The 449,589-nt window shown below is 65.9% G+C and carries 426 protein-coding genes, 4 tRNA genes, 5 pseudogenes and 1 riboswitch (2 of these 436 cut by a window edge); of the genes and pseudogenes, 198 read left to right on the top strand and 237 right to left on the bottom strand.

Annotated elements, in window-relative coordinates:
• The 4 genes from FCE95_RS16585 to FCE95_RS16570 all read right to left on the bottom strand — a co-directional run.
• Positions 1-659, bottom strand: partial view of a reprolysin-like metallopeptidase gene (locus FCE95_RS16585; RefSeq protein WP_189644814.1) — the 5' end (the start) only. 808 nt of this gene lie to the left of the window's left edge; only the first 659 of its 1,467 coding nucleotides appear in the window; the start codon lies at positions 657-659; the stop codon falls past the left edge of the window.
• A 119-nt stretch (positions 660-778) separates the two neighbouring features.
• Positions 779-1,753, bottom strand: a complete 975-nt coding sequence (gene galE / locus FCE95_RS16580; RefSeq protein ID WP_137268140.1) for a UDP-glucose 4-epimerase GalE — start codon at positions 1,751-1,753, stop codon at positions 779-781.
• 25 nt (positions 1,754-1,778) lie between these two features.
• The gene (locus FCE95_RS16575) at positions 1,779-2,408 is read right to left on the bottom strand and encodes a CoA transferase subunit B (RefSeq protein ID WP_137268139.1); all 630 of its coding nucleotides are present in this window, start codon (positions 2,406-2,408) and stop codon (positions 1,779-1,781) included.
• A gap of 16 nt (positions 2,409-2,424) precedes the next feature.
• Positions 2,425-3,150 (bottom strand): CoA transferase subunit A, encoded by a 726-nt coding sequence (locus tag FCE95_RS16570; protein WP_137268138.1) that lies wholly within the window; start codon positions 3,148-3,150, stop codon positions 2,425-2,427.
• A gap of 114 nt (positions 3,151-3,264) precedes the next feature.
• Between FCE95_RS16570 and FCE95_RS16565 the strand changes: the two genes are divergently transcribed.
• Entirely contained in the window at positions 3,265-4,197 is a 933-nt protein-coding gene (locus FCE95_RS16565; RefSeq protein WP_137268137.1) for an ATP-grasp domain-containing protein, read from the top strand.
• 170 nt (positions 4,198-4,367) lie between these two features.
• Here FCE95_RS16565 and FCE95_RS16560 read toward each other — a convergent pair whose 3' ends face one another.
• From FCE95_RS16560 to cysD, 3 genes are all read right to left on the bottom strand, one after another.
• Complete coding sequence (locus FCE95_RS16560) at positions 4,368-5,780, bottom strand: mannose-1-phosphate guanylyltransferase/mannose-6-phosphate isomerase (protein ID WP_137268136.1); 1,413 nt, start codon at positions 5,778-5,780, stop codon at positions 4,368-4,370.
• A gap of 108 nt (positions 5,781-5,888) precedes the next feature.
• Entirely contained in the window at positions 5,889-7,778 is a 1,890-nt protein-coding gene (gene cysN, locus FCE95_RS16555) for a sulfate adenylyltransferase subunit CysN (RefSeq protein ID WP_137268135.1), read from the bottom strand.
• Positions 7,778-8,686: a sulfate adenylyltransferase subunit CysD gene (gene cysD, locus FCE95_RS16550; protein WP_137268134.1), complete on the bottom strand. Its 909-nt coding sequence runs from the start codon at positions 8,684-8,686 to the stop codon at positions 7,778-7,780. Before cysD ends, cysN begins: the two co-directional genes overlap by 1 nt.
• A 217-nt stretch (positions 8,687-8,903) precedes the next feature.
• On the opposite strand from cysD, the gene FCE95_RS16545 reads away from it, so the two are divergent.
• Together FCE95_RS16545 and FCE95_RS16540 are read left to right on the top strand one after the other, a co-directional pair.
• Complete coding sequence (locus tag FCE95_RS16545) at positions 8,904-9,650, top strand: electron transfer flavoprotein subunit beta/FixA family protein (protein ID WP_137268133.1); 747 nt, start codon at positions 8,904-8,906, stop codon at positions 9,648-9,650.
• Positions 9,650-10,591 carry an electron transfer flavoprotein subunit alpha/FixB family protein gene (locus tag FCE95_RS16540; RefSeq protein ID WP_137268132.1) on the top strand — a complete coding sequence of 314 codons (942 nt, stop codon included), beginning with the start codon at positions 9,650-9,652 and terminating at the stop codon, positions 10,589-10,591. Before FCE95_RS16545 ends, FCE95_RS16540 begins: the two co-directional genes overlap by 1 nt.
• Positions 10,592-10,597: 6 nt before the next feature.
• On the opposite strand, the gene FCE95_RS16535 is transcribed toward FCE95_RS16540, so the two are convergent.
• Positions 10,598-12,994, bottom strand: coding sequence for a reprolysin-like metallopeptidase (locus tag FCE95_RS16535; RefSeq protein WP_137268131.1), 2,397 nt, complete (start codon positions 12,992-12,994; stop codon positions 10,598-10,600).
• A gap of 234 nt (positions 12,995-13,228) precedes the next feature.
• On the opposite strand from FCE95_RS16535, the gene FCE95_RS16530 reads away from it, so the two are divergent.
• From FCE95_RS16530 to FCE95_RS16500, 7 genes are all read left to right on the top strand, one after another.
• Positions 13,229-13,930, top strand: coding sequence for a class I SAM-dependent methyltransferase (locus FCE95_RS16530; RefSeq protein ID WP_137268130.1), 702 nt, complete (start codon positions 13,229-13,231; stop codon positions 13,928-13,930).
• A gap of 52 nt (positions 13,931-13,982) precedes the next feature.
• A complete protein-coding gene (locus FCE95_RS16525) occupies positions 13,983-14,666 on the top strand; it encodes an NAD-dependent epimerase/dehydratase family protein (RefSeq protein ID WP_137268129.1) in 684 nt (227 codons plus the stop codon).
• Between the two features lie 73 nt (positions 14,667-14,739).
• Positions 14,740-15,702 carry a glycosyltransferase family 2 protein gene (locus FCE95_RS16520; protein WP_137268128.1) on the top strand — a complete coding sequence of 321 codons (963 nt, stop codon included), beginning with the start codon at positions 14,740-14,742 and terminating at the stop codon, positions 15,700-15,702.
• Positions 15,699-16,157, top strand: a complete 459-nt coding sequence (locus FCE95_RS16515; protein WP_137268127.1) for a GtrA family protein — start codon at positions 15,699-15,701, stop codon at positions 16,155-16,157. The genes FCE95_RS16520 and FCE95_RS16515 overlap by 4 nt, the downstream gene beginning before the upstream one ends.
• 39 nt (positions 16,158-16,196) lie before the next feature.
• Positions 16,197-16,823, top strand: a complete 627-nt coding sequence (locus FCE95_RS16510) for a class I SAM-dependent methyltransferase (protein WP_137268126.1) — start codon at positions 16,197-16,199, stop codon at positions 16,821-16,823.
• Positions 16,824-16,880: 57 nt separating this feature from the next.
• Positions 16,881-19,256, top strand: a complete 2,376-nt coding sequence (locus FCE95_RS16505) for a hypothetical protein (RefSeq protein ID WP_137268125.1) — start codon at positions 16,881-16,883, stop codon at positions 19,254-19,256.
• Positions 19,257-19,320: 64 nt separating this feature from the next.
• On the top strand, positions 19,321-21,318 hold the full coding sequence (locus FCE95_RS16500) for a hypothetical protein (RefSeq protein ID WP_137268124.1): 1,998 nt from the start codon (positions 19,321-19,323) through the stop codon (positions 21,316-21,318).
• A gap of 3 nt (positions 21,319-21,321) precedes the next feature.
• On the opposite strand, the gene FCE95_RS16495 is transcribed toward FCE95_RS16500, so the two are convergent.
• The 15 genes from FCE95_RS16495 to FCE95_RS16425 all read right to left on the bottom strand — a co-directional run bounded on the left by FCE95_RS16495 (position 21,322) and on the right by FCE95_RS16425 (position 36,887).
• The gene (locus FCE95_RS16495; protein ID WP_137268123.1) at positions 21,322-22,068 is read right to left on the bottom strand and encodes a class I SAM-dependent methyltransferase; all 747 of its coding nucleotides are present in this window, start codon (positions 22,066-22,068) and stop codon (positions 21,322-21,324) included.
• A 36-nt stretch (positions 22,069-22,104) separates the two neighbouring features.
• Positions 22,105-24,117: a glycosyltransferase gene (locus tag FCE95_RS16490; RefSeq protein ID WP_137268122.1), complete on the bottom strand. Its 2,013-nt coding sequence runs from the start codon at positions 24,115-24,117 to the stop codon at positions 22,105-22,107.
• 46 nt (positions 24,118-24,163) lie between these two features.
• Positions 24,164-25,186: a glycosyltransferase family 4 protein gene (locus FCE95_RS16485; protein ID WP_137268121.1), complete on the bottom strand. Its 1,023-nt coding sequence runs from the start codon at positions 25,184-25,186 to the stop codon at positions 24,164-24,166.
• Positions 25,187-25,190: 4 nt separating this feature from the next.
• Positions 25,191-26,162: a GDP-mannose 4,6-dehydratase gene (gene gmd / locus FCE95_RS16480; RefSeq protein ID WP_137268120.1), complete on the bottom strand. Its 972-nt coding sequence runs from the start codon at positions 26,160-26,162 to the stop codon at positions 25,191-25,193.
• Positions 26,159-27,079 (bottom strand): GDP-mannose 4,6-dehydratase, encoded by a 921-nt coding sequence (locus FCE95_RS16475; RefSeq protein ID WP_137268119.1) that lies wholly within the window; start codon positions 27,077-27,079, stop codon positions 26,159-26,161. The genes gmd and FCE95_RS16475 overlap by 4 nt, the downstream gene beginning before the upstream one ends.
• An 11-nt stretch (positions 27,080-27,090) precedes the next feature.
• A complete protein-coding gene (locus FCE95_RS16470; RefSeq protein WP_137268118.1) occupies positions 27,091-28,602 on the bottom strand; it encodes a methyltransferase domain-containing protein in 1,512 nt (503 codons plus the stop codon).
• The gene (locus tag FCE95_RS16465; protein WP_223266954.1) at positions 28,599-30,053 is read right to left on the bottom strand and encodes a glycosyltransferase family 4 protein; all 1,455 of its coding nucleotides are present in this window, start codon (positions 30,051-30,053) and stop codon (positions 28,599-28,601) included. Before FCE95_RS16465 ends, FCE95_RS16470 begins: the two co-directional genes overlap by 4 nt.
• Positions 30,054-30,065: 12 nt before the next feature.
• On the bottom strand, positions 30,066-31,310 hold the full coding sequence (locus FCE95_RS16460) for an ABC transporter ATP-binding protein (protein ID WP_137268116.1): 1,245 nt from the start codon (positions 31,308-31,310) through the stop codon (positions 30,066-30,068).
• A complete protein-coding gene (locus FCE95_RS16455; RefSeq protein WP_137268115.1) occupies positions 31,307-32,098 on the bottom strand; it encodes an ABC transporter permease in 792 nt (263 codons plus the stop codon). Before FCE95_RS16455 ends, FCE95_RS16460 begins: the two co-directional genes overlap by 4 nt.
• A gap of 9 nt (positions 32,099-32,107) precedes the next feature.
• Positions 32,108-33,316, bottom strand: coding sequence for a cystathionine gamma-synthase (locus FCE95_RS16450; RefSeq protein WP_223266941.1), 1,209 nt, complete (start codon positions 33,314-33,316; stop codon positions 32,108-32,110).
• Between the two features lie 60 nt (positions 33,317-33,376).
• The gene (locus tag FCE95_RS16445) at positions 33,377-34,747 is read right to left on the bottom strand and encodes a pyridoxal-phosphate dependent enzyme (RefSeq protein WP_137268113.1); all 1,371 of its coding nucleotides are present in this window, start codon (positions 34,745-34,747) and stop codon (positions 33,377-33,379) included.
• Between the two features lie 227 nt (positions 34,748-34,974).
• On the bottom strand, positions 34,975-35,193 hold the full coding sequence (locus tag FCE95_RS16440; protein WP_137268112.1) for an HP1242/YdcH family protein: 219 nt from the start codon (positions 35,191-35,193) through the stop codon (positions 34,975-34,977).
• Between the two features lie 16 nt (positions 35,194-35,209).
• The gene (locus tag FCE95_RS16435; RefSeq protein WP_137268111.1) at positions 35,210-35,428 is read right to left on the bottom strand and encodes a hypothetical protein; all 219 of its coding nucleotides are present in this window, start codon (positions 35,426-35,428) and stop codon (positions 35,210-35,212) included.
• 407 nt (positions 35,429-35,835) lie between these two features.
• Positions 35,836-36,501: a S46 family peptidase gene (locus tag FCE95_RS16430; protein ID WP_137268110.1), complete on the bottom strand. Its 666-nt coding sequence runs from the start codon at positions 36,499-36,501 to the stop codon at positions 35,836-35,838.
• Positions 36,501-36,887: a DUF4398 domain-containing protein gene (locus tag FCE95_RS16425; RefSeq protein ID WP_137268109.1), complete on the bottom strand. Its 387-nt coding sequence runs from the start codon at positions 36,885-36,887 to the stop codon at positions 36,501-36,503. Before FCE95_RS16425 ends, FCE95_RS16430 begins: the two co-directional genes overlap by 1 nt.
• A gap of 108 nt (positions 36,888-36,995) precedes the next feature.
• Between FCE95_RS16425 and FCE95_RS16420 the strand changes: the two genes are divergently transcribed.
• Positions 36,996-38,123: a PilT/PilU family type 4a pilus ATPase gene (locus FCE95_RS16420; protein WP_137268108.1), complete on the top strand. Its 1,128-nt coding sequence runs from the start codon at positions 36,996-36,998 to the stop codon at positions 38,121-38,123.
• 102 nt (positions 38,124-38,225) lie between these two features.
• On the opposite strand, the gene maiA is transcribed toward FCE95_RS16420, so the two are convergent.
• The 4 genes and pseudogenes from maiA to FCE95_RS16405 form a co-directional block, all read right to left on the bottom strand.
• The gene (gene maiA, locus FCE95_RS16415; protein WP_137268107.1) at positions 38,226-38,891 is read right to left on the bottom strand and encodes a maleylacetoacetate isomerase; all 666 of its coding nucleotides are present in this window, start codon (positions 38,889-38,891) and stop codon (positions 38,226-38,228) included.
• A 111-nt stretch (positions 38,892-39,002) separates the two neighbouring features.
• Positions 39,003-39,992 carry a fumarylacetoacetate hydrolase family protein gene (locus FCE95_RS16410; protein WP_137268106.1) on the bottom strand — a complete coding sequence of 330 codons (990 nt, stop codon included), beginning with the start codon at positions 39,990-39,992 and terminating at the stop codon, positions 39,003-39,005.
• 76 nt (positions 39,993-40,068) lie between these two features.
• Positions 40,069-40,239 (bottom strand): putative hemolysin, encoded by a 171-nt coding sequence (locus tag FCE95_RS17365; protein WP_223266953.1) that lies wholly within the window; start codon positions 40,237-40,239, stop codon positions 40,069-40,071.
• Between the two features lie 15 nt (positions 40,240-40,254).
• Positions 40,255-40,701, bottom strand: a pseudogene (locus FCE95_RS16405) (DUF6491 family protein); the annotation flags it as partial.
• A gap of 260 nt (positions 40,702-40,961) precedes the next feature.
• Here FCE95_RS16405 and FCE95_RS16400 point away from each other — a divergent pair.
• The 3 genes from FCE95_RS16400 to FCE95_RS16390 all read left to right on the top strand — a co-directional run bounded on the left by FCE95_RS16400 (position 40,962) and on the right by FCE95_RS16390 (position 44,631).
• Positions 40,962-42,200 carry a YadA-like family protein gene (locus FCE95_RS16400; RefSeq protein ID WP_223266940.1) on the top strand — a complete coding sequence of 413 codons (1,239 nt, stop codon included), beginning with the start codon at positions 40,962-40,964 and terminating at the stop codon, positions 42,198-42,200.
• A 377-nt stretch (positions 42,201-42,577) separates the two neighbouring features.
• Positions 42,578-44,233 (top strand): YadA-like family protein, encoded by a 1,656-nt coding sequence (locus FCE95_RS16395; RefSeq protein WP_189644812.1) that lies wholly within the window; start codon positions 42,578-42,580, stop codon positions 44,231-44,233.
• Between the two features lie 26 nt (positions 44,234-44,259).
• A complete protein-coding gene (locus FCE95_RS16390) occupies positions 44,260-44,631 on the top strand; it encodes a hypothetical protein (RefSeq protein ID WP_137268104.1) in 372 nt (123 codons plus the stop codon).
• A gap of 76 nt (positions 44,632-44,707) precedes the next feature.
• Here FCE95_RS16390 and FCE95_RS16385 read toward each other — a convergent pair whose 3' ends face one another.
• From FCE95_RS16385 to thiC, 4 genes are all read right to left on the bottom strand, one after another.
• The gene (locus FCE95_RS16385; protein ID WP_137268103.1) at positions 44,708-45,259 is read right to left on the bottom strand and encodes an ECF-type sigma factor; all 552 of its coding nucleotides are present in this window, start codon (positions 45,257-45,259) and stop codon (positions 44,708-44,710) included.
• A gap of 105 nt (positions 45,260-45,364) precedes the next feature.
• Positions 45,365-46,075 carry an ion channel gene (locus FCE95_RS16380; RefSeq protein WP_137268102.1) on the bottom strand — a complete coding sequence of 237 codons (711 nt, stop codon included), beginning with the start codon at positions 46,073-46,075 and terminating at the stop codon, positions 45,365-45,367.
• A complete protein-coding gene (locus tag FCE95_RS16375; protein WP_137268101.1) occupies positions 46,076-46,699 on the bottom strand; it encodes a DUF4136 domain-containing protein in 624 nt (207 codons plus the stop codon).
• 99 nt (positions 46,700-46,798) lie between these two features.
• Positions 46,799-48,676 (bottom strand): phosphomethylpyrimidine synthase ThiC, encoded by a 1,878-nt coding sequence (gene thiC, locus FCE95_RS16370; protein ID WP_137268100.1) that lies wholly within the window; start codon positions 48,674-48,676, stop codon positions 46,799-46,801.
• A gap of 95 nt (positions 48,677-48,771) precedes the next feature.
• A riboswitch (TPP riboswitch) is annotated at positions 48,772-48,871 on the bottom strand.
• Positions 48,872-49,264: 393 nt separating this feature from the next.
• Between thiC and thrA the strand changes: the two genes are divergently transcribed.
• From thrA to leuB, 13 genes and pseudogenes are all read left to right on the top strand, one after another.
• Entirely contained in the window at positions 49,265-51,757 is a 2,493-nt protein-coding gene (gene thrA / locus FCE95_RS16365; protein ID WP_137268099.1) for a bifunctional aspartate kinase/homoserine dehydrogenase I, read from the top strand.
• Entirely contained in the window at positions 51,754-52,701 is a 948-nt protein-coding gene (locus FCE95_RS16360; protein ID WP_137268098.1) for a homoserine kinase, read from the top strand. Before thrA ends, FCE95_RS16360 begins: the two co-directional genes overlap by 4 nt.
• A 310-nt stretch (positions 52,702-53,011) precedes the next feature.
• Positions 53,012-54,292: pseudogene (gene thrC / locus FCE95_RS16355) on the top strand (threonine synthase); the annotation flags it as partial.
• A gap of 464 nt (positions 54,293-54,756) precedes the next feature.
• Positions 54,757-56,499, top strand: a complete 1,743-nt coding sequence (gene ilvD, locus FCE95_RS16350) for a dihydroxy-acid dehydratase (RefSeq protein ID WP_137268096.1) — start codon at positions 54,757-54,759, stop codon at positions 56,497-56,499.
• Positions 56,496-57,566 carry a ketol-acid reductoisomerase gene (gene ilvC / locus FCE95_RS16345; protein ID WP_262982813.1) on the top strand — a complete coding sequence of 357 codons (1,071 nt, stop codon included), beginning with the start codon at positions 56,496-56,498 and terminating at the stop codon, positions 57,564-57,566. Before ilvD ends, ilvC begins: the two co-directional genes overlap by 4 nt.
• A gap of 1 nt (position 57,567) precedes the next feature.
• Complete coding sequence (gene ilvG, locus FCE95_RS16340) at positions 57,568-59,328, top strand: acetolactate synthase 2 catalytic subunit (RefSeq protein ID WP_137268095.1); 1,761 nt, start codon at positions 57,568-57,570, stop codon at positions 59,326-59,328.
• Positions 59,312-59,545 carry an ACT domain-containing protein gene (locus tag FCE95_RS16335; protein ID WP_137268094.1) on the top strand — a complete coding sequence of 78 codons (234 nt, stop codon included), beginning with the start codon at positions 59,312-59,314 and terminating at the stop codon, positions 59,543-59,545. Before ilvG ends, FCE95_RS16335 begins: the two co-directional genes overlap by 17 nt.
• Positions 59,539-60,468, top strand: coding sequence for an aminotransferase class IV (locus FCE95_RS16330; protein WP_137268093.1), 930 nt, complete (start codon positions 59,539-59,541; stop codon positions 60,466-60,468). Before FCE95_RS16335 ends, FCE95_RS16330 begins: the two co-directional genes overlap by 7 nt.
• Positions 60,469-60,471: 3 nt before the next feature.
• A pseudogene (locus tag FCE95_RS16325) lies at positions 60,472-61,482 on the top strand (threonine dehydratase); the annotation flags it as partial.
• A 233-nt stretch (positions 61,483-61,715) separates the two neighbouring features.
• Positions 61,716-63,257: a 2-isopropylmalate synthase gene (locus FCE95_RS16320; RefSeq protein ID WP_223266952.1), complete on the top strand. Its 1,542-nt coding sequence runs from the start codon at positions 61,716-61,718 to the stop codon at positions 63,255-63,257.
• 13 nt (positions 63,258-63,270) lie between these two features.
• On the top strand, positions 63,271-64,710 hold the full coding sequence (gene leuC, locus FCE95_RS16315) for a 3-isopropylmalate dehydratase large subunit (RefSeq protein ID WP_137268091.1): 1,440 nt from the start codon (positions 63,271-63,273) through the stop codon (positions 64,708-64,710).
• Positions 64,710-65,321 (top strand): 3-isopropylmalate dehydratase small subunit, encoded by a 612-nt coding sequence (gene leuD / locus FCE95_RS16310; RefSeq protein ID WP_137268090.1) that lies wholly within the window; start codon positions 64,710-64,712, stop codon positions 65,319-65,321. The genes leuC and leuD overlap by 1 nt, the downstream gene beginning before the upstream one ends.
• A complete protein-coding gene (gene leuB, locus FCE95_RS16305; protein ID WP_137268089.1) occupies positions 65,311-66,396 on the top strand; it encodes a 3-isopropylmalate dehydrogenase in 1,086 nt (361 codons plus the stop codon). Before leuD ends, leuB begins: the two co-directional genes overlap by 11 nt.
• 140 nt (positions 66,397-66,536) lie before the next feature.
• On the opposite strand, the gene FCE95_RS16300 is transcribed toward leuB, so the two are convergent.
• The 6 genes from FCE95_RS16300 to FCE95_RS16275 form a co-directional block, all read right to left on the bottom strand.
• Positions 66,537-67,592 carry a 2-oxoacid:ferredoxin oxidoreductase subunit beta gene (locus tag FCE95_RS16300; RefSeq protein WP_137268088.1) on the bottom strand — a complete coding sequence of 352 codons (1,056 nt, stop codon included), beginning with the start codon at positions 67,590-67,592 and terminating at the stop codon, positions 66,537-66,539.
• Positions 67,589-67,993 carry a hypothetical protein gene (locus tag FCE95_RS16295; RefSeq protein ID WP_137268087.1) on the bottom strand — a complete coding sequence of 135 codons (405 nt, stop codon included), beginning with the start codon at positions 67,991-67,993 and terminating at the stop codon, positions 67,589-67,591. Before FCE95_RS16295 ends, FCE95_RS16300 begins: the two co-directional genes overlap by 4 nt.
• 11 nt (positions 67,994-68,004) lie before the next feature.
• Positions 68,005-69,843, bottom strand: a complete 1,839-nt coding sequence (locus tag FCE95_RS16290) for a 2-oxoacid:acceptor oxidoreductase subunit alpha (protein ID WP_137268086.1) — start codon at positions 69,841-69,843, stop codon at positions 68,005-68,007.
• 112 nt (positions 69,844-69,955) lie between these two features.
• Positions 69,956-71,779 (bottom strand): FAD-dependent oxidoreductase, encoded by a 1,824-nt coding sequence (locus FCE95_RS16285; protein WP_137268085.1) that lies wholly within the window; start codon positions 71,777-71,779, stop codon positions 69,956-69,958.
• 330 nt (positions 71,780-72,109) lie between these two features.
• The gene (locus tag FCE95_RS16280) at positions 72,110-75,265 is read right to left on the bottom strand and encodes an efflux RND transporter permease subunit (RefSeq protein WP_137268084.1); all 3,156 of its coding nucleotides are present in this window, start codon (positions 75,263-75,265) and stop codon (positions 72,110-72,112) included.
• 179 nt (positions 75,266-75,444) lie between these two features.
• Positions 75,445-76,584: an efflux RND transporter periplasmic adaptor subunit gene (locus FCE95_RS16275; protein ID WP_223266939.1), complete on the bottom strand. Its 1,140-nt coding sequence runs from the start codon at positions 76,582-76,584 to the stop codon at positions 75,445-75,447.
• Between the two features lie 73 nt (positions 76,585-76,657).
• Between FCE95_RS16275 and FCE95_RS16270 the strand changes: the two genes are divergently transcribed.
• From FCE95_RS16270 to FCE95_RS16260, 3 genes are all read left to right on the top strand, one after another.
• Entirely contained in the window at positions 76,658-77,320 is a 663-nt protein-coding gene (locus FCE95_RS16270; protein WP_137268083.1) for a TetR/AcrR family transcriptional regulator, read from the top strand.
• A gap of 252 nt (positions 77,321-77,572) precedes the next feature.
• Positions 77,573-78,229, top strand: coding sequence for a protein-L-isoaspartate O-methyltransferase family protein (locus FCE95_RS16265; RefSeq protein WP_137268082.1), 657 nt, complete (start codon positions 77,573-77,575; stop codon positions 78,227-78,229).
• A gap of 68 nt (positions 78,230-78,297) precedes the next feature.
• Positions 78,298-79,707 (top strand): TolC family outer membrane protein, encoded by a 1,410-nt coding sequence (locus FCE95_RS16260; protein ID WP_137268081.1) that lies wholly within the window; start codon positions 78,298-78,300, stop codon positions 79,705-79,707.
• A gap of 695 nt (positions 79,708-80,402) precedes the next feature.
• On the opposite strand, the gene waaA is transcribed toward FCE95_RS16260, so the two are convergent.
• Positions 80,403-81,713 carry a lipid IV(A) 3-deoxy-D-manno-octulosonic acid transferase gene (gene waaA / locus FCE95_RS16255; RefSeq protein ID WP_137268080.1) on the bottom strand — a complete coding sequence of 437 codons (1,311 nt, stop codon included), beginning with the start codon at positions 81,711-81,713 and terminating at the stop codon, positions 80,403-80,405.
• A gap of 50 nt (positions 81,714-81,763) precedes the next feature.
• Between waaA and lpxL the strand changes: the two genes are divergently transcribed.
• Entirely contained in the window at positions 81,764-82,678 is a 915-nt protein-coding gene (gene lpxL / locus FCE95_RS16250; protein WP_137268079.1) for an LpxL/LpxP family Kdo(2)-lipid IV(A) lauroyl/palmitoleoyl acyltransferase, read from the top strand.
• 74 nt (positions 82,679-82,752) lie between these two features.
• Here the strand turns inward: lpxL and FCE95_RS16245 are convergent, their stop codons facing one another.
• The 5 genes from FCE95_RS16245 to rplM all read right to left on the bottom strand — a co-directional run bounded on the left by FCE95_RS16245 (position 82,753) and on the right by rplM (position 85,092).
• Complete coding sequence (locus FCE95_RS16245) at positions 82,753-83,490, bottom strand: 2OG-Fe dioxygenase family protein (protein WP_223266938.1); 738 nt, start codon at positions 83,488-83,490, stop codon at positions 82,753-82,755.
• 154 nt (positions 83,491-83,644) lie between these two features.
• Positions 83,645-83,875, bottom strand: coding sequence for a hypothetical protein (locus FCE95_RS16240; protein WP_137268077.1), 231 nt, complete (start codon positions 83,873-83,875; stop codon positions 83,645-83,647).
• 272 nt (positions 83,876-84,147) lie between these two features.
• Positions 84,148-84,222 (bottom strand) — tRNA-Gln (locus tag FCE95_RS16235).
• Between the two features lie 45 nt (positions 84,223-84,267).
• Positions 84,268-84,660 carry a 30S ribosomal protein S9 gene (rpsI, locus tag FCE95_RS16230; protein ID WP_137268076.1) on the bottom strand — a complete coding sequence of 131 codons (393 nt, stop codon included), beginning with the start codon at positions 84,658-84,660 and terminating at the stop codon, positions 84,268-84,270.
• 3 nt (positions 84,661-84,663) lie between these two features.
• On the bottom strand, positions 84,664-85,092 hold the full coding sequence (gene rplM / locus FCE95_RS16225; protein ID WP_137268075.1) for a 50S ribosomal protein L13: 429 nt from the start codon (positions 85,090-85,092) through the stop codon (positions 84,664-84,666).
• A gap of 331 nt (positions 85,093-85,423) precedes the next feature.
• Here rplM and coq7 point away from each other — a divergent pair, with 331 nt between their 5' ends.
• Entirely contained in the window at positions 85,424-86,068 is a 645-nt protein-coding gene (gene coq7 / locus FCE95_RS16220) for a 2-polyprenyl-3-methyl-6-methoxy-1,4-benzoquinone monooxygenase (protein ID WP_137268074.1), read from the top strand.
• An 82-nt stretch (positions 86,069-86,150) separates the two neighbouring features.
• On the opposite strand, the gene speD is transcribed toward coq7, so the two are convergent.
• Positions 86,151-86,942, bottom strand: coding sequence for an adenosylmethionine decarboxylase (speD, locus tag FCE95_RS16215; protein ID WP_137268073.1), 792 nt, complete (start codon positions 86,940-86,942; stop codon positions 86,151-86,153).
• A 143-nt stretch (positions 86,943-87,085) separates the two neighbouring features.
• Here speD and crp point away from each other — a divergent pair, with 143 nt between their 5' ends.
• Together crp and FCE95_RS16205 are read left to right on the top strand one after the other, a co-directional pair.
• Positions 87,086-87,772: a cAMP-activated global transcriptional regulator CRP gene (gene crp / locus FCE95_RS16210; protein ID WP_137268072.1), complete on the top strand. Its 687-nt coding sequence runs from the start codon at positions 87,086-87,088 to the stop codon at positions 87,770-87,772.
• Between the two features lie 4 nt (positions 87,773-87,776).
• Positions 87,777-88,244: a GNAT family N-acetyltransferase gene (locus tag FCE95_RS16205; RefSeq protein ID WP_137268071.1), complete on the top strand. Its 468-nt coding sequence runs from the start codon at positions 87,777-87,779 to the stop codon at positions 88,242-88,244.
• A 133-nt stretch (positions 88,245-88,377) separates the two neighbouring features.
• On the opposite strand, the gene FCE95_RS16200 is transcribed toward FCE95_RS16205, so the two are convergent.
• The 14 genes from FCE95_RS16200 to FCE95_RS16135 form a co-directional block, all read right to left on the bottom strand.
• Positions 88,378-89,106 (bottom strand): haloacid dehalogenase-like hydrolase, encoded by a 729-nt coding sequence (locus FCE95_RS16200; RefSeq protein ID WP_137268070.1) that lies wholly within the window; start codon positions 89,104-89,106, stop codon positions 88,378-88,380.
• Positions 89,103-89,912 (bottom strand): indole-3-glycerol phosphate synthase TrpC, encoded by an 810-nt coding sequence (gene trpC, locus FCE95_RS16195; protein ID WP_137268069.1) that lies wholly within the window; start codon positions 89,910-89,912, stop codon positions 89,103-89,105. Before trpC ends, FCE95_RS16200 begins: the two co-directional genes overlap by 4 nt.
• The gene (locus FCE95_RS16190; RefSeq protein ID WP_137268068.1) at positions 89,909-90,289 is read right to left on the bottom strand and encodes an antibiotic biosynthesis monooxygenase family protein; all 381 of its coding nucleotides are present in this window, start codon (positions 90,287-90,289) and stop codon (positions 89,909-89,911) included. Before FCE95_RS16190 ends, trpC begins: the two co-directional genes overlap by 4 nt.
• Positions 90,290-90,398: 109 nt before the next feature.
• Positions 90,399-91,424: an anthranilate phosphoribosyltransferase gene (trpD, locus tag FCE95_RS16185; protein WP_137268067.1), complete on the bottom strand. Its 1,026-nt coding sequence runs from the start codon at positions 91,422-91,424 to the stop codon at positions 90,399-90,401.
• Between the two features lie 33 nt (positions 91,425-91,457).
• A complete protein-coding gene (locus FCE95_RS16180) occupies positions 91,458-91,808 on the bottom strand; it encodes a CPCC family cysteine-rich protein (protein WP_137268066.1) in 351 nt (116 codons plus the stop codon).
• A 58-nt stretch (positions 91,809-91,866) separates the two neighbouring features.
• The gene (locus FCE95_RS16175) at positions 91,867-92,445 is read right to left on the bottom strand and encodes an anthranilate synthase component II (protein ID WP_137268065.1); all 579 of its coding nucleotides are present in this window, start codon (positions 92,443-92,445) and stop codon (positions 91,867-91,869) included.
• A gap of 83 nt (positions 92,446-92,528) precedes the next feature.
• Positions 92,529-92,894: a hypothetical protein gene (locus FCE95_RS16170; RefSeq protein WP_137268064.1), complete on the bottom strand. Its 366-nt coding sequence runs from the start codon at positions 92,892-92,894 to the stop codon at positions 92,529-92,531.
• A gap of 62 nt (positions 92,895-92,956) precedes the next feature.
• A complete protein-coding gene (locus tag FCE95_RS16165; protein WP_137268063.1) occupies positions 92,957-94,303 on the bottom strand; it encodes a sensor histidine kinase in 1,347 nt (448 codons plus the stop codon).
• Complete coding sequence (locus tag FCE95_RS16160) at positions 94,300-94,974, bottom strand: winged helix-turn-helix domain-containing protein (RefSeq protein ID WP_137268062.1); 675 nt, start codon at positions 94,972-94,974, stop codon at positions 94,300-94,302. Before FCE95_RS16160 ends, FCE95_RS16165 begins: the two co-directional genes overlap by 4 nt.
• Before the next feature lie 135 nt (positions 94,975-95,109).
• Positions 95,110-95,310 (bottom strand): hypothetical protein, encoded by a 201-nt coding sequence (locus FCE95_RS16155; RefSeq protein ID WP_137268061.1) that lies wholly within the window; start codon positions 95,308-95,310, stop codon positions 95,110-95,112.
• A gap of 229 nt (positions 95,311-95,539) precedes the next feature.
• Positions 95,540-97,015: an anthranilate synthase component I gene (gene trpE, locus FCE95_RS16150; protein ID WP_137268060.1), complete on the bottom strand. Its 1,476-nt coding sequence runs from the start codon at positions 97,013-97,015 to the stop codon at positions 95,540-95,542.
• Positions 97,016-97,306: 291 nt separating this feature from the next.
• Entirely contained in the window at positions 97,307-98,248 is a 942-nt protein-coding gene (gene yegS, locus FCE95_RS16145; RefSeq protein ID WP_137268059.1) for a lipid kinase YegS, read from the bottom strand.
• Positions 98,249-98,429: 181 nt separating this feature from the next.
• On the bottom strand, positions 98,430-99,101 hold the full coding sequence (gene rpe, locus FCE95_RS16140; protein ID WP_137268058.1) for a ribulose-phosphate 3-epimerase: 672 nt from the start codon (positions 99,099-99,101) through the stop codon (positions 98,430-98,432).
• Between the two features lie 25 nt (positions 99,102-99,126).
• On the bottom strand, positions 99,127-99,453 hold the full coding sequence (locus FCE95_RS16135; protein ID WP_137268057.1) for a J domain-containing protein: 327 nt from the start codon (positions 99,451-99,453) through the stop codon (positions 99,127-99,129).
• 60 nt (positions 99,454-99,513) lie between these two features.
• Between FCE95_RS16135 and FCE95_RS16130 the strand changes: the two genes are divergently transcribed.
• From FCE95_RS16130 to FCE95_RS16120, 3 genes are all read left to right on the top strand, one after another.
• Positions 99,514-100,410, top strand: coding sequence for a phosphoribosylaminoimidazolesuccinocarboxamide synthase (locus FCE95_RS16130; protein WP_137268056.1), 897 nt, complete (start codon positions 99,514-99,516; stop codon positions 100,408-100,410).
• A 182-nt stretch (positions 100,411-100,592) separates the two neighbouring features.
• Positions 100,593-101,081 carry an Mpo1 family 2-hydroxy fatty acid dioxygenase gene (locus FCE95_RS16125; RefSeq protein ID WP_137268055.1) on the top strand — a complete coding sequence of 163 codons (489 nt, stop codon included), beginning with the start codon at positions 100,593-100,595 and terminating at the stop codon, positions 101,079-101,081.
• A gap of 98 nt (positions 101,082-101,179) precedes the next feature.
• The gene (locus FCE95_RS16120; RefSeq protein ID WP_137268054.1) at positions 101,180-102,067 is read left to right on the top strand and encodes a DMT family transporter; all 888 of its coding nucleotides are present in this window, start codon (positions 101,180-101,182) and stop codon (positions 102,065-102,067) included.
• On the opposite strand, the gene FCE95_RS16115 is transcribed toward FCE95_RS16120, so the two are convergent.
• The 4 genes from FCE95_RS16115 to FCE95_RS16100 form a co-directional block, all read right to left on the bottom strand.
• Positions 102,064-102,930 carry an SDR family oxidoreductase gene (locus tag FCE95_RS16115; protein WP_137268053.1) on the bottom strand — a complete coding sequence of 289 codons (867 nt, stop codon included), beginning with the start codon at positions 102,928-102,930 and terminating at the stop codon, positions 102,064-102,066. The genes FCE95_RS16120 and FCE95_RS16115 overlap by 4 nt on opposite strands.
• Positions 102,930-104,168 (bottom strand): Na+/H+ antiporter NhaA, encoded by a 1,239-nt coding sequence (gene nhaA, locus FCE95_RS16110; protein WP_137268052.1) that lies wholly within the window; start codon positions 104,166-104,168, stop codon positions 102,930-102,932. The genes FCE95_RS16115 and nhaA overlap by 1 nt, the downstream gene beginning before the upstream one ends.
• 30 nt (positions 104,169-104,198) lie before the next feature.
• Positions 104,199-105,164 carry a sodium:calcium antiporter gene (locus FCE95_RS16105; protein ID WP_137268051.1) on the bottom strand — a complete coding sequence of 322 codons (966 nt, stop codon included), beginning with the start codon at positions 105,162-105,164 and terminating at the stop codon, positions 104,199-104,201.
• 161 nt (positions 105,165-105,325) lie between these two features.
• Entirely contained in the window at positions 105,326-105,943 is a 618-nt protein-coding gene (locus tag FCE95_RS16100; RefSeq protein ID WP_137268050.1) for a lectin, read from the bottom strand.
• Between the two features lie 133 nt (positions 105,944-106,076).
• Here FCE95_RS16100 and FCE95_RS16095 point away from each other — a divergent pair, with 133 nt between their 5' ends.
• Positions 106,077-106,640: a hypothetical protein gene (locus FCE95_RS16095; RefSeq protein WP_137268049.1), complete on the top strand. Its 564-nt coding sequence runs from the start codon at positions 106,077-106,079 to the stop codon at positions 106,638-106,640.
• A gap of 130 nt (positions 106,641-106,770) precedes the next feature.
• Here FCE95_RS16095 and hmgA read toward each other — a convergent pair whose 3' ends face one another.
• From hmgA to hppD, 3 genes are all read right to left on the bottom strand, one after another.
• Positions 106,771-108,048: a homogentisate 1,2-dioxygenase gene (hmgA, locus tag FCE95_RS16090; RefSeq protein WP_137268248.1), complete on the bottom strand. Its 1,278-nt coding sequence runs from the start codon at positions 108,046-108,048 to the stop codon at positions 106,771-106,773.
• A 71-nt stretch (positions 108,049-108,119) separates the two neighbouring features.
• Complete coding sequence (locus FCE95_RS16085) at positions 108,120-108,530, bottom strand: endonuclease domain-containing protein (protein WP_137268048.1); 411 nt, start codon at positions 108,528-108,530, stop codon at positions 108,120-108,122.
• Between the two features lie 118 nt (positions 108,531-108,648).
• Positions 108,649-109,758 (bottom strand): 4-hydroxyphenylpyruvate dioxygenase, encoded by a 1,110-nt coding sequence (gene hppD / locus FCE95_RS16080; RefSeq protein WP_137268047.1) that lies wholly within the window; start codon positions 109,756-109,758, stop codon positions 108,649-108,651.
• A gap of 85 nt (positions 109,759-109,843) precedes the next feature.
• On the opposite strand from hppD, the gene FCE95_RS16075 reads away from it, so the two are divergent.
• Positions 109,844-110,374: a MarR family winged helix-turn-helix transcriptional regulator gene (locus FCE95_RS16075; RefSeq protein ID WP_137268046.1), complete on the top strand. Its 531-nt coding sequence runs from the start codon at positions 109,844-109,846 to the stop codon at positions 110,372-110,374.
• Positions 110,375-110,626: 252 nt separating this feature from the next.
• On the opposite strand, the gene FCE95_RS16070 is transcribed toward FCE95_RS16075, so the two are convergent.
• From FCE95_RS16070 to FCE95_RS16040, 7 genes are all read right to left on the bottom strand, one after another.
• Positions 110,627-112,432 (bottom strand): S8 family peptidase, encoded by a 1,806-nt coding sequence (locus tag FCE95_RS16070; RefSeq protein WP_189644811.1) that lies wholly within the window; start codon positions 112,430-112,432, stop codon positions 110,627-110,629.
• Between the two features lie 77 nt (positions 112,433-112,509).
• Positions 112,510-114,717, bottom strand: coding sequence for a hypothetical protein (locus FCE95_RS16065; RefSeq protein ID WP_189644810.1), 2,208 nt, complete (start codon positions 114,715-114,717; stop codon positions 112,510-112,512).
• A 186-nt stretch (positions 114,718-114,903) separates the two neighbouring features.
• A complete protein-coding gene (locus tag FCE95_RS16060) occupies positions 114,904-117,171 on the bottom strand; it encodes a winged helix-turn-helix domain-containing protein (protein ID WP_137268043.1) in 2,268 nt (755 codons plus the stop codon).
• Positions 117,172-117,290: 119 nt separating this feature from the next.
• Entirely contained in the window at positions 117,291-117,833 is a 543-nt protein-coding gene (locus tag FCE95_RS16055) for a thioredoxin family protein (RefSeq protein WP_137268042.1), read from the bottom strand.
• A gap of 18 nt (positions 117,834-117,851) precedes the next feature.
• Positions 117,852-119,438: a peptide MFS transporter gene (locus FCE95_RS16050; protein WP_137268041.1), complete on the bottom strand. Its 1,587-nt coding sequence runs from the start codon at positions 119,436-119,438 to the stop codon at positions 117,852-117,854.
• A 209-nt stretch (positions 119,439-119,647) separates the two neighbouring features.
• Complete coding sequence (locus tag FCE95_RS16045) at positions 119,648-120,046, bottom strand: NUDIX domain-containing protein (RefSeq protein ID WP_189644809.1); 399 nt, start codon at positions 120,044-120,046, stop codon at positions 119,648-119,650.
• 2 nt (positions 120,047-120,048) lie between these two features.
• Positions 120,049-120,930 carry a tryptophan 2,3-dioxygenase gene (locus tag FCE95_RS16040; RefSeq protein WP_137268039.1) on the bottom strand — a complete coding sequence of 294 codons (882 nt, stop codon included), beginning with the start codon at positions 120,928-120,930 and terminating at the stop codon, positions 120,049-120,051.
• 132 nt (positions 120,931-121,062) lie between these two features.
• On the opposite strand from FCE95_RS16040, the gene FCE95_RS16035 reads away from it, so the two are divergent.
• The 7 genes from FCE95_RS16035 (at position 121,063) to FCE95_RS16005 (ending at position 129,987) form a co-directional block, all read left to right on the top strand.
• Positions 121,063-124,731: a Calx-beta domain-containing protein gene (locus FCE95_RS16035; protein ID WP_137268038.1), complete on the top strand. Its 3,669-nt coding sequence runs from the start codon at positions 121,063-121,065 to the stop codon at positions 124,729-124,731.
• A gap of 315 nt (positions 124,732-125,046) precedes the next feature.
• Positions 125,047-126,120: a pyruvate dehydrogenase (acetyl-transferring) E1 component subunit alpha gene (gene pdhA / locus FCE95_RS16030; protein ID WP_137268037.1), complete on the top strand. Its 1,074-nt coding sequence runs from the start codon at positions 125,047-125,049 to the stop codon at positions 126,118-126,120.
• Positions 126,117-127,181 carry an alpha-ketoacid dehydrogenase subunit beta gene (locus FCE95_RS16025; RefSeq protein WP_137268036.1) on the top strand — a complete coding sequence of 355 codons (1,065 nt, stop codon included), beginning with the start codon at positions 126,117-126,119 and terminating at the stop codon, positions 127,179-127,181. The genes pdhA and FCE95_RS16025 overlap by 4 nt, the downstream gene beginning before the upstream one ends.
• A gap of 13 nt (positions 127,182-127,194) precedes the next feature.
• Positions 127,195-127,536, top strand: a complete 342-nt coding sequence (locus tag FCE95_RS16020) for an SH3 domain-containing protein (protein WP_137268035.1) — start codon at positions 127,195-127,197, stop codon at positions 127,534-127,536.
• A 17-nt stretch (positions 127,537-127,553) separates the two neighbouring features.
• The gene (locus tag FCE95_RS16015) at positions 127,554-128,960 is read left to right on the top strand and encodes a dihydrolipoamide acetyltransferase family protein (RefSeq protein WP_137268034.1); all 1,407 of its coding nucleotides are present in this window, start codon (positions 127,554-127,556) and stop codon (positions 128,958-128,960) included.
• Positions 128,961-129,107: 147 nt separating this feature from the next.
• The gene (locus FCE95_RS16010) at positions 129,108-129,491 is read left to right on the top strand and encodes a VOC family protein (protein WP_137268033.1); all 384 of its coding nucleotides are present in this window, start codon (positions 129,108-129,110) and stop codon (positions 129,489-129,491) included.
• A 112-nt stretch (positions 129,492-129,603) separates the two neighbouring features.
• A complete protein-coding gene (locus FCE95_RS16005) occupies positions 129,604-129,987 on the top strand; it encodes a VOC family protein (RefSeq protein WP_137268032.1) in 384 nt (127 codons plus the stop codon).
• Positions 129,988-130,091: 104 nt separating this feature from the next.
• Here the strand turns inward: FCE95_RS16005 and FCE95_RS16000 are convergent, their stop codons facing one another.
• The 3 genes from FCE95_RS16000 to FCE95_RS15990 form a co-directional block, all read right to left on the bottom strand.
• The gene (locus FCE95_RS16000) at positions 130,092-131,189 is read right to left on the bottom strand and encodes a sensor domain-containing diguanylate cyclase (protein WP_137268031.1); all 1,098 of its coding nucleotides are present in this window, start codon (positions 131,187-131,189) and stop codon (positions 130,092-130,094) included.
• 92 nt (positions 131,190-131,281) lie between these two features.
• On the bottom strand, positions 131,282-131,602 hold the full coding sequence (locus FCE95_RS15995) for a hypothetical protein (protein ID WP_137268030.1): 321 nt from the start codon (positions 131,600-131,602) through the stop codon (positions 131,282-131,284).
• Positions 131,602-132,960, bottom strand: a complete 1,359-nt coding sequence (locus FCE95_RS15990) for a tryptophan--tRNA ligase (RefSeq protein WP_137268029.1) — start codon at positions 132,958-132,960, stop codon at positions 131,602-131,604. The genes FCE95_RS15995 and FCE95_RS15990 overlap by 1 nt, the downstream gene beginning before the upstream one ends.
• A gap of 150 nt (positions 132,961-133,110) precedes the next feature.
• Here FCE95_RS15990 and FCE95_RS15985 point away from each other — a divergent pair, with 150 nt between their 5' ends.
• Complete coding sequence (locus tag FCE95_RS15985; RefSeq protein ID WP_137268028.1) at positions 133,111-133,947, top strand: hypothetical protein; 837 nt, start codon at positions 133,111-133,113, stop codon at positions 133,945-133,947.
• 80 nt (positions 133,948-134,027) lie between these two features.
• Here the strand turns inward: FCE95_RS15985 and FCE95_RS15980 are convergent, their stop codons facing one another.
• The 6 genes from FCE95_RS15980 to FCE95_RS15960 all read right to left on the bottom strand — a co-directional run bounded on the left by FCE95_RS15980 (position 134,028) and on the right by FCE95_RS15960 (position 138,061).
• Positions 134,028-134,228, bottom strand: a complete 201-nt coding sequence (locus FCE95_RS15980) for a CsbD family protein (protein WP_137268027.1) — start codon at positions 134,226-134,228, stop codon at positions 134,028-134,030.
• A gap of 255 nt (positions 134,229-134,483) precedes the next feature.
• Positions 134,484-134,630, bottom strand: a complete 147-nt coding sequence (locus FCE95_RS15975) for an entericidin A/B family lipoprotein (RefSeq protein WP_137268026.1) — start codon at positions 134,628-134,630, stop codon at positions 134,484-134,486.
• A gap of 144 nt (positions 134,631-134,774) precedes the next feature.
• Entirely contained in the window at positions 134,775-135,698 is a 924-nt protein-coding gene (gene rocF, locus FCE95_RS15970; RefSeq protein ID WP_137268025.1) for an arginase, read from the bottom strand.
• Positions 135,699-135,952: 254 nt separating this feature from the next.
• Positions 135,953-136,081: a hypothetical protein gene (locus FCE95_RS17400; protein WP_262982811.1), complete on the bottom strand. Its 129-nt coding sequence runs from the start codon at positions 136,079-136,081 to the stop codon at positions 135,953-135,955.
• 73 nt (positions 136,082-136,154) lie between these two features.
• Positions 136,155-137,396, bottom strand: a complete 1,242-nt coding sequence (locus FCE95_RS15965; RefSeq protein WP_137268024.1) for a histidine kinase dimerization/phospho-acceptor domain-containing protein — start codon at positions 137,394-137,396, stop codon at positions 136,155-136,157.
• Positions 137,393-138,061: a response regulator transcription factor gene (locus FCE95_RS15960; RefSeq protein ID WP_189644826.1), complete on the bottom strand. Its 669-nt coding sequence runs from the start codon at positions 138,059-138,061 to the stop codon at positions 137,393-137,395. Before FCE95_RS15960 ends, FCE95_RS15965 begins: the two co-directional genes overlap by 4 nt.
• Before the next feature lie 132 nt (positions 138,062-138,193).
• Between FCE95_RS15960 and FCE95_RS15955 the strand changes: the two genes are divergently transcribed.
• The 4 genes from FCE95_RS15955 (at position 138,194) to arsN2 (ending at position 141,606) form a co-directional block, all read left to right on the top strand.
• Positions 138,194-140,227, top strand: a complete 2,034-nt coding sequence (locus FCE95_RS15955) for an LTA synthase family protein (RefSeq protein ID WP_137268022.1) — start codon at positions 138,194-138,196, stop codon at positions 140,225-140,227.
• Positions 140,228-140,346: 119 nt separating this feature from the next.
• Positions 140,347-140,676 (top strand): ArsR/SmtB family transcription factor, encoded by a 330-nt coding sequence (locus FCE95_RS15950; RefSeq protein WP_137268021.1) that lies wholly within the window; start codon positions 140,347-140,349, stop codon positions 140,674-140,676.
• A gap of 13 nt (positions 140,677-140,689) precedes the next feature.
• On the top strand, positions 140,690-141,166 hold the full coding sequence (locus tag FCE95_RS15945) for an ArsI/CadI family heavy metal resistance metalloenzyme (protein ID WP_137268020.1): 477 nt from the start codon (positions 140,690-140,692) through the stop codon (positions 141,164-141,166).
• On the top strand, positions 141,166-141,606 hold the full coding sequence (arsN2, locus tag FCE95_RS15940; RefSeq protein WP_223266951.1) for an arsenic resistance N-acetyltransferase ArsN2: 441 nt from the start codon (positions 141,166-141,168) through the stop codon (positions 141,604-141,606). Before FCE95_RS15945 ends, arsN2 begins: the two co-directional genes overlap by 1 nt.
• A gap of 65 nt (positions 141,607-141,671) precedes the next feature.
• On the opposite strand, the gene FCE95_RS15935 is transcribed toward arsN2, so the two are convergent.
• The 4 genes from FCE95_RS15935 to birA form a co-directional block, all read right to left on the bottom strand.
• Positions 141,672-141,747, bottom strand: a tRNA-Thr gene (locus tag FCE95_RS15935).
• 45 nt (positions 141,748-141,792) lie between these two features.
• On the bottom strand, positions 141,793-142,479 hold the full coding sequence (locus tag FCE95_RS15930) for an SPOR domain-containing protein (protein WP_137268018.1): 687 nt from the start codon (positions 142,477-142,479) through the stop codon (positions 141,793-141,795).
• Positions 142,480-142,510: 31 nt separating this feature from the next.
• Positions 142,511-143,248: a type III pantothenate kinase gene (locus FCE95_RS15925; RefSeq protein WP_137268017.1), complete on the bottom strand. Its 738-nt coding sequence runs from the start codon at positions 143,246-143,248 to the stop codon at positions 142,511-142,513.
• Positions 143,245-144,231, bottom strand: a complete 987-nt coding sequence (gene birA / locus FCE95_RS15920) for a bifunctional biotin--[acetyl-CoA-carboxylase] ligase/biotin operon repressor BirA (protein WP_137268016.1) — start codon at positions 144,229-144,231, stop codon at positions 143,245-143,247. Before birA ends, FCE95_RS15925 begins: the two co-directional genes overlap by 4 nt.
• A gap of 275 nt (positions 144,232-144,506) precedes the next feature.
• Between birA and FCE95_RS15915 the strand changes: the two genes are divergently transcribed.
• Positions 144,507-144,791: a hypothetical protein gene (locus FCE95_RS15915; RefSeq protein WP_137268015.1), complete on the top strand. Its 285-nt coding sequence runs from the start codon at positions 144,507-144,509 to the stop codon at positions 144,789-144,791.
• A 22-nt stretch (positions 144,792-144,813) separates the two neighbouring features.
• Positions 144,814-145,572, top strand: coding sequence for a M90 family metallopeptidase (locus FCE95_RS15910; RefSeq protein WP_189644808.1), 759 nt, complete (start codon positions 144,814-144,816; stop codon positions 145,570-145,572).
• A 185-nt stretch (positions 145,573-145,757) separates the two neighbouring features.
• On the opposite strand, the gene FCE95_RS15905 is transcribed toward FCE95_RS15910, so the two are convergent.
• From FCE95_RS15905 to dusA, 5 genes are all read right to left on the bottom strand, one after another.
• Entirely contained in the window at positions 145,758-147,158 is a 1,401-nt protein-coding gene (locus FCE95_RS15905) for an ATP-binding protein (protein WP_223266937.1), read from the bottom strand.
• 108 nt (positions 147,159-147,266) lie between these two features.
• The gene (locus tag FCE95_RS15900) at positions 147,267-147,953 is read right to left on the bottom strand and encodes a response regulator transcription factor (RefSeq protein ID WP_137268014.1); all 687 of its coding nucleotides are present in this window, start codon (positions 147,951-147,953) and stop codon (positions 147,267-147,269) included.
• Between the two features lie 57 nt (positions 147,954-148,010).
• On the bottom strand, positions 148,011-148,382 hold the full coding sequence (locus FCE95_RS15895) for a hypothetical protein (protein WP_223266936.1): 372 nt from the start codon (positions 148,380-148,382) through the stop codon (positions 148,011-148,013).
• A 142-nt stretch (positions 148,383-148,524) separates the two neighbouring features.
• Complete coding sequence (locus tag FCE95_RS15890) at positions 148,525-149,433, bottom strand: arginine deiminase-related protein (protein ID WP_137268013.1); 909 nt, start codon at positions 149,431-149,433, stop codon at positions 148,525-148,527.
• A gap of 3 nt (positions 149,434-149,436) precedes the next feature.
• Positions 149,437-150,432, bottom strand: coding sequence for a tRNA dihydrouridine(20/20a) synthase DusA (gene dusA / locus FCE95_RS15885; RefSeq protein ID WP_262982810.1), 996 nt, complete (start codon positions 150,430-150,432; stop codon positions 149,437-149,439).
• Positions 150,433-150,849: 417 nt separating this feature from the next.
• On the opposite strand from dusA, the gene FCE95_RS15880 reads away from it, so the two are divergent.
• Entirely contained in the window at positions 150,850-153,966 is a 3,117-nt protein-coding gene (locus FCE95_RS15880; RefSeq protein ID WP_137268011.1) for a hypothetical protein, read from the top strand.
• A gap of 11 nt (positions 153,967-153,977) precedes the next feature.
• Positions 153,978-155,825 carry a pre-toxin TG domain-containing protein gene (locus tag FCE95_RS15875; protein ID WP_189644807.1) on the top strand — a complete coding sequence of 616 codons (1,848 nt, stop codon included), beginning with the start codon at positions 153,978-153,980 and terminating at the stop codon, positions 155,823-155,825.
• Between the two features lie 118 nt (positions 155,826-155,943).
• On the opposite strand, the gene bamE is transcribed toward FCE95_RS15875, so the two are convergent.
• The 3 genes and pseudogenes from bamE to FCE95_RS17505 form a co-directional block, all read right to left on the bottom strand.
• A complete protein-coding gene (bamE, locus tag FCE95_RS15870) occupies positions 155,944-156,831 on the bottom strand; it encodes an outer membrane protein assembly factor BamE domain-containing protein (RefSeq protein WP_223266934.1) in 888 nt (295 codons plus the stop codon).
• Positions 156,828-162,953 carry a YadA-like family protein gene (locus FCE95_RS15865; protein ID WP_223266950.1) on the bottom strand — a complete coding sequence of 2,042 codons (6,126 nt, stop codon included), beginning with the start codon at positions 162,951-162,953 and terminating at the stop codon, positions 156,828-156,830. The genes bamE and FCE95_RS15865 overlap by 4 nt, the downstream gene beginning before the upstream one ends.
• Positions 162,954-163,241: 288 nt before the next feature.
• A pseudogene (locus FCE95_RS17505) lies at positions 163,242-163,982 on the bottom strand (ESPR-type extended signal peptide-containing protein); the annotation flags it as partial.
• A gap of 516 nt (positions 163,983-164,498) precedes the next feature.
• Here FCE95_RS17505 and FCE95_RS15860 point away from each other — a divergent pair.
• Together FCE95_RS15860 and FCE95_RS15855 are read left to right on the top strand one after the other, a co-directional pair.
• Complete coding sequence (locus tag FCE95_RS15860) at positions 164,499-165,458, top strand: response regulator transcription factor (protein WP_137268008.1); 960 nt, start codon at positions 164,499-164,501, stop codon at positions 165,456-165,458.
• A 181-nt stretch (positions 165,459-165,639) separates the two neighbouring features.
• Positions 165,640-167,052 carry a sensor histidine kinase gene (locus FCE95_RS15855; RefSeq protein WP_137268007.1) on the top strand — a complete coding sequence of 471 codons (1,413 nt, stop codon included), beginning with the start codon at positions 165,640-165,642 and terminating at the stop codon, positions 167,050-167,052.
• Positions 167,053-167,070: 18 nt separating this feature from the next.
• Here FCE95_RS15855 and FCE95_RS15850 read toward each other — a convergent pair whose 3' ends face one another.
• Together FCE95_RS15850 and FCE95_RS15845 are read right to left on the bottom strand one after the other, a co-directional pair.
• A complete protein-coding gene (locus tag FCE95_RS15850) occupies positions 167,071-169,362 on the bottom strand; it encodes a ligand-binding sensor domain-containing protein (RefSeq protein ID WP_189644806.1) in 2,292 nt (763 codons plus the stop codon).
• A 210-nt stretch (positions 169,363-169,572) separates the two neighbouring features.
• A complete protein-coding gene (locus FCE95_RS15845) occupies positions 169,573-170,307 on the bottom strand; it encodes a response regulator transcription factor (protein WP_137268005.1) in 735 nt (244 codons plus the stop codon).
• 220 nt (positions 170,308-170,527) lie between these two features.
• Between FCE95_RS15845 and FCE95_RS15840 the strand changes: the two genes are divergently transcribed.
• From FCE95_RS15840 to FCE95_RS15785, 12 genes are all read left to right on the top strand, one after another.
• On the top strand, positions 170,528-171,397 hold the full coding sequence (locus FCE95_RS15840) for an alpha/beta fold hydrolase (protein WP_137268004.1): 870 nt from the start codon (positions 170,528-170,530) through the stop codon (positions 171,395-171,397).
• Between the two features lie 63 nt (positions 171,398-171,460).
• Positions 171,461-172,147, top strand: a complete 687-nt coding sequence (locus FCE95_RS15835; RefSeq protein ID WP_223266933.1) for an SDR family oxidoreductase — start codon at positions 171,461-171,463, stop codon at positions 172,145-172,147.
• Positions 172,148-172,190: 43 nt separating this feature from the next.
• On the top strand, positions 172,191-173,156 hold the full coding sequence (locus FCE95_RS15830; protein WP_137268003.1) for a restriction endonuclease: 966 nt from the start codon (positions 172,191-172,193) through the stop codon (positions 173,154-173,156).
• A gap of 48 nt (positions 173,157-173,204) precedes the next feature.
• A complete protein-coding gene (locus tag FCE95_RS15825; protein ID WP_137268002.1) occupies positions 173,205-173,606 on the top strand; it encodes an OsmC family protein in 402 nt (133 codons plus the stop codon).
• A gap of 777 nt (positions 173,607-174,383) precedes the next feature.
• Positions 174,384-174,665 carry a hypothetical protein gene (locus tag FCE95_RS15820; RefSeq protein WP_137268001.1) on the top strand — a complete coding sequence of 94 codons (282 nt, stop codon included), beginning with the start codon at positions 174,384-174,386 and terminating at the stop codon, positions 174,663-174,665.
• Positions 174,666-174,748: 83 nt separating this feature from the next.
• The gene (locus tag FCE95_RS15815) at positions 174,749-175,381 is read left to right on the top strand and encodes a hypothetical protein (protein WP_137268000.1); all 633 of its coding nucleotides are present in this window, start codon (positions 174,749-174,751) and stop codon (positions 175,379-175,381) included.
• A 68-nt stretch (positions 175,382-175,449) separates the two neighbouring features.
• On the top strand, positions 175,450-176,106 hold the full coding sequence (locus tag FCE95_RS15810) for a DUF4145 domain-containing protein (protein WP_137267999.1): 657 nt from the start codon (positions 175,450-175,452) through the stop codon (positions 176,104-176,106).
• An 87-nt stretch (positions 176,107-176,193) separates the two neighbouring features.
• A complete protein-coding gene (locus FCE95_RS15805; protein ID WP_137267998.1) occupies positions 176,194-176,982 on the top strand; it encodes a hypothetical protein in 789 nt (262 codons plus the stop codon).
• A 350-nt stretch (positions 176,983-177,332) separates the two neighbouring features.
• Positions 177,333-177,911 (top strand): VOC family protein, encoded by a 579-nt coding sequence (locus tag FCE95_RS15800; RefSeq protein WP_223266932.1) that lies wholly within the window; start codon positions 177,333-177,335, stop codon positions 177,909-177,911.
• 199 nt (positions 177,912-178,110) lie between these two features.
• Complete coding sequence (locus FCE95_RS15795; RefSeq protein ID WP_189644805.1) at positions 178,111-179,922, top strand: assimilatory sulfite reductase (NADPH) flavoprotein subunit; 1,812 nt, start codon at positions 178,111-178,113, stop codon at positions 179,920-179,922.
• Entirely contained in the window at positions 179,922-181,646 is a 1,725-nt protein-coding gene (cysI, locus tag FCE95_RS15790) for an assimilatory sulfite reductase (NADPH) hemoprotein subunit (protein WP_137267996.1), read from the top strand. Before FCE95_RS15795 ends, cysI begins: the two co-directional genes overlap by 1 nt.
• Positions 181,643-182,380 carry a phosphoadenylyl-sulfate reductase gene (locus tag FCE95_RS15785; protein ID WP_137267995.1) on the top strand — a complete coding sequence of 246 codons (738 nt, stop codon included), beginning with the start codon at positions 181,643-181,645 and terminating at the stop codon, positions 182,378-182,380. The genes cysI and FCE95_RS15785 overlap by 4 nt, the downstream gene beginning before the upstream one ends.
• A 161-nt stretch (positions 182,381-182,541) precedes the next feature.
• Here FCE95_RS15785 and FCE95_RS15780 read toward each other — a convergent pair whose 3' ends face one another.
• The gene (locus FCE95_RS15780) at positions 182,542-183,528 is read right to left on the bottom strand and encodes a LysR family transcriptional regulator (RefSeq protein ID WP_137267994.1); all 987 of its coding nucleotides are present in this window, start codon (positions 183,526-183,528) and stop codon (positions 182,542-182,544) included.
• 246 nt (positions 183,529-183,774) lie between these two features.
• Between FCE95_RS15780 and cysG the strand changes: the two genes are divergently transcribed.
• The 7 genes from cysG to FCE95_RS15745 all read left to right on the top strand — a co-directional run bounded on the left by cysG (position 183,775) and on the right by FCE95_RS15745 (position 191,931).
• Positions 183,775-185,226, top strand: a complete 1,452-nt coding sequence (gene cysG, locus FCE95_RS15775; protein ID WP_137267993.1) for a siroheme synthase CysG — start codon at positions 183,775-183,777, stop codon at positions 185,224-185,226.
• Positions 185,227-185,430: 204 nt separating this feature from the next.
• A complete protein-coding gene (cysK, locus tag FCE95_RS15770; protein ID WP_137267992.1) occupies positions 185,431-186,408 on the top strand; it encodes a cysteine synthase A in 978 nt (325 codons plus the stop codon).
• Between the two features lie 170 nt (positions 186,409-186,578).
• Positions 186,579-188,012 carry an OprO/OprP family phosphate-selective porin gene (locus tag FCE95_RS15765; protein ID WP_137267991.1) on the top strand — a complete coding sequence of 478 codons (1,434 nt, stop codon included), beginning with the start codon at positions 186,579-186,581 and terminating at the stop codon, positions 188,010-188,012.
• Between the two features lie 16 nt (positions 188,013-188,028).
• Complete coding sequence (locus tag FCE95_RS15760; RefSeq protein WP_137267990.1) at positions 188,029-189,027, top strand: sulfate ABC transporter substrate-binding protein; 999 nt, start codon at positions 188,029-188,031, stop codon at positions 189,025-189,027.
• 31 nt (positions 189,028-189,058) lie between these two features.
• Entirely contained in the window at positions 189,059-189,922 is an 864-nt protein-coding gene (gene cysT / locus FCE95_RS15755; RefSeq protein WP_137267989.1) for a sulfate ABC transporter permease subunit CysT, read from the top strand.
• The gene (gene cysW / locus FCE95_RS15750) at positions 189,870-190,763 is read left to right on the top strand and encodes a sulfate ABC transporter permease subunit CysW (protein WP_137267988.1); all 894 of its coding nucleotides are present in this window, start codon (positions 189,870-189,872) and stop codon (positions 190,761-190,763) included. Before cysT ends, cysW begins: the two co-directional genes overlap by 53 nt.
• 115 nt (positions 190,764-190,878) lie before the next feature.
• Positions 190,879-191,931: a sulfate/molybdate ABC transporter ATP-binding protein gene (locus tag FCE95_RS15745; protein WP_137267987.1), complete on the top strand. Its 1,053-nt coding sequence runs from the start codon at positions 190,879-190,881 to the stop codon at positions 191,929-191,931.
• Positions 191,932-191,997: 66 nt separating this feature from the next.
• On the opposite strand, the gene FCE95_RS15740 is transcribed toward FCE95_RS15745, so the two are convergent.
• The 15 genes from FCE95_RS15740 to FCE95_RS15670 all read right to left on the bottom strand — a co-directional run bounded on the left by FCE95_RS15740 (position 191,998) and on the right by FCE95_RS15670 (position 209,329).
• A complete protein-coding gene (locus FCE95_RS15740) occupies positions 191,998-195,171 on the bottom strand; it encodes an efflux RND transporter permease subunit (RefSeq protein ID WP_137267986.1) in 3,174 nt (1,057 codons plus the stop codon).
• A 10-nt stretch (positions 195,172-195,181) separates the two neighbouring features.
• On the bottom strand, positions 195,182-196,153 hold the full coding sequence (locus FCE95_RS15735; RefSeq protein ID WP_137267985.1) for an efflux RND transporter periplasmic adaptor subunit: 972 nt from the start codon (positions 196,151-196,153) through the stop codon (positions 195,182-195,184).
• On the bottom strand, positions 196,150-197,418 hold the full coding sequence (locus FCE95_RS15730) for a TolC family protein (protein WP_137267984.1): 1,269 nt from the start codon (positions 197,416-197,418) through the stop codon (positions 196,150-196,152). Before FCE95_RS15730 ends, FCE95_RS15735 begins: the two co-directional genes overlap by 4 nt.
• Before the next feature lie 55 nt (positions 197,419-197,473).
• Positions 197,474-197,818, bottom strand: coding sequence for a hypothetical protein (locus FCE95_RS15725; protein ID WP_223266930.1), 345 nt, complete (start codon positions 197,816-197,818; stop codon positions 197,474-197,476).
• 276 nt (positions 197,819-198,094) lie between these two features.
• Positions 198,095-198,850 (bottom strand): response regulator, encoded by a 756-nt coding sequence (locus tag FCE95_RS15720; RefSeq protein ID WP_189644804.1) that lies wholly within the window; start codon positions 198,848-198,850, stop codon positions 198,095-198,097.
• Entirely contained in the window at positions 198,843-201,506 is a 2,664-nt protein-coding gene (locus FCE95_RS15715) for a sensor histidine kinase (protein WP_137268241.1), read from the bottom strand. Before FCE95_RS15715 ends, FCE95_RS15720 begins: the two co-directional genes overlap by 8 nt.
• A gap of 175 nt (positions 201,507-201,681) precedes the next feature.
• A complete protein-coding gene (gene kdpC / locus FCE95_RS15710; RefSeq protein WP_137267981.1) occupies positions 201,682-202,275 on the bottom strand; it encodes a potassium-transporting ATPase subunit KdpC in 594 nt (197 codons plus the stop codon).
• 168 nt (positions 202,276-202,443) lie between these two features.
• Positions 202,444-204,486 (bottom strand): potassium-transporting ATPase subunit KdpB, encoded by a 2,043-nt coding sequence (gene kdpB, locus FCE95_RS15705; RefSeq protein WP_137267980.1) that lies wholly within the window; start codon positions 204,484-204,486, stop codon positions 202,444-202,446.
• Between the two features lie 13 nt (positions 204,487-204,499).
• Positions 204,500-206,218 (bottom strand): potassium-transporting ATPase subunit KdpA, encoded by a 1,719-nt coding sequence (gene kdpA, locus FCE95_RS15700; protein WP_137267979.1) that lies wholly within the window; start codon positions 206,216-206,218, stop codon positions 204,500-204,502.
• A gap of 12 nt (positions 206,219-206,230) precedes the next feature.
• Entirely contained in the window at positions 206,231-206,323 is a 93-nt protein-coding gene (locus FCE95_RS15695; protein WP_137267978.1) for a potassium-transporting ATPase subunit F, read from the bottom strand.
• Between the two features lie 12 nt (positions 206,324-206,335).
• Entirely contained in the window at positions 206,336-207,067 is a 732-nt protein-coding gene (locus tag FCE95_RS15690) for a TorF family putative porin (protein WP_137267977.1), read from the bottom strand.
• A 366-nt stretch (positions 207,068-207,433) separates the two neighbouring features.
• Positions 207,434-207,913 carry a GNAT family N-acetyltransferase gene (locus FCE95_RS15685; RefSeq protein ID WP_137267976.1) on the bottom strand — a complete coding sequence of 160 codons (480 nt, stop codon included), beginning with the start codon at positions 207,911-207,913 and terminating at the stop codon, positions 207,434-207,436.
• Between the two features lie 12 nt (positions 207,914-207,925).
• A complete protein-coding gene (locus FCE95_RS15680) occupies positions 207,926-208,333 on the bottom strand; it encodes a GFA family protein (RefSeq protein ID WP_137267975.1) in 408 nt (135 codons plus the stop codon).
• Complete coding sequence (locus FCE95_RS15675; RefSeq protein ID WP_137267974.1) at positions 208,330-208,878, bottom strand: hypothetical protein; 549 nt, start codon at positions 208,876-208,878, stop codon at positions 208,330-208,332. Before FCE95_RS15675 ends, FCE95_RS15680 begins: the two co-directional genes overlap by 4 nt.
• A 7-nt stretch (positions 208,879-208,885) precedes the next feature.
• Positions 208,886-209,329 (bottom strand): copper resistance protein NlpE N-terminal domain-containing protein, encoded by a 444-nt coding sequence (locus tag FCE95_RS15670; protein ID WP_189644803.1) that lies wholly within the window; start codon positions 209,327-209,329, stop codon positions 208,886-208,888.
• A gap of 98 nt (positions 209,330-209,427) precedes the next feature.
• On the opposite strand from FCE95_RS15670, the gene FCE95_RS15665 reads away from it, so the two are divergent.
• Positions 209,428-209,628, top strand: a complete 201-nt coding sequence (locus FCE95_RS15665) for a hypothetical protein (protein ID WP_137267972.1) — start codon at positions 209,428-209,430, stop codon at positions 209,626-209,628.
• Positions 209,629-209,633: 5 nt separating this feature from the next.
• Here the strand turns inward: FCE95_RS15665 and FCE95_RS15660 are convergent, their stop codons facing one another.
• The 6 genes from FCE95_RS15660 to FCE95_RS15635 all read right to left on the bottom strand — a co-directional run bounded on the left by FCE95_RS15660 (position 209,634) and on the right by FCE95_RS15635 (position 212,808).
• Positions 209,634-210,071 (bottom strand): hypothetical protein, encoded by a 438-nt coding sequence (locus FCE95_RS15660; RefSeq protein ID WP_137267971.1) that lies wholly within the window; start codon positions 210,069-210,071, stop codon positions 209,634-209,636.
• A gap of 105 nt (positions 210,072-210,176) precedes the next feature.
• Positions 210,177-210,671: a hypothetical protein gene (locus FCE95_RS15655; protein WP_137267970.1), complete on the bottom strand. Its 495-nt coding sequence runs from the start codon at positions 210,669-210,671 to the stop codon at positions 210,177-210,179.
• 130 nt (positions 210,672-210,801) lie between these two features.
• The gene (locus FCE95_RS15650; protein WP_137267969.1) at positions 210,802-211,167 is read right to left on the bottom strand and encodes a hypothetical protein; all 366 of its coding nucleotides are present in this window, start codon (positions 211,165-211,167) and stop codon (positions 210,802-210,804) included.
• Positions 211,168-211,265: 98 nt separating this feature from the next.
• On the bottom strand, positions 211,266-212,018 hold the full coding sequence (locus FCE95_RS15645) for an HAD family hydrolase (RefSeq protein WP_137267968.1): 753 nt from the start codon (positions 212,016-212,018) through the stop codon (positions 211,266-211,268).
• Between the two features lie 83 nt (positions 212,019-212,101).
• Complete coding sequence (locus tag FCE95_RS15640) at positions 212,102-212,320, bottom strand: hypothetical protein (protein WP_189644802.1); 219 nt, start codon at positions 212,318-212,320, stop codon at positions 212,102-212,104.
• Positions 212,321-212,439: 119 nt separating this feature from the next.
• Positions 212,440-212,808: an EF-hand domain-containing protein gene (locus FCE95_RS15635; RefSeq protein ID WP_137267967.1), complete on the bottom strand. Its 369-nt coding sequence runs from the start codon at positions 212,806-212,808 to the stop codon at positions 212,440-212,442.
• Positions 212,809-213,292: 484 nt separating this feature from the next.
• Between FCE95_RS15635 and FCE95_RS15630 the strand changes: the two genes are divergently transcribed.
• Together FCE95_RS15630 and FCE95_RS15625 are read left to right on the top strand one after the other, a co-directional pair.
• Positions 213,293-214,399: a PQQ-dependent sugar dehydrogenase gene (locus tag FCE95_RS15630; protein ID WP_137268239.1), complete on the top strand. Its 1,107-nt coding sequence runs from the start codon at positions 213,293-213,295 to the stop codon at positions 214,397-214,399.
• A 174-nt stretch (positions 214,400-214,573) separates the two neighbouring features.
• Entirely contained in the window at positions 214,574-215,743 is a 1,170-nt protein-coding gene (locus FCE95_RS15625; protein ID WP_425481314.1) for a PQQ-dependent sugar dehydrogenase, read from the top strand.
• 125 nt (positions 215,744-215,868) lie between these two features.
• Here the strand turns inward: FCE95_RS15625 and FCE95_RS15620 are convergent, their stop codons facing one another.
• Both FCE95_RS15620 and FCE95_RS15615 read right to left on the bottom strand, forming a co-directional pair.
• Entirely contained in the window at positions 215,869-216,645 is a 777-nt protein-coding gene (locus tag FCE95_RS15620; protein WP_137267965.1) for a lytic transglycosylase domain-containing protein, read from the bottom strand.
• Positions 216,646-216,737: 92 nt separating this feature from the next.
• Entirely contained in the window at positions 216,738-217,781 is a 1,044-nt protein-coding gene (locus FCE95_RS15615; protein WP_137267964.1) for a lipid A deacylase LpxR family protein, read from the bottom strand.
• Positions 217,782-218,033: 252 nt separating this feature from the next.
• On the opposite strand from FCE95_RS15615, the gene FCE95_RS15610 reads away from it, so the two are divergent.
• Positions 218,034-218,816: an SDR family oxidoreductase gene (locus FCE95_RS15610; protein WP_223266928.1), complete on the top strand. Its 783-nt coding sequence runs from the start codon at positions 218,034-218,036 to the stop codon at positions 218,814-218,816.
• Positions 218,817-218,819: 3 nt separating this feature from the next.
• Here the strand turns inward: FCE95_RS15610 and FCE95_RS15605 are convergent, their stop codons facing one another.
• The 4 genes from FCE95_RS15605 to FCE95_RS15590 all read right to left on the bottom strand — a co-directional run bounded on the left by FCE95_RS15605 (position 218,820) and on the right by FCE95_RS15590 (position 221,034).
• Positions 218,820-219,347 (bottom strand): CcdC protein domain-containing protein, encoded by a 528-nt coding sequence (locus FCE95_RS15605; protein WP_137267963.1) that lies wholly within the window; start codon positions 219,345-219,347, stop codon positions 218,820-218,822.
• An 87-nt stretch (positions 219,348-219,434) separates the two neighbouring features.
• Positions 219,435-219,941 carry a hypothetical protein gene (locus FCE95_RS15600; protein WP_137267962.1) on the bottom strand — a complete coding sequence of 169 codons (507 nt, stop codon included), beginning with the start codon at positions 219,939-219,941 and terminating at the stop codon, positions 219,435-219,437.
• Positions 219,938-220,555, bottom strand: a complete 618-nt coding sequence (locus FCE95_RS15595; RefSeq protein ID WP_137267961.1) for a hypothetical protein — start codon at positions 220,553-220,555, stop codon at positions 219,938-219,940. Before FCE95_RS15595 ends, FCE95_RS15600 begins: the two co-directional genes overlap by 4 nt.
• 32 nt (positions 220,556-220,587) lie before the next feature.
• Positions 220,588-221,034, bottom strand: coding sequence for a DUF4920 domain-containing protein (locus FCE95_RS15590; RefSeq protein ID WP_189644801.1), 447 nt, complete (start codon positions 221,032-221,034; stop codon positions 220,588-220,590).
• Positions 221,035-221,197: 163 nt separating this feature from the next.
• Between FCE95_RS15590 and FCE95_RS17195 the strand changes: the two genes are divergently transcribed.
• Positions 221,198-221,356 (top strand): hypothetical protein, encoded by a 159-nt coding sequence (locus FCE95_RS17195; protein WP_189644800.1) that lies wholly within the window; start codon positions 221,198-221,200, stop codon positions 221,354-221,356.
• 141 nt (positions 221,357-221,497) lie between these two features.
• Positions 221,498-222,502, top strand: coding sequence for an SDR family oxidoreductase (locus FCE95_RS15585; protein ID WP_137267959.1), 1,005 nt, complete (start codon positions 221,498-221,500; stop codon positions 222,500-222,502).
• Between the two features lie 38 nt (positions 222,503-222,540).
• On the opposite strand, the gene FCE95_RS15580 is transcribed toward FCE95_RS15585, so the two are convergent.
• Positions 222,541-223,341, bottom strand: coding sequence for an alpha/beta hydrolase family protein (locus FCE95_RS15580; RefSeq protein WP_137267958.1), 801 nt, complete (start codon positions 223,339-223,341; stop codon positions 222,541-222,543).
• A complete protein-coding gene (locus tag FCE95_RS15575) occupies positions 223,325-224,446 on the bottom strand; it encodes a DUF3182 family protein (protein ID WP_137267957.1) in 1,122 nt (373 codons plus the stop codon). The genes FCE95_RS15580 and FCE95_RS15575 overlap by 17 nt, the downstream gene beginning before the upstream one ends.
• A gap of 99 nt (positions 224,447-224,545) precedes the next feature.
• Between FCE95_RS15575 and FCE95_RS15570 the strand changes: the two genes are divergently transcribed.
• Positions 224,546-225,091 carry a cysteine hydrolase family protein gene (locus FCE95_RS15570; protein WP_223266927.1) on the top strand — a complete coding sequence of 182 codons (546 nt, stop codon included), beginning with the start codon at positions 224,546-224,548 and terminating at the stop codon, positions 225,089-225,091.
• 6 nt (positions 225,092-225,097) lie between these two features.
• Here FCE95_RS15570 and FCE95_RS15565 read toward each other — a convergent pair whose 3' ends face one another.
• The 3 genes from FCE95_RS15565 to FCE95_RS15555 all read right to left on the bottom strand — a co-directional run bounded on the left by FCE95_RS15565 (position 225,098) and on the right by FCE95_RS15555 (position 227,107).
• A complete protein-coding gene (locus tag FCE95_RS15565) occupies positions 225,098-225,688 on the bottom strand; it encodes an alpha-ketoglutarate-dependent dioxygenase AlkB (RefSeq protein WP_137267955.1) in 591 nt (196 codons plus the stop codon).
• A 38-nt stretch (positions 225,689-225,726) separates the two neighbouring features.
• On the bottom strand, positions 225,727-226,338 hold the full coding sequence (locus FCE95_RS15560) for a ferritin-like domain-containing protein (RefSeq protein WP_137267954.1): 612 nt from the start codon (positions 226,336-226,338) through the stop codon (positions 225,727-225,729).
• 124 nt (positions 226,339-226,462) lie between these two features.
• Positions 226,463-227,107 carry a DUF6766 family protein gene (locus FCE95_RS15555; RefSeq protein ID WP_137267953.1) on the bottom strand — a complete coding sequence of 215 codons (645 nt, stop codon included), beginning with the start codon at positions 227,105-227,107 and terminating at the stop codon, positions 226,463-226,465.
• 118 nt (positions 227,108-227,225) lie between these two features.
• Between FCE95_RS15555 and FCE95_RS15550 the strand changes: the two genes are divergently transcribed.
• From FCE95_RS15550 to FCE95_RS15540, 3 genes are all read left to right on the top strand, one after another.
• On the top strand, positions 227,226-227,414 hold the full coding sequence (locus tag FCE95_RS15550; RefSeq protein ID WP_137267952.1) for a hypothetical protein: 189 nt from the start codon (positions 227,226-227,228) through the stop codon (positions 227,412-227,414).
• A 398-nt stretch (positions 227,415-227,812) separates the two neighbouring features.
• On the top strand, positions 227,813-228,349 hold the full coding sequence (locus FCE95_RS15545; RefSeq protein WP_137267951.1) for an outer membrane beta-barrel protein: 537 nt from the start codon (positions 227,813-227,815) through the stop codon (positions 228,347-228,349).
• Positions 228,350-228,522: 173 nt separating this feature from the next.
• Positions 228,523-228,912, top strand: a complete 390-nt coding sequence (locus FCE95_RS15540; protein ID WP_137267950.1) for a putative quinol monooxygenase — start codon at positions 228,523-228,525, stop codon at positions 228,910-228,912.
• A gap of 61 nt (positions 228,913-228,973) precedes the next feature.
• On the opposite strand, the gene FCE95_RS15535 is transcribed toward FCE95_RS15540, so the two are convergent.
• The 3 genes from FCE95_RS15535 to FCE95_RS15525 form a co-directional block, all read right to left on the bottom strand.
• A complete protein-coding gene (locus FCE95_RS15535; protein WP_137267949.1) occupies positions 228,974-229,564 on the bottom strand; it encodes a dihydrofolate reductase family protein in 591 nt (196 codons plus the stop codon).
• Between the two features lie 231 nt (positions 229,565-229,795).
• Positions 229,796-230,413: a trimeric intracellular cation channel family protein gene (locus FCE95_RS15530; protein ID WP_137267948.1), complete on the bottom strand. Its 618-nt coding sequence runs from the start codon at positions 230,411-230,413 to the stop codon at positions 229,796-229,798.
• A 128-nt stretch (positions 230,414-230,541) separates the two neighbouring features.
• Positions 230,542-231,483: an alpha/beta fold hydrolase gene (locus tag FCE95_RS15525; protein ID WP_137267947.1), complete on the bottom strand. Its 942-nt coding sequence runs from the start codon at positions 231,481-231,483 to the stop codon at positions 230,542-230,544.
• A 200-nt stretch (positions 231,484-231,683) separates the two neighbouring features.
• On the opposite strand from FCE95_RS15525, the gene FCE95_RS15520 reads away from it, so the two are divergent.
• On the top strand, positions 231,684-232,583 hold the full coding sequence (locus FCE95_RS15520) for a dienelactone hydrolase family protein (RefSeq protein ID WP_137267946.1): 900 nt from the start codon (positions 231,684-231,686) through the stop codon (positions 232,581-232,583).
• A gap of 122 nt (positions 232,584-232,705) precedes the next feature.
• On the opposite strand, the gene FCE95_RS15515 is transcribed toward FCE95_RS15520, so the two are convergent.
• From FCE95_RS15515 to FCE95_RS15495, 6 genes are all read right to left on the bottom strand, one after another.
• On the bottom strand, positions 232,706-233,089 hold the full coding sequence (locus FCE95_RS15515; protein ID WP_137267945.1) for a Rid family hydrolase: 384 nt from the start codon (positions 233,087-233,089) through the stop codon (positions 232,706-232,708).
• A gap of 22 nt (positions 233,090-233,111) precedes the next feature.
• Positions 233,112-234,209, bottom strand: coding sequence for a serine hydrolase domain-containing protein (locus FCE95_RS15510; protein ID WP_189644799.1), 1,098 nt, complete (start codon positions 234,207-234,209; stop codon positions 233,112-233,114).
• A 52-nt stretch (positions 234,210-234,261) separates the two neighbouring features.
• Entirely contained in the window at positions 234,262-234,657 is a 396-nt protein-coding gene (locus FCE95_RS15505) for a DUF2242 domain-containing protein (protein WP_425481312.1), read from the bottom strand.
• Positions 234,658-234,668: 11 nt separating this feature from the next.
• On the bottom strand, positions 234,669-234,857 hold the full coding sequence (locus FCE95_RS17500) for a hypothetical protein (RefSeq protein ID WP_425481311.1): 189 nt from the start codon (positions 234,855-234,857) through the stop codon (positions 234,669-234,671).
• 113 nt (positions 234,858-234,970) lie between these two features.
• On the bottom strand, positions 234,971-235,633 hold the full coding sequence (locus tag FCE95_RS15500; RefSeq protein ID WP_137267943.1) for a hypothetical protein: 663 nt from the start codon (positions 235,631-235,633) through the stop codon (positions 234,971-234,973).
• 114 nt (positions 235,634-235,747) lie between these two features.
• Positions 235,748-236,167 carry an MmcQ/YjbR family DNA-binding protein gene (locus FCE95_RS15495; RefSeq protein WP_137267942.1) on the bottom strand — a complete coding sequence of 140 codons (420 nt, stop codon included), beginning with the start codon at positions 236,165-236,167 and terminating at the stop codon, positions 235,748-235,750.
• A gap of 220 nt (positions 236,168-236,387) precedes the next feature.
• Between FCE95_RS15495 and FCE95_RS15490 the strand changes: the two genes are divergently transcribed.
• The 3 genes from FCE95_RS15490 (at position 236,388) to FCE95_RS15480 (ending at position 238,520) form a co-directional block, all read left to right on the top strand.
• Positions 236,388-237,290 (top strand): arginase family protein, encoded by a 903-nt coding sequence (locus tag FCE95_RS15490; RefSeq protein WP_137267941.1) that lies wholly within the window; start codon positions 236,388-236,390, stop codon positions 237,288-237,290.
• A gap of 126 nt (positions 237,291-237,416) precedes the next feature.
• Complete coding sequence (locus FCE95_RS15485) at positions 237,417-238,121, top strand: DUF4329 domain-containing protein (RefSeq protein ID WP_137267940.1); 705 nt, start codon at positions 237,417-237,419, stop codon at positions 238,119-238,121.
• A 72-nt stretch (positions 238,122-238,193) separates the two neighbouring features.
• Positions 238,194-238,520, top strand: a complete 327-nt coding sequence (locus FCE95_RS15480; protein ID WP_137267939.1) for a hypothetical protein — start codon at positions 238,194-238,196, stop codon at positions 238,518-238,520.
• A gap of 108 nt (positions 238,521-238,628) precedes the next feature.
• Here FCE95_RS15480 and FCE95_RS15475 read toward each other — a convergent pair whose 3' ends face one another.
• The 3 genes from FCE95_RS15475 to FCE95_RS15465 all read right to left on the bottom strand — a co-directional run bounded on the left by FCE95_RS15475 (position 238,629) and on the right by FCE95_RS15465 (position 241,362).
• Positions 238,629-239,690 (bottom strand): NAD(P)-dependent alcohol dehydrogenase, encoded by a 1,062-nt coding sequence (locus FCE95_RS15475; RefSeq protein WP_137267938.1) that lies wholly within the window; start codon positions 239,688-239,690, stop codon positions 238,629-238,631.
• A gap of 129 nt (positions 239,691-239,819) precedes the next feature.
• The gene (locus tag FCE95_RS15470) at positions 239,820-240,638 is read right to left on the bottom strand and encodes an arginase family protein (protein WP_137267937.1); all 819 of its coding nucleotides are present in this window, start codon (positions 240,636-240,638) and stop codon (positions 239,820-239,822) included.
• A 445-nt stretch (positions 240,639-241,083) separates the two neighbouring features.
• On the bottom strand, positions 241,084-241,362 hold the full coding sequence (locus FCE95_RS15465; protein WP_137267936.1) for a hypothetical protein: 279 nt from the start codon (positions 241,360-241,362) through the stop codon (positions 241,084-241,086).
• 276 nt (positions 241,363-241,638) lie between these two features.
• Here FCE95_RS15465 and FCE95_RS15460 point away from each other — a divergent pair, with 276 nt between their 5' ends.
• From FCE95_RS15460 to FCE95_RS15450, 3 genes are all read left to right on the top strand, one after another.
• Positions 241,639-242,040, top strand: coding sequence for a VOC family protein (locus FCE95_RS15460; RefSeq protein ID WP_137267935.1), 402 nt, complete (start codon positions 241,639-241,641; stop codon positions 242,038-242,040).
• A gap of 150 nt (positions 242,041-242,190) precedes the next feature.
• The gene (locus tag FCE95_RS15455; protein WP_137267934.1) at positions 242,191-242,466 is read left to right on the top strand and encodes a helix-turn-helix domain-containing protein; all 276 of its coding nucleotides are present in this window, start codon (positions 242,191-242,193) and stop codon (positions 242,464-242,466) included.
• 60 nt (positions 242,467-242,526) lie between these two features.
• Positions 242,527-242,907: a VOC family protein gene (locus FCE95_RS15450; RefSeq protein ID WP_137267933.1), complete on the top strand. Its 381-nt coding sequence runs from the start codon at positions 242,527-242,529 to the stop codon at positions 242,905-242,907.
• A gap of 39 nt (positions 242,908-242,946) precedes the next feature.
• Here the strand turns inward: FCE95_RS15450 and FCE95_RS15445 are convergent, their stop codons facing one another.
• Positions 242,947-244,191: an MFS transporter gene (locus FCE95_RS15445; protein ID WP_137267932.1), complete on the bottom strand. Its 1,245-nt coding sequence runs from the start codon at positions 244,189-244,191 to the stop codon at positions 242,947-242,949.
• A 308-nt stretch (positions 244,192-244,499) separates the two neighbouring features.
• Here FCE95_RS15445 and FCE95_RS15440 point away from each other — a divergent pair, with 308 nt between their 5' ends.
• The gene (locus FCE95_RS15440; RefSeq protein WP_137267931.1) at positions 244,500-245,024 is read left to right on the top strand and encodes an SRPBCC family protein; all 525 of its coding nucleotides are present in this window, start codon (positions 244,500-244,502) and stop codon (positions 245,022-245,024) included.
• Positions 245,025-245,063: 39 nt separating this feature from the next.
• Complete coding sequence (locus FCE95_RS15435) at positions 245,064-245,507, top strand: SRPBCC family protein (protein ID WP_137267930.1); 444 nt, start codon at positions 245,064-245,066, stop codon at positions 245,505-245,507.
• Positions 245,508-245,542: 35 nt separating this feature from the next.
• On the opposite strand, the gene FCE95_RS15430 is transcribed toward FCE95_RS15435, so the two are convergent.
• From FCE95_RS15430 to FCE95_RS15415, 4 genes are all read right to left on the bottom strand, one after another.
• Positions 245,543-245,980 carry a hypothetical protein gene (locus tag FCE95_RS15430; protein ID WP_137267929.1) on the bottom strand — a complete coding sequence of 146 codons (438 nt, stop codon included), beginning with the start codon at positions 245,978-245,980 and terminating at the stop codon, positions 245,543-245,545.
• 60 nt (positions 245,981-246,040) lie between these two features.
• A complete protein-coding gene (locus FCE95_RS15425; RefSeq protein WP_137267928.1) occupies positions 246,041-246,574 on the bottom strand; it encodes an SMI1/KNR4 family protein in 534 nt (177 codons plus the stop codon).
• The gene (locus tag FCE95_RS15420) at positions 246,571-247,179 is read right to left on the bottom strand and encodes a hypothetical protein (RefSeq protein ID WP_137267927.1); all 609 of its coding nucleotides are present in this window, start codon (positions 247,177-247,179) and stop codon (positions 246,571-246,573) included. The genes FCE95_RS15425 and FCE95_RS15420 overlap by 4 nt, the downstream gene beginning before the upstream one ends.
• An 88-nt stretch (positions 247,180-247,267) precedes the next feature.
• On the bottom strand, positions 247,268-248,137 hold the full coding sequence (locus tag FCE95_RS15415) for a class I SAM-dependent RNA methyltransferase (protein WP_137267926.1): 870 nt from the start codon (positions 248,135-248,137) through the stop codon (positions 247,268-247,270).
• A gap of 176 nt (positions 248,138-248,313) precedes the next feature.
• Here FCE95_RS15415 and FCE95_RS15410 point away from each other — a divergent pair, with 176 nt between their 5' ends.
• The gene (locus FCE95_RS15410) at positions 248,314-249,381 is read left to right on the top strand and encodes a DUF5694 domain-containing protein (RefSeq protein WP_137267925.1); all 1,068 of its coding nucleotides are present in this window, start codon (positions 248,314-248,316) and stop codon (positions 249,379-249,381) included.
• A 119-nt stretch (positions 249,382-249,500) separates the two neighbouring features.
• Here the strand turns inward: FCE95_RS15410 and FCE95_RS15405 are convergent, their stop codons facing one another.
• On the bottom strand, positions 249,501-250,070 hold the full coding sequence (locus tag FCE95_RS15405) for a hypothetical protein (protein ID WP_223266926.1): 570 nt from the start codon (positions 250,068-250,070) through the stop codon (positions 249,501-249,503).
• A gap of 166 nt (positions 250,071-250,236) precedes the next feature.
• Here FCE95_RS15405 and FCE95_RS15400 point away from each other — a divergent pair, with 166 nt between their 5' ends.
• From FCE95_RS15400 to FCE95_RS15390, 3 genes are all read left to right on the top strand, one after another.
• A complete protein-coding gene (locus tag FCE95_RS15400; RefSeq protein WP_137267924.1) occupies positions 250,237-250,587 on the top strand; it encodes an NIPSNAP family protein in 351 nt (116 codons plus the stop codon).
• Between the two features lie 86 nt (positions 250,588-250,673).
• Positions 250,674-251,207, top strand: a complete 534-nt coding sequence (locus FCE95_RS15395; protein ID WP_137267923.1) for a tetratricopeptide repeat protein — start codon at positions 250,674-250,676, stop codon at positions 251,205-251,207.
• Positions 251,208-251,390: 183 nt separating this feature from the next.
• Positions 251,391-252,512 (top strand): acetyltransferase domain-containing protein, encoded by a 1,122-nt coding sequence (locus FCE95_RS15390; RefSeq protein ID WP_189644798.1) that lies wholly within the window; start codon positions 251,391-251,393, stop codon positions 252,510-252,512.
• Between the two features lie 44 nt (positions 252,513-252,556).
• Here FCE95_RS15390 and FCE95_RS15385 read toward each other — a convergent pair whose 3' ends face one another.
• From FCE95_RS15385 to FCE95_RS15375, 3 genes are all read right to left on the bottom strand, one after another.
• Positions 252,557-253,501, bottom strand: a complete 945-nt coding sequence (locus FCE95_RS15385) for a lipase family protein (RefSeq protein WP_137267921.1) — start codon at positions 253,499-253,501, stop codon at positions 252,557-252,559.
• A 164-nt stretch (positions 253,502-253,665) separates the two neighbouring features.
• Positions 253,666-255,015, bottom strand: a complete 1,350-nt coding sequence (locus FCE95_RS15380) for a Gfo/Idh/MocA family protein (RefSeq protein WP_137267920.1) — start codon at positions 255,013-255,015, stop codon at positions 253,666-253,668.
• A 94-nt stretch (positions 255,016-255,109) separates the two neighbouring features.
• Positions 255,110-258,112, bottom strand: a complete 3,003-nt coding sequence (locus FCE95_RS15375; protein WP_223266925.1) for a TonB-dependent receptor plug domain-containing protein — start codon at positions 258,110-258,112, stop codon at positions 255,110-255,112.
• Positions 258,113-258,428: 316 nt separating this feature from the next.
• On the opposite strand from FCE95_RS15375, the gene FCE95_RS15370 reads away from it, so the two are divergent.
• From FCE95_RS15370 to FCE95_RS15340, 8 genes are all read left to right on the top strand, one after another.
• On the top strand, positions 258,429-259,586 hold the full coding sequence (locus tag FCE95_RS15370; RefSeq protein ID WP_137267919.1) for an SIS domain-containing protein: 1,158 nt from the start codon (positions 258,429-258,431) through the stop codon (positions 259,584-259,586).
• A complete protein-coding gene (locus tag FCE95_RS15365) occupies positions 259,579-260,535 on the top strand; it encodes an ROK family protein (protein WP_137267918.1) in 957 nt (318 codons plus the stop codon). The genes FCE95_RS15370 and FCE95_RS15365 overlap by 8 nt, the downstream gene beginning before the upstream one ends.
• 16 nt (positions 260,536-260,551) lie before the next feature.
• Complete coding sequence (locus FCE95_RS15360; protein ID WP_137267917.1) at positions 260,552-261,883, top strand: D-tagatose-bisphosphate aldolase, class II, non-catalytic subunit; 1,332 nt, start codon at positions 260,552-260,554, stop codon at positions 261,881-261,883.
• Positions 261,884-261,915: 32 nt separating this feature from the next.
• Positions 261,916-262,692, top strand: coding sequence for a DeoR family transcriptional regulator (locus tag FCE95_RS15355; protein WP_137267916.1), 777 nt, complete (start codon positions 261,916-261,918; stop codon positions 262,690-262,692).
• Positions 262,689-263,798 (top strand): N-acetylglucosamine-6-phosphate deacetylase, encoded by a 1,110-nt coding sequence (gene nagA / locus FCE95_RS15350; RefSeq protein ID WP_137267915.1) that lies wholly within the window; start codon positions 262,689-262,691, stop codon positions 263,796-263,798. Before FCE95_RS15355 ends, nagA (FCE95_RS15350) begins: the two co-directional genes overlap by 4 nt.
• A gap of 143 nt (positions 263,799-263,941) precedes the next feature.
• Positions 263,942-264,892, top strand: coding sequence for a hypothetical protein (locus tag FCE95_RS15345; protein ID WP_137267914.1), 951 nt, complete (start codon positions 263,942-263,944; stop codon positions 264,890-264,892).
• Positions 264,893-264,913: 21 nt separating this feature from the next.
• A complete protein-coding gene (locus tag FCE95_RS17495; protein ID WP_223266924.1) occupies positions 264,914-265,030 on the top strand; it encodes a DUF6053 domain-containing protein in 117 nt (38 codons plus the stop codon).
• Positions 265,031-265,249: a hypothetical protein gene (locus tag FCE95_RS15340; RefSeq protein WP_137267913.1), complete on the top strand. Its 219-nt coding sequence runs from the start codon at positions 265,031-265,033 to the stop codon at positions 265,247-265,249.
• Positions 265,250-265,355: 106 nt separating this feature from the next.
• Here FCE95_RS15340 and FCE95_RS15335 read toward each other — a convergent pair whose 3' ends face one another.
• The 3 genes from FCE95_RS15335 to FCE95_RS17190 form a co-directional block, all read right to left on the bottom strand.
• Entirely contained in the window at positions 265,356-266,915 is a 1,560-nt protein-coding gene (locus FCE95_RS15335; protein ID WP_137267912.1) for an asparagine synthase-related protein, read from the bottom strand.
• A 79-nt stretch (positions 266,916-266,994) separates the two neighbouring features.
• A complete protein-coding gene (locus FCE95_RS15330; RefSeq protein ID WP_137267911.1) occupies positions 266,995-267,174 on the bottom strand; it encodes a hypothetical protein in 180 nt (59 codons plus the stop codon).
• Between the two features lie 208 nt (positions 267,175-267,382).
• Positions 267,383-267,559: a hypothetical protein gene (locus FCE95_RS17190; protein ID WP_189644797.1), complete on the bottom strand. Its 177-nt coding sequence runs from the start codon at positions 267,557-267,559 to the stop codon at positions 267,383-267,385.
• A gap of 349 nt (positions 267,560-267,908) precedes the next feature.
• Between FCE95_RS17190 and FCE95_RS15325 the strand changes: the two genes are divergently transcribed.
• Positions 267,909-268,964 (top strand): aldo/keto reductase, encoded by a 1,056-nt coding sequence (locus FCE95_RS15325; protein ID WP_223266923.1) that lies wholly within the window; start codon positions 267,909-267,911, stop codon positions 268,962-268,964.
• 53 nt (positions 268,965-269,017) lie between these two features.
• Positions 269,018-269,701 (top strand): class I SAM-dependent methyltransferase, encoded by a 684-nt coding sequence (locus FCE95_RS15320; RefSeq protein WP_137267910.1) that lies wholly within the window; start codon positions 269,018-269,020, stop codon positions 269,699-269,701.
• Here the strand turns inward: FCE95_RS15320 and FCE95_RS15315 are convergent, their stop codons facing one another.
• From FCE95_RS15315 to FCE95_RS15300, 4 genes are all read right to left on the bottom strand, one after another.
• Complete coding sequence (locus FCE95_RS15315) at positions 269,702-270,712, bottom strand: alpha/beta hydrolase (RefSeq protein WP_223266922.1); 1,011 nt, start codon at positions 270,710-270,712, stop codon at positions 269,702-269,704.
• A gap of 45 nt (positions 270,713-270,757) precedes the next feature.
• Entirely contained in the window at positions 270,758-271,162 is a 405-nt protein-coding gene (locus FCE95_RS15310; RefSeq protein WP_137267909.1) for a VOC family protein, read from the bottom strand.
• A 211-nt stretch (positions 271,163-271,373) separates the two neighbouring features.
• On the bottom strand, positions 271,374-272,150 hold the full coding sequence (locus FCE95_RS15305; RefSeq protein WP_137267908.1) for a phytanoyl-CoA dioxygenase family protein: 777 nt from the start codon (positions 272,148-272,150) through the stop codon (positions 271,374-271,376).
• 171 nt (positions 272,151-272,321) lie between these two features.
• Entirely contained in the window at positions 272,322-272,858 is a 537-nt protein-coding gene (locus FCE95_RS15300) for an Lrp/AsnC family transcriptional regulator (RefSeq protein ID WP_137267907.1), read from the bottom strand.
• A 48-nt stretch (positions 272,859-272,906) separates the two neighbouring features.
• On the opposite strand from FCE95_RS15300, the gene FCE95_RS15295 reads away from it, so the two are divergent.
• Genes FCE95_RS15295 through FCE95_RS15285 form a run of 3 tightly spaced genes read left to right on the top strand, consistent with a single transcriptional unit; the run spans position 272,907 to position 275,430 of the window.
• Complete coding sequence (locus FCE95_RS15295) at positions 272,907-274,079, top strand: MFS transporter (protein ID WP_137267906.1); 1,173 nt, start codon at positions 272,907-272,909, stop codon at positions 274,077-274,079.
• Positions 274,076-274,873, top strand: coding sequence for a class I SAM-dependent methyltransferase (locus tag FCE95_RS15290; protein ID WP_137267905.1), 798 nt, complete (start codon positions 274,076-274,078; stop codon positions 274,871-274,873). The genes FCE95_RS15295 and FCE95_RS15290 overlap by 4 nt, the downstream gene beginning before the upstream one ends.
• Complete coding sequence (locus FCE95_RS15285) at positions 274,870-275,430, top strand: alpha/beta fold hydrolase (RefSeq protein WP_137267904.1); 561 nt, start codon at positions 274,870-274,872, stop codon at positions 275,428-275,430. The genes FCE95_RS15290 and FCE95_RS15285 overlap by 4 nt, the downstream gene beginning before the upstream one ends.
• A 10-nt stretch (positions 275,431-275,440) precedes the next feature.
• On the opposite strand, the gene FCE95_RS15280 is transcribed toward FCE95_RS15285, so the two are convergent.
• Positions 275,441-276,106, bottom strand: a complete 666-nt coding sequence (locus FCE95_RS15280; RefSeq protein WP_137267903.1) for an O-methyltransferase — start codon at positions 276,104-276,106, stop codon at positions 275,441-275,443.
• A 92-nt stretch (positions 276,107-276,198) separates the two neighbouring features.
• Between FCE95_RS15280 and FCE95_RS15275 the strand changes: the two genes are divergently transcribed.
• Entirely contained in the window at positions 276,199-276,867 is a 669-nt protein-coding gene (locus tag FCE95_RS15275; protein ID WP_137267902.1) for a TetR/AcrR family transcriptional regulator, read from the top strand.
• Positions 276,868-276,922: 55 nt separating this feature from the next.
• Here the strand turns inward: FCE95_RS15275 and FCE95_RS15270 are convergent, their stop codons facing one another.
• On the bottom strand, positions 276,923-277,579 hold the full coding sequence (locus FCE95_RS15270; protein ID WP_137267901.1) for a glutathione S-transferase family protein: 657 nt from the start codon (positions 277,577-277,579) through the stop codon (positions 276,923-276,925).
• A 231-nt stretch (positions 277,580-277,810) separates the two neighbouring features.
• Between FCE95_RS15270 and FCE95_RS15265 the strand changes: the two genes are divergently transcribed.
• On the top strand, positions 277,811-278,227 hold the full coding sequence (locus tag FCE95_RS15265; protein WP_137267900.1) for a VOC family protein: 417 nt from the start codon (positions 277,811-277,813) through the stop codon (positions 278,225-278,227).
• A 181-nt stretch (positions 278,228-278,408) separates the two neighbouring features.
• Positions 278,409-278,888, top strand: coding sequence for a hypothetical protein (locus FCE95_RS15260; protein WP_137267899.1), 480 nt, complete (start codon positions 278,409-278,411; stop codon positions 278,886-278,888).
• Between the two features lie 76 nt (positions 278,889-278,964).
• Here the strand turns inward: FCE95_RS15260 and FCE95_RS15255 are convergent, their stop codons facing one another.
• A complete protein-coding gene (locus tag FCE95_RS15255) occupies positions 278,965-279,402 on the bottom strand; it encodes a VOC family protein (protein WP_137267898.1) in 438 nt (145 codons plus the stop codon).
• Between the two features lie 168 nt (positions 279,403-279,570).
• Between FCE95_RS15255 and FCE95_RS15250 the strand changes: the two genes are divergently transcribed.
• Entirely contained in the window at positions 279,571-280,329 is a 759-nt protein-coding gene (locus FCE95_RS15250) for a hypothetical protein (protein WP_137267897.1), read from the top strand.
• 88 nt (positions 280,330-280,417) lie between these two features.
• Here the strand turns inward: FCE95_RS15250 and FCE95_RS15245 are convergent, their stop codons facing one another.
• Positions 280,418-281,857, bottom strand: a complete 1,440-nt coding sequence (locus tag FCE95_RS15245) for a serine hydrolase domain-containing protein (RefSeq protein ID WP_223266921.1) — start codon at positions 281,855-281,857, stop codon at positions 280,418-280,420.
• Between the two features lie 192 nt (positions 281,858-282,049).
• Positions 282,050-282,661, bottom strand: a complete 612-nt coding sequence (locus FCE95_RS15240) for an RDD family protein (RefSeq protein WP_137267896.1) — start codon at positions 282,659-282,661, stop codon at positions 282,050-282,052.
• 161 nt (positions 282,662-282,822) lie between these two features.
• On the opposite strand from FCE95_RS15240, the gene FCE95_RS15235 reads away from it, so the two are divergent.
• Entirely contained in the window at positions 282,823-283,239 is a 417-nt protein-coding gene (locus FCE95_RS15235) for a hypothetical protein (protein ID WP_137267895.1), read from the top strand.
• Positions 283,240-283,283: 44 nt separating this feature from the next.
• Here FCE95_RS15235 and FCE95_RS15230 read toward each other — a convergent pair whose 3' ends face one another.
• Positions 283,284-284,537: a serine hydrolase domain-containing protein gene (locus FCE95_RS15230; protein WP_223266920.1), complete on the bottom strand. Its 1,254-nt coding sequence runs from the start codon at positions 284,535-284,537 to the stop codon at positions 283,284-283,286.
• Between the two features lie 50 nt (positions 284,538-284,587).
• The gene (locus tag FCE95_RS15225) at positions 284,588-286,009 is read right to left on the bottom strand and encodes a S41 family peptidase (protein WP_137267894.1); all 1,422 of its coding nucleotides are present in this window, start codon (positions 286,007-286,009) and stop codon (positions 284,588-284,590) included.
• Positions 286,010-286,556: 547 nt separating this feature from the next.
• Here FCE95_RS15225 and FCE95_RS15220 point away from each other — a divergent pair.
• On the top strand, positions 286,557-286,763 hold the full coding sequence (locus tag FCE95_RS15220; protein WP_137267893.1) for a helix-turn-helix domain-containing protein: 207 nt from the start codon (positions 286,557-286,559) through the stop codon (positions 286,761-286,763).
• Positions 286,764-287,078: 315 nt separating this feature from the next.
• On the opposite strand, the gene FCE95_RS15210 is transcribed toward FCE95_RS15220, so the two are convergent.
• The 7 genes from FCE95_RS15210 to FCE95_RS15180 all read right to left on the bottom strand — a co-directional run bounded on the left by FCE95_RS15210 (position 287,079) and on the right by FCE95_RS15180 (position 296,900).
• On the bottom strand, positions 287,079-287,678 hold the full coding sequence (locus tag FCE95_RS15210; RefSeq protein WP_223266919.1) for an REP-associated tyrosine transposase: 600 nt from the start codon (positions 287,676-287,678) through the stop codon (positions 287,079-287,081).
• A 243-nt stretch (positions 287,679-287,921) separates the two neighbouring features.
• On the bottom strand, positions 287,922-288,899 hold the full coding sequence (locus FCE95_RS15205; RefSeq protein ID WP_189644796.1) for a DUF4238 domain-containing protein: 978 nt from the start codon (positions 288,897-288,899) through the stop codon (positions 287,922-287,924).
• 17 nt (positions 288,900-288,916) lie between these two features.
• Entirely contained in the window at positions 288,917-289,714 is a 798-nt protein-coding gene (locus FCE95_RS15200) for a TSCPD domain-containing protein (protein WP_137267891.1), read from the bottom strand.
• Positions 289,715-289,848: 134 nt separating this feature from the next.
• Complete coding sequence (locus FCE95_RS17185) at positions 289,849-290,346, bottom strand: histidine biosynthesis protein HisIE (protein ID WP_189644795.1); 498 nt, start codon at positions 290,344-290,346, stop codon at positions 289,849-289,851.
• A 217-nt stretch (positions 290,347-290,563) separates the two neighbouring features.
• Positions 290,564-292,717 (bottom strand): adenosylcobalamin-dependent ribonucleoside-diphosphate reductase, encoded by a 2,154-nt coding sequence (locus tag FCE95_RS15190; RefSeq protein ID WP_137267890.1) that lies wholly within the window; start codon positions 292,715-292,717, stop codon positions 290,564-290,566.
• A gap of 584 nt (positions 292,718-293,301) precedes the next feature.
• Positions 293,302-295,017 carry a YadA-like family protein gene (locus tag FCE95_RS15185; protein ID WP_137267889.1) on the bottom strand — a complete coding sequence of 572 codons (1,716 nt, stop codon included), beginning with the start codon at positions 295,015-295,017 and terminating at the stop codon, positions 293,302-293,304.
• Positions 295,018-295,103: 86 nt separating this feature from the next.
• On the bottom strand, positions 295,104-296,900 hold the full coding sequence (locus FCE95_RS15180) for a YadA-like family protein (protein WP_137267888.1): 1,797 nt from the start codon (positions 296,898-296,900) through the stop codon (positions 295,104-295,106).
• A gap of 303 nt (positions 296,901-297,203) precedes the next feature.
• Here FCE95_RS15180 and FCE95_RS15175 point away from each other — a divergent pair, with 303 nt between their 5' ends.
• The 9 genes from FCE95_RS15175 (at position 297,204) to FCE95_RS15135 (ending at position 307,275) form a co-directional block, all read left to right on the top strand.
• Positions 297,204-297,773: an ECF-type sigma factor gene (locus tag FCE95_RS15175; protein WP_137267887.1), complete on the top strand. Its 570-nt coding sequence runs from the start codon at positions 297,204-297,206 to the stop codon at positions 297,771-297,773.
• Positions 297,770-300,484 (top strand): serine/threonine-protein kinase, encoded by a 2,715-nt coding sequence (locus tag FCE95_RS15170; protein WP_137267886.1) that lies wholly within the window; start codon positions 297,770-297,772, stop codon positions 300,482-300,484. The genes FCE95_RS15175 and FCE95_RS15170 overlap by 4 nt, the downstream gene beginning before the upstream one ends.
• Positions 300,485-300,630: 146 nt before the next feature.
• Entirely contained in the window at positions 300,631-302,067 is a 1,437-nt protein-coding gene (locus FCE95_RS15165) for a Do family serine endopeptidase (protein ID WP_137267885.1), read from the top strand.
• Between the two features lie 87 nt (positions 302,068-302,154).
• Positions 302,155-302,517 (top strand): hypothetical protein, encoded by a 363-nt coding sequence (locus tag FCE95_RS15160; protein ID WP_137268230.1) that lies wholly within the window; start codon positions 302,155-302,157, stop codon positions 302,515-302,517.
• Between the two features lie 223 nt (positions 302,518-302,740).
• Positions 302,741-303,247: a phage holin family protein gene (locus FCE95_RS15155; RefSeq protein ID WP_189644794.1), complete on the top strand. Its 507-nt coding sequence runs from the start codon at positions 302,741-302,743 to the stop codon at positions 303,245-303,247.
• Complete coding sequence (locus FCE95_RS15150) at positions 303,244-303,705, top strand: hypothetical protein (RefSeq protein WP_137267884.1); 462 nt, start codon at positions 303,244-303,246, stop codon at positions 303,703-303,705. The genes FCE95_RS15155 and FCE95_RS15150 overlap by 4 nt, the downstream gene beginning before the upstream one ends.
• Before the next feature lie 318 nt (positions 303,706-304,023).
• Positions 304,024-305,139, top strand: coding sequence for an AI-2E family transporter (locus FCE95_RS15145; protein ID WP_137267883.1), 1,116 nt, complete (start codon positions 304,024-304,026; stop codon positions 305,137-305,139).
• Positions 305,140-305,185: 46 nt separating this feature from the next.
• The gene (locus FCE95_RS15140) at positions 305,186-305,911 is read left to right on the top strand and encodes an HAD family hydrolase (protein ID WP_137267882.1); all 726 of its coding nucleotides are present in this window, start codon (positions 305,186-305,188) and stop codon (positions 305,909-305,911) included.
• A complete protein-coding gene (locus FCE95_RS15135; protein ID WP_137267881.1) occupies positions 305,908-307,275 on the top strand; it encodes a leucyl aminopeptidase family protein in 1,368 nt (455 codons plus the stop codon). Before FCE95_RS15140 ends, FCE95_RS15135 begins: the two co-directional genes overlap by 4 nt.
• A gap of 4 nt (positions 307,276-307,279) precedes the next feature.
• Here the strand turns inward: FCE95_RS15135 and FCE95_RS15130 are convergent, their stop codons facing one another.
• A complete protein-coding gene (locus FCE95_RS15130) occupies positions 307,280-308,623 on the bottom strand; it encodes a PQQ-dependent sugar dehydrogenase (protein ID WP_137267880.1) in 1,344 nt (447 codons plus the stop codon).
• Positions 308,624-308,755: 132 nt separating this feature from the next.
• Here FCE95_RS15130 and FCE95_RS15125 point away from each other — a divergent pair, with 132 nt between their 5' ends.
• Entirely contained in the window at positions 308,756-309,493 is a 738-nt protein-coding gene (locus FCE95_RS15125; protein ID WP_137267879.1) for a DNA-formamidopyrimidine glycosylase family protein, read from the top strand.
• Between the two features lie 15 nt (positions 309,494-309,508).
• Here the strand turns inward: FCE95_RS15125 and FCE95_RS15120 are convergent, their stop codons facing one another.
• The 4 genes from FCE95_RS15120 to FCE95_RS15105 form a co-directional block, all read right to left on the bottom strand.
• Entirely contained in the window at positions 309,509-309,706 is a 198-nt protein-coding gene (locus FCE95_RS15120; protein WP_137267878.1) for a hypothetical protein, read from the bottom strand.
• Between the two features lie 87 nt (positions 309,707-309,793).
• On the bottom strand, positions 309,794-310,471 hold the full coding sequence (locus FCE95_RS15115; protein ID WP_137267877.1) for a DsbA family oxidoreductase: 678 nt from the start codon (positions 310,469-310,471) through the stop codon (positions 309,794-309,796).
• Between the two features lie 61 nt (positions 310,472-310,532).
• Positions 310,533-311,591 carry a DUF1176 domain-containing protein gene (locus FCE95_RS15110; protein ID WP_189644793.1) on the bottom strand — a complete coding sequence of 353 codons (1,059 nt, stop codon included), beginning with the start codon at positions 311,589-311,591 and terminating at the stop codon, positions 310,533-310,535.
• A 308-nt stretch (positions 311,592-311,899) separates the two neighbouring features.
• Positions 311,900-312,349: an EF-hand domain-containing protein gene (locus FCE95_RS15105; protein ID WP_137267875.1), complete on the bottom strand. Its 450-nt coding sequence runs from the start codon at positions 312,347-312,349 to the stop codon at positions 311,900-311,902.
• An 881-nt stretch (positions 312,350-313,230) separates the two neighbouring features.
• On the opposite strand from FCE95_RS15105, the gene FCE95_RS15100 reads away from it, so the two are divergent.
• From FCE95_RS15100 to FCE95_RS15080, 5 genes are all read left to right on the top strand, one after another.
• Positions 313,231-313,302 (top strand) — tRNA-OTHER (locus tag FCE95_RS15100).
• Positions 313,303-313,306: 4 nt separating this feature from the next.
• Positions 313,307-313,372, top strand: a tRNA-Ile gene (locus FCE95_RS15095).
• Positions 313,373-313,762: 390 nt separating this feature from the next.
• Positions 313,763-314,887, top strand: a complete 1,125-nt coding sequence (locus FCE95_RS15090) for a slipin family protein (protein WP_137267874.1) — start codon at positions 313,763-313,765, stop codon at positions 314,885-314,887.
• Between the two features lie 50 nt (positions 314,888-314,937).
• The gene (locus FCE95_RS15085; protein WP_137267873.1) at positions 314,938-316,155 is read left to right on the top strand and encodes an RtcB family protein; all 1,218 of its coding nucleotides are present in this window, start codon (positions 314,938-314,940) and stop codon (positions 316,153-316,155) included.
• A 146-nt stretch (positions 316,156-316,301) separates the two neighbouring features.
• On the top strand, positions 316,302-316,865 hold the full coding sequence (locus FCE95_RS15080; RefSeq protein ID WP_189644823.1) for a DUF3016 domain-containing protein: 564 nt from the start codon (positions 316,302-316,304) through the stop codon (positions 316,863-316,865).
• A gap of 302 nt (positions 316,866-317,167) precedes the next feature.
• Here the strand turns inward: FCE95_RS15080 and FCE95_RS15075 are convergent, their stop codons facing one another.
• The 3 genes from FCE95_RS15075 to FCE95_RS15065 all read right to left on the bottom strand — a co-directional run bounded on the left by FCE95_RS15075 (position 317,168) and on the right by FCE95_RS15065 (position 320,296).
• On the bottom strand, positions 317,168-317,740 hold the full coding sequence (locus FCE95_RS15075) for a TetR/AcrR family transcriptional regulator (RefSeq protein WP_189644792.1): 573 nt from the start codon (positions 317,738-317,740) through the stop codon (positions 317,168-317,170).
• A 145-nt stretch (positions 317,741-317,885) separates the two neighbouring features.
• Positions 317,886-319,757: an ABCB family ABC transporter ATP-binding protein/permease gene (locus FCE95_RS15070; RefSeq protein ID WP_137267870.1), complete on the bottom strand. Its 1,872-nt coding sequence runs from the start codon at positions 319,755-319,757 to the stop codon at positions 317,886-317,888.
• Positions 319,758-319,876: 119 nt separating this feature from the next.
• Positions 319,877-320,296: a PepSY domain-containing protein gene (locus FCE95_RS15065; protein ID WP_137267869.1), complete on the bottom strand. Its 420-nt coding sequence runs from the start codon at positions 320,294-320,296 to the stop codon at positions 319,877-319,879.
• Between the two features lie 196 nt (positions 320,297-320,492).
• On the opposite strand from FCE95_RS15065, the gene FCE95_RS15060 reads away from it, so the two are divergent.
• A complete protein-coding gene (locus FCE95_RS15060) occupies positions 320,493-320,777 on the top strand; it encodes a DUF4031 domain-containing protein (protein WP_137267868.1) in 285 nt (94 codons plus the stop codon).
• A gap of 12 nt (positions 320,778-320,789) precedes the next feature.
• On the opposite strand, the gene FCE95_RS15055 is transcribed toward FCE95_RS15060, so the two are convergent.
• Positions 320,790-321,698 (bottom strand): DMT family transporter, encoded by a 909-nt coding sequence (locus tag FCE95_RS15055; protein ID WP_137267867.1) that lies wholly within the window; start codon positions 321,696-321,698, stop codon positions 320,790-320,792.
• A 93-nt stretch (positions 321,699-321,791) separates the two neighbouring features.
• Here FCE95_RS15055 and FCE95_RS15050 point away from each other — a divergent pair, with 93 nt between their 5' ends.
• From FCE95_RS15050 to FCE95_RS15030, 5 genes are all read left to right on the top strand, one after another.
• Positions 321,792-323,210, top strand: coding sequence for an aminotransferase-like domain-containing protein (locus FCE95_RS15050; protein ID WP_137267866.1), 1,419 nt, complete (start codon positions 321,792-321,794; stop codon positions 323,208-323,210).
• Positions 323,211-323,370: 160 nt separating this feature from the next.
• The gene (locus tag FCE95_RS15045; protein WP_137267865.1) at positions 323,371-324,144 is read left to right on the top strand and encodes a HipA family kinase; all 774 of its coding nucleotides are present in this window, start codon (positions 323,371-323,373) and stop codon (positions 324,142-324,144) included.
• Positions 324,131-324,529, top strand: a complete 399-nt coding sequence (locus tag FCE95_RS15040; RefSeq protein WP_137267864.1) for a DUF3037 domain-containing protein — start codon at positions 324,131-324,133, stop codon at positions 324,527-324,529. Before FCE95_RS15045 ends, FCE95_RS15040 begins: the two co-directional genes overlap by 14 nt.
• A 49-nt stretch (positions 324,530-324,578) precedes the next feature.
• On the top strand, positions 324,579-325,043 hold the full coding sequence (gene msrB, locus FCE95_RS15035) for a peptide-methionine (R)-S-oxide reductase MsrB (RefSeq protein WP_137267863.1): 465 nt from the start codon (positions 324,579-324,581) through the stop codon (positions 325,041-325,043).
• Positions 325,044-325,203: 160 nt separating this feature from the next.
• Entirely contained in the window at positions 325,204-325,446 is a 243-nt protein-coding gene (locus tag FCE95_RS15030) for a DUF3297 family protein (RefSeq protein ID WP_137267862.1), read from the top strand.
• 92 nt (positions 325,447-325,538) lie between these two features.
• Here the strand turns inward: FCE95_RS15030 and FCE95_RS15025 are convergent, their stop codons facing one another.
• Both FCE95_RS15025 and FCE95_RS15020 read right to left on the bottom strand, forming a co-directional pair.
• Positions 325,539-325,973, bottom strand: coding sequence for a carboxypeptidase-like regulatory domain-containing protein (locus FCE95_RS15025; RefSeq protein ID WP_189644791.1), 435 nt, complete (start codon positions 325,971-325,973; stop codon positions 325,539-325,541).
• Positions 325,974-326,012: 39 nt separating this feature from the next.
• Positions 326,013-326,447 (bottom strand): Lrp/AsnC family transcriptional regulator, encoded by a 435-nt coding sequence (locus FCE95_RS15020; RefSeq protein WP_189644790.1) that lies wholly within the window; start codon positions 326,445-326,447, stop codon positions 326,013-326,015.
• A 108-nt stretch (positions 326,448-326,555) separates the two neighbouring features.
• On the opposite strand from FCE95_RS15020, the gene FCE95_RS15015 reads away from it, so the two are divergent.
• From FCE95_RS15015 to FCE95_RS15000, 4 genes are all read left to right on the top strand, one after another.
• Entirely contained in the window at positions 326,556-326,924 is a 369-nt protein-coding gene (locus FCE95_RS15015; protein ID WP_137267859.1) for an antibiotic biosynthesis monooxygenase family protein, read from the top strand.
• Positions 326,921-327,487 carry a cysteine hydrolase family protein gene (locus FCE95_RS15010; RefSeq protein WP_137267858.1) on the top strand — a complete coding sequence of 189 codons (567 nt, stop codon included), beginning with the start codon at positions 326,921-326,923 and terminating at the stop codon, positions 327,485-327,487. Before FCE95_RS15015 ends, FCE95_RS15010 begins: the two co-directional genes overlap by 4 nt.
• 132 nt (positions 327,488-327,619) lie before the next feature.
• The gene (locus FCE95_RS15005) at positions 327,620-327,997 is read left to right on the top strand and encodes a YciI family protein (protein WP_137267857.1); all 378 of its coding nucleotides are present in this window, start codon (positions 327,620-327,622) and stop codon (positions 327,995-327,997) included.
• A 244-nt stretch (positions 327,998-328,241) separates the two neighbouring features.
• Positions 328,242-329,609, top strand: a complete 1,368-nt coding sequence (locus FCE95_RS15000) for an acetamidase/formamidase family protein (protein WP_137267856.1) — start codon at positions 328,242-328,244, stop codon at positions 329,607-329,609.
• Between the two features lie 108 nt (positions 329,610-329,717).
• On the opposite strand, the gene FCE95_RS14995 is transcribed toward FCE95_RS15000, so the two are convergent.
• A complete protein-coding gene (locus FCE95_RS14995; protein WP_137267855.1) occupies positions 329,718-329,930 on the bottom strand; it encodes a hypothetical protein in 213 nt (70 codons plus the stop codon).
• Positions 329,931-330,214: 284 nt separating this feature from the next.
• Here FCE95_RS14995 and FCE95_RS14990 point away from each other — a divergent pair, with 284 nt between their 5' ends.
• Positions 330,215-331,156: a tetratricopeptide repeat protein gene (locus FCE95_RS14990; RefSeq protein WP_189644789.1), complete on the top strand. Its 942-nt coding sequence runs from the start codon at positions 330,215-330,217 to the stop codon at positions 331,154-331,156.
• Positions 331,123-332,085: a hypothetical protein gene (locus tag FCE95_RS14985; protein WP_137267853.1), complete on the top strand. Its 963-nt coding sequence runs from the start codon at positions 331,123-331,125 to the stop codon at positions 332,083-332,085. The genes FCE95_RS14990 and FCE95_RS14985 overlap by 34 nt, the downstream gene beginning before the upstream one ends.
• 394 nt (positions 332,086-332,479) lie before the next feature.
• Here the strand turns inward: FCE95_RS14985 and FCE95_RS14980 are convergent, their stop codons facing one another.
• Entirely contained in the window at positions 332,480-332,677 is a 198-nt protein-coding gene (locus FCE95_RS14980) for a hypothetical protein (protein WP_137267852.1), read from the bottom strand.
• A 139-nt stretch (positions 332,678-332,816) separates the two neighbouring features.
• Here FCE95_RS14980 and FCE95_RS14975 point away from each other — a divergent pair, with 139 nt between their 5' ends.
• The 3 genes from FCE95_RS14975 to FCE95_RS14965 all read left to right on the top strand — a co-directional run bounded on the left by FCE95_RS14975 (position 332,817) and on the right by FCE95_RS14965 (position 334,685).
• Positions 332,817-333,011: a hypothetical protein gene (locus FCE95_RS14975; protein WP_137267851.1), complete on the top strand. Its 195-nt coding sequence runs from the start codon at positions 332,817-332,819 to the stop codon at positions 333,009-333,011.
• A gap of 97 nt (positions 333,012-333,108) precedes the next feature.
• The gene (locus FCE95_RS14970; protein ID WP_137267850.1) at positions 333,109-333,900 is read left to right on the top strand and encodes a DUF3108 domain-containing protein; all 792 of its coding nucleotides are present in this window, start codon (positions 333,109-333,111) and stop codon (positions 333,898-333,900) included.
• A 167-nt stretch (positions 333,901-334,067) separates the two neighbouring features.
• Complete coding sequence (locus FCE95_RS14965) at positions 334,068-334,685, top strand: DUF2306 domain-containing protein (protein ID WP_137267849.1); 618 nt, start codon at positions 334,068-334,070, stop codon at positions 334,683-334,685.
• On the opposite strand, the gene FCE95_RS14960 is transcribed toward FCE95_RS14965, so the two are convergent.
• On the bottom strand, positions 334,665-335,777 hold the full coding sequence (locus tag FCE95_RS14960) for a helix-turn-helix domain-containing protein (RefSeq protein WP_137267848.1): 1,113 nt from the start codon (positions 335,775-335,777) through the stop codon (positions 334,665-334,667). The genes FCE95_RS14965 and FCE95_RS14960 overlap by 21 nt on opposite strands.
• Before the next feature lie 310 nt (positions 335,778-336,087).
• On the opposite strand from FCE95_RS14960, the gene FCE95_RS14955 reads away from it, so the two are divergent.
• Entirely contained in the window at positions 336,088-336,540 is a 453-nt protein-coding gene (locus FCE95_RS14955; protein WP_137267847.1) for a VOC family protein, read from the top strand.
• Here FCE95_RS14955 and FCE95_RS14950 read toward each other — a convergent pair.
• The gene (locus FCE95_RS14950; protein WP_137267846.1) at positions 336,504-337,082 is read right to left on the bottom strand and encodes a hypothetical protein; all 579 of its coding nucleotides are present in this window, start codon (positions 337,080-337,082) and stop codon (positions 336,504-336,506) included. The genes FCE95_RS14955 and FCE95_RS14950 overlap by 37 nt on opposite strands.
• A gap of 170 nt (positions 337,083-337,252) precedes the next feature.
• Here FCE95_RS14950 and FCE95_RS14945 point away from each other — a divergent pair, with 170 nt between their 5' ends.
• The 4 genes from FCE95_RS14945 (at position 337,253) to FCE95_RS14935 (ending at position 341,599) form a co-directional block, all read left to right on the top strand.
• Positions 337,253-339,262 (top strand): SGNH/GDSL hydrolase family protein, encoded by a 2,010-nt coding sequence (locus FCE95_RS14945; protein ID WP_137267845.1) that lies wholly within the window; start codon positions 337,253-337,255, stop codon positions 339,260-339,262.
• 102 nt (positions 339,263-339,364) lie between these two features.
• A complete protein-coding gene (locus FCE95_RS17435; protein WP_317616491.1) occupies positions 339,365-339,610 on the top strand; it encodes a hypothetical protein in 246 nt (81 codons plus the stop codon).
• Positions 339,610-340,290, top strand: a complete 681-nt coding sequence (locus tag FCE95_RS14940) for a diguanylate cyclase domain-containing protein (protein WP_317616489.1) — start codon at positions 339,610-339,612, stop codon at positions 340,288-340,290. Before FCE95_RS17435 ends, FCE95_RS14940 begins: the two co-directional genes overlap by 1 nt.
• A 67-nt stretch (positions 340,291-340,357) precedes the next feature.
• A complete protein-coding gene (locus tag FCE95_RS14935; RefSeq protein WP_137267844.1) occupies positions 340,358-341,599 on the top strand; it encodes a serine hydrolase domain-containing protein in 1,242 nt (413 codons plus the stop codon).
• A 311-nt stretch (positions 341,600-341,910) separates the two neighbouring features.
• Here FCE95_RS14935 and FCE95_RS14930 read toward each other — a convergent pair.
• Both FCE95_RS14930 and FCE95_RS14925 read right to left on the bottom strand, forming a co-directional pair.
• Positions 341,911-342,405: pseudogene (locus FCE95_RS14930) on the bottom strand (pyridoxamine 5'-phosphate oxidase family protein); the annotation flags it as partial.
• 219 nt (positions 342,406-342,624) lie between these two features.
• Positions 342,625-343,839 (bottom strand): MFS transporter, encoded by a 1,215-nt coding sequence (locus tag FCE95_RS14925; protein ID WP_137267843.1) that lies wholly within the window; start codon positions 343,837-343,839, stop codon positions 342,625-342,627.
• A gap of 166 nt (positions 343,840-344,005) precedes the next feature.
• Here FCE95_RS14925 and FCE95_RS14920 point away from each other — a divergent pair, with 166 nt between their 5' ends.
• Positions 344,006-344,446, top strand: a complete 441-nt coding sequence (locus FCE95_RS14920) for a VOC family protein (RefSeq protein WP_223266918.1) — start codon at positions 344,006-344,008, stop codon at positions 344,444-344,446.
• Positions 344,447-344,470: 24 nt separating this feature from the next.
• Here the strand turns inward: FCE95_RS14920 and FCE95_RS14915 are convergent, their stop codons facing one another.
• Positions 344,471-345,340 (bottom strand): NAD(P)-dependent oxidoreductase, encoded by an 870-nt coding sequence (locus FCE95_RS14915; RefSeq protein WP_223266917.1) that lies wholly within the window; start codon positions 345,338-345,340, stop codon positions 344,471-344,473.
• Positions 345,340-345,483 carry a hypothetical protein gene (locus tag FCE95_RS17180; protein ID WP_189644788.1) on the bottom strand — a complete coding sequence of 48 codons (144 nt, stop codon included), beginning with the start codon at positions 345,481-345,483 and terminating at the stop codon, positions 345,340-345,342. Before FCE95_RS17180 ends, FCE95_RS14915 begins: the two co-directional genes overlap by 1 nt.
• 18 nt (positions 345,484-345,501) lie before the next feature.
• Between FCE95_RS17180 and FCE95_RS14910 the strand changes: the two genes are divergently transcribed.
• Both FCE95_RS14910 and ltaE read left to right on the top strand, forming a co-directional pair.
• Entirely contained in the window at positions 345,502-346,305 is an 804-nt protein-coding gene (locus FCE95_RS14910) for a helix-turn-helix domain-containing protein (protein ID WP_137267841.1), read from the top strand.
• 140 nt (positions 346,306-346,445) lie between these two features.
• Positions 346,446-347,459 (top strand): low-specificity L-threonine aldolase, encoded by a 1,014-nt coding sequence (gene ltaE, locus FCE95_RS14905; protein WP_137267840.1) that lies wholly within the window; start codon positions 346,446-346,448, stop codon positions 347,457-347,459.
• A gap of 96 nt (positions 347,460-347,555) precedes the next feature.
• Here ltaE and FCE95_RS14900 read toward each other — a convergent pair whose 3' ends face one another.
• Positions 347,556-348,098: a hypothetical protein gene (locus tag FCE95_RS14900; RefSeq protein WP_137267839.1), complete on the bottom strand. Its 543-nt coding sequence runs from the start codon at positions 348,096-348,098 to the stop codon at positions 347,556-347,558.
• A 148-nt stretch (positions 348,099-348,246) separates the two neighbouring features.
• On the opposite strand from FCE95_RS14900, the gene FCE95_RS14895 reads away from it, so the two are divergent.
• From FCE95_RS14895 to FCE95_RS14885, 3 genes are read left to right on the top strand one after another with little or no spacing between them, the layout of a single operon-like run.
• On the top strand, positions 348,247-348,594 hold the full coding sequence (locus tag FCE95_RS14895) for an excalibur calcium-binding domain-containing protein (RefSeq protein ID WP_137267838.1): 348 nt from the start codon (positions 348,247-348,249) through the stop codon (positions 348,592-348,594).
• The gene (locus FCE95_RS14890; protein WP_137267837.1) at positions 348,591-349,535 is read left to right on the top strand and encodes a DUF1570 domain-containing protein; all 945 of its coding nucleotides are present in this window, start codon (positions 348,591-348,593) and stop codon (positions 349,533-349,535) included. Before FCE95_RS14895 ends, FCE95_RS14890 begins: the two co-directional genes overlap by 4 nt.
• Positions 349,532-349,726, top strand: a complete 195-nt coding sequence (locus tag FCE95_RS14885) for a hypothetical protein (RefSeq protein ID WP_137267836.1) — start codon at positions 349,532-349,534, stop codon at positions 349,724-349,726. The genes FCE95_RS14890 and FCE95_RS14885 overlap by 4 nt, the downstream gene beginning before the upstream one ends.
• A 188-nt stretch (positions 349,727-349,914) precedes the next feature.
• On the opposite strand, the gene FCE95_RS14880 is transcribed toward FCE95_RS14885, so the two are convergent.
• Both FCE95_RS14880 and FCE95_RS14875 read right to left on the bottom strand, forming a co-directional pair.
• Complete coding sequence (locus FCE95_RS14880; RefSeq protein WP_137267835.1) at positions 349,915-350,337, bottom strand: hypothetical protein; 423 nt, start codon at positions 350,335-350,337, stop codon at positions 349,915-349,917.
• On the bottom strand, positions 350,334-350,816 hold the full coding sequence (locus tag FCE95_RS14875; protein WP_223266916.1) for a DUF5671 domain-containing protein: 483 nt from the start codon (positions 350,814-350,816) through the stop codon (positions 350,334-350,336). Before FCE95_RS14875 ends, FCE95_RS14880 begins: the two co-directional genes overlap by 4 nt.
• 307 nt (positions 350,817-351,123) lie before the next feature.
• On the opposite strand from FCE95_RS14875, the gene FCE95_RS14870 reads away from it, so the two are divergent.
• The gene (locus tag FCE95_RS14870; RefSeq protein ID WP_137267833.1) at positions 351,124-351,870 is read left to right on the top strand and encodes a hypothetical protein; all 747 of its coding nucleotides are present in this window, start codon (positions 351,124-351,126) and stop codon (positions 351,868-351,870) included.
• Positions 351,871-351,955: 85 nt separating this feature from the next.
• Here the strand turns inward: FCE95_RS14870 and FCE95_RS14865 are convergent, their stop codons facing one another.
• From FCE95_RS14865 to FCE95_RS14850, 4 genes are all read right to left on the bottom strand, one after another.
• On the bottom strand, positions 351,956-353,767 hold the full coding sequence (locus tag FCE95_RS14865) for a tetratricopeptide repeat protein (protein WP_137267832.1): 1,812 nt from the start codon (positions 353,765-353,767) through the stop codon (positions 351,956-351,958).
• On the bottom strand, positions 353,767-354,921 hold the full coding sequence (locus FCE95_RS14860; RefSeq protein ID WP_189644787.1) for a protein kinase family protein: 1,155 nt from the start codon (positions 354,919-354,921) through the stop codon (positions 353,767-353,769). Before FCE95_RS14860 ends, FCE95_RS14865 begins: the two co-directional genes overlap by 1 nt.
• Positions 354,922-355,148: 227 nt before the next feature.
• Positions 355,149-357,839, bottom strand: coding sequence for a pyruvate dehydrogenase (acetyl-transferring), homodimeric type (gene aceE, locus FCE95_RS14855; RefSeq protein ID WP_137267830.1), 2,691 nt, complete (start codon positions 357,837-357,839; stop codon positions 355,149-355,151).
• Between the two features lie 264 nt (positions 357,840-358,103).
• Positions 358,104-359,018, bottom strand: coding sequence for a glycosyltransferase family 2 protein (locus FCE95_RS14850; protein ID WP_137267829.1), 915 nt, complete (start codon positions 359,016-359,018; stop codon positions 358,104-358,106).
• Positions 359,019-359,208: 190 nt separating this feature from the next.
• On the opposite strand from FCE95_RS14850, the gene FCE95_RS14845 reads away from it, so the two are divergent.
• Together FCE95_RS14845 and FCE95_RS14840 are read left to right on the top strand one after the other, a co-directional pair.
• Complete coding sequence (locus FCE95_RS14845; RefSeq protein ID WP_223266915.1) at positions 359,209-360,036, top strand: glycosyltransferase family 2 protein; 828 nt, start codon at positions 359,209-359,211, stop codon at positions 360,034-360,036.
• Between the two features lies 1 nt (position 360,037).
• Complete coding sequence (locus FCE95_RS14840) at positions 360,038-360,952, top strand: glycosyltransferase family 2 protein (protein ID WP_137267828.1); 915 nt, start codon at positions 360,038-360,040, stop codon at positions 360,950-360,952.
• 119 nt (positions 360,953-361,071) lie between these two features.
• Here FCE95_RS14840 and FCE95_RS14835 read toward each other — a convergent pair whose 3' ends face one another.
• Both FCE95_RS14835 and FCE95_RS14830 read right to left on the bottom strand, forming a co-directional pair.
• A complete protein-coding gene (locus FCE95_RS14835) occupies positions 361,072-362,067 on the bottom strand; it encodes a glycosyltransferase family protein (RefSeq protein WP_137267827.1) in 996 nt (331 codons plus the stop codon).
• A gap of 106 nt (positions 362,068-362,173) precedes the next feature.
• Positions 362,174-364,525, bottom strand: coding sequence for an NADP-dependent malic enzyme (locus FCE95_RS14830; protein ID WP_137267826.1), 2,352 nt, complete (start codon positions 364,523-364,525; stop codon positions 362,174-362,176).
• A 102-nt stretch (positions 364,526-364,627) separates the two neighbouring features.
• Between FCE95_RS14830 and FCE95_RS14825 the strand changes: the two genes are divergently transcribed.
• Positions 364,628-365,986 (top strand): hypothetical protein, encoded by a 1,359-nt coding sequence (locus tag FCE95_RS14825; RefSeq protein WP_137267825.1) that lies wholly within the window; start codon positions 364,628-364,630, stop codon positions 365,984-365,986.
• 18 nt (positions 365,987-366,004) lie between these two features.
• Here the strand turns inward: FCE95_RS14825 and FCE95_RS14820 are convergent, their stop codons facing one another.
• Positions 366,005-367,267, bottom strand: a complete 1,263-nt coding sequence (locus FCE95_RS14820; protein ID WP_137267824.1) for a flavohemoglobin expression-modulating QEGLA motif protein — start codon at positions 367,265-367,267, stop codon at positions 366,005-366,007.
• 123 nt (positions 367,268-367,390) lie between these two features.
• On the bottom strand, positions 367,391-368,482 hold the full coding sequence (gene rsgA / locus FCE95_RS14815; protein WP_137267823.1) for a ribosome small subunit-dependent GTPase A: 1,092 nt from the start codon (positions 368,480-368,482) through the stop codon (positions 367,391-367,393).
• A 95-nt stretch (positions 368,483-368,577) separates the two neighbouring features.
• Here rsgA and FCE95_RS14810 point away from each other — a divergent pair, with 95 nt between their 5' ends.
• The 3 genes from FCE95_RS14810 to FCE95_RS14800 all read left to right on the top strand — a co-directional run bounded on the left by FCE95_RS14810 (position 368,578) and on the right by FCE95_RS14800 (position 371,263).
• Positions 368,578-369,828 carry an aminotransferase class I/II-fold pyridoxal phosphate-dependent enzyme gene (locus FCE95_RS14810; protein WP_137267822.1) on the top strand — a complete coding sequence of 417 codons (1,251 nt, stop codon included), beginning with the start codon at positions 368,578-368,580 and terminating at the stop codon, positions 369,826-369,828.
• Between the two features lie 119 nt (positions 369,829-369,947).
• A complete protein-coding gene (locus FCE95_RS14805; protein ID WP_137267821.1) occupies positions 369,948-370,574 on the top strand; it encodes an SGNH/GDSL hydrolase family protein in 627 nt (208 codons plus the stop codon).
• Positions 370,571-371,263 carry a class I SAM-dependent methyltransferase gene (locus tag FCE95_RS14800; protein WP_137267820.1) on the top strand — a complete coding sequence of 231 codons (693 nt, stop codon included), beginning with the start codon at positions 370,571-370,573 and terminating at the stop codon, positions 371,261-371,263. The genes FCE95_RS14805 and FCE95_RS14800 overlap by 4 nt, the downstream gene beginning before the upstream one ends.
• Before the next feature lie 136 nt (positions 371,264-371,399).
• Here FCE95_RS14800 and FCE95_RS14795 read toward each other — a convergent pair whose 3' ends face one another.
• The 8 genes from FCE95_RS14795 to FCE95_RS14760 form a co-directional block, all read right to left on the bottom strand.
• On the bottom strand, positions 371,400-372,371 hold the full coding sequence (locus FCE95_RS14795; protein WP_137267819.1) for a hypothetical protein: 972 nt from the start codon (positions 372,369-372,371) through the stop codon (positions 371,400-371,402).
• A 32-nt stretch (positions 372,372-372,403) separates the two neighbouring features.
• Positions 372,404-373,387, bottom strand: a complete 984-nt coding sequence (locus tag FCE95_RS14790; RefSeq protein WP_137267818.1) for a hypothetical protein — start codon at positions 373,385-373,387, stop codon at positions 372,404-372,406.
• A 65-nt stretch (positions 373,388-373,452) separates the two neighbouring features.
• Complete coding sequence (locus FCE95_RS17350) at positions 373,453-374,379, bottom strand: hypothetical protein (protein ID WP_223266914.1); 927 nt, start codon at positions 374,377-374,379, stop codon at positions 373,453-373,455.
• 196 nt (positions 374,380-374,575) lie between these two features.
• The gene (locus FCE95_RS14780) at positions 374,576-375,130 is read right to left on the bottom strand and encodes a hypothetical protein (protein ID WP_137267817.1); all 555 of its coding nucleotides are present in this window, start codon (positions 375,128-375,130) and stop codon (positions 374,576-374,578) included.
• A 116-nt stretch (positions 375,131-375,246) separates the two neighbouring features.
• A complete protein-coding gene (locus FCE95_RS14775) occupies positions 375,247-378,627 on the bottom strand; it encodes a TonB-dependent receptor (RefSeq protein ID WP_223266913.1) in 3,381 nt (1,126 codons plus the stop codon).
• 180 nt (positions 378,628-378,807) lie between these two features.
• Positions 378,808-379,878 (bottom strand): FecR family protein, encoded by a 1,071-nt coding sequence (locus tag FCE95_RS14770; RefSeq protein WP_137267815.1) that lies wholly within the window; start codon positions 379,876-379,878, stop codon positions 378,808-378,810.
• Positions 379,879-379,955: 77 nt separating this feature from the next.
• Complete coding sequence (locus tag FCE95_RS14765) at positions 379,956-380,525, bottom strand: RNA polymerase sigma factor (protein WP_189644786.1); 570 nt, start codon at positions 380,523-380,525, stop codon at positions 379,956-379,958.
• A gap of 125 nt (positions 380,526-380,650) precedes the next feature.
• Positions 380,651-381,436 (bottom strand): polysaccharide deacetylase family protein, encoded by a 786-nt coding sequence (locus FCE95_RS14760; protein WP_137267813.1) that lies wholly within the window; start codon positions 381,434-381,436, stop codon positions 380,651-380,653.
• Positions 381,437-381,611: 175 nt separating this feature from the next.
• Here FCE95_RS14760 and grxD point away from each other — a divergent pair, with 175 nt between their 5' ends.
• Positions 381,612-382,541 (top strand): Grx4 family monothiol glutaredoxin, encoded by a 930-nt coding sequence (gene grxD, locus FCE95_RS14755; protein WP_137267812.1) that lies wholly within the window; start codon positions 381,612-381,614, stop codon positions 382,539-382,541.
• A 173-nt stretch (positions 382,542-382,714) separates the two neighbouring features.
• On the opposite strand, the gene FCE95_RS14750 is transcribed toward grxD, so the two are convergent.
• From FCE95_RS14750 to FCE95_RS14735, 4 genes are all read right to left on the bottom strand, one after another.
• Positions 382,715-383,257, bottom strand: a complete 543-nt coding sequence (locus FCE95_RS14750) for a DUF924 family protein (protein ID WP_137267811.1) — start codon at positions 383,255-383,257, stop codon at positions 382,715-382,717.
• A 139-nt stretch (positions 383,258-383,396) separates the two neighbouring features.
• Positions 383,397-383,807: a GFA family protein gene (locus FCE95_RS14745; RefSeq protein WP_137267810.1), complete on the bottom strand. Its 411-nt coding sequence runs from the start codon at positions 383,805-383,807 to the stop codon at positions 383,397-383,399.
• A 116-nt stretch (positions 383,808-383,923) separates the two neighbouring features.
• On the bottom strand, positions 383,924-384,463 hold the full coding sequence (locus tag FCE95_RS14740) for a GNAT family N-acetyltransferase (protein WP_137267809.1): 540 nt from the start codon (positions 384,461-384,463) through the stop codon (positions 383,924-383,926).
• A complete protein-coding gene (locus tag FCE95_RS14735) occupies positions 384,460-385,236 on the bottom strand; it encodes an AMP nucleosidase (protein WP_137267808.1) in 777 nt (258 codons plus the stop codon). Before FCE95_RS14735 ends, FCE95_RS14740 begins: the two co-directional genes overlap by 4 nt.
• A 107-nt stretch (positions 385,237-385,343) precedes the next feature.
• Between FCE95_RS14735 and FCE95_RS14730 the strand changes: the two genes are divergently transcribed.
• The 8 genes from FCE95_RS14730 to FCE95_RS14695 all read left to right on the top strand — a co-directional run bounded on the left by FCE95_RS14730 (position 385,344) and on the right by FCE95_RS14695 (position 392,400).
• The gene (locus FCE95_RS14730; protein ID WP_137267807.1) at positions 385,344-386,750 is read left to right on the top strand and encodes an amidohydrolase; all 1,407 of its coding nucleotides are present in this window, start codon (positions 385,344-385,346) and stop codon (positions 386,748-386,750) included.
• A 140-nt stretch (positions 386,751-386,890) separates the two neighbouring features.
• Entirely contained in the window at positions 386,891-388,180 is a 1,290-nt protein-coding gene (locus FCE95_RS14725) for an amidohydrolase family protein (protein ID WP_137267806.1), read from the top strand.
• 70 nt (positions 388,181-388,250) lie between these two features.
• Entirely contained in the window at positions 388,251-388,643 is a 393-nt protein-coding gene (locus FCE95_RS14720) for a DUF1761 domain-containing protein (protein WP_137267805.1), read from the top strand.
• 8 nt (positions 388,644-388,651) lie between these two features.
• Complete coding sequence (locus tag FCE95_RS14715; protein WP_137267804.1) at positions 388,652-389,272, top strand: 2-hydroxychromene-2-carboxylate isomerase; 621 nt, start codon at positions 388,652-388,654, stop codon at positions 389,270-389,272.
• Between the two features lie 72 nt (positions 389,273-389,344).
• On the top strand, positions 389,345-390,289 hold the full coding sequence (locus tag FCE95_RS14710; protein ID WP_137267803.1) for a DegV family protein: 945 nt from the start codon (positions 389,345-389,347) through the stop codon (positions 390,287-390,289).
• A 63-nt stretch (positions 390,290-390,352) separates the two neighbouring features.
• Positions 390,353-390,694 (top strand): hypothetical protein, encoded by a 342-nt coding sequence (locus FCE95_RS14705; RefSeq protein ID WP_137267802.1) that lies wholly within the window; start codon positions 390,353-390,355, stop codon positions 390,692-390,694.
• An 81-nt stretch (positions 390,695-390,775) separates the two neighbouring features.
• Positions 390,776-391,468, top strand: a complete 693-nt coding sequence (locus tag FCE95_RS14700; protein WP_137267801.1) for a Dph6-related ATP pyrophosphatase — start codon at positions 390,776-390,778, stop codon at positions 391,466-391,468.
• Between the two features lie 167 nt (positions 391,469-391,635).
• Positions 391,636-392,400: a tetratricopeptide repeat protein gene (locus tag FCE95_RS14695; RefSeq protein WP_137267800.1), complete on the top strand. Its 765-nt coding sequence runs from the start codon at positions 391,636-391,638 to the stop codon at positions 392,398-392,400.
• Between the two features lie 122 nt (positions 392,401-392,522).
• On the opposite strand, the gene fghA is transcribed toward FCE95_RS14695, so the two are convergent.
• The 3 genes from fghA to frmR form a co-directional block, all read right to left on the bottom strand.
• Positions 392,523-393,353 carry an S-formylglutathione hydrolase gene (gene fghA / locus FCE95_RS14690; protein WP_137267799.1) on the bottom strand — a complete coding sequence of 277 codons (831 nt, stop codon included), beginning with the start codon at positions 393,351-393,353 and terminating at the stop codon, positions 392,523-392,525.
• A 99-nt stretch (positions 393,354-393,452) separates the two neighbouring features.
• Positions 393,453-394,562: an S-(hydroxymethyl)glutathione dehydrogenase/class III alcohol dehydrogenase gene (locus FCE95_RS14685; protein ID WP_137267798.1), complete on the bottom strand. Its 1,110-nt coding sequence runs from the start codon at positions 394,560-394,562 to the stop codon at positions 393,453-393,455.
• A gap of 19 nt (positions 394,563-394,581) precedes the next feature.
• Positions 394,582-394,857, bottom strand: coding sequence for a formaldehyde-responsive transcriptional repressor FrmR (gene frmR / locus FCE95_RS14680; protein WP_137267797.1), 276 nt, complete (start codon positions 394,855-394,857; stop codon positions 394,582-394,584).
• 238 nt (positions 394,858-395,095) lie between these two features.
• Here frmR and FCE95_RS14675 point away from each other — a divergent pair, with 238 nt between their 5' ends.
• Positions 395,096-396,739 carry a tetratricopeptide repeat protein gene (locus tag FCE95_RS14675; RefSeq protein ID WP_137267796.1) on the top strand — a complete coding sequence of 548 codons (1,644 nt, stop codon included), beginning with the start codon at positions 395,096-395,098 and terminating at the stop codon, positions 396,737-396,739.
• A gap of 462 nt (positions 396,740-397,201) precedes the next feature.
• On the opposite strand, the gene ppc is transcribed toward FCE95_RS14675, so the two are convergent.
• Together ppc and FCE95_RS14665 are read right to left on the bottom strand one after the other, a co-directional pair.
• Positions 397,202-399,925, bottom strand: a complete 2,724-nt coding sequence (gene ppc / locus FCE95_RS14670) for a phosphoenolpyruvate carboxylase (protein ID WP_137267795.1) — start codon at positions 399,923-399,925, stop codon at positions 397,202-397,204.
• Between the two features lie 128 nt (positions 399,926-400,053).
• Positions 400,054-401,418, bottom strand: a complete 1,365-nt coding sequence (locus FCE95_RS14665) for a glutamate--cysteine ligase (protein WP_137267794.1) — start codon at positions 401,416-401,418, stop codon at positions 400,054-400,056.
• Positions 401,419-401,606: 188 nt separating this feature from the next.
• On the opposite strand from FCE95_RS14665, the gene FCE95_RS14660 reads away from it, so the two are divergent.
• Positions 401,607-402,419, top strand: coding sequence for a putative signal transducing protein (locus FCE95_RS14660; protein WP_137267793.1), 813 nt, complete (start codon positions 401,607-401,609; stop codon positions 402,417-402,419).
• A gap of 172 nt (positions 402,420-402,591) precedes the next feature.
• Here FCE95_RS14660 and yihA read toward each other — a convergent pair whose 3' ends face one another.
• On the bottom strand, positions 402,592-403,203 hold the full coding sequence (yihA, locus tag FCE95_RS14655; RefSeq protein WP_137267792.1) for a ribosome biogenesis GTP-binding protein YihA/YsxC: 612 nt from the start codon (positions 403,201-403,203) through the stop codon (positions 402,592-402,594).
• A 271-nt stretch (positions 403,204-403,474) separates the two neighbouring features.
• Here yihA and FCE95_RS14650 point away from each other — a divergent pair, with 271 nt between their 5' ends.
• The 5 genes from FCE95_RS14650 (at position 403,475) to FCE95_RS14630 (ending at position 407,581) form a co-directional block, all read left to right on the top strand.
• Positions 403,475-404,362 carry a c-type cytochrome gene (locus tag FCE95_RS14650; protein ID WP_137267791.1) on the top strand — a complete coding sequence of 296 codons (888 nt, stop codon included), beginning with the start codon at positions 403,475-403,477 and terminating at the stop codon, positions 404,360-404,362.
• Between the two features lie 117 nt (positions 404,363-404,479).
• Complete coding sequence (locus FCE95_RS14645) at positions 404,480-405,181, top strand: thiol:disulfide interchange protein DsbA/DsbL (RefSeq protein ID WP_137267790.1); 702 nt, start codon at positions 404,480-404,482, stop codon at positions 405,179-405,181.
• 93 nt (positions 405,182-405,274) lie between these two features.
• Complete coding sequence (locus FCE95_RS14640) at positions 405,275-406,108, top strand: thiol:disulfide interchange protein DsbA/DsbL (RefSeq protein WP_137267789.1); 834 nt, start codon at positions 405,275-405,277, stop codon at positions 406,106-406,108.
• A 52-nt stretch (positions 406,109-406,160) separates the two neighbouring features.
• Complete coding sequence (locus FCE95_RS14635; protein WP_137267788.1) at positions 406,161-406,793, top strand: thiol:disulfide interchange protein DsbA/DsbL; 633 nt, start codon at positions 406,161-406,163, stop codon at positions 406,791-406,793.
• Positions 406,790-407,581, top strand: coding sequence for an endonuclease/exonuclease/phosphatase family protein (locus tag FCE95_RS14630; protein WP_137267787.1), 792 nt, complete (start codon positions 406,790-406,792; stop codon positions 407,579-407,581). The genes FCE95_RS14635 and FCE95_RS14630 overlap by 4 nt, the downstream gene beginning before the upstream one ends.
• 108 nt (positions 407,582-407,689) lie before the next feature.
• On the opposite strand, the gene FCE95_RS14625 is transcribed toward FCE95_RS14630, so the two are convergent.
• Positions 407,690-408,550: a sulfite exporter TauE/SafE family protein gene (locus FCE95_RS14625; protein WP_223266912.1), complete on the bottom strand. Its 861-nt coding sequence runs from the start codon at positions 408,548-408,550 to the stop codon at positions 407,690-407,692.
• A gap of 37 nt (positions 408,551-408,587) precedes the next feature.
• On the opposite strand from FCE95_RS14625, the gene FCE95_RS14620 reads away from it, so the two are divergent.
• On the top strand, positions 408,588-410,528 hold the full coding sequence (locus FCE95_RS14620) for a lytic transglycosylase domain-containing protein (RefSeq protein ID WP_137267786.1): 1,941 nt from the start codon (positions 408,588-408,590) through the stop codon (positions 410,526-410,528).
• 7 nt (positions 410,529-410,535) lie between these two features.
• Positions 410,536-411,753 (top strand): multifunctional CCA addition/repair protein, encoded by a 1,218-nt coding sequence (locus tag FCE95_RS14615; RefSeq protein ID WP_137267785.1) that lies wholly within the window; start codon positions 410,536-410,538, stop codon positions 411,751-411,753.
• Between the two features lie 88 nt (positions 411,754-411,841).
• On the opposite strand, the gene FCE95_RS14610 is transcribed toward FCE95_RS14615, so the two are convergent.
• Positions 411,842-412,642 (bottom strand): hypothetical protein, encoded by an 801-nt coding sequence (locus FCE95_RS14610; RefSeq protein WP_137267784.1) that lies wholly within the window; start codon positions 412,640-412,642, stop codon positions 411,842-411,844.
• A gap of 413 nt (positions 412,643-413,055) precedes the next feature.
• Here FCE95_RS14610 and FCE95_RS14605 point away from each other — a divergent pair, with 413 nt between their 5' ends.
• The 4 genes from FCE95_RS14605 (at position 413,056) to FCE95_RS14590 (ending at position 417,451) form a co-directional block, all read left to right on the top strand.
• A complete protein-coding gene (locus FCE95_RS14605) occupies positions 413,056-414,735 on the top strand; it encodes a type IV secretory system conjugative DNA transfer family protein (protein WP_137267783.1) in 1,680 nt (559 codons plus the stop codon).
• A 52-nt stretch (positions 414,736-414,787) separates the two neighbouring features.
• A complete protein-coding gene (locus FCE95_RS14600) occupies positions 414,788-415,204 on the top strand; it encodes a hypothetical protein (RefSeq protein WP_137267782.1) in 417 nt (138 codons plus the stop codon).
• 452 nt (positions 415,205-415,656) lie between these two features.
• On the top strand, positions 415,657-417,033 hold the full coding sequence (locus tag FCE95_RS17345; protein ID WP_223266911.1) for a peptidoglycan-binding domain-containing protein: 1,377 nt from the start codon (positions 415,657-415,659) through the stop codon (positions 417,031-417,033).
• A gap of 64 nt (positions 417,034-417,097) precedes the next feature.
• On the top strand, positions 417,098-417,451 hold the full coding sequence (locus FCE95_RS14590; protein ID WP_137267781.1) for a hypothetical protein: 354 nt from the start codon (positions 417,098-417,100) through the stop codon (positions 417,449-417,451).
• Here FCE95_RS14590 and FCE95_RS14585 read toward each other — a convergent pair.
• The 5 genes from FCE95_RS14585 to FCE95_RS14565 all read right to left on the bottom strand — a co-directional run bounded on the left by FCE95_RS14585 (position 417,441) and on the right by FCE95_RS14565 (position 423,298).
• Positions 417,441-418,508: an acyltransferase family protein gene (locus tag FCE95_RS14585; RefSeq protein ID WP_137267780.1), complete on the bottom strand. Its 1,068-nt coding sequence runs from the start codon at positions 418,506-418,508 to the stop codon at positions 417,441-417,443. The genes FCE95_RS14590 and FCE95_RS14585 overlap by 11 nt on opposite strands.
• Positions 418,509-418,761: 253 nt before the next feature.
• Positions 418,762-419,901, bottom strand: a complete 1,140-nt coding sequence (nagA, locus tag FCE95_RS14580; protein ID WP_137267779.1) for an N-acetylglucosamine-6-phosphate deacetylase — start codon at positions 419,899-419,901, stop codon at positions 418,762-418,764.
• Entirely contained in the window at positions 419,901-420,935 is a 1,035-nt protein-coding gene (locus FCE95_RS14575) for an SIS domain-containing protein (protein WP_137267778.1), read from the bottom strand. The genes nagA (FCE95_RS14580) and FCE95_RS14575 overlap by 1 nt, the downstream gene beginning before the upstream one ends.
• Before the next feature lies 1 nt (position 420,936).
• Positions 420,937-421,995 (bottom strand): LacI family DNA-binding transcriptional regulator, encoded by a 1,059-nt coding sequence (locus tag FCE95_RS14570; RefSeq protein ID WP_137267777.1) that lies wholly within the window; start codon positions 421,993-421,995, stop codon positions 420,937-420,939.
• Between the two features lie 28 nt (positions 421,996-422,023).
• Positions 422,024-423,298, bottom strand: a complete 1,275-nt coding sequence (locus FCE95_RS14565) for a sugar MFS transporter (protein WP_137267776.1) — start codon at positions 423,296-423,298, stop codon at positions 422,024-422,026.
• 360 nt (positions 423,299-423,658) lie between these two features.
• On the opposite strand from FCE95_RS14565, the gene FCE95_RS14560 reads away from it, so the two are divergent.
• From FCE95_RS14560 to FCE95_RS14550, 3 genes are all read left to right on the top strand, one after another.
• Positions 423,659-424,693 carry a glucokinase family protein gene (locus FCE95_RS14560; RefSeq protein ID WP_137267775.1) on the top strand — a complete coding sequence of 345 codons (1,035 nt, stop codon included), beginning with the start codon at positions 423,659-423,661 and terminating at the stop codon, positions 424,691-424,693.
• Between the two features lie 112 nt (positions 424,694-424,805).
• A complete protein-coding gene (locus FCE95_RS14555) occupies positions 424,806-427,532 on the top strand; it encodes a TonB-dependent receptor (protein WP_137267774.1) in 2,727 nt (908 codons plus the stop codon).
• Between the two features lie 107 nt (positions 427,533-427,639).
• Entirely contained in the window at positions 427,640-429,913 is a 2,274-nt protein-coding gene (locus FCE95_RS14550) for a family 20 glycosylhydrolase (protein WP_137267773.1), read from the top strand.
• 56 nt (positions 429,914-429,969) lie between these two features.
• Here FCE95_RS14550 and FCE95_RS14545 read toward each other — a convergent pair whose 3' ends face one another.
• Positions 429,970-430,371 carry a VanZ family protein gene (locus tag FCE95_RS14545; RefSeq protein WP_425481310.1) on the bottom strand — a complete coding sequence of 134 codons (402 nt, stop codon included), beginning with the start codon at positions 430,369-430,371 and terminating at the stop codon, positions 429,970-429,972.
• Positions 430,368-431,552 (bottom strand): class I SAM-dependent methyltransferase, encoded by a 1,185-nt coding sequence (locus FCE95_RS14540; protein WP_137267772.1) that lies wholly within the window; start codon positions 431,550-431,552, stop codon positions 430,368-430,370. The genes FCE95_RS14545 and FCE95_RS14540 overlap by 4 nt, the downstream gene beginning before the upstream one ends.
• A gap of 304 nt (positions 431,553-431,856) precedes the next feature.
• On the opposite strand from FCE95_RS14540, the gene FCE95_RS14535 reads away from it, so the two are divergent.
• A complete protein-coding gene (locus FCE95_RS14535; protein ID WP_137267771.1) occupies positions 431,857-432,594 on the top strand; it encodes a pteridine reductase in 738 nt (245 codons plus the stop codon).
• Between the two features lie 93 nt (positions 432,595-432,687).
• Here FCE95_RS14535 and FCE95_RS14530 read toward each other — a convergent pair whose 3' ends face one another.
• From FCE95_RS14530 to tsaD, 4 genes are all read right to left on the bottom strand, one after another.
• Entirely contained in the window at positions 432,688-433,524 is an 837-nt protein-coding gene (locus tag FCE95_RS14530; RefSeq protein ID WP_137267770.1) for a DUF6159 family protein, read from the bottom strand.
• Between the two features lie 42 nt (positions 433,525-433,566).
• Positions 433,567-434,079, bottom strand: a complete 513-nt coding sequence (gene folK / locus FCE95_RS14525) for a 2-amino-4-hydroxy-6-hydroxymethyldihydropteridine diphosphokinase (protein WP_137267769.1) — start codon at positions 434,077-434,079, stop codon at positions 433,567-433,569.
• A gap of 16 nt (positions 434,080-434,095) precedes the next feature.
• Complete coding sequence (gene folB, locus FCE95_RS14520; RefSeq protein ID WP_137267768.1) at positions 434,096-434,455, bottom strand: dihydroneopterin aldolase; 360 nt, start codon at positions 434,453-434,455, stop codon at positions 434,096-434,098.
• A gap of 198 nt (positions 434,456-434,653) precedes the next feature.
• A complete protein-coding gene (gene tsaD / locus FCE95_RS14515) occupies positions 434,654-435,682 on the bottom strand; it encodes a tRNA (adenosine(37)-N6)-threonylcarbamoyltransferase complex transferase subunit TsaD (protein WP_137267767.1) in 1,029 nt (342 codons plus the stop codon).
• Between the two features lie 124 nt (positions 435,683-435,806).
• Here tsaD and rpsU point away from each other — a divergent pair, with 124 nt between their 5' ends.
• The 3 genes from rpsU (at position 435,807) to FCE95_RS14500 (ending at position 437,767) form a co-directional block, all read left to right on the top strand.
• Positions 435,807-436,022 carry a 30S ribosomal protein S21 gene (gene rpsU, locus FCE95_RS14510; RefSeq protein WP_056134345.1) on the top strand — a complete coding sequence of 72 codons (216 nt, stop codon included), beginning with the start codon at positions 435,807-435,809 and terminating at the stop codon, positions 436,020-436,022.
• A gap of 204 nt (positions 436,023-436,226) precedes the next feature.
• Positions 436,227-436,673 carry a GatB/YqeY domain-containing protein gene (locus FCE95_RS14505; RefSeq protein WP_137267766.1) on the top strand — a complete coding sequence of 149 codons (447 nt, stop codon included), beginning with the start codon at positions 436,227-436,229 and terminating at the stop codon, positions 436,671-436,673.
• Positions 436,674-436,888: 215 nt separating this feature from the next.
• Complete coding sequence (locus FCE95_RS14500) at positions 436,889-437,767, top strand: YihY/virulence factor BrkB family protein (protein ID WP_137267765.1); 879 nt, start codon at positions 436,889-436,891, stop codon at positions 437,765-437,767.
• Positions 437,768-438,009: 242 nt separating this feature from the next.
• Here FCE95_RS14500 and FCE95_RS14495 read toward each other — a convergent pair whose 3' ends face one another.
• Positions 438,010-438,903 carry a Vps62-related protein gene (locus tag FCE95_RS14495; protein ID WP_189644785.1) on the bottom strand — a complete coding sequence of 298 codons (894 nt, stop codon included), beginning with the start codon at positions 438,901-438,903 and terminating at the stop codon, positions 438,010-438,012.
• Between the two features lie 152 nt (positions 438,904-439,055).
• On the opposite strand from FCE95_RS14495, the gene dnaG reads away from it, so the two are divergent.
• Positions 439,056-440,813 (top strand): DNA primase, encoded by a 1,758-nt coding sequence (gene dnaG, locus FCE95_RS14490; RefSeq protein ID WP_137267763.1) that lies wholly within the window; start codon positions 439,056-439,058, stop codon positions 440,811-440,813.
• 204 nt (positions 440,814-441,017) lie between these two features.
• Entirely contained in the window at positions 441,018-443,006 is a 1,989-nt protein-coding gene (locus FCE95_RS14485) for an alpha/beta hydrolase family protein (RefSeq protein ID WP_137267762.1), read from the top strand.
• Between the two features lie 68 nt (positions 443,007-443,074).
• Here the strand turns inward: FCE95_RS14485 and FCE95_RS14480 are convergent, their stop codons facing one another.
• From FCE95_RS14480 to FCE95_RS14460, 5 genes are all read right to left on the bottom strand, one after another.
• Complete coding sequence (locus FCE95_RS14480; RefSeq protein ID WP_137267761.1) at positions 443,075-445,984, bottom strand: NHL domain-containing protein; 2,910 nt, start codon at positions 445,982-445,984, stop codon at positions 443,075-443,077.
• A gap of 145 nt (positions 445,985-446,129) precedes the next feature.
• Positions 446,130-447,050: a heme o synthase gene (cyoE, locus tag FCE95_RS14475; protein ID WP_137267760.1), complete on the bottom strand. Its 921-nt coding sequence runs from the start codon at positions 447,048-447,050 to the stop codon at positions 446,130-446,132.
• Positions 447,051-447,060: 10 nt separating this feature from the next.
• Positions 447,061-448,206, bottom strand: coding sequence for a COX15/CtaA family protein (locus FCE95_RS14470; RefSeq protein WP_137267759.1), 1,146 nt, complete (start codon positions 448,204-448,206; stop codon positions 447,061-447,063).
• A gap of 1 nt (position 448,207) precedes the next feature.
• Positions 448,208-448,777: a hypothetical protein gene (locus FCE95_RS14465; protein WP_137267758.1), complete on the bottom strand. Its 570-nt coding sequence runs from the start codon at positions 448,775-448,777 to the stop codon at positions 448,208-448,210.
• Positions 448,774-449,496: an SURF1 family protein gene (locus FCE95_RS14460; protein ID WP_425481309.1), complete on the bottom strand. Its 723-nt coding sequence runs from the start codon at positions 449,494-449,496 to the stop codon at positions 448,774-448,776. Before FCE95_RS14460 ends, FCE95_RS14465 begins: the two co-directional genes overlap by 4 nt.
• Positions 449,497-449,552: 56 nt before the next feature.
• Here FCE95_RS14460 and FCE95_RS14455 point away from each other — a divergent pair, with 56 nt between their 5' ends.
• Positions 449,553-449,589 carry the 5' end (the start) of a twin transmembrane helix small protein gene (locus tag FCE95_RS14455; protein ID WP_137267757.1) on the top strand. Its footprint extends 191 nt past the window's final position, so the window shows 37 of its 228 coding nt (coding positions 1-37); its start codon is at positions 449,553-449,555; its stop codon lies off the right edge, out of view.

The raw sequence follows: 449,589 nt of genomic DNA, 5'->3' as shown, positions 1-449,589 counted from the left end.
TAGCCGAGCAGCACGTCCACCGTTGCCGCGGGCCCGTCGCCCGCCACCATGGTGATCGCGCTGTGCGCGCCGGGCGATTCCGATTGCGAACGGCCGGCTTCCGCGGCTTCGTCCTGAGGCGTCAAGGCGTCGCTGCGCCCGTTGCGGCGGGGGCCCATCGCGCCGATCCGATCGCCGCGCATCAGCCAGGCGCGCCCGGCGAGGGTGGTCAGGCGCAGGATTTCGCCGTCGCTTTGCCGCAGCGTGCCGAAGACGGCCTTCTCGCCGAAAGTGATCACCGCGTCGGCGCCGCCGGCGTCGCGTCCGATCCAGGTCCAATTGCCGTCCGCATGCTCGATGTGGCGGCGATAGGTGAACACCATGGTCCCGCCATCGGGACCTGGCACGACGATCCTGCCGCCTTCGCGCGCCGCCTTGAACGCATGCGCTTCGCTCAGCCGCACCTCGTACGCGCGCCGGTCGGCACGCATCGCGGAGTCGGGCGCGTAAGCCAACAGCTCGCCGCGGTCCGGAAGCGTGGCGAAGTTCGCCGAACGCGGATCCGTATTGTTGGCCTTGGCCGACGCGATGACTTTTCCCGCCGTCTCCGCGGAATTCCAGTCGGCGCTGCAGCCTGCAAGCAGGCCCAGCAACACCGCACCAGCGGCGTAGTTGCGCATGGCGATTCCCCGCGCCAATCGAGCGTCACAGCATAAGGCCAAACCCGACGGCCGATCACGCCGCGACGCAGGGAAATTCATGAACGGGCGCCATTCGCGCCCGCCGCCCGCCGCGCTGTTCAATACTGCGGCGAACGGTGCCAACGCCAGGCGCTGTCGACGATGCCGGCGATATCGGGATGCCGCGGCCGCCACCCCAATTCGCGCCGCGCCTTGCCGCTGTCGGCCACCAATCGGGAAGGATCTCCGGGCCGGCGCCCCGCCACCTCGTACGGGATCGCCCGTCCGGCCGCCGCCGCCGCGGCCGCGACGACTTCGAAAACGCTGAATCCGCGGTCGCTGCCCAGGTTGAAGACGTGGCTTCCGGCGCGACTCCGCAAATGTTCGAGCGCCAGCAAATGGGCGTCGGCGATGTCGTCCACATGCACGTAGTCGCGCACGCAGCTGCCGTCGGGCGTGGCATAGTCGTCGCCGAACACTTTCAGCCCCGGTCCCGAACCCGCGGCCGCACGCAGCGCGTTCGGGATCAGATGGGTCTCGGGCTCGTGCGATTCGCCGAGGGATGCGTCCGCGGAGGCGCCGGCCGCGTTGAAATAGCGCAAGGCCACCGAGCGCAGCCCATAAGCGTTCGCAGCGTCGGCCAGGATCGTTTCGGCCATCAGCTTGCTTCTGCCGTAGGGATTGATCGGCGCCGTCGGGTGGTTTTCGTCGATCGAATCCGAGTGCGGCTGCCCGTATACCGCGGCCGTCGAAGAAAATACGATCCTATCGACGCCGGACTCGCGCATCGCCGCCAGCAATTGCAGCGTGCCGGCCACGTTGTTCGAGTAGTAGGCGTAAGGGTCGGCGACGGATTCGGCGACCAGCGAACGCGCGCAGAAATGCATGACCGCATCGAACGCGTTCGCCGCGAAAACCTGCCGCAACGCGCTCGCGTCGAGCACATCGGCATGGACGAAGGCCGCATCGCCGATCGCTTCTGCGTGTCCCGTCGAAAGGTTGTCGTAGACCACGGGCTCATGGCCGGCCGCGATCAGGCGCCGCACCATATGCGAACCGATGTAGCCGGCCCCGCCGCAGACCAGGATTTTCATGGCGGCCGCCGGGTCCGTGCGCGCTTCAGGCGGCGAACGGCACGCCGGTCTTCTCGCGCAGTTCCTGTTCGCTCACGCCCGGCGCGGTTTCGACCAGCTTCAAGCCGCGCTCGGTCACGTCCATCACCGCCAGCTCGGTGATGATGCGGTCGACCACGCCCACGCCGGTCAACGGCAGCGTGCATTCGGGCAGGATCTTGTGCTCGCCGCTCTTGGCGGTGTGCTCCATCAGCACGACCACGCGCTTGACGCCGGCGACCAGGTCCATCGCGCCGCCCATGCCTTTGACCATCTTGCCGGGGACCATCCAATTGGCCAGATCGCCTTGGTCGGTGACCTGCATCGCGCCGAGGATGGCCAGGTCGATGTGGCCGCCGCGGATCATCGCGAACGAATCGTGGCTGCCGAAATAGCTGGCGCCCTTGCGCGCGGTGACGGTCTGCTTGCCGGCGTTGATCAGGTCCGGATCGACTTCGGCTTCGGTCGGGAACGGGCCGATGCCGAGCAGCCCGTTTTCGGACTGCAGCCACACGTCGATCCCGTCGGGGATGAAATTGGCCACCAGCGTCGGCAGGCCGATGCCCAGGTTGACGTAGGCGCCGTCGGTGAGTTCCTGCGCGGCGCGTTGCGCCATTTGATCGCGGGTCCAGGGCATGTCGGTTCCTTCGTGGTTAGGCGGCGCGGACGGTGCGCTGTTCGATCCGCTTTTCCGGATTCGGGTTATGGACGATGCGGTCGACGTAGATGCCGGGCAGGTGGACGTGGTCGGGATCGATCGCGCCCACTTCCACCACTTCCTCGACTTCGGCGATGCAGATCTTGCCGGCCATGGCGCAGGCCGGATTGAAGTTGCGCGCGGTCTTGCGGAACACCAGGTTGCCGGACTTGTCGGCCTTCCACGCCTTCACCAGCGAAACGTCGGCGCGCAGCGCGGTTTCCATCACGTAATGGTGGCCGTCGAACTCGCGCGTTTCCTTGCCCTCGGCCACGACGGTGCCGTAGCCGGTGCGGGTGAAGAATGCCGGAATACCGGCGCCGCCGGCGCGCAAGCGTTCGGCCAACGTGCCTTGCGGATTGAATTCCAACTCGAGCTCGCCGGACAGGAATTGGCGTTCGAACTCTTTGTTCTCGCCGACGTAGGAGGAAATCATCTTCTTGATCTGCCGCGTCTCCAGCAGCAAGCCCAGGCCGAAACCGTCGACGCCGGCATTATTGGAGATCACGGTGAGGGCCTTGACGCCGCTGTCGCGCAAGGCGGCGATCAAGGCTTCGGGAATGCCGCACAGGCCAAAGCCGCCCACCGCCAGGGTCTGGCCGTCGGCGACCAGGCCGCGCAGGGCTTCGTCGGCGCTCGCTTGGAGCTTGGTCTTGCTTCCGGTCTTTGCGGCATCGGCCATGAGGCGGCTCCCGTGCGTGATGGCGGCATTTTAGCCGGTCGGGATGCGGCGCGGCATCGGACTTCCGGACAACGGCGCACAGTCGCGGCCAAGCGATGCCGCTAGACTTGGCCGATGACCCGAATCGCCCTCGCCACCGCCGTCGCCGCCACCGGTCATGACGAAGACATGCCCGCCCTGCTCCATGCCTGCGCCCGCGCCGGGCTGCAGGCGCAAGCGTTGGCCTGGGACGATCCGACGGTGAGCTGGCAGCGCTTCGACGCCGTCCTGCTGCGTTCGACCTGGGACTACACCGAGCGCCTGCCCGAATTCTTGGATTGGTGCGCCCGGGTGGACCGCGAGACGATTCTGCTCAATCCGCTTCCGGTGCTGCGCTGGAACACCGACAAGCATTATCTGGCCGAGTTGGCCGCGCGCGGCGTGGCGACGATCCCGGGCAGCTTCGTCGAGCCGGACATGGAACCGCTGCCGTCGCTGCAAGCGTTCCTGGCGTCGCATGCGGAAGCGGCGGAATTCGTGGTCAAGCCTGCGGTGGGCGCCGGCTCCAAGGATACGCAACGTTATCGGCGGGGCCAGGAATTCGCCGCCGCCAACCACGTCGCGCGGCTGATCGACGCGGGCCGCAGCGCGCTGCTGCAGCCTTATCTGCCCTCGGTGGACCGCGACGGCGAAACCGCCCTGCTGTTTTTCGACGGCGTTTTCAGCCACGCCATCCGCAAAGGCCCCCTGCTGCGCCCCGACGAAGGCGCGACCGACGCGCTGTTCGCGGCGGAATCCATAACGCCGCGCACCGCGGGCGAGGACGAAAAAAAGCTGGCGGCGGAAGTACTGGCGGCGATGGCCGCGCATCTGCGCCTCGACGCGCCGCTGCCTTACGCGCGCGTCGACCTGATCCGCGACCAGGACGGCTCGCCGCGCCTGCTCGAATTGGAATTGTGCGAGCCCTCGCTGTTCTTCGAACATGCGCCGGGCAGCGCGGAGGGGTTCGTCGCGTTGCTCGCCAAGCGGCTGGCGCCGTCCCGGGCGAAACGCGCCTCCGCTTTGTAGTGCGCAGCTCTCTCCGCTGCTGTCGTTTCGGCTCTTCGTAGGAGCGGCTTTAGCCGCGAGCTCTTTCCTTCAAAATCGCGACATCGCGGCGATTTGGGGGAGAAAGCTCGCGGCTAAAGCCGCTCCTACGAAAAACAAGGGAAGCCGGGCAAGCCGCCCTACAAAGCAAGTCAGGAACGGCCGTACACGTCCTCGAGCCGGACGATGTCGTCCTCGCCCAGATAGCTGCCCGACTGCACTTCGATCAGCTCGACCGGCTCGGTGCCGCGATTGCGCAACCGATGCACGCTGCCCAGCGGGATGTAGGTGCTTTCGTTCTCGTGCAGGTCGAACACCTTGTCGTCGCAAGTCACCTCGGCGACGCCCGACACCACGATCCAGTGCTCCGCGCGCTTGTGGTGCTTCTGCAGGCTGAGCGCGGCGCCGGGCTTGACCACGATGCGCTTGACCTGGAAACGCTCGCCCATGTCGATCGAATCGTAGCTGCCCCAAGGACGATAGACCTTGCGGTGGAACAAGTGTTCCTGGCGGCCGGCGGCCTTGAGCTTGTCGACGATGGTCTTGACGTCTTGCACGCGGTCCTTGCGCGCCACCAACGTCGCGTCCGGCGTGTCGACGATGACCAGATCCTCGACCCCGATCGTGGCGATCATGCGCCGCTCGGAAGCGCGCACCAGGCTGTCGCGCGTATCCACCGAGATCACGTCGCCTTCGTAGCGGTTGCCGTCGGCGTCGCGTTCGGCCACCGCCCATAGCGACGACCAGGAACCGATATCGCTCCAGCCGCAACTCACCGGAACTACGGCCGCGCGGTCGGTCTTCTCCATCACGGCGTAATCGATCGAATCGGACGGACCGACGGCGAATGCGTCCTTGCCGACGCGCACGAAATCCAGGTCGGTTTGCGCCTGCGCATAGGCCTCGCGTGCGGCGGCGAGGATCGCGGGCGCATGCCGGGACAGCTCGTCCAAATATCGCTGCGCTTGGAACAGGAACATGCCCGAATTCCAGGCATACGTACCTTCGGCCAGATAGCGTTCCGCGGTGGCCAGTTCGGGTTTCTCGACGAATTTCTCGATGCGGAATCCATCGTCGCTCAATGCCTGGCCACGCAGGATGTAACCGTAGCCGGTCTCCGCGTAGTCGGGGCGGATGCCGAACGCCACCAGCCAGCCTTCCGTTGCGAGGGAAGCGGCATGAGCGACCGCGTCGCGGAAAGCCGCTTCGTTTTCGATCAAGTGATCGGCCGGCATCACCAGCATCGTGGCCTGCGGATCCTTCGCGACCAAATGCAACGCGGCTAGAGCGATGGCGGGCGCGGTGTTGCGCGCGACAGGCTCGAGCAGGATCCCTCCATTGCCGACGCCGATGGCCTGCAACTGCTCGCCCACCATGAAGCGGTGTTCTTCGCTGCAAACCGTCACCGGGGGCTGCGCTCCCGGCAGGGCTTCGGCACGCCGCACCGTCTCCTGGAAAAGCGACAGCTCACCGATCAGGGCGAGGAATTGCTTGGGCAGGTTCTGGCGCGAGAGCGGCCACAGGCGCGAACCGCTGCCGCCGCTGAGGATCACGGGATGGAGCATGGAGGGGGACGTCCTTGAGAAGTCGCCGCATTTTATACGCTTCGGGCAAGCCCGCTTCCCGGGACGGACGGCATGGTCAGGCCCAGTTAGGCTACGTTCCTGCGCGGGTCAACGCGTCGCCAGCAATCTCTCGACCAGGCGTTCGGCCAGCGTTTCCGCATCGTAGGCCACGGTGTCCAACGAAATCTCCGGGCGCTCGGGCGCCTCGTACGGCGAATCGATGCCGGTGAAATTCTTGATCAAGCCGGCGCGCGCCTTGGCGTACAGGCCTTTGACATCGCGCCGTTCGGCCACGGCCAATGGCGTGTCGACGAAAACTTCGACGAATTCGCCTTCGCCGAACAGCCCGCGCGCCATCCGCCGCTCGGCGCGGAACGGCGAGATGAAGCTGACCAGCACGATCAAGCCCGCATCCACCATCAGCTTCGCCACTTCGGCGACGCGGCGGATGTTTTCGACGCGGTCCTCGTCGGTGAAGCCCAGATCCTTGTTCAGGCCGTGGCGGACGTTGTCGCCGTCGAGCAGATAGGTGTGATGGCCCATCGCCAGCAGGCGTTTCTCGACCAGATTCGCGATGGTCGATTTGCCCGATCCCGACAAGCCGGTGAACCACAAGCAATAAGGATGCTGGCCCTTGATCCGCGACCGTGCGGCCTTGTCGACATCGACGTGCTGCCAGTGGATGTTGCCGGCGCGGCGCAAAGCGAAGTCGATGGTGCCGGCGGCGACGGTGGCGTCGGTCTGCCGGTCGATCAGCACGAAAGCGCCGAGCTCGCGGTTGTCGGCGTAGGCCTCGAACGGGATCGGCTGGTCGAGATACAGATTGCAATACGCGACTTCGTTCAAATCCAGATGCTTGGCGGCCAAGCGCTCTTGCGTGTTGACGTCGACCTTGTGCTTGATCTCTGTGACCTGGGCGCTGACCGTGCGCGCGCCCGACTTCAACCAATACGAACGTCCGGGCAACAAGGGGCTGTCGCCCATCCACAACAGGTGCGCGGCGAACTGATCGGCGACTTCGGGCGCGTCGGAGGCGGCGGCGATCACGTCGCCCCGGCTGACGTCGATTTCGTCGGCAAGGGTCAGCGTCACCGCGCGGCCGCGGCCGGCGCGCGCGAGATCGCCGTCGGCGGCGACGATGCGCTCGATCGTCGACGCGCGTCCGGAAGGCAGCACGATCACCCGCGCGCCCGGCACCGCTTCGCCGGCCGCCACGGTGCCGGCGAAACCGCGGAAATCCTGGTTAGGCCTCGCCACCCATTGCACCGGCAGACGCAATCCCAGATCGCGCCCGGCGGGCGATATCTGCGCGTTTTCCAGGGTTTCGAGCAAAGTCGCGCCGCGATGCCAAGGCATCGCCGCGGAACGCGCCTGCACGTTGTCGCCTTTCAGCGCGGACAGCGGAATGGCGTCGACTTGCGTTATTCCGAGCCGCTCCGCGAGCTCGCGATAACCGGCGACGATGCCTTCGAATACGGCCTGGTCGTAATCGACCAGATCCATTTTGTTCACCGCCAATACGACATGGCGGATGCCGAACAGCGAGACGATGTAGCTGTGCCGCCGCGTCTGCGTGAGCAGGCCTTTGCGCGCGTCGACCAGCACCACCGCCAAATCGGCGGTGGAAGCGCCGGTGGCCATGTTGCGCGTGTACTGCTCGTGGCCGGGGCAGTCGGCGACGATGAAATCGCGCTTGTCGGTGCCGAAGAAACGATAAGCGACGTCGATGGTGATGCCCTGCTCGCGCTCCGCCGCCAGGCCGTCGACCAGCAGGGCGAAATCGATCTCGCCGTTCTGGGTGCCGTGGCGCAAGCTGTCGGATTGCAAGGCCGCGAGCTGGTCGCCGAGCAGCAGCTTGCTGTCGTGCAGCAGTCGGCCGATCAGCGTGCTCTTGCCGTCGTCGACGCTGCCGCAGGTGATGAAGCGCAGCAGGCTCTTGGTTTCGTGCTTGCGCAGGTAGGCCGCGACTTCGGCGGCCGCATCTTCGGTGCGCGCCATCAGAAGTAGCCCTCCTGCTTTTTCTTTTCCATCGAGGCGCTCGGGTCGTGGTCGATCACCCGCCCCTGCCGCTCCGAGGTGGTGGCGACGAGCATTTCGGCGACGATCTTCTCCAAGGTGTCCGCTTCGGATTCGATGGCGCCGGTCAGCGGATAGCAGCCGAGCGTGCGGAAGCGCACTTTCTTCAGCGCGGGACGCTCGCCTTCGCGCAAGGGCAAGCGTTCGTCGTCGACCAGGATCAGCGCGCCGTCGCGCTCGACCACCGGCCGCTCGGCGGCGAAATACAGCGACGGCACCGGGATCTTTTCCCGGTAGATGTACAGCCACACGTCCAGCTCGGTCCAATTCGACAGCGGGAACACGCGCACCGATTCGCCGGGTTGGATGCGAGTGTTGTACAGATTCCACAGCTCGGGCCGCTGGCGCTTGGGATCCCAGCGGTGCTGGGCGTTGCGGAACGAGAAGATGCGCTCCTTGGCCCGCGATTTCTCTTCGTCGCGGCGCGCGCCGCCGATCGCGGCGTCGAAGCGGCCCTTGTCCAAGGCCTGCTTCAAGGCCTGGGTCTTCATCACGTCGGTATGCACGGTCGCGCCGTGGCTGAACGGCCCCACGCCCTGGGCCAGGCCTTCGGGATTGGTGTGGGTGCGCAGCTCCAGCCCGGTTTCGGCCGCGCGTCGGTCGCGGAAAGCGATCATCTCGCGGAATTTCCAGCCGGTATCCACATGCAGCAGCGGAATCGGCGGCCGGGCCGGATAGAAAGCCTTTAGCAGCAGATGCAGCAGCACCGAGCTGTCCTTGCCGACCGAGTACAGCAGTACCGGGTTGCGGAAGCCGGCGGCCACCTCGCGCAGGATATGCAGGCTTTCGGCTTCCAGCCGGTCGAGGTGGGAAAGCGGAGTCGAAGTCACCGGGCGGTCGGGTCTGCGGAACGATCCGGCATCTTAGCCCCGCCCATCGGCGGCCAGGCCCTTCCCGGCGCGCCGAGCGGCGGACGGCTCGTCATGAGCTTATGCCGCTCGGGTCGCCCGCCGGCAGCCGAACCGCTAAAATCCCGGTTCTGCCTTCAGGCTCGGCATCGCTACTTGGCGCGGCCGGGCCCGCCGCCCCCACAAGGAACCCTCCCCGATGAAGATCCTCGTCGGCTACAAGCGCGTGGTGGACTTCAACGTCCGCATCCAGGTCAAGCCGGACGGCTCCGGCGTGGTCACCGACGGCGTCAAGCTGTCCGCCAACCCCTTCGACGAAATCGCCTTGGAAGAAGCCCTACGGCTGCGCGACAAGAGCATCGCGACCGAAGTCGTGGTCGCCACCATCGCCCCGGCCGACGCCCAGGCCCATCTGCGCAACGGCCTGGCCATGGGCGCCAACCGCGCCATCCACGTGGTCGCCGACCAGCCGATCCAACCGCTGACCGCCGCCCGTACCCTGCTCAAGCTGATTGAGAAGGAACAACCGGACCTGGTGATCCTGGGCAAGCAGGCGATCGACGACGACGCCAACCAGACCGGCCAGATGCTGGCCACGCTGTGGGGCCGGCCGCAGGCCACTTTCGCTTCCAAGTTGGACGTGGCCGACGGCAAGGCGACCGTGGTGCGCGAAGTCGACGCAGGGCTGGAAACGCTCGAAGTCGACTTGCCGGCCGTCGTCACCACCGACTTGCGCTTGAACGAACCGCGCTTCATCAAGTTGCCGGACATCATGAAGGCCAAGAGCAAGCCGCTGGAGACGATCCCGTTCGCCGACCTCGGCGTCGACGCCGGCGACACGCTCAAGACCACGCATTACGCCGCGCCGGCCAAGCGCAGCAAGGGCGTGATGGTGAAGGACGCGGCCGAGCTGGTCGCCGCACTGAAGCAGAAGGGGTTGCTGTAATGAGCAAAGTACTCATCGTCGCCGAACATCTGGACGGCAAGCTCAACGCCGCCACCGCCAAATGCGTGTCCGCCGCGCAGGCGCTGAAGCCGGAAACCATCGACATCGTCGTGCTGGCCGCCGATCCGGGCGCCGTCGCCGCGCAAGCCGCGCAGATCGCCGGCGTGGCCAAGGTGCTGACGGTCGCGAACGCGGCCAATGCCAATGCGATCGCGCAGGTACTGGCGCCGCAAGTCGCCGCGCTGGCCAAACAGGGCTACAGCCACGTGTTCGGCCCCAGCACCACCTTCGGCAAGGATCTGATGCCTTGCGTCGCCGCGCTGCTCGGCGTGGCCCAGGTGTCCGACGTGATGGCGGTGGAAGCCAGCCATACCTTCAAGCGCCCGATCTATGCGGGCAATGCGATCGTCACGGTCGAAGCGCCGGCCGACCACGCCGTCGTCGCCACCGTACGCACCGCATCGTGGCCGGAAGCCGCGCAAGGCGGCAGCGCCGCGGTCGAAGCCGCGTCCATCGATGCGGCCCTGCCCACGCACACCCGCTACGTCGGCCTGGCGGCCGGCAAATCCGACCGCCCCGACCTGCAGAGCGCCAAGCGCGTCGTCTCCGGCGGCCGCGGCGTCGGTTCGGCGGAGAACTTCAAGATCATCTACGACTTCGCCGACAAGCTCGGCGCCGCGGTCGGCGCCTCCCGCGCCGCAGTCGACGCCGGCTACGTGCCCAACGAACTGCAGGTCGGCCAGACCGGCAAGATCATCGCGCCCGAGCTGTACGTCGCCATCGGCATCAGCGGCGCGATCCAGCACCTGACCGGCATCAAGGACGCCGGCACCATCGTCGCGATCAACAAGGATGCGGATGCGCCGATTTTCGAGATCGCGGATATCGGCCTAGTCGGCGATCTGTTCAAACTGCTGCCAGAGCTTCAAACGGCGCTCTAGGCGTGACTAGGGGAGCGCTTCCCAGCTGACCGGATAATCGGAAACGTGCGGTCCGCCGAAGGTGCTCCCATTGCCGTTCCACATATGCAGATCGCCGTACGGCCCTCTCAACAACACGTCGGCGCGACCATCGCCGTAGTAATCGCCGATGGCCACAACGGTATAGCCCGAGGGAAGCGGCTGACCATAGGCCCGCACCACGTTGGCGCCGCTCATGATCCAGTAAGCGAGCGTGCGCGAACTGGGTTGATACCACAGCACATCGCTCTTGCCGTCGCCATCCACATCAGGACTGCCGATGATCAGCCAGCTGGCCGGATAGTCCGAAACGTGCGGTCCGCCGAAATTGGAGCCGTTGCCGTTCCACATGTGTAAATCGCCGTACGGCCCCTGCAGCAGCACGTCGGCGCGACCGTCCCCGTAATAATCGCCGTTCGCCACCACGGCGTATCCAGCGGGCAAAGGTTGACCGGACGAACGCACCACATTGCTTGCATTCATGATCCAGTACGCCAATGTGCGCGAAGTGGCTTGGTACCACAGAAGGTCGCTTTTTCCATCCCCGTCCACGTCGGGGCTGCCCAATATGTTCCAACTATTCGGATAACCCGAGCTGATCGTGCTCGCGGAAAAGGCGTTGCCGTCGCCTCGCCATAGAGTCATCTCGCCGTTCTGGCCTTTGATGACGACATCGGCATGGCCGTCCGCGTCGTAGTCGCCGTTGGCGATCAACGTATAGCCGGCGGGAAGATTTTGACCATAAGAACGGCCGACGCTAGCGCCGTTCATGATCCAATACGCCAGGATCCGCGAGGTCGGCTGGTACCAAAGGACGTCGCTTTTGCCGTCGCCGTCCACGTCCTTGCTCGCCTTCGAGACCGGACCGACGCTGGCGCGAAATGCCGCGATGATCGGCATGGTTTGATTCATGCTCAATGCGTTGTCGGCCGAACCGGCGACGCCGGTTGGGCGCCCGCTGAACTGGATGGACGGATTGGCGAAATAACGTATCGCCGTTTGGCTGCTGTTGCCCAGGCGGTAGGCCATGACGGTATAGAAACCATTTGTGGTCGACTCGCGATAACCGTAGGAATACGGATGCGCGCCGGCACTCGTACTGTCTTCGCGGTTATGCGCCTGGCCCATGTTGTGGCCCATCTCATGGGCTAGCGATTCGTCTCTGCAGAAGTACGTGCTGCCGTCGCCTTCGTCGACATCCGAGCCGTCGCTGACGACCGAGTAGCCGAACGGCGCGTCTTCTTGAGTTACGGGTTCGCCGCCACTGCCGATCAGCCATGCGATGCCGCAGCCGTTGTTCTGCGGCGTCCTGAAATCGCGCACGAGCGCGACCAAATCCGCGCCGTACGCTTCCCTGGCCGCGCGCAAGCCTGCGAACGCAGGATCGGGCGTGGTAGGACCGTTATTGGTGTACCCGCTCAGTTTCTCCAGCGCATTCCCGTTGTCGGTATCGTCCTGGAAATTCACCGCAACGGTCGTCACAAGCTTGACCTGCGCGTTGATCCCGCTGTTCGCGTACGCCTGGTTGGTGACTTCGATGAGATTGTTCAGCCGGGTAATGGCTTGCGACGTGCCGCCCAAGGCGGCGGCGTATCCGTTCGTGTAGCCGATCGCCACGTCGATCGTCGTCGCCGCTGCGGCAGCTGCTGCGGCGGAGACAGGAGCCGCGGCGGCGGTTAGATGCCGGACCGGCGGCGCCAGAGAAGCGCTCAGCGCATTGGACGCCGCCATCTTCGGAGGAACGAAATAATCGCTCTCTCCGCCTCGACGCACGCCAGGATCGCGTTTGGGGAGCCGGTTACGATCGCCCGCCACCAACCATGCTCCGCCCATCGAAGTGGTCAGGCGAAGCGGCTCGTCGCCGGGTATCGATACCGAACCGAACACCGCCTTCTCGCCGAACGTGAGCACGGCGCTCGTGCCGTCCGCATTCCGGCCGATCCAGGTCCAGTTCCCGTCGGGATGTTCGACATGACGCTCATAAGCGAGCCTGATCGTCCCGCCATCGGGAGAGGGAATGCTCAATTGGCCGCCGGCGTGAGCCGCCTTCAATGCATGCTCTTCGCTCAACAGCACCGGATACGCCTTATAAGCGCCGCTGCTGCGAGGCTTGCGCCCTTGTTCGTAAGCGATGAGGCTTCCGCGATCCGGCAAGGATGCGAAAGCACGCGGCGCCGCCATGCCCGCAGAAGATGCGCCGAGCGCGGATGCTCGCTCCGCCGCATTCGGCCGGCCGCTGGCCGCTATGCTTGTGGCTCTGGTCGAATCCCAATCGGATGTGCAACCCGTCAGAATCAACAATATTGCTGCCAGCGAATGTGCGCGCATGATCGGGTCCGCCTCATCGACGAGGGTAGGATACGTCCAGACTAGGGCAGAGTTCATGCCCGCCTTTAGCAAGGGCACCCTCACATCGTGACGCCGGTCACACGCCTATTCAGCAGAAATTCACGAAGCGTGCACAGCCCCGCACTCCGTACGCAGTAGGCGTGGCCGCCGGTTAGGACGGGCACGGCGCGGCAAGGCGCAACCGGCGAACTTGACGCTCCCCAATGCGGTGCCCACACTTTCTGCACGTAGGTCGCCGGCGATGCTTGTCTCCGGGTCGAGGATGAAAGAGTGAACACGCCTGTGGAGCCGCAGTTTGACCGTTACGCGCGAAGCTATCGCGACCTGCACAAGGACAGCATCCGCGCCAGCGGCGAAGAGCCCGATTATTTCGCCGCCTACAAGATCGCCTATCTCGCCGATGAATTGCGCAAGGGACCCGGGCCGGTCGAACCGCAAGACATCCTCGACTTCGGCTGCGGCATCGGCAACTCGATTCCGCATTTGGCCAAGGCTTTTCCCGACGCGCGAGTGCATGGCCTGGACGTGTCGAGCGAAAGCATCGAGATGGCACGTACGGGAAACCCGCAAGCCTCGTTCGGAGTGATAGGCGAACAGCTCCCTTTGCCGGATAGCTCCATGGACGTGGCGATGGCCGCTTGCGTCTATCACCACATCCCGCCCGCAGAAAGAGCGCACTGGACGCGCGAGCTCCACAGGGTGCTCAAACCTGGGGGCAGGATGTTCATTTTCGAACACAATCCGCTCAACCCCATGACGCAGAAGGTCGTCCGCGATTGTCCCTTCGACGACGATGCGATCCTGCTTCCGAGGAAAGAGTCGCTTTCGCTGTTGTCCGAAGCAGGTTTCAGCGAGCCTAGGGTCGACTACATCGTCTTTTTCCCGAAGTTCCTCGCATTGCTCCGCCCGACCGAAAAGTACCTCTCCCGCCTGCCGCTGGGCGCCCAGTACGTCGCATGCGCGCGCGCTTAGCGCGGGGAAACGGCGATCGCAGGCGCCGGACCGGCCTTAGAGGAATAACGGAATGATCATCGGAAACGGGTTGCTCGCGCGCAGCTTCGCGCTGGAGTTCTCGACCGATCCCGATATCGTCGTATTCGCCTCCGGCGTCTCCAATTCCTCGGAATCACGCGCCTCGGAATTCGCGCGGGAGCGAGCCTTGCTCGACCGCGCGCTCGACCAACGCCGCTTGCTGGTCTATTTCGGGAGCTGCGGCGTGGCAACGGCCGAACAGGATCCGAGTCCGTACATGCAGCACAAACAGGAAATGGAAGCCAGGGTGCTCGATTCCGGCCACGGCCTCGTGCTGCGGCTGCCGCAGGTGGTGGGAAGCACCAGCAATCCCCATACGCTGATCAATTTCATGCGCGACCGGATCCTTTCCGGGCAATCGTTCACGGTCTGGTCGAAGGCTCAGCGCAACCTGATCGACGTCGACGATATCGCGGCGATCGGCGGCCGGTTGATTCGCGGACACCGCATCGCGCCCAAGCCGATCTCGGTAGCCGCACCGCAGTCCCTGACCGTGATCGAGATCGTGGGGCTCATGGAGCGTATCCTGGGACGCAAGGCGCATTACGTGGTTGAGGACCGGGGGGCTCCGCTGCGGATAGACGCCGACGAAGCCTGCGCCGCGGCCGCGGACCTCGGAATCGACATGGGGCCCGGCTATGCGGAGCGCATCTTGCGCAAGTACTACGCCCCCTGAGGTCGCGCCGCGGCCGATCATGGGCCGACGACCGGCCCGGCTATAATTGGCCGGCCCCCCAGCGCTGAACTGCATGACGCCCACCGGCCCATCTCCCGACATCGACGTTTCCGTGGTCGTGCCCGTCTATGGCGGCAGCGCCGCGCTTCCCGAACTATGTCTGCGTCTGAAGCGAACCATGCAGTCGGCCGGACTCTCGCACGAAGTCATCCTGGTGGACGATCGCGGGCAAAAGGAAGCATGGCCGATAATCGCCGGTCTGGCCGCGCAGCATCCCGAAGTCGCCGGCTTGCGCCTGGGCCGTAATTTCGGCCAGCACGCCGCCACCATGTGCGGAATCGCGGAAGCGCGGGGGCATTGGGTCGTCACCATGGACGACGATCTGGAACACCCGCCGGAAGCCATTCCGGAACTGCTTGCCGCGGGCGACGCGGACCATCCTCTGGTCTACGGCGTATTCGGGCAGCGCACCCACGCGCGTTACCGGAACATCACCTCCGAACTGATGCGGTGGACGTTGAAGCGCGCGTTCCCGGATCTCAACGAAGACTACACATCGTTCCGCGCCATCCGTTCTTCGGTCGCCAGGGAACTGGCGTCGTTCGGGCTCAGCAGGCCGTACATCGACGGCATGCTCTCCTGGATCACTTCCGGAGTGAAAACGGTGCAGGTCGCGCACGGAGAACGCCAGCATGGCCGCAGCGCGTACACGTTGCGGAAATTGCTGTCGCACGCGGTGAACATCTTCGTCACCTTCTCGCATCTGCCGCTGCGCTTGGCGAGCTATTGCGGCGGAGGCTTGGCGGCGCTGAGCTTCCTGTGGCTGATCTGGATCCTGTACGGGAAGCTGACGGGCAGCATCACTAGCCCCGGATACGCTTCATTGATGTCGGTCGTGCTCTTCGCCTGCGGCATCCAACTTGTGATTTTGGGCGTGCTGGGCGAATACGTCGGCCGGCTGATGGGCGCCGCTTACAGGAAGCCCGTCTACGTCGTGGTCAACCGGACGTCCGTACCGGCGCCGGTGTCCGCATGAGCGGCGGCTTTTCGACGAGACGCACAGCAGAAAGCAAGCCGGCCGACCGCACGAAGCACGGCCGCCTCGGACTTTCGGGCGGACAGCGGATCATTGCGGTCGAATTCGTCCGCTTCGTGGTCCTGCGCGCGGTATGCGCGGTGTTCAGTTACGGGCTCTATCTCTTGCTCCTGCTATGGCTGCGCTACGAAGCGGCTTATGTGATCGCTTTCCTGGCGGGGATCGGCCTGGCTTACGTGGTGAGCGCCGTATTCGTATTCCAGGAACCCATGCGCAAACGTTCCGCATTCCGGTTTCCATTCGTTTATTTGCTCCAGTTCGTGCTTTGCCTGGTGCTGCTGAGGGCGGGCGTCGAGCTGATCGGCATACCCGAAGCGCTCGCGCTTGCGTTCGCGGTGGGCATCACGCTGCCGCTGACCTTCCTCCTTTCCAGATGGATCGTCCGCGCCGGCTGAAGCCGAGCGCCCAACCGCACTACCTACGAGGTCGAATCAATGGATCAGGTCACCACGGGCATAAGGCGGGTACTCTCCGCACCGATCGTCTACGACACATTCCAATCCATACTCGGTGGATCGTCGGCGCGCCGCCGCATCTGCCAGGAGCATATTCGGGCCCGCGACGGCGACACGATCGTCGACGTGGGTTGCGGCACCGCGGAACTGCTCAACTTCTTGCCCAAGAGCGTCCATTACTACGGTTTCGATCTTTCGCCCGATTACATCGAGGCGGCGAAGTCGCGTTTCGACGGACGCGGGGACTATCACTTCCGCTGCGCGGATTTGAACACGCTCGGGCCCGACGAGATCCCGCCGTGCGACCTGGCCATAGCATTCGGCGTCCTGCACCACATCGGCGACGATACGGCACGCACCCTGATCGGCAGCCTTCGCGACCGCCTGACCCCCGGCGGTCGTCTGGTCACGATCGACAACGCCTTCGTCGAGGGCCAGTCCTTCATCGCGCGGGAATTGATCAGGCGCGACCGCGGCCAGCATGTCCGCCGGGCCGAGGAATACCTGGAACTCGTCCCGGACGGATACCGCGAAAAGAAGATCACGATCCATCACGACCTGTTGCGAGTGCCCTATACGCACCTGATCATGGAATGCGTCAAGTAACTGCAGGGCGACGCCGTCCGGAAGCTTCGCCGAACGCTCAACTGGCCACGGACTGATATGGGCACCCCCGCACAAAGACGATCCGCGGCCACCGGCATCTGGGTCTACTGGCTGCTGCTGGCATGCACCGTCGCCGTCGTGTCGCTGACGCTGTTCGGCAACTACCGGTTCGTCTTCCACAGCGACGGGGCGATCAAGTCCGTGCTCGCGCAGATGGCGTGGGCAGAAGGCCGATTCGTGCCAACCGAATGGGTATATGCGAACGGCGATCTCATGTTCGTCGGCCCGCAGTTCTTCTCGATCCTGCTGCACCCGTTCACAGGAATCGGCTACGGCTCGAATGCGGCGGCGGATCTGCTCGTGTATCTGTGCATCGTCGCTTCGGCGTTTTTCTGCTGCCGCGTATTGGAAAGGCCGCTCCGCTTGGCCGCGGTTCTCGGTTGCACGCTCATCGCCGGAGGCGTCTCGGCTTCCAGCTTCGAATTCGTGATCGGCCAAGGCATCTATGGCTTGTTCGCCGCTTTCGCCTTGCTCTTGTTTTCGCTGCCCGCCTCGGAAGCCGACGGCAGACCGATCGGCCGTTTCGGCGTATTCTGCGCCGCGGCGCTGGCCGCGGCGGTTTGTTCGTCCAATCCGATCAGGGGCTGGGTCACGATCGTGCTTCCGATCGTATTCGGCTGGATCGCAGCAAGCCTTCTGGGGCCCGCGCCGTCTTGGGAAACGCGCCTGCGCCGCTTGCACAGCCCTACGATCTACAGCTCGGTCGCCGGGGCTCTGCTCGGCAGCGCCGCTTACCAGTGGTTGCTTCGCCCATCCATCGTCAATTTCGACGCCGCCGCACGGCTAGGCCTGGCCGATCTGCCGGTATTGGCCGAACATGTGCGCAAATTGCCGTCCGCGTGGTTCGAATACTTCTGGGTGGCGGGCCCATGGGATTCGTTGACGCCCGCTGCGCGCATCGTGCAGTACTTCGCGTGGCTGCTCGCGGTTCTGGCCATCGCCGCGCCGGTTTGGGTCGTCCTGACGCCGCGCCGGCACGGCCGGGGATTGCTCGTTTTCGCTTGGATCGTCTTGGCCGCATACGGCACCAGCCTCGGAGCCTTGATGGCGGCTTCGGAGTTGTTCACCGCAGCCATCGAAATCCGCTACGCCACATTCGCGATCTTCGGTTCGCTTTGCGTACTGGCCGCGCTTGTCGCTCGCTGGGCGAATCGGATCGCACCGGCACGCTGGGCGTCTTTCGCACTCGCCGTCGGCGCGCTATCGACCTGCCTCGTTTGGCGCGCCGCCCATCCCTCCGACTATCGCGATCACGACGTCGTCTACGCCGATCGCGAAGCCTTGATCGACGCGCTGGAACGTTCCGGGGTGGGGGCGATCCTTACCACCTACTGGCACTCGCACGTCACCACCGTTTTGTCGGAAGGCCGCGTCGTCGCCTATCCGGTCGGCATAGGCAATCAACTGTCAGCCTTTCCTCATCACATGCCGAGGGCGGCGGTCGCGGGCCGCGGCGGCGCCAAGCAGGCCGTTGTGCTCACCCGCAACGAAAGCACCGCAGCTGCGTGGGGCGCCGTCGAATACCAGCTCGGCGCGCCGCGACGCAAACTCGATCTGGGCAACTATCAGGTCTGGATCTACGACCGGAATATCGTCGCCGCCGTTTTAGGGTTCGGATACGAACATGACGCCCAGGTACGGCCGGACCGTTTGCGCGTCCGTCTCTCGCAAGCCACGCTTCCGCCTTGTCGCGCGCAAGAAGCATGCGAAACCTGGTTAGAGGTCACCAATACCGGCCAGCTGCCGTTGGCGACCGCCGGATCGCGTCCCTTGCGGCTCGGCTTGCAGGGCTTGGACGCTAACGACAATTTAGTGGTTCAAGACCTCGGTCGGGCCGATTTTCCCCACCCCTTGCCGGTCGGCGCCACAGAACGAGTCAGAGTGCCGTTGCCGGCCTCGCGTCAGGCCGAAGTCGCTTCGTACCGGGTATGCCTGCTGCAAGAGAACATCGCTTGGTTATGCGATCGCACCCAGGCTCCTTCTCTCTCTGCGCGCATCGATGCCGCGGTGGATCCGGCGCAGGCGTCGATAGGCTTGGAAAGCGCGTCTTTGCCCGCTTGCGCAGGCTCGGGCCAGGCTTCCTGCTTGCACCGGATGACGGTTCAAAATCAAGGGAATACCGCTCTCGTTACGGCCGGTTCGTTGCCGATGCGTGTCGGCATACAGGGCCTGGATGCGGCGGGACGCGTCGTCGAATGGGATTTGGGTCGCGCCGATTTCCCGCGGCCTCTCGCGCCCGGCGCGCGAGCCAGTATCCTGATTTCGGTGCCTCGCTCTCCGAATAAACCGATAAGCCGCGTGCGTTTGTGCCTCCTGCAGGAAAACGTGGCTTGGCTTTGCGATCGAACGGCGGTTTTGGCGCCGCCGCAATAGCATGCCGGCCGAGCGCAGCCCGAGCATGGATGATCCGCCGAGCCGTCCTGCGCGCGCGCGTTCCTTGAACGCCGTACTGTGCCTTTTATTGCTGTGCACCGCCGCAACCGTGGGCTGGATATTGTTCGGCCCGTACCAAGCCGTTTTTCACAGCGACGGCGCGATCAAGTCGGTTCTTGCACAACTCGCCTGGCAAGAGGGCCGACCGATTCCCGCAGCCTGGGTATACGCCAACGGCGATCTGATGTTCGCAGGCCCGCAGGCGCTCACGCTGCTGTTCTACCCGTGGATGGGCGCCGGCTACCAAGCCAATGCCCTGGCGGACTGGATCGTCTACCTGCTGCTGCTGACGGTATGCGTTTGGACCTGCCGCTCGCTCGACCGCAACAGAAGCGACGCTGCGCTGGCGGCTGCAGCATGCGCGGCCGGCGGCCTGTCGTATCTGAACTTCGAGTTCGTGATCGGACAAGGCACCTATGCCGGCCTCACCGCACTCGCGCTGGTATTGTTCGTGTTGGCAGCTCGCTGCGACGGGGCGGCGCGCATGCGTCCGAGCCAGATTCTGGCGACGGCGGCCGTTTTGGCGGGCATCGCCTGCGCTTCCAACCCGAGACGCGCGTGGATCACCATCCTGGTGCCGATTTTCGCAGGATGGGCCGCATCACGATACCTCCACAGCCATGGCCCTTGGCGCGAACGCGTTCGCTCCTTGTTCGGCAGGACGATCGTCGCCATCGCCATCGGCGCGGCCATCGGTACGATCGTCTATCGATGGATGCTGCAACCGTCCATGCTCAACATCGACGCTGCCGCGCGGCTGCAGCTCGCGGCACCGGGCGCCTTGGCCGAACATCTCCTGAGATTGCCCGGAGCATGGTTCGGCTATTTCCGGATCGCCGGCGATTGGGGTTCGCTCGGGCGGGCCATGCGCTTTCTGCAATGCCTCCTGTGGTCGCTTTCTGTCCTGTTGATTTTGGCGCCCATCCGGGTCGCGGCCAGCCCGTCGCGCTACGGCCGCGGAATGCACGCGTTCGCTTGCATCCTATTGGCGGCCTACGCTTGCAGCTTCTTCGCGTTGGTAGTCATGGCGGGGTTATTTAACGACGCCACCGAGATCCGATATGCGACGTTCGCGATCTACGGATCGCTATGCTTGACCGCCGTCGTGATCGCCGACGCTGCAGGCTCTCGCCCGGCCTTCGCGCGCGGCTTATTGCTAGCCCTCGGCGCGAGCGGATTGGCCTTCGCGCTCGCGTGGCGCGCATCGAACCCGATCGCGATGCCGCGTAATGGCGTCACCTTGGCGGAACGCCGGGCGCTTATCGAAGGCCTATCGGCCCGCAGCGTCGGCGTCGCTCTGGGTAGCTACTGGCAATCGCATGTGACGACGGTTCTGTCCGAAGGACGGCTCGTCGTCTACCCGGCCGCCTTCGATACTCAGATCTCCCCTTTCCCCCACCATGCTCCGCGCATTGAAATAGGCTCGAGCACGCGCCGGCAGGCAGTCGTGCTCACGCGCGATGAACTGGCCTCCGGCATGGGGCAGGCGATTCAGGAAGAACTGGGCGCTCCCGTGGAAAGGGCCGACATAGGCCCCTTTCAGGCTTGGATCTACGACCGCAATATCGTGCGGGAAGCGATGGCCTTCGGTCACGAATACGACCGCCCCCTGCCGGCGGATGGATTGCGAGTCCTGTTGTCGAAGACCACCGTCGATGCCTGTTTTTCGGCGACGCCCTGCACAGATCGGCTGTGGGCCAAGAATGCCGGGCATCTATCGTTGGCGAGCGCGGGCATTCGGCCGCTGCGTCTCGGATTCCAAGGACTGGACATTAGCGGACGCCTGGTGGCCCACGATCTCGGGCGCGCCGATTTCCCGCATCCCTTGCCTCCGGGCGCCTCCGGTCGAATGAGGCTGGCGCTGCCCGTCGCATCGGATCCGCGCATTCGCACTTACCGGATCTGCCTGGTTCAGGAAACCGTCGCCTGGCTTTGCGAACGCACGGCCGCGTCGGCCGATGCCGGACGCGCGGCGCCGGAGCCTATCGATCCGGCGCCGTAGGTTTCAGACGGTAGAGGGCGCCGGCGGCGTGACGTGATACGTCTCGTAGTCGCAGAACGCGACCTTCTTGTACGCCGCGCAAGTCGGGAGGAATTCGGTGGTGAGCCAAGCATTGGCGCTCTGCCATCCTTCGCGCTTGCACATCAGCAATTTGTTGTCTCCGTAGCATAGCGGCGCAAGGCCATGCGCGGGATCGGTCAAGTAACGCACTACGCCTTCATTCACGCCGGGCCAATCGGCATTGTAGAAATCGTCGACGAAGACGATGCCATCGGCATGTAGCCAGGCGCTCGCAAGCGCCAAGTCGTTGAGCACATGCTCTCGCGTGTGACCGCCGTCCACCGAGAGCAACCTCACCTTCTGCCCGGACAGATGCTCGTCGAGACTGTTCGGTCCGAGATCGAGACTATTGGCGCGAATGGCGATCACCCGTTCGCGGTCGCCCAGATAAGTGTCGATGTTCTTCCATAGCGCCGCGCGATCGCCGCGACCCGACCAATCGATGTTCAAGTGCTGATCCTCGAACAGGTCCAGCGCCAAAGCCTTCTCGTCCGAGCGCGCCAGCATCGCGAAAAGCAGGAACAATCGCCCGTGGTGCACTCCGATCTCCAGCACGGGCCCGCGGACCCCTGCGGCCTTCTGCCTCCTGTCCGCGGCCAAGATCAGCGAAATCGCGCCATCGCCGAGCCAACCCTCCACGAGACGATGCTGTTCGCCTTCGACATAGTTACTCAAAGCCTGTTTATGCACGAACTGTCTCCTGTAGGTATGCGGCCTTGTCGGCCATCAAGATGCTTTGTATTCGTCGAGCCAGGCCGGCAGACTGACGCGGTATTTCTCGGCGCCACGCGCCAAATGATCCCAGAATCCGGCGGTATTCAGGAAATGGGCTTCGGCCAGGAAAAGCTGCCGGTACCGCTCCGGATGCTTGCTCAGGAGCAATGCGTCCTTTTCGAAGAATCGGTTGCGCTCGGCCTGCGACTCCCTTTCGATGTCGCGCCGGTGCGCGGGGTGAAAGACCTCCACGTCGGCCGCATACGGAACACCCCCTTCCGTTTGCATGCGCCAGCCGAAATCGGTGTCTTCCCTGAAATGCGGATTGTCGAAGGACAAGTCAAATCCATCCAAGCGCTGGAAGACATCGTTCTTGACGAACAAGTTGGCCGTCATGAAACCAACCCCCTCAAATCCCACGTTGGTCACTGCTCGCCACTCCGGGTCGCCGACATGCTCCGATCGGACGAGCCCTTCCACGCCGACAACGGTGGGATCGGCAAGCCATTTGCCGGCATTAGCCAGCCACTGCGGGGTTGGTTCGCAGTCGTCATCGGTATAGGCGATACAGGCGCCGGTCGCCAATCGCCCACCCGTATTACGCGCATGCACGGCCCCCTTGACCTCGCTTTTCACGTAATGGAGATCGAACCCATAAGCCGCGTCCGCTCCCGGCCATCGCTCGCGCGACTGGTCGACGACGATGACCTCGAAGTCCTTCTCTTCCTGCGCCTCCAGGCAAGCCGCGAGCGCGTCGAGCAGATGGTGGCGTTCATAAGTCGGCACGACCACCGAAAAGCGCGGCTTCTCGCGTTGGCGCTGGGAAAGGAACTTCTGCAGCAAACGGCCTAGGTCGGGCGAAATGCGTTCCCAGGAATAGAAATCCTCGACGACCTTCCGCGCTTTTTCGCCGATCGACGCGCGCCGCCCCGCATCGTCCAGCAGTCCGTTCAGCGTACGCGGAATATCCGCCATGGCGCACGCGACGAAGGGCGGCTCTCCAGGCGAAACGATGCCGCGAGCTCCGATCGGCGTAGTGACGACCGGCAAGCTGGCGCTCATGAAGTCGAACATCTTGATGCTCGTTCCGGAGCCTGCGTCCAATGGGTTCACCGCGACATCCGCGGCTCGCATCCATCGCCGCTTGTCTTCTTCTCCCAGCACGCCCAGCAAACGCACATTGCTGCGCGAACGGCCGTCCAAGGCCTGGCAGCAGCTCCCGATGAGCGCATAGTCGGCGCGAGGCACCGCCGCCGCCAGCTCGTCGGCGATGTATGCGGCCGCAGCGTTGTTGGGGCCGTAGTCGGAACCGAGGAAAACCACGACGGGCCTGTCGCCCAGCCCCAGTTCCTCCCTGGCGCGTCGCTTCTCGTCGGGGCCGGTCGCGCCGACCGCGAAGCTGAAGATGCCGTTTACCGCGATCCGCAGCTTAGACCACGGCACCTCATAGATCCGCGCGAAGGTTTCTCGGTCTTCGTGAGAGCAAGCCACGATCAGATCGGCGTCGCGGCATAGCTGCAGCTCGCATTCGACGGCGCGGCGCAGGAGTTGCGCCGCCTGCGGCAGGTCTTCGTGCAAGGACAACCTAAGCACCGATTCCACGTTGTGCGAGTCGTAGACCAGCAATTGGCGTCTGTCGACCGCTTCGCGCAAGGCGGGATACGCCCATGGATGCGAAAAGACCACGATGTCGGCTTCTTCGATGTGTCGGCGCGCGACGTCCAGGAAAGCGGGCGACAGATGCACCTGGTCGGCGAAGGCGATATCGATCATCACCCTGCCCTCCATCCGGTCCGCCAAGGCTTCCGCGCTTGCGTGATGGGCTTCGGACAAGGGAACCAACACTTCGCGCAGATTCGGCGTGAGCATCTGGTCGCGCGGCGCTTCGCCGCGCCAATCGTAGGTGCCGACGTAAGTAGCGTGCATATCCGGGCCCAAGGCATGGTATAGGCCCAACAACCTCTGGCGCCCTCCCCCGACGGCGGGCGTTATCGGCTGCATATCGATAATGGTGACTTTGCTCATCCTTTCCCTTTTTGTCGTCAGGGCGCGGTTCCCTGTATGCGCGCCCTCAACCGTCAATCGCCGCCTCAATCAACCTGCGCGCTACGCGTTCCCACGAAAGCCCATTGACCCAGGCCTTGCCGCACAGGCCCATGCGCACGGCCAGTTCGCGGTCGGCGGCCAGCGCGTCGATCGCCCTGCCGATGGCCTGCGCGTCGGCTTCGCAAACGAAGCCGTTCTCGCCGTTGCGGACGATCGCGGCCGCCTCTCCCGAATCCGAACAGGTAATCACCGGCTTCCCGCTGGCGAAGGCTTCCAAAGTGACGTAACCGTAGTCTTCCCGCATCGGCGTGAACGGGACCGCCAACGCATTGGCATAGAGGTCGAGAAGCGCGGCATCCGTCACGCGCCCGAGGAATTCGATCCGCTCGTCTCGTGCCGCCAGCGCTCGCAGCTCTTCGTCCGCCTCCCCTACTCCCGCTATCTTCAGCCGCACGTCCGCCGAAACATGGCGCATCGCTCTGATCGCCAGGTCGACGCGCTTCCAAGGATGCAGACGGCCGGGAAGGAACAAATAGTCTCCGGACCGACCTTCGCGGAAATGATTGTTCCATAACGGCGGATGCAGGACCTCCGCATCCAGCCCGTTGCTTTCGCGCAAGCGCCGCGAAACCTCCTCGCCGATCGAGAATACGGCTTTGCAACGCGGAGGAGACATGCCGCCGGTGTCGAGGCGGTGGATCAGGTCGCGTTGCGCCCTCTGTTCTTCGTTCGGCGCCGGGAACGACCAGTCGAACATGTCGTAGAAAACACGGATGGTGTGGACCAGATAGCAGACATGGTTCGGATGCCTCACCATCCAGGTCGGAGCCTTGGTCGAAACGACCATGTCGTAGCTGGAAACGTCAAGGTCGTAACACGCCAAATAATTGCGCTTGATCTGTTCGAAGTCGGGTTCATCGGCCCGCAAGCGGATTTCCTCCGCATCGTGCCCGATATCCCCGAAAGCCTTGACCAACGCGGAGAAGAAGCGTTCCGCGCCGCCGGATTGGTCGCCCGCAATGCCGGTCGTTATCACCGCGATCCGCACCCGCTCAGCCCCCCAGCCTGCGCAGATCGGCGTCCACCATCATCCCTATCAGCTCCTTCAAGGAGGTTTGCGGCGACCATCCCAACCTATCCCGCGCCTTGGAGGCGTCGCCAAGCAGCACGTCCACTTCCGCAGGCCTGAACAGGCTCGGGTCTACGACGACATGGTCCTCGGCTCTCAGGCCGACATGATCGAATGCGATTTGGCACATGTCGCGCACCGTCGTGGTCTTGCCGGTGGCGACCACATAGTCGTCCGCCTCCGGTTGCTGAAGCATCAGCCACATCGCCTGCACGTAATCTCCTGCATATCCCCAATCGCGCTTGGCGTCGATATTGCCCAGGCGAAGCTCGCTTTGCAGACCCAGCTTGATCCGGGCCACGCCGTGGCTGACCTTCCTGGTCACGAACTCGATCCCGCGCAGCGGCGATTCGTGGTTGAAAAGTATGCCGCTCGAAGCGTGGAGCCCGAAGCTTTCCCGATAGTTCACCGTCGACCAGTGCGCCATCACTTTCGCGACTCCGTAAGGGCTGCGCGGATAAAACGGCGTCTTCTCGTTTTGCTTCTCCGCCTGTATCAGCCCGAACATCTCGCTCGTGGAAGCCTGGTAGAACCGGCATTTCGGATTGACGATGCGAACCGCTTCGAGCACGTTGAGCGCACCGACGCCGTCCACCTGTGCGGTGACCAAAGGCTGCCGCCAAGAGCTGCCGACGAAACTCTGCGCACCCAAGTTGTAGAGCTCGGATGGCGCGGACGCCTCCATGGCGTGGATGAGCGACGCCAGGTCGGTGAGATCTCCGTCCACGAGCCGCACATCGTTTTCGATCCCCAGTTCGCGCAACCGCCAGAGCGTATCGCTGCTGCGGCGCGCAAGCAGACCGTTCACCGCATACCCTTTCTCGAGAAGCAGTTTGGAAAGATAGGCGCCGTCCTGGCCGGTAATGCCCGTGATCAAAGCGCTTTTGTTGCTCATGGGTGGTTCCTTGCGTACGTAAGGATGTCGTTGAGAGTGGTTTCGAAAGCGATGCGGGGCCGCCAGCCCGTGTCGGCGCTCAGGAGCGCAGGGTCGGCGACCATCCGCCGCTGCTCGACCGGGCGGAGCTTGGCGGGGTCTTGGCGCACTTCGGGGTTGATGCCGGCGATCTCGCACATCGCACGCAGTATGTCCCGCACGCGGCGTTCGACCCCCGACCCGATTACGTAGGTGGCCCCCGCCGCGCCTGCGGCGAACATCGCCGCGTAAGCTGCGACGATATCGCGTACGTCCGTGAAATCCCGGGTCGTATCGAGATCGCCCGCTTCGACGATGGGACCTCGCTCTCCCTTCTCTATTGCCGCGATCTGGCGCGCTAGGGCCGGCAGCACGAATCTATCGTCCTGGCCGGGTCCCACATGGTTGAACGGCCGGGCGATGACGATGTCCAAGCCCGTCGTCCGTCGCCATTGCAGGCACAGCTGTTCGGCCGCGACTTTGCTGGCCGCATAGGGATTGCGAGGTTCCGGGATCCGGCCCTCGTTCACAGGCAATTGAGACTCCGGCACCAGCCCATACACGTCCCCGGAACTGACGTAGATCATCCGTCCGGAAAAACCGGTCTGGTCGAGCGCCTGAAGCAAATTCAGCGTACCGATTAGGTTGATCTCGAAGGTTTCGCGCGGATCGGCGAACGATTGCGGGACGAAACTCTGCGCCGCGAGATGCAATACCGATTCCGGCCCGACGCGATCGATCAGATCGCGAAGCGCCTGCGCATCGCGCATGTCCAGCCCTTCCGGCGTCCCGTGGAATTGGGCCTCGCCGAACAAGCCGGACTCGACCGCCATACGGACGTGCCGACCGACGAATCCGCTCGCCCCGGTCACGAGCAATCGTCCGACCTTGCGGTGCATCGGCCTCAAGCTCACGGCCGCCATGCTAGAACCGCATAGTCGGGCGCCGCGTTCAATGCGGCGAGCAAGACGTTGACGGAAGCCGAACCCGGCACCTCGTCGGCAAGGAGCGGAGGCGCAGCGATCTCGCGCATTGCGGTCAAGCGCTCGACCGTCGCGCCGTCGAAGCCGCGCGCGCCCACCACCCACCTCAGCGTTTCCGGCGGAATGGGATTGCGGTGCGTGGGATCCAGGTAGAACGACAGCGTGGCCACCGAACTGTTCTCCGGATTCGGCGTTTCAAGCAGGATCAGACCGCCCGGCCGAAGCACTCTCCTCGCCTCATCCAGAAGGCGGATGACGTCCTCGAACGCCAAATGCTCGACCAAATGCATGGACGTGATCGCGCCTATCGATTCGGACGGCATCGCCCTCATGCAATCGATGGCGTCCCCTTCTACGACGTCCAGACCCTGCCGCTTGCAGATATCGATGAAAACGCGGTTCAGATCGATGCCGCGTCCGACCAAGCCGTGATCGCGCAGGAGCTCCAACCATTCGCCGCGTCCGCAGCCGATGTCCAGGACCGGTGCGTCCTGCGATCCGGCGCCGACCGCCCGCACGAACTCCAGGTAAGGTTCGCATCGCCCGCGCACGAGCGCGCGGTCGCCGCGGAAGGCGTCCTCGAAGGCCGCGTACAACGGCGCCAGGCGTTTCGAAGCCGCTTGCTGACTGCGCCGCCTGTCCTCCATGTCTTCGACGACGGGCGCGATGCGTGACAAACGCTGCTTCGTCTCCTGCAGCGAGGAAGCGGTCCGCTGTAGATCTTCTTTCAGGCTCTGCGCCGAGGCTCGATCTTTTACGGCCGAAGTCTCGATCGCGGACAATCGGGCCGAAAGCTTCGCCAGCCGTTGTTCGAATTCGCCGACCGCCGTATTGAGCGCGCGGCCGACGTGATGGGTTTCGTGGTCCTGCGCCGCTTCCAGCGCGAGCTGGCGATTCGCGGCGGTTCCGAGCATGGCGAAACCGCGCAACCACGAAATGACGGGGCCGATTACCGGCTTGCGCCGCCAGGTATGCAGCAGATATGGGGCGAGCAGTCCGTCGATGTGCACTTCGCGGGACCGTCCTTCGGCCGACCAGCGCAACTTGCCGAGTATCTCGACCTTGCTCAAGGCCCCGCTTCGCAACATGGCCACGAAATGCTCGAAACCGCCTTCGTCCGGCGAGCGGCGCAAAACCGTGCGGTACGCGGTGTCCACGAAATCCGCGTCCGAGTAATGCAGCAATTCCGATAGGGTGTATTGGCGCTTCGAAGGCAGACGAGGCACGGCCGGCCGCCAAGCGGGTGCCGCTTCCGGCCCGATAGGAACCGATTCGGCTTCCACCCCGTCTTTTCTCCTTTTTATTTCGGCGCGCACGCGATCCATCACCTCGTCCAACGACGGCTCCTGCTCCGAGACAGGCGGCGTCCGCGCGAGATCTCGCCTAATTTGCTCCATCATCTCGTCGAGGTCGCCCGCGCCTTGCTTGTTGTCGCTCATGCTGTCTCCATGCCGTTTCGAGCGGAGCCGCTATCCGGACGTCGGCTCGCCGCAACGATCGATTTCAATGCCTCGGCGCTCTGCGCCCAAGTAGCCCAATGACGCGCCCCCGTATTTGCCTCGGCGCGTCGATCGAGCCACGCGCTGATCGCGTCGGCGATGGCTTCTGCGGAGCTACCTTCGAAATACGTCGCCGCATCGCCCGCCACTTCGCGGAAAACGGGAATATCCCGCACGAGCAGGTCCAAATTCAGCTTCCCGGCCTCGACGATTGGCAGGCCGAAACCTTCGCCTTGCGAAGGGGCCAGCAGCAGATCGCAACGGCGATATAGCGATGCCAGCACGCGATCGTCCGGCCCTTCGACCCAGCGCAGACGCCGTCCGGCCTCGGGATGCGAACGCAAAGCCTCGGCCAGTCGCGCGACCCGCCAGCCTTCGCGGCCTGCGATGATCCACTCGACATCGCACCCCCGGCTCCAAAGCAGTTCGAACGCCGCCAGAGCTTGGGCATGCCCTTTGCGCGGCTCAAGCGTGCCAACGGTCAGCACCCTCGCCGCCTGCGAACCGGCGGGCAGCACTTCGGCATCGGGAGCCGGCGGCATGTCCGCGCCGAGCGGAAATACGGCCAGGCCGCAAGCGGGTTCGGCCAAACCGCGTTCAGCCAAAGCGTCGCGCAGCCGCATAGCCGTGTCGGAGGAGACGCACAACGCACGGTCGCCGCAAGCCGAAAGCACCGCAAGCCACGATTCGTAATCGCGCACGACCTCGTCGGGAAACCACTGCGGATCGGAAAGCGGAAGAACATCATGGACGACGAGACTCGCTTCCGTTCCTGCGGCGCGCAGCGCTTCGAGCGCGGACCGCAGCTCGGTCGCCCGGCCTCGGCAAAAATCCAATCCGAGCAGACGATCGTGCGCGCGAGGCTGTACGGCGTCGTCCGGTCCCAAGAGCGCGGCGGGCACGCCCAGGAATCGAGCGAGGAATCTTCGCGCGTGATGATAGCGGCCCTGCACGAGACGCACCGGCTCTATCCTGCAGCGCTCTGGCGGGCTGAATAGCATTTCGGCCAGCAACCTTCTCGTCACGCGCTGCACTCCCGCGCCGAGATCTTCGCTGTCCAGCATGGTGACATCCACCAACCATCTTGGACTGACGCCGTCGTCCGCGGCCAGAACCTTCGACACCCAAGGTGCCGCAAGCAGTGCGCGGTCGGGTGCGATTCCGTCGGCACCGAACGCGCACCGTTTGGCGCCGCTTGCGCCAACGGGCCGCAGCAGCCGCATCGCCGCGCGCAGCGGAGCCGTCAAACGCCAGCTCCTGCTCGATTTCAATGAAGCCAATTCGGCCTCGAGTTCTGAGCTACGCGCAGCCTGCTCCGTCAATGCGATCCACAAACGCCAAGCGTCGTCCGCGTCTTCGCTCGGAATGGGTTGGGCATCGATGCTCTTCATGAAGTCCACGGATCAAGCCGTCGGTTCGCGATCGAGCGCAGACACTTCTATCGCCGCCGGGATCCATGCCGAACCGACGAACGGCGGCAGACCGATGTTGGCGACCGTGAACACGAGCGCGAGATCGCGCCATTGGTAGTTGTTGACCAAATGAGTCTCGGCGCTGGTCAGGGCGACCGACACCGAATAAGTGCCCGGGCCGAGATTCATCGGGAACCGGACGACGAACTCGACCCTATCCCCGGATTTCAAATGCTGGCAAGGCTGATCCGTGTAGTGCGTATTAGTGCCGAACATCGGGCGGCCCAGATGATCCCGAATCGTATATCCGAACACGAGCCTTTCGATCCCCTGCACGACCCTTGCGCGCACGCGCAGCGCCGCGGCCTGCCCGACACCGATGTACTCCACCGGAAGACCACCGCCATCGGTCAACGCCACATCCTCTATCACCGCCTCGCCCGTGCCCGACTGCGTGACGATGCGTCCGCTGGACGAGCGCTCCGTGCGAACGGTGCGGTTCTCCTTCTCCGCCACGAGGGCGTTGTAATAGTCGAAGACTTGCTGAGGTTCGCCGTCCAACACCATCCGCCCGTCGTCCAGGAGGATCGCCCTATCGCACAAACTTTGGATCGCCGTCGGGTCGTGAGAGACGATCAAAAGCGTCGTGCCCGCCTCTCGGAATTCGCGGATGCGCTGGAAGCACTTATGCACGAAGTACGCGTCGCCGACCGACAACGCCTCGTCCACGATTAGGATGTCGGGCCGCACGGCCGTGGCGACGCTGAAGGCCACCCTCATTTGCATCCCGCTGGAATAGGTGCGCATCGGCTGATCGAAATATTCGCCGATCTCGGCGAACTCCTCGATCGAAGGCATCAACGTTTGTATGCGCGACTGGGGCAGGCCCATCAATCCCGCCGAATAGATGGCGTTTTCGCGCCCGGTCAATTCCGGGTTGAATCCCAGTCCCAGCTCAAGGAGGGCGGAAACGCGCCCGCGCAGCGCCACCTTGCCTTCGCTCGGCTGGGTCGTGCCGCTGATCATCTTCAGGACGGTGCTTTTACCGGCGCCGTTCTGCCCTATCAATCCGACCGATTCTCCGGTCGCGATCCGGAACGTCAGGTGCCTTAACACCCAGTGCTCGGCCTTCGGCTTGACGGGGAAACCGAACCAGCGCGCGAAGCGCTGCAACTCGCTGGCATATTCCACGTATGCCTTGCCTATGTTGTCGACGCTCAGGACCACGCCGCTCATAGAACATCCACCATTTCCGATGACGCGCGCCGGAAAAGGAACAGCCCTGCCGTCAACAACACGACTGCCAGCACAGCGACCCAAGCGATCTGCGGCGATGGAGGCTGCCCATAGAGCAGGATGTTCTGATAGCTGACTACCAGCGGCACCGCCGGATTGAAATTCAGCGTCGCGCGGAAACCCTCCGGAACGATCGACATAGGGTAGACGATCGGCGTCACCCAAAACCAGAATTGCAGCGCTACCGCCACCACCTGACCGACGTCCCGGGCGAAGACGTTCAAGGTGCCGAGCAACAAGCCTATTCCGGCGGCCAATGCGACGGTAAGGCCCATAAGCAACGGTAGCCACAGGAAGTGCCAATCGGGAAGAATGCCGAGCACCGGCAGGATCACGAGGCTGACCGCCAGCAGCGCGACGTTGTTGACGGAAGCCGAACCGATCGCGATCGCGGGCAGCGCAATCCGCGGAAAATGCACTTTTTTGAGCAGCGATCCGTTGTCGATGAAAACCGTCGTGCAGCGCATGATGATTTCCGAGAACAGCGACCAGCACAACGTTCCGGCGATCAGATAGATCGCATAAGCGTACTTGCTGTCTATGCCCGCCAGCCGCGCCGCTAGGACGTTGGAAAGGATGGTGGCGAAAATCAGCACCTGCGCCAACGGCTGCAGCACTATCCATGCCGTGCCGAAGCGGCTGCGGCCGAGCCTCGACTTGAACTCGTTGGCGACCGAGGAAGTGATGAAGCCCCGATAACGCCATGCCGCCTTGACCAGCGATGACATCGACGCTCCTTACCGTGCCTGGCCGTGGCGATCGTCTGAGAGTGCGCGCGCAAGATCGTCGCGCAGATCGTCCATTCCTTCGATGCCCACGCTCAGCCGCACCAGGTTGTCCGTGATGCCCAGTCGCGCCCGGTTCTCCGGCGGGATCGACGCGTGCGTCATCACCGCTGGATGGTTGATCAGGCTTTCGACGCCGCCTAGCGATTCGGCCAGGGTGAACAGTTGCGTGCGCTCGCACAACCGCTTGGCCGCTTCGAAGCCGCCCTTGAGCGCGATCGAGATGATGCCGCCGAAGCCGTCCATCTGGCGCTTGGCCAGGGCGTGCTGCGGATGCGAAGCCAGGCCGGGATAGATCACTTTCTCGATCTGCGGCCGCGACTGCAGCCACTCGGCCAGCGCCATCGCGTTCTCGCAATGCGCCTTCATGCGCAGATGCAGGGTCTTCAGGCCGCGCAAGGCGAGGAAACTGTCGAACGGGCCTTGCACGGCGCCGATCGAGTTCTGCAGGAAAGCCATTTTCTCGGCGAGCTCGGCATCGTCGCCGACCACCGCGATGCCGCCGACCATGTCCGAATGGCCGTTGAGGTATTTGGTGGCCGAGTGCACGACGATGTCGGCGCCGTATTCGATCGGGCGTTGCAGGATCGGCGAAGCGAAGGTGTTGTCGACCACCATCCGCAAGCCGCGCTTCTTGGCGATCGCCGAGATCGCGGCCAGGTCGACCACCTTCAGCATCGGATTGGTCGGCGTCTCCACCCACACCATCTTCGTTTCGGGACGGATCGCGGCTTCGAACGCGGCCAAGTCGGTCAGGTCGACGAAGCTGAAATCCAAACCGGCCGAACGCCGGCGCACGCGTTCGAACAGGCGGAAGCTGCCGCCGTACAGGTCGTCCATCGCCACCACGTGCGAACCGCTGTCCAGCAGCTCCAGCACGGTCGAAGTGGCCGCCATGCCCGAAGCGAAGGCGAAGCCGCGGCTGCCGCCTTCCAGCGCCGCCGCGCACCGCTCGTAGGCGAAGCGGGTGGGGTTATGGGTGCGGGAATATTCGAAGCCCTGATGCACGCCCGGGCTGGCCTGGGCATAGGTGCTGGTGGCGTAGATCGGCGGCATGACCGCGCCGGTGCTGGGGTCCGGAGCCTGGCCGCCGTGGATGGCCAGGGTGCCCAGGGCGGGCCGGCCGGCGCCCGGGGAAGCGTCGCCGCTGTGTTCGTTCACGGGGGTTTTCCTGAAAATCGTCGGCCCGGATTCTACCATCCGGCCCCCTTAAGCCCCGATTTACTGGACCCGCCGGCGCAGGTAGTTCAGCAGGTCGATCCGTGTGATCAGTCCCAAAAAAGCGCCTCCGTCGGTGACGATCGCCACCTGCCCGGCGTCGAACACCGGCAGCAGCGATTCGATCGGCGATTTGACGTCCAATTTGTTCAGCTTGGACACCATCGCGGTCGAGACCGGATCGCGGAACCGGGCCTCGTCGCCGTACACGTGCAGCAGCACGTCGCTTTCGTCGACGATGCCGACCAGGTGGTCGCCTTCCATCACCGGCAATTGCGAAACGTCGTACAGCTTCATCCGCTGGTAGGCGGTGACCAGCAGATCGTTCGGCCCCACCACCACGGTATCGCGGCGCGAATACGGACGCAGGATCAAGTCGCGCAGGTCGCCGGTCTGCTCGCGTTCCAGGAAGCCGTTGTCGAGCATCCAGTAGTCGTTGTACATCTTCGACAGGTACTTGTTGCCGGTGTCGCAGACGAACACGAGCACGCGCTTCTTCTCGGTCTGCTCGCGGCAGTACTTCAGCGCCGCGGCCAGCAGGGTGCCGGTGGACGAGCCGCCGAGGATGCCTTCCTTCTCCAGCAGCTCGCGCGCGGTCAGGAAGCTTTCCTTGTCGGTGATCGCGTAGGCTTTCTTGACCCGCGTGAAATCGGAAATGCTCGGCAGGAAATCCTCGCCGATGCCTTCCACCATCCAGCTCGCCGATTTCTCGCTGAGCGTGCCTTCGTTGATGTATTCGGCCAGGATCGAACCGACCGGATCGGCCAGGACCATCTCGGTGTGCGGCGACAACTTGGCGAAGCAGCGCGATAAGCCGGTCATGGTGCCGGAGCTGCCGCAGCCGAACACCACCGCGTCCAGGTCGCCATCCATCTGGCGCAGGATTTCGGGGCCGGTGCCGTGCTCGTGCGCGGCCGGATTGTCGGGATTGCCGAATTGGTTGATGAAGTACGCGCCCGGCGTCTCGCGGGCGATGCGCTCGGCCAGGTCCTGGTAGTAGTCCGGATGGCCCTTGGCCACGTCCGAGCGGGTCAACCGCACTTCGGCGCCCATCGCTTTCAGGTTGAAGATCTTCTCGCGGCTCATCTTGTCCGGCACCACGAGGATCAGCTTGTAGCCCTTCTGCTGCGCGACCAGGGCCAGGCCGATGCCGGTATTGCCGGCGGTGCCTTCCACCAAGGTGTCGCCGGGCTTGATGTCGCCGCGGCGCTCGGCCGCTTCGATCATGCTCATGCCGATGCGGTCCTTGATCGAACCGCCGGGATTGGCGCTTTCCAGCTTCAGGAACAGCTCGCACGGGCCCGCATCCAGGCGTTGCGCTTTCACGATCGGCGTCTCGCCGATCAGTTCCAGGACGGAGGAGTGGGTGGTCATGCGGATCGGGCTTAGCGGAAAGAGCCCGGATTATCCGCCGGATGGGGCCGCTTTTGTAGGAGCGGCTTCAGCCGCGGGCTTTTTTCTTCAGATCGCCGCGACGTGTGGGAAAGAGTCGCGGCTGAAGCCGCTCCTACAAAACCCGCACGAAAAAAATCATGCCGGAAATAAAAACGCGGGCGGCGACGGCCGACGAGGAGGCCGTCACCGCCCGCGGCGGTTGAACGTCAGTGGTGGCGGGCTTCGTACAAGTGGGTCAGGCGATCCTTAGCCGCGAGCTTTTCGCGCTTCATCTGCGCGAGCGTGTTGTCGTCGAGCGGCAGCACGCCCAGTTCCGCATCGAGCACCTTTTTGTCGAGGTCTTTGTGCTTCTGATAAAGCTGCCGGAATTCCGGATCGGCTTTCATGATGGCCTCGATTTCGGTCTGCGATTGCCCTTCGAACATGGATGCCTCCTTCGATTCAGTGGATGACCCGGCCGGAGCGATGCCCCGGATCCAACCCGGAGCGGCCGAAGTCGTTGCGCGAGGGATCCGCATACAGCAACGCCCCGGCCTTCGCGGCACAGGGCGTCGTTGGGAGCGAGATGGCCAGGGCTTCGATGCGGACGCGTCCCGATGGGGCGCCCGCTACCGCTTTTCCGACGGTGGCGAGCTCCTGCGAATCGGGGGCGTGGGTCATCGGTCTGGCTCTGCCGGACGGTGGAGGCCATCCGGTGATTCGACCCTACTCCTCCGATTTCTGGGCTTCAAGCGTATGGCGCAAGTGCTTGATTCGGCTGGGGCGTAAACGATTCCAAGCTGAATCGGTCAGGCGGCCGGAAGCCCGCTCAAAGCCGTTGCTTATTAATTCAAGCCATTGATATTAAATGACTTTATGAGTGCGCAGGCGCGGCCTTATTCGGTCGAGAAGCTATCGGAAGCTGACTGGGGGGCGCCATGAGATCGAAGGCTGGCTTTGGCCCGTGTAGAGCGGAGCTTGCTCCGCTGCTCTTCGGCCAGATTGAGCGGAGCAAGCTCCGCTCTACACGAGCAAAAACAACCTCAAGGCAACCGGGCAAGCCTCCGCGCTACAAAGCGCGAAACCGATTAGGGCTTCTTGGGTTTCTGCTTCGGCTTATCGCTCTGCGGCTTGCCCGAATCGCCCGTGCCGGACATCAATTCGGCCTCGCGCTTGGCCAGTTCGGCCTGGCGCTGGCGCGCCGCGCGCAGCTTCGCGGCCTGCGCGCCGGCGACGTCGTCCAACACGCCTTCGGCTTGCTGGCGCGCGGTCGCTTCCTGCTCGGCGGCCTGACGCAGGCGTTCGGTTTCTTCGGCCTGGATCTGCGCTTGCACGCGCAGCCGTTCGGCTTCCTGCCGCGCCTGCTCTGCGTCGCGGCGGCTGGCTTCCACCAGCAAGTCGCTGCGCTCCCGGTCCAAGCGTTCGATATCGCGCCGGCCCAGATCGTTGCGCGCCGCGATTTCGGCCGTTTCCACGCGGCGTTCGGCCACGTACAGCGCATTCTCGCGGTCGCGGCTGCGCGCGGCGATCAGGCGCTCGATCGCCTGCCGCGCCTGCAATCTTTCGTACGACGCCGCACCCGCCAAACGCAGATCGTTGTCCAGCTGCTGCAAACGCTGCGACAGGCGCGCGGCATCCGGATCGTCGTCGGCCGCGCGGGCGAGCGGGGCGGCCGCAAGCAAAGCCGCCAGCAGGAAGGTCGCGACAGTGGCGCCGATGCGAGCTTTAGTGGGAAGGGCGGACGGAATCTTCATCATTCGCCTCCCATCTGCAGCTTGCGGCGCAAGTCGGCGATCTCGGCGCGGCGCTGCGCCAGCTCGGTGTTCTGCGCGGCCTCGCGGCTGCGCGCATTGGCCAGGTCGGCGTCGGCCGCGGCCGACAGCGCGAAGCGGCGCGCGGTGTCGTCGTCGCCGCGGGCCATGGCCTCTTGGGCGCGGCTGAGTTCGCCGCGTGCGGCGGCGAGCAGGTCGGGCGCATGCTGGTCGGCGTCGGCCTGGTCGGCGCGGGACACGGCCTGCTGCGCCGCCTGCAGTTCGCCGGTCGGCGGCGGCAGGCTGGCGCAGGCCGCCAATGCGCACCCGATCACGGTTGCGGCCAGGGCGGCACGAATTCCACGGATATGTGCGAAGCTAATCGGCATGGGCGGTCCGGCGGCGCAATTGGGGGTGTAGCCGGCCCATTGTCTGCAGCCCGCGGCGCGCATGCAAATGGATCGGGTGCGCCTCGCGGTTTTATCGGGGATTCATCTATGGACATCGGCTATTTCCTCAAGCTGATGACGGAAAAAAACGCGTCGGACATGTTCCTGACATCGGGCGCGCCGATCTACATCAAAATCGAAGGCAAGCTGTATCCGCTCGGCAACAGCGGCCTGCCCGCGGGCATGGTCAAGAAAATCGCCTATTCGCTGATGGACGAAGGCCAGATCGCCAGCTTCGAGCGCGACCTGGAACTGAACATGGCGCTGGCCCTGGTCGACACCGGCCGCTTCCGCGTCAACGTGTTCAAGCAGCGCGGCGAAGTGGGCATGGTGATCCGCTCGATCCGCAGCGTGATCCCCAGCATCGAAGAGCTGCAGCTGCCGCAGGTGCTGAAGGACATCATCATGGCCCCGCGCGGCCTGGTGCTGATCGTCGGCTCCACCGGCTCGGGCAAGTCGACCACGCTGGCGTCGATGATCGACCACCGCAACAGCAACACTTCGGGCCACATCCTCACCATCGAGGATCCGATCGAATACCTGCACCGGCACAAGAAGTCGATCGTCAACCAGCGCGAAGTGGGCCTGGACACGCACGGCTTCCACAACGCGCTGAAGAACGCGATGCGCGAAGCGCCGGACGTGATCCTGATCGGCGAAATCCTGGACGCGACCACGATGGAGGCGGCGATCGCCTTCGCCGAAACCGGCCACATCTGCTTGGCCACGCTGCACTCCAACAACGCCGACCAGACCCTGGAGCGCATCCTGAACTTCTTCCCGGAAAGCGCGCACAAGAACATCCTGATGAACCTGGCGCTGAACCTGAAGGCGGTGGTCTCGCAGCGCTTGGTGGTCGGCGTCGACGGTTTGCGCCTGCCGGCCGCGGAAATCCTGATCAACACGCCGATGATCCGCGACCTGATGCGGCGCGGCCAGGTCCACGAGATCAAGCAGGCGATGGAGGAATCGCTGGAGGAAGGCATGGAGACCTTCGACCAGTGCCTGTACCGGCTGCACAAGGAAGGCAAGATCGAAATGGAAGAAGCGCTGCGCGCCGCCGACTCGCGCGACGGGCTGATGCTGAAGTTCCGCCTGTCCGAGGGCAGCAAGGAAGCGCACGATCCTTACGCCGAAGTGTTCAGCGCGCCGTCGCAGGGCGGCTACGAGCATTGAGCGAACGAGGAAACTAGTGGAGAGGAACTAGAAACTAGTAAAGGCGGAATCTAGCGCGACTGCTTTTACTCGTTTCTAGTTCCTCTCCACTAGTTCCTCGCACTAACTAGCCGGCGCATCCGGCTGCCGCTCAGGCCGCGCCGCATCGAACGCCGGCAAGGCCAAGCAAGCCTGCTCGATCCGCACGATGTTCGGGAATTTCTCCAGGTCCACGCCGAAGCGGCGCGCGTTGTAGACCTGCGGCACCAGACAGCAGTCGGCGATCGTCGGCGTATTGCCTTCGCAGAAGGTGTCGGTGGACGGATGGTCGCTGAGCATGGACTCGAACGCGGCGAAGCCTTCGCTCATCCAATGCCGCATCCATTCGTCGCGCTCGGGTTGCGGCACGTGCCAGGTGTGCTCGAAATAGCGCATCACCCGCAGGTTGTTGAGCGGGTGCACGTCGCAGGCGATCAGCTGCGCCAGCGCGCGCACGCGCTGGCGGCCGCGCGAGGTGGCCGGCAGCAGGGCCGGCTCGGGCCAGACTTCGTCGATGTATTCCAAAATCGCCAGCGACTGCCGCAGCATCCGCTGGCCGTGTTGCAGCACCGGCACCAGACCCTGCGGATTGGCCTGCCGATAGCGCTCGCTGTGCTGTTCGCCGCCGTCGCGCAGCAAGTGCACGGGCAAGATTTCGTAGGCCAGCCCCTTGAGGTTCAGCCCGATGCGCACGCGGTAGGCGGCGCTCGAGCGCCAATACGAATACAGCAGCAGCGATTCACCGGTCATCGTCCGTTTCCCCAACGGTGCATGCGCATAGTAGCCCGGGTAAGCGCAGCGCACCCGGGAACGCGGCGCGAATCGGTCCCGGGTGCGCTGCGCTTACCCGGGCTACGGCCGTCACGGCTTCGGTTGCCGCTCCATCCGCTGTTCGATCGCGCCGAACACGCTGCGGCCTTCGCGGTCGAGCATTTCGATGCGGACGACGTCGCCGAAACTCATGAACGGCGTCTTCGGCGCGCCGGTCTCCAGCGTTTCCACGGTGCGCTTCTCGGCGAAGCAGGACGCGCCCTTGGCGGTGTCCTGGTTGGCGATGGTGCCCGAGCCGACGATGGTGCCGGCCGACAACGGCCGCGTTTTCGCAGCATGCGCGACCAGCTGCGCGAAATCGAACTGCATGTCCACGCCCGCCTCCGGCGCGCCGAACCATTCGCCGTTGATGTGGGTCAACAGCGGCAGATGCACCTTGTTGCCGCGCCAGGCCTCGCCCAATTCGTCGGGCGTCACGAACACCGGCGACAGCGCCGAACGCGGCTTGGATTGCAGGAAGCCGAAGCCCTTGGCCAATTCCGGCGGGATGAGGTTGCGCAGCGAAACGTCGTTGACCAAGCCGATCAGCTGGATATGCTCGGCCGCCTGTTCCGCGGTGACCGCCATCGGCACGTCGTCGGTGACCACCACGATCTCGGCTTCCAGATCGATGCCGTAGGCCTCGTCGACCACTTTCACCGGATCGCGCGGGCCGTAGAAACCGGCGCTGACCGCTTGATACATCAGCGGATCGACGTAGAAGCTTTCCGGCACTTCCGCGCCGCGCGCGCGGCGCACGCGTTCGACGTGCGGCAGATAGGCGCTGCCGTCGACGAATTCGTAGGCGCGCGGCAGCGGCGCTGCCAGTTGCGCCATGTCCAGGTCGAACACGCCGTCGGCGCTGCCGTCTTCCAGCGATTGCGCCAGCGCCGACAGGCGCGGCGCGACGTTCGACCAGTCTTCCAGCGCCTGTTGCAGGGTCGATGCGATGCCGGTGGCGCGCACCGCGCGCGCCAGGTCGCGGGACGCGACGATCAGCGTGCCGTCGCGGCCGCCTTCCTTAAGCGAAGCCAGTTTCATGAAGCGGTCCGTCGAAAAACGAGGACCGGATTGTATGCGACCCCGGCGGCGGCCGCGCCGCGCGCGGCGGGACGGACTATTTCGCGGCGCCCGGCGCGGGGCACTCGCCCTCGCGGAACAGGGTCCATTCGTCGCATTGCCGGCCGTCCGGCAGTTTGCAGTCGGCGGATTGGCCTCCATCGGCCGCGATTCGCGGGATCGACGTGCCGCCGAGCTTGGCGCAATTCACCGACGCCGGATTGGCCATTCCGACCTTGGCGCCGTCTTGGTCGCGCGGCGCCATCGCCGCGCCGCGCAGGTCGCGCTCGGTCTGGCGCAGGGCTTTGACGTCGACTTTGCGGATCTCCTCGATGCGGCAGGGGATCCGCATCGACGAGGTACCCGCGACGATGACCTTGTCGAACCGCGCCGACACTTCGCCCATCAGATTCGTGAGCGCGATCGATTGGGCGAAATCCAGATCCTGGCAAGGCCCGTACAGATCGAGCAGATAGGCCTCGCTGGGCCGCGTCCACACCACCAGCGCAGAATCGTCGAGCGGGGTCCAGCCGTTGATGTCGCCGAAGTAGCGGAAGCTCTTGACCGGCTGGCCGGCGTGCTCGCGATAGAGCGTGTAGCGCTCGCTGTCGCTGAGCTTGGAGGTGCTGGCGCAAGAGGCGATCGTCAACAACGCGCACAGCGAAGCGGACATCCTCAGGAATCGATTCATGGACGGCTCCCTTAGTCGAAGAGGCGGACGACTTCCGTATCTCCGAAAGATTGCGCCGGCGATCGATAGCCGATGCTGAACGCGACTGCGCCGGAGCGGCAAAAAAACTTGATGGGCCGGGCCGCCGGACTCCGGTTATCCATGCAAGCGCGACGCGGTGCCGCTCGGACTAACCGGGGTGGCCGGCCGGATCGGCCGGATCGAGGGTTCTGCGTCCCTATCTGCGTTCGCGCGATTTCCCACTCACCTGGAGAACTTCCGTGAACATTCGACATGGTTTGGAAAAAACGCGCGGCCGGCTCGCGCTGGCCCTGGGCGTCGCGCTATGCCTGGCCTCGGCCGCCGCCAGCGCCGGCGAACTCTGCGACCTGGAAAGCGCCGGCGAAGACGGCGCTGGCGCCGCCGCGCCTCCGGAAGCTTTCGCCTGCGGCCCGGGCGCCACGGCCAGCGGTTTCCACAGCACGGCCATCGGCACCTTCGGCCTCGCCGACAGCACCGGCAGCGTCGCGGTCGGCTCGCACAGCATCTCCACCGGCATCGGCAGCGTCGCTACCGGCGGCTGGGTGGACTACAACGGCGACGGCTTGGCCGGACCCGGCGAAATCACCATCGCCACAGGCCAGCGCGCGACGGCCGTCGGCGTCATCGCCCAAGCCACCGGCGAATTCAGCACGGCGCTGGGCGGCGGCAGCACCGCGACGGCTTTCGGCAGCGTCGCCATCGGCGGCGGCTACGCCGACAACACCTCGAGCATCGCGATCATCGGCGCGGCCACCGGCGTGCACAGCGCTTCGATCGGCTGGGCCAGCGCCGCTAGCGGCAGCCGCGGCGTCGCGCTGGGCGCCTATAGCGACGCGTCGGGCGAAAACAGCTCGGCGATCGGCGGTTTCAGCACCGCCAGCGGCGATAACAGCGCGGCTTATGGTTACGGCTCCGAAGCGAGCGGCGATTCCGCGCTCGCGCTCGGCGCGAACAGCACCGCCAGCGCGGCCGGCAGCGTCGCCATCGGCGCCGGCGCCGTCGCCGACCAGGCCGGCACGGTGTCCTTCGGCAATGCAGGCAACGAACGGCGTTTGACGAACGTCGCCGCCGGCACCGCGGCGACCGATGGCGCGAACGTCGGCCAAGTCTCCGCCGGCGATGCCGCGACCTTGTCTTCGGCCAATGCTTACACCGATGGACGCATCGCCGAGGTCGCCGCGTTCGCGGACGATTTCAATGCTTTCCGCAGCGACGTCGACCGCCGCATCGGCAAGTTGGACGACCGCCTGGACCGCGCCGGCGCATTGAGCGCGGCGATGGTCGGCATGGCGGCGAGCGCCGCGGCGGTGGAAACCGGACGCACGCGGGTCGGCATCGCCGCGGGCAGCTACGGCGGCAAGCAAGCGCTTTCGATCGGCGTGCAACAGCGGATCAGCCCGCGCGCGGCGATGACGCTGGGCGGCGCGTTCAGCGGATCGGAACGCTCGGCCACGGTCGGCGTCGGTTTCGGCTTCTGAGCGAGGCTCCAAGTCCGGTCGATGCCCCAGCGGCGGACCGGCGGCGGGCGCGGCGATTCCTTCGTCGCGCCCGTTTTTGTTTTCCGGCGGGCGAAACGAATCGTCGCCGTCCGATGATGGGTTTCGAACGCTTTCTCCGGTGGGTCTTACAGCGCACCCGCTCGCCGCCACGGCGGCGCAACGCTTTCCTCACCGACTTGGAGATCCGCCATGCACTTCCCCATCCCCTCCGCACCGCAACGGCGATGCGTTCTGACCGCCGCCATCTTCTTGTGCCTATCGGTTTCCGGCGCGGCCTTCGCCGGCGACGTCTGCGACTTCACCACGCCCGGCGAAGACGGCGAATTCGGCAACGCGCCCGGCAACATGGCGCTCGCTTGCGGCTACACTCCGAAGCGGGCGGCGAACGCAGCGTGGCTTACGGCGCGCTGGCCAATGCGTTGGACGAAGGCGCGACCGCCATCGGCGGTTCCGCTTACGCCAGCGCCATCCATACCACCGCGATCGGCGGTTGGATGGATCTGGACAACGACGGCGGCGTCGACGACAACGAGCGCGTCCGCGCCACCGCCGCGCGCGCGTCCGCCTTCGGCGCGGCGGCGAATGCGAGCGGCAACGACAGCCTGGCCATCGGTGCGCGCAGCAACGCCAGCGGCGCTTTCGCCACCGCCAGCGGCGCGCAATCGACGGCCGCAGGCGCCGGCGGCACGGCGCACGGCGCTTTGAGTTCGGCGAGCGGCGCGTCGAGCACCGCGGTCGGTTTCTTCAGCAGCGCTGGCGGCGACAACAGCGCGGCGTTCGGCGCGCAAAGCGTGGCCAGTGCCGATTACGGCACCGCTGTCGGCTTTCAAAGCCAGGCCAGCGGCCAAGTCGCCACCGCCATCGGCGCGGGCAGCATCGCCAGCGGCAGCCTGAGTACGGCGCTAGGCACCAACAGCGAAGCCAGCGGCGTCACCAGCACCGCGATCGGCGTTGGCACGCGCGCGACTGGCCTGGGCAGCTCGGCTTTCGGCCAATCCAGCGACGCCACCGCCGAACGCGCGACGGCCATCGGCGCTGCGAGCCAGGCCACCGCGCAGCAGAGCACTGCGGTCGGCGCGAACAGCATCGCTACCGAGTCGGAGGCTTCCAGCTTCGGCGCGGACAGCGTCGCCGGGAATTTCCGCGCTACCGCGCTGGGATACGACAGCCAGGCGATGGGGTTCTCTTCGACGGCCGTCGGCTCGTTGAGTTCGGCGGGCGGACAGATGAGCGTCGCGATCGGCAACAGTGCGACCGCTACGGCGGAAGGCAGCACCGTGATCGGCGCCCAGGCCTCCGCCACCGGCTACAGCAGCAGCGCGATCGGCATCCTCAGCCAGGCCAACGCCAGCTTGTCGTTGGCGGTCGGCGGATACGCTATCGCCAATGCCGAGAACAGCGTCGCGCTCGGCGCGGATTCGTTGGCCGATCAAGCCGATACCGTGTCGATCGGCGGCGCGGGCAACGAACGCCGCATCGTCAACGTCGCCGCCGGCACCGGCGCGACCGATGCGGTGAACTTCTCGCAATTGCAGGCCACGCTCGCCACCGCCAACGCCTACACCGATACCGCGGTCGCCACCGGCGGCACCGCGGCGAACGCCTACACCGACGATCGCGAAGCGGCGATCCGCGGCGACATGGAAGCGGGCGATGCGGCGACGCTGTCGGCCGCCAACGCCTACACCGACAACCAGATCGCCGAGCTCGCCGGTTTCGCCGACGGCCTGCAGTCCTTCCGCGACGAAACCGAACGCCGTTTCCGCGGCCAGGACCGACGCATCAGCCGCACCGGCGCATTGAGCTCGGCGATGGTGCAAATGACCGCCAACGCCGCCAACGGCACCGGCGCGCGCGGACGCCTGGCGATCGGCGCCGGCTTCCAGGACGGCGAACGCGCGCTGTCGGTCGGCTACGGCAAACGCATCGGCGCCCGCGCCTCGCTCACGCTCGGCGGCGCGTTCAGCGGTTCGGAACGCTCGGCCGGCATCGGCTTCGGCGTCGATCTTTGATCCCCCTGCCTACAAAGGAGACTGCCATGACCCCGCAGAAATCGTTTCTTATCGTCGCCATCGTCGCCGCCCTGCTCGTTTCCGGCGGCATGGCGTTCGGTTACCCGCAACAACGCGTCGCCGCCGCGCCCGAGCAGCGCGCGCTGCAAGCGATCAATGCCAAGCGCGCGTCGATGGGGTTGCCGCTGGCCAACGCCGGGCTCAAGCCGCGCGATTGCTCGATCACCAAACAGTGTCCGGGCGGCGGCCAGGTTTCCTGTTCGGCCAGCGGCGATTTCACCGACTGCGGCGTGCTGAAGGACAAGCACGGCAACGTCGGCGGCGTGGCCTGCAGCCGTTTCACCAACACTTCGGCGAACGGCGGCGAACAGGCGACGGTGAACCAAAGCAAGTGTTGAGATCGAACTAGCGTTGCGGAGGGCCACCACCCCGGCCTTCCCGGCACGCCGCGCGGGCTTCCCGCGCGGCGTTTTTTCAGGCCAGCTGCCGATTCAGCCAAGCGCGCGCGAAGCGCAAATCGCGCTCCACCGTGGGCACGGAAACGCCGAGCACGCAGGCGATCTCTTCGCGCTCCATCCCGCCGAAATAGGCCATTTCGACGCCGCGCGCGGCGCGTTCGTCGTGCTCGGACAGTTTTTCCAGCGCCTGATGCAGGGCCAGCACGTCGTATTCGACGCCGTCGCCGGCTTCGCGGTCGGCATGGGACAAGGTCAGCGCCACGGCATCGCCGCCGCGTTTTTCCGCGGCGCGGGCGCGGGCGTGGTCGACCAGCACGGCGCGCATCTTCAGCGCGGCCAGCGCGAAAAAGTGGGCGCGGTCTTCCCACTCGGTGTCGGCGCCGAGCAGGCGCAACAAGGCTTCATGGACGACGACCGTCGGCTGCAGCGTGCGTCCGCCTTCGCCGCGGCGCAGGCGCGCGGCGGCCATGTCGCGCAGCGTGTCGTACACCTGCGCCACCAGGCGGTCGCGCGATGCGCTATCGCCCTCGCGCCAGGCGTGCAGCAACCGGGTCAGTTCCTCCGCCATTCCCACCCCCGACGCAAGCCGGCGGAACCGCCACCGGCGACGCATCGTAGCCCGGGTAGGGCCGAAGGCGAAACCCGGGGAACCAAGATGGCGTTGCGCGGGATTTCAGGGCTTGCGCGACACGCGCAAGGTCGCCAGCGCGATCAGCCGCGACACCACGACCGCGATGTACATCACGCCCGCGAACATCTCCAGCATCGACAGCGCCCGCGCCGGCGCGGTCACCGGCACGATGTCGCTCAAGCCGGTGGCCGACAACAGGCTGAAGCTGAGGAACAGCAATTCCATCCAGGTGCGCGGCGATTCGGTGTTCAACGCGGCGGTGAAGCTGCCCGGATACCAGCTCTGGCACACCGAGAACGCGAACGCGAACGCCCAGGCGAGCAAGGTGAAGGTCGCGCCCGCGGCCAGCAATTCGTCGAACGTCACCCGCGCGTCGCCCAGCATGTACGCGGTGAGCGCGCCGGCTGTGTAGAAATACAACGCCGACTCCAGCAGGTGCGCCACCGGCACCAGCTGGCTTTGCCCGCCGACGTTGGCGGCCAGCGACAGCGCCACCGAAGGGACGGCCAACAGCCAAGCGATCCAATTCACCGCCTGGCTGCGGTTGATCACCCACAGAGCCAGCGCCAGCACCACGATGCCGAATACGCCGAACACCGCGCGTCCCGCGGCGGTGTTCTCCATCAGCGGATTCACCACCACGGTGAGCAACTGCACGGCCAGCAGCCAGCCCGAAGGGTGGCGCCTCAGGCTGTCCTTCAGCGCGCCGACGCTCGGCGGCCAGGACGAAGACGCGTCCTGCGTCTTCGCCATTTATTTCACCGGCGGCGCCGGCGGCACCGGCACATTGGAACCGGCTTGGAAGGGGAAGCGCTGGAAGATCTCGAAGATCGCGCGGTCCACGTCCTGCAGCTGCTGCTGCGGCGCTTTGCGGCCGACGCGGCCGATCGCATCGCCCGTCCACACCAGCCGATTGCGCGCGGCATCGACCAAATCGACCGTCAGCGTGCCTTCGGTGTAGTTGCTGACGTGGGTCTGGTCGTACCAGAACGGCACCGCGACGTAACGCTGGGCGCGGTAGTTGTAGAAATACTGGTAATCGACCATCGGCGTGCTGTAGACGTCGGTGCGCTGCTGCAGGATCCCTTGGAAATTCACCTTCAGGTCCGGCTTCTTCGCGTCGAACGTGTAGCCGCGCCGGCCCATTTCCTGGCGGATGTCGTTCCTGATCCGGTCGGTGATCCAAGTGGAATAGCCGGCGTTCTCTTCCATCGCGATCGGGTCGTAGAAGGCCCAGGTGCGGTAGCGGGAGAAGTCGGCTTCCGGATCGGTTTCGCTGCGGATGCGCGGACCGGTCGCGCAAGCGGAGAGCAGCGCGGCGAACATCAGCAGCACGCCGCCGCGCCAGAATCGGGAAGTTCGCAAGTCGATCGCCATGTTCAGGCCCCTGTTTTTCGCCTTCGTCGCCGCGAAGTCTACGCCGGACCGGTGGATCCGGCGTGATCGGTTCCCGAACGGTTCATGCCCGTTCAGCGCTTAGCCGGCGCGATAGACCTCGGCGCCCTGTTCGCGGAACTGCGCCGACTTTTCGGCCATGCCCGCTTCCAGCGCCGCCTTCTCGTCCACGCCGTGTTCGGCGGCGTAGTCGCGCACGTCCTGGGTGATCTTCATCGAGCAGAAATGCGGACCGCACATCGAGCAGAAATGGGCCAGCTTGTGCGCGTCCTTGGGCAGGGTCTCGTCGTGGAATTCCTTGGCCTTCTCCGGGTCCAGGCCCAGGTGGAACTGGTCCTGCCAGCGGAACTCGAAACGCGCCTTGCTCAGCGCGTTGTCGCGCACCTGCGCCCCGGGATGGCCCTTGGCCAGATCGGCCGCGTGCGCGGCGATCTTGTAGGCCATGATGCCGTCGCGCACGTCCTCGCGGTTGGGCAGGCCCAGGTGTTCCTTGGGCGTGACGTAGCAGAGCATCGCGGTGCCGTACCAGCCGATCATCGCTGCGCCGATCGCGCTGGTGATGTGGTCGTAGCCGGGCGCGATGTCGGTGGTCAGCGGGCCGAGCGTGTAGAACGGCGCCTCGCCGCATTCGCGCAGCTGCTTGTCCATGTTTTCCTTGATCAGCTGCATCGGCACGTGGCCGGGACCCTCGATCATGGTCTGGACTTCGTGTTTCCAGGCGATTTTGGTCAATTCGCCCAAGGTTTCCAGCTCGCCGAATTGCGCGGCGTCGTTGGCGTCGGCGATGCAGCCCGGGCGCAGGCCGTCGCCGAGCGAGAAGGCCACGTCGTAGGCCTTCATGATTTCGCAGATCTCTTCGAAATGCGTGTACAGGAAATTTTCCTTGTGGTGCGCCAGGCACCACTTGGCCAGGATCGAACCGCCGCGCGAGACGATGCCGGTGACGCGCTTGGCGGTCAGCGGCACATAGCGCAGCAGCACGCCGGCGTGGATGGTGAAGTAATCCACGCCCTGTTCGGCCTGTTCGATCAGGGTGTCGCGGTAGATCTCCCAGTTCAGCTCTTCGGCGCGGCCGTCGACCTTTTCCAGCGCTTGGTAGATCGGCACCGTGCCGATCGGCACCGGCGAATTGCGCACGATCCATTCGCGGGTCTCGTGGATGTGCTTGCCGGTGCTGAGGTCCATCACCGTGTCGCCGCCCCAGCGGATCGCCCAGACCAGCTTTTCGACTTCCTCGGCGATCCCGGAACTCACCGCACTGTTGCCGATATTCGCGTTGATCTTGGTCAGGAAATTGCGGCCGATGATCATCGGTTCGCTTTCCGGGTGGTTGATGTTGTTGGGCAGGATGGCGCGGCCGCGCGCGATCTCGTCGCGGACGAATTCCGGCGTGATGAGCTTCTGGATGCTCGCGCCGAACGCCTCGCCCGGATGCTGTTTCAGCAGCAGCGCGTCTCGCACCGCTTCCAAACGCTGGTTTTCGCGGATCGCGACGTACTCCATTTCCGGCGTGACGATGCCGCGGCGCGCGTAGTGCATCTGGGTGACGTTGGCGCCCGCTTTGCCGCGGCGCGGCAGGATGCGGCCCGGGAAACGCACGCCTGCGAGCTTGGGATCGCTTTCGCGGCGGCGGCCGAATTCCGAACTCAGCGCCGGCAAGCGCTCGGTGTCGCCGCGTTCTTCGATCCACCGCGCGCGCAGCGGCGCCAGACCGGCGGCCAAGTCGATGCGCACGTCGGGATCGGTGTACGGACCGGACGGGTCGTACACGGTCACCGGCGGATTCTCCTCGCCGCCGAACAGCGTCGGCGTCTGGGTCAGCGCGATTTCGCGCATCGCCACGCGCAGATCGGGGCGCGAACCCTCGACATGGATCTTGCGCGAACCGGGAATCGGCCGCGTCACGGATTCGGACAGCTGCTCGGTCTGCTGCAGCAGCGAGGAAGGAACTGCGTTCATGTTCGACCGCCTTTTGCTTTATTGGAAAGTCCGCACAGGGATGTGCGGGCCTTTGCGAAGGGACTCGCATAAAGCGGCGGCGCAGGCGCCAATGAGGCGCAAGCTGCGAAGCTTCCCTACGCCGGTCTCAACCGGATCAGGTTCGAAGGGTCTGTCTCAACCGCCGGAAAGCTGGCGGTACCCCCGCTTCGGTGACCATTGAACCACGGACCCCGCCCCATCGCCATGCCTTTGCTTGTGTAGAGCGGAGCTTGCTCCGCTGCCTTACCCTCGCCTCGGAGGGGAAATCAAGAGCAGCGGAGCAAGCTCCGCTCTACACAAGCGAAACAGGCCTTGACGCGGCGCACCATCGTCCGGTATTGCTGTCGGCATGCACGCGCCGTCCGCCATCGCCCGCTTCGCCGCCCGGCTCCCAAGCCGGAGCGCGGTCGCGCCCATGGCGACGATTACCACCACCACGACCACCACCCGGACCCGGGTGCGGACGCGCGTGTCCAGCTGATCGACCACGCCGCTCCGCACCCGATCCGGGTGCGGGCCGGCAGCCTTCATCCGATATCGCGGCGGAGCCCAACCGGAGCTCCTCTCATGCCGTCCTCGCCGCCTTCCGAAGATCCTTCCCAGTCCTGTCATGTCCACAAATTCGGCGGCAGCAGCCTGGCCGACGCCGCCAAAATGCGCGCGATCGGCGCGCTGCTCGGCGAAACCGGCACGCGCCTGGTCGTCGTCTCGGCGATGCAAGGCACGACCAACGCCTTGGTGGCGATGGCCGAGGCCGCGCGCGAAGGCCGCGACTGGGCTTTGGATTGGGAAGCGCTGCGCCAGCGGCATCTCGATGCGGCCGAAACGCTCGGCGATGCCGATGTGCGGGAAACCATCGCCGCCGGTTTCGACGATCTGCGCGCCGATCTTCTCGAACTGGCCGCCGACCCCGCCGACGCGCAAACGCTCGCCGCGCGCGTGCACGGCGCCGGCGAAATCTGGTCGTCGCATCTAGTGCGGGCCGCGCTAGGCGACGGCTGGCAGCGCCTCGACGCGCGCGAAGCGCTGGTCGTGCATCCGGGCGAAATGGGCGTCGGCGTGGATTGGGACGAAAGCCGACGCCGATTCGCGCGCTGGCGCGCCGAACATGCGGGACGCGATACCGTCGTCACCGGTTTCGTCGCCCGCGATGCCCAGGGCCGCGACGCCACGCTCGGCCGCAACGGCAGCGATTTTTCCGCGGCGATCTTCGCCAATCTTTGCGACGCCGACGCGCTGACCATCTGGACCGATGTCGACGGCGTGCTGTCCGCCGATCCGCGCCTGGTGCCGGACGCGGTGCTGCTGCCCTCGCTGTCCTATGCCGAAGCCTGCGAACTGGCTTATTTCGGCGCGAAAGTGCTGCATCCGCAAACATTGGCGCCGGTGCAGTCGCGCGGCATTCCGCTGCGGATCCGCAACACGCTGCGGCCGCAAGCGCCCGGCACCGAAATCGTCGCGAAGCATTCCGCCGACGGCACGCCGGTCAAAGGCCTCAGCCTGGTCCGCGACTTGGCGGTGCTGGAACTGGTCGGCAACGGCATGGTCGGCGTGCCCGGCGCGGCCGAACGCCTGTTCGCCGCGCTGCACGGCGCCGGCGTCTCGGTGACGATGATTTCGCAGGGCTCGTCCGAGCATTCGATCTGCTGCATCGTCCGCGCCGACCAGGCCGAACGCGGCCGCGCCGCGATCGCGCAGGCTTTCGCTGGCGATATGGCCGACCAGCGCACCCAGGCCGTGCGCGTCACCCAAGACATCAGCGTGCTCGCGGCGGTCGGCGACGGCATGGTCGGCACGCCGGGCGTGGCCGCGCGCCTGCTCGGCGGGCTGGCGCAGGCGCGGGTGAACGTGCGCGCGATCGCGCAAGGCGCGAGCGAGCGCAATGTGTCCGTGGCGGTGGCCAGCGACGACGCCACCCGCGCGCTGCGCGCCGCGCATTCGGCGTTCTGGCTGTCGCCGCAGCACGTGTCGATGGGCGTGATCGGTCCGGGTCAGGTCGGCCGCGCCCTGCTTTCGCAGTTGGCGGCGACGCTGCCCAAGCTGCGCGCGCGATCGCAGCTGGACCTGCGCATCCGCGGCCTGTGCGACAGCCGGCGGATGGCGTTGTCGGAAACCGGTTTCGATCCGGATTCCGCGTTGGCGGCGCTGCAGGAAGGCGCCGCCAACCCGATCGATTTGGACGCTTTCGCCGCCCATATCCGCGGCGAGCATCTGCCGCATGCGCTGATCGTCGACTGCAGCGCCAGCGACGCGGTCGCCGCGCGCTATCCGCAATGGCTGGCCGCCGGCATCCATGTGGTCACGCCCAACAAGCACGCCGGCAGCGGCGAATGGGCGCGCTACGCCGCGATCGGCGAAGCGCAGCGCCGCGGCGGCGCGCGCTTCCTGTACGAGGCCACGGTCGGCGCCGGCCTGCCGGTGATCCAGACCCTGCGCGGCTTGCTCGACACCGGCGACGAGCTGCACGGCATCGACGGCATGCTGTCCGGCACGCTGGCCTGGCTGTTCAACCGTTTCGACGGCAGCCAGCCGTTTTCCGCGCTGCTGCGCGAGGCGATGGCGCTGGGCTATACCGAACCGGACCCGCGCGACGACCTCTCGGGACTCGACGTGGCGCGCAAGCTGGTGATACTGGCGCGGGAAGCCGGGCGCGAGCTGTCGGTGGAGGATGTGGACGTGGAAAGCCTGGTGCCGGCATCGCTGCAGAAGATCGGACGCGAGGATTTCCTCGCCCGGCTCGAAGAGATCGATGCGCCGATGCAGGCGCGGCTCGACGCCGCGGCCGCGCGGGGATTGGGCTTGCGCCATCTGGCGCGGCTCGGCGCCGACGGTTCCGCCCAAGTCGGCGTGGTCGCTTTGCCCGCCGATCACGCCTGCCGGCACACCCGCCTGACTGACAACCTGGTCCAGTTCCGCACCGCGCGCTATTCACAGAACGCGCTGGTCGTGCAAGGGCCGGGCGCGGGACCGCAAGTGACGGCGGCCGGCGTGTTCGGCGACATGCTGGCGGTCGCGCGCTCGCTGGGCGCGCATACCTTGCGCGCGGAGCCGCTGGCATGAGCGTACGGCGCGAAGCGCGCGCGTACGCGCCGGCCAGCGTCGGCAACATCGGCGTGGGTTTCGACCTGCTCGGCCACACCATCGCCGGGCCGCGCGACACCGCGACGGTGCGGCGCATCGCCGAGCCGACGGTGCGCATCCGCTCGATCGGCGGCGATGTCGCCGGCGCGGACCGGCTGCCGCTGGCGGCCGCGGAGAACACCGCCGGCCAAGCCTTGATTTCGCTGCGCGAAAAATTGCGTTTGGGCTACGGGTTCGAACTCGAATTGGAGAAGGGCATCGCGCTGGGTTCCGGGCTCGGCGGTTCCGCGGCTTCCTGCGTGGCGGCCGTGGTCGCCGCCAATGCCTTGCTCGACGCGCCGCTGTCGCGTGCGGCGCTGTATCCGTTCGCGCTGGACGGCGAATCGGTGTCCAGCGGCAGCCGCCACGGCGACAACGTCGCGCCCATGCTGTTCGGCGGCGTGGTGATGGCGACCGCGACGCGGGTGATCGAATTGCAGGCGCCGGAATGGCTGCATTGCGTGGTGGTGCATCCCGACCAAGTGCTGGAAACCCGCCGCGCGCGCGCGGTGCTGGCCGAACCTTATCCCTTGGGTTTGGTGGTCGAACAAAGCGCGCACCTGGCTTTGTTCTTGACCGGATTGCAGCGCGGCGACGCCGATCTGATCCGCGAAGGCTTGCAGGACCTTCTGGTGGAACCGCGCCGCGCCCCGCTCATTCCCGGCTTCGCCGCGGTGAAGTCCGCCGCGTTGGACTCGGGCGCGTTGGGCGCCAGCATTTCGGGCGGCGGCCCGAGCGTCTTCGCCTGGTTCCGTTCGGCGCGCGAAGCCGACGCCGCCGCTGCGCCGATGCGCGCCGCGTTCGCCGACGCGGGCTTCGGTTCGCGGGTCTATGTGTCGCCGGTGGCGGGGCCGCGGGCGGAGGTGATCGGCGATGACGTTTGATGCCCCGGCACCGTCATCCCAGCGCAAGCTGGGATCCACGTTGCTTTCCGCTTTGCTTTTGCCTTCAAAGCTGTCGTTCCCGCGAAGGCGGGAATCCAGTGACTTTAAGCCCTCTCCCGCTTGCGGGGCGAAACAGCGCTTCTTGCGCGGCACTGCTGCGCGCGCCGTTGAGCGCCTGCGCGTAAGCGCGGGCCGGGGCGCGGAGCGAGGGTCGGGTGAGGGCGCGCAGACTTGCATGATCGCGTCGTCGTTTCTGGCGCGAAAGTCACTGGATTCCCGCCTTCGCGGGAATGGCGGCTAAAACAAGAGCATGGAATTCCTCAGCACCCGCGGAGCATCGCCTTCAACTCCCATCGACGACGCCCTCGCCGCCGGCCTCGCGCCCGACGGCGGCCTGTATGTGCCGGAACGCTTTCCGGGCCCTATTTTCATAGGTCCGGAGGCGACTCTGGACCGCGCTGCGCATGCGCTTCTTGCGCCCTATTTCGAAGATTCCGCCCTGCGCGACCGGCTCGCCGATATTTGCGCGCGCGCCTTCGATTTTCCCGCGCCGCTGCGTGCACTGCGCGGCGAAGGCGACTGGCTGCTGGAGCTCTTCCACGGCCCCACCGCCGCCTTCAAGGATTACGCGGCGCGTTTCCTCGCCGAAGCCTTATCGGGCTTGCGCGATGAAAGCGCGCCGCCCACCACGATCGTCGTCGCCACCTCCGGCGACACCGGCGCCGCGGTCGCGGCGGCCTTCCATCGCAAGCCGGGTTTCGAAGTCGTCATCCTCTACCCCGATGGACGCGTCTCGCCGCGGCAAGCGCACGGTTTGGGATGTTGGGGCGACAACGTGCGCGCCTTCCGCGTCGACGGCAGTTTCGACGACTGCCAACGTTTGGCGAAACAAGCTTTATCCGACGAGCCCTTGCGGCGCGTACGGCCGCTGAGCTCGGCCAACAGCATCAGCCTGGGCCGCTTGCTGCCGCAGGCGGCGTATTACGCGCAGGCCGCATCGCGCTTCGCCGCCGAACGCGGCGCGCCGCTGAATTTCATCGTGCCCACCGGCAATCTGGGCAACGCCTGCGCCGCTTACGTGGCCAAGCGGATGGGCCAGCCGATCGGCGAAATCCGACTGGCAACCAACGCCAACGACGCCTTGCCGCGCTACTTCTCCGGCGCCGATTACGCACCGCGGCCGACCCGCGCGACCTTGGCCAATGCGATGGACGTAGGCGCGCCGAGCAATTTCGAGCGGCTGCGTTATTGGCACGGCGACGATGCGGCATTGCGCGCGAGCTTCGTCGCCGAATCGGTGGACGACGCCACGATCCGCGACACGATCCGGCAAGCGCCCGCGCGGCACGGCATCGTGCCCTGCCCGCATACCGCCACCGGCCTGCATTTGCTCGAACGCTTGCGCGAAGCGGGCGACGACCGTCACTGGGCAGTCGCGGCGACCGCGCATCCGGCCAAGTTCGAAACCATCGTCGAACCGCTGGTCGGCCATCCGGTCGAACCGCCGCCGGCCTTAGCCGAATGTCTGGCCAAGCCCGCGTCGGCCGAGCCGCTGCCGGCGGACTATGCCGCTTTGCGCGAGCGTATACTCGGTCGCTGTGATGCTTTTTTTTTGGACGCGGCTTTAGCCGCGAGCTCTTTTTCGTATTCGCCATCTGATCGAAAGAGCTCGCGGCTAAAGCCGCTCCCACAAAAGATCGACTCTCTAAGCTTTAGGGGTCGTCGGCGGAGAGCAGCAGCATCCCGGCCCGAAATAATTTCCTGCGAAACTATTGACAACTCCCAAACCGGCATGTTCTTCTCGACCCATGACGCAGCGCAACATCCATCCGCAGACCGCGAAGGCCATGTCGACCGACATGCGCCCGCTGCTGCTTAGCGTCGCGACCGCCGCCCTTATTCTCGTACTCGTCCTTATTACCGTCCAAACAGGCGCGGGAATCGGGTTTGCGTAACTAAAAAGCAAAACCCAGGTCGAGAGAACCAAGACCCCGCGCCCTAACAAGGCGCGGGGTTTTTGTTTTTGCGATCTGAGGTTTTCCAAGGAACCTCAGCGTGAAAAGCGATGCCATAAAACTCGGACCCGCAAGAGCCCCGGCGCGCGCGATGCTGCGCGCCACCGGCCTGGACGATGCGGCGATCGCCAAACCGCTGGTGGCGGTGGTGCACACCTGGTCCGACGTGTCGCCCTGCAACTTTACGCTGCGCGATCTGGCGCAGCACGTGCGCGCCGGCGTGATCGCCGGCGGCGGTACGCCGGTCGAATTCAACACCATCGCCGTCACCGACGGCATCGCGATGGGCAGCGACGGCATGCGCGCTTCGCTGGCCTCGCGCGAAACCATCGCCGATTCGATCGAACTCGCGGTCTCCGGCCATTGCCTCGACGCGGCGGTGATGCTGGTCGGTTGCGACAAGACGATTCCGGCCGCGGCGATGGCCGCGGCGCGGCTCGATATCCCGAGCGTGATTCTGTACGGCGGCACGATCATGCCGGGCCAATGCCGCACGAAGGACGGCGCGGACAAAGCGCTGACCGTGCAGGATGTGTTCGAAGCGGTCGGCGCGCACTCGGCCGGCAAGATCGACGACGCCGAATTGCACCGCATCGAATCGCACGCCTGCCCCGGCGCCGGCGCCTGCGGCGGCCAGTTCACCGCCAACACGATGGCGATGGTGCTGACTTTCCTCGGCCTGTCGCCGCTGGGCGCCAACGATATCCCCGCGATCCATACCGGCAAGCCCGGCGCCGCGAAAGCCTGCGGCGAACTGGTGATGCGCCGATTGCGCGAAGGCGGCCCGACACCGCGCGCCCTGCTCTCCCCCGCGGCCTTGCGCAACGCCGCGCGCGCGGTGTCGGCGACCGCCGGCTCCACCAATGCGGCGCTGCATCTGCTGGCGATCGCGCATGAGGCCGGCGTGGCGTTCGACTTGGAGGAATTCGAAGCCGCGTCGGCGAACACGCCGGTGATCGCCGACTTGAAACCGGGCGGCCGCTACACCGCCGCGGAAATGTTCGAACACGGCGGGACGGCATTGGTGGCGCGCGAACTGAGAGCGGCCGGTTTGATCGAGGATATTCCGACGGTCACCGGCCTTTCCCTTTTTCAGGAACTCGACGAAGTGCCCGCACCGGGCGCGCAAGACGTCGTGCGTCCGGTGAGCGATCCGATCAAACCGCGCGGCGGCTATTCGATCCTGTACGGCGATCTGGCGCCCGAAGGTTGCATCGTCAAACTCGCCGGCCACGGCCGCGAACGCTTCGAAGGCCCGGCGCGCGTGTTCGATTCGGAAGAGGCCGCGTTCGCCGCGGTGCAAGCGCGTGCGATCAATGCCGGCGACGTGGTCGCGATCCGTTTCGAAGGTCCGGCCGGCGGACCCGGCATGCGCGAGATGCTGGCCGTTACCGCCGCGCTGGTCGGACAAGGCCTGGGCAACGACGTCGCCTTGATCACCGACGGCCGTTTCAGCGGCGCGACGCACGGCTTCATGGTCGGTCACATCTCGCCCGAAGCGATGCGCGGCGGGCCGATCGCGAAATTGCGCGACGGCGACATCGTGCGCATCGACGTCGCGGCGCGTCGGATCGACGTCGATGCGGATTTGGAAGCGCGCGAACCGACGCGGATCGCGCCGCGCGTGACCAGCGGCGTGCTCGCCAAGTACGCGCGCGACGTCGGTTCGGCATCGAAAGGCGCCGTCACCGCTCCCGGGCCGCTCGACGCGGCGGGAGAAACGCCTCGCGGCATTCCGATCTCGGTCGTGCCGAGCGAACGGCACGAACCGATTTACGCATGACCTCTACGGATTCGAAACCCCTCCACCACCAGGCCAACGACATGAGCACTGCAAGCAAACCCAAGATAGCGATCCTCGGCTACGGCAGCCAAGGCCGCGCGCACGCCCTCAACCTGCGCGATTCCGGCTTCGACGTCACCGTCGGCCTGCGTCCGGGCGGCCCGACCGAAATCAAGGCCAAGGCCGACGGCTTCGCGCCGAAAACGCCGGCCGAAGCGGTGCGCGGCGCCGAACTCGTCGCCGTGCTGACGCCCGACATGGTCCAGCCGCAGCTGTACGGCGAAACCATCGAGCCGAATATCGCGCCGGGCGCCTGCCTGCTGTTCGCGCACGGCTTCAACGTGCATTACGGCCAGATCGCGCCGCGCGAAGACCTGGACGTGGTGCTGGTCGCGCCGAAAGGCCCGGGCGCGCTGGTGCGGCGCGAATACGAGATCGGCCGCGGCGTGCCCAGCGTCTACGCCGTGCACCAGGACAAGAGCGGCCGCGCCGAGGAATTCGCGCTGACCTATTGCGCCGGCATCGGCGGCGCGCGCCAGAACGCGATCAGGACCACGTTCAAGGAAGAAACCGAGACCGACCTGTTCGGCGAACAAGCCGTGCTCTGCGGCGGCGCCACCAAGCTCGTGCAGGCCGGCTGGGAAACGCTGGTCGAAGCCGGTTACCAACCCGAAGTCGCCTACTACGAGTGCCTGCACGAACTGAAGCTGATCGTCGACCTGTTCTACGAGGGCGGCATCACCCGCATGCACGAATTCATCAGCGAAACCGCGCAATACGGCGCGCTGACCCGCGGCACCTACGTGATCGACGACGACGCGCGCGCGCAGATGAAGAAGATCCTAGCCGAAATCCAGGACGGCACTTTCGCCCGCCAGTGGATCGCCGAATACGCCGCCGGCAACGCCAATTACAAGGCGCTGAAGCAGGCCGATCTCGAGCATCCGATCGAAGCGGTCGGCAAGAAGCTGCGCGCCAACATGAAGTGGTTGTCGACCGCGCCGCAGGCGCCGGCGAAATCCGCCGCCGCCAAATCCGCGCGAAAACCGCAGCCCGAGGCCGCCTGACATGAACGGGGCGCGCTGGTTGGTGCAAGCATTGTCCGCGGAAGGCGTGGACACGCTGTTCGGTTATCCGGGCGGCGCGATCATGCCGTTCTACGACGCGCTGCACGGGTCGGACCTGAAACACGTATTGGTCCGGCACGAACAAGGCGCGGCGTTCGCGGCGAACGGCTATGCGCGCGCCGGCGGCCGCGTCGGCGTATGCGTGGCCACTTCCGGCCCCGGCGCCTCCAACCTGGTCACCGGCATCGCCGATGCGATGCTGGATTCGGTGCCGATGGTGATCGTCACCGGCCAGGTGCCGACCGCGCTGATGGGTACCGATGCGTTCCAGGAAATCGACGTGTTCGGCATGACGATGCCTATCGTCAAGCACAGCTTCCTGCCGCGCAGCGTCGACGACCTGCCGCGGATGTTCGCCGAAGCCTTCCGCATCGCCCGCTCCGGCCGTCCGGGCCCGGTGCTGATCGATTTACCCAAAGACGTGCAGAACGGCGACGCTTCGCATCTGCCGCTGCACGCGCCGCTGCCGACCGATCCGGTGCCCGCACCGATGGATGCTTCTCTACACGCAGCGTTGGCGCTGATCTCGCAGGCGCAGAAACCGGTGCTATACGGCGGCGGCGGGTTGGTGTTGGGCGATGCGGTGCAAGCGTTCCGCTTGTTCGCCGACGCGACCCAAATCCCGGCGGTGCTGACGCTCAAGGGCTTGGGCGCGCTGCCGGCCGCTCATCCGCTGAACCTGGGCATGGTCGGCATGCACGGCAGCCGCGCCGCGAACATGGCGGTGCAGGAATGCGATCTGCTGATCGCGGTCGGTGCGCGCTTCGACGATCGCGCCACCGGCAAGCTGGCCGAATTCGCGCCGCATGCGCGGGTCGTGCACATGGACCTGGACGCTTGCGAGATCGGCAAGCTGCGCCATGCCGAAGTCGGCGTGCGCGGCGACATCCGCACGACGCTGACCGCGCTCACCCTGCCCTGCGCCGCACACCTGCACGGACGCCACGGCGTCGCGCGAAAGCAGTGGCGCGCGGCCTGCCAGCAGCGCGCGCGCCAGCATGCCGCGCGCTACGACGCGCCCGGCGAGAGCGTGTATGCGCCGGCCTTGCTGAAGCGCTTGTCGGAATTGGCGCCCGAGGCGGTGGTGTCCTGCGACGTCGGCCAGCACCAAATGTGGGTCGCGCAGCACTGGCGGCTCAAAGACCCGCGCAAGCACCTGACCAGCGGCGCGCTCGGCGCGATGGGCTTCGGCCTGCCGGCCGCGATCGGTGCGCTGCTCGCTCTGCGAGAGCCGGAAAATCCGGATGCGCAGGTGATCTGCGTCAGCGGCGACGGTTCCTTCCTAATGAACGTGCAGGAGCTGGCGACCATCGCCCGCTATCGACTGCCGATCAAGATCGTGCTGCTCGACAACCAGGCGCTGGGCATGGTCCGGCAATGGCAGGAGCTGTTCTTCGAGCGCCGCTATTCCGAAGTGGATTTGTCGGACAACCCCGATTTCGCCGCGGTCGCCGCCGCGTTTGGCATTCCGGCTTCGTTCGTCGACCGCGCCGACGGCGTCGATTCCGCATTGCAGGCGCTGCTCGCCGCGCCGGGGCCGGCCGTGCTGCATGTGGCCATCGACCAAGCGGCGAACGTTTGGCCGCTGGTGCCGCCCAACCGCAACAACGCGCAGATGCTCGACGCCGACGAAGTCGCTTCGCTGTCCGTCGCTTCCCCCATCGCCGAATCCGAGGAACCCTCCAATGCGCTATCAGCTTGATCTCACCTTGCGCCAAGCCGAAGGCGCGCTGGCGCGCGTGCTCGGCACCGCCGAGCGCCGCGGTTTCCGCCCGTTGTCCGTCGACGGCGAAGCGCAAACCGACGGCGACCGCTGGTACGTGCGCATGACCGTCGAAGGCGAACGCTCCGACGAATCCCTGCAGCACCAGCTCGCCAAGCTCTACGACTGCCTGGAAGCGCGGGTGACGCCATGTTGACCTCGACCGCCGCGGAACGGCGCGCCGACGCGCCGGCGTTCGCCGAAAAACGCGAAACGCGCGACAAACCGAAGCTGTGGTTCGACGGCGAGATCGCCGACGCTGACGCGCTGCAAGCCGACCTATCGACCCACGCCATGCATTACGGCAGCGGCGTGTTCGAAGGCATCCGCAGCTACGCCACTAAAAACGGCGCCGCCGTGTTCCGCCTGCCGGAGCATCTGGAACGCATGCGCAAGGGCGCCGATTTGCTGGGCATCGCCTTCGACGCCGCGCAAGCGACCGAAGCGGTGCTGCAGGCGCTGCGCGCCAACGGCCATCGCGACGCCTATATCCGCCCGCTGGCTTGGGTCGGCGCCGGAAGCTTCGGGCTGGACGTGGCCGGTCATGCGCAGCATTTGATGGTCGCGACCACGCCGACCTTGGTGCATCTGGGCGGCGCCAAGGCGCGGATGACGGTGTCGCCGTGGCGGCGCAATCCCGCCAGTTCGCTGCCGCCGCTGAAGCTGTGCGGCGCTTACGTCAATTCGATCCTGGCCAAGCGCGAAGCCAAATCACGCGGCTTCGACGAGGCTTTGTTCGTCGACGAGCGAGGATTCGTCGTCGAATGCACCGGCGCCAACGTCTTCATCGTAAAAGACGGGCGCGTCACCGCGGTCGAGCATCGCGATGCCCTGCCGGGCATCACCCGCGATACTCTGATCGCGCTGAGCGGCGCGCCGTCTCGGCCGGTGACGTTGGAAGAGTTGCGCGACGCCGACGAAGTTTTCGCCTGCGGCACCGCTGCCGAAGTCGCACCGATCGCCGCCGCGGACGACCGCGCCTACGGCGACAACCCGATCGGCCGCGAACTGGCCGCGCTGTACGCGCGCACGGTTCGCGGCGAAGAAGCGGCCTCGCAAGCCTGGCTGACGCCGGTCTGAGCCGTGGATCCCGCCGTAGCCAGCGACGTGTCCGTCACCGCCGCCGACGTGCTGGCGGCGCAGGCGCGTTTGCGCCGCTACTTGGATGCGACGCCCGTGCATTACGCGGAGCGTTTCGGCTGCTGGCTGAAACTGGAAAACCTGCAGCGCACCGGCTCGTACAAAGTGCGCGGCGCCTTGAACGCGCTGCTGGCGGCGCGCGAACGCGGCGACGAGCGCGCCGTGATCGCCGCGTCCGCGGGCAACCACGCGCAAGGCCTGGCCTGGGCCGCGTACCGGCTCGGCGTGCAGGCGATCACAGTGATGCCGCGCTGCGCGCCGGAAACCAAAATCGCCGGCGTCGCCCACTGGGGCGCCACCGTACGCTTGCACGGCGATAGCTACGACGAAGCCAAGGCTTTCGCCCGCGACCTCGCCGAACAGCACGATTATCGCTTGCTGTCCGCCTTCGACGACCGCGACGTGATCGCCGGCCAAGGCACCGTCGGATTAGAACTGGCGGCGCTGGCGCCGGACGTGGTGCTGGTGCCGATCGGCGGCGGCGGATTGGCCGCCGGCATAGCGTTGGCCCTCAAAATGTGCGTATCCGCGACGCGAGCGTCGCGTCGGCAAGACGTGCGCATCGTCGGCGCACAGATCGAAGGCGTCGACGCGATGGCGCGCGCATTGCGCGGCGATCGCTCCGAACGCGAACCCGCCGTCACGCTCGCCGACGGCGTGCGCGTCAAGGAACCCGGTTATCTGACCCAACAACTGCTGTCTTCGCTGCTGGACGACATCGTCATCGTCCGCGAAGCCGAATTGCGCGAGACGCTGGTGCGGCTGGCGCTTGAAGAACACGTGATCGCCGAAGGCGCCGGCGCGTTGGCTTTGGCCGCGGGACGACGAGTCGCAGGCAAGCGCAAGTGCGCCGTAGTTTCGGGCGGGAATGTCGATGCCGGTGTGCTCGCGAGATTACTCTCCGAAGTACGGCCGCGCGCTCCGCGAAAACCGCGGCGTCGGGTTCAAGAACGCGACGCGCCTAAGCCCTCTCCCGTTCACGGGAGAGGGTTGGGTGAGGGCGCGCGGAGTACCGAGGTCGCCGCGCCGCCGCCTGGAGAAAAAGCAAAGTCGCTGGATTGCACGACGCATCCTGCGGCGTGCCCTTCGGGCCATCGCTGCGCGATGTCCGCTCCGGCATCCATGCCTTCGCAGTCCCGCTTTCGCGGGAATGACGTCCAAAGCAAAACCAATCTACTCGAGGAGATCTGCGCGTGACCACCCCAGCGCACGTACGCATTTTCGACACCACCCTGCGCGACGGCGAGCAATCGCCCGGCTGCAGCATGTCGCCGCAACAGAAAGCGGTGATGGCGCGCGCGCTCGCCGAACTCGGCGTCGACATCATCGAAACCGGCTTCCCGGCCAGTTCGCAATCCGATCGCGAAGCCGCCGCGCTGATCGCGCGCGACCTGCGCGAAACCACGCTGTGCGTGCTGTCGCGCTGCCTCGCCGGCGACATCGAAGCCTCTGCCAAAGCGCTGGAAGCGGCCGCTAAGCCGCGTCTGCACGTGTTCATCTCCACCAGCCCGCTGCACCGCGAACACAAGCTGCGGATGAGCAAGGAGGAAGTACTCGAAGCGACCGCCCGCCACGTTACCCATGCCCGCCGGCTGGTCGACGACGTCGAATTCTCGACCGAGGACGGTACCCGCACCGAAGAGGACTTCCTGGCCGAAGTCATCGGCGTCGCCATCGCCGCGGGCGCGAGCACGATCAACGTGCCGGACACGCTGGGTTACACGACGCCGGCTGAAATACGTGCCTTGTTCCAGCGCTTGATCGCGACCGTTCCCGGCGCCAGGAACGTCGTGTTCAGCGCCCATTGCCATAACGATCTGGGCATGGCCGTCGCGAACTCGCTGGCCGCGATCGAAGGCGGCGCGCGCCAGGTCGAATGCACGATCAACGGCATCGGCGAACGCGCAGGCAACTGCGCCATGGAGGAGCTGGCGATGGCGATGAAGGTGCGCGGCGCGTACTTCGACGCCGACACCCGCATCGATACGCGCCGCCTGGTGCCGACCTCGCAACTGCTGTCGCGCCTGGTCGGCATGCCGGTGCAGCGCAACAAGGCCATCGTCGGCGCCAACGCCTTCGCCCACGAATCAGGCATCCACCAGCACGGCATGCTGCGCCACCGCGGCACTTACGAAATCATGCATCCGGAAGACGTCGGCTGGCCCGCCTCGCAAATGGTGCTGGGCCGCCACAGCGGCCGCGCCGCTGTGGCGCATCGCCTGGAAAGCCTGGGCCATGCGCTGCAAGACGAGGCTCTGGACCGCGTCTTCGCCGATTTCAAGGCGCTGTGCGAGACGCAGCGCGTCGTCGGCGACGACGATCTGCACCGCCTGGTGCGCGGCAACGACGACGACGACGGATACCGCCTGGCCGCGATGACCGTCAGCGACCGCGGCCGCCGCGCGAGCGCGCTGATCGAGCTTTCCGGCCCGGACGGCGCGCACGTCGCCGAAAGCGCCTTGGGCGACGGTCCCGTCGACGCCTTGTTCGCCGCCTTGGCCGCCGCCACCGGCGTCGATCTGAAGCTGGAGAGCTACCACGTGCACAGCGTCGGCATCGGCAACGACGCGCGCGGCGAAGCGAACCTGAGCGTGCGCTGCGAGGGCGCCGAATACCAAGGCACGGGAACCAGCAAAGACATCATCGAGGCCAGCGCATTGGCCTGGCTGGACATCGCCAACCGCGTATTGCGCACGCGCCGCCCGCAACGCCTTTCCGCCTTCGCCTGACGCCGAGACCCTCATGACACCCAAGACCCTCTTCGACAAATTGTGGGACGCGCATCTGGTGTCGCCGGAAAGCGAAGTCACGCCCGCGATTCTGTATATCGACTTGCACCTGATCCACGAAGTCACCTCGCCCCAGGCCTTCGCCGAACTCGACGCGCGCGGCCTGCGCCTGCGCAGGCCGGACCTGACCAAAGCGACGCTGGACCATTCGACGCCCACCCTGCCCGCCGATGCCGCAGGCCGCCTGCCCTACGCCAGCGCCGAAGCGGAAACGCAGGTGGAAACCTTGCGGCGCAATTGCGCGAAGCACGAAGTCGAATTGTTCGACTTCGGCAGCGCCCAACGCGGCATCGTCCACGTGATCGGCCCGGAACTCGGGCTGACCCAGCCCGGCATGACCATCGTCTGCGGCGACAGCCACACCGCCACCCACGGCGCGTTCGGCGCGCTGGCGTTCGGCATCGGCACCAGCGAAGTGGGCCACGTGCTGGCCACGCAATGCCTGCTGCAGCGCAAGCCGAAGACGCTGGCGATCACCGTCGAAGGCGAATTCGGACCGGGCGTCGGCGCCAAAGATCTGATCCTGCACGTGATCGGCGCGATCGGCGTCAACGGCGGCACGGGCCACGTGATCGAATACCGCGGCCCGGCGATCCGCGCCTTGTCGATGGACGAGCGCATGACGGTCTGCAACATGTCGATCGAGGCCGGCGCGCGCGCCGGACTGATCGCGCCGGACCAGACCACGTTCGATTACCTGGCGACGACGCCGCGCGCGCCGCAAGGCGCCGATTTCGCCAAGGCCGTCGCGCGCTGGAAAGAACTGCATAGCGACGAAGGCGCGCGCTTCGACCGCGAAGTGCGGATCGATGCGAGCCGGATCCGGCCGACCCTGACCTGGGGCACGCATCCGGGCCAAGTGGCGCCGGTGGACGCGCGCCTGCCGGCGGCGCGCGACGCCGACGAGAGCAAAGCGCTGGCTTACATGGGTTTCGAAGGCGGCTCGGCGCTGGCCGGCAAGCCGATCGACGTGGTGTTCGTCGGCAGCTGCACCAATTCGCGCTTGTCCGATTTGCGCCAAGTCGCCGAAGTGCTGCGCGAACGCAAGGTGCATCCGCGGGTGCGGATGCTGGTCGTGCCGGGTTCGGAACAAGTGAAGCGCGCGGCCGAGGCCGAGGGCATCGACCGTATCGTCAAGGACGCCGGCGCCGAATGGCGCGAGCCGGGGTGTTCGATGTGCATCGCGATGAACGGCGATCTGGTCGGCCCCGGCCAGCTCGCGGTGTCGACCAGCAACCGCAATTTCGAAGGCCGCCAGGGCAAGGGCGCGCGCACGCTGCTGGCGTCGCCGCTCACCGCCGCCGCGTGCGCGGTGATGGGCGTGGTGACCGATCCTCGCGATCTCTTGCCGACGCCGCCCGTGCGCAGCGCCACCTTCGCGGAGGTGGCCTGATGTCCGCCCTCGCCGGATTGGTATCGCGCACCGTGGTGCTGCGCGAACGCAACATCGATACCGACCAGATCATCCCGGCTCGTTTCCTGACTACGACCGAGCGCAAAGGCCTCGGACGCTTCGCATTCAACGATTGGCGCACTCTGGCGGACGGATCGCCGAATCCCGAGTTCGCCTTCAACCGGCCCGAAAACGCCGGCGCCGCGATCCTGGTCGCCGGCCGCAACTTCGGCTGCGGCTCTTCGCGCGAGCACGCGCCTTGGGCCTTGACCGACCTGGGCCTGCGCGCGGTGATCAGCAGCGAGATCGCCGACATCTTCCGCAGCAACGCACTGAAGAACGGCTTGCTGCCGATCGTGCTGGACCAGGCGGTGGTGGACGAATTGCTGGACCGACCCGGCATCGAGCTGAGCGTCGACGTGGCCGCGCGCAGTGTCGCCTTGCCGGACGGGCGCTGCTTCGAATTCCCGCTCGACGCTTTCGCGCAAACCTGCCTGCTGCAGGGCGTGGACCAGCTCGGCTATCTGCTCAATCAGCAATACGTGATCACCCGTTTCGAAAACAGCCGCCTGACGGCGCATCCGCGACAGGAGTTCCAACATGCACGCTGAAATCGTAGTCCTGCCCGGCGACGGCATCGGCCCGGAGGTCACCGCCGCCGCGGCGGCGGTGTTGCGCACCGTCGGCCAGCGCTATCGTCATCGTTTCGACCTGCACGAGCACGCGATCGGCGGCGCGGCGATCGACGCCCATGGCGATCCGCTGCCGGAGAAGACGCTCGCCGCCTGCCGCAACGCCGATGCGGTGCTGCTGGGCGCGGTCGGCGGCCCGCAATGGTCGGATCCGCAGGCGAAAGTACGCCCCGAACAAGGCTTGCTGGCCTTGCGCAAGGCGTTGGGTCTGTACGCCAACCTGCGCCCGGTGCGGCCGCATCCGGCCACGCTCGGCGCGGCGCCGATCAAGCCTCATCTGCTGGCGGGCGTGGATCTGCTGGTGGTGCGCGAACTGACCGGCGGCATCTATTTCGGCGACAAGACCCGCGACGCCGATGGGGCCAGCGACGTTTGCCGCTACAGCGTCGCCGAGGTCGAACGCGTCGTAAGGCGCGCCTGCGTGCTCGCGCGCCAGCGCCGCGGGCATGTGACTTCCGTCGACAAGGCCAATGTGCTGGAAACTTCGCGGCTGTGGCGAGAAGTCGCCACGCGCGTCGCCCGCGACGAATTCTCGGATGTGACGATCGAACACCAGCTGGTCGACTCGATGGCCATGCATTTGCTGTCGAAGCCGCGTGCCTTCGACGTCGTCGTGACCGAGAACATGTTCGGCGACATCCTCACCGACGAAGCTTCGATGCTGGCCGGTTCGATGGGCCTGCTGCCCTCGGCCTCGCTCGGCGACGGCCGGGTCGGCCTGTACGAACCGATCCACGGCTCCGCGCCGGACATCGCCGGCCGCGGCATCGCCAATCCCTGCGGCGCGATCCTGAGCGCGGCGATGCTGTTGCGCCATTCGTTGGGACTGGAGCTGGAAGCCGGCTGCGTGGAGCGCGCAGTGTCGGCGGCGTTGGAAGACGGCATCTTGACCCGCGACCTGGCGCCGGAGCGCGGCGTGGGCACGGTGCGGTTCGCCGCCGAAGTGATCGAGCGGATCGGCGCGGATTGCCACGTGGCCGAGCTGCGCGATTGACGCCGGGCGAGAATCTATCCCGCACCGAGGAACCGCTCTTCGTAGGAGCGGCTTCAGCCGCGAGCTTTTTCTCCGAAATCGCCGCGATGCCGCGATTTGAAGGAAAGAGCTCGCGGCTGGCCGCTCCTACGAAAATCAGGCTAGCGCAGAGCCGCGTTGATCTTCGCCAACGCTGCGGCTCCGGGGTTGAGTTCGGCCGCATTCAAGGTGTTCAACGGCACAGGCACCGTGCCCAGATGCCCATGCAGATCCCGCGCTTCGCGGTCGACGAATAGCAAACCCGTCACGACTTCGCCTTGCGCCTGGCGCTGCTGGATCAAATTCATCGCCGCCAGTTTGTCGCGCGGGTCGTAGGTTTCGTCTAGTTTGCGCAGACGCAGCACGGTGCCGTCGTGCTGCTCGACCTCGATGCTGTCGCCGGCGGCGTAGTCGACCGCGATTTCGGCCCGCGGCAGCATCACGTCCAGTTGATTGACGGCATCGTTGTGCTCGCGCACGTAGTCGTAGCTCTTGGTGCTGCCCGGATGGTTGTTGAAGGCCACGCAGGGGCTGATCACGTCCAGGAACGCCGCGCCGCGGTGGGTCAAGGCGCCCTTGATCAGCGGCACCAGTTGCTGCTTGTCGCCGGAAAAACTGCGTGCGACGTAGCTCGCGCCGAGCTGCAGCGCCATGCTGACCATGTCCAAGGGGCTGTCGGTGTTGGCGACGCCCTTCTTCGACACCGAACCCTGGTCCGCGGTCGCGGAGAATTGTCCTTTCGTGAGCCCGTACACGCCGTTGTTCTCGACGATGTAGACCATGTTCACGCCGCGCCGGATCGCGTGCACGAACTGGCCGATGCCGATCGAGGCCGAATCGCCGTCGCCCGACACGCCCAGGTAGATCAAATCGCGGTTGGCCAGATTGGCGCCGGTCAGCACCGAAGGCATGCGCCCGTGCACCGTGTTGAAGCCGTGCGATTGGCCGAGGAAATAGTCCGGCGTCTTGCTGCTGCAGCCGATGCCCGACAGTTTGGCGACGCGATGCGGTTCGATGTCCAGTTCCCAACAGGCCTGGATGATCGCCGCCGAGATCGAATCGTGGCCGCAGCCGGCGCACAGCGTGCTGATCTTGCCTTCGTAGTCGCGCCGGGTGAAGCCGATCGCGTTGCAGGCCAGGGTCGGATGGTGGAGTTTGGGCTTGGCGAGATAGGTCATGGCACGAGCTCCTCCGGATGCTTCCGCAACCACAGATACAGCGTAACCAGGCGCGAGGCCACCATCGCGACGCCGCACCAGAACAAAGCCCAGTTGCTGTCGTCTCCCGGACGCAGATAGCTGTCCGCATAACCGGCGACGGCTCCCCCCACGACCAGCAAGGCTCCGAAGCCGGCGATCGCGACCGACAGCAGCAAACTCAGCCAGAACGGCCGCTGCAGGAAGGCGGTGGCCCAAGACGCCACGATCAGCGTCCAGATTAAGGTCCAGTCGGCACCCTCGCGATCCGGCGGCGGCGTTCCGCTCACCACGACCGCTTCCTGCGGCGTCGGCACGAAACTCCCCGCCAGCCAAAAGCCGAGCAGGAGTACGGCGGTGAAACCCAGCAGCAGGAACAGCATGCCGCGCACCGTCAGGCTACCTTTTCCCGATGCTCCGCCGGCCGCAACCGTGCGCAGATCGCGTCGCCGATGAAGCGTGCGGTGATAGGCGTGCCGTCGTAGTGCAACACCGCGATCAAACGGGCCGGATCGATGCCGAATTCGTTGACCAGCAGCGACCGCAGTTGGCCATCGCGGTTCTGCTCGACCACGAACACCGATTCGTGCGCGTCGATGAAGTCCTTCACCGAATCCGGGAACGGGAACGCGCGGACGCGCAGCGTATCCAGGGCGATGCCTTCGGCGCGCAACCTTTCGATGGCCTCCTGCATCGCCGGGCTGGTCGAACCGAAGTAGATCGCCCCATGCCGCGCCGGCAGATCGGCTTGCGCCGCGATCGGCTGCGGCACCAGCGATTTGGCCGTATCGAATTTCTGCAGCAGGCGCTGCATGTTGTAGACGTAGTCCGGGCCGCGCTCGGAATACTGCGCTTGCGGATTGCGCGAGGTGCCGCGGGTGAAGTACGCGCCCTTGTCCGAGTGCGTGCCCGGATAGGTGCGGTAGGGAATGCCGTCGCCGTCCACGTCCTTATAGCGGGCGAATTCGCGGCCCGATTCCAAGTCTTCGGCGGTCATCACCTTGCCGCGGTCGTAGGCGCGCGCGTCGTCCCAGGCGAACGGCGCGCATAGGCGCTGGTTCATGCCGATGTCCAGGTCGGTCAGCACGAAGATCGGCGTTTGCAGCCGGTCGGCCAGGTCCAGCGCGGCCGCGGCGAATTCGAAGCATTCGTGCGGATCTTCCGGGAACAGCAGCACGTGCTTGGTGTCGCCGTGCGAAGCGTAGGCGCAAGCGAGCACGTCCGATTGCTGTGTGCGGGTCGGCATGCCGGTCGACGGCCCGCCGCGCTGCACGTCGATGATGGTGACCGGAATTTCGGCGAAATAGGCCAGGCCGATGAATTCGTTCATCAGCGAAATGCCGGGGCCGGCGGTGGTGGTGAACGCGCGCGCGCCGTTCCAGCCGGCGCCGACCACCATGCCGATCGAGGCGATCTCGTCCTCGGCTTGGATCACCGCGTAACGCGCCCTGCCTTCGCTATCGACGCGGTATTTCTGGCAATACTTCTGGAACGCCTCGGCCAGCGACGACGAAGGCGTGATCGGATACCAGGCGCAAACCGTGGCGCCGCCGTAGACGCAGCCGAGCGCGGCGGCGGCGTTGCCTTCGGCGAAGATGCGGTCGCCGACGGCGTCGGCCTTGCGCACTTGCAAACTGATCGGGTGCTGCAGATGCGTTTTGACCCAATCCCGGCCCAGGTGCAGGGCCTCGATATTGGGTTTGAGCAGCTTTTCCTTCCCCTTGTACTGCTCGCCGATCAGGGTTTCGATCGTCGGCACGTCCATGTCCAGCAAGGCGCTGAGCGCGCCGACGTACATGATGTTCTTGAACAGCTGGCGCTGGCGCGGATCGCTGTAGGTCGCGTTGCAGATTTCGGTCAACGGCACGCCGATGATGGTGACGTCGTCGCGGAACTTGGATTTCGGCAGCGGCTTGCTGTTGTCGTAGAACAGATAGCCGCCGGCTTCGATCTCGGCGATGTCGGCGTCCCAGGTCTGCGGATTCATCGCCACCATCAGGTCGACGCCGCCGCGCCGGCCCAGCCAGCCGCGCTCGCTGACCCGCACTTCGTACCAGGTCGGCAAGCCTTGGATGTTGGACGGGAAGATGTTGCGCGGGCTGACCGGCACGCCCATGCGCAGGATGGCCTTGGCGAACAGTTCGTTGGCGGAAGCGGAACCGGAGCCGTTGACGTTGGCGAATTTGACGACGAAGTCGTTGATGGATTGGAGCGGGACGAGGGCCGAAGTCATGCCTGAATCCTCCAAACCGTCATCCCGGCGAAAGCCGGGACCCAGGCACAAAGCGGCTGAGCGTTCACGGGCCTGGATCCCGGCTTTTGCCGGGATGACGAGCAAGAACGCATCACGCCGCCTCCTTTCGCTTCGCCCCTCGGCATCCCGAGCCGGCATAAGTCTCCAGCAACAGGAATTTCTGCATGTCCCAGGCCCCGGTCGGGCAGCGCTCCGCGCACAAGCCGCAGTGCAGGCACACGTCTTCGTCCTTCACCATTACCCGCATCGTCTTCAGCGGCTCGGACACGTACAGGTCCTGTGTCGTATTGAGCGCCGGCGCGGTCAGGCGCGTCCGCAGCACGGCCTCGTCGGCGTTCGGAGTGAACGTGATGCAATCGGTCGGACAGATGTCGACGCAGGCGTCGCATTCGATGCACTTGTCGCGGGTGAACACGGTCTGCACGTCGCAGTTCAGGCAGCGCTGGGTTTCCTTCCATGCCGTCGCGGGGTCGAAGCCGAGTTCGACCTCCACTTGCATGCTGTCCAGCTTCTTCGCCGCCTCCGACCAGGGCACGACATAGCGTTCGTCCGGCGAGACCGCGTTGTCGTAGCTCCATTCGTGGATGCCCATCTTCTGCGAATCGAGCTGGACCAGCGGATCGGGCCGTTCGCGCGTATCTTCGCCATGCAGCAGTTTGTCGATGGAAATCCCGGCCGCGTGGCCGTGCGCGACCGCCCAGATGATGTTCTTCGGCCCGAACGCGGCATCGCCGCCGAACAGCACGTTCGGCAAGGTCGACTGATGCGTGACCTTGTCGACGATGGGCATGCCCCACTCGTCGAATTCGATGCCCAGGTCGCGTTCGATCCAGGGAAAGGCGTTTTCCTGGCCCACCGCGATCAGCACTTCGTCGCAGGGATGGAATTCGTCGGGTTCGCCGGTCGGAACCAATTTGCGCCGGCCTTTGTCGTCGTATTCGGCGCGGACGAGTTCGAAAGTCATGCCAGTCAGGCGGCCGCTGGCGTGGACGAAGCTCTTGGGTACGCGGTAGTCGAGGATCGGGATGCCCTCATGCATCGCGTCCTCTTTTTCCCACGGGCTCGCTTTCATTTCGTCGAAGCCCGAGCGCACCAGCACCTTGACGTCGGTGCCGCCCAAACGCCGCGCCGAACGGCAGCAGTCCATCGCGGTATTGCCGCCGCCGAGCACCAGCACGCGCTTGCCGACCGCAGTGACGTGGCCGAAATAGACGTTCGCCAACCAATCCAAACCGACGTGGATTTGCGCGGCGGCTTCTTGCCGGCCCGGCAGATCGAGATCGCGACCGCGCGGCGCGCCGCTGCCGACGAAGATCGCATCGAAGCCTTGCGCCAGCAGATCGCGCATCGATTCGATGCGATGGCCGCCGACGAAATCCACGCCCAGATCGAGGATGTAGCCGGTTTCCTCGTCGATCACCGATTCGGGCAGACGGAAGCGCGGTACCTGGGTGCGCATGAAGCCGCCCGCTTTCGGATCGGCTTCGAACACGGTGACCGAGTAGCCCAACGGCGCCAGATCGCGCGCGACGGTGAGCGAGGACGGCCCGGCGCCCACGCACGCGATGCGTTTGCCGTTGCGCTGCATCGCCGGCTTCGGCATCCGCGCTTGCACTTCGCCTTTGTTGTCGGCGGCGACGCGCTTGAGCCGGCAGATCGCGACGGGTTCGGGTTTCTCGCCGTTGTTTTCTTCGACGCGGCCGCGTCGGCAGGCCGGTTCGCAAGGACGGTCGCAAGTGCGACCGAGGATTCCGGGGAAGACGTTGGATTGCCAGTTGACCATGTACGCGTCGGCGTAGCGGCCGGCGGCGATCAGGCGGATGTATTCGGGCACCGGCGTATGCGCCGGGCAGGCCCATTGGCAATCGACGACCTTGTGGAAGGTGTCGGGGTTGCGAATATCGGTCGGCTTCACCGCGATCCTCGCTGCTGGCTCGCCGGACGCGCCGGCCTCGCTTGCTGGGGCGAGTCTAGACCTGAAAGGCGCCGCGCGGCAAAGGCGCGGTCATCCCCTCTCCCGCTTGCGGGGCGATGCGGCGTTGCTTGCGCAGCACTGCCGCGCGCGCCGCTGAGCGCACGCGCGAAAGCGCGGGCCGGGGCGCGAAGCGGAGCTAGGGTGAGGGCGCGCGGGGTAACTGATCGCGTCAAACAACGCGATTCCGACGTCTCGGGGAATCCAACCTATCGACGCGACTTAACGCGGTGCGCGCCCTCACCAACCCTCTCCCGCAGGCGGGAGAGGGCTTCAAGCGGCGCGGGCTTCTTCGGGCTTCACCTTGAACCAGGCGGCGTACAGCGCCGGCAGGAACAGCAGCGTCAGGGCGGTCGCGACGATCAGGCCGCCCATGATCGCCACCGCCATCGGTCCGTAGAACACCGAACGCGACAGCGGAATCATGGCCAGTACCGCCGCCAGCGCGGTCAGCACGATCGGGCGGAAACGGCGCACGGTGGCGTCGATGATCGCGTGCCAGCGGTCGTGGCCGGCGGCGATGTCCTGTTCGATCTGGTCGACCAGGATCACCGAGTTGCGCATGATCATGCCGGCCAGCGCGATGGTGCCCAGCATCGCCACGAAACCGAACGGCACGCGGAACAGCAGCAGGAACAGCGTCACGCCGATCAGGCCCAGCGGCGCGGTCAGGAACACCAGGAACACCCGCGAGAAGCTGCGCAGCTGCAGCATCAGCAAGGTGAACACCACCACCAGGAACAGCGGCATGCCGGCGTTGACCGAGTTCTGGCCGCGTGCGGAATCCTCGACCGTGCCGCCGGTTTTCAGCAGATAGCCTTCCGGCAGTTCGGCGCGGATCTTGTCCAGCGTGGGTTCGATCTGTGCCACTACCGTCGGCGGCGTCAGCGCGTCCTTGATGTCGGCGCGCACCGTCACCGTCGGCAGGCGGTCGCGGTGCCAGACGATGCCTTCCTCGAAGGCGTATTCCAGCTTCGCGACCTGCGACAGCGGCACCGACTGGCCGCTGGCCGTGGGGATCGCCAGGCTCGACAGCAGATCCAGCCGCGCGCGCTCGTCGTCCGGGCCGCGCAACAGCATTTCGATCAGCTCGTTGCCTTCGCGGTAGGTGCTGACCCGCAAACCGGACAGCGAGCCGGACAGGAAATGGGCGACGTCCGAAGAAGTCACGCCGAGCACGCGCGCGCGGTCCTGGTCGATGCGCAAGCGCACGACTTTGCTCGGCTCGTCCCAATCCAAATTGACGTTGGCGACGTGCGGATTGGCGCGCACCCGCTCGGCCACCCGGCGCGCGAGCGCGCGGACCTGGTCGATGTGCTCGCCGGACACGCGGAACTGCACCGGATAGCCGACTGGCGGGCCGTTTTCCAGGCGCGTCACCCGCACCTGCAGTTCGGGGAAGCGCGGAATCACTTCGTCGACGATCCAGCGGCGCACTTTTTCGCGCGCCTCCAGATCGTCGGCACGCACCACGAACTGGGCGAAATTGGCGGCCGGCAACTGCTGGTCCAACGGCAAGTAGTAGCGCGGCGAACCGGTGCCGACGTAGGCGACGTAATTGTCGATGCCTTCGTGGCCTTGCAGCAGCTTCTCCAGCTTCTTGGCCTGCGCTTCGGTGGCGCGCAGCGAGGCGCCCTCCGCCAGCTCCATGTCCACCATCAGCTCGGGGCGGGTGGAATCGGGGAAGAATTGCTGCGGGATGAAGCGGAACATCATGATCGCGGCGAAGAACGCCGCTACGGTGACGGCGATGACCCACCATTTGCGCGACAGGCACCATTCCACCAAACCGCGGAAACGCTGGTAGAAGCGCGACTGGTACGGATCGTGCGCGTCCTGGGCCGCCGGCGCCGCCTCATGCGCCGGCGCGGTTCGGGAGCCGAAGCGCGAACGGAAGAACGCGAACGCCCGCTGCCGCAGGGTCGGCTTCAGATGCGCGTCGTGCAGGTCCGGCAGCATCTTGTCGCCCAGGTACGGGATGAACAGCACCGCCGCGACCCAGGACACGATCAGCGCGATGGTCACCACCTGGAACAGCGAACGCGTGTATTCGCCGGTGCTCGAAGCCGCGGTCGCGATCGGCAGGAAGCCGGCCGCGGTCACCAAGGTGCCGGTCAGCATCGGAAACGCCGTGGATTCATAGGCGAAGCTGGCCGCTTTCAGGCGGCTGAACCCCTGCTCCATCTTGATCGCCATCATCTCCACCGCGATGATCGCGTCGTCCACCAACAGGCCCAGCGCCAGCACCAGCGCGCCGAGCGAAATCTTGTGCAGGCCGATGCCGAAGTAGTGCATCGCCGCGAAAGTCATCGCCAGCACCAGCGGGATCGACACCGCCACCACCAAGCCGGTGCGGAAGCCGAGCGAGAAGAAGCTGACCAGCAGCACGATCGCCACCGCCTCGGCCAGCACGCGCACGAATTCGCCTACCGATTCCTGCACCGCGTGCGGCTGGTCGGCGACCTTGCGCAGCTGCATGCCGGCCGGCAAGGTTTCCTGCAAGCGGCGGAACTCCGTTTCCAGGGATTTGCCCAGGCGCAGGATGTCGCCGCCGTCCTTCATCGCCACCGCGAGGCCGATGGCGTCCTCGCCCATGAAGCGCATACGCGGCGCGGCGGGATCGGCGAAGCCGCGCTGGATCGTGGCCACGTCTTCCAGGCGGATGGTGCGGTCGCCGGCGCGGATCGGGAATTTGCGGATCGCTTCGATCGAATCGAAGGCGCCGTCCACGCGCAACTGCACGCGCGTGCTGGGCGTTTCGAAAAAGCCGCCGGGCGCGATCGCGTTCTGCTGCTCCAGCGCCTGCTGCACCGCCGACAAGGGCACGCCCAGCGTCGCCAGCTTGGTGTTGCTGACTTCGATCCAGACCTTCTGGTCCTGCAGGCCGACCAATTCCACTTTGCCGACGTCCGGCACGCGCTGCAGTTCCAATTGCAGGCGGTCGGCGTAGTCCTTCAGCACCGCGTAGTCGAAGCCCTGGCCGGTGAGCGCGTAGATGTTGCCGAAGGTGTCGCCGAATTCGTCGTTGAAGAACGGGCCGACCACGCCGTCGGGCAAGGTCGGGCGGATGTCGCCGATCTTCTTGCGCACCTGGTACCAGAGCGGTTCGATCTGCGAGGACTTCATCGAATCGCGGGCCATGAAGATCACTTGCGATTCGCCGGGCCGCGAATACGAGCGGATGAACTCGTAGCTGCCGGTCTCCATCAATTTCTTTTCGATCCGCTCGGTGACCTGGGTGGACACCTCTTCCGCGGTCGCGCCGGGCCACAGCGTGCGCACCACCATCGCCTTGAAGGTGAAAGGCGGATCTTCGGACTGGCCGAGATGGCGGTAGGACCAGGCGCCGACCAGGCCCAGCAGCAGCATCGCGTACAGCACCAGGCTGCGGTTGTTCAGCGCCCACTCGGAAAGGTTGAATCTGCGCATTGGTTCGCTCTGGCTTTTAGCCCCCTCTCCCGCTTCGCGGGAGAGGGTTGGGGTGAGGGTGAGTGTCGACTGCGCTCGTTATCTAAAGCTTGGTTTCGTCGCGACCGTGCCCCTCTCCCCATCCCTCTCCCGCAGGGGAGAGGGGGAGTCGGTGCCGAGCGGGAGTCGCTTTGTTCGGATTACTTGGCGCTTGCGGTGAGTCGCTTCTGTTGGTTCGGGTAGAGGGGTCTGTTTTCCCGATCCACCGGCGCCACCCACTGGTTCTCGCGCAGCAGATGTCCGCCGGCGGCGACCACCAGCGCATCGGGCCGCAGGCCGTCGAGTACCGGCACGCTGTCTTCGCCGAAAGCGCCGGTGCGCACCGTCACCGCATGCACGCGCTGGGTTTGGGGATCGACCACCCACACCGCGCTGCGTCCGTTCGCGTCGCGCTGCAACGCCGACAGCGGCAAGGTCAGGGTGGCGCGTCCGACGCCTGCGGCGTAGACGCGTGCGCTCTGGCCCAGTTCCACCGCATTCGCGGCATCGCCTTGCAAGGCGATGCGCGCGGCGTAGGTGCGCGCTTGCGGGTCGGCGGCCGGGGCGATTTCCCGGATCTTGCCCGGCAGGCGTTCGCCGGGCGCGTTCCACAATTCGACCAGCACCGGCTGACCGACGCTGAAATCGCGGATGCTCGCTTCCGGCAAAGCGATGGCGACCTCGCGGCCGGCGTCGCCGGCCAGGGTGAACACGGTCTGGCCGGCGGCGACCACCTGCCCCGCTTCGGCCTGGCGGCTGGCGATGACGCCGTCGCGCGGCGCGCGCAGTTGCGAGTACTCGGCCTGGTTGCGGGCCACATCCATATTGGCGCGCGCGGCGCGGGCCTGGCCTTCGGCGGCGCGGAAGGCGGCGTTCTGCGCATCCAGCGCCGAACGGCTGACCAGTTGCTGCTTCTCCAATTGCGCGTAGCGGACTTGGTCGGCGCGGGCGCGGCCGAGTTCGGCCTCCGCGGCGGCCAACTGCGCCTGCGCGGCTTGGGCCTGCAGGCGCAGATCGCCCGGATCCAGCACCGCCAGCAGATCGCCGCGCTTGACCCGCGCACCGACATCGACGTCGCGGCGGATCAGATTGCCGCCGACCCGGAACGACAGCGCGCTCTCCTCGCGGGCGCGGATTTCGCCGGCATAGGCGGTGGCGGCGGGTCCGGAGTCCCCCGCGCGGGTGACCAGCACCGGACGCGGCGTTTCGCTGGGCGTGGCCGCATTGCTGCAGGCGGCGAGGAGGACGAGCATGCCCGGCAACGCGCCCGCCAGCATGGCTTGCCTGAAGATCGGCGACATGGTTCCACTCCGGCCTATTAATGGACTTGCCGGTATAGTATAAATATAAAACCGATTAGTCTAGTATTGCCGCATGAGCAAGCCAGCCACCGCCAGCCCACTCGCTTCCAAGGCCCCCAAAGCGGCCAGTCCAGGCCGTCCTAAGGACCTGAACAAGCGCGCCGCGATCTTGGATACGGCCAAGCGCTTGTTCACCCTGCAGGGGTACGACGGCGTCAGCATGGACCAGATCGCCGGCGAGGCCGGCGTGTCCAAGCTCACCGTCTACAGCCATTTCGGCGACAAGGACGCGCTGTTCATGGAGGCCATCCGCGCCAAGTGCGAAGAGCAGATGCCGGCGGACTTGTTCCCCTCGGACCTGAAAGGCCCGTTGCGCAGCCAGCTGACCCGGATCGCGCAGGCGTTCTTCGCGCTGATCACCAGCGACGAAGCGCTGTCGATGCACCGGATGATGATGACCCAGGCCAGCGACATCCGCGTGCGCCAGATGTTCTGGCAGGCCGGTCCGCAGAAGGTGCAGGACGCGTTCAAGGCCTTTTTGGAAGCGCGCGCGGCGGCGCACGAACTCGACGTGCCCGACATCGACCGTGCCGTGCCGCAATTCTTCTGTTTGTTGAAAGGCGAGCTGCACATGCGCATGGCCAGCGGCCTGTGCGGCGCGCCGAGCAAGCGCGAGGTGGACGCGCATATCGACGCGACGGTGGAGTTGTTCCTGCGCGCCTACGGGCCGCGCTGAACGGTGTCCGCCGCGGCGATGCGGACGTCCGCGGTCGTCTGACAGCTGTCATGGAGACGAGGAGACGTTTGCCCGATGCCCGCTTGCGGGCGCTGCAGGAAGCTATAGACGGTCCCGCGGTACGAGAGTCTTGGTTACTTCCGGCACTCAGACCCGGATGAAGCGTGATGAATGCTATTCCCCGGCTCCCCGCAGGCGCGGAGGAGCCCCGGACCCGGTAAAATCGCGGGCCGGCCGCTCCCTACTGCCCCTATGACGATCGATTACGCCAAAGTCCGCGAAACCATGGTCGAACAGCAAGTACGTCCCTGGGACGTGCTGGATATCCGCGTGCTCGAGGCGCTCAACGCCGTGCCGCGCGATGCGTTCGTGCCCGAGGCCTATCGCGCGCTGGCCTACGCCGACCTGGAACTGCCGATCGGCCACGGCCAATCGATGATGAAGCCGGTGGTCGAAGGCCGCATGCTGCAGGCGCTGGAGATCGGCGCCGGCGACGAAGTGCTGGAGATCGGCGCGGGCAGCGGCTTCGTCAGCGCCTGCCTCGGCTACCTGGCACGCGACGTGCATAGTCTCGAAATAGCGCCGCAGTTGGCCGAAGCGGCGCGGGCGCGTTTGGCGCAGCACGGTTTCGACAACAACGTGCGCGTCGAAACCGCCGATGCGCTGGCTTGGAACACGCAGCGGCGCTTCGATGCGATCTGCGTGACCGCGGCGGTCGATGCGGTGCCGGCCCGCTTCGTCGAATGGCTGCGCCCAGGCGGACGCTTGTTCGTGGTCCGCGGCCGGGCGCCGGTGATGGAAGCGGTTCGCGTGCGCAACGAAGTCAACGGAGCGCGCATCGAATCGTTGTTCGAAACCGAGCTGCAGTACCTTGCCGGCGCCGAGCCGGCGCCCGAATTCCGTTTGTGATGCGACCGTAGAACCCGCCCGCGCATCGATGCGCGGACAGCCAAATAAAAACCCAAGGACCTCCCCGCATGAGTCGCCGCCCGTTGTTTTTCGCCCTCGCCCTGGCCCTGTTGCCGGCCAGCGCCTTCGCCGAAGACCTGTTGCAGACCTACGAGCTGGCACGCACCGGCGATCCGCAGCTGTCGGCCGCAGAATCCGACCGCCGCGCCGTCAAGGAAGGCGCCGTGCAGGCGCGCGGCGCGATGCTGCCGCAGATCGACGGCAGCGCGTCGTTCAACCGCGATTGGAACCACGTCGACGGCAATACGCCGACCCGGATCGACCCGATCACCGGCCAGATCACCGGCGGCAACCGCACCACCGAGACCAATACCCGCCGCACCGGCGTGAACCTGGACCAGATGGTCTACGACCGCGCCCTGTTCACCGGCCTGAAAAGCCAGAGAGCGCTGAGCAAGGGCGCCGACTTCTCGCTGGACAGCGCGAACGACGACCTGATCATCCGCACCTCGCAGGCCTACTTCAACGTGCTGGTCGCGATCGAAACGCTGGCCGCGGCCGAAGCGCAGGAAACCGCGCTGAAGAAGCAGTTCGACTTCGCCGACAAGCGTTTGGAAGTGGGCTTGGCGCCGATCACCGACGTGCACGAAGCGCGCGCGCAGTACGACAGCGCCCGCGCCAACACCATCGTCCGCCGCAACGAACTGGAAGACGCCTACCAGGCGCTGACCGAAATCACCGGTCAGCCGGTGCGCAACCTGAAGGGCCTGCCGGAAGACTTCAAGCCGGAATTGCCGCCGGAACAGACGGTGGAAAGCTGGGTCGATAGCGCGGTGAAGAACAATCCGGCGCTGATGGCCAAGCAATACCAGGTGCAATCCGCCGCCGCCGACGTGGAAACCGCGCGCGCCGGCCATTGGCCGCGGCTGTACCTGAGCGGCAACTACAGCGACACCAACAGCTGGGGCGACATCAGCCGCGGCGGCACCAGTCTCGGGCCGTTCAACAGCGACCACGGTTATGGCCCGGGCATCGGCCTGACCTTGTCGGTGCCGATCTTCTCCGGCGGCGTCACCCAGTCGCGAGTGCGCGCAGCGCTCGCCCGCCGCGACACGGCGCAGGATCAGCTGGAACAGCAGAAGCGCGCATTGGAGCGCAGCACCCGCAGCGCCTATCAGGCGCTGGTCGCGGGCGTCAGCGAAGTCGAAGCGCGCCGCTTGGCGGTGGTTTCGGCCAAGGCCGCGTACGAAGCTTCGCAAGTCGGTTTGGAAGTCGGCACCCGCACCGTGATCGACGTGCTGATCAACCAACAGAACCTGTTCAACGCGCAGCAGCTGTACGCGCAAGCCAAGTACGGTTTCCTGCAGAACCGCCTGCGCCTGGACCAGGCCGCCGGCCAGCTGGACATCGCCGACGTGCAGGAAGTCAATCGCCTGCTCACCGTCAATGCCGAGGCGCAGTTGAAGCCGCAGCAGTGATCTCGCCCGGGCACGCCCGGGACATTGCAAGAACTAGATCGAAGCCCGGAGAAATCCGGGCTTCCTTTCTTGCGCGGCGATTTTCCATCGTCACGCCGAGTATCCGGACGAGCGCTCGGCGCTTTCCGAAGCTGCGAATTACCACTCCTGGCCCGCCAGCGACTCAACAGCGAAGCGATGCCAATACGAACGGCCGCCATCGAACTACGGACCGAGACCGAGAGTCGGCGTGCTGTCCAGCTACAACGCCCAGTGGATCGAGAAGTACGACGCCACGCACCGCCGTTGAAGTTAGGCACTTTCTTTGGTTACTTCTTTATGCCAGTAAAGAAAGTGACCCGGGCGAAAGCCCGGAAGCTGTTGTCCACGTAACGAGTCGCATCGCCATCGACCAGTTCATCGGATGCCCTGGATCCCGGCTTACGCCGGGATGACGAGCAGTAAGCAAAGTCACTGGATTACGCTCCGCTCCTGCGGCGCGTCCTTCGGGCCATCGGCTTCGCCGATGTTCGCTCCGGCATCCTGCCTCCGCAGTCCCGCCTTCGCGGGAATGACGGCTTAAACAACGGCAGGATCAATGGCAAGAGCAATGAATCCCAGCTTGACTCGCGCTGCGCGCTCGCCCTTTGGGCCGGCTTCGCCGTTAACTCGCTTCGCTCGTTTCGTTGGGATGACTGTCGTTGGGGGATGAAGGTTTATTCGGCGACTGAAACCGCCGCCGGCAACTGCGGCTCGATCAAAGCCATCGTCCGCGCCAACGCGCCGCGCCCTTGCGCGACCAGCGCCAAGCCCGCATCGCCCATCGCCGTGCGCGCCGCTGGATCGGCGAGCAGCGTTTCGATCGCCGACGCCAGCGCTTCAGTTCCGGCGACGATGCGCAACGCGCCGGCCTGCTCCAGCTTCGCAGCGATTTCGGCGAAATTGTGCAGATGCGGCCCGGTGACGATGGCCTTGCCCAGCGCCGCCGGTTCGAGCAGGTTGTGCCCGCCGATCGGCTGCAGGCTGCCGCCGACGAAAGCCACGTCGGCGCAACCGTAGAACTTGGTCAATTCGCCCAGCGTATCGACCACGAACACCGCGTCCTTCGCCTGCGGCCAACGTTGCTGGCTGCGCAAAGCGACCGGCAGCCCTTCGCCGCGCGCCAGATCGGCCACCGGCCGGAACCGCTCCGGGTGCCGCGGCGCCCACAGCAGCAGCAAATCCGGCCAGCGTTTGCGCAAGCAGCGATGCGCGGCGATCACCGCGGCTTCCTCGCCGTCGTGGGTGCTGGCTGCGATCCAGACCGGACGCGGCGCGCCCAGGCTGGCCTGGAACTCGGCCAGGAAGCCCGACACGTCCGCCGGCACTGCGATGTCGTATTTCAGATTGCCGGTGACCACCACCCGCTCGCGTTGCGCACCCAAGGCGACGAAGCGTTCGCCGTCCGCGGCCGATTGCGCCGCCACCCGGGTGACGCTGCGCAACGCGCGTCCGATCAGCGGCGCCAGCACGCGATAGCCGCGCAACGAGCGCTCCGACAAGCGCGCATTGAGCACGTACGACGGGATATCGCGGTCGCGGCAGCCGAACAGCAGGTTCGGCCACAGCTCGGTTTCCAGGATCAGCGCGATCCGCGGCCGGAAATGGTCGAGGAAGCGGCCCACCGCGCCGGGCAGATCGTAGGGCAGGTACACGTGCTCGACCGCGTCCAACCACAGCGAACGCGCACGCGCCGAACCGGTGGGCGTGATCGTGGTCACCACCAGCTTCAAGTCCGGGCGCGCCCGGCGCAGCGCATCGACCAGCGGCGCGGCCGCGTTGACTTCGCCCACCGACACGGCGTGCAGCCAGACCATCGTGCCGTCGGGTTTTTCGGAATACGCCGCGTAGCGCTCGTTCCAGCGCTGGAAGTATTCGCGATGGCGGAAACCGCGCCAGATCAGGTGATACAGCGTGACCGGCGCCAACAAGTACAAGGTCGCCGAGTACAGGGCGCGTAGGATTCGTTCGATAGGGTCGCCCCGCATACGCGCACAGCATAGCGAAGCGGCCGGGCTTGTTGGCCTAAAATCGGCGCATGTCTTCCGAATCCCCCGCCGGTCCGCCGCCGCTCTCGCCGCGCCACTGGCCGATGTGGCTGATCATGGCCGGCATGTGGCTGGGCGCGCGCCTGCCTTGGGCGCTGCAGCGCTGGCTGGGCGGCTTGATCGGCCGCGCGCTGCGGCACCTGGTGCCGGACCGGCGCGAAGCCGCGCGCACCAACCTCGCCCTTTGCCTGCCCGAGCTGAGCGAGGACCAGCGCGAAACCCTGCTGCGCCATAGCTTCGAGGACCTGGGCATCGGCATGTTCGAATTCGCCCGGGCCTGGTGGGGCTCGATCGCGCCGATGCGGCGCGAGGCGAGCATCGAAGGCTTGGACAAGCTGCTCGCGCTGCAGGCCCAGGGCCGCGGCGTGCTGCTGATCTCCGGGCATTTCATGACCTTGGAGACCTGCGGCCGCCTGCTTTGCGACCACGTAGTGCTGGCCGGCATGTACCGCCGCCACCGCAACGCCGTGTTCGAGTGGGCGGTCAAGCGCGGCCGCCTGCGCTACGCCAGCGCGATGTACACCAACGACGAGATCCGGCCGGTGGTGCGGCTGCTCAAGCGCGGCGGGTTCCTGTGGTACGCGCCGGACCAGGACATGCGCGGCAAGGACACCGTGTTCGCGCCGTTCTTCGGCATTCCCGCTTCCACCATCACCGCCACCCACCAACTGGCGCGGCTGACCGGCTGCGCGGTGGTGCCGTTCTTCCATCGGCGCGAAGGCGGACGCTACATCCTGCGCGTCGGCGACCCGCTGCCCGACTTCCCCACCGCGGACGCCGTCGCCGACAGCGCGCGGGTGAATGCGGCGATCGAACGCATGGTGCGCGAAGCGCCGTCGCAGTATTTGTGGATCCACCGGCGCTTCAAACGCCAGCCCGACGGCCAGCCTTCGGTGTATTCGTAGCCCGGGTAAGGCCGAAGGCCGCACTCGGGTTGCGTCGTGTCCCGGGTGCGGCCTTCGGCCTTACCCGGGCTACGTCAATCGTCGCCTTGGAAGGCGCCGCGCCGGTAGGTGAGCACCAGCGTGTCGCGATGGCCCTGCCCGTCCAACGGTTGGATCGGCGTGGATTCGTGGATCACCCGCGCGTCGTCGAGCAGCAGCATCGACCACGGCTCCAGCAAGGTGAAGCGCTGGCCGTCCGGTCCCGCCGCTTCGAACACCCGCGTTTCGCCGCCCTTGATGCCGTGCCGCCCGACCAGGACCACGGCGACGTAATCGACGCCGTCGCGGTGCGCGCCCTCGGGCGTGGGCCGGCCGATGCCGTCGCTGGTGTCGATGCGGAACTGGTGCGCTTCGACGAACCAGCGCTCGACGCCGCTCAGCGCGGTGAATTCGGCGGCCAGGGCGCGCAACAACCTCGGCCAAGCCGGTTGCGCGATCGTCTCCGCGCGGATCGACTCGAACCAGCGGCGCATGCCGCCGTGCAACGCGTTGTATTCCTCCGATTGCCAATGCGCGCGGTGCGGCGCCTGTTCGATGCCGGCGGCGTCGACGACGAAACAGGAATGGCGGCGGCGACGGTAGTTGCCGCCGTCGCGCAGGTAATTGTCCAGCGCCAGGTCGTTCCAACTGGGCGCCAGCGCGTCGAACGCCGCCGAGGATCCGCCGCAGAGTTCGGCGACGCTCGCAGGCGTGAGCACCGCGTAGCCGCGCTCGCGCAAGGCCGGCAAGACGGATTGGACGGGCGTGAACGGAGCGGAGAATACGGCGACCATGGCGGCGACTTGCCTCTCTGAGCCCGGGCCGCTGCGCGGCGAGGCGAGCGGCATTATCCCAGCAAATCTGCGCTCGACGGCGCGCGCAAAAAAGCGAAGGGCCCGTTCGGGCCCTTCGCGATAGCGCATCGGAACGGCAGCTGCCCGCCCTTCGTCAGGCGATGTATTCCGAATAGACCAGCGTGCCTTCCACGCCGTTCTTGACGTCGCTGGCCGGGCATTGCCGATTGCCGACGTAACGCCTTTCCCAAACCTGCGCGCCGCCGACTTCTTGATAACCGCAGAACGTGGTTCCGGCGCCCGCGGAGGCGTTGCCGGCCACGCCGAACGTCATCACCAAGGCGGAAACGACTACGCCCGCGCTCAAGCACACATTCATTTTCATCCGATTCCCTCCGAATCAATGGTGGGGGACGATCCTTGCGAAGGTCCCATCGATGGCGGTGCCGGCGGACGCTTCGACCGATCCGAAGTTCGGTCGCAGTGGCAATCGCATCGCGTCTTGGCCGGACAGAGGCCGCGCTGCATGCGCGGCGAAGAAAACCTAGCACAGGGCATCGGCCGCCGCCGTGACGCAGCGAGAAGATCCGTGACGACGCGCAAAAAGAAAGCCCGCGCGAGGCGGGCTTTCGATGGAGCCAATGTGACGGCTGCGTATGGCAGCCCCGGATGGATTCGAACCACCGAATGCCTGAGTCAGAGTCAGGTGCCTTACCGCTTGGCGACGGGGCTATGTTTCGATTGTAGCGCCGGAATATCGATTCCGGCGCATACCCATTAACGCTTGGAGAACTGAGTGGCGCGGCGGGCTTTGTGCAGGCCGACCTTCTTGCGCTCGACTTCGCGCGCATCGCGGGTCATGAAACCGGCCTTGCGCAGCGACGTCTTCAACGACTCGTCGTATTCGACCAGGGCGCGGGCGATGCCCAGGCGGATGGCGCCGGCCTGGCCGGTGGTGCCGCCGCCGGCGGCCGTCACGACGATGTCGAACTTGTCGGTGGTCTGGGTGAGCTCCAGCGGCTGGCGCACGATCATGCGCGCGGTTTCGCGGCCGAAGAACTCGTCCAGCGGACGGTCGTTGACGGTGATGTTGCCGCTGCCCTTGCGCAGGAACACGCGGGCGGTGGAGGACTTGCGACGGCCGGTGCCGTAGTTCTGAGAGATGGCCATGAGTTAAATATCCAGGACTTGCGGCTGCTGGGCGGCGTGCGGGTGTTCGGAACCCTTGTAGACCTTGAGCTTGCGGTACATGGCGCGGCCGAGCGGATTCTTCGGCAGCATGCCCTTCACGCCGATCTCGATCACGCGTTCGGGATGGCGTTCCAGCGCCTGCGCCAGGGTCTCGGTCTTGAGGTTGCCGATGTAGCCGGTGAAGCGGTGGTACTGCTTGTCGGCCAGCTTGTTGCCGGTGACGTGGATCTTCTCGGCATTGATCACGACGATGTAATCGCCGGTGTCGACGTGCGGGGTGTAGACCGGCTTGTGCTTGCCGCGCAGGCGGCGGGCCAATTCGGAGCAGAGTCGGCCGAGGGTCTTGCCGGAGGCGTCGACGATGTACCAGTCGCGCTGCACGGTCTCGTTTTTAGCGGTGAAAGTCTTCATGACAGGGCTCTGGTAGCGGTACCTAGTCGGGCTGGTTCCGGGCCGGGGCCGCGGAATTTCGCCACGCGTTGGGGTGTCGGAGCGACAAAGAAACGGAATGATAGCCGGCCGGGCCTGGCGTCGCAAGCCGGCTTCACCCTCTCCCCTTGCGGGAGGGATAGGCCCGAAGGGCCAGGGAGAGGGTTCGGCGTTTGGCGCAGCCCCCCAGCAAGATCAAAAGCACGCTCGCTCCGCTTCGCCCTCTCCTGCCCTTCGGGGCATCCTCCCCCACGTGGGGGAGGAAAAAGCTCGCCGCTGGCGCTCAGAACCCATCGGCGGGAACATAGGCGCCATGACCGCCATCCGCCTGCAAACCCCTCTGGACCTGTTCCTCGGCGAATCCCAGCGCGCCCTGGAAACCGTCTTCGGCGCCCCGGCCGCCGCCCGCCCCAATCCGGCCGGCGACACCGCCGAGGTCGAGCTGGACGAGGCCGAACGCCGCCACGCCGCCGGCCTGATGCGGATCAATCACGTCGGCGAGATCTGCGCCCAGGCCTTGTACAGCGGCCAGGCCGCGGTCGCCCGCGATGCCGCGACCCGCGCACATCTTCTCGAAGCGGCGCAAGAGGAAACCGACCACCTCGCCTGGTGCGCCGACCGCCTGCATGAACTCGACAGCCGCCCCAGCCTGTTCAACCCGTTGTGGTACGCCGGCAGCTATGCGATCGGCGTCGCCGCCGGCCTGCGCGGCGACGGTTGGAACCTGGGCTTCGTGGTCGAAACCGAACGCCAGGTGGAAGCGCATCTGGACGAGCACCTGCAGACTTTGCCGGAGGCCGACCTGCGCAGCCGCCGGATCCTGCGCACGATGAAGGCCGACGAAGCCCGCCACGCCGACAACGCCGAACAGGCCGGCGCGCGCATCCTGCCGCAGCCGGTGCCGGCGATCATGGCCGCCGCGTCGAAGCTGATGAAGGCGGTCGCCTATCGGTTGTAGGAACTAGACAGAAGCAGGAACCAGAAACTAGCGACGACGCTGTTACTCGTTCCTGTTTCCTGTCTTTTCTGGTTCCTGGCCGTCATTCGACCAGATTGCGTCCGTGGAACAGCTCTTCGATCTCGCGCTTGAGCAGCGACTCGATCTTCATCCGGTCCTTGAACGACAGGTTCTTGGCCTTTTCCTCGAACAGATACTGGTCCAGGTCGAAGTCCTTCAGGTGCATCTTGGTGTGGAAGATGTTTTCCTGATAGACGTTGACGTCCAGCATCTCGTAGCGCGACTTGATGTTCTTGGCCAGGAAATCCTGGATCGAATTGATCTTGTGGTCGATGTAGTGCTTCTTGCCCTTGATGTCGCGGGTGAAGCCGCGGACCCGGTAGTCCATCACCACGATGTCCGATTCCAGGCTTTCGATCAGGTAGTTCAAGGCCTTCAGCGGCGAGATCACGCCGCAGGTGGCCACGTCGATGTCGGCGCGGAAGGTGGCGATGCCGTGCTGCGGGTGCGTTTCCGGATAGGTGTGGACGGTGATGTGGCTCTTGTCCAGGTGCGCGACCACCGCGTCGGAGATCACGCCCTTGGCAGCCGACTTCTCGATCACCGGCTGCTCGCTGATCAGGATCGTCACCGACGCGCCCTGCGGATCGTAGTCCTGGCGGGCGATGTTGAGGATGTTGGCGCCGATGATGTCGGCTACGTCCGTCAGGATCTGGGTGAGCCTGTCGGCGTTGTATTCCTCGTCGATGTACTCGATGTAGCGCTGGCGCTCCTCTTCGGACACGGCGTAGCACACGTCGTAGATGTTGAACGACAGAGCTTTGGTGAGGTTGTTGAAGCCTTGCAGCTTCAGGCGCGGCAGTGGCTTGACCACGGCGGTCGTCCCCCCGGTCAGGGCTGGCGAAGAAGGGCGCGATTATGCGGCAAACCGCTCATTCGCGATATCGCGCCGGGCATAGGGTTTGCCGCGCGCGGATTCAGGCCCTAAGCTGCGGTCTTCACCGACCTGTCCCCGCCATGAACCAGCCCCCCGCACTCTCGTACCCGACGATGCGGCAGCCGACCAGCCCTCTTCAGCTGGATGCGGCCGCCCTAGAGCGCTTCCTCGCCCATTGCCATCTGCGCCGTTATCCCTCCCGAACGGAGGTGTTCCGGCCCGGCGATCCGGCCGGAACCATGTATTACGTGGTCAACGGTTCGGTCAGCATCATCACCGAAGACGACGACCGCGAACTGGTGCTGGGCTATTTCGGCACCGGCGAGTTCGTCGGCGAGATGGGCCTGTTCATCGAATCCGATCAGCGCGAAGTGATGCTGCGCACCCGCACGCAATGCGAACTGGCCGAAATCAGCTACGAGCGCCTGTTCCAGCTGATCGGCGGCCCGCTGCAGCAGGACGCGGCCAAGCTGATGTTCGCGATCGGCAAGCAGCTGTCGCGGCGCTTGCTGGACACCAGCCGCAAGGCCGGGCGCCTGGCCTTCCTGGACGTCAGCGACCGCATCATCCGCACTTTGCACGACCTGGCCCGCGAACCGGAGGCGATGAGCCATCCGCAAGGCACGCAACTGCGCGTGTCGCGACAGGAGCTGGCGCGCCTGGTCGGCTGCTCGCGCGAAATGGCCGGCCGCGTGCTGAAGAAGCTGCAGCTGGACGGCAAACTGCACGCGCGCGGCAAGACCGTCGTGCTGTACGGAACCCGCTGAGCCGATGGCGATCTTCGGCCCCCGGGGGAAACTGCCGGATGCCGACCTGCGCAGCGCTTCCCGGATCGACGCCGACGACGTCGCCGCGCTGCTGTCGGAGCTGGGCTATCCCTGCGACGCGCAGGACGCGGCCCAGCGCATCGCCGCCATCGTCGACAACGACCGCCAGGCGCTGGTCGTGGCGCGTTGCGACGGCGAGGTCTGCGGGCTGATCGCACTGGACTTCATGTACTACCTGCCGCTGGACACCACCACCTGCCGGATCACGGCGTTGGTGGTGAGCACCTCGGCGCAGGGCCGCGGCCTGGGCCGCCAATTGCTGCGCGAAGCCGAGCGCCGCGCGCGCGCCGCCGGCGCGGCCCGGATCGAGCTGACCAGCGGTTCGCAGCGCGCCGATGCGCACGCCTTCTACAAGGCTTGCGGTTATAGCGACGGCACGCTGCGCTTCATCAAGCGCCTCGGCGACGCGTAATTCCAGAATCGTAGGCTGGGTTGGCTTCACCAACCCAGCGCCGCACGGGTTCAATTGCGGCGATATCCAGGCGAAGCGGGAGACCGCAATGCTGGGTTGATGTAGCCAACCCAGCCTACGTTCGGCGATTTCATCAGGGAATCCCGGTCGCCGGTTGGCCCGCGCGATCGCGGCAGCCCCAATTGAGGATCGGCGTCTCCGGCGGCAACACGCGCCGGAACGTATTCACGGCGCCCGCCTTCGGATTCACCACCACCGGCCGCTTGGCGATGCGCAGCAACGGCAAATCGGCGCGGCTGTCGCTGTAGGCGACGGCGACCTGGTCGTAGCCGGCGTCCCAGATCATCCGCACCTTGTTCTGCGCGTGGCAGTGCTGGGCGGTGATCAGGCCGCCCAGGAAGGGCTTGCCGAGGCTGCCGATCACGGGCAGGTCCTCGTGCGCGACGAAATCCAGGATCGCGCGCGCCAACTCCGGCGGCGCGCCGGTGGCGATCACGACGCGGTCGCCGCGGATGCGGTGCTTGTGCAGCACTTCCAGCGCCGTCGGCAACAAGCGGGCGCGGATGCGCTTGGCGTCGGCTTGCACGTATTCGTCGATCAAGGCGTCGAAATCGCGGCGCCGATGCAGGCCGAACGTGCCGATCCACAAGAATCCGGAGATGCCGCGGCGCCGCGTCGGCAACCAGGCGATCATCGGCAACAGCAGCGGCGCGGCGAGCAGCGCCGCGAGCTTGCGCAACGGATGGCGGCGGATCAGCCAGGCCACCAAATGGCCGCCGGAATCGCCGTCGTACAAAGTGTGGTCGAAATCGAATACCACCAGCGGCCGGTACGGCACCGCGGTTTCGCCGAACGCGCTCATGCGGCGAAGAACAACCGCTGCAGCGCCGCGCCCGGATCGCGTTCGCGCATGAAGCTCTCGCCGACCAGGAAGGCGTCGACGCCCGCGCCGCGCATTTTGCGCACGTCGTCGGCCGTGGCGATGCCGCTTTCGGTGACCAAGCGGCGATCGCCGGGCACGGCGTGCTTCAGCGACAAGGTGGTGTCGAGACTGACCTCGAAGCTGCGCAGGCTGCGGTTGTTGATGCCCAGCAAGGGCGCCGGCACCTGCAGGGCGCGCTCCAATTCGTCCATGTCGTGCACTTCGACCAGCACGTCCATGCCCAGCGCCAGGGCGAGATCGGACAATGCGGCCAAACGTGCATCGTCCAACGCGGCGACGATCAGCAGGACGCAATCGGCGCCGAGCGCGCGCGCTTCGTAGACCTGCCAGGGATCGATGGCGAAGTCCTTGCGCAGCGCCGGCAGCGCACAGGCCTCGCGCGCCTGGCGCAGGTAGTCGTCGGCGCCCTGGAAGAAATCGACGTCGGTCAGCACCGACAAGCAGGCCGCGCCGCCGGCTTCGTAGCTGCGCGCGATCGCGGCCGGGTCGAAATCGGCGCGGATCACGCCCTTGGACGGGCTGGCCTTTTTGACTTCGGCGATCACCGCCGGATGGCCGGCGGCGATCTTCGCTTCGATCGCCGCGGCGAAACCGCGCACCGGCGGCCCGTCGGCCGCCATCGCCTTGATCTCGTCGAGCGATCGCCGCGCCGAACGCTCGGCGACTTCTTCCGCCTTGCGTTGCAGGATTTTCTGCAGCACGTCGGGACGTTGCGCCGCGTTCATGCCGCGGCGTCCGATTTCGCATCCGGCGGACGGCGGTAGCCGGTGGCCAAATCCCAGCCGTAGGCGCGCTCCACCTTGGCGATGCGCAATTCGAAATGCCGGTACCACTGCGCCCGGCCCTGCTCGCGCGCCGCGGTGTGCTCGACGTGCAAGCGCCAGGCCTTGATCGCCTCCTCGCTTTCCCAGTAGGCGACGGTGATGCCGAAACCGTCCTCGCCGCGGACCGATTCCATGCCCAAGAAGCCGGGCTGCTGTTGCGCCAACTCGACCATGCGGTCGGACGCGGCGCCGTAGCCGTTATCGCCTTCGCGGCGTTGCGAGCTGAAGACCACCGCGTAATAAGGCGGCGGCGGGAGTTGGGCGAAAGAGTCGGTCATGAGCGCAATTCTACGGCTTCGCGCGGTTTTCTTGAGCGTAGCCCGGGTAAGCGCAGCGCACCCGGGGTTCCGTCGCGTCGTGGTCCCAGGTGCGCTGCGCTTACCCGGGCTACAGGCGCCGGGTGGTCTCGACGAATTCGCGCAACTTCGCCATCGCCGCGCCGGAGGCGATCGCCTCGCGAGCCTTCGCGATGCCGGCTTCGATCGAATCCGCCACGCCCGCCGCATACAAGGCCGCGCCGGCGTTCAGCGCCACGATTTCCAGCGGCAGTCCGGGTTCGTTGCCCAGCGCGCCGAGCAGCATCGTCTTCGACTCGGCCGCATCGGCCACCCGCAGATTGCGGCTGGCGGCCATCGCGATGCCGAAATCCTCGGGGTGCACTTCGTATTCGCGCACCGCCCCGTCGCGCAGTTCGCCGACCAGGGTGGCCGCGCCCAGCGACAGTTCGTCCATGCCGTCGCGGCCCCAGACCACCATCGCCCGCTGCGCGCCCAGCGCCTGCAGCACGCGCACCTGGATGCCGACCAGGTCCGGGTGGAACACGCCCATCAGGATGTTCGGCGCTCCGGCCGGATTGGTCAGCGGGCCCAGGATGTTGAACAGCGTCCGCACGCCCATTTCCTTGCGCACCGGCGCGACCACTTTCATCGCCGGATGGTGGATCGGCGCGAACATGAAGCCGATCCCGCAGTCGGCGATGCACTGCGCCACTTGTTCCGGCCGCAATTCGATGTTCGCGCCCAGCGCCTCCAGCACGTCCGCGCTGCCGGATTTCGAGGAGACGCTGCGGTTGCCGTGCTTGGCCACCCGCGCGCCGGCCGCGGCGACCACGAAGATCGACGCAGTGGAGATGTTGAAGGTGTGCGCGCCGTCGCCGCCGGTGCCGACGATGTCGATCAGGTTGGTCCGGTCCGCAACCGGCACCGGCAGCGCGAACTCGCGCAACACCGTGGCCGCGCCGGCGATCTCGTCCACCGTTTCCTTCTTCACCCGCAAACCGGTGAGGATCGCTGCGGTCATGCTCGGCGAGACCTCGCCGCGCATGATCTGGCGCATCAGCTCGACCATCTCGTCGAAGAAGATCTCGCGATGCTCGATCGTGCGCTGCAGGGCTTGTTGCGGGGTGATGGGCATTCGTTTCGTTCTCGTTCGCTGTCGTCCGAAGCCTTACTCGCGCCGTTCCGAGAACCAATAGGCTTGGCGCTCTTCTAGGATCGCCCTTGTGTGCCAATGACTCTTCATCCGCAGCGCGTCATACGCCGTTATCTCGATATCGGACAACGGACGCCAATGAGTTCCGCGTCGAAATCCTTGCACAATCTCGACCTGCAGCGGGAATTTGGCAAGGGCTGATGTCTGAGCCTGCGCCAGAGACTCGCTGTTGGCGCCGCCATCCGATGTCGGGTTAGCCAATTGCACGCCATCATCTTCCCAATCGCATAGACGGCAAAGTGCGTACGACCCATAAGCGCCTTCGAGCGTCATAAAACCGCATGCTGGGCAAGGGAGATCGGTCATTGGAAGATTGGCAGACGGCTCTGGATCCCGGCTTTCGCCGGGATGACGGCCTTGGAGATCATCGCTCGAGGAAATTCTTCAGCAACGCATGCCCATGCTCGGTCAAGATCGACTCCGGATGGAACTGCACGCCCTCCACCGGATGTTCGCGGTGGCGCAGGCCCATGATCTCCTCGACCGTGCCGTCCTCGTTTTCGGTCCAGGCGGTCACTTCCAGGCAATCGGGCAGCGAATCCTTTTCGACGACCAGCGAGTGGTAGCGCGTCGCTTCGTAGCCGTCCGGCAAGCCCGCGAACACGCCTTTGCCTTCGTGGCGGATGCGCGAGGTCTTGCCGTGCATGATCTTTCCGGCGCGGATCACGTGGCCGCCGTAAGCCTGCCCCAAACTCTGGTGGCCCAGGCACACGCCCAGGATCGGCGTGCGCGGACCCAGTTCGCGCAATACGTCCAGCGACACGCCCGCTTCGTTCGGCGTGCAAGGCCCGGGCGAAATCACGATCCGCTCGGGTTCCAGCGCGGCGATCTGCGCCACCGACAGCTCGTCGTTGCGCACCACCTTCACCTCCGACCCCAGCGCCTGCAGGTACTGCACGAGGTTGTAGGTGAAGCTGTCGTAGTTGTCGATCATCAGCAGCACGAGGCGCGGCTCCGGCGGCCATGCCGCGTGCGGGGGAAGACCAGCAATCTAGCGGCGGGCGGTGTCCATGGCAACGCGGAAAGCTATTTTTTCGCCCGGATCCAGCTCCGCAAGGCGAGCCCTTGCCAGCCGAACCAAAGGGCGAGCCAGGCGAGGGCGAACGGCCACACCGGCACGACATAGTGCAGGCCTTCCTGCAGCGAGCGCACCGCCAGCCACGCGTCGAGCGCGACGGCCGCGACCAGCAAGGCCGAGTTCAGCTCTCGACGCGTATCGGGCGTTTGCGCGCCGACGAAAGCCGAGGGATACAGCAGCAGCGCGCACAGACCGAAAGGGAGTGCCGAATTCCAGCCATGGCCGCCGCCGGCGACGGCCACGGACAGCAGGGCGCACAGTGCGCCCAACACGAGACCGACGAACGGCGGCAGGATTTTGCGGGCGATGGACATGGCGTCGGCGCGTCGTGGAGACGGCAATCTAGCCGGCGGCTGCGTGCCCGGCAATCCGGCGGCTAGGCTCGCGGCAGGGCGATGCAGACCCGCAAGCCGGGCGCGGCGTCCGAGAGCTCGATGCGCCCTTCGTGGCGCAACACGATCGCCCGCACCAGGCTCAGCCCCAGGCCGGTGCCGGGCGAGCCGCGATGGGTTTCCAAGCGGACGAAGCGGTCGAGTACGCGCTCCCGGTCGGCGACCGGGATGCCCGGGCCGTGGTCGCGGACTTGCAAACGCACTTCCGCGCCGGATGCGCTCGAGGTGAGTTCGACTTCGCTGTCGGCGGGCGCGAACTTGACGGCGTTGTCGACCAGGTTCACCAGCAATTGGAACAGTTGGTCCGCATCGCCGCGCACGCTGGCCGGTTCGGTCGCGTCGCGCAGCGCGATCCGGCGCTCGGCGGCGCTGGGCGCGTACAGCTCCAGCACATCGCCGACCAGCGCCTGCAGATCCACCGCTGGCGCATCGTGCAGCGGCGGCTGCGCTTCGATCCGAGCCAATCGCAATAGCGCGCCGAAGGATTGCAGCAGCTGATCGGTTTCGGCGATGGCCGCGTCCAGCTCGGGCGCGGGCGCTTCGCGTTCGCGCAATTGGTCCAAACGATTGCGCAGCCGGGTCAGCGGCGTGCGCAGATCGTGGGCGATGTGGTCGGTGGCGTGGCGTACGCCGCCGAGCAATTCCTCGATGCGGTCGAGCATGGCGTTGAAGCGGTGCGCGAGGCGGTCGAAGGCGTCGTCGCTGCCGTCCAGGCGCGCGCGCAGCGCCAGTTCGCCCGCGCCGACGCGCGCCGCGGTCAAGTCGAGACTCTGCAATCGCCGCGACACCCAGCGCGCGGTCAGCCAGCCGATCAGCGCGCCCAGCGCCGCCGCCACCAGCAAGGCGATCAACGCGGTGCGCAGCATCATCGCCAGGAAACCGTCCTGCGAACGCGTGCGCAAACCGGTCAGCAGGGTTTCGCCGTCGTCCAACGGCGACAGCCGGGCTAGCACGCGGGTGCCGCCGTCGGCGCGGTCGCGGAACACGATCCAACGCGGCGCCGCGCTGCGCGGCACGGACAAGGGCGGCGCGCTGCCGACGATCGCGCGGCCGTCGCGGTCGACGAGCGCGTACACCGCATCGGGATCGTCCGGCGCGGCGAGCCGATCGCGCAATTCGGCGATCAACGGCGCACGCCCGGCGCCGCGATAGATGTCGGCCAGGCCCGCCGCGTCGGCGCGCACCACTTCGCGCGCATCGGCGGTGAGCAGCGTAGACACGGCGTAATAGACGCCTGCGCCGAGCAAGGCGAAAGCGAGGAGAAAGGAGACGGTGACCGCCAGCGCCAAACGCGCGCTGGTCGACAGCAAGCGTGCCGGCGCCGCGCTCACGAGCCCAATCGGTAACCGGCGCCACGCACGGTATGCAGCAGCGGCGCGGCGAAGCCGTGGTCGATCTTCTGCCGCAGGCGGCTGATGTGCACGTCGATCACGTTGGTCTGCGGATCGAAGTGGTAGTCCCAGACCGCTTCCAGCAGCATCGTACGGGTGACGACGCGCCCGGCCTGCCGCATCAGGTATTCAAGCAGGCGGTATTCGCGCGGCTGCAATTCGATGGCCTTGCCGTCGCGCGATGCGCTGCGCTTGAGCAGGTCGAGTTCCAGGTCCTCCACGCGCAGCCGGGTCGGTTCCGCCGACGCCGCCGTTCCGCGCCGCGCCAGGCCGTCGAGGCGCGCGCTGAGTTCGGCGTAGGCGAAAGGCTTGACCAGATAATCGTCGGCGCCGGCACGCAGGCCTTCGACGCGTTGTTCGACGTCGCCGAGCGCGGTGAGCAACAACGTCGGCACGCGATTGCCGGCGCCGCGCAAAGTCTTCAACAAGGTCATGCCGTCCAGCTGCGGCAGCATGCGGTCCAGGACGATGGCGTCGTAAGGCTCGGTGGTGGCCAGGAACAAGCCGTCCTTGCCGTTGTCGGCGTGATCGACGGCGTGGCCGTCTTCCTTCAGGCCTTTGGCGATGAACCCGGCGGTGTGCGGGTCGTCTTCGACGAGCAGGATGCGCATGTCGACTCCGGTTTCGGGCAAAGAATACCCCGCCGGCGCTGGGGGCGGCGGCGGGGTGCGCCCGCAGGGAGGAACGGGCTCAAGCCTTCAACGACGGGGATTTCGTTTTTGCTTCAGGAATCGACGGGTTGCGGATCAGCTCTTCTTCTCGGCCTTGGCGGCGTCCTGCTTGGCGTCGGTGGACCACTTCTCGCACTTGCCGATCTTGCTGCGCTGCACGCAATGCTTCGCGGGCTTGGCCTTGGCGCCGGCCGCGGCCGGCTGCGGCGTGGCGGCGAACGCGCTGGTGGCGGCCATGGCCAGGCCGAGCGCGATCAGGGTGTTGCGGATCTTCATGGCGGTGCTCCTTCGGAAATCTGGGGAATGGATGGGGCGTTTCCCATCGCCGGGCCAGATTGCGCCAGGGCGTCGTGCCGCCGGCTTTCCGTCGGATTAAAAATATTTAATGCGCCGAAATGCTGCTTTTTTTGTAGGAGCGGCTTTAGCCGCGAGCTGTTTCTCTCGAAATCGCTGCTATGTCGAGATTTGAAGGGAAAAGCTCGCGGATAAAGCCGCTCCTACAAAATCAAAGGCCCTTGGCGGCTTCGGCGACGGCGCGAAAGAGCGCGCGGCCCTTGTTCATCGTCTCTTCCCACTCCGCGCCCGGATCGGAGTCGTACACCACGCCGCCGCCGGCTTGCACGTACAAGCGTCCGTCCTGGATGACGGCGGTGCGGATCGCGATGGCGGTGTCGGCGTCGCCGTGCCAGCTGATGTAGCCGACGGCGCCGGAGTAGACGTTGCGCTTCACCGGCTCGAGTTCGCGGATGATTTCCAATGCGCGGATCTTGGGCGCGCCGCTGACGGTGCCGGCCGGGAACGTGGCGCGCAGCACGTCGGCGTAGCTCAGGCCTTCTTTCAGCTGGCCGGTGACTTCGCTGACGATGTGCATGACGTGGCTGTAGCGTTCGATCACGAACTGCTCGCCCACTTCCACGGTGCCCTTCTCGGCGATGCGGCCGACGTCGTTGCGGCCCAGATCGATCAGCATCAGGTGCTCGGCGCGTTCTTTCGGATCGGCCAGCAATTCGGCTTCCAAAGCCTGGTCTTCTTCCGCGTTCTTGCCGCGGCGGCGGGTGCCGGCGATGGGCCGCACGGTCACGACGCCCTCTTGCAAGCGCGCCAGGATTTCCGGCGACGAACCCACCACCTGAGTGCCGCCGACATCGATGAAGTACATGTACGGCGACGGATTCAGCGCGCGCAACGCGCGATACACGTCCACCGGCCGCGCCCGGAACGGCACGCTCAAACGCTGCGACGGCACCACTTGGAAGATGTCGCCGGCGCGGATGTATTCCTGCGCCTTGCGCACCACGTCCTCGTATTCCTCGCGGGTGAACGACGAGCGGAAATCGCTTTCGTCGATCGCCACCGGCACCAGCGTTTCCGGATAGCCGGCGCCGGCATGGCGCAAGCGATGGCTGAGCTCGTCCAGGCGGCGGTTGGCGCGCGCCCAGGCCTGCGGCTCGCGCGGATCGGCGTGCACGATCAGGTACAGCCGGCCCTTGAGGTTGTCGAACACCGCGATCTCTTCGCTCAGCATCAGCAGGATGTCGGGCGTGCCCAGTTCGTCCGGCTTGTCGCCGCCGGCCAGGCGCGGCTCGATGTACTGGATGCATTCGAAACCGAACCAGCCGACCAGGCCGCCGGCGAACACCGGCAGATTTTCCAGACGAGGCACCGAATGCTCGGCGCGCAAGCGCTCGACTTCGGCGAAGGGATCGGCGACTTCGCGCGTTTCGACCAGTTCGCCCAGCTCGGTGACGTATAGGGTGCGGCCGGCGAAGGCGTACACGCGTTTGGCCGGCAGGCCGATGATCGAATAGCGGCCGAAGCGTTCGCCGCCTTCGACCGATTCGAACAGGTAAGTGTGCGGGCCGTCGGCCAGCTTCAGATAGACCGACAGCGGCGTGTCCAAGTCGGACAGCACCTCGCGCACCACCGGGATGCGGGTGTGGCCGTCAGCGGCGTATTGCTGGAACTGTTCTTGCGTGATCACGCGATGTTTCCTTCGAAAGCGGGGGGACGACGGACATGACGGCGGCCGAGGGCCACCATCGCCAACCCAGATCGGCGGAAACGGAGTGCGGGTTCGCGTGGTTGGACATGGCGGACACTTTAGCGGGTCTCCCCAATCCCGGCGAGCCCCGCTGTTTTCCCCCTTTGAAAAGGGGACTGAGGGGGATTTGCTTTTGCTTTTTCGGCTCTTGCTCGATAAAGCAAGATCAAGAGCAAATCCCCTTTGATTCCCCTTTCAAAGGGGGAAACAGCGGTGCGCGGCCACGTGAAGCTATGACGCTTCGATGCGCGATATCAGCGGGCAATCTTCGGGGAGATGCATGCGCAACCGGCTCGCCGCGCATTCCACCTTGAAATGCCGCGATTCCAGCGGTTCGCCGTCCAGATTCAGCGCGAAAGGAGCGTCGGATTCGATCTCCACCCACGGCAATTGCACGCGCACCGCGGCTTGGTCCAGCGCCGCCTGCTTGCCGTCCTTGAGCAGCGTCGCCAGCGTGGCGGCCACTTCGCCGGACAATTCCGGGATCACCGTGACGTCGAGCAGGCCATCGTCGATCGCGGCATCCGGGCACAAGGCTTGTCCACCGCCCGCCTGCCGGCCGTTGCCGATGCCCAGCGCGATGAAGCCGCCTTGCCAGGCGAAATCGGGCCCGGCGATGCGCGCTTGGATCGGTTCGATCCTGCCCAGCTTGGACAGGCCGGTGATCAGATACGACAAGCCGCCGAGCAATTTCTTCAACCCGTCGTGCGTTTCCACCGTGACCTGCGTACCGAAGCCGCCGCTGGCCAGGTTCGCGGCCCAGTGTATCTGCCCGTTCGCTTCGAGCTTGAGCAGATCGATGGCGTTCGCGGGCCGGGTTTCGATCGTCTCCAAAGCCGGCAGCGGTTCGATCGGGATTCCGGCCGCCGCGGCGAAATCGTTCGCGGTGCCCATCGGCACTAGGCCCAGCGTCGGCAGGTCCCTCGCGTCTTCGTCGCGATGCGCCAAGGCGGTGGCGACTTCGCTCAAAGTGCCGTCGCCGCCGGCCGCGATCACGCTGTCGACGCCGTCGGCGATGGCTTCGGCGACGTAGCGTTCGGCGTCGCCGGCTTCCCAGGTGACGCGCACGTCCAGGGCGATGCCGCGTTCGCGCATCGCGGCCACCGCGTCTCGCAGCGGCTCGTCGCCGGTGGATTTGCCGTTGAGTATTAGTCGCCAATGCGTCGATGCCATGCTTGCCGCCGTTCGCCAAAACCACAGGCTAACCAGGCCGCGCCGAAGCGACGTGAAGCTCCGCTTGTCACGCGCCCGTCACTTGCCGCCCAGAGAATGGAAGGCCATAGCAAGGACGAAAGAGGGAGGCGGGATTGCCTCCAATATCCCGAAGGCCGCTGCCCTGCAGCGGCCTTTTTCGTCAGCGCGCGCCGGCGACGGCGTCCTTCATGCGGCGCACGATGCCGGCGTAATCCGATTGGCCGAAGATCGCCGAGCCGGCGACGAAGGTGTCGGCGCCGGCGGTCGCGATCTGCGCGATGTTGTCGGTCTTCACGCCGCCGTCGATTTCCAAACGAATCGGCTTGCCTGTCTTGTCGATCATGCCGCGCACGCGCTTGAGCTTGTCCAGCGCGGAAGGAATGAAGGACTGTCCGCCGAAACCCGGATTGACCGACATCAGCAGCACCAGATCCAAGTCTTCCAGCACGTAATCCAGCACCTCCACCGGCGTCGCCGGATTCAGCACCAAACCGGCTTGGCAACCGAGCGATTTGATCAACTGGATCGTACGGTGCACATGGGCGCTGGCTTCGGGATGGAAACTGATGACGCTGGCGCCGGCCTTGGCGAAATCGGGCACGATCCGGTCCACCGGCTGCACCATCAGATGCACGTCGATGGGCGCGGTCACGCCGTGCTTGCGCAGCGCTTCGCAGACCAGCGGGCCGATGGTCAGGTTGGGCACGTAATGGTTGTCCATCACGTCGAAGTGCACCCAGTCGGCGCCGGCGGCGAGGACGTTGTCGACTTCCTCGCCCAACTTGGCGAAGTTCGCGGACAGGATGGAAGGCGCGATGACGGTGGACTGCATGGAAAGGCCTGAAGGGTGGTGAGGGCTATCGCCGCTTGCGCAGGGTCTTGATCCGGTCGTAGGCGGCGTTGATCTCGCGGGCCTTCTTTTCGGCCTGCTGGCGCAATTCTTCGGCCAGGCCGCCGGTTCGGTCCGGGTGGTATTGCGAAATCAGGCGGCGGTAGGCCTGGTCGATTTCGGCATCGCTGGCCTCATCGGTCAGGCCGAACACACGATACGGGTTATCGCTCGGGCTCTTGAACCAGTCGATATCGAAGGCATGGCCGATCAGCAGCCCGACCAAACCGCCCGCCGGGTGCCGCATCAGCAGCCAGCCCGCCACGAAGCCCAGCAATTTCCCGTACCAGCGCATGGGCCCATTCTAGCCCGCGGGCATCGGTACAATGGCGCCCCGTAGCGAGCTTCCCGGACGATGGCGACGACTCTGCTTTCCGCCGAACTCCCCGGCCTCACGCTGCGCCACCGCGGCAAGGTGCGCGACGTGTTCGACCTGGGCAACGACACGCTGTTGATGGTCGCCACCGACCGGCTCAGCGCCTTCGACGTGGTCCTGCCCGACCCGATCCCCGGCAAGGGCGAGATGCTGTGCCAGATCAGCAATTTCTGGTTCGGCGAAACCGCGCATCTGCTGCCCAACCATCTGACCGGCGTCGACGTCGCTTCGGTGTTGCCGGACGGCGTGGATCCGGCGCTGTACGCGCAGCGTTCGGTGGTGACCAAGAAATTGAAGCCGGTGCCGGTGGAGGCGATCGCGCGCGGCTACCTGATCGGCAGCGGCTGGAAGGATTACCAGCGCACCGGCCGGGTTAGCGGCATCGCCCTGCCCGACGGCCTGCGCCAGGCGGAACGGCTGCCGCAGCCGATCTTCACGCCCTCGACCAAAGCGGCGGTCGGCGACCACGACGAGAACATCGATTTCGACACGATGGTGCGCAACGTCGGCGCCGAACTCGCCGAACAGGTGCGCGACGCCACCCTGCGCCTGTACCAGTTCGCCGCCGACTACGCGGCCCAGCGCGGCATCCTGCTGGCCGACACCAAATTCGAATTCGGCACCGACGCCGACGGCCGCCTGTACGTGATGGACGAGATGCTGACGCCCGATTCGTCGCGTTACTGGCCGGCCGACGAATACGAAGTCGGCACCAGCCCGCCCAGCTACGACAAGCAGTTCGTGCGCGACTATCTGGAAACCTTGGGTTGGGACAAGACGCCGCCCGGGCCGCGCCTGCCGGCGGAAGTGATCGAACGCACCCGGGCAAAATACGCCGAGGCGTTGCAGAAGCTGGCCGGGATCAGCGTCGACTGACCGCTTCGCTTTGCCTGTGTAGAGCGGAGCTTGCTCCGCTGCTCTTGATTCCGGCACGTCTCGCGAAAGCAGCGGAGCACTCCGCTCTACACAAGCTCTGGCTTAGCTGGTCCCGAACCGATTCCGGGCAGCCTAACCTGTCTAGAGTTATGCTTGCCTCCTGACCCGCCGGAGGCTCCGCCATGCACGCCCAGGCCGATTCCCGCGCCACTCCGATCCATCGCTGGTTCGACAAGTACGCCGAGGACCACCGCAATCCGACCAACCAGACGATCCACGTGTTCGCCGTGCCGGCGATCCTGTGGACGATCGTCGCGCTGTTGTGGTGCATCCCCTCGCCCGGCACTTGGTTCCGGCCCGGTTTCTGGGCCGCGCTGACCATGTTCGCGGCGTGGATGTTTTATTACCGCTCCTCGCGTTCGCTCGGCTTCGGCATGCTGGCGGTGTTCGTGGTCATGGCCTGGTTCACCCGCTGGCTGCACAACGCCTACGGCACCCAGGCGCTGCTGATCGCCGCGATCGTCGTGTTCGTCGTCGCCTGGGTCGCCCAGTTCGTCGGCCACAAGATCGAAGGGCGCAAACCCAGCTTCCTGACCGACATCACCTTCCTGCTGATCGGGCCGGCTTGGGTGGTGGCCAAGCTGTACAACAAGCTCGGCTGGAAATATTGACCCCCTCACTTTTGGGGGGAGCGGCTTTAGCCGCGAGCTTTTAGGAAGAGCTCGCGGCTAAAGCCGCTCCCACAAATATTCGCTTCTCGCGAGACCGCATGTCCTCCCGCGATCTTTTCTATCTGCTGGTCATCTGCATCGCTTGGGCCGGCAGCTTCCTCGCTTCGGGCTACGGCCTGCAGCAAATCCCGCCGATGATGTTCGCCGCGCTGCGGCTCGGCCTGCTGGCCTTGGTGCTGATCCCTTTCATCAAGCGGCCGCCGGCCGGGCAATGGCCGTTGTTGCTGGCGCTGGGCCTATGCAACGGCACCTTGAATTTCGCGCTGAGCCTGTGGTCGATCCGCTTGGCCGGCGATCTGTCGTCGCCGGCGATCATCCAGCAGTGCTATGTGCCGATGTCGGCGCTGCTGGCTTGGCTGCTGCTGGGCGAACGCTTCGGCTGGCGCACGGCGTTGGCGATCGGGGTCAGTTTCGCCGGCGTGCTGGTGCTGGGTTTCGATCCGATCGTGCTCGACCGGCCCTTGTCGCTGGCATTGATGCTCGGCTCGGGCTTCGTGCTCGCGCTGGGCACCATCGTCACGCGCAAGCTGCAAGGGCTGGATGCGATCAGCGCGCAAGGCTGGACCGCGGCGATCGGCGTGCTGCCGCTGCTGTTCGCGAGCCTGATTTTCGAACCCGGCGCGACCACCGCCGTGGTGCGCGCCGACGCCTGGGCCTGGGTCAGCGTGGTTTACGCCTCTCTGATCTCTTCGCTGCTCGGCTACGGTTTGTACTACGTGCTGGTGCAGCGCCACCCGGTCGCGCAGATCACGCCCTATCTGCTGCTGTCGCCGGTGCTCGCGGTCGGGCTGGGCATCGCGTTCTGGGGCGATCGGCCGGGCCCGAAACTGCTGATCGGCGGCGCGATGGTATTGGGCGGCGTGCTGCTGATCGCGCTGCGGACGCGCGCCAAGGCGCGCACGCCGGCGCCGGCCAAGGAAATCTAGGTTTCGCGCGAAGCGAACATGTCCGCGGTCGGCCGGAACGGCCGCGGCGCGTAACCGAAATCGCGCTGCGCCGGCCCCGCGTCGAAAACCAAATCGCTGCGCATCCGCGCTACCGCGGCTTCGCCGAAGCCGCGCGCATGGCCGGCGGCGTGCGCGGCGGCCAGCAACAGGTTGAACAGCGGCGACGGCAGTTCGAACAGGCGCGGTGGCGGCCGCAGCACGGCCAACGTGCGCCGCACCATCTCGCGATACGGCAGCGTTTCGCCGCCGGGCAAGGCATAGGCTCGGCCGTGCGTCCCCGGCGCGCCGACGACGGCATAGGCGGCGACGGCCAGATCGCCGACGTGCGCCGGCTGGCGCAAACCGACCGCGCCGCGCGGCAGAGCGAAACGGCCGAAACGTTGCGCGGTGCGCGCGATCCGGCTCAAGGTCATATCGCGTCCCGCGCCGTAGACCAAGGTCGGGCGCAGCACGGTCGCACCGGTACCGCGCGCTTGCGACGCGTCGAACAGCACCCGTTCGGCTTCGCGCAGGCGCGCGGCGGTTTCGCGCTCGGCCGGGTCCGACGAACCGCGCTTGACCTCGACGCTGGTGGAGCCGAAGGCGATCACGCGCGGCGTTTCCAGCGCGGCGCGAGCGTACCAATGCGAGAACAGATCGAGCGGTCCGCAGCTGAATACCGCATCGGCGTGGCGCGGCAAACCCGGCGTGTCGTTCAGATCGCCCTTCAGCCATTGCAGGCCGGGCTGGTCGGAACGATCGCCGCGCGAGACGGCGATCACCCGCCAACCGTCGTCGTGCAACAGGTCCAGCAAAGGCAATCCGATCTGGCCGCTGCCGCCGAACACGAGCGCGGTGCGCATCAGCCGCCCTGCGGCCGCAACGCGACCCGCAACCAAGCCAGGCCGGCCAAGGCCGCTACCAAGGAAGCGGCGAGCACGCCGATCACGCTTTCGGTATAGCGCACCGCATCGTTCGCGAAAGCCAGCGAAGCGATGAACAAGCTCATCGTGAAGCCGATGCCGCACAGCAATCCCAAGCCGAGCATCGCGCCCAGCCCCATGCCGTCCGGGAAACGCGCCAGGCGCAGGCCGCGCATCGCCAGCGCGGCGGCGACGATGCCCAGCGGCTTGCCCAACACCAAGCCGAGCGCGATGCCCAGCGGCAAGGGCGAGAGCAAATCGTCCAATGCGATGCCGCCGAGCGCGAGTCCGGCGTTGGCGAAGGCGAAGATCGGCAGGATGCCGAACGCGACCCAAGGATGCAGCGCGTGCTCGAGATGTTCGAGCGGCGAATGCTCGACTTCGTCGTCGATGCGGTTGCGCGGATCCACGTGCGGAATCATCAATCCCGTGGCGACGCCGGCCAAAGTCGCGTGCACGCCGGACTTTAGCACGCACACCCACAGCACGACGCCCAGCAGCAGATACGGCGTCAGCGCCTTCACCCCGCGCCGGTTCAGCACCCACATCGCGAAGAGCGCGACCGCGGCGCAAGCCAAGGCGACCAACGACATGCCGTGCGAATAGAAGATCGCGATGATCAAGATCGCGATCAGGTCGTCGACCACGGCGATCGTCGACAGCAGCAGCTTCATCCCCAGCGGCACGCGCGAACCGAGCAAGGCGAGGATGCCGAGCGCGAAAGCGATGTCGGTCGCGGTCGGAACCGCCCAGCCGCGCAGCGCATCGGCCTGGCCCTGGTTGAGCCACCAGAAAATCGCCGCCGGCACCGCCACGCCGGCGACCGCGCACACCATCGGCAAGACCAATTGGTCGCGGCTGGACAACTGCCCGCTCAGCGTTTCGCGTTTGATCTCCAGCGCCACCAGCAGGAAGAACACCGCCATCAGGCCGTCGTTGATCCACAGCAACAACGGCTTGGCGATCGCGAAGCCGCCGATGCGCACTTCCACCGGCATGTCCTGGAACGCCAGATACAGCGATTGCAGCGGCGAATTGGCGCAGACCAAGGCCAACAGCGCGGCGCCGATCAGCAAGATGCCGCCCGCCGCTTCCAACCGGAAGAATTCGCTCAGCGCGCGGACGGCGCGCCTGGGCAAGGCGCGCACGGGACGCGGGTTCGGCGGCGAGTCGGACATGGCCGGCATTGTAGCCGCCGCCTCGTCCGCTCAGCCGCGATGGCTGATCCAGAGTTCGAACGCGAGCCAGGCGAGGAAGGCCACGAACAAAATGCCGCCTTCCTTGCGGCTGATGCGCAGGTCGCCGCGCAGCATCGGATACAGCGCCACCGCGAAGGCCAATGCCGCCGGCAATTCGAAGCGTACGAACGAAGCCGGCAACGCCAGTTCGCCGGTGCCGGAAAACGCGGCCATGCCGCCCAGGATCAGCAACAGATTGAACAGGCTGGAACCGATCACGTGCCCGGCGACCATGCCGCCGTGGCCGCGCCGTGCGGCCGCGATCGCCGCTGCCACCTCGGGCAGGGCGGTGCCGATCGCGACCACCAGCAAGCCGGTCAGCATCGGTTCCATGCCCATCGCCAGGCCGATCGTCGGCGCGTGTTCGACCACTATGCGCGCGCCGAAGAACAGCAGCGCGATCGCGATCGCGAAACGCACCAAATTGAGTCCCAGGTTGTCGCTGGTGCGGGTGAACGCGGCGATCGCGTCCTGCACCTCGGGCGCCTCGCGGCGCGTGCGCGCCAACGCGAAGGCCAACACGGCGACGAAGGCCAAGATCAGGATCAAACCTTCCCAACGGTTGAGCGCGCCGTCCAGGCCGAAGCCGATGACCGCGACGCTGCCGACGATGAAGCACAGCAGCAGCGGCGCCAATGCGCGCCATCCGACCAGCAGCGGCGCCGTCAGCGCGGCCAAGCCCAGGGTCAGGCCGAAGTTGGCGACGTTGCTGCCGACCGCGTTGCCCAGCGCCAGCGCCGGGTTTCCGGTCCAGATCGCGCGCGCGTTGACGGCCAGTTCCGGCAGCGAAGTGCCGAAAGCCACCAACAACAGGCCGGCGACGAAAGGCGATGCGCCGAAGCGTTGCGCCAGCCCCGAAGCGCCCTTGACGATGGAATCGCCGCCGAGCGCGAGCAGCACCAGGCCCAACACGAAAAACGCCAGAGCTTCCGCCATCGCCGTTGCCTCCCCAGGTCGGTTCCGGCCGATTCTATGCCATTCGCCGTGGAGGGGTCGGCTAGCGGCTTTTAGCAGAGTCGAGCCTCGCTCGACTGCTCTTTCGTCCCCGTGCCAGGAAAGCAAAAGCGGTCGAGCAAGGCTCGACTCTACAAAATCGCCTAAGAACAGCCTTCGACGTAATCGACCTGCGGCGGCACGCCCACGCGCCAGGACGTGACCTTGCCGGCGGCATCGGTCTCGAACACGATCGCGCTGGCGCCGTCGTTCGACTTGATGCGCAAGTTCTTGCCGCCTTCGACGTACTTGTGCGGCTGCTCTTCGACGCGGCCGGCATAAGCGGTCTTGATGTCGTCGACGCTCATGCCCACTTGCCCGCCGCCGGGCGCGACGTCGGCGATCGTTTCCACGTCGTAGCGCACGAACTTGCCGTTCTCGAACATCAACGCGGGCCAGCCGGCGCCGTCCGTCTGTTTCGGGCGCAGGTAGTAGCAGGCGTCGGCGGACGCTCCTTCCAGTTCGCCGTCCCAGCCGCGCTTGACTTCTTCGGCGCTCATGCCGAAGCGCGCTGCGCCATAACCCTCGTAAGTACCGGGCACCGGCGCCGGCATCGGCGTGGCGGGCGGCGCGGTCGCCGGCGGCACATCTTCCGCAGGCTGGTCCAAGGGCTGCTGCGCTTGCGCTTGCTCGGCGCCGGCGCCGTCCTGTGGTTTGCGCTCGGCATTGCAAGCCGACAGCCCCACAATCAGCGCGGCCAGGACAGGAAGGGATGGCTTCATCTCGTTCGCTCCGGATCGGTCGGCGACAGCCTAAGCGAAGCGGGTGAACGGACCGCGAAAGCAGGAATCGTGCCACTGTCATGACAGCTTCATGCGCCGGCCTTAGCGTCGCCGCCTCATGAGTGCCGCGGCCATGCACCCACACAAGACCGAAAAAGCGCACAGCGCCTTGCGCGACCGTCCCGCGGACGTGAGCGTGCTCGAGCGCCGGATCCTGATCCTCAGCGACGGCAGGCGCGGCGACGAGGAAATCGCCGACTTGCTCGGCGCGCAGGCGCGCGACGCGCTCGTGCGCCTGTTGCGCGAAGGCTACCTGTACGATCGCGACGCGGCGCCGGTGATGCCGGCGGCCGCACCGCCCGTCGTGAGTGAGCCGCGCGAATCGCCGGGCGCGGCGCCGGCTTCCTCGCGCCGCTCGATCGCCGCGGCGAAGATGTACGTCATCGACATGCTGCAATTGCAGCGCGGCCCCGAAGCCGCCGCGATCGCCGCCGCCGTGCGCGTCTGCCGCGACCAGGACGAACTCGCCGCGCACATGCTGCGCGCGCTGCGCTTCATCCACGGCGCCGCCAATTCCAGCCTGAGCCGGCGCGTGGCCGACCGGCTGGCCGAGATCATGCCCGAGCAATACCTGCCCGAGCTCGACGTGTTCCGCGACGCCTTGTTCGGCGACCGCACCGCCGCGCAGCCCGGGTAAGCGCAGCGCACCCGGGACGCCATACGGCCGTATCGCGACAAACCCCGGGTGCGCTGCGCTTACCCGGGCTACGGTCGCCGCTCTTCTTCGTCTGAGAGAGTCGAGCAAGCTCGACTCTACGGAGCGAAAGCTAGCCGGGCGGTATGAAATGCTTGCGCAAACCGGCCCAGCATTGCTGGTAATCGCGCTGCCGATGCGCCGCGTCCAGCGCCTGCCGGGTCGGGCTGATCACCGCCCGCGTTTCGAACATGAAAGCCATGGTATCGCCGATGACGTCCGGCTTGGCCAGGTCGGCATGGGAGGCTTTCTCGAACGTGGCCGCATCCGGCCCGTGCCCGCTCATGCAGTTGTGCAGGCTGGCGCCGCCGGGCGCGAAGCCTTCGGCCTTGGCGTCGTAGGCGCCGTGCACCAGGCCCATGAATTCGCTGGCCACGTTGCGGTGGAACCACGGCGGCCGGAACGTGTGCTGCGCCACCAGCCAGCGCGGCGGGAAGATCACGAAGTCCATGTTCGCCGTGCCGCGCGTATCGCTGGGCGAAGTGAGCACGGTGAAGATGCTGGGGTCGGGATGGTCGAAGCTGATCGAGCCGATGGTGTTGAAACGGCGCAGATCGTATTTGTACGGCGCGTAGTTGCCGTGCCAGCCGACCACGTCCAGCGGCGAATGGCCGATCTTCGCTTTCCACAGGTTGCCCTGGAACTTGGCGAGCAGTTCGAAATCGCCTTCCAGATCCTCGTACGCCGCTTTCGGCGCCAGGAAGTCGCGCGGATTGGCCAGGCCGTTCGAACCGATCGGGCCGAGGTCCGGCAGGCGCAGCTGCGCGCCGAAGTTTTCGCAGACGTAGCCGCGCGCTTCGCCGTCCAGGAGTTCGACCCGGAAGCGCACGCCGCGCGGGATCACCGCGATCTCCTGCGGCGCTACGTCTAGAACGCCCAGTTCGGTCGCGATCCGCAGCGCGCCCTGTTGCGGCACGATCAGCAGTTCGCCGTCGGCATCGTAGAAATAGCGGCCTTGCATCGAGCGATTGGCGGCATACAGATGGATGCCCACGCCATGCTGCGCGGCGGGATAGCCGTTGCCGGCCATCGTGTACAGGCCATCGACGAAGTCCACCGGCGTGTCGGGCATCGGCAGCGGATTCCAGCGCAACTGGTCCGGCGGCACCGGTTCGTGGCCGAACAAGTTGTGGAAGCGCGGCTGTTCGTAAGCCGCGAAAGTCTCGTGCATCGCCGCGGGCCGGATCCGGTACAGCCAACTGCGCCGATTCTCGCCGCGCGGCGCGGTGAACGCGGTGCCGGACAACTGTTCCGCGTACAGCCCGTGCGCGACTTTCTGCGGCGAGTTCTGGCCCTGCGGCAACGTTCCCGGCAAGGCCTCGGTGGCGAATTCGTTGCCGAAGCCGCTCATATAGCCGTTCGGGCGCAACGCCGCGGCGTCGCGCTGCGGCATGCGGATCACATCGTCGTTGCTGGCGGTGTTCATGGCGTTGGCTCTTCAAGCCCCTCTCCCGCCGGGAGAGGGGTTGGGGTGAGGGTTCGGGGTCCGAGGATGTTCAAGATCGCATCCAGAACCCCATCGATGTTCAACAGGACGTCGGTATCCCAAAACCTGACGACCTTCCAACCTCTAGCTTCCAAAAACCGGCTTCTTCTCGCATCGCTTTCCGGAGTGTGCTGAGACCCGTCCAATTCGACAATGAGCCCGGCTCCCACGCAACAAAAATCGGCTATGTACGGCGGAATCGGATGCTGGCGGCGGAATTTGCGGCCCTCGACCTGACTGCCCTTCAATCGCCTCCAGAGCGCAGCTTCCGCATCCGTCTGGCCGTGGCGCAAGCGGCGCGAAATGGAGGCCGTCCGGCTTGGAAGAGGTGGTTTGATCGTCGGCATCCCAAGAGATTGCCGCGGCCTTCATCGCTCCTGTTATCGGATTAGCCACGATCTGGAATATCGTCGTACTCCGAACCCTCACCCCAGCCCTCTCCCGGAGGGAGAGGGGACTCAAGCATCACAGCACGCCGCGCTTCATCTGGTCGCGCTCGATGCTCTCGAACAGGGCCTGGAAATTGCCCTCGCCGAAGCCTTCGTTGCCCTTGCGCTGGATGATCTCGAAGAAGATCGGGCCGATCGCGTTCTGGGTGAAGATCTGCAGCAATTTCCGCTGGTGCGTTTCCGGATCGGCGTCGATCAGGATCTTGTTCTTCGCCAACCGCGGCACGTCCTCGCCGTGGTTGGGCACGCGCTGGTCGATCACTTCGAAATAGGTGTCCGGCGTATCCAGGAATTCGACGCCCTGCGCGCGCATCGCTTCGACCGTTTCGTAGATGTTGTCGGTGAAGCAGGCGATGTGCTGGATGCCCTCGCCCTTGTACGCGTCCAGGTACTCGTTGATCTGCGACTTCGGATCGCTGGATTCGTTGAGCGGGATGCGGACGATGCCGTCGGGCGCGGTCATCGCCTTGGACACCAGGCCGGTCTTGGCGCCCTTGATGTCGAAGTAGCGGATCTCGCGGAAGTTGAACAGGCGCTCGTAGTAGTCCGACCACTTCTGCATGTTGCCGAAGTACAGATTGTGGGTCAGATGGTCGATGAAGGTCAGGCCGAATCCGCGCGGATCCTGCACCGCGCCCTGCACCGGCAGGTAGTCTTCGTACACGCTGCCGTTGCCGCCGTAGCGGTCGACCAGGTACAGCATGCAATCGCCGATGCCCTTCACCACCGGCGTGCCGACGGCTTTGGTATTTTCCTTATGGTCGATCGCTTCGCCGCCGTTGCCGAGCACGGCCTTGAAGACTTCCGCGCCGGGCTTCTTGAAACGGATCGCGAAACCGCAAGCGCAAGGCCCGTGCGCCGCCGCGAAATCCGCCGCGAACGAATCGGGATCTTCGTTGACCAGGAAGTTCACGCCGCCCTGTCGGTACACCGTGATCGGCCGAGTCTTGTGGTGCATGACGGCGCTGAAGCCCATCTTGCGGAAATAGTCGTGCAGCAGCTCGCCCTGGCCCGCGGGCGCGGCGAATTCGACGAACTCGAAGCCGTCGATGCCCATCGGATTTTCGAAGGTGGTGACTTGCATGCCGAGATTCGGCTGAACGGTCGTCTGCGGTTGCGCGTTCATGGGAAACTCCTGTTGCGGCGCGGCTTGCGAAATGCGTGCCAACGTTATAGTTTCATCTGAAACCATTTGCAAGGCGCAACGCAGCATGACGGATCGCACTGCCGAATCGCCCCGCTCGGGCCCCGCCGCGGCCGCCGCCGAGCCGTCGATCGGCGCCGCCCACGCCGTGCTGGAGCTGGAGCGCTTCCTGCCCTACCGCCTGTCGGTGCTGTCCAACCGGGTCAGCGGGATGATCGCCCGCATCTACACCGAGCGCTTCGCCCTGGGCGTCACCGAATGGCGGGTCATGGCCGTGCTGGGCCGCTATCCGGACCTGTCGGCCAACGAAGTGGCCCAACGCACCGCGATGGACAAGGTCGCGGTCAGCCGCGCGGTGGCGCGCTTGATCGAATCCGGCCGCTTGCAGCGCGACACGCACGGCGACGATCGCCGCCGCTCGGTGCTGCGGCTGTCGGAAGGCGGCTACCGGATCTACGACGAAGTGGCGCCGCTAGCGATGGCGTTCGAACGGCGCCTGCTCGGCGATATGAGCGACGAGGAGCGGGCGATGTTGTTCCGCCTGCTGGACCGGCTCGACGAGCTGGAATTCCGCGCCGAATCCGAAGCCGGCGATTGACGCCTCGGTTGTCGCCGGCCACTCCACCGCTTTCGTCGGACGCGATTTCGTAAAGCGGGCTTGCCGGGCTGCTTGCTCCCGCCGGATTCGCATCGCGGCGAACCAAGCCATCGCCGTCGACCTCTGCTTGAATGGGAGAGAGTCTGAAAAGCAGCCGGCGAGTGGTGCAATCGAGCCCGCAAGCCGCGCCTTCTTCCGCCCGTTGGGACGGAGGAAGGCGCGGAGGTGACTGCCGCAGGCTGCGGCAGGACCTTACTGCCTGACCGCAACGACCGACAAATTGCGATAAGGAGCGGCTCCGCCCAAACGCAGGTAGTAGGTTCCAGCCGCGGGGTTCGCCAGAGTGACCGACTCGGTGTTGCCCGGTTGCTGCGAGCGGCCATCGTAATCGTCCGCCGTCGGAATCCGCTCGCGCGCGACCAATAGGCTTACGTCGCCGATACCGCCATAGCTGCGCAGCGTCAAACTGCGGGTGCCGGCTTCGACCGTGAACTTGAAGAAGACGTTCTCGCCCCCTTCGCCGCCGGCACCCGAGAACGGGACGCGATTGGTCAAGGGCAGGGCGATCGCGCGCTCGTCGTATCCCTTGGCGGCGGCGCTCACCGCGGCGGCCGCATCGACGATGCCGGTGCCGATCGGGGTCGTGGGCGAAGGCGCCACGCCGAACGGCTTTGCGGTGCCCTTGAGCAAGGCCTTGACCTGGCTCGGCGCGAGCGCCGGATGGCCGTTGGCGACAGCCGCGCTCTGCATCATCGCGGCGATGGCGGCCACATGGGGCGAAGCCATGGACGTACCGGCCATGCCGAGCATGACATCGCCCTCCGGACTCGGAACGGGGGTGGTGGTACCGCTGTTGCCGGTGGACCAGATGTAGCCCGCCTCGATGGGATCGTAGGTGCCGCCGCCCGGCGCCGCGACGCTCACGCTCGTTCCGTAATTGCTGTAGAAGGTGATCGCGCCGTAAACGTCCGTTGCCCCCACCGTCACCACGCCGCTGCAGCTTGCCGGACTGTGGCCCGATGCGTTTTGCCCGCTATTGCCCGCAGCTACGATCACGCTGACGCCGCGACCCAAAGCGGCGTCTATCGCCGCCTGCGTCGCCGGATCCATCGAACAAGGAATATTGACTCCAAGGCTCATGTTCAGCACTTCGGCGGGCGTAGGATTGTCCGGCACGCCATCGACGCTGCCGCCGGACGCCCAGACGATCGCATCGACGATGTCGGACGTCAGTCCGCCGCAATGGCCCATCACCCGCACCGGCTGCACTTTCGCGCGATAAGCCAGGCCCGCCACGCCGAGACCATTGTTGGCCACGGCGGCGATCGTCCCCGCCACATGCGTGCCGTGCCAGCTGCTGTTGCTGACCACCGGGCACCATTCGGACATGCTCGCGTCGGTCCAATCGCCGGGATCGCTGGCATCCGCATCGCGGCCATCGCCGTCGCCTGCGATATCGGGATAAAGGACGCCGTCGATTTCCTGGCCGTGCCAACTGATGAAGTCGTAGCCCGGAAGCATGTTCGCCGACAGATCCGCATGCTGGACTGCGCCGGTGTCGATCACCGCCACGATCGCACCCTCGCCGGCCGTCACGTCCCATGCCAGCGGCGCATTCACGCCGCCGACCGGATCGTGCATATCCCACTGCAGATCGGCATAACGCGGATCGGTGGGCACGGTTTCGAGAGGGCGCTTGATGTAGTCCGGCTGGGCCCAGGCGACCCGCGGATCGCTGCGCAACTGGGCCAGGAAGCGGTCGGCTTGGACGCGATCGAGCGGCGTCGAGCTGGCGACGACGTGGCCACCCAGCGCGGTGCGCCTAACCTGGCGCAGGGTCACTGTCTTGCCGGATACGGCGCTCACCCCGGCCTGCCGGGCGGTTCGGGTGAGATGCGTGGAAACAACGGAGGCATCGGCCGCGCCTTCCCGATATTGAACGATGAATCGGTCGAACCGGGTCTGCCGCGACGGCGCGGCTTTCGCATCGGCAGCGGTCGGGGCAGGCTGCACTCGGAGCGGCAATTGGGATGGGCGGGAGGCCGCCGTCGCGGCCATGGCGCAGATCGCGATGACTGATCCGTATGCTGCGGATCGGAATGTTTTCATGGTGTGGTGTCCTGAATAAGGGAGGATCAGAGATCGACGCCGAAGCCGACGCTCGCCGAGCTTTCGTCGCTGGCGAAGGCGCCGCCGAGACTGAAGGAGGTTCGACCGATCGACTTCGAGTAGCCCACGGAGAGCGCGCCCTCGCTGCCCTGCCAGCCCATGCCTACGGCCAGGCGTCCGCGCGGGCTGCGGCCGTTCGCGGCGTTGATCGACATGCCCATCATGGCCGAGCTCATTGCTCCGATTTTGTCGATGCGCTCGTCCTGCTGGTTCAGCCGATGGCCGACGTTTTCCTCCAGCGCCTCGAACTGGCTGCTGAGCGCGCCGAAGCGCTGATCGGTATAAGTCTTGGCCGAAGACAAGGCCTGCGACGAGGCGCTATCGGCATAGCGCTTCGACGATGCGAGCGTCGCCGCATCGCCGGCGTCCATCTGCCGCTTGTTCACGGCGTCGGTGGCCGCGCTGCCATCGGCGACGTTGCGCACGCGGGTACCGCCCTCTCCTTCGAGCGTGAGCGATCCCTTGCCTTCGTCGTCGTACACGATGCCGGCGCCCGGCGCACCGGGCGTGCCCGGTTGGCCTGGAGGTCCAGGCGGCCCCGGAGGACCCGGCGGACCATCGGGGATGTCGTCGATGTCGTTTTGCAGGTTCGTCAAGCGCGCGTCCACCGCGGCGAACGCCGAGCCGATATCGGAATAGTCGAGGCCTTGGATCGTGTAGACGGGCGGCGTCAGCACGCCCCCGACCAAAGCCGCACCGCCGCCGAATATCGGAGCGAACTGACCCAACTGCGCTACGTTGACGGCATCGTGGTCCTCGGTTCCGGCCGCGACATTGATGATTTGGCGCTGGATCGCCTTGCGCCACAGGTCGCCGTCTTCGCCGTTGCCGTACCAATCCTCCGAAGCGCCGACGGAGACGACGTTGTCGCGGTCGGCGTGGGAACCGGAGCCGATGGCGACGCTGTTGTTTCCGGACACCAGGCTGAACGATCCCAGCGCAACACTGTCCTCAGTGTACGCCTGCGAGAAATTGCCGATGGAAACGGCACGGTGAGCCTGCATCGGATTGAGGTCGCCTTGGGCATTCCAGGGCCCGCAGATGTCGCATGGGGGTTCGTTCGGATCCGGCGCCTTGGGCAGGTATCCGCCGGCGACGGCGTATTCGCCGACCGCAACGCTGGCCGTGCCGTGCGCGACGGAATGGAATCCGGTAGCCACCGAGAAATCGCTGTACGCCTGCGCAGCGCCGCCGACGGCCACCGACATCTGCCCAACGCCCATGCTGCCCGGACCGACTGCCGTCGACACCGGACCTACGGCTCGCGCGGAAGGTCCGACAGCCAAGCTCGAGAAGTTGGCATAGGTGCCTTGTCCGAGCGCAGTGGCGTCCACGCCTTCGGCAGTTGCGCCGGCGCCGACCGCCGTCGAATCCCGGCCCAGGGCGCTGGCCGTGACCCCCATCGCCATCGCGCCGAGCCCGTCCGCGTGGGACCACGCGCCGACTGCCGTCGAAAAATGGCCGACCGCCTGTGCGCGCAAGCCGATGGCGCTGGAGATTTCTCCGGTGGCCTCGGCTCCGGCGCCCAGCGCCAGCGATGCGGTGCCGCCCGCATTGGCGCCCGGACCGACCGCGGTCGCATTCTCGCCGTTGGCCGTGGTCACCATTTCCAACATAGGCGGCGGCGGCAAACCGGGCGCGGCGTTGTATTCCGGCAAGACCGTATAGCCGCCGAGGGCGACCGACGACAGGCCGCCGCTGCTGACGCCGTAGCCGATCGCGGTGCTGAAATCGCCCAACGAGGTCGCTAGATGCCCCATGGCCAGCGAATGCGCGCCCACGGCGAAGCTGCTCGAGCCGACGGCCGTGGCGAAGTCGCCCAGCGCCAGCGCGGCGTCGCCGCCGGCGGGATCGCCGACGCTGTCGAAATACTGGTCCGCGGCCTCCAGGCCCTGGATGTCAGCGGTTTCTTCCTCCTGCTCCGCCTCGGCCGACGCCGAACTGTCCGCATCCACCTCGATCTGGTCGAGCTGGGCGGCGCGGACCCGCGCCGAAGCAGGGGCATCGGCGGACCGTGCCGGGGGCTCGCCCTCCGCCGCGAGCGCCGGCTGCGCCACGAACAATTCCAGCGCCGCAGCGATGCCCAGCGCGAGCGTTCCGCGTACGAGCGCTGCCCGCCAGGCGGTGCGGCGAGCGGGAAAACTGGATACTGAAATATCGGCATGCGGACGCATGCCTCCTAAGACCGGGTTCATCGGTGTCTCTACTCCACGTTGGGATTCGTCCGGCGGGGCCGAGGACCGGCCCGCCCGCTGTGCCCGATGTCTGCCATCGCGCATCCCGACGTTCTCCGCCCGAAGTGCGCGGAGTCATTCCTGTCTCTTGTGAATTGCGTGACGTTTCGATGAAACGTTTCAGGATCAAGGAGTTGGTGACGCCGCAGCCCGAGGCTTGGCGGTTTTGAGCAACGCCGGGATGTGGCGCTCCCCGGCGATCAGCTCCGCCTCGCGCAACGATCGCTTCCATAAATCGGGCGGCCCCATGGCGTGGAACAGCCGCACCTGCAATATCGCCGCACGAAAATCGGCCTGCGTCCATGGCGCCGTCCGTCCGACGATCTCGGCGGCTTCGCTCAGCCGACCCCGCTCGATCAGCCAGGTCGCATAAGCGGACGCCGCCTCGACGATCTCGTGCGGCACGCCATCGCGCTCGGCGTGCCGCATGGCTTGCAGGTAGAGCGCGTCCGCGGCGGCGTCCCGTCCGAGGCGGCGCAGCCTGATCGCGGCCGACAGTTTGTCGGGCAGCGCGCCCATGGCTTCCGCGGATAGCTCGCCGGGCCGGAACGAGGACGGCAGGTCCGCCGCCAATGCCGCCTGCTCGCGGCGAAGCTTCATCCAGCTCCGAAGCGGATCGCGCATTTGCGCCCACCGCTCGAGCGCGGCGTCAGCCAAGGCCGTCGCAGTCGCCGGATCGGCCGATTCCAACGCCAGCTCGACCTGGCGCAACGCGTAATGCTGCAATTGGCCCTCGGTCGGGCGCGTATCCTCGCGCGGAGCGCGCAGCAGCGCTTCGGCTTCGCGCAAGCGGCCGGTGTGCATCAGCACTTCTGCGCGATTGATGTCGATCATCGCGCGCTGGGCCGGGTCTGCCGCTTTGTCCCGCAATGCCCACAGCCGCTCCGAGGCGGCCCATGCCGGCTCCGCCTGCAGCAGATCCAGATGCGCGCTCACCAGCATCGTCCGCGCGCTCAGCAGCTCATTGACCGCGCCCAAGGCCTCGAAATCGTGCGCGGCCTTGCGGAAGTACCCCAAAGCTTCATGCGGACGATTGCGGCGACTTTCGAGATGGCCCAGATTGCTGTCCACGCGCGCGACGCCGATCGCATCGCCCGTCCGCATCAGCTGGATCCTCGCTTCGCCCAGATCACCCCGCGCGCCTTCGACATTCCCTTGCGCAAGCCGGGCGACGCCGCGTCCCGCCCTGGCTTGCGCCCATTCGGACGGATGGCGCGCGGGATCGATCAACGCGATCGCCGCATCGAAGCTGCGCTCGGCATCCGGATAGCGGTCCACGCGGATCTGCATCGCGCCGCGGCTGTTGAACAGGCGCGCCCGGAAACCCGCATCGCGCTTGCCCTCGGGCGTTTCCAGGAGTTCGGCGAGCTCCTGCAGTGCGGTTTCGTATTCCCCTTCGCGAAAGCGCAGCTGTACCCGCTGATAGCGCCATTGCGCCTGCTTCGGTTCCGGCATCGAATCCAGCAGCGCCTTGGCGGTATCGAGCTGATTCGACAAAAGGGCCGCCTGCATCCGCCGCAGCCGCTCGTCGGCGACGAGCCCCGAACCGACATCGCCGTCGGCGGGCGGATACCCCAACGCCGCCAGCAATCGATCGCAGGCGATCCGAGCCGCTTCGAACAGATCCTTCGCCTCGCCCTGTCCACGCTGGCGGATGCCGTTGTCGTCGGCGGCCACCAGGCTCACCTTCCAGACGCCGTCGCTGTGCGCGGCTTCGCTTTCGATCAATATCTGCGCCTTCGAGAGTTCGCGCAGCGAAGCCGGATCATTCTGCTGCCGCCTCTGCAGCAAGAGCAGCGTGCTCTCGCTCGGAGGTATCCGCAGCCCTGCCGCCCGGAGCCGCTCGGCCACGAAGTCCATGAGGCCCAGCCGGACCCATGCCATGTCCGCTCCGCTCCGCACTCGCGCAGGCAACACCAGGGTGGGCGCATCGCGTACGCCATCCGGATTCGGAGACGACCAAGGAGTCAGCAGCAAGATCGCCGCCAGTGCCGCCAGCCCCCCGGCAAACCATGGCCACCTTCTGCCTGCGGAGCGTGGGACGGAAACGGAGGGCTCGTTGGCCGTTCCCGCAACGATCGCGCTCACCTCCATGGTCCAGCGAAAACCGAAACGCTGAATGGTGCGGATGCTCCGCTGCTCCTGGCCATCGTCGCCGATCGCCCGGCGCGCGCGCACGATCACCTGGCCCAGCTGCGAATCGGAGACGTTCGTGCGCCCGAACACCGCGGCAGCCAATTCGTCGCGGCCGACCGCGCGATCGCGGTTGAGGATGAGGTAGCACAGGCAATCCAGCGCGCGCCCGGACACGGCAACCGGCTCGCCGTCGCGGAACAACGTCCGCTTGGCGAGATCGAGAGTGAATTGTCCGAAGCGGAAGACCGGTGCCTGCATGGATACGACGGGATCCCGCCCGGGCTACTCGACGCGCGCCGCGGAATTGTGCCATGCGGCCCGTCGCCCAGCGGTTCGACACTAGCCGTTGAACTGCAACCCCTCGCTCGCGAAAACCGTTAGGACTGCGCTGGCGCCCAGCGCTTGAGGAAAGCCAGGAACTTGTCGCGATCGTAACCCTTGCCCTGCTCCAGCGCGCCGGTGAATTGCGAGTGCAGCAGCTTGCCGTCGGCGTCCAGCACGAACAGGTGCGGGTAGCCCTTCGCTTTCGGGAATTTCGACAGGAACGTGACGTTTTCGTTCTCTTCGCTGTAGTTCACTTTCATCCAGACGAAGTGCGCGTCGCGGTAGGCGCGCACGGACGCGTCGTTTTCGACGAAGGCATCCATGCGTCGGCACCAGGCGCACCAATCGCCGCCCACGTCCAGGACGATGCGCTTGCCCTCGCGCTGCGCGGCCAGGGTCGCGGTGCGCAGATCGTCGGCAGGATCGCGCCGGGGATCGAAATCGGCCGCCAGCACCTTTTCGGCCTGGACTACGGCAGGCGCGCTCGGCGCCGGCGCCGCGTTCTGCGCGGATTTCTGTTCGGAACCGCAGCCGGCGGCGAGCGCCAGCCCCAAAATCAGCGGCGTCCAGCGGACGCCGCGCGCCGTCTTCTTCATTGGCCTTCTATCGCAATGTCATTTCACGCCGTGCATCAACTTGCTGATCAGCGGCGAAATCAGGAACAACAGGACGCCCGAACCCACCAGCGCCCAGAACCCGAACGTATAGCCGGTATGCGCCGATTCCACGGTCATGCCGGTTTCTCCACTGACGATGCCGGCGAAGATACCCGACAAGTTGTTGCCGATGCCCGTGGACAGGAACCAGCCGCCCATTCCAAACCCGACCAACCGTACCGGCGCGAGCTTGGTGACCATCGACAAGCCGATCGGCGACAGGCACAGCTCGCCTACCGACTGTATGACGTAGACCATGAACAGCGTCCAGAACGGGATCTTGAACGTGGTCGGATCGACCAAGCGGGACAGCGCGAACATCAGCAGCAGGAAGGCCAAACCATTGAAGATCAGGCCCAGGCTGAATTTGCGCGAAATCGACGGCTCCTTATTGCGCCGCCCCATCCAGATCCAAATGAAGGCCAGAACCGGCGCGAGGGTAATGATCGCCAGCGAATTCACCGACTGGAACCAGGCGTTCGGGAAAACGCGGTCGCCGGTGATCGCCATCACCAGCGATTCGGACCACCCGCTGAAGATATCGCGATCGACGATCTTGTCCGAGAGGAAGCTGAACGAGCTACCCGCCTGTTCGAAGAACATCCAGAACAGGATGTTGAACACGAAGATGACCAGCATAGCGATGGTCATGTCGCGCTGCACCTTGCCCTCGCGAATTCCTTCGACGAGCAGAAGCGCGCACAGAATGAGGAACATGGGCAGCAGGACGAACCAGTTGAGCGGTTCGGCGCCCATCGTCAGCAGAAAATATACGACGGGGATCGCGAGCAGCGCGCCGACGAAAACGTATAGAACCTTGCGCTTATCTGCGTTGCCCGGCGGCCGGCCGATGCCTTGCAACTGGCGGCGGCCGAACCAGAACCATACCAGGCTGAACAGCATACCCACGCCGGAAGCGATGAACACGACTTTGTAAGCGGGCATCCCTTCGTCGCCGAAGATTTTCTGCGCCAGGATCTGCGTCAGGATTGGGGCGGAGAACGCCCCCAGGTTGATGCCCATATAGAAGATCGTGAAGCCGCTATCGCGCCGCGGATCGCCTACCCCGTACAGTTTGCCCACCATCGTGGAGATGTTCGGTTTGAACAAGCCATTGCCGCAAATGATGGTCGCCAATCCCAATTGGAATATTTGTTGGTTCGGCAACGAAATCATGAACAACCCAGCCGCCATGATCACCGCGCCGAGCAGAATCGATCGCTGGTAGCCCAGGACCCGGTCGGCGACGTAGCCGCCGAAGATCGCCGCGGCGTAGACCAACGCCAAGTAAGCGCCGTACATCTGGTTCGCCGGCTTCTCGCCGGTACCCGAGCCGTCGTAGAACTGCGCGACGATGTAGTACACCAGCGCCCAGCGGATGCCGTAGAACGCGAAGCGTTCCCAGAATTCCGTCATGAACAGCATCCACAAAGGCTTGGGATGCCCCAAACGCTGGTCGAACGTGGGCGGCTGGGTGCCGGCGCCGGAGGGCGCTGCGAGCGGCGGACCCGCCGGTTCGGCGGCGTTCGGAACTTGGGCGCTCATGCGGAAGAATCCCCTGTGTGGTTGCAGACGGCGGCAAGGTGTACCCGCCGCGAGGGGGATACGTCAAACCCATTGGACCCTCGGATGGGCCAATGATTCATGCTGCGCCGCAGCAGATCGATTCCAGATTCGCGATTCGAATATGCCTTGAAGCCCTCTCCCGCATGCGGGAGAGGGGGAGGCAAGCCGGATCGCAGCGTGCCGCGGGGCTACGTAAGTTCGAACGCCGCCCGCAGCAATCGTGGAAACTCCGGATGCGCTCCGCGCAGTTTGTCTTCCGCATCGGAAAGCGCACACCAACTCAAAACGTCGTGCTCTTGCGGTTGCAGGTTATGCGGCTCGCCCGACCAGTCGGTCACCGCGTACAGCCGCAAGCGCCACGGGTCGGGCGCGCTGCCCGAAAGCTCGCCGAGCGCGCGCATCCGCAGCGGCGCGATGCCCAGCTCTTCGCGCAATTCGCGAGCCAATGCGGCTTGCGCATCTTCGCCCGGCTCGATATGGCCGCCGAACACGTCCCAAGCGCCGGGCAGCCATGCGCGATCCGCCGCGCGCCGGCCGAGCAGCAGCTCGCCGCCGCGCACCAGCACCGCGCCGACGCAGTCGTGCACGGTTACTTCGGCTCCGACGCGCCGGAATAGCCGCCGCCGATCAGCGTGCGCACTTCGAACAATTCGGGGAAGAAGGTCAATTCCAGCGCCTGCTTCAGGAAGCCGACGCCCGACGAGCCGCCGGTGCCGCGCTTGAAGCCGATGATGCGCATCACCGTGCGCATGTGGCGGAAGCGCCACAGCTGGAATTGGCTTTCCAGATCGACCAGGTCTTCGCACAGATGGTATTCGTCCCAGTGCGCCTTGGTGTTTTCGTAGATCTTCTCGAACACCTGCAGCAGGCGCGGATCGGACACGTGCGGCTTGGTCCAATCGCGCTCCAGGGAGTCGGCGGGAATCGCGTGCCCGCGGCGCGCGAGGAAGCGCAGCGTTTCGTCGTACAGGCTGGGCGACTCCAGCGCTTCGCGCAGCGCGCGCGAACCTTGCTCGTCGTGCGCGAACACTTTCAGCATCGCCGCGTTCTTGTTGCCGAGCAGGAATTCCATGGTGCGGTACTGCAGCGACTGGAATCCCGACGAAGGCCCGAGCAGTTCGCGGAACTCCATGTACTCGGACGGCGTCAGCGTCTCCAGCACCGCCCACATCTCGGTCAGCTGGCGCAGCACTTGCTTGCAGCGGGCGAAGATCTTCTGGCAGCGATCCAGGCGGTCGGCGCGCAGATCGGCGATCGCCGCGCGCAGTTCGTGGACCATCAACTTGATCCACAGCTCGGCCACCTGATGCTGGACGATGAACAGCAGCTCGTCGTGGTGCGGCGGATTCGACAGCGGCTGCTGGGCCGACAGCAGCCGGTCCAGGCGCAAATAGCCGCCGTAGGTCATGCGTCCGGACAGGTCGGTATGGATGCCTTCCTCGAGCGGGCGCTGGTTGTCTTCGATGCTCATAACGGGCCTGCTGCAATGCGGCAAACAGGGTAACCGATCGCGTCACCGGGGTGTCATGCCGCCGCACCAGGATTGCGGCACAATCGGCCGGTCGCCGGCCTTCCGCCGCGACCACTTTCGGGGACCCAATCGATGAACGGAATCGCGCGCCGTGCGGCGCTCGCCTTACTGCTTTCCTGCGGCTTCGGGGCCGCGCATGCGCAGTGCATCAACCTGAGCGCGGTCGATACCGCCTCCACCCAGAATTTCGACGCCCTCGCCAACAGCGGCACGACCAATGCGCTGAGCATCGCCGGTTGGTCCATGACCGAAACCGGCGGCGGCGCCCGCGACAACGAGCAATACGCCGCCGACATCGGCAGCAGCAATACCGGCGACACCTACAGCTACGGCGCGGCGGGCGGCATCGAACGCGCGCTCGGCGCGTTGCGCAGCGGCACCTTGATCTCTACCTTCGGCGCGTGCTTCGTCAACAACACCGGCGCGGCGATCGAAGCGCTGGACATCGCCTACGCCGGCGAGCAGTGGCGCCTGGGCACGACCGCGCGCACCGATCGCCTCGATTTCCAATACAGCCTCAACGCGACCGATGTCGCCACCGGCACCTGGGTCGACGTCAACACGCTGGATTTCGTCACGCCCGACACCGGCACCGTCGGCGCCAAGGACGGCAACGATGCGAGCCATCGCGTGCCGCTCGCGGCCAACATCGGCAGCCTGTCCATCGCCAACGGCGCCACCTTCTGGGTGCGCTGGACCGACTCCGACGCCAGCGGCGCGGACGACGGCCTGGCGGTCGACGATTTCTCGCTGACCGCGCGCGGCTCCGGCGGCGGCGGCCAGCCCTCGCTGAACATCGGCGACGCCGGCATCGCCGAAGGCAACAGCGGCGCCGCCGACCTGACCTTCTTCGTGACGCTGACCGCGCCCGCGCCGGCCGGCGGCGTGCATTTCGACATCGCCACCGCCGACAACTCCGCCGTCGCGGGCAGCGATTACGTCGCCAAGTCGCTGACCGCGCAGAGCATTCCCGAAGGCGCGACCAGCTATACGTTCACCGTGTCGATCAACGGCGACACGACCCAGGAACCGGACGAAACTTTCTTCGTCAACGTAACCAACGCGACCGGCGCCGTCGTCGCCGACGGCCAGGGCGTGGGCACGATCGCCAACGACGATCTGACCGTCCTGCCGATCCACGACATCCAGGGCAACGGCGCGACTTCGCCGCTCGTCGGCCAGCAGGTGAACACCACCGGCATCGTCACCGGCCGCAAGAGCAACGGCTTCTTCATCCAGGCGCCTGACGCCGACGTCGACGCCGACCCGAACACCTCCGAAGGCGTGTTCGTGTTCACCAGCACCGCACCGCCCGCGGCCGCCGCGATCGGCGCTTCGGTGCGCGTGAGCGGCACCGTGGTGGAATTCGTGCCGTCGCAGGATCCGTTCCAGTTGCCGCTGACCGAAATCGGCAGCGTCACCGCGATCGTGCAGCTGTCGTCCGGCAATGCGCTTCCGACCGCGATCCCGCTGAGCGAAAGCTTCCCCAACGCGAGCGGCCCGATCGACCAGCTCGAGCGCTTGGAAGGCATGCGCGTCGGCATCGCTAACGCGCGCGCGGTGGCGCCGACCGCGGGCAACGTCGACGAACCCAACGCCAACGGCAGCAGCAACGGCGTGTTCCATATCGTGGTCGGCAATACGCCGCGTCCGTTCCGCGAACCCGGCATCGAAGCCCCGAACCCGGCGCCGTCGGGCAGCAGCATTCCGCCGCTGCCACGCTGGGACGCGAATCCGGAACTGCTGAGCGTGGCCAGCGCCGGCATCGGCGGCGCGCGCATCGATGTGGCCGCGGGTGCGACGCTGACCCACCTGGTCGGTCCGCTCGACTACGGCTTCCGCCGCTACACCGTGCTGCCGGAACCGGCGACGCCGCCGACCGTCGTGCCCGGTCCCGCGCCGGCGCCGGCGCATGCGCCGGAAGACGACGAGTTCACCGTCGCCAGCTACAACCTCGAGCACTTCTACGACGACGTCAACGATCCGGCGATCGGCGAGACCGTGCTGACCACCGCCGCCTACCAGAAGCGTCTGGGCAAGGCTTCGCTCGGCATCCGCAACTATCTCAACGCGCCGGACATCCTGGTGACGATGGAGACCGAGAACCTGAGCGTGCTGCAGACGCTGGCCCAGCGCATCCACGACGACTCGGTCGCCGCGGGCGGCGAGGTGCTGGATTACACGGCCTACCTGTCGGAAGGCAACGACGTCGGCGGCATCGACATCGGCTTCCTGGTGCGCACCACCGAAGTGGCCGCCGGCACGCCGCGCGTGGAAGTGGTCTCGGTGACCCAGGAAGGCAAAAACGCGACCTGGACCGATCCCGCCAGCGGCAACCAAGCGCTGCTCAACGACCGTCCGCCGCTGGTGCTGTCCGCGGTGGTGCATTACGCCGACGGCCGCAGCTTCCCGATCACCGCGATCGGCGTGCACCAGCGTTCGCTGATCGACGTCGACAGCGAATCGCCGTCGGGTTCGACCACCGCCGGCGACCGCGTGCGCAAGAAGCGGCAGGCGCAGGCCGTGTTCCTGGCCAATCTGATCCAGACGATGCAGACCGCCGATCCGCAGCGCCGGATTGCGGTGCTGGGCGACTTCAACGCGTTCGAGTTCAACGACGGCCTGGTCGATCCGATGAACGTCGTGACCGGCTCCCCGACCCCGGACGAACAAACCGCGGTGCCGGGCGACGGCATCGATCTGGTGAATCCGAACCTGATGAACCTGGCGTCGCTGGCGCCGGCGGACCAGCGCTATTCGTACACGTTCGAAGGCAATGCGCAGTCGCTGGATCACGTGCTGGCTAACCAGCCGCTGCTCGATGCGACGGTGGGCGTGGCGCTAGACCATCCGCGGATCAACGGCGACTTCCCGGAAGTCAACCGCAGCGCCGGCGATACGCCATCGCGCCTGTCCGACCACGATCCCATCGTCGCCTACTTCCGCGCCGAACCGGTGTCGTTCGCGGACCTGTCGGCGACGGCGTCGGCCAATCCGGCCAACGTCGATGCGGGCGCGACCATGCACTTCGCCGCGACGATCGCCAATGCCGGCCCGAACGCCGCGGCGTTCCCGGCGATCGGCTTCGCCTTCGACGCCGCGCTGCCCGATCTGGCGGCGGTCGCGCCGAACGGTTGGAGCTGCGACGCGCCGGTGGTGAGCGGTCAAACCACGTCGCTGGCCTGCAGCAGCGCCACGCTGGCGAACGCCGGCAACGCTGCGTTCCAGCTGACGGCCGTCGCGCCGGCGAGCAGGATCGGCCAGTCGGTGGAGATGGCCGCGCAAGCGACCTCGCAAACCGAAGATCCGGATCCGGCCAACAACGGCGCGTCCGCGGAAGTGGCCGTGCAATCGCAGGTCGATCTGGGCGTAGGCGTGACCACCGCGACCACGTCCACTCGCCCCGGCGGCACCGTGAACTTCCAGATCCCGATCGTGAGCAAAGGCCTGTTGGCCGCGGCGCAAGCCAAGCTGACCGTTCGCGCCAACACGCCGAACGGCGTGGTGCAAGCGGCGGCCGGCTGGCAGTGCGTGCGCGACACCGCCGTCAGCACGCTGGTGGTCAACTGCACCCGCGCCGCCGCGATGCCGGTCGGCGCGAACGAGAACTTCCGCCTGACCGCGATCGTGCCGCCGCGCAATGCGCCGGCCGCATTGACGGTCAATGCCGAAGCCAGCTCGTCGGTGCCGGACCGCACGCCGGCGGACAACGTCGCTACGAAGAGCATTCCCGTGAACTGATTTCCGTACTCGCGGGAATGGTTGCAAACGGAAGCGCGGCCGAAAGGCCGCGCTTCTGCTTTTCCTCCCTTTTTTGGGAGAGGGACAGGCCGAAGGCCAGGGAGAGGGTTCGGCTTTTCGGCGCAATGCCGCGAGTGGAGAAAAAGCACTCGCTCCGCTCGTCCCTCTCCTGCCTTTCGGGCATCCCGCTCTGTGCCCGGCTCCGCAAGGGGAGGAATAGCGCACCGCAGCGTTCCGAGCGCCTACCGCGCCGCGCAACGGCCCTTAACGACGCACCGGGTATCATGTGGCCTTTCGCCGCCCCACGAGTCCGCGATGACCCTCGCCGCGCAATTCGAAATCGAATACCTGCAATACCTCACTCCGGAAGGCAAGCTGCAAGGCAAGCTGCCGCCGGCGGTGGCCGATGCGGAAGCGTTGCTGCCGCTGTTCAAGCAGATGCTGTTCGTGCGTACCTTCGATACCAAATCGATCGCGCTGCAGCGCACCGGCAAGCTCGGCACCTATGCCGCGTGCCTCGGCCACGAGGCCACCCACGTCGGCATCGGCGCGTCGATGCGCCCCGAAGACGTGTTCGCGCCCAGCTACCGCGAATACGGCGCGCAGTTCATGCGCGGCGTGAAGCCGCGCGAAGTGCTGATGTACTGGGGCGGCGACGAACGCGGCAACGATTTCTCCGGGCCGAAGAACGATTACCCGTGGTGCGTGCCGATCGCGACGCAGTGCCTGATGGCGGCCGGCGCGGCGCTGTCGTTCAAGCTGCGCAAGCAGGACCGCGTGGCGGTGTCGTGCTGCGGCGACGGCGGTTCTTCCAAAACCGATTTCTACGCCGCGCTCAATTCCGCCGGCGCTTACAAGCTGCCGCTGGTGCTGTGCGTGATCAACAACGGCTGGGCGATCTCGGTGCCGCGTTCGGCCCAGACCGGCGCCCAGACGCTGGCGCAGAAAGGCATCGCCGGCGGCTTGTACTGCCTGCAAGTGGACGGCAACGATTTGATCGCCGTGCTCGAAGGCATGCGCCGCGCCTACGAACGCGCGCGCAAGGGCGAAGGCGGCACCGTGATCGAATTCATGACCTACCGCCTGCACGACCACACCACCGCCGACGACGCGCGCCGCTACCGCAGCGACGACGAAGTCAAAGCGGCCTGGACGCGCGAACCGATCGCCCGCCTGCGCACCTGGCTCACGGCCGAAAAGGTTTGGGACGAGGCGCAGGAAAAAGCCTGGCTCGAGGAATGCGGCCGCCTGGTCGACATCGAGATCAACGCCTATCTGGAAACCGCGGTGCAGCCGGTCGAGGCGATGTTCGACTACTTGTACGCCGACCCGCCGCCGGACCTGCTCGAACAGCGCGCCGCGGCGATCGCATTGGAGAAGCGCGCATGAACGAGACCGCCACTAAGACTTCAACGGCCCCCTCGTCGGCTGCCGCTGTCGGGGCTGAAGCCCCTCCCACAAAGGCAGCGTCGACCGCGATCACCTTGATCGAAGCGATCACCCAGGCCCTGGCCTACGAAATGCGCCACGACGACAGCGTCGTCGTGCTCGGCGAAGACGTCGGCGTCAACGGCGGCGTGTTCCGCGCCACCGCCGGCCTGTCGCAAACCTTCGGCACCGAGCGCGTGCTCGACACGCCGCTGGACGAAACCACCATCGCCGGCCTCACCGTCGGCATGGCTTCGCAAGGCATGAAGCCGGTGGCCGAAGCGCAGTTCGACGGCTTCATGTATCCGATGGTCGACTTCATCGTCTGCCACGCCGCGCGCATGCGCTACCGCACTCGCGGCCGTCTGAGCTGCCCGATGGTGCTGCGCGTGCCGTGGGGCGGCGGAATCCGCGCGCCGGAGCATCATTCCGAAGCCAACGAAGCGATCTTCACCAACGTGCCGGGTCTGCGCGTGGTGCTGCCGTCGTCGCCGGCGCGCGCTTACGGTCTGCTGCTGGCCGCGATCCGCGATCCGGATCCGGTGATCTTCATGGAACCCAAACGCATCTACCGCCAGTACAAAGAAATCGTGGCCGACGACGGCGAGGCTTTGCCGCTGGACGTGTGCTACGTGCTGCGCGACGGCAGCGACGTGACCCTGGTCACCTGGGGCGCGCAGGTAAAGGAAACCCTGGAAGCCGCGGACAAGCTGGCCGGCGAAGGCATCAGCGCCGAAGTGATCGACGTGGCCACGCTCAAGCCGTTGGACTTCGCCACCATCGCCGAATCGGTGGCCAAGACCGGCCGCTGCGTGATCGTGCACGAAGCCGCGAAAACCGCCGGCTTCGGCGCCGAGATCGCCGCGCGCCTCGCCGAGGAATCGATGTTCGACCTGGTGTCTCCGGTCGAGCGCGTCACCGGTTACGACACCCACATTCCGCTGTTCCGCTTGGAAATGAAATACCTGCCCAGCGTCGACAAGATCGTCGCCGCGGCTAAGCGCGCGTTGGCGGCGGGATGAGCGGCGCGCCGACGTGAAACGCGCCCGCGTCGTCGCCCAGCATCGCGCCCCGGATCGCCCGGCGATCCGGATCGCGCCGGGCGACCAAGTGACGCTGGGCGAACGCGACAACGATTGGCCGCAGTTCGTCTGGACGACCTTGGCCAGCGGCTTGGGCGGCTGGATCCCGTCGGTGCTGTTCGACCGCGACATGGGCCTGGCCACCGCGCAGCGGGATTACGATACGCAGGAGCTGGACGCTGACATCGGCCAGATCCTGACTTTGCATCACGAGCTCGCCGATTGGTGGTGGGCAGAGAACGAACGCGGCGCGAGCGGATGGATACCCGCGCGCGCCATCGACATCATCGACTGACCGTTTCAGAGGACCGCATGGCCGACAAGAAATCCTTCCTCCTGCCTGACCTCGGCGAAGGCCTGCCCGACGCGACCGTCGTCGAGTGGTTCGTCAAAGTCGGCGATACGATCAAGCTCGACGAGCCGCTGGTGTCGATGGAAACCGCGAAGGCCGTGGTAGAAGTGCCCTCGCCCGTGTCGGGCAAAGTGCTGAAGCTGGCCGGCGGCGCGGGCGACGTGATCGTCACCGGCACGATGCTGGCCGAATTCGAGGTCGATCCGAATCTGCCGCAGCGCGCGGAAGGCCAGGACACCGGTCACCATCACGGTCCGTCGAAAGGCACGGGCAGCCAGGCGCCGAGCGACGGCGACAAGGTGGTCGCATCCGACGAAGGCGGCGAAATCGCCGAAACCGGCAAGCCTGCGCCCAAAGCCAAGTCCGAAGAACGCGAAGACAGCGGCACGGTCGTCGGCGCGATGCAGAGCTCCGATGCGGTGCGCAGCGAGCAAGCGGTCGCGGTCGGCGGCGTGAAGGCGATGCCCGCCGTGCGCGCGCAGGCGCGCAAGCTGGGCGTGGACATCGCGCGCGTGCGCGGCACCGGCGCCGACGGCGTGGTGACGATGGACGACGTGAAGCGCGCCGCCGCCGACGGCAGCGCGAAACCCGGCGCAGCACCTGTGGGAGGGGGTTTAGCCCCGACTCGGGCCAGCGTCGGGGCTGAAGCCTCTCCCGCAGCAGCGGCGCGCACTGCGCTCTCCGCGTCGGGCAAGCCGATGCGCACCCAACCGCCGTCGGTCAGCGTCACCGGCCAACCCGAACAGTTGAAGGGCGTGCGCCGCAACATGGCGCGAGTGATGGCCGATGCGCACGCCAAAGTCGTGCCGACCACGCTCAGCGACGACGCCGACATCCACGCCTGGACGCCCGGCAACGACGTCACCGGCCGCCTGGTGCGCGCCATCGTCGCGGCGTGCAAAGGGGTGCCGGCGCTGAACGCCTGGTTCGACGGCGACAAGCTGACCCGCACCCTGCATCCGCACGTCGACATCGGCATCGCGGTCGACACCGACGACGGATTGTTCGTGCCCGCGCTGCGCAACGCCGACGTGCTCGACGCGCGCGGCGTGCGCCAGGCGATCAATCGCCTGCGCGCGCAAGTCGAAGACCGCAGCATTCCAGCTTCCGAGCTCAGCGGCTATACGATCTCGTTGTCGAACTTCGGCATGTTCGCCGGCCGCTACGCGACGCCGGTGATCGTGCCGCCAACGGTGGCGATCGTCGCCGCCGGCCGCGGCCGGCACCAGATCACGCCGGTGATCGGCGGGTTCGAATCGCACAAGGTGATTCCGCTGTCGCTGACGTTCGACCACCGCGCCTGCACCGGCGGCGAGGCGGCGCGGTTCCTGAAGGCGATGCTGGACGATCTGGCCTTGCCGCAGTGAACACGCTGCGCGTGTTCAGCCCGAAGTTCGCTTCGCAAACTTCGGGCCCGCTAGGTGCTTCCATACCCCATTCGCGCCTGCGGCCCGAATCGCCCCTAACTAAGGGGCTCTTAAGCACGGCGACCCGAACGCCGTAAGGAGTACGCGATGGCGCACCGCAGCCGTTTGGCCGGCTTCATCATCGACTGCAACACCGGCGATCTGGACGCCGCGGCCGATTTCTGGGCCGGTGCGCTCGGCATGCGCATCGCCGAACGCCATGCCGGCGACGACACGGCCGAATACCAGCAGTTCGCCGATACGCCGTACGGCCTCGATGCCGAAGTGCAGAAGGTCGAGCACCCGTCGCGGGTGCACCTGGACATCGAAGCGGACGACATCGACGCCGAAGCCGAGCGTTTGGAAAAGCTGGGCGCGAAGAAGGTCGCTTTCGTCAAGCGCTGGTGGGTGATGGAAGCGCCGACCGGGCAGCGGTTCTGCATCGTGCGCATGAAGCATCCCGAACTCGGCGCGGCACCGAACGTCTGGTGAGCTTTGTAGAGTCGAGCCTGCTCGACTGCTTTCCCAGAATCCGAGCTTCCGCATCAAAAAAAGCAGTCGAGCAGGCTCGACTCTACAAAGATCGATATCCAAGGAGCGTTCCATGCACCGCAGCCGCCTCAGCACCCTCGTCGTCGATTGCCAAACCGACGATCTCGACGCCGCCGTCGCCTTCTGGAGCGCGGCGCTGGGCAAGCGGGTCAAGAGCGCCGACGTGGACGGCGACGGCCTCTACGCGGAATTCGAAGCGGCCGACGACGAGCCGATCGTCCTGCTGCAGAAAGTCGAGCACCCTTCGCGCGTGCACCTGGACATCGAAAGCGACGACATCGACGCCGAAGCCGCGCGCCTGGAGAAGCTCGGCGCGAAGAAGATCGGCTTCGTCAAGCGCTGGTGGGTGATGGAAGCGCCGACCGGGCACCGTTTCTGCATCGTGCGGCCGCAGCGCGAGAGCTTCGGGCCGCATACTAATACTTGGGAAGATTGAGCCCTGAAAGGTGGCCGAGTGGAGCGAAGCGATACCCGGGGTCGCCATCTTTCATGGAGCGGAGCGTCCCGGTTATCCATTCGCTCGACCCGGGCTACACCCGCTCAAAACCGCTGCGTATCGTCCGCGATCACCCGGTTGCGGCCGGCCGCCTTGGCCCGGTATAGGGCCTGATCGGCGCGCTCGAACACCCGTTCCGGCGCTTCGCCGGCGGCGTGGCTGCGGGCGATGCCGATCGACACGGTCACCGGGAACGGCAAAGGTTCCAGGGTCACGTTCTCGCGAATCCGCTCGGCGATTTCGAACGCGCCGGCCAGATGGGTGCCCAACAGCACCAATAGGAATTCCTCGCCGCCGTAGCGCACGGCGATATCGCCCTTGCGCTTGGACACGGCGATCACGCCGGCCACCGCGCGCAAGACTTCGTCGCCGATCAAATGGCCGTAGCGGTCGTTGACTTGCTTGAAGTGGTCGATGTCCACCACGGCCAGCGTGTAGTCGCCGGAGCGCAGCCGATCCTGCGCCTCGGGCCGCGTGCGCAGTTCGTCCAAGGCGGCGCGGTTGAGCAGTCCGGTGAGCGGGTCGCGGCTGACCGCGCGTTGCAGGTCGTCGTGGCGGCGCTGCAGATCGGCGCGATCGGTTTCCAAGCGTTCGGCCTCGGCCAGGCGCTGCTGCAGGATGTCGCCCTGGCGCACCATCATCCGGCGCAGTTCGAACAAGTGCTGCACTTGGCGCGCCAGCGCGGCCAAGCCGCGGCGTTGGCGCTCGTCGAGCGTGCGCGGCGCATGGTCCAGCACGCAGACCGTGCCCAGCGCATGGCCTTCCGGGCTCGTCAGCGGCATACCCGCGTAGAAGCGCAAGGCCTTGCCGGCGGCGTCTTGCGGCCGCATCGGCGTGCGCGCGTCCTTGTGCAGGTCGCGCACCTCCAACATTTCATACGGCGTGCGGATGGCGACGTCGCAAACCGCTTCGCTGCGCGGGGTCTGGCGCACGCCGAAGCCGCGGCTGGCCTTGAACCATTGGCGGCCGCTGTCGATCAGGGTGACGCTCGCGACCGGCGCATCGCAGATGGCGCAGGCCAATTCGACGATGTCGTCGTAGGCCTGTTCCGGTTCGCTGTCGAGCAGGCCGTAACCGTCCAGCGCGATCAAGCGTTCGCTTTCGCGCAACTCCTCTTCGCTGTCGGCCAGCATCGTGTTCATGCCTGAGTCCCGCCTCCGATCGGGCACCCGGGCAAATTGGCAAAAGCCGCATCCAGTTTCTGTGCAGGACTGCGCGGTTTCCGGGTTCGGACCTAGCTGCGGTTCAGGTTCCGGGCCAGCCAACGCCGGCGCAGGCCGAAAGCCGCACTCAGCACAGCCAGGAAGGCGCCGTACGCCACCGAAGTGGCCAGGATCTGCGGCCACATGCCGCCGTAGCTGGTATCGGCGTTGCGATAGCCCCAATGCATGGTCAGCACGAAGGCGGCCAGCGACGCGGCCAGCGCTAAGACGTCGAAGGCGCGGCGCGCGCCGTGGCGCGGCTGGCGCGGATAGAGCCAATACAGCACGCCCAGGATGAGCAGCCAGGGCAGGAACAGGATCAGCGCCAGGTTGAGGGTGACCAGCGGGCTCATCAGGCGTCGGCTTCCACCAAGGCCGCGACCGCGGCCAGCACTTCTTCCAGCGCCGCATCCTCGGCCAATTTGCCGATCAGCTCCTGGCCCAGATGCACGCCTTCGCCGGCAGCGTGATGCAACAACGATCCGCCTTCGCGCTTGAGCTGCGCGATGCGCGCGCCGGCGTCCTTGGGCGAATCGAAGCCGATGCTCTGCAGCAGCGTGCGTTCGCCTTGCACCAATTTGAAGTAGAAACGGCCGTCGTTTTCGCGGTATTGCTTGAGTTGCGGCGCCGCGGCCTTGGCGGCGGACGCCTTCTTCGCCCACTGCGCCGTGCGCGACAAATCGCGCAACCCGACCGCTTCGCGCAGTTCGCCCAACAGCGGCGTCGCATAGGCTTCGCGCACTCGGCGCGCGCCGTCGCGCAATTGCTCTTCGATCCGCTGCGGCGCGGCGATCAAACTTTCATAGCGCTCGCGCAGCGGCGCGATTTCGGCATCGATCCGCTCAAACAACTTCTGCTTGGCGTCGCCCCAGCCGATGCCGTCGGCATAGGCCTGACGCATCGCCGCGGTTTCTTCCGCGCCGGCGAAAGCCTGGTACAGCTGGAACACGTTGGAGCCGCCGGGATCCTTGGCTTCGCCGGGCGCCTTGGAATCGGTGACGATGGAGAAGATCAGCTTCTTCAACTCCTCGCGCGAGGCCGACAACGGAATCACGTTGTCGTAGCTCTTGGACATCTTGCGGCCGTCGAGCCCCGGCAAGGTCGCCACGTGCTCTTCGATCACCGCTTCGGGCAAGGCGAAAAACTCTTTGCCGGCCGGTTCGCCGTACAGATGGTTGAAGCGCTGCCCGAAATCGCGCGCCATTTCGATGTGCTGCACCTGGTCGCGGCCGACCGGGACTTTGTTCGCGTTGAACACCAGGATGTCCGCGGCCATCAGCACCGGATACATGAAAAGCCCGGCGGTGATCGCCGCATCGTCGTCCTCGCCCTCGGCGCGGTTCTTGTCGACCGCCGCTTTATAGGCGTGGGCGCGGTTGAGGATCCCTTTGCCGGCCACGCAAGTGAGCAGCCAAGTCAGTTCGGGGATTTCCGGGATGTCGGACTGGCGGTAGAACCAGACGTGTGCCGGATCCAAGCCCGCGGCGAGCCAGGCCGCGGCGATTTCCAGGGTCGAACGCTGCACGCGTTCGGGCGACTGCAGCTTGATCAGGCTGTGCAGGTCGGCCAGGAAGTAGAAGCTTTCCACGCCGGCCTGGCGGCTGGCGGCTACCGCCGGGCGGATCGCGCCGACGTAATTGCCCAGGTGCGGCGTGCCGGACGTGGTGATGCCGGTCAGGACCCGGGTTTTGCGGGATTTCGGATCGTTCATCCCGCCAGTTTACCGGCTTCAGCCGCGAGCTCTTCCCTGCACTGCCGGTCGAGGTCGAAAAGCTCGCGGCTGAAGCCGCTCCCGCAAAAAGCGGCAACCCCGTTCCCTGCCCCTACCCGTTCGTTCTCTTGCCCACCCCGGAGACGAACCATGTTGCGCAAATCGCTGTTGTTGAGCGCCGCCCTGGCCGCGGCCGCCGCTACCGCCTGCCAGCCCGCTTCGGCGCGCTCGCTGGTCGACATCGACCTGATCGATCGCGACGCCGGCCGATGGCTGCCCGAGTACCCGCACCACGGCCGCACTTACGTGCCCGGCGAACCGGGCCACCGCTACGCCGTGCGCTTGACCAACACCACCGGCGAACGCCTGCTGGTGGTGCTGTCGGTGGACGGCGTCAACGCCGTGGACGGACGCACCGCGCATCCGTCGCAGGCCGGTTATGTGCTGGGGCCGTGGCAGAGCACCGAGATCGCCGGCTGGCGCAAATCGATGGACGACGTGGCCCAGTTCTATTTCACCGATCTGCCGGACAGCTATGCGGCGCGCACCGGGCGGCCGGACAACGTCGGTGTGATCGGCATCGCCGTGTTCCGCGAATCGCAGCCGCGCTATTACCAGCCGCCGTATTCGCCGCCGCGTCCTTATCCGGACTACCCGCGCGGACTGGACGAAGCCCGCGCCAAGAGTTCCAACGCGCCGGCCGCCGCCGAGCGCGAAGCTTCGGCCGCGGCGGACGCGTCGTCGTCGCGCCGGGAGATGGCCCAGCAGCAGATCGGCACCGGCCACGGCGCGCGCGAATGGGCGCCGGTGAGCAGCACCGAATTCGTCCGCGCCAGTTCGCGGCCGACCCAAGTCACGCAGCTCCGCTACGACGCGCTGGACAGCCTGGTGGCGATGGGCGTGCTGCCGCCGCCCTACCGCTATTGGGGCGGCGACGAGCCGCGCGCGTTTCCGGGCGCTTTCGTGCCGGATCCGCCGAACGGCTGATGTCCGTCCGACAATCCGACATGAAAGAAGAGGCCGGCGAATGCCGGCCTCTTTCGTTCTGTCCGCGGGGGAGTAAAGAATCAGTTCAGGGTCTTCTCGAAATCGCTAACTTCGCGTTCGGCGCGATCGCGATCCCAGCCGTACTGTTCCTGCAGCTTGCCGGCGAGATATTTGCTGTCGCCTGCGGCGACGTCGAACACGTCGTCCGTCAATTCGCCCCATTTGGCTTGGGCCTGGCCTTTGAGCTGCGTCCACTTGCCCGCAATGATGTCCTTGTTCATGTTTTTCACCTCGACTGCACGGCGAATTCGCCGCGTAGCAAGTATCCGCCTGTCCACCTTCAAGCAAGATCAAGATTGCGTTGCGATTCGTTATTCGCCTGAACGGTTACGTTTCTTCTCGGCTTTAAACCGTCAGTCCGCGCAGGATGGATCGGCTCCTTTCGCGCCGATCGAAAAAGCAAAGCCGCTGAGGCGCGATCGCAAAAAAACGGGCCGGATCGCTCCGGCCCGTTTCGTATCGCGTCGGCGATGCGATCAGTCGGCGCCTTTCTCGTCGGCCTTCTGCTCGATCTTCTCGCCGGCCTTCTGAACGTCCTGGCCCGCGCCTTTCATCGTGTTGCAGGCGCTGAGCGCGCCGACCGAGAACATGGCCAGCAACATCACTGCAATCAAACGCTTCATGGATATCTCCTCGGTGGATGGTGGGACCGGCGCGGTGTCCGCCGCCGCCGGCGTATGGAACCGCACTCCGGCGTGAAGGCCGTGTGCAGCCACCGGGATTCTTCGCCGCTCCGGCGCAACGCGCAATGAACGGCCCGCGGCCGCTCAGTCGCGCATGAGCGTCGACTTTCCGAACAGGCTTTCGACCAGATCGACCGCCAGTTCGGCCGTGCGGTTGTGGCTGTCGAGCGCGGGATTGAGTTCCATGATGTCCAGCGAGCCCATCCGCCCGCTGTCGGCGATCATCTCCATCACCAACTGCGCTTCGCGATAGTTCGGTCCGCCCGGTACCGTGGTGCCGACGCCGGGGGCGATGCTCGGGTCGAGGAAGTCCACATCGAAACTGACGTGCAGATGGGTGTCCGCGTCCACGCCGTCCAAGGCCGCTTCCATCGTGCGCTTCATGCCGACTTCGTCGATGTAGCGCATGTCGTACACGTCCAGGCCGTACTGCTTGATCAGCCGCTTTTCGGGCGGATCGACCGAACGGATGCCGATCTGGCGGATCTGGTCGGGCCGCATCGCCGGCACGTGGCCGCCGAGGCCGGTCAGCACGTCGGGGCCGAGCCCGCAAGCGCAGGCCACCGGCATGCCGTGGATGTTGCCGGACGGGGTGACCTCGTGGGTGTTGAAATCCGAATGCGCGTCCAGCCACAGCACGCGCAGCTTCTTGCCGGTTTCGCGGCAATGGCGCGCGACCGCGCTCAAGGAGCCGATCGCCAGGCAATGGTCGCCGCCGAGCAGGATCGGCAGGCGCCCGGCGCGGAATTCGTCGCTCAGCGCATCCATCACCGCGCGGTTCCAGGCCAGCACTTCGTTCAAATGGCGATAACCGTCCACCGGCGGCAACCAGGGATTGCGCGGGCCGACGATATCGCCGCGATCGATCACGTCCACGCCGCGCGAGCTCAAGGCCGCGCCGATGCCGGCGATGCGCAAGGCCTCCGGGCCCATGCTGGCGCCGCGGTGGCCGGCGCCGATGTCGGTCGGCGCGCCGATCAGGGATACCGGCGGATAGCGGGAATTCATCGGCATGTTCCTTGCGGGTCGCCGCGAATGATAGGTCGTGGGCGCTGGACCGGCAAAAAAAACGGCTGTGCGTAGGCATTTTCCTACCCCGCTACGGGCAGAGGCCCGACTGCTTCCGGCTGCGAGCGGCGACATCCTGGCCCGGCTGGCGCGTGCGCTACCGCTCAATTCCCCTGGGTCGGTCATCCAATCGCACGAAAGGGGTCGCAGGGACAGCGACCCCGCCAGCCTCGTCCCGGTTTTCTATTTCAGCCTCAACCGCGCTTGCGATTGTCTTCCGCTTGCCAGCTGCGCTCTTCCTGGGTCCGTTGTTCGCGCTTTTCGTCGCGGCGCTGATCGCTTTCGCGCTCGTTGCCGTTCGGGTTCTTGTCGTCTTTGGCCATGGCCGTGCTCCGATGTTCGCCTCGAAGTTATCCCGGCCGCGGTGAGCGCTATGTGGAACGGCGCTGAACGGGACTAAGCGACCATCGCGTCTTGGGGCAAGCGTATCGACAGCGCGCGTTCGCCCGTCTGTTCCCAATGCCAACCCAGGCGTTCGGCCAAGCGCCCGGTCAAGGTCAGCGCATAGCCGCGATCGCCGCGTTGGCTCGGCGGCGCGGCGACCGGAGCGGGACGCGCGCCTTCGCCGACGAAAGCCAGGGAAAGTTCGGCGCCGTCCAAACGCATCGCCAACCGGCCTGGTTCTTCGGGCGGCAGGATGCGGCGGATCAGCCCGCGCAACAGCAACAGGCTTTCGTGGCGCGGCAAGCGCAAACTCCCCGCCGCGTCGATCGAAACCGGCGGCGCTTGCGCATCCGCAGCCGCGGATGCCGACACCGCTTCCTGCAGCAACTCGCGCGCATCCAGCACCTCGGGGACCGGCTCGCGGCGCCGGGCCAAGCCCAACAACACGTCCAGCAGATCGGTCAGCTCCTGCATGCCGCGATCCAGCCGGCGCAAGCGCAGACGCGTGCCCGCATCGGTTTGCGATCCGTCCAGCAATACCTCGGCGGTGCCGCGCACGACCGCCACCGGCGTGCGCAACTCGTGGCTCGCGTCGGCGAAGAAGATGCGTTCGTTCGCATCGGCTTCGACCAGGCGCGCTTGGTAGCGGTCGATCGCGCTGGCCAAGCGGCCGAGTTCGTCGTGGCTCACCGATTCGGCCAGCGCGGTCGGCTGCGGTTGCGTGGGCAGCGCGTCGACCGCTTTGGCCAAGCGCGCTACCGGCGCCACGGTGCCCGCCGAGAATACCCAACCCAACCAGCCCGCCAGCGCGGTGCCGAACACGACCATGCCCGCCAGAAACCAGGCCAAGGCTTGCTCGAGCTGTTCGATGTCGCGCAAATCCATCACGAACACCAGCCGTCCGACGTCCGTGTCGAATACGCCGACGTGGATGCCGTCGACGTCCTCGCTTTCCGATTCGTGGAACCCGGGCGAAAGGCCCGCGTAGACGACCGGTATGTCGCTGCGCCCGGAAAGATCGCGCCGATACCCGCTCAGCCGATGGGTTTGCGGCAACGGCAACGCGGGGTCGGCGACCAAACGCAAGCTGTAGTCTTCGGCCTGGCCGCGAAGGACTTCTTCGATCAGTATCGCCTCGTACCGGTCGGCCGTGTATACCACCGCCGCCGCGAACATCAGGCTCAGCATCAACCCGAGCACGGTGCAGGCGATCAGCACGCGGCGGCGCAAGGGCAGATTCGCGGCGAACGTCATGAGGGCGACAACCGGTAACCGATGCCGCGCACCGATTGGATCATCTGTTGCGCGAACGGCCGGTCCAGCAAGGCGCGCAGCTCGTACAGGTGCGTGTGCAGCGAAGCGATGTCGCCTTCTTCGTCGCCCCAGGCCGCGCGCATAAGCGCGGCGTGCGGGATCACCGCGGGCGAGTCGCGCATAAGCGCCAGCAAAATCGCGCCTTGGGTGCGGGTCAACGCCACGGTGCGTCCTTCGCGCGTGGCCAGCATCGACTTCGGATCGTAGCTCAGCGCACCGATCGCCAAAGGCATCCCCGCGCTCGGCTGCGCGCGCCGGCGCAAGGCGCGGATGCGCGCCTCGAGCTCGCGCATCGCGAACGGCTTCACCATGTAGTCGTCCGCGCCCTCCGCGTAGCCGCGCAACTTGTCGTCGAGCGTGTCGCGCGCGGTCAGCATCAGCACCGGCACGCCGCGGCCGGCTTCGCGCAGGCGCCGGCACAGGTCCAGGCCGTCGAGCCGCGGCAAGCCCAAGTCGAGCACGATCACATCGAAGCCGCCGGACAGCGCATGCGCCAGGCCGGTTTCGCCGTCGGCCGCGTGATCGACCGTGTAGCCGCGCCGCTCCAGGAAATCCCAGAGATTGGCGGCGATGTCGCGCTGGTCCTCGACGATCAGCACGCGCACGCCGCGGCCGGGTTGCGCTTCGGGGACGGCATTGGCGGAGGGTTGTGCGTTCATGTCGTTCACGCGATCGGCGGGAGCCGTCCGGTCCGAAGTATAGGCCGGGCCCGGGCCGGCGCTTAACGCGGCGCTGAGATGCGGCTGAGCTGGATTTACGCGGCCACCTCCAAGCTGCGCCGGCACCGCACGCCGGACGCGGTCGCCGGAGACGCCGTTTTGCCCATCGACAACGCTTTGCTGCGGCGTTTCCGTCCGCTGTTGTGGCTCGCCGCGTGCTTCTTGGCGATCTCGATGCTGACCCGCTTCGTCTTGCTGGTCCGCACCGGCGCCGGGATACCGCCGTCGCCGCGCTATTGGCTGTACGCCTACGAAGTCGGCCTGGGCTACGACCTGCTGGCTTTCGTCTATTTCGCCTGGCCGTTGGTGCTGCTGCTGTGGCTGTTGCCGGCGCGGGCGCCCGCCACGCGGATCGGCCATGCCGCCGTCTCCGGCTTGTGCCTGCTGATGCTGTTCGCGTCGTTGTTCGTCGCTGTCGCGGAGTGGACGTTCTGGGAGGAGTTCCAGACGCGCTTCAACTTCATCGCGGTCGATTATCTGGTCTATACCAACGAGGTGGTCGGCAACATCCGCGAATCGTATCCGGTGGGCTGGATCGTAGTTGCGCTGGCGGCGCTGGCGGCGGTCGTATTCGCCGTCCGCAAACCGGCGCTGCGCCGCGAGGACGGTTCGACGTTCGCCGCGCGCAGCGCTGTGGCGCTATCGTGGCTGGCGCTGAGCGTGCTCGGCACTTGGCTGGTGAACGCGGACCTCAAGGACCGCACCGACAACGCCTACGTCAACGAATTGGCCGGCAACGGCATCTACCAATTCTTCGCCGCGTACCGCAGCGCTTCGCTCGATTACGACCGCTTCTACCGCACCTTGCCGCTGGCCGAAGCTTTCGCCGAAGTGCGCCGGCAGCTCGCCACGCCCGACGCGCGTTTCGTCGACGACGACCCGACCGACATCGCCCGCGACATCCACAACGCCGCGCCGGAACGCAGGCTCAACGTGGTCCTGATCAGCGTCGAGAGCCTGTCGGCCGGCTACTCGGGCACCTACGGCCGCAAGCCCAGCCTGACGCCGCGCCTGGATGCGTTGAGCCGGGACAGCCTGGTGTTCGGCGACTTGATCGCATCGGGCACCCGCACCGTACGCGGGCTCGAAGCGCTGGCGTTGTCGGTGCCGCCGACGCCGGGCGAATCGATCGTCAAGCGCGGACGCAACGAAGGCCTGTACTCGCTGGCCGACGTGTTCAACCAGAAGGGCTACCGCTCCGAATTCCTGTACGGCGGCTACGGCGCGTTCGACAACATGAATTACTTCTTCGCCCACAACGGCTATGAAGTGCACGACCGCGCGCAGATTCCGGAGCCGGCGATCCACTACGCCAACATCTGGGGCGTGGCGGACGAGGACCTGTACACGATGTCGCTGGCCGAGTTCGACAAGGCGCATGCGGCGGGCAAGCCGTTCTTCGCCCACATCATGACCACTTCGAACCATCGCCCCTACACCTTCCCCGCAGGCCGCGGCCCGTGGCGGCAAGGCCAGCGCGAAAGCGCGGTGGCCTATACCGATTGGGCGATCGGCGATTTCATCGAACGCGCGCGCCGCAAGCCTTGGTTCGCGGACACCGTTTTTGTGATCACCGCCGACCATTGCGCGTCCAGTTCCGGCAAGGCGCAACTTCCCGCGTTTCGTTACCGCATTCCGATGTGGGTGTATTCGCCCGCGCACATCGCGCCGGGACGTTTCGACCGCATGCTCGGCCAGATCGATGTCGGGCCGACCATTCTCGGCCTGCTCGGCATGGATTACCGCAGCCATTTCTACGGCGTCGACGCTTTCCAGCGCGCGCCCGGACAGGAACGCGCCTTCATCGGCACCTATCAGCGATTGGGTTACGTGCGCGACGGGCAGTTGATCGAACTGTCGCCGCACCGGCGGATCGACGCGGTGCGCCCGACCTGGGATTCGGATCGCCCGCAGCCGCAGATTCCGCTGGACAGCAAGCTCGCGATACAGGCGATCAGCTACTACCAAACGGCGAGTTATCGCTACTCGCACCATTTGATGACGGCGGAAGGCGCTGCGCCCGGCGCGAGCGCAGTCGTCGGGGTTCCGTGATCTATGTGGCCAAGCCGACACCCCGTTCGTAAGTATCTGATTATTAAGCTGTAGCTATGGGATTCCCAAACTCCTGGCGATGCACTTGACTCGACCAATATTTTGATTATTCTAAAAATATGAAAACAAAAGCTGCCGTATCCCTTCTCGCCGGCCTCGCCCAAGAAACCAGGCTCTCGGTGTTCCGCCTCTTGGTCGAGCAAGGCCCGGAGGGGTTGCCCGCAGGCCAAATCGCCGAGCGCCTAGACATCAGCCCCGCGACCTTGTCGTTCCACTTGAAAGAACTCACGCACACCGGCCTGACCCAAGCGCGGCAAGAGGGCCGCTTTGTCATCTACTCGGCCAGCTACCGAACGATGGATGCGCTGTTGGCTTTCCTGACCGAGAACTGCTGCGCCGGCGCCGCTTGCGAAACCTCAACCTCTTCTTGCGCTGCACCCATCGCCTAATCCTGGAGCCTTCATGAAACGCCTGCACGTCCACGTTTCGGTCAAAGACCTATCCGAGAGCATTCGCTTCTATTCGGGCCTGTTTGCCGCCCCCCCCACTGTGGAGAAGCACGACTACGCGAAATGGATGCTGGACGATCCGCGCGTCAACTTCGCGATTTCGACCCATGCAGAGGCCGCCGGGGTAAACCATCTGGGAATTCAGACCGAAACCGCCGACGAGCTGGCCGAGCTCGAAGCCAGGGCGGATGCGGCCGGATTGGCTAGCGAACCGGAGGTGGGAGCGAACTGCTGCTACGCCCGCTCAGATAAGCATTGGCTCGAGGATCCGCAAGGCGTCGTCTGGGAAGCCTTCCACACGATGGGCGACATTCCGGTCTACGGTATGGGTCGGAACGGCCAGGCCACCCATGCCGAGGCGTGCTGCGCGCCAGCCAAACCGGAGGCTGTGCGCGCCTCGTCTTGCAGCGCGGCGAGCGGGTGCTGCTGATGCTGACCTTGCGCGCGGCGTCCGCAACCGATGCTCCGGTTATTCGCGATTTGCTGGCGACGGCGGCCCTACCGGTGGATGACCTGGAAAGCAGCGAGATCGACTTCGTCGTGGCCGAGCAAGCCGGAACGGTGCATGGGACGGTCGGCGTGCAGGCGCTCGGGAACATCGGATTGCTGCGATCGCTGGCGGTGTCGCCGGCAGCTCGGACGGCCGGCACCGGCACCGCCCTGGTCGACGCTATCGAAGCTCACGCAGCGGCCCGAGGCATCCGGCGGCTCGTGCTGCTGACCGAGACGGCAGCGCCCTTCTTCATGAAACGAGGCTATGCGCTTGCTGATCGCGCAACTATGCCCGAAGCGCTTCAAGACACGGCCGAGTTCCGATCGCTCTGTCCGTCGACCGCTACCTGCCTAGCCAAAGATCTCCGCCATGACTAAGCCTACGACATCCCTTCGCATGTCGTCGGTCAGCCTGATGCGTCTAAGCAGGAAGTTCACGACTATGGTGCCGGCACCCGGATTCGAACTGGGGACCTACCGCTTACAAGGCGGTTGCTCTACCGACTGAGCTATACCGGCATTTCGCTGCGGCGATCCGCCGCGGGCGCATTCTAGCGCGCGGCGTCAGCGCAGGCGCGCGCAATCCAGGGCGGGCGATTGCGCGGCGCCGGCAGCCTGGCGCAGGCGGGCGCGGTCGGCGTCGGCGCGCGCTTCGATGTCCAGCCACGACGGCCCGGCCGCGGCGGCTTCGCCCACCGGCCGGATCTGCGCATCGAAGCCGGCGGCGCGCAAGGCGGCCTGGCGGCGCTGCGCGGTGTCCTGCGAACCGTAGCGGCCAAGGGCGATGCCGTTGGCGTCGTCGCCGGTATTGATCAACAGGTAATCGTCGAAACCGGCGGCCTTGATCTTCTCGGTCGCGGCTTGGGCCAACTCGCGGCTCGCGAACGGCGGCAGCACCACGCTGTACGCGCGCGCCGGCGCGGCCGCTGCTTCGCGCGCGCGCAGACGCACGACCTGCGGACGCAAGCGCGTCTCGGCCGCGCGCATCGCCGCCGCATCGGCGAACGGACCGAGACTGAAGCATTGATTCGGCGCCGCGGGCGGCGGCGGCGTTTGCGCGGCCGCGACCGGAGCCGCCTGGGCGGGTGCGGACGCGGCCAGCGGTTTGGCTTCGGACAGCAATTGCAGGCGCGGCACGCCGGGCGGCGTCGCGGCGGCGGCCGGCGCTACCACATCGGGACGCAACAGCCACCACATCGCCACGCCCAGGTTGATGGCGATCAGCAGCACGATCAGGGCACGCGCGAACATGGCGGGTCCGGCAGGTTCGATGCGTTCCATTTTATTCGCCGCCGCTGCGATGCGCCCACTGCGCGAGGCCGCGCAGCACCAAATGTGACGCAATTTGCGCTTGCGGGAGATGCGCGGCCAGCGCGTCGGCGCCGCCGCCGTGCAGCAGCAATCCGGGCGCCGCGCCCAACGCCTCGGCGGCCTTCGCCAGGCTGCGTTCGATCAGCGCGACCGCCGCGCCTTCGCAACCCGAGGCCAGCGCGGCTTCGGTGTCGTCGGCGAATTCCGCGTAATCGCCGCCGACTTCGGGCAACTGACGCGCGCGCTGGTGCAAAGCCTCGCGCATCAGCGCGGGCGATGGCGCGATCCGGCCGCCCCGGTGCGCGCCTTCGCCATCGAGCAGATCGATGGTCAGCGCGGTGCCGACCCCGGCCACCAGCCATGCGCCGCCGCGCGCATGCGCGGCGAGTAAAGCCAAGAAACGGTCGACGCCGAGCTTGTCCGGCTTCGCGTAGGCGATGCGCAAACCCGCGAAATGCGCGGCGGTGCGCGCCACGGCGGTGCGCGCGAAACGTTGCGACAGCGCTTCCTGCAACGCCGCCGTCGTCTGCGCCGAAGCGACGCTGGCCAGATAAGCGATGTCGCCGTCGCGCGGCAACGCGGCTTCGATCGCCGCGGCGAAATCGCCTTCGCCGTGCGCGATCGCGACGACCTTGCCGGGCTCGCCGTCAGCCGTCAACGGCGCCATCTTCAGCCGCGTATTGCCCAGATCGAACAACCAACGCGTCATCGCCGCGCCTCCTGCGCCCCGACGCGCCTCACGCTGACTTCGCCGGAATGGAAAACGCCTTCGCCATCGGCCAAGCGTACCCGCAAGGCGCCGTCGGCGGCGATCCCCGTCGCGATACCCTCATGCGACGCATTTCCGGTCAGCACCGACACCGCTTCTCCGCGCAAGGCATCGTATTTTTCGTAGCGCGGCAGGAACGGCGCCAGGCCCTCGGCATCGAACAAATCGAACGCGGCCAGCATCCGATCGAGCAGCGCCGCGGCGACGGCGTTGCGCGTCGGCGTTCCGTCGCGCAGCGAGGCCAAGTCGATCCACGGCTGATCGATGCTCTGCGCTGCGGCGGCCGGCATGCGCACGTTCAATCCGAGTCCGATCACCGCCCGCACCGGGCCGGCATGCTCGCCGCCGCCTTCGACCAGGATGCCGCCGAGCTTGCGGCCATCGGCCAGCAGATCGTTCGGCCATTTCAAACGCACGCCGTCGTAGCCCAGCGCAGGCAGCGCCTCGGCCACGGCGACGCCGGCGACCAGGCTCAAGCCGCCCAGGCGCGCCAAACCGCCGCCGAATTGGCGCGACAACGACAGATAAAGATTGGCCGCGAGCGGCGACGACCACGCGCGGCCGCGACGGCCACGGCCGCCGCTTTGGCGTTCGGCCAACAGGATGTCGGCGCCTTGCGCCGGCGCCGCGCGGCGCAGCAGTTCGGAATTGGTCGAGTCGATCTGCCACGCGGCTTCCAGCGAAGCGATGCCGGCGCGCTGCGCGGGTGCGATGCCGGCCCGGATCGCCTCCGCGTCCAGCAAGTCCAAAGGTTGCGCCAGGGCGTAGCCGCGGCCGGCCTGGGCGTCGATCGCCACGCCGGCTTCGCGCAGCGCTTGGATCTTTTTCCAGATCGCCGCGCGGGTCAGCCCCGAAGCTTCGGCCAGCGCATCGCCCGAGACCGGGCCCTGGATCAGGCGGGCCAGCAGTTCGCGTTCGTTCATCTTGAGGCTCTGCGCCGGACCCTACGCGGTGCGCTAGGAGCGACGCCGGACAATGCGCGCAACGGGCAGGCGGCCAAGAAAACCGGCGGCAGCGGCGCGTACGGCATGCGGAAGGCGGTCATCGGGTGGCCGGGCAGTCTGGCCGAAAGCGGAAAAGACGCATGCTGCGATGCAACATGCAACCCTCAGCGCCATCCCTGCATCCAAGGTATAGTCCGCAATGCGAGCGGCCGTCTTCGGCTGGCTGTTTGCACCCCACAGGGAACCCCTTCGTCATGGTCCGACTCAGTCTCGCATTGCTGCTGTTGTGCGCTTGCACAAGCGTCTCCGCGCGAAACATCGGGCTGCAGAGCCCGAACGGGGAGTCCGGCTCGTGCCCGGAGGTCGAGACCCAAGCGGCCGAAACCCCGGCGCCCAAAACGAACGCCGGACACACGACCGCCCGCACCAAGCCGGCCGCCAAGCCCGCGCCGGCCGCTCAGGGCGGCGGCGGCGGCGAAACGGCGCCCCGCAGCCAAGGCCCGCGCTGGCACAGCTTCCTGCCGGGCATGTTCCGCTGACCGGCGGCCGCGCGGCCGCCGCATGCGCAAACTCCTGCAACGCCTGCGGCCCAAGCCGCCGAACGTCGATGCCGCGATTTGGCGGCATGTACGCAAGGCCGTGCCTTGGGTCGCCGCGCTAGACGACGATCGCGCCGAACGCCTGCGCGCGCTGAGCGCGCAATTCCTGCATCGCAAAGCGATCACGCCGCTCGCCGGCCTCGAACTCGACGCCACTCAGCGCGCGCTGCTCGCGGCGTTGTGCTGCCTGCCCTTGCTCGAATTCGGCGCCGAAGGCTTGCGCGGCTGGTCGCAGTTGCTGGTGTATCCGGAAGCGTTCCGGGTCAACCGCAGCCACATCGATGCCGCCGGCGTGATGCACGAATGGGACGACGAACTGATCGGCGAGGCTTGGGAAGCCGGTCCGGTGATCCTGTCCTGGGCCGACGTCCAAGCCGATCTGGCCGAACCCGACGCCGGCTTCTGCGTGGCCGCGCACGAAATCGCGCACAAGCTCGACGCCTTGGACGGCGCGCTGGACGGCACGCCGCCGCTGCCGCGCGAATGGCAGAAGCGATGGGCGCGCGATTTCCAAGCCGCTTACGACGCGCTTTGCTTGCAGGTCGAAAGCGGACGCCAGACCGCGATCGACGAATACGCGGCCGAAGCCCCGGAAGAATTCTTCGCGGTCGCCAGCGAATACCATTTCTCCGCGCCGGATGTCTTGCGCGAAGCGATGCCGGAAGTCGCCGAACATTTGGTCGAGTTCTACGGCCCCTCGCCGTTCGCTATTTCTTCGTAGAGCGGAGCTTGCTTCGCTGCTTTCGCTTTTGATCCGGCTCTATGTAGGAGCGGCTTTAGTCGCGAGTTTTTTCCTTCAAATCGCGACATTACGGCGATTTCAGAGAAAGGGCTCGCGGCTAAAGCCGCTCCTACGAAAAGCAGTGCAAGCGCAGCGGAGCAAGCTCCGCTCTACACAGTACGGCGTCAGAGACCGGGGGGCAGCTTGATCTCGAACCGGGCGCCGCCCAGTTCCGCCGACGAGCTCACTTCCATCTCGCCGCGATAGCCGTGGACGATATCCTGCACGATCGCCAAACCGATGCCGTGGCCTTGCACGCGCTCGTCGCCGCGTACGCCGCGCTGCAGCAGCTGGGCGACGTTTTCCGGGGCGATGCCGGGGCCGTCGTCGTCCACCGCCAGCATCAAGCCGGGACGGCGGTTGGTGGTGGCCGGACCGCGATGGGCGGTGAGCAGCACCCGCCGCCGCGCCCATTTGAACGCGTTCTCCAACAAGTTGCCGAGCAGCTCCTGCAGATCGCCCGACTCGCCGTGGAAGCGCGCTTGCGGATCGATGTCGAATTCGCAGATCACGCCCTTGCTGGAATAGATCTTCTCCAGGCCGCGCACGATCTGTTCGGCGTGCGCCTCGATCTCCACCGGCGCGGCGAACAAGGTGTGCCCGCCGGACGCCGCGCGCGCGAGCTGGTACGAAACCAGGCCGTTCATGCGGCGCAGTTGGATGTCCAATTCTTCGCGCAATTCGCCGGCCGGCGCGCCGTCGTCCAGGCGCGTGCGCAGCACCGCCAGCGGCGTCTTCAGGCTGTGCGCCAGATCGGCCAAGGTGTTGCGCTGGCGGTCGAGGTTCTCGCGTTCGCTCTCGATGAAAGCGTTGATGCTGTCGGTGAGCGGTTCCAGCTCGCGCGGGTGGCGCTCGCTCATGCGCAGGGCCACGCCGCGCTGCACGCGCTTGAGTTCGGCGATCACGCGCCGCAGCGGCCACAGGCTCCAGCGCAGCACCACCAGCTGCAGCAGCAGCAGCACCGCGCCGCCGATGCTCATGTAGCCCCACAGCGCGCGCCGGAACACGGTGATCTGCGCCTGCACCTGGCGCGTGTCTTCCATCACGTAGATCGTGTAGGGGAATTCGGCCGCGGTCGAACGTTCGGGCCAGACGAAACCCTTGCCGTAACGGTAGACCTGGCCGGCCTCGCCGTTGATCTGGACGATGGGCAAGGGGCCGTCGAAGCTGGTTTCGCCGGGCGCCAGCATGCTCGGCTCGGGCAGGCGCGGCCCCTGCGCCGACATCGACGTCCATGCCGGCGCGTCGGCCAGCGCGATCGCCGCGTACAGGCCGCTGCCCGGCCGGTCGAAACGCGGATCCGGCGGCAAGTCGGGGGCGATGATGCCGCCGGCGATGTCGAAATCGGTGTCGGCGGCGTAGGCCAGGGCGAAGCTTTCCAGGCGCTGACGCTGGTTGGTTTCGGCGGTGTCGACGAAGGCGCGGTCGAGCGCGTAGCCCGCCAAGGCCAGGAACGCGATCAAACCCAAGCTGGCCGCCAGCAACTGGCGCGCGGCGAGCGAACGCGGGCGCCAGACTTCAGCCACGTTCGCGGTTCCGGAGAAGGTCGGTCATCGGCACGGCGTTAGCGTGCAGCATGGCAGCGGCGGCGGCAACGTCGCGGGCCGCCGCCAAGGGAGCGCGCCGAACGCGCCTCAGCCTTCGTTGCTGCGCGCGATCGCGAAGCGGTAGCCGCGGCCGCGCACGGTCTCGATCGGCTTCAAGGCGCCGTCCGGGTCCAGCTTCTTGCGCAAGCGGCCGATGAAGACTTCGAGCACGTTGGAGTCGCGGTCGAAATCCTGCTGGTAGATGTGCTCGGTCAAGTCGGCCTTCGAGACCAGCTCGCCGGCGTGCATCATCAGGTATTCCAGCACTTTGTACTCGTAGCTGGTCAGGTCGACGTTGGCGCCGTTGACGCTGACCGTCTGCGCGGCCAGATCCAAAGTGACCGGGCCGCATTCCAGGGTCGGCTTGCTCCAGCCGGCGGCGCGCCGGACCAGCGCATTGATCCGCGCGAGCAGTTCTTCGACGTGGAAAGGCTTGACCAAGTAATCGTCGGCGCCGTGCTTGAGGCCGTCGACCTTGTCCTGCCAGCTCGAGCGCGCGGTCAGGATCAGCACCGGAAACTGCTTGCCTTCGTCGCGCAGCGCCTTGATCAGCTCCATGCCCGACATCTTCGGCAGACCCAAATCGATGATGCCCACGTCGAACGGCACCTCGCGGCCCATGTACAGGCCTTCCTCGCCGTCTTGCGCGGCGTCCACCGCGTAGCCTTCGCGCTTCAGGCGCGCAGCGAGGGTTTCGCGCAGCGGGGCTTCGTCTTCGACGAGCAGGATTCTCATCAGCGAACTCCAAAAGAGGGATCGGCCGGCCGCAGCCGGAGACAATGCGGAGACGGGCTAGAGGTTGGGCTCGTCGTCGTCATCGCGGCGTGTACGGGCGTCGGCGCTACGGCCGCGCTGCGAAGGATCGTCGACGTAGACGCGAACGCGGCCTTGGCCATCGACCACCTTGACCCGGTTGAGCTCGCGGCCATCGTACTGGAGCCGTTCGGCGCTGAGTACCTGGCCGCGGGTTTCCCGCTCGACCCGGCGCACCGAATCGGACAGCTCCGAACCGCGCCGGTCGCGGTCGGATTGGCCCTGTCCGCGATCGCGCGGATCCTGGTAGCGTTCCCGCTGCGGTACGGCCTGCGCACGCACCGGCTCCGCCGCGCCTGCGGCGAGGACGGTCAGCAGCACCAGCAGCAGGGGGCGGCACAGCGGCGACATGGGCAATCTCGGGATCCAGCACAGGACGACGGACCAGAGGATCCGTTCGGGAAGTCGATTTTCGAAAGCCGGCAGTGAATCCGTCCTTAACTTTTGCCGGTGCGGCAGGCTGCGGTTCAGTCCCGGCGGCGCCGAAAGGAGCTCAGAACAGCTCGGCTACGCAGCAGCGCAGCGAGCCGCCGGCCGATTCTATGGTCCGCAGATCGACCGAGCGGACCTCGAATCCCGCGTCGGCCAGCACCGCGCGGTCGGCCGGGGCCAAAGCGCTTTCGGCCGCGGCGCTCATCCAAACGGCATCCTCGGACAGAGCGATCGCATTGCCGGCGAAGGCCAGGCGCTGGGCGGCGGTCAGGCGCAGCGCATGCGCGTACGCGCCGGCGATGGCCTCGGCGACCGCCGGATCGGCGAAGCCATCGGCGCAGACCAGGACCGCGCGCCCGGCCAATACGGCCAGCACGACGTTGCTGTGGTACTCGCCGGGCGCCAAGTCGAACAGCAGCGTGGCCCGCAGGCCGAAGGCTTCGTGCATCAGCCGCGCGCCTTCCTCGTCGCAGCGTTCGGATAAGCCGCAGAAGCCAAGGCCGCGGGCGCGGTCGATCACCAACGCGCCGGTCAGCTCGCAAGCGTGCGGTTGGCGCGAGAGATCGGTTTCGGCGTAGCCCAGCACGTCGCGGAACCAGCCGCGGATGTCGTCGCGCTCGGCCTCGCGCTGCCGCACCGGATGGCGCATGCGGCCTACGATCAGCTTGCCCGACGCGGTCGCGAAGACGTTGTTCGGAAACAATGCGTCGGGCGCATCCGGATCGCCCGGAAAGCAGATCGTCGGCAAGCTTTGCGACAACGCGCGCTGCAGTTCGCGGTGTTCGGCCGAAGCGCGCGCCGCATCGAACGCATCGGCGCCGGCCATGTAGCGATTGTCCTGCGCCGACTGGTCGGCACGGGCGAAACCGTCGGGCGCGACCAAGAATGCGGCTTTCGCGGTCGCCGGGCCGAAATCCGGCGCGCAGCCGCGGGCGAAGGCGAAAAAGGCGTCGGCAGCGCGCGTGATCATTTGTCAGGCGGCGACGCGGGAATGCGGCGCTGTCGCGGCGATCGCGCTTTCGATCAAGGACCAGTCCGCGCCGGAGCGATGCGCGCCTTCGCTGAGGATTTGCCGGAACGCGCGCCCGCCCGGCTGGCCGTGGAACAAGCCCAGCACGTGGCGCGCGATGTGCTTGAGCGCGACGCCGTTCGCGAGCTGCGCTTCCACGTACGGCCGCAGCGCGCGCAATAGTTCGGCACGCGTCCGCAAATCGCCGCCGAACCAGGCGACATCGAGCCGGTGCAACAAATACGGATCGTGATACGCGGCCCGGCCGAGCATCGCGCCGTCGGCATGCGCCAAATGCGCCGTCGCTTCGGCCTCGCTCGCGATGCCGCCGTTGACCACCACCGCCAGCGCCGGCCGGTCGCGCTTCAACGCATACGCCCAGTCGTAGCGCAGCGGCGGCACTTCGCGGTTTTCCTTCGGCGACAAACCCTTCAACCAGGCGTTGCGTGCGTGGACGACGAAAGTGCCGCAGCCGGCTTGCGCGACCGTGTCGATGAAATGCAGGAAACGCGAATATTCGTGGTCGTCGTCCACCCCGAGCCGGCACTTCACCGTCACCGGCACCGTGCAGGACGCGATCATCGCCGCGACGCTGTCGGCGACCAACGTCGGTTCGCGCATCAAGCAGGCGCCGAAACGCCCGGCCTGGACCCGGTCGGAAGGACAACCGACGTTGAGATTGATCTCGTCGAAGCCGCGCTCGGCGCCGATTTGCGCCGCCTGCGCCAACATCGCCGGCTCGCTGCCGCCCAATTGCAACGCGACCGGATGCTCGACCGGATCCATCGCCAACAACCGGCCGCGATCGCCCAACAGCACCGCATTGGCATGCACCATCTCGGTGTACAGCCGCGCATGCGGCGCCAGCAGCCGGTGGAACACGCGGCAATGCGTGTCCGTCCAGTCCATCATCGGCGCGACAGCGAGAGTTTTTCCGTCGTAATTCAACGAATTGTCCAAAAAATCAAAAAACGCTTAGCTCAGTGCACACATGGCGCACGCGGAAATGGCGGCGATCGTCGGGTGCGAGCCAGTGTCGGATCCAGGTCCGAGGCAGGCAATCGTACCTGCAGGTGGGCGACATGTGCGAGCTCGGCAAGGCGCCGTGGCGCCCAAATAGTTCGCCCTCGACGCACTCAAGGACAAGCTTGGGCCGGGGGTCGGCGGCGTGCCGTCTTCGCCGCTCGCGCCGGCTCGTCCTTAGGTGTGCGGTGGCAGCTTGGTAAACAGGACGCATCCTGTAAATAGTTCGTTGTAGCGGGATGCGCATCGCGAATCGACGACCGCCGTGTCCTATACCGGCTGGCCCTGCCGTTGAAAGGGATATCCCCCGCAGTGGCGCGTCAGCGCACTGCGACAACGCAGGAGTAATTGAGCATGGAGCCGCTGTTCCGTCTGGTCTTGACGCGTCCCGCCATCGCGCAAGACCCCAAAAACCCCAGCATCCGCCTATCGCAGAACACGCCCTACCAAATCGCGCTACTGCGCCTGGCAGGCAGCGGCAATCGTCAGGGCCTCAAGGATCTGGCCAGGAAGTTCATCGAAACCGAGGACTTTCTCGGGAATCCGTCCGACACGCCGCTTGCCGAACAGCTCGCTGCCTTCTCCGAAGCCCTCGATGGCCTGGAGAACGAGGATGAGGTGAACCCGGACGATGTGTCCCGGGCGATCAAGGACCATTTCGGCACCGAGCCGGCCTCGCTAGTGAAAAAGGACGCTTTCGCGAGCGCACTGTCGCGTCTTCGCGACAGCATTACCGCCATCAAGCAACTTCCCGAAGAGCACTTCCGTCCCGTCGAAACGCTGACCGGACAACTGCGCACGTTGGAAGTCGTGATGAAGGCTGCCGAGGACGAGACATTCCCGGAAACCCCGGCCGCATTGCGCCGATATCGCCGCCGATCGGTCGAGCTGCCGTCCAAGGAGCGCCTGCTTTCGATCCTGCGCTTGAGCCAGGAGCAGCGCGACAAGGCCCGCAAGGCGCGCGAAGACGCGCAGGGCGCGCATCGGAAGTCCGTCGACGCGCTCATCGCGCGCCATCGCAGCCTGACGGCCGCGCTCCAAGAACTCGCCAAGTTCGGCGGCGAAGATTTCGAGAGCACCCAACCCCAACCCGCCAAGCAACGCGATCCGATCAAGGGACTGGAAATCGAAGCGATGTTGCGGTCGCGCGCGGGGTTCTCCGAAAAGCTGTCCGACTTGCAGTTGCGGCATTGGGAGCGGGTCTTGAACAACCCGCGCGAGAACGGCGAGCCTCGCACGCTCACGCCGCTGTCCGAGGACACCGGCGGCGACAAACTTCGGTCCCTCGCGTTGGCCGGCAGTCCTGCGATCACCGCCGCACAATTCCGCAAGGAAGGCCTGCGCTTGACGGAAACGGCCGCGGGCAAGCTCAGCCAGTCCACTCAGAAGGTGCTCAAGGAACAGGCTCTCGCACCCGAGCGCATGGGCATGGAGCGCATCGTCGCCGATCTGACGAAGGCGCGTGAAGCGACCCAGTCCGAACTGGTCAATACGCTGGGCCCGGTCGTCGAGCGCCGCTTTAAGCGCGTGGGCGGCACGCTGGTGGCCATGAAGACCACCAGGGCCTCCATGATGGGCAGCGTGCTCAGCGGCATCGGCGCCCTGCCGGGCTTCTTCCCGTTCGGGGAGAGCGTTCCTGGCACGCGTGGCGAGGTCAAGCCCGCGGGGGTTGCGGACCTGCTTATGGTGCGCCAGCAGCTGATCGGCTACGAGGGGGCCGATGTCGCCCACATCGAGAATGTGCTCAAGGGCGAGCGCAAGGAGCGCGAACACACCACCAAGAAGCAGACCGAGGAAATCACCTTCCTGGAAACGGAGGTGTCGACTTCGCAGGAACGGGAGCTGGAAACGACCGACCGGTTCGAAATGACCCGGGAAAGCAGCGAAACGATCAAGGAAGATGCCTCATTGAAAGCGGGGCTCACGGTCTCGGGCAAATATGGTCCGACGGTGGAATTCACCGCCAGCGCCGAAGGCTCGCTCTCGCGCTCCAAAGAGGAAGCGACCAAGTCCGCATCGAGCTTCTCTCAGGACGTCACCCAGCGCAGCTCCAACAAGATCAGCGAGAGAGTGCTGAAGCGAACCACTCTCCGCATCACCAACGAGGTGGCGGAGAAAAACAGCCACATCCTGGACAACACCGGCGGTACCGGGCACATCTCCGGCGTCTACCAGTGGGTCAACAAGGTCTACCAGGCGCAGATGTTCAACTACGGCCTGCGCACCATGTTCGACTTCATGGTGCCCGAACCCGCGGCCTATCTGATCAAGGCCATGCAGTCGGCGCACGAAAGCGCCGTGGAGTTGGAAAAGCCCGAGGAATTCACCCTCACGCCCGAGCAGATCACCGAAACCAACTACGGCGACTGGGTGAACGCCTATTCGGCGACCGACGTGTCCCCGCCGCCGGAGATGTACCGCACGGTGGCCGCGGACTTCAAGGCCAACGACGAAGAGCCGCCCACGATGATGAACCACTCCGGGCAGATCGCCATCGAAGACGGCTACGAGGCGATCAAAGCGTATCTCGGCACGCTGGTCTTCTACTGGGAGCAGAATTGGGCGCTGTTCGCGGTGGTCGGCGACAACTTCCGCCAGATCAGCATGGACGACGACATGACCTATCCGACCATGCAGACGCTTACGCTCTCCAACGAAACGGGCAGCGTGCCGTTCGCGATGATCACCAATCGCGTGGCCAACGTGGGGCTTACGATCGAGGTGAAGTGCCAGCGCACGGAGCTCGCGATGCGCAAGTGGCGGGCCGACACCCACGCCAAGCTGCTGAGCGCCTACCGGGCTCGCCTGTCCGAGTACGAAGAAAAACTGGCCAACATCGAAGTACAAGCAGGCGTGGCGATCAAGGGCGCCAACCCGGCGTTGAACCTGGAACGCATGAAGGACGAGTTGAAGAAGGACTGCATCAGCATCCTGACCGACCAGCATTACGACCTGTTCGATGCGATCGAGAGCGCCCCGAGCACCGGCATGCCCCAGATCGACGTATCCGAGGCGGCCAAGGAAGGAGCGTACGTCCGCTTCTTCGAACAAGCCTTCGAGTGGGAACACCTGACCTGGATCACCTATCCCTACTTCTGGGGCCGCAAGAGCGAGTGGGAAGACCGCATCGCGTTCGACGATCCCGACCCGCTCTTCACCCAGTTCCTCAAAGCGGGCTACGCGCGCGTGTCGGTGCCGGCACGGCCCGGTTTCGAAGGCGCCATCGACCACTTCATGACCTATGGCGAGTTGTGGGAGGGCGGTCCGCTTCCAACCATCAGCAGTCCTTTGTATCTGCCCATCGCCGACGAAATCGCCGAACGGCTGGATCGACCCGGCGACGAAATCCCGCAAGGCGAGCCTTGGACCGTGCGCATCCCGACCAATTTGGTGCATCTGCGCCCGGACGATCGGCTGCCCAAATGGGAGCAGAACGAAGAGGGCGAATGGGTCGAGGTCGAGACGCTCTAGGACGCAGCGTCATGGCCGGAATCAAACCCTATGAGGCGGCACGCGATGCTGCCAAAAAACGGCTGACTGCGCTGCTGTTGGGCGGAAAGGCGAGCGCGGGCGAGCTCGCCACCGCCCGGCTGGCGGTAGAGATCATGGAGCGGGAGCTGAAAAGCCCCGGCTCGGTTCTCGTCTACGACAAGCTTCCGCCCGACAAGCAGGGGTTCACGGGCGCGGAACGCTGGCGCATCGATGCGCAGAAGAAAGCCGGGCTGCAACTGGATCCGCAGTTCCTGTCGCCAACCGATCGGCTGACCAAAGCGCGGGAGTATCTGGATCTGGGCCAACGTATCGTGAGCGAAAAACGGGTGCGCCAACAGGCGGTGGTCGATCGGCAAAACGGCAAGAGCTACCTGATCCACGGAGAGCTTCCGATCGTCGGCGAAGTCATGAAACTTGTGGCGAGCGAGCTGATGGGCTGGTTCGGAGCGCAACCCAATTCCAAGGCCGCCATGTCGATGAGCGCGCAGGCCGGGCTTGCGACCATGCTTGCCGAGCGGCCGGATCTGGTGCTGATGGTGCGCCTGGCCCAGAGCGCACCTTTGGACAGCGAAGTGAGGAATGTGCCGGTGGATCGCCCGGCGGCGGTGGAAGCGATCGAGCTCGCCATCGCCTTCATCCCCGTCGTCGGCAACGCGGTGGCGGCCTATGAGGCCTATGCGGGCCGGGATTTGTTCGGTTATGCCTTGACCGACATCGAGCGCGGCATCCTCGGCGCCAGCGTGCTGCTGCCGATGGCGGGCCGATTGGTGAAGGGCGGGCGCGTGCTCTATACCGAGGTGCGGCTGGTGCAGCTTTACGGGCGCGATGCGGCCGCATGGTCGAAGGTCGTCAAAGCCAGCGGCCGGGCCGAAACCGCATCGACGTTCAAGGCCATCCGCGATGTAGAGGCCGCGGGCAACGAGTTGCGCGCCCAGACCAAGATCCTGGGCCAGGTCGCGACCGATGCGGCACCGGCGATGAAGGAGGTGATCAAGGGATCGAGTTCGGCGTCGTCCGCCGTCGACGCGGAGATCGCCAAGCTCCTGACGGACCTGCAATCCGCGAGTGCCGCCATGAAGTCGCTGGACGCGCCCGCTATCCGCCGCTGCGTCGGCAAGGGCCCCAATGTCGATCATCTGAAGGGCCAACTGCTCGAAGAACTGCTGGAAAGCAAGATCTTGCCCTGGCTGCGCGAGCGCGCCGGCTCGTTCGCGCTAGGCGTCCAGGTGCCCGCCGGGAAGAAGCTGGAGTTCATTCCCGGGCACATGATTCGCGACATCAAGGGCCGGCAAATCACCGACGGCATTCTCGCCTACCGCGACGCCGGCAAACTTCAGATCGTGGCCGTATTCGAGGCCAAAGCCGGCAAGCGTGCGGCGCGCGAACTGAGCAAGGCCTCCGGCTCGCTGGGGTCGTTGACCAAGGACGAACTCGCGGAACTTCGCGCCTATGCGCGGGACATCATCTTCGACCGCCGCATCGAAGCCGCCCGCAACGGCAAGCGGTATCGCGGAAAACTCAGCGACATCATGCGCGAGATATCGCTGTCCGAGTCGGGCGGGCAGGTGCGGCGCGATATCGAACGCCTCGCCCAGGCCGGCGGCTCGTCGGCCCTCAATATCGGATCGGAAATCATCCCGGTCAGTATCTCGCCCCAGAAGACCAAGTTCTTCGGAATCGTGCCCAAGAACGCCTCGGTCAACACGATCGAGGCGCAACTCAAGAAAGAGAAGTTCGCCTACGAACTGATCGCGGTCGAACTCAAAGACAGCGAACTCAAATCGTTGGCCGATAAAATGAAACCCTTGGCAGAGAAATTGTCGGCGCCGAGCCCCTGAAAAGCGCAATCGGCCCGATCAGAAATATGTAAACGCCGCCTTTGCGGGCTATTCGCCGTTAGTCGCCCGCGGCGGCTGGCGCCGGCCATGCCGGGCGCCAGCGCCGCAAGCAATGGAATTATTTGAAGCCTTTCGCGACGACTTCGACCCGACGGTTGGGTTGAAGGCAGGCGATCAAGGCTTCGCGATCGAGCTTGTCGTCGCATTGCTTGACCGGCTCGGCCTCTCCCACCCCGTGCGCGGACAGGCCGTCGGCGGATACGCCACTCTTGGCGAGGAAATCGCGGACGGTTTCGGCGCGCCGCCGCGAGAGTTCGAGATTAGCGGCATCGCTGCCGATAAGGTCGGTATGGCCGACGACCTGGACGACGCTCGCGTCCAACGCCTTCAACTCGTTGGCTACCTTGAGCAACTCGTCGCGGCCGCCGGACAGCATGTCTTCCAGGCCGGACCGGCCGAAGGCGAAGAGCGCATCGCCGGAAATCTCGAAGCGCTTCGGATCGGACGCGACGACGGGACGGTCTTTCAATCGGTCCGCGCAGCCCGCCGGTAGCCAGTGGAAATTCTGTCCGCGGTATTCGCCGTCGAAGATCACCTTGTATTGGCAGGTGACGACTTGGTCCCCATCGCGAAAATGGAAGAGGTAATCCCACTCCCGCGCATGGAATCCTTCGCGAAAATGCGGTCGGCCGATCAACTGGTACAACTGGTCTCGGGTGACGCCCGGGCCGATCTGCCGCAGCGCTTCCAGGGTCGGGAACGTGCCTTCCTTCAGCACGATCCTGTCCACGGCCGGGAAAACGACTTCTCCCGCTTGGCCTTGCGGCGTGATGTCCCGGCTCACGTGGCGCGTGCATCCGGCAAGCACCGCAACCATCGCGACTGCGGCGCAAAGCGCAAGCGGTATGCCGCGCACGATCTTGTTCGTATTTTCCATTTCGGCTGCCCCTATTGGATTCTGGCGATGGCGGGCCGCGTTCGATCGCGGCCCGCCTTCCTGGTTCACCACTGGATACCGGCGCCGGCCGAGAAGCCGAATTCGCGCGTGGTATTGCCGCTGACCTGCGCTTTGTAGACGTAGCGGCCGTTGTCGGTAATGCCGGACAAGCCGATGGCCATGCCGTATTCGCTCTGGTACCCGCCGACGCCGACCGACAGCATGCTCTTGCCCGGCAAGTAAGCCTGCGGCATGCCCGCCATCGCCATCGCCGAAGCGGTGCCGCCGCGAGCGTCGCGATTGGCGCTCCAGATGTCGTCTTGCAGTTCGTTGATGCGCGCGTCGGTGTAGCCGTTGGCTTGGTTGAGCGTGTTCGTCAGGCCGGATTGCAGCTGGGTCACGTTGACCGCGTCCGTGCCGGCGACGCCCGCGGCGACGTTGTGGATCGTCGTCGGCCCGGTGCCGTTCGGGTTCAGCGTGATGCTGTTGTTGTTGACCGTGCCGTCGACGTTCTTGTCGTATTGCACGCCGCCGTTGGTGAATCCCTTCAGTTGCGACACGTTCACGGCGTCGGTGTCGGCGACGCCGGCCGCGACGTTGGTGATCTTGCGCTCGCCGCCGACCGTGCCGACCGACACCGTGTTGTCGGCCGAAGCCACCGAACCGGCGCCGATCGCCACGCTGTTGTTGCCGCTGGCGGACGCGCCGTTGCCGAACGCGGAACTGCCGGTGCCCGAAGCCGAACTGTTGTTGCCGACCGCCGTGCTGCTGTTGCCGCTGGCGACCGCGTTGGCGCCGCCGGCGGCGGAATCCGTGCCGGTCGGGCTCGGCGGCGGCGCGTTGTGGTCCTGGCTGACCTGGAACATGCCTGTGGAGCCATTGCCGATGTTGGTGATCGAGTCTTCGATGTTGGTGACCCGCGCATCGATCTGGTTGACCGCTTGGTTGGTCGCGTGCAACTGGCTTCCGTTCACCGCATCGGTGCTGTCCTGCGCGATCCGGCCGGCCGCTACGTTGGTGATCGTGCGTTCGGCGCCGACGCCGCCTACGCTCACCGTGCCGGTGGGATTGGCTCCGGCGAAGTTATAGGTCGTACCGGCGATGGTCGCGCTGGCCGTCCCCACTGCGGCGGTAGTGGTCGAACCCGCACCCAAGGCCACGCTATTCGCGGTGCCGGCGGTGGCGCCGCTGCCGATCGCCACCGCGTCGGCGGCGCTGGCTCCGGCGTTCATGCCCGCGGCGATCGCGCCCGCGGCCGTCGCGCCGTTGTTGTTGTAGTTGCCGGCCGCGGCGCCGCCGTCGTTGACGCTGTAGTAGTGCGACGCGCTGGAATTGACGGTGGTGCTGAGGTTCTCCAGCGCCTGGTTGGTCGCGTACAGCTGCGAACCGTTGATCGCATCGGTGCTATCGCCCGCGATCCGGCCGGCCGCGACGTTGGTGATCGTGCGCTCCGCGCCCAACGAGCCCACGCTGACGGTTCCGACCGGCGCGACGCCTGCGAAGTTGTACGCGTTGCCGTCGATCACGATGCTCGAGGTGCCCACCGCAACCGCCGTCGAGGCGTTCGAACCCAGCGCCACGCTGTTGATGTCGGAAGCCGTGGCGCCGAAGCCGATGGCGACGGAGGAATCGCCCGCGGCCGTCGCGTCCACGCCGGCCGCCATCGCGTTGAGCCCGGTGGCGCCGTCGTTGGCGTAGTTGCCGCCGGCCACGCCGTTGTCGTTGACGCTGTAGTAATGCGTTTCGGCGGCGGCGATTTGCCCCGTCAAGGTATCGGCGACCGCATACAGCTGCGAGCCGTTGATCGCGTCCGTGGAGCCGGCCGAGATCTGGCCGGCCGCCACGTTCGTGACCTGCCTTTCGGCGCCGGCCGCGCCGACGCTCACCACGCTCGTGGGCGCGGTGCCCGCGAAGCCGGCATAGGTGATGCCGTTGATCGTCGCGGTGCTAGTCGGCACTGCGGCGGCGGTCACGCTGCCCGCACCCAAGGCCACGTCGCCGACGTTGTTGGCCACGGCGCCCGTGCCGATGGCGATGCCGTCGTTGGCGTTCACCGTGCCGCCGCTGCCGATCAGCACGCCGTCCTGGACGCCGGCAGCGACGGTGCCGTCCCGGGCCAGCACTTGGGTGCCGGTCATCCCGACGCCCAGCGTGTTGCGATAGCCGCCCACGAAGCTTTCGTTGGCCTGGGCCAAGGCGTTGTCGCTACCGATCACGACGTTCGTGGCCGAGTTGGCGACGGAGTTGCGGGCGCCCAGCACCATGGCGAGATTGGAATTGTCCACGGTATTGAGCGCGCCGCTGACCAGCGCGCCTACGCCGCCGGTCACGGTGTTGTTCGAACCCTGCACCATCGACCCGGCGCTGTTGCTGACTTGGTTGAAACCACCCAGCACCCCGGTCTGCGTCGAAGACGTGATGTCGTTGCTCTGGCCGAAGGCCCAGGAATTGAAGCTGTCGTTGATCGTGCTCGAATCGCCGATCACGATCGAGTGGTCGCTCAAACCCGGAATGGTATGGACGACACGGGCTTGGTAGCCGATCGCGATGCTCTGCAACGCTTGCGCCGTCGCGCCATCGCCCATGGCGGTGGCCTGCTGGCCCGCAGCGGTGGCGTTCACGCCGGCGGCGATGGCGTTGAGGCCGGTCGCGCCGTCGTTGTCGTAGTTGCCGCCCTGCACGCCGTTGTCGTTGACGCTGTAGTAGTGCGTCTGCCCCGCGTTCACTTCCTGGGTCAATGCCTGCAACTGCGCGACGTTGACCGCGTCGGTGGCCGTGGTGCCCGCCGCCACGTTGGTGATCTGCCGGGTCTGGCCGCTGCTGCCTACGCTCACCGCACCCAGGCGGCTGACCCACGTGCTGCTGGTATCGGTAGAAGGCAAGCCCGTGACCGGGTCGTAGCCCGCTGCGCCGGCGGCCGTATTCGCCACCGAGAACGCGCCCAGGGCGACGCCTTGGGTCGCGCTGGCCGTGCTGCCCGCGCCCAACGCCATGGCGTACTCGCCGGTTGCGTTGGATGTGTCGCCGAGCGCGACGGCGCTGCGCGCATTCGCTACCGACGCCGGCCCCATCGCCAAGGCGCCCAATGCGCTGGCGTTGGCGCCGCGGCCGAACGCTGCCGACGAGGCGCCGGACGCTTGCGAAGAATCGCCTAAAGCCATCGCGCTGGCGCCGGCGGCTTCGGCATTCGGGCCGATGGCCGTGGCCGCGCGCCCCGAAGCGAGCGAGGTCGCGCCGATCGCGGTCGAGAATTGGTCGGTGGCCTGAGCGTTGTTGCCGACGGCCGTCGCGAATTGCGCGGTCGCCGTGGCCGTGTCGCCCAGCGCGGTCGTCCATGCCGCTGCCGCGTTGGAATTCACGCCCATCGCCACGGCGCCTTGGTCGGCGGCGACGGAATTGAAACCGACGGCCGTGGACAAGTTGCCGGTCGCGCTGGCGCCCACGCCCGCGGCCAGCGCATTGGTACCGGTCGCGCCGTCGTTGTCGTAGTTGGCGCCGACCACGCCGTTGTCGTTGACGCTGTAGTAGTGGATGGCGTTGGCATCGACCTCGTTGCTGAGGTTTTCGATCGACTGGTTGGTCGCGAACAGCTGCGAACCGTTGATCGCGTCGGTGCTGGATCCGTTGATACGACCGGCCGCCACATTGGTGATCGTGCGCTCCGCACCCGCGGCGCCGACGCTGACCGTGCTGGTCGGCGTCGTGCCGGCGAAGTTGTAGGTGTTGCCATCGATAATCGTGCTGGCCGTAGCGACGGTCGCCGCCGTCGCCGAACCCGAACCGATGGCCACATCGCCCACGCTCGCCGCCGCCGTCGCGCCGTTGCCGATCGCGACATTGCCGGCGATGCCGGCCGCGCCCGCGGTCGAACCATTGCCGAGCGCTACGCTGCCCTGCCCGATCGCCCGGTTGTTGTTGCCGATCGCCACCGCACCATTGGCCTGGTTCGCGGCCGTCGCCGTCGCAGTGCCGTCGCTGTTGGCGATGTTGTTCGCGCCACCGACGAAGGCGCCGGTGCCGCTGGCGTAGCTCGGGTCGCCGATGGCGACGGCGCCGTCGCCGAAAGCGGTGTTCGAACGGCCGATCGCCACCGCGCCGCCCGCGGCGGTGCCTGCATCCGCTGTGCTCAGATTGCCGATAGCGACATTTCTGCCCGTCACGCCCGTGGTGGCGGCATCACCGATGGCGACCGATGAGGCGCTGCCGACCGTGGCCCGGTAACCCAGCGCGACCGATTGCGCCAGGGCAACCGTGTTCTGTCCGATGGCGATGGCACGGGTTCCCGATGCGAGGGCCGGAGTACCGGTGGGCACGGTCCCGCCGCCGCCGCCGATCGCGATGGACCCGCCGCCTGTTGCGGTCGCCCCTCCGCTAGGCGGCCCGGAGCCGATGGCAATGGTGTAGGCGCTGTTTGACGATGACTGCGCACCAAGGGCGACCGCGCCCTGCACCAGCGCCTCGGATCCGTAACCGACGGCTGTCGTGAAATTCTGGCTGGTCAGCGCGAAAGCGCCAATCGCCACCGCGCCGGCATTGCCGCTCGGATTGAGATTGGAAGCGCCATTACCGATGGCGATGCCATCCAGCACCGGCGAGAGCGCATTCTGTCCCACGGCGATCGAGTTCGTCCCGGCCGCACCGTCGTTATTGTAGTTGCCGGTGGCTACGCCGCCGTCGTTGACGCTGAAGTAGTGGATGGCGTTCGCATCGACCTCGTTGCTGAGGTTTTCGATCGACTGTTTGGTGGCAAACAGCTGCGAACCGTTGATCGCATCGGTCGACGTGTCGCTGATCCGGCCCGCGGCGACGTTGGTGATGGTGCGTTCGGCGCCGGCGGTGCCTACGCTGACCGTCGACGTCGGCGTAGTGCCGGCGAAGTTGTAGGTCGTTCCGTCGAGCACAATGCTGGACGTTCCCACCGCCGTTGCCGTGACGGCACCGGAACCCAGCGCCACGTCGCGCGCGTTGTTGGCGATCGCCGTATCGCCCAAAGCGACGGCGCCGGCGGCCAACGCACGGTTGGTGCTGCCGATCGCGACGGCGCCTTGGCCGACTACCGTGTTCTGATAGCCGATGCCCACCGCGCCCTGCGCGGCGATGCCTGGCGTGCTCACCGCCTGCCCGCCGCCGCCGACCATGTTGGTGTTGCCCATCGCCACCGAACCGTTGCCGGTGGCGGTGTTGTCCAGGCCGCTTGCGATTGCACCATTGCCGGTCGCGGTGTTGGGATCGCCGATGGCGACCGCGCCGTTGCCGCTGGCGAAGTTGCCGTCGCCGATGGCCACCGCCCTGCCGCCGGTGGCGGTCGAATCGTTGCCGATCGCCACGGCGCCAGCCGAATCCGCGAGCGCCGAACGGCCCATCGCGATCGTGTTGTCCGCGGCCGCATTGGCTTCGGTTCCGATGGCGAGCGCATTCACGCCGGTGGCCTGTGCCAAGGCCGAGATCGCCACGGCATTGGTGGCCGTCGCATCGGTATCGACGCCCAGCGTTATTGCGTTGACCGCGCCTGACGTGCTGTTGCGTCCGATGGCGATGGCGCTCTGGTCCGTCGATGCGGCGCTTTGACCCAAGGCGATGGCGTTGGTGCCGGTCGCCTGGCTCGAGAGCCCCACCGCAATGGCGTATTGCTGAGAGGCCGTCACATCCGTGCCGATGGCGATAGTGCCCACCCCCGTGGCGCCCGTTCCCGGAGCCGTGCGGCCGCCGATATTGATCGAGTTCAGTTGCGTCGCGACCGCCTGGAAGCCGATGGCGACGGCGTTGCGGCCGCTTGCGTTGGTGTTGGTGCCTTGCGCGACGGCGTCCAGTGCGGAAGCGCTCGCCCGGGTACCGATGGCGATCGCGTTCTCCAAGCTCGCTTTCGCGTTCAGGCCGATCGACGTCGTCGCGTTGTTCGCGATGCCGATGCCGGCGTTGGTGCCGATGGCGATATTGTCGTTGCCGCTGACCAGGTTGCCTGCCGAAGCGTCCAAGGTGGCATCGTAGGCGACCGTGCCGTCGCCTGTGCCGAAGGCGACGTTGCGCGTTCCCGTGACGCCCGAACCCGCGCCCCGCATCGCGCTCGCAATGCCTCCGCCCATGGCGGTGTTCTGCGCGCCGGTGACCAGCGTTCCGGAGGCAATGCCCACCGCGACCGAACCCGTATTGGCGACCGTCGAGCCCGCGCCGGCGCCCTGGCCGACCGCCACTGTGCTGGCACCGGCAGCGATCGCTTGCGCTCCGAGCGCAAGCGAACTATTCCCTTGCGCCTGAGCGGCGTTTCCGACCGCAGTGGCCGCCTCGTTGCTTGACGTCGCCAAGCGGCCGCCCGCAAACGAATTGAGACCGCTGGCATTGGCGCCGGAACCTATAGCGGCGGAATTGCCGCCACTGGCATTGGCGAAAGAACCCAAGGCGCTGGCGCCGACTCCGGTAACCTCAGCGGACGCGCCAACCGCGGTCGCATTGGTAACGCTCGCGTTCGTCCCGGATCCCAATGCGGTGGCATTGATCCCTGTGGCATTGGCTACGTTGCCCATAGCGACACCACCTTGGGCGGTCGCAGCGGCAGCGGTGCCCAGCGCGACGCTGAAACCACCCGTAGCGCGCGTATTGACGCCGATTGCGATGTCGTTGGGCAAGGCTGTGTTGGTTTGGACGCCCGCATTGGCGCCTAATCCGATTGCGATCGACTGGTTGCCCCATGCCCTGGATGAGGTACCCATCGCCACAGCGCTTGTACCCGTTGCTGCTGCTTGGATACCTATGGCGACAGTACCGCCCGCGGCAGCAGTCACGTCGGTGCCGATGCCTATGGCGCCTTCGCCCAGCGCACCGGTTCCTGGAGCGGTGCGCGCACCCACATAAATGGAATTAACCCCTGAGGCAAGGGCTTGGTAGCCGAGAGTCGCGGCATTCAGCCCCGAACTGACGGAGTTATAACCTACAGCAGTGGCTCCGCCGGCAGTCGCTTGGGACTGAAAACCCACGCACGTCGCGCTGCCGCTGTATTGATTGTAAGGCGGCGCAGTGCAGTCCACCGCCTGTGCCGACGGGGCCCATCCGATCCAGCCCACCGCCAACAGCGCCGTCATGATGCCCACAAGCCGCGGCGTTCCTGTCGAGCGAGAAACCTTCTTCGCGCCTGCGGATGCCTTGCCGTCCAGCGTCGCTAGTTCGGACGCGACCACCAGCTGGTTCAGAGAGCGGTTCCATACCACGCTATAGATCTTGTTCATTGCTCAATCCCCCGATTGCACGCAGATGCGATGGACAGAAAAAAGCGGAGCGATCCGCCGTAGGAAGTCGTTCGATAACGAGCGCATCCGTTGCCGCGCCTGTAGCGGTGCGCGCGCCGGCTGCGCATAGGCGCCGCGCGATCGAGCGGGCGGCGTACGCCGAAAGGCCGCGATCGCATGCTTGAAATTCATCTCACTTTCCATGTGTCTCCCGTCGTTCCAAGCAACCGCGCTTGCGCCGCTTTTTCGTTCGCGGCGCGCAGCGGCTACGGTTATCGGCCGCGTCCGTCGCCCGGCACGCAACCCGCGTTTCGCATCCATGACTAACCCCCTCTCGACTTCGCACCGCTACCGATTTGAAGTTTTCCCGACATCGATTCCGCTAAAAAACTTCGCAGCGACTAATCGTTCCGTCGCTGCGACGCTTCGATGAACGAACCTCCCCAGTGAGGAACGAAGCAAGCTGGAAACGATGGCCGGTCGCCTGCGCGTCCGCCGTATCGACAATCGAGGCGCATGGAGTTCGTTTCGCCACGTCCATGTCTTCCGCTTGCCGTACGCAGGTCGCGCGCTGTAAAACATTTCTTGCGCGCACTAAATCACAACGACTTTTGCAATACACCCACCGTTACTAACCGATTCTCACCGAATCTCGGAACGACGATGGCGGACCATAAAACGCGCGAATATGGGCTTCGACGCATTTCGCAAACGGCAATAACGAGCGGCATTTGCGACCGGTCCAAGAGATCGGTCGCCTTTACGGGGATTGGTATGAGCGACGTGCGGCATTGGGTGCTGGTCGTCCAAAACGACGCAGCGTTTCGCGACGGGGTTTTGATACCGGGGCTCCAAAACGCCGGCTTCGACGCCGTAGGCGTAGGCACCGCCATCGATGCCTATCGCTGCATGCTGTCGCGCGACTTTTCTTTGTTCGTCCTGGATGCCGGTATGCGCGACGCGCACGGATCGACGATGGCCGGCCGCCTGCGCGCCGTCACCGACGCGGGCATCGTGGTGATCGCCGAACGACGGCGCAGAAAGAGCGAGCAGATACGAAGCTTGAACGACGGCGCCGACGCCTATCTCGCCAAACCGATCGACATCGACGCGTTGGCCGCCACGCTGCGAAGCCTGTTGCGGCGCCTGAAGACGTCGGGCGCCTCTCGATCCGCGAGCAAGCATGCTTCGGACTGGCGGCTCGGAACGGCCGGCTGGGATTTGATTTCGCCCGGCGGAGCGAAAGTGCAGTTGAACCAACCCGAACGTTTGCTGATGGCCGCGCTCGCGGCTGCCCCGGGAAAAACGGTCGCGCGCGAAGCCATCCTTTCCCTGCTGGCGCGCGACGCGAAGAATTTCGATCGCCATCGTTTGGAGATGCTGGTGCACCGGCTGCGCCGCAAAGTGCTGTCCACGGCCGGCGAACCGTTGCCGCTGAAGGCCGTGCGCGGCGTCGGTTACGCGCTTCTTCCATGAGCGCTGCGCCGCATTAAGCGATGCGAATGTGTGCCGCGCATCACACAACCGTACGCGGAAAATCACCGACGCTCACCTTGGCCGCATGATGCGTACAGCCTGGGGTGCCCGCAATGAGGGGCGGCGCCACTCTGTCCACCGATAGGCGCGTGGACAAGCGGGGGCGGCAGGGGGCTGCACGATGTCGCAACAAATATGGGATCGCCGGGCGATGGCCCGTGGCGGGTTGCCGTTCGATGCTTGGCGGCGTTTCTCCGGCTGGATGAGGAACGTGCCCGTCGATGCGGCGCAGGGCAAACGCAACGCTTTGACGCTGCAGACGATGCTCGTCGTCACCGGCGCGATTGCATCGTCGATGGCGGCGATTTCCTATGTCGCCGCCGATGCGGCGGGTCTCGGCGAGAGCGGACACACTTTGGCCATCGCCGCGTACGCAGGCGTTTGCTTTTATCTTTTGCGCATCGGGCTGTTCCGGCTTTCGGCCGGCCTCACCGTCGTCGGCGGATTGATCCTGATCGGCCTCAGCTATCAAGCCTACGGGCTGCGCGCGCAATCGGGGCTGCAGATCACGCATCTGCTGCCTTTGCTGCTCGCGGGATTGCTGTTGGGACGCGGCGCGGTGTGGTGGACGGCCTTGGCCAACGTCGTCGCTTTGACGATAGGCGCGCGGGTCGACTTGGGGTTGGCGACGAACGCCGCGGCGCGCTCGGAAGTCATGTCCGCCCTGCTCCTGTCCGGCATGAACCTGTTCGTGCTGGCGGTGATCCTGGATCGGCTGATCCTGCTGCTGCAACGGGCGATCAAGCGCAGCGAAGAACTCGATGCGGCCTGCCTGGAACTTGAACGCGAGGTCGAGGAAAAAGAACGCGCCTACGCGCGCCTGCTGCAGACGCAGAGGATGGAAGCCATCGGCCGGCTTTCGACCGGCATCGCCCACGACTTCCACAACATCCTCAGCGTGATCCTGGGGCTCGCCACCTCGCCGGCGCTTACCGGCGACCCGACCGACGCCGTCCTTCCCAAAGTCGCCAAAGCGGCGCGGCGCGGCACCGCCGTCACCCGCCGGCTGCTGAGCTTCGGCCGCGCGCAGACCGAGGAAGTGACCACCTTCGATCTCGTCGAAGCGATCGATGAAGCGCGCTCGCTGATCCTGCCGATGTTCCATCGCGATATCGAAGTGCTGATGAACCTCCCCGCGCCGGGCCTTCGGGTCAGGATGGACCGCGAGGAACTGGAGCTCGTGCTGCTCAACATCGCCAGCAACGCTTGCGATGCGATGCCGGACGGCGGCCTGTTCGCCCTATCCGTCGAACGCGACGGCGATCATGCGCGGATCAGCATGGAAGACACCGGCGAAGGCATGGCGCCCGACGTGCTCGCCCGCCTGTTCGAGCCGTTCTTCACGACCAAGCCGAAAGACAAGGGCACCGGCATCGGCATGGCGATCGTGCAGCGCTTCGTCGCCGACAGTGGAGGCGAGATCGGCGTGGACAGCGTGCAGGGCCAAGGCACGCGCATCCGCATCCGCATACCGCTGGCGTCGTCCGAGCAAGCTTCCACGACTACGTCGATCCGGGAAGCTTCCGAATCCTAATCGGTCTCAGGCGGCCGCTTAGTTCGGCGGCTTGCGAATACCGAACCGCTTCTGGCGTGCCGCTGCGCGGACCGCGCTGGGTTGCTCGCTTTCGGAGCTCGAGCGGCTCTTCTCCAATCGCGTGCCGCCCACCAATACCAGCAGGCCCAGCGACGTCGCCAACATCCACAGCCACGGGCGCTGGTACCACGGCTGCGGATGCAGGATCCGCAGCTTCGCCGAAACCGCAGACCAGGGGCCACCTTCGGTGCGCGCCTGCACTTCGAACAGATGCTCGCCCCACGGAATCGACGGATAGAGAATGCTGCGGTTCTGTCCGGCTTCCACCCAATCCTGATCGAATCCGGAAAGACGGAAACGAAACCGGGTCTCTTGCGGCCTGGTCAAGTTGATCGCGGTGTAGCGGATCTCCAGATTCCGCGCGAAGGACTTCAGCGTCAACGTCGACCCCACGGCATCCTGCGCGCGCCCGGCGACCGACACGTGCTCGATGTGCGGCCTGAGCGAAACCGCGCGAACTTGCGGGACGTCCGCTGGATCGATGACGGCGAATCCTTCCACTAGGGAAAACCAGAAGCGGCCCTGCGCATCGCGATGGCAGGCGAAAGGAACGCCGCCGTTGATTTCGGCCGGCACCAGCCCATCGCTCGCCGAATAGCCGATCGACTCGATGCCGACCGCGGCTTCTTGCGGTGCCGGCAATAAAGCGACGCCGCGATTGCCCGCCAGCCACAAGCGCCCACGGTCGTCGGCCAAGATGCACGACACCGTATCGTCGATCAGCCCATTGTGGCTGTCGTAGCGTTGCACCTTGCCGTCGCGGATGCGATTGAGGCCGCCGCCGTAAGTGCCTACCCAAAGCGTGCCGGTCTTATCGTCCCGGTACAGGGCGCGAGCGAAACGGGAAGACAGTCCCTCGCGCGTTGTCCATTGTTCGACGACTTTTGCACCGACCAGCCGAAATACGCCGCGGTCGCCCACGAACCAGCGACCGCCGTTCGCGGCCGCCACGACGCTGTTGATGTTCATGCCTCCCAGAGCGTCGATGCGGCGGCGCGCGACGATGCGTCCCTCGGCGTCGGTCTCCAACTCGAACGTCGAGTCTCCCGAACTCACCAGATAGCGCCCCTGGTCGTCCTGCATATGAACCGAGGTTCCATTCGGCCAAGCCGCAATCTGCCTCGGCTCATCGTCCGCGATCCGCCCGAGCACGCCTCCCGACGTCCCCACCCAGAGCACGCCTTGCCGATCCAGCAACAGACTGTTGACGCAGTCGTTCTCCAACGCAGGCTCGAGCGGCAGCTTCTGTATCGTACCGTCGTGCCGCCGATGCAACAGCGGGCCGCAATCCGATCCGAACCATAAACCGCCGAGCCCGTCGGAGATCACCGCACGACCCGCCACATTCGCCTGCAAGTGCGGGGCCGCAAGCAATCCGAATAACGGTTTGCGCACCCGGAGCAGCCCCTTGCTGCCGCTGCCTACCCACAAGTTCCCTTCGTCGTCCCACGTCAAGCTGGTGGTGCCTACGGCCAGTTCGGGCACGTCGCGCCATGCTCCCATGCCGTCTTGGCGCAGCACTTGCCCGGACTCCAGGGATATCCACCACTGGCCGTCCGCGCTGCGCGCGGCATAAGCAGGCCTGCCGATGCCCAGCGCCCGCCATTGCCGGCGGACGGGATCGTATCGGTATAGATCGCGCAGGGTGCCCACCAAGAGTTCGTCGTCGCTTCTCTTCAGCAGCACGGTGCTTGTCTGGGCATCGGGCAGGGAAATCGACTCGAGCTTCTGACCGACCACGACCCAGAGACCGCCGTATCCGCCGACATAAATGCGTCCTTGCTTGTCGCTGGCCAGGCGGCTATATCCGCTTCCCTCTACCCGCTGGATCCACACCGCCCGTTGGCTGGCCGGATCCATTTTCAACAGGCCCCTGTTGGTGGCGACCCACAGTGCTTTATCCGGCCCTTGCAGGATGTCGTTAACCAGGCAAACGCCGCCGCAAACCGACAAATGCCGGAACGAACCTCGTTCGAATACGCTCAAGCCCGCATCTTGAGTGCCGATCCAAAGACGCCCCGCGTCGTCCTCGTACAGCGCCAAAATGCGGTCGCTGGCCGGTCCTGCGTACTGTCCGCCTTCCGGATCCGATAAACGAAGGGCGCTCTGTCCCTTGAACACCGTGAAGCTCAGCCCGTCGAACCGGGCCAGTCCGCCGAAGGTGCCGATCCACAGATATCCGTCGCGGGATTGGACGACGGCATTCACGCCCGAGGGCGGCAGCCCGTCTTCGTCGGTGAAGACCCGCACTCCGCTTCTCGATTCCAGCTGCGTGGGCGATGCCCATGCACAAGCGCATGCCGCGAGGATCGCGATCGTCAGCGCCAGTCGCCGTATCGCGCCTCGGATTCTCGCAATAGGCTCTTCCATCTCCGCCATTTTGCCTGAGGGCGGCTGCGCAAGACCTCGGTGGCCGTCACTCTTTTCGCGCCGAGCGTTCGATCGCGATTTGAAACCGAGCTACCAGTTCAGCACGTAGCCGATGCCGCGCACGGCGCGCAACGGAAGGTCATCTTTCGCCGCGCTGTGGCACTTCTTGCGCAGACGGTAGACCAACATGTCCAAGCGGTGCGGATCGAAATCCTGGTCGTTCTTGACCAGGCGCGCGATCAGCGCCTCGCGCTGGACCGGCACGCCCGGCGTCGCGGCCAGCACGGCCATCACCTGTCGTTCGGCGAGATTCATTTCGATTTCGACGCCATGGGGCGACAACAGGCACCAACCTCTTTCGTCCAAGCGCCACTTGGCGCGAGCTTGCGCGGCATCCGTCGCCTGCGCGGCGCCCGCCGCCGGAACGATGCGGCGGGCCAGATTCTTCAATGTCGTCACCAGCACGTCCATCTCCACCGGCTTGAACAAATACGCGTCCGCGCCGGCGAGCAATCCGCGCATCCGGTCCGGGCGCGTGTCGTATCCGGTGAGCATCACGATACCTATCGAAGGCGACAGGCCGCGCAGATGCGCGGCGATGCTGAAGCCGTCTTCGTCCGGCAACCCCACGTCGAGCAGCACAAGATCGAATGCGCGGACGGTCATCGCGCGGTAAAGATCCAACGCGCTGGTCATGCCGATGACTTCGAATCCCGATCGGGCCAACGTCGGGATAAGGACGTCTTCCCTCAGCTCCTGGTTGTCCTCCACGACGGCCAGCGTCGGCAGCCGGTCGGCGGCCTCCGGCTCGTTGACGGTATTCATCGGTCGAGCATGACCTCATGCAATGAGAGCGCGATCGCGACAGCATATCGGCAGCGCCGTATTGATTGTAAGCATGGCGATGCCCGCGCGGCATGAAACGTCGATGTAATGCGCCGCGGATACCGCTTGAGGATACCTGGACCGCTCGGCCGATACGCTCTCTCGTTCTTCATGGCCGCGGGGATAGGCTCAGCCCTCCCCTTTCATGCAGGAGGAACGAATGAGCCAGACCTCGCTCGCACGCGTCGCCGTCGATTCCATCGAGTTGAGCGCGCGCACGGCCGGCGACCGCGAACATCCGGCCCTTGTTCTGCTCCACGGTTGGCCGCACTCCAGTGCGCTCTACGACGGCGTCCTCGAAGCCTTGGCCGCCGACCGGTTCGTCATCGCATTCGATCTGCCCGCGATAGGCGCTTCCCGCGGCTTGCCGCCGTCGGCCGAGAAAACCGTATTGGCGGATATCGTCCTGCGGGGCGCCGAATCGCTCGGCGCCCGCGGCATCGCGATCGCCGGGCTGGACGTCGGCGGCATGATCGCCTTCGCCGCGGCGCGCGACCATGCGGATCGCATCGTCGGCGCCGTCGTCATGAATACGGTGATCCCCGGCGTGGATCCGTGGACGAAGGTCGTCGCCGACCCGCGCATATGGCACTTCGCCTTCCATGCCGTTCCCGAATTGCCGGAGGCCATGGTAAGCGGGCGCGAGCGCCGTTATTTCGACTATTTCATCGACATCCTGTCGGGCGATGCCCGGAAGATCGACGAACCGATGCGCGAGGCGTTCGCGGCGGCCTATGCGCGGCCGGAAGCGTTGCAAGCCGGATTCGATTGGTATCGCGCCTTCGAAAAAGACGCCGAGCGGAATTCGAAGCCGCGGACCATCGCAACGCCCATGCTGTACGTGCGCGGCGAGGCGGACGCCGGAAAAATCAGCGACTACGTGCGCGGGCTGGAGCGCGCCGGCGCCGTCGATGTGGAGCAAGCCACGCTTCCGGGCGGCGAGTTTTCGCCGTTGGAGGCGCCGGACGAGTTCGTGGCGATCTTGCGGCGCTTCTGCGCGCGGATCGCTCGCTCCTCTGCGCGGCCATAGCGCGCCCGGCCCGCGTGGGCGACAATCGGCGTCGATCATCGTTCGCGGCATCGGGAGAAAAACGTGGCCAATCAGTCGTTGTCCGGCAAGACCATCGTCGTCACCGGCGGTTTCGGCGCGCTGGGCCGGGTTGTGGGGCAAGCCGCGCAGCAGGCGGGCGCGAAAGTCGCGTTGGTCGACCGCGGACCCCAGCCGCAAGGCCTTTCCGCCGATCTGGCGGTGGGCGACGTGGATCTGGCCGATTTCGCGGCGGCCGAGCGCGCTTTCGCGAAGATCGGCGAAGCGTTCGGGCGCATCGACGCTTTGTTCAACATCGCCGGCGCGTTCGAATGGAGCCCGGTCGCCGATGCGGGCGCGGACGTATGGGAGAACCTGTTCCGCGCCAACGTGCTGACCGCGGTCGCCGCCAGCAAGGGCGCGCTGCCCTTCATGCAAGCGGGCGCTTCGATCGTCAACATCGGCGCCGCCGCGGCCACGGCGCGCGCGGTCAAGGGCATGGCGCCCTACACCGCCTCCAAGTCCGGCGTGCTGCGTCTGACCGAAAGCCTGGCCGACGAACTCAAGCCGCGCGGCATCCGCGTCAACGCGGTGTCGCCGACGACCATCGATACTCCGCGCAACCGCGCCGACATGCCGAAAGCCGACACCCGCGACTGGGTGCCGCCGGAAAGGTTGGCGCAGGTGTTGTTGTATTTGGCTTCCGAAGACGCGGCGTCGGTGACGGGGGCGAATTTGCGGGTGGGGGCCTAACCCGGAGGAGGAAGCTGCTCGCCTTAACCGCATCGAAGGTCCTATGTCCGAAATCGATCGATTCTTTCAACTTCTCTCGTCTCTGCCAGGGAAGTCGTACGACCGAGAATTGGATTTCATCCGGGACGTCATCCCGACGCTGGCAGAAATTCTCGGCTATTCCGAAGCGGAAACCTTCTACGAGTTGGCGGCCGGACGCTATCGCGCAGACGTCGTATTGACTAACTCCATCGACTCAACGCCTTGGGTCGTTATCGAGCTCAAGCGCAAGCAAGCTCGTAACCTAGGCGACTGGGCATACCAAATCAAAAACTACCTTAGTGCGTTCGGCAGCCGGACTGGCGTCGTGCTCTCGACCGAAGTCCTCATCCTTGTGCATGAGGGTCAAACGGTCACCTTTTCGTTGCGCGACCTGACGCCTCACGAAGCAGCGCACATACTCCAATCGATTTCCCGCGCCACACAACCCGCCCCCGCGAGCGGGATTTCACACCACGAAAGCGAAATCGCGAATTTGATCGAGGCCGCCGAAACAGCGGCCGATAATGAGAAAAAGGGGAAATCTTTAGAAGCGCTCGCCCGCGCACTGATAAGAAGCGTTCCATCGCTCGCATGCAAATATGCGAACCTGCAGACCCGTAGCAGCGAGATCGATATCGTAGTCGAGTACGACAGTTTGCGCGGGCGAATCCAGCTTCTTGAGGAATCCGGTCGTTACATTCTTGTGGAATGCAAAAACTGGAATAAGCCGGCCGGAGTGGCGCCGGTTCGGGACTTCATGGGCAAGCTGGATAAATGCAAGATTAGGCTGGGCGTGCTGTTCTCGAAGAATGGCGTGACAGGCGTGGACTCCGGCGCCGATGCGCTGCGCGAGATACAGAGCAGATTCGATCGCGATGGCGTTTATGTCCTGGTTTTTTCACTCGAGGACGTGAGGAGAATCGAGAATGGCAAGGATTTCATCAACAAGTTGGACCAGAAGGCAGACGCGCTGAGGTTCGATATGTAAGGGACTGGCCTCATCGATACAGCGCTGACTCTTACTATTGGAGTTGCCATGGAGATCTCCGCCACCGTCAAGAGTTCCCGGCTAGGCCATGCGGTTTCGGTCCGCACCGGCGAAAACACGCAGGAACTAGCCGTGCCTGCCAAGCCAACCGGGCAAGGGTCGGCGGTCAACGGTGGCGAGTTCCTGCTGCTGGCCTTGGCGACTTGCTATTGCAATGATCTCTACCGAGAAGCCGCGCGCCTGGAGATTCCCGTGGACGGTGTCGAGGTCGAAGCCACGGCCACGTTTCCCGGGGTCGGCCTAGCGGCCAGCGACATCCGCTATCGCGTCAGCGTGTCCTCGCCCGCGCCGCCTTCCGTCGTCGCCGAGCTCATTCGCCGGACGGACGCGGTCGCCGAAGTGCACAACACGATCCGCTCCGGGGTTCCGGTAGTCCTGGCTTCTGCCTAGATCGGCCAGGACCGACCGCGGCCGGCACAGCGCGCCCGACGGATTCGCTCGCGCCGCCCCATTGAGAATCGTCTCATTGACCGGCCCGATCTTCGGCGGCAAGACTTGCGCGCAATTCCTCCGGGAACTCTCGCCCGCAACCGCTACGGGTGAACCGCATGCCTACTTACGGGGCTCGCATCCGAATCGCTTTCGCCGACGCGTCCGTGAACAGCATGAGCTATCGTTCGTTGGCCCTTCGATCTGTCGATGATCGGATTGGTCGGAAGACGATACGCACGGCGTCTTCTCTTCCATGCCCGCCAGGACGGTTGCGGATCTGGAACACGGACTGGATATCGTCTTCAACAGATCGCCCCGCTGGGCGAACTCTCGCGGCTCAGTTGCGAGATTTCGCGAATGGGAAGTTAGTCTGCGTCCTGCTGGGTGCCGCGGGACAGCTGACGCAGGTGTTGCTGTACTTGGTTTCCGACGAAGCTGCGTCGGTGACTGGAGCATATATATGTGGGTCGGGTGTTAGGGAATCTCTTCCACCGCGAAGGGAAACCGCACCTTCGCAGGTTTCGGATCGCCGGGATAGGCGGTGAGCTTGCCGCGATATTAGTTATCGAGGTCGGCACGCCCTTATAAAAAACAGAGTTACGCACCGCAGATTTGTTAAGTTGTTGAATAACAATAAGAATTATCTCATTGACGGAAGTCTTGGCCTCTGCAACGCTTTTGTTTATGCCCCAATTTAGGGTCCAAATGTAGTTAGCCATCACAAGGGGAAATCTCATGGCTCATGAAGTAAGTGCAAAGCTCCACACCAAGGTCGTTGCCCACAAGGATCTGGAAGTTCTCGTCAAGACAAGCAGCACCGGAAAGCTTGGCACCCTGCTCATCAGCAAGGGAAACATCGAATGGCTTCCCCGCGGCAACTCCGTCAATAAAAAGCGTATGACGTGGCAGGCTTTCGCTGACCTCATTGAGGGCCAAGGCAAAACGGTTCGCGTCAAGAAGGCGGCCAAGAAGACTGTCAAAAAGGCAGCCAAGAAGGCCGTAGCCGCTCGCAAGTGATGGCCAACAATTCATTCAAGCCGACGCCGCTTCGCGGCGCGGCTTAATTCAGGTGTTATGCGTCAATCGAGCATGGTGACGACTTGAAGAAGTTAAAAGCCGTTGGTAAGTGGTTGGCTGCCGCAAGACACGTCTGGATTGGTATAGGCGTGATCGTAGCCGCTCTTTTCGTTTGTCTACAGCCCTCCACTCCAGAGCGTGTAATTCGACTCACCGGCATGGTTCTGCAACTGCTTGGCATCGGCACCGTAATTTGGGGGATTTCCACCACTAGATCTCTATTTGGACATCCCTCTGTACTTCAGAAGATAAAAACATGGTTCAAGAGTTTTCCGCTTTTTCGGCGTAATGCCGTAGTCACGGCTACTGGCTCCGGCACGTTTGTACTTTCAGGCGGTGGCCGTAGCTACGGGACATATGGCGCTGGTGCAAACCCAACAATTGAAAGCAGACTCGATGCTCTTGAGAAGAACATCTCAGTCTTACACAACCGCATATCCCAAGCGCAAGCCGAATCAGATCGGGGTTTGAGAAACCTGTCAGACCGCGTAGATAGCGAGCAGCACCATAGACAGGCCGGCGACGCTATGGTTCAAGAAAAACTGGAAGCAACTAGCACTGGTGGCGTACATATATCTGCCATAGGCGCGGCTTGGTTGTTTGTCGGCGTAATCCTTAGCACTGCAGCGTTAGAAATAGCAGACTTACTCAGTTAACGCATAACAATTCATTCAAGCCGAACCCGCTTCGCGGGTCGGCTTAATTCAGGCGTTAGCCCCCACTTATGCTCAACGACACTTTCAAACGCCGATTTCAAGAGCTCGCGGACTCGTTCGCGCAATTGCCGTTTGTTCCAAACAGCTCTGGTATGTCCGGAACTCATGTAGCAACTGGCGACTGGCAAAGGTGGGCGACAAGCGCCCAGAGCCTTGTCCGAGCTGTTTACGGCGAGACTTCTCCCCAGTATCAGAACTTTGCCCAGGCATTTCGTGACTGCAGTGGCTACGACTACCAAGTGACGACGCTGCGTGGTGTATTCCTATCGGCCAAAGACGATTTTGATGGTGGCTACGTTTTCAACGTTGACTTACGCGTGTCTGGCGAGGTCTTTGGTGATTTCGTCACCCTTGCAAAGCAATCGCTGAGCGAGGGCCAAAAAGACGTAGCAGCTGTTTTGGCATGCGCGGCTTTAGAAGACGCTCTCAAACGTTTCGCGGCGGCAAACGGCGAAGACCCGAGCGGAAGGACGATGCAAGAAGTTGTCAACTTGCTCAAAAGCAAGGGGCTGGTCGCAGGCGCTCAAAAGTCTCTGCTTGATGCTATGCCAAAGATTAGAAATCACGCCCTGCATGCTGATTGGGGCAAACTATCTGAGCCCGATGTGAGCAGCGTGATCGCTTTTGTAGAGCAGTTCCTGCTATCTAAGTTCGGCGGGGGCTAACAATTCATTCAAGCCGAGCCCGCTTCGCGGTCTCCGCAAACTTCAGCCGTCTCGTAGCGGGCCGGCTTAATTCAGGCGTTAGGTGCCATGTCAGACACCCCGCAACCTGCCAACAAAGTGCCCTCTTGGGTCGGGAAGTACTTCCAAGACTCATATGACTCCCTCGACAGATTGATGAGCGTAGTTCATCTCAGTCGGCGCTCAATTGCCGGCATGCGAGCTATGCCTCGCCTAAAGAAGGCGCTAGCTGCCGTTCAAGGCAAGGTTCAAGACGAAATCGAAGCTCAGCGCGTAGAGAAGGACGCGAAACTGGCGCAGTCTGAGGTGGAGAACGGGTTCCCTGTCTTGCACACCCTCGCGGTAGTCGCTCTTTGGAGTTGGCTCGAGCACACCATTAAGGGGTTATTGGTTGAGCACATCTCACGCAACCGAAAAGCATTGAAATCCGGCGCTTTCCCCAAGCTAAAAATTAAGCTCGGCGACTATGTGGCCCTCACTAAGAGAGAGCAAGCCTCATACATCGTTGACCTTCTTGAGCAGGAGACATCCTCCTCACTCAAGCAGGGCATTAATAGATTCGAGGTTCTCTTGGAATCCCTTGATCTCACGGGCTCCACGCCCGACAGTACTGCAAGGCAGCTCTACGAGCTCCAGCAAGTTAGAAATTCCATCGTTCATCAGAACGGCCGCTGCGATCGCAGACTTCGCACTAGCTGCCCTTGGCTAAAGCTCAAGCTTGGCAGTCAAATCACCGTAGGCACTGCGCAGTTGGAGTTGTACGCAGCTGCAGTTAGTGACTACGCCTTAGAAGTGCTTTATCGCATAGGAGACGGTCATGGAGTTGACCTGCGTTCGAGCACCCCCGATGGCACCTAACAATTCAATCAAGCCGAAGCCGCTTCGCGGCTCGGCTTAATTCAGGCGTTAGGCCCCATGAACACTACATCGCAAATATCATCTACACCTCACGCCAGAAAGTTCAGTAGGCTGGGTTGGCTTCAATAACTCAGCCCCTTCAGATTCCCGCAGCTCTTCGATGCTGGGTTGATGGAACCAACCCAGCCTACGGCCTGTCGGCTAATACGAGGCAGTAAAGCCGGCTTGGCGCGTTAGATGCGCAAGTTAGGTTCATCTGTCCTGCTCTCCAACGCATTCTCGTTGTCTTCTTCACCCCCCCCCATGCGGTCTTGCGGACTGCGAGGAAGGCTCGCTCGGCATATGAGTACATGAAGATGAAACCCCTGTCGCTTGCTCTTGGTGCTCTGGTCTTCGCTTCCCATGCGAGCGATTCGCTCGCGCAGCATCAACACTCAAGAGGCGCTTCCACGCCGTCTGGAGGAGGAACCATGATTTCTGGCGCCGTCTATGGACACACCAATCTGATAGCCCGCGACTGGAAAGCTTCGTCGCGCTTCTATCAGGACTTGTTCGGCTGCGTTCCGGTCCCGCCCGTGCGCGACTTCAAGGGCCCCGACTTGGAACTCGGCACGGGTATCTCGGGCGCCGAATTGCGCGGCGAGCATCTCAGGCTGCCAGGCCATGGACCCGAAGGGCCGACATTGGAGATTTTCAACTACAACATCCTTCTGGAAGCGCCCGAAGCCGCCGTGAACCGCCCTGGATTCGGCCACATCGCGTTTATCGTCGATGATGTTCCTGCTGCCCGCGAAGCCGTTCTCGCAGCAGGAGGAAAGTCGATAGGCGAAGTGGTCACGCTTACCAACGCACTAGGCAAGCGGCTCACGTGGGTTTACGTCACCGACCCAGAAGGCAATGTGATCGAGCTTCAGTCGCGACCCAAATGACTATCCGGTAGGCGGAACCCGCAAAGCGGATTCCGCCTCCCCACGGAATCGTCCATCCCGCGATCCGACGGAAACGCCTGCGGCGGTTCCGCCCCACGCATCCGGCTCGTCGACATCCAGGGCATAACCATATGCCCCTTCGTGCTTTCCCCCGTTCCGCCGCTCGGACTTACCGTGGACACCCGCCCTTCCCGCGCCGGTGCGCACGATGTCCTCCGCCGTTCCCTCGCCTTCGCCGCTGCCGTTTTCCGAGGAGGAAGCGGAGCTGCTGGCGCGGCTGACCGAGCGGCTGGACAGCGAGCGGCTGTGGTGGCTGTCCGGTTATGCCGCGGGGCTGGCCCGTGCCGACCGCGGTCCGCCGCGGGTTTTGCAAGCGGTGCCGGCGCCGCAGCCTGAGCCCGCTTCGCAGCCGCTGACCATCGTCTACGGCAGCCAGACCGGCAACGCCCAACGCATCGCCGAAAGCCTCGCCCAGCGCGTGCAGGACGCCGGCCTGCCCGTGCGCCTGCTGCGCGCGGACGCGTACCCGCTGCGCGAGCTGAAACAGGAACGCCATCTGTACCTGGTCGTCAGCACGCAAGGCGACGGCGATCCGCCGGACGATGCGCGGGGCCTGGTCGAATTCATCGCCGGCCGCCGCGCGCCCGAACTGAAGCAGCTCAAATACGCGGTGCTGGCGCTGGGCGATTCCAGCTATCCGCAGTTCTGCGCGATCGGGCGCACGCTGGACGAACGCCTGGCCGCGCTCGGCGCCACGCGCTTGTTCGAGCGCGGCGAAGCCGATCTGGACATCGACGCCATCGCCGCGCCCTGGACGCAGCGCGCGCTCGACTTCGCCGCCGAAGCCTTGAAAACGCAGGCTCCGCTGGCCACCGTCACCCCGCTGCGCGCGGCCGCCGGCGCCGGCTTCAGCCGCGAAAAGCCCTACGCGGCCGAAGTGCTGGCCAACCAGCGCATCGCGCTCGGCGCCAAGGACATCCGCCACATCGAGTTGTCGCTGGCCGATTCCGGATTGCGCTACGAACCGGGCGACGCGCTGGGGCTGTGGCCGCGCAATCCGCCGGCGTTGGTGTCGGCCGTATTGGAAACGCTGTCGCTGGACGGCGACGAAGCCGTGTCCGTGGCCGGACAAACGCTGCCGCTGCGCGATTGGCTGTCCGAGAAACGCGAGCTGACCAAGCTGGCGCGCCCCTTCGTCGCCCGCCACGCCGAACGCGCCGGCAACGCCGGCCTGCAAGCGCTGTTGGCGCCGGAGAACAGCGGCACGCTCGGCCACTGGCTGGAAGGCCGGCAAGTGATCGACCTGCTGCGCGAGCAGCCCGCCGCCTGGTCGGCCGAAGCCTTGGTCGAAGCGCTGCGCCCGCTGCTGCCGCGTTTGTATTCCATCGCCTCCAGCCAGAAAGCGGTCGGCGACGAAGCGCATCTGACCGTCGCGCACGTCGAATACGCGGCCGCCGACGGTGACGCGCGCTGGGGCGCGGCTTCGCATCTGCTCGCGGCCAGCGACGAAGGCGCGCGGCTGCCGGTCTATATCGAGCGCAACGAACGCTTCCGCCTGCCGGCCGATGGCGCCCGCGACGTGGTCATGATCGGCCCCGGCACCGGCGTCGCGCCGTTCCGCGGATTCGTGCAGGAACGCGCGGCCGTCGGCGCGAGCGGGCGGAATTGGCTGTTCTTCGGCAATACCCGCTTCCGCGAGGATTTCCTGTACCAGTTGGAATGGCAGCGCGCGCTGAAGTCGGGCCAGCTGCAGCGTTTGGATTTGGCTTTCTCCCGCGAGAGATCGCTCGCGAAAACCTATGTGCAGCATCGCTTGCGCGAGCACGGCCGCGAGCTGTACGCCTGGCTGGAAGGCGGCGCGCATCTGTATGTTTGCGGCGGCATCGCCATGGGCAAGGACGTGCACGCGGCCTTGTCGGAGATCGTCGCTGCGCAGCGAGGACGCGACGGCGCCGAGGACTATCTGAGCGCGTTGCAGCAGCAGGGCCGTTACGCCCGGGACGTGTACTGATGAGCGGGTCGGTCGAAGAGATCAAGCGGAGCAGCCGCCGGCTGCGCGGCTCGCTGCTCGAAAGCTTGGCCGATCCGGTCACCGGCGCGTTGCGCGAGGACGACCAGACGCTGATCAAGTACCACGGCAGCTACCAGCAGGACGACCGCGACGCGCGCGAGCCGCGCCGCCTGGCCAAGCTGGAGCCGGCCTACAGCTTCATGATCCGCACCCGCACGCCGGGCGGCGTGGTGACGCCCGCGCAATGGCTGCAGCTGGACGCCGTCGCCACGCGCTACGCCGAGCGTGGCCTGCGCATCACCACGCGCCAGGCCTTCCAATTCCACGGCGTGATCAAGACCGAGCTGAAGGCGACGATGCGGGCGATCAACGCCGCGCTCGTCGACACGTTGGCCGCCTGCGGCGATGTCAACCGCAACGTCGCCGTGGCCGCCAATCCGCTACAGTCGAGCCTTCACGCCGCCGTGCATGCGCAGGCCGCGGCGCTGTCCGAGCGTCTGCTGCCGAACACCCAGGCCTATTACGAAATCTGGCTGGACGGCGAACGCGCCGCCGGCAGCGGCGAGGAAGCCGAACCGATCTACGGCGAGACCTATCTGCCGCGCAAGTTCAAGATCGGCTTCGCGATCCCGCCCTACAACGACGTCGACGTGTTCGCGCAGGACCTGGGCTTCATCGCCGTCGTTGAGGACGATGAGCTGCGCGGCTACAACGTCAGCGTCGGCGGCGGCATGGGCGCCACCCACGGCGATCCGGAAACGTATCCGCGCTTGGGCGACGTGATCGGATTCGTCGCGCCCGACCAGGTGACCGCCGTCGCCGAAGCGGTGGTCACCGCGCAACGCGATTACGGCAATCGCACCGTGCGCAAGCGCGCGCGGCTGAAGTACACCATCGACGACCGCGGTCTCGAGTGGTTCAAGTCCGAAGTCGAACGCCGCGCCGGATTCTCCCTTCCCCCGGCGCGGCCGTTCGGCTTCACCCACAACGGCGACCGCTTCGGCTGGGTCGAAAGCGAAGACGGTCGCGCGCATCTCACGCTGCGCATCCCAGCCGGTCGCATCGTCGACGGCGCGCTCGACGGCCGCGGCAAACCGGTGCGGCATCTGAGCGGACTGCGCGAAATCGCGCGCCTGTTGCACGCGCAAGGCAGCGGCGCGGAATTCCGGATGACGCCGAACCAGAACCTGACCCTCGCCGGTATCGCGCCCGCGCTGCGCGCGCAGGTCGATTCGCTCGCCGCCGAATACGGCCTGGACGGCTACCGCACCGCTACGCCGCTGCGCCAACGCGCGCTGGCTTGCGTCGCGTTGCCCACTTGCGGCCTGGCGATGGCGGAAGCCGAGCGCTACCTGCCCGATTTCGTCGCCGAAGTCGAAACCTTGCTGGCGCGCCACGGCATCGCCGATGCGCCGATCCATCTGCGCATCAGCGGCTGCCCGAACGGCTGCTCGCGTCCGTATTTGGGCGAAATCGCCTTGGTCGGAAAAGCGCCGGGCCGCTACAACCTGATGCTCGGCGCCGACCATCGCGGCCAGCGCTTGAATTCGCTGTACCGCGAAAACGCCGACGAGGCGCAGATCCTGGCGGCGCTGGATCCGCTGCTGGCCCGTTACGCCGCGCAACGAGAACAAGAAGAAGGCTTCGGCGATTTCCTGCTGCGCCAGGGCATCGTCCAGCCGCGAACCCCGATTCCCAGCACTTTGATAGAGGCACTCGCATGACCGCCCCGCCCGACCCGATCGCCGCCGCCGAATCCGAACAGGCGCTGGCCGAACTCAACCGCTGGCTCGGCGAACGCAGCGCCGAGGAGCGCGTGGCCTGGGCGCTGGAGAACACGGCGGGACAGCACGCGCTGTCGTCCAGCTTCGGGGCGCAGTCCGCGGTGGCGCTGCATTTGACGACGCGCCAACAGCCGGACATGCCGGTGATCCTGATCGATACCGGTTATTTGTTTCCGGAAACCTACCGCTTCGTCGACGCCTTGAACGAAAAACTCAAACTCAACCTGAAGGTGTATCGCCCGCAGATCGGCATCGCTTGGATGGAAGCGCGGCTGGGACGGATTTGGGAACAGGGCGTGGAAGGCATCGACCGCTACAACCGCCTGCGCAAGGTCGAGCCGATGCAGCGCGCGCTGCGCGAACTGGGCGTGCGCACCTGGATCGCCGGCTTGCGCCGCAGCCAGGCGCGCACCCGTGCCGGCATCGATTTCCTGGAATTGCGCGACGGCCGCTGGAAGTTGCACCCGCTGGCGGATTGGAGCGATCGAGACGTGTGGAATTACCTGCAGAAGCACGACCTGCCCTATCACCCGCTCTGGCACGACGGCTACGTCTCCATCGGCGACGTGCACACCACGCGCCGGCTGGAACCGGGCATGGGAGAAGAAGAAACGCGCTTCTTCGGTTTGAAGCGCGAGTGCGGGTTGCATTTCGACGATGGGGTGGCTGCGTGACGCTTTTGTCCCTCTCCCTTTACGGGAGAGGGACAGGCGCGAAGCGCCAGGGAGAGGGTTCGGCTTTTGGCGGAAAGAACAGCAGCACAAAGCACTCGCTCCGCTCGTTCCCCTCTCCTGCCCTTCGGGCATCCTCTCCCGCAAGGGGAGAGGAAGAAGCATTACACTGTAATCGGCTGACTCAGTTCGGCCCAAGTCGGCGCCGTCGGCCACTGCGGTTCCTGATTGCCTTCCAGCACGCGACGCAGATCGCGCCGGTCCAATTGCGGCGCCAATCCGTGCAGCAACGCCATCGCGTACTCGCGCAGCACTCTGCCGCGCGGGATCACCGCCCACGTGGTGCATTCGGGCAGCGCCGCCGGCGCGGGCAGCATCTCCAGATCCGCGTCTTCGCGCGCGCCGTACGCCATCTCCGCCAACAAGCCCGCACCCAAGCCGGCGCGCACGTAGGTCTTGATCAGATTGGCGTCGCGGGCGGTCATCGCCACCTGCGGTTGCACGCCTTCGGCGGCGAAGCTGCGTTGTAAGGACGAATCGGGCTGGTTCGAGGATTCGTAGCTGATCAGCGGATGCGAGGCGAGTTCGATCAAGGTCGGCGCGCGTCCGAGCGCGGCCAAGGCATGTTCGCGCGGCACCAGCAGCACCCGCCGCCAGCGGAACAGCGGCACCGCCACGCCACCGGGCGGTTCGGCGCCGGCGGTGCTGATCAGGGCCAGGTCGGCGTCACCGCGCCCCAATCTTTGCAGCACTTCGCCGTCGGCCGCGGCCTGCAGATCGACGCTGACCTGCGGGAATTCGCGCTTGATCGCCGCGATCAGCGGCGGCAGCACGTAGCGCGCCTGCGTATGCGTGGTCGCCAACACCAAGCGGCCGGCGTGCTCGCCGCGTTCGTTGGCGGCGTAGGCGCGGATGTTGCCGGCTTCGTGCAGGATCCGCCGCGCGTGGCTCAGCACGCGCTGCCCGGCCGGCGCGATGTCCTCCAGGCTGCGCCCTTTGCGCACGAACAGCTGGAAGCCGAGTTCGTCTTCCAATTGCTTCAGTTGTTTGGAAAGTCCCGGCTGGGTGGCGTGGACGCGCTCGGCGGCGAGCGTGATGTTGAGGCCGGAATCAGCGATGGCGACGAGATAGCGAAGTTGAGTGAGCGTCATGACGGCGGTGTCCTGGCGAAAGCGAAAACGATGCGGAACAGCGTGCGTGGTGCGCGCCGCGACAACACATCGGTTTCGAATGGCCGGACCGGGTCATAGCTTTAATATCGCTTCATCTTGATATAGGGATGAACATACCCCCCGCCGCGGCGCTTGTCCAGCCCGGCGCCGCTTATGCCCAAACGGCATATGCACAGGCGGGGGCACCATTTCCCCCGGCCGATGCCGCGCGCTTAGCGTCGTCGCATGGCCCCTTCTTCCCCTTCGCCGCCGCTCTACCCGCTGTTCGCCGACCTGCGCGGCCGGCTGGCTTTGGTCGTCGGCGGCGGCGCGGTCGCCAAACGCAAGGCGCAAGCGCTGCTCGAAGCGGGGGCCCGGGTCCGGGTCGGCGCGATCCGGCTGGAACCGGAATTGGCGCGCTGGGCCGAAGCAGGCCGCATCGAACATCGCGAAGGCGCGTTCGATCCCGCCTGGCTCGACGATGCTTGGCTGGCGATCGCCGCGACCGACGATGCGGCGGTCAACCGCGCCGTCGCCGCGGCCGGCGAAGCGAGACGGGTTTGGGTGAACGTGGTCGACGACGCCGAATCGTCGGCGTTCCAAGTGCCGGCGCGGGTCGAACGCGGGCCCGTGCAGATCGCCATCTCCAGCGGCGGCGGCGCGCCGATGCTGGCGCGGCATCTGCGCGAAACGCTGGAAGCGCAGTTCGACGACTCGCTGGGTGCGCTCGCCGAACTGCTCTCGCGCGAACGCGAACGCATCCGCGCGCGTTTCCCCGACATCGCCCGGCGGCGCCGTTTCTTCGAACGTTTGCTCGGCGGCCGCATTCCCGCTTTATTGCGCCAACGCCGGCCGCGCCGCGCGCAACAGGAATTCGACGCTCTGCTCGCGCGCGACGCGCGCCCGGACAACGCCGGATCGGTCGTGCTGGTCGGCGCCGGTCCGGGCGATCCCGGACTGCTGACCCTGCGCGGCCTGCGCGCGCTGAACGAAGCGGATGTGATTCTCCACGACCATTTGGCCAGCGACGAAGTGCTGCGCCTCGCCCGGCGCGATGCGGAACGGATCGACGTCGGCAAGCGCGCCGGCGGCGGCGGCGTTCCGCAACACCGCATCCACGCGCTGATGATCGAGCACGCGCGCGCGGGCAAACGCGTGGTCCGGTTGAAGGGCGGCGATCCTTTCGTATTCGGCCGCGGCGGCGAGGAATTGCAGGCGCTGCGCGCGCAAGGCATCGCTTACGAGGTCGTGCCCGGCGTCACGGCGGCGCTGGCCTGCGCGGCGTATGCGGGCATTCCGCTGACCCATCGCAAGCTCGCGCAGTCGCTGCGCTTGGTCACGGCGCACCACAAGGATTCGCTGGACGAGGTGGATTGGCGTTCGCTGACGCAAGAGCGGCAGACGCTGGCCGTCTACATGGGCGTGGCGATGCTGGAGACGCTGCAGTCGCAGTTGATCGCGCACGGCCGCGCCGCGGATACGCCGTTCGCCTTGATCGAGAACGGGTCGCGGGCGGAGCAGCGCGTGGTCGTCGGCCCCTTGTCGGAATTGGCCGAGCGCGCGCGGATTCACGGAGTAGCGTCGCCGGCGTTGTTGATCGTCGGCGAGGTGGCGGCGTTGGCGGGCGAATTGCATTGGTACGGCGAAGCGCCGCTGACAATTTTGCCGCATGCGCCACTCTTGGAGGAAGCCGCATGAAGACCGCGAAGCATCCGCAACGATGTCGTCATTCCCAAGGAAGCGGGAACCTGGCGACTTTTCGCCTTTAAAGCGAGACTGCTCGTCGATTCCCAGGCCCTCACCCAACCCTCTCCCGCAAGCGGGAGAGGGCTCGAAGCAAAGTCACCGGATTCCCGCCTTCGCGGTGAATGACCGCCTAAAACCCGCCTCCGAGGCTCCCCCATGGCCCTTTACGACAGCATCCTCGACACCATCGGCCGCACGCCCATCGTCAAGCTGCATCGGCTGCCGCCCAAGCACGTTTCGCTGTACGCGAAAGTCGAATCGTTCAATCCCGGCGGCTCCGTCAAGGACCGCCTGGCGCTGGCGATCGTGCTCGACGCCGAACGCAGCGGAGCGCTGAAGCCCGGCCAGACCATCGTCGAAGCCACGTCGGGCAACACCGGCGTCGCGCTGGCGCTCGTAGCGGCGGCGCGCGGCTATCCCTTCGTCGCGGTGATGACCGAAACCTTCTCGATCGAACGCCGCAAGCTGATGCGCGCCTACGGCGCGAAAGTGATCCTCACGCCGGCCGCCGAACGCGGCACCGGCATGGTGCGCAAGGCCGAAGCTTTGGCGAAGCAGCACGGCTGGTTCCTCGCTCGCCAGTTCGAGAATCCCGCCAACCCCGCCTATCACCGGCAGACGACCGCCGCGGAAATCCTGCGCGATTTCGCCGGCGCGCGGCTGGACTATTTCGTCAGCGGCTGGGGCACGGGCGGCACCCTGACCGGCGTCGGCCAAGTGTTGAAAGTCGCGCGGCCCGAGGTGCGCATCGTCACCTCCGAACCCGCCGGCGCTTCGCTGCTGAGCGGCAAGGAATGGCAACCGCACAAGATCCAGGGCTGGACGCCCGATTTCGTCCCCGCCGTGCTCGATCGCAGCGTCGCCGACGAAATCCTGCCGATCGACGACGTGCTGGCCCGCGACACGGCGCGCCGCCTGGCCGCGGAAGAAGGCTTGTTCGTCGGCATTTCCGCCGGCGCCACCGTCGCCGCGGCCTTGCAGGTCGCCGAACGCGCGCCGCCGGGATCGGTATTGTTGGCGACGCTTCCGGACACCGGCGAACGCTATCTTTCGACCTTCTTGTTCGAAGGGGTCAACGAAGGATCGGACGACGAGTGGCTGGATGCGCTGGACGCGCGCCGGGCCGTGGCCTGAACCGGGCGACGAAGACGATGCGACGCCTCTTGCGCTCTACCCGTATCGGCACGCGATGTCGGCGCGTTGATCCTATGTCCACGGCGCTTCGGCGAAGCTGATCCGCCGCTTCGGCGCTACCGCTTAGCGCCTGTCGCCGCCTCAAGCCTTACTTCTCCACAGGATTCCGCATGCCCTTCCCTATCCAGCGATCGCGCCTGGTCGCCGCCATCGCGCTCGCTTCGGCGTTGCCGGCCGCGCACGCGCAAACCACGCAACCGAACCTGCAAGACATCGCGCGCCGGCTGCAGGCCATCGAGCAAAGGCTCGGCACGGCCGCTCCCGCCGCCTCGCTCGACGACAACGGCCTGGCCGATCTCGACCAGCGCCTGCGCATCATCGAACGCAAACTGGAACTGCAAGCCGAAGAAGCCGCCACGAAGGCGGCCGCGACGCCGACGGTCGCGCTCAGCGCCGAAAAGGGCTTGTCGGTGAAATCGCCGCCGCCGGGCGATGTCGAAGTGAAGTTCAAGGCGCTGGTGCAGGCCGACGGGCGCTTTTTCATCGGCGACGAGCAGTCTCCGCAGAGCGATACGTTCCTGTTCCGCCGGGTCGAGCCGACGATCGAAGGCAGCTGGGGCAAGCTGATCGGGTTCCGCTTGAACGCGCAATTGGCCGGCGACAGCGCCACGCTCAACGACGCTTACCTCGATCTGCGCTTCGATCCGCGCGCCACGCTGCGCATCGGCAAAACCAAGACGCCGGTAAGCTTGGAGCGGCTGCAGTCCAGCAGCGCGCTGGCGATGGTGGAGCTCGGCTTTCCGGGCGAATTGGCGCCGGGCCGCGATATCGGCGTGCAGTTGCAGGGCGAATTGGCGCAATCGCGCCTGAGCTATGCGCTGGGCGCCTACAACGGCACGCCCGACGGCCGCGACGCGATCGCCGCCAATCCCGACAACGACTTCGAATTCGCCGGCCGCGTATTCGCCGAACCTTGGAAGAACAGCGCCGGCGCCTTGTCCGGTTTGGGTTTCGGCATCGCCGCCAGCCACGGCGAAACGCACGGCAGCGGCAACAACTTCCTGCCGCGCTACCGCACGCCGGGGCAAGTCCAGTTCTTCAACTACCGCAGCGCGGTCGTCGCCGACGGCGATCGCAGCCGCTGGTCGCCGCAGGCCTATTACTACCGCAACGCGTTCGGCCTGTTGGGCGAATACATCGCCTCCAAACAAGAAGTGCTGTTGGCCGGCGCGCGCGCCGATCTGGACCATCGCGCCTGGCAACTCACCGCGGGCTGGGTGTTGACCGGCGAGGACGCCGGCTACAGGGGCGTGATCAAGCCTAACCAACCTTTTACGTTGGGTAGTGCAGGCTGGGGCGCGTTGGAATTGGTCGCGCGCTACGGCCGCCTGGACATCGACGATCGCGCTTTCCCGCGCTTCGCCGATCCGGCCGTCGCCGCTTCCGAAGCCAGCAGTTGGGGCCTGGGCTTGAACTGGTACCTGACCGGCAACCTGAAATTGGTGGCGAACTATACGCAGACCGCATTCGAGGGCGGCGCGCCTCGCGGCGCGGATCGCGAGGACGAAAAGGCCTTCTTCACCCGTGCGCAGTTTTCCTTCTGATCAGGCGAGGACCCCCATGAAAACTTTCGCATTACTGTTGGGCTTGACGCTGGCGGCCGGCAGCGCCGTCGCCAAGGACGCCGAACTGCTCAACGTTTCCTACGATCCGACCCGCGAGCTGTACGCCGAAGTCAACGAAAAATTCGCCGCGGAATGGAAACGGCAAACCGGCGAAACGCTGAAGATCCGCACGTCGCACGGCGGCTCGGGCAAACAGGCGCGTTCGGTGATCGACGGCTTGGAAGCGGACGTGGTGACCTTGGCCCTGGCCGCGGACATCGATGCGATCGCCAACAACGGCAAACTGCTGCCGGCCGATTGGCAGGGCCGCTTGCCGCACAACAGCGCGCCCTACACGTCGACCATCGTGTTCCTGGTGCGCAAGGGCAACCCGAAACAGATCCGCGACTGGGGCGATCTGGCCAAGCCGGGCGTGGCGGTGATCACGCCCAATCCGAAAACCTCCGGCGGCGCGCGCTGGAACTATTTGGCGGCTTGGACCTGGGCCTCGCAGCAATACCGCCAGGCCGACAAGGTCGTCGGCTACATGACCCAGCTGTTCCAGAACGTGCCCGTGCTGGACACCGGCGCGCGCGGCTCGACCACGACGTTCGTCGAACGCGGCATCGGCGACGTATTGATCGCTTGGGAGAACGAAGCGCTGCTTGCGCTGGCCGAACCGGCCAGCCGCGGCAAATTCGAGATCGTCGTGCCCAGCCTGAGCATCAAGGCCGAACCGCCGGTCGCCTGGGTCGACAAGAACGTGGCCAAGCACGGTACGCGCAAGCAAGCCGAGGCTTATCTGCGCTTCCTGTACTCGCCGGAAGGGCAGCGTTTGGCGGCCAAGCATTTCTACCGCCCTGCCGAACCGGACAAGGTGCCGGCCGCGGAGTTGTCGCGCTTCCCGCAAGTGAAGCAGGTGACCATCGACGGCGCGTTCGGCGGGTGGAAGAAGGCGCAGGCGGAGCATTTCGCCGACGGCGGATTCTTCGACAAGATCTATCGGCCGAAGTGACGGCTGAAAAGCGGAAAGCCGACAGCGACCGATGAACGCCGCCACGCTGCCACTGCCGACCTTGCGCTGGCGCCGACCGCTGCCCGGCTTCGGCCTCAGCCTCGGATTGGGCCTGGCTTGGCTCAGCCTCGTCGTGCTGCTGCCGCTCGCCGCGCTGACGATCAAAGCCGCAGGGCTGGGCGCGGAAGGCTGGCTGCGTGCGATCCAGGATCCGCGCGTGCAGGCGTCGCTGAAGCTGAGTTTCAGCGCGGCGTTTTTCGCGGCCGTGTTCGCGTCCGTCGTAGGCGCGCTGGTGGCCTGGGTGATCGTGCGCTACCGCTTCCCCGGCCGCCGTTTGCTGGACGCTTTGGTGGACTTACCGTTCGCGTTGCCCACCGCCGTCGCCGGCATCGCATTGACCGCGATCTACTCGGCCAACGGCTGGGTCGGGCGTTGGCTGGAGCCGATGGGATTGAAGATCGCCTACGCGCCCGCCGGCATCGTGATCGCCTTGATCTTCATCGGCCTGCCGTTCGCCGTGCGCACCGTGCAGCCGGTGCTCGAAGCGCTGGGCCGCGAGCAGGAAGAGGCCGCGGCTTCGCTTGGCGCATCGCGCTTCACCACCTTGCGCCGCGTGGTACTGCCGGAATTGCTGCCGGCGCTGCTGACCGGCTTCTCGCTGGCTTTCGCGCGCGGTTTGGGCGAATACGGCTCGGTGATCTTCATCGCCGGCAACCTGCCTTACAAGACCGAGATCGCGCCGCTGCTGATCACCATCCGGCTGGAGGAATACGACTACAACGGCGCGATCGCGATCGCCGCACTGCTGCTGGCGGCATCGTTCGTCTGCTTGCTGGCGATCAATGCGATCCCCTCGCTGTTCGCGCACGAACGCCGGGAGCGCGGCCGTGACTGAGCGCGACGAACTGCAAGGCCCCGCGTGGCTGCGCTGGCTGCTGATCGCGCTCGCCGTGCTGGCGATGGCGTTGCTGGTGGTGATGCCGCTGCTGATGGTGCTCGGCGCCGCGTTCGGCGACGGCTTCCGCACCTGGCTCGCCGCGCTGACCACGCCGGATGCGGTGTCGGCGCTGAAATTGACGCTGTTCACCGCCGCGATCGTGATCCCGGTCAATGCCGTCTTCGGCCTGCTCGCGGCCTGGGCGCTGACCCGCTTCGAATTCCGCGGCAAGCAGTTGCTGTTGGCGCTGATCGACTTGCCGTTCGCGGTCTCGCCGGTGGTCGCTGGCCTGTGCCTGGTGCTGCTGTTCGGCTCCAACGGCTGGTTCGCGCCTTTGCTGGCGCAATACGACGTCAAGATCCTGTTTGCGCGCCCCGGCATCGTGTTGGCGACGCTGTTCATCACTTTCCCGTTCGTGGTGCGCGAATTGATCCCGCTGATGCAGCAACAAGGCAGCGACGAAGAACTGGCCGCGCGTTCGCTCGGCGCAGGCGCTTGGACCATGTTCCGCCGGGTCACCCTGCCCAATATCAAATGGGGCCTGCTGTACGGCGTGCTGCTGTGCGGCGCGCGCGCGATGGGCGAATTCGGCGCCGTTTCGGTGGTGTCCGGGCACATCCGCGGGCTGACCAATACCTTGCCGCTGCACATCGAGATCCTCTACAACGAATTCGACAGCACGGCGGCGTTCGCGGCGGCGTCGTTGCTGACGGGATTGGCGTTGGTCACTTTGGTTTTGAAGTTCTGGCTGGAGGCGCGTCACGGCGACGCGTTGGCCAAGGCGCACCGGCGGCACTGACATGAATCTTATGGACTCCAACGCCCGTACCACGTGGGCTTCGGCCCTTTTCACGAGCACGTCACCCGCATCCTCTGCGATAGTTCATCCTGAAAACCCCCTCGCGATCCGCGGCATGGACCTGAAGATCCGCCAGCTGAGCAAGCATTACGCGAACGTCGCCGCGCTGGACGCGGTCGACCTGGACGTGGCTTCGGGCGAATTGGTCGCGCTGCTCGGCCCTTCCGGCTCGGGCAAAACTACGCTGTTGCGCGTGATCGCAGGCCTGCTGAGCCCCGACAGCGGGCGCGTGCTGTTCGGCGAGGACGACGCGACCCGGCTCAGCCTGCGCGAACGCAACGTCGGTTTCGTGTTCCAGCACTACGCTCTGTTCAAGCACATGACCGTGGCCGAGAACATCGCTTTCGGTTTGCGCAGCCGGCCGCGGCGGCGGCGCCCGGACAAGACGACGATCGCGCGTCGCGTCGAAGAGTTGCTGAAGCTGGTGCAGCTGCAGGAATTCGGCGGCCGCTATCCGGAGCAACTGTCGGGCGGACAAAAACAACGCATCGCGCTCGCCCGCGCCTTGGCCATCGACCCGACCGTGTTGTTGCTGGACGAGCCCTTCGGCGCGCTGGACGCCAAGGTGCGGGTGGAATTACGGCGCTGGCTGCGCCGCCTGCACGAACAAACCGGCCAGACCACGCTGTTCGTCACCCACGATCAAGAAGAAGCGCTGGAGCTGGCCGACCGCGTGGTGGTGCTGAAGGACGGCCGCATCGAACAGGTCGGCACGCCGGACGAGATCTACCGCGAACCGGCCTCCGCCTTCGTGTTCGATTTCATCGGCCGCGCCAATGCGCTCGAAGGGCGAGTGGACTCCGGGACCTTCGTCGCCGACGGGCAAGCGCTGCGTCTGCCGGCCGAACACGTCGTGGACGGCGCAGCGCAGCTTTACGTGCGGCCGCACGATTTGGCCGTGCTGCACGCAGAAACCGGATGGTCCGCCGAAGTCGTCGCCGTACACCGCCGCGCCGACCGCATCACGCTCGAACTGCGCTTGCACGGCCAAGCCAAGCCGTTCGAGCTGGATTGGCCGATCGCGCCGGACGACGTGCTTCCCGAAATCGGCAGCCGCATCGGCTTGGAACCGCAGCGTTACCGCATTTTCCCCGCCGCGCGCACGTAGCCCGGGTAAGGCCGCAGGCCGCATCCGGGACGCCGCGCGTTCCCGGGTGCGCTGCGCTTACCCGCGCTACGAATTCCGCACGGCCGGCGTTTCGCGATGCAGCCAGCGGTACAGCGCCGGCAACACCAGCAGCGTCAAGAGCGTCGAAGACACGATGCCGCCGATCACCACCGTCGCCAGCGGCCGCTGCACTTCCGAACCGGCGCCGACGTTGAAGGCCATCGGCAGGAAACCGAGCGAGGCGACCAAAGCGGTCATCAACACCGGACGCAAGCGGCCGAGCGCGCCGTCGGCGATGGCTTCGTCCAACGGATCGCCCTGCTCGCGCAATTTGCGGATGAAGGCGATCATCACCAACCCGTTGAGCACGGCCACGCCCGACAATGCGATGAAACCGACGCCCGCCGAGATCGATAGTGGAATCCCGCGCATCGCCAGCGCCACCACGCCGCCGGTCAGGGCGAGCGGCACGCCGCTGAACACGATCGCCGCGTCCTTCGCCGAACCGAAAGCCATGAACAGCAAGCCGAAAATCACCGCCAACGCGACCGGAACCACGATCGTCAACCGCTGGCTCGCGGAGATCAATTGCTCGAAGGTGCCGCCGTATTCGATCCAGTAGCCGTTCGGCACTTCCACTTCGGCGGCGACCGCGTTTTGCAGCTCTTCGACGAAACCGCCCAAATCGCGGCCGCGGACGTTGGCGGTCACCACCACCCGGCGCTTGCCGTTCTCGCGGTTGATCTGATTGGGGCCGAGCGCGGTTTCGATCTTCGCCACTTCGCGCAGCGGCACCGTGCGCGGCGCGCCGGCTTGCCAGCTGGCCGGCCGGCTGGATTCGTCGGCTTCGCTATTGCCGCCCAGAGGGATCGGCAGATCGGCGAGCGCGGCGGGATCCTGGCGCAGGTTTTCCGGCAAGCGCACGACCAAGTCGAAGCGGCGATCGCCTTCGAACAACTGTCCCGCCGTCTCGCCGCCGACCGCGGTCGCCACGGTGTCCTGCACATCGCCCGGGTTCAGTCCGTAACGCACCAGCGCCTGCCGGTCCGGCGACACCGTCAGCAGCGGCAAGCCCGCGACCTGCTCGGTCTTGACGTCGGCGGCGCCCTGCACTGCGGCCATCGCGCGCTGCACTTGCGCGGCGATGCGCGCGAGCTTGTCGAGATCGTCGCCGTAGATCTTCACCGCGACGTCGGCGCGCACGCCGGAGATCAGCTCGTTGGTGCGCATCTGAATCGGCTGGGTCAGCTCGTAGTTGTTGCCGGGCAGCTTCGAGATCGCCGCCTCGATTTCGTCCAGCAGCGCGTCCTTGCGTTTGCGCGGATCGGGCCAGTCGCTGCGTGGCTTGAGCATCACGAAGGTGTCGGCGATGGAGGGCGGCATCGGGTCGCTGGCCACTTCCGCCGTGCCGATCTTGGCGAACACGCGTTCCACCTCGGGGAAACCCGCCAGGGTTTTCTCCAGCGTTTCCTGCATCGCCACCGATTGGCTCAGGCTGGTGCCGGGAATGCGCATCGTCTGCACGGTGATGTCGCCTTCGTCCAGATTGGGCACGAATTCGCTGCCCAACCGCATGGCCAGCCATCCGCATACGACCACCAGGCCCGCCGCGCCGGCCAGCACGAAGCGGCGGCGGCGCAGCGACCGGGCCAGCATCGGCGCGTAGCGGCGCTTAGCCCAGGCGATCGCCTTGTTTTCCTTTTCCTCGACGCGTCCGCCCAGGAACACCGCCACCGCGGCCGGCACGAAGGTGAGCGACAGCAGCATCGCGCCGGTCAAAGCCAGCACGACGGTGATCGCCATCGGATGGAACATTTTTCCTTCGATGCCGCCGAGCGCCAGGATCGGCAAATACACCGAGGCGATGATGCCCAAGCCGAACAGGCTGGGCCGGATCACTTCGGCCGTCGCCGACGCGGTCAGATCGAAGCGTTCCTCGCGGCTCATGGCGCGGCCGAGCGCGTGTTGCGCTTCGCCGAAACGGCGCAGGCAGTTTTCGATGATGATCACCGCGCCGTCGACGATCAGGCCGAAATCGAGCGCGCCCAGGCTCATCAGATTGCCCGACACGCCGCCGCGGACCATGCCGATGACGGTGAACAGCATCGCCAGCGGGATCACCGCCGCGGTCACCAGCGAGGCGCGGAAATTGCCGAGCAATAGGAACAGCACGGCGATCACCAGCACCGCGCCTTCGATCAGGTTCTTGGCGACGGTCGCGATGGTGCGGTCGACCAAGGCGGTGCGGTCGTACACCGGTCGCGCGGTGACGCCTTTCGGCAAGCTGGCGTTGGCGGCCGCCAATTTGGCCGCCGCCGCTTGCGAGACCTCGCGGCTGTTCGCGCCGACCAGCATCACCACGGTGCCGATCACCACCTCGCGGCCGTTCTGGGTGGCGGCGCCGGTGCGCAGTTCCGGGCCTTCGCCGACCTCGGCGACGTCGCGCACGCGGATCGGCACGCCCTCGCGCCGGTCTAGGACGATGTCGCGGATCGCATCCAGATCCGCGACCTGGCCCGGCACGCGCACCAGGAACTGCTGGCCGTTGCGTTCGATATAGCCCGCGCCGACGTTCTGGTTGTTGGCGGAGATCGCGGCCACTACGTCGTGCAGGCTGAAACCCAGCGCGACCAGCCTGCCGGGATCCGGCGTGATGTGGATTTGCCGCTCGAAGCCGCCGATGGTGTTCACCTCGGTCACGCCGGGCGTGTTGCGCAGCTGCGGGCGGATCGTCCAATCCTGCAGCGTGCGCAAATCGGTGGCCGTGTACGGCGTGCCGTCCGGCTTGCGCGCCGCGGGATCGGCGTCGACCGTGTACATGAAGATTTCGCCCATGCCGGTGGCGATGGGGCCCATCTCCGGTTCCAGCCCGGCGGGCAATTGCGGTTTAGCCTGCTGCAAACGCTCGGCCACTTGTTGCCGCGCGAAATAGATGTCGGTGCCGTCCTCGAAGACGACGGTGACCTGCGACAAACCGTAGCGCGACAGCGAGCGGGTGTAGTCCAGGCGCGGCAAGCCGGCCAAGACGGTTTCGATGGGGAACGTCACCCGCTGTTCGGCTTCCAGCGGCGAATAGCCCGGGGTTTCGGTATTGATCTGGACCTGGACGTTGGTGATGTCCGGCGTGGCGTCGATCGGCAACCGGGTGAAGCTCCAGCCGCCCAGGCCGATCAAGGCCAGGGTGAGCATCAGCATCAGCCAGCGGTGCGCGATCGCGAATCGGATGATCTTCTCGAGCATGGCCGTGTCCTCAATGCTCGTGTTCGGCGGTCGATTTCTCGATATCCGCCTTGATCAGGAAGCTCTGCTCGACGACCACCTGCTCGCCGGCCTTCAATCCGGAGACGATCTCGGCGCGTTCCGCGTCGCGGCGGCCGATCTTCACCGGCCTCGCCGCATACGTTTCGCCTTCGCGCACGTACACGGCATCCACCTCGTCCGCCGTCTGCAGCGCGCTCAGCGGCACCACCAGCGCGGCCGGCCGCAGATCGACCGTGACCCGCGCCTTCACCGCCGATCCCGGACGCCACAAGCCGTCTTCGTTGCGGATCGTCGCGCGCGCGACGGTGCTCTGGCTGGCGGTCGCGGTGCCCGGCAGCACGCGCTCGAGCGTGGTGCGCGCGGTGGCGCCGTCGCTCATCCGCGTCACCAGCACCGGCACGCCCGCGGCGATGTGCTGGGCGTCCGCGCCGAAGATGTGCAGATCGACCCACAATTCGGACAGGTCGGCGATCTCGAACAAGGGCGCGCCCTCGCCGGCGACGGCGCCGACCGATGCGTTGCGCGCGAGCACCACGCCGGAAATCGGCGCCGGCACCGTGTACGCGGTCAGGCTGAGATTGCTTTCGACGGTCGCCAATGGTTGGCCGGCGCGGACGCGATCGCCGACGTTGGCGCGCAGCGAGCGGATCGGCCCCGGAAAACGCGCCATCGCCTTGGCGGCGCGGCCTTCGACCGGCGTCAGCAGGCCTTGCACTTCGTGTTCGTCGGCGATGATGCCGGCGGCGGCCGGCGCGGTGCGGATGCCAGCGTCTTGGGCGATCTTCGCGGCGATGCGGGTGCGGCCGTTTTCCTCTTCGTGTCCGGATTCGCCGGCTTCGTGAGCAGGCTCGTTTTTTTGCGCAGGTTCGGCGCGATCGTTTCCTCCGCAAGCGGCCAGAGCGGCCGACAGGACTAAAACACCGAGCCAAACCGCTTTTCGCAGGAAGTGGGTCCGCTTCATGGCGTCATTCCTTGTGCTTGCGCCGCGGCGACGAACGGCGCGCCGGTCAGGCGTTGGATTTCGATGAGAGCGCGTTGCGCATCCAATGCCGCTTCCAGTTGCTGCTTGCGCGCATTGGTGCTTTCGGACTGCAGCTGCGCCCATTCCAGGTAGCTGATCGCACCGGCGCGATAGGCGCGTTGGGCCGCGGCTTCGGCCTTGGCGAGTTTGGGAAGCACGTCCTCGCGCAAGCGCGCGACTTCGATCTCCGCGGAGCGGTAGCGGCCGTGCGCTTCAGCCAGCGTCGAATACAGCGACAAGCCTTTGGCTTCGCGTTCGATTTCGAGCGAAGCCAGCTCCGCTTCGGCCGCGCGTATCTGCGGCTGCGCGTGGGCGCGGGACCCCAGCGGCATCGACAGGCCCGCGACGAGGGCGAAATCCTCGTTTTCCTGCAAGCGGCGCACGCCGATTTGCCAATCGAGGTCGGCGGACGCTTCCGAGCGCGCAAGCTGCAGGCGCGCTTCGCCGATCCGCCGCTGGTCGGCGAATTGGGCGAGTTCGGGCGTGGCCTGGAGTCCATCGGCGAGCACCGAAAATTCCGGGATCGCCGGCAACGCCAGCGGATCGGCGGCGACGATGCCGAAACCGGGATCGCGCTCGCCCCACATCGCCGCCAAATGCTGGCGCGCGGCGAGATAGCGGCGATCGGCGCTGGCGCGGTCCAGTTCGGCGCGCGCCAGCGCCGCCTGCGCGGTCAGCACCACCGATTCCGGCGATGCGCCGGCCTGCAATCGCAGCTTAGCGCCCGCGACGGTGCGCCGGCGCTGGGCGATATCGGCGTCGGCGATGCCGCGCTGGCGCTGCGCGGCGACCATCGCCAGATAGCGCCGCGCGACTTCGGCGAGCAGGTCCAATCGCCGCGCTTCGCGTTCGACCGCGAGCGCATCGATCCGATGCTGGGCCAGCGCGCGCCGCGCGTCGAGCTTGCCGCCGCGCTCGAGCACGGAAGCCAGGGTCAGGGTGAGTTCGGCGCTATCGAAGCCGCGCGCCGCGCCGCTGCCGAGAACGTTCTCGGCAGTGGCGCCGACGACGAAGGCGGGCCGCAGCGCGGCGCCGTCGCGTTCGGCCGACAAGATGTCGGCGCGGCTGCGGATCAGGCGCAGATCGGGATGGGTTTCGGCGACGCGGGCGAACGCGTCGTCCAAACTGAGGGTATTCGCCGTTTGCGCCGCGGCATCGCGCAGCGCGAACGACAAGGCGGCCATCGCCGCCAAGCGCAACCACATGGATATTTCTCCGATGGAATGACGGGTTCGGCCGGCACGCAGCCGGCGGACGGCGTCAAGCCAGGATCGGAGGGCGGAAAGCGACCGCGAGCGCGGCGGGTTCGAACTCCACCGACAACGCGGGCAAGGGCGGCCCCGCGGCCGGTTCGGCGCGGAGCACGGCCAGCGTCGGCAGCATGGCGACGGTGTGGGCGCAACAATCGTTGCAATCGGGCAATGCGCAGCAGCCCTCGCCCTGGTCCAGTTCGGGAGCCGTCGCGGACACGCCTTGCGAGGCCTCGGCAATGGCGCGCTTGGCGTCGTGGATTTCGCAGGCGATCGCCAACACGGGCTTGGCCAGGATGCCGAAGATCAGCAGTCCGAACAGGAGCATCCGCAAAGGGAGAGGCGACGCGCGCATACTGCAAGCTTAGTCTAGCGGACTAGTGAAACACTATTTCATTTGCAGCGCCGTAGCGACTCCCCACTACCGAAATATCGGTTTATTTACGAGCAGGAAGCAATCTCTCGACCGCCAAACCGATCGCGGCGCAAACGATCAGCAATAACGCGGACACGGCGACATACTTCCACCCGCCTTCAGGAAAGTAGAGCGACCTGATCGCGCCAACCGCTGCGGCACTGAGTATCCATACCAGCCATCGGAGCCATCGTCCGAGCGTGTTAGGGCGGTACGTCATCGAGAAATACCGGCTATGGAATCCGCGCCAGCCGCATCGATGAATCGCAGCCCGACCCCCGGTTCGGTCACGATATACCGCGGCGCCGAAGCCTCGTCGCCCAATTTGTGCCGCAACTTCGCAACCAGAATACGCAGATAGTGCGTGTCTTCCTGATGGGTCGGCCCCCAAACCTCGCGCAGCAGTTGCGGTTGGGTGACCACGCGTCCCGCATGCCGCACCAATAGGGCCAGCAAGGCGTATTCCTTGCGCGTCAACGCCACCGGTTCGCCTTGCAGCGCCACTTCGCGGCGCGCCAGATCCACGCGCAAACGGCCGTCGTCGAACACCGGATTCGCGGCGTCGGCCGGCTGGGCGTGGCTGCGCAGCAAGCCGCGCACGCGCGCCATCAGTTCCTGCACGCCGAATGGTTTGGTGACGTAGTCGTTGGCGCCGGCGTCGAGCGCGGCGACCTTCTCCGCCTCGCCGGCGCGCACGGTGAGCATGATCACCGGCACCTGCGACCAGCCGCGCAACTCGCGCAGCACTTCGTGGCCGTCTCGGTCCGGCAGGCCGATGTCCAGCATCACCAGATCCGCGCCCTGCGTGGCCAGCGCCGACAGGCCGGCTTGCCCGTTCTCGGCGAGCGTCACCGCATAGCCCTGCGCGCGCAGGCTGATGTCGAGGAACTTGCGGATCTGCGGTTCGTCGTCGATCACCAATATCCGCGGCGGCGGCGCGGAAGCGTTGGCGCTGGCGGTCGGCTCAATCATCGGCGGAAGCGGCGCTCGGCGGCGGTTCGATCGGCGGCAGGGTAATCCGGATCGTGGTGCCGCGGCCATCCGGGCCGGGCAAGGCTTCGACGCTGCCGCCGTGGGCGCCGATCATGCCCTGGCAGATGGTCAGCCCCAGACCGGTGCCTTCGCGGCCGCGGTCGCCGCGTTCGACGCTGTAGAACACGTCGAAGATGCGCTTGCGCTCGTCCTCGGGAATGCCCGGACCGCGATCGCTCACATCGATGCGCAGCGCACCGTCGACCCGACGCGCATCGACACTCACCGCCTCGTCCGCAGGCGAGAATTTGGCCGCGTTTTCCAGCACGTTGAATAGCGCCTGCTCGACCAGGGCCGGATGCACCCAGATCGGGGCCACGTCGGCGGCGATCGCGATCCGGAAGCGCGCCGCAGGCTGGTAACGCTGCAATCGCGTCACCGCTGAGCCGATAAGTTCGTCGACGCCGATCCAATCGCGGTTCAAGGTCAGCCCGCCGTGGCCCAGACGGGTCATGTCGAGCAGATTCTGGATGTAGCGGTCCAGCCGCTCGCCTTCCAGGCGGATCGTTTCCAACAGCGCGTGCCGATCATCGCCGCTCATCGACGCGGCGTAGTTGTCCAGGCTGCTGGCCGCGCCGATGATCGCCGCCAGCGGCGAGCGCAGATCGTGCGACACCGACGACAGCAGCGCCGAACGCAATCGCTCGGTTTCGTTGCCGATGCGGGCGCTCTCCAGATCGTCGACCAGGCGCGTGCGCACGATGGCCTGGGCGATTTCCTGGGCCATCGCTTCGGCCAGGCGGCGCTGCTCGAGGCCCGGCTTCGGCATGCCTTCGTTGAAACGCAGCCCGGCGACGCCGAGCGTTCCGCGTTCGTCGGCCAGCGGCAGGAACCACCAGTCGGAGGAGTTCAACGTATCGGTGTAGCGGCCCGCGGGCTGCTGGTTCTTCTGGCTCCACGCCGCCGCGGCCAAGGCCTTGTCGTCCGGCGCCGGCACGCCGGTGGAGATGAAATCCCGATCGCCGATGCGCAGCCACATTTCCAAGCCGAGCGTGCGTTTGAACGCCTCGCGCCCCGCGCGCACGACTTGGCCCAGGTCGGCCGCGGACGCCAGTTGCCGGCTCAAGTCCTGCATCGCGGTGGCGTGCGCGTTGGCCGCGCGCAGCGCCAGCACCTGCATGCGCAATTTCGACGCCAACCGCCCCGCCACCAATGCCGCCAACAAGAACAGGAACACCGTCGCCACGCCTTGGCGCGCGCCGATCAGCAAGGTGTAGCGCGGTTCGATGAAGAAGAAGTTGTAGGCCAAGAAGCACAGCACCGCCGCCAGCACCGCCGCGGCCATGCGCGTGCGCGAGGCGACCAGCACCACCGCGACGATGAAGATCAGCGACAGATCGCCCAACCCTACCCAGCGTTCGGCCAGCCAAGCCAAGCCGGTAGCGAGAGCGGCGGCGGCCACGGCGAGCACCGCGTCGCTGGGCGTGATCCAGCCGCTCGCCTTACGCCACGAGCGGCGCGCGCGGGCGCGCGCCTCCGGCGTGCTGACGATGGTCAGTTCGTAATGCGCGCCGCGCTGGATCAATTGCTGGGTGAGCGTGCGGTTGAACATGCGCGCGAACGGGCGTTCCCGGGTGCGCCCGATCACGATGGTGGACGCGCCGATGCGCGCGGCGTGATCGAGCAAGGCGTCGACGACGCTGGCGCCTTGCACCAGCGCCGCGTCGCCGCCCAGGCGCCGCGCCAGGGCGAAGGCGCGGTCGAGTTCCAGTTGCTGCTTGTCTTCGGCAGGACCGCCCGACTGCACCGTCACCACCGTCCATGGCGCGTCTCGCCGTTCGGCCAGCCGGCGCGCGACGCGGACCAGGTATTCGGATTGGCCGAGGCCGTCGATCGCGACCAGCACGCCGCGTCGCACGCTGACGCCGAGCGCGCCGCGCGCGGTTTGCGCGTCGCGCAAGTCGCTATCGACGCGGTCGGCCGCAGTCTGCATCGCCAGCTCGCGCAACGCGGTCAGGTTCGACGCCGAGAAGAAGGCCTGCAGCGCATGCGCGGCTTGTTCGGGCACGTAGACCTTGCCCTGCTTCAGCCGTTCGATCAGTTCGCGCGGCGGCAAATCGACCAGGACGATGTCGCGCAAGCGGTCGAACACCGCATCGGGCACGGTTTCGGTGACGCGCACGCCGGTGATCCGGTGGACCACATCGTTCAAGCTTTCCAGATGCTGGATGTTGATCGTGCTGTAGACGTCGATGCCGGCGTCGAGCAGCTCGACCACGTCCTGCCAGCGCCGCTCGTGGCGACTGCCCGGCGCGTTGCGATGGGCGAGCTCGTCGATCAGCGCGACCTGCGGCTTGCGCGCCAGCATCGCGTCGAGGTCGAATTCCTGCAGACGGTAGCCGCGGTGCTCGATCGGCTTGCGCGGCAGCGTTTCCAGGCCTTCCAACAGCGCCGCCGTCTCCGCGCGGCCGTGGGTTTCGACAACGCCCGCCACCACGTCCACGCCTTGCCGCTTCAGTTCGGCGGCGCGCGACAGCATGGCATAGGTCTTGCCGACGCCCGGAGCCGCGCCCAAGAACACCTTCAGCTGGCCGCCGCGTTCGCGCTGCAGCTCGCCGAGCAAGGCATTGGCTTGGGTTTCGCGGGCGTCGGTCATGTGGCTATTGTGCGCCGGGCGGTCCAAGTCGGCGAACACCACCGGCTTCGGCATTCTTTCCCCTCCGTCATCCCGGCGAAAGCCGGGGCCCAGGCTGACGTCGTGATGGGTCGCATCGCAATCGTAGAGCGAAGTCGGCGGCGCCGGCTTTCGCCGGGATGACGGCTTGGAGCAATCATTTCATCGCGTCCAACGCCAGGTTCAATTCCAGCACGTTCACGCGCGGCTGTCCGAACAGACCGAATTGCGGGCCTTCGGTGTGCTGCACGATCAATGCTTCGACTTGCGCATCCGACATTCCGCGCGCCTTCGCCACCCGCGCCGCCTGCACGCGTGCGCCCTCGGACGTGATGTGCGGATCCAGCCCGCCGCCGGACTGGGTGATCAGCTCAATCGGCACGCGTTCCGGCGCGATCCCTTCGCGCGCGGCGACCGCAGCGCGGGCTTCTCCGATGCGCTTGCGCAAATCGGGATTGCTACGCGCTTGGTTGCTGCCGGCAGCGGCCATCGGATCGTAATTCGCTCCGCTCGGCCGGGCCTGGAAATAGCCGTCGGCGACGAACGGCTGCGGAATCAGCGCCGAACCGACCGCTTTGCCGTCGCGTTCGACGATGCTGCCAGTGGCTTGATGAGGGAACAGCACCCGGCCGAGACCGGCGCCGGCCAAGGAATACAGCAGGCCCATTACCAGGAGCGATGCCAGCGCCAAGCCGAGCGAGGGACGCAGGCCGCCGCTGCCGTCGATCAAGAATTCCGTTTTTGCGTTCATTTCTTTCTCCAAATCTTTTGCTGTTGCCCCCTTTGGAAAGAGGGCGAATCCGCCGAAGGCGGATGGGGGATTTGCTTTTTGATCTTGCTTTTTTCGGAAAACCCAGAAGGCAAGATCAAAAAGCAATCCCCCTCGACCCCCCTTTTTTAAAGGGGGAGACCTTCTCCGTTACATACCTAGAACCGACAACGCTATATCGATCAGCTTGATCCCGACGAACGGCAGGATCACGCCGCCCACGCCGTACACCAGCATGTTCCGGCGCAGCAGCGAAACCGCGCTGGCCGGCTTGAAGCGCACGCCGCGCAAGGCCAGCGGGATCAAAGCCGGGATGATCAACGCGTTGAAGATCAGCGCCGCCAGCACCGCGTTCGTCGGGCTGGACAGGTGCATCACGTTCAACGCAGCCATCTGCGGGATCGCCGCGGCGAAGATCGCCGGCAGGATCGCGAAATACTTGGATACGTCGTTGGCCAGCGAGAACGTGGTCAGCGCGCCGCGCGTGATCAGCTGCTGCTTGCCGACTTCGACCACGGCGAGCAGCTTGGCCGGATCCGAGTCGAGATCGACCATGTTGCCGGCTTCCTTCGCGGCCTGAGTGCCGGAATTCATCGCCAGGCCGACGTCGGCCTGGGCCAGCGCCGGCGCATCGTTGGTGCCGTCGCCGACCATCGCGATCAAGCGCCCGCCGGCCTGTTCGGCGCGGATGCGGGCGAGCTTGTCCTCGGGCGTGGCCTCGGCGATGAAATCGTCGACGCCGGCTTCGGCGGCGATCGCGGCCGCGGTGAGCGGGTTGTCGCCGGTGATCATCACCGTGCGCACGCCCATCGCGCGCAGCCGGGCGAAGCGTTCCTTCACGCCGTGCTTGACCACGTCGGACAGTTCGACCACGCCGAGCAGATGCCGGCCTTCGGCGACCACCAGCGGCGTAGCGCCGCTGCGCGCGACCTGGTCGATGCGCGCCATCAGTTCCGGCACGGCCTGGCCGCCCAGCGATTGCACGTGTTTGACGATCGAATCGCCGGCGCCTTTGCGGATGCTGCGGTTATCCACGTCGACGCCCGACATGCGGGTTTGTGCGCTGAACTGCACATAGTTCGCGCGCTCCGGCTCGGGCACCGTGCTGCCCTGCTCGCGCGCCAGCTTGACGATCGATTTGCCTTCCGGCGTCGGATCGGCCAGCGACGACAGCAATGCCGCGTCGCGCAGTTGCGAGGCGTCGACGCCGGCCAGCGGATGGAACGCCGTGGCCTGGCGGTCGCCGTGGGTGATGGTGCCGGTCTTGTCGAGCAGCAGCACGTCGACGTCGCCCGCCACTTCCACCGCCTTGCCCGATTTCGCCAGCACGTTCGCCGACAGTGCGCGGTTCATGCCGGCGATGCCGATCGCCGGCAACAAGCCGCCGATCGTGGTCGGGATCAGACACACCAGCAGCGCGATCAGCAGCAGCGTATCGACCTTCACGCCGACGAAGGCGCCGAGCGCCGGCAACGTGGCGCAGACGATCAGGAAGGTCAGCGTCATCGCCGCCAGCAGCATGGTCAGCGCGATTTCGTTCGGCGTCTTCTGCCGGTTGGCGCCTTCCACCAGCGCGATCATGCGGTCGAGGAAGCTGTGGCCCGGTTCGGCGGTGACCCGGACGATGATTTCGTCGGACAGCACCTTGGTGCCGCCGATCACGCCGGAACGGTCGGTACCGGCTTCGCGCAGCACCGGCGCGGATTCGCCGGTGACGGCGGATTCGTTGATCGTGGCGACGCCGCGCTCGATCTCGCCGTCGGCGGGGATCAGTTCGCCGGCGGACACGATCACCAGATCGCCGGGGCGCAGTTGCGCCGCGGGCACCTGCTTCTCGCTGCCGACCCCGCCGTCGAGCTTGCGTGCGGTCAGGTCGCGGCGCGCAGCGCGCAACGACGCCGCTTGGCCGCGGCCGCGCGCTTCGGCCACCGCTTCGGCGAAGTTGGCGAACAGCACGGTGACGAACAAGATCGCCGTCACCGCCCAGCCGAACCCGGCATTGCCGGTGCCGAACAGGGAAATCAGCGCCCCCAGGATCGTACCGAGCATCACCACCGCCATCACCGGACTCTTGACCAGGTGCTGCGGCGCGAGCTTGACGAAGGATTCGATCAAAGCCTGCCGGAACGCGGCGGCATCGATCAGCGCCGGATGGTCGGCGCGGGTTTTGGTCTTGTAGGTCATTTCGCTCATGTGAGTTCTCCGCTCAGTTCGCGACGAGCGTGAGGTGATCGGCGATCGGTCCCAGCACCAGCGCCGGCATGAACTGCAGCACGGTCAGGATCACGATCACCGCGATCAGGGTCAGCGAGAACGTAGCCGATTCGATCCGCAGCGTGCCCATGCTTTCCGGCGCGGGGCGCTTTTTGGCCATCAGGCCGGCGACCGCCAGCGGCACCATCAGCGACGGGAAGCGGCCCAGCGCCAAGACGGCGGAACAGGTGAGGTTCCACCAATACGTGTTGTCGCCTAGCCCCTCGAAACCGGAACCGTTGTTGGCGTAGGCCGACGTGTACTCGTAGAACACTTGGCTGATGCCGTGGAAGCCCGGGTTCGAATTGCCGGTGAATTGCGGCAGCGCCAAGGTCAGCGCGCTGAAGCCGAGCACGACCAGCGGTTGCAGCAGGATCAGCAGCGCGAGCAGTTTCACCTCTTGCGCCTCGATCTTGCGGCCGAACAATTCGGGCGTGCGCCCGGTCATCAATCCGGCCAAGAACACGCTCAGCAGCAGATACACCAGGAACTGCTGCAGGCCGCAGCCGATGCCGCCCCAGATCGCGTTGATCAGCATGTCGGTCAGCGACACCAGGCCGGTCAGCGGCGCCAGCGAATCGAGCATGCCGTCGACCGAACCGTTGTTGACCTGGGTGGTGACCGCGGCCCATAACGCGGTGGCTTCGGCACCTACCCGCACTTCCTTGCCTTCCATCAGCGCCGGATCGGCGGCGGTGGTCGAATGCGCTTCGGACCACATCGCCAAGCCCGACGAGGCCGCCGACATCAGCAGCATCGTGCCGAACACGAACGCGGTCAGCCGGCGCCGGCCAGTGAACGGGCCGATCATGAAGACGATCGCGATCGGGATGAGCAGGATCGCCAAGGTTTCGATCAGGTTCGAAAACGGCGTGGGATTCTCCAGCGGCGTCGCACTGTTGGGCCCGTACCAGCCGCCGCCGTTGGAACCCAGCTGCTTGGCGGCGACCATCGGCGACACCGGGCCGAGCGGAATCTTCTGCGCCTTCATTTCGGCGCTGGCGTCGACCGGCGTCACAGTCGGTCCGGCGGCGAGCGTGGAAGGCACGCCCTGGCTCGTCAGCAGCACCGAAAGCAACAGGCACAAAGGCAGCATGAAACGGAACGTCGGGCGCACCACGTCGGCCCAGTAATTGCCGACGTCGCGATCGCCGCCTTCCGCGGCATAGCCGTGGCCATCGACGCGCGCCATTTCGTCGCGTCCGCCGAACAATCCACGCAGAGTCGCCACCACCATCGCCAAGCCCATCATCGGCGTGACGACTTGCAAGCCGACGATGCCGACCATCTGCGACAGATAGGACAACTGCGCCTGGCCGGAATAGTGCTGCTGATTGGTGTTGGTCAGGAACGACACCATCGTATGCAGCGCCAGATCCCAACGCATGTTCGGGATGTCGTCGGGGTTCAGCGGCAGCCAAGCCTGGGTCATGAACTGCACCCAGACGATCGAGCCGACCGCCAGATTGCTCAGCGCGAAAGCTTTCGCGTAGCCGCGCCAGCTCATGCCGCGCGACGGGTCGGTGCCGATCAGCTTGTAGATCGGTTTTTCGATCCAGGCGAACAGCACGTCCACGCGCATCGGCGCGGCGCGCATCACCGCGGCCAGGTAGCGCCCGAGCGGCCAGCCCAGGCCGATCGCCAGCGCCATTACCAACAGGAATTCAGTCATGACGGCGCCTCGTCAGAAACGATCGGGATACAAGACCACGAACAGGAGGTAAGCGGCCGCGACTACGGTCGCGACCGCGCAAATCAGGGCTAACCAGCCAGGCATGGGACATTCTCCTCAGAAAGACGCTTGCAGCGCCGCTTCGATGCGGCTTCCGGCGAAATCGCCGCCGAAGAACCGTTTCGCCTTGGAATCGGTGGCGTGCGCGGTCACGCGCGCTTCGAACGGTGCATTGAACGCCCACACCGCGCTGACCAGGCCGTGCGTGTAGTCGTCGTCGCGGCCGTCGCCGTTCACGTCCTTCAAGGCGTAATGGGCGACGGCGGCTTCGAAACGGAATCGGTCGTTGACCGGAAATTTGGCGCCGACCAGGCCGTATACGCCGCTCTCGTCGTAACCGAGCGCTTCGTTCGAATAGCCCACGGAAGCCCAGTAGTCGTTCTTCCAGGTGAGCGTGCCGTTGAGCTCGGTCCAGTTGAGGTCGACGGTGGTCGACGGATAGCGGTAATGCAGGACATTGAGATCCAGAGCCCAATCGTCGTTCAAGGCATGGCCCCAGCCGACGGTGAGATCGACTTCGCTGCTGGCATGAATTTCCGGCGCGAACTCCACGTTCGAAGCCCACGCCGAGCCGTAGAAGCCGGACTGGCCGGCCACTTTGACGCCGGCCTGCACGGCCGGATCGCCGTGGGTCTGGGTGCTGCCGCGCCACACGTAATCGGTGGTGAGGGTGGCGTTGCCGGTGATGTCGGCCGCATGCGCGGCGCCGGCGGCGCCCAATGCGAATACGGCCGCGAGTGCGGCTGGAATCGCGCCCTCGCGGCGCGTTCTGGCTTGCAGGGAATACATGGTCCGATCTCTGGCGGAGACATTCCGCCGACCTCGCCACTATGGTTCCGGGCCGCGTAAAGCCTCTATGCCGGCGACTCGGCCCGGCATAAAGAATGCGTAAATTCTCGCGGTTTAGGCGTAACCGGCCGCCCGATAACGATGCAGCGGTTTGGCGCGGATACGCTTGTGTAGAGCGGAGCTTGCTCCGCTGCTTTCCGCTTTGTAGAGCGGGCTTGCCCCCGTCGCTCTTTGACGTCCGGCAAAAAAGCAGCGGGGCAAGCCCCGCTCTACAAAGCAACGACGTTAGAGCAAGAGCAGCGGAGCAAGCTCCGCTCTACACAAGCGCACAGCGGGGAAGCTCCGGATTCCGCAAGGAACGTGGCGCTAAGCGTCTGAGTTCCAGATCATGTAGACGTCGGCGCGCTGGTAGTGCGAACCGGGCCGCGGCGCGGGCCGGTGCTCGAAGCCGACGCTCTCGTACAGCTTCAAGGCCGGCGCCAGTTTGGAACTGGATTCCAGGAACAATTCCGTGCCGCCGATCTCCCGGTACGTCTTCAGCGCGGCCATCATCAACGCGCGGCCGATGCCCGCGCCCTGATGGCCGGGGTCCACCGCCATTTTGGTCAATTCGTAGACGCCCCCGCCCTCGTGCTTCAGCGCGACGGTGCCGATCGCGCGGTCTTTCGCATCGATCGCGAACAGGATGCGGCCGCCCGGTTGCAGGATGTGCGTTTCCGGATCGTGCAGCACTTCCCGGTCGACCGCTTCGACCACGAAAAAACGCTCCAGCCAATCGATGTTGAGCCGCGCGAAATCGTCGCGCCAGGCGGCGTCGAAATCCACGATGCGGTAGTCGGCGGACATGCGGCGATCCAATCAGGAAGCGGTGAGATGGGCGACCGCGGCGGTCGCGCGATCGCGGTCGGCGTCGTCGAAAAACGATACGGTTATCGCGGACACGGTGTCCGGATCCAAGCAACGGACGTTGACGTCGATGCCGTCCGGATGGCTGCGCGGCACGTAGAACGGCTTGATGCCGCAATGCCGGCAGAACCGGTGCTTGGCGACGCCGGTATTGAACGTGTAGTCGACCAGCGCGTCGCCGCCGGACAGCAGCCGGAATCGCGACGCCGGCACGATCAGATGCAGGTAGCCGCTCATCCGGCAGATCGAGCAGTGGCATTCCAGCGCTTCGATCGCCGCCGGCGCATCGACCTCGAAACGCACGCGCCCGCAATGGCAGCCGCCGCGATGGACGGAGAGATCGTTCGTCGCGGCATTCATCGCGTCCGCCTGCCGCCTTTGGCCGAGGCGTCGGTTTTGCCGCGGCCGGGAGACGCCTTGCGCGATTCCGCGTCGAGCGTCAGCGGCCGCGCCCAACGTTCGTAGCTGGCGGCGAATCCGCGCTTGAGTTCGCCGAATTGCGCCGAACCGGGCGCGATGCCGAGCCGCTTGCCGACGTCGAGCCAGCCTTGTTCGTGGTCGCGGTTCCACTCGGCGACCACGTTGCGGCAAGGTTGTCCGATCGATTGCGCCATCGCGCAGGCGTAATAGAGATCGCCGGGTTTCCAGCCTTGCGCCAGGGTTTCCTCGGCCAGCTCCCGCGGCGTGCTTTGGTAGCGCACCAGTTCGTCGACGAAAGCTTCGCGGTAGCGATCGCCGTATCGGTTGACGTCTTCCAGCTGGCGATCGACCCAAGCGTCGCCGGTGCGCGGTTCCCAGCCCTTCGGTGGATCGACGGCGAAGGCTTGCAGGCTGAACAGCACCGCGGCCAGCGCGAATGCCGCCGGACGCAACATCGAAGGAACGAGAGAGGAGATCGGTTTCATCGCAAGCTCACAAATCGTTCGCCGCGGCGATCGGCGACAGCACGTCGCCCTCGCGCCGGGCGAAGCGGCGCCCGCGTCCGTCGCGAGGCTGCAGCCGGCCGTCGCTTTGCACGGCGTACACGCGCTGACTGCCGTCGGCGCTCTCCAGGCGGATCAAGCCGCCGCCTTGCGGACGCCAGAGGCCTTGGTCGATGAAGCGTTCGCCGCCCGCTTCGGTCAGGTAAGTCTCCACCAGCAGGTATTCGCGTTGCTCGCCGGCGCGGGACAAGGCCAGCGAAGTGTCGATCCCGTCGCAGTCGGCACAGCCCAGCACCCCGCGCCAGCCGAGCGAACCGTCGCCGCCGGAGAGCGGCATGGCGCTGGGCGCGACCGGCGGCGGCTCACGCTCGCAGGCCGCGAGCAGGCCGGCGGCGGCCAACAGGCTCAGGATCGGCGCCAGACGCGAGGACATGGGCGCCATTGTGCCGCAGCCGGCGGCATTGGATCGATCTGGCCGCGCCGGGATACGGCTTGCGTTGTCTTCGGATGTCCCGCCCCGTGAAGTACGGCATGCGTCCCAGTCAGCACCCCGCCCCCCGATCCGGCCGCCTGCGGCGCTGGCTGGTCGGCTTGGCTTTGCTCACCGCCTTAGCGCTGGCTTATGGCCTGAGCCTGAATTGGTTTGCGCACCGGCTGGGCAACGACGTGGAAAAATCCCTGCGCGTGCCCGATGCGGTCGACAGCGACAACGCGGTGCTGACGCCGCGCTGAGCCGCTCAGCGCTCTTCGATCACGAAGCTGCCGAAAGACACGCCCAGATCCCAACCGGAACCTTTGCCGGCCAGGGCGAGCGAGATGCTGCCCTTGGTCACCACCTGCGCCTTGCTCGACTTGCCGGCGCCGGCATGCGCTTCGGCCGCGGCATAGCCGCCGACCACGTCGTGGATGTTGTACACGCCAGTGAATTCGCCCGTACCGTTGTCGATGCGCGACTTGCCGAAAGTGATGCCGCCGCCCTTGGTGCTGATCCGCACCGGCAAGCTCTGGCCGTTGTCGCAAGTCACCACGCCTTCGCCGGAAGACGTCTTGTAGAACACCGACCAGCCCGACATGCTGAACTTCAGCCTGCAATCGATCGGTCCGGCCGCATGCGCGGCCGACGGCAACGCCGACAGCGCGAGGGCGGCAGCCAGGATCAAACGGGTCAGGCGCATGGAAGCTCCTTGGAAACGGTCGGGCCGGTCACAGAGTAGCATCCGCCTTCTGAAACCGGCCCGGACGGCCCGTTGCGCACCGGCGCGCAGCGGGCGTGCGCAACGTCAATCGCGATCGTCACGGTCGCGGCCGCGGCCTTTGCCGATCTTGTGATAGCTGCCGCGGTGACGGTCCCAATCGCGGTCGTCGTCGCGCCAGCGGCGGGTTTCCCAGCGGCGGTCGTCGCGATAACGGTCGTAGCGGTCGTGGTCGCGATCGCGCCAGCGGCGATCGTCGTGCCAGCGGCCGTCGCGGTAGTAGCCGTAGGCGTTGCCGTAAGGCGGACCGCTGCGATAGCGGTAGTACGTGTTGCGCGGCACGTAGCGGTAGTAGACCGGGCGGCGATAGCGGTCGTGGACCACGATCAGACGATTGTCGTAGCCGTAGCCGGGACCGTAGCGGTAATAGGGCTGGCCGCCATTGAAGATCACGTCCGCGACGTCGACGACGACGCGGACCAGATCGTCGTCGTAAGCCTGCGCGGAAGTGGGCGCCATCGCGCCGAAACCTAGACCGGCTGCGAGAACGGCGGGGGCCAGCCAACGGGACAGGATGGTCATGACTTGCTCCTGGGAGTGTTCCGCACCTTGCGGAAGACAGCGCCAAGATGCGACCGGCGGCGTGAACCGCTTTGTAATTTTTTCGGCTTCGCGCAGCGTGTTCATCCGACGCTAAGCCCTGCAAACGCTTTCAGCGGCAGGCGCGCTCCACGCGCCGATCCAGAGCGCCCAATTGCTCGTAAGTGAGGGTGTACCAGTCCCGATCGCGGACTTCGGCGCGGCGGCGCTTGGCCGCTTCGCAGGCACGGTCCGCAGGCGCCTGCGCGGAGGAACGGCGCTGTCGGGCATGGCCGCCGCCGGCCTTCTTTCCGGATCGCGTGGCGGCGCGATCGGCGCGCGTTCGGCCCGTGCGCGCATCCACCGCGGGCGCCGCTTCGGCGACGACCTGGCGCACCCAGGCTTCGCGCATCCCGGGCGGACATGCGCCCGACACATAACTATTGCCGCCTTTGCCGATGCACTTGCGCACGTCGGCGGCATCGGCGGGGCCGGCCATGCACAGCCCCATGCAAAGAAACCAAACCGCTTTTCCCGGGCGCATATCCGTTCTTCATCGGAACCGAAGCGATCGTGCGCCGCGCCTTAAGCGGTGAGCTATCGGGAAACCCTGATTTGCGCGTCCGCGGACGCCGACAGTTCGCGCACGGCCTGCGGCAACGCCGCGGCGCCTTCCACCGTACGCAGCCGGAAGGGATCGGCGACGTCCGCTTCGTTTTCGTGCGCCCAGGTGGTGCGGTAAGGCATGTGCACGCCCCAGCCGCCGAGGCGCAGCACCGGGGCGATGTCCGAGCGCAGCGAATTGCCGATCATCAGGAACCGCGCCGGCTCCAAACCGAATTCGGCGAACAAGCGCGCGTAGGTGGCGTCGTCCTTCTCGCTGACGATTTCGATCCGGCGGAACGCGTCCGCCAAACCCGATTGCCTGACCTTGGCTTCCTGATGGAACAAGTCGCCCTTGGTGATCAGCACCACCTCGCGTTCGGCGGCGATCGCTTCGACCGCGTCGCGCACGCCGGGCAGCAGTTCCACCGGATGCTGCAGCAGGGATTTGGCCAGCTCGACGATGCGCCGAACGTCGTGGCCGGCGATGCGTTGTCCGGTGATCTCCAGCGCCGCTTCGATCATCGACAGCGCCATGCCTTTCACGCCGTAGCCGAACAACGCCAGATTGCGTTTTTCGACCTGGTAGAGATGCTCGTGCACGCGCACGTCGGCCAAGTCGGCGTAGGCGCCGACGATGCTTTCGAATTCCGCCTGCGCGGCGTCGAAATAGTCCTGGCTTCGCCACAGCGTGTCGTCGCCGTCGAAGCCCACCAGCCGTATCGCGTTGTCGTCGCCGTTCCGCATCGGCGGATTTTAGCGCGCGGACGCGACGAAGGCGGCCGTGCCGCCTTCGTCCGTCGTACCGCATTTCGATGCTCCGAGCGCCGTTACGGCGTCGTGGTCGGCGTCGAAGCCGGCGGCGTCGCGCTATCGGCGGGCGGCGTGGTGCTGTCGGCCGGCGGTGCGGTGGTGGTGTCGGCAGGCGCAGGCGACGCGGTGGAATCGGCCGGCGGCTTGGTGGCGTCGTCGGTGCTGGCGCAGGCGGCCAGGGTCAACGCACCGGCGGCGAGCAAGGCCATGGAAAGATCACGGATCTTGGTGTTCATTGCGAAATACTTCCCTCGGTTCGTGGATCGCGGCGCGCGGGGGCACGCCTGAATTCGCAGTCGGGCCCGACCGCGGCTTCGCGCCGCGATCGGGCCCACAGGCTCGGATCGCTTGCGGATCAGCCGCCCTTGTCGCTCTTGGACGCGCCGTTCGACTTGGCGATATAGGCCTTGTATTCGTCCGTGGTCAGGCTGCCGTCCTTGTTGCTGTCGGCCTGATCGAAGATCTGGCCGACGGCCGGCTCGCTAGCCGATTCGGTCTTGCTGATCTTGCCGTCCTTGTCGCTGTCCACGTCGGCCCAGGTCTTGGCTTTACCTTGGGTCGTGGCAGGCGCGGCCGCGGCGTCCGGCGGCGCGGACTGCTGATCGGCGGCGGTCGTCGGCGATGCCGGGGACGGCGTGCCGGTGCTGGACTGGGCGAAGGCCGCGGGGGCGGCCAAAGCGGCCGTCAGGGCCAGCAGGGGAATCGTACGATTGAGTGATTTCATAAATGTTTTGCTCCATGGAACAGGAATGATGGAGTGCACGGTCGACGCCGCACACTCGCACCATGCCAGCCCCTGTCTGAATCAGAACGCGGCCTTAATCGTTAGAGTTACGTTGCTTTAACCACATCGCCGGCGATGTGGGTTATGGGCCGACCGAGCTGAATACACCGCGTTTTCTGTGCTCGCAATCACGCACGACAGTGCGCCGGCGCACGTAAAGCCCGCGCGATGGCGCAGCTGCGCGCGGATGGTGTAAAACGTCGTCAGCGCTATCCGCGAACGGGTGCCTGCCATGGACAGATCGCTGTCGTCGGCCTTCGTATTTGCGTCGATCTTGGTGTTGTCCTCCTGCGACGATGCGCGCGTGGCATCGGCGCGGGCCGAAGCGGCGGATCCCGACCGTCCCGCGCAACCCACATTCGTCGCCGTCGTCGCGCGCAAACCCGTTCCCCGCACCGCTAACGCCGAAGCGACGCCTGCCGCAATGCCGGCCGCCGCCACCGCGACGGCTCGCGCCACCGGCGGTCCGCTGCAAGCCTCGCGATTGCCGAATCCGCCTTTCGTCAGCACCGAAATCGCGCGCTTCGACGAACCCTGGGCGATGACCTTCCTGCCCGACGGCCGCCTGCTCGTCACCCAGAAAGGCGGCCAGCTGAAATTGCTGAACACCGCGACCAAGCAAATCGGCAACATCACCGGCGTGCCGGCGGTCGCGTACGGTGGGCAAGGTGGGCTGGGCGATGTCGTGCTGCATCCGCAATTCGCCGGCAACGGACGCATCTACCTCAGCTACGCCGAAGCGGGGGCGGGCGACACGCGCGGGGCGGCGGTGGCGTACGCGCAGCTGAACTTGAACGGTAGCGGCGGCGGCAGCCTGTCCGGGCTGCAGGTGATTTGGCGGCAACCGAAAGTCGGCGGCTACGGCCATTACGGCCATCGGCTCGCGTTCGACGCGCAAGGCAAATTGTGGATCAGCTCCAGCGAGCGCCAATTGTTCGATCCGGCTCAGGACATGAATTCCAATCTGGGCAAGATCGTGCGCTTGAACGACGATGGCAGCGTGCCGCCGGACAATCCTTTCGCCGCGCAAGGCGGCATGACCGCGCAGATCTGGTCGCTGGGCCACCGCAACGTGCTCGGCTTGGCCTTCGACCCGCAAGGCCGCTTGTGGGCGCACGAAATGGGCCCGATGGGCGGCGACGAATTGAATCTGATCGAACGCGGCTCGAACTACGGTTGGCCGATCGTCTCCAACGGCGACCACTACGACGGCACGCCGATTCCCGACCATCCCACGCGCCCCGAATTCAACGCGCCCGAAGCGTGGTGGACGCCGGTGATCGCGCCCGCCGGCTTCATCATCTACACCGGATCGCTGTTCCCGTATTTTCGCGGCGACGGCTTCATCGGCGGGCTGGCTTCGCAAGCGCTGGTCAGGATCGAGTTCAACGGCGCACAAGCGCGCGAAGCGGCGCGTTATGCGATGGGGCAAAGGATCCGAGAAGTCGAACAAGGTCCGGACGGCGCGATATGGCTGTTGGAAGACGGCGGCAACGTCCGATTGTTGCGGTTGACGCCGACGCCGTTCTGAAGTGTCTGCATTTCCTCCTCCCTCCGGGAGAAGTTGCCCGAAGGGCGGACGAGGGTTCGGAGAAGCGAAGTAAGCTGGAACATCGACAACTCCGCCGAACCTCGCCCCAACCTCTCCCGACGGGAGAGGGGCATTGCTTGCTTCATACTTATCAGACGTATCCCTCTGCCGGAGATCTCGATGAAGCCCTCGCTACTCGCCGTCGCCTGCACCGCCCTCGTCTTGGTCGCCTGCAACGGCGCCAGCAACGCCAACGGCGCGCAATCGGAAAGCGCCGCGGCTCCTGCAGCCGCAGTCGCGAAAACCGGCAAGCCCTTCGTCAGCACCGAAGTGGCCAAGTTCGACGAACCCTGGGCGATGACCTTCCTGCCCGACGGCCGCCTGCTGGTCACCGAGAAGGAAGGCAAGCTGAAAGTGCTGGACGTGGCCAGCAAGCGCATCGGCGAAGTGTCGGGCGTGCCGGCGGTCGACTACGGCGGACAAGGCGGCTTGGGCGACATCGTCCTGCATCCGAAATTCGCCGAGAACGGCATCGTGTATTTGAGCTACGCCGAGCGAGGCGATGGCGACACGCGCGGCGGCGCGGTGGCGCGCGCCAAGCTGGCTTTGGACGGCAACGGCGGCGGCGCTTTGTCGGACTTGAAAGTGATCTGGCGGCAGGTGCCCAAAGTGAGCGGCCGCGGCCATTACGGCCACCGCATCGCTTTCGACGAGGACGGCATGCTGTGGATCAGCTCCAGCGAACGGCAGAAGTTCGATCCGGCGCAGGACATGAAATCCAATCTCGGCAAGATCGTGCGCCTCAACGACGACGGCAGCGTGCCCACCGACAATCCGTTCGCCGACCAAGGCGGCGTGACCGCGCAGATCTGGTCGCTGGGCCATCGCAACGCGCTGGGTTTGGCCTTCGACGCGCAGGGCCGGCTGTGGGAACACGAGATGGGCCCGGCGGGCGGCGACGAACTCAATCTGATCGAACGCGGATCGAACTACGGCTATCCGATCGTCTCCAACGGCAACCACTACGACGGCCGCGACATCCCCGACCACGACACGCGCCCGGAATTCAACGCGCCCGAAGCGTTCTGGAATCCGGTGATCTCGCCCGCCGGCTTCATCATCTATTCCGGCAAGCAGTTCCCGGGTTGGCAGGGCGACGGCTTCATCGGCGGACTGTCGTCGCAATCGCTGATCCGGATCGAATTCGACGGCGTCAAAGCGCGCGAAGCGGCGCGCTACGACATGGGCCATCGCATCCGCGAAGTCGAACAAGGGCCCGACGGCGCGATCTGGCTGCTCGAAGACGGCGGCGGCGCGCGCTTGCTGAAGCTAACGCCGGCCTGACGAAGGCGTATAAAGTCAAAAAATTTAGACGCGGATCAAAGCGCAAAATCGGATAAGTGCGGATAAAAATTAGATTATTTGTTGTTATCCGCCCTTTCCGCTTTGATCCGTGTCTAAAACGCTCTTCACTTAGCCGGGGTTTCCTTCCGCCCCATCGCGGTCAGATAGCGGTCGTGCAGGGCCTGCACCTTGATCACGTAGGCCTGCGTTTCCGCATACGGCGGCACGCCTTTGTAGCGCGCCACCGCGCCGATGCCGGCGTTGTAGGCCGCGGCGACCAGGACTAAATCGTCCTTGTAGCGCCGCTTGAGCTGCTTTATATGGCGTGCGCCGGCGCTGATCGACTCGGCGGACGAAAACGGATCCTTGACGCCGTATTCCTTCGCCACTTCCGGCATCAGCTGCATCACGCCCAGCGCGCCTTTGGGCGAGACCGCTTTCGCATCGAATCCGCTTTCGGCGTGCGCGAACGCGCGCAGCCAAGCGTCGTCGACGCCGGTGGCCTTGGCCGCGGCCTTGAACTCCTTGGCGAAGATCTTCAGCTGCGGCTTGCCGATCTTGCCCAAGCCTTCGTGCGCGGGCGAGCCCGGCGGCGTCTGCACGGTGAATTTCAGATAGACCTTGGAGCCGGGCAGATTGCGCGTGCCGTAGACGGTCTTGCCGTCCTGCTCGCGTTCGTACAGCGTGCCGTTGATCATCCCCATCTCGCCCCACAGGTTCGGCACTTTCGCCGCATCGTCGGGAATGGTCTTGGCCACGCATTTGGAACCCGGCTCGGGCGCCGTGGCCAGGCTCACCGTGCCGTTGCGCACGCAGCGGTACACCACGCGCGCCTGCGCGTCGGCCGCGCCGAGCAGGGCGGCCAAGCCGAGCAGGCATGCGATAACGGGGCGATGGGCCATGGCATGGATTCTAAAGCCAGGAACTAGTGAAGAGGAGTGAGAACTAGAGAAGGCTTCTACTCGTTTCTCGCTCCTCTTCACTAGTTCCTGCCCTAAAAAGCCCGACTGATCGTGAAACTGCCGAACGAAGGCCGCGAACGCTGGCCGTCGAATTCGCGGCTGCGGTAGTAGCGGGCGAAGGCGAACTTCCAGCGGTCGTAGGTCATCGCCATGCCGATCGCCGCTTCGCCGACGAGCGGTTTCTTGTCCACGCTATGGCTGTCGCGGAAGGTGTTGCCGTCCAAGGTGATGTCGTGCAGTACCCACTTCGCATCGGTGGCGACGAAAGCATGCCAAGTCCAGCCGCGCATCACGCGATAGCTTTCGTTCGGCGCGGTGTTGTCGCCCGCCGGCCGGACCGGGCTGGAGCCGAAATCGTCCGGCAGGCGAAATCCCAATCGCAACTCCGTGCCGGCGCTGGCGTAGGTCTGGAAATTGCCGATCGCGCCGCCCCAATGGTTGATCGCGTCCCATTGCAGCCCGTGCTTTCCGATCGCGCGCGCCGCGAAGCGCTGCGAACGCTCGTGCACGAGCATCGCCACCGGTTCGTTGTGCAGTTGATTGTCCCAACCGTGGAAACGCTTGGAGCCGATCAAGCGATGGATGAAGTCCTGGCTCTGCTTCGCGTAGGCATCGGGCCCGACGATGCCGAACACCAGTTGCGTGCTGCGCAAGCGATCGCCTTTGCGCGCGTTGTAGCCGAAGCTGGCCAGCAGCGCGCCGGCGTAAGGCCGGTCGTCGGCGATCAAGTCGTGCCGTTCGGGATCGGTCGGGGTGAAGATGCCTTGCCCGACCTTGACCACCATGTTCTGCTGATCGAAGCCGGAAGGCTGGATCTTGGCCAAGTGTCGGTTGATCCACCGCGCCAACGCGGGCAGGCAATCGTCTTCGGTGTAGTCCTTCAGATTCGGCGACACCATGCTGACCAGGATGCCGCTGCTGTAGCCCTGGTCCTGGCGCGCGAACAGATCGTTGTCGACGCGCACGTTGATCACCGGCGGCGAACGTTCGGAAACGGTCGACGCTTCGGTACAGGCGCGGGGAGCGGCTTGCGCGGCGCCGGCGAGAACCATCAGACAGAAACCCAAGATCCCCATCCGACGCAGACGGTGCGCACGCGCTGACGGAGCGTATCGGGGTCGCGGAATGCCTTGCATGCTGTCTTCTGCGGAAATCGGCGAATGCTCGGAGGTACGTGAGGGTCGAAACCGCGAACCGCGAGCATCGCTCGTGAGATGCGGTGTTCCACCCGTGCGAATGTCGCGACGCCACCGCAGCCGTCCGCACGATGCGGATATCGGATCCTCTTCTCCGCGCCCATGCTGGCGTCCAGGCTGCGAATGCGGCGAATGCGGGCGAACACCATGGGCCATTCATTGCGGGACAAAGTCGCGATCGTCACCGGAGCCAGTTCCGGCATCGGACGCGCCACGGCCAAATTGTTCGCCGCGGAAGGCGCCAGCGTGGTGCTGGCGGCGCGCAGCGCCGGACCGCTGCGGACACTGGCGGACGAGATCTCCGCCGCGGGCGGAAGCGCCACGGCGCGGGCGGGCGATGTCCGGGACGAGGATTTCGCCGCGTCGCTGGCGCGCGCCGCGCTCGAGGCTTACGGCGGGCTGGATATCGCATTCAACAACGCCGGCGCGATCGGGCAGATGGGCGCGACGCCGGAAATAGGCCGCGAAGGCTGGAACGAGGCGATCGACACCAACCTCACCGGTTCCTTCCTGTGCGCGAAGCACCAGCTGCCGTTGATGGTCGAACGCGGCGGCGGATCGATGGTGTTCACCTCGTCCTTCGTCGGCCATACGGCCTCTTTCCCCGGCGTCGCGGCCTACGCCGCCAGCAAGGCCGGCTTGATCGGATTGATGCAGACGCTCGCCGTCGAATTCGGACCGCGCGGCGTGCGGGTCAACGCCTTGCTGCCGGGCGCCACCGACACGCTCATGTATCGGCAGATGATCGACACGCCTGAGGCGCGCGAGTTCATCACCGGACTCTACGCCCTGAAGCGGATCGCCACCCCCGAAGAGATGGCGCGATCGGTGCTCTACCTCGCCGGAGACGATTCCTCGTTCGTCACCGGCACCGCCTTCGCGGTGGAAGGCGGCGTTTCGATCAACCGGAATTGAGCGCTACTGCGCGGCGGACCCGTCCGCCGCGCGACTGCCCAGCTCGCGCATGCGCAGCATCAGTCCGATGTTGTTGACCAGGAAATAAGCGATCAAAGCAGCCGCGAAGGCCATGGTCAACGGGCTCGCCTGTTGCGCGGTTTGCGCCGCGCCACCCGCGAACGCGCCCTGGCTCCAGCGCCAAGCCAAGCGCCCCAGCAACAACACCGACAACGCGCCGCCGATCCAGGGGTTGGGCGTGTAATAGCCGCGGCCTTCGACCATTTCGGCATGCGTATGGCGCAGAGCGAACCCTCCCAAAACCGCGCCGCCCAGCGCGCCGGCGGCGATGCCCCAGCCTACGCGCGGCAGGAAAACCGCAGCGGCCACCAGTGCGACCGCCACCAAAGCCAGCATGCCCGTGCGGAACATCGTGCGTTTGGGCTGCCAAGTTTGGCGGCCGAAACTGCGGCGGATCCGGCGGTAGTAGATCCAGCCGATGCCGGCGGTGGCCAGATAAGGCATCAGGGCGGGCAGTGCGGGTGCGGCCATGGCGCGGCTCCTTGTCGGTTGCCGCGAATCTAGCCCAAAGCGTGGGCCGGAGCAGGTGTCAGGTGTCACCCGCCGCGGCTGCGTCCGTCAACCGCCGTGCGCGCTCGGCAAGGGCGCGCCTGCGGCCGGCACGAGGGTGATGGTCACCGGTTCGCCGGGATTGTGGCTGCGGATCTCGAACGTGCCGGCGTCGAGCTTGAGGATGTCGGTGGGATAGGAAATCCCTTCTTCGATCATCGTCAGCGCGCCGTTCTCGTAAGTCCACTTGCCGTAGCCCGGCGGCCCGTTCTTCGAAGCGATCACCAGCGTGCCGTCGGCCAGGAAGCTGTATTGCGTGCCGGGTTCGACCGCCGAGGAAGTCTTCACTTCCCACACCTTGCCGACGAATTCCGGCGTAGCGGGATTGGCCGGCGCGGCCGGTTGCGCTTCGGACGCCGGCGTGGGCGGCCCGGCTGCGGGCGCCGGTTGCGCGGCGGACGCCGGCGCGGCGGGCGCGACCGCCGGCTCGGGTTCGGCGGACGGCTTCTGGCAACCCGCCAGCGCCAAGGCGGCGGCCAGCGCGAATACGGCGGGATTGCGGATTTCATGCTTCATTTCGAGGTCTCCTCGCTCTTCTCGCCGGCCGGTTGAATGCGGATCACTTTGACGTCGAAGTTCTTGCAAGCGTCGTCCTTGCAGATGCCGTTCATCCACGCTTCGCCGTCGCCGAACATGACGCCCTGAACATTGACGAACATCTCCGAGTATTTCTGCTTGACGATGGCCTCGGCGATGGGCGGCGTCACGATCTTGCCGTATTGGGCGGCGAAACCGGCCGCGTCCTTGATCTTGGTTTTCCTGCCGTCGATGTCCGCTTCGAACGGATAAGCGACCAGGGCCGCCACGCCGGCGGCGTCCTTGGCGGCGACCGCCTTCTGGAATCGGTCGATCGCATCGCGATAACGCGTGTGGTCGCCGAGCAACTTGTCGATGGAGGCGTCGGTCGCTTTGTCCGCGGCAGGATCCGCCTCGGCAACTTCCGCGGCCGGAGCGGCGGGCGCCGTTTCGACCGCAGGCGGCGCAGATTCGGTCGCGACGGGCGCGTTCGCGGGCTCGGCAGGCGCCGCAACCGGCGCAGGCGCATCGCTCGCAGCGGGCGCCGAAGGCGCGGGCTTGTCGCAAGCGGACAACAGCATCGCGGCGGCGGCCGCGCACAGCAGTTTGTTCATGCCCTCTCTCCGGTGGCCCGACGGAAAAATCCTCAGCCCGCGATTTCGACGCCGTCGGCGACGATCCGGTATTCCACGTCGGACACCGGCAGTCCGTTCTTGCTTTCTTCCTGCATATGCTTCACCTGTTCCGGCGACAGCTGCTTGCGCGACAGCACGCCATAGACTTCGGCTTTGCCCGCCGCATCTTTCGGCACGGCGAACTTGTGGTCGCGCATCATCACCCGCGCGCTCCGCCCGTCGTCTTCCAGCACCATCCAGCAGCCTTCCTTCTGGCAGACTTCGGCGATGCGGCCGCTGTAGCGCTGCGGCTTGCCGGCGTATTTCTCGTGCGATGCGACCGCGGCCGAGATCGTCACGGCCTGCCCGGCCGGTATCGCCTGACCATAGAATTTGGTTTCGCCCGCCGCGGCGGATGCGGCCGCCATCGACAGCAACATGAAAGTCAGCATGCGCATCGCGTTCGCCTCGTCGGTCACGGTCCGCGGATCATACTCCGGCCTGCGGCGCTGAACCATTCAGCGGCACCCACCGTCTTGAGCGCGCCGTCACGCGCTTGTCGCGCGCCCATAACGGCGGCCATCGCATGCTCTCATCGCGTCGAGTGCTCGCTCGCGCGTACCCCCACAAGGAGCATCCGCTATGGGCAACAATCAAAACCAGAAACCGGGCCAGAATCAGGATCCGTCGCAGAACAAGCAGAACCAGATCCAAGACCCTTCGCAGCAGAACCAAGGCAAGGACCGCGACGACCAGAACAAGCCGGGCCAGCCGCAGAACGCCGACGAAGAGGAAGAATAGGACCCTCGCTTTTCGCTAACGCATCGAAGAAGCGCCCTCACGGGCGCTTCGCATTTCTGCCGTTTCGCACCGGTGATCTCCACTTCGCCTCTACGTGCCTGCGCCTACGATCGAGGACCGAGCGGAGATGGGCGACGTCACATGGCCATGAAGAAAAAAACTGCGACCAAGCGCGTTTCCTCTACGGTTGCCACGGTCGCCAAGCAACGGGCCATCCAGGATCGCGCGGACTCCATCGCGAAGAAGTCGGCGGGCAAGAAGAAGCCGGCCAAAGCGGTGCAGGCCGGCGCCCGCCGGCAACCCGAGAATCCGATGCCGCGACAGCATCTCGCCAAACCCGGCAACGAGCGGGACTTGAAGGTCCAGCCGCGGTTCCTCGCGCCCGATTACGCCGGCAGCGGCAAGCTGGAAGGCATGGCGGCGATCGTGACCGGCGGCGATTCCGGCATCGGCCGCGCCGTCGCCGTGCTGTTCGCGCGCGAAGGCGCGGACGTGGCCGTGCTGTACCTGGACGAACACGAGGATGCGCAGGCTACGCTCCGATGCGTCGAAGCCGAGGGACGCAACGGCATCCTCATTTCGGGGGACGTGAAAGACCCCGATTTCTGCGAGCGCGCGGTGCGCGAGACGGTCGATGCCTTCGGGCGGCTCGACATCCTGGTCAACAACGCCGCCTTCCAACAGCATTTGGAAAAACTGGAAGACCTGAGCGACGCGCAATTGCAGGAGACGCTGCAGACCAACATCGGCGGCTACATCCACATGGCGCGCGCCGCGCTGCCGCACATGGGCAAAGGCGCCAGCATCATCAACACCGGTTCGGAGACCGGCATCTTCGGCAGCAAGCATCTGCTCGATTATTCGGCCACCAAGGGCGCGATCCACGCCTTCACCAAATCCCTGGCCAGCAACCTGTTGTCGCGCGGGATCCGCGTGAACGCGGTCGCGCCCGGGCCGGTGTGGACGCCGCTCAATCCCGCGGATCAAACCGCCGAGCAGATCGCCAAATTCGGCCAGGACAGCGACATGGGCCGGCCTGCGCAGCCGGAGGAAATTTCGCCCGCGTACGTGTTTCTGGCCTCGCCGGCAACGGCTTCCTACATCAGCGGCATCGTCTTGCCGGTCATGGGCGGCCCTCGCGGATGATCGGCCCGGTCCGGAAAGCCCCGGCGCGCTTACCCGGACTACGGATCAACGGATTGTTTGGCGGCCTGCTTGTTTCCCTCCACCTGCGCCTTGGCCGCCTGCTCGCGCGCGCCGACGATCATTTCGGTCAGCCATTTGATCAGCACGCCGGTGTAATCCTTCTGCGCCTGCTTCCCGGATAGGGCGTGATCGGCATCGGCCAGCACGCGCGATGTGAGCGAACGGGTGCGCGCGAATGCTTTGCGGTAGTTCTCGGTCGTCTGATGCGGCACCACCACGTCGCGTTCGGCCTCCACGATGAGCGCGTCTCCGCGGAATTCCGCCGCCGCGCGCAAGGCGCGGTTGTCCTGGGGGTCTATCGGCCGGCGGCGGTAATCCGGCAAATCCGGATCCAGATTGAGCCTGCGCTTGGGCAATTCCCAGCCCTCGTCCTTGTACAGCGCGGCCGAGCGCAACGCCAACCAGCGTACCGGTCTCAATGTGGTGAGAATCGCGGCCAAATAACCGCCGTAACTGATGCCCACCACCGCTATCGCGTCCCGGTCGACGGCCGGATGAGCCGCCAAGCGATCGTAGGCGGCGAGCAGGTCGCGCAGGTTGAGTTCGCGGCTGACCGTTTCCCATTGCGCGGCCGTGTCCTCGTGGCCGCGCAGGTCGAACGTCAGGCAGACGCAGCCCAGGCCTGCGGCTTCGCGCGCGCGCGCCAAATCGTGCTGTTGGCTGCCGCCCCACCCATGCACGAACAACACGCCCGGCAGGCGCCGCGGCGGCCACAGCGCGGTTCCTTGGATGCGCTCGCCGTCGACCGCGATCTCGATCTTCTCAAGCCGGATGTCCATGCCTGCGCACCATCGAATACTTCAGCACCGGTCCGTCTTCGCGGCGCGGATCGTGGAAATGCACGTGCGCGCCGGGCGGCGGTTTTTGCGGCCGATAGGTTTCATGCGTGGAGGCGGCGACCCAAGCCGACTCCGGATCTTCGATGAGGACGCGCACCGCGGCCAATTCGGCCGGCGTGGCGCCGCCGATGCGCCACGACTGCTCCAGCACGCCGATATGCTCCCGGCCTTCGCTGTCGGCGCCGCCGGCCACGTCGTAGTTGCGGCGCGAGGCGAAGAAGCCCGGGAATTCCGCGGCGACCGCAGCGTCGTAGCGCGCGGCCAAGCGCACGGCGGTGAACGCGGCTTCGGTCGCTTCCAGCTTTTCCAAAGCGTCGAAACCGCCGCGCACGACGACAAGCTCGGAGCCGCCGTACACGGCCTTGCCGGCGCGGTCCTCCACCGAGAGCTGGGTGCCGTAATAGGCGAAGCACGCCCCGCACAAGCGTAGCCGGCCTACGCTATAGGTGATCGGATCGAACAGGTCGCGTTCGATCACCACGCCGTGTTCGCGCACTTCCCTTTCGCCGATCTCGCGCAGGGCCGCTTCCAACTCGGCGGGGTCCGCAGCCACCGCCTGATCGCCGCCGCCGATGCCCAACGGCGATTTCAACCGGATGCGCCCTCCTTCCAGCAAGCGGCGTCCCGCCGCAAGCGCATCGTCGTAAGAAAAGGCGGAAAATCCCGGCAACACCGCATCGCCCAAGCGATCGGCCAGGCGCATCGACCATCCCCGCGGCGCGACCGCCTCCGCGCCGAGCAAGGGATGGCTGATGGTCTTGTTGGCCAGAAACGCATGCGGGACCGCTCCGCCGAAGAGATCCTCTTCGCCGCGGATGCCGAACGCATCGGCGCGATCGAGCAGCAAAGTGCAGTCGGGCACGAAATACGGCCGGACGGCGTAGCGCGCCGATGCGTCGAATTCGCCCGCGTAAGCGCCGCCGCGCAATGCGGCGATGCGTTCGGCCATCGCGATCCGGGTGCGGTGGTCGTGGCCGTCCGGATCGTGGTCCGCTTGCGTCACCAACAGCACCACCGGACGTGCGCCGGGTGCGATCTTATCCATGCGGACATGCTCCGGCAGCGGGGATCACGCTTCCGTGAAACGGTTCACGCCATCCCTACCGACGCAATGTTCTGCTGCGCGGACGAGGATACCGACGCCATGCCGCACGATTCCGCGCTATTGATCATCGACATGATCAATCCCTTCGATTTCGCCGGCGCCGCGCCTCTGCGGCGCGCGGCGCTGCCGGCCGCGAAGCGGATATCGGCGCTCAAGGCCAGGCTGAAACCGCAAGGCGTACCCGTCCTTTACATCAACGACAATTTCACGCAATGGCAGTCCGATTTCAGGCAGTTGGTGGCGATCTGCAGCCGCGAGGGCGCGCCGGGCGCCGAAATCGCGGCGCTGCTGGCGCCCGAGCACGACGACTACTTCGTGCTCAAGCCGCGGCATTCGGCGTTTTTCGCCACGCCGCTGCGCATCCTGCTGGAGCGGTTGGGCGCGCGGCGGTTGATCGTGACCGGCATCGCGGGCGACTCCTGCGTGCTGGCGACGGCTGCGGACGCGCATATGAACGAATTCGAAGTGGCCGTGCCGCGGGATTGCGTCGCTTCGCAGAGCGCCGAGCGCAATCGCCGCGCGATCGCCTTGATGAAGGACGCGCTCGGCGCCGATGCGCGCGCCGCCCGTTCGATCGCCGCTTGAGCGGATTCAGCCTGCGTATTTGGGCGGACGCACCCGGTACACCGCGCTGATTCTCGGCCCGACCGCCGCGCGGGTCTTGGCGATGCCGTGTTCGTAGGCGAGCTGCGAGGCATGGCTCATGGCCAGCAAGCTGCCCGGCTCGAGCAGGATGCGCAATGTGCGCCGCGGGGCGGCCTTGGCGCGGATGTCCATGCGCCTGGCGGCGCCGAGGGATACGATCGCGATCGGCCGCTTCGGCGCGAGCGTGTGCAATTTGTCGTTGTGCATGGCCACGCTGTCGTCGCCGTGCCGATAGAGATTCAGGCCGACCGCGTTGAACGGCGCATCGATGCGCTCGCGCACCGCAGCGGCGATTTCCTCCAGGACGGACAGATCTCCGGGCAAGGCGTCCAGCCGGTACGCCGCGAGGAGGCGCGGGACGTCGACGATGCGGTCGTACATCGGCCTGCGCTCCGACTTCCACGGCACGCGCGATTCCAACTCCGAGAACCAGCGCGCCGCAGTCGCCGGATCGGCGGCGGCCGGCCAATAGCGGATGCCGCCTTCATCGTCCTCGGTCAACTGCAGCGCGGACGCCGGGAACAGCGAATCTTCCATGCGGGCTCGACGGCGCAGCGCGCTGCGGGCCGCCGAGGCTACAGCAATTTGCCGCGCGCCTGCTCCGCTCGCGAAGCGCCGATCGCCGATTCCACGTGCTTGACCTCTTCCGGCGGCGGCAGCACGGCAGGAAAGCCCAAGGATTGAATCCACAGTTCGCGGGTCCATCCGGTGGTGTGGTAGAGATGGTGGTCTTCGTCCTTTTCCACCGCTTCGAACGCGGCTTGCAGCACCCGGGTTTCCGGACCGGTGCCGTGCTGGGCCACGTGGCCGATCAGATGCCAGTTCATATGGTCCTTGGTTTCCGCCAGGACCACGCATTCCCCGGCGACGAGCTCGGCGGCGTTGGCGTCGGCGTTCTTGCGCGCCATCTGGATGGCGGCGACGAGCGACTGGCCCTGGTGCGCGACGACCGCGCGGCCCGGGCTCTGCTCTTCCGGATCGATGCCGAGTTCGGAGAACACGTTCAACAGCACTTTTTCGTGCGTGCGGGTCTCTTCCAGGTATTCCTGCCATTCCTGCTTCAGATCCTCGTTGACCGCCGACTGGATCGCGTTCTCGTAGATCTGGATGCCGCCTCGCTCGGTTTCCAGCGCCTGCAGCAGCAACTCGCGCAGTTGTGCGGTGTCGTACTCGATCTTTCTGGCCATGGCGGTTTTTCCTCTTGGATGTAGCGCGACTTTCCGCCATGCGCCGTCGGCGCGCGGTGAAGCGAGCGCCACGGTTCGTGAAGCCCTAAGCTGAAGGGTTAAGAAAACGCCGCACCGTCGGATCTCAAGCGCCGGTCTGCGAATGCGGCGCCTCGACCGGCTTGGACTGCGGCGACTTGTCCTGGCGCAGGAAAATCGACAGCACCACTAGAGACAGCACGGCGAGGAATTCGCTCTGCCAATTCTGGAAGGATTCGAACCAGATCTGGGCCTCGCCCAAATACGCCCATGCGCTGGGCGGAATGCCGCCCTTGGCCGCGGTTTCTTCGGAGAATTGCCGCCAACTGCCCTGCCAATGCCCGACGAAAGCGATCGCGAACAACAACAGCAACGCGGTGGACAAGGAATGCGCGTACAGCTTGCGCCAAAGGCCGCCCGCGCGCACCGGCCACGGCTTTTGGCCCGGTTCGATCTTCTCTTCCTCTTCCCGCATGGGCCGCGACTCCGCCGAGCCTCGCTGGCGCAATCGCACGGTCAGCAGCACGTACAGCCCCATCTGCAGGAATTCGCTCTCCCAATTCTCGAACGTGGCCGAGAGGAACTGGCCTTGGCCGAAATACTGCAGCGGCGCGATGGGAGGCTGCCCGCGCTCGATGCGCTCATCGTTCAGCACGCTGAATCCGCTGACGATCTGGCCGGCGAGGCTGCCGAGGAAAAGCAGCACCAGGACCAGCGACAGTCCATTCCGGCGCAAGAATCCAAAATTCATGTTCCGCTCCGGCAATGGATGCAGAGCAAGACCATAGGCGTCGCCGCGTGAATAACCGGTTTCGAACGGACGGTTTTTCTTCACGCCGATTTGCCCGGGACGCGAGCAGATTCACGCCATGGCGAAGACGAACCAGGACCGCAAAGATCCGCCGATCGACGGCGGCAAATCGCCCGCGCGCGAAACCGAACGCGAACGCACGGAACGCAAACGCCATGAAAGCGAGAACCACGACGAGGCGCTGGAAGAAACCTTTCCCGCGAGCGATCCCGTCTCGCCTTTCGTGCCGGCCAAAGCGCCGAACTGAGCCCATGGCAAGAGCCGCCGGCAGTCGAATGTGGAGTTGGCGACTCCGTAGCTGAAGCATCGGGCCGTTTCGTCCGAGGAATTCCGCGAAGGCTTGCGCGCTCGTCGCCGGGATCCAGCGCGAAGCCGCCGAAGAAGACCTTGCATACGCCGAATCGTGCGCGGCGGCCATCGCCGATTCGCCCGAGACGGCCTACCAAACGCCGCGCTCCGACCGGTGCAAATATCCCGTTCGCGGGATATTCCATCCCTGTTTATGATCTTTTGCTTGCGCTGCCGCGCAACCATTTCATCCCTGCAGCGACGGCTGTCCAGGCATCGTGCCGGGGCCCGCCGCATGGAACGTTCGCCGCGCTCCCTCCCCCCTTTCGCGCGGCGGCGTCCTTTGCAGGAGTCGTTATGAAGAACAATAAGTTGCTGTCCCGTGCATTGCTGGCCCTGGTTCTCGGTGCCGCGGCGCTCGGCGCGCAGGCGCAAGACAAGCCCGGCTTCTACGCCGGCGTGGGCGTCGGCCAATCCTTCGTCGACGAGAACGCCTACGACGACGAAGACACCGCTTTCTCGGCTTTCGGCGGCTATCAATTCAACCGCTATTTCGGCCTGGAAGCCGGCTATTCGGATTTCGGCAAGCTGGAACCGAAGGGTGCCGGACGCGCGCTGGAAGCGGACTCGGTCTCGCTGACCGCGGTCGGCACCGTGCCGTTCACCGACAAGTTTTCCGGTTACGCCAAGGCGGGCTTCCAGCGTTGGAACCTGGATCGCGCGATTCCCGGCCTGACCGGCACGCACGACGACAGCGGCAGCGACCCGACCTACGGCCTGGGCCTGCAGTACCGCTTCACCGACAAGGTCGCGCTGCGCGGCGAATACAGCCGCTTCGAAGTGGAAGACCTCGATCTGGACCTGGCGCAGGTGCAAGTGCGCTTCGATTTCTGAGCCGGCACCGACTAAAAACAAAAAACCGCCGGCATCGACCGGCGGTTTTCTTTTGCGCGCCGTTCTCGGGATCGGCCGATCCCGCGAGGCCGGCGCAACCGGCTCGCCCTCCCGTCGAAAACGACGCCGCGGCGATTGGCCTGGCGATCGGCGGCCTGCGTTAACATCCCGCCATGAACATCGGCCGACGCGATTTCATCCTGGCCGCCGGCGCATTCGCCGCCGGCGCTTGGCTCGCGCCGGCTTGGACCGCAACGGGAGAGCGCAAGACGATGTACGGATTGATCGGCAAGATGACCGCGGCCGCCGGCAAGCGCGACGAACTGGTCGCGATCCTGCTGGAAGGCATCCACGACATGCCCGGCTGCCTGAGTTACGTCGTCGCCCACGATCCGGCGGATGCCGACGGCATCTGGATCACCGAGGTGTGGGACAGCCAAGCCAGCCACCAGGCTTCGCTATCGCTTCCCGCCGTGAAGCAAGCGATCGCGCGCGGCAAGCCTTTGATCGCCGGCTTCAGCAACGGCACGACCACGACGCCGGTCGGCGGGCACGGTCTGTAGGGAGCGCCGCGACGCTATCCCGGGTATCGCCTTCGGCTCCACCCGGGCTACGTTTTGACGATTAGTTCTTGCCTGCGCTGCGGTACGAATTCACCACCACGCCGGTGCTCGTCGTGCGCGTATCGAGCCGCTGCCATCCGGCGGGCGTCGCGCCCTCGGCGAACAAGCGCTTGCCCTTGCCCAACACCACGGGAAACGTCCAAAGCCGGAATTCGTCGACCAAGCCGTACTCGAGCAGAGTCCGCACCAGCTCGCCGCTGCCGGCGACTTGGATCTCGCGGCCGGGTTGCTTCTTCAATTTGGCCACTTGGTGCGCGAGATCGCCTTCGATCAGCCGCGAATGCGCCCAGCCCAAGGATTTGAGCGTGCGCGAAGCCACCAGCTTGGTCACGCTGTTCAACTTGGCCGCGATCGGCTCTTGTTCGCTGTCCGCATGCGGCCAATGCGCGGCGAAGATGTCGTAGGTCTTGCGGCCCAGCAGCAGGACGTCGCAGCGCTCGGTCCAGGCCGCGATCAACCGGGCCATCGTTTCGTCGAAATAAGGAACGATCCAGCCGCCGAGCTCGAAGCCGCCACTGCGGTCTTCCTGGACGCCGCCAGGCGCTTGCATCACGCCGTCCAGGCTGAGAAAGGTGCCTACGACCAGTTTCATTACGGAACCCCCGTTCGTGGAATGGAACGGGCGAGTGCCCGTTTCTTCCTAGACGAACCGAGGCGCGGCGGATCGACAGCCTTCGCCGCAGCTTTCCTTATCCCTCGGGAGAAGCCGGCGCGCAGCGCCGGGTGAGGGTGCGGAGTAACGATGCAGTTCAGTTCGCGTCGCTACGACGAACCCTCATCAGCCCTTCGCGCACCTTCTCCCGAGGGGAGATGGAGCTACGCATCAATCCCATTCTTCCTTGTAGACGAACTTCGGCATGTTCCATTCGTAACGGATCGCCAGCATGCGCAGGGCGAAGCCGATCGCCATGGAACCTATCATCGCGACTTCGTGGCCCACGCCCAGTTTCTGCGCGCCCAGGTACAGGACGCCGGTCGCCAACGAAATGCTGGCGTAAAGCTCCTTCTGGAACAGCAGCGGAACCTGTCCGCAGAGCACGTCGCGCAGCACGCCGCCGAAAGTGCCGGTGATGACGCCGATCACCACGACGATGAAGAACGGCACCTGCACCGACACCGCGATGTTGCAGCCGATCACGGTGAACACCACCAGCCCCAAGGCGTCGAGCGCGAGGAAGGCCTTGTGCAGGCGTTTCATGAAAGGCGCCACGATCCCGGTCGCCAGCGCCGCGCAGATCGTCACTACGAGATAGCTGGGATGCTCGATCCACGCCAAGGGATGGTGGCCGAGCAGCACGTCGCGCACGGTGCCGCCGCCGAGCGCGGTGATGCAAGCGATCACGCAGACGCCGAACCAGTCCATGCTGCGCCGCCCGGCGATCAGGGCGGCGCTCATCGCTTCGGCGGCGATCGCCGCCAGGTAGGCCCAGTGCAACAGCATGGCTGCCTCCCGCCTTTGCGGCGCGGTCTCGGGCCTTCAGTGTAAGTGGCCGCTTCGGCGCATAGGCGATCGGCGGACGCCGAAAATAAGATGCCGCGGGGGCGGCATCCGGGGACTTCTTGCGCGCTTCAGCGCTTCTCGGTCTGCTCGGCCCAGCTCTTCGCATCGCTCTTGCCGTCCAGGAAGGGCAGCACGGTCGGGATCAGGCGCGGCGCGGCGAAGATGTCGTAATGGGTGACGTCGGGCAGGATCGCCAGCCGGTTCTTCGACAGCGTCTCGCGCTGCCAGCCCGCGTCCTGCAGACCGCCGCCCAGCAACTGGTAGAACTTGATTTCGTGTTCGGGGCGGAACATGTCGCCGTCGCCGTAGACCAGCATCGTCGGCATGGTCAGCTTGGCCACGTCGGCCGACCAGTCGTAGTGCTGCTTCATGTAATTGCCGACCGTGTCGAGCAAGCGCGGGAACTCGCCCTTGTTCGGCGCCACGGCGGCGTAGGTCTGGTACATCGGCGTCTGTTCCATCATCGGCGCCATGGCGGCGCCGACCTGGTTCTGCTGGGCGCGGATGCCGGGATAGAAGCCGTCGTCGGAGAACGGCGTGGACACCATCGCCAAGCGGCGCACGCTTTGCGGATGCTGCGCGGCCATCCGGAACGCGACGCCGCCGCCCATCGAATAGCCCAGCACGTCGACCTGCTTGCGGCCCAGCTTGGCGACCAGCGCGGCCATGTCGTCGCCCATCGATTCCAGCTTGAACGGACGCTCGCCCAGCGCGGTGCGGCCGTGGCCTTGCAGATCGACCGCGATCACTTCGCGGGTTTCGGCCAGCTTGGCCAGCGCCGGGCCGAACATGTCGATCGAACCCAAACCGCCGTGCAGCAACAGCAAGGGTTCGCCCTTGCCGTGGATTTCGTAGTAATAGTCGACGCCGTCGATGGCCATATGGCCGGTTTTCGTGGCGGCGCCCGCTTTTGCGACAGCCTGCGGCTGGGACTTTTGCGCGATAGCCGGGGCTGGGGCAAGGGCTACGGCGGCGAAGGTCAGCAATGCGAGGGCGGCGGTCTTGAACATGGTCGTCTCCGTGGTTTCAGCTGGTTGGTTATAAGGGCGACGTACCAAAGACCGGCGGATCGACAAAACTCGGAAAATTTTTTAGGCGACGAATACCCCTCTCCCGCTTGCGGGAGAGGGCTAAAGCGCAAGGCCGCTTAGCTAACGCCGTCTTTCGGCCGTTCTGGCCTAATGGCGGTCCGTCCGCCGCGGAGACCGCCATGTCCGATCAGCCCCGAGCCAAGGCCAGCGATTTCGACCCGGAAGTCCTGCGCCTGTTCGACCAATACGTCCACGGCGTGATCGACCGCCGCGCCTTCCTCGCCGGCGCGGCCCGTTTCGCGGTCGGCGCCGCCGGTGCGGCCGGCTTGCTCGCCGCGCTGAGTCCGCAATTCGCCGCCGCGCAACAGATCAAGCCCGACGATGCGCGGCTGTCGGTCCAGTATTTGGAATTCGATTCGCCGAAGGGCTACGGCAAAGGCCGCGGCTATCTGGTCAAGCCCGCCAAGGCGAAAGGACCGTTGCCGTCGGTGCTCGTCGCGCACGAGAACCGCGGCTTGAATCCGCATATCGAAGACATCGCCCGCCGCCTGGCGTTGGAGAACTTCATCGTCTTCGCGCCGGACGCCTTGTTCCCGCTCGGCGGCTATCCGGGCGAAGAAGACGCCGCGCGCGCCCAGTTCGCCAAGCTCGACCAAGCCAAGACCCGCGAGGATTTCCTGGCCGCGGCCGCGATGCTGCGCGGCATCGAAGGCGGCAACGGCAAGCTCGGCGTCGTCGGCTTCTGCTGGGGCGGCGGGATGTCCAACTTCCTGGCCACGCACGTACCGGAATTGGCGGCGGCGGCGCCGTTCTACGGCCCGGCGCCGGAGCTGGCCGACGTTCCCAAGATCAAGGCCGAAATGCTGATCGTGCTGGCCGGCACCGACGAGCGCGTCAACGCCACCTGGCCGCCGTACGAGCAGGCGCTGAAAGCCGCCGGCGTGAAGTACGCGCTGTACCAACCGGCGGGCACGCAGCACGGCTTCAACAACGACACTACGCCGCGCTACGACGAGAAGGCGGCGAAGGAAGCGTGGCAGCGGACGGTCGCGTTGTTCGAGCGGCGTTTGCGCGGTTGAACCGCCGTCGATCCGCTTTTTGTAGGAGCGGCTTTAGCCGCGAGCTTTCTTTCTCAAATCGCGACAATGCCGCGATTTAAGGAAAGAGCTCGCGGCTAAAGCCGCTCCTACAAAAGCAGGCGTCATGCGCCATCGCCGACGATCGCCGTCACTTCGATCTCCACCCGCGCCTCTTGCGGCGTCAACCCGACCACTTGCAGCAGCGTGCTCGCCGGCCGGTATTCGCCGAAGGCTTCGCGATGCGCCTGCGTCACCAAGGGCAGATCGGCCATGTCGACGATGTAGAAGCGGGTATGCACCACATCCGCCAGCGACGCGCCCAACTCGGCCAGCGCCGGCGCGATGATCGACAGCGCGCTGCGCGCCTGCGCCAACGCATCGCCGCCCAGGTCCGCTTCGCGCGCGGTGGTGCCGGACACGTGGATGTGCGGGCCCACGCGCACGGCGCGGCGATAGCCGTATTCCGCTTCGAACGGATGCTCGGATCGGGTTCCCCGGCGCGTCATGCGTTGCTCTCCGCGCAATGCGTCACTTGCAACCGGCCGCTGCCGCGCCGGGTCCGGCCGCCGCGCGGATGTAGTCGCCGGCGAGCTTGTTGAGCTTGGGATAGTCGGCGCGGTCGGTCACCGCACCGGCGATGGTGCGGCCCGAGATCGGGTCGCGCATCACCAGCGTGCCCCAGAAACCGGAATGGCCGATGCCGCGCGCGCCTTTCAAGTCGTAGTCGAACAACCCCAGGCGATACGGACTGCCGGCCGGCAAGCCTTCCGCGGAAAGCATGCGCTTCAGCGTGGACGGCTTCGAGAAGACGCGGCCTTGCAGCAAAGCGTCGAAGAACACGGCGATGTCGGCGGTCGACGCGACCAAACCGCCGCCGCCGAACAGATCCATGCTCGGATTCCACGCATAGGTGTCGTCGCCTTCGAACACCTGGTGCGCTCGCGTGCGGGCGTGCGCCGGCTCGTAACGTTCCCAATAGGTGTCTTCCAAGCCGAGGCGATCCAGTCCGAGCTGCGCGCGCACGGCGTCGGGCAGGTCTTGGCCGGTGATCTGCTCGACGATCGCGCCCAAGAGCAGATAGCCGGTATCCGAATAGGCGAATTTTTCGCCGGGCGCGCCGACCGGATCGGTCCATTCGACCAGGCGGGCGATGTCGCGGGCGCGCGACCATTCGGTCGTGGGATCGGCCTTGATCGTGGCGATGAACTGCTCGGCTTGCGCATGATCGGCCAAGCCCGACGTGTGGCTGAGCAGATGGCGCACCGTCATCTTCGACGGCGAATAACCGTCGCCGGCCAAACGCTGCGTCCAGGCGGAAGGCAGCCAGCGCGCGATCGGAGCGTCCAGGTCGATGCGGCCTGCTTCCCACAGCTTCAGCACGGTCGCCGCGACGAAAGTCTTGGTGATGCTGGCGATGCGGAAGCCTTCGTCGCCCTTGAGCTTGGCCTGCCCCACTGCGGACAGCACTTGCGTATCGCGGTCGCCTTTCGCGGTGAGCGCGGTCACCACGATCTGGCCTTTCAATCCGGATTCCGCATCGCCGATCGCATGGCGCAAGCAGAGATCTTGCGCGGCGGCGATGGACGGCATCGCCAGCAAACACAGCAGCCATCCCATCGGTTTCATGCGCGGCCTCCGGCTCGGTAGGCCGGCATCATGCCGCATCGCGGCGCGGCGATCAGCCCTCGGGCGCGGGATCCGGCGGCGTCGCGGGTTCGGGCGCCGGCGGCGGCGCGGCCGATTCGCCGGGCTTGGCCGGCAGGTACGACTTCACCCGATCGAAGAAGCGCCGGTAGAAATCCTGGTTCTGCACGGTGTTGCTCGCCACCTTCACCAGCGCCGCTCCGCTGCTGCCGACCGGCAGCGACACCGAACCGAGCACGCCGACGCCGACGCTGGCGGAGTTCGATTGAGTCTTCAACGCGAAGCGGTCTTGCACTGCGTTGACGAAGACCAGAGCGCCCTCGTCTTGCGCGAGGCAGGTGACGCGCACGTTGAGCTGGGTGTGGACTTCCGCATCGGGCTGGAAATTCTTGTTGGCCTCCACCGCATCGGGGCCGGCCTTGGAGATCACATAGCCCTGCCCTAGCAGTGCGCGGGCGACGCTTCGCAAGCCGGCCCGGGCGCCACGGAATAAACGCGCGAATAGGTATCGTCGGCGCCGAAAGTTTCGCCGGACGGCGGCGGTTCTTGTTTGGCGCCGCGCAGGCCGCAGCCGGCCGAGGTCAGCAGGATCGCGAGCGCGAAGCAGTTCGTAACGGTGCGATAGGCCATGGCGCTGGAAGACGGCGGAAGAGAACGAGTCTAGCCAGCGCGATGTTCAGGGCGCCTGAACGTCGCGCCGCAGCCGTTTTCTCGCCGCCTTCACGTCCCACGCTCGCACGAGGCTAGTGCCCCTTGCCGTTGCCTTTGCCGTTGTTGCCCTTGCCGTGGCCGCCTTTGTCGCCCTTGTCGCCGCCGTGGCCTTTGCCGTTGCCGCCATGGTCCTTGCCCGAAGGCGAATGCGACCTCGACGGCGAGGATCCTTTCGCCTGGGACGCATGCGACGGACCCTTGCCTTTGCCCGGGCCGTGCTGCGACCAATCGACGCGCACTGGCCGATCGACCACCACCGGATAGCCCCAATGCCCGTACGTGGTCGCCGCGCCGCGCTTGAACGCATGGAAAGCCGGCGAGCCGGGTTTGATGCCGTAACGCTTGGCCACCGCGCCCCAGCCCTGGCCCGGATGCCGATCGTATTCGCGCACGACCTCGGCGCACGGCAAATTCAACGCGCGCGCCATGGCGCAGGCGTAGTACACGTCGGCCGGCGCCCAGTGGCGCTGGTCGATCAATTCCACCAGCAAGGGCCGCGGTGCGCCGTAGTACCCGGACATCTCGTCGAAGAACGGTTCGCGATAGCGGCGTCCGTAATCGTTGATTTCGCCCAGGCGCGTGTCGACCCACACGTCGCCGGTGCGGATGTTGTAGCCGATGGTTTGCGCCTGCGCCGCGCCGCAAGCGGCGATGCCCAGCGCGATCAACAACGTCCAAATCCGTGCCTTGTTCATGCCCTAACCCTCCGTCTGGATCCGGCCGCCAGTCTGCGATTCGGACATGAATGCCGCATTAGCCGTTGTCCATGTTGAAACGAAGGTCGCAAAAACATCGGCCCGGTACCGTTTTCATCGCGGCCGGGCGGGCAATCTCGCCTCTTCCAGCAGCTTCTTCGGCGCCAACGCGGCGTAACTGGCGACCAGCAGATTTTCAATGCGCTGCCAATCGGTACGCTCGTCCAGCGCCACGCCGAAGATGTCCTCGAACCACACGGGTTTGAAGAACGGATTCCGCCAAAGCTCGGGCGCGTCGGCTTTCGAAAGCGGCGAACGGAAGGTCAGCACCGTCGCCGGTCCGCGCGTGCCGGCCGCTCGGGCGTAGGCCGGCGGCCAACCGTCTTCGATGCGCACCGCGTGCGCGAAATTCTTCTTGCCCACCATCCAGCGCGTACCCGTCCAGGCCGCCTCTTCGTAGGCCGCGGGCAAGGCCAGGCAGATCGCCGCAATTCTCTCGATGGTTTCCGGCGGCACTGGCGGGCGACTGGGCATGCGCTGCTCCTTCAGAACGCGAGCATAGCCGAGCTTGCTCTGTTGCTCAGAGCTTTGCGTAGGAGCGGCCTCGGCCGCGAGCTTTTTCTCAAATTCCCGCGGCGTCTCGATTTGAGAGAAGAGCTCGCGGCCGAGGCCGCTCCTACGAAGAGCAGAATCGCTGACGCGGCATTCATCGCGTACCGGCGAGAATTCGCGTCCGTCGATCCGTGAAGATCCGATGCCGCCGCGTCGCTACGCCATCGTCCAGGCGCCTTCGATACTCGGCTTGAAGCCGACCGGCGTCGAACGCTTGCCCGAAGCCTTGCTCGCGCTGGGCTTGGCCGGCGCGCTGCAAGCGCGCCTCGCCGCGCGCGTGGAAACGCCGGCCTACGATCCCGTGCGCGACCCGGCCACGGGCACGCTCAACGCGCAAGCGATCGCCGCTTGGTCGCCACGCCTGGCCGACGCTTGCGAAAGCGTGCTCGACCGCGGCGAATTTCCGGTGGTGCTGGGCGGAGATTGTTCGATCCTGCTGGGCACTACGCTCGCCTTGAAGCGCCGGGGACGGTACGGCTTGCTGTTCATCGACGGCCACGCCGATTTCTATCAGCCGGAAGCCAATCCGAACGGCGAGGCGGCATCGATGGATCTCGCCTTCGCCACCGGCCATGGCCCCGCGTTGTTGTGCGATATCGAAGGACGCGCTCCGCTGGTGCGCAGCGAAGACGCGGTCGCGTTCGGTTTCCGCGACGCCGACGAACAAGCCGAGTACGGCAGCCAACCGCTGCCGCAAGATTTGCTGGCTTTCGATCTGGCTGCGATCCGCGAATCGGGCGTGGACCAGGCCGCGTCCGCGGCGATCGCGCATCTTACGCGGCCGGAGCTGGATGGCTTCTTCATTCACGTCGATGCGGATTGCCTGCACGACGAGGCGATGCCGGCGGTCGACTACCGGTTGGCGGACGGCCTGACCGCCGGCGAACTGAAGCGCGCGCTGCAACTCGCGCTGGCGAGCGGACGCGCGGTCGGCTTGGAACTCACCATCTACAATCCCGCGCTCGATCGCGACGGCGAGGCGGGCCGCTTGTTGGCCGGATTGCTCGCCGACGCCCTCGGCACCGAAGCGCCCGCGCGCAAATAATCGCCAAAACTCGCGTTCAGCAGCGCGTTCGCATAGCGCAAAAGCGCGCGCCTGGGGTCTTCCCTAGCTTGTTCGCCCTACGGCGCAGACGAAAGATGCCTCCGTGTCCTGCGACGGTGAAAGCCCATGAATCCCATCTCCGAACGCATCGTTCCCGACATCGGCGGCTTGCCGCCCGTCGCGCGAGGCGACAACCCGCGCTACAACGACGTCGTCGACAAGCTGGTGTCCCCGGACGCGACGCAGGAGCAGCGCGACCAGGCGTACGATCTCGTCGCCGGCATCGAGAAGCGCGACCAGGTCTGCTACACCGACGAGGCGCTGACCGAGAAAGCCGCGCAGGCCCTCGCCGACGACCGCACCATTCCGGTCAACGTGTCCGAAGTCGCGCCGTTGGTGCCGCCGGGCACGGTGCTGGGTCCGTTCGCGTCTTCCGACGCGGCGGCCACGGCGATGATGGGCTATTCGAATCCGCTGTCGATCGCCGCCAATCGCGAGAACGGCGGCCTGGTGTTCCGCGATCCGAACAACGGCCAGTTCTACGTATCCACGCCGATGCCGGGCACCTTGGACGGCTTCGACCCGAGCCAGGTGCCGCAGCCCGCCGGTCTGGACGTGTTCGCCTGCTACCACGGCCACGCCGACTATTCGAAGGCCGACGGCACGCGCACCGACGCGGCCGGAGACGAATTCGACAGCAACAACTTCTCCCCGCAGGACAAGCGCGTGGCCGAAGGCGGCTATTGGGGCGACGTGATCTACGTCTCCACGCCGAACGGATCCTTCCGCAAGTACGATGCGGGCAACAACCAGGACACCCGGCTTAACTGACGGCGCCACGATCCCGTGGCACTCCTGGATCGTCCGAGGAGCCGTGCCGCCATGCTGATCAGGATATTACTTATGAGTACACTAGCTTTCGCGGCTTTCCCGCAGGACGCCATGCCGATGCCGAACCAAGACGCGGTGCAGCAGCTCGACGGCAAGAACGCGCGCGCGCTCGCCGCGGCCTATGGCACCTTCCGCGAAAAATTGCCCGAGGCGGATATCGCGGCGTACACGGTCGAAGTCCATGCGCCGGCCGACGGCGCCATCCGCGTGGTTTTCTCGCCCAAGCTCGCCCCCGGCGAAAAACCCACGGTCGGCGGCCGCACCTCGCTGGGCCGCGAGATCAGCGTTTGGGTTTCCGCCGAGGATTACAGCGTCACGCGGAGCGCGTTCTCACGCTGAAGAATCCGTAGGGCGAACCGCCGCAGGCGTTTCCGCCTCGCATCCTTACGAAAAAGACGGAATCCGCTGCGCGGGTTCCGCCCTGCGTTTTTTGTTTTCGCGCCGCGATCAAGCCGGCGCGCGTTCCAAAGTCGCCATATCGATGACGAAGCGATAGCGCACGTCGTTCTTCAGCATGCGCTCGTAAGCTTGGTTGACGTCTTGGATGGCGATCGTCTCGATGTCGCTGACGATGCCGTGCTCGGCGCAAAAATCCATCATCTCCTGGGTTTCGGCCATGCCGCCGATCGCGGAGCCGGAAATGCGCTTGCGGCCGAACATCAGGTTGACGCCGCGCAGCGGCGGCTCCAATTCGGTCAGCGCGCCGACCAGCACCATCGTCGCGTCGCGCTTGAGCAAGGCGGCGTAGGGATTCACGTCGTGGCCGACCGGAATGGTGTTGAGCAGGAAATCGAAGCTGCCCGCGTGCGCGCCCATCGCGTCCGCGTCGCGCGACACCAGCACCTCGTCGGCGCCCAAACGCTTGGCGTCCGCGCCTTTCTCCGGCGTGGTGGTGATCATCACCACGTGCGCGCCCATCGCCTTGGCGAATTTGACGCCCATGTGGCCCAAGCCGCCCAAGCCGATCACGCCGACCTTTTGGCCGGGACCCACTTGCCAATGCCGCAGCGGCGAATAGGTGGTGATGCCGGCGCACAGCAAGGGCGCCACGGCCTTCAAGTCGAGCTTGGGCGAAATCTTCACCGCGAAACGCTCGTCGACGACGATGTGGTCGGAATAGCCGCCGAACGTCAGCCGTTCGCCGCCGCGCTCTTTGGCGTTGTAGGTCCAGGTCGCGCCTTCGAAGCAATACTGTTCGAGATCGGCCTTGCAGTTGTCGCAATGCCGGCACGAATCGACCATGCAGCCGATGCCGGCGATATCGCCGACTTTGAACTTCTTCACATCGGCGCCGACCTCGGCCACGCGGCCTACGATCTCGTGCCCCGGCACCATCGGGAACAACGCGCCGCCCCAATCGTCGCGCGATTGGTGCAAATCGGAATGGCAGATGCCGCTGTACAGGATTTCGACCCGGATGTCGTTCGGACCCGGGCTGCGGCGTTCGAAAGCGAAGGGAACCAGCGGGGAATGCGCGTCTTGCGCGGCGTAACCGTGGGCGAGGGACATGGGGGGTTCCTGGTTGCGGGCCGGCGGCGGCATGGCGCCGCGCGGCGGGGACGGGTGCGGAGAGGATGCGGCGTCCCGTCCGGTCCCGCAATGCACGATCCGGCGGTCTTGCGCTCCGCTCGTGGAGGATCAGGCAAGCGCCGCTTCCGGGCGGGCCGCGTTCTTCGCCATCATCCCGCCGATCTCCTTGAGCAGCTTGGCGGCGACCGTCGCGGTCATCCCGTCGATGTCGCGGCGCGGGTTGTATTCGACGATGTCGGCGGCGACGATCGGCGCCCGCAGCGTATGCAGCAATTCGATTACCTGGCGCGGCGACAATCCGCCCGGCTCGCGGTGCGACACGCCGGGCGCGAATGCGGGGTCCAGCGCGTCCATGTCCATCGACAGATAGATCGGCGTATCGATCTCCAGCGCGAGCGCATCGGCGAAGCGGCCGGCGGGGATCGTTTCCACGCCGAACCGCGCGAACTGTTCGCGGTGGTGGTCGTTGACGGTGCGCAGGCCGACTTGGATCAAGCGATCGGCCAGGCCCTCCTCCATGATCCGCGCGAACGGCGAGGTGTGCGAACGCGGATTGCCTTGATAGGCGTGGTAGATGTCCGGATGCGCGTCGATGTGCAGGATGGTCAGCCGCGGTTGGCGCGGACGCACGCTGCGCATCACCGGATGGGTGATGGCATGGTCGCCGCCCAGGCAGATCAGCGGATGCCCGGCGTCCAAAGCGCGCGCCACGTTTCGCTCGATGAGGTCCCAGGGATCGGCGGCACCGTCGAAAACGATGTCGCCGCGATCCAGGATCCGGCCTTCGAGATCGACGCCGGTTTCGCTCCAGCTGCTGTACGCGTCCGAAAACAACTCGCGCCGGATCGGCGCCGGCGCTTCGGCCGGACCGCGCAGATGGGACGAGTTGTCGTCGTTGGGGATGCCGAGCAAGGAGATCGCCGTCATCGTCGCGCCTCGAAGCGATGGCGCCGCGCGCCGAGGCCAGCCGTTCTACTCGCTTAAAACAGGCTGTCAACACATCGCCGGCAATCCGGATGATTTTTGCGCGCGCGGTCCGCGCACGCAAAAAATTTCCGCCTAGACAGGCTATAGCACGACGTTTTCGATCTTGGTCTGCGACGTCGCCCTGGCCGGCATGATCCGCTCCTGGCCGGTTCGGCCTGGGCTTGGGCATCAGCTTCGTCGCCAGCCTGATCTACGCGCTCTGCGGGGAGGCGACGTTGGCGTTCATCGGCCTGGATTTCGCCAGCACCTAAAAGCGCGGCGATGATCGAACAAAAGCGCGCCGCCGGCGCCAGCGCCGACATCTTGCCGGCGCGTCGGAGTTGAGCGCAGACCAACGCGCATCGCGATCGCAGCCGCGCAGCAGGCGCAGCGACCGCATGCCGGATCAAACGCGGGTCGGGTCGTCCACCCCAATGCCGAACGCTGCCCGCAGAGCTTCCTCATCGCTCTGCAGCACGGCGCGCATGCGGTCCTCGGACAAGGATCGGATGACCCACTTCACCGAAGCGCCGCCGAAGCGCGTGGTCAGCAGCGGCATGGCCAGAAAATAGGACGGCCCGGGCCCGACGCAGTACCAGAAGGATGTCGATGGCACGGGATCGGGCCCCAACTGCCATACGTCGTCGTAGGCGAAGGGCATCGAATCGCGCGCGATCTTGACCACGCGCAGGGCTCCCCCGTCACCGTGCCGGCGGGCGTAGGGAAACGCTGCGCATCGAAACTATCGTCCAGAGCCCGCTTGACCCGCTTGCGGCCATCCAGCGTCGTCCAAACCGTCAGCGCCACGATGGCGATGCCCAGCAAGAAGTACAGGAGTGCGGTCATGCGGGGCTCCGGCTAGGACGTCCGCATGATAGAGGGGGATCGCCCGCCGCACCGACACGGCGTAAACAACCGTTCGCGGACAATCGCCCGCCTCTCCCCCTCGCGAGCCATCGCCATGGAACTCAAACGCGGCCGGTTGATCGACCACTTGCACCTGCGCGCTCAAGACCTGGACGCCAGCAAGCGCTTCTACGCGGCCGTGCTGGAGGTGTTGGGCATTCCGTTGACCGAAGGCGAAGGCCATTTCTTCGCCGACGAATTATGGGTCGACCACGGCGAGCAGCCCAGCCGCGTCCATTTCGCGTTCCAAGCGCCGGACCGGGAAACGGTGGACCGTTTCCATCGCGCCGGCCTGGCCGCCGGCGGCCGCGACAACGGCGCGCCGGGCGAGCGCCGCTACCATCCCGGCTACTACGCCGCCTTCCTGTTGGATCCGGACGGCAACAACATCGAAGCGGTGCACCATGGTCCGGGGCGGCGTTCGGCGGATGCGGTCACCATCGTCGCCGGACCGTAGGCGTCCGCGTATCGCCCGGGTTCGGCGTCGCAAATTTCAAGACGTATCCGCGGCCGCGCCATCCGGCGGCATCGCCGTAGGCAGAACGCTTATAAGTAGACTATCTATAGCTCTGTAGAGCCGCGAACGACGTCATCCTATTGTGGGCGGATGACTTCACCCCTCATGCAACGGCTCGGCGTCGCGATCAGGTCGCGGCGCCACAACGCAGGCTACAGCCAGGAACGTTTCGCCGCCCGGATCGGCATGCATCGCGCTTACTACAGCGCGATCGAACGCGGCGAAAAGAATTTGCAGATCGACACGCTGCAGCGGGTCTGCGACGGGTTGGAAATCCGGGTCTGGGAAATCTTGCAGGACGCCGATCTGATCGCGGCCGATTCCGCGGCGCCGGAAAACGAAGCGGCGAGCAGCGGGCTTTCCTGACTATCCTGCGGACGCCGGCCGCGGGATACTGGCCCGCCCGGAATCCGCCTGGGAGCGTCCATGAAGATAACCGCCACCGTCGCGCAGCTGCGCACCACGGACCTGGAAGGCTCGATCCATTTCTACACGCAGCGATTGGGCATGACGCTCGCGTTCCGCCACCAAGATTTCTATGCCGGCATCGATACCGGCGGCGGAACGTTCCACCTGAAGCATACGGACGAAGCGGACCCGTCCGTCGCCTACGTGCGCGATGCCGGGCATTTCCACCTTTACCTGCAAACCGACGACGCCGCCGCGCTGGCCGCCGCCTTCGCGCGGCGCGGCGTGGACATCGTCGAGGACGTGCACGAAACGCCCTGGGCGACGCGCGAGTTCGTCGTCGAGGACGATCAAGGGCATACGCTCTATTTCGGCGAACCGCTGCGCGCATCGCCGTAGCGCCCCGGGCCGCGCGTAACGACCCGGAGCGCGTTCCGCTCACGCAGGTTGCGGCACGGGCCGCGGGCCTTCGCCTTTCGGCTTGCGCGCGGACGGGAAGAACATCGCGATGCAAGCCGCCGCCAGGCCGACCATCATCGAACCGATGTACAGCCAGGTATAGCTGCCGAAGCGGTCGAACAACCAACCGCCGATCAGCGGACCGAACGCCATGCCCAAGCTCGACAGCATCGTCGCGGCGCCCAGCACGGTGCCGAGGATGCGCGGCGGGAACGCTTCGCGCGCGAGCGAGGCGTACAAGGGCATGGTGCCGCCGTAGGCCATGCCGAATACGATGGCGACCGCGTAAAACCCCTCGAGCTGGTTCACGCTCAGGTAGGTCACCGCCGCGAACGCCTGCACGAACAGCCCCGCCACCAATACGATCTTGGCGCCCAGCTTGTCGGCCAGCACGCCGAACAACAGGCGTCCGCCCAAACCCGCCGCGCCTTCCATGCTGTAGATGGTGACCGCCGCCGTCATCGACAGGCCGCAACCGACCGCGTAGCTGACGGTATGGAAGATCGGCCCGGAGTGCGCGGCGCAGCAGGCGAAATAAGCCAGCGCCAGCACGATGAAGGGTTTGGAGCGCAACGCTTGAGCGGCGGACAGGCCGTTCGCGCCTGCGCTTTCGCCCGCGCCCGCCGCCGAAGCCGCGGGCGCGGCGCGCACGAACCACACCGCGGGCAAGGTCAGCGCCCACGCCAGCACGCCGACGATCAACAAAGTTTGGCGCCAGTCGTAATGCGTGATCAGCCAGGCCACCAGCGGCGACAGCGTCATCGGCGCCACGCCCACGCCCGCCGACACCAACGAAATCGCCAGATTGCGGCGCCGCTCGAACGAAGAAGCGGTCGCCGCGATCACCGGTGCGAAGAAGCTCGCCGCCGCCGCGCCCAACAGCACACCGTAGCTGAGCTGGAACTGCAGCAGGCTATCGGCGCGGCTGGCCAGTACGCATGCCAAGCCCAGCAGCACCGATCCGGCCAGCACGCATACGCGCGGGCCGTAGCGGTCGCTCAGCATTCCCCAACCGAAGCCGGCGAAGCCCAAAGCGAGAAAGGCCAAGGTCATCGCGCTGGACAATCCGGCGCGCGACCAGCCGGTGGCGGTGCTCATCGGTTGCAGCAGCACGGCGAGCGCGAACACCGTGCCGACGGCGACGCAGCCCAGCACCGCGCCCGCGGCGACCAAGCCCCAGTTGCGGTCGAGTTGCGGTGAGGAAGGGTTCGAAATCGGGTTCATGGAAATCCTCCGTTTGATCCTAGTCGGCCCGCCGTCCGCGAAATCGACCGCGGCGCGCGCGCAAATCGGTTTTTTCGGCGATCGATCGCCTTTGGCTCCGCCCCGGGCAGCGCCGATGGGGCGATTGGCCCCCGAACCCGCCCGGAATTCATTCAACCAATAAGTTGACTTTACCGGAGCCAGTACGTATATTCAACTCCATGGTTGAATTTCATCGCCGCTGGTGGATTCGACGCTTGGACGCCCTGGAGCTGCTCCTGCGCATCGACGACGCCTGCCAAGATTCCCGCCCGCAAAGGAGTAATCCCATGACCGCATCCGACGCTTACGGCGTATTGACCGAACCGACTACGCTGAAGATCCAACGCTTGCTGCCCGGCCCCGTCGAACGCGTGTGGGCCTACCTCACCGACAGCGACCTGCGCCGGCAATGGCTGGCCGCCGGCGACATGCGCCTGGAACCCGGCGCGCCGTTCGAATTCGTCTGGCGCAACGACGAGCTCAGCGATAAGCCCGGCCCCCGGCCCGACGGCTACGACGAAGAAATGCGCATGCGCAGCCATGTCGTCGAAGCCGATCCGCCGCGCAAGCTGGTCATCGCCTGGCAAGGCAGCGGCGACGTGTCTTTCGAACTGGAGCCCCGCGGCAAGCAGGTGCTGCTCACCATCGTCCATCGCCAGCTGCCCGATCGCGACACCCTATTGGAAGTCGCCGCCGGCTGGCATATGCACCTGGACATCCTGGTCGCGCGTGCGAACGGCGGCGCGCCGGCCCCGTTCTGGGACGGCTGGAGCCGCCTGCATCGCGATTACGACGAACGTCTTCCGGCCTGAAATCCGAGCAAACACGAATACCCACAAGGAGAAATTCCGATGGTCGATATCCTGCACCGCGTCGGCATCCAAGCTTCGCCGAACGAAGTCTTCCGAGCGATCGCTACCCGCGAAGGCCTCGCCGGCTGGTGGACGGACGATACGCGCGGCAGCGCCGAACCCGGCGGCAAACTGCATTTCCAATTCGGCGACCGCGGCTTCTTCGACATCGAGGTGCTCGAAGCCGAACCCGGCCAGCGCGTGCTGTGGCGGGTGACCGACGGCCCGCAGGAATGGATCGGCACGAAGATCGTGTGGGACCTGAAGCAGGAAGACGGCTACGCCATCGTCCTGTTCAAGCATGAAGGCTGGAAGGAGCCGGTGGAGTTCATGCACCACTGCAGCACCAAGTGGGCGGTGTTCCTGCTGAGCCTGAAGTCGCTGGCCGAAACCGGCGCGGGTTCGCCCTATCCGGACGACGCCAAGATCGACAATTGGAACTGAGGGCCCAGGTCCGACGCTACGCAAACGGACGCGGCTTATCCGCCGCGTCCGTATTCGGCGATCACTTCTTCCGGCGTCGGATTCGCTTTGGCGCGGCCGTTGACGTAGACGATCGGAATCGGGCCGTTCATCACCTCGGTCACGCGGTCGGCTTGTTCCTGTGACGTCAGATTGCTGAATTCCGCATGGCTGGTTTGGCTGTACGGCACGTTGTGGTCGGACAGGCGGCCCATCAAACGGCGCGCGCGCTGGGCGGCTTCGGATGGGCAATTCTCGGGCGTAAAAACGACCACGCCCCGCGCCGGCACGCCGTCGGGCAGCGGTATCTCGGCGAAGGTGCTGGACGAGGACACGCGATCGCCGGCCTCGGCGCCTTGCGCCGAGCTCTTCGGTTTCATCACATCCCAGGCCACAACGCCGGCCATCGCCAATCCGACCACGGCCAGCAAGGCCAGCAGCTTCCCGAGATTCATGTCAGTCCCCTGAGCGCAATCCTGCGCCCGCCCATCATAAAACGATCCTGCGCCGGCGAATCAGGCTTCGTCGAAAGCCTCGTCCGGCTGCAGACCGCGCACGAAGGCCTCGAAATTGGCGGCGACTTCGGTGACGGCGTAATCGCGCTCCTGATCGACGTGCACCACGCGCGGCTCGCCGTGCGGGCCGCAAGCGCGGTAATCGAAGCAAAGCATGTCGTGGCCGGCGGAAGGACAATCGGCGAAATAGACGCCGATCGGCGGGTAGCCCCACTCTTCCATCATGAAGCGGCTGCCCAGCGCGCCGCAAAGCGAGTACGGCTTGTCCGCGCCGATCGACAGGAAGGCCGTCATGGCCACGTGGTCCGGCGCCCAGGAGGTGGGCACTGCGGTGCGGTGGCAGCGGGCGACCGGCGCGCCGCCGTTGCGCCGGCCCATCAATTCGACGTACGCGGCCGGCAGCTTGTAGCCGAGCGTGCGTTCGACGAAGGCGATCTTGTCCGGCGTCAGCGGATCGTCCGTGTATTCGCGGGCGTAGAATTCGTGCTCGTCCCAAAACGCGGAGAGGTCCAGGTCGTCGAAAATCCCGCTCATGTCGCACCGCTACCTAGGGCGATGGCCGATCCGGTGAACGGCAGCACCGTGCGATACCCGGGCGGCGGCGCAATCGCGGCCGCGGCCGCGGTGCCGAATTGGGTGACGCCGCGTCCGACGCTTTCCTCCAAATCGTAGCGCCGGCCGCCGAATTCGAACGGTACGCTTGCGATCAGGTGCGCGGTGAACACATTGGCTCCGACCAACGGCAGCGAAACGCTTGCACCGTTCAAGGCGAGATTCGCGGCCACCGTCGTGCCTACCGCTAGGCTCGCGCGCCGAAACGTGGCGATGCATTCGCCCTGCGCGAACGAGGCCGGATCGCCGAAATCGCCGGCCGGCCGCCGCTGCAAGTAGAGCGAGAATTCGCCGACCGGATCCAGCCCGAGCTTGAGCGCGCCGTTGACGACCGCCTTCGCCTGGAAAGGCTTCGCGGCGAAAGTGAAATGCGCCGTTGTTTCGCCCATGATCGCGCCATCGAACAAAGACGCCTCGGCGAAAGGCAGGTGCAGGAAATAGCCGTAGTCGGCCAGCGATCCGTCTTCGGCCTCGTAGAAACGGCCGGTGGCGTACCAGGCGAGTTCGGCGGACGATAAGGCAGTCATGGGTTCGGTCCTTGGCCCGGCGGCGAGAGTGCGCGGCACCTTAGCCTAGCGGCGACGCGGATACTGCGTTTGGCGTCGCAAACCACGGCTATGCCAGGGCGCGGCTGCGGAACAAAACGAGCCTGTCGGCTTTGGGCGTATCGACGCTCCGCAACCACGGTTCGCGGGCCACCATCGGCGTGCAAGGCCCGAGCGTCGCGATGCGGATCTCGCGCGTATCCGCCTCGCGCCGCAACCGCGCCAACATCTCGTCGAGCATCGCGCCGGTGAACGGCGTGTACAGATAGAACACCGTTCCCGTCGACAGATCGGCTTCCCGCGCGTCTTGCCGGACGAAGCTGGCATTGGCCAAGCCCAGCGCGTTCGCGCACCGCGCCGCGCAATCGACGTAAGCCGCTTCGAGTTCTATGCCGACGCAACGGGCTCCGGTGCAGATGGCGGCGAGCAAGGACACATGCCCCAGGCCGGAGCCGAGATCGATCAGCACGTCGTGTTCGGCGAGCCCGGCGCGGGCGATCAGCTCGAAGATGCGCCGCGCCGGCGTGGGTTGGTAGAACACCATGTCCGCGCTCAGCTCGGCGGGCTCGGATGCGGGTTCTTCCAGCTGCAGGACGCCGGTGAGCAGCGCATCGAGGTAATCGTAGCCGTCGCCATCGGTTTCTGGCGTACGCTCGAACGCAGGCGCCCACGCTTGCATCGCCGCCGCCCCCGCGTCGCGCCGTATCTCATGGCGGATCGCCGCGTAGAGCCGCTGGTTGGCCGCTTCCAAGCCGGCGCAGAGGCTTTCAACCCTGCTGCGCAATCGCGCATCCAAGACGGAGTCGGCGCCGGAGTTTGCCGGCGACCCGAGATAGCGTTCTAAACGGTCCAAAGCATCGATGCGCTCGCGCAACCGCTCCGGCTGCTGCAACGAAAGATCCTGTTCCAACCGATCGATCAAGGCGCGCAATGCTTCCATTCTTCGCTCTGTTCCGTTATCCGTCCGCGCAAACGCGCCGCCAATCTACCCCATCGGCGAACGGCGAGCGCATCCGCGATGGATGCGCCGATGCGCGCCCTGCCCAAAGGCACGGGCCGCGCGTCGCGGCCCTTTGCAAGATGCGATTACTCAATGCCGACTTCACCGGAGCATGCATGAACGTACGACGGACTGAATGGATACGCGGGCTGGCGCTGGCATCGATGCTTCCGGCCGCGGCACAGGCGCAAATCGACCTGACCGCGCTCGACCGCGATATGGCCGGCCCGCGCACGCAGGTGCTGGTGCTGGGCACGACGCATCTCAGCCAGATGCCCAAGACCTTCAAGCCCGAATCGTTGGACGCCTTGCTGGACCGGTTGGCCGCGTTCAAGCCGCAGATCGTCACCATCGAAGCGATCTCCGGCGAGCAGTGCGATCTCGCCGCGCGCCACCCCAGCGTGTACGGCGCGGATTACTGCGCGGACACGACCGCGGCCAAAGCGGCGACCGGCCTGGACGTGCCCGCCGCCATCGCCGAAACGAACAAGACGCTCGCGGCCTGGCCCGCACGGCCCGAGCCGGCGCAGCGGCGCCGTTTGGCGGCGCTGTTCCTGGCGGCCAACGAACGCGCCTCGGCCTACGTGCAGTGGCTGCAATTGCCTGCGGCGGAGCGCCGCGCCGGCGACGGCCTGGACGCGGCGCTGGTGGCGATGCTCGAGCAGATCGCCACGCGCAACAACGAGAACTACCAAATCGGCGCACGCCTCGCCGCGCGTCTGGGCCTGCAGCGCGTGCATTCCGTCGACGACCACACCGGCGACAATATCCAGATCGCCGAGGCGGAAACGAAGGCTTTCGGCCAGGCGGTCGAACAGGCATGGAAGGCGGGCCGGGCCGAACTCGACCGGGCCGAAGCGCAGGAAGAAAAACTGGCGCAAGAACGCGATCTGCTGCCGCTGTACCGCTTCCTCAACCGCCCCGACAACCTGCGCCTTCGCGCCGAGGTCAACGTCGGCGCCACGATGCGCGCGGCATCGGCGCAGCACTATCCGCAGATCTGGGCCGCCGGATGGGAAATCCGCAATCTGCGCATGGTGGCCAACATCCGCCAGACGTTCCGCGAGCGGCCCGGCGTGCGGGTCTTGTCCATCGTCGGCTCTTCGCACAAGCCTTGGTTCGATGCCTGGCTAGGACAGATGCAGGGCGTGGAGATCGTCGATGCGGAGCGGGTGTTGAAATGATCCGCGCGTGACCGGGATTGTAGAGTCGAGCCTGCTCGACTGCTTTTCTCGCAAAAGACGATCGCGTTCGAAGGAAAAAGCAGTCGAGCAGGCTCGGCTCTACTAAAAATCGGATGCTCTCAAGGTGTCGTTCGCGCCGACCTGCGGAAGAGCCAGGCCGAAACGAGCCACATCGCGACGAGCAGCCCGGTCAGTACCGTCAACGCCGCGCCATGGTTCATCCCCTCCCCGCGGAAGAAGATCAGGCCGATCGCGCCGGCCAGGGTTTGCGCGATCGCGGTCGCGACCAGCGCCCGCGCCATGCCTTGCGGCCTGAAGCGCGCGATGAGCGCGCCGAGGACGCCCACGGCGAGCACGCCGGCGAACATGGCGTTGGCCGGATGCGTCGTTTCTTCGATGATGCCGACGGCCAGGTCGACCCAGACCAACACGAAGCCCGCCACGATCGCCAAACCCGCCCCGGCGCGATACGCGACGCTGCCCGACATCCGCGCGGCGAATTCGTAAGCGCCGCAGGCGACGGCCAGCATGGCGCCGAAGACGGCGAAGTCCGAAGCGGTCCAATTCATCTCGTCGGTGAACTGCATCGCCACCAGCGGCAGCAGCAATAGGCCGCCCGCGAAGCTCCAAATCGCCAAGCTCCAGGGATTGCCGCGCCGCCCGCTCGGGTTCCGCATATTCGCTGCCATGGCTCAATCTCCGGTTCCTCAATGGCACTAGCCTCCGCGCCGCCGGTGAATAGGTAATGGACCTTATGTGAAGCGGGGAAGAAGTCCCGAGCCTGCAAGCGATTGTCGCGTCTGCGCCGGCTCGCCATAATCGTTGCGGCCGCATTCGGCGCGAGGAATTTCGAACATGAACACACCTGCCGCGCCCGATCGCCTGCTCGAAGTGCGCACTTATCTGCTCAAGGACGGCATGCACGCGCAATTCGATCGCGTCATGGCCGAGGAAGCCATCCCGATGCTGCGCGCCGTAGGCATGGACGTCGTGGCGCACGGACGTTCGGACCACGAACGCGAAACCCGGTTCCTCATCCGCGCTTACCGGGACCGGGGCGATCTGGAATCGCAGCAGAACGCTTTCTACGGTTCGGCGGCGTGGCGCGAAGGGCCTAGGCAAGCGCTCATCGACTGCATCGACACCTATCTCAACACGCTGCTTTGGATGCCCGCCGAGGCGGTCGATACGCTGAGAACGAAATAGCCCGGGCTCGCGGTCGTCTCGGCTAGACTTACCCGCGGCCCGCCGCAGCAAGCGGGCACGTTCGCACTTCACAGGGGGAGTCCGTCATGAAGCTTCGCATCGCCGCGGCGGCCGCCGCGATCTTGTTCGTCGCCGGCGTCGGCGTGGGTTACGGCGCGCAAGCACTGCGTCCCACGCCCGATGTCTACCGCGGCAAGTCGCCGCAGGACGCCGCCAAAGCGCTGCTGGACATCGCGCAAGCGCAATCCGGCAAGAACGGCAGTTGGGAGTTGATCGGCGCGGGCCGGGTCTATTACCTCGGCGGTTTCAAAGCCCAGGGCCAGGAGATCTTCGACCGTCTCATCGCCGGCAAGCACGAAGACAGCGACGTTTACCGCATCGCCCGCGTGTATGCCGAAGCCGGCGACTGGGATAAAGCCAAGCCGCTGTTCGACCGCTTCCTCGCCGACAACCCGAAAGACGCCAAGGGTTTCGCGGAAGTGGGCGCGTACTACCTGCTGCAGGGCGATCGCGCGGCCGCCGAGCGCCTGTTCGACCGCGCGCTGGCGCTGGAGGACCGCGATCCTTGGATGACCGAGCACATCGCCGGCGCCTACCTGGGCGTGAAGCCGCAGGAATAAGGGGATCGCGGGAAATCCGCATCGTGCCGTTCGCTGCGCCGTTCCCGCCGCCGGCTGCAGCGGGATTGATCGGAGCGAACGGCGCCGCCTAGATTGCCGGGCGACGCCATCGACGCGGGCAATGCGATGCGGAACGGGGACACGAACCGAACGGATGGCCCTGGGGCATTCCGCAATCCCTCTTTGGATATCGCGCGCGGTTTGATCGTCGCGCTGATGGCGCTGGATCACGTGCGCATCTTCTTCACCTCGGCGCAATTCGATCCGGTGGACGTCGGCGCCACCGATTGGGGCTATTTCCTGACGCGCTGGGTCACGCACTTGTGCGCGCCCGGCTTCTTCTTCATCGCCGGAGCGGGCGTCTATTTGAGCGAACGTTCGAACCCGGATCGCTACGCGCTGTCGCGATTTCTCGCGCTTCGCGGCGTTTGGCTGATCGTCGCGGAAATCGCCGTGTTCGGATTCGCCTGGTCGTTCCGTCCCGGCTGGATGTGGTTCGGCGTCATCTGGGCATTGGGCGGCAGCTTCCTGTTGCTCGCCGCCGCCAGGCTCTTGCCGAAATGGCTGTTGCTGCCGACGACATTGGCCCTGCTCTTGCTTCTGCCTGCGGTGCAAGGCGCGATCCGCGTGCCGGACAGCTTCGGCGCGCTCTTTTTCCATGGTGGGGTGGCGGATCTTCCGCTGCTCGGCGCGAGAGCGGTGCTGTATCCGTTGCTGCCATGGGCGGCCCTCATGTTCGCCGGATACGCGTCCGCGCCCTACTGGTTGCGCGCGGGCGAACCGGTGCCGGCGCGTTTGATCGTCGCGGGCCTGTGGCTGATCTCGATCTTCGTCGCGTTGCGCGTCTTCGGCATCGGCGGCGGCAGCGCGGAGCCGCACGCGGGTTCGAAGATGCTGATGTCTTTCTTGAACGTGCGGAAGTATCCGCCGTCGTTGCAGTTCTCATCGCTGACGATCGGCCTGCTGGCCTTGTTCTGCGGATGGGCGGCCAGTCGTTCCTCGGCCGGATCGCGAGCATGGGCGCCGCTGCGCGATTTCGGCCGCGTTCCTTTCTTTTTCTACGCGATCCACCTGTTCCTGATCCACGGCTCGGCGCTGGCCGTTGCGGCCGTCCTGGGCTGGCCGACGGATTATCTGTTTTGGCAGGGCGTGTGGCCGCATCTGCAGCCGCCTAACGGTTATGGATTCGGGCTCGCGGGCGTGCTGATCGCCTGGCTGGCGGTGCTGGCGCTGCTCTGGCCGATGTGCGTATGGTTCGGCGCGATCAAACGCAAACATCCTTCTTTGCTGCTGCGTCTGCTCTGAAGTCCGCGGCCCGGGCGCGTCGCGCGCACCCGGGCCGCGTCGATTTACGCAACGGCGCGCAGCGAACGTTCGAAAGCCATGTGCTCGCCGATCTTGTCGGCCCAGAGCACCGGCGCCGTCGCCGGAGGCACCGTGCTGTCCATCGTCCAATCCGGATTCATATAGTCGGGGAAGGTGCCCACCCATTGCTGCGGATCCAGCGGCAGGGCGTTGGTCAGCACGGTGGTGAGGTTGACGATGGAATGCCGCGACAATTCGTGCGGATACCATTCGCCCTGCACGTAGAACGAGGTGACGAAGCCCTCGCCGACGGCGTCGTAGCCGAACTGGCTCGGCGGCAGGGTCGGCACGTAATCCCAATAGTTGTAGACGCGGATGCTGTCGCCGGATGCGATGGCGTTGGCGTAGGCGGTCTGCCAGCTGTCGGTGCCGACCATCGGGCTGGCGAAATTGATATTGGTCGATGTCGTCGGTTGGCTGATCGCCAGGTCCAACGAGAACAACTGACTCAAGGCCGCGCCCAGGCTGTGCCCGGTGACGTAGAGCTGGGTCGGCTGGTATTTGGCCATCAGCGCGAACAATTGCTGGCGCATCGACTGGGTCATGCCGCCGCCGAGGCTGTCGTAAATGCCGTAGAAGCCCGACGACACCTGCGGCGTGGGGCTGATGCCGCCCTGGTAAGGCGCGAAGCCTGTGGTGATGAAATGCACGTCCTCCCAGCCGTCCAGATCCGAATCTGTGCCGCGGAACGCGAAGATGAAAGTTCCCGAGTCGGACTGCGACTGGAACACCAATCCGTATTTCTCTTCCGAACCGGTGAACAGGAACGCGTCCCAGCCGGTCCACGCGTCGACCTGCGTGTAGCCCTGCGGCGGCGTGATCGGATCGCCGTTGTAATAGTCGTAAGCGGCCTTGGAAGCCACAGCGAGGGCGATGGTGAGAGTGGTATCGAGCGTAGGCTGGGTGGGCGGCGGAATAGTCGCGGCCATGGAGGCTTCCTTGCGATCTTGGGAGCGCGCAGCCTACGCACCCTGCGATGCGCAATCGTGAACATAGCGCACGTTTTCGGATCGCCGGCGCGCTTTCAGAATTTTCCCAATGCCGTAGGCTGGGTTGGTTCCATCAACCCAGCACACCATATGGCGGAGAGCCGTCAGTACCGATCCCCCAACGTGAAGATCGGCTTGCGATCCTTCCACTTCCCTTCGGTGAAATCGGGGAACGCCAGCGTCTTGTAGTCTTCCGCGATCGACTGTTCCGACAGCGGCGTGATCGCGCTCCAGGCGACGGCGTCGTAGATGTCGATAGGCATGGGATCGCCGGCCTTCACCGCTTCGATGAAGGCGTGCAGCACGAACCAGTCCATGCCGCCGTGGCCGGCGCCCGCGGCGTCGCCGGCGTACTTCTTCCACAGAGGATGGTCGTACTGGTCGTAGTAGGCCTGCGCGTCGTCCCATTTGTGCGGCTTGCTGCGGCCTTCGATGTGGACCGACTTGTTGACGTCCATCCACAGGCCGTCGGTGCCCTGCACGCGGAAGCCGAGCGAGTACGGACGCGGCAGCGAGGTGTCGTGCTGCAGGAGGATGGTTTCGCCGTTCTCGCAACGCAGCGTGGTGGTGACCACGTCGCCCAGCTTGAACTTGACCTTGGCGTTGGGATGGTCGGGGCCGCCCTTCTTCACGATGTAGTCGTGCAGGCCGCGCGCCTTGGTGGCGAAGGCGTTGATATGGGTGAAGCGGTTGCCGCGGTGGATGTTGGCGTACATCGCGCACGGGCCGATGCCGTGGCTGGGATACAGCTCGCCGTTGCGCGCCACCGAATGCGCGGTGCGCCAGCGCGCCTCGGACCAGCCCTTCTCACCGAATTCGACGCCGCTGTCGTAGGGCTGGTCGGGATCGCCGGAATTGAGCTTCACCCCGCGCAGGTCGTGCTGGTAGCCGGCCTGCATGTGCACCAGTTCGCCGAACAGGCCGGCGCGCACCATCTGCAGCACCGCCATCACGTCGCGGCGGTAGCACACGTTCTCCATCAGCATGTAGGGCGTGCCGGTGCGCTGCTGGGCGCGCAGTACGTCCCAGTGGTCCTGCAAGGTGATGCCGGCGACGACTTCGCAGCCCACCGCGATCTTCGCTTCCATCGCCGCGATCGCCATCGGCGCATGCCATTCCCACGGCGTGACGATCAGCACCGCGTCGATGTCCTTCTGCGCCAGCAATTGCTTCCAGGCGTTCTTGTCGCCGTCGGCGCCGTAGGTCTTGGGCTTGCGGTGCCCGGCTTTCTCGATCATCGCCAGCGCGCGGTTCAGCATGATCGGCTCGATGTCGCACAAAGCGACGATGTCGACGTCCTTGCGGCTGAGCAGCGGTTCGAGCTGGGATTGGCCGCGCATGCCGGTGCCGATCATCGCGACGCGCAGTCGATCTCGCGAACGGGCGAAAGAGGGCGTGACTGCGGCGGCGACGCCGGCGGCGGCGGCGGAGATCAGGAAATCGCGTCGTTTCATGGTGATGGGGTCCCGGAATTCGGTGGATCGTAGCGCACGGGCTCCGCCATCCTCGCATGCGAGGACGACGGACACGCGGCGTTCGGCGTCGTCTTTAGAACTTGTAGGTCGCGGTCACGCTGTAAATACGTCCGAAGTTGTTGGTGTAGCCCGGGAAGTTCATCCAGTCGTTCGGGTCGTAGAACGGCAGGCGGTTGAACAGATTCTTCACGGTCAAGCCCACGGTCAGCTTCTCGATCGGCTTCCAGTTCACGCTGAGGTTCGCCGTCCACCACGACGGCGCGCCCTCGCACTGGCCTGGCGCCACCGCGATAAAACTGCCGGTGCAGGTGTCCGGGTTGTTGTCCACGGCATCGATCTGATCGTAGGCCCACTTGGTCTTGCCGACGTAGTTGATGTAGAAGCCGGTGTCCCAATTCTTGTAGCTCCAGTCCGCGTTGAACGTGGCCCGCAAGCGCGGATTGTTGTAGTAACCGATGAAGTTGCCGTAGTACCAGCCGGTGCCGTCGTCGGAGTTGTACATGTTGCGGCGCGCGATGGTCGCGGCCACGCCGATATTCATGCGGCCCCATTCGCCCAGGTCGAAGCGGCTGCGCGCATCCACGTCGAAGCCGTCGACCAGGGTGCGGCCTCGGTTCTTGTACTGGCCGATGACGCTGGCGACGTTGCCGGTCGAATAGATCGGCAAAGTGGTAGGGCAGCTCACGCCGCTGGCGGGGTCATTGCACATGTCGGCCAACGCGGCCTGGTTGGCGAGATCGGTTTCGGTGATCGGGAAGCGGGTCATCGCGATGATCTCTTCCGGATTGCTGTAGTCCGGCGCGACGATTTCGTTGCGGCGGTACACGAACCACCAGTCCGCCGACACCGACAGCCACTTGGCCGGCTCGAACACGAAGCCCAGGGTCGCGATCTTCGCCTTCTCCGGCCTCAGGTCCGGGTTCGGCTGGGTCATGCGCGCCACGTTGCGGCTGCAGTCGGAGTTGAACAGCGCATCGCCGAGGTCCACGTCGCCCGGGCGGCTCGATTGCCGCAGCAGGTTGGCGATCGCGTTGGTTTCGGCGCAACGCGTTTCGTCCCGGTAACCGCCGATCTGCGCATACACGCCGCCGGTGCCGGATTCGGCCAAGCTGGGCGCGCGGAATCCTTCCGAATACGTGCCGCGCAACACCAGCTCCGGCAGCGCCTGGTACTTCAGGCCGATCTTCGGCGCGACGTTCGCGCTGAAGTTCGGGTACTTGTCCACGCGCAGGGCCGCGTCCAGCTCCAGCTTCTCGGTAAGCGGCACCACCGTTTCGGCGAACAGCGCATACGTGGTGCGCTTGCCGTCGAACCACGAACCGCCCTGCTGGGTGATCTTGCCGTTGGCCGCGTCTTCGTTGCCCGGCGTGAAGAAGGTTTCGCGGCTGACGTTGAATCCGAACGCCGCGCGCGCTTCGCCCGCCGGCAGTTCGAACAACGGGCCTTCGACCTTGCCGTCCAGGGTGTGCAGGCGCGTCCACGAATGGATGTCGAAGGTCGGGAACGCCTCGCGCAGCAGCGCCGCGTTGGCCTCGCTGATCTCGCCGAACTTGTACGCGGGGTGGTCGGAGATGATCACGCGGCCGGTGCCCGGATCGATGGTGAACGGGCCGAACGCCCGGGTGAAGCCGTCGATGTTGACGTTGGTGGTCTGGTAAGTGACCGAGTGGGCGCCGGCGGTGGCGAGCGCGGTTTCCCAGCTCCAGTCGCCGAAATAGCCGCGCAGGCCGGCCAGCGCGCGATAGCTCTGGTCGGTATTGCGTTGGCCGAAGTGATCGCCGCCCACGTCCTGCAACAGGTAGCTCAGGCCGACCACGCCGCCCATCAGCGCTTTCAGTTGGGGGCTGGCGTGGTTGTACTCGTTGTTCGGGCCGAGCCACGGAGTCAGGAACTGGTTGACGTTGTTGCCGGTATTGCGCGAGAACCAGCTCTGCGGATTGCCGGTGGTGGTGCCGTACGCGCGCGGCGTGCCGCCGTTGGCGCGCAGGTCGATGTCGGTATAGGTCGCCTCGGCGAACGCTTCGGTGCTTTCCCCGATCAGGAAATGCGCATTGACGTAGGCGGTCATGCGCTCGGAGTTCGCGCCGCCGTTGATTTCGCGGTTCATCCACGTCTCCCAGATGCAGCGCGTGCCGCTGGCCACCTGGAGCACGTTGTTGCAACCCGGCGCAGCTTCGTCCCGGCGCGCGTTGGTCGCCGGATCGAAGGCGAAGTAATAGCCGGGGTTGAACGCGCCGGGCGCGCTGCCGGTGCCGAGACGGAGGTTGGGGATATAGCTCGGATTGTTGACGTAGAACTGCGCCGGGTTCTTGTCGTACCACTCGCTGTCCGGGATGCCGTCGCGCTTGTACAGGTTGACCGAGGCATATACGTTGTAGCGGTCCTTGCCCAGATCGCCGAAGCCGCCGGTGATGCTGGCCTGCTTTTCGCCATAGGAATCGAAGCGCCGCGCGATGTCGTAGGTGCCGCTGACTTCCAGGCCCTGGTACGAATTCTTGGTGATGACGTTGATCACGCCGGCGATCGCGTCGGTGCCGTATACGGCCGAGGCGCCGTCGGTCAACACTTCCATCCGTTCGATCGCCGCGGCGGGAATCGCATCGATGTTGACGAACTGGGTCTGGAAGCCCGCCGGCGCGCCGTAGTACGACAGGCGGCGGCCGTTCAACAGCACCAAGGTGCCCTGCGCACCGAGGCCGCGCAGGTTGGCCTGCGAGGCGCCGTCCGAACCGGTGAACAGCGATTTGGAATCGACCTGCGCCGGGCGCGCGGCCGGGAGGTTGTCGAGCACCTGCAGCAGGGTGCGCGCGCCCATGTTCTCGATGTCCTTGGCGGTCACGATCTGCAGTGGCGAGGATGTCTCGGCGTCGGTGCGCTTGATGTTGGAACCGGTCACCGTGACGCTCTGCAGCTCGGTGACCTTGGCGTCGTCCTGCTTATCGTCGGCAGGAGGTGTCGCGTTGGACTGCGCCGAGGCGATCGTACTGAATCCTCCCGTCAACAGGCCCAAACCCAGCGCCATCGAAATCGCAGGCGCCATGGCCTGCGGCCGGAGCGAAAAGCGGCGGTTCCCCATCGTGATTCCTCGGTTAGATTTGCAGAAGGTCGGTGCGGGTACGGCCCGCAGGCGCCGGGAGGCGTTCGTGCTCGGCTTCCTTTCGCTTCAGCTCCAAGAACAGGAATCGAAGCCCTCCCGACCGACTCTAGGGCAGTCTTTTTCGATGTGTCAATAAATTTGAAAGAAAAAGACAAGTTTTCTGTTATAAACGAAAGATTGTGCGCTGCAAAACATTCGTTATCGTGAATGTTTTATCTGAAACTTATTTTTTTCTTTCTATATTTGACATTTCGAAAGAAAATACGGATCGTGTTCGGGCCCACCGGAACCTCGCATGCAAGCCACCCCACTCCCCGCTCCTTCCGCCTGGCAAGACTTCGGACGCAGCGATACCGCCGAAGAGATCGCCCAACAGCCCGCGCTGTGGGGCGAATTGGCGGATGTTCTGGAGGATGTGCGCGGTCGTCTCGACGTTTTCCTCGGCGACTGGCTGCGCAAGCCCGAACATCGGGTGATCTTCAGCGGCGCCGGCAGCTCCGGCTTCATCGCCGAAATGGTCGCCGACCACCTCAATGCGCAGTGGCCGGCGGAAATGCGCGCGGTGCACACCACCAGCCTGCTCACCCATCCGGCGCTGTATCTGCAGCGCGACCGCCCGACCTTGCTGGTGTCGTTCGGCCGCAGCGGTTCCAGCCCGGAAAGCGTGGCCGCGGTAGAACTGGTGCGCGAGCGCGTCGCGCGAACGCGTTTCCTCGACATCACTTGCAACGGCGACGGCGAACTCGCGCGGCGCGGCAAGGGCCGCGAAGACACCTTCACTTTGTTGATGCCGCCGGCGAGCTGCGACCGCGCCTTCGCCATGACCAGCAGCCTTACCTGCATGCTGTTGGCCGCGCTCGCCGCGTTCGACAGCGAACTGGCTTGGCCGCAACGGCTGCATCGCTTGCGGACGCTGGCGCAGCTCGGCGAGCGCGCGTTGGCGGATTGGGAAGCGCCCGTCGCGGCGCTGGCGCAAACGCCGTATTCGCGGGTGATCTTTCTGGGCAGCGGCCCTTACGAAGGCTTGGCGCGCGAGTGCGCGCTGAAGTTGTTGGAACTCACCGCCGGCCGCGTCGTCGCGTTGGCGAACACGCCGCTGGGTTTCCGCCACGGTCCCAAATGCCTGCTCGACGCCGACACGCTGGTCGTGATGCTGCGCAGCGCGCAACCCTTGGCGCGCCGTTACGAACAGGATCTGCTGGTCGAATTGCGCCGCGACGGCATCGCCGGCCGAGTGCTGTCGATCGGGCCGCAAGCGAAAGACGGCGAGCCGGCGGAGTTCGCGTTGGCGGTGCCGGCGATGCCCGATCCTTGGCTCGCCCCGTTGTGGCTGATCGCGCCGCAGGGTTACGCCTTGCTGCGCTCGCTCGCGCAGGGTTTGACGCCCGACAATCCGTTCCCGGACGGCACCTTGCACCGCGTCGTGCAAGGCGTAGTCATCCACTATGGCTGAAGCCGCGTCCGCGCAGCGCTGGTACGGCGTCGACATCGGCGGCACCAAGATCGAATTGGTGGCCTGCGACGGCGGCTTCGAGGTCCGCTATCGGCGCCGAGTCGACACGCCGACGCGCGACTACGACGCCTTCCTGCAAGCGATCGCGGACATCGTGCGCGCGGCGGACGAAGAACTCGGCGACGTTTGCGCAGGCATCGGCCTAGGCCTGCCGGGCGTGCGCGATGCCGTCAGCGGCCGCCAACTCAGTTCCAACGTGCCGGCACTGACCGGCCGGGAAGTCGGACGCGACCTGCAACTGCGATTACCGCATCCGCTGCACCTGGGCAACGACTGCCAATGCTTCGCTTTGTCCGAAGCGCACGGCGGCGCGGCGGAAGGCTATGCCAGCATGTTCGGCGCCATCGTCGGCACCGGCGCCGGCGGCGGTTACTGCGTCGATGGCCGCCTGATCGCCGGCGGCAACGGCATCGCCGGCGAATGGGGCCATTGGTCGGTGCCGGCCACATTGTTGGCGCGCCACGGTTTGCCCGTGCTGGACTGCGCCTGCGGCCTGCGCGGCTGCATGGAGCGCTACGCTTCCGGCAGCGGCTTGGCGACGATCCATCGGCATCTGGGCGGCGAATTCGTCGACGCGAGCGCGATCGCGACGCGAGCGCAGGCGGGCGACGCCGTCGCGCAGCGCGCGCTGGAAATCCATCGCGACTTGCTCGGCTACGGGTTGGCCGGACTGGTGCTGGCGCTGGATCCGCACGTGATCGTGCTCGGCGGCGGGTTGTCGAAATTCGAAGCGCTGTACCGCGATCTCCCCGCCGCGGTGGCCACGCATCTGTTCGAAGGCGTGCGCGTGCCGCCGATCCTGCCGCCGAAGTTCGGCGACGCCGGCGGAGCGCGCGGCGCCGCATTGCTGGCGCGCCAGCGCAGCCTCGCTTCCCTTTCCGCCCCGTAACGGAGATCGACCGAACGTGTCCGCCGTCCAATCCCTGATCGCCGCGCACCGCCGCGGCGAGAACGTCGGCCTGTACAGCGTCTGCTGCAGCAACGAGCAGGTGCTGCTGGCCGCGATGGACGTGGCTCGCAAGTACGATACGGCGCTGCTGATCGAAGCGACGTCCAACCAGGTCGACCAGTTCGGCGGCTACACCGGCATGACTCCGGCGCAGTTCCGCGACTACGTTCTGCGTTTGGCGCGAACGCACGATTTTCCCGTCGAGCGCGTAATCCTGGGCGGCGACCATCTCGGTCCGAACGCGTGGCAGAAGCGCCCGAGCGGCGAAGCGATGGCGCATGCGCGCGATTTGATCGCGGCTTACGTCGCCGCCGGCTTCCACAAGATCCACCTCGACTGCAGCATGTCCTGCGCCGACGATCCCGCGCCGCTGCCCGACGAGACCGTGGCCGCGCGTTCGGCGGAACTGGCGCGGATCGCCGAACGCACCGCGAACGAGGCGGGATTGCCGCCGCCGGTCTACGTCATCGGCACCGAAGTGCCGGTGCCGGGCGGCGAAGCCTCGCTGGCCGGCGGTTTGGCGGTAACCTCTCCGGAAGCGGCCGCGCGCACGCTGCAGGTGCATCGCGAAGCGTTTTCGGCGCCGGACCTGTTGCCGGCGTGGGAACGCGTGATCGCGATGGTGGTGCAGCCCGGCGTCGATTTCGACCACAGCGACGTGCACCGCTACGATCCGCAGGCGGCGACGGCGCTGTCGGACTTCATCGAAACGCAACCGCGCATCGTGTTCGAAGCGCATTCCACTGACTACCAGACCGAAGTCTCGTTGCATGCTTTGGTGCGCGACCATTTCGCGATCCTGAAAGTCGGCCCGGCCGCGACCTTCGCCTATCGCGAGGCGCTGTTCGCGCTGGCGTCGATCGAACACGAACTTTTGCCGGAAGCCGAGCAATCGCATCTGGTGGAAACGCTCGACCGCTGCATGGTCGAACGTCCGCAGCATTGGCGGAACCACTACCGCGGCGACGAGCAGACGCTGCGCCTGCTGCGCCGTTACGCGCTGAGCGACCGTTGCCGCTACTACTGGGGCGAACCGGAAGTGGACGCGGCGGTGCGGCGCCTGATCGGCAACCTGCAGCGGCATCCGCCGCCGACGATCCTGCTCAGCCAGTTCATGCCCGAGCAGCTCGCCGCGGTCGCCGACGGCCGGCCGGCCGATCCGCTGGCGCTGGTCCGGCACCGGATCTTCGGCCGTCTGGCCGAATACGCCCGGGCCTGCGCCCACAACCGAGCCGGGAAACGCGGCGAAAACGAAACTTCATCAGCCGAAATCCTTTCGAAACGCTAAGCTTCGGCTTTCCTTTCCAGGCCGAACCGCCCATGCGAAACACTCGCCAGCGCCGCCAACAGATCATGCAAATGCTGGTCGAGCACGGCAACGTGCAGGTCGCTGAGCTGTCGGAACGGTTCGGCGTGTCCTCGGTGACCATCCGCGCCGATCTCACCCATATCGAATCGCAAGGCCTGGCCACGCGCAATCACGGCGGCGCCAGCTTGGTGCGCACGCCGCCGCAGGAACAGGACATCCGCGAAAAGGATGCGCTCAACTTGCCGCGCAAGGAACGCATCGGCGCGCTGGCGGCGCAGCTGGTGAAGCCGGGCGACAACATCCTGATCGATTCGGGTTCGACCACGATGGCGCTGGCGCGCCATCTGCGCGCGCATCGCGACCTGACGGTGATGACCAACGGCCTGAACATCGCTTGGGAGCTGGCCGGCGCGCCGCACGTGAAGCTGCTGCTCACCGGCGGCGTGCTGCATCCGTCGTCGCTGTCGCTGCACGGCAGCCAAGCCGAGGCCAGCCTCCATTCGTACGGCTTCGACACGCTGTTCCTCGGCGTGGACGGCTTGGATCTGCAATTCGGCCTGACCACGCATCAAGAAGCGGAAGCCAGCCTCAACCACCGCATGGTCGAGCGCTCGCGCCGGATCGTGGTGCTGACCGACGCCTCGAAGTTCGGCCGGGTCAGCCTGCACCGCATCGCCAAGCTCGACGAGATCCACGCCATCATCACCGACGACGGCATCAGCGCCGAGTACCGCGAGGGCCTGCAGCGCTTGGGCATCGACGTGATCGTCGCCGAGACGCCGGCTTGAACGCGCTGCGCGGCCGCATCCTGACCGCAACGGGCTGGGTGCGCGGCGCCATCGAATTCGACCGGCGCGTGCGGCGGATCGCCGCGAACGACGGCGCAGACGATGCCGACGCGGACGAACCGCTGATCCTGCCCGGCTTCATCGACCTGCACGTGCACGGCGGCGCCGGCGTGGACATCATGGAAGGCGGCGACGCCGCGCGCACGGTGGCGCGCACGCATGCGCGGCACGGCACCACCGCCCTGCTCGGCACGACCATGACCGCGCACGAGGCCGACATCGTGCGCGCATTGCGCGGCCTGGCCGAAGCGATCGGCACGCGCGAACCCGGCACGGCACGCGTCCTGGGCGTGCATCTGGAAGGCCCTTATCTGAGCATCGAACGCCTGGGCGCGCAGCCGCCGCTGGCGATCGAGGCCACGCTGGCGCAAGTCGAGCGCCTGCATGCATTGGCGCCGATCAAGGTGCTTACGCTGGCGCCGGAAATCGGCCAGCACGCCGCATTGATCCCGCAGCTCAACGCGCTGGGCATCCGCGTGCAGCTCGGCCACAGCGCCGGCAGTTACGAAGACGGCGTGGCGGCGTTGCGCGCCGGCGCGGCCGGCTTCACCCATCTGTTCAACGGCATGACCGGCGTCGATCATTACCGTCCCGGCATCGCCACGGCGGCGCTGGCGCATGCGCAGTACGCGGAACTGATTCCCGATCTGCAACACGTGCATCCCGGCGCGATCCGCGCCGCTCTGCGCGCGATTCCGCGGCTGTACTGCATCACCGACGCCACCGCTGCCACCGGCATGCCCGACGGCGTGTACGCGCTGGGCTCGCAGTCGGTGCGCAAATGCCTGGGCTGCGTGCGGCTGGCGGACGGCACGTCGCTGGCCGGCAGCGCGCTGACCATGGACCAGGCGCTGCGCAACCTGGTGTCGATCGGGCTGGATTTGGCCGACGCATCCGACCGCTTGTCGCGCTATCCGGCCGAATACCTCGGATTGCAGGATCGCGGCACGCTGCAAGCCGACGCTTGGGCCGATCTGGTGGTGCTGGATCGCGACCTTCAAGTGCGGCAGGTGTTCGTCGAAGGCGAAGAGATCCCGCTCGACTGATAGTTCGAAACCGGTTCGGCCTGTTCCTGGGGTTAGTCCTAGGTATCGACGCCAAGACAGAACTGCTAGTTTGCAGCCGCTGAAAACGTTTACATCCGAGGAATGGCCGCGCTCGCGACGCATTCCGTCCAGGAGCGTTTCTCATGGCCGATCCCAGTTCCGGCGTCTCCGGTAATTCCGGCAGTTCCTCCGCCCAGAACGCGGGGAACTCGCAAGACACTCAGGCCGCCAACGAAACCACCGAGGCGCAACTGTCCGATGCGGCCGAGGCCGTCGGTGCGGCGCCTACGCCTTCCCTTACGCAGGTGAATCCTGCGCCGGTCGACCTGACGCTGTCGCCGAGCACGCTGTCCCAACTCAGCGCGATGCAGGTGTCCACGCCGACGCTCGATTTTTCGTCGCTGACTTCGCTCGGCGGCATTCCTTCCGGCCTCAGTTACGCGGATGTCGCTGCGGCTGCGGCGACGCCTTCGATCCAAGAAGTCAATGCGTTCTCGCCGACCTTCGGCATCACCGGCTACAACGCCGCCAACATCGACGCCACCAAGCTCGGCGACATCTCGGTGAATGCCGGCCTGGCCTACAACGGCGTGACCGAAACGGGCGCTTTCGATGCCAGCCTGCAGGCGAGGATGGGGCTCGAACCGCCCAGCGTCACCGCGGCCGCGCATTTCGGCTACAAGGCCGACGCGAACGCGATCGGCGGCATCAACGCGCTGAGCCTGGATTTCACGGCAGGGCCGTTCGGCACGCCTGCGGATCCGACCTACGGCTTGGCGGGCAACTTCAGCACGAACTTCACCGACGTGGACAAGTTCACCGCCAGCGCGGCCGCGAATTTCAACTCGAACGGTTTCAAGGACGGCAACGTCGCGGCCGAGTTCACCCACGACTTCTCCAACACCTTCAGCGGCACCGCGAAGGGGACCGTCAACTTCAACGCCGACACGGTCACCAGCGTCGTCGGCGAAGGCCAGCTCAACTACAAAGGCGTCGACGGCGCCACGATCGGACTGACCGGCCGGGCCACCTACGACGCCGTCACCGGCCAGACCAGCGGCTTTTTCGGCGGGCGCGCCAGTTGGAAGTTCTGAACACGAAACGAGACGGGACCTGTGGGAGGAGCTTCAGCTCCGACGCTTTTTGCAAAGCCTCACGCCAGAAGCGTCGGGGCTGAAGCCCCTCCCACAAGATCAAAAGCGGTCTTTGGCCGCATATCAAGGAGGAATTGAATGCGTATGAGACATCTGTTGCTGGGGCTGGCCATAGCCGGCGTCGCCACCATCGCGTCGGCCGCGGGAGGAAAACTGCCGCCCCCGGGCTGGGTTTACACCTATTTCGAAAACGGCCAGGTCGTCGGCCGCGCCGTGCACAATCCATGCACCGGCGAAATCAGCGTCACCGGTACCGTGACCGGCCACTACACCGGAGAGCAGACGGTCAGTTGCTGACCTTGTTTCCGTAGACAAAGAAGCCCGGTAAGCGAAGCGCACCCGGGGTCCGCGTCGTATCGGATCGAAAAGCCCCGGGTGCGCTGCGCTTACCTGGGCTACGGCATCAACTCAGCTGCCGCGCGAAGCGCTCCATCCACAGGAACATCGCCAGCGCCGCCACCGATCCGGGCGTCGGCGTCGCGGCGACCGAGTCCAGCAGCGCCAAAACCGCCTTGCGATCGACGATGCCCAGATCGGCCAAGGCGCAATCGCGCAGCTGCGCAGCGATGGCGCCGGCATGGCGCGCGATCAGCGCGGGAAGCACGTGCGCGAAGGTTTCTTTCACGTAGCCGCGCGGAAAAACGCCCTCGCCCAGATGCGCGTGCAAGTAGCGGCGCATCAGTTCGCGCTCCTGCCGATGTTCGCGCGGCAGGCGATGGCAGAAGGCGACCAGACCCGGATCGGCGAGCGGGTTCACCGGCCACAGTCCGTGCCGCAACGCGTACGGCGCGCGACAAGCCTGCGCCAGCAATGACGTGGCCGGCACCGGGCTTGCGGGCGCGTCGAAACCGGACAAGCCGCGCGCGGCGCTCGAAGCGCGCGGCGTCAGCAACCGCTCGGCGTACGCCTCGGCGCCGTCTCCGCGTTCCGGCGTCGTTTGCGTGATTTCATCGGCATAGGCGGGAAACAATTCGTCGCCGCCGATGCCGGTGAACAGCGCGTCGCCTCCGCGGGATCGCGCCGAAATCCACGAAGCGGCGCAGGCTTCCAAATAGTATTCCCAGTAAAAGCCGGCGATCTGTCCGGGCTGCGGCCGCAAATCCAAACTGGGCGGATATTCGGCGATTTCGACGGTCGCATCGTCGAGCCCGAGCCGGCCGACGATGCTCTTCCGTCGCGCGATTTGCGCGTCGCGGGTATCGCCATCCAACAAAATTCCGACGCTCGCGATGCGCCCGTGAAGCGCGGCGAGCGCGGCGGCGACGGTCGCCGAATCCATGCCTCCGCTCAGCTCGGCCGAGATTCGCGCGCTCGCGAACGGCCGCGCGGACGCGACGCGATGCAGGCGCCGCTCGAATTCGGCCAAGGCGTCGCGATCCGCCGGCAGCGGCGCAGCTTCGGGCGCTTCGGACGGCGAGGGATAGCGATAACTCGCCTTGCCCGGTTCCACGTAAAGCGAAGCGCGCTCGGTCAGCTGCATCGTGCCGACGCACAACTGCCGCGCCGAATAGGCGCTGCGCAGCGCCAAGCGGCGGCTGGCGATCTCCATGTCGATCGCCGAAGGCTCGCCGGCGAAATCCGCTATATCCCAAGACACCACCACGCGATCCTCGCCGGCGCGGCAATAGACCGGCGCGGCACCGAGCGCGCCGGCGCGCAGCTTGAGCCGATGGCCCGCTTGCGCGGCTTCGACCATCGCGTAGTCGAGGGGCCAGAGCATGCACTCGCGATAGAGCCGGCCGAATTCTTCGGCATCGACGTCCCGGCTCTCCGCCCCGATCGGCACGATCGCGGCCGAGCGTTCCCTGACGATGGCGAACCATTGCCCCCGCGTGCGCACCAGCAGCGTTTCCAGGGCCGGATGCGGATAGGGACGGATATGGCTTCCGCCGAAGAAGATCGCGCCGTCCCGCCATTCGACGGAATGCGCGAGATCGGACAAGACGATATCGGCTTTAAGCATGGGCTTCCCTTCCCAACGAAGAAGCCGCCTCGACAAGGAGGCGGCTTCTCGGTACTAGACCCTTTCGACCAACGGTCCGTCAGCCCAACAGAGGATCGCCGCCGTGACGCGAACCGTAGCTGCCGATATCTCCGGGCGCATCGATTTTCGGCGCGCGCAGACCCACGGCGTTCTGGTTTTGCAACGGGGCTTCCGCCTTGATCCAGGCGAGGGTCGTGTCATCGTGCTCTTCGCATACAGCAAAATTCGCATGTTTCATGAGAGCGCTCCTTCGATGGTTTTCGCCGCGACCTTGCGGCGTTTCGAGCCTAGCAAAGACGGTGGCGCGAAAACGGCCTTGGATCACGGTTTCCCCGCACATCGGACGCCGATCGGGCAACAGTGAGTTTTGCGCGCGAATAATTCCGGCGTTAAAAAGCCGCCTTCTGCGGGAAGGCGGCTTCGCTGGCTTGGAACTTCCGGCGACCTTAGACGGGATCCCCGCCGCCGCCGCGCCAACCGTAGCTGCCGATGTCGCCGGGCGCGTCGAACTTGGGCGCACGCTGGCCCACGGCGTTCTGTTTCTTCAGCGGCGCTTCCGCCTTGATCCAGGCGGGCGTTGGCTCATCGTGCTCTTCGCATACATCAAAAGGCGTATGTTTCATGAGAGCGCTTCCTTCGATAGGTCATGCCGCAACCTTGCGGCGGATCGAGCCTAGCACCGCCGGTCGCCGCGATTTGTGAGGTATAGCGGGTTTTAACCCGTCTATAACGTCGCAGGATCGTTCGTTCAACGGCCGCGAGGCCGAGAAGTTTTTGACGCTCCTCTCCGGGGCGGGCGCAAGCATGCACGATCGTGCAATCACCGGACATCATCGGACAATTCCAAAGTCGATCCCGACGCCTAAACTGAGATCGATCCGGGCCGGGCATCTGCTGCGGCAGCTCCGCAACTGCGATCCACAAGCCCCACGCCCTCCGCCCTTGTCTTCAATATCGATAAGGATGAAAAATATGATCCAGCATCCGCAAACCACCGACGGCAACGTAGCTACGGGCTATAACGTCGCCGCGATAACGAAACGCAAACTCGGCCCTCATCTCGCCGTTTCGGCGGTGGGGCTCGGCTGCATGGGCATGAGCCACGCTTATGGCGGCCAGGACGAACGCGATGCGATCCGCACCCTGCATCGGGCCGTGGAGCTCGGCGTCGACTTCTTCGATACGGCCGAAGTCTACGGTCCGTTCGAAAATGAAATCCTGGTCGGCAAAGCCCTGAAGCCGTACCGGGACAAGGTGGCCATCGCCACCAAATTCGGCTTCCGCATCGATACCAGCAAACATGGAGCGAACGCCATCGCCGGCGTCGACGGGCGGCCGGAGCACGTTCGCGAAGTGGCCGAGGCGTCGCTGAAGCGGCTGGGCGTCGAAGCGATCGATCTTTTCTATCAGCATCGGCCGGATCCGCAGGTGCCGATCGAAGATACGGTCGGCGCGATGGCGGATCTGGTGAACGCGGGCAAGGTGCGCGCGCTCGGGCTTTCCGAAGTGGGCGCCGAAACGCTGCGGCGGGCGCACGCCGTGCACCCGATGTCCGCATTGCAGAGCGAATATTCGCTTTGGACGCGCGATCCGGAAGGCGACATCCTCGACGCCTGCCGCGAACTCGGCATCGGCTTCGTGCCGTTCAGCCCGCTCGGCCGCGGCTTCCTCACCGGCAAGATCCACAAGGCGGAGGAACTCGGCGACGACGACTTCCGGCGCACGCTGCCGCGCTTCAGCCCCGAGAACATGGCCGCCAACGCTTCGCTGGTGAAACTGCTCGAAGACATGGCGGCCGCAAAAGGCATCACCGCTGCGCAGCTCGCGCTCGCTTGGGTACTCAATCAAGGCGACTTCATCGTGCCGATTCCCGGCGCGCGCAAGATCGCGCATCTGGAGCAGAACGTCGCCGCCGCGCGGATCGCGCTTGCGCCCGAAGAACTTCGGACGTTGGGCGAGATGCTGGCGCCGGAAAAATTCGCCGGCAACCGCTACGGCGATACGGGCGCGTGGGTGGGCAAGCGGTGAATTGAAAGCCGTTCCGGTAGCATTGTCCTTCGAGCCCGAGGGAAGGAATCCGCTTGCCGTCTTTCACCGATCCCCAAGCGGTCGCTCGCTACGCCGATGGCCCGCCCAAGCAGGTTCCGGGATTTCACGCGCTGCAAAAGATGGCGGCGCTGCTGCTCGCCGAACGCGTTCCCCGCGACGGCTGCGTTCTGGTGCTCGGCGCCGGCGGCGGTTTGGAGTTGAAAGTCTTCGCCGAGGCGCAGGCCGACTGGCGTTTCGTGGGCGTCGATCCTTCGGCCGAGATGCTGAACTTGGCGCAGGCCACGCTGGGTCCGCTCGCGTCGCGCGTCGAATTCCACGAAGGCTATATCGACACCGCGCCGGCGGGCCCTTTCGATGGCGCCGCTTGTTTGTTGACCTTGCATTTCCTCTCCGCAGAAGAGCGCCTGCGCACGCTGAAGGAAACGGCGCAACGCCTGAAACCCGGCGCGCCGCTCGTCGTCGCCCACCACAGTTTTCCTCAAAGCGAAGACGAAAAAGCGCGCTGGCTGGATCGCTATGCGGCTTTCGCAGCGGCTTCGGGCATTGCCGCGGCGGATGCTCGAAACGCGATCGCGGCGATAAGCAGCCGCCTGCCCTTGCTATCGCCCGAGCAGGATGCGGCGCTGCTGCACGCGGCGGGCTTTCAAGACGTCGAATTGTTTTACGCCGGGTTTACGTTCAAAGGCTGGGTCGCGTACAAGCCGCCGCAGCCATGACTACAGAACGCCGATTTCCTTGAGCCAGTTTTCGACCAGCGAAGGCCAGGCCGCGACCACCGGGTGCTCGCTTTTCCTCAAAGCGAAGGCATGGCCGCCTTTGGCGAAAAGATGCACCTCCGCCGGCACGCCCGCGGCGTCCAGCGCGCGCGCATAGACGGTGCTGTTGCAAATCTCGTCGACGGGGTCGTCCCAGGCTTGCAACAAGAACGTCGGCGGCGTCTTTTTCGTCACCCGGATGCCGGGGTCGAGCGTGGCGCCGGCGCGGCACAAGTGGCCGGGATAGAACGCGATGGCGAAGTCGGGCCGGCTGCTGATCTTGTCGACGGCATCGATCGGCCGGTAGGCCGGCTTGAAGATGTTGCTGGTCTGCGCGACCAGGTAGCCGCCGGCCGAGAAGCCCATCGCGCCGATCTTGTTCGGGTCGATATTCCATTCGCGCGCTTTGCTGCGCACCAACCTGATCGTCCGCTGCGCGTCCTGCAGCGCGCGCGGGATTTTGGGAGTGACCGCGCATCGGCAATCCCGATCCCAGTAATGATTGCTCTTGGGCACGCGATATTTAGACAGGATGCACGTCATCCCTTTGGACGCGATCCATCGGCAGATTTCCGTTCCCTGCTTGGTGACCACCACCGCTTTGAATCCGCCGCCGGGAAACACCACGATCGCGACGCCGGTGTTCCTGCCCTTCGGCGGGAACACGGTGAGGGTCGGAGCGGTGACGTCCCAAGCCGCCTCCGAAGTGCGCCCTTCGAGCGCATCCGGCGTGTCGGCGATTTCGATCCTTTCCGGCACCCGCGGAACGTCCTGCATATCCGGCGCGCCGTCGGGCCAGAGCGGAATCTGCTTCAAGCCCGGCGGCGGCTGCCAGGTGCGGGATTCCCAACGATGGTCTTCGTCGCGATCTTTCGCCGGAGCTTCGGTCTGCGCCGGCTTCGTTGCGGCGATGGCGCACGCCGGGTTCGGCAATCCCAAGACGCACGCAAGCAGGAATCCGATTCGGCGCACTGTCGATCCCTTCCCGTCCATCGTCGCTCGCCATTCGGAACCGCTTCACGCGCCTTTGTTCTTGGCGTCCCAGAGCATCGGTTCCCAAAGTTCCACCTTGTTGCCGTCCGGATCCATGATCCATGCGAACTTGCCGTTCTCGTGCGACTCCGGACCGCCGACGATCGTCACCTCGGCCGCGCGCAGCTGCGCGAGCAATCCGTCGAGGTCGTCGACACGGTAGTTGATCATGAAGGACGATTCGCTGGGGCTGAACCACTGGCTGTCTTTGTCGGCGAGCGCCCACACCGTGAGGCCGCCGTCTTCGGCCTTGTCGTCGGGCCAGCGCAGGATGGAACCGCCGAAGTCTTCCAAGGCCATGCCCAGGTGCTTCTGGTACCAAGCCCCCAGCGCGGCGCTGTCGCCCTTGCACTTCAAGAACACGCCGCCGATGCCCGTCACCTTCGCCATATCGCCACCGTCCGTTCGCCCGCTTTCGCCGATTCTGCCTCATAACTAGGGTCGGTCGCGATGCGGAGCTTCGCTCGGTTATGAAGGATCAGCGCGTCGCGACCGGAAAAAGCCGCGGGAAGGCACGTAGCCCGGGTAAGGCCGTAGGCCGCACCCGGGGCGCATCGAATGGATCGAAGTCCCGGGTGCGCTTCGCTTACCCGGGCTACGATTATGAGTTTTCTTCGCCCATGCCGCCCACCGCCTTCCGCTCGCCGGTGCGCTGGTTCACTTTCACCCGCCACGGATAATGTCCGCCTTCGCCGCCGGCCCCGCGTTGCTGCAGGTGGTTGGTGACGGCCTTGCGCCAGGCGGGTCCCGAGTTGGGCGTGCTCATGTGCGGCGTCTTGGAATGATGGAAGGCGACATCGCCCCGCTGCATCGGGCAGACCACCGTGCGCGTCTCGTCCACTTCGCAGGTCAGCAGATCGCTCTGCACGCCTTCGACGAGCTTATGCGGCAGGATGCCGAGCCGATGCCCGCCGTCGATGAAATGCATGCAGCCGTTGACGACGTCCACTGCCTGCAACGGGATCCAGCCGGTGATGCCGCGATCTTCCAAATTGCGACCCCAATAGCCTTCGTCCTGATGCCATTCGGTCGCCGCGCCGTGACCGGGCGGCTTGCCCAGGAACTGGTCGTACCAAAACGCCATATCGAGCGCCATCAGCTGCGAGGAGAACCGCGCGAGCCATTTCCGGTAAGGCTGATCGGCGATGTCCGCCCAGACCTTGCTGGGCGACGATTGCACGATGCGGAAACTGCGGTTCTCGCGCGATTCGTCGCTGCTCCACGCCCAGTCGTTGGCGAGCTCGTGCTTCTGCGCGATCAAAACGTCGCAGTGCTCCTCCAGCTCGTCCAGGTCCGCCTGCGGAATCGCCTGCTTGACCACCAGATAGCCGTGCTCGCGGAAGAAATCTATCTGCTCGGAATCGGCATCGGGATACATGGCGGCGGCGAGGTGAGCGCAGCGTTCAGTACATGCCTCGGAACGGAGCGGATCAATGGGGCGCCGTTATATTGAGCCCATAGGAAAAGTACCGGTTCGGACTCGGCCTCAGGCACGCGGCGAGGGCAGCATCGGATCGAAGAGCTCCCGGGCGCGCTTCGCTTACCCGGGCTACTTCCTTGGCCTCGCCGCGCTTACCGGGGGCCAATCCTGGGTCGTGTCCGGTTGCACCGGACGTTCGACATGCGTGGTGAGAACTATGTAGGAGCGCGTCGCGATGATGCCCGGCGCGTCGTAAAGGCGCGCGAGCAGACCTTCGAGCGCGGACGAATTCTCGGTCCTCACCTTAAGCATCAAGGACGTGTCGCCGGCGACGCTATGCACTTCCTCCACTTCAGGGAGCGCGGCGACGGCCAGCAGCTCGGGCGTCATGCACCATCCGCGGACGTCCACATGGACGAAGGCCACCAACGGTTTGCCGACCGCCATGGGATCGATCAACGCCGCCGTCTGCCGGATGACGCCGTCGCGCTTCATCCGCTTCACCCGCTCGTGCACGGCCGGCGCCGAGAGACCGATCTGTTCTCCCATCTCCGCATAGCTGACGTTCGCGTCGCGGACCAGCACCCCTAATATTTTTCGGTCGAATGCGTCGAGGTCCCGGACCTGAGAGCCGTTCTGCCGAACCGTATTCGTATTTTTCGTCATATCGAAAACATCGCTTGAAACGGAATGCTATTCGGCGAATATAGGTTCATGCCGAATATTAATCAACAGATCAGCGAATCAAACCGCCTGCCCGCGGCCGCCTATCTGCTGACCGGCTGCGTGGCGATAGTGGGTTCGAATTCCCTCGTCCTCGGGCCCATCGCGCCGGAAGTCGCGCACGCGTTCGGATCGACCACCTCGACCGTGATGGCGGCGACCGCGGCGTTCGGCTTGGCGACTGCGACGAGCGCGCTGCTGTTCGCGCGCCACATCGATCGCCTGGGCGCTTGGCGCGTGTTGCGGGCGTCGATGGCGGTGCTCGCCCTGGCGCTCTTGTCGAGCGCTGCGGCCACCGGCGTCGTCATGCTGTCCGCAGCGCAAGCCGTCGCGGGATTGGCGACCGGCGTCGCCTTGCCCGCCATTTACTCGAACGCCGCCGCCATCGCACCGCCGGGACGCGAAAGCCGGACCATCGGCGCCGTGCTCACCGGCTGGACGCTCAGCCTGGTCGCGGGCGTCTCGCTCTCGGCCGTGCTCGCGCAATACGTGCAGTGGCGCGCGGTCTATGCGGCCGTCGCCGTTTTGGCCGCCGTCGCGTTCGCGATCCTGTCGTATTCCAAGCATCCTCGCGCCGTCGCGGCGGAATCGGCGCCGATGCCGACCGAGGCCTTGAAGATACCGGGCGTGACCCCGCTCCTCATCGTGTGCGGAGCGTTCATGTCGGCGTTCTACGGCATCTACGGTTTTCTGGGCGACCATCTGCACAACGGCCTCGGCCGGCCGCTCAGCGCGAATGGTTTCGCGGCGCTCGCTTACGGCTTGGGATTCGGCTTGGCCGCGTTCTTGGACAAGTTCGTCGATCGCGTGGGCCCCCGGAGGACCATGCCGATCGCTTTGTGCGCGGTCGGCGCGATCTATCTCTGCATGGCGCTGACGGGCGCCGGCTTCGTCGGCCTATTGGCCACGGTATTCGTGTGGGGCCTGGTGAATCACATCGCGTTCAACGCGCTGATCGTGCGCTTGACGGCCATCGACCCCGCACGGCGAGGGACCATCATGGGCCTCAACAGCGCGGTCACTTACCTCGCCGTTTTCGCGGGCACCACGGGGTTCGGCGCAGTCTATACATCGTTCGGCTTCATCGCTTCCGCGATCCTCGCGGCGGGCCTGACTTTCGTTTCCGCCATGGTCGGCGCGTTCGCGCGCAAGGGACAACTATGAAATCTTCCGAAACGGCTTCGCCGCACGAACGCCCGAAGACGGGTGCCGTCGACTACGACTCGGAACTCCAATTGCACGACAAGGCGTTCCGCCGCGCGTGCGGCGTCCACGCCCGCGAACGCGTGTTGGACATCGGATGCGGTAGCGGGCAGACCACCCGCGATGCGGCGCGGGCCGCATCGGCCGGCAGCGCGGTGGGCATCGATATCTCGGCGCCTGCGATCGCCCGCGCACGCGAGCTCGCCGCGGCGCAGGACGTGCGCAACGTGCGCTTCGAGCAAGGCGACGCGCAAGCGCACCCGTTGCCGCGACAGGGTTTCGATGTCGCGATCAGCCGCTTCGGCACGATGTTCTTCGCCGACCTCCTCGCCGCGTTCCGCAACATCCGCGGCGCGCTCGCCGACAACGGGCGTCTGGTCATGATGGTTTGGCAAGCCCGCGAGGCGAACGAGTGGTCGACGGCGATCCATGGGCACTGCGCACAATCCTCGGCGGCGTTCTCGCTCGCGGATCCTTCCACCGTGGAGCGCATCCTCGATGCCGCCGGTTTCGCGGATGCGACGTTCCAGGACGTGCGCGAACCCGTGTACTACGGCGACAGCGTCGAAGCCGCCCTGGATTGGATCGGGCAATTCCAGGCGACGCGGGAAGCATTGCGTTCGCTGGACGCCGCGTCCGCCGAGCGCGAGCGGGCCAGGATTCGAGAAATCGTCGAGCGACATCGCCGCGATGGCGGCGTGTGGTTCGATTCGAGGGCGTGGATCGTCCGCGCCCATTGCCGGAGGACGCCATGAACGGTTCGGTTCTTTTCATCCACGGCGGCGGCACGGGCGCTTACGCCGCGGACCGCGCGCTCGCCGATTCCCTGCAACGCGCGCTCGGCGCCGGTTGGGAGGTGGATTCCCCGCCGATGCCGGACGAGGAGAATTGCCCTTATCCGGAATGGCGGGCCGTGATCGACGCGCGGATCGCTTCGATGAAAGGCCCGGTGATGCTGGTCGGGCATTCGGTAGGCGGCTCGGTATTGCTGAAATATTTGTGCGAGCGGCGATCAACGCCGCGCATCGCCGGATTGTTCGCAGTCGCCTCGCCGTACTGGGGAACGGGCGGCTGGAACTGGGACGAACTGGCCTTGCCTGCCGACGCCGCCAAGCGGCTGACCGGCGACTGGCCGCTCGTCCTCTATTACAGCCGCGACGACGAGGTGGTGCCCTTTTCGCACCTGGCGCTTTACACGGCCAAGCTGCCGCGCGCCGCGGTTCGCGAATATGAAGGACGCGACCACCAGTTCGGCGAGGATCTGACGGACGTCGCCGCGGACATTCTGCGCACCGCAACACGCAAGGCGTAACGCGTGCCGTTCACCCGAGCCGCATCGACAACTCGACATCTTCGGCGAACGGCGTGGACAGGTAACCGTTCGCGGGCGAGCGCACGTGCGCGAAGTAATCGGGGCTGTAGTCGGCGTTGTCGGCGACGATGAGCGCACCCGACCTGAGGCGGCTTTCCACCAAGCCCAGGATCTCGGGATACAGCGCCTTGGCGCCGTCGAGCAGCAGCAGGTCGATCGTCTCGGGCAGGTCGGCGCTCAGCGTCCGCAGCGCGTCGCCTTCGCGGATCTCCACCAAGTCGATAAGACCGCCGGCCGTCAGATTGTCCCGGGCACGCGCCACCTTGGACGGCTCGAATTCGGTAGTGATCAAGCGGCCGCCGCCGTTGTCGCGCAGGGCCGCGGCCAAATGTAGAGTGGAGATGCCGAACGAAGTTCCGAATTCGACGATCGCGCGCGCGCGGCAAGCGCGCGCCAGCATGTAGAGCAACGTTCCCGTTTCCCGGGAGACGGGAAGCGCGAGATCCTTCATGCGCCCGTAGTAGTCGAGGTATTCGGTCTTGCTCCGCATCAGGCGTTCCCGCTCCTCGCGAGAGAGCGCGGCCACGGCGGGGCTGGCCGCCGGCGACGCCGCGTCGGCCTCTTCGAACAAACGGTCCAGCAAGGCGGCCATTGGGGCAGCAGTCAAAGTAGTCATGTCGGTTTCCGGTATGAAAATGCGCGAATCTTTGCGCGGGGTTAGAATGCGACTAATTCGTCATATTCGCTATTCGCATTCCGCGGGCCACCATGACCAAGCGCCAAAAGCACAAAATTTCCCTGCGAAAACAGCCCATACAGGCTCGCTCCAACCAGCTGATCGCCGCCATCTTGGAAGCGGCAGTTCAGGTTTTGGAGAAGGAAGGCGCGCAGCGTTTCACCACGGCGCGGGTGGCGGAGAAGGCCGGCGTCAGCGTGGGCTCGCTGTACCAGTACTTCCCGAACAAGGCGGCGATCCTGTTCCGGCTGCAAAGCGACGAATGGCGGCAGACGTCCGAGCTGTTGAACGGCATTCTCGAGAAAGCCGAGAAACCTCCGCTCGAACGATTGCGCATCCTGGTCCACGCCTTCATCCGTTCGGAATGCGATGAAGCCAAGATGCGCATCGCGCTCAGCGACGCGGCGCCGCTCTATCGCGATGCGCCCGAAGCGCAGGAAATCAGGGTGTCGGGAAACCGCGCTTTCCAGGCCTTCATGCAGGAGGCGCTGCCCGCCGCCTCGGAAACGGCCCGCGCCCTGGCCGGCGACCTGATCACGACGACGCTCAGCGCGGTCGGGAAGAGTTTTTCGGAAAGCCCGCGGACTGCTGCGGAAATCGCCGCGTACGCCGACGCCATGTCCGATATGTTCTGCGCCTACCTCAAGGATCCGAGCGCGGCAGGCTCGGCGAAACCCAGGCTTCGGACGCGTCGGCGATGACGACGTAATAGGTCAAATCCATTCCTCAAGCTTGCGTAGATGGGCGAAGCCCAACTTACGACCCGGACGGGGCGTTGCCGGTAAACACCGCCAATTGCGCCGCGAAGGCGCGCTGGTACGCCGGCCGGGCTTCGGCGCGGGCGACGTAGGCGGAGAGGTTCGGGTAGTCGTTCAAAATCCCCGAGCTCTTGAGCCTTTGCAGCACGGACACCATCAGCAGATCGCCGGCGCTGAACGCGCCATCGAGCCAGTCGGCATCGCCCAGACGGCCGGAAAGCGCGGCCAGGCGCTTGCGCAAGCGATCCTCGATCATGGGCCGCCGCTGTTCGTACCAGGATTCGTTCCGCTCGAACAAGAGGGCGGTGGTGAATTCGACGAGCGGCGGCTCGATCGTACTCAACGCGGCGAACATCCACATGATGGCGCGCGCCCGTGCGTTCGCATCTTCCGGCAGCAAGCCGCCGCGGTGCTCGGCGATATGCAGGATGATCGCGCCCGATTCGAACAAGACCAGATCGTCTTCTTCGTACGTCGGGATCTGCCCGAAAGGCTGCAGCGCCAAATGCGCGGGCTGTTTCATCCCCTCGAACGAAAGCAGGCGCACGTCGTAAGGCTGCCCCACTTCTTCCAGCGCCCAACGGATGCGCGTGTCGCGGGCCAATCCCCTGCCGCGGTCCGGCGAAGTTTGGAAAGCGGTGATGGTGGCGGTCATGGCGGGCTCCTGGTGATGGGGCGGATTCGTCGTGCGTCGCGGGCTTTGCTGCCCTGTTATGGGATCGACGAACGGAGGGGCCGAAAATCGACAGCCCCCGCCGATTTTTTCGCGGCGAGACCTGCAGCGGGATGCGAGGCCGATCCAGCATAACGAAGGCCACGGCGAGGTTCACGACCCGCCGACGACGCCGTCTCTACGCTCGGCTTTCAACCCATTGCGAGATTCCTCATGAAGGCGATCGTCCAGCTCGAGTTCGACGGCCGTTGCCGCGAGGCGTTCGAGTTCTACGCCCGGGCGTTGGGAGGCGAGATCAAAGTGATGAACGCCCTCGGCGAAACGAAGGACGTGCCGCTTCCGCCGGGTTCTCGCCCGGCCGGCGCGGAATCGATCCGGTTCGCCCAACTCGCCATCGGCGACACGCTCATCCAAGGCAACGATCTGCCGCCGGGCGAGTACCGTCCCAAACAAGGCTTCAATGTCGCCCTGCACGTGCGCGACAAGGCCGAAGCGCACCGCGTATTCGGCGCACTCGCCGACGGCGGCCGCGTCGAAACGCCATTGAGCGAAGTGGCCTGGTCGTCCGCGTTCGGAATGCTGAAGGATCGGTTCGGCACGCCTTGGCTGATTCTTTCGATGGATGAGTGACCCACGAATGCCGTAGCCCGGGTAAGGCCGAAGGCCGCACCCGGGTGCGTTTCGATGGCTGCTTGATCATTTTTCACAAAGAATCAATTGGGTAATCCAAATTCGCCCAGGCGATGGCCTTCGGTCCTCTCCACCCGCGTTGTGACGATTACAGGGGCAACGCAAAAAACGGAGAGTCGCCATGAGGATGATCTTATGCGTCGTTGCAGCGCTTGGACTGGGCATCGGATCGACGGACGCGCAGGCCTGCAGCGATCGGCCCGGCACGCCGAACGAACCCCAAGTCGAGGTGAAGGGCAAAGGTGAGGTGTATTTCAGCTGGCGCGCGACTCATGGGCGCAGCGAGCCGGAGCTGATCATGTTCTACGATATCAATGTCTGGGAGCAGGCCACCGGGCGCCCGACACGCGTGATGACGGGGGTGCCTCCTTTCGGTGCGATGGAGGGCCCGGACTTCGGCGACGCCGTCGCGGTCATCGGATTCCCTCGTTATGGAGAACGGGCAGGCATGTATTTCAACGACCTGCCGCTGGACGTTCCGCAATGCTTTTCCGTGCGCGCACGCACGCAGCAAGGGAGCGAAGGATGCGTGTCGGCGCTTGCGTCCGCGCCCGTATGCGCAACGCCGAAACGGTATCGCAGCTTGGGCAAGCGGCGGTAATGCGAGAGGCGTAAGGAGCGGGCGTCGCGCAGGATCGCAGAGACCGGGTGCGCTTCGCTTACCCGGGCTACGCGGGTTACCCGAGCTCTTCGGCGAGCCCGATAAGAATTCCTTCAGGACTCCGGATGTAGCAGAGCCGGTACGCGTTTTCGTACTGCGTCACTTCGCCGACGAGCTTCGCGCCGCGTTCGACGAGCCGGGCCACCGTATCGTCGATGTCCTCCACCGCGAACATGACGCGCAAGTAGCCGAGCGCGTTCACTGGCGCGTTGCGATGGTCGGCGACCACGGGCGGAGCGAGGAAGCGCGAGAGCTCGAGCCGGCTGTGGCCGTCCGGCGTGCGCATCATCGCGATCTCGACGCGCATGTCGCGCAAGCCCGTGACGCCCTCCGCCCAGGCGCCTTCGATCGGCGCGCGTCCTTCGAACTCCAGGCCCAGTTCGGTGAAGAACTCGATGGCGGCATCGAGGTCTTCCACCACGATGCCGACGTTGTCCATGCGCTTGACCGTCACGATGTCTCCCGTCTGAGTTGAGCCGGACGTTACTGTAGCCCGGGTAAGGCCGCAGGCCGCACCGGAACCTGCATCGCATCGTATCGAAGCCTCGGCGCGATTGTCCGCCGTGTCTTCTCTTTTGCGTCTTACTGGTCCCGTTCGCCATCCTCAAAAGAGCCTACGCCCATGTCGAAGCCGCAACCTGCCGCACTCTACATCGCCATCGCGTTTTCCCTAGGTCTCGCAGCTTGCGGCAAAGGCAGCAAGGATCCCGCTGAGCCGCCTCCGCCTACCCTTAAGGCGGCTCCGCCGTCCACGACCGCCGATGCGCCCGAAGCGTCGTTCGCGGATGAGGCGGACACCCGGCAAGCTACCGACGCGAAAGCCGCAGCCTTCAACTTGGCCGATGGCCCGGATGTGTGCTTTCGCGCCATCGCCAAGCATTTCGGCGCCGACACGAAGGTCTCGGAAATCACTTCCTTTTTCAGCGTGGGCAAAGAGATCGACGCCGGCGATACCCAGCCCGCCGGCGAGATGACCACGTGCACCGTCGATTACCAGGATCCCCAAGATTCGCGGAAGCTTCTAAGATCGAGGTTGGACCTCGAAAGCGGCGAATTCAGCGCGCCGAGCCCGGTCGAAATTACGGTGGCGGGCGGCAATGCCGCGGATTTCAAGCTGGAAGACTATGTCATCCCGCTATCGAAGGTCGATGCCGCGGCGTTGACTTCGGTGATGGAAGCCCAAAAAAGCAAACTGAGCGGCGTTTACAGCCGCTACGTCTGGTCCGGGGTTCGCCTGTCCGCTCCTGGTCCCTTCAGCAATACCCATACCCTACGGCTCGACTTGGATGGCCGTCTGGCCTCGAACGACATCAAGGAAGGCGGCTACGCGTCGGTATCGATCGACGGCAAGAAGATCACGGCAAACCACCTGATGCCCTGAGCCGTTTTAATCGCGGTCCGATCCGACGAATCGCGATCAGGATTGAGGCACCCCGGGTGCGCTTCGTTCACCCGGGCTTCGCGACACGCTAAGGCGCTCGCTTCGACCGCGCCGACAGCCGTTGGGCCTTGTCGTACAGCGCCTTCGCCTTTTTCCGATCGCCTTGGGCCGCATACGCTTCGGCCAGGCTGTCCCAGGTGTTGGCCGAATCCGGGAAGAGCACGGTATTCAATTCGAATACGCGCAGCGCGGGGACGACGCCCAGGTTTTCGCGGATGGCATAACCGGTGTTGTTGACGGTGCGTTCCAGCTCGGTGGCGTCGAGCCCGCTGCGCGCACGAATCGACTCGGCCTGGGCTTGCGCATCGCTTCCGGCGCTCTGCTGCAACGCGTAACCCATCAAGGTTTCCGACACGGCTTGCACCGGGAAACGGTCCGGCGCGGTCGCCGCCATCGCGCTGTCCAGCAATGTGCGCGTCCAGACGCCTCTCGCGCTGCCGTTGGTGAGGTACGCGAAGAGGTAGACATCGCCTTCCAACGAATTCTTGAACAGGATGCGTATACGGTCGCGCGCGCCGCCGTCGTGGCCGACCTGCCGGTACGCGCCGCTTTCGCCGTATTCCCAGCCGGAGGCGAACCAGCCGCGCTGCCCGTTGCGCAGCGTGCGCGGCTGCCATGCGCGGTTCAGCGTGGCCTTGCCCACCAGTTCGCCGGAAGCGACGGCCTGCAGGAAGCGCGCTAGATCGTCCAAGGTGATGAAGAGTTCGGCGTGGCCGTAGGCGTATTCAGGCCAGGGAATGTCCTGGTCTTTTTCCAGACGGCCGTTCTTGCCCAGGTAAGGCACCGCCAAGCTTTGCTTGGACAACGCCGCCGGGCCCAGCCAGGTATGGCGCAAGCCGAGCTTGCGGATGATGCGTTCCTCGGCCACCTTCGGATAGGGCTTGCCGTAGTGCGCCGCCAGCAGCGCGGCGAGCACCAGATAATTGGTCTGCGTGTAGCGCGTTTCGGCGCCCGGCGCGAACTGCATCGGCGCTTCGGCCAGCGATGCGAACACGGTTTGCAGATCGGCGGAAAACTTCGCATCCGACGTGATCTCGCCCTGCCGCGTGTCGAAATACTCCGGCACGCCGGAAGCGTGTTCCAGGAAATCGCGCACGGAGATGGCGCGCCAACGCGCCGGCAAGCCGGGAAGATAAGCGCTGGCGGGCTTGTCCAGATCCACCTCGCCCTGTTCGACCAGTTGCAGGATCAAGGTGCTGACGAACAGTTTGCTCAGCGAGTAGCCGTGGAAGACATCGTCGGCCTTTAGAAGCCGGTGGGTTTCCACATCGGCCTCGCCGTCGACGCCGCGAAAAATCACCTCTCCGTTGTGCGCCACCAGCAGCGCCTGGCCCGCGATGCCGTAGCGCTGCCGGTTGACTTCCAACTGCTTGGTCAGCGACCGGGACAAGGCTTCGTCGGCGAATGCGGCGCCGGGCAGCAGCAGACCGAACGCGAGCAGCATCGATAGCGAACGCTTGAGGATCATCCCTGTCTCCGGGCTATCGAGCGATGGGGCGGACAATGTCTCCGGCTTCGCCGGAATCTGACGCTCAATGATAGGCCGCGGAGGTGGGAATGCATCCCAACTGACGGCCTACGTCATGCCGCTTTTGGGCGAACACAGTCCAGGCGCGCGGGCTTCACCGGCTTGCTCGCCGGCCCCGTTTTCTTGCTTTTATCAAGAAGTCGCCGCGGACATCATGTTCTTGATCATCGCGGCGTAGTTGTACACCAGTGCGAGAATCACCAAGGCCACGCCCATCGTTTTCTTGACATAGCCCAGCACCGAGGCTGCGGCGTGATGGACACGGCAATCCATGGCCTCATCCCATGCCGTCTTTCCGTCTTCGCTCAATCGCACTTTGCTCATGATGAGCGTGATCAAGCTCACGAACGGCACGCCGAACCCGAACCCTTTGATCCAGATCGTCGCCTCGCGACGGAAAGACCTGGCGAGAGAAAGGCGACGGCCATCCGCTTCGCGAACTCGGATATCGAAGATCCATTTGCCCGGCGTGCCGGTCCACGCGCCGAAACAGGCGATGACGGGAACCGTCACCCCTATCGTGAATACATTGGCCAGCACCGTACCTAGGAAACCTTTCTCCATTAGATTGAAGAATCGCAGAACCGGTTCCGGCGCCACGATGCCGCCGATGAATCCGATCGCGACGATGCTGATCAGGCCGAAGAACTGGATATCGATCATGCGCGCGCAATAGCGTTGCCACGGATGCACGGCTAGCGGCGCGACGGCCTCGGCGGGCGTCGGCAGAATTTCGACGGACATGGTTCCCCCTGAACCGTAATGCCGGACGCATCATATCGCAGCCACACCGGGCATCGCGCTCGACCACGCACGCCCGGGCAGGAATACACGCTTTTGCGCCTGGACGCGGTAAGGTTGGCGCGAAATCCCAACATCATCACTCACATGGAAAAGGCGGCCTTATGCCGATTCATCCAGTCCGCATTCCGACGCCGCTTTGGGCCAGGCCCACGGATGCCTCTCTTTATGATGGAGTGCGCCTGTCGGACTATCACTTGATCCAGTCGCATCGAGACCGGTTACTCGATGCCGTGCATGACGAGCTGGACGCCTACCTCAACTCCGATGCGATCTTCGGCGCCGGAGATTTTCCGAACCGCGAGCGCCTGACGGGCGAGTACTACATCGCCGACGAATCCTATGCCCAACATACCGGGCCCCTTTGGATCCAAATTGGCATCAAGTGCCACTGTCTCGAATATCCAATAAACGCTGGCCAAATCGACCTGGACTATCTCGGCTTGGAGGTTTGGCTTCGTTTCGAGCCGGCAAGCGGCGCCTTTTCGATTTTTCGCAACACCGACTCTTCTAGTATCTAGGCCGAACAAGCGGCGGGTTGCGATGGTCGATCTATCCCACCGGGCTACAGATCGTAGGAAAGCAGGTCGTATCCTGTTGCGGCCCGCACCACGCGCTGGTGGACGAAAGAACCGCTGCCGCCGTTGGTCAGCACCACGATGCCGCGTCGGCGTTGCGCATCGCCGACGGCGAAGTTCTTGAAGATGCCGCCGTTGCTGCCGGAGTGGTAGAACACCGGGCCGTCGCGCGTCTGTTCCATGTTCCAGCCCAGGCCTTTTTCGGTCCAACGGCCGGGTATTTTTATCTGCGGCGTCAGCATCGCCTTGCGTGTGGTCTCGGCGATTTCCCAGGGCGCGCGGCGCTTGCGCGCCATCATCAGGGTCAGGAACGCGGCGTAGTCCTGCACCGTGGTGCGCAGGCTTGCGGCCGCATTGGCGAGGATGTCGCCCGGCCATGTCACCAGCCCGGCCGGTGCGAGCGCCACGACTTCGGGCAGCGCGCGTTCGGCATCTTCGTATTTCCATGCGGACAGCGGCTTGCCCCAGCGATCGGCGATTTGCTGGGCGACGGTCCATTGTTCGCGGAACATTTGCCGCGGCAGGCCGGTGCCCGGCTGGTCGTGCGCGCGGTGGCCATACACGGATCGCGCGGCCAGGTCCGCATTCCAGGCATAGCTGCTGTCCTTCATGCCGGCGGGGCCGAACAGATGCGTCCGCGCGGCATCGTCCAGGCTCTGGCCGGTGATCGTTTCCACCGCCAGCTGCAACCAGAAGAACGCTTCGCCGGAATAGTCGATGCGGGTGCCGGGCTCGACCATCGGCACGAGTTTTTCCGTCGCCGGCGCACTGCGCCAATTCGGCAGCCCGGTGGAATGCCGCAACACATCGCGCGGTGTGATCAGCGCGATCCAGGGATGATCGGCCAGGTATTCGGGGCGCCGGTATCGGACCAGCGGGCGGTCCAGATCGATCAGGCCTTGATCTGCCAACTGCATGACGAGATAAGCGAACACCGGTTTGCTCAGCGACGCGTCCTCGAACACCGTCCGCGCATCGACGGGCGCGCCGGTGATCGCGTTGGTTACGCCGAAGCCCCGGCTCCAAGCCACCGCCCCGTCCTCGACCACGGCGATGCCGACGCCGGGGACGGCGAAGGCCTGCATGATCCGCGGCAACTCGGCGAGGAATTCGGCGTCGGGTATCCACGCTCCTTTGCGCGAAGCCGCGCTCGCACGGCGCACAGGCAGTAGGCCAAGCACGCCGAGGGCAGCGGTACCGGCCATGAAACGGCGGCGGTCTGACAACGAGCGGATGGGCATGTCTTTATTGGATACGCTGAGGCCGGTCTCATCAAGTCTGATGGCCGCGCTCACTTTCGCAGCGATGTCGCCACGGCATCCATCATCGGGTCTTCGCCCTTCAACCAGGCGTCGATCGTCCATGGCGCGGGCATATCCGGTTCAAGCGTCGGAACCGAGACGGGCAAACGGGGCATCGCGCCCAGGGACATCAATGCGCCGGACGCGACAGGCCGGCCCGGTTGGGCGATCGCTTCCATGCAATCGTCGTATTTCCTGCAGCCGTCGGCATAGTCCATCCTCGCCACTGCGGCCAAGAAATAGCGGCCGGAGCGGGGGAGACGGATCGGCAGTCCGTCGGAGAAGAACATCATGCGATCGCCCACCGGCTCACCGACGATGGTCACGCGTTCCTTACCGGCCTGTTTCAGATAAGCGATGCTCGCGATGGCGGCGGAGAACGTCTGACGGCTGGTGAGCACGAAGAAACGTCCCGGCGCGCGCGCGGGCCATCGCCTCATGAAGTCGCGGATGAGCAAGAAATTGCCGCCACCGTTGAAGCGCATGTCCAGCACCACATGCTTGCGGCCTAGGGTTTGCCGCTGGGTCTCCGCTTCCTCCAGAAAGTCGGCGAGCTTCCGGTCGCCATCGTCGAAGGTCCTGCGGAGCTGAACGATCACGCCGTCGACCTCCGGCGCATCGCGGTAACGGAACGGTTTTTCGGGTTGTTGGAACGCCCAAGCGCCGTGCTCGACGCGCGGCAGGCCGCGCCAAGCGCCGGCGCCCGGCGACGAGGAAGACCGTACCGGGAAAACGCGCACGATTTGTTGGCCGTCGGCGGCCAGGAACGTATAACCGACCTTGTCCGCCTGCCGAGTCAGGCCCACGGCATGGAGCTGGTCCGGGCTCGAAAGCACCTGCGCCGCCCTCTCATCCCGATGGGCCGCGGTACCGCCGGCGAACGTGCGCAACGTCGGCACGATGCTCTCGATCGGCTTGCCTTCGATGGCGACGAGACGCGCGCCGAGCAGATCCGCATTGCCTTCCTCCACGCCCACGACGTTGAAGTCGCGATCGAAGGGAAAGAAGGCGATCGGTACGCCGTTGAAATCCTGTATTTCGAAATCCGGTGTGCGCGGTCGGCACCAGAGGCGGCGATCGATGGGCATCTCGGCGACGCTTCGGCAAATATCCCGTCCCGCTCCGTTGGGCAGGCATTGCGTATGACCATTGTCCGCCAAGGCGGCGATGCGGCAAAGTTCGACGGCGAAAGCCGTGGGATCCGTCGCCTGTCTTTCCAGTTCCGCGAGCCGCCGTTCGGCCTGTTTCCGCGCTTCCGGCCCGAATGCGCGATCGACCGCCAGGAATTCATCGCGAAAAACCGCGATGTCTTCGCGCTGCCATGGGAGGCCGGAGCCGTTGCGCGGCTGCGCCTCTTCGGCCCGAGGCGAAGAGGCGCATCCCGAGACCGCGAGGGCCAGAACCATGCCCAAGAAGAACGCCGGGCCGGCGGATGGCCGCGAAAATGAGAACGTTGTAGACATCGCCAAGATTGTAATGCCGACGCCGCGAGGCGGATGCGTGCGGCTTTAGGCTGAGGTGAAACCCGCACCGGAGTCCGGGGGTTTCAGCGCGTAGGCTGGGTTGGCTTCAGCAACCCAGCATCGCGATCGACCCGTACAGACCGAATTCCAATCCTCCGGACAGTCCACGCAGGGCGGAACCGCCGCAGGCGATTCCGCCGCCCATGGCGGGATGCTCGGATTGCGAGATAGACGGCGGAATCCGCTGCGCGGGTTCCGCCCTACGCGTGCTACAAGCTGCGCTGGTTACGGGCGCCATCTCATGTCGAGAGACGCTAACGTGCGCTAATAGGGCTGAACTATGCAGACGCCATCCACGGTGATGTCAAATCATCTGCTCGCATACCAAACGGACCAGCACAATAGTTGGGGTTGGCTGCGCCCACCCGGTTTTTCCGTTGCGCCCCGGATTCGCCGCTTCTGGGTCTGCGAACCCGACCCAGCCTACGGACCTCTCATGCAGCGCCTGGGAAGGTCTATCCGGTCCCGCCGGAAAGCGGCCGGCTACAGTCAGGAAAGTTTCGCCGATAAGATCGGCATGCACCGCGCCTATTACAGCGCCATCGAACGTGGCGAGAAGAATCTGCAGATCGATACGCTGCAGCGCGTCTGCGATGGTTTGAAGGTGCGGATGAGCGACGTCTTGAAAGACGCCGAGGAATGAACGCAGGCATCGCTGAAGATCCATAGGACGGGTTTCAAGCCGCCGGATGCATCATACCGCGCATCTATGCTGCCCACGCAGATAGCTGGCCGCGCCACTAATACGTATCTAACCCCGTTATTCACGCGAAACGTAGCCCGGGTAAGGCCGCAGGCCGCACCCGGAACGCCACTTCAATCGCTCGTGTCGCCCCAATCTCGCGGAAGAAGGCCGCCCCTGACGTAGCGATGAAAGGTCGACCAAGGCCAATCCGCCGCGCGCCGCCCGTCCATGCTTGACCGGATTGAAGTGCACATAGAACGCGTAGGGCGGGCTTCAGCCCGCCGCCTCCCGCGCGCACCGATCCGCCTCCACACCGCACTCGCCGCCCCAATCGGCCGTCAAATCGCCTCTCGCCACATATCGATGCACGGACGAATGCGGCCAATCCACCGCACGCGCCGCCCAGCGATGCTTCACCGGATTGAAGTGAACATAATCGATATGCCGGCGCAGATCCTCGTCGTCTTGGATCAGATGTTCCCAGTATCGCCTCTGCCAGACGCCCCGTTCGCGCCTGGCCCGTCGGATCGTCGAGACGTATTCGTCCCGTGGAAGGCGGCGTACGAATCCGGCCTTGATGCGTTGCCATCTGCCGGCGTTGTCGGCGTCGCCTTCGGGCAATCGCCATACGCAATGCAAATGATCCGGCAGAACCACGATGGCCAGCAATTCGAATGGTTGCGCGCCACGCGCATCGATGAACGCGGCGCGTAACGCGTCGATCCGTTCGACCAATAGCCGGCGCCTGCGTTCGAGCAGGTTCACGGTGAAGAAATAGGTGCCGCCCGGCACCCAAACGCGACGATAACGAGGCATGCCGCAGGTTGGCGTACGGCACGGGATCCCGGCATCGGAGAACACCGCGCAGCGCATGGGATTTCGCCACCCCGACCGGTAAACGGCGGGCTAAAGCCCGCCCTACATTCCCCGCTCATGCGTAGGGCGGGCTTTAGCCCGCCGTAATGCGAGGCGCGGGATTGATCCGGGGTGAGGAAGGTTTGCCCGGGCTACGCGGGCTGAAGCCCGCCCTACAGTCCCCGCTCATGCGTAGGGCGGGCTTTAGCCCGCCGCAATGCGAGACGCGGGGGTTGATCGGGTGCGAAAGATTTGTGCGGGCTACGCTGGCTGGTGCCATTTCGCCTTGGTCCTTCGCGACGAGAACTCCATATGGACCATTATCATGTCCCCATCTGGACGCGGAAAAGATGTGGAATGCGCAACAGGTGAAACATCCGCGTATTTTTTGACCAATGCCGAAGGCGACTCATCTTCTGAGAAGACGGCGTTGTATGCGAACTTTGCTATTAATCGATTCGCGCGCTTTACCGTCTCGAGATTAGTCAACGTTCCATGTAACAGACCTTGCTCTCTGAATTCTGTTGAATGCTGCTTAGTACCCAATAGAATTAATCTTGGCGTCAGAGGAAACAGAAATTCCATAGGAGCGCCTGGGATCATCTCATATGGCTTTATTTCGTTTTCATTCTTGTACGGTATGAACCACATAACCGGATTGTCGCTTGTGACAAAAGATATGCGCGTACGATTATGAATTATTCGAAATCCAAGCGTCGGCAATACTCGTTCAACCATGCCATCCAATGTGAGTGCAATGGCCTCAAGCGAGGACTCAGGATCGATTGAAATTTCAACTCTGTCCAAGATGTCCTTGGAGTCCGGAGGCGCGTCCGGCAATTTCCCCATTCGCTGAAGTAGTCGCGCGATGTGGCCTACAGAGTCCGCCCGCATAATTTCATAAGCATCCCTGACAGCAGGGACCCTAGCGCGTTGAAGGCATGCGAACTGCAACAGATCATGAGTCACCTCATCACTAACGTCACCGCTCTTTAGCCGATTAATTATTTCCGGCCAACCGCTCTCAATGTCGCTAAAAATCTGCTCGAAGGAGTCGGTATCACGAACCTCATCACTACGCGTGAACGCATAGTAATATTGCTCGAGCGCCACATCTGAAGGAGAGGTGCGGAAAGGAGTTGAAGGCGCATCTTTGCGAAAGACTGTCAACCGGCCGTCACCATCCGTGAACGCACGAAGATACGCTTCCGGCACATAGTGATGCCGTTTTGCAGTCACAGCTATCTGCTACAGAACTAACCGCACTTCGAATAACCACAGTTCAAACAAGTCGCACACCCATCCATAATCACCAGCGCCTTCGCGCTGCACTTATGGCAAAGCGTCGCCGACGGCGGGAAGGACGCGCCTTCGCCGGTCACTGCGATGTCTTCGTTGCTTTCGCGTTCGGGGGCGTCGACGATCATCGCGCCGCCCAGGGTGTCGCTTATTTCATTGTTTTTTTTTGAGCGTTCTTCGTACGCGCGGCGCTTCTCGGCGATCAGGGCGCGTTGGGCGGGGCTCATTTCGGGGTCGTGGATCATGCCGATGGACTTCAGGTGGTCCTCGACGATGGCGCCCAGTTCGGCCACCAGCGACGGCATGTACACGCCGCCGGCCTTGAAGTAGCCGCCCTTGGGGTCGAACACGGCCTTCATCTCGTCGACCAGGAAGGTGACGTCGCCGCCTTTGCGGAACACGGCGGACATGATGCGGGTCAAGGCGACGATCCACTGGAAGTGTTCCATCGACTTGCTGTTGACGAAGATCTCGAACGGGCGGCGCAGTTCGTGCTCGGTGCCGGCGTTGAGCACGATGTCGTTGATGGTCACGTACATGGCGTGCTCCACCAGCGGGGATTTGATCTTGTAGGTGCTGCCGATCAGCACTTCGGGGCGCTCGATGCGCTCGTGCATCTGGATCACGTCGGCCGTGGGCAGGTCGGCTTCCAGCTCGGCGCGCGAGACCGCGGCGGCCTGGGCGGCTTCCTTGGCCTTGTCTTCCGGGGTGACGACGGCGTAGCCCTTGATTTTCTTTTCGATCTTGACGGCCATTTGCGTGTTCCTGAGACGTGTTTCTTATAGGTTTATGTGTGGGTTTTCAGGGGGATTTAAAGCTACTGGCGCTGCGCGCCTAGGCCCTCACCCAACCCTCTCCCGCAAGCGGGAGAGGGCTTTCTTTGGTGCGCTTAAGCGGACTTCTTGGCGGCTGCCTTGCGGGGCGGGCGACGCGCGGCGGTCTTTTTGGTCGACTTGCGCGCGGCGGCCTTCTTGGCGGCGGCTTTCTTCGGCGGACGCTTGGCGGCGGTTTTCTTGGCGGCCTTGCGGACGGTCTTCTTCGCTGCCTTCTTGGTCGCGGCTTTCTTGGTGGCGGCTTTCTTAGTGGATTTCTTGGCGGCCTTCTTCTTGCCGGTGCCCTTCTTCTTCAGCGCGGCGACTTCGGCCTTGGCGGCGGCGCTGGCCGAGGCCAACGACTTCTTCGCCTTGGTCACGCGCTTGCTCACCGCCTTCTTGGCGGTGGCCACGCGCTTGCTGACGGCCTTGCTGGCTTTCTTGGCGGTTTTCTTCGCCGAAGCGACCGCGCCCTTCGCCTTTTTGGCGACGGCGGTGCCCACTTCGGAGGCTTTGTCGGCGACCGCGCCTGCGGCGTTGGAGATCGTCGCCGTGACTCCGTTTCCATTGCTCATCGGGGTGTCCTCGTCTTATCTAATGACGGGCTGATGCCCGTTTGCGGAATGTAGCGCGATCTGATGCGGGTGCAAGTGGATTCGGAGCCCCTTCTCCCGCTTGCGGGAGAAGGCTGGGATGAGGGCGAGTAGCGGGACGGGTTCGGTGAAAAGCGAATTAAGAGCCGGGCCCTCACCCAACCCTCTCCCGCAGGCGGGAGAGAGCTAAATCGATGCTTCAGAACTTGCCGTAATAGCCTTCTTTCAGGGCGTCGAACAGGTTGGCGGCGGTGTGCATTTCGCCGTCGTATTCGATCTGCTCGTTGCCCTTCACTTCCAGGACGCTGCCGTCTTCCAGCTCGAAGCGGTAGGTGGTGTTCTCCAGGTCCGCTTCCTTCACCAGCACGCCCTGGAAGGCGGCCGGGTTGAAGCGGAACGTGGTGCAGCCCTTCAGGCCCTGCTCGTGGGCGTAGAGGTAGATGTCCTTGAAGTCTTCGTACGGGTAGTCGGTGGGGACGTTGGCGGTCTTGGAGATGGAGCTGTCCACCCACTTCTGAGCGGCGGCCTGGACGTCGACGTGTTCCTTGGGGGTGATGTCGTCGGCGGAGATGAAGTAGTCGGGCAGCTTGGCCTCGGCTTCTTCGCTGAACGGCATCGCCTTGGCGTTGACCAGTTCGCGGTAGGCCAGCAGCTCGTAGCTGTAGACGTCGACCTTTTCCTTGGTCTTCTTGCCTTCGCGGATCACGTTGCGGCTGTAGTGGTGGGCGAAGGACGGCTCGATGCCGTTGCTGGCGTTGTTGGCCAGCGACAGGCTGATGGTGCCGGTGGGCGCGATCGAGCTGTGGTGGGTGAAGCGGGAGCCGCTTTCGGCCAGCTGTTCGACCAGCTCCGGCGCGACCTTGGCCACCTGCTGCATGTAACGCGAGTACTTGGCGTGCAGCACCTTGCCGGGGATTTCCTGGCCGACCTTCCAACCGTCGGCGGCCATCTCCGGACGCTGGCGCAGCATCGCGGCGGTGACCGTGAAGCGCTCTTCCATGATCGGCGCCGGGCCCTTCTCCTGGCTCAGCGCCAGGCCCATTTCCCAGCCGGCCACGGCCATCTCGCGCGAGATGCGCTCGGTGAATTCGCACGACTCCTTGGAGCCGTACTTCATCTTCAGCATGGTCACGGTGCTGCCCAGGCCCAGGAAGCCCATGCCGTGGCGGCGCTTGCGCAGGATCTCGTCGCGCTGCTGCTGCAGCGGCAAGCCGTTCACTTCGACCACGTTGTCCAGCATGCGGGTGAACACGCGCACCACTTCCTTGTATTCCTCCCAGTCGAACTGCGCCTGGTCGGTGAAGGGGTTGCGCACGAACTTGGTCAGGTTGACCGAGCCCAGCAGGCAGGCGCCGTAGGGCGGCAGCGGCTGTTCGCCGCAGGGGTTGGTGGCGCGGATGTTCTCGCACCACCAGTTGTTGTTCATCTCGTTGACCTTGTCGATCAGGATGAAGCCCGGCTCGGCGTAGTCGTACGTCGAGACCATGATCATGTCCCACAGGTGCCGCGCCTTCAGGTGGCCGTAGATGCGGCAGGCGACCAGGCCGTCGTCGCGGGTGACATAGTTGCCGGCGGTGGGCCATTCGCGCCAGATGACTTGTTCGGCGTCGTTCACGTCGACGTCGACGGCTTCCTTGTGGTTCACCGGGAACACCAGCGGCCAGTCGCCGTCCTGCTTCACCGCTTCCATGAAGCCGTCGGTGATCAGCAGCGACAGGTTGAACTGGCGCAGGCGGCCGTCTTCGCGCTTGGCGCGGATGAAATCGCGCACGTCGGGGTGCGACACGTCGAAGGTGCCCATCTGCGCGCCGCGGCGGCCGCCGGCGGAGGACACGGTGAAGCACATCTTGTCGTAGATATCCATGAAGGACATCGGGCCGGACGTGTACGCGCCCGCGCCCGACACGTAGGCGCCGCGCGGGCGCAGCGTGGAGAATTCGTAGCCGATGCCGCAGCCGGCTTTCAGGGTGAGGCCGGCTTCGTGGACTTTTTCCAGGATGCCGTCCATCGAATCCTCGATGGTGCCCGACACGGTGCAGTTGATCGTGGAGGTGGCGGGCTTGTGCTCCAGCGCGCCGGCGTTGCTGGTGATGCGGCCGGCGGGGATGGCGCCGCGGCGCAGCGCCCACAGGAAACGCTCGCCCCAGTACTTGCGCTTTTCGGCGCTGGGCTCGGCATCGGCCAGGGCGCGGGCGACGCGCTGGTAGGTGCCGTCGATGTCGGCGTCCACCGCCACGCCCTGCTTGGTCTTGAGCCGGTATTTCTTGTCCCAGATGTCCTGGGAAGCCGGCTGCAGGGGGATTTCGCGTTCGTCGCTGCCGGACTGGACCGCCTCAAGACGCACTGTGCTCATGCCTGTTTCATCTCCTGATTCTTGGCCCGGTTCGGGTACCCGGCCTGTTGTTGTTCTTATGGTTTACGCCGGGGCCCGTTAAGCCGGGGTCCGCCGACGGCGAAGCTGCGGCCGTGGGTTACACGCCCGCTCGAAAGCCTTGATTTGCCTTGCCGGCACCGCCTGCCCGCATCATTCACCCTCCCCCCGAGGCTGATGACCTGGACCCTGCCTTTGGTGAGAAAATCACCACTGCTTGGGTCTAACCCGCCCCACTCACCCCTAGATATAGTGGCGGCGCGGGAACTCAAGCTACCCCTGGCCGGGGCCGGTGTCAACGGCTTTTATGATCCTGGTCAAGGTTTTTGCTGAGCGGTCGGGACACGTGATTCGGGGGCCGGACCGGCCACCGGATGGCGGCTCTTTGTGGGAGCGGCTTCAGCCGCGAGCTTTAGGCGCCTGAGAGAACCCCCGGGCCGTGGATGTAAGAGCTCGCGGCTGAAGCCGCTCCCACAAGAAGCCATGAAAAACGCCGCGCGGCTGGGCCGCGCGGCGTGCCCGACGGCCCGGGTGGTGGGCCATCGCAACGCGAGAAGGCTCCGGCGCTACCAGCCGATGCCCATGCCCATGCCGACCGAGTCCTCGCCGCCGCCGCTGAAGGCGCCGCCCAGGGTGAAGCTGGCGCTATCGCCGATGGCGCGCTGATAGCCCACCGCCAGCGCGGCATGGCCGGCCTGCACGCCGGTGCCGATCGCCAAACGGTTGCGCTTGTGGATGCCGGCGGCGTTGGCGGTCATCTGCGCCATCGCGGTGCTCATCGCGCCGATCCGGCTGATGCGCTGATCCTGGTGGACGAAGCGCTGATTGACCTCGCTGCGGAAGCTGCCGATCTTGCCGGCGAACTGGGTGACCTGGGCGATCTGCGCGTCGGTGTAGGCGTTCGCCGAAGACAACGTCTGCGCGTCGCGCGCGTCCATCTGGCCTTTGTTGACCGCATCGGTCGCGGCGCTGCCGGCGGCGACGTTGGACACGCGCGTGCCGCCGGCGCCTCCCAGCATGACGCTGCCCTTGCCCGCATCCGCGTACGCCACGCCGAGCGGATCGCCACCGCCGCCGCCGCCGGCCGGGCCCTGCGGTCCGGCAGGCCCCTGCGGACCGGTGGGGCCTTGCGGACCGGCCGGACCGGGAATGCCGCCCTGTCCGGTCAACGCGGTGAGCTTGCCGTCCACCGCGGCGAACGCGGCGCCGACGCTGTTGTAGTTGTTGCCTTGGATCGAATAGCTGGGCGCGACGAACGTGCCGCCGGCGAAGCTGGCGCCGCCGCCGAGCGCCGCGGCGAAAGGATGCAGCTGGCCGACGTTCACCGCATCGGTGTCCTGGGTGCCGGCGAGCAGGTTCACCAGTTGATGCTCGTTGCCGGCGGCGCCGATCGACACGGTGTTTTCGCGATCGGCGCGCGCGCCGAAGCCGAGCGCGGTGCTCCCGGCGGCGCTGGCTTGCGCGTCGACGCCGAAAGCGCTGGCGTGGTCGGCGGTCGCAGCCACGCCGGCGCCGATGGCGACGGCGGCGGTGCCGCTGGCGATGGCGGTTTCGGTGCTCGAGTCCGGCGTTCCGCCGCTCACCGCATCGACGTCTAGGGCGATCAGGCCATCGCCGTCGCGATCCCACCACGTGCCCAGGGCGATGCTGCCGGCGCCCGTCGAAGCCGTGCGCAAGCCGAAGGCGAGGCTGCGATGGCCGACGGCGTGCGCGGCCAAGCCGACGGCGGTCGAATAGTCGCCGATGGCCATCGCGTCGGGATCGTTCTGGCCGACGCCGTAGAAATGGCGGCCGCCGAAGGCGAGGCTGGCGAAGCCGAGGGCGCGCGTCTGCGTGCCGAAGGCCGCCGAACCTTCGCCGCTGGCGATGTTGGCGTAGCCGAAGGCGCTGCTGCGCGTGGCGCTGGCGCGGTTGCTGGCGCCGAAAGCGCTGCTCCCGTATCCGCTGGCGATGTTGATGACGCCGATCGCCGAGCCGAATTCGCCGGGGCTCGAGTTGGCGTATCCGACCGCGACGCTGTTCGCGCCGCCGCTGGTGTTGGTGTGGCCGATCGCGATCGACAGCGGCCCCAGCGCCCGGTTGTCCACGCCGAAAACGGCGCTGTCGTCGCCGCTGGCTTCGTTGTTGTCGCCGCAGGCGAAGGCGCCGGCGCCGGACGCGGTGGAGCCGGTGCCCGCTTCGCCGGCGTTGGCGTTGTCGCAGACTTCGCCGGCGATCGCGCCGGCCGACAGCAGCATCGAGATCGTCGCGCCGAGCAGCGCGCGCTGGATGGATGGTTTCATGGCGTACTCCGAATTCCCCGTAATGGCCGCCCGCAGCGGCGGCCTCGACAGCGGGCCTCGCAAGCCGGCGGCGAATCCGGACATCGCTACAGCTCGACGCCGAATCCCATGCCCGCGGATCGCTCGTCGCCGCCGAAAGCCGCGCCGAGCGAGAACGAGCCGCGCGCGCCGACGCGGCGGCCGTAGCCGATCGACACCGCGGCCTCGCCGTCCTGTCCGCCCACGCCGATCGCGATGCGCCCGCGCGCGCCGGTGCTGCCGGCGGTGTTGACCGCCATCTGCGTCATCGCGGCGGACATGGCGCCGTTGCGGTTGATCCGCTTGTCCTGCTTGGCGAAGCGTTCCTCGACGCGCGCGCGCAACGTGCCGAGTTCGCCGGCGAATCCGGAAATTTGCGCGATCCGCGTATCGGTATAGGCGTTGGCGGACGACAGCGTGGCCGCGTCGCCGGCTGCCATGTCGCCGCGGATCGCGGCTTCGCGGTTGTCGGTATAAGCGTTGGCGGCAGTGCCGCCGGTGGCGACGGCGGTATCGGTGTAGGCGTTCGCCGTCGCCAGCGTGTCGCGCAATTGCGCCAGGTTCACCGCATCGGTGAGCTGGGTGCCGGCGGCGACGTGGGTGAGCTGGCGTTCGCCGCCGGCGCTGCCGAAAGCGACGCTGTTCGCGCGGTCGGCCACCGCGCCCGCGCCGATCGCCACGCTGCCATCGGCCCAGGCCGCGCTATCGCTGCCCAGCGCGAGACCGTCGATGCCGGCCGCCCGCGCGCCGGCGCCCAAGGCGGTCGCGCGCAGGCCGCTGGCGTAGGCGGACTCGCTGCTGGCGTCGAACAGGCCGTCGTTGTCGGTGTCGATGTCCGGATCGACCGATCCGTTGCCGTTGCGGTCGTACCACGCGCCCAGCGCCAGGCTGTGATCGCCGGTGGCGACGCCGCCGAAGCCGAACGCGGCGCTGCGGTCGCCGGCGGCGGTGCTGCCGAAACCGAACGCGCTGGAGAAGAGGCCGAACGCCTGGTTGTTGGTGCCCATCGCGCTGCTGCCGTAGCCGCGCGCCCGATTGTTCTGGCCGATCGCATTGGCCAGCGCGCCGTCGGCGCGGTTGAGCGTGCCGATGGCGTTGCTCTGCGCGCCGACCGCGCGGTTGAACGCGCCCAATGCGCTGGCGAAGATGCCGTCGGTCTGGTTGAGGTAGCCGAAGGCGCTGCTGCGCACGCCGTCGCTGCGGTTGTCCACGCCGAAAGCGCTGCTGGATTCGCCGATGGCGACGACGCCGACGCCGACGGCCGCCGCGCCGGTGCCGGCGGCGGTCGCGGTTTCGGAACTGGCATCCGTGAAACCGTCGCCGTCGATGTCCAGATCCAGGTCGCGGATGCCGTTGCCGTTGCGGTCGATCCAACCGCCCACGGCGAGGCCGCCGTCGGCGAACGCGCGCGCCCCGCTGCCCACCGCGACGCTGGACATCCCCATCGCCCGGTTGTTGCTGCCGAGCGCCGAGCTGAAATCGCCGCTCGCGGTGTTGCCGTTGCCGAAGGCGCTGCTGCGATCGCCGGACGCGCTGTTTTCGACCCCGAACGCGGCGCCGCGCGAACCGCCCGCCGCATTGCCGATGCCGAAAGCCTGTCCAGTGGTGCCGACGACGAAATTGTTGTAACCCACCGCGACGCTGACATTGCCCAACGCGTCGTTGAGATTGCCGATGGCGGTGCTGTTGTCGCCGCTGGCCTGGTTGCCGTTGCCGCAGGCGTAGGCGTTGTTGCCCGCAGCGGTGGAAGCCGTGCCGGATTCGCCGGCTTGAGCGCTGTCGCAGACTTCGCCGGCGGCCGCGCCGGCCGACAGCAGCGCCAGGATCGTCGCGCATAGCAGCGCATGCTGGATGGATCGCTTCATCGTCTACTCCCGAATGCCAAGGCGGCCGCACGGATCGGCGGCCTCGACAGCGGGCCTCGCAGAGCGGCGGCGAATCCGGACATGCCCCGCTCGGCCGAAAAAGCGGCCCGACGCCGCCGCGACGCCGCCCGGTGACCTCCGGGACGGCCTCTGCGGGCGTGGAAGCCCACGACGGCGCCGGACCGCGCGAACGGCCCCGCAGGCGTTCCTCGGGCTCGGGCGCGCGATGCGGACACGCGCTCGCTTGTCAGGCCGAGGCGCATGCGCGAGGCTTTCGTCGGCGCGACGGCGCGGAGGCCGGGGATGGAAGTCGAGTCGGTGACGGTGCTGCTCAACCGCGCGCGCGCCGGCGACGCGGCGGCGGGCGACCGCGCCTACGCGCTCGTCTACGAACAATTGCGCAGCGCGGCGCACCGCCAATTGCGCCGGCGCCGCGACCGCACCCTGTGCACCACGGCGCTGGTCAGCGAAGCCTGGCTCAAGCTCGCCCACGCGGACGTCGACGCGCGCGACCGCGAGCATTTCCTGGCGCTGGCGTCGCGGGCGATGCGGATGATCGTGATCGACCAGGCGCGGCGCAGCCTGGCGGAAAAACGCGGCGGCGATCACCTGCGCGTCACCCTCACCGACAACCTGGCCGAAGACGAACGCGGCGCGGAAGACCTGCTCGCCCTGGACGAAGCGCTCGGCCGTTTGGCGGAAGCCGATCCGCGCTTGGCGCAAGTGGTCGAGTGGCGTTATTTCGGCGGGCTCACCGAACCGGAGATCGCGCGGATGCTCGGCGTCACCGACCGCACCGTGCGCCGCGACTGGCGCAAGGCGCGCGCGTTCCTGCTGCGGCGCATGGCGCACGAGGACGCGGCGGACGCATGAGCGCGCCGAGCCTGGAACAACGCGCCTTGGCCTTGTTCGACGAATTCGTCGAACTGGAACCGGCCGACTGCGCGCGCCGGCTGCAAGCCCTGCGCGCGCAGGATCCCGCGCTGCACGCCGAACTCGCCGCGATGCTGGCGATGGACCGCATCGGCGATGCCGCGCTGGACCGTCATCCGGCTTCGCTGCTCGCCGCCGCGCTGCCGGACGACGACCACGAGGACGATGCGCTGCTCGGCCGCCGCATCGGGCCCTGGCGCATCGTCGGCATCGTCGGACGCGGCGGCATGGGCGCGGTGTACCGCGGCGAACGCGACGACGGCGGCTTCCAGCAGCAGGCGGCGATCAAGCTGATCCGGCTGGGCCTGGACCATCCCGATCTGCGCCGCCGTTTCCTGCGCGAACGCCAGATCCTGGCGCGGCTGCGGCATCCGAACATCGCCACCTTGCTCGACGGCGGCGTGACCGACCTCGGCGCGCCCTATTTTGCGATGGAATTGATCGAAGGCGCGCCGATCGACCGCTGGTGCGACGAACGCGCGCTCGACCTGCGCGCCCGCGTGCGCCTGCTGCTGCAGGTGTGCGGCGCGGTGCAGCACGCGCACCAGAACCTGACGGTGCATCGCGATCTGAAGCCCGGCAACATCCTGGTGGCCGGCGAGGGCCAAGCCAAGCTGCTGGATTTCGGCATCGCCAAGTTGCTGGAAAGCGATGCCGACGCGGCGACGCGCGACCGGCCGCTGACGCCGGAATTCGCCGCGCCCGAACAATTGCGCGGCGACGCCGTCACCACCGCGACCGATGTGTACGCGCTAGGCCTAGTGACCTGCGCGCTGCTGGCCGGGCGCACGCCGCAACGCGGCGACGCGCGCGAGGCCGAAAGCCTGGCGCGCGTCGCCGAACGCATCGGTGCGGCGCAGGCGCAAGCGCGCGGCCTGACGCCGCGCCAGCTGGCGGCGGCTTTGCGCGGCGACATGGCCGCCATCGTGCACCGTTGCTTGGAACCGGATCCGGCGCGGCGCTACGCCTCCGCCGAAGCTTTGGCGGCCGATCTGCGCGCCTGGCTCGACGGCATGCCGGTCGCCGCGCGCAGGGCCGGCCGCGGCTATGCCTTGCGCAAATTCGCCGCGCGCCACCGCTGGAGCGTCGCCGCCGGTTGCGTGGCGATGCTCGGCATCTGCGCCGCGCTCGGCGTCGCGCTGTGGCAGGCGCGTGAAGCGCGCGAGCAAGCGCAGCTGGCCTTGCAAGCGCAGCGGCGCAGCGAGGCCGCGCTGAAGCGTTCCAACGCCACCAGCCGCCTGCTGTTCGATCTGTTCAGCATCGGCGGCGGCGCCCGTCCGCACGACCGGCTGCCGAGCACCGAAGAAGTGCTGGAAGACGCCATCCGCCAAGTGCCGCTGCGTTTCAAGAACGATCCGCGCACCCAGGCCGATTTCCTCGCCGAATTGCGCGACGCCTTCGCCTTGCGCGGCCGCGCCAGCGTGGACCTGGCCGCGCGCGTGCTGCGCCTGCGCGAAGCCGAGCGCCGACAGCAGCCGGTCGCCTACGCGATCGCGCAAGGCAAGCTCGCGCACAGCTTGAGCATGGACGGGCGCGACCGCGAAGCCGCGCCGCTGTTCGCCGCGGCCACCGCGAGCCTGCAACACCTCGCGCCCGATTCGCTGGCGCTGGCCAATCTGTATTCCGACCGGCGCATGTTCGACCGCCGCACGCAGGGCCGCCCGGTCGCGTTGCGCGATGCGGACCGGGCCTGGTCGATCCTGAGCCGCCATCCGGACGCGCCGGCCGAAGACAAATTCCAAGCGCTGTACGAACTCACCTTGGCGCATAGCGAAGGCCAGGACCTGGCGCTGGCGCTGGCTTACGCCGAACAAGCCGCGGCGCTGGGCGCGGCCACGTTCGGCCGCGACGATTTGGACGTGGCGATGGCGGAAATCCTGCGTGCCCGCGTGCTAGAAAAACTCGGCCGCTACGGCGAGGCCGAGACCGCTTGGAAGCGAGTGGCCGAACGATACGGACGGCAGGGCGGCAAGCCGAACGTGTACGCGCTGACCGCTTGGACCGCGCTCGAAAAGCTGTACACGCTGCAAGGCCGCTACGCCGAAGCGCTGCAGGCGCGCGACGCGGCCGACGGATTGCGGACGACGGCGGCGGACGCGGAAATGTCCGACTTCTCCAAGATCCGCGGCCAGGTGGAGCGCAGCAAGATCCTGATCGCGATGGGCCGCTACGACGACGCCGACGCATTGCTGCGCGAAGCGTTCGCCGGTTTCGGCCGATTCGAGCAGCGCATGCCGTCCGAGCCGGGATTGCTGCTGCTGGCGCTGGAACAGCGCATCCGCCTGCGCTGCCTGCGCACTTCGAGCGATGCGCAAAGCGATCTGAAGCGCGGCTTCGAAATCGTCGGCCCCCGGCCCTTGCCCCGCGCCGCCGCCAGCCTGCACGGCCTGGCCGGCTTGTGCGCGTTGCAGGCGGGGGATGCCGAGCGCGCCGTCGCGCAACTCGACCGGTCGCTTGCCATCGCGCTGCCGCAGGGCGAAGACCCCCACGTGTCCGAACGCCTGCTCTGGCGCGGCCGCGCCTTCGCCGCCTTGGGGCGGCCGACGCAGGCGCAGGCCGATTGGCGCGAAGCGCGGCGCAAGCTGCAAGCCCTGAATTTGTCGGCGCATCCGCTGATGAAAGCCTTGGACGCCGCCCTCGGGCCGGGCTGAGGGCGGGAATTTCCGCATCCGGCCGTCTAAACCCCTTCATCGACCGTTGAAACGCACTCTTCCAGACTCCGCACGCCGGCCGCCGGAAACTTGACAGGCTCCGGTTCCGCCACCATTCCTTCCTTGTTCCCAAAACTCATCCACGCATGCGACCGCTTCCGACCCTGCTCGCCCTGACCGCCGCCGCCGCATTCGGCGGCTTCGCCGCGACCGCCTTGCGCGACGGCCTGGAAACCCCGGCCCAGGCCGCGCCCGCGCCGGCTCCGGCATCGATCGCCAGCGTGCCCGCCATGGCCGCGCTGCCCACCGCCGTCGACGGCCAGCCGCTGCCCTCGCTGGCGCCGATGCTGCAAAAGGTCACCCCGTCGGTGGTCAGCGTGCACAGCAAGCAGAGGGTGCGGGTCAGTCCGTTCGGTAACGATCCGATGTTCCGGCGCATGTTCCCCGAGCTGTCGCAGGAACGCGTGCGCGAGTCGCTGGGTTCGGGCGTGATCGTCGATGCGCAGCGCGGCTACGTGCTGACCAACCACCATGTGATCGAAGGCGCCGACGACGTCTCGGTGACCCTGGCCGACGGCCGCACGCTGAAAGCCGATTTCGTCGGCTCCGACGCCGACACCGACGTGGCGCTGATGAAGATTCCGGCGCAGAGCCTGCAGGCGATGCCGCTGGCCGACAGCAATGCGTTGCGGGTCGGCGATTTCGTGGTCGCGGTGGGCAATCCGTTCGGCGTCGGCCAGACCGTCACTTCCGGCATCGTGTCGGCGGTCGGGCGCAGCAATCTGCCGGGCGTGGGCTTCCAGAACTTCATCCAGACCGATGCGTCGATCAATCCCGGCAATTCCGGCGGCGCCTTGGTGAACCTGAAAGGCGAGTTGGTCGGCATCAATACCGCCAGCTTCAATCCGCAGGGCAGCATGGCCGGCAACATCGGCCTGGGCTTCGCGATTCCGGCCAACCTGGCCAACAGCATCATGCAGCAGCTGCTGGCCAACAACGGCGTCGTGCGGCGCGGCATCGTCGGCGTGGAAACGCAGGACGTCACCGACCGCCTGGCCCAAGGCCTGGGCTTGGACGAAGCGCGCGGCGCGGCGGTGACGCGGGTGTATCCGAATTCGGCCGCGGCCAAGGCCGGCTTGCAGGTCGGCGACGTGATCCTGGCGGCCAACGGCCAGCGCATCGACGACAGCGAATCCTGGCGCAATTTCCAGGGCCTGCAGGCGCTCAACAGCCAGCTGACGCTGGATGTGAGGCGCGACGGCAAACCGCTCAAACTGACCACGGGCTTGAGCGAAACCCGTCGCGACGGGCAGAGCCTGGACGCGCGCCTGGCCGGCGCCAATTTCGCTGAATTGCCCGAATCGCTGCGCCGCCAAGGCTGGAACGGCGTGCTGGTCACCGAAGTCGCCAAAGGCAGCCGCGCCGCGCAAAGCGGGCTGCGCGCCAACGACGTGATCCTGCAGGCCAGCAGCGGCCAATTCACCGACCTGACCAGCTTCCGCGCCAGTTTCGACCGTCCGCCGGAGCAATTGGTGCTGCAGATCGTGCGCGGCCGCACCCAGGGCCAGCTGCTGATGCGATGATCGGCCGGCGGCCGGGGCCGATTCACAAGACTGCCACCGGCCGGCCCGCATGATTCCGGCATCTACCCGAAGGAGCGCAGCATGAGCATGTCCCCCACCGCGAGCGACGCGATCAAGAGCAATCTGGGCGAAGCCGGCGATCACATCAAACAGGCGGCCTCGCACGCGGGCGAGGCGATCAAGAGCGCCTCCAGCGTCGCCGGCGACGAATTGCGCTTGGGCAAGGCGCAAGTGAAATCGGAATTGGCCGACAGCGCATTGGCCGGCATCGCCGCCGCCGAACAATTGGGCGGCGCGGCGCGCGAGCAGATGGACGTGCTGATGGACAAGAGCCGCGACATGCTGGACAGCGCGTCGGAGCTGATCCGCGAGCGTCCGCTCACCGCGTTCGGCATCGCCTTCGCCGCCGGTTGGCTGATCGCGAAGATCGCGCGCTCGAGCGACAAGTGACCCAGACTTTCCTTCTCCCCTCGGGAGAAGGTGCTCGAAGGGCGGATGAGGGTTCGGCGGAGCGATGCAGAAACGATCGCAAGAATGCGTCCGCGCTCGCGTTTCGCATGCAGCAAGATTTCAGCGCCAGCCGCATACCGAACCCTCGCCCCAACCCCGCTTCGCGCCCCGGCCGGCGCGAGAGGGGCTTTCGATGCATCGAAATAGGACCTAGGCTCTGCTCGTGAGCGACCCTAATCCCGCGCCCGGCGACGGACTCCCTCGCGACGACGAAGCGCGTCGCGACGACGCGGCGCCGCCGCATCTGGACGAAAGCGTGCGCCGCGTCGGCGCGGCCGGCAAAGCCGGTTTCCGCGCCGCGGTCGACAGCGGACGCGCGCTGCGCCAGTTGTTCATCGCCGATTTGGCGCTCGCGCGCAGCGCGTTCGGGCGCGCGCTGGCGTGGGTGGGCGTGGCGATCGTGTTCGGCGCTTCGGCCTGGCTGTTGCTGATGGCGGCGGCGATCGCGCTGCTGCAGGCGTTCGGCGTGTCTTGGCTGGCGTCGATCGCGGTTTGCGCTTTGCTTTCCGGCGTGGTCGCGGCCATCGCCGCCTGGCGCGTGAGCCAATTCTTCGACTACACCGGCCTGCACGCGACCCGCCGGCAATTGGCGCGGCTGGGCATCGGCGACGACGACGACGATACCGACGAGGCTTTGCCCACGCCTCCGCCCGAGCGGGCGCGCGAATGAAGTTCGAAGCGCTCAAACGCCGCGTCGCCAAGCGCGAGCAAGTGCTCGAGGGCCGCCTGCTGAAGACGCGCGAGCATTGGCAGGATTTTTCGACGACTTGGCGCGAAAGCTGGACGCCGCTGCGGATCGTGATGGCCGGTTTGATCAGCGGCTTCGTGGTCGGCCGCAGCGACCCGATGCGCGCCTTGGGCAAGCTCGGCGCGTTCGGCGGCGGCGGCGCGAAGGTGCTGCAGACGATCACTGCGTTGTCGGGTTTGTTCGCATCGGTGCAGGCCAGCACCGCGGCCGACGAAGCCGAACATGCGGCCGACAAGGCGGACCAAACGGCGGAGGCCGCGCAGGCGCCGCAAGCGGCAGCCGCCCCGGCGCCTCCGGTTCGGCAAGAACAAATGGCGTGGCCGCCCGAACCGGTCGCGCCGCGCCCGGCGGAAGCGGCAACGGAACTTTCGGAGCGCTGACGTTGTTGCCTCTCCCCTTGCGGGGAAGGCGCATTGCTTGGGAAGCACCGCTTCGCATGTGCTCGGCTTTCTGGTGGGAGCGGCTTCAGCCGCGAGCCTTTCCCCGCAAACCGCGGCGATCTGAACCAAAAAGCTCGCCGCTGAAGCCGCTCCCACAAGAGCGAAAGCGCCAAAGCAGCGGAGCAAGTGCCGCTCTACACCAGCGCGGGTTCTGCGTCCAGACGGGTAGATGAACGGCACTCGCCGCGCGGGCGGCCGCCGTGACGCCCCGCACACGCGAAAAGGCCTTATCGTGCGCACCCGCGCCGAGTACCGACCATGAGCCTGCCGCCCGACGCCGTTCCGTCTGCCGCCTCGACCGAGCCGGCGCCATCGCCGCCGCGGCCGCGCGCGCCGGTGTCGCTGATCGTGCTGAGCGTGCTCGCGGTCGGCTACACCTTGTGGGCCGCGCAAGACCTGATCCTGCCGGTGCTGCTGGCGATGTTCCTGGCCCTGATCGGCAATCCGATCCTGCGCGGCCTGCGCCGGATCTTCGTTCCGCGCTTCGTCGGCGCGCTGCTCTTGCTGCTGCTGGGCCTCGCCGGCGCGACGATGCTGGGACGGCAACTGGTCGGTCCGGCCGGCGAATGGATGCAGCAGATCCCGAAGGAACTGCGCGTGCTGGCGCCGAAGCTGCGGCAGATGACCCAGCCGATGCAGCAGGCCAACAAGGCCGCCGAATCCTTCGCCCGCGCCGCCAGCGAACCGGCGCCGCGCAAGGTGCAGGTGGTGACGATCCAGGATCCCGATCCGTGGAAATCGCTCACCGCCACGCCGAAGATGCTGGCCTCGGTGCTGGCGGTGGTGCTGCTCACTTTCTTCTTCATGACCTACGGCGAAAACCTGCAGCGCGGCGCGATCGCGCTGCTGCCGACGCGGCAGCGGCAAAAGCTGACGGTGGAGATACTGCAATCGATCGAGCGCGAGATGTCGCGCTACGTGCTGACGATCAGCATCATCAACGCCTTGCTCGGCCTGGCGTTCGCCGGCGCGCTGTACGCGATGGGCTTGGCGCTGCAGGAAGCGCTGCTGTGGGGCACGGTGGCGGCGCTGCTGAACTTCGCGCCGTACGTGGGCCCGCTGATCGGCGTGGGACTGATGCTGCTGATGGGCTTCGTCACCTTCCAAGGCGTATGGCCCGACTACGAATGGTCGCCGCTGGCGCCGGCGGCGATCTATCTGGCGCTGCACACGGTCGAAGGCCAGATCGTCACCCCCATCGTGCTCGGCCGGCGCATGGCCTTGTCGCCGCTGGTGCTGATCCTGGCGCTGATGCTGTTCGGCTGGCTGTGGGGCATCGTCGGTCTGTTGCTGGCGGTGCCGCTGCTGGTGTGCGTGAAGATCGTGCTGGGGCGGGTCGAGGGCTTCGAGGGTTGGGCGCGGTTGTTGGAATAGGGCCCTTCGCGGGCCGGGAACGGCCGAGAACCCGTAAAATGCCCGGGTGAGCTTCCCCGTCCGCGCCATCACCCTCGACCTCGACGACACGCTGTGGCCTTTCGCCCCGCTCGGCGAACGGGCCGAGCGCGCGATGCACGAGTGGCTCGAAACGCACTGTCCGCGCACCGCGATCCGTTTTCACCCGGAGGCCATGCATGCCCTGCGCGCGCAGATCAATGCCGAGCATCCGCATCTGGCGCACGATTTCAGCCGCATGCGCCTGCTCACGCTCGAGCGCGCGCTGCGCGAAGCCGGCGACGATCCGGCGCGGGCCGAGGAAGGCTTCGAAGTGTTCTTCGCCGCGCGCAACGCGGTCGAGTGCTATCCCGACGCGATCGACGCCTTGCGGCGCTTGGCCGCGCACGTGCCGTTGATGGCGCTGAGCAACGGCAACGCCGACTTGGCGCGCACCGGCTTGGCCGAACATTTCCGCGGCAGCCTCAACGCCAGCACGCACGGCATGCCCAAGCCTTCGGCCAGCATTTTTTTGGCCGCCTGCGAAAGCCTGGACGCACCGCCGGACGAAGTGCTGCACGTGGGCGACGACATCGAACTGGACGTGATCGGCGCCGCGCGCGCCGGGTTGCGGACGTGCTGGATCGACCGCGACGGCCGCGACTGGCCGTATGACGATCCGGTTCCCGATCTGCGTTTCGACACCCTCGCCGCGCTGGCCGATTGGCTGGACGCGCACGCCCACCGCCGCATTACGGACACCGCCGCCGCATGAGCCTGCCGACTGGTTTCGTTTCCGACGCCGCCGATGCCCTGCCGCTGTATTGCGTGCAGCGCGCCGGCTTCGACGAATGGCGCAAGGCGCAGACGCCGGCGATCGGGCAATGGACCGACGCGCAGACTTTCGACGCCGCCTCCGGCAGCTTGCTGCTGTTGCCCGGCGATCGCGGCATCGCCGGCGCCGTGCTCGGCATCGGCGATCCATTGGATCCCTTCGCGTACGCGCACGCGCCTTACGCGCTGCCGCCCGGCGCATGGAAGCTGGCGCACGAGATTCCGGACGACGCCTTGCGCGCACTGCAATTGGGCTGGGGTTTGGGCGCTTACCGCTTCTCGCGCTACAAGACGCCGACCCGCGCGCCCGCGCAGCTGGCGCTGACGCCGGACGAAGAAACGCTGGCGCTGCTCGCCGCGTGCGTACGCGTGCGCGATTGGGTCAACACGCCGACCCAGGACATGGGCCCGCAACAGTTGGAAGACGCCGCGCGCGAGATCGCGCAACGCCACGGCGCGCGCATCGAAACGATCGTCGGCGACGATCTGCTCAACCAGAATTTTCCCGCCATCCACGCCGTCGGCCGCGCCTCGCACCGCGCGCCGCGCTTGATCGCCTTGCGTTGGGGCGAGGAAGCGCATCCGCATGTGGCCCTAGTCGGCAAGGGCGTGTGCTTCGACACCGGCGGCCTGGACATCAAGCCGGCCGACGGCATGCGCAATATGAAGAAGGATATGGGCGGCGCCGCGCACGCGCTGGCGCTGGCCGAACTGATCATGGCGCGCGCGCTGCCGGTGCGGCTGACGTTGCTGATCCCGGCGGTGGAGAACGCGATCGGTCCGGACGCGTTCCGCCCCGGCGAAGTGATCGCGACGCGCTCGGGCGTCAGCGTCGAAATCGACAACACCGACGCCGAAGGCCGCGTCATCCTCGGCGATGCGCTGGCCTACGCCGGCGAGCAATCGCCGGAATTGCTGATCGATTTCGCCACGCTCACCGGCGCGGCGCGGATCGCGCTCGGCCCGGACCTGCCGGCGCTGTACGCGAACGACGACGCCGTGGCCAACGATTGGCTGGCTGCGGGCATGCAAACACGCGACCCGCTCTGGCGCATGCCGCTGTGGCGCCCGTATTGGCGTTACTTGACCAGCCACGTCGCCGACCTGGCCAACGCCGGCGGCTCGCGCATGGCCGGCAGCGTGACCGCCGCGCTGTACTTGGAGCGCTTCGTACCCGCGCAGCAGAAATGGGCGCATCTGGACGTGTACGCCTGGAACGACAGCGACCGCGCCGGCAAGCCGGCCGGCGGCGAGGCGCAAGGACTGCGCGCCGCGTTCGCGATGCTCAAAGCGCGCTACGGCTGATCGCTCAGCGCGCCGGCGTCACCCGCCACACGGTATCGCCGACGTCGTCGGCCACCAGCAACGCGCCCTGCTTGTCCACGGCGACGCCGACTGGACGCCCCTGCGCCCGGCCTTTCGCGTCGAGGAAACCGGTGAGCACGTCTTCCATCGGACCGTTCGGCTTGCCGTCCGCGAACGGCACGAACACGACTTTGTAGCCGCTCGGCGTCTTCCGGTTCCACGAGCCGTGCTGGCCGACGAAGGCGCCGTTCGCGTAGCGCGCGGGGAAGAGTTTTTCGGTGTAGAAAACCAAACCGAGCGAAGCGGTGTGCGAACCGAGCGCGTAATCGGGCTTGATCGCCTTGGCGACGAGATCCGGCCGCGGCGGTTGCGCGCGCGCATCGACGTGCTGGCCGTAATAGCTGTAGGGCCAGCCGTAAAAACCGCCGTCGCGCACCGAAGTCATGTAGTCGGGCACCAGATCGTCGCCCAGTTCGTCGCGTTCGTTGACCGCGGTCCACAACGCGCCGCTCTGCGGTTGCCAGGCCAGGCCGTTCGGATTGCGCAAGCCGGAAGCGAAGACGCGGCGCGCGCCGGTTTTCGGATCCACTCGCAAGATCGCGGCGCGGTCGGCTTCCGCGTCCATGCCGTTCTCGCCGACGTTGCTGTTGGAGCCGACGGTGACGTAGAGCTCGCCGCCGTCGCCGCTCGCAATCACGTTCTTGGTCCAATGATGGTTGATCGGTCCGCCCGGGAGGTCCGCGACTTTCGTCGGCGATGCGGCGATCGTGGTTTCGCCCGCGCGATACGGGAATTTCACCAACGCATCGGCATTGGCCACGTACAACGCATCGTCGACCAGGGCCATGCCGAACGGCGAATTCAAGTTCTGCAGGAAGACCGTGCGTCGTTCCGCGACGCCGTCGCCGTCGCTATCGCGCAGCAGGGTGATTCGGTTCGCGCTGGGCACGCCGGCGCCGGCGCTCTTCATCAGCGACTTCATCACCTTGCCCTTCAGGCCTTTGTTGTCGCCGGGCTTGGGCGGCGCGTTGCTCTCCGCGACGAGCACGTCGCCGTTGGGCAGCACGTACAGCCAGCGCGGGTGCGACAGGCCGCGCGCGAAGGCTTCGACGCGCAATCCCTCGGCGGCCGTCGGCTTCGCGTTCTCGGACCAGCCGATCGCCTTGGCGGTGTTGACGGTCGGGATCAGCCGTTTCTTTTCCGGCTCCGGCAGCACCGGGTCCGGACCGCTGCCGGCGGCGATGCCCGGATCGGTCTGCTGCGCGTGTTGGGCGCAGGCGTCCAGCGTCGCCAACGTCAGCAGCGCCAATCCGCAGCCCGTGAGCAGGCGATGTGAAGTGCGTGTCATGACGCGTCCTCCGCGATCCACCGGATCGCGCCACCCTGCGCCCGGTGCCGTGATCGCGACGCGATTTCGGCCTCACGCGGCCGCTGCGGGACCGCGGATAAGTTGCCGATTCCTCCCGAAAAGAGCCGGCCCATGCCCGAAGGCCCGTCGATCGTGATTCTGCGCGAACAAGCCGCGCCGTTCAGCGGCCGCAAGGTCTTGCGCGTCAGCGGCAACAGCAAACTGGACCTGTCGAGGATGCAGGGCCGCCGCGTGCTCGAATTCCGCAGCTGGGGCAAGCATTTCCTGATCGCGTTCGACGGCTTCGCGATGCGCGTGCACTTCATGCTGTTCGGCAGCTATCGCATCGACGATCCGAAGGACACGCCGCCGCGCATGCGTTTGGATTTCGGCAAGGCCGGCGCGATCGATTTCTACGCCTGTTCGCTGAAATACATCGAAGGCGATCTGGATGCGGCTTACGACTGGAGCGCGGACGTGATGTCCGACGCCTGGGACCCGAAGGCCGCGCGCCGCAAGCTGGCGCGCATGCCCGATGCGATGGTGTGCGACGCGCTATTGGATCAGGACGTGTTCGCCGGAGTCGGCAACATCATCAAGAACGAGGTGCTGTTCCGGATCCTCGTGCAGCCGGAGAGCGAAGTCGGCGCGCTGCCGCCGCGCAAGCTGGGCGCGATGATCGAGCAGGCACGCGAATACAGCTTCGATTTCCTGGCTTGGAAAAAAGCCTTCGTGCTGCGCCAGCATTACCAGGTGCATACGCGGACCCAGTGTCCGCGCTGCGGGCGCCGGCTGCAGTACCGGGCCAAGCTCGGTACCCGCCAGCGCCGCGCTTTCTTCTGCGGCCATTGCCAACGTCTGTATCGCTGACAGCGGCCGCAGCGATCAACGGCAGCGGAAGTAGCTCTGCGCGCCGCTGGCGGCGTAGGGACGTTCGGTGCTGCCGTAGCCGCTGCTGCTGCCGTAGCCGATTCCGAAATCGCGCTCGCGGCGGACGGGGCGGACCTGGGGCGCGGCGGCGCGCTGCAGGGCGGCGCGGGCCGGCTGGGCGGACGGGGTACGGGTGCTGCGGACGGCGTTCATGGCGACCTCTGTTTTGGTGTATTGGTAGACTACAACACCAAAACGATTCCACCATGGGCCGGAAGTCACCCCTCTGAAGTCATGGACTTAGGCCGGGTTCCGGGTGGCGGCGGCGTGGCGCAGGGCCTTCTCGAACACCTCGGGCGCCTGTCCGCCCTGAACCAGCAAGCGGCCGTCCAGGATCACCGAGGGCACGGCGCGGATGCCCTTCGCCGTCTGGGTTTCCTCCAGGCCCCGCACTTCCTTGCCGTAGCGGCCGCTGGTCAGGACCTCGCGGGCCTGCGCTCCGTCCAAGCCGGCTTGTTCGGCGACTTCGGCCAATACCTCGTGCGAGGAGACGTCGCGGCCTTCGGTGAAATAAGCGCGCAGCAGCGCCCGCTTCAGCGCCAATTGCGAAGCGGGATTTTGTTGTCCGGCCCAATACAACAGGCGGTGCGCGTCGAAGGTGTTGTAGATCTTGCGCCTGCGGCCCATGTCGAACTCGAAGCCCAGTTGCGCGCCGCGCTGCCGGATCGATTCGCCGTTGCTCACTGCTTGCTCGGCGCTGATGCCGTATTTGCCGGTGAGATGCACGATCGCGTCCTCGCCCTCCGGCGGCATCTGCGGATTCAGCTCGAAGGGCTGGAAACGCAGCGCGACTTCGATCTCGCCGTCGACCTTGTCTATCGCGCGCTGCAGCGATTGCAATCCGATCGCGCACCATGGGCAGGAAACGTCGGAGATGAAATCGATGCGCAGCGGCGCTGCGTTGGGCTGGGCGGACATGGCGGGACTCGAGGGTGGAATGCGGATGAAATGCGGCCGCCGCCGCCGCGATCAAGGCCGGTCAGCGGCCCGCGCTGCGGAACAACGTCGGCCAATCGCCGGGGTCCGCACCGCTGCAACGGCCCAGATAAGCATAACTGGCCAGGCGGAATTCGCGGCCGTCGAAGCGCCAACTCGCCGCTTCGCCGCAGTCGCCCAGGCCACGGCCCTTGGCTGCGTGGGACAAGGTGGCGCTGGCGGGGTCGTAGTCCGCATTGGTGAAATAATCGATGCGGCCATCGTTGTCACCGGTCCGGATCGGCGCCTGCAGGACCAAGCGCCGAGCGGGGCCGCGGCCGGCGCGGTCGATCCGGAACCCCAGGCTCGCGCTCTGATAAGCGCCGTTGAAGCAATTCAGCAGGACCAACGCCTCGTCGCCGCTCAAAGCGTAGGCCGAATCGGGAGAGAGGTCGGGATTCGAGGTGTCGCACTCTTCGCCGGCGATCAGTTTCGACTGCTGGCGACGGACGGCGGCGATCAACGACGTCGCCTGCGCCCGCGACAACGCCGCGCTTTTCGGCGGCGGCGGCAGCGCAGGCAAGGCGCCGGCCGCCGGAACGGCCGACGCCGGCTTGGCGCCGCGCCGCAGCCACGCGGTTTCGTTGCCGATGCGGCCTTGGGTTTCGTCGACCAGCAATAATGCGGCGCTGAAGCCGGAGAGCGACAAGTTCGCGCTGTCCTGGCCGCGGCCGATCGTAATCGCGCCCGCGTTGCGCGCGAGGTCGACGAATTTGGCGATCGCGTTCGGATCCTGCAATTCCAACGCACCGCCGTTCGCGTCGCCCGCATCGCGCCACGGCAGCGCCGACACCGTCGAGGTCTTGCCGTCCACGCGCAAATCTCGGGCCGCGAAACGCCGCGCGGCGCTGAGCCGCAACGTCGCTTTGCCGGACGGTCCCGCATCGCGATGCAAATCCAGCAGCAAGGGATTGCCGCCGTCTTCCTGCGCCAAGCCCAGCGCTCGGCAAGCGCCGCCGTTGTCGCAAGCGACGACGAAATCCTTGATTTCGCGGTAGAGAGGCTGAGCGGCCATCGCGGGCCAGGCCAGGACGAAAGCGATCGGAATGAGGAGGCGGCGCATGGCGGAAGCATAGCGCCATCGGCCGCCGGCATCGGCCCTTTTGCCGATGGCGTGCGAAAGTCGAATCATCGGCTTCGCTGACCCGCACTGTGACCGCCGTTGCTAAAGAACGATCGGCCGGCCGAAAACCATGAGGGTGCGTGCCGCTTCCTCACGTTTAGGGGCGAAGGAGCTGTACGGTTTGAACTCGACGCAGTACAACCGGTGGCCCGCGCTTGAAGCGCCGTGTCGGTCTACTGACGCGCACCGCTCCAGCATGATCGGACAACCCCCGGCATGCCGGGGGTTGTTTTCATCGGATCGCCGCGCTACTTCTTCCCGCCCATCGTCGCCTTGTGGCCGGCTTCCATCTCGGCGGCGGTGACATAGCCGTCCATGTCGCCGTCCATCTTGCCGAACATCGACTTCGAACCGGCTTCGTGTTCGGTCGCCGAGATCTTGCCGTCGCCGTCGCGATCGACCGCCTTGATTTTGTCGGCGGAGGACATCGGGCTGTCGGTCGCTTGCCCGTCCTTCTTCATCGCCGCATGGCTGGCGTCCATTTCGGCGGCGGTGACGTAGCCGTCCTTGTCGGCATCCATGCGTTCGAACATCGCTTTGGCCGCTACGGCATGCTCGGCGGCGGACACTTTGCCGTCGCCGTCGGTATCCATCTTGCCGGCCATGCGGTCGGCCGCTTGCGCCCCGAGCGGCAGCGAAAGACCGGCGATCGACAGCAGCATGGAAAACGCGAGATGCGTGCGGGTGTACGTATTCATACGGAACTCCAGTGATTCGGCGGTACCCCGAAACCTGCTCGCCGCCGCGTCACGGACGCGTCAACCGGAAAAATGCGGCGTGCTCGGATGCTAAGGGACGGCACGAACCGTCCGTCGACCGGGCTCAGCCGCCGTATCGGCGGCAACGATTCTTCGCCGCATGCTGCGGCGCGTCAGCGTATTGCGCCGAATGGACCGTGCGGCGATAAGAAAACCTGGCTCCGCATAGCATGCCGCTCGCACGTTGCGCGCGACCGTCCGTCCGCGGCGATAAATAATGCTTGCAATGCGCAAAACATCTGGTAATTTGCGCGGCCTCCGCCCTGGTGGCGAACGAAACGCCAGAATTTCGATATGAAACCCGTCTTCCACATCGCAGCCGAACCCTGCACGTCGCGAGAAAACCGCGACGCGGGCTATCGCGCGCCGCGACTGCGGCACGGCCTGGCCCTATTCGACTGATTTCCTTCTCTGGAGATCGGTCGCCCCGATCTCCGAGGAACGCGAACGCCCTCGGACCGACTCCGGGGGCGTTTTCTTTTGCGCGTTCGCAATGGAGACATTACGCGAGTCCCTTCGCAAGGGCCCGCACATCCGTGTGCGGACTTTTCAACAATTTTTTACGCAAACGAAACCGCATCCTGGCATCCGGGCATGGAAAGCCCGAGAACAAGGATGTTCCGCTGCGAGGCGCTTTAGCGCTGTGCCCTGATGCCGGGCACGGGCGGCGGGCGGGCGCGGCTTGCGCAACGGATTGGCGTTTTCCGACGCCAATACGGAACATCGATCGAACGGTTTCCAGCGGTACGGGTTCCCAAGCCCGTCCGGTGCGCGCGGCGCTGCCGTGGCGTATGCCAGAAACCGGGAGAAGGTGTTTCGCGAGGACGGTAGCTCAGTCGGGTGAGAGCAGCGGCGCAAGCCGCAGGCCGCCGGTTCGAATCCGGTTCGTCCACTACTGGATAGCTCAGTCGGTTAGAGCATCGGTCTTATAAACCGAGAGTCGCGGGTTCGATTCCCGCTCCAAACCCAGACTGTCAATCTGGAAACACGGGATGCAAATCCCACCCCAGGAAACGCCCCGTGCGGCGTTCCGCCAAACGATGCGCTTAGGCGCATCGCGCAACGGGATTCCGCAGCGGCGGTATCGCCGGGCCTTCGTCCTCGAAGCGCGCCGGCCGATCGTGGAAAGCGGATCGCAGCACATCGCGATTGCCGGAAAAGATCGGTCTCCGCACGGACAGCGCGATCGCTCCGCGGCATCGGCGTCAGGGGCGCTTCCACTATGCGTATCCCTCCGCAAAAGCCCGCACATCCCTGTGCGGACTTTCAAATAAGAGCGTGGCGAAGTCCGATCCGTCGCCTCGGCTCTCAAAAATTGGATCGGACCACCAGAGCCAACAAGGAGCAATGCCCATGTTCTGGACCAAAAGGGTCGTGATCGGCGACGGCGAGCGCGGCCTGGTGTATCGCAACCGTCAATTCGAGCAGGTGCTCGGCGCGGGCGTGTACCGCTTTTTCGATCCGCTGAACCGGATCGAAGTGCGCACGTTCAACATCGCCGCGCCGGAATACGCGGGCCACGACGTCGACGCGCTCATCGCGAGCCTGGGCGACGGGCTCGGCGATGTCTTCGTGCACGCCGACATCGGCGCCGACGAGGTCGGCCTGGTGCTGAAAAACGGCAAGCTCGAGGACGTGCTGGCTCCCGGCTCGCGCCGTCTGTACTGGCGCGGCCTGGTCCGCGTCGAAGTGCAGCGCGCGTCCTTGGCCGATGGCCTGGAGCTGCGCGCCGACGTCGCCGCGCGCCTGCGCCAACTCGGCTCGCTGTCCAAGGTGGCGATCGCCACCGAAGTGCCGGCCGAGTCGATGGGCCTGGTGTTCGTCGACGGCAAGCTGGCGCGCACCCTGGCGCCGGGCGCTTACGCCTTCTGGAATTTCCGGAAGAACGTGAGCGCCGAGGTGATCGAGTTGCGCGTGCAGTCGGTCGAGGTGTCGGGCCAGGAGCTGCTGACCCGCGACAAGGTCAGCTTGCGCGTCAACCTCGCCGCCAGCGTGCGCGTGACCGACCCGGTCGCCGCGCGCACCAAGGTGGCGAAGTTCGGCGACCACCTGTACCGCGAGCTGCAGTACGGCCTGCGCAAGGCGGTTTCCGCCAAGACGCTGGACGAACTGCTCGGCGACAAAGCCTCGCTCGACGCGGACATCTTCGCGTACGTGCGCGGCAAGGTGACCGAGTTCGGCCTCGAGGTGCTCGGCGTGGGCGTCAAGGACGTGATCCTGCCGGGCGAGATGAAGGAGATCCTCAACAGCGTGGTGCAGGCGGAGAAGGCGGCCCAAGCCAACGTGATCCGCCGTCGCGAGGAGGCGAACGCGACCCGTTCGCTGCTGAACACCGCCAAGCTGATCGAGGAGAGCCCCACCTTGATGCGCCTGAAGGAGCTCGAAGCCTTGGAGAAGGTCACCGAGAAGATCGACAAGCTCACCGTGTTCGGCGGCCTGGACGGCGTGCTGAAGCAGCTGGTGACGATGAAGCAGTAACGCCTGCGCGGTGGACGGAACCGCCGCGCGGGTTTTCAATGGAGCGACTTATGAGTACGAACTACGAATTCCTGCACGCCGAAGGCAGCGCCACCGCGATCAAGGGCTGGGTGCGCGGCGTGCCGCTCGAAGCGCAAGCCCACGCGCAGCTGCGCAACATCGCATCGGTCCCGTTCGTCGGGCCGTGGGTGGCGGTGATGCCGGACGTGCACCTGGGCAAGGGCGCGACCGTCGGTTCGGTGATCCCGACCCGCGGCGCGATCATCCCCGCGGCCGTCGGCGTCGACATCGGCTGCGGCATGGCCGCGGTGCGGACCACGCTGCGCGCGAGCGATTTGCCGGACGACTTGGCGCAATTGCGTTCGAGCATCGAGCGCAGCGTGCCGGTCGGCAACGGTCCGGGCGGCGAGCACCGCAAGCTGCCGGACAGCCACGAAACGCGCTTGGCGCAATCGGGGTTGATGGCGGGCTTAGAGGCGATCAAGGCCAAGCACCGCAAGATCCGCACCGACAAGATCGACCGCCAGATCGGCACGCTGGGCGGCGGCAACCACTTCATCGAGATCTGCCTGGACGAGGCCGACGCGGTGTGGGTGATGCTGCACAGCGGTTCGCGCGGCACCGGCAACCTGATCGGCACCTACTTCATCGAGCGCGCGCGCGAGCAGTTGGCGCATCGCGTGCTGGGCTTCCATTTGCCGGACAAGGACCTGGCCTTCTTCATGGAAGGCGAGCCTTTGTTCGACGATTACGTGGAAGCGGTGTCGTGGGCGCAGGACTACGCGCGCCAGAACCGCGAAGCGATGATGGCGCGGGTGCTGCACGAGATGCGCCACCGCCTGCCGAAGTTCCAGTTGGAAAAGATGGCGGTCAACTGCCACCACAACTACGTGCAGAAGGAAACGCACGGCGGCGTGGAACTGCTGGTCACCCGCAAGGGCGCGGTCAGCGCGCGCGAGGGCGAACTGGGCATCATCCCGGGCAGCATGGGCACGCGCAGCTACATCGTGCGCGGCAAGGGCAACGCGGACAGCTTCCACAGCTGCAGCCACGGCGCCGGCCGCGTGATGAGCCGTACCCAGGCGCGCAAGTCGATCACGCTGAAGCAGCACCGCGAAGCCACGGCCCACGTCGAATGCCGCAAGGACGCGGATGTCATCGACGAGTCGCCGGCGGCCTACAAGTCGATCGACGCGGTGATGGCCGCGCAGAGCGACTTGGTGGAAGTAGTGCATACCCTGCGCCAGGTGCTGTGCGTGAAGGGTTGAAACCTTGGCCGCTCCTCGGAGCGGCCTTTTTTTCGTTTCGGCGCCTGGATATTGAACGCGAGCCAACGGTGGCGGCGTTCCCTATCCTTCGATGCTTGCGCGCGGCGTCGGCAGGTCCAAAATCGGTATCGTCCCTCACCGGGAGCATCGCGATGAATACGGCTTATCGGGCTGCGGCCCTCTTCCTAGGCTTGCTGGCGGCGACGTCTGTTGTCGCCAAAACCGGGGACGTCACCGATCCGAAAGCGCCGCGCAACCTGCCGGCCGAAGGCGCGGTCGCGGTGAGCTGGACCGATCCGGCGCAATTCTCGGATCTGCGCCAAAGCGGCAACCGTTGGGAAGCCAAGCGCGGCGACTGGGTCCAGCAGCTGGCCCAATACCTGCGCAAACGCGCCGTGCAGCGGCTGCCGTCTGGCGAACGGCTCGACGTCACCATCACCGACATCCGCCGCGCCGGCCAGTACGAGCCCTGGCGCGGGGCCAACTTCGGCTCGACCCGGATCGTGCGCGACATCTATCCGCCGCGGATCGAATTGAACTTCACCCTCAGCGGGGCGAACGGAACGGTGTTTTCGCAAGGCGCGCGCAAGCTGACCGATCTGGACTTCATGCGCAACGCTTCGGCGGTGGGCAGCAGCGACCCGCTGCGCTACGAGAAGCGGCTGATCGACGAGTGGCTGGCCAAGGAATTCAAGCGGCCGAAGGCCTGACGCGCGCGGCGCAAGAATCGGATATCGCGCAGCGGCGAGCCGCGCGACGATTCGCCCAGTCTTCAAAAGGCAGGCGAATCATGTACGCGTTCCGCATCGTATCGATACTAGCCTTGGCGGGCGCGGCGTTCGCCGCGCGCGCCGACTGCGATCTCAGGTTCGCTCCGCCCGAAGTGAGAGCTGCGGCGAACGCCGCGCCCGGACGGCAAAAGAAAATCCTCCCCGACCCTCCTTTTTCAAAGGAGGGAGAACAACAAGCGCGTTCTATCTTCGAAAACGATGCCGACAAGCGATCGCGCACTTCAACACGGCTTCCACCATTGCACCGACCGCTCGAAATAGCCGATCAAGGTCCGTAGCGGCCGCGCGCGGTCGTAGGGTTCGCCGGTCATGACCAGCCGGTCGACGGCGGCATGGAGGGCGTTGAAGAAAATGGTCGCGGTCATGCGCGGATCGTTGGCCACCCACACGCGCGCGGCGACGCCGCCTTCCAGCAGTTCGGTCAGTTGATCGATCGCGCCATTGTCCTGATGCGCCTGGCGGTCGTGCGGCAGGCCGTGGAACACCACGTCGTGCAAGGCGACATGGTCCAGATAGCCGTTGAAGCCCGTCGCGACCCAAGCGCGCAGGCGCCCGGTCCAGTCGTCGGGGCGGCAGCGATCCATCGCTTCGCGCAACTGGGTGCAGAACGAGGCGACGAAACGTTCGCGCAAAGCGCCCAGCAGGGCGGCCTTGTCGCGGAAATGCCTCGCCAAGACGCGGTCGCTCAGGCCGGCCTCCGCGGCGATGTCGCCGACATCCACGGCGTCCACGCCGCGCGCCACGAACATCCGCGCGGCGACATCCAGCAAATCGTCTCTGTCGAACGCGGGCACGCGCCGACCGGACGGCAGGTAAGAAGGTTCATGCACGGGAATCGGCATCGCTCACCCCGGAGAACGCTGGTGCCGGATAGACCGGCTTCTTAATGAGAACGGTTCTCATCTTAGCAGACCGGCTTTCGCTCCGCCAGCGACGGGTTTAGAGAGACGCGGGCACGGCTTCGGCCGCTTCGGCTTGCCGCTCTTGCTGCTGCAGCCGCCACATCTGCGCGTAATGCCCGTTCAGCGCCAGCAATTGCGCATGTGCGCCGCGCTCGACGATGCGGCCGGCGTCCATCACCAGGATTTCGTCGGCGTCCATCACCGTCGACAAGCGATGGGCGATGACCAGGGTCGTGCGGCCGACCGCGATGCGATCCAGCTCCGCCTGGATCGCCTTCTCCGATTTCGAATCCAGCGCCGAAGTCGCTTCGTCGAAGATCAGGATCGCCGGGTCCTTCAGCAAGGCGCGCGCGATCGCCACCCGCTGCTTCTCGCCGCCGGACAGTTTCAGGCCGCGCTCGCCCACTTCCGATTCGTAGCCGTCCGGCAGCGAGACGATCAGATCGTGGATGTGCGCGGCGCGCGCGGCGCGCTCGACTTCTTCGCGGCCGGCCGCAGGCCGGCCGTACAGGATGTTGTAGTAGATGGTGTCGTTGAACAGCACCGTGTCCTGCGGCACGATCGCGATCGCGCCGCGCACGCTGGCCTGGGTGTAGTCGCGCACGTCGCGCAGCGCGCCTTCGTCGTCGGCGATCGCGATCCGCCCGGCGTCGACGTCGTAGAAGCGGTACAGCAGCCGCGCCAGCGTGGATTTGCCGGAACCCGAATGGCCGACCACCGCGACGGTGCCGCCGGGCGGGATTTCGAAGCTGACGTCCTGCAGGATCTCGCGCCGCGGGTCGTAGCCGAAGCGCACGTTCTCGAACGCCACCCGCGGCCGCGACACGCGCAGCGGCACGGCGCCGGCGCGGTCCTGCACGTCCTGGCGCTCGTCGAGCAGGCCGAACAGGCGTTCCAGGTTGGTGAACGCCTGCTTCACTTCGCGGTACATCATGCCGAGCATGTTCAGAGGCGCGGACAACTGCAGCAGATAGGCGTTGACCAGGACCAGGTCGCCGATGGTCATCGTTCCGGCGACCACGCCGGCGGCGGCGCGCCACATCATCGCGGTCACGCCGATCGCCACGATCGCGGTCTGGCCCAAGTTCAGCACCGCCAGCGTCTTGCGGCTTTTGACCTGCGCGTTCTCCAGCCGCACCAGGTTGTCGTCGTAGCGGCGCGCTTCGTGTTCTTCGTTGCCGAAGTACTTGACCGTTTCGTAATTGAGCAGCGAATCCACCGCGCGCTCGTTGGCGCGGGTGTCGGCTTCCACCGCGGCGCGGTAGTAGCGCGTGCGCCATTCGGTGACCGAGAAGGTGAAGACAATGTACGCGGCCAACGTGACCAGGGTGATCCCGGCGAAGCCCCAGTCGTACAGCCACACCAATACGCCGGTGACCAGCAGCACTTCGAAGGCGGTCGGCAGGATCGTGTACAGCGTCCAGTCGAGCAGATCGGAAATGGCCGCGCCGCCGCGTTCGACGTCGCGCGCCACGCCGCCGGTGCGGCGCGCCAGATGGAAGCGCAGCGATAGCGCATGCAAATGACGGAATACCTGCAGAGTTACGCGCCGCGACACCCGCGCCATCACCCGCGCGAACACCACTTGGCGCAATTCGGTGAACAAGGTCACCGACAGGCGCGAAGCGCCGTAGGCGACCAGCAACGCCACGGGCAACACCAGCAGCGTCGGCGCGACGTCCAAGCCGTCGACCAGTTTCTTCAGCACCATCGGCACGGTCAGGTTGGCCAGCTTGCCGGCGACCACCAGCGCCAGCGCCAACGCGATCCGGCCGCTGTACGGCTTCAGAAAGGGCATCAGGTCGCGGATCACCTGCCCTTCGCCGCGCGCGGTGGCGGCCTTGGCGACGGGGCCGGCGCCGATCTGGGGGTCGTGTTCGGGTTCGGCGGGCGCGGCGGGCTGATTCATGCCGCCAACATGGTGCCGCCGGGCGTTCGGCGCAAGCATCCCGCATCGGAAATATCCGCCCAAAATGGAAAGGGCCGCGGTTGCGGCCCTTTCCGTGCGTCGCGCTGGCGATGGAACGGTCAATCCTTTTCCTTGCCGATCACCTTGCCGGTCTTCGGATCGATCTTCAGCTCCACGTCCTTGCCGGCCGGATCGTCGCCTTCGGCGTTCCAGATGCCGTCCTCGTAATCCACGTCGTGGATGTTGGTGTAGCCAGCGGCGGCCAGCGCGGCCTTCACATCGGCTTCGGTCATGTTGGCGACTTGTTCGTCCGGATAGATCTCGCCGGTCTTGGGATCGATGCGCACATCGATGCGGTTGCCGTCGGCGCTGCGCGCATCCGCTTTCCAGACGCCGTCGGCGAACTTAACGTCGTTGATCTTGGTGTAGCCCTGTTCGGTCAGCTTGGCGCGCACTTTCGCTTCGGTCATCGAGTCCTGCGCCCAGGCCGCGCCGGAAGCGCACAGCAGCGCCAGCACGAATACGGCGGACTTCTTCATGGAAACCTCCTTCGCTTGCGGGTGGCGCGAGTTTTGGACGGCGGCGGACAACATCGCGTGAACTCCGCGCCTCCGTTCAGCTCGCATCCGCGCGTCGTGAGATAGCGGCGGCGAACGCGCTCGTGCAGGGTCCTTTCGTTCATGTTCCGCCGCAATGCCGCTATGCTGGCGCCATGCGCGATCTCCGCCGAAAACCGTGACCGTTTACGTCGACGATGCCGTCACCTTGTGGCGCGACCGGCGCTGGGCGCACTTGATGGCCGATACCTTGGACGAACTGCATGCGTTCGCCGCGCGCTTGGGACTGCCGCGGCGCGCGTTCCAGGACAAGACCAGCGGCGCGCATTACGACGTCGACGAGGCATTGCGCGAGCAGGCCTTGCGCCTCGGCGCGGTGGCGATTTCCCGGCATCGCGATCGCGAGCTCGTGCGCGCGGTCATCCGCAATGCGAAGGCGCAAGGCCGCGGCGAGCGGCCGTAGTTTTTTGTGGGCTCAAGCCTCGGCCGGCACGCGGCGCCGCCACTGCCATTTCAGGTTCACGCCCAGCGTGCCGAGCACGATCAACGCTACGCCCGCCATCTGCACCGGCGCCAGCGCATGCCCATACAGCACGAAGTCCAGCGCCAAGGTCACCGCCGGATAGACGAAGGCCAGCACCGCGATCGTCGCTACCGGCAATTTCGGATAGGCCGAATAGAACAGCACGTAACAGATGCCGCTATGGATCAGGCCCAATCCCGCCAACCAGATCCAATGCCCGCCGAAACCCGCGACCGCGACGTAGTCCGCGAACGGCGCCAGCATCGCCACGCCGACCAGGCATTGGATCAGCACCACCGCGAACGGCCGTTCGCGGCTGATTCGCCGCGACAACAGCAACGAAGCGCCGCACAACACCGCGGCGACGAAGGTCAGGCCGACCCCGAACAGATAGGACTTATCGGCGCTCGCGAATAATTTGCCCGGATCGGCCGACAGCACCACGCCGCCGAAAGCGAGAAGGCTCCAGGCCCAATCCGCCGGCCGCGTGCGTTCGCCGTAGAACAAGGCCGCCATCGCCAGCATCGCGAACGGAAAGAAGTGGTAGACCATCGTCGCCACGCCGATCGACGAGCGGGCCATGCCGGCGAACAGCGCCACCCAGTTCAGCACCAGCAGCACGCCGCTGAAGATCGCAGCCTTGATCAGCGCGGTCTCGGCCAGCAGCCCGCGGAAATAACCGCGCGCCGCGCCCCAGCCGAGCAGGAACAGACTGCCGAACACGCAGCGGAAGAACACCGTGGTCACCGGATCCTGCCCGCCCTCGTGGGCGAACACGCCGACCGAGCCGATCAGCAGCTCGGCGACCAGCAGCTGCAACAGCGCGCTGCGCGATTCTTTAGCGGTGGCGATCGGGGTCATGGCGGCGGCCGCAACATCGGGAGGCTCAGGCTAAGCCCGCCGGTCGCACCGGTACAGATTCAGTTATGATCGAAATCGACCGGTACAGATGCCATGGCCCAGGAACCGCTCTACGAACGTTTGGCGCAACGGCTGCGCGGCCAAATCCAGCGCGGCGTGCTGCGTGCGGGCGAACGCTTGCCTTCGCTGCGCCGGCTAGGCCGCGACCAGCGGATCAGCCTGGCCACCGCGATCGAAGCTTATTTGCAGTTGGAACGCGAAGGCCTGATCGAAGCGCGGCCGCGTTCGGGCTACTACGTCCGCGCCGCATCGCTGCCGGCGCCGCGCGCCGCTGCCGCGCATCGCGCCGCGCGCGCGCCGCAGCCGATCCGCAACCCCGCCCTGCTCGGCGTGCTGGACGTACTGGGCCGCACAGACGTGGTGCCGCTGCACGCGGCCACGCCGGCGCTGCCGCTGCTGCCCACCGCCGCCTTGTCCGGCGCTGTATCGCGCGCGCTTCGGCGCGATCCGGCCGCCGCGCTCAACTATGCGATCCCGCAAGGGTTGCCCGCCTTGCGCCAGCGCATCGCGCAGCGTTACGCGCAATGCGGCGCGGACGTGGATCCGGACGAGATCGTGATCACCGCCGGCGCGATGGAAGCGATCAGCCTGGCGCTGCGCACGGTCGCGCGCGCCGGCGACGTGGTGATGCTGGAAACGCCGACGTACTACGGCCTGCTGCAAGCCGTGGCCGCGCAAGGCCTGCGCGTGATCGAAGTGCCGAACCGGCCCGGCTCGGGCATCGACGCCGCCCGCGCCGCCGAACTGCTCGAACGCCACGCCGTGCGCGCGGCGGTGCTGATGCCCAATTTCAACAATCCGCTCGGCAGCCTGACCGGCGACGACGACAAGCGCGCGCTGCTCGCGGCCTGCGCCGCGCACGGCACGGTCGCGATCGAGGACGATCTGTACGGCGAACTCGCCTATTCCGGCATTCGCCCCGCGCCGCTGCGCGCTTTCGACCGCGATGGCGCGACGATCACCTGCGGTTCCTATTCGAAGATGCTCTCGCCGGGCCTGCGCGTGGGCTGGGCCTTGGGCGGGCGCTGGTCGTCCGCGCTGCTGCGCGCGAAGTGCTTTTCGACGGTCGCCACCGCGACGCTGCCGCAGCAGGCGATCGTCGAATATCTGGCCCGCCACGACTTCGACCGCGGCCTGCGCCGCTTGCGCCGCGCGCTGGCGGACAACGCGCAACGCTACCGGCAAGCGATCGCCGAACATTGGCCGTCGGGCACGCGCGTCGCCGAACCCGCCGGCGGCATGGCCTTATGGGTCGAATTGCCGGACGGCGCCGACGGCCAAGCCTTGTTCGAAGCCGCCTTGGCGAAAGGCATCGGCATCCTGCCCGGCCATCTATTCTCCAACCGCGGCGATTACCGGCGCCACGTGCGCTTGAGCTGCGGATTGGCCTGGGACGCGCGCACCGAAGCGGCGTTGCGCACCGTCGGCCGGTTGGCCTCGCGGCTCTTGTAGGCTTCGTTTTTCGTAGGAGCGGCTTTAGCCGCGAGCTTTTGCCTTCAAATCGCGACATTGCAGCGATTTGGAAGAAAGAGCTCGCGGCTAAAGCCGCTCCTACGAAAAGCCATCGCTTTCGGCCACGACCACGAAGACGAAAGCCCGGTATTCTTGCGCGATGCAACCCCGCACCGTCGCCGCCACCCGCTACGTCACGCCGCTGCGCGAAGGCGGTTCGATGCCGGCCGTGGTCGAAGCCGACGACGAGGGCCTGTACGTGCTGAAGTTCCGCGGCGCGGGACAGGGCGCACGCGCGCTGGTCGCCGAATGGGTGGCGGGCGAGATCGGGCGCGCGCTCGGCTTGCCGGTGCCGGAGATCGTCTTCATCGATCTCGACCCGGAACTCGCGCGCACCGAACCGGATCCGGAAATCCAGGACCTGATCCGCGCCAGCGCCGGACTCAATCTCGCGCTCGACTACTTGCCCGGCGCGGTCGCTTTCGATCCCGTGGCGGAGAAACCCGACGCGGACCTGGCTTCGCGAGTCGTCTGGTTCGACGCCTTCGTCAGCAACGTCGACCGCACGCCGCGCAACACCAACCTGCTGATCTGGCATCGCAAGCTGGCGTTGATCGACCACGGCGCGGCGCTGTATTTCCATCACGGCTGGGACGGCGGCGCCGCGAACGCGGGCAATGCGTTTCCGCTGATCAAAGACCACGTGCTGCTGCCGTGGGCGACGCGGATCGCGGAGAACGATGCGGCGCTCGCGGCGAAGCTGGACGAAACCAAGCTCGCGGCGATCATCGCGAGCCTGCCCGACCTCTGGCTGCAAGGTCCGGACGCGTTCGCCGATCCGGCCGCGCAGCGCGCGGCCTACCTCGGCTATCTGACCAAGCGGCTCGCCGAACGCGAACGCTTCGTCGAGGAGGCGATCCGTGCGCGCGCATGACGCTTACGACTATGCGGTGATCCGGGTGGTGCCGCGGGTGGAGCGCGAGGAATTCGTCAACGTCGGCGTGATCCTGTCGTGCGAAGCGAGCCGGTATCTGGAGGCTCGGATCGAGCTCGACGAAACGCGGCTGCTGGCGCTGGATCCGCATCTGGACATGGAAGCCTTGCGCCGGCATCTGGATTCGATCCCCGCGATCTGCAAAGGCGGCGCCGAAGCCGGGCCGATCGGCCTGCTGCCGCCGCGCGCGCGCTTCCACTGGCTCACCGCCAAGCGCAGCGCGATCATCCAGACCTCGCCCGTGCACATGGGCAAATGCGCCGACATGGACGCGACCATGGAGCACCTGCTGGAACGGATGGTGCGGGTGCGCCCGGCGCCTTGAATTCGGCGCCGCAGACCGTATTTCAGCGGTACGCCGCCAGGAGAACGACATGACCGCCTTCGACCTGACCCCGCCGTCCGACGCGCAGCGCCGCGAATTGACCGCGGCGCTCAGCGACGAAGAACGCCACGTGCTGCTGGCGCACGGCACCGAGGCGCCGTTCTGCGGCGTGTTCCTCGACAACAAACGCGAAGGCGTCTACACCTGCCGCTTCTGCGGCCTGCCGCTGTTCCGTTCCAGCGCGAAGTTCGATTCGGGCACCGGCTGGCCGAGCTTCTTCGAGCCGTACGACGCAAGCCACATCCGCGAGATCCGCGACACCAGCTACGGCATGGTCCGCACCGAGATCGTTTGCGCGCGCTGCGGCAGCCATCTGGGCCACGTGTTCCCGGACGGCCCGCCGCCGACCGGCGAGCGGCATTGCTTGAATTCGGTGTCGCTGGGCTTCACCGGGCAAGGCGAAGCCTTGCCCGATCCATTGCACCGCGGCGGCGTCGAGGCCGGCGCCGCCTAGCCCTGCTCACTGCAGGAGCGGCTTTAGCCGCGAGCTTTTCCAATCAGGTCGCAGCGACTTGCAGGAAAGAGATCGCGGCTAAAGCCGCTCCTACAAAAGCGGGATGCATCGGAACCCGGGGTCTGCGAAAATCGCCGCCGAACCGCAAGGAGCCCCACCCATGTCCGACGCCCCGCCCGATCGCCTGTCCACCGACGAACGCAGCAAGTTCCACGACGCGGCCGCGCTCGAACGCGGCGTCGGCGTGCGCTTCAACGGCGTGGAGAAGACCAACGTCGAGGAGTACTGCATCAGCGAAGGCTGGGTGCGCTTGCCGGTCGGCAAGACCTTGGACCGGCGCGGCAATCCGATGACGCTCAAAGTGAAAGGCGTGGTCGAGGCGTATTTCCGCGACGCGGACTGACGCTTCGCTTTCGCAAATAAAAAGGCCGGCTGACGCCGGCCTTTTTCGTTATCCGCCGATCCGCTGGCGCGGATCGCGCGAACCTTTGCCGATTACTGCACGCGGGCAGTGGCGCCGGCGCGCACCGAAATCTTCTTCGGCTGGGCTTCGCTGCCGTCGGCGCGCTTGACGGTGACGACGTAGTCGCCCGGCGGGATGCTGCGCAGGTTGTAGCGGCCGTCGCGATCGATGGCGACGTCGCGGTGGAACCCGGTGCCTTCGCCGACGACGACGACGGTGTCGCCCTTGGCGGCGTCGCCGATGATGTTGCCCGACGACTTCTGCGCCTGCGCGCTGGCGGCGGCGAAGCCCAGGACGACGATCAGCGCGCACGCGGTTTTCTTGAGAGTGTTGGTTGCGGAAATCATGTTGGCCGGACCTGAAAAAAGTGGGGAATGACGCCGTTTCCCGTCCTTTGTCGCCGGCCGGGATTGCGCCGCGGCAATTCTAAGCGGCGCCTTCTCGCGCTCGCCCGTGTCGAAGGTCATCGGTGGCGATTGCAACCTTTCGTCCCCACGCGGCATCCATCAGCCGCGGTTCAGCGTCGTCCGCAGCACCGTCAACGTGGTGACGTCGTCGACGCCTTTGAGCATGGCGATGGTTTCGCGCAGGTCGGCCAATTGTCCTGGCGTATCGGCGCGCACCAGCACGACCAGATCGATCTCGCCGGCCACGCTGTACACCTGCTGCACTTGCGGCAAGGCCGTCAACGACGGCATGACGTCGTCGCAGCTGAAACCGTCGGCGTAGCGCAGCAATAGCCAGGCCTGCAGTGGATCGCCGCCGCTGCCCAGGCGCACGGTGTACTGCTCGATAACGCCTGCGGCTTCCAACCGCTGCAAACGCTCCTGCACCGAGCTGCGCGACAGGCCCACGGCCTTGGCCAAGGCGACGGCGGACAGGCGCGCGTTGTCTTGCAGCAGCGCGATCAGCTTGCGGTCGATCTCGTCCAAAGTCTTCATGCGCCCTCCGGCGCCGGCCGATTGCCGGCGCGGACCGGCATTTTGCCGGGTTGCGACCGGCGCATGCGAGCGGCCAGAGTGGAACTCTCCGTCGCACACGCTTCCGCCATGACCGACCATCCCGGTTTCGCCGCGCTGCCGTCCCCGCCCTACTACGCCGTCATCTTCTCCTCGCAACGCAGCGCTGAGGACGAAACCGGATACCACGCCACCGCCGAACGCATGCTGGAATTGGTCCAGGAACAACCCGGGTTCCTCGGATCCGAATCGACGCGCGGCGCCGATGGCTTCGGCATCACCGTGGCCTATTTCGAAAGCGAAGCCGCGATCGCGGCCTGGCGCAACCACGCCGAGCATACGGCGGCGCGCAGGGACGGCCATCGCTTGTGGTATCGGCATTTCGAACTGCGCATCGCGAAAGTCGAACGCGCTTACGGCGGCGTGCGGCGCGAAGCGGCGCCGGAGGCGTCGCCATGAAACCGTTGGAGGCGAACGCCGTGCTGATCCCGATCGACGTGCAGCGCGGCTTCGACTATCCGCCTTGGGGCCGGCGCGACAATCCGGCGATGGAAGCGCACGGCCTGCGCTTGCTGGCCGCGTGGCGCGAAACGCGGCGGCCGTTGATCCACGTGCGCCACGATTCGGTGATGGCGGAGTCTTCGCTGCGGCCCGGCCATCCCGGCAATGCGTTCCGGGAAGGGTTCGATCCGCAGAACGGCGAACCGGTCGTTTCCAAATCGGTCAACGCCGCTTTCATCGGCACGGACTTGGATCTGCGTTTGCGGCGGATCGGCGCGACCAGCGTGGTGCTGTTCGGCATCAGCACCGACATGTGCGTCTCCACCACGGCGCGGGTGGCGAGCAATCTGGGCTATCGCACGATCGTGGTCGGCGACGCCTGCGCTTGCTTCGATCTGACCGGTACCGATGGCCATGTCATTCCCGCCGAGGACATCGCCCGCGCCCATCTGGCCACCTTGCGCGCCGAGTTCGCGGAAGTGGTCGGCACCGACGCGCTGATCGCGACCATGAAGGCCTGAAGGCGGCCCATCGGCGGGACAATCCGCGGAGAGGCGGACCGAGGCGATGAACGGCACGGGCCGTTCGGCGCGCCCGGCACTTGACCGCGCCGCCGCCGCACCGTACTTGTGTGCGCCTCACGGAGAGACGCCATGCAATTCCTAGCCTTGATCTACAACGACGAAGCCTTGCTCGAAGCCCTGCCCGAAGGCGAGGCCGACGACATGATGCGACACTGTTTCGCTCACGCCGACGAACTGCGCGCCAAGGGCCGCCTGCTCGAATCGCAACAACTGGAGCCGTCCAAGGCCGCCAAGACCGTGCGCATCCGCAATGGCCGTACCACGGTGGTCGACGGCCCGTTCGCGGAGACCAAGGAGATCCTCGGCGGCTTCAATCTGATCGAAGCGGCGAACATGCAGGAAGCGATCGAAATCGCCTCGAAATTCCCCTGGGCGCAGACCGGTTGCGTCGAAGTGCGGGCGGTGAAGGATTTGAATGCGGTGCGGCGCGACGTCGGCGCCGCGTAAGCTTTGACTCTTCTCCTGCGCGGCGGGGCGAGGAGGTGCGCTTGCGAGCCGCAGGCTCGCGCACCGACGAGCGCCCTCGCGTAAGCGAGGGCCGGGCGCGAAGCGAGGTGGCGCGCAGCGCCGGATGAGGGTAAGCGCGCCTTAAGGAGAGCCTGAGCAAGTTTCGCTGGGCACCGTTTGCCCTCCCCAACCCTCTCCCGCAAGCGGGAGAGGGCTGCGCATGCTGCGACGATTTCGGCTCTGAATGCATCCTCTCGATGACAGTCCGCACCTGCGGACAAAATCGGGGATCGCGGTGCGCGCGTTTTCACTTCTGCTGATATGCATCCTCTTTGGCCCCGCGCCGGCGCAAGCGGCCGAGCGCGAAACCTGGCTCGTCGTCGTCGACTTGTGGGGCAATCCGGTCTACCAAACGCTCGAAATGTCCGCCAGCGGCGGCGAGTTGAGCGGCGATCTGGACGGCGGCGCGATACGCGGCCGTCGCGAAGGCGACCGCATCCGCTTCGTCGCCACCGATTCGAACGGTGCGACCGCGAGTTACGACGGGCGCATCGGCAGCACCGATATCGCCGGCCGGGCCGATCTGCCCGATCCCAACGACGCCAAAGCGCGCGCGGCGCACGATTTCGCCGCGCGCCGCATCGAAGCGCGCCCGCCCGGCCCGCCGCGGCGCCACGACTATCGGCCCGATTCGTATTCGAACGAATTCTCGCCGCATCGCAAGCCGGTGCTGACCATCTGGCCGAAAGACACGGTGCATACCAGCACGCTCGATTCGGGCGGCGTCGACGAACATGGCAAGACGCGGGCCCTGTTCGGCAATCCGCAGACCGGGCCGTTCTTCGTCGTCGGCGCGCGACCGGGCGATACGCTGGCGATCCACATGGACAAATTGCGCTTGAACCGCGATTACGCCGACAGCCTGGACAGCATCGTCGGCCGCGCGCTCGGCACGGGTATGGCGGCGCAAGCCAAGGATCTGGGCCGACCGGTGCGCTGGACACTGGATCGCGAACGCGGCATGGCCTATCCGGAGAAAGCGAACGGCCTGAAAGATTTCAGCGTGCCGCTGCGGCCGATGCTGGGCGGCCTGGCGGTCGCGCCCGGCTTCGGCTCGGCGCCGATCTCCACCGGCGATACCGGCCGCTTCGGCGGCAATATGGATTTCAACGAAGTCGCCGAAGGCCGCACGATCTATCTGCCGGTGATGCAGCCCGGCGCTTTGTTGTATCTGGGCGACGCGCACGCGGCGCAGGGCGACGGCGAGACTTCGCAATACGCGCTGGAAACATCGATGGACGTGGAATTCACCGTCGACGTGCTGCCGGGCAAATCGATCTCGACGCCGCGGGTGGAATCGCCGACCCAATTGATGGCCCTGGGCCAGGCCGGCTCGCTCGACGAAGCCTTGCGCGCGGCGACGGCGGGCCTGACCCAATGGCTGCAGCAGGATTACGGCCTCAGCCTGTCCGAATGCGCGCAGGTGCTGGGGTCGGCGGTGGAATATCGGGTCGCCAATCTGGCCGGACGCAGCGTCGGCCTGGCGGCGATGCTGGATAAAAGCCGGTTGGCGGGGTTGAAGAAGAAGGCGGACGCGGCGAAGTCGGGATAGGCCGGCGCCTGCTTGTGGGAGCGGCTTCAGCCGCGAGCTTTTTGTTTGCGTTTCGCAATGGTCGGATGGAAAGAGCTCGCGGCTGAAGCCGCTCCCACAACTGATGGGCTAAGCCTCGGCGCCGACCACCATCGTTCCGCCCCAGCCGTCGGGCATCTTGATCGCCACCGCGCGGCCGGTGCGCTGCTGCCGTTCCGAAGCCAGAGCGTAGGCCGCCAAGATCGCCTTGGCTTTGGTGGCGAAGGTATCGCTGCCGGCGAGATCGTCGGCGACCCGCCAACCGGTCGGCGCGGGCTCGATCACCACCAGATTGCGTTCCATCGTCGCAGCCCCCTCCCGCACGCCGGCCGTTCGCCAACCGCATCAGGATGGAGCGCCGGCGCAAATCCCGCCGTCGGCGAAACGCGGTAAAGGGCGTCAGGGAACTCCTACAGACGATTCCTAAGCGAAGGCCTTCGCCTTGCCGGTAATCGGAAACCGCTTCCGCGGGCGATCCGGCCGGTGTAATTTCATGCCCGGCGCGCGCCGAGGTTGAGATGTCCGAAACCGGCGAGCGCGCCGCCGCGGCGTCCGCTCTAGTGCCCTCACCCCGACGGAGGCGACCCATGACCGCAGTCCCGAAATCCGCAGGCGCCGTCCTGGGCGGCGCGCTCCTGTTGTTCGCGCCGCTCGCGCTGGCCGACGGCGGCGGAGGAGGCGGCAACGCCATGCGCAACGCGCCGCCGAGCATGACCCAGCGCAATTACGATCCCACCACCGAATACAAGAAAGGCGTGGAAGCCCTGCAAGCGCAGAACTACAAGGACGCCGACCGCGCCTTCGGCCGCGTGCTGCAATCGCTGCCGCGCGACGCCAACACTAATTACATGGCCGGCATGGCCCGCGCCGGGCTAGGCGAGACGAAGGATGCGCGCAAGTACTTCGAGAAAGCGGCGAAGTACGACGACAACCTGATTCCCGCCCACCAGGAACTCGGCATCGCCTGGGCCAAGCTCGGCGAGCCGGACAAGGCCCGCGCCGTGCTCGACGATCTCAAACGCCGCGCCGCGGCCTGCGCCGACGCGTGCGCGCAAGCGGCCGACTTGAAAGCGGCGATTCCGGCCGTCGAAGCCGCGCTCGGCGGCCCGCCTTCGTCGATGCTCGCGCCGGCGAGCGGCGCGCTGTTCGCCGGCAACGACCGCGGCGATCGCGCCTATCTGCAAGCGGTCGCCCTGATCAACGAGAAGCGCTACGACGAAGCGATCGCCGCGCTCGAGGCGTCGGCGCGCACGTTCGGGCCGCATCCGGACATCCTCACCTACCTCGGCTTCGCGAACCGCAAGCTGGGCCGCTACGGCATCGCCGAAAACTATTACCGGCAAGCCTTGGCGGCCGCGCCGGAACATCTGGGCGCCACCGAGTACTACGGCGAACTGATGGTCGAGCGCGGCGACTTGGCCGGCGCGCGGCGCATGCTGGCCAAACTGGAGAATGCCTGCCGCTTCGGCTGCGCCCAAGCCGAGGAACTGCGCCGATGGATCGCCGCGGCGAAACCCGACGCCTCCTGATCGCCGTCGCCGGCGCGGCGATCGCCTGCGCGCCGGCGGTCGCAGCGGGGGATCTTCCGTTGCACGCGGCGCGCTGGCTGCCGGCCGATCGGCAAGCGCACGCTTTGAGCTATCGGCCGCGCGAATGCCTGCAACCGGTGCGCGATCCGCAACGGGCGCGCCGCATCGCGATCGGCCGCGCCGCGTTCCGCACGCCGCTGCTGCTCGGCGGCCAAGCCGCACGCGCGGGCCTGTCCTGCGACAGTTGCCATCGCAACGGCCGCGGCAATGCCGACTTCGCGTTTCCCGGCCTCTCAGGCGCGCCCGGCACCGCCGACGTGACTTCGTCGCTGATGAGCTCGCATCGCGGCGACCGCATCGCCAATCCGGTCGCGATTCCGGATCTCGCCGCCGCGCCCACGCGCCTGAAAATTTCGCGCAAGCGCGGCGACCCGGCGCTGGAGGCTTTCGTGCGCGGCTTGATCGTCGAGGAATTCGACGGAGCCGAACCTTCGGCGCTGACGTTGGATGCGGTAGCCGAATACATCCGCGTGCTGACGCCGCTGGCCTGCTCCGGCGGCGAGGAACGCATCGCCGTGTCCAGTTATCTGGACGACGCCCGCGCCGCCGTGCTGGCCGCGCGCTACGCGTTCGACGCGCAAGACCCCGCCGCCGCGCGGCTGATGCTCGGCAGCGCGCGCACGGCGCTAGGCGCGATCGACGAACGCTACGCCGCGCCGGATTTGGTCCGTCATCGGCAATCGATCCGCGAATCGGATCTGGAGCTGGCCGCGATCCAACAAGCGATCGACGCCGGCGGCGACGACGTGCCCGTGCGCATCGCCGCTTGGCTGGCGCGGTTGCCGCGCTGGAGCGAAGCGCTGCGCCGCGACGAAGCCTCGTCGCTGTTCGATGCCGAACGCCTGCGAGCCGCGCTGAGCGCCGACTGATCTCCGTGCTGGCCGTGCCGCGCCGGCGAATCCGTCCTATTCCATGCATCCGATGGCGCGATGCGGCTTGCGTACGGACGACCGACGATGGATTCCGCTCACCTCTTCGTTTGGCAGGCGCCGTTCTGGACGTGGTGCCTGACCGGCGCCGCGTTCGCGGCATTGGCGGGCTTGTTGTGGTCGGCGACATCGTATTGGAGCGCACGGCTGCTGAAAGCCGAGCCGCCTACGCATCGGATACTGCCGCGGATCGCCGGCGCCGCCCTCGTCGGAGCCGTGCTCGGCGGCGCGGGACACGGGCTGCGAGCGCAAGCCCAAGACTGCGCGGAACGCGGCGTCGGCTGGAATCGCTGCCGCGTCGCCCTGCTCGAAAAAACGAATCCGTCCGCGCCGTTCAGCGCTGCGCAGACACCGAAGCTTGCAGCGCCGCCGCCAAAGCCGCATCGCCGTTGATCAAGTCTTCCCATCGGAGTTCGACGCCTTTACGGCGGCCCTTTTCCACCAGCTTCAAGCCGTCCGGATCGATCGTCAGGGTGTAGGCCTGCTCGCCGACGCTCAATTCGCGGCGCAAAGGCTTGTCCAACTTGGTCATGGCGCGGGCTCCGGGAAGAAAAACGCAGATTACGGCCCGGACGCTGAAATCCATGTCGATTTCCGGATCCGCGGATCGTCGTCCTGATAAGCCCCTCCATGACCGGCTCTTCGGCCGGGGGGCAGCCAGGAGCATCGCCATGCAGACCACCACGATCATGATCCGCGCCGCGCTGGCGCTGCTGTTGTGCCTGGCCTGCGCCAGCGCGTTGGTGCAGGGTTCGCCGCCGGGTCCGCCCGTCGCTTCCGCACCGGCGGCCGCCGCGCCGGCGCCCGAGCCCATCGTCTGCGCCGTCGCCGCGCGCGCGCCGGGCGAAAACCGCACCCGGCTCTGAACGCATCGCGCGCAGCATGACTTTCGACGGCTGTTTCCGCGACGCGACCAGCCTAGGCTGCAATGGTCGCGCTCGGCGACGCCGATGGGTTGCGCTCATGCGTCTTTCGCTTCGTCGTGCGTGGCTCGCCGGCGCCATCGCCGCGTTCTGCGGTCTCGATGCGCTCGCCGCGACGACCACGCTCAACGTGGGCGAACCGCTGGCGCGCGCCGAACTGCTCAAGCCCGGCGTGCATCGTTACCTGCGCTACACCGTGGCGCCGGACGGGCAACGCAGCACCAAGGACATCTGGGTGCGCGAAGTCCGATTCGAAAACGCCGACGGAAAACGCCAGTTGCGGATCGTGCAGCGCTGGGACGCCGTCGGCGAGAAAGCCTACGTCCGCAAACAGGATTCGCGCTTCGAAGCGGGCACGATGCGACCGCTGACCCACACCAACGAAACGACCCGCGACGGCAAGACCGAACTGGCCGGCTACCGTTTCCTGGCCGACAAGGTCGTGGGCATGGACGAATTGGCCGGCAACGCCAAGCGCGGCTTCAGCGCGGCCTCGCCCGAGCCGGCCTACAACTTCGAGACCGACCTCGAATTCCTGCAAAGCCTGCCGCTGGCGCCGGACTACGCCGCGAGCATTCCGTTCTACGACCCCGGCCTGGCTCCGCCGGCGCGGTACCTGTTCAAGGTCGTCGGAGAAGACCGGCTGACCGGCCCCGACGGCCGCAGCATCGATTGCTGGCTGGTCACCACCGACTACAACCGGCCCGGCTACGTCAGCCGGTTCTGGTTCGCCAAAGCGAACCAAGTACTGATCCGCCAGGAAAGCCCGCTGGCCGACGGCGGCGGCCTGCTGGTCAAGACGCTGTTGCCGCCCGAAGCGGCCGATCGCTGAGGGTCGCGGCGTACGATTCCGCCGGATCGGACGACGATCGCCGTTCCCAACGCCACTGTGACGGCCCGATCCGCCGCCGCCGAGGTGCCGTCCATGCTCCGCCCGTTTTCGATCTGCACAGACCCGCCCGGCATCGATCGCACGCTGAAGTAAGCCGGAGACCTCCCATGATCGGTTTCGTGCGCAAGTCCGCGTACTTGCTGGCGGCGCTCGCCTGCGCGGCGCTCGCGGCCTACGCCTTCGCTTACCTGTACGGCGAATACCGGCCGCGCAATCCTTTCCACGCGCAGTTCGCGGTCTCCGGATTGGACGTGCCGGGGCATTTGTTCGGCGCGGGATTGGCCCTGCTGCTGGCGCCTTTGCAATTGAACGGCTGGCTGCGGCGGCGTTGGCCGCGGCTGCATCGGCTCGTCGGTTGGCTGTACGCCGGCGCCATCCTGATCGGCGGCGTGTCGGGCCTGTCGCTGGCGCGGCACGCGCAAGGCGGCGTCGCCAGCGGTGCGGCGTTCGCTTTGCTGGCCGCGGTGTGGATGGCGGTCACCGCGCTCGGCATCGGCTATGCGATCGCCGGCGACACCGTGCGCCACCGGCGTTGGATGTGGCGCAGCATCGCGTTGACCACATCGGCGATCACGCTGCGGCTGATCCTGGGCGTGGGCACCGGCGCGCTGCGCCTGGACTTCCCGCCCGTGTACGTTTTCGCCGCGTGGTCTTGCTGGACCTTCAATCTGGCGGTGTGCGAAGCGTGGCTACGATGGCCGCGCTCAGCCCTCGCGCGGGCCTGAGGCCTTGCTTTGCCGATAGGCGCTGGGCGTTTGGCCCAGTTGCCGCTTGAACGCGGCGTTGAACGTGGATTTCGAAGTGAACCCGCAGGCGTAAGCGATGTCGAGGATGGTGCGCGCATCGTCGGCGTCGGCCAGATGCCGGCTGGCGGCTTCGATCCGCTGGCGATTGATGTAGTCCCAGAAATGCCCGTCGAAGCGGCGGTTGATCACCGCCGACACCAGGTATTCGGGATAGCCGCTGCGCTTGGCGAGCTGGCCGATGGTCAAGGCCGGTTCGCGGTACAACTGCTCCTGCGCCATCAATTGCGACAGGCGCGCTTCCACCGCGGGGAAGCGCGGATCGTCGGCCGCGGGCGCGTCCGCATCGTTCGCGGGGACGGCCGCCGGCGGGGGCGGTGCGATCGCCGCCTGGCTCAGGCTGAGATAGCCGATCAGGAACACCCAGGCCGCCAATGCGCCGTAGATCAACGGATAGTCGATCCACGGAATCCGGAACAGCCACTGCGCCAAGGCGATGCACCAGATCACGATCTGCGACCAGGCCATGGCGTCGATCCAGCGCAACGACATCGCGTCCGCGTCCGAACGGCTGTCGCGCAAGCGTTCGCGGTAGCGCCGCGCCAGAAACAGCGCGGCGATCACGTACGACACGCCGAAACCGAACAGCAGCGCGTCCAGCCAAGGCGATTGCGGCCAGCCGTGGCCGCCCACCAAACGCGCATACAGCGCTTGCGACTGCGCCCTGTCGTAAAAGAACACGTCCGCATTCGCCGCCAAGGCGAATACGAAACCGGCCAAATGCACGAAATCCCCGCGCCGCAGGCCGCGCCCTTCGGCCAGCGTGCGGACGTAAAGGTAGAACGCGCTGCCGTAGAAGAAGGGAAACAGACCGACGAAGCGGAACGGCTTCAGCCAATCGGCCCCCGGCGCGCCGAAATATCCCGCCTTCACCGCCAGATCGAAACCGACCAGCGCGATCCATGCCGCCAGCACGCGGTTGCCCGCCGCGTTCACCGGCCGCCGCCACAAAGCCAGCGCCAGCAGAGCGGCCTGGGCGGCGCCGATGGCGTAGACGATGCTCCAGAATTTCATCGGATGGCGTGAGGCGTCGGCGCGAAGGTCGACATTGTGCGCGAACTCGCCGCGTCCATCCTTCGCCCTCTCTCCCGCTTTGCGGGAGAGGGCTGGGGTAAGGGCGCTCGGATCGGCCGATCGCATCAAACGCATGCATCCGACTTATCGAATTCAAGATCTCGGATAACGGCCGGTTGTCGCGGCCTTCGAGTCCGCGCGCCCTCACCCAACCTCTCCCGCAAGCGGGAGAGGGCTAAAAACCGCAGCGCCGTTTTTTACAAGACGCGGGTCCGCCGCGGCGCTACCTTGCCCGAAACGGGAGCGACCCATGGCCATCCACGAAGTCTTCGCCTATCTCTGCGTCGCCGACGCGGCGCGCGCCATCGATTTCTACGCGCGGGCCTTCGGCGCGACCGAAAAATTCCGGCTGGTCGAACCCGGCGGGCGGGTCGGCCATGCCGAGCTGGATTTCGGTGGGACCACGGTGATGGTCTGCGACGAATATCCGGAGATGAACCTCCGCGGCCCGCAGCACGGCGCGCCGAGCTCGGTCACGATCCATCTGCACGTCGACGACGCCGACGCCGCGATCGAAAGCGCGGTCGCCGCCGGCGCGCGACTGGAACGGCCGCCCAGCGACGCTTTCTACGGCGAGCGCGGCGGCAGCGTGTTCGACCCCTTCGGCCACCGCTGGCTGATCGGGCACAACATCGAGGACGTGACGCCAGAGGAAATGCAGCGCCGTTACGATGCGTTGATGGGCGCGGCCGACCCGGGCTGAAGCGCCTGCGGCAACGGCCAGCGGCCGAAACCCTGCTTTTCCGCGGCGAGCGCGTCGCGGATCGCGGCATCGTCGATATCGGTGGCCGGCGCCTTGCGCCCTCGCCTTCGATCGATCCAAAGCACGGCGCAACAAAGCGCCGCGAACAGGTTCACGCCGATCGCCGCTTCGGCCCCGGCGTTCATGGTGCTCAGGTGGAAGCTGCTGCCTACGTCCGCGGTGAAAGCCCCGGCCGCGCCGTGATTCCACCAGGCCACCAAACTGAGCGGCGCCCAAAATCCGTAGGCCAACGGAAAACTGCTGAATTGCACGGTCTGGATCAGCCAGTAGCCGAAATTCGCGGCGATCGCGCGACGCCGGCCCTCGAGCAGCATCAAGCCCGAGACCGCGCCGAATAGATACACCAAGGCGAATGCCGCGAGGATGGCGATCGTCGCGGCGTCGTGCGGGCCGTCCCGCCAACCGAGCGCCAACGCGACCACACCCGCCCCGCAGCCGACCACGGGCAGTACGCCCAAGATGCGTCTGGTCCAAAGATTCATGTTTTCCCCCACTCCCCCGTCCCATCCTCGGGCGAATCGCCGGCGATGTCCACGGGGAACCCGGACGATCGGACGAGCGCGGCGACGGATGGCGACGGATTGGCCCATTCAGTTACCCTGTCCGCGATCCGGGCCCGGAAGCCCGCTTCGACGTCCCGGGGGGAGACGCCATGAAAACCGCCAGGCTGGCCGCCGTCCTGCTGCCCTTTTTCGCAGCGCCCATCCATGCCCAAGACCTGCCGGACATCGGCTGGCGGGTCGCCGCGCAATTCCCGCAATACCGCGAACATGCCGGCCGCGATTCGGCTTGGCGCACGCCGCTCGTGCGCGGCTCGGGCAGCGTCCTGCCGCTACCCGAAGAATTGCCGAAGCCGCCCGAGCAAGGTTGGGATCGCTGGTACGCACGCCTGGCCGCGCCGGGCGAATCGCCTTATGCCGACTGGATCGGCACTTGGCGCGATGCCTGGGACGAGGCCAAGCAACGCTACGACCCGGATTTTCTGGCTTACGTCCGCTCCGACAGAGTGCTGGTCGGCCTGTCGGTGCCGGCGACCATCCCTCCCCCCGCCGCTTGCGTTTGGGAGATCGAAGGCGGCGAACGCCGCGCCGATCCCGCCTGCCGCGGCATCGAAACCAAGGCATCCACCGCAGGCTCCGTCGTCACTTTGTACGACGGCGAGCGCGCCGTCGCTCGCTCGACGGTACGGCCGCGCCGGATGGTGGTGCTCGGCTTGGGCGATTCCTACGCCTCGGGCGAGGGCAATCCGGATGCGCCGACGCATTGGCGCGATCTTCCGGTCAATCCGCAGCGCTTGCCGTACGCCGAGTCGGACAGCCTGGACTGGCTGAGGTTCGAGCCGGGCGCGGCCCATCCGAACGTGCGCAGCGGCGCGCGTTGGCGCGACGCGATCTGCCATCGCTCGTTCTGGAACCAGCAGAATTTCGCGGCGATGCGGCTGGCCGCGGAAGATCCGCAGCGGGAGGTCGTGTTCCTGCAGTTCTCCTGCTCCGGCGCCGAAGCGCTCGACGGCCTGCTGGTGCGGCAGTTGGATCCTCCCGGCATCGGCGTAGACGACAAATCCGGCTGCAGCGCCGGGCGCGATCCGCGCTGCCGCGTGGCTTATTCGCAATTGGCCGCGGCGGTCACCGCGCTGTGCCGCGAGCATCCCCGCGCCATCGACGCCGCGCTGCGCAAGCGTTTGGAGAAACGGATCGTCCACCACGGCGGCGGCAAATGGGAAAAGCTCGGCGCCTATCGCGAAGGCAAACGCCGCGACGCGCCCTACGGCCTGGATCTGCTCGATTGCGGCGCGCTGCGCAAACCCGATCTGGTGCTGTTGTCGATGGGCGGCAACGACGCCGGCTTCGCCAGCCTAGTGGCCTGGGCCTTGATGCCTTCGCAACCGCGCTATTGGATGACCGACGGCCCCTTCAATGCGTTGCGCGCGTTCGCCGTGATCTGCCCCGAACAGGACGAAAACTGGCTCGGTTGCCGCACGCCCCGCGCGAACGGCTACGCGAAGCAATTGCCGCCGCGCTATCGCGTGTTCGGCGAAGCCTTGCGCGCTTCCGGTCTGGCCGACGATCCGCGGCGGGTCGTGCTGTCCTCGTATCCCGATCCGCTGCGCACGCGCGAAGATCCTCAAACCGGCGTCGCCGGCCTCTGCGCCGACGAGACGGGCCAGGCCAGTCCCTGGTATGCCTTGAACCTGTTCGTGCCCAAGGTCGCGCGCAGTTTCGGCAATTGGGATTTCGGGCTGCGCAATTCGGGCGAAGGCCGCAACAACCGCGCGCCGGAAGTGCTGACCCGACACGTATTGCCCGGCATTCGTAGTGCGCTGCGCGAATCGGCGAAAGCGCAGGGCTACACCTACGTCGAAAAAATCGAAACCGCGTTCGAAGGCCGCTCCTGGTGCGACGAATCCGAGCAAGAACGCAGCCGTCTTGGTCTGCCTTCGGACCCGCGCACCGCCTGGAACGGCTCGCCCGCGAGCTGGCGCCCGTACGCGCCGCGCGCACGCGCGATCCGCACCGCCAACGACAGTTACATGACCCAGCTGTCGCAGCGTTCCGGCGACAAGAACGGCGCGATGCATCCAACCGCGGAGGGGCATATGTTGATGGCCGAGCGCGTCTATGCCGCCGCTGCGGATGTCCTATCGCACGAAACGGCCCCTTAGCCGACGGCGTTCGACAACGCCGCATGAAGGGGTGCCGGGGCATTGACGGCGTTTTGTCGCGGACTTCGCCACACTCGCATCCATTTCTTACGGAAAGCCACCATGGATGTCCGCCAACAAGACGAAGCCCAGCGCCAGCGCGTCCTCGACGCGTACCACGTGGTCGACAGCCTCCCGGAGCAGGCTTACGACGACATCGTCCGGGTCGCCGCCGCAGTGTGCGAAACGCCCATCGCCTTGGTTTCGCTGATCGACCGCGATCGGCAATGGTTCAAGGCCAGGATCGGCGTCGAGGACACCCAGACCGAACGCGACGTGGCCGTCTGCGACCATGCCATCCGCCACTGATGGAGATCGCGGACCTGAGCAGCGACCCGCGCTTCGCCGACAACCCCTTCGTCGCGGGCGATTTCGCCGCGCGCTTCTACGCCGGCATGCCCTTGGTCACTCCCGAGGGCGCGCCGATCGGCACGGTATGCGTGCTCGACCACAAGCCGCGCCGATTGACCGAAGCGCAGCGCGACGCGTTGCGGGCGCTGGCGCGGATCACGATCTCCATGCTCGAGAACCGCAGCCGTACGCGGGAACTGGAGCGCACCGCAGCGGTGCAGCCCGCGGTCGCGAGCGTGCCGGCGCCGGCGGATGCGCGCGGCTATACCTTGGCGATTCTGGAACTGCAGGATTTCGCGGGCGTGGTCGGCCGGCTCGGCGAGCGCGCCACGGAAAAGGCGTTGGCGCAATTGGACCAGGCGCTGGAACTATGCTTGCAGGGCGATCCCGACGACATCGTCAACCGCGCGACCGGCAGCCCGGAGTTCACCGTGATCTTCCACGGCCACGACAACGCCGAAACGGTGGAGAAGCTGCGCGATTGCCTGAAGCGCCATCGCGACGAGACCGGCTTGACCGTGCTGATGGGCGCGGCGGAAGCGGCCTCGCCCGACGAGTCGCTGCAGCGCGTGTTCGCCCGCGCCGACCAGGCTTTGTCCGCGGCCAAGGACGAATCGAGCCCGGCTTCGCAGAATTGATCCGCGGCCGCGGCGACGCGAGCCCTCCTGCCGCAGAATGGCGGCCATCGATCCCGAGCGCCCCGCCATGACTCCGAGCCTTCTGCTCCGCTTCGCGCTGGCCTTCGGCATCGCCTCCGCGGCCTTCCGCGCCGGCGCCGCCGAACCGATCGCCGCCGTCCGCGTGGCCTTCGACCGCGCGGGCATCGTCGGCACGCAGGCGCAGGGCCTGGCCGACATCGCCGCCGGGCGCGCCGTCAGCGCCGACGATCCCGTGCGCATCGCCTCGATCTCCAAACTGGTCGCCGCCATCGGCGTCATGCGCTTGGTCGAAGCGGGCAAACTCGATCTGGACGCCGACGTGTCGCGGACTTTGGGCTGGCGCCTGCGCCATCCGGATTTCCCGCAGCGCGCGATCACCCTGCGCATGCTGCTCTCGCACCGTTCCAGCCTCACCGATGCGGCCGGCTACTACCAGATCCCGCTCGACGGCACGCTCAAAAGCGTGCTGGACGATCCGCGCGCCTGGGACAAGGAACACGCCCCGGGCACGTTCTTCCGCTACACCAATCTGAATTTCCCGCTGGTGGCCACGCTGATGGAAACCTCCACCGGCGAACGCTTCGACCTATTGATGGACCGGCTGGTGCTGCATCCGCTCGGCATCGCCGCTTGCTACAACTGGGAGATGTGCGACGAGGCCGCTGCCGCGCGCGCCGTGGTGCTGTACGACGCCGAACGCAAGCCGGTGCGCGACGACCATCACGGCCGCAAGCCGGCCTGTTCGGTGAACCTGTCCAGCCGCGGCGATTGCGATCTGTCGCGCTGGCGGCCCGGCGCCAACGGCGCGCTGTTCTCGCCGCAGGGCGGATTGCGCATCTCGGCGAACGGTTTGGCCAAGATCGGACGTCTGCTGCTGGGCGACGGCGAAGTCGACGGCGTGCGTTTGCTGAAGCCTTCGTCGGTGCGCGTGCTGATCGGACCGGACTGGACCTACGAACCCGGCAACGGCATGACCGCGGAAGAAGACCTCGGCGGACAGCCGCCGCGCGGCTTCTTCTGCCGTTACGGTTTGGCGATGCAGACCTTGGCGACCAAGCGCGAAGGCTGCCACGACGATCCCTTCGGCGACGGCAAAGCGCGCGTCGGCCATTCCGGTTCCGCGTACGGCCTGGTGTCGGGATTGTGGATCGATCGCCAAGCCGGCACCGGCGTGGCCTATTTCGCCACCGGCATGCCCGATGCGCGCAACGGCGCACGTTCGGCGTTCAGCGATGTGGAAGAGCGTTTAGCCGAAGGCCGCGCAGCTCCTGCCGATTCTTCGTTGTAGCGCGGCTCGCCGCGCTGTCCCGGCTGCGCTTGTGTAGGAGCGGCTTCAGCCGCGAGCTTTTTGCATCGAATCATCCGATGTCGCGATTTGAGGGAAAAGCTCGCGGCTGAAGCCGCTCCCACAAAGAGCGAATGCGAAGCCCGGCATGCCGCTGCGCGAGGACGCCGTTAGCGGGCGGATGCTCGCTTGCCGGCTCGCTTGGCCGCCTTCTTCGCAGCGGGCCGCTTTTTCGCCGGGCTTTTCTTCGTCGGCGCTTTCGTAGGCCTCTTCGCGTTCTTGTGCGAAGGCGGCAGCCGCGGCTTGCTCGCTTTCTTCAGGTCGATGATGCGGTTCTCGCCCATTACTTCTTCGTTCTTGGTGATGCGCGCGATGGCGAAACTCACCGCCTTGCCGATCCAGCTGCCCGGCCCGTCCCAATACTCGACGGTGCGCACCTGCACTTCCAGCAGCGCCAGATTGGGATCGGCCTTGCCTTTCGGGAAGTAGGCTTTGTAGGCGTCGCTCCACAATTCGTCGATCTTGTCCTTGTCGCGGTTGGCGCGGGCATCGCCGGCCAGCGATACGTAGGTGTTCTTGTCTTTCGAGGCGTAGGCCAGGTTGACCTTCTTGTTGCGGCGTATCTCCGCCACCTTCGGGCTGTCGGCTTCGACGAAGAACCAGACCCGCTCGCCGTCGAACGAGGCCTTTTGGGTGGACAAGGGCCGGCTGACCAGATAACCGTCGGCGCCGATCGTGGTGAACATCGCCACGTCGATGTTTTCGAGGAGTTTGGCGATCGTTTCGCTTTTCTTGTTGCTGGCGGCCATGCGTGCGCTCTTTTGCCGGTGGGCCTGCAGTGTCGCGGCCCGGACGGCGCGACGACGTGAAGCCGCACGCTGAAGCGTTCATGCTGCGCGCTTTTTTTTCGCGAACGGCTTTTTTTAGAGCGGCTTCAGCCGCGTGGTTTTTCCCCAAATCGCGGCATCGTAAGGATTCGGTGCGAAAAGCTCGCGGCTGAAGCCGCTCCTACAAAACCGCCGAAGCGCTCAGCCGAGTTCGCCCACCGGCTCGCGCGCCCGCCGCGCATCGCGCACGGCCCAGAAGTAGATCAGCAAGCCGCCGACCGCCGTGGCCGCGCCGACGAAACCGGTCGACGTCCAACCGTAGCCGGCGGTGATCGCCATGCCGCCCAGCCACGGGCCCAGCGCGTTGGCCGCGTTGAACGCGGAATGGTTGGAAGCCGCGGCCAAGGTCTGCGCGCCGCGCGCGACGTCGATGAGATGCGCCTGCAGCACGCCGGCTAGCGCGCCCATCGTGCCGACCGCGACCACCGCCGGCAATATCGTCCACAAGGAATGCGCCGCGAACGGGAACGCCGCCAGCAACAAGGCCGACCACACCAGGATCAAAGCCGCCGCGCGGAACTGGAAGCGGTCGAACAACCAGCCGCCGGCCAGATTGCCGAGCACGCCGCCGACGCCGAACGCGACCAGTCCGAACGGCGTCCACGATTCCGGCACGCCGGTCACGTAGATCATGGTCGGCGCCAGATAGCTGAAGACGCAGAACATGCCGGCGAAACCGATCGCGCCGATGCCCATCGTCAGCCACACCGGCATGCGGTTGAAGTCGCGCAGTTCGCGGATCGGATCCTGGCGCGGCTCGTGCGGATCGGGCGGCAAGGTGCGCGCGACCATCGCTACGGTCAGCACCGCGATGACCGCCACCAAGACGAAGGCGTAACGCCAGCCGAAGGTTTGTCCCATCCAGGTCGCCAACGGATTGCCGATCAGCAGCGCGACGGCCAAACCCAGCATCACCCGGCTCACCGCCACGCCGCGCCGCTCGGGCGGGCTGATCGAAGCGGCTACCAACGCGCCGACGCCGAAATAAGCGCCGTGCGGCAACCCCGCGACGAAACGCGCCAACAGCATCGTCGAATAGTTCGGCGCGAGCGCGCTGGCCAGATTGCCGACCGCGTAGAACGCCATCAACGCCAGCAACAGCGGCCGGCGCCGCATCCGCGAACCCAGGATCGCCAGCAGCGGCGCGCCGATCACCACGCCCAGCGCGTAGGCGCTGATCACATGGCCCACCTGCGGCTCGTTCACGCCCAGGCCGCGGGCGATGTCCGGCATGAGGCCCATCACCACGAACTCGCTGGTGCCGATGGCGAAACCGCCCAGGGCCAGCGCGAACAGGATCAAGGAAACGCCGCGCGGTGTGAGCGTGCGCATCGTGGACAAGCCGGCATCCGCCATGCAAAGACCTTTTCCGGGGATGGACGCCCATTATTGTGCATCGCAGCAGCGATGGAAACGCCGCCGCCGCATCGCTGTGTGCCGAAATCGTGAGGCGCTTGTCGATTCGCGCCCCGCCCGCTCGTCTATGGATAGACCGCATGAGCGGAACCACGGAGAAACACCCATGATCAGCATCGTCAACCCCTATCTGAACTTCGACGGCAACGCCAAAGAGGCCTTCGAGCACTACCGGTCCGTATTCGGCGGCGATTTCGCCGTGGCGATGCGCTTCCGCGACTTCCCCGGCAACATGGGCGTCGGCGAGGCCGACCTGGACCGGATGGCCCACATCGCGCTGCCGATCGGCAAGGGCCAGATGCTGATGGCCAGCGACGTTTCCGGCGGATACGGCGCCAATTTCAAGATCGGCACCAACACCTATATCCACGTCGAAGCCGACAGCGCCGCCGACGCGCAGCGCGTGTTCGACGGCCTGTCCGCGGGCGGCAAGACCGAAATGCCGCTGAGCAAGACCGAGTGGGCCGAGCTGTACGGCATCTGCATCGACAAATTCGGCGTGCAGTGGATGGTGAGCTACACGGGCGAGGTGAAGTTCGAAGGCTGACGGCCCGGATTTACCGCGGGCGTCTCACGGCGCCCGCAATATTTTGATGAAGGCGGCGATTTCCTCGTCGCCGTAGCCGGCGTCCGCCGCGCGCCGGAACAGGCCCGCGGCGAACGCCGGAATTTCGTCGTTGACGCCGCGCTCGCGCGCGGCCCGCGCGATGCGTTCGGTGGCCTCCACCGAAATGCGCAGCGGACTCTGGGTAATGGCGAAATCGCCCGATTCGATCACCTCGGCCTCGTACTTGAGAAAACCGGCGAAGCTCGGGGCGATCTCGGCGACCAAGGCGCCGTACTGCGCCGCGCCGAAGCCTTCGGTCTCGGCGATGCGCACGCCGTGCATGAAACCGAGCGCGGTGCCGTAGATGTAGGACAGCGTCGCCATGTCCATCGCGTTGGCCGCGCCCGCGTCCTCGCCGAGATAGGTCAGTCCGTCGCCGAACACGCGCAGCAACCCTTCGTGCGCGCGGTAAGTCGCCTGGCTGCCCGACAACAGGATCGGCGTATCCGGCTTGCCCATGTAATCCGGGCCGGCCTGGATCGCGCCGTCCAGATAAGCCGCGCCGTGTTCGCGCGCCCAAGCTTCGTCGTCGCGCGCTTCCTGCACGCCGCCGGTGCCCAGCTGCAGCAGCAGCTTGCCTTCGAGAGCGGCGGCGATGCCGTCCTGGCGCAAAATCTCGCGGGCCGCCGCGTAGTCGAGCACGCAGACCACGACGATGTCGCCAGCGGCGACCGCTTCCAACGCGCTCGCCGCCGCCATGGCGCCCAGCGCGACCAGCGGTTCGGCCTTGGCCGCGTTCCGGTTCCATACCGCGACGCGGTAGCCGGCTTGCAGCAGCAAGCGCGCCAGCGTCGATCCCATTTGCCCCAAACCCAGTACGGTGGCTCGTTTCATCATGTCGTCTCCTGATCGGTGGCCGCATCCTGCGCATCCACGCCTGCGCTTGCGCGCACGAACGGCCGCGCGCCGAGCACGTCCGGGCAATGGGATGCACTGTCCGCGCCGATGGTCCAAACGAAAGGCCACAATCGCGGCATTCCCGCTGGAGATGCGCCATGCTCGCGACCGCCGTTTCTTCCCCGCCGGCGCTGCAAGTCGATCTGCACGCCCATCCGCGCGGCGTGATTTCGTTCGACGCGGTCGACGAGCATCGCATCCGCATCCAGTCCGGCCACGCCCGCGGGCGCTGCGAAGGCAAGCGCTTCACCGCCGCCTCGGGCGACATCGACTTCTTGCCCGCCGGCAGCGCCGCGCGTTGGGAAGAGGACGATGCCAGCGCCTCGATCGTGCTGCGCTTTCCGCCCTCGCTGTTGCAGCGCACCGCCGAGGGCCTGGGCTTCGACGGTGCGCGCATCGGCCTGGCGCCGCGCCATCAATTGCGCGATCCGCAGATCGAACATCTGGCCTGGGCGCTGCGCGCCGACCGCGAAGCCGGAAGCCCGAGCGGTCCGCTGTACGCGGAGAGCGTGGGCTTGGCCTTGGCCGCGCATCTGGTGACGCAACATCGCGCTCTGCAGTCGATCTCTTCGCGCGGATTGTCGAAACCGCAATTGCGGCGCGTCTCCGATTACGTCGAAGCGCACCTGGACGAAACGCTGACCTTGTCGCGCCTGGCCGAAGTCGCCGGCATCAGCGCCTCGCATCTGAAGACCTTGTTCAAACGCTCCACCGGCCTGCCCGTGCACGCCTATGTGGTGCGGCGGCGGGTGGAACGCGCTCGCACACTGCTGCTGCGACGCGAACTGCCCGCGAACCAAATCGCGCTCGAAGCCGGTTTCTCCCATCACAGCCATATGGTGCGATGCCTGCGCCGGGTGCTGGGCGCGGCGGCGGCGCCGTTATTGCGCGGCGGGCGCTGAGCCGGACCACCACGCCGCAAGCACCGCAGCACGGTTTTGCTCTTGTGGGAGGGGCTTCAGCCCCGACAGGGCTCGCGGCGACTCTTGTCGGGGCTCAAGCCCCTCCCACAAAAGATATAAGACTCGCTTAACATCGGCGCATGGACTGGATCGACCTGCGCAGCGACACCGTCACCCGCCCCTCGCCCGCGATGCGCGAGGCGATGCTGCATGCCGAAGTCGGCGACGACGTCTACGGCGAAGATCCCACGGTCAACGCGCTGCAACAGCGCCTGGCCGACGATCTGGGTCTCGAGGCCGGCCTGTTCGTGCCCAGCGGCACGCAATCCAACCTGTTGGCGCTGATGTCGCATTGCCAGCGCGGCGACGAATACATCGTCGGCATGGACGCGCACACCTACAAATACGAAGGCGGCGGCGCGGCGGTGCTGGGCTCGATCCAACCGCAACCGCTACCGCAGGCCGCCGACGGCACGCTGCCGCTGGACGCGGTGGAACGCGCGATCAAGCCCGACGATCCGCATTACGCGCGCACCCGCTTGTTGTGCCTGGAAAACACTTGGCATGGCCGCGCCCTGCCGCAGGACTATCTCGCCGCAGCGCGCGCGCTGTGCGACCGCCGCGGCCTGGCGCTGCATCTGGACGGCGCACGATTGTTCAACGCCGCGGTCGCGCAAGGCGTGCCAGCGCGGACGATCGCGCAACATTTCGACAGCGTCTCGGTCTGCTTGTCGAAAGGCTTGGGCGCGCCGGTCGGCTCCGTGCTGCTCGGCAAGCGCGATTTGATCGACAAAGCGCGCCGCCTGCGCAAGATGGCCGGCGGCGGCATGCGCCAAGCCGGCATCCTCGCCGCCGCGGGTTCGTACGCGCTGGACCACAACGTCGCGCGCCTCGCCGACGACCACGCCCGCGCCGCGCGCCTGGCCGAAGGTCTGCGCGGCCTTCCCGGCCTCGAAGTCGTCGGCCAGCACACCAACATGGTCTTCATCGAAGTGCCGGCGCCGCGCTTGCAGGCGCTGAAGGCGCACATGGATGCGGCGCGGGTGCGCCTGTCGATCGGCTATACGCCGGGCATCCGCATGGTGCTGCATTTGGATATCGACGATGCCGGCATGCAACGCACTATCGAAACCTTCCGCAGCTTCAAAACGTAGGGCGGAACCCGCGCAGCGGATTCCGGCATCCACAGCAAACCGTCTATCGGCGGAATCGCCTGCGGCGGGTCTGCCCTACGCTTCTGGACCGTGACGTCAGATCGGGTTCGCTTCTGCGCCGTCCGCATCTCCGGCCACGTCTGCCTGCTCTTCGGGCGCCGCCTCTTCGGCCGCTCTCCACGCGCGTTCGCGACGATATTGCTTGAACAAGTAGATCGATACCGCCAAGGCCAAGATATTGATGCCGAATCGCGTATCCGTATCGGGCTCGATCATGCTGAAGCGGAAGGCCGAACCCAGGTTCGCTTCCAAATTCAAAGCTTGTTGGGTGGCGTTGCGCCACAAGGTCAGGCATGCCGTCGACCAGAACTGGTAGGACACGACGACGGATGTGTATTGGAACACCTGCGTGAGCCAGTAGAGAAAGTTCAACGCCGGTGCGCGCGGGTCGTTCTGCAGCAGCATGATGCCGACCACGGCACCGTACAGGTAGAGCAAGGCGAAGAGGCCGACGACGATGCCCGTCATCGGGTTCGGCAATCCCTGCTTGACCACCAGCATCTGCAGCATCAGTCCTGCGCCGCAGCCGATCACCGGCAGCGCGCCCAAGATGCGCCTGGCCCACTCGTTCATCGCCATTCCCCCGTTGGAGCGCGTACGCTAGGGCGCGCAGCCGCGAATGTCCACGCGACGACGCCGGACGCAGGGACGCAAGCCGAGCCGAGGCCGTCCCGATTGGCCCGCAAATTGCGTGCTATCCCTTGGATGGCCGCATCGGGGGATCGGCATGCACCACTCACTTTCGGCAGGGCTCGCCCTGGCGGCGGCCTTGTTGCCGGCGGGAGCCGCGTTCGCTCACGGCGGCGGGCTGGATCGGCACGGTTGCCACCACGACCGCAAGCACGGCGGCTACCACTGCCACCGCGCGCCGGACCTGGCGGCTGCGCAAATTTCGGCGGGTACGGGCTACGCCGCGCGTAACAATCTGACCGATTTCGTCACTCCCGCCCGCAACGCCGGCGCGTTCCGGAATTGCGCCGCCGCGCGCGCCGCCGGCGCCGCGCCGGTGCGTCGCGGGCAACCGGGATACGGGCCGCATCTGGACCGCGACGGCGACGGGACAGGGTGCGAATGACCCTGCATTCGCCGCCGCCGGCCGGCGCGATCAGGACGCGAGTCCTGCTGCTGTTGATCGCGCTGATCGTATGCGCCGCGATCGGCACGGTGATCCTCAGCCGTTTCCTGGATCGCAGCGGCAAAACGGCATCCGCTCCGCTTCCGCCCGGCGTCGAATCCGTCGCGGTGACGAAAACGACGGTGCACTACGCCATCGCTTCCAACGCGACGCCGGAACAGACCGCGCGCGTCGCGCAAGCCGTCGAAAGCCTGTACGCGGCCTACGCCGAATGCTTCCGCGAGCGGATCGCGCCGCAAGCGAATGCGCCGAAGCTGAAGCTGATGCTCTACCGGGATCGGGCCGAGTTCGAAGCGAACAACGCCAGCCAGCCCTGGGCCGAGGCCTACTACCGCGCGCCGTGGTCGTACGCCTACTACGACGCCGGCGAGAAGAATCCTTATCACTGGATGCTGCACGAGGCCACGCACCAGCTACGCAACGAAGTCGCGCACTTCCCGAAAACGAAATGGATCGACGAAGGCGTGGCGTCCTATTTCAGCACCAGCCGCCTGCGCGACGGCAAGTTGGCGCTGGGCGAGATCGACCCCGACACCTACCCCATCTGGCAACTGCGCGGCCTGAATCTCACCGGCGATCTGCAGGAAGACATCCGCAAAGGCCGCATCGTCCCGCTGCGCGATCTGATGGCCGACACCGGACCGCCGATCGCGGAGCACGTGAACCTGTACTACGTGGAGTACTGGAGCCTGTCGCACTTCCTGTTCCACTACCGCGACGGGAGGTACGCGCAGCGGTACCGCGCGCTGATCGCGCAACCGGGCACGCCCGAGGCATTCGAGCGGCTCATCGGACCGATCGAACGCATCCAGGACGAGTGGTACGCCTACCTGAAAACCCAGCTGCCGCCGGCGCGCTATCCCATGAAAGGACCACCATGACCCCAGTCGCACCCCTACCCACCGGCGCCGCCAAGACGAAAGTGCTGCTGCTACTGATCGCCTCGATCGTTTTGGGCGTGATGACGACGTTGATCAGCTCGCACTATTTATTGAAAGAGGATTTGGTGCGCAAAGGCAAACCCAAAACGGGCGTTTCCGTCGCGCTGGCGATTTCCGAGGCTCATGTTTGAGCCCCTTCGCGCCCGCAGATCAATCGTTTTGCACACCGATCTATATAGGGATAAATCGCGGTTTGCTGGTCAACAGCTCGCTGATTCGCACAGGGGTGTATGACCATCGCCGTGCATGACGTCCGTCCCGTCGATACCGAGCGCTAGCGTCGTTGGAATCGCTTACCCGCCTCTCCGAGCCGCAGCGGCTATTCCTTAGCCTTGCGCTCGAAACATTGCCGCCCGGCGGCATGGCTCCAATCCGTGTCGCCCCAGGCTTCGGCGCCTTCGGGCGTTTTCGCGGTGTCGGTGGAGAACACGGCGCACAGACGGAATCTGCCCGCGTCGATCGTTGCGTATTCGTAGGCGGCGCCGTTGCCGGGATCGCGCGGAAGGCGACGACCGGGCTGGCTCGCGAGTGTGGCGAGGTCGGGCGGCAGTCGGTCGTGCGAGTCGAAATAGTTGCGCACGTCGCGCTGGATGCGGACGAGGTCGGCGATGCGACGTTTATCCAACCGGGTCTCGCGCTGCGCCGTCGGTCCGCCCATCACGACGATGGCGGCGACCACCGCGGCCGCGACGACGACGGTCGCGCCGATCGCCAGCCAGCGTCCGGCGCCGGACGCGCTCACGCTTCTTTCTCCTCGCGGCGCAGGTCGGTGAGGTAGTAACCGAAGATGGTGCCGGCGATGATCGCGGCGACGAGCACCTTCAATACGAAGCGGATGGTGAGCTCGCCGCCCAGCAGGTTGTAGACCAGGGTGATCATGTCGCCGATCAGTACCGCCGCGGCGACGAACAGGGTGAGATAGGTCAGCCAGCGTCGCACGGCGGACAACCGCTTGACCGGATTGCGCGCGAGTTCCTTGCCCAAGTAGCGGGCGACGAACAGGAACACGGGGAAGGCGATGATCACCGAGGCGGTGGACCAGCGGATCGACTCGCCCACGCGGCGGAAGGCGTAGACGTCGCTGGCCGGATCGGGCCAGGCGCGGTTGATCAGGTCGAACACCAGGCTGCCCAGATGCCAGGCCGCCCAGTACAACGAGGCGAACAGGACCAAATACAGGAAGGCTTCGCGCGCCGACAGGTAGGGGCGCGGTTTGGGCACGGGGATTGGGAAATCCAGATCGGCGTAGGCGCTTAGTGCGGCCCGGATCTGTTCGGGGGGCCAGCCAGCTTGGGTAAGGGTCGTTTCGATGACGGACCTGGACTGGCCTCGGGCGAGGGCGTCGCGGACGAAGAGTTCCAGGTCTTGAGTAGCCGCGGCCATGAGTTCCCCTATCGCTGATCGGTTAGCGGAGCCTAGCAAGGCTGTCGGCGGTCCGCTGGTCAATCGTTTTGCACACAGTTGTTTATATTGGTAAATAGCCGTTGGCTGGGTCTCGCCATCATTCTCCTCATCAAGGAAGTCAGGTATGGCACGTCATCGAAGCGTAGATCGAGGGGAACATGTAACACCAGTCACTGAATCCCGCGGCAAATCACTACTCACACTACTCCCCTTAGTCGCCGCGCTGCTCACTGCCGGCAGCGTATGTCTGCATGCCATCGGCGTTATCGCGCACCGCGTTTTTCTAAACGAAATGGGCGTTCCTCCCGACCTATTTCCAAAGGACGTGACTTGGATATTGACGAACGGCTTCTACGTGCTTCTTGACCGTTGGTATTTGCTCTTCAAGATTTACGCAGATCAGTCTTGGAGCTTCTTTCTGTACTGCATTCTGTTCTCAGCAGCACTTCTAGCGTACTGGCAACTCCTTCGCTGGAATCCGAAGAAAGCCGAATGGGCTGAAAATCTGCCCGCATGGATTAAGGCTGCACTCCGGTTCTTTAGTCTGTGCCTGGTCGTGGGCGGAAGCGTTCCCGGCGCAGTCTCCCTTGTATTGCTTTTGATGGTTGTCGTAGGAGCGCCTGGCGAATACGCCGGGAAGGCACAAGCTGAAAAGCTCCGTCAGCGCTATGCAAAAGGCTGTTCAGTTGAAGCGCCCTGCACTGATGTCATCAAGGCCGGGGGTCTAGTGATGTCAGGCCCAGTTCTGGATGCCTCTCAAAGCCACCTTGCCGTCTATAACCCAACGACCAAGCAAAGCTATGTAATAGAAATCAACGGAATAGAGCTAAGGCGAATCGCATCACTTCAATCGGGCAAACCGGCTAACTAGCCGACTCGCGATGCTGGGTTGATAAAACTAACCCAGCCTACGGCCTTGTAAGCCCTGTGTTTACTCAGCGCATATCCCATTACGTTTATTTATTAGTGTTAGCCAACGACTCTAGCAACCGTTTAGCTTGAGAACTTAAAACGAACTCGCCTTGGCGTTCATTTTTTGCGCGCTCAAATAAAGCTCTACTTTTCTTCTTATCTGTCGCCATGAGAGCCTTACCTATTTCGATATGCATTTTCTGCCGAATTCTATTCTTATCGAAATCGCGATTTGCCAGCCTGATTGCCTCGCGATATAGGTGCTCTCCTTTATCTAAACGTCCTTTACGTATATTTATCAATCCAAGAGTTGCCGTAATGTAGGCGTGTCTATGCACAGCCCATGAAACATGATTTATGCAAGCGTCCGCTTCAGCTAGCCTATTCATTTCAGCAAAAGCAAAGGCTAAGTTGTTCATCATCGTTACGTCTTTGTAGTCCTCGCTATCAAAACGCCCCTCCACCTGATCAAGTAAAGAATGAAGCCTCCCATCTTCATTTCTTTCAAGCCCAAATAGAGCCGTTTCCGCCGTAATTATCCAGCGAACCACTTTGTTCGCCACCCCTTCCGTGTTCAATAGCTCGTCGGCAGAGCTGATCGCTTCGTTGTATCTTTTTAATTTCAACAACGAATGCATGTGCGTTATATATATATCGCTAATAACATCACTTCTCGCGACAGCTCTGTCCGTATCACCCTCTATAATCGAAGAAGTCATGATAAGCGCAATCTCATGCTGTCCAGCGCCAGAGACCAAAGCTGTTGCATTTCTTGCAACAAGCAAATCTTGCTGAATGCCATGCTCTGCATCCAAAGTGAAGGCGTGCTTGAATGCCTTCATACTTAGATCTCTCAAGCCCTTTTTTGCGTACGCAACGCCTAAATTGTTCCAAACAGCAACCGACGACACTAAGCCGCCCTGCCTTTTTAAGGCATGTATGCAATCGTCAACTAAGTTCAGGCGTAATAAAGATCTTGCTAATCGCTCCCATACGGATGCATCTCTTTGCTCAAATTCAACGAAGTATCTAAGAGAGTTGACGACATCGGCATCTCTCTCTGACGAGCTCGCTAAATCCGCCAAAGCTATTAGGGCGTTCCTATTAAACGGATCTAAAGCAATCGCTTTTTTGAATGCATCAAACGCTTTGTCTGCTCGATGCAATCCTAAATAGGCTAAGCCGAGATTGGTGTAGACAACAGATGAATTTGGACGAGCCTCCAATGCCATCCTGAAACTAGTAACTGCGGCTCCTAAATTTCCATTGACCATGTTATACGCGCCATGGAAAAGGCGTTCCGCGTAACCAGATGGATTCAGCTCAATTGCTTTTTCTACCCATTGACGGGCGGCCTCAAAATCTCCATCGGTGATATGAAACGAGGCAAGGCGCAAGGCAGAATAAGAGTCGGAGTCTGCCAGCTCATTGAAAATTACCGTAGCAGCATCAGCCTCACCCCTCCTCACATTGACTTCGGCCAATTTGCGGGCGTGAAATACTTGGTTTGAAAGGCGATACGCCTCGGAAATAAGACGCTCTTCTGAGGATGTGTTCCCTGCAAATGAGTAGAGATTGGCCAACCTATTTAGGAATGTAGGCGAGCTTCTAAACTTCTCATACTTCCTTTGAAGAAGCGCAATTTTTAACTCAGCCTCAGCTCGAAGAGCCTCCGATCTAGAGGTATGCTCTTTCAACGAGAATGAACTCTTTTCGAGCTCTACCATCTCATTGATGTCTTCAATCGGTTTCGATATATACGCAAGAGCCCCAAGAATATCTTCCGTGAAGACTATCTCGATCCGTCCAGGCGAAATAGAAAGTACCGGAGAATCTGGCGGCTTATTTGTATCCATCACGCCACCTCTGGAGCGATTGAGGGAAGCCTTGATGCATTTCGAAGCGCTCTAGTTCTTGCTTTCTCGTTTCTTGCCTGTCGTCTGGCAGCCGCTATCTGCGACCTTCTCCTTGCCAACGCCACGTTCTCAAGTATTCGAATTGCACACCAGATACGCTTTCTTACTCTAGCGAAGCTTTTCTCGCGGCTTCGAAAGTTTGCTCTTGTCATCTCCAATATTAGATCGCTAACAATATCGATTATTGCACTTGGAGCAGAGGAGCTTTCGGAAGAAAGTCGAATAGCGGTAAGGCCATTCAATAGCCGAGGCGCTTCAATATCCCAGGCCTCCATTCGTTCTCCGTCATGCGTCCCAGCACCTATCCGGGACTGAAGCGCGGATACACGTAAATCGAAATCGGCGTTTGCAAACCTCAACGCTGAGGGAAAGTCATCTGGGTGGAATAATTCAAATAGCATGCACCCAAGCGCATACATATCCGTTGATGGCGCAATAGAACGATTTCCGGCCAACCCACAAAAAGTTTCTGGCGCGGAATATGATAGTAGACCCACCGGCTGACCATATGCAGGGAGCATTGGTGGCGAGTCACAGCGCGCGGCCGTGCCTAGATCAATCGCGACAACCTCACGCCTTCCATTTGATCTCTGTTGTCTCAAGTTGTCGACTTTTACGTCGCGATGAAAAATACTTCTTGAATGTAGACTTTCAACAGCCAGCACTACGTCATTGAAAAGCTTTAGCTTACTTATCGCATCAACTGCTTCTTGTTGATTAAAATAATCATCGATATCGTCATCCAACCACGCAGTAGCAAAGTATGGCGCTGGAATCACGATAGGGTTTGACTGCCCAGGTAGATTAATTTCAAGGTTGAACACCATGAAATCCGACATGACCTGCAGACACCTTGATGCGCCTCGCAGCAACACAAGAATTTGGTGCTCTCTCTCAAAGCAGAGGATTCTGTATCTATTTTGCTTTTGTGGATCAATATCGAAGAACTTGAGTGCTACGGCGCGATCCTCTAGTTCGTCATGAGCTTTGAAAACTAGGGAGAAGAATCCGCGCTTATCGTTGCCCACAACATTGACGAGCTCAAGTCCAGAGTAGCGGCCATTTAACAGTGGCAGGCCAACTAAGGTGTCCACTAAGAGCTGACTGTTTGCATGTAACAAACTGACCCCCTGTGCGCTCCATTACCCGAAGACTCATCGTTCGTAGAACAGATGGGCGTTCTACTGGGCATGTAGATCGCTATATACACCTCTCTACCCGCCCAAAGCTACTTATCAGCTTAGCTGGGGCTATACCGAGCCTATCGTTTTGCCGCGCAGGGAAGCGGCCCAGTAGATACATCATTGACTGCCGTGGGCTGTTAAATTCTCACCGGATTCGGCTTCTCCACCTCAATCTTGTACTGCTTAATCGCTCGCGCCACATCCTTAGCGGTCATCTTCCCTTCCGCCGCCAACGCCGCAATGGCCGCATGGGCGATATAGAACCGATCCACCTCGAAGTGACGGCGCAGGTTGGCGCGGGTATCCGAACGGCCGAAGCCGTCGGTGCCCAGGACGGTGTAGCGCATGGGGACGAAGGCGCGGATCTGGTCGGCGTAGGCGCGGACGTAATCGGTGGCAGCGATGGCCGGGCCTTGGCGGCCTTCCAGTAGTTCGGTGACGTAGGGTTTGCGCGGGGTCTTCGCTTCGGGATTGAAACGGTTATGCCGTTCGACGTCGAAGCCGTCGCGGCGCAGTTCGGTGAAGCTGGGGCAACTCCAAATGTCGGCGGTGACGCCGAAATCCTTGTCCAGCAGCTCGGCGGCGGCGATGGCTTCGCGCAAAATCGTGCCGCTGCCCAGCAGTTGCACGCGCAGTTCGCCCTTCTTCGGCTTGCCGGCGTCCTTCAACAAATACATGCCCTTGATGATGCCCTCGGCCGCGCCTTCCGGCATGTCCGGGTGCGCGTAGTTCTCGTTCATCAGGGTCAGGTAGTAGTACTCGTCCTGCTGCTCGTCGAGCATGCGGTGCATGCCGTGCTGCAGGATCACCGCGACTTCGTAACCGAAAGTCGGGTCGTACGGACGGCAATTCGGGATCGCCCCCGCGAGCAGGTGCGAGTGGCCGTCTTCGTGCTGCAGGCCTTCGCCGTTGAGCGTGGTGCGGCCGGCGGTGGCGCCGAGCAGGAAGCCGCGCGCGCGCATGTCCGCCGCTTGCCAGGCGCTGTCGCCGATGCGCTGGAAGCCGAACATCGAATAGAAGATGTAGAACGGCAGCATCGGCAAATCGTTGGTGCTGTAGCTGGTGGCCGCGGCCATCCACGACGAGAACGCGCCGGCTTCGGTGATGCCTTCTTCCAAGACTTGTCCGGCCGCGTCTTCGCGGTAGTACATCAGCTGGTCGGCGTCGACCGGCTTGTACTTCTGGCCTTGCGGCGCGTAGATGCCGAGCTGGCGGAACATGCCTTCCATGCCGAAGGTGCGCGCTTCGTCGGCGACGATGGGCACCACGCGCGGGGCGATCTGCTTGTCGCGCAGGACGATGCTCAACGATTGCACGAAGGCCATGGTGGTGCTGATTTCGCGGTCGCCGGTGGATTTCAGCAGGCGGTCGAACACTTCCAGCTTCGGCGCGCTGAACGTCTGCGTGCTCTTGCGCCGGCGCTGCGGCAGGAAGCCGCCGAGCGCGCGGCGGCGTTCCAGCATGTATTCGACTTCCGGCGACTTCTCGCCGGGATGGAAGAACGGCACGTTGCCGTCTTTTAGCTGGTCGTCGCTGATCGCGATCTTGAAGCGGTCGCGGAACGCGCGCACGGCTTCGTCGTCCAGCTTCTTGGTCTGGTGCGTGGGATTCAGCGCTTCGCCCGCGGCGCCCATGCCGTAGCCCTTCACCGTCTTGGCGAGGATCACGGTCGGCTGGCCCTTGGTGTCGACCGCGTTCTGGTACGCGGCGTAGACCTTGTGCGGATCGTGGCCGCCGCGGTTCAAGCGCCAGATGTCGTCGTCGGACAGGTTGGCGACCATCGCCAGCGTTTCCGGATATTTGCCGAAGAAATGCTCGCGCGTGTAGGCGCCGCCGAAGGCTTTGCAGTTCTGGTATTCGCCGTCGACGGTTTCCATCATCAGGCGCTTGAGCATGCCTTGATGGTCTTTCGCCAGCAGCGGATCCCAATAGCTGCCCCACACGGTCTTGACCACGTTCCAGCCGGCGCCACGGAACGCGCCTTCCAGTTCCTGGATGATCTTGCCGTTGCCGCGCACCGGGCCGTCCAGGCGCTGCAGGTTGCAGTTGATGACGAAGACCAGGTTGTCCAGGCCTTCGCGGCCGGCGACGGAAATCGCGCCGAGCGATTCGGGTTCGTCGGTTTCGCCGTCGCCGAGGAAGCACCAGACCTTGCGGTCGGTCTTGGGCATCAGGCCGCGGCCTTCCAGGTATTTCCAATTGCGCGCCTGATAAATCGCCGCGATCGGGCCCAGGCCCATCGACACGGTCGGCGTCTGCCAGAAATCCGGCATCAGCCACGGATGCGGATAGCTGCTGACGCCGCGGCCGTCGACTTCCATGCGGAAGTGGTCGAGCTGCGATTCGCTGATGCGGCCTTCGAGGAAGGCGCGGGCGTAGATGCCGGGCGAGCTGTGGCCCTGCACGTACAGCAGGTCGCCAGGGAATTGGTCGGTCGGCGCGCGCCAGAAATGGTTGAAGCCGACGTCGTAGAGCGTGGCCGACGACGCGAAGCTGGCGATGTGGCCGCCGAGGTCGCCGGGCTTGCGGTTGGCGCGCACGACCATCGCCATCGCGTTCCAGCGGATGATCGAACGGATGCGCCACTCCATGGTCGCGTCGCCCGGGGCTTTCGGCTCCAGGTGCGCGGGAATGGTGTTGATGTATTCGGTGGTCGGCGCGAACGGCAGATGGGCGCCAGCGCGACGGGTGAGCTCGACCATGTTCTCGAGCAGCTGGTGCGCGCGCTCGGGGCCTTCGGCGTCGATGACAGCCTTGATCGATTCGATCCACTCCTGGGTTTCGGCCGGATCGGGATCGTTTTGCAGCAAGTCGTTGAGCCAGTTCATCGCGAAGCTCCGTCGCGGCGCACCGGCCGCGGATTGGGGTCGATTAGAGCCGGGAGTCTAACAGGGGTTTTGCAGGATTTAATTTTGCCCGGGTTTATTCTGTTTGTATTTTATCCGGGTCATTCAAAGTCTGCGTTCGCCCCCTCTCCCGCCGAGAGAGGGTTGGGGTGAGGGTGCGGAGAACGACGTCGTTCCCGCCCGCGTCGCTACGCCGAACCCTCATCCGCCCTTCGGCACCTTCTCCCGATGGGAGAAGGAGAAGCGTCAGCGGCCGTGCAGGCCGGCCCACCAGGCGCTGGCGCGGATCTTCGCCAGCGGCGTCTTCGGCGAGGCCGGATGCGCGAACAGGTCGCGGATCTGTTCGCGCAACGCCGGATCCAATTGCGCGCGCAGCGGCCGGTACTCCCGGTACTTCTTCTTGAAGAACGCGCTGTATTCGCGATCGCCGAGCAGGCCTTCGGCGTACATCCAGTCGGCGACCTTCATCTCTTCGACGAAGTTCAAGCCGCTGCGGTAGACGCCGGTGCTGACGTTGTGCGGATGCTGGCGGTAGTAATCTAGCAATTTGCCGCTGATGTGGACCTTGCCCAGCCGCGCCAAGCCGATCCAGAACAGCCAGTCGCCGCAGAAGCGGTATTGGGTGTAATCCTTCGGCACCTGGCCGTATTTGTCCTTGCGCCACACCGCCATGCTGGCGTTGTAGATGGACGTCGGGGCCATGTGGCGGCGGATGAAGTCGCGGCCGTCGAGGGTTTCCGCCAAGCGATCGTGGCGCGATTGCCAATTGAGCATGCCGTCGGGGCCGACGAAATAAGCCTGGCAGTAGGCAAGCACGCAGTCCGGGTCGGCGCGCAGGCCGGCGAGCACCGTTTCCAGGAAGGTCGGTTCGCACCAATCGTCGCTTTCGGCGATCCACACATAACGGCCGCGGGCCAGGCCGATGCCTTTTTCCCATTGCTTGAACGGGCTGCCGCTGTTGGCGTCGTTGCGGATCAGGTGCGCGACTTGGGGATGGCCGCGGTAGCGCTCGAGCACGGTCCAGCTATCGTCGCTGGAGCGGTCGTCGAGCAGGATCAGCTCGAAGTCCCGGAAAGTCTGGGCCAGGATCGAATCCACCCGCTGCGCCAGATAGGGCGCATGGTTGTAGTTCGGGACGATGACGGAGACTTCGGGGAACATGCCGCTCCACTGAACGCCGGACGAACCGACTTAGGACGCCATTCGCTTTTGTGGGAGGGGCTTCAGCCCCGACATGGGTCGCTGGACTGCCTGTCGGGGCTGAAGCCCCTCCCACAAAAGCGGGCCAGCGAATGCTTTGGCCTCTACTCCGGCGGATAATATCCGACGCCCCCGACGCCGACCCGACCCCGTGACCACCGCCAGCCTCGTCGTCTCGACCTACAACTGGAAGGAAGCGCTGGCCCTGTGCCTGCGCAGCATCGCCGCGCAGCGGGTGTTGCCGCTGGAAGTGGTGGTGGCCGACGACGGTTCGCGCGAGGACACCGGCGCGATGATCCGCGAGATGGCCCGCGATTTCCCGGTGCCGCTGATCCACGCCTGGCAGGAGGACGCCGGCTTCCGCTTGGCGCGGGCGCGCAATCTGGGCATCGCCGCCAGCTCGGGCGATTACGTGATCTTCCTGGACGGCGACTTGATCCTGCATCCGGATTTCGTCGCCGACCATTTGGCTCTGATCCGCCCCGGCATCTTCCTGCAAGGCGGGCGTTTGAACGCCACGCCGGAGGAATCCAAACGCCTGCTGGCCGGCGGCAGGCCGAACTTTTCGCCGTTCATGGACGGCACGTTCAAGCGCAAGCACGCGTTGCGTCTGCCGTGGCTGGCCAAGCGCAAATCGCGCACCGCGGAAGGCGGGCAGATGATGGGCTGCAACATGGGCATCTGGCGCACCGACTTGGACCGCGTCAACGGCTTCGACGACGACTACGAAGGCTGGGGCCGCGAAGACGACGACATCTCCGCACGGCTCAAGCACGCCGGCCTGACCCGGCGGCCGATCCGTTTCGCCGGCTTGGCGATCCACCTGTGGCACAACACGCGCTGGCCGGACGGCATCCCGCCGACCGAAGTGCTGCCCAACGACCGCTTCTTCAACAAGGTGCTGGCCGAGAAGACCGTGCGCTGCGAGCGCGGGCTCGATGCGCACGTCGCACGAGCGCGCGCGGCCGCGGCGGCCTGACATGCGCTGCACCCTGCTGGCCACCACCTACAACTGGAAGGAAGCGCTGGTCGCGGTGCTGGACAGCGTGCGCCGGCAGTCGCGCCTGCCGGACGAGGTGATCGTCGCCGACGACGGCTCGCGCGCGGACACGCGCGAGGCCTTGTTGGGGATCGCACGCGATTTCCCCACCGCGTTGCGCCACGTCTGGCAGGAGGACGCCGGCTTCCGCGCCGCGAGCGTGCGCAATCGCGCGATCGCCGCCGGCCGCGGCGATTACGTGATCTGCATCGACGGCGACATGGTGCTGCATCCGGATTTCGTCGCCGATCACTTGGCTTTGGCCGAGGCCGGCAGCTTCCTGCAAGGCGGGCGGGTGCAGGCTACCCCGGCGTATACGCAAAAACTGATCGACGGCGCGCGGCCGTCGTTCTCGCCGTGGATGGCGGCCGATTTCGCCGCGCAACACGGCGACGAACGCCGCCACGCGCTGCGCTGGCCGTGGCTGGCCAAGCGCAAGGCGCGCGGGGCGCATGCGGGCGTGACCGTGATGAGCTGCAACATGAGCTTCTGGCGCGATGACCTGCTGCGGGTCAACGGCTTCGACGAACGCATGGAAGGCTACGGCAGCGAGGATCTGGAAATCGACGTGCGCCTGCGCAACGCCGGCGTGCGGCGGCGGCGCTTGAAATTCGCCGGCTTGGCCGTGCATCTCGCGCACGGCTCGCGCGCGCCGGTCGATCCGGAAGACTTGTCGCTGCCCAACAACCGCATCCTGCACGAGACCGCGGAGCGCGGCACGACGCGCTGCGAACGCGGCATCGATCAGTACTTGCACGAGTACCGGCAACCGCCGCCGGATTTGCGCGTCGCCGCGGCTGCGTTGAAGCCCTCTCCCGCTAGCGGGAGAGGGTTGGGTGAGGGCACGCAGGCATGAGGATTGCGTCAGGCAAGCGGCATCCGAGGCTCTTGAGCTCCTCCAGAGTGGTTTGACGCGATCGGCCAGTCCGCGCGCCCCTCACCCCGGCCCTCTCCCGCAAGCGGGAGAGGGAGCAATCAGCCGAGCAGCGGTTCCAGCGCCACTTGCAGACGTCGGCTGAAGCCGCGGTCGTTGGCCAGGAACCATTCGCGCGCGGCGTCGCCCAGCCGCTGCAATTCTTCGTCGGGCAGGGCCAGCAGGCGTTCGACCTCGGCTTCGAGCAGGTGTTCGTCGAAGAAATAGGTGGTCGCCAGGTGCTGGATGCCGGTGGCGTTGTAGCCGACCAGAACGCCGCGGTCGCGCTGCACCAGTTCGTTCATCGGCGCCGCGTCGGTGGTGACCGTCACCGCGGCCACGCTCATCGCTTCGACCAGGTAATGGCCGAAGCCTTCGGTCTCGGACAGACACAGGTGGAACCAGTTGCCGTTCTGCAGGCGGCGCAGTTCGGCGTCGTCGACGTAATCCACGCGATGGTCGATGTTGGCCACCGGCGGGTCGATCGGCTTGGCTTCGCGCGGGCTCTGCACCACGGTCAGCATCGGCCATTCGGGGTGCCGGCTCCACAGCTCGATCAGGCGCTGCGTACCCTTGTTCTTGCTGCGCCCGGCGAGATGGAAGAAGGTGCGCTCGCGGCGCACGGACGGATCGTGGCGGTCTTCGCTGGTGAAGCCGATGTGCGCCACGCGGTGGCCGTGTTCGCCGAAGATCGACTCCGCATGCACGGTCTTGGCCAGCACGGCGTCGACCCGCGGCAGCAGCGACACGTCCGACCACAGGCACCATTCCGGATTCGGCACGAAGAAATTGCGCCGCGCGAACGGGATGTCCTCGGTGCGGATGTGCTCCAGCATCACGTTCGCGTCGTAGGTGAAGTGCTCGCTGCCGTGGCGCAGCCGCTCGCCGAACAGGCGCAGGTGCATCCAGACCGGGCGCAGCCATTTGCGCAGTTTGCCGCGGCCGATGGGGCTCAAGTGGACTTCGAAACCGGCCCGCTCCAAGGCGGCGGCGAGCAGGCGCAGATCGCGCGACAGGCCGACCCCGTTGTCCCAGGCGATCAGATTCAGGACCGGCATGCGGATGGCATCGCAAGGATCATCAGGTCGCTCCCCCGAGCGCGACGGCCGCCATCCCTTGCGGACCTTCGACGCGGATATGAACACAGAAGCCCGTTCCCGACAATCAGACCGCCTCGTCGCGCATGACCCGGCCGCTGGCCTCGCCGGCCTCGCGCTGCAGCTTGCGGATCTGCGCTTCGACCGCGGCGATGGCGGTCATGTTCACGATCCGGCGCGGGGTCGAGGCCGGGGTCAGGATGTGGGCCGGCTTGGACACGCCCATCAGGATCGGGCCGATGGCCACGCCGTCGGTCATCACCCGGACCATGTTGTAGGTGATGTTGGCCGCGTCCAGGTTCGGCAGCACGAACAGGTTGGCGCGGCCGGACAGGGTGGTATTGGGAAACATGCGCTGGCGCAGCGGTTCGTCCCAGGCCGTGTCGCCTTGCATCTCGCCGTCGACCTCGAGCTTGGGCATGCGCGATTTCAGGATTTCGCGCACGCGCCGCATCTTGGCCGCGCTGGGATTGTCGTGGCTGCCGAAATTGGAATGCGACAGCAGCGCCACCTTCGGCTCGACGCCGAACAGCTTCAGCCGGTAACTGGCCTGCAGCGTGGCCTCGGCGATCTGTTCGGCGGTCGGATCGACCTGCACGTGGGTGTCGAGGAAGAACCAAGCGCCTTGCTGGTTGATCACGCCGGTCATCGCCGAGGTGCTTTGCACGCCGGGATCCAGCGGAATCACGCTGCGCAGATAACCGAGCTTCTTGTGGTAGCGGCCGACGATGCCGCTGATCAGCGCGTCGGCTTCGCCGCGCTGGAGCATCACCGCGCCGATCAGGGTCGGCCGCGAACGCAGCAGGTTCTTGGCCGCGGCCGGCGTCACGCCGCGGCGTTCGGTCAGCGAGTGGTAGTACTGCCAGTATTCGTTGAAGCGCGGATCGTCGTTGATGTTGGTGAGTTCGAAATCCACGCCGGCGCGCAGGCGCAGGCCCAGGCGCTGGATCCGGGTCTCGATCACGTCCGGGCGGCCGATCAGGATCGGATACGCCAGTTGTTCGTCGACCACGGTCTGCACCGCGCGCAGCACGGTCTCCTCTTCGCCTTCCGCGTACACCACGCGCTGCTTGTCGGCGCGGGCGCGGTCGTACACCGGCTTCATCAGCAAGCCGGTGCGGTAGATGAATTGGCCGAGTTTTTCCTGGTAGGCGACCATGTCCTGGATCGGACGCAGGGCGATGCCCGAATCCATCGCCGCCTTGGCCACGCACGGCGCCAGCATCATCAGCAGGCGCGGGTCGAACGGGCGCGGAATGATGTAGTCCGGGCCGAAAGTCGGCACGTCGCCGCCGTAAGCGCTGCCCAAGTCGGACGATTCCATCCGCGCCAGCTTGGCGATGGCGCGCACGCAGGCGAGCTTCATCGCTTCGTTGATTTCGGTGGCGCCGGCGTCCAGCGCGCCGCGGAAGATGTAGGGGAAGCAGAGCGCGTTGTTGACCTGGTTCGGATAGTCCGAGCGGCCGGTGGCGATGATGCAGTCCGGGCGCACCGCCTTGGCGTCTTCCGGCAGGATTTCCGGATACGGATTGGCCAGCGCCAGGATGATCGGCTGCGGCGCCATCGTCGCCACCATCTCGGCCTTCAGCACGCCGCCGGCGGATAGGCCCAGGAAGATGTCGGCGCCGGCGACGATGTCGGCCAGGGTGCGCTTGTCGGTGTCGCGGGCGTAGCGCTGCTTGTCCGGGTCCATGTGCGCGCGGCCGGTGTACAGCACGCCGTCGCGGTCCACCGCCAGGATGTTCTCCGGCTTCATGCCCAGCGCGACCAGCATGTCCAGGCAGGCGATGCCTGCGGCGCCGGCGCCGGAGGTGGCCAGCTTCACTTCTTCGATCTTCTTGCCGGCGATCTCCAGCGCGTTCAGCACCGCGGCGCCGACGATGATCGCGGTGCCGTGCTGGTCGTCGTGGAACACCGGGATGTTCATCCGCTCGCGCAGCTTGCGCTCGACGATGAAGCATTCCGGCGCCTTGATGTCTTCCAGGTTGATGCCGCCGAAGGTCGGCTCCAGGCTGGCGATGATCTCGACCAGCTTGTCCGGATCGCGCTCGTCGATCTCGATGTCGAACACGTCGATGCCGGCGAATTTCTGGAACAGGATGCCCTTGCCTTCCATCACCGGCTTGCCGGCCAGCGGGCCGATGTCGCCCAGACCCAGCACGGCGGTGCCGTTGGTGATCACCGCGACCAGATTGCCGCGCGCGGTCAGCTCGCTGGCGGCTTTGGGATCGGCGACGATCGCCTCGCAGGCATAGGCCACGCCCGGCGAATACGCCAGCGCCAAATCGCGCTGGGTGACCATCGGCTTGGTCGGCACCACCTTGATCTTGCCGGGCGGCGACAACCGGTGGTAATCGAGCGCGGATTGCTTGAACGCGTCGGCCGGCGGCGGATTGCTGGAAGCGGGGTTGTCGGACATCTCGCGGTATCGGGCGCTTGCGGAACCCGATTCTAGCGGTTTCCGCACCGTCCCCGGTCTGAACGATGGCGCGGAAGCGACGCCTTCTCGCACAATGGCGCAATGGGGATCGCGCTGGAACCGGTTACTACGCGGCGGCTATGGACCGGACGGATGCTGCTCGTCTGGGTTTTCCTCGCGGTGCTGCTGGCGCAGTCGCCGCTGATCTTCAATCCGGGCTATTTCAGCCACGACGAATTGCAATGGGCCGCCTTCGCCGCCCAGGATCCGCGGATTTGGCGCGTGGACATTTGGGCCGGCGTGCAGTCGTTCCAGTACCGGCCGCTGACCTTCACTCTGTGGCTGTGGCTGTCCCAACACCTGTTCGCGCACCCTTACGCCTTCCACGCCGTCGCGGTGGCCATGGGCGCCGCCAACGCCGCCCTGCTGGCGGCCTTGTTGCGGGGTTGGCGCGTGTCGGCCGGCGGCGCTTTCGCGGCGGCGATGGTGTTCGCGCTCGGCGCCTACGCCGCGCACACCCACGGCTGGGTGGCGGCGCTGGCCGATCTGATCTGGGTGGGGTGCGGATTGGCGATCGGCGCGATCGTCCAGCGCGCGCGGCGCGCGGGCGTGGCCATCTTCTTCGCGTTCGCGTTGACCGCTGCGGCGCTGCTGGCCAAGGAAGCGGCGGTGGTCATCCCGGTCCTGCTCGGCCTGGCGTGGCTGTTCTTCGGCCGCGACCCCGCTTGGGGCCGCGCGGCGCTCGCTTCCGCTCTGCCGGTGGCGATCTATCTGGCGCTGCGCATCGGCGTGCTGCTGTTCTCGCCGCGCGAGGCGGCGAATTACGGTTGGGACCTGGCCTTCATCCCGCAACGCTGGCTGGAATACCAATTGTTCGCGCCCAATCCGACCAAGATGGAAGCGGGCGGCACCTTGGCGCGCGGATTCGGCGACGGCCGCGTGCTGGCCGCCGCGGCACTGTGGCTGGCGCTGGCCTGGGCCCTGTGGCGGGCCGGGTCGCGCTGGCTGGCGGCGTTCCTGCTGGTCGGCGCCGCGGCGCTGGGACCGGTGCTGATTCTGGCCGAATCGGCCAACCAATACGGCTACGGCTTCGCCGCCGCGACCAGCGCGATTTGCGCCGCCTGCTGGCCGCGGATGGACCGCTTCGGAAAAATCCTGCTGACGCTGCTGGCGGTGTTGTGCTTGTGGCACGGGACGAACATCGTGCGCCGATTCCACGACGCCGGCGCGGTGCAGGCCGTGTTCTCGCCCGCCTTGGCCGACGCGGTCGCGCGGCATGGCGATGCGCCGATCCGGTTGCGCAGCATCGATCCCGGGCAACGTTGGCTGTTCGATCGGCTCACCCACGACATTCCCAGCTATCGCGGCGTGCCGATCGGAAATCGGGTGCGGCTGGTCCAAGCCGGCGAGGACGCCGACTACGCGATCGAAAGCGATGGGCGCTTGACCGCGCTGCCGTAGGGTGGGCCTTGGCCCACCCTACAGATCCAGCGAAGGCGCGCCGGCGTCGACCTGATCCAACCGTATCCGGTTGGCGAACAACGAAAACGCCAGCATCCCCGCCAAGCCGTTCGCGCGCGAGATCCATTGCGGCAACCAGCGCGGCGGCGCCAGCACGCCTTGGTCGAATAGCGGCTCGAAGCGCTGCACGTCGGCTAGGGTCATCTTGCCCGCGAACAATCGCCGGCACAGCTTCAGCTTGCCCTGGCGCAACGCCCAGCGGAAGAACGTGTGCACGCCGACCAGGCCGCGCAGGTACACCGTGTCCTTGGTGAAGGCGCCGCCGCCGGCCGGAGTCACCCCGCGGAACACGCGCTGCGCGGAGGCGAAGCTTTCCACTTCGTTCTGGCCGGCCTGGATGAAGTAGCGGAACACCTGGATGAAGTCGGCACCTTCCAAAGCCATCGCCACCGCTTCGATGCGCAAGCTGACCCGCTTCATCCGTTCGATGTCGATGCTGCCGGTGATCTGCTCGGCGAACGTCGCCAAACCCTCTTGCGTCGCGGTGGTGCGCGGCGAGGACAGCGCCAGGCTGGGCAGCACCGGCTGCTGGCGGCCGTTGAGCGCGGTCAGCGAATGCACGAAAGCCTCGTGCTGCAAGAGCTGGTGCCGGTCGTAGTCGCTGAACGCCGCGCCGGCGCGCAGCCGGATGCGGGTCGCGCCGGCCGCGGCTTTCGCGATCAATTCCGGATCGAGCACGACTTCGATCACGCGCTGGTCGAAGAAATCGTCCAGATCGGATTGCAATTGCAGCTTCAGCGCGGTCGCCGATATCGCCACCTGTTCGGACGGGGCGAGCAGCTCGCGGTCCAGTTCGTTGGCAATGGCGATGAAATGCCGCGCCGCCTCGCGCGTGGTCGGACCGTTGCCGGGCAGCGGCTCGTCGGGGCGGCCGAACAATCGCACCGAATGCTCGGTGACGCGCGCCGTGCCCAGCGATTCCAGCAGTTCGGCGGCGATCGACCAGCTGCGCGCGGACTCGCCGACGTAGTGCCCGAGCGGATGGTCGGGATCGGCTTCGGCGATGACCCGCTCCAGCTCGCGCCGCGCGTGCGAGAAATCCAGTTTCGGGTATTCGATTTTCGGCAATTCCGGCTTGCCGCGCGCGAAGGATTCCAGGAACGGCTGCTGCAGCGTCGCCGGCCAGCTCACCAACTGCAGCAGCCGCAATTCGCGCGCGGCCGCGACCATGCGCGCGTCGAGCGCGGCGTGATGAGCGATGTCGGGGGCGATCTCGCTCATGCCCGCATGCCTGGCCTTTGTGGGAGCGGCTTTAGCCGCGAGCTTTTTTCTGCGGATCGCCGCGCTTTGGGAATAGAGCTCGCGGCTAAAGCCGCTCCCGCAAAAGTATCCGCTTCGGCGCGATCAATGCTTGCCATATTTATCGTCCAGGCGCTTGTTCAGCGCCTTGCCCTGCACTTTCGCATTCGCCTTCTGCGCCAATCGCGAAGCCAATTTGTTGGCGGCGCCGGCGACTTCGTCGCGCAGCTTCAAATAATGGGCGTAGCGGTCCGGATCCAGCTTGCCGGCTTCGAGCGCGGCGCGCACCGCGCAGCCCGGCTCTTTCTGGTGCCGGCAATCGCGGAACTTGCATTGTTCGGCCAAAGCTTCGATGTCGGCGAAGCCGCCTTCGGCCAAATCCTCTTCGCCGGTCGGCTTGAGTTCGCGCATGCCGGGCGTGTCGATCAGGCAAGCGCCCGACGGCAACGGGATCAGCGAACGGTAGGTGGTGGTGTGGCGGCCGCGCGAATCGGATTCGCGCACCTCGCCGGTCTTCATCCGCTCCGCGCCGAGCAAAGTATTGGTCAGGGTCGACTTGCCGGCGCCGGACGAGCCGACCAGCACCACGGTGCGGCCCGGCTGCAGCCAGGGATCGAGCGCGGCCACGCTGTCGCGGTCCTTGGCGTTGATCGCGCGGATCGCCACGTCCTGCGCCGCCAGATCGACCAGCGAAGCCATCGCCGCATCCACCGCGCCGGCGTCGGCTTCGATGGCGCGGTCGATCTTGGTCAGCACCACCACCGGCTCGCTGCCGCCACTGCGCACCAGCAGCAGATAGCGTTCGATCCGACGCGGGTTGAAATCCGCATCCAGGCCGCAAACGACGAAGGCGGTGTCGACGTTCGCGGCGATCAACTGCTGCTTGTAGTGCTCGCCCGCGGCGCCGCGCTTGATCGCGCTGCGCCTCGGCAGCAGCGCGACGATGGCCGAGCCTTCGACCAGCACCCAGTCGCCGACCGCGGGCCGCTGTTCCGGCGGGAATTTCGGCCGCTGCCATTCGGGCAGGGAATCGACCTTGACGGCCTGTCCCGACCCCTCGGCGACCGCGTAACCCGACCGGTGCTGTTCGACCACCCGCGCCGGCCGCGCTTGAGGATGGGCCGCGATGGCCTGGCGCCAGGCGGCATCGTCCGGCGGGCCTTCGAACGGCCAACCGATCGCGCGCAGCGGGTTCATGGGAAGAAATTCGCCTGCATGGCCGGATTCTATGCGAGTCGAACGCAGGCGCGGTTTCGGCTAGTCTGGCCAACCCCTCCTTTTTCCGTCCGCCGATGTCCTCGTCCTCCTTGCCCACCCGCCAGCGCCTGTCCGAAGTCCGCTACGAAATCCGCGGCGAACTGGCCCGGCGAGCCCGCGAGCTCGAGGCCCAGGGCCGGACCCTGATCAAGCTCAACATCGGCAACCCCGGCGCGTTCGGTTTCCGCGCGCCGGAGCATCTGCAGCGGGCGATCGCCGACCACATCGCCGGCACCGATCCCTACACCCACCAGCAAGGCCTGCCGCAGGCGCGCGAAGCCATCGCCGCCTTCCACAAGGCGCGCGGCACGCCGAACGCGTCGCCCGAGCGCGTGTTCGTCGGCAACGGCGTGAGCGAGCTGATCGACATCTCCTTGCGCGCCCTGCTCAATCCGGGCGACGAAGTGCTGCTGCCCTCGCCCGACTATCCGCTGTGGAGCGCGGCCACCATCCTCAACGACGGCCGCCCGGTCTATTACCGCTGCGATCCGGACAACGGCTTCCTGCCCGACCCGGACCAGATGGAAGCGCTGGTGTCCTCGCGCACCCGCGCGATCGTGCTGATCAATCCGAACAATCCCACCGGCGCCAATTATCCGAAGTCGCTGCTGGAGCGGATCGTGGCGATCGCGCAGAAGCACAAGCTGCTGCTGATGGCCGACGAGATCTACGACGGCATCCTTTACGACGGCCATCAATTCGAACCGATCGCGCCGCTCGCCGGCGACCTGCCCTGCCTGTCGTTCGGCGGCTTGTCGAAAGTGCACCGCGCCTGCGGCTGGCGCGTGGGCTGGGCGGTGCTGTCCGGCGATCCGCTGGCCAGCGGCGACTACCACCACGCGATGGACCTGCTCGGCGCGCTGCGCCTGTGCGCCAACGTGCCGGGCCAGTTCGCGATCGAGGCCGCGCTGCACGGCCAGGACACGATCACGCCGCTGTGCGAGCCGGGCGGCCGTTTGTACGAAGCGCGCCGCGCGCTGATCGAATGCTGCGCAGCCAGCGAGCATCTGCAGTTGGTCGCGCCGCAGGGCGCGCTGTACGGATTCCCGTCCGTGGTCGGCGCGGCCGCGGCCGGTTTCGACGACCACGCCTTCGCTTTGGAGATGCTCGAGCACGAGGACGTGCTGATCGTGCCCGGCTCCAGCTTCAACGTGCCCTACCGCAACCATTTCCGCGTCACCCTGCTCCCGGAACCGGCGCAGCTGCGCGAAGTGTTCGCGCGCATCGACCGCGTGCTGGCGCGCCGCGCGGCGGATGCGCGCGAACCGCATGCGGCGGTGGCTTGAAGCGTCAAGAGCTTTTTAGACGCGGATCGGAGCAAGAACAGCGGATAACGCTTATAAAGTTAAAACGTTTTTATCCGCTGTTCTTGCTCTAATCCGCGTCTAGGCTTTTGCTTCCAACCATGACCGATCAACCTCAAGCGATCCGCTATCTCGCCCTCGGCGACAGCTACACCATCGGCGAAAGCGTTCCGGAAGCGGGCCGCTGGCCTATGCAGTTGGCCGCCGCCTTGCGCCGCGAGGGCATCGCGCTGGCCGATCCGCGCATCGTCGCCACCACCGGCTGGACCACCGACGAACTCGATGCGGCGATCGACGCCGCCGAACCGCTCGGCGATTACGGCTTCGTCAGCCTGCTGATCGGCGTCAACAACCAATACCGCGGCCGCGGCGTCGGCGAGTACCGCGACCAGTTCGCAGCGCTGCTGCGGCGCGCGATCGGTTTCGCCGGCGGCCGCAGCGATCGGGTGCTCGTCCTGTCGATCCCGGATTGGGGCGTCACCCGTTTCGGCCGCGATTCGGGCCGCGACCTGGCGCGGATTTCGCGCGAACTGGACGAGTACAACGCCGCGGCGCGGGACATTTGCGCGGAACAGGACGTGGCCTTCGTCGACATCGCGCCGGTCAGCCGCGAACGCGGCGCCGATGACGCGATGCAGGCCGACGACGGCTTGCATCCCTCCGCGGCACTGTACGCCGAATGGACGCGCCTGGCGCTGCCTGTCGCGCGCGGATTGCTGGCGCGATGAACGTCTCGCAGCCGTTCGCGCGGCGTCAAGCCGACAGCATCGCCCGCGCCTTCCTGCCGCTGCGCTGGTGGGGCAATCGCTACGACTACTACTACACCCGCGAAAAACTGGCGAGCGATCCGCTGTATCCGGGCGTGCTGCAGGCGCTGCGCGGCACCGACGCGCCCTTGCTCGACCTGGGCTGCGGCCTGGGATTGCTGGCGCACGCGCTGGCGCGCGACGGACAAGCATTGGCCTATTACGGCGTCGACAACGACGCGCCGAAGATCGAGCGCGGCCGGCGCGCCGCCGAGCGCAGCGGCTTGGCGAACGCGCGCTTCGAAGTGGTCGACCTGGCCAACGAACTGCCCGCGCATCGCGGCAGCGTGGCGATCCTGGACGTGCTGCAGTACTTGCCGCAAACGGCGCAGCAACGGCTGTTGGATGCGGCCGTCGCGATGCTGACGCCAGGCGCCAAGCTAGTGATCCGCGCCGCATTGGACGACGGCGGCCGGCGCGGCAGCGCTACGCGCTTAACCGATCGCTTCGCGCACCTGGTCGGCTGGATGCAATCCGCGCCGGCGCATTACCCGACCGAAGCCGGTTTGCGCCGGAGCTTGGAAGACGCGGGCTTGTCGGTCGAATTCGCGCCGCTGTACGGCAATACGCCGTTCAATCATTGGTTGATCGTGGCGAAGCGCGAAAACTGAGGCAACGATGCTTCTCCTTCTCCCATCGGGAGAAGGTGCCCGAAGGGCGGATGAGGGTTCGGAGTACGACGCAAGCTGGAATGACGTCGCTTCGCCGAACCCTCACCCAACCTCCTCCCGAGGGGAGAGGGCTAATCTAAAACGCGCAGGCGTCCCAGCCCTGCGGCGTCGCGCGGGTCGAATCGTCGGAGAAACGGTCCCTGCGCATGGTTTGCGCCCATTGCTCGGCTTCCGAAAGCTGCGCGGGCGTCAAACCCGACGCGGCCGCCGCTAATTCCCGATCCAAACCTCCTGCGCGATGCGCTTCGGCCCCGAGGCGATAGAGCTTGAGATAGCGGTAATGCTGCACCGGATCGGCGCCGACCAAACCGGCGAGCAGATTCTGCGCGCCCGGCTCGTAAGCCCCGCGCAGCAGATCGACCACGCGCCAATCGCCCGACGCGAGTCCCGCTTGGATCATGGCCTGCGCCTGTTGCTTGTACGCTTGCAACGACTGCGGCCGCGCGAGCAGGCTGCGCGCGTCGTAAAGCGGACCGCGATCCAGATAACAGGCGCGGGCGTCCTTGTCGCCCAGTCGTGCGGCTTGCGCCATGTTCGCCACCAGCGTGCCGAGCATCGCTTCGTCCACGCCGGCACACAAATCCTGGACCGCGCGAGCGGATTGCTGGCGCAGCTCCATCGCCTCGAGCAGCATCTGTTGGGTGCGCAGCTGTTCGGGCCGCAGGTTCTCGGTCGATTTCCCGGCCAGGTCGTTCATGGCGGCGGCGTTGCGCCATTGCGCTGCGTTCTGGCGGCTGCAATGGTCCAGATCGCGGAACAGGCGCGACGCCGCGGCCGCGTCTCCGGCCGCGGCGCGCGCCTGCAATTCGGCATAGGTTTGGCGCAGCGGCGTGCCGGCGTTCGGCAACGACGCGCCTTTTTTCGCGGCGAGCCGCGCATTCTCGCTGGCGGCGGCGAGCGGCGCATCGGTCGCCGCGTCGGCCGCGCGTTCCGCGCTGGCGATGGGCGCGGCATCGAACGACGACGGCGCGTTCGCGCGGCCCAGGAAATAGGCGCCGGCCAGTGCGGCCAACGCGACGCCGAGGGCGAGCGCTTGGCGCCGGGTCATGCGCTGATTGTCCGAAAATGTTTCATCGCGCTTCACTCATAAGGAAAGGAACAAGGATCCCAACCGGTCACCGTCGACTCGGTCGAATTGCCCGCGTCGAAGTCGCGATGGAACACGGTCTGCGCCCACGCGTCCGCTTCATCGCGCCGCTCCGGCGCGAGTTGCGCCGCGGCGGCGGCCAATTGCTGGTCCAATTTGCGCGTCCGATACGTTTCCGCGCCGAGGCGGTACAGCTTGAGATAGCGGTAGTAGCGGTCGGGATCCGCGCCCAAAACGCCGGCCAGCAATCCGTCGGCGCCCGGCTGGTAGGCGCCGCGCAGGATGTCCACCACTTTCCAATCGCCGGCGGCGAGGCCGGCGTCGATCAGCGCCGGCACGCTGCGGCGGTACGCCGCCAGGCGTTCGGGATGGTCAATCAGGCTGCGCGTATCGTAGTTGGGTCCCGTCGCCAAATAACAGGCGCGCGCGTTCGGTTCGCCGAGCTGCGCGGCCTTTTGCATATTGGGCACCAGCGAATCCAGCATCGCCGCATCCGCGCCGTCGCACAGCGCATGCAGCCGCGCCATGTTGCGCTTGCGCGATTCGATCGCTTCCAGCTGAGCCTGGTAATTCTCCAACTGCTCGGGCGGCATGCCTTTGACGCCTTCTTCCAGCAACTCGTCGGCGAGCTGGGAATTGGCCCAGTCGATGCCGCGGAAACGGCCGCATAGGCTCAAATCCCGATACAGTCGCGTCGCGGCCGCGACGTCGCCCGCATTCGCGCGCGATTGCAGCTCCGCGAACACGTTCTGCAGCGGGGCGCCGGGCGGAGGCAGCGAAATGCGCACGCGCGCCGCGTGCGGGTTCGACGCGGGAACATGCGCTGCGGCGCTGTCGCCGCTATCGGCATCGGCCACGACGGCGTTCGCCGCCGCTCTCGCGCCGGCCGGAGGCGGATCTTGCATGCGGCCCAACTGATAGGCGCCGGCAACGGCGATCAGCCCGGCGCAGGCGATGGCGAAATGCAGGCGGCGCATCGGCTTAGGCTAACGCAGAGCGGCAGGAGCCGCTCCGCGTCGGCGTTTCGCTTGCGTGCGGACGGCTATTCCTCGCTGGCCAGGACGTAGGCCGACGAGGCGATCGAAGTGTCGCCGGTCAGGATCGCGGTGTTCTTGCCCGACGCGGACGGCAGGCCCACCTTCAGATTCACCGCGCCGGACACCAGCGCGTCCAGCACCTGGGTCAGGATCGGCAAGCCCAAGGCGACGTTGCCGCAGCCTTGCGCCGCCGGCACCGCGAACGCGTTGTCGACCAGGGTCGCATCGTCGTTCTGGATGTAGCCGATGTAATTCGGCTCGTCGGTCCACACCGTGTAGGTCTCGCCCGGGTCGCCGGAAATCGGCAGATTCGGCGGCGGCGGCGCGGTGGTGCCGGTCTGCAGCTTGATCACGATCGGGTTCTGCGCCGAACCGATGTAGCAGGTGTCGCCCAGGAACGGATTCTGCAGCTTCACGCGCACCGCCATCTTCACCGCGGTGGGATCGCTGCCGTCGGTGGGCGGATACAGCGCGTTGATGAAGTTGGTTTGCGCCGGAGCGACGGGCTCCATCGTGGCGGTCACGTCGTTGGCCACCGCGACGATCGCCCAGAAGGCGGTCCATAGCGGGCCGGGCCAGTTGGGATTCGGATTCATGATGCCGAGCAAGCCGCCGGGCACCTTGGCCGGCGGCGCGGACAGCGTCGGCGCGCCGACCGCGGCGTACAGCGGCGAATCGCTGAGCCATTTGATCCCGCCCTGCAGCACGATCGGCTTGTCGATCGGCAAAGTGGTGCTGCCGATCTTGAACATGCCCGAACGGGTGGTGTTGAGAACGCAGCTGCCGCCGTCGGCGACATCCGGATTCGTATACGGACAGTATTTGAATTTCGCGTACGGTCCCGATGGCGTGCCTGCGGCCGCGTCCGGCGCGGCGAGGACGCCGGCCAGCGCCGCCGTGGCGAAGGCCAGGGAAAGCGATGTCTTGAGCATGTTCGAGCTCCTGAAGCGGTGATGGGTCGATGCGCGGTCCGAGCGAACCGCGGAACTTCGAGAACGTCCTTCCATGACGGCCGCTCCAAACGCATCGCGCTCGGAGCGACCGCACGTCGGTCCGCGCTTGGTCGCGGACCTCGCCTTCCTTGGCGACTCGTGAGCGATGGGTTCGCTTCGTCGCGAACCGCTCAGATCAAGGGAAATAAGCGCGGATCGGGGTATCGGAAGTCAGGCCGGGCGAACGATGGCTGACCGTGCAACCGCCCGCGAGCGAACCGCTGAAGGTGAAGTAGGCGTTGTACGGGCCCGGGCTGGTGGGCGGATCGGGCGAGTACGGATTCGCGTTCGGCAGATTGCCGCTCACGCTGCCGGTGCAGGTCTGCGGCGGCGTCGGGAAACGGATGTTGATGCCGCTGATCGTGAGGTTCACCGAGGTGCCCGCGCCAGCGGTCGGCGCGGAGACGTTCCACGGCAAGACTTTGGTGATGCCGGTGCAAGCGCCGCTGCCGGAGAACGTCGCGTTGGTGACCTGCGCCGCGCCGCTGGTCAGCGTCAGCGTGAAGGCGGACGTGCACGGCACGGTGTTGCCCAGGTAAGTGGCGGTGGTCGGTCCGGAAATCACGACCGTGCCGTTCCTCACCCAGGCCGAGCCGTTCCAGATTTCCAGGCCGGAAGCGAAAGCCGACGAAGCCGCAAACGAACCGGCGACGATCATGGCGGCGAGAGCGGCGGATTTGAGCTTGAGCATGACGCTGTACTCCGATGTAGTTGAGGGCCCGGACGCCTCCGCGTCCGAGGGTTGCCACGGAGTGCACGGCGCGTGGCGGCGCTGCCTTGCGAACAAGGCGGTATTGAACGGCTCAGTCAGTAGAAGCCCTTGCGGATCGACAGGCCGATGATCCGCGGATCCTGGATGAACACGTTCGAAGTCAGGCCCGTGTCGTCGCTATTGAGGAAAGTGCCGGTGATGGCTTTGCCGCCGAGCGCGTTCTTCACGTACAGCTGCACGGTCAAATCGCTGTCCAGATGCTGATAGGTCAAGGAAAGATTGACGTTGCCCCAGTCGTGCAAACGGTCGATCTTGTCCTGGTAGATGCGCGCCCAACTCGGGCCCTGGTAGTACAGATCGGCGCGCACGGTGAGGTCGCCTTGCGCCAGCGCGAACCGGTACTGAGGACTCAAGCTCACCGTGAGATGCGGCGCGTTCGGCAGCTGGTGGCCGCCGACGTTCTTGGCGAAGCCCGCGCCGCCGTTCGGCGCATCGGTGAGCGGGTTGTAGTAGGTGTCGGTGCCGAGCAGGTAGGCGCGGTCGCCGGGACCGCCTTCGAAACCCTGGTCGCGGGTGAAGCCGCCCGCCGAGAGGTAGTAGTTGTTGGCGCAGAAGCTGTTGAGGTTGTTGGCCGCGTTGTTGAACGGCGCCGGCTGGGTGTAGGTCGCCTGCAGCACTTTCTCGACCAAGTCCTTCGGCGCGACGCAATTGGAGGCGAGCTGCAGCCAGGGCCGCACCACCACCCAATCCGAATTCCCCGCGGTGCGGTCCATCACGTCGATCGAGTATTGGTTCTTGCCGATCTTGGTGTCGAGCAAGCCGACGTTGCCGCTCAGTTCGAACTGCGGCGTCGGCCGCCACACCGTCTCGAATTCGGCGCCCCAGGTTTCCGCGTCGAAGTTCTCGTTGAGCGTGGCGCGGTCCTGGATCTGCGAGATCTGGTAGTCCTTGTAGTCGTTGTAGAAGAAGGTGGCGTTGAACAGGAACTTGCCGCCGCCCATCACGTTCTTGGCGCCGAACTCGAACGCGTTGACGTATTCGGCCTTGAACTCCGGATTGCGCTGCTCGAAGGTCAGGTATTGCGGGTTCGAACCGATGCCCGGCGAATTGGTGCCGCCGGCCTTGTAGCCGCGGGAAGCGGAGGCGTAGAACATCGTGCTGTCGGTGAACGACAAGTCCGGCGACCAGTCCAGCACCAGGCGGCCGGTCGGTTCGTTCCAGGTTTGGCGGATGTCCGGATTGGACGGATAGCCGTAGCCGACGTAGCCGCCGCCGGCGGTGTACAGCGGCGGATCGGTCGCCGTCAGCAGCGTCTGGCTCGGCACCGGCTGGGTCGTTTTCACGTCGCGCGTATAGCGCAGGCCCGCGGTGAGCTTCACCGCGTCCGACAGCTGCCAATAGGTCTCGCCGAAGATCGCGGCCGAACGCGTTTTGGCCATGTTGCGGCTGCGGAAATAGTTGTGGCCCTGGCCGTCGATGCCGTTGAGCGGATTCGGATCGATGTAGACGCAGGGAATGCCGCTGTCGACGCCGTCGATGATCTTGGTGGCCGTGCCGGGCTGGCAGTAGGCGGGCGGCGCACCGGTGTCGGTGCCGTTGAAGATGATCTGCGCCGCGGCGGTCAGCACGTTGCTGAACACGTAGTAGCTTTCGTCGACTTTGTATTCCAGGTAATTGGCGCCGACGCTGAAGTTGAACGGCCCGTCGAATGAAGACTGCAGGCGGAATTCCTGCGACCATTGGGTGCTGTCCGAGTCGACCAGGTCGACGGTCAGCATGCGGTTCGAGCAGCCGAGCTGCGGATCGCAGAACACGCCGTTGGGCAGGAAATCGTTGGCCGGGCCGATCGTGCCGTCGGGCAGGAAGCGCGACACCCCGCTGGAGGTGTTGGTGAACACCGGATTGGACTGGAAGCGGCCGTAGTCCTGGGTCGAGTAGTACTGGTCGCGGGTGTACAGGCTTTGCGACACGAATTGCAGGTGATCGCTCACGTCCGCGTCGAAATTCAACTGCACGACGTCGTTCTCGGCCTTGAACACCGGGTCGTAAGTGGTGGCGATCTCGCGCAGATCGTCGGACTGTGTCACGCCGGCGTAAGGATTCAGGCCGCGCGGGATCAGCGTGGCGACATCGACGAAATTGCCGTCCGCATCGAACAGATAGCCCACCGGCGCGGTATTGGTGCCCAGCACGAACGGCAAGCTGCCGCCGTTGGGCACGCCGAACGCGCCGCGGTTGTACAGCGACCCGTCCACGCAGGCCTGGCTCATGTAGTTGCGGTCCAGGTCCGACACGGTGGTGGAACCGATCGTCGCCGGGCCCGGATCGGTGTAGCAGAGCTGCTTGCCGGTGCGCGAGCGGTTGTCGTCTTCCTGGAAGTGCTCCCACACCAGGTTCGCGTTGAACGCGTCGCTGGGCTTCCACGCCAGCGAGGTGCGCACCGACAGCAGATCGCGGTCGTTCACCTTCTTGCCGGTCGCGGTGTTCTTGTCGTAGCCGTCGCGCTGGGTGTACTGGGTGGCCAGGCGGAACGCGAAGGTGTCGCTGAGCGGCACGTTGATCATGCCGTTGATGCGGCGCGATTCGTAATTGCCCACTTCGCCCTTGACGTTGGCCTCGAAAGCGTCCGGATCGGCCAGGTTGGGGATCATGTTGACCACGCCGGCGGTCGCGTTGCGCCCGTACAGCGTGCCCTGCGGTCCGCGCAGCACTTCGACCCGCTGCACGTCGAAGTATTCCTGCTCGAACAGCCGGTTGCGGATCATCGGCGTGCTGTTGAAGCTGACCGCGACCGCCGGATCGGTGGTCACCGACAACGCTTGCGTGCCGATGCCGCGGATCTGGAAGTTGTAGCTGGCGAAGTTGGTCTTGGTGAAGCTGACGTTCGGCGTCGCGGTGACCAGGTCGCCGCCGGTTTCGATCTTGCGGTCGTTGAGTTCGTCGCCGCCGAACGCGGTGATGGCGATCGGCACCTTCTGGATGTTCTCGACCTTCTTCTGCGCGGTGACGACGATCGTGTCGAGGGTTTTGGCTTGCGCCGCCGACCTAGTCGGGCTTGCGCTTGGCGCCGCTGGCTTGGCCTGTTCCTGGGACGCCGCCGCCGGTGTTTCGGCGCCCCGTTGGGCGTTTCCCAACGGCCCTCCGCTGGAAGACGCATCCGCGTCCGCATCGGCGCTGCGTTGCGCCGCGTCGCTGATCAGGATCGCGCCCGAAGCGCTGGTCGCGTAGCGCAGGCCGGTACCGGCGAGCAATTCGTCCAGCGCCTTCAGCGCGTCTTTCTCGCCTTGCACCGCGCGCGCGGCCTTGCCCGCCGCCAGCTCCGGCGAATACAGCAATTGCTTGCCGCTCTGCCGCGCGTATTCGGACAGTGCCGTATCCAGGCGTTGCGGCGGAATGTCGAAACGGGTGTTGGCGGCGTCCTGGCCCGCGTGCGCCAAGCAAGGCAGCAACGCGATCAGCAGTGCGCAAGGTTTCAACACGCGGTTCCGCCGACGATCCCGGTCTGGCAACTGCATCGCTCCCCCTTTCGATTAGCGGCTTTCTTGCGCCTGTTCCTAGTACAGACGCGGACGCAGCGGAAACCCGAACCGGGCAACGTTCCGGATCTTCTTTCTGAACCTGGGAGTTTTGTTTTGCGGCGCACCAAGCGCCGCGCTTCAACCGCGGATCGGCGGGCGCGGACTCAATACGATTCGGCCCTTGCGCTCTTCGGGAGCGCGCTCGATCGGGAAATAGGCGACCAGGGCCTCGACGAAAGTGCCGGTGTCGCCGGTGTTGAACGCGCCGCTAATGCGCAGCGACGCCAAGCGCGCGTCGCTCAGCACGACCTGCTGGCGCGAATAGCGATTCATCTCGGCGACCGCGTCTTCCAAGCGCTCGTCTTCGAACACGACCTGGCCGCGCCGCCAGCTGACGACGCGTTTCACGTCGGCCTCGCGCACTTGCGGCCGCGCTTTGGCGACTTCGACGAACTGCTGTCCGGGGCGCAACTCGGCCAAGGGCGAATCGGCGGCGTCTCGCTCGCCGCGGTCGCGGGTCACCTTGACCCGGCCTTCCAGCAAAGTCACTTCGAACATGCGTTCGGACACGCGCACGTCGAATTCGGTGCCCAACGCGGTCACCTGGCGTCCGCCGGCGTCGACCACGAACGGACGCGTGCGGTCCTTCGCCACCTTGAACAAAGCCTGGCCGCGCTCCAGCGTCACGCTGCGCAGGCCGGGCTCGTAGCGCACCGACACGCGGCTGTCGGTGTTGAGCGTGAGGATGGAGCCGTCGTCCAGGGTCACGGTCGAGCGTTGCCCGATCTCGGTCGTGTAGACGTTGCCGGCGAGCGTGTCGCGGGCGTCGCGATAGGCTTGGCGGGCCGCGTCCGGGCGCAACAGCATCGTGCCCGCCCCGGCCGTGACCAGCAGCGACGCGGCGATCGCGAAACGCCGCACCCAGGTGCGGCGCCGGTTGCGGCGCGCGATACGGTCCAGGGTCTCGCCGCGCAGCGCGCGCATCTGCGGCGCATCGGCGACCGACCGCGCCAGCGCATGCGCCGACTGCGCGCGCGCGTAAGCCTGCGCATGCTCGGGCGCGAAGTCGCGCCACGCTTCGAAAGCCTCCCGCGTCCGGCGATCGTCGCCGGCGTCGCGCAGGATTTCGCTCCAGCGCGCCGCGGCTTCATCGATGCCTGCGGGTCCGGTGTCGGCTTGATCTCGGGTTGGCGTGTCTTTCCTGTTCATCTGCCGTATCTCTAGCAGTTGCCGCGAACGCGCATCCGGCGCGTCCCATTGTCCGGGGCCAGCCCGGCCGCGGCCAGCTAGTCTCGGTCCTCCGCGGCCATGACGATGCCGAGCTGCGCCAACGCCTTGGCCATGTGCTTTTCCGCCGCCCGCACCGAAATGCCCATCATTGCGGCGATTTCGGCGTATTTGCGCTGTTCCAGGGCGCGCAGCACGAACACGTCGCGGGTCCGTTCGGGCAGCCCGCGCAGCACCGCTTCGACCTGTTCGACCGCCTCCCTACCCAGTAAGACGCGCTCGGGCGAAATATCCGTAGCGGGTTGGTGGATTTCCGCGTCGAACGACTCGTGGGCGTCCTGGTCGCGGACGTCGCGGCGCCGGCGCCAATCGCGCAGGGCGTTGGCGGCGACCTGGAACACGTACTGCTCCACGTGCTCGATCGGTTCGCCGTGGGCGCGCCGGATCAGGTGCAGGAACACTTCCTGGGTCAGGTCCTCGACCTCGGCGGCGTCCTTCACCCGCTTGGCGAAGAAACCGCGCAGCGGAGCGCGGTAACGGAGGGAAACATTGTTCCAGCGGTCGGCGAAGTCCTCCCCGTACTCGGCCAGGGAAGCGGAATCGAACGACCGCGGGACTGAATTGGCCATGGCTGTCTGCATCCCCCTGGACGCCGCGAATCCTTCCGATGCCCTCGCGCGAACGCCGCCGCGCGAGGCCGGCAGGTAATCACCTCAAAATCGGCGCTGCACGCTGCGGTGCAATATCGGCGCGTTCAGCGCGGCTCAGGGGCGACTTCCTCCGGCAGCACCGTCGAATAGCCGCGAGCATCCAGGCGCCGCAACAAAGCGGCGATCATCTCCACGTTGCGTCCGTGCCGCGCCCCTTCGTGCAACAGCACGATGCCGCCGGGCGCCAGGTCGCGCTCGATCATCGCCACCACGCCGTCGACGTCGTAGCGCACCGCGTCGAAGCCGCGCGCGTTCCAAGCCGCCCGGGCCAAGCCCAAATCGCGCAGCGGCGCCGACACGAAAGGATTGGCATGCCCGACCACCGCGCGGAACCAGCGCGGCGCGGTTCCGGAGAGCTCGGTCAGGGTTTTCTGGCACTGCTCGATTTCGCGCCGCATCCGCCACGGCCCCAAGATCCAGAACCACGCCGAAGGATGGCTGGCGCTGTGGTTGCCGATGCCGTGCCCGCGGCGCGCGATCTCGCGCACCAAGGCCGGCCGCGCCGCGGCGCGTTCGCCGACCAGGAAAAAGGTGGCTTTCGCCCGATGCGCGTCGAGCAGGTCCAGGATCGCGGCGGTATCGTCGGACGGGCCATCGTCGATCGTCAGCCACACGCGCGGCTCGGCGATCGGCAGGCGCGACAGCACCGGGCCGTACATCCGCGACTGCGGCCGCAGCACGCCCCACCAGAACGGCAGGTGCGACAGCATCATCGCCGGCAATCCGATCCGCCAGCCGTAGCGCCACCAGATCGCGGCGACCAGCAGTTGCGAAGCGGCCAGAAGCAGCCACCAGGCGTGCGGTCGGCGGGGCGGGCGATGCAGATCCATGGCGCCGATGATGCCCACTCCCTAGGCTTTTTTGTAGGAGCGGCTTTAGCCGCGAGCCCTTTCCCGCATGTCGCTGCGACCTGAAGCGAAGAGCTCGCGGCTAAAGCCGCTCCTACAAGAGCGTCGGGCTCGCAGGAGGCGTAAAATGGGCGTTCCCCCAAGCTGGATCGCCCCGATGGCTCTCGACTCCGCCCTGCGCCAGCGCATCGAAACGCTGCTGAATTCCAATCGCGTCGTGCTGTTCATGAAAGGCTCGCCGAACGCGCCTCAATGCGGTTTTTCGGCGAAGGCGGTCGCGGCGCTGGACGCGCTCGGCGTCGATTACGCCCACAGCGACGTATTGCAGGACGGCGAGATCCGCGAAGGCATCAAGGCCTACGGCGAGTGGCCGACGATTCCGCAGCTGTACATCGACGGCCAGTTGATCGGCGGCAGCGACATCATCGAACAGATGGCCAACAGCGGCGAACTGCACGGCGCGCTCGGCCTGCCGCCGCCGGACCGCACGCCGCCGACGATCAACATCACCCCGGCCGCGGCGCAAATGCTGCGCCAGGCGGTGGAAGACGCCGGCGGCGAGGTCGTGGTGAAGCTCGACATCGACAAGAACTTCCGCACCCGCCTGCAGCTCGCGCAAGACGATCCGGGCGCGATCACCGCCGAAGCCGAAGGCGTGCGCGTGCAATTCGATCTGAGCGGCGCGCGGCGCGCGGACGGCCTGACCATCGATTGGGCCGACGATGCGCGCGGCCGCGGCCTGGTGATCGACAACCCGAACGCGCCCGCGCCGGTGCGCGGCATCGGCCCGGCCGAAGCGAACGAGCGCGTCGCCGCCGGCAGCCTGATCCTGGTCGACGTGCGGCCGCCGGACGAGCGCGCGCAAGCCGCGGTCGGCGTCGCCTTCCAAACCCTGGACGGCGACGGCATCGAACGCCTGCGCGCGCTGCCCAAGGACACCGCGCTGGCCTTCCTCTGCCACCACGGCGGGCGCAGCGCGCAGGCGGCCGAGCATTTCCGCGGCTTAGGCTTCGGCAACGTGTTCAATGTCGAAGGCGGCATCGACGCCTGGGCCAACGACGTGGATCCTTCGTTGCCGCGTTATTGATCCTGCTTTGTAGAGCGGGGCTTGCCCCGCTGCTTCTGCTTGTCGTTGATTGTGTAGAGCGGAGCTCGCTCCGCTGCTCTTGCTCTTCGTCTTAGCCTACAAGCAGCGGAGCAAGCTCCGCTCTACACGGGCGAAAAGCGAAGGCAGCGGAGCAAGCTCCGCTCTACAAAGCCTTAGCCGGCGAAACCGCCGCCGGCGTCGAGATAGGCCTGTTCCTCAGGCGTGTTGATCCGCCCGAGTTCGCGATTGCGGTGCGGAAACCGGCCGAAACGCGCGATCACGTCGCGATGCGCGATGGCGTATTTCAGGTATTCGCCGTCCAACGTGCGCGACAATTCCACCGAGCGTTCCTGATCGGCCAAATTCTCGGAATGCTCGAACGGCAGATAGAAGAAGGCGCGCAGGGCCGGATCGGCCGCGCGATCGAAACCGGCGTCGACCGCACGTGCGGCGTAATGCTTGGCGAGCGGGTCGGTCGCGTACGAATGCCCGCTGCGGCGGAAGCAGTTGCGCGGGTACTGGTCCAGCAGGATCAGCAGCGCCAGCGCGCCTTCCGCATCGCCCATCCAGTGCTCCAGTTCGCGCCGCGCGGCGGCGTAATGCGCCGCTTCGAAGCCGCGCCGGAATTCGGCGTCGAATTCGTCGCTGCGCGCGAACCATTTGGCGTAGCCGGCGTCGCGCCAGAAGCCGACGACGTCGGCAGGGGTAACGTCCATCGATCGCTCTCCAGAAACTTCGCTTTTAAGCCGTCATTCGCGCGAGGCGGAATCCGGCGGCTGAGCTCCCATTTGTCCGGCCGCATCTAAAGTCGCCGGATTCCCGCCTTCGCGGGAATGACAGCTAAGAGCAAAGCGGCTACAAAAACTTCTTTTCCGCTTCGCTCGGCTCGTGCCACCAAGCGTTGTCGCGGCCGTTGCTGAAACGCACCGGCGCGGCCGCCAAAGCCTCGTCGTCGATATCCAGCGCGGCCAGCTGCACCGAGTAGAACTTGCCGCCGACTTCGGGAATATCGCCGTGGCCGAAGCTGCGCACGCCGCAGCGCTTGCAGAACGGCCAATGCACGCTGCTGGTGTTGAATTGGTAGTCGGTCACCGCATCCGCGCCCTGCAGCAGGCGGAACGCTTCCGGTTTGACGCTCGCGCTCCAATTGCGGATCTTGCGGCAGATCGAGCAGTTGCATTTGCCGCCGCCTTCGCCCAGATCGAGATCGACTTCGTAGCGCACGTCGCCGCAGTGGCAGCCGCCGGTGTAGGTTTGGATCGCCATGTCGCCCTCGGTCGGAAACGGGACGCCAGGATACGCGATCCGCTTTTTTGTAGGAGCGGCTTCAGCCGCGCAATGATTTGGGCGAAAAGCTCGCGGCTGAAGCCGCTCCCACAAAATCACAAAGCCTTAGCGAGGACCGCGTCTTCGTAGTCGGTATCGCCGACCCGGAACAGGCGGTCGCCGATCGGTTCGAAGCCTTGGCGGCCGTAGAACGCCAGCGCGCGCGGATTTTTCTTGTACACGCCCAGCAACAAACGCCCGGCGCCGCGCCGGCGGGCCTCTTCGACCGCAACGCCCATCAGCGTCGCGCCGTGGCCGCCGCCGTGGAAGCGATGCAACAAATAGATCCGCTTCAGTTCGACGTCGTCGCCGAACGTCCTCACGCTCGGCAGATCCGGCGGCGACAACATCGCGAAACCGACCGGCGCGCCGCCGGGCACCGCTTCGGCGAGCCAGAACGCGTAGCCGTCGTCCGACAACGCCGCCGCGTAGCGTTCGGCCGTGAAATGCAGGGCGCAATGGGCCAGTATGTCGGCGCTGCCGAGCAGGCCGGCGTAGGTTTCCATGAACGTCGCCGCGCTCACCGCGGCCAGCGCCGCGGCATCGTCCGTTCCGCAGCGCCGGATCGCGACGCCGACTTCGTCCGCCGCGCTCATTCGTCGAAACGCAGATGCCGCACCGACTTGCCGTGGCGGCGGATCAGGCGCAAGGCTTCGATGCCGATCTGGATGTGGCGCTCGACGAATTCGGCGCTGACCTTGGCGTCGCTGGCTTCGGTCTTCACTCCGTCCGGGATCATCGGCTGGTCGCTGACCAGCAGCAGCGCGCCGCAGGGGATGCGGTTGGCGAAACCGGCCGCGAATACGGTGGCCGTTTCCATGTCGATGGCCATGCAGCGCAGTCGGCGCAGGTAATCCTTGAAGGTTTCGTCGTGTTCCCAGACGCGGCGGTTGGTGGTGTAGACGGTGCCGGTCCAGTAGTCGTGGCCGAGGTCGCGGATCATGGTCGAAACCGCGCGCTGCAGCGCGAACGCCGGCAACGCCGGCACTTCCGGCGGCAGATAGTCGTTGCTGGTGCCTTCGCCGCGGATCGCGGCGATCGGCAGGACCAGGTCGCCGAGCGCGTTCTTCTTCTTCAATCCGCCGCATTTGCCGAGGAACAGCACGGCCTTGGGCGAAATCGCCGACAGCAGATCCATCATCGTCGCCGCGTTCGGACTGCCCATGCCGAAATTGATCATGGTGATGCCGTCGGCGGTGGCGCTGGGCATGGGCCGGTCGTGGCCGACCACCTCGGCGCCGGTCAGGCGGGCGAAGTGTCCCAGGTAACCGCCGAAATTGGTCAGCAGGATGTGCTCGCCGAAGCCGTCCAGGGGCACGCCGGTGTAGCGCGGCAGCCAGTTGTCGACGATCTGTTCTTTTTCTTTCATGAGCGTCTCCGTTCTGCGCCATTTTGTCACGCCGGCATGACCATCGACACGGTTGGCAGGGAGCGGCGGCCCGGGCTACGGTGGGGCGTTCGCTCCGGGGAATAGCCATGCTCAAACCGCTGATCGCCGCGCTCGGCGCCGTCCTGCTGGTCGGCTGCGCGCACACCGCTTCGACCCAGAAACCGGAATCCGCGGCCAAGCCGCGTTTCACCGACGATCCCTACGCCAGCACTTACCGCCCGATCGCCTCGCCGCCGGTGCTGATTTCCGGCGCGACCGTGCTGACCGGCACGGGCCAACGCCTGGAAGGCGCCGACGTGCTGCTGCGCGACGGCAAGATCGAGGCGATCGGCGCCGGTTTGGCCGCGCCCGCCGACGCCACCCGCGTCGACGGCCGCGGCAAATGGATCACGCCGGGCCTGATCGACATCCACTCGCATCTGGGGGTGTATCCCAGCCCGGGCATGAGCGCGCACAGCGACGGCAACGAGATGACCGGGCCGGTGACGCCGAACGTGTGGGCCGAACATTCGGTGTGGCCGCAGGATCCCGGCTTCCTCACCGCGATGGCCGGCGGCATCACCTCGCTGCAGGTGCTGCCCGGCTCGGCCAACCTGATCGGCGGCCGCGGCGTGACCTTGAAGAACGTGCCGTCGACGACCTACCAAGGCATGAAGTTCCCCGGCGCCCCCTGGGGTTTGAAGATGGCGTGCGGCGAGAACCCCAAGCGCGTCTACGGCCAGAAAGGCGGCCCGGGCACGCGCATGGCCAACGTCGCCGGCTACCGCGCCGCCTTCATCGACGCGGCCGAATACCTGAAGAAGAACAAAGGCAGCGGCAAGTCCGACAGCGACAAGGACAGCGGCGGCAAGCGCGACTTGAAAATGGACACGCTGGCGGGCGCGATCAACGGCGACATCAAGGTCCATATCCACTGCTACCGCGCCGACGAGATGGCGACGATGATCGACCTGGCCAAGGAATTCGGCTTCAAAATCTCCGCCTTCCACCACGGCGTGGAGGCCTACAAGATCGCCGACAAGCTGGCCGCCGAAAACATCTGCGGCGCGCTGTGGGCCGATTGGTGGGGCTTCAAGATGGAGGCCTTCGACGGCATCCAAGAAAACCTGGCCCTGGTCGACCGGCCGAAGAACGGCTGCGCGATCGTGCACTCGGATTCCAGCGAAGGCATCCAGCGCTTGAACCAGGAAGCGGCCAAGGCCATAGCGCACGCGCGCCAGGCCGGCATCGAGATTTCGCCGGAGCACGCGATTTTGTGGATCACCGCCAATCCGGCCAGGGCTATGGGCATCCTCGACAAGACCGGCACGTTGGAGCCGGGCAAGATGGGCGACGTGGTGCTGTGGAACGGCAACCCCTTCAGCGTGTACGCGCACGCCGAGCAGGTGTACGTCGACGGCGCGCGCGTCTACGACCGCGCGGACCCCGCGCGGCAGCCGAAGTCGGATTTCATGCTGGGGCAGGACGCTGCGATGACGGGAGGTGCGCTGTGAGCCGGATTTCTTCCCTGAGCCGTCGAGGCGCCGAACTCGCGACATCGTCATCCCAGCGAAAGCTGGGATCCAATTTGACGTTGTGTCGCACCGACGCTTCATCGAAAGCTAAATCAAAATGGATCCCAGCTTTCGCTGGGATGACGGGTAAAGGAACGCTCGCTGCGATCCTGATGCTTGCTGCATCCCAAGCCTTCGCCCAAGACCTGCTGATCCGCAACGCCACCGTCCACACCGCCACGTCGCGCGGTACGCTGAATAACGCCGACGTGCTGGTCCGCGGCGGCAAGATCGCCGCGGTCGGCAACGGTCTGGCGGCGGCGGGCGTGCAGAGCATCGACGCGCAAGGCCGGCCGCTGACGCCGGCGTTGTTCGGCGGCATCAGCGAAATCGGCATCGACGAAGTGTCGGGCGAAGACGCCACCACCGACAGCTCGCTCGCGCTCGGACAGAACGCGAAAGACATGGTGGTGCGTCCCGAATTCGACGCGACCCTGGCCTACAACCCCGACTCGGTGCTGCTGCCGGTGGCGCGGGTGGAAGGCATCGGCTTCACCCTGCTCGGCGCGGGCAGCACCGCCGGCGGTTCGATCGTCGGCGGACAAGGCGCGGTGATGCGCCTGGACGGCAGCCCCGACCCGATCGGCCCGCGCGTGCTGTTCGTGCAATTGGGCAGCGACGGCGCCAACCTGACCGGCAGCACGCGCGCGGCGCAGTGGATGCTGCTGGACCAGTTCATCGACGAAGTGCGCGGACGCATTCCGGCCGGTTCGCACATGGCGATGCTGACGCCCGCCGGCCGCACCGCGCTGGCGCGCTACATCGACGGCGGCGGGCGCGTCGTGGTCGGCATCCATCGCGCCGCCGACATCCGCCAGCTGCTGCGCTGGTCCAAACGCCACGGCGTGCGCATCGCCATCGCCGGCGGCGCGGAAGCCTGGAAGCTGGCGCCGGAACTGGCCGCGGCGAACGTGCCGGTGTTCGTCGATGCGCTCGCCAATCTGCCGTCGGACTTCGACCAGATCGACGCGACCCTGGAAAACGCCGCGCGCTTGCGCAAGGCCGGCGTCGCGGTCTCGTTCTCGCTGGGCGATTCGCACCAAGCGCGCAAATTGCGCCAGTTGGCCGGCAACGCCGTCGCCAACGGTTTGCCTTGGGAAGACGGTTTGGCCGGATTGACCCGCGTGCCGGCCGACGCGCTGGGCGTCGGCGACCGGATCGGCAGCATCGCGCCGGGCAAGACCGCCGATCTGGTGCTGTGGGACGGCGATCCGCTCGAAGTCAGCACGCTGGCCCAGCAAGTGTGGCTGGGCGGCCGGGCGATGCCGATGCGCAGCCGCCAGACCGAATTGCGCGACCGCTATCTGCGCGCCGATCCGCCGTCCGAAACCCGCGGACTGCCGCGCGCGTATCCGGCGCCCGTGCGCTGACGCGGCCCGCTTCCCCCTCGCGCGCAGGCGTAAGCTTGCGCGCGGGGACAAGCGCGAACGGGAGGCGGAGATGGAAAGCATCAATCACTGGGCCGTGCTGGTCGCGGCCGCATCGTCATTCCTGCTGGGCGGGATTTGGTACGGGCCCTTGTTCAAGCGCGCCTGGTGCCGCGAGGCCGGCGTCGATCCGGACAAACCCAACGGCCATCGGGCGAAAGTGTTCGGCGGCGCGTTCGCACTGAGCTTGATCGCCGCCGCGGTGTTCGCGATGTTCCTCGGTCCGAAACCCGCCCTGGGTTTCGCCGTCGGCGCCGGCGTGGCGGCGGGCTTGTGCTGGGTCGGGGCGAGCTTCGGCATCAATTACCTGTTCGCCGGGCGTTCGCTGAAGCTGTGGCTGATCGACGGCGGCTACCACACCTTGCAGTTCGCGCTGTACGGGCTGATCCTGGGCCTTTGGCACTGAGCCCGCCCATGCGCATCGCCTGGTATTTCGATTTCATCTCGCCGTTCGCTTATCTGCATTGGCAGAAGGTGAAACCGCTGATGCGGGAGCGGCCGGTCGAAGCGGTGCCGATCCTGTTCGCGGCCGTCCTCAACGCGCACGGCCAGAAAGGCCCCGCCGAAATTCCGGGCAAGCGCGAGTTCACCTATCGCCACGTGCTGTGGCAGGCGCGGCGCGAAGGCGTCCCGCTGCGCGCGCCGCCGGCGCATCCGTTCAATCCGATCCCGGCGCTGCGGCTGTGCATCGCCGCGGGCACGACGCCCGAGGCGATCGACGCGATCTACGACTGGATCTGGGGCCAAGGCCTGGCCGGCGACAGCGTCGAAGCCCTGCAGCCGCTGCTGGACCGCTTGGGCGTGGCGGCCGAAGCGCTGGGCGGCGAAGCGGTCAAGCAAGCGCTGCGCGCCAACACCGACGCGGCATTGGCCGCCGGCGTGTTCGGCGTGCCCACCCTGGCCATCGGCGAAACCCTGTTCTGGGGCAACGACGTCCACGAATTCGCGCTGCAGGCGCTGGCCGATCCCGGTTTGCTGCAAGACCCGGAAATGCGCCGGGTCGACTCCCTGCCGGTCGGCATCCGCCGGATCTGACTTCGCCGCAGCGCAGCACCGGAAGTGTGACGATATCTGCTAATTTCGCGCCTCTTCACCGGACTTCCGCCCATGCGCATCGGACTCGTCGTCGACTCGGCCTGCGACCTGCCCAAGGAATACTTGGAAGCCAACGGCGTCGACATCCTGCCGATCACGGTCAAGATCGGCGACGCCGAGCAGATCGACTACCGCGACCAGCGCGCGACCCTGGATTTCCTGCGCTCGCACGTCGCCGAACGCGGCGCCAACGCGGAGACGGTGCCGTTCACGGTCGAACAGATCCGCGACCTGTTCCTGCAGCGCCTGGTCATCGATTACGACTACGTGTTCTGCATGACCATCACCAAGACGCGCAGCCCGATCTTCGACAACGCCCAGCAGGCCAGCTTCGCCATCCTCAACGACTACCGCACGATCCGCGCGGCTGCCGGCAAGGACACGCCGTTCAACCTGCGCGTAATCGACACCCAGAACCTGTTTTGCGCGCAGGGCATCCTGCCGGTGGAAGCGGTGCGGCTGCGCGACGCCGGCGAAGGCGCCGCCAAGATCCGCGCGCGGCTGGAACACCTGGCGCTGCATACCCACGGCTATCTGATTCCGCGCGACCTGTACTACTTGCGCACCCGCGCGCGGATGAAGGGCGACCGCAGCGTGGGCCTGCTCAGCGCGGCGCTGGGCACCACGCTGGACATCAAGCCGGTGCTGCACGGCTATCGCGGCGAGACCGGCCCGGTCGCCAAGATCAAGGGCTTCGAGCCTGCGGCGCAGAAGATGTTCGAATTCGCCGGCAATCGCGTCCGCGACGGCTTGATGACGCCGACGTTGACGCTGTGCTACGGCGGCGAGCTGGACGAAATGCGCGCCCTGCCCGGCTATGCGCAACTGCGCGAGACCTGCGCCGAGCACAACGTGGAAGTGTTCGAGAGCGTGATGAGCCTGACCGGCATGGTCAACGTCGGCAAAGGCGCGGTGGTGGTCGGCTTCGCGGCGGAAGAACGCAAGTTCGATGCCTGAGGCGATAACGCGGCGCTAACGCGCATCGGCTAGATTGTGCGCCTCACGACAAGGAGGTGGCGCATGGCCGCTCGTTACTACATCAGTCTGCCCGACCCCGAAAAGGCGCGCGGCGGCAAGGATTTCTCGTTCGTTTCGCACAGCGCCGAAGGTTTCGCCTCGGAACTGCAGGACGCGCTGCGCAACGACCGCCTGTTCGAACGCTGGCGCGCGGCGCAGGACGATCCCGACGGCGTCGATCCCGGCCTCGGCGCCACCGATCCCAGCGCGATCGTGACCGGCCAGCAGGACGATCTGCACATCGATCTGATCGCGACCACCTCGATCCCGGGCGCCGTGTTCAAGCACCGCCTGCGCCTGCTCGCCGGCAGCGCCTGGGAATTGCGCGATGTATCGGCCGCTTGAATGCGACCTCGGCGCGACGTATCGGCCGCGTAAACGCGGCCTCGGCGACGTAACCGCCTCCTAAGCTTCGTTGCCGCCCGCTTGGCCCGCGAACCCGTACTGTTGGCCTGGAGCGGCGGCAAAGACGCGGCCTGGACGCTGCATGCGCTGCGCCGGCGCGACGACGTCGAGGTGGTCGGCCTGTTGACCACCGTCACCGCCGAATACCAGCGCGTGTCGATGCAGGGGATCCGCCGCGACGTGCTGCACGCGCAGGCGGCCGCCGCGGAGCTGCCGCTGATCGAAGCGGAAATCCCGGCGCAATGCGCCAACGCGCAATACGAAACGGCCATGGCGTGCGCCTTGGCCGAAGCCGGCGGACGCTGGCCGGGACTGCGTACCGCGGCGTTCGGCGATTTGTTCTTGGAAGACATCCGCGCCTATCGGGAGCAGCGTTGCGCGGCGATCGGTTGGCAAGTGCTCACGCCGTTGTTCGGAACGGACACCGCGGCGCTGGCGCTAGAGATGATCGCCGGCGGCCTGCGCGCTTCGCTGTGCTGCGTCGACACGCGACAGCTCGACCCGGTCTTCGCCGGCCGCGAGTTCGACGCGGGCCTGCTGCGCGAGTTGCCGCCCGGATGCGACCCCTGCGGCGAGAACGGCGAATTCCACACCTGCGTGCGCGCCGGCCCGATGTTCTCGCAGCCGATCGCGCTCGAACGCGGCGAAACCGTCTTGCGCGACGATCGTTTCGCTTACACCGATTACGCCCTGGCCCCTGCGCCCGGCTTTTGATTTCGTAGAGTCGAGCCTGCGACTGCTCTCCCTCGGCGCTGCGGCCAAAATGCAAAAGTAGTCGAGCAGGCTCGACTCTACGAAAGCCGCGGACGCCGCCGAGGCCGCGGTGGCGCACGCTGCCCGAAATCGGCAAACTGATCGCGGTCGCAGCTGGGGAGCTCGCCATGCCCATCGCAGGATTAGGCCTGCACGTCGTCATCGCGGCGTTCTTCGCCATGCACGCCGTGCGCACCGGCCAGGACCGCTACTGGCTGTTCATATTGTTCGCGTTTCCCGGCATCGGCAGTCTGGTCTATGCGATCGGCATCTGGTTGCCGGAGATGCGCCACACGCGCCAGGGCCGGCAGTTGGTCGGCGGCGTCAAGCGCGCGCTGGATCCGAGCCGCGAACTGCGCGAAGCGCTCGATGCGGTCGAAACCTCCGCCAATGCGCAGAACCGAATGCGGCTGGCGGAAGCCTTCGTCGCCGCCGGCCGCGCTTCCGAGGCGATTCCGCACTACCAGGCGGCGTTGCGCAGCGTGCACAAGGACGACCCCGCGATCCAGGTCGGCCTGGCCCGCGCCTACCTCGAAGGCGGACATCCCGCCGAAGCGCGCAAGCTGCTCGACGAACTGATCGCGCGCAAACCCGACTTCCGCTCGTCCGAGGGCCATCTGATCTACGCCCGCGCCGTCGCCGCGCTGGACGAACGCAATCAAGCAGAAGAAGAGTTCGAAACGTTGATCGGCTACTACGCCGGCTACGAACCGCGCGCCCGCTACGCCGAGATCCTGGCGGGCTGGGGCGAACGCGACCGCGCGCTCGAGCTGTGCGAGCGCTCGCTGCGCGAGGCCAAGCGGCTGCCTTCGTATTCGCGGTCGATGAACAAGGAATGGGTCGGGCGGCTGCAACGGCTGCAGAAGTCGCTGGCGGGGCCCCTTGTTTCTTGACCCCCTCTCCCATTGGGAGAGGGTTGGGGTGAGGGTTCGGCGAAGCGCCGTTATTTCAGATCGCGCCGCTTCTCCGAACCCTCATCCGCCCTTCGGGCACCTTCTCCCAATGGGAGAAGGGATCAATCCGCCAATGCCGCGGCATGGTAGGCGACGTGCTCGCCGATGAAGCTGGCGATGAAGTAATAGCTGTGGTCGTAGCCCAGCCGCATGCGCAGATCGATCGGATGGCCGACCGCCTCGCAGGCCGCGCGCAGCAGTTCCGGCCATAGCTGCGTCGTCAGGAATTCGTCGGCCTCGCCTTGCTCGATCAGCAGCGGCAGCCGCTCCTGCGCGCGCGCGATCAGCGCCGCGGCATCCCATTCGCGCCAGGCGTTGCGGTCCTCACCCAGATAGGCCGCGAACGCTTTCTTCCCCCACGGCACCTGCGACGGCGCCACGATCGGCGAGAACGCGGACACGCTGCGGTAGCGGCCCGGATTCTTCAGCGCGATCGTCAACGCGCCGTGGCCGCCCATCGAATGGCCGCTGATCGCGCGCCGGTCGGACGCTGGAAATTCCGCCTCGATCAACGCAGGCAACTCTTCGGCCGCGTAATCGTACATGCGGTAATGCTTCGACCACGGCGCCTGCGTCGCGTTGAGATAAAAGCCGGCGCCCTGACCCAGATCCCAGTCCGCATCGTCCGCCACGTCCGCGCCGCGCGGGCTGGTATCGGGCGCGACCAGAATCACGCCGTGCTCGGCCGCGTAACGCTGCGCGCCGGCCTTGACGATGAAGTTGTGCTCGTTGCAGGTCAGGCCCGACAGCCAGTACAGCACCGGCCGCCGTCCCTGCCGCGCCTGCGGCGGCAGGTAGACGGCGAACTTCATCTCGCAATCCAGCGTTCGCGAACGATGGGACCAGACTTCCTGCGAGCCGCCGAAGCAGGCGTGTTGCTCTACGCGTTCCATGGCGTTCCTTAAAAGCGTCTAGACACGGATCAAGGCGAAACGAGCGGATAAGACCGATGCATTGAAAAATGCGGATCGCCGCGCGCCGGGAAAACGGGCTCAGTAATGGACGACCGTGCGGATCGACTTGCCCGCATGCATCAGGTCGAAAGCTTCGTTGATGCGGTCCAGCGGCAAGGTATGGGTGACGAAGGGCGCGAGCTGGATTTCGCCGGCCATCGCCTGTTCGACCATGCCCGGCAGCTGGCTGCGGCCTTTGACGCCGCCGAACGCGGTGCCCATCCATTTGCGCCCGGTCACCAGTTGGAACGGACGCGTGGAGATTTCCTGGCCGGCGCCGGCCACGCCGATCACGATCGACTGGCCCCAGCCGCGATGCGCGCATTCCAGCGCCGCGCGCATCACGTCGACGTTGCCGATGCATTCGAAGCTGTGGTCCACGCCCCAGTCGGTCATCTCGACGATCACTTGCTGGACCGGCTTGTCGTGATCCTTGGGATTGACGAAGTCGGTGGCGCCCATCGCCTTCGCCATGACGAATTTGTCGGGATTGGTGTCGATGGCGATGATCCGGCCGGCTTTCGCCTGGCGCGCGCCCTGGATCACCGCCAGGCCGATGCCGCCCAAGCCGAACACCGCCACGCTGTCGCCGGGCTGCACCTTGGCCGTGTTGTGCACCGCGCCGATGCCGGTGGTGACGCCGCAACCGAGCAAGCACACCTGTTCGTGGTTCGCTTGCGGATTGATCTTGGCCAGCGACACTTCCGCGACCACCGTGTATTCGCTGAAGGTCGAGCAGCCCATGTAGTGGTAGACGGGCTTGCCCTCAAAGGAAAAACGGCTGGTGCCGTCGGGCATCACGCCCTTGCCTTGGGTGGCGCGCACCGCTACGCACAGATTGGTCTTGCCGGATTTGCAGAACAGGCATTCGCCGCATTCGGCGGTGTACAGCGGGATCACGTGGTCGCCCGGCGCGACGCTGGTCACGCCCTCGCCGACTTCGACCACCACGCCGGCCCCTTCGTGGCCAAGCACGGCGGGAAACAAGCCTTCCGGATCGTCGCCGGACAAGGTGAACGCGTCAGTGTGGCAGACCCCGGTGTGGCTGATCTTGATCAGCACTTCGCCTTTCTGCGGCGGGGCGACGTCGATCTCGACGACCTGCAGCGGCTGGCCCGCGGCGAAGGCGACGGCGGCGCGTGATTTCATGGAAGGCTCCTGGCGGGTTTCATTTCAGATAGGAACGGACCAGGGCGATGGCCTGATCGATGCTGGCGCCGGCGCGTGCGCGGTTGGGTTTGGGATGGGCGAACTCTTCGCGCAGATGGCTCTCCAGCACTTCCGACATCAGCCCGTTCACCGCGCCGCGGATCGCGGCCAGCTGCTGCAGGACCGGACCGCAGTCGGCGCCCGCTTCCAGCGCGCGCTCCAGCGCTTCGGTCTGGCCGCGGATGCGGCGGACGCGGGCCAAGGCGCGCTTTTTTTCTTGTGGGGTATGAGGCATCCGAATTCCAGAGAACGGGCCTTTGTGGGAGCGGCTTCAGCCGCGAGCTCTTTCCGGCAGGGTCGCAGGGATTCGAAGGAAGAGCTCGCGGCTGAAGCCGCTCCCACAAAAAAGCATGCCGCACCCGATACTGGTACCCAGTATACGCTAATCACATTACCCGCGTGTGCATGGCGCTGTCCGCTCCGCCCCGCAAACGGCGTTGGAACACTCGGGGGACAACGAACCTGAGATCGCCATGGCCCGCGTTTTGCTAGCGCTCTTCCTCGTCGGCTCGCTGACGACCTGCAAAGCCCCCGAATCGCGCGAAGCGGCCAGTGCGCCGCCCGCGCTGTTCGAGAACTTCGGCGAACTGCACCGCGACATCGGCAGCGGGGTGCCGGCCGCGCAGCGCTATTTCGATCAAGGCCTGCGCCTGACCTACGGCTTCAACCACGAGGCCGCCGGGCGCGCTTTCGCCGAAGCGGCACGGCTGGACCCCGAATGCGCGATCTGCCTGTGGGGGCAAGCGCTGGCCTTGGGGCCGAACATCAACATGCCGATGGCGCCCGAAGCCGTGAAGCCCGCCGCGCGCTTGATCGCCGAAGCGCGTTTGATCGCGGACGCCGCGCGTCCGGCCGATCGCGCGCTGATCGAAGCCTTGTCCAAGCGCTATGCCGAATCGCCGCCGGCGGACCGCGCGCCGCTGGACCGCGCCTACGCCGAAGCGATGGCCGACGTGGTGCGCCGCTTCCCCGACGACGACGACGCGGCCACGCTCTACGCCGAAGCGCTGATGGATCTGTCGCCGTGGTCGTACTGGGACAAGTCGGGCAAGCCGCTCGAGCGCACGCGCACGATCGTGTCCACGCTGGAGCGCGTGCTCGAGCGCGACCCCAAGCACATCGGCGCGATGCACTACTACATCCATGCGGTCGAAGCCTCGCCCGCGCCGCAGCGCGCCGAGGCCTACGCCGATGCGCTGGCGGAGCTGGCGCCGGGATCGGGCCATCTGGTGCACATGCCCGCGCACATCTACATCCGCACCGGCCGCTACCACGACGCCACGCTGACCAATTTCGCCGCAAGCACGGCGGATGCGGCCTTCCTCGCGGTGTGCGGCGGCACCAACGGCGTGTATCCGCTGGGCTACGTGCCGCACAACTGGCATTTCGCGACGATGACCGCATCGCTGCACGGCTCGCGCACTTTGGCGCTGAATGCGGCGCAGGAAACGGCCAAGCGCGCCGACAAGGCGCAATTGGAAACCTTGAGCTTCATGCAGCAGTACTTGGCCGCGCCGCTGCTGACCCAGGTGCGCTTCGGGCAATGGAAGGAGATCCTGGCGCAAGCCGATCCGCCCGCCGACCTGCCCTACCCGCGCGCGATCTGGCATTTCGCGCGCGGGATGGCCTACGCGCGCGGCGGCGAGCGCGCCAAGGCGCAGGCCGAGCTCGAAGCGCTGCAGAAGATCGCCGCCGATCCGGCCATGAAGAACGTGCTGCTCGGCGCCGTGAACACCGCCGATCGCGTATTGGCCGTGGCTGCGCCGATGCTGCAGGGCGAGATCGCCCTCGCCAAAGGCCAGCGCAAGGCCGGCATCGCGCGCTTGCGCGACGCCGCCAAGGCCGAAGACGGATTGGCCTACAACGAACCGGCCGACTGGCTGCTGCCGGTGCGGCCTTACTTGGGCGCCGCGCTGCTGGATGCGGGCCGCGCGAACGAAGCGGTGCAGGCGTACGCGCAGGACTTGAGCGTGTACCCGAAGAACGGCTGGTCGCTGTACGGATTGGCGAAGGCGCAGCGCAAGATGGACGACGTCAAGTCGGCCAAACAGAACGAGAAGCGCTATCGCGATGCTTGGCAGTGGGCGGACGAGCCGTTGACGGCGTCGCGGATGTAATCCTTTTCGTCCCGGCGCAAGCCGGGATTCAGGACGATGCCATCGCGAAACGTGGCCGCGCCTTTTTGTTTGCAGATGCGATAGACCCCCACCCCAGGGTCGCCAGCGACCACACAGCGAAGCGACGCCAATACGAACTGCTTGCCATCGAACTACGGACCGAGACCGAGAATGGGCGTGCTGTCCAGCTACAACGTCCGGCGGATCGAGAATTGCGGCGATACGCACCGCCGTTGAATTTAGGCACTTTCTTTGGTTACTTTCTTTGTGCCAGCAAAGAAAGTGACCCGGGCGAAAGCCCGGAAGCCTTAATCCATGACGCGAATCGCATCGCGCCCTGCCAGTTCGTCGGATGCGCTGGATCCCGGCATGACTCGCGCTGCGCGCTCGCCCTTCGGGCCGGCTTCGCCGTTAACTCGCTTCGCTCGTTTCGCCGGGATGACGGCTTGGGATTGGGTTGGATCAGCCAGTGTTCTGGATACCCGCGGCGATGCCGTTCACCGTCGCCAACAGCGCGCGCAACACGTCTTCGTCCTGCCGATCCGAAGCGCGCCAGCGGCGTAGCAATTCCACCTGCAACAAGCTGATCGGATCGACATAGGGATTGCGCAGCCGGATCGACAGACGCAGCCGCGGATCCTGGGCGAGCAATTCGCTTTCTCCGCGGATCGCAAGCAGGCAGTCGCGGGTGCGGGCGAACTCCCCGGCGATGTCGGGAAAAAACGCCGCATGCGCCTCGCCCGCCAGCTGCGAATAACGCTCGAAAATGTCCAGATCGGATTTGGCCAGGGTCATCTCGACGTCGTCGAGCATGGTGCGGAAGAACGGCCAGTCGCGCGCCATTTCCGCCATCGCTTCCACGCCGCGGGTCTCGATGCCTCGCGCCAAGGCGCTGCCGACGCCGTACCAGGCGGTGAGGCCGGAACGGTTCTGCGACCAGGCGAACACCCACGGGATCGCGCGCAGATTGCGGATGCCGCCGTCGCGGCGGCGCGACGGGCGCGAGCCGATGTGCAGGCGTTCGATCACGTCGATCGGCGTCGCCGCGCGGAAGTAGTCGTTGAAATCGGCCCGATCGTGGACGAGCGCGCGGTAACGAGCGCGCGACACGACGGCGAGTTCGGCCGCGGCCTCGCGCCAGGCGCCCTCGCGCGCATCGGGCGCGCGCGGACGCAGGCTGGCGCGCAGCACCGCGCCGGCGGTCTGCTCCAGATTGCGCAGGGCGAGCGCGCGAATGCCGTATTTGCGGTGGATCACCTCGCCCTGCTCGGTGGCGCGCAGATGGCCGTCGACGGTGCCGCGCGGCGCGGCGACGATGGCGCGCTCGGTCTTGCCGCCGCCGCGGCTGACCGAACCGCCGCGGCCGTGGAAGAACGCGATCCGCACGCCGGCCTCGCGCGCCAGCGCGTGCAATTCGACTTGGGCGCGCTGCAACGCCCAGCGCGAAGCCAACAGGCCGCCGTCTTTCGCGCTGTCGGAATAGCCGAGCATCACCGTCTGCAAGTCGCCGCGCGCGGACAAATGACGGCGATAGACCGGATCGGAGAACAGCGCGCGCATCACCTCCGGCGCGGCTTCCAAATCGGCCACGGTTTCGAACAGGGGCGCTACGTCCAGCGGCACGGCGCCGTTCTCGACATAGCCGGCGATGCGCGCCAGCGCCAGCACCGACAGCGCGTCGGCGGCGCTGCGGCTCATGCTGATGATGTACAGGCCGATCGCTTGCGCGCCGTGGTGGGAGCGCAGCTCCTGCGCGGCGCGGAACACGTCGAGCGTGGACGCGGCTATACCGGACAGCGTTCCACTCGCTACGGCCGCGGCGTCGATCAGCGCATGCAATCGCGCGGCGCGATCTTCCGCCGACCGCGCGGCCCACTCGGCGTCGCCGGTCAATGCGGCGATCGCCTCTTCGTGCACGGCCGAATCCTGGCGCAGATCGAGCGCGGCCAGATGGAAGCCGAACGTGCGCGCGCGCCACAGCACGCGCTGCAAGGCGAAATGCCCGGCGTTGTCGCCGCGGTGGCGGCGCAGGCTGGCGTCGATCAGTTCCAGATCGGCGATGAATCCGTCGGCGCCGGCGTAGGCGTGCGCCTGCTGCCGGCCGGCCGCGGCGAGCTTGGCGTCCATCAGGTCGAGCAGATGCCGGTACGGCATGTCGGCCAGGCGGGGCTTGAAGCCGGCGACCGCTTCGGGCAGTTCGCGGCCGTAGGCTTCGATCCGGGCGAGCACCTCAGGATCGACTTCGACCCGGCTCAAAGATTGGGTGAGGATGCTCGCCAACGCGCGCAAATCGGCGCGATAGCGCGACAGCGCCTGCGCGCGCTGCGCGTCCAGCGCCGCGCGCATGGTGTCCGCGCCCACGTTCGGATTGCCGTCCATGTCGCCGCCGACCCAGGTGCCGAAACGCAGCACTTGCGGCAAGCCGATGCGGCGGCCGTAGACGGTTTCGATCGCATCGGCGAAGACTTCGTAGAACACCGGCAGCGTGCGATAGAGCACGTAGGCCAGATAGAAGCCGACATGCTCGACCTCGTCGGTCACGGTCGGCTTTTCCGGCGGCGCTTCCGAGGTCTGCCAAGCCGACGTGAGCGCGAGGCGGATCCGCGCTTCGTCGGCGCGGCGTTCGGGCGGGGTGCGGTCGCGGTCGATGTCGGCGATCAGGCGTTCGACCACCGAATGCTCTTTTTCCAGCAGCGCGCGCCGCACCACTTCGGTCGGATGCGCGGTGAACACCGGTTCGATCCACAAGCGCGGCAGGAAGGCGGCGAATTCCTCGAACGACACGCCGGCGTCGCGCAGTTCGCGCAGCACCGCTTCCAGCCCGCCCGGCTGCGGCGCGTGGCCGGCGCGCTGGTGGTCGCGGCGGCGGCGGATGCGGTGCACGCGCTCGGCCAGATTGGTGGCGCCGAAATAGGCGGCGAATGCGCGCACCAGCGCGTCGGCGTCCTGCAGCGGCACTTCGGCCAGGCGCTCGGCCAGCGCATCGACCGGCTCGCCGTTCTCGCGCCGGGCGATGGCGGCGCGGCGCACCGATTCCACCTGCTCCAGCAGCGCCGGCGAGACCTGTTCGGCCAGCATGTCGCCGACCATCGCGCCGAGCCGGCGCACGTCGTCGCGCAGCAGCGCATCGGTTTCGGAGAATTCGACTTCGCGCAGCGGGGCCGAAGCGTCACCGGGCAGGTTCATGCCCTGAGCATATACGAACTGAAAAGCTTTTAGACACGGATTAAATCCGATAAGCGCGGATAAAAAGAAGGCTCTACTTGTTAGTCGCTGTATCCGCGTTTGTCGGATTTAATCCGCGCCTAAAAGCTTCAGTACGCGAACTCCCGGAACACCGGATCCACGCTGCCCTTCCATTCGCCATGGAACAGCGCCAATTTGCGCTCCGCCGGCGTTTCGTTGGCCTCGGCCACCTCGATCGCCGGCGCGAGGAAGACGCTTTCGTCCGCGCCGCTGTTGTTCTTGCGCGCCCGGCGCTGCAGACCGGCGGCGGAGATCTTCAAGGCTTCCATCGCGATATCGCGCAGGCTGCCGTTGCGGAACGGCAGTTTCAGCGCCTGGCGCGGCACGCCGTCGCGCAGGGCGTTGCGTTCTTCCAGGGTGAAATCCTTGACCAGGTCCCAAGCCGCATCGAGCGAAGCGTCGTCGTACAGCAGGCCCACCCAGAACGCCGGCAACGCGCACAAGCGACCCCAAGGGCCGCCGTCGGCGCCGCGCATTTCCAGGTATTTCTTCAAGCGCACTTCGGGGAAGGCGGTGGTCATGTGGTCGGACCAGTCGCGCAGGGTCGGCGTCGCGCCGGGCAGAGCGGCGAGTTTTCCGTCCAGGAACTTGCGGAAGGATTGGCCCGATAGATCGATGTATTCGCCGCCGCGATAGCTGAAGTACATCGGCACGTCGAGCAGGTAATCGACGTAGCGTTCGTAACCGAAACCATCCTCGAACACGAAGTCGAGCATGCCGGTGCGATCCGGATCGGTGTCGGTCCAGATGTGCGAGCGGTAGGACAGATAGCCGTTCGGCCGGCCGTCGGCGAAGGGCGAATCGGCGAACAGCGCGGTGGCGACCGGCTGCAGCGCCAACGACACGCGGAATTTCTTCACCATGTCCGCTTCGCTGGCGTAATCCAGGTTCACTTGCACGGTGCAGGTGCGGGTCATCATGTCCAGGCCTAACCCGCCGACCTTGGGCATGTATTCGCGCATGATCTTGTAGCGGCCCTTGGGCATCCACGGCATGTCGGCGCGCGACCATTTCGGCTGGAAACCCATGCCGAGGAAGCCGAGCCGCAGTTCGTCGGCGACGGCTTTGACTTCCTTCAGATGGCCGCCGACTTCGCTGCAGGTGTCGTGGATGGATTCCAGCGGCGCGCCGGACAATTCCAACTGGCCCGCCGGCTCGAGCGTGACCGAGGCGCCGTCCTTCAGCAGCGCGATCGTGCGCCCGTGCTCGTCCACCGGCGCCCAGCCGAAGCGCGTCAAACCTTTGAGCAGCGCTTCGATGCCGCGGTCGCCGTCGAATGTGGGCGGACGCAGATCGTCCAGGCGGAAGCCGAATTTCTCGTGTTCGGTGCCGATCCGCCAATCGTCCTTGGGCTTCTCGCCCGAAGCGACGTATTCGACCAGCTGCGCCTTGCCGGTGATGGGACTGTCGCTGACGTTGCTGGGGCTGGACATGCGGGCCGCTCTTTCGAAGAGGTGGGCGATATGCGGGCGCCGCCCCGGATCGCAAGCTGGGCACTATAGCCCTCGGCGCCTGGGCGCGGCGTTGCCGGGGTGGGAAGCCAGTGTTCCGCGGATGCGGATGGCATTTGCGCCGAAAATCGGGCCGGCGATAATCCGCCCTGCCGCAAGGAAGGGACGCGATGGTACCGGTCTACGACGCTGCGAATTCCACCGATGCGCATCTGGTGAAGAACCTGCTTGAGCGAGCGGGCATCGCTAGCTACATCCGCGGCGAATATCTGCAAGGCGGGCTCGGCGACTTGCCGGTGAGCGGCATGGTGCAGGTTTGCGTGGACGCGGCCGACGCCGCGCGCGCCAGGGAGATAGTCGTCGATTGGCAGGCGGCGGTTTCCGTAGAAGATCGGATGGACGACGCGGCTGACGTCGTGGAACGGCCCACCGCTTCCGGAGCGGGGCTCGGCCGCCTGCTGTCCGCCGTCTTGATCGGCGGCGCGATCGGGGCAGGAGCCATGTGGCTCGCTTTGCGCGCTCCCAGCGCGGGAAGCGCGATCGACTACAACGGCGACGGCCGCCCGGACGAACACCTCTTCTATCAAGGAGAAACGATCGCCCGCATTGAAACGGATCGCAATTTCGACGGCAAAGTCGACCTGATCACTCGTTTCGCGCCAGAAGGCCCGGCCACGCGCGCCGAATCCGACAACGATTTCGACGGTCGCATGGAAATCACGGCCCGCTTCCTGCACAACCAATGGCAGAGCGAGGAAAGCGACAATAACGGCGACGGAACCATCGATTACAAGGCCGATGCGATCTCCGGCGTCATCTACAGCCAACAATGGCTGGATGCCTCGGGCCGCGTCTCGAAACGCGTGCAATACAAAGGAGGCATCGCGACCCACGGCGACGTGGACACGGATGCCGACGGCAAGCTCGATACTCGACATCACTACGATCGCACAGGCGAAATCGTCCGGAGCGAAAAGCTCTAACTCGTCCGGGCCGCCGTTTCGCGCTCTCGTTTGATCCGATTCAAGCCCACGACAGTGCGCTCTGTTCGCGCAACTGGGCGGCTAGCGACCGTAAAGTCGAGCCTGCTCGACTGCTCTTTCGCCGCCGAAGGCTTGCCGCGCTCGGAAGAAAAGCAGTCGAGCAGGCTCGACTCTACAAAGCGAGCCAGCCGCCGACGACTTCTCTCGCCTGCTCCACGCCTTGCTTCGACTCGCCCGAAAACGTCTGCACGCTGACGCTATCGCCGTACAGGCCGGACAGCTCCTTGCGCACCGCCTGCAGCGTGTTCGCCGCAGCGCCGCGGCCGAGTTTGTCCGCTTTGGTCAACAAAGCGTGCGCCGGCAGGCCGCGTTCGGCGGCGTAGCCGATCATCTGCCGGTCGTAGTCCTTCAGCGGGTGGCGGATGTCCATCACCACCACCAAACCCTTGAGTGCGGCGCGGCTGCCGAAATAGGCGTCGAGGAAGGCCTGCCAGTGCGCCTGCAGGTCCTGCGGCACTTTCGCGTAGCCGTAGCCGGGCAGATCCACCAGATAGCGGTTCTCGTGCGGCGGGATCGCGAAATAGACCAGCTGCTGGGTGCGGCCCGGCGTCTTGGAGACGCGGGCCAGCGCGTTTTGCTGGCACAGCGCGTTCAAGGCGCTGGACTTGCCGGCGTTGGAACGGCCGGCGAACGCGACTTCGAAACCGCCGTCGGGCGGCAACTGGCGATGGTTGTGCGCGGCCAACAGGTACTGGGCGCGAGCGAAAGGATTGGGCGCGGGCATCGGCATAGCTTCGCATGCCCACGGTCGGGACCCACTTTTCGTAGCATGGGCTTTTGTAGGAGCGGCTTCAGCCGCGAGCTCTTCCGGTCCGGCGCGACCATGGGAAAGAGCTCGCGGCTGAAGCCGCTCGTACAAAAATGCAAAGCGCCGCAGCGACCGAATTCCCGAGGCTAAACCCCGTTTCGTTGACCGTTCCCCGGCCCGCGACGATAATTCCGCGTCTGTATGGCCGCTCGGGAGCGGCCAATCCCGCGTTTCGGAGCCCAGCAGCATGCGCCAAGCTCGCGTCTACGGCATCGCCGCCCTGGCCCTCACGGCCATCGCAGCCGCCGCCTTCGCTCAAACCACGGTTACGCCTTTGCCGGACAAAGAACCGGTGCAGGCCACGCCGATCGACGCGAACGCGCTGTCGGACCTGAGCAAGGCCAAGTGGGGCGACCCCAAAGCCGGCGCGACAAAAGCCGGCGCCTGCGCCGCCTGCCACGGCCTGGATGGGCAGGCCACCGCCGATCCCAAGCTCTACCCGCGCCTGGCCGGCCAGAGCGAGCGCTACATCGCCAAGCAGTTGGCCCTGTTCAAGAGCGGCCAGCGCGTCAACCCGCTGATGCAGCCCTACGCCGCGCCGCTCACCGCGCAGGACATGCGCGACCTGGGCGCTTACTACGCCACTTTGAAGGGCGGCGCCGGCATCGCCGACGACACCGCGATCGCGCAGGGCCCGAACAAGGACAAGAAGTTCTACCAGGTCGGCGAGAAGCTGTACCGCTCGGGCGACGCCGCGCGCGGCGTGCCGGCCTGCATGGCTTGCCACGGCCCGGCCGGCGCAGGCAATCCCGGCCCCGCCTACCCGCATGTCGGCGGCCAGCAGTCCTGGTACGTCGCCCGCCGCCTCGAGGAATACCGCGCCGGCACGACCACGCTCAGCGATCCGAAGGACTTCAACATCATGGCCGCCGTGGCCAAGTCCTTGACCGACGAGGAAATCCAGTCGCTGGGCAGCTATCTGCAGGGCCTACACGAGCGCGCCGACGAGGCCGGCGACGCCGAAGTCGCCGCGGCCAAGGCCGCTGCGCCGGCCGCTCCGGCCGCGGCCCCGACCCCGGCACCCCCGGCTGAAGCCGCCCCGGCCGCCCCCCAGGCGCCCGCCAAGTCTTCATAATTCTCGGCCTGTGAACTTCGCCGGTCCGTCCGTGTCGAAGCTTTCACAGTCCTTGTTCAGACCGCCGGCCACCACTTATGGCCGGCGTTTCTTTGTCCAGGCCCGGGAGCGTCCGCGATGGTCCAGCGTCTAGCCCTGTTGCTGCTCGCTTTGCTGCCGCTGGCGGCCTGCGACCGGCCCTCCGCCTCGGCGCCCGCCGCCAGCGAATCCTTGGTCGCCGCCAAGTCCGCCGGCCCGGTCGCCGGCGTGGACTACATCGAAATCCCGGGCGGCCAGCCGTACGCGCCGCAAGCCGGCAAGGTCGAGATCGCCGAGGCCTTCGGCTATCCCTGTCCGCACTGCGCGCATTTCGAACCGCTGCTGATCGAATGGAAGGAGAAGCTGCCGGCCAACGCGAACTTCGTGGCCGTGCCGGCGGCGTTCGGCGGGCCATGGGATACCTTCGCCCGCGCCTACTTCGCCGCCGAAGCGGCGGGTCTGGCGGAGAAAACCCACGTTCCGATGTTCTCGGCCATCCATGCCGAACGCCGGCTGCCGCCCAACGCCGCGCCGGAACGGATCGCGGCCTTCTACGCCGAGTTCGGCGCCGATCCGGACGCGTTCCTGAAGAGCATGAACAGCCCCGAAGTCGAAGCCAAGTTCAAGCACGCCCGCGACTTCCTGGCGCGCACCGAAGTGCAAGGCGCGGCCCAGATCGGCACGCCGATGATGATCGTCGCCGGCAAATACCGGGTCGACGCCTCGAGCGAAGGCGGTTATGAAAAAATGTTGGATACCGTCGGCAAGCTGGTCGCACGCGAAAGCAAGCCCGCGCGCTGAACCGCGATGGCCGTGCCCGCGCGATCACGCCGTCAGAGGCATGATCGGCGCCCCGCTCGATAACGAACAACCCCGGATACCAGGAGTCTCCGCATGAATAAGCGTTTCGCCCTGCTGCTGCTCGTTCTGCTGCCGCTGATGGCCTGCAACAAGCAGGAAACGCCCGCGCCCGCCGCGACTCCGGCCGCCGCCGAAAACGCCGCGCCCGCCGCCAACGAACCGGTGCCGGCCGACGAGCCCGCGGCCTCCGGCGAGACGCCGGCGCCCGCCGCATCGGCGCAAACGCCTGCGCCGGAAGCCGCGCCCGCCGACGCCGACGCCGCCGCCGCCGCGCCGCCCGCGGCGAGCGGCGCGCTGACGCCCGGCACCGATTACGTCGAAATCCCCAACGGCCAGCCTTATCTGCCCTTGAACGGCAAGGTCGAAGTGGTGGAAGTGTTCGGCTACGTCTGCCCGGCCTGCGCGCAATTCCAGCCGCTGGTGAACAGTTGGGAGAAGAAGCTGCCGGCGAACGTGCGCTTCACCTACGTGCCGGCCGCGTTCGGCGGACCGTGGATCACCTACGCCAAGGCTTATTACGCCTCCGAAACCCTGGGCCTGGTCGAGCGCACGCACAACGACCTGTTCAAGGCCATCCACATCGACCAGACGCTGAAGGGCGAGCGCGGCCAGGATTCGGTGGCCGACGTCGCCGCGTTCTACGGCAAGTACGGCGTGGATCCCAAGCAATTCGCCAGCACCATGGAAAGCTTCGCGGTCAACGCCAAGCTCAGCAAGGCCAAGCAATGGGCGATCCGTTCCGGCTTGGAAGGCACGCCGACGATCATCGTCAACGGCAAGTACCGCGTGCTCGGCAAGACCTTCCCCGACATGCTGCGCATCGCCGACGCGCTGATCGCGCAGGAAAGCGCCCGTCCCGCGCCTTGAGCGGCGCGGCGCGGTCCCCATATCCCTTCCGCATGCACGGAGTTCCGAGTCCATGATCAAGCGCCTGGCGACCTTCGCCCTGCTGGCCGCCCTGCTCTCGCCCGCGCTGGCTTTCGCCCAGGCGCTGACGCCGGGCGTCGACTATGTCGAAGTCTCCGAACCGCAACCGCTCGATCCGCTCAACGGCAAGATCGAAGTGGTCGAAGTGTTCGGCTACTGGTGCCACTACTGCGCCGAGTTCCAGCCGCTGGTCGGCGCCTGGAAGGCGAAATTGCCGGCCGACGTGCGCTTCACCTATTTGCCGGCGGTGTACGGCGGCGACGATCCCTACGCCCGCGCCTTCTACGCCGCGCAGGGCGTCAAAGGCCTGTTCGCGCGCAGCCACGACGCGGTGTTCCGCGCCGTCAACACCAGCCGCGACCTGCCGCGCAACGCGTCGGTGGAGGAATTGGCGGGCTTCTACGCCCAATACGGCGTCGACGCGGCCAAGTTCGCGCAGGCGATGCGCGATCCCAAGCTCGACCCCAAGCTGGCCCGCGCGCGCGACTTCGCCGTGAAGGTGGAATTGCCGGGCACGCCGACGATGATCGTCAACGGCAAGTACCGCATCCTCGGCAACAGCTATAAGGACATGCTGCGGATCGCCGACCAGCTCATCGCCAAGGAACGCAAAGCGCTCCGATGACCGCGGACGCCACGCCGCCGGCCGAGGATCGGGCGCATCGCCGTTTGCGCCTGCTCAGCGCGAACATCCAAGCCGGTTCCAGCACGCGCCGCTACAGCGATTACGCCACGCGCAGCTGGTCGCACGTGCTGCCGGCGGGCAACAAGCGCGTTTCGCTCGACGCGATCGCGCAATTGGCCGGCGAACACGACATCGTCGGCCTGCAGGAAAGCGACCCGGGCAGCTGGCGTTCCGGCTTCACCAACCAGACCCATTACTTGGCCGAACGCGGCGGTTTCGATTACTGGAGCCACCAGCCCAACCGGCGCGTCGGCAATCTCGCTTCCAGCGCTAACGGCTTGTTGAGCAAGTTGGAGCCGGTGGAAGTGATCGACCATCCGCTGCCCGGACGCATTTCCGGCCGCGGCGTGCTGATGGCGCGCTTCGGCGACGGCGACGCCGGCTTGACCGTGGCGGTGGCGCATCTGTCGCTCGGCGCGCAATCGCGGCGCGCGCAGCTGGCCTACATCGCCGAACTGCTGTCCGACCACGAGCACGCGGTGCTGATGGGCGATTTCAACTGCGTGCCGGATCGCCCCGAGATGCAGACGCTGTATCGCCAAACGCGCCTGCAACCGCCCGCGTTCTGCGTGCCGACGTTCCCGAGCTGGCGGCCGCAGCGGGCGATCGACCACATCCTGGTCACCGATTCGGTGCGCATGGCCGACGCGAAAGCGTTCCCGGCGGCGTTTTCCGATCATTTGGCGCTTTCGGTCGAACTCGACGTTCCCGAAAAAGCCCTGCGCTGAGCATTTGATCTTGTGGGAGCGGCTTCAGCCGCGAGCGCTTTCCCTCAAGACGCGGCGACCTGTAAGAAGAGCTCGCGGCTGAAGCCGCTCCTACAAAAAAGCGAAGCGCTAACCGCCGAACAGCAGGCTGGTGCCCATCACCGCCAGGAAGATCGCGAACACCCGCTTCAACGCCGTGCCGCTGATCGCGTGCGCCAGCTTCGTGCCGAACGGCGCGGCGAGCACCGACGCCACCGCCACGCCGATCGCCGCCGGCAAATACACGTAGCCGATCGCGTTCGCCGGCAAAGCGCCGCTCGGCGCATGCAAGGCATAACCGAGCGCGCTGCCGATGCCGATCGCGATGCCGCACGCCGAGGACGTGCCCACCGCGCGCACCGGCGCCACGCCGCGCCAAACCAGCAAAGGCACCGTCATGCTGCCGCCGCCGATACCCACCACCGCCGACACCGCGCCGATGCCCACGCCAGCCGCGCTCATCGGCAATCCGCTCGGACGCACGTCGCCGCCGGCCTGCGCTTTCACTTTGCCCCAGACCAACTGCGCGGCGGCCAGATAGCAATAACCCGCCACGAACAGGCGCAGCACGTTGTCGCCCAGATGCACCGCGAGCAGGCTGCCGAGCCAACCGCCGAGCAGCAAGCCCGGCACCATCCACGCCACGGTCGGCCACAGCACGCTGCCGCGGCGGTGATGCGCGTACGCCGACGACGCTGCGGTCAGCACGATGCTCGCCATCGAGCTGGCCAGCGCCGCATGCATCGCCGCCTCTTTCGGCACGCCCTGCAGCGGCAATATCCACACCAGCGCGGCCACCAGCACCAGTCCGCCGCCGATGCCGAGCAGGCCGGCGAGCACGCCGGCGATCGCGCCGAGCAGCGGAAATATCCAGAAGCCTTCCATCGTCGCGATGCCTTTTCGACCGGCGGCCCGGCGCGCGTCGCGGCCGGAATCCTGTTCACGAATCATCGGCTATAGTCCGCCGATGCGCCTATTCAGCCCCCACATGCTACTCGCAACCGCGCTGCTGGCGTTCGTTTCGCCGGCGCTAGCGCAGAATTCGGACGCGCAAGTGCGCGCCGCGATCGAAGCCGCCGAAGCGGGCCGCTTCGACGCCGCGCAGTACTCGTCGCTGAGCCGCGATCCGTTGTACGGCTGGATCGAATACGCGGCGCTCAAGCGCGACATCGACACGCTGCCTTCGGCGCAAGCGCAAGCTTTCCTCGCCCGCTACCAGGGCCAGGCCGTGGCCGAAGCGTTCCGCGAGATCTGGCTGCCCGCGGTCGCCAAGCGCCAGGATTGGCCCGCGTTCCGCGCCGCGTGGTCGCCGTCGATCAAGGACAGCGCGATGCGCTGCGCCGAATTGAACGCGCGCGCCGCCACCGGCGCCGCCGACGCGCAATGGGTCAAGGATGCGCAAGCGGTCTGGCGCAGCGGCAAGATCCTGCCCGGCGAATGCGAAACCGCCTTCACGACGCTGATCGCCAAAGGCGGACTGACGCCGGCATTGCGCTGGGAACGCTTGGACCTGGGCGCGGCCGAATGGCAGGCGCCGGTGATGCGCGCCGCCGCGCGCGGCATGCCGGCCGAGGATGCGGCGTTGGCCAACGACTACGCCGCCTTCATGGAAGCGGTGCATCCGCGCGCCCTGAATTGGCCGAAGACGCCGCGCAGCCGCATGGTCGCCTCGCAAGGTTTGGCGCGGCTGGCCAAATCCACGCCGATCGCGGCGGAAATGCAGTTGCAGAGATACGCGGACGCGCTGGGCTTCAGCGAGGCGGAGAAAGCCCGCGTGCTGTACCAGATCGCGCTGTGGTCGGTGGCCTCGTACGAACCCGACTCGGCGCGGCGTTTGAACGCGGTGCCCGAATCCGCTTACGACGAACGCCTGCACGAATGGCGCGCGCGCGAAGCGATGTCGCGCGGCGACTGGCCCGCCACGCTGGCCGCGATCCGCAAAATGGGCGACAAGCAGCGCGGCGATTCGCGCTGGACCTATTTCGAAGCGCGCATGGCCGAACTGACCGGCGACAAGGCCGCCGCACAGCCGCTGTATCGCGCCGCCGCGCGCAAGCCGGATTTCCACGGTTTCATGGCCGCGGACAAGCTTGGCCTGCCTTACGCCCTGTGCGCGTGGAAGCCGGACGACAGCGCCGCGAAAACGGCGGTCGCGCGCGATCCGGCCATCGTCCGCGCGATGGCGCTGTACCGGATCGAACGCAGCGGTTGGGCGCAGCGCGAATGGGACAGCGCCTTGTCGCGTCTCGACGATACCCAACGCCGCGCCGCGGTCGCCGTCGCGCAGGACAACGGCTGGTTCGACCGCGCCGTGTTCGCGCTCGGCACTTACGGCGGACGCAACAAGCCGGACGAATTGCGCCTGTACCACTTGCGCTTCCCGATCCATCACGACGCGACGATCCGCCGCGAAGCGGCCAAGAACGGGCTCGACCCGGCCTGGGTCGCCGCCGAGATCCGCGCCGAAAGCGTGTTCAACCCGCGCGCGCGCTCGGGCGCGAACGCCTACGGCCTGATGCAGCTGGTGCCGGCCACCGGCGCGGCGACCGCGCGCCGGCTCGGCTTGCCTTACAACGGCGTGGAAGACCTGTACGACTCGGACACCAACATCGCGCTCGGCACCGCCTATCTGCGCGAAATGGAAGACAAGTACGGCCAGCCCTACATCGCGATGGCCGCGTACAACGCCGGCCCGTCGCCGACCGCGCGCTGGCAGGCGCAGCGCCCCGGCTTCGATCCGGACGTGTGGATCGAAACCATCAGCTACAAGGAAACCCGCGAATACGTGGCTCGCGTACTGGCCTTCAGCGTGATGTACGACTGGCGCATGAACGGCGACGCTTTGCCGGTGAGCGATCGCATCCGCGGCGCGGTGTCGGGCAAGCGCAAGACTTTCGCCTGCCCGCTCGCGGAACCGCCGAAGGCTTGAGGCCGCGATGAAGACCTACCTCGTCGGCGGCGCGGTGCGCGACCGGCTGCTCGGCCTGGCGCCGGGCGATCGCGACTTCGTCGTCGTCGGCGAAACGCCTGGGGCGATGCTCGCCGCCGGCTTCAAGTCGGTCGGGCGCGATTTCCCGGTGTTCCTGCATCCCGAAACCGGCGAGGAATACGCGCTGGCGCGCACCGAACGCAAATCCGGGCGCGGCTATCGCGGCTTCGTGGTCGATGCCGATCCCTCGGTGACGCTGGAAGAAGACCTGGGCCGCCGCGATTTCACCATCAACGCGATCGCCCAGGACGAAAGCGGCGCGCTGGTCGATCCGTACGGCGGCGCGCGCGATATCGACGCGAAGATCCTGCGCCACGTCGGCCCGGCTTTCGTCGAGGATCCGTTGCGCGTCCTGCGCGCCGCCCGCTTCATGGCGCGGCTCGCGCCGCTGGGTTTCGTCGTGGCGCCGGAAACGATGGCCCTGATCCGCCAGATGTCCGCATCCGGCGAATTGGATGCGCTGGTGCCCGAGCGCGTCTGGCAAGAGCTGTCCCGCGCCCTCGCGTCCGCGCGCCCGTCCGCATTCCTGCGCACCTTGCACGACGGTCACGCGCTGCGTGCGGTGCTGCCCGAGGTCGATGCGCTGTACGGCGTGCCGCAGCGCGCCGAATACCATCCCGAAATCGACACCGGCGTGCACATCGAAATGGTCTGCGACATGGCCGCGACACTGGCGCCGGGCGACGATCTGGTCGGCTTCGCCGCTTTGACCCACGATCTGGGCAAGGCGCTGACGCCGGCCGACGAATTGCCGCGCCACGTGATGCACGAAGAACGCGGCCTCGCGCCGCTGCGCGGGCTGTGCGAGCGGCTGAAAGTCCCCGCCGCGCATCGCGACCTGGCCGTGATCGCCTGCCGCGAACACCTCAACGTCCATCGCCTGGCCGAATTGCGCGACGACACCGTGCACGACCTGATCGCCCGCTGCGACGGCTTCCGCAAGCCCGAACGCATCGCCCAACTCGCCTTGGTTTGCGAAGCGGACAAGCGCGGCCGCGGCGGCAATGCCGAGGCCGACTATCCGCAGGGCCGCGAACTGTTGCGGCTGTACGCGGCGGCATCCGCAGTTCGCGGCGCAGACATCGCTAATGCCGATCTTCAGGGGCCTGCGCTGGGCGAAGCTTTGCGTAGGGCGCGGATAGCCGCGATCCACAATGCCCGTTGACATGATCGTCGATGCTCGCGAGGGGGAGCTTCTGAGCGATCTCGAAACCCTGTTGGCGCTTGGCGCGCCAACAGGGCGATCTTAAGCATCAGTCGTTCGTAATCGTCTGGCACTGCGTCACGTTCGGATCGAAGAAGCCCTCCAGCGTGAAATCGCCGTCGAAGCTGTAGCGGCTGTATTCGTCGTTATCCGCCTTATAGATTTGACCTCGCCGGGTTCTTTTCACGCCCGTCAGAAGTTGCGACGCCACGAAGTGGCCTTGGGTAACCTCGCTGCTGAAATTCTCGTGATAGGCGTCGTCCGTGCCCCGATACGAAATCTGCATCTTGTGACTACCGACGATGGCCGCCGTCAGCAGGCACACATCGTCCACTCCGTTCCTTTCTCGGCTGATAGGGCCATACACCTTGCAGTCGTAATGGAACCCGTTGTCTACCGTCGTTACTGCTTCACAGGCGGACCTTGGTTCAAAACCGGCATGCGTGGTTAAGGGCAGACCCGCCTCCACAGCCGCCCCCCGGATCTTCGCCTCTTCAACGTCCTGCAAGGCGCGATAGGCCTCGCGCGTCAGCACCTGGCCCGTGAGATGTTCGTAAGCCATGTTCACTTGCTCGGCCAAAGGCAGGCCGGCCCATTCCCTGCGCGGCTCGTAATGCGTTCCGATGGGGGCCATTCGTACAATGGCGACGGCCCGAGTGCCGTCCTCCTCGATGACACGCCGGATCTCGATGCGACCGTCGCCGCTCTTGAAGGGAGCCCAGGCCAGGATTTCATACGGATCGTTGGAAGTCGCGGTCGCCGCTACCTGAGCGAAGCCAGGACCACTGAACCCTGCAACCAGTGCGAGCGCGGAGAATGCCTGCGCCAAATGCCTTGCTTCGAGCTTCATTGCTGTTGATGACCTCGCTGCTGTTGGGAAGATTTAAGAACGCGCGAAATAAGACGGACTTCCCAAAACAAAATGGCCATCGAATGCCTTCCGACAGCAGGCCAGCCGGACCTTACGTCTGACTAAGCCGAATAACGCACGCCTCTTGTCTTATGGTAGCTGGCCGGAACCGCCGGCTTGTCGAAAGCGCGATGAAGACAAGAGACTTTCGCGTTCCATGGATACTCAAAGGTTTCAGCTGCCTCTGTCGACACCTTGTTTCATGCCTAGACAATGATGGCATTGCGAGACAAACAACCGGATGCATCGGTCGCCGACGATCGCGTTAAAGCATGCTTTTCTCATGGCCACTTTTTCACCGTATTCCGTCATGGCAAAGCGCCCAGAACGAATACCGGCGAAGGAGCGGCGAGATGGTCAAGTTCAGGCTGCTATTTGCGATAGCGATCACTCTTCTTTTTCTCATCGTCGGCCTGTACTTGTCCGGCTACGCGACCCTGGCCTTGCTCGGTCTGGACGCGGAGCTGTTGAAGTGGAACACCTATCTCATCTACTACCGCGCGCTGGATGTGCCCGCGGTCGCACCGCATGTCGCCAAGATCCGGTGGGGCGGCGGTTTGGGCTTCGGCGTATCCGCCACGCTCTGGCTGGGTTGTCTGGTCCTGGTCCTGAAGCCGCGCCCGAAATCGGCCCACGGCGAAGCGCGCTTCGCCGGCCGCAGCGAGCTGGCGCGCGCCGGGCTGCTCAAGCCTGCGCCCGACGGCATCGTCATCGGCAAGATCGGCAGCACGCTGATCCGCCTGCCCGGCCAACAGTTCGCGATTCTGGCCGCGCCGACGCGTTCGGGCAAAGGCGTGGGCATCGTGATCCCCAACCTGCTCGAGTACCGCGATTCGATCGTGGTGCTGGACATCAAGGGCGAGAACTTCGAGCTGACCTCCGGCTGGCGCGCCGAGCAAGGCCAGAAGATCTACAAGTTCAATCCCTACGACACGCACACCCATCGCTGGAACCCGATGGGCTACGTCGCCTCCGATCCGCACCGGCGCATCAACGACATCCAGGCCATCGCCGCGATGCTCTACCCCGATCAGGGCGGCGAGGACAAGTTCTGGGTCAGCCAGGCGCGTAACGCGTTCTTGGCCTTCGCGCTCTACCTGTACGAGAACTACGACGACCAGCGCCAGCAGGGATACCCCTTCGAACTGCTGAAGTTCCCGACGCTGGGCGGGGTCTTGCGTCTGGCCTGCGGCGACGGCCGCAATTTGAAGGACTATCTGCAAAGCCTGGCCGAAGCGCGCTTCCTCAGCGCGAGCGCCAAGGTCGCTTTCGCCGGCCTGCTGTCGCAGGAGAAGGAAACCTTCGCTTCGATCATGGGTACGCTGCGCGAGCCGCTGAATCCGTTCGTCAGCCCGATCATGGACGCGGCGACCGGCGGCAACGATTTCCGGCTCAACGAGGTGCGCAAGAAGCCGACGACCATCTATTTGGTCATTCCGCCGCACAAACTGGGCGAATGTCGGGTATTGGTCAACCTGTTCTTCAGCCAGTTGATCAATGAGAACACCCAGCAGCTGCCGGTGCAGAATCCGGCGCTCAAGCATCAATGCCTGCTGCTGATGGACGAGTTCACCGCCATTGGCCGGGTGGACAAGCTGGCCGACTCCATCACCCACATCGCCGGCTACAACCTGCGGGTGTTCCCCATCATCCAGAGCAAGGCGCAGCTGGAAGCGACCTACGGCAAGGAAGTCGCGCGCACCCTGATCACCAATCACGCCGTGCAGATCGTGTTCGCCCCGCGCGAGCAGCAGGACGCGAACGACTATTCCGAAATGCTGGGCTACACCACCGTCAAGCGCCACAGCGTGACGCGCGGACGCGACCACAGCCGCAGCGAGTCCGAAGAACGGCGCGCGTTGATGCTGCCGCAGGAATTGAAGGCGCTGGGTCCGGACAAGCAGATCGTGTTCTACGAGGGGCTGGCGCAGCCGGTGTTGTGCGAGAAGATCAGGTACTACAGTGATAAAGAATTCATGTTTCGGGTGAAACCTCCGGTGAAGGTTTTATCCGCAAGACCAAATAACGCTTGAAATTCAAAAATAAAACGGAATTTCCATTTCGCAAAAAACGCAAGAGTCCGACATGCATAATTTGATGATTGCTTCATTGTTAGCCATCACCGTCATATCAGCATCATCGTGCGTTAAACCTATTTCCAATCATAAACCCGCGACGCACTCACCATTTGAAGGCGGATGGCGGTTGACCACAAGCTGCGGTACGAGCCATTACATCGGAATAACGCTCACACAACAAGGTGACGAGGTCTATGGCACCTGGGTCGATGATACAAACACAATAAGATCTTCCGGAAAAATTAAAGGAGTTATTAAGAGCGGCACGTTGCGCATGGAATCATGCAGCAACGACATCGAAAGTGAACTCGCTTACAACTACTGCCCTCAGTTGGTCTCCGATTACTTTTCCATCGAGATGGGAAACCTCGTCTGGTATCACTCTTCTGGCTACAGATATGCAGTTCTTCAAAAATGTGGTTGATCCTAACGACATGACTTATCCATTCCTATGCCCAGATCACAAAAAAGCCGCGGCCGTGCATATTTTGTGCTTCATGTCGTTTTCGTTATGTCTCTCAGCCCGCTCTCATCAGCGACACGATTACAACAAAAAATCCTTCTGCCAACAGAAATCCAAGGAACATGGAAGTTTGGCGCAGATCGATGCCTTATTAGCGAGACATCCGATAGTGATGGAGTAATGGCTATTTATCGAAATTACATTCATTCAAACGAAGAAATCATCTTCCCTCGATCCATATCGCTTATCTCAAATAATCCATCTGCTTGGCGCATCGTAGGAATATCCAACATTGCTCCAGTCGATGTGCAAGGCCAAGCAGATATATATGTTCTGAAAAACAAAACTCTAACCGTGACTGATGGCAAAACTGTTCGCCAATACGTCAAGTGTGATTAACCATAGGGCTGAATATGGAAGACATTCCCCCGCACAGATATCGTCTTTTGCAGCTTGGTAGACCAAATAAGAACGGACAACAAAGAAACGAGCCATTCGAAGATTTTGATGACCTTGTCACCCACCACCCCGGATTGAACCGAAACGCTCGGATTGTTGATGGGTTGCCGACAAACGTGGATAACGAGAGATATCGATCATATGCACTTATCGGAGGCGAGATACAAGAAATCGAAGCCAAGCGAACCGACGAATATGGGGCGATAGCCGACGGTCGCATCCTATTGATTAAGGACTTTATGCTTGAGGATTCCCTCATCCCAAGCGGGGGCCGTGGCGTCCGCGAAGTGGACGTTCCATCTCCAATCGATGGTTACATCGGTAGAGTCCATGCAGATGCAGGCCTAGTAGATATCTACGATCGTAAAGATGGCGAGGTAGTGGCCCGCATTAGGCACATGGGACCTATACATGTTCGCGTTGGCGACCTCGTCGAATATGGGCAGTCTTTGGGCATACAAAACGAACGGGGGCTTAAACCGGGCACAGGCAAGCATGCTCACATCGAAATGGATACTCGCTACTACCAACAGTACGAGAATTACATTTCTGATCTTGCCAATGGCCGTTTAGGCGTTGACCCCGAGCGCAGAAGTAGCGGAATTCAGCCTCTACCCATTATTGACGACGGTGCGTTCCGGGTTGGCGAGAAAAACAATCGCATACAAGAATTCCAGGATGCGTTGATTTCCGAAGGTTATCGTAGTGCGCACGAGACGCCTCTGAAACCTGACGGCATTTATCGTCTGGAAATGCAGCCAGCCGTTATTGCATACCAACGCGATCACGGTCTAACTCAGACCGGAGATATTGATCACAGCACTTTGCACATCGCCTTACCGCACCGACGCGACCAACCCATCGACCGGCTGGATTATGTGGACAGGAGCCATGCCCCGTTCTCACCGGCGCATAGCCCTGATGAACCTATACATATGTACCAACCCGGTCCCGACGACCACCAACGCCACCCCGATCGCTCCCGCACAGATCCTCGCCACCCCGAACACCGCGACCACGCTTTCTTCGAATTGCTCAAGCGCAACCTGCCGCCGGGCACCTCCGACGAGATGGTCGCCCACGTGCTGCTCGAAGCGAAGATCGGGAAGGTGCAGGGTACGAACGACGTAGAGCGGGTCATGGTGCACGAAGACCGCGTATTCGTGATGGGCAAGACGCCCGGATTCCGCGCCGCCGTCGATCTGGCGGAAACGCCGCCGTCGATACAGGAAACCGCGCAGCGTTCCGAAGCTTTGGACGCAGAACGAAGCTTGCAGCGCCAACATTGGATGGCGCAGGAACAAAGCCAGGCTTTAAGCCGATCGATTTGAACGCCGGCGGGTCTCGATCGGCCCGCCGTACGCTTGTTTCACCCTTCAATTACAGGGGAAAGATATGTCGCCTACGAACGACGCGGAATCTCCGCTGACGGACAAATTGGCTGCGGCGCACAAGGACTTGGATCGCCTGCGCCAGGAAGTGAACGCGATGCGCTGCATCCTGGACAGCCTGGTGATCACGCACCATTGCCCGGAAGACCTGCTGCAATTGTGGCGGATGCTGCAACCGGGACTGATCGACGAACTGGCCGGCTCGCGGCGCGTCGCCGAACCCGACGTCGAAGGGGAATACGCCCCGACCCTGGCCGGCTGGCGCGAGGTGATGCGCCGCTACACGTCCTTGCTGGAATCCGCGCTGGGCACGCAGCAGGCCGACGAGGGCGAGTCCGAACCCGACGTCAAATCTTGACGTACCAGCTGCGCTTGTCCATCCAGCGAACCACCAGCCACCAGAACGCGACGAAGGCCAGCGCGAACGCCAGCGACGGCAGATAGGGGCCGAAGCGCGGCGTCATCCAGCCGGCGAAACCGATGCGGTAGATCGGTTCCCACCAGCCCCAAGCGGCGAACGCGTACACCATCAGCGCCGACCCAGCGTAAGCGGCGATCGCGTTGACGCCGAAACTGCGGCCTAGCGCCGGCCAGCCGCGCCGATCGATCAGAAAGTGGAAAGCCGCGAGCGTCAGCATCGCCCAGCCGCCGGTCCACAGCACGTACGAGGGCGTCCACAGATTCTTGTTGAACGGCAACCACAACGACCACAACGCGCCGGCGGCCAAAGCGAAGAAACCCGCCCCGCACAAACGCTGCCATTGGCCGCGCCTCAGCCAGTCGCCCGCACGCAAGCCGAGCAAGGCCGTCGCGATCGCCGGCAATGTGCTCAGCAAGCCCTCCGGATCGTGGCCGCGGCCGGTCGTGGGGTCGTACTGATAGTTCAACGCGCCGAGCAAAGCGGTATCGACGCGGCTGGCCAGGTTTTCCCACGGCGCATAGCTGCCGCCCCAAGCCAACAGCGCCCCATAGCCCGCCAGCAGCGCGAACAGCAGAGCCCATTGCGCGCGTTCGCGCAGATGGATCGCGACCAGGCCCGCGAACCCGAAGCACAGGCCGATCCGCTGCAACACGCCCCAAGGCCGGTAATGCTCCTTGTCGAGCCACCACCAGGCCAGCAAGTGCAATAGCAATCCCAGGCCGACGATGCGGGCGGCGCGCAGCAGAACGGCGCTGCGCAATCCCCTGCGGTCCGCGCCGGTCTCGACTTGCGGAGCGATGCCGAGCGCGATGGAAACGCCGACGATGAACAGGAAGAAGGGAAAAACCAGATCGGTCGGCGTGCAGCCGTGCCATTCCGAATGCAATAGCGGCGCGTAGACGTGGCCCCAATCGCCCGGATCGTTGACCAAGAGCATCGCGGCGACGGTCAAGCCGCGCAGGGCGTCGACGGAGGCGAAGCGGCGCGGGGTCATGCGCGCTTGCTGCCGGTTTGGCTGTTGCCCCCTTTGAAAAAGGGGGCTACGGGGGATTTGCTGTTGCTCTTCGCAAGGACGAAATCAAAAGCAAATCGCTCCGCGATTTCCGGCCCTCGCTTGCGCGAAGGCGCTCGACCAGCCACAAGCCTGCGGCTTGTAAGCGGCTGCCCTCGCCCCCCACCGCCTTTCGGGCGATTCGCCCCCTTTTTCAAAGGGGGCAACGGCGAAGAAGTCTTCGATCGCGACATGCTTATTCGGTGCTGCCGCCGATCCAGGTCGCGACGACGTTCATGGCGCTATCCATCGCCACCAAATCGGCGCGATAGCCGGCGGCGATGCGGCCGTAACGATCGCCCAAGCCGAGGAATTCGGCCGGATACGTCGACGCCATCCGCGCGGCTTCGTCCAAAGGCAAGCCGAGCAGGCGCACGCCGTTGCGCACCGCCGTGGCCATGTCCAACGCGGAACCGGCCAATACGCCGGCGGCGTTGCGCACCACGCCGTCGCGCACGGTGATGGTTTCGCCGTACAACTCGTAACTGGGATCGTCGGCGCCGACCGGTGGCATCGCATCGGTGACCAGGAAAACTTTACCGGGCAGCTTGGCCGCCAGCGCCACGCGCAAGCTGGCCGGATGCGCGTGCACACCGTCGGCGATGATACCGCACCAGCTGTCGCGATCCTCCAGCGCCGCGCCGACCGCGCCGGGCTCGCGGCCTTGCAGCGGCGACATCGCGTTGTACAGATGGGTGAAGCCGGTGACGCCCGCATCCAGGCCGGCGCGGATCTGTTCGTAAGTGCCGGCGGTATGCCCGGCGGCGACGATCGCGCCGCGCGCGACCAAGGCGCGAATGCTGTCCGCGGGCACCCGCTCCGGGGCCAGCGTGATCAAGGTGCGGCCGTTGTCGAGCGAAGTCGCCATCGCGATCTCGTCCGCATCCGGCGTCCTGAACTTGCTTTCGTCGTGCGTGCCCTTGCGCGCTGGCGCGAGGTACGGACCTTCCAGATGGATGCCGAGCACGCCGGGCACGCCTTGCGCGATCGCCTCGCGCACCGCGGCGATCGCCTGGCGCATCCTGTCCGCATCGTCGCTGATCAAGGTCGGCAGCCACGCGGTGGTGCCGAACTTGCGATGCGCCTTGCCGATGGTGCGCAAAGCCTCGATGTTCGGCGCATTGTTGAACAACGCGCCGCCGCCGCCGTTGACCTGGCAGTCGACGAATCCCGGCAGCAGGTACGCGCCGCGCAAGTCGAGGGTCTTTGTCGCGCCGATCTGGGCGTCGCCGTGCGGCATCAAGTCGGCGATGCGGTCGCCTTCGACGACGACCGCCAAGTCGTCGCGAAAACCTTGGTGGGTCAGCACCCGGCCGTTGACGAAAGCGGTGGCCATCAAACGGTTTCCGTCACCTTGTTCAAATGCGGCGGCACGTCCGGATTATGGCCGCGGCGCAGGGCCAGCGCATTGATCACGCGATAGAAGCTTTGGACGGCGAGCAAGGGCGCGCAAGCCGGGTGCGGCGAGGACGCCAGCGGCAGATCGCCTTTTTCGGAGGCGACCCACACCGGCGCGCCGCGCGCGCGGAATTCTTCGGCCAGGGCCAGCGTGCCGGCACCGGTTTCGTCGGGCTGCGCGAAGGCGAGCACCGGAAAACCCGGGCCCACCAGCGCCATCGGCCCGTGCTTCACTTCGGCCGAACTGTAGGCTTCGGCGTGCAGGCCGCAGGTTTCCTTGAACTTGAGCGCGGCCTCTTGCGCGGCGCCCAGTCCCAGGCCGCGGCCGAGCACGAACAGATTGCGCGCGTCGACCAGGCCGTCGGCCAGAGCCGACCAATCCGCTTGCCACGCACCGCGCAACGCGTCGGGCAAGCGCGACAGCGCGTCGAGCAGCGGCGCTTCGTTTTTCCACACTGCGGCCAATTGCAGTACGGCCGCCAGCGAAGCCAGATAACTCTTGGTCGCCGCCACGCTGCGTTCGGGACCGGCGTGCAGGGGCAGCACGGTATCGGCCAGCGCCGCCAGCGGAGAGTCTTCGGCGTTGACCAGCGCGACCACGCGCGCGCCGGCCGCGCGCGCGGCTTCGGCGTTGCGCAGCAAGTCCGGGCTTTTGCCCGATTGCGAGATCGCCAGGAACAAGGCGCCGCACATGCGCTGCTTGGCTTCGTAGACCGAACCCACCGACGGCGACACCGATGCGGTGACGAAGCCGAGCTGGGTTTCGAAGACGTACTTGGCGTAAGTCGCGGCGTGATCGGAGCTGCCGCGCGCGCAGGTGGCGATGAACGGCGGCGGGTCGCGGCGCAGGTCGTCGGCCAAACGCGCGACCGTCGCGGCATTGGCGGCGAATTGGCGCTGCACGACGTCGGCCGTCTCCGCGGCTTCGCGGAACATCAACGTGTCGGTAGGCAAGGGTAGAGCGGCGGACATCTCAATTCTCGGCGTTCGGCGCGCGCGGACGCATCGGCGCGGTCGAGCCGCGCACCACCAGCTGCGGGACGAAGCCCTGGTTGTGCACGACGATCGGGTTGTCTTCGTAGGCGTCTTGGCGCAGGCCGCTGATCAGCAGGCGCGCGGCGTGGCGGGCGATGTCTTCGGTCGCCTGCTTGGCGGTGGTCAGCGCCGGCCAGGACTGCTTGGAGAACGGGCTGTCTTCGAAACCGGCGATCGACAGATCGTAAGGCACGTTCATGCCCGCCGATTTCGCCGCGGCCAGCACGCCGGCGGCGATTTCGTCGTTTGAGCCGAAGATCGCGGTCGGCGGATCGCGCAATGCGAGCAAACGGCGCGCGCCGCGGAAACCGTCGTCGAAGGTGTAGTCGCCGTTCACCACCAGATGCTTGTCCAGGGTGATGCCGTAATCCTTCAGCGCCCGTTCGTAGCCGAGATAGCGCTCGCTGCTGGAACGGTGCGCCAAACCGCCCCACAGGAAGCCGATGCGCTGGTGGCCGAGCTGGATCAGATGTTCGGTGATCTCGTAGGCCGCGTCGCGGTCGTCGACGTAGACGCAGGGTTGGCCGTCGCGCGGATCTTCGGTCGCGGCGATGATCCGCACCAGCTTCACCCCGCGCGCGGCCAGCGCGCTGACCAATTCGGCCGATTCGGACATCGGCGCGGTCAGCACCAATCCGGCCAGGCGCGAGCGGCGCGCCCATTCGCCGAGCTCGTCGGCCAGCAAGGGCGAGCTGGAATCGCAGGGATGGATCTGCAGATCGAAACCGGTTTCGCGGCACGCGGCGAGCACGCCGTTCTGCACGCCGATGATGTGGTAGGGATTCGGGTTGTCGTAGACCAGGCCGATCACGAACGGCGTGGCGCTGCGCAGATTGCGCGCCGAGGGATCCGGTTCGTAATCGAGTTCGGCGATCGCGTGCAGCACGCGCGCGCGCGTGCCTTGCATCACCGAGGGTTCGTTGTTGATCACGCGCGAGACCGTCTTCAGCGAGACCTTGGCCCGCTCGGCGACGTCCTTGATGGTGGGTCTGCGCACCGCTCCTCCCCTGGCCTCGTCCATCGCCTCAGCCGGCCGCCTGGCCCGCGCGGTGGCCGCGCAAGGCGTAGTACAGGATGTACAGGTAGCAGGGCACCATCAGCAGCAGGAACACCAGCTGGAAATGGATGTGCTGCTTCAGCAGCGCGAACAGCTGCGGGATGATCGCGCCGCCGCAGATGCCCATGATCAACAAGGCGGAGCCGCGCTCGGTCAGGCGGCCCAGCCCTTCGATCGCCAGCGGGAAGATCGCCGGCCACATCATCGCGTTCGCGAAACCCAGCGCCGCGACGAAGCCCACGGACAAATAGCCCTTGGTCAGGAAGGCGCCGATGGTCAGCAACACGCCCAACACGGCCGAAAAACTCAGATAGCGTTCCTGCGAAACGAAGCGCGGGATCAGGATCAATCCCGCCAAGTAGCCGGCGAGCATCGAAAGCAAGGTGAACATGGTGAAGAAACGGGTATCGCCCGGCGGCAATCCCAGCGCATTGCCGTAAGTGCCGATGGCGTCGCCCGCCATCACTTCCACGCCGACGTAGACGAAGATGCACAGCGCGCCCAGCCACACATGCGGAAACTGCAGCAGGCTCTTGTCGCCGTGCGAAGCCGGCGCGGCATTCGCCTCTTCCGGACGGATGTCCGGCAACGGCGAAAGCAGGAGCAGCACGGCCAGCACCGCCAGCACGCCCGCCATCACCAGATAGGGGCCGTGGACCTTGGCCGCGAACTCGGTCAGCAGCGCTTCGCGCGCGACCGGATCGGCGGCGGCGAGCTTGGCGTCGAACGCGTCGATGCCCGCCAATACGACGATCGCGAACGCGTACGGCGCCAGCGAGCCGGCGACCTTGTTGCAGATGCCCATCACCGCGATGCGCTGCGCCGCGCGCTCGATCGGGCCGACGATGCTGATGTAGGGATTGGCGGCGGTTTGCAGCAACGCCAATCCCGCGCCGATCACGAACAACCCGGTCAGCGCGCCGGGATACGAACCGCGCAATACGAATTCGCCGAAGGTGAAAGCGCCCAGCGCCATCACCAGCAGCCCCAGCGACATGCCTTTCTTCATGCCGGTGCGCTTGAGGATGGACGCCGCCGGCAAGGCGAGGAAGAAGTAGGACAGATAGAACACGGTCAGGACCAAAAACGCGCCGATGTCGCTGAGCGTGAACCGGTATTTGACGAAGGTGATGAGCGGGCCGTTCAACCAGGTCACGAACCCGAAGATGAAGAACAGCGCCCCGATGATGGCGATCGATGTCCCCTGGCTGGCGGGCCGGGTCGCGGTGGCGGTAACGGACATGGCGGGCTCCTGGCGATGCGGTCAGAGCGGGTCCTGTGCCGGACCGGCTGGGAATAACGTTGTCACATTATTCGTTCTGCGGCCATGGGGCTAGGCCTCGCCGCGCCCTTGCCGAACCTCGTTCCGCTGCTGCATCGCAACAAGATCGAGCCGTGCCGAATCGGGCATCGGCTATGAAAACGTCTTCAATAACAACATTTTTGCGCACAATCGCAGGCGCGGCGCGGCCAACATGACGGATTTGTTTCGACCGCCGCCGACGCGGGGCACTAGGCCAAAAGCTGTGTTGACATCGTTGTCAAAGCACTTCCACACTCGGCCGCCAATGCCCTCCGCAGCCCCGCTGCCGGGCGAGACCGGATGGGAGAACGCGTGGTCGCAATCGCCAGCCCCTTGCCGTTGGACACTGCCCGCCCGAGCGCGCCGTTCATCGCCGCCGACGTCGGCGGCACCCATGTCCGCATCGGTCTGGTCCAGGACAGCGGCGACCCGGCGCATCCGATCAAGGTGCTCAGCTACCGCAAGTACGTCTGCGCCGATTACCCGGGCCTGGCGGAAATCCTCGAAGACTTCGTCGCCGACTTGGACGGCGCGGCGGTGGCCGAGGGCGCGATCGCCAGCGCCGGCTATCCGCTCGAAGACGGCTCGCTGATCACGGTCAACCTGCCCTGGCGCGTGTCGCTGAGCGAGATCCGCGACCGTCTGGGCTTCCGCGAATTCCGCCTGGTCAACGATTTCGAAGCCGTCGCGCACGCGGCCGCTTACGTCGACGCGAGCGAAGTGCTGCGCTTGACCGGCCCCGAAACCGCGCCGCGCGGCCCGACTCTGGTCGTCGGCCCGGGCACGGGCCTGGGCGCGGCGGTTTGGATTCCCACCGGTTCGCGCGCGGTGGTACTGGCCACCGAAGCCGGCCAAGCCGCGCTGACCGTCGGCAACGAATTGGAGATGGCGCTGCTCAAGCACATGCTCGGGCAGCGCAGCCACGTGCCGGTCGAGCATGCGCTGTCGGGCCCGGGCCTGAAGAACCTGCATGCGGCGATGTGCGCGCTGCACGGCGTGGTTTCCCCTTACCGCACGCCGGGCGAGATCACCGCCGCGGCGCTGTCCGGGCAGGACGCGCACGCGCGCGACAGCCTGGGCGTGTTCTGCGGCCTGCTCGGCAGCACGGTCGGCGACATGGCCCTGCTGTACGGCGTGCAGGGCGGCATCTACCTGGCCGGCGGGATCCTGCCGCAGATCCGCGAATTCCTGCTGGGCAGCGCTTTCGTCGAACGGTTCCTCAACAAGGGGCCGATGCGCGAGGCGCTGGAACGCATACCGGTGAAGTTGGTCGAGCACGGCCAGCTGGGCGTGATCGGCGCGGCCAGCTGGTACCTGCAGCAACGCGGCGGATAAGGGAGAGGCGAGGTTTTTTTGCCGCGCGGACCGGAGGGGCGAGCGCGGCGTTTGAAGGCGTAGGCACGGCAGCGTTCGGTTGCCGCAACTCAATCAGCGACGGGGTAGCAAGATGAAACTCAACAGATCGATCCTTTCGGCTGCGATCGTGGCGGGCCTAGGCTTCGCGGCGCAGGTCCATGCGCAAGAAACGCAGCAGACGCCAGCGGCGAACGACAAGGTCAAGGACATCGAAACCATCACGGTGGTCGGCGTCCGCGGCTCCTTGGAGAAATCGCTGGACACCAAGAAGGAAGCCGCTTCGCACGTGGAAGTGGTGACCGCCGAAGACATCGGCAAACTGCCGGCCAAGAACGTGGCCGACACGCTGCAGCGCCTGCCCGGCGTCAACATCAGCTCGTCCAGCGCCACCGAAGGCGGCTTCGACGAGAGCGACCGCATCAGCCTGCGCGGCGGCAGCCCCAGCCTGACCCAGACCCTGGTGAACGGCCACACCGTCGGCACCGGCGACTGGTTCGTGCTGAGCCAGGTGCAGACCGTGGGCCGCAGCGTCAGCTACAGCCTGCTGCCGGCGGAAATCGTCAGCCAGGTGGTGATCCACAAGACTTCCGAAGCGAAACTCACCGAAGGCGGCAGCGCCGGTTCGGTCAACATCGTCACCCGCCGTCCGCTCCAGTTCGCTGACGAGATCACCACCGAAGCCAGCGTCGGCGGCGTCTACGCCGACCTGCCCGGCAAGACCGATCCGCAGTTCAACGGCTTGTTCAACTGGCGCAACGCCGACAGCAGCGCGGGCGTGATGTTCCAGGCGTTCTACGAGAAGCGCAATCTGCGCCGCGACGGCCAGGAAGTGGTGGGCGGATTCAACAAGATCGCCGCCACCGATCCCGTGGTCGCCACCAATCCCGACCTCGCCGGGGTGCTCTATCCGAACCTGCTCGGCGCGGTGCTGTTCGAACAGGAACGCACCCGCAAGGGCGGCGTGCTGGATGCGCAGTTCAAGCCCACCGACAACCTGACCTTGGGCCTGAACGCGTTCTATTCGAAGCTGGAAGCGGACAACTACAACCGCAACTACATGCTGTGGACCAGCCAGTTCGCTTCCAACGTCGCGCCGCTGCCGGGCTACAAGATCGTCGACGGCGTGCTGACCAATGCGACGTACGCGAACCAGCCGGGCAGCACCACCCCGTACGGCGTGTACGACCAGATCTCGCGCCCCGGCGCGGCATCGGAATCCAAGTACATCGCGGTCGACGCCGATTGGCAGGTCTCCGACAGCTTCAACCTAAAGTTCCAGGGCGGCAAGACCGAAGGCCACGGCAAAAGCCCGCAGCAGGACGTGATCGAACTCGGCACCGCCGCGGGCGGCGGCGCGAGCTGGGGCATGAACGGCGCGCTCAATCCGATCGACTGGTCGCTCGGCGGCAACAATGCGTCGCCTTCCGGCATCCTGCCCGCCAACGGCTGGATCTTCGGCGCCAACGCCATCGACGCGCTGGACGAAGAGAAGTGGTACCAGGCCGACGGCGAGTTCACCTTCACCGAAGGCGCGCTGGCCTCGCTGGACTTCGGCGTGCGCTATTCCGACCACACCCGCGAGAACCTGTTCGAGATCGCGCAGGGGCCGAAGGGCGACTGGCAGAATCTGGCCAATTACCCGCTGAACAATTTCCACAACTATCCGGGCGACTTCGCCAGCGGCATCGGCGGCAGCCATCCGAACAACATTTGGTACTGGACCCCGGAACAGTTGGCCGCGTTCAACGCGCAGTTCGCCAATCGCGACCCGGTGGCGCGCTTCTTCTGGCAGGACTCGTACAGCGTCAACGAGAAGACGACGGCGGCCTTCATCCAGGCCAACTTCCAAGGCGACCGCTGGAGCGGCAACCTCGGTCTGCGCTGGGTGCGCACTAAGCAGGACACGATTTACAACACCGGCGCACCGGAAGAGAACACCGTGCAAGGCCCGATCACCGGTTCGGCGTTCGGCAATTACTTCCGCAACCGCTACGAGAACACGTACAAGGAACTGCTGCCCAGCCTGAACCTGAAGTACGAATTCACCGACGAGCTGATCGGCCGCTTCGCCGCGTCCAAGACGCTGACCCGTCCGGACTTCTCGGCCCTGGCCGGCTCGGTGTCGCTGGACGATCTGACCCACAGCGGCAGCGGCGGCAATCCGAAGCTTGAGCCGATCGTGTCCACCAACTTGGACGTGTCGCTGGAATGGTATTTCGCGCCGCGCGCTCTGTTGGCGGCCAGCATCTACCAGATGGACCTGGACGACTATGTGGCTTTCGGCACCGAAACCCGCACCTTCCTGGACCAGCAGGCCACGACCAACAACGGCGGCGTGCCGGTGTTCGCCGACTACCGCGTATCGGTTCCGGTCAATTCGAACGCCAAGATCAAGGGCTTCGAGCTGACCTACGAGCAGCCGATCGGCGACAACTGGGGCGTGGCGGCGAACTACACCTACGCCGACAGCAGTTCGGACAGCGTCAAGCCGGTGTTCGGCACTTCGCGCGACACCTACAACGTGTCCGGCTATTTCGAGAACGACAAGTTCAACGCGCGCCTGAGCTACACCTACCGGTCCGAGTTCTACGCCGGCGTCAGCCGCACCGACGACTTCTTCCAGGACAGCATCGGCAACCTGTCGGCCTCGCTCGGCTACAAGGTCAACGACTGGATGACGGTCACCCTGGACGCGCTGAATCTCAACGATCCGGAGCTGAAGTACTACAGCCAGGTCAACGGCGAAGGCCGCAAGCTGCCGTACGCGTTCTACGAGAACGGCCGCCAGTACTACGTCAACTTCCGTTTCCGCTTTTAAAGGCATTTAAGGCGCTCCAACCCCTCCGTTGGTTTTCCCCTCACGGGCCTGGACTTGTCCGGGCCCGTTTTTTTCTGGGATGCTCCCTGCAAAACCGAGGTGACGCTATGAACCGCTGGCCGTTCCGCTCCGCCGTCCTGCTCCTGCTCGCATTGGTTTCGCCGCTGGCTTGCGCCGCGCCGTCCGAACCGGCGCTGATTCCGCTGCCCGCGCAGATGCAGCGCGACGAAGGCCGGTTCGTCGTGAGCGACGCCACACCGGTGGTGGCCGAGGGCGAAGCGGCGCGACAAGCGGCCAAGTACTTCGTCGAACACGCCAACACGACGCAAAAGCTGGCGCTGCGCGTCTCGGCCGGACCGGCGAAGCGGGCCATCGTTTTCGCGATCGACCCGAAGGCTTCGACGAACTCCGAAGGCTATGCGCTGCAAGTGCGTGCCGACGGCGCGACCGTGAAGGCTTCCGATCCGCGCGGCCTGTTCTACGGTGCGGTGACGCTGTGGCAACTGCTGGAAAGCGACGGCGGCGCCGTGCAGGCGCCGGCGGTGAGGATCGACGACGCGCCGCGCTTCGCCTGGCGCGGCCTGATGCTGGATACCGCGCGCCATTTCCGGTCGGTCGACGAGGTCAAGCGTCTGCTCGACGCGTTGGCGCTGCACAAGCTCAACACCTTCCACTGGCATCTAACCGACGACCAGGGCTGGCGGATCGAAATCAAGAAATATCCGAAGCTGACCGGAATCGGCGGCTGCCGCTTCCCCGCCGGCGACGGCGGCGTCGATCCGAACACCGGCGAGCCGCGTCCCTATTGCGGTTTCTACACTCAGGACCAAATCCGCGACGTCGTGCGTTACGCGGCCGAACGGCACATCACCATCGTTCCCGAGATCGACGTGCCCGGCCACGCGCAGGCGGCGATCGCCGCTTATCCGGAGCTCGGCGTGCTCGGCACGCGGCCGCCGGTGTCGAACGAATGGGGCGTCAACACTTATCTGTTCAATGTCGAAGAAAGCACGTTCCGTTTCCTAGAAGACGTGCTGGACGAAGTGTCGGACCTGTTCCCCGGCACCTATATCCATCTCGGCGGCGACGAAGCGGTCAAAGACCAATGGGTGTCTTCCGCGCGCGTGCAAGAACGCATGCGCGAGCTGGGCGTGAAGAACGAGGCGCAGATGCAGAGCTATATGATCGCGCGCCTGGAGAAGCATCTGGAAATCAAGCGCAAGCGCCTGATCGGCTGGGACGAAATCCTGGAAGGCGGTTTGCCGCCGCAGGCCACGGTGATGTCCTGGCGCGGCACCGAAGGCGGCATCGCCGCGGCGCAGCAGAACCACGACGTGGTCATGTCGCCCGTATCCCATCTGTACCTGGACTATCTGCAGACGACCTCGGCGAACGAACCGCCGGGCCGTCCGGCGACGATCTCGCTGCAGAAGCTCTACGACTACGAACCGGTGCCCGCCGCGCTGGACGCCGCGCAGAAGAAACACATCCTCGGCGTGCAAGCCAACGTCTGGACCGAACACATGCGCAGCTTCGCGCGCGTGCAGCACGCGATCTTCCCGCGCGTGGCCGCGCTGGCGGAAATCGCGTGGTCGCCGGCGAAAGCCAAGAATTTCGACGATTTCCGGTCGCGCCTGCCGGCGCAGCTGCTGCGCTACGACGCGCTCGGCATCGCCTATGCGAAGACGCCGTTCGAAGCGGAGATCGCCGCCGACGCGGACGGCGGGCGCGACGCCAAGGTGAGCTTGTCCAATCCGCTGGGCTATCCGATCCGCTACACCACCGACGGCCGCGCCCCGACCGCTTCCTCGCCGCTGTACGAGCGGCCGTTCGAAGTCCCGTTGCCCTCGCGGGTACGCGCCGCGGCATTCGCGGACGGACGCATGCTCGCGCCCGCGAGCGAGCGGGCGCTCGACGCCGCAGCGCTGCGCACGCGCACGGACGAAGAACTGACCATGTGCAGCAACAGCCTGATGTTGCGCCTGGAAGACGACGGCCCGGCCGACGGCGAACGCGTCATCTTCAACGTCGACATCTTCAATCCCTGCTGGCGCTGGGACGGCGCCGATCTGGACGGCATCGCCGCGGTCCGCGTGCGCGCCGGGCGCATCCCTTATTTCTTCCAGCTGGCGCACGACGAGCCGCACCGTAAATTCCAGCCGGCCCGATCGGCGCACGGCGAGCTGGTGATCCGCGCCGGCTGCGATGGCGAAACTTTAGCCAGCCTGCCACTGCCCGCGCAGCCTGAAAAAGACGGATTCCTGACTTTGGACGCCAAGCTCCCGGGCGCGAGCGGCCGGCGCGATCTGTGCTTCTATTTCACCGGCGATACGCGGCCGACGATGTGGGCGATCGATCGGGTGACACTGGTTCCGCGCTAGCCCGCATTCCGCATCTCCGCTGCGGACTGCTCCCTCTCCCGCTCGCGGGAGAGGGCTTAAGCGCGACGCAGATCGAAATTCAGCAGCGCATCGCGCCAAGGCGTCATCCTCGTCGCCAAACCCGCGATCACGCCCAGCGTATTCGCCAACGCATCCCACCGATCCATCATCCGCGTTTCGGTCAAGGCGCCTTGCGCGTGTTCCAGACCGATGCCGAGCAGCGCCAAACTCAATCCCGCCCCCAAAAGCGAGGGCCAGCGGTCGTACAGCTGCACCGCGTACGCCGCGAGCGCGGCGTAGGCCAGGAAGTGCTCCCACTTGTCGCCGCCCGGCGGCAGATCGGGCAGTTGCGGCGCCGGGATCAGCGAAAAGACCACCACCGTCGCGATAGCGATGGACCACAGCCCCGACCACAGCCACGGCCGCCGGAACGGCTTGAGCGAGCGGCCGACGATCACAAGCGGAAACTCAGATCGCCGGCCAGGAAGGCGGCGCCGAATTCGACGCCGCGCGCGAAGCCCATCGCCTGGAAGCGTTCGCCCATGGCGTCCGGCAAGGTGAGCTGCTTCACCTGCTGGCGCAACGCGTAACGCGCCGCTTCGTCGGCGGCGCGCTCTTCGTGCTCGGCCAAGCGTCGGTCCAGGCCGTTGCCGATCAGGAAGCTCGCCTGCGAGCAGTAGCCGGCGAATTCGAAACCCGCGCTGGTGCCTGCCTCGGCCAGCGCGGTGAAATCGACCGATGCGGTCAGGTCCTGCAGACCGACCCGCGCATAGACATCGTCCGCGAGCTGGTGGCGATGGAAGGCGCGCAATGTGCCGTCGCTGCGGCCCGGCGCGTAATACTCGGCGCGCGGGTGGCCGTAATCGACGAACAGCAGCGCACCGCTGTCCAGGCCGCCGGCCACGGCCTGCAGCCAGTACGGCAATTGCGGCAGCGCTTCGGAGCGATAGCCTTCGGCGAACGGCGCCGGCAGCTGGCGTTCGACGTGACGCACCGCCGCGGTCAACAGCGCGTCGGCGGGCCGGTCCGTGCGCACGAAACGGCCGTCGGCCTCCAGGGCGACGTGTTCTTCGAACACTTCGCCGTCGCGGATCGCGAAACGCGGCGTCGGCAATGCGTCGATCACTTCGTTGGCGAACAGCACGCCGTTCCAGCGCGAGTGGATCGGCCCCTCCAGCCAGCTCACGCGATCGAACACGGGTGGGGTTAGCCGCCGCTGCAGGCGTTCGCGCTGGCGTTCGCGCAGATCGGCGCTGGGTTCGAGGATGGCGTAGCGGGCCGGCATCGCGTCGATCGCCATCAGATGCTTGATCGCGGCCTCGGCGAAGGCGCCGCTGCCGCCGCCGATCTCGACGAACGCCGCGTCTTCGCCGATCTCGCGGATCGGCGGCGCTAAGGCTTCGGCCACGCACTCGGCGAACAGCGGCCCCAGCTCGGGAGCCGTGACGAAATCGCCCGCGGCGCCGAACTTGGTCGCGCCCGCGCTGTAGTAGCCCAGGCCCGGCGCGTACAGCGCCAACTCCATGAATCGCGAGAACGGAATGGCGCCGCGGGCCTCGGCGATCTGGGCGCGGATCAAGTCGCGCAAGCGTTCGCTGTGCGCGAGCGCGGCGGCGTCGGAAAGATCGGAAGAAGGCATGCGCGAAGCATAATGGAAGCGGCCGCTATCGGACGCCTCCAAGAAAGTCAGCGCCAATGCTTTTGCTCTTCCCTCTCCCTTTTACGGGAGAGGGAAAGGCGCGAAGCGCCAGGGAGAGGGTTCGGCTGTTGGCGGAGAGCAACAAAGCAAAAGCACGCTCGCTTTGCATACCCCTCTCCTGCCCTTCGGGCATGCTCCCCCGCGTGAGGGGAGGAAGAAGCCACACGCTCCGGCTTCGGTCCACGAACGTTTAGTCACGCCGCACTTGCATCGGCATGACGAGCCTGAGTGCTATCTTGTCCGCATGCATCCCCGTCCCGTCGCCTTGATCACCGGAGCCGCCAAACGCATCGGCGCGGAGATCGCGCGCCGCTTGCACGCGGCGGGCTACGACCTGGCGCTGCATTACCGCGGGTCCGCCACCGAAGCGCGATCCTTGGTCGCCGAATTGGAAACGCTGCGCGCAGGCAGCGCGCTCGCTCTGCAAGCCGACCTGGCCGAATTCGATCGCCTTCCGGAACTGATCGCGCAAACCGTCGGCCGCTACGGCCGGCTCGATGCGCTGGTCAACAACGCGTCCTCGTTCCGGCCTACGCCGCTCGGCACCGCGACGCCGGCCGATTGGGACGACCTGTTCGCCGCGAATGCGCGCGCGCCGTTCTTCCTGGCGCAGGCCGCGGCGCCGCATCTGAAGGCGGCCCGCGGGGCGATCGTCAACCTCGCCGACATCTACGCCGAACGCCCGCTGCGCGGCCATGCCGTGTATTGCATGGCCAAAGCCGCTTTGGCGATGGCGACCAAATCGTTGGCGCTGGAGCTGGCGCCGGAAGTGCGGGTGAACGCCGTGGCGCCCGGCGCGATCCTATGGCCCGAAGGCGGCGCCGACGCGTCGAAAGAGAAAGCGCTGCTGGCGCGCACGCCGCTCGCGCGCACCGGCACGCCCGAAGAGATCGCCGAAGCCGTGCGCTGGCTGCTGCAGGACGCCCGCTATACCACTGGGCAGATCCTGCGCGTCGACGGCGGGCGATTATTGGAAGGTTGAGAGCGAAAAGCTTTTGGACACGGATCAAATCGAGAAAGGCGGATAAAACCTATTCTTCAATCCGCTTTTCCCGATTTGATCCGCGTCTAAGCTTTAGGATTTAGGCGCGAACGCTTGCTCCAACTGCAAGCCCTGGAACGCCGCCGGCGTTTCGTGCGAAACGGCGTAGCGGTACAAGGCCGCGGAGTAGATGCCGCTCAGCGCCGCCTGGTACACGCCCAGCAGCAGCACGCCGATCAGGAACACGGCCGCCACGGCCACCGCCAGCCCGACCGACACCTGGGCGGCAGCGAACGCCAGCCCGAATCCGACCAAGATCACGACGAAGGTGATCAGGCCGAACGCCGCGCCGATGCCGACGTTGCCGATCGCGTTCTCGCCCCAGGTGCGCTTGAGCAGCGACACGCTCTGCTTCAGAGCGTCGATCGGGCCGACGTTGCGGCTGACCAGCACCGGCACCACCAGGAACGTGGCCAGGGTCCAGGCCGCGCCCAGGCCGCTGCCGATCAGGCGCACCAGGAAATTGTTGTCGCGGCTCTTCAGCGCCTGCAGGATCACGCCGACGGTGGCGGCGATGGCCGCATAGCCCAGGATCGAAGGAATCCGCGCCCGCGCCGCGGCGAAGCCGTCGGCCAAGGTGGGATCGCCGCCGTCCAGCCGGATCATCGCCGCGCCGACCAGGGCGCAATTGAAGAAAATGATCACGCTGTATTGGCAGAAATAGAACAGGAAGCCGAAGATCGCGCCGCCGATGCCGACGTTGCCGCCTTCGAAGATGCGCAGCGCGAACATCGGCACCAGGAACGTGGCCAGCACCACCAAGGTGGCGACGCCAGAGATCAGCGGGAACAGCATCAGCTCCTTGTCCGAGCGCAGCACCGAAGCGCTGGCCTTCACCAATTCCCAACTGCGCGAGAACTTCTCGAACATCGTGGCGCACTCCCCGGGCGGATGAACGCGCGCATCCTGCGGTCAAATGCCCGCGTCCGCAAGGGGTTCGGCCAGGTCGAAGACGGTCCGGGCCCGCACCGAACGTTCGGGCGAGGCCGCCCACAACTCGGCCAAGCGGCGGCCGCTGGCCGGATCTACGAAATCCGGCGCGATCTCCGCCAGCGGCATCAGCACGAAGGCGTGCTTCAGCTCCAGACGCGGAATGCGCAGGTTGCCCGGGCCTTCGAGCACGCGGTCGTCGTAGAACACGATGTCGATGTCGAGCGTGCGGTCGCCGAACCTCGGCCCGCTGCGGTCGCGGCCGTGCGCGTCCTCCAGCGCATGCAGCCAGTCGTTCAATGCGAAGGGATCCAAATCGCTGTCGACGACCGCGGCGGCGTTGAGGAAATCCGGACCGTCGAAACCGACCGCCGGAAAAAGATAAGCCTTCGACACGGCCACGCCGGCGAAGCGCGCGCGCAACGCGGCGACCGCCGAGCGCAAATGGCGCTCGGCATCGAGGTTGCTGCCCAAGCTCAGATAGGCCTTACCCATGCGCGGTCGCGCTCCGTTACGCGTCGCCGCGGCTGCGTTCCACGACCACGCCGACCGCTTTGGCGCCGCGCACCGCACCGGGCTTGCTCAACTTCAACCGGACGTTCGCCACGCCGAATTCCTCCAGAACGATCTGAGCGCAACGTTCGGCCAGCGTTTCGACCAGCTGGTATTCGGACTTAGAAACGAAATCGATCAGGCGCTTGCTGATGTCTTTGTAGTTCAAGGTATCGGCGATGTCGTCCGTCGCCGCCGGCTTGCGGTTGTCGAACGCCATTTCCAGATCGAACAGCAGCGGCTGGCGGATTCGGCGCTCCCAATCGTAGATGCCGATCAGGGTCTCGATCTCCAGGCCTTCGATGAAGACTTTGTCCATGTTTGGCTCGGGCGGAAGCGATATCGCGATTCTATGGCGAATCGTTACCGCTTTGGCTCGTGTAGAGCGGAGCTTGCTCCGCTGCTTTGTGGGAGCGGCTTAGCCGCGATCTCTTTTCGGATCGCAGCGGCATGCGAAAGAACTCGCATCTAAAGCAGGAGCAGCGGAGCAAGCTCCGCTCTACACGAACAACAAGCGTCAGGCGACCGCGGGCAGCGCCGCCATGTCCCAGCGCGGCGTCACGTTCACTTCGGCGCCGTCGTGCTGGCCGGCTTGCAGGCGCAGCGCGCCGGCGAAGGCGATCATCGCGCCGTTGTCGGTGCACAGGGCCGGGCGCGGGAAGCAGACCCGGCCGCCGCGGCGGGCGGCGCTGTCGGCCAGCTTGGCGCGCAGGCGCTTGTTGGCGCCGACGCCGCCGGCCACGACCAGGACGTCGCACCCGGCCGCATCCAAGGCGCGCTCGCATTTGATCGCCAGGGTGTCGACCACCGCATCCTCGAAACCGCGGGCGATGTCGGCGCGGGTCTTCTCGCTCCGGTCGCTGTCGCGCCAGGCCATCAACACTTGGGTCTTCAGGCCGCTGAAGCTGAAATCCAGGCCGGGACGATCGGTCATCGGCCGGGCGAACTTGTAGACGCCGGGCGTGCCGGTTTCGGCCAAGGCGGCCAGCTGCGGCCCGCCGGGATAAGGCAGGCCCATCAGCTTGGCGGTCTTGTCGAAAGCCTCGCCGGCGGCGTCGTCCAAGGTCTCGCCGAGCAGCCGGTAGCGGCCGATCGCGTCGACCGCGACCAGCTGGGTGTGTCCGCCGGAGACCAGCAGGGCCACGAACGGCGCTTGCGGCGGGTCGTGCTCCATCAGGGGCGCCAGCAGATGGCCTTCCATGTGATGGACGCCTATCGCCGGCTTGTCCAAGGCCCAGGCCAGGGAGCGGGCCACCCCGGCCCCGACCAGCAGGGCGCCGACCAGGCCCGGACCGGCCGTATAAGCCACCCCGTCGATGTCGTCCACGCTCAGGCCGGCCTCGGCCAGGGTCTGGCGGATCAGGGGCAGCAGTTTGCGGACGTGGTCGCGGCTGGCCAGCTCCGGCACTACCCCGCCGTATTCGGCGTGCAGGGCGATCTGGCTGTAGACGGCGTGGGCGCGCAGGCCGGCCGAACCGGACAGCGCCGTGTCGTAGACGGCCACGCCGGTTTCGTCGCAGGAGGTTTCGATGCCGAGGACGCGCATGGGAGGGATAAGTGGGCGCGGGTTGCGCCTAAGCAAGGCCGGCCGTTATCATACGCGGCTCGCCGGGCGGAACCCGGCGGCCCACCGGCCGTTTTGGCCGGATATCCCAATCACAGAGATTCCTATGCCCAGCGTCAAAGTCCGCGAAAACGAGCCCTTCGAGTTTGCGCTCCGCCGCTTCAAGCGCACCTGCGAAAAGGCCGGCGTCCTGGCCGAGACCCGCAAGCGCGAGTTCTACGAGAAGCCGACCCAGGAGCGCAAGCGCAAGGCCGCTGCCGCGGTGAAGCGCCAAGCGCGCCGCAGCTCGCGCGACGTCACCAAGCGTCAGCGCCTGTACTGATCGGCGGACGGGCCCACCCCGTCCCCCAAGCATTCCGGGCCGGCCGCGCGCGAGCGCTGCCGGCTTTTTTTATTCTCGGCTTTTTGTAGGAGCGGCTTTAGACGCGAGCTTTTTCTATGAAATCGCTGCGATGCCGCGATTTGAGGGCAAGAGCTCGCGGCTGAAGCCGCTCCTACGAAAAGCGACAGCACAGGAGATATTCCGATGAGCCTGAAGCAACGCCTCACCGACGACATGAAAGCCGCGATGAAGTCCGGCGACAAGGATTCGCTGGGCGTGATCCGCCTGGTCAACGCGGCGATCAAGCAGAAGGAAGTGGACGAGCGCATCCAGTTGGACGACGCGCAGGTGCTGGCCGTGCTCGACAAGATGGTCAAGCAGCGCAAGGATTCGGTGAGCCAGTACGAAACGGCCAACCGCCAGGATCTGGCCGACGTGGAGCGCGCCGAGATCGCGGTGATCGAACGCTATTTGCCGGCGAAGTTGGGCGAAGCCGAAATCGTTGCCGCGATCGACGCGGCCATCGCCGAGACCGGCGCCGCCGGCGCGGCCGACATGGGCAAGTTGATGGCCGTGTTGAAGCCGAAGTTGGCCGGCCAGGCCGACATGGGCCAAGTGTCGGCGCTGGTGAAGAAGAAGCTCGCCGGCTGACGAGTCGCTTCGCTCTCCCATCCCGTCGTCCCAGCGCAAGCTGGGACCCATTTTGCTTTTGCTTTTTAGCCGTCATTCCCACGAAGGCGGGACGGCCTAGAGAAAGGCAACGGCGAAAACGGATCCCAGCTTGCGCTGGGATGACGATTTGAAAGCTTCGCGATCGCGAACTGCCGTCACTTTTCTTTTCAACACCATCGGCGATCATCCGCGGCATGCGCCGCCCCGCGACCGAACACTTCCGCCACCACGTGCAGCGCCTGCAGGAAAGCCTGCCGGCCGCGCTGGCGCGCCGCTTCGTCGAAACCGATCTGATGACCCAGGCGGCCTCGCTGTCGTTCTACGCGCTGCTGTCGCTGGCGCCGCTGCTGATCCTGCTGCTGTGGCTGACCGCATCGCTGTATCCGAGCGCGCAGGCGTCGCTGATCGAACAAGTGCGCTCGCTGGCCGGCCAAGACGCGGGCCAGATCGCCGACACGGTGATCGGCAACGCCAAGAGCCGGCCCGACGTCGGCTCGCTGGCCGGCCTCTGGAGCACGCTGCTGCTGTTCGTCGGCGCCACCGCCGTGTTCGCGCGGCTGCAGGGCGCGTTGAACCTGATCTTCCACACGGATGCGCAACGCTTGGGCGGCGGCGTGTTCTCCTGGGCGCGCAAGCGCGTGTTTTCGTTCGGCGTGGTGTTCGCGCTGGGTTTCCTGCTGCTGGTGTCGATGACGCTGACCACGGCGCTGGAGATCGTGTTCTCGAACGTGCCGACGCTGCTGCCGATGCTGGGCAATCTGGCGGCGCTGGCGGTGTATTCCTTCGCCTTCGCCCTGCTCTACCACTACTTGCCCGACCGCCGCGTGCGTTGGCGCCAGGCCTTGATCGGCGGCCTGGTCACCGCGCTGCTGTTCGTCGCCGGCCGCTATCTGATCGGCCTGTACATCGGCCGCGCCGCGCCCGGCAGCGCTTACGGCTCGATGGGCACGCTGGTGATCCTGTTGGTGTGGATGTACTACGCCGCGGTCGTGTTCTTCGTCGGCGCCTTGATCACGGCGGTGATCGACGAGCGGGCGCGGGATGCGGCGTATCCGCCGATCGCGGCGCCGTAGCTTTCCTTCTCCCTCCGGGGCGAAGGCGTGCCGCTTGCGAGCCGCAGGCTCGCGCACGACTGAGCGCCCTTGCGCTATGCGCAAATGGCCGGGGCGCGAAGCGAGCACCGAGGGCGGACGGCGAACGAATCCATTACCGCTCGCGGCGATATGCGAAAGCCGACGTGCATTCTCGCGATCTTGCACAACGTCGCTTCGCCGAACCCTCACCCCAACCCATCTCCCGATGGAGAGGGGCCAAATCAGCTCAGCGGTTCGCGCGGCGTAGCGTCGGTGATCGGTCCTTTGTCCGAAGACGGTCCGGTCGGTCCGGTGGTGTCGCCCACGCCCGCTTCGCTGGCGCTGCCGCGCTCGCCCCACAGCACGTGGCCGCCGTACCAGGCTTGCGCGGTCACATCGACGGCAGGCCGATCCGCCAGATCGAAGCGAATGCCGCCGCTGGCCGCGACGTCGGTGGTGACCCAGGTGGGCGCCTGGGTTTCCCAATGCCCCGTCTCCGGGAAATTGGCGTGCGATCCCTGGCCGACATACGACACCGGTCGGCCGTTCTCCTTCGGCGCATCGGCCCAGGAACGGCTGATGTCCAGGCCGCTGTGCGCGCTGTAGCGCACTTCCACCGGCTGGAAATCGCTATCGAGTTGCACCGTGATCTTTTCCCAGTCGCCTTCGTGGTTTTGCGCGTCGCCCAGGCCCGGCGGGCCGTCGTTGTAGGAATAGAACAAGTGATAGGTGATGGTGTTGGTCGCCGAATCGTACTGGTACAGGTTTTTGCTGTTGCCCAGATCGCCGGCGCGGATGCCGTCGCCGAGCTGTTCGTTCTGGTGGTCGAGAAACAGCTGGCCGTCGGCGGTTTCGTTGCCCTTGCCGATCGTCGCCAGTTCTTCCGGAGGCACCTCGCCCAAGCCGTGCACTTCCTTGTCGCCCCAGAAATCGCGCTCCTGGCGCAACGTGGATTGCTGGATGTAGGTGTTCGGATCCTGCAGGAAATTCTGTTCGTCGGGATGGAAGTACAGGATCGGCGCGTACCGCTCGGCCAACGCCTGTTGCTGCACCGGCGTAAGGCAGTAGGGCGCAGCGGTGGACGGCTCGGAGGTCGGCGGCACGGGGGCCGAGGCGCGGGCTTCGACGGGGTACACGGGCGGCTCCGGAGGGTGACGGCGAGGCCTCCATCCTAGGCCGGGCGCGGGCGGCGCCCAGCTCGGGGCTGCCCTAGGTCCGCAAGCCCGGAACCGCGCGCCAAGCCCGTTCAGGCTCGGCGGGGGCTTGCCGCGGATGCGATCATGGAGGCATGGCCCGCATCCCCGACGCCTTCATCGACGACCTGCTCGCCCGCACCGACATCGTCGAGGTGATCGGGACGCGCGTGCCGTTGAAGAAGCAGGGCAAGGAATATTCGGCGCGCTGCCCGTTCCACGACGAGCGATCGCCTTCGTTCACCGTCTCGCCGACCAAGCAGTTCTACCACTGCTTCGGCTGCGGCGTGCACGGCACCGCGATCAGCTTCCTGATGAACTACGACCGGCTCGAGTTCCTCGACGCGGTCGACGAACTGGCCAAGCGCGCCGGCATGGAAGTGCCGCGCGACACCCAGCAGCGCAACGAAAACGGCGACACGCGCGACGTCTACGCGGCGCTGGAGGCGGCGGCGAAATTCTTCCACCGCCAATTGGCCGGCAGCGACAAGGCGCGCAGCTATCTCGACGGCCGCGCGGTGGACGCCGAAACCCGCGAACGCTTCGCGATCGGCTACGCGCCGGACGGCTACAGCGCGCTGAAGGATGCGTTGGGCACCGACGAGCGCCGCATGAAGCTGCTCGATCGCGCCGGCCTGTTTTCGAAAAGCGACAACGGCCGCGTCTACGACAAGTTCCGCGACCGCGTCATGTTTCCGATCCACGACCGCCGCGGCCGGGTGATCGCGTTCGGCGGGCGCGTGCTCGACCCCGAGGATTCGCCCAAATACCTCAACTCGCCCGAAACCGCGCTGTTCCACAAGGGCCGCGAGCTGTACGGCATGTGGCAGGTGCGGCAGGCGAACAGCAAGATCGAACGCCTGATCGTGGTCGAAGGCTATATGGACGTGGTCGCGCTGTTCCAGCACGGCGTGACGCAAGCGGTGGCCACGCTCGGCACCGCGACCACCCCGGACCACGCCGAGCTGCTGTTCCGCAACGCGCCGGACGTGTACTTCTGTTTCGACGGCGACGCCGCCGGACGGCGCGCGGCGACGCGAGCGATGGAATCGGTATTGCCGCGCATGAAGGACGGCCGCCAAGCCTTTTTCCTGTTCCTGCCCGACGGCGAGGATCCGGACACGCTGGTGCGCCACGAAGGCGCCTCCGGTTTCGACGCGCGCCTGCGCCAGGCGACGCCGCTGAGCGAATTCTTTTTCGCCGAACTGTCGGCCGACGTGAATCTATCGACGCTGGACGGCAAAGCGCGCCTGGCCGAACGCGCCAAGCCGATGCTGGCGCAGATCCCCGACGGCGCCTTCGGCGACCTGATGAAGCAGCGGCTGACCGAAATCACCGGCGTCGGCGCGCGAGCGAGCGCGCCGCAGACGCATGTGCCGATGCAGCGGCCGCGCCCTACCGGCACCGCGCCGGCACCGAAGCAAAGCCTGGTGCGCAGTGCGATCGCCTTATTGCTGCAGCGGCCTTCGCTGGCGGCGGAGATCCCGATTCCGCTGCGCTTCACGGCTTTGGAACAGCCCGGCGTCGGCCTGCTCGCGGATATGCTGCAGTTGGTGCAGGAGCGTCCGGAAATCACCACTGGCGGTTTGATCGACCATTTCGCCGACCGCGAAGAGCACGCGGCGTTGCAGAAGCTCGCTTCCCACACCATTCCCGGCGACGAAGCGTCGTGGCGGAAGGCGTTGTCGGATGCGATCGCGCAGCTCGAACAAATGACGATCAAACAGCGTGTCGAAGCGCTCAACACGCGGATCCGCGACGCCGGCAGCATGTCCGCGCTTTCGCCCGAGGAGCGCGAGGAGTTGCGCAGCCTGCAATTGCAGGCGGGCGCAGTACGGGCGAGCGGCTCTTAACCCCCTCTCCCGCTTGCGGGAGAGGGCTGGGGTGAGGGCGCGCGGACGATCAGTTCGCGTCAAACATCACGATTCCGGATTTTTATCGCAAGCCAGGCAAACGCCGCGATCTGCCGCGACGCGCGCCCTCACCCAACCCTCCCCGCAAGCGGGAGAGGGCTTTTACGCGCTAAGCTCCGCGTTCCAGTTCTGGGGAGAACTCGCATGACTCGCACCCGCCCGGCCCTGTTCGCCGCCCTCGCCCTCGCCTGCGCCCTGCCGGCCGCCGCGCAAACCCAAGCCGTCAAGCGCGAGGAAGTCGGAAACCGCATCACCGAAAACGTACCGGCCATCCCGGCCGAGCTGATCGAACGCCTCAACCGCTACCAGAACGTCCGCGGCGCCAGCGTCGCCGGCTGGACCCAGGACGGCTGCGTGCTGATCAGCACCCGCTTCGCCGAAACCAGCCAGGCGCATCGCGTCTGCCAGCCGCTGGGCATGCGCGAACAGATCACTTTCTACAACGAGCCCGTCAGCGGCGTGACCCTGGCGCCGGCGAAGTCCGGCCGCAACGGCTTCGTGTTCGGCAAGGACGTCGGCGGCAACGAGTTCTCGCAGCTGCACTGGTACGACCTGGCCACGCGCGAAGTGACGATGCTGACCGACGGCAAGCGCAACCAGAACGGTGGTGCGCTGTTCTCCAGCGACGGCAAGCGCCTGGCCTACAGCAGCACCGCGCGCAACGGCACCGACACCGACATTTGGCTGCTGGATACGGCCACGCGCCAGGCCAAGCCGCTGGTGACCGAAGGCGGCAACTGGTCGGCATCGGACTTTTCGCCCGACGGCAGCCGCTTGCTGGTCACCAAGTACGTGTCCGCCAACGAAGCCTATCCGGGCGAAGTGGATCTGGCTTCCGGCAAGCTGACCCTGTTTCCGGTGGACGGCGGCAAAGCCTCTTTCGGCGGATTCGAGTTCGCTCCCGACGGCAAGGCCGTGTATTTCGTTTCCGACGAGCCGGTCGACGGCCAGCCGAGCGAGTTCCAAAGCCTGCGCTACCACGATCCGGCCAGCGGCAAGTTCGAAGTGCTGACCAAGAACATCCCGTGGGACGTCGACGGATTCGAAATCTCCGACGACGGCAAGCATCTGGCCTACATCACCAACGAAGACGGCATCTACAAACTGACCGTGCTGTCGCTGCCCGGGCACAAGCCGATCAAGCTGCCCGAACTGCCGCTGGGCTTGATCGGCGGCCTGCGTTTCTCGCCCGACGGCAGGCGGATCGCGGTGACGCTGAACACCGCCACTTCGCCCAACGACGTGTACGTGATCGATCTGGCGGACGCGAAACTGACGCGCTGGACGCATAGCGAAGTCGGCGGCCTGGATACCTCCGGCTTCGTTTCGCCGACGCTGGTGCGTTTCCCGACCTTCGACCAGGTCGACGGTAAGCCGCGGACGATTCCCGCGTTCTACTACAAGCCCGCCCAGTCGGCCGCGGGCGGCAAGCACCCGGTGATCATCGATATCCACGGCGGACCCGAAGGCCAGTCGTTCCCCGCGTTCGATCCGTACACCCAGTTCATGCTCAAGCAACTGGGCATCGCCGTGCTGGTGCCGAACGTGCGCGGCTCCTCCGGCTACGGCAAAAGCTATCTGAAACTGGACAACGCCGAAAAACGCGAGGATTCGGTCAAGGACATCGGCGCTTTGCTCGACTGGATCGCCAAGCAGCCGGAACTGGACGCCTCGCGCGTCGGCGTCACCGGCGGCAGCTACGGCGGCTATATGGTGCTGGCGTCGCTGCTGCACTACAGCGACCGGATCAAGGCCGGCGTGGACGTGGTCGGCATCTCCGACTTCACCACCTTCCTCAACAATACCGAAAGCTACCGCCGCGACTTGCGCCGCGCCGAATACGGCGACGAACGCATCCCGGAGATGAAAGCGGTGTTCGACCGCATCTCGCCGCTGAAGAACGCCGGCAAGATCCGCTCGCCGCTGTTCGTCGCGCAAGGCAAGAACGACCCGCGCGTGCCCTACACCGAAGCCGAGCAGATCGTGAAGGCGGTGCGCGGCAACGGCCAGCCGGTGTGGTTCATGATGTTCAACGACGAAGGCCACGGCTTCCGCAAGAAGAGCAATAACGACTACTTTGACGCGGCGACGATCCTGTTTTGGCAGCAGCATCTGCTCGGCCGGAAGGACTGAGGCCTTCGATCCCTGGAAAAGAAACGGGCCGCTTTCGCGGCCCGTTTCGCATGCTTCGCCGAGAGTGCTCAGTCGACGATCTTCCAGTTCGAATCGCCGATCTGGGTGACGCTCTGCAACTGGGTGTGATCGGCTGCTTTCCAGATGGTCGCCGCACCTGTGCTGCCATGGCGCCACAGGATGTCGGCCTTGCCGTCGCCGTCGTAGTCGCCGGTGCCGTAGACCTGCCAGCCCTGATCGTAGACCGATGGCAGGCTTTGGATCGTGGCCGGATTGGCCGACTTCCAGATCGCATTCGCGCCGTTGCTCGTATTGCGCCATAGCACGTCGGCCTTGCCGTCGCCGTCGAAATCGCCGACGCCGACGATCTTCAGCGCAAGGTTGTACACCGGCGCCAGATTCTGGGCCGCGGCCTGATTGGCCGACTTCCAGATCGCGTTCGCGCCGGTGGCGCCGTTCCTCCAGAAGACGTCGGAGCGGCCGTCGCCGTCGAAATCGCCGACACCCGCGATTTGCCAAGCCTGGTCGTTGACCGCGGCGATCGGCAATTGCGTCGCCGAATCGCCCGAACGCCAGATCGCGTTGGCGCCGTCGGATGTGTTGCGCCAGAGGATGTCGGATTGGCCGTCCTCGTCGAAGTCGCCGACGCCCGCGATCTTCCAAGCCAGATCGGAGACGGTGGTCAGGTAGTGCGCGTTCGCCGCATTCGCGGATTTCCAGACCGAAGCCGCGCCCGTGCTGCCGTTGCGCCACAGCAGGTCCGCGTGGCCGTCGTTGTCGAAATCGCCGCTGCCGGCCACGGTCCAGGCCTGGTCCGGCACCGCCATCGCGCTTTGCGACGAGCCGAAATCGGCCGACGGCCACACCATGTTCGAGCCGGTGGCCGAGTTGCGCCAGAACAGATCCGACACGGCGTCGCCGTCGTAGTCGCTTTCGGCGCGCGCCGGCACGCTCTTCAGCACGCGGCCCGAGGGCGCCACCACGTAAACGGCATCCTGCGCATCCACCGCCACGTCGTAGGCTCGGTACTTCATCCCGGCGACCGTGCTGATGGTTCCGTCGGGAGCCACCTTGCGCAGCGTTTCGCCGACGATGTACATCGCGCCGTGGGAATCGAACGCGATGCCGGTCGGGCCGGTGAGCGCAGCCTGCGTCGCAGGACCGCCGTCGCCCGCAGGGCCGAACAGGCCATTGCCGGCGACCGTGCTGATGATGCCGTCCGTGCCGACCTTGCGGATGCGATTGTTGCCGTAGTCGCCGATGTATAGATTGCCCGCGGCGTCGAACGCGAGCGCCATCGGGCCCCAGACCGATGCGTCGGTCGCAGGACCGCCGTCGCCGCCAAAGCTCGCCGTTCCGTTGCCGGCGACCGTGGTGATGATGCCGTCGGTGCCGACTTTGCGGACGCGATTATTGCCGTAGTCGGCGATATACAGATTGCCAGCGGCATCGACGGCGACGCGCGTCGGCCGGCGCATCCGCGCCGACGTGGCGGGACCGCCGTCGCCGTCGTAGCCGATGCCGTCGCCGGCGACCGTGCTGATGATGCCGTTCGGCGCCACCTTGCGGACTTGGTTCGCGATGTAGTCGACGATATACAGGTTGCCGGCGGCATCCTGCGTCACGCCCCAGGGATAGTAGATGGTCGCTTCGGTCGCCGGGCCGCCGTCGCCGTCCCAGGTCATCGCGCCGGTGCCCGCCACCGTGCTGATGATGCCGTTGGTGCCGATCTTGCGCACGCGTCCGTTGATCCAGGCGTCGGTGATGTATAGCTCGCCTGAATTGCCGACGGCCAGGCCCCGGGTGAACGACATGATCGCTTGGGTGGCCGGACCGCCATCGCCGTGGAAATTGCCCAGCCCGGCGACCGTGTCGATGATGCCGCCCGAGATCTTGCGGACAATGAAGCTGCCGTTGTCGGTGAAGTAGAGGTCTCCGTTGGGACGAACGGCGATGCTTTCCGGCCCGTAAATGTTCGCATCCACGGCGGGACCGCCGTCGCCGTCGGTGACGCACAAGCCTTGGCCGCCCGATATCTGGTAGATCATGCCGTCGGGAGTGAGCTTGTCGATCGCGCAGGTGTTGTCGGCGATGTAAATGTTGTCGTCCGCGTCGGACGCGATGCCGTAAGGGAGCGATACCAGCGCCGTAGCGGCAGGTATGCCCTCTGGTGTCGGATAACCGGCCCCGCCGCCGCCCGTCACGGTCGCGATGTTCCCATCGGGCGACACGCGGCGGATGCGGTTGTTGAACGTATCGCTGAAATACACGTTGCCCAGCGAATCCGTCGCCACGCCGTTGGGCTGGTTGACCTTGGCCGCGATCGCGGCTCCGCCGTCGCCGGCGAAGCCCGCCGAACCGGTGCCGGCCAAGGTGAGGATGATGCCGCTCGGCATGATCTTGCGGATCCGATGCCCGCGGACTTCGGCCACGTACAGATTGCCAGAAGCGTCGAAGGCCAATCCGTAGGGCTGGCGCAGGCCCGCGCTCGTCGCCTGTCCGCCGTCGCCTGCCGAATTGTCTTGGCCGTTGCCGGCGACGGTGGTGATGACGCCGTTCGCGTCGATCTTGCGCACGCGATTGTTGAACGAATCGCTGAAATACACATCGCCCGCCGCATCGACGACGACGCCGCGCGGTCCGGCCAGGGCCGCCGCGGACGCAGGCCCGCCATCGCCCTTGAAACCGTAAGTGCCGTTGCCGGCGAACGTGGTGATCGTGCCGCTCGGCGATATTTTCCGGATCCGGTTTTCGTCTTCCTGCGCGATATAGGCATTGCCCGCCGCGTCGAACGCGATTCCGCGCGGACTCGCCAACGCCGCATTCTTCGCTGGCAAACCATCGCCCAAGAACCCGCCGGCCACCGTTTCGAACCGCTGCGTTTGCGCCTGCGCGGCGCCTAGGCACGACAGCAAGAGCACAGCGGCCGCCCACCATCGGGCCGATCGCCCGACGCGATTTTCCTTCACTTGTCGCATGTCCTTCCCCCTTCCTTTGGCTGATGGCACCGTCGAAGACGATGCCGGGCCATGATGAAGCGGGCGTGTCTCAAATGCGAAGATTCGACAGGAAAGCGGCTGTCCGGGCCGCCGCTTTGCGGAGGCCGTCACAACGGCCGCCCATTCAGGCTTGCGGCGCGAACTCGATGCCCGGAGCCGGCTGCAAATACGGCAGCAGCCAATGGTCGACCAGCAGGAAGGCGAACAGCGCCATCAGATACACGATGGAATAGTTGAAGACCTTCATCGCGTAGAGCTCGTCGGGCGGATCGAGCAGTTTCCACGCGTACCACAGGAACACCGCGCCCAGCACCAGCGCGCCGCCCAGGTAGAAGTTGCCGCTCATTTCCACTAGCCGCGGCAAAACGGTCGCGATCACCAGCAGCACGGTGTACAGCAGGATCTGCCAGCGCGTGTAGACCACGCCGTGGGTCACCGGCAGCATCGGCACCATCGCCCGCGCGTAGTCTTCGCGGCGGAAGATCGCCAGCGCCCAGAAATGCGGCGGCGTCCATACGAAGATGATCAACACCAGCAGCAGCGCGTACGGCCAATCCGTCGGCGCGCCCATGCCGGTCACCGCGGCCCACCCCAACAACGGCGGCGCGGCGCCGGCGATGCCGCCGATCACGATGTTCTGCGGCGTGGCGCGTTTCAAGAAGCCGGTATAGACGAAGGCGTAGCCGATCAGCGACACGAAGGTGAGCGCCGCGGTGATCGGATTCACCAAGAACACCAGCACCGCCATCGACGCGATGCCGAGCGCGGCGGCGAACGCGACCGCTTGCCGCGTGCGCAAGCCGCCGGTGGGCAGCGGCCGGTCGTAGGTGCGCGCCATCACCGCGTCGATGCGCTGGTCGAGCACGTGGTTGATCGCCGCGGCCGAAGCGGCCGCCAGCCAAATGCCGAGCAGGCCGAACACCGTTTGCCGCCATGGCGGCAAACCGGGCACGGCCAGGAACATGCCCACCAGCGCGGTGAACACGATCAGCGCCACCACGCGCGGCTTGGTCAAGGCCCAGTATTCGCGAGCTTTGCTCGGCATGCCTCGCGCCTCAGTCCTGGGGACTGCGCAGCCGCGCCAGCAGCGACACCAGCACGAACAGCAGCAGCGCGGCGCCGGCGTTGTGCAGCACGGCCACGTGCAGCGGCAACGCCAGTTTGACGTTGGCGATGCCCAGGCAAACCTGGGCGATGGTCAATCCGGCGAGCAGGAAGGTCCAACCGCGCATGCCCGGCGTCTGCAACAGACGCGCGCAGAAACACGATAGGAACAGGAACACTACGATCGCCATCATCCGGTGCGCCAGCTGGATCGCGATCCGCGATTCGCCGTCCAGGATGCCGCCTTCGTAATCGACGCCGATCCCGCGCCAAAGCACGAAGCCTTCGCGGAAATCGTGCGGCGGCCACCACTGGCCGACGCATTGCGGGAAATCGGTGCCGCAGGACAACGCGGCGTAGTTGGCGCTGGTCCAACCGCCGAGCGCGATCTGCAGGCCCAGCAGGACCAGGCCGATCAGCACCCACAAACGCAGCGCTTTGGCTTCCATCAGCACGATGGGCCGGTCGATCGCGCGCCAAGCCATCCACGCCAACAGCGAGAACGTCAGCAGCCCGCCGAGCAAGTGGCCCATCACCACGATCGGCTTCAACAGCCAGGTGACCGTCCACATGCCGAGCAAGGCCTGGAACACGATCACCGCCAAGGTCAGCGCGGCGATGCGCGACAAGTCCAAATTCGACCAGCGGAACGCGGCCGCCAGCAGGATCGCTTCGCCCGCGCCGGCGAACGCGGCGGCCGCCGCATATTGGCCGCGCATGTACAGCGGTATCGACACCGCGACCAAAGCCGCCGCGCCCAGCACCTGCAGCATGCCGTAGCGCCGCTTGCGCGCCGCCGACAAAGCCAGCGCCAACACCAATACGCCCAGGCTGCCGGCGAGCATGCGGTGCACCTGCTCGCGCCACGCCTTGTGCGGTTCGACCGGACGGATCGCCGTGGCGACATGATCGGCGGCTTCGTGCGCGGCGCTGGGCCAAGCCGCGCGGCCGTAGCACGTCGGCCAATCGGGACAGCTCAGGCCGGCGTTGGACAGGCGCACGAACGCGCCGAACACGATCACGCAGAAGGCCAACGCCACCGCCAGCCAGGCGAGGCGGTGGAAATGGCGTTGCACGGGTCGCAAAGGAAGGTTCATGTCATTGCAGCTTCAGCAGTCGCGCCATGTCGCTGCGCAAGTCGCCCGGATCGAAGCCCGGAGCGTAGCGCAATATCACGAAGCCGTTCGGATCGACCACGTAGACCGACACGCCACGCGGATCGTCCGCGCGCGGCAGCCCCGCCTTCAACTCGGGCGTGGGCCGGATCAGGCGGGTGGTGACGGGCAACTTGGCGCCTGCGGGCGGCATGCCGGCCCACAGGACGTGCACGTGATCCGCGTCGTGGCCGAACAGCTGCCAGACCAGATCGATCTGCCCGGCGAGCTTGGCGCAGGGTTCGCCGCAATCGGCGGGCGGAGCGACGACGATGCGCCAAGTGCGTTCGATCGGATTCCAGCGGTAATCGCCGCCGCCGGCGAGCTGCGGCACGACTTTGCGCAAATCGCCCGGCGGCTGCAGCAGCTCGCCGCGGTTCTTCATGCCGCTGGGCCGCCAGCCGGAGAAGCGCAATGCGCCGGCGGCGACGAAGGTGCCGAGGAAGACGGCGAAGATCGCCAGCAGCATCGTGCGGTTGCGGTTGCGTTGCGGATTCGATGGCGATGCGTTCATCGGCGCGGCTTCTTCTTGCGGAACGTCAGCACCAGCGCGGTCGCCAGCACGGCCGCGCTCAACGCGAACCATTGCACGGCATAACCGAGATGGCGCTCGGGCGGCAGGGTATTGGGCAGGATGTCCAGATCGCGCGTATAGCCGATCTTCAATGCCGGATCCGGGCGCAGGATGCGCGGCGCCAGCATCGGCGCGCGCAGGGTGTCGCGCAACGCGCGCAGATCCAGCGCCGCCACCAGCAGCGTACCGTCGGCCTGCGCTTGCGGCACGGCCGATGCGATGCCCGCCGACGGCGGCGGCAGCAGCAGGCCTTCGAGCCGGTGCGCACCGGAAAGCGATGGAATCGACGGCATGCGCCGGTCCGGCGGCAACGGCAGCCAGCCCAGTTCGACCAACAACGGCTCGCCGCGCGCGGGCTTGAACAGCCGGTAGGCGCGCACGCCGGGGCGCTCTTCGCGCTGCTGGTTGTCGAGCAATACCGCCGGCGCGTCGGCGAAGACGCCCTCGCCCGCGGCCCAGTCGTAGTTGCGGCCGCGCGCGGCATCCGCCGCCATCGCCAACGGCTGCGCCCGGCGTTGCGCCAGCACGCGCTGCGCATCGTCTAGCAGCGCCTGCTTCTGATGCATCCGGTCCAGCTGCCAGCGGCCCAGGCTTGCGAACAAAGCCATCGCCAGCAGGGCCGCGCTCCAGCCCAGCCATCGGCTCGCGCCGCGGCTCACGCGGAATAACCCCGCTGCTGCGATAATCCGTTCACGCGCACAGGCCCGAGGCCGCCATGAACGATTCGCTGAAAACCCTGCTGATCATCGCTT

The sequence above is a fragment of the Luteimonas gilva genome (genome assembly GCF_005239095.1).
Taxonomy (GTDB): Bacteria; Pseudomonadota; Gammaproteobacteria; order Xanthomonadales; family Xanthomonadaceae; genus Luteimonas_C; species Luteimonas_C gilva.
The sequence above is the reverse complement of the archived record's forward strand: the minus strand, read 5'-3'. Positions and strand labels throughout refer to the sequence as shown.

What these genes read in the sequence shown, in the direction of transcription:
- galE (WP_137268140.1), bottom strand. Translation starts at nt 1,753, where the DNA reads ATGAAAATCCTGGTCTGCGGCGGGGCCGGCTACATCGGTTCGCATATG.
- FCE95_RS16575 (WP_137268139.1), bottom strand. Translation starts at nt 2,408, where the DNA reads ATGCCCTGGACCCGCGATCAAATGGCGCAACGCGCCGCGCAGGAACTC.
- FCE95_RS16570 (WP_137268138.1), bottom strand. Translation starts at nt 3,150, where the DNA reads ATGGCCGATGCCGCAAAGACCGGAAGCAAGACCAAGCTCCAAGCGAGC.
- FCE95_RS16565 (WP_137268137.1), top strand. Translation starts at nt 3,265, where the DNA reads ATGACCCGAATCGCCCTCGCCACCGCCGTCGCCGCCACCGGTCATGAC.
- FCE95_RS16560 (WP_137268136.1), bottom strand. Translation starts at nt 5,780, where the DNA reads ATGCTCCATCCCGTGATCCTCAGCGGCGGCAGCGGTTCGCGCCTGTGG.
- cysN (WP_137268135.1), bottom strand. Translation starts at nt 7,778, where the DNA reads ATGGCGCGCACCGAAGATGCGGCCGCCGAAGTCGCGGCCTACCTGCGC.
- FCE95_RS16545 (WP_137268133.1), top strand. Translation starts at nt 8,904, where the DNA reads ATGAAGATCCTCGTCGGCTACAAGCGCGTGGTGGACTTCAACGTCCGC.
- FCE95_RS16540 (WP_137268132.1), top strand. Translation starts at nt 9,650, where the DNA reads ATGAGCAAAGTACTCATCGTCGCCGAACATCTGGACGGCAAGCTCAAC.
- FCE95_RS16535 (WP_137268131.1), bottom strand. Translation starts at nt 12,994, where the DNA reads ATGAACTCTGCCCTAGTCTGGACGTATCCTACCCTCGTCGATGAGGCG.
- FCE95_RS16525 (WP_137268129.1), top strand. Translation starts at nt 13,983, where the DNA reads ATGATCATCGGAAACGGGTTGCTCGCGCGCAGCTTCGCGCTGGAGTTC.
- FCE95_RS16520 (WP_137268128.1), top strand. Translation starts at nt 14,740, where the DNA reads ATGACGCCCACCGGCCCATCTCCCGACATCGACGTTTCCGTGGTCGTG.
- FCE95_RS16515 (WP_137268127.1), top strand. Translation starts at nt 15,699, where the DNA reads ATGAGCGGCGGCTTTTCGACGAGACGCACAGCAGAAAGCAAGCCGGCC.
- FCE95_RS16510 (WP_137268126.1), top strand. Translation starts at nt 16,197, where the DNA reads ATGGATCAGGTCACCACGGGCATAAGGCGGGTACTCTCCGCACCGATC.
- FCE95_RS16505 (WP_137268125.1), top strand. Translation starts at nt 16,881, where the DNA reads ATGGGCACCCCCGCACAAAGACGATCCGCGGCCACCGGCATCTGGGTC.
- FCE95_RS16490 (WP_137268122.1), bottom strand. Translation starts at nt 24,117, where the DNA reads ATGAGCAAAGTCACCATTATCGATATGCAGCCGATAACGCCCGCCGTC.
- gmd (WP_137268120.1), bottom strand. Translation starts at nt 26,162, where the DNA reads ATGAGCAACAAAAGCGCTTTGATCACGGGCATTACCGGCCAGGACGGC.
- FCE95_RS16475 (WP_137268119.1), bottom strand. Translation starts at nt 27,079, where the DNA reads ATGCACCGCAAGGTCGGACGATTGCTCGTGACCGGGGCGAGCGGATTC.
- FCE95_RS16470 (WP_137268118.1), bottom strand. Translation starts at nt 28,602, where the DNA reads ATGAGCGACAACAAGCAAGGCGCGGGCGACCTCGACGAGATGATGGAG.
- FCE95_RS16465 (WP_223266954.1), bottom strand. Translation starts at nt 30,053, where the DNA reads ATGAAGAGCATCGATGCCCAACCCATTCCGAGCGAAGACGCGGACGAC.
- FCE95_RS16460 (WP_137268116.1), bottom strand. Translation starts at nt 31,310, where the DNA reads ATGAGCGGCGTGGTCCTGAGCGTCGACAACATAGGCAAGGCATACGTG.
- FCE95_RS16455 (WP_137268115.1), bottom strand. Translation starts at nt 32,098, where the DNA reads ATGTCATCGCTGGTCAAGGCGGCATGGCGTTATCGGGGCTTCATCACT.
- FCE95_RS16445 (WP_137268113.1), bottom strand. Translation starts at nt 34,747, where the DNA reads ATGACCACCCACTCCTCCGTCCTGGAACTGATCGGCGAGACGCCGATC.
- FCE95_RS16440 (WP_137268112.1), bottom strand. Translation starts at nt 35,193, where the DNA reads ATGTTCGAAGGGCAATCGCAGACCGAAATCGAGGCCATCATGAAAGCC.
- FCE95_RS16435 (WP_137268111.1), bottom strand. Translation starts at nt 35,428, where the DNA reads ATGACCCACGCCCCCGATTCGCAGGAGCTCGCCACCGTCGGAAAAGCG.
- FCE95_RS16430 (WP_137268110.1), bottom strand. Translation starts at nt 36,501, where the DNA reads ATGAAGATTCCGTCCGCCCTTCCCACTAAAGCTCGCATCGGCGCCACT.
- FCE95_RS16425 (WP_137268109.1), bottom strand. Translation starts at nt 36,887, where the DNA reads ATGCCGATTAGCTTCGCACATATCCGTGGAATTCGTGCCGCCCTGGCC.
- FCE95_RS16420 (WP_137268108.1), top strand. Translation starts at nt 36,996, where the DNA reads ATGGACATCGGCTATTTCCTCAAGCTGATGACGGAAAAAAACGCGTCG.
- maiA (WP_137268107.1), bottom strand. Translation starts at nt 38,891, where the DNA reads ATGACCGGTGAATCGCTGCTGCTGTATTCGTATTGGCGCTCGAGCGCC.
- FCE95_RS16410 (WP_137268106.1), bottom strand. Translation starts at nt 39,992, where the DNA reads ATGAAACTGGCTTCGCTTAAGGAAGGCGGCCGCGACGGCACGCTGATC.
- FCE95_RS17365 (WP_223266953.1), bottom strand. Translation starts at nt 40,239, where the DNA reads ATGGCCAATCCGGCGTCGGTGAATTGCGCCAAGCTCGGCGGCACGTCG.
- FCE95_RS16390 (WP_137268104.1), top strand. Translation starts at nt 44,260, where the DNA reads ATGACCCCGCAGAAATCGTTTCTTATCGTCGCCATCGTCGCCGCCCTG.
- FCE95_RS16385 (WP_137268103.1), bottom strand. Translation starts at nt 45,259, where the DNA reads ATGGCGGAGGAACTGACCCGGTTGCTGCACGCCTGGCGCGAGGGCGAT.
- FCE95_RS16380 (WP_137268102.1), bottom strand. Translation starts at nt 46,075, where the DNA reads ATGGCGAAGACGCAGGACGCGTCTTCGTCCTGGCCGCCGAGCGTCGGC.
- FCE95_RS16375 (WP_137268101.1), bottom strand. Translation starts at nt 46,699, where the DNA reads ATGGCGATCGACTTGCGAACTTCCCGATTCTGGCGCGGCGGCGTGCTG.
- thiC (WP_137268100.1), bottom strand. Translation starts at nt 48,676, where the DNA reads ATGAACGCAGTTCCTTCCTCGCTGCTGCAGCAGACCGAGCAGCTGTCC.
- thrA (WP_137268099.1), top strand. Translation starts at nt 49,265, where the DNA reads ATGCCGTCCTCGCCGCCTTCCGAAGATCCTTCCCAGTCCTGTCATGTC.
- FCE95_RS16360 (WP_137268098.1), top strand. Translation starts at nt 51,754, where the DNA reads ATGAGCGTACGGCGCGAAGCGCGCGCGTACGCGCCGGCCAGCGTCGGC.
- ilvC (WP_262982813.1), top strand. Translation starts at nt 56,496, where the DNA reads ATGACCTCTACGGATTCGAAACCCCTCCACCACCAGGCCAACGACATG.
- ilvG (WP_137268095.1), top strand. Translation starts at nt 57,568, where the DNA reads ATGAACGGGGCGCGCTGGTTGGTGCAAGCATTGTCCGCGGAAGGCGTG.
- FCE95_RS16335 (WP_137268094.1), top strand. Translation starts at nt 59,312, where the DNA reads ATGCGCTATCAGCTTGATCTCACCTTGCGCCAAGCCGAAGGCGCGCTG.
- FCE95_RS16330 (WP_137268093.1), top strand. Translation starts at nt 59,539, where the DNA reads ATGTTGACCTCGACCGCCGCGGAACGGCGCGCCGACGCGCCGGCGTTC.
- leuC (WP_137268091.1), top strand. Translation starts at nt 63,271, where the DNA reads ATGACACCCAAGACCCTCTTCGACAAATTGTGGGACGCGCATCTGGTG.
- leuD (WP_137268090.1), top strand. Translation starts at nt 64,710, where the DNA reads ATGTCCGCCCTCGCCGGATTGGTATCGCGCACCGTGGTGCTGCGCGAA.
- leuB (WP_137268089.1), top strand. Translation starts at nt 65,311, where the DNA reads ATGCACGCTGAAATCGTAGTCCTGCCCGGCGACGGCATCGGCCCGGAG.
- FCE95_RS16300 (WP_137268088.1), bottom strand. Translation starts at nt 67,592, where the DNA reads ATGACCTATCTCGCCAAGCCCAAACTCCACCATCCGACCCTGGCCTGC.
- FCE95_RS16295 (WP_137268087.1), bottom strand. Translation starts at nt 67,993, where the DNA reads ATGCTGTTCCTGCTGCTGGGTTTCACCGCCGTACTCCTGCTCGGCTTT.
- FCE95_RS16290 (WP_137268086.1), bottom strand. Translation starts at nt 69,843, where the DNA reads ATGACTTCGGCCCTCGTCCCGCTCCAATCCATCAACGACTTCGTCGTC.
- FCE95_RS16280 (WP_137268084.1), bottom strand. Translation starts at nt 75,265, where the DNA reads ATGCGCAGATTCAACCTTTCCGAGTGGGCGCTGAACAACCGCAGCCTG.
- FCE95_RS16275 (WP_223266939.1), bottom strand. Translation starts at nt 76,584, where the DNA reads ATGTCGCCGATCTTCAGGCAAGCCATGCTGGCGGGCGCGTTGCCGGGC.
- FCE95_RS16270 (WP_137268083.1), top strand. Translation starts at nt 76,658, where the DNA reads ATGAGCAAGCCAGCCACCGCCAGCCCACTCGCTTCCAAGGCCCCCAAA.
- FCE95_RS16265 (WP_137268082.1), top strand. Translation starts at nt 77,573, where the DNA reads ATGACGATCGATTACGCCAAAGTCCGCGAAACCATGGTCGAACAGCAA.
- FCE95_RS16260 (WP_137268081.1), top strand. Translation starts at nt 78,298, where the DNA reads ATGAGTCGCCGCCCGTTGTTTTTCGCCCTCGCCCTGGCCCTGTTGCCG.
- waaA (WP_137268080.1), bottom strand. Translation starts at nt 81,713, where the DNA reads ATGCGGGGCGACCCTATCGAACGAATCCTACGCGCCCTGTACTCGGCG.
- lpxL (WP_137268079.1), top strand. Translation starts at nt 81,764, where the DNA reads ATGTCTTCCGAATCCCCCGCCGGTCCGCCGCCGCTCTCGCCGCGCCAC.
- FCE95_RS16245 (WP_223266938.1), bottom strand. Translation starts at nt 83,490, where the DNA reads ATGGTCGCCGTATTCTCCGCTCCGTTCACGCCCGTCCAATCCGTCTTG.
- FCE95_RS16240 (WP_137268077.1), bottom strand. Translation starts at nt 83,875, where the DNA reads ATGAAAATGAATGTGTGCTTGAGCGCGGGCGTAGTCGTTTCCGCCTTG.
- rpsI (WP_137268076.1), bottom strand. Translation starts at nt 84,660, where the DNA reads ATGGCCATCTCTCAGAACTACGGCACCGGCCGTCGCAAGTCCTCCACC.
- rplM (WP_137268075.1), bottom strand. Translation starts at nt 85,092, where the DNA reads ATGAAGACTTTCACCGCTAAAAACGAGACCGTGCAGCGCGACTGGTAC.
- coq7 (WP_137268074.1), top strand. Translation starts at nt 85,424, where the DNA reads ATGACCGCCATCCGCCTGCAAACCCCTCTGGACCTGTTCCTCGGCGAA.
- crp (WP_137268072.1), top strand. Translation starts at nt 87,086, where the DNA reads ATGAACCAGCCCCCCGCACTCTCGTACCCGACGATGCGGCAGCCGACC.
- FCE95_RS16205 (WP_137268071.1), top strand. Translation starts at nt 87,777, where the DNA reads ATGGCGATCTTCGGCCCCCGGGGGAAACTGCCGGATGCCGACCTGCGC.
- FCE95_RS16200 (WP_137268070.1), bottom strand. Translation starts at nt 89,106, where the DNA reads ATGAGCGCGTTCGGCGAAACCGCGGTGCCGTACCGGCCGCTGGTGGTA.
- trpC (WP_137268069.1), bottom strand. Translation starts at nt 89,912, where the DNA reads ATGAACGCGGCGCAACGTCCCGACGTGCTGCAGAAAATCCTGCAACGC.
- FCE95_RS16190 (WP_137268068.1), bottom strand. Translation starts at nt 90,289, where the DNA reads ATGACCGACTCTTTCGCCCAACTCCCGCCGCCGCCTTATTACGCGGTG.
- trpD (WP_137268067.1), bottom strand. Translation starts at nt 91,424, where the DNA reads ATGCCCATCACCCCGCAACAAGCCCTGCAGCGCACGATCGAGCATCGC.
- FCE95_RS16180 (WP_137268066.1), bottom strand. Translation starts at nt 91,808, where the DNA reads ATGACCGATCTCCCTTGCCCAGCATGCGGTTTTATGACGCTCGAAGGC.
- FCE95_RS16170 (WP_137268064.1), bottom strand. Translation starts at nt 92,894, where the DNA reads ATGTCCATCGCCCGCAAAATCCTGCCGCCGTTCGTCGGTCTCGTGTTG.
- FCE95_RS16160 (WP_137268062.1), bottom strand. Translation starts at nt 94,974, where the DNA reads ATGCGCATCCTGCTCGTCGAAGACGACCCGCACACCGCCGGGTTCATC.
- FCE95_RS16155 (WP_137268061.1), bottom strand. Translation starts at nt 95,310, where the DNA reads ATGAAGATCCGCAACACCCTGATCGCGCTCGGCCTGGCCATGGCCGCC.
- yegS (WP_137268059.1), bottom strand. Translation starts at nt 98,248, where the DNA reads ATGGCATCGACGCATTGGCGACTAATACTCAACGGCAAATCCACCGGC.
- rpe (WP_137268058.1), bottom strand. Translation starts at nt 99,101, where the DNA reads ATGCAGTCCACCGTCATCGCGCCTTCCATCCTGTCCGCGAACTTCGCC.
- FCE95_RS16135 (WP_137268057.1), bottom strand. Translation starts at nt 99,453, where the DNA reads ATGCGCTGGTACGGGAAATTGCTGGGCTTCGTGGCGGGCTGGCTGCTG.
- FCE95_RS16130 (WP_137268056.1), top strand. Translation starts at nt 99,514, where the DNA reads ATGGCGACGACTCTGCTTTCCGCCGAACTCCCCGGCCTCACGCTGCGC.
- FCE95_RS16125 (WP_137268055.1), top strand. Translation starts at nt 100,593, where the DNA reads ATGCACGCCCAGGCCGATTCCCGCGCCACTCCGATCCATCGCTGGTTC.
- FCE95_RS16120 (WP_137268054.1), top strand. Translation starts at nt 101,180, where the DNA reads ATGTCCTCCCGCGATCTTTTCTATCTGCTGGTCATCTGCATCGCTTGG.
- FCE95_RS16115 (WP_137268053.1), bottom strand. Translation starts at nt 102,930, where the DNA reads ATGCGCACCGCGCTCGTGTTCGGCGGCAGCGGCCAGATCGGATTGCCT.
- nhaA (WP_137268052.1), bottom strand. Translation starts at nt 104,168, where the DNA reads ATGTCCGACTCGCCGCCGAACCCGCGTCCCGTGCGCGCCTTGCCCAGG.
- FCE95_RS16105 (WP_137268051.1), bottom strand. Translation starts at nt 105,164, where the DNA reads ATGGCGGAAGCTCTGGCGTTTTTCGTGTTGGGCCTGGTGCTGCTCGCG.
- FCE95_RS16100 (WP_137268050.1), bottom strand. Translation starts at nt 105,943, where the DNA reads ATGAAGCCATCCCTTCCTGTCCTGGCCGCGCTGATTGTGGGGCTGTCG.
- FCE95_RS16095 (WP_137268049.1), top strand. Translation starts at nt 106,077, where the DNA reads ATGCACCCACACAAGACCGAAAAAGCGCACAGCGCCTTGCGCGACCGT.
- hmgA (WP_137268248.1), bottom strand. Translation starts at nt 108,048, where the DNA reads ATGAGCGGCTTCGGCAACGAATTCGCCACCGAGGCCTTGCCGGGAACG.
- FCE95_RS16085 (WP_137268048.1), bottom strand. Translation starts at nt 108,530, where the DNA reads ATGCCGACGATCAAACCACCTCTTCCAAGCCGGACGGCCTCCATTTCG.
- hppD (WP_137268047.1), bottom strand. Translation starts at nt 109,758, where the DNA reads ATGAACGCGCAACCGCAGACGACCGTTCAGCCGAATCTCGGCATGCAA.
- FCE95_RS16075 (WP_137268046.1), top strand. Translation starts at nt 109,844, where the DNA reads ATGACGGATCGCACTGCCGAATCGCCCCGCTCGGGCCCCGCCGCGGCC.
- FCE95_RS16070 (WP_189644811.1), bottom strand. Translation starts at nt 112,432, where the DNA reads ATGGCCGCGACGGCGGCCTCCCGCCCATCCCAATTGCCGCTCCGAGTG.
- FCE95_RS16065 (WP_189644810.1), bottom strand. Translation starts at nt 114,717, where the DNA reads ATGCGTCCGCATGCCGATATTTCAGTATCCAGTTTTCCCGCTCGCCGC.
- FCE95_RS16060 (WP_137268043.1), bottom strand. Translation starts at nt 117,171, where the DNA reads ATGCAGGCACCGGTCTTCCGCTTCGGACAATTCACTCTCGATCTCGCC.
- FCE95_RS16055 (WP_137268042.1), bottom strand. Translation starts at nt 117,833, where the DNA reads ATGAAGAAGACGGCGCGCGGCGTCCGCTGGACGCCGCTGATTTTGGGG.
- FCE95_RS16050 (WP_137268041.1), bottom strand. Translation starts at nt 119,438, where the DNA reads ATGAGCGCCCAAGTTCCGAACGCCGCCGAACCGGCGGGTCCGCCGCTC.
- FCE95_RS16040 (WP_137268039.1), bottom strand. Translation starts at nt 120,930, where the DNA reads ATGAGCATCGAAGACAACCAGCGCCCGCTCGAGGAAGGCATCCATACC.
- FCE95_RS16035 (WP_137268038.1), top strand. Translation starts at nt 121,063, where the DNA reads ATGAACGGAATCGCGCGCCGTGCGGCGCTCGCCTTACTGCTTTCCTGC.
- pdhA (WP_137268037.1), top strand. Translation starts at nt 125,047, where the DNA reads ATGACCCTCGCCGCGCAATTCGAAATCGAATACCTGCAATACCTCACT.
- FCE95_RS16025 (WP_137268036.1), top strand. Translation starts at nt 126,117, where the DNA reads ATGAACGAGACCGCCACTAAGACTTCAACGGCCCCCTCGTCGGCTGCC.
- FCE95_RS16015 (WP_137268034.1), top strand. Translation starts at nt 127,554, where the DNA reads ATGGCCGACAAGAAATCCTTCCTCCTGCCTGACCTCGGCGAAGGCCTG.
- FCE95_RS16010 (WP_137268033.1), top strand. Translation starts at nt 129,108, where the DNA reads ATGGCGCACCGCAGCCGTTTGGCCGGCTTCATCATCGACTGCAACACC.
- FCE95_RS16005 (WP_137268032.1), top strand. Translation starts at nt 129,604, where the DNA reads ATGCACCGCAGCCGCCTCAGCACCCTCGTCGTCGATTGCCAAACCGAC.
- FCE95_RS16000 (WP_137268031.1), bottom strand. Translation starts at nt 131,189, where the DNA reads ATGAACACGATGCTGGCCGACAGCGAAGAGGAGTTGCGCGAAAGCGAA.
- FCE95_RS15995 (WP_137268030.1), bottom strand. Translation starts at nt 131,602, where the DNA reads ATGAGCCCGCTGGTCACCCTCAACCTGGCGCTGATCCTGTTCCTGCCC.
- FCE95_RS15990 (WP_137268029.1), bottom strand. Translation starts at nt 132,960, where the DNA reads ATGAACGATCCGAAATCCCGCAAAACCCGGGTCCTGACCGGCATCACC.
- FCE95_RS15985 (WP_137268028.1), top strand. Translation starts at nt 133,111, where the DNA reads ATGTTGCGCAAATCGCTGTTGTTGAGCGCCGCCCTGGCCGCGGCCGCC.
- FCE95_RS15980 (WP_137268027.1), bottom strand. Translation starts at nt 134,228, where the DNA reads ATGAACAAGGACATCATTGCGGGCAAGTGGACGCAGCTCAAAGGCCAG.
- FCE95_RS15975 (WP_137268026.1), bottom strand. Translation starts at nt 134,630, where the DNA reads ATGAAGCGTTTGATTGCAGTGATGTTGCTGGCCATGTTCTCGGTCGGC.
- rocF (WP_137268025.1), bottom strand. Translation starts at nt 135,698, where the DNA reads ATGAATTCCCGCTATCCGCCGGTATCCCTGATCGGCGCGCCGACCGAC.
- FCE95_RS17400 (WP_262982811.1), bottom strand. Translation starts at nt 136,081, where the DNA reads ATGGCCAAAGACGACAAGAACCCGAACGGCAACGAGCGCGAAAGCGAT.
- FCE95_RS15965 (WP_137268024.1), bottom strand. Translation starts at nt 137,396, where the DNA reads ATGACGTTCGCCGCGAATCTGCCCTTGCGCCGCCGCGTGCTGATCGCC.
- FCE95_RS15955 (WP_137268022.1), top strand. Translation starts at nt 138,194, where the DNA reads ATGCGGCTGAGCTGGATTTACGCGGCCACCTCCAAGCTGCGCCGGCAC.
- FCE95_RS15950 (WP_137268021.1), top strand. Translation starts at nt 140,347, where the DNA reads ATGAAAACAAAAGCTGCCGTATCCCTTCTCGCCGGCCTCGCCCAAGAA.
- FCE95_RS15945 (WP_137268020.1), top strand. Translation starts at nt 140,690, where the DNA reads ATGAAACGCCTGCACGTCCACGTTTCGGTCAAAGACCTATCCGAGAGC.
- arsN2 (WP_223266951.1), top strand. Translation starts at nt 141,166, where the DNA reads ATGCTGACCTTGCGCGCGGCGTCCGCAACCGATGCTCCGGTTATTCGC.
- FCE95_RS15930 (WP_137268018.1), bottom strand. Translation starts at nt 142,479, where the DNA reads ATGTTCGCGCGTGCCCTGATCGTGCTGCTGATCGCCATCAACCTGGGC.
- FCE95_RS15925 (WP_137268017.1), bottom strand. Translation starts at nt 143,248, where the DNA reads ATGACGCGTTGGTTGTTCGATCTGGGCAATACGCGGCTGAAGATGGCG.
- birA (WP_137268016.1), bottom strand. Translation starts at nt 144,231, where the DNA reads ATGAACGAACGCGAACTGCTGGCCCGCCTGATCCAGGGCCCGGTCTCG.
- FCE95_RS15915 (WP_137268015.1), top strand. Translation starts at nt 144,507, where the DNA reads ATGGTCCGACTCAGTCTCGCATTGCTGCTGTTGTGCGCTTGCACAAGC.
- FCE95_RS15910 (WP_189644808.1), top strand. Translation starts at nt 144,814, where the DNA reads ATGCGCAAACTCCTGCAACGCCTGCGGCCCAAGCCGCCGAACGTCGAT.
- FCE95_RS15900 (WP_137268014.1), bottom strand. Translation starts at nt 147,953, where the DNA reads ATGAGAATCCTGCTCGTCGAAGACGAAGCCCCGCTGCGCGAAACCCTC.
- FCE95_RS15895 (WP_223266936.1), bottom strand. Translation starts at nt 148,382, where the DNA reads ATGTCGCCGCTGTGCCGCCCCCTGCTGCTGGTGCTGCTGACCGTCCTC.
- FCE95_RS15890 (WP_137268013.1), bottom strand. Translation starts at nt 149,433, where the DNA reads ATGATCACGCGCGCTGCCGACGCCTTTTTCGCCTTCGCCCGCGGCTGC.
- FCE95_RS15880 (WP_137268011.1), top strand. Translation starts at nt 150,850, where the DNA reads ATGGAGCCGCTGTTCCGTCTGGTCTTGACGCGTCCCGCCATCGCGCAA.
- FCE95_RS15875 (WP_189644807.1), top strand. Translation starts at nt 153,978, where the DNA reads ATGGCCGGAATCAAACCCTATGAGGCGGCACGCGATGCTGCCAAAAAA.
- FCE95_RS15860 (WP_137268008.1), top strand. Translation starts at nt 164,499, where the DNA reads ATGGAGTTCGTTTCGCCACGTCCATGTCTTCCGCTTGCCGTACGCAGG.
- FCE95_RS15855 (WP_137268007.1), top strand. Translation starts at nt 165,640, where the DNA reads ATGTCGCAACAAATATGGGATCGCCGGGCGATGGCCCGTGGCGGGTTG.
- FCE95_RS15845 (WP_137268005.1), bottom strand. Translation starts at nt 170,307, where the DNA reads ATGAATACCGTCAACGAGCCGGAGGCCGCCGACCGGCTGCCGACGCTG.
- FCE95_RS15840 (WP_137268004.1), top strand. Translation starts at nt 170,528, where the DNA reads ATGAGCCAGACCTCGCTCGCACGCGTCGCCGTCGATTCCATCGAGTTG.
- FCE95_RS15830 (WP_137268003.1), top strand. Translation starts at nt 172,191, where the DNA reads ATGTCCGAAATCGATCGATTCTTTCAACTTCTCTCGTCTCTGCCAGGG.
- FCE95_RS15825 (WP_137268002.1), top strand. Translation starts at nt 173,205, where the DNA reads ATGGAGATCTCCGCCACCGTCAAGAGTTCCCGGCTAGGCCATGCGGTT.
- FCE95_RS15820 (WP_137268001.1), top strand. Translation starts at nt 174,384, where the DNA reads ATGGCTCATGAAGTAAGTGCAAAGCTCCACACCAAGGTCGTTGCCCAC.
- FCE95_RS15810 (WP_137267999.1), top strand. Translation starts at nt 175,450, where the DNA reads ATGCTCAACGACACTTTCAAACGCCGATTTCAAGAGCTCGCGGACTCG.
- FCE95_RS15805 (WP_137267998.1), top strand. Translation starts at nt 176,194, where the DNA reads ATGTCAGACACCCCGCAACCTGCCAACAAAGTGCCCTCTTGGGTCGGG.
- FCE95_RS15800 (WP_223266932.1), top strand. Translation starts at nt 177,333, where the DNA reads ATGAAGATGAAACCCCTGTCGCTTGCTCTTGGTGCTCTGGTCTTCGCT.
- cysI (WP_137267996.1), top strand. Translation starts at nt 179,922, where the DNA reads ATGAGCGGGTCGGTCGAAGAGATCAAGCGGAGCAGCCGCCGGCTGCGC.
- FCE95_RS15785 (WP_137267995.1), top strand. Translation starts at nt 181,643, where the DNA reads ATGACCGCCCCGCCCGACCCGATCGCCGCCGCCGAATCCGAACAGGCG.
- FCE95_RS15780 (WP_137267994.1), bottom strand. Translation starts at nt 183,528, where the DNA reads ATGACGCTCACTCAACTTCGCTATCTCGTCGCCATCGCTGATTCCGGC.
- cysG (WP_137267993.1), top strand. Translation starts at nt 183,775, where the DNA reads ATGGCCCCTTCTTCCCCTTCGCCGCCGCTCTACCCGCTGTTCGCCGAC.
- cysK (WP_137267992.1), top strand. Translation starts at nt 185,431, where the DNA reads ATGGCCCTTTACGACAGCATCCTCGACACCATCGGCCGCACGCCCATC.
- FCE95_RS15765 (WP_137267991.1), top strand. Translation starts at nt 186,579, where the DNA reads ATGCCCTTCCCTATCCAGCGATCGCGCCTGGTCGCCGCCATCGCGCTC.
- FCE95_RS15760 (WP_137267990.1), top strand. Translation starts at nt 188,029, where the DNA reads ATGAAAACTTTCGCATTACTGTTGGGCTTGACGCTGGCGGCCGGCAGC.
- cysT (WP_137267989.1), top strand. Translation starts at nt 189,059, where the DNA reads ATGAACGCCGCCACGCTGCCACTGCCGACCTTGCGCTGGCGCCGACCG.
- cysW (WP_137267988.1), top strand. Translation starts at nt 189,870, where the DNA reads ATGCGATCCCCTCGCTGTTCGCGCACGAACGCCGGGAGCGCGGCCGTG.
- FCE95_RS15745 (WP_137267987.1), top strand. Translation starts at nt 190,879, where the DNA reads ATGGACCTGAAGATCCGCCAGCTGAGCAAGCATTACGCGAACGTCGCC.
- FCE95_RS15740 (WP_137267986.1), bottom strand. Translation starts at nt 195,171, where the DNA reads ATGCTCGAGAAGATCATCCGATTCGCGATCGCGCACCGCTGGCTGATG.
- FCE95_RS15735 (WP_137267985.1), bottom strand. Translation starts at nt 196,153, where the DNA reads ATGAAGCGGACCCACTTCCTGCGAAAAGCGGTTTGGCTCGGTGTTTTA.
- FCE95_RS15730 (WP_137267984.1), bottom strand. Translation starts at nt 197,418, where the DNA reads ATGTGGTTGCGCTTGGCGGCGATGGCCGCCTTGTCGTTCGCGCTGCGC.
- FCE95_RS15725 (WP_223266930.1), bottom strand. Translation starts at nt 197,818, where the DNA reads ATGCGCGCGTCGCCTCTCCCTTTGCGGATGCTCCTGTTCGGACTGCTG.
- FCE95_RS15720 (WP_189644804.1), bottom strand. Translation starts at nt 198,850, where the DNA reads ATGATTGAGCCGACCGCCAGCGCCAACGCTTCCGCGCCGCCGCCGCGG.
- FCE95_RS15715 (WP_137268241.1), bottom strand. Translation starts at nt 201,506, where the DNA reads ATGACCGACGCCCGCGAAACCCAAGCCAATGCCTTGCTCGGCGAGCTG.
- kdpC (WP_137267981.1), bottom strand. Translation starts at nt 202,275, where the DNA reads ATGAACGCAAAAACGGAATTCTTGATCGACGGCAGCGGCGGCCTGCGT.
- kdpB (WP_137267980.1), bottom strand. Translation starts at nt 204,486, where the DNA reads ATGAGCGAAATGACCTACAAGACCAAAACCCGCGCCGACCATCCGGCG.
- kdpA (WP_137267979.1), bottom strand. Translation starts at nt 206,218, where the DNA reads ATGACTGAATTCCTGTTGGTAATGGCGCTGGCGATCGGCCTGGGCTGG.
- FCE95_RS15695 (WP_137267978.1), bottom strand. Translation starts at nt 206,323, where the DNA reads ATGCCTGGCTGGTTAGCCCTGATTTGCGCGGTCGCGACCGTAGTCGCG.
- FCE95_RS15690 (WP_137267977.1), bottom strand. Translation starts at nt 207,067, where the DNA reads ATGTATTCCCTGCAAGCCAGAACGCGCCGCGAGGGCGCGATTCCAGCC.
- FCE95_RS15685 (WP_137267976.1), bottom strand. Translation starts at nt 207,913, where the DNA reads ATGTCCGCCGACTACCGCATCGTGGATTTCGACGCCGCCTGGCGCGAC.
- FCE95_RS15680 (WP_137267975.1), bottom strand. Translation starts at nt 208,333, where the DNA reads ATGAATGCCGCGACGAACGATCTCTCCGTCCATCGCGGCGGCTGCCAT.
- FCE95_RS15675 (WP_137267974.1), bottom strand. Translation starts at nt 208,878, where the DNA reads ATGAAACCGATCTCCTCTCTCGTTCCTTCGATGTTGCGTCCGGCGGCA.
- FCE95_RS15670 (WP_189644803.1), bottom strand. Translation starts at nt 209,329, where the DNA reads ATGTCCTCGCGTCTGGCGCCGATCCTGAGCCTGTTGGCCGCCGCCGGC.
- FCE95_RS15665 (WP_137267972.1), top strand. Translation starts at nt 209,428, where the DNA reads ATGCGTCCCAGTCAGCACCCCGCCCCCCGATCCGGCCGCCTGCGGCGC.
- FCE95_RS15660 (WP_137267971.1), bottom strand. Translation starts at nt 210,071, where the DNA reads ATGCGCCTGACCCGTTTGATCCTGGCTGCCGCCCTCGCGCTGTCGGCG.
- FCE95_RS15655 (WP_137267970.1), bottom strand. Translation starts at nt 210,671, where the DNA reads ATGACCATCCTGTCCCGTTGGCTGGCCCCCGCCGTTCTCGCAGCCGGT.
- FCE95_RS15650 (WP_137267969.1), bottom strand. Translation starts at nt 211,167, where the DNA reads ATGGCCGGCCCCGCCGATGCCGCCGACGTGCGCAAGTGCATCGGCAAA.
- FCE95_RS15645 (WP_137267968.1), bottom strand. Translation starts at nt 212,018, where the DNA reads ATGCGGAACGGCGACGACAACGCGATACGGCTGGTGGGCTTCGACGGC.
- FCE95_RS15640 (WP_189644802.1), bottom strand. Translation starts at nt 212,320, where the DNA reads ATGAACACCAAGATCCGTGATCTTTCCATGGCCTTGCTCGCCGCCGGT.
- FCE95_RS15635 (WP_137267967.1), bottom strand. Translation starts at nt 212,808, where the DNA reads ATGAAATCACTCAATCGTACGATTCCCCTGCTGGCCCTGACGGCCGCT.
- FCE95_RS15630 (WP_137268239.1), top strand. Translation starts at nt 213,293, where the DNA reads ATGCCGGCCGCCGCCACCGCGACGGCTCGCGCCACCGGCGGTCCGCTG.
- FCE95_RS15620 (WP_137267965.1), bottom strand. Translation starts at nt 216,645, where the DNA reads ATGGCCCATCGCCCCGTTATCGCATGCCTGCTCGGCTTGGCCGCCCTG.
- FCE95_RS15615 (WP_137267964.1), bottom strand. Translation starts at nt 217,781, where the DNA reads ATGGGGATCTTGGGTTTCTGTCTGATGGTTCTCGCCGGCGCCGCGCAA.
- FCE95_RS15610 (WP_223266928.1), top strand. Translation starts at nt 218,034, where the DNA reads ATGCGGGCGAACACCATGGGCCATTCATTGCGGGACAAAGTCGCGATC.
- FCE95_RS15605 (WP_137267963.1), bottom strand. Translation starts at nt 219,347, where the DNA reads ATGGCCGCACCCGCACTGCCCGCCCTGATGCCTTATCTGGCCACCGCC.
- FCE95_RS15600 (WP_137267962.1), bottom strand. Translation starts at nt 219,941, where the DNA reads ATGAAGCATGAAATCCGCAATCCCGCCGTATTCGCGCTGGCCGCCGCC.
- FCE95_RS15595 (WP_137267961.1), bottom strand. Translation starts at nt 220,555, where the DNA reads ATGAACAAACTGCTGTGCGCGGCCGCCGCCGCGATGCTGTTGTCCGCT.
- FCE95_RS17195 (WP_189644800.1), top strand. Translation starts at nt 221,198, where the DNA reads ATGGGCAACAATCAAAACCAGAAACCGGGCCAGAATCAGGATCCGTCG.
- FCE95_RS15585 (WP_137267959.1), top strand. Translation starts at nt 221,498, where the DNA reads ATGGCCATGAAGAAAAAAACTGCGACCAAGCGCGTTTCCTCTACGGTT.
- FCE95_RS15580 (WP_137267958.1), bottom strand. Translation starts at nt 223,341, where the DNA reads ATGGACATCCGGCTTGAGAAGATCGAGATCGCGGTCGACGGCGAGCGC.
- FCE95_RS15575 (WP_137267957.1), bottom strand. Translation starts at nt 224,446, where the DNA reads ATGGATAAGATCGCACCCGGCGCACGTCCGGTGGTGCTGTTGGTGACG.
- FCE95_RS15570 (WP_223266927.1), top strand. Translation starts at nt 224,546, where the DNA reads ATGCCGCACGATTCCGCGCTATTGATCATCGACATGATCAATCCCTTC.
- FCE95_RS15565 (WP_137267955.1), bottom strand. Translation starts at nt 225,688, where the DNA reads ATGGAAGATTCGCTGTTCCCGGCGTCCGCGCTGCAGTTGACCGAGGAC.
- FCE95_RS15560 (WP_137267954.1), bottom strand. Translation starts at nt 226,338, where the DNA reads ATGGCCAGAAAGATCGAGTACGACACCGCACAACTGCGCGAGTTGCTG.
- FCE95_RS15555 (WP_137267953.1), bottom strand. Translation starts at nt 227,107, where the DNA reads ATGAATTTTGGATTCTTGCGCCGGAATGGACTGTCGCTGGTCCTGGTG.
- FCE95_RS15550 (WP_137267952.1), top strand. Translation starts at nt 227,226, where the DNA reads ATGGCGAAGACGAACCAGGACCGCAAAGATCCGCCGATCGACGGCGGC.
- FCE95_RS15545 (WP_137267951.1), top strand. Translation starts at nt 227,813, where the DNA reads ATGAAGAACAATAAGTTGCTGTCCCGTGCATTGCTGGCCCTGGTTCTC.
- FCE95_RS15540 (WP_137267950.1), top strand. Translation starts at nt 228,523, where the DNA reads ATGAACATCGGCCGACGCGATTTCATCCTGGCCGCCGGCGCATTCGCC.
- FCE95_RS15535 (WP_137267949.1), bottom strand. Translation starts at nt 229,564, where the DNA reads ATGAAACTGGTCGTAGGCACCTTTCTCAGCCTGGACGGCGTGATGCAA.
- FCE95_RS15530 (WP_137267948.1), bottom strand. Translation starts at nt 230,413, where the DNA reads ATGCTGTTGCACTGGGCCTACCTGGCGGCGATCGCCGCCGAAGCGATG.
- FCE95_RS15525 (WP_137267947.1), bottom strand. Translation starts at nt 231,483, where the DNA reads ATGTTCAAGACCGCCGCCCTCGCATTGCTGACCTTCGCCGCCGTAGCC.
- FCE95_RS15520 (WP_137267946.1), top strand. Translation starts at nt 231,684, where the DNA reads ATGTCCGATCAGCCCCGAGCCAAGGCCAGCGATTTCGACCCGGAAGTC.
- FCE95_RS15515 (WP_137267945.1), bottom strand. Translation starts at nt 233,089, where the DNA reads ATGACGCGCCGGGGAACCCGATCCGAGCATCCGTTCGAAGCGGAATAC.
- FCE95_RS15510 (WP_189644799.1), bottom strand. Translation starts at nt 234,209, where the DNA reads ATGAAACCGATGGGATGGCTGCTGTGTTTGCTGGCGATGCCGTCCATC.
- FCE95_RS17500 (WP_425481311.1), bottom strand. Translation starts at nt 234,857, where the DNA reads ATGGCCTATCGCACCGTTACGAACTGCTTCGCGCTCGCGATCCTGCTG.
- FCE95_RS15500 (WP_137267943.1), bottom strand. Translation starts at nt 235,633, where the DNA reads ATGAACAAGGCACGGATTTGGACGTTGTTGATCGCGCTGGGCATCGCC.
- FCE95_RS15495 (WP_137267942.1), bottom strand. Translation starts at nt 236,167, where the DNA reads ATGCCCAGTCGCCCGCCAGTGCCGCCGGAAACCATCGAGAGAATTGCG.
- FCE95_RS15490 (WP_137267941.1), top strand. Translation starts at nt 236,388, where the DNA reads ATGCCGCCGCGTCGCTACGCCATCGTCCAGGCGCCTTCGATACTCGGC.
- FCE95_RS15485 (WP_137267940.1), top strand. Translation starts at nt 237,417, where the DNA reads ATGAATCCCATCTCCGAACGCATCGTTCCCGACATCGGCGGCTTGCCG.
- FCE95_RS15480 (WP_137267939.1), top strand. Translation starts at nt 238,194, where the DNA reads ATGAGTACACTAGCTTTCGCGGCTTTCCCGCAGGACGCCATGCCGATG.
- FCE95_RS15475 (WP_137267938.1), bottom strand. Translation starts at nt 239,690, where the DNA reads ATGTCCCTCGCCCACGGTTACGCCGCGCAAGACGCGCATTCCCCGCTG.
- FCE95_RS15470 (WP_137267937.1), bottom strand. Translation starts at nt 240,638, where the DNA reads ATGACGGCGATCTCCTTGCTCGGCATCCCCAACGACGACAACTCGTCC.
- FCE95_RS15460 (WP_137267935.1), top strand. Translation starts at nt 241,639, where the DNA reads ATGGAACTCAAACGCGGCCGGTTGATCGACCACTTGCACCTGCGCGCT.
- FCE95_RS15455 (WP_137267934.1), top strand. Translation starts at nt 242,191, where the DNA reads ATGACTTCACCCCTCATGCAACGGCTCGGCGTCGCGATCAGGTCGCGG.
- FCE95_RS15450 (WP_137267933.1), top strand. Translation starts at nt 242,527, where the DNA reads ATGAAGATAACCGCCACCGTCGCGCAGCTGCGCACCACGGACCTGGAA.
- FCE95_RS15445 (WP_137267932.1), bottom strand. Translation starts at nt 244,191, where the DNA reads ATGAACCCGATTTCGAACCCTTCCTCACCGCAACTCGACCGCAACTGG.
- FCE95_RS15440 (WP_137267931.1), top strand. Translation starts at nt 244,500, where the DNA reads ATGACCGCATCCGACGCTTACGGCGTATTGACCGAACCGACTACGCTG.
- FCE95_RS15435 (WP_137267930.1), top strand. Translation starts at nt 245,064, where the DNA reads ATGGTCGATATCCTGCACCGCGTCGGCATCCAAGCTTCGCCGAACGAA.
- FCE95_RS15430 (WP_137267929.1), bottom strand. Translation starts at nt 245,980, where the DNA reads ATGAATCTCGGGAAGCTGCTGGCCTTGCTGGCCGTGGTCGGATTGGCG.
- FCE95_RS15425 (WP_137267928.1), bottom strand. Translation starts at nt 246,574, where the DNA reads ATGAGCGGGATTTTCGACGACCTGGACCTCTCCGCGTTTTGGGACGAG.
- FCE95_RS15420 (WP_137267927.1), bottom strand. Translation starts at nt 247,179, where the DNA reads ATGACTGCCTTATCGTCCGCCGAACTCGCCTGGTACGCCACCGGCCGT.
- FCE95_RS15415 (WP_137267926.1), bottom strand. Translation starts at nt 248,137, where the DNA reads ATGGAAGCATTGCGCGCCTTGATCGATCGGTTGGAACAGGATCTTTCG.
- FCE95_RS15410 (WP_137267925.1), top strand. Translation starts at nt 248,314, where the DNA reads ATGAACGTACGACGGACTGAATGGATACGCGGGCTGGCGCTGGCATCG.
- FCE95_RS15405 (WP_223266926.1), bottom strand. Translation starts at nt 250,070, where the DNA reads ATGGCAGCGAATATGCGGAACCCGAGCGGGCGGCGCGGCAATCCCTGG.
- FCE95_RS15400 (WP_137267924.1), top strand. Translation starts at nt 250,237, where the DNA reads ATGAACACACCTGCCGCGCCCGATCGCCTGCTCGAAGTGCGCACTTAT.
- FCE95_RS15395 (WP_137267923.1), top strand. Translation starts at nt 250,674, where the DNA reads ATGAAGCTTCGCATCGCCGCGGCGGCCGCCGCGATCTTGTTCGTCGCC.
- FCE95_RS15385 (WP_137267921.1), bottom strand. Translation starts at nt 253,501, where the DNA reads ATGGCCGCGACTATTCCGCCGCCCACCCAGCCTACGCTCGATACCACT.
- FCE95_RS15380 (WP_137267920.1), bottom strand. Translation starts at nt 255,015, where the DNA reads ATGAAACGACGCGATTTCCTGATCTCCGCCGCCGCCGCCGGCGTCGCC.
- FCE95_RS15375 (WP_223266925.1), bottom strand. Translation starts at nt 258,112, where the DNA reads ATGGGGAACCGCCGCTTTTCGCTCCGGCCGCAGGCCATGGCGCCTGCG.
- FCE95_RS15370 (WP_137267919.1), top strand. Translation starts at nt 258,429, where the DNA reads ATGCAAGCCACCCCACTCCCCGCTCCTTCCGCCTGGCAAGACTTCGGA.
- FCE95_RS15365 (WP_137267918.1), top strand. Translation starts at nt 259,579, where the DNA reads ATGGCTGAAGCCGCGTCCGCGCAGCGCTGGTACGGCGTCGACATCGGC.
- FCE95_RS15355 (WP_137267916.1), top strand. Translation starts at nt 261,916, where the DNA reads ATGCGAAACACTCGCCAGCGCCGCCAACAGATCATGCAAATGCTGGTC.
- FCE95_RS15345 (WP_137267914.1), top strand. Translation starts at nt 263,942, where the DNA reads ATGGCCGATCCCAGTTCCGGCGTCTCCGGTAATTCCGGCAGTTCCTCC.
- FCE95_RS15340 (WP_137267913.1), top strand. Translation starts at nt 265,031, where the DNA reads ATGCGTATGAGACATCTGTTGCTGGGGCTGGCCATAGCCGGCGTCGCC.
- FCE95_RS15335 (WP_137267912.1), bottom strand. Translation starts at nt 266,915, where the DNA reads ATGCTTAAAGCCGATATCGTCTTGTCCGATCTCGCGCATTCCGTCGAA.
- FCE95_RS15330 (WP_137267911.1), bottom strand. Translation starts at nt 267,174, where the DNA reads ATGAAACATGCGAATTTTGCTGTATGCGAAGAGCACGATGACACGACC.
- FCE95_RS17190 (WP_189644797.1), bottom strand. Translation starts at nt 267,559, where the DNA reads ATGAAACATACGCCTTTTGATGTATGCGAAGAGCACGATGAGCCAACG.
- FCE95_RS15325 (WP_223266923.1), top strand. Translation starts at nt 267,909, where the DNA reads ATGATCCAGCATCCGCAAACCACCGACGGCAACGTAGCTACGGGCTAT.
- FCE95_RS15310 (WP_137267909.1), bottom strand. Translation starts at nt 271,162, where the DNA reads ATGGCGAAGGTGACGGGCATCGGCGGCGTGTTCTTGAAGTGCAAGGGC.
- FCE95_RS15305 (WP_137267908.1), bottom strand. Translation starts at nt 272,150, where the DNA reads ATGTATCCCGATGCCGATTCCGAGCAGATAGATTTCTTCCGCGAGCAC.
- FCE95_RS15300 (WP_137267907.1), bottom strand. Translation starts at nt 272,858, where the DNA reads ATGACGAAAAATACGAATACGGTTCGGCAGAACGGCTCTCAGGTCCGG.
- FCE95_RS15295 (WP_137267906.1), top strand. Translation starts at nt 272,907, where the DNA reads ATGCCGAATATTAATCAACAGATCAGCGAATCAAACCGCCTGCCCGCG.
- FCE95_RS15290 (WP_137267905.1), top strand. Translation starts at nt 274,076, where the DNA reads ATGAAATCTTCCGAAACGGCTTCGCCGCACGAACGCCCGAAGACGGGT.
- FCE95_RS15285 (WP_137267904.1), top strand. Translation starts at nt 274,870, where the DNA reads ATGAACGGTTCGGTTCTTTTCATCCACGGCGGCGGCACGGGCGCTTAC.
- FCE95_RS15280 (WP_137267903.1), bottom strand. Translation starts at nt 276,106, where the DNA reads ATGACTACTTTGACTGCTGCCCCAATGGCCGCCTTGCTGGACCGTTTG.
- FCE95_RS15275 (WP_137267902.1), top strand. Translation starts at nt 276,199, where the DNA reads ATGACCAAGCGCCAAAAGCACAAAATTTCCCTGCGAAAACAGCCCATA.
- FCE95_RS15270 (WP_137267901.1), bottom strand. Translation starts at nt 277,579, where the DNA reads ATGACCGCCACCATCACCGCTTTCCAAACTTCGCCGGACCGCGGCAGG.
- FCE95_RS15265 (WP_137267900.1), top strand. Translation starts at nt 277,811, where the DNA reads ATGAAGGCGATCGTCCAGCTCGAGTTCGACGGCCGTTGCCGCGAGGCG.
- FCE95_RS15260 (WP_137267899.1), top strand. Translation starts at nt 278,409, where the DNA reads ATGAGGATGATCTTATGCGTCGTTGCAGCGCTTGGACTGGGCATCGGA.
- FCE95_RS15250 (WP_137267897.1), top strand. Translation starts at nt 279,571, where the DNA reads ATGTCGAAGCCGCAACCTGCCGCACTCTACATCGCCATCGCGTTTTCC.
- FCE95_RS15245 (WP_223266921.1), bottom strand. Translation starts at nt 281,857, where the DNA reads ATGATCCTCAAGCGTTCGCTATCGATGCTGCTCGCGTTCGGTCTGCTG.
- FCE95_RS15240 (WP_137267896.1), bottom strand. Translation starts at nt 282,661, where the DNA reads ATGTCCGTCGAAATTCTGCCGACGCCCGCCGAGGCCGTCGCGCCGCTA.
- FCE95_RS15235 (WP_137267895.1), top strand. Translation starts at nt 282,823, where the DNA reads ATGCCGATTCATCCAGTCCGCATTCCGACGCCGCTTTGGGCCAGGCCC.
- FCE95_RS15230 (WP_223266920.1), bottom strand. Translation starts at nt 284,537, where the DNA reads ATGCCCATCCGCTCGTTGTCAGACCGCCGCCGTTTCATGGCCGGTACC.
- FCE95_RS15220 (WP_137267893.1), top strand. Translation starts at nt 286,557, where the DNA reads ATGCAGCGCCTGGGAAGGTCTATCCGGTCCCGCCGGAAAGCGGCCGGC.
- FCE95_RS15210 (WP_223266919.1), bottom strand. Translation starts at nt 287,678, where the DNA reads ATGCGCTGCGCGGTGTTCTCCGATGCCGGGATCCCGTGCCGTACGCCA.
- FCE95_RS15200 (WP_137267891.1), bottom strand. Translation starts at nt 289,714, where the DNA reads ATGGCCGTCAAGATCGAAAAGAAAATCAAGGGCTACGCCGTCGTCACC.
- FCE95_RS17185 (WP_189644795.1), bottom strand. Translation starts at nt 290,346, where the DNA reads ATGAGCAATGGAAACGGAGTCACGGCGACGATCTCCAACGCCGCAGGC.
- FCE95_RS15190 (WP_137267890.1), bottom strand. Translation starts at nt 292,717, where the DNA reads ATGAGCACAGTGCGTCTTGAGGCGGTCCAGTCCGGCAGCGACGAACGC.
- FCE95_RS15185 (WP_137267889.1), bottom strand. Translation starts at nt 295,017, where the DNA reads ATGAAACCATCCATCCAGCGCGCGCTGCTCGGCGCGACGATCTCGATG.
- FCE95_RS15180 (WP_137267888.1), bottom strand. Translation starts at nt 296,900, where the DNA reads ATGAAGCGATCCATCCAGCATGCGCTGCTATGCGCGACGATCCTGGCG.
- FCE95_RS15175 (WP_137267887.1), top strand. Translation starts at nt 297,204, where the DNA reads ATGGAAGTCGAGTCGGTGACGGTGCTGCTCAACCGCGCGCGCGCCGGC.
- FCE95_RS15170 (WP_137267886.1), top strand. Translation starts at nt 297,770, where the DNA reads ATGAGCGCGCCGAGCCTGGAACAACGCGCCTTGGCCTTGTTCGACGAA.
- FCE95_RS15165 (WP_137267885.1), top strand. Translation starts at nt 300,631, where the DNA reads ATGCGACCGCTTCCGACCCTGCTCGCCCTGACCGCCGCCGCCGCATTC.
- FCE95_RS15160 (WP_137268230.1), top strand. Translation starts at nt 302,155, where the DNA reads ATGTCCCCCACCGCGAGCGACGCGATCAAGAGCAATCTGGGCGAAGCC.
- FCE95_RS15150 (WP_137267884.1), top strand. Translation starts at nt 303,244, where the DNA reads ATGAAGTTCGAAGCGCTCAAACGCCGCGTCGCCAAGCGCGAGCAAGTG.
- FCE95_RS15145 (WP_137267883.1), top strand. Translation starts at nt 304,024, where the DNA reads ATGAGCCTGCCGCCCGACGCCGTTCCGTCTGCCGCCTCGACCGAGCCG.
- FCE95_RS15135 (WP_137267881.1), top strand. Translation starts at nt 305,908, where the DNA reads ATGAGCCTGCCGACTGGTTTCGTTTCCGACGCCGCCGATGCCCTGCCG.
- FCE95_RS15130 (WP_137267880.1), bottom strand. Translation starts at nt 308,623, where the DNA reads ATGACACGCACTTCACATCGCCTGCTCACGGGCTGCGGATTGGCGCTG.
- FCE95_RS15125 (WP_137267879.1), top strand. Translation starts at nt 308,756, where the DNA reads ATGCCCGAAGGCCCGTCGATCGTGATTCTGCGCGAACAAGCCGCGCCG.
- FCE95_RS15120 (WP_137267878.1), bottom strand. Translation starts at nt 309,706, where the DNA reads ATGAACGCCGTCCGCAGCACCCGTACCCCGTCCGCCCAGCCGGCCCGC.
- FCE95_RS15115 (WP_137267877.1), bottom strand. Translation starts at nt 310,471, where the DNA reads ATGTCCGCCCAGCCCAACGCAGCGCCGCTGCGCATCGATTTCATCTCC.
- FCE95_RS15110 (WP_189644793.1), bottom strand. Translation starts at nt 311,591, where the DNA reads ATGCGCCGCCTCCTCATTCCGATCGCTTTCGTCCTGGCCTGGCCCGCG.
- FCE95_RS15105 (WP_137267875.1), bottom strand. Translation starts at nt 312,349, where the DNA reads ATGAATACGTACACCCGCACGCATCTCGCGTTTTCCATGCTGCTGTCG.
- FCE95_RS15090 (WP_137267874.1), top strand. Translation starts at nt 313,763, where the DNA reads ATGTTCTGGACCAAAAGGGTCGTGATCGGCGACGGCGAGCGCGGCCTG.
- FCE95_RS15085 (WP_137267873.1), top strand. Translation starts at nt 314,938, where the DNA reads ATGAGTACGAACTACGAATTCCTGCACGCCGAAGGCAGCGCCACCGCG.
- FCE95_RS15070 (WP_137267870.1), bottom strand. Translation starts at nt 319,757, where the DNA reads ATGAATCAGCCCGCCGCGCCCGCCGAACCCGAACACGACCCCCAGATC.
- FCE95_RS15065 (WP_137267869.1), bottom strand. Translation starts at nt 320,296, where the DNA reads ATGAAGAAGTCCGCCGTATTCGTGCTGGCGCTGCTGTGCGCTTCCGGC.
- FCE95_RS15055 (WP_137267867.1), bottom strand. Translation starts at nt 321,698, where the DNA reads ATGACCCCGATCGCCACCGCTAAAGAATCGCGCAGCGCGCTGTTGCAG.
- FCE95_RS15050 (WP_137267866.1), top strand. Translation starts at nt 321,792, where the DNA reads ATGGCCCAGGAACCGCTCTACGAACGTTTGGCGCAACGGCTGCGCGGC.
- FCE95_RS15045 (WP_137267865.1), top strand. Translation starts at nt 323,371, where the DNA reads ATGCAACCCCGCACCGTCGCCGCCACCCGCTACGTCACGCCGCTGCGC.
- msrB (WP_137267863.1), top strand. Translation starts at nt 324,579, where the DNA reads ATGACCGCCTTCGACCTGACCCCGCCGTCCGACGCGCAGCGCCGCGAA.
- FCE95_RS15030 (WP_137267862.1), top strand. Translation starts at nt 325,204, where the DNA reads ATGTCCGACGCCCCGCCCGATCGCCTGTCCACCGACGAACGCAGCAAG.
- FCE95_RS15025 (WP_189644791.1), bottom strand. Translation starts at nt 325,973, where the DNA reads ATGACCTTCGACACGGGCGAGCGCGAGAAGGCGCCGCTTAGAATTGCC.
- FCE95_RS15020 (WP_189644790.1), bottom strand. Translation starts at nt 326,447, where the DNA reads ATGAAGACTTTGGACGAGATCGACCGCAAGCTGATCGCGCTGCTGCAA.
- FCE95_RS15015 (WP_137267859.1), top strand. Translation starts at nt 326,556, where the DNA reads ATGACCGACCATCCCGGTTTCGCCGCGCTGCCGTCCCCGCCCTACTAC.
- FCE95_RS15010 (WP_137267858.1), top strand. Translation starts at nt 326,921, where the DNA reads ATGAAACCGTTGGAGGCGAACGCCGTGCTGATCCCGATCGACGTGCAG.
- FCE95_RS15005 (WP_137267857.1), top strand. Translation starts at nt 327,620, where the DNA reads ATGCAATTCCTAGCCTTGATCTACAACGACGAAGCCTTGCTCGAAGCC.
- FCE95_RS15000 (WP_137267856.1), top strand. Translation starts at nt 328,242, where the DNA reads ATGCATCCTCTCGATGACAGTCCGCACCTGCGGACAAAATCGGGGATC.
- FCE95_RS14995 (WP_137267855.1), bottom strand. Translation starts at nt 329,930, where the DNA reads ATGGAACGCAATCTGGTGGTGATCGAGCCCGCGCCGACCGGTTGGCGG.
- FCE95_RS14990 (WP_189644789.1), top strand. Translation starts at nt 330,215, where the DNA reads ATGACCGCAGTCCCGAAATCCGCAGGCGCCGTCCTGGGCGGCGCGCTC.
- FCE95_RS14985 (WP_137267853.1), top strand. Translation starts at nt 331,123, where the DNA reads ATGGATCGCCGCGGCGAAACCCGACGCCTCCTGATCGCCGTCGCCGGC.
- FCE95_RS14980 (WP_137267852.1), bottom strand. Translation starts at nt 332,677, where the DNA reads ATGACCAAGTTGGACAAGCCTTTGCGCCGCGAATTGAGCGTCGGCGAG.
- FCE95_RS14975 (WP_137267851.1), top strand. Translation starts at nt 332,817, where the DNA reads ATGCAGACCACCACGATCATGATCCGCGCCGCGCTGGCGCTGCTGTTG.
- FCE95_RS14970 (WP_137267850.1), top strand. Translation starts at nt 333,109, where the DNA reads ATGCGTCTTTCGCTTCGTCGTGCGTGGCTCGCCGGCGCCATCGCCGCG.
- FCE95_RS14965 (WP_137267849.1), top strand. Translation starts at nt 334,068, where the DNA reads ATGATCGGTTTCGTGCGCAAGTCCGCGTACTTGCTGGCGGCGCTCGCC.
- FCE95_RS14960 (WP_137267848.1), bottom strand. Translation starts at nt 335,777, where the DNA reads ATGAAATTCTGGAGCATCGTCTACGCCATCGGCGCCGCCCAGGCCGCT.
- FCE95_RS14955 (WP_137267847.1), top strand. Translation starts at nt 336,088, where the DNA reads ATGGCCATCCACGAAGTCTTCGCCTATCTCTGCGTCGCCGACGCGGCG.
- FCE95_RS14950 (WP_137267846.1), bottom strand. Translation starts at nt 337,082, where the DNA reads ATGAATCTTTGGACCAGACGCATCTTGGGCGTACTGCCCGTGGTCGGC.
- FCE95_RS14945 (WP_137267845.1), top strand. Translation starts at nt 337,253, where the DNA reads ATGAAAACCGCCAGGCTGGCCGCCGTCCTGCTGCCCTTTTTCGCAGCG.
- FCE95_RS17435 (WP_317616491.1), top strand. Translation starts at nt 339,365, where the DNA reads ATGGATGTCCGCCAACAAGACGAAGCCCAGCGCCAGCGCGTCCTCGAC.
- FCE95_RS14940 (WP_317616489.1), top strand. Translation starts at nt 339,610, where the DNA reads ATGGAGATCGCGGACCTGAGCAGCGACCCGCGCTTCGCCGACAACCCC.
- FCE95_RS14935 (WP_137267844.1), top strand. Translation starts at nt 340,358, where the DNA reads ATGACTCCGAGCCTTCTGCTCCGCTTCGCGCTGGCCTTCGGCATCGCC.
- FCE95_RS14925 (WP_137267843.1), bottom strand. Translation starts at nt 343,839, where the DNA reads ATGGCGGATGCCGGCTTGTCCACGATGCGCACGCTCACACCGCGCGGC.
- FCE95_RS14920 (WP_223266918.1), top strand. Translation starts at nt 344,006, where the DNA reads ATGATCAGCATCGTCAACCCCTATCTGAACTTCGACGGCAACGCCAAA.
- FCE95_RS14915 (WP_223266917.1), bottom strand. Translation starts at nt 345,340, where the DNA reads ATGAAACGAGCCACCGTACTGGGTTTGGGGCAAATGGGATCGACGCTG.
- FCE95_RS17180 (WP_189644788.1), bottom strand. Translation starts at nt 345,483, where the DNA reads ATGCCGCGATTGTGGCCTTTCGTTTGGACCATCGGCGCGGACAGTGCA.
- FCE95_RS14910 (WP_137267841.1), top strand. Translation starts at nt 345,502, where the DNA reads ATGCTCGCGACCGCCGTTTCTTCCCCGCCGGCGCTGCAAGTCGATCTG.
- ltaE (WP_137267840.1), top strand. Translation starts at nt 346,446, where the DNA reads ATGGACTGGATCGACCTGCGCAGCGACACCGTCACCCGCCCCTCGCCC.
- FCE95_RS14900 (WP_137267839.1), bottom strand. Translation starts at nt 348,098, where the DNA reads ATGGCGATGAACGAGTGGGCCAGGCGCATCTTGGGCGCGCTGCCGGTG.
- FCE95_RS14895 (WP_137267838.1), top strand. Translation starts at nt 348,247, where the DNA reads ATGCACCACTCACTTTCGGCAGGGCTCGCCCTGGCGGCGGCCTTGTTG.
- FCE95_RS14890 (WP_137267837.1), top strand. Translation starts at nt 348,591, where the DNA reads ATGACCCTGCATTCGCCGCCGCCGGCCGGCGCGATCAGGACGCGAGTC.
- FCE95_RS14885 (WP_137267836.1), top strand. Translation starts at nt 349,532, where the DNA reads ATGACCCCAGTCGCACCCCTACCCACCGGCGCCGCCAAGACGAAAGTG.
- FCE95_RS14870 (WP_137267833.1), top strand. Translation starts at nt 351,124, where the DNA reads ATGGCACGTCATCGAAGCGTAGATCGAGGGGAACATGTAACACCAGTC.
- FCE95_RS14865 (WP_137267832.1), bottom strand. Translation starts at nt 353,767, where the DNA reads ATGGATACAAATAAGCCGCCAGATTCTCCGGTACTTTCTATTTCGCCT.
- aceE (WP_137267830.1), bottom strand. Translation starts at nt 357,839, where the DNA reads ATGAACTGGCTCAACGACTTGCTGCAAAACGATCCCGATCCGGCCGAA.
- FCE95_RS14850 (WP_137267829.1), bottom strand. Translation starts at nt 359,018, where the DNA reads ATGTTCCCCGAAGTCTCCGTCATCGTCCCGAACTACAACCATGCGCCC.
- FCE95_RS14840 (WP_137267828.1), top strand. Translation starts at nt 360,038, where the DNA reads ATGCGCTGCACCCTGCTGGCCACCACCTACAACTGGAAGGAAGCGCTG.
- FCE95_RS14835 (WP_137267827.1), bottom strand. Translation starts at nt 362,067, where the DNA reads ATGCCGGTCCTGAATCTGATCGCCTGGGACAACGGGGTCGGCCTGTCG.
- FCE95_RS14830 (WP_137267826.1), bottom strand. Translation starts at nt 364,525, where the DNA reads ATGTCCGACAACCCCGCTTCCAGCAATCCGCCGCCGGCCGACGCGTTC.
- FCE95_RS14825 (WP_137267825.1), top strand. Translation starts at nt 364,628, where the DNA reads ATGGGGATCGCGCTGGAACCGGTTACTACGCGGCGGCTATGGACCGGA.
- FCE95_RS14820 (WP_137267824.1), bottom strand. Translation starts at nt 367,267, where the DNA reads ATGAGCGAGATCGCCCCCGACATCGCTCATCACGCCGCGCTCGACGCG.
- rsgA (WP_137267823.1), bottom strand. Translation starts at nt 368,482, where the DNA reads ATGAACCCGCTGCGCGCGATCGGTTGGCCGTTCGAAGGCCCGCCGGAC.
- FCE95_RS14810 (WP_137267822.1), top strand. Translation starts at nt 368,578, where the DNA reads ATGTCCTCGTCCTCCTTGCCCACCCGCCAGCGCCTGTCCGAAGTCCGC.
- FCE95_RS14805 (WP_137267821.1), top strand. Translation starts at nt 369,948, where the DNA reads ATGACCGATCAACCTCAAGCGATCCGCTATCTCGCCCTCGGCGACAGC.
- FCE95_RS14800 (WP_137267820.1), top strand. Translation starts at nt 370,571, where the DNA reads ATGAACGTCTCGCAGCCGTTCGCGCGGCGTCAAGCCGACAGCATCGCC.
- FCE95_RS14795 (WP_137267819.1), bottom strand. Translation starts at nt 372,371, where the DNA reads ATGACCCGGCGCCAAGCGCTCGCCCTCGGCGTCGCGTTGGCCGCACTG.
- FCE95_RS14790 (WP_137267818.1), bottom strand. Translation starts at nt 373,387, where the DNA reads ATGCGCCGCCTGCATTTCGCCATCGCCTGCGCCGGGCTGATCGCCGTT.
- FCE95_RS17350 (WP_223266914.1), bottom strand. Translation starts at nt 374,379, where the DNA reads ATGCTCAAGACATCGCTTTCCCTGGCCTTCGCCACGGCGGCGCTGGCC.
- FCE95_RS14780 (WP_137267817.1), bottom strand. Translation starts at nt 375,130, where the DNA reads ATGCTCAAGCTCAAATCCGCCGCTCTCGCCGCCATGATCGTCGCCGGT.
- FCE95_RS14770 (WP_137267815.1), bottom strand. Translation starts at nt 379,878, where the DNA reads ATGAACAGGAAAGACACGCCAACCCGAGATCAAGCCGACACCGGACCC.
- FCE95_RS14765 (WP_189644786.1), bottom strand. Translation starts at nt 380,525, where the DNA reads ATGGCCAATTCAGTCCCGCGGTCGTTCGATTCCGCTTCCCTGGCCGAG.
- FCE95_RS14760 (WP_137267813.1), bottom strand. Translation starts at nt 381,436, where the DNA reads ATGGATCTGCATCGCCCGCCCCGCCGACCGCACGCCTGGTGGCTGCTT.
- grxD (WP_137267812.1), top strand. Translation starts at nt 381,612, where the DNA reads ATGGCTCTCGACTCCGCCCTGCGCCAGCGCATCGAAACGCTGCTGAAT.
- FCE95_RS14750 (WP_137267811.1), bottom strand. Translation starts at nt 383,257, where the DNA reads ATGGACGTTACCCCTGCCGACGTCGTCGGCTTCTGGCGCGACGCCGGC.
- FCE95_RS14745 (WP_137267810.1), bottom strand. Translation starts at nt 383,807, where the DNA reads ATGGCGATCCAAACCTACACCGGCGGCTGCCACTGCGGCGACGTGCGC.
- FCE95_RS14740 (WP_137267809.1), bottom strand. Translation starts at nt 384,463, where the DNA reads ATGAGCGCGGCGGACGAAGTCGGCGTCGCGATCCGGCGCTGCGGAACG.
- FCE95_RS14735 (WP_137267808.1), bottom strand. Translation starts at nt 385,236, where the DNA reads ATGAAAGAAAAAGAACAGATCGTCGACAACTGGCTGCCGCGCTACACC.
- FCE95_RS14730 (WP_137267807.1), top strand. Translation starts at nt 385,344, where the DNA reads ATGCTCAAACCGCTGATCGCCGCGCTCGGCGCCGTCCTGCTGGTCGGC.
- FCE95_RS14725 (WP_137267806.1), top strand. Translation starts at nt 386,891, where the DNA reads ATGACGGGTAAAGGAACGCTCGCTGCGATCCTGATGCTTGCTGCATCC.
- FCE95_RS14720 (WP_137267805.1), top strand. Translation starts at nt 388,251, where the DNA reads ATGGAAAGCATCAATCACTGGGCCGTGCTGGTCGCGGCCGCATCGTCA.
- FCE95_RS14715 (WP_137267804.1), top strand. Translation starts at nt 388,652, where the DNA reads ATGCGCATCGCCTGGTATTTCGATTTCATCTCGCCGTTCGCTTATCTG.
- FCE95_RS14710 (WP_137267803.1), top strand. Translation starts at nt 389,345, where the DNA reads ATGCGCATCGGACTCGTCGTCGACTCGGCCTGCGACCTGCCCAAGGAA.
- FCE95_RS14705 (WP_137267802.1), top strand. Translation starts at nt 390,353, where the DNA reads ATGGCCGCTCGTTACTACATCAGTCTGCCCGACCCCGAAAAGGCGCGC.
- FCE95_RS14695 (WP_137267800.1), top strand. Translation starts at nt 391,636, where the DNA reads ATGCCCATCGCAGGATTAGGCCTGCACGTCGTCATCGCGGCGTTCTTC.
- fghA (WP_137267799.1), bottom strand. Translation starts at nt 393,353, where the DNA reads ATGGAACGCGTAGAGCAACACGCCTGCTTCGGCGGCTCGCAGGAAGTC.
- FCE95_RS14685 (WP_137267798.1), bottom strand. Translation starts at nt 394,562, where the DNA reads ATGAAATCACGCGCCGCCGTCGCCTTCGCCGCGGGCCAGCCGCTGCAG.
- frmR (WP_137267797.1), bottom strand. Translation starts at nt 394,857, where the DNA reads ATGCCTCATACCCCACAAGAAAAAAAGCGCGCCTTGGCCCGCGTCCGC.
- FCE95_RS14675 (WP_137267796.1), top strand. Translation starts at nt 395,096, where the DNA reads ATGGCCCGCGTTTTGCTAGCGCTCTTCCTCGTCGGCTCGCTGACGACC.
- ppc (WP_137267795.1), bottom strand. Translation starts at nt 399,925, where the DNA reads ATGAACCTGCCCGGTGACGCTTCGGCCCCGCTGCGCGAAGTCGAATTC.
- FCE95_RS14665 (WP_137267794.1), bottom strand. Translation starts at nt 401,418, where the DNA reads ATGTCCAGCCCCAGCAACGTCAGCGACAGTCCCATCACCGGCAAGGCG.
- FCE95_RS14660 (WP_137267793.1), top strand. Translation starts at nt 401,607, where the DNA reads ATGGTACCGGTCTACGACGCTGCGAATTCCACCGATGCGCATCTGGTG.
- yihA (WP_137267792.1), bottom strand. Translation starts at nt 403,203, where the DNA reads ATGCCCGCGCCCAATCCTTTCGCTCGCGCCCAGTACCTGTTGGCCGCG.
- FCE95_RS14650 (WP_137267791.1), top strand. Translation starts at nt 403,475, where the DNA reads ATGCGCCAAGCTCGCGTCTACGGCATCGCCGCCCTGGCCCTCACGGCC.
- FCE95_RS14645 (WP_137267790.1), top strand. Translation starts at nt 404,480, where the DNA reads ATGGTCCAGCGTCTAGCCCTGTTGCTGCTCGCTTTGCTGCCGCTGGCG.
- FCE95_RS14640 (WP_137267789.1), top strand. Translation starts at nt 405,275, where the DNA reads ATGAATAAGCGTTTCGCCCTGCTGCTGCTCGTTCTGCTGCCGCTGATG.
- FCE95_RS14635 (WP_137267788.1), top strand. Translation starts at nt 406,161, where the DNA reads ATGATCAAGCGCCTGGCGACCTTCGCCCTGCTGGCCGCCCTGCTCTCG.
- FCE95_RS14630 (WP_137267787.1), top strand. Translation starts at nt 406,790, where the DNA reads ATGACCGCGGACGCCACGCCGCCGGCCGAGGATCGGGCGCATCGCCGT.
- FCE95_RS14625 (WP_223266912.1), bottom strand. Translation starts at nt 408,550, where the DNA reads ATGATTCGTGAACAGGATTCCGGCCGCGACGCGCGCCGGGCCGCCGGT.
- FCE95_RS14620 (WP_137267786.1), top strand. Translation starts at nt 408,588, where the DNA reads ATGCTACTCGCAACCGCGCTGCTGGCGTTCGTTTCGCCGGCGCTAGCG.
- FCE95_RS14615 (WP_137267785.1), top strand. Translation starts at nt 410,536, where the DNA reads ATGAAGACCTACCTCGTCGGCGGCGCGGTGCGCGACCGGCTGCTCGGC.
- FCE95_RS14610 (WP_137267784.1), bottom strand. Translation starts at nt 412,642, where the DNA reads ATGAAGCTCGAAGCAAGGCATTTGGCGCAGGCATTCTCCGCGCTCGCA.
- FCE95_RS14605 (WP_137267783.1), top strand. Translation starts at nt 413,056, where the DNA reads ATGGTCAAGTTCAGGCTGCTATTTGCGATAGCGATCACTCTTCTTTTT.
- FCE95_RS14600 (WP_137267782.1), top strand. Translation starts at nt 414,788, where the DNA reads ATGCATAATTTGATGATTGCTTCATTGTTAGCCATCACCGTCATATCA.
- FCE95_RS17345 (WP_223266911.1), top strand. Translation starts at nt 415,657, where the DNA reads ATGGAAGACATTCCCCCGCACAGATATCGTCTTTTGCAGCTTGGTAGA.
- FCE95_RS14590 (WP_137267781.1), top strand. Translation starts at nt 417,098, where the DNA reads ATGTCGCCTACGAACGACGCGGAATCTCCGCTGACGGACAAATTGGCT.
- FCE95_RS14585 (WP_137267780.1), bottom strand. Translation starts at nt 418,508, where the DNA reads ATGACCCCGCGCCGCTTCGCCTCCGTCGACGCCCTGCGCGGCTTGACC.
- nagA (WP_137267779.1), bottom strand. Translation starts at nt 419,901, where the DNA reads ATGGCCACCGCTTTCGTCAACGGCCGGGTGCTGACCCACCAAGGTTTT.
- FCE95_RS14575 (WP_137267778.1), bottom strand. Translation starts at nt 420,935, where the DNA reads ATGTCCGCCGCTCTACCCTTGCCTACCGACACGTTGATGTTCCGCGAA.
- FCE95_RS14565 (WP_137267776.1), bottom strand. Translation starts at nt 423,298, where the DNA reads ATGTCCGTTACCGCCACCGCGACCCGGCCCGCCAGCCAGGGGACATCG.
- FCE95_RS14560 (WP_137267775.1), top strand. Translation starts at nt 423,659, where the DNA reads ATGGGAGAACGCGTGGTCGCAATCGCCAGCCCCTTGCCGTTGGACACT.
- FCE95_RS14555 (WP_137267774.1), top strand. Translation starts at nt 424,806, where the DNA reads ATGAAACTCAACAGATCGATCCTTTCGGCTGCGATCGTGGCGGGCCTA.
- FCE95_RS14550 (WP_137267773.1), top strand. Translation starts at nt 427,640, where the DNA reads ATGAACCGCTGGCCGTTCCGCTCCGCCGTCCTGCTCCTGCTCGCATTG.
- FCE95_RS14540 (WP_137267772.1), bottom strand. Translation starts at nt 431,552, where the DNA reads ATGCCTTCTTCCGATCTTTCCGACGCCGCCGCGCTCGCGCACAGCGAA.
- FCE95_RS14535 (WP_137267771.1), top strand. Translation starts at nt 431,857, where the DNA reads ATGCATCCCCGTCCCGTCGCCTTGATCACCGGAGCCGCCAAACGCATC.
- FCE95_RS14530 (WP_137267770.1), bottom strand. Translation starts at nt 433,524, where the DNA reads ATGTTCGAGAAGTTCTCGCGCAGTTGGGAATTGGTGAAGGCCAGCGCT.
- folK (WP_137267769.1), bottom strand. Translation starts at nt 434,079, where the DNA reads ATGGGTAAGGCCTATCTGAGCTTGGGCAGCAACCTCGATGCCGAGCGC.
- folB (WP_137267768.1), bottom strand. Translation starts at nt 434,455, where the DNA reads ATGGACAAAGTCTTCATCGAAGGCCTGGAGATCGAGACCCTGATCGGC.
- tsaD (WP_137267767.1), bottom strand. Translation starts at nt 435,682, where the DNA reads ATGCGCGTCCTCGGCATCGAAACCTCCTGCGACGAAACCGGCGTGGCC.
- rpsU (WP_056134345.1), top strand. Translation starts at nt 435,807, where the DNA reads ATGCCCAGCGTCAAAGTCCGCGAAAACGAGCCCTTCGAGTTTGCGCTC.
- FCE95_RS14505 (WP_137267766.1), top strand. Translation starts at nt 436,227, where the DNA reads ATGAGCCTGAAGCAACGCCTCACCGACGACATGAAAGCCGCGATGAAG.
- FCE95_RS14500 (WP_137267765.1), top strand. Translation starts at nt 436,889, where the DNA reads ATGCGCCGCCCCGCGACCGAACACTTCCGCCACCACGTGCAGCGCCTG.
- dnaG (WP_137267763.1), top strand. Translation starts at nt 439,056, where the DNA reads ATGGCCCGCATCCCCGACGCCTTCATCGACGACCTGCTCGCCCGCACC.
- FCE95_RS14485 (WP_137267762.1), top strand. Translation starts at nt 441,018, where the DNA reads ATGACTCGCACCCGCCCGGCCCTGTTCGCCGCCCTCGCCCTCGCCTGC.
- FCE95_RS14480 (WP_137267761.1), bottom strand. Translation starts at nt 445,984, where the DNA reads ATGCGACAAGTGAAGGAAAATCGCGTCGGGCGATCGGCCCGATGGTGG.
- cyoE (WP_137267760.1), bottom strand. Translation starts at nt 447,050, where the DNA reads ATGCCGAGCAAAGCTCGCGAATACTGGGCCTTGACCAAGCCGCGCGTG.
- FCE95_RS14470 (WP_137267759.1), bottom strand. Translation starts at nt 448,206, where the DNA reads ATGAACCTTCCTTTGCGACCCGTGCAACGCCATTTCCACCGCCTCGCC.
- FCE95_RS14465 (WP_137267758.1), bottom strand. Translation starts at nt 448,777, where the DNA reads ATGAACGCATCGCCATCGAATCCGCAACGCAACCGCAACCGCACGATG.